The following is a 456,571-nucleotide window of genomic DNA, read 5'->3' on the forward strand; positions in this document are numbered from 1 at the left end:
GGTGGCAGGATTGGTCGCGGTGCTGTCCGCCTTCGGTTCACGGGCAAAGCGTAATTTCTTGAAAACCGAACAAGGGCAGACGCAGTGGCGCGAGTTCAGGCTCTTGATGGGCAGGAAGTCGTAGGCGAGCAATGGCAGAAATTATCCTGAGCTCGGGGGACCGCTTCGACATCCAACCCGGCGTTTCCATCCTGGATGCCGCGGGAAAGAGCGGCGTCTTCATGCCGTACAGCTGCAAATCCGGTAGGTGCAGCACCTGCAAATGCAAAGTGCTCAGCGGTGAAACGACCGTCCTGCAAGCCGAAATGGGTCTGACCGACGGCGAAAAGGCCGAAGGGTGGATCCTGAGCTGCGTGCGCTCGGCCAGCGCCGACGTGGTGCTCGAGTCGGAAGACCTGGGCGGCATCGAGTTGCCCGCGGTAAAAACCTTGCCTTGCCGTATCGGCAGCCTCGAAAAACTGGCGCCGGATGTCCTCCGTGTCGTCCTGCGCTTGCCGCCGACGGCCGTATTCGATTTTCTGCCGGGCCAGTACATCGATATCATCGGTGCGGACGGCGTGCGCCGCAGTTACTCGCTGGCCAGCGCGCAAGCCGGCAGCAAGACGCTCGAACTGCATATTCGCGCGGTCGAGGGCGGGGCCATGAGCGCTTACTGGTTCGGACAGGCAAAGGTCAACGATCTGCTCCGGCTGAACGGACCCTTGGGCACCTTCTTCCTGCGCCGGGTTGCCGGCCTGGACCTCATTTTCCTGGCAACCGGCACCGGCATCGCACCGGTCAAGGCGATCCTCGAATCGATCGAGGGACTGGCAGAAGAACAGCGCCCTAGGTCGGTCACCGTCCTGTGGGGCGGGCGCGTTGCGGAAGACTTGTATGCCGATATCGCGGCCATCGGGGCCCGTCACCGTTACGTGCCGGTGTTGTCGCGTGCGGACGCCGGGTGGACCGGGAGCAGGGGCCATGTGCAGGACGTGCTGCTCAGCCTCGAGCCCGACCTGGACAACGCGGTCGTCTACGCCTGCGGGTCCGATGCCATGATTCATGGCGCCCAGGATCGTCTGGTGCGTGCCGGCCTGCCCGCCAATCGTTTTTATTCTGACGCATTTGTTTGTTCAGCGCCCACTTCGGCAAATTAGGAAATTAATATGAAAGCAGTGATTTTGGCAGGCGGCCTCGGCACGCGCTTGAGCGAGGAGACTTCGACCCGGCCCAAGCCCATGGTGGAGATCGGCGGCAAGCCCATCCTCTGGCACATCATGAAGATGTATTCGTATCACGGCATCCACGATTTCATCATTTGCTGCGGCTACAAGGGTTACGTCATCAAGGAGTACTTCGCGAACTACTTCCTGCACATGTCCGACGTGACCTTCGACATGCAGGCTAACACGATGCACGTGCATGAGAAGCGCGCCGAACCGTGGAAAGTCACGCTGGTCGACACCGGCGACGAGTCGATGACCGGCGGCCGCTTGGCGCGTGTGGGCGATTACCTGAAAGACGAGGAAGCATTCTGCTTCACCTACGGCGACGGCGTGGGCGATATCGATATCGGGGCAACGATCGAGTTCCATCGCAAGCACGACAAGTGGGCGACCCTGACCGCGACTTTCCCGCCGGGCCGTTTCGGCGCGCTGGACATCGTTGATTCGCAGGTCAAGAGCTTCAAGGAAAAACCGAAAGGCGACGGTGCCATGATCAACGGCGGCTTCTTCGTCCTGTCGCCGAAAGTGCTGGACGTGATCAGGCAGGGCGACGGCACGATCTGGGAACAGGAGCCGCTGTCGGAACTGGCCGAACTGGGCCAGTTGATGGCTTACGAGCACCATGGCTTCTGGCAGCCGATGGATACCCTGCGCGACAAGCAGCACCTGGAAGGCTTGTGGGCAAGCGGCAAGGCACCGTGGAAGAAATGGGACTGATCATGAGCGTCAATCCTGATTTCTGGCGCGGCAAGCGCGTCCTCCTGACCGGCCATACGGGTTTCAAAGGCAGCTGGCTCAGTCTCTGGCTGCAGTCGATGGGTGCGGAACTCCACGGCCTGGCACTGGCACCGCCGACGTCGCCGGCCCTGTTCGACGAAGCGAAGGTCGGCGCCGGCATGGCCAGCACGATCGCCGACATCCGCGATTACGCGGCCGTACTGGCTGCCATGCAGGCGTGCAAGCCGGAGATCGTCATTCACATGGCGGCCCAGCCTCTGGTGCGTTACTCGTATCAGCACCCGGTCGAGACCTATGCGACCAACGTCATGGGCACCGTGCACATGCTCGAAGCCGCCCGCCAGGTCGGTAGTGCACGGGCCATCGTGAATGTCACAACCGACAAGTGCTACGAAAACAAGGAGTGGGTGTGGGGCTATCGCGAAGACGAGCCCATGGGCGGCTTCGATCCTTATAGCAACAGCAAAGGCTGTTCGGAACTGGTCACCAGTGCCTACCGGCGTTCCTTTTTCCAGCAAAGCGGCATCGCACTGGCTTCCGCCCGTGCCGGCAATGTCATCGGCGGCGGGGACTGGGCCGCGGATCGGCTGGTGCCGGACATCCTGCGGGCCTTCGAAAAGAACGCGCCGGTCGTCATCCGCAATCCGCATTCCACGCGGCCATGGCAGCACGTCCTTGAACCCCTGTCCGGCTATCTGTCGCTGGCCGAGCGCCTCTACGAGGAAGGCCAGGCTTACGCCGACGGCTGGAATTTCGGTCCGCACGACGACGATGCACGGCCTGTCCAGTGGATCGTGGAGCACATGGTTCGCACCTGGGGCGGGGAGGCTGCGTGGCGCCTGGACAAAGGCCAGCATCCGCACGAGGCCCACTACCTGAAGCTGGATATTTCCAAGGCCAAGACGCAATTGGGATGGCAGCCGCGCTGGCAGCTCGCCACTGCGCTTGGCCACATCGTCGACTGGCATCGTGCTTGGCTCGACCAGGCTGATGTGCAAGCCAAGTGCCTCCAACAAATTTCACAATATCAAAACGCCGCCTAAACGGGCTTAATAACATGACTACCTCGAACATCCAATTCATGCCGAAATCTCCGAACGCGATTCGCCAGGAGATTGCCGATCTGGTGCAGCAATATGCAGACATCGTCTACGCGCCGCAGCCCTTCGTTCCCGGCCAGACCCCGGTGCCCGTCTCCGGCAAGGTGATCGGCGCCGCCGAACTCAAGAACATGGTCGAGGCCAGCCTCGACGGCTGGCTCACCACCGGCCGTTTCAACGCCATGTTCGAGGAACGCCTCGCCAAGTACCTCGGCGTGAAGCATCTGATCACCGTCAATTCCGGATCGTCGGCGAACCTGGTCGCCTTTTCGACCCTCACTTCCTCCAAGCTGGGCGAACGCGCCATCAAGCCGGGCGATGAAGTGATTGGCGTCGCCGCCGGCTTCCCGACCACGGTCAACCCGATTTTGCAATTCGGTGCGGTGCCGGTGTTCGTCGACGTAGATCTCGCGACCCACAATATCGATGCGAGCAAGATCGAAGCGGCGATCTCGCCGAAGACCAAGGCCATCATGCTGGCGCACTCGCTTGGTAATCCATTCAATCTCGACGTCGTCACGGCGCTGTGCAAGAAGTACAACCTGTGGCTGGTCGAGGATTGCTGCGATGCCCTGGGCGCGACCTACAACGGCCAGCTCGTCGGCACGTTCGGCGACATCGCGACGCTGAGCTTCTACCCTGCCCACCACATCACGATGGGCGAGGGCGGTGCCGTTTTCACCAACAACCCGGAACTCAAGCTGATCGCCGAATCCTTCCGCGACTGGGGCCGCGACTGCTATTGCCCGCCCGGAAAAGACAATACCTGCGACAAGCGTTTCTGCTGGAAGCTGGGGGACCTGCCTGAAGGCTACGACCACAAGTACACGTACAGCCACCTCGGCTACAACCTGAAGATCACCGACATGCAGGCCGCCTGCGCGCTGGCCCAGCTCGACCGCGTCGATGAATTCATCGCCACCCGCAAGGCCAACTTCAGCTACCTGAAGGAACGCCTGCAATCGTGCGAACAGTTCCTGCACCTGCCGGAAGCCACCCCGAATTCGGACCCGTCCTGGTTCGGTTTCCCTGTGGTGCTGAAGGAGGGTGCCGGCGTCAAGCGCGTTGACCTGCTGAATTATCTGGAGCAGAACAAGATCGCGACCCGCCTGCTGTTCGCCGGCAACCTGATCCGTCAGCCTTACATGATCGGGCGCAATTACCGCGTCAGCGGCGAGCTCACCAACACCGACGTCGTGATGAACCAGACCTTCTGGCTGGGTACCTTCCCGGGCCTGGGCACGGCGCATCTCGACTACATCGCTGCCAAGCTCGAAGAGTTCTTCGGCTTGAATTTCTGATGTTCACACTCAAGCCTTCCGCCATCCCGGGATGCCACGAGGTGCTGCCGCGCATCATGCATGATGCACGCGGCAGCTTCGTGAAGGTCTTCCATGCAGACGCCTTCCGCGAACTGGGCCTGGAAACGGCGTTCACGGAAGAATACTATTCGCACTCGCACAAGGGCGTTATCCGGGGCATGCATTTTCAGACGCCGCCCGCCGACCACGTCAAGATGGTGTATTGCGTGCAGGGCGAGGTTTTCGACGTCGTGCTCGACCTGCGCGTCGGTTCGCCGACCTATGGCCAGGCTACTACCTTCACCCTGAGCGCGGAAGCGGGTAATTACCTGTACATCCCGAAAGGACTGGCACACGGCTTTTGCGCGGTCAGCGACACGGCGACGCTGGTCTACAAGGTGAGCACGGTGTACGCACCGGAAAACGACGCCGGCGTCCTGTGGTCGTCGGTGGGCGTCGACTGGCCCGTGGACGCGCCGATCCTGTCCGACCGCGACGCCCGTTTCAGCCCGTTTTCCGAGTTCGAAAGTCCTTTTACGTATGAATGAACGCGATTCGAAACGCGCGCTGGTGACAGGTGGCACCGGCTATGTCGGTGCCATGCTGGTCCGGCGCCTGGTCGCGGACGGCTGGGACGTGCATCTGATCGTCAGGCCGGACAGCGACGCCGGCGTGCTTGGCCCGGCGCAGGACAAGGTCGTTTTCCACCCGCACGACGGCAGCACCGAAGGCATGATCGGCATCGTCCGGGCGGCGGCGCCCGACGTCGTCTTCCACCTGGCTTCGCTGTTCCTGGCCCAGCATACGGTGGCGAATCTGGAGCAACTGGTGCGTTCCAACATCCTGTTCTCGACGCAGCTGGTGGAAGCGATGGCGAGCAACGGCGTGCGCCACCTGGTCAATACCGGTACCTCCTGGCAACACTACGAGAACGACGACTACAACCCGGTCAATCTGTACGCCGCCACCAAGCAGGCGTTCGAAAGCCTGCTGGCCTACTATATCGAGGCACATGGGCTGGTGGTCACGACGCTGGTCCTGTTCGATACGTATGGCCCGGATGACTGGCGCTCGAAGCTGATCGCGCTGCTGTGGAAAACCTCTGCCGCGACCGAACCCCTTGCCATGTCGCCGGGGGAACAGATGATCGACCTGGTGCATATCGACGACGTGATCGAGGCCTTCCTGCTCGCCGCAGCCCAGCTGCGCATGCGCGAGCATGGCCATGAACGTTACGGCATCTCGTCCGGCCAGCCGCTGCGCCTGCGCGACCTGGTACTGGCGTTCGAGCGGGCGACCGGTACGCGTGTGCCGATCACCTGGGGAGGGCGGCCTTACCGTCCGCGCGAAGTCATGACGACATGGACCCGTTTCGCGCCGGTCCCCGGCTGGCAGCCTCGCATTCCCTTCGAAACAGGCATTCTCCAGACGCGTCCGGCAACGGCGCCCGGCGCTTGACGCATGGGCAGGCAAATCACACGGAGCGACATGATATGGGGATATCTCGCTCAAGCGCTGAATCTGGGCGGCGGCCTGTTGCTGCTGCCGATCAGTGCGCGTTACCTGTCCCCTGAGGATCTCGGCCTCTGGTTCGTCTTTTCTGCGCTGGCCGGTCTTGCGCAGCTGATGGAGCTCGGGTTCCAGCCGACCTTCGCGCGCAATGCCGCCTATGTGTATGCCGGCGCACAGCAGCTGGTGAAGACCGGATTGCCCGAGCGCACGGAAGGCGGCGCTCCAGCCATCAACGTCGATCTGCTGGCCAGTCTGCTGCAGGCCGCGCGTACCGTGTACCGCGCCGTTGCGGCACTTGCAGCAGTAGTCATGCTGCTCTTCGGCAGCCTGTACATCACGACCTTGCTGACGCGGCAACAGGACGTCGCCCAGTCCCTGCTTGCATGGGGCATGTTTTCGCTTGGCGCGATTATCAATTTCTACTTCGGCTATATCAATGCTTTCCTTCAGGGGCGCGGCGACATCACGCAAGGGAGCAAGGTCACGGTCTTCAGCCGCGGCTCCATGGTGCTGCTCAGCGTCAGCGCGCTCCTCATGGGCTACGGCCTGCTGGGCCTGGGCGTCGCATCGCTGTTGTCGGCCGCGGTCGGCAGGGTGACTGCCCACCATTACTTCACCAAGGATGGCCTGATCGAGCGGCTGCGCACGGCTGCGGTCACGGCCGCGAACAACAAAGCACTCTTGCGCACGCTGTGGCACAACGCGGGCCGCCTGGGCGTGGTTCAGGTCGGGGCCTTTCTCATCCAGCGCGGGAACGTGCTCATCGCCGCCAGTTTCGTAGGACTTGCCGCCTCGGGCAGCTATGGCATCACCGTCACCGTGCTGATGGCCTTGTCCGGCATGGCAAGCGTGATTTGCCAGCTGCAACTGCCCCATCTTGCCAGCCTGCAGGCTGCGTATAACCGGAAGGGTGCCGCGGAAGTGCTCGGCGAGACGCTGCTGATGAGCTGGATCTTCTACTCTCTCGGGTTGACGGTACTGGTCGTTGCCGGCAACGAGGTGCTTAGCATGATCGGCAGCCGCAACCACCTGCTGCCCTGGCCGCTTTGCCTGATGCTGGGCATCGTCCTCCTGCTCGAGATGAACCACAGCATCGCCGCGAGCTACCTGACCACGCTGAACAAGGTACCCTTCGTCGGCGCGGCCATCGTATCGGGCGTTGGCGTCACCTTGCTGACCCTGTTGCTGATCAAACCGTTCGGCATCGCCGGTATGGTAGCGGCCCAAGGTATCGTGCAACTGGCCTACAACAACTGGAAGTGGCCGATGGAAGCGGTGAGGCACCTCGAGCTCAGCCCTTCGAACATATTGGTTCTGGGGGCGCGGAAGATCGTTTCGCGCTGTGTCTGATCAGTACAAATTCGAATCAAATGGACTCACAAGAAACTGCAGGTTCCGGTAGCCGGATACTGATGGATAGCTCGGCACGCGATGCGGCGCCCCTGCTGTCGATCGCGATTCCGACCTACAAGCGTTTCGATCTGCTGGCGGAAACGCTTGCGTCGGTGTTTGCTCTCAAGTTCGACTTTCCGGTGGAAGTGCTGGTGGTCGACAACGACCCGGGCGACGATGCCGTGGCCTTGGGCGAAATGGCGCGTTTTGCCGGCCACCCTTTCGTCTACTACAAGAATGTCGACAATCTCGGCATGTTCGGGAACTGGAACCAGGGGCTCAAGCTTGCCCGTGGCAAGTACGTGACCATTCTCCACGATGACGACCTCCTATTGCCGGCGTTTGCGGCCGAGCTGAATGCCCGCCTGGCGCAGCCCAGCGCCGTACTCCCGCCGATCCTGGCTTTCCACGTGGCCATCCTTGACCAGCGCGAGAATCGTCCGCACGAGGCCATCGCAGGACGCGTCGTCGATGCGGCATCGCTGACGGCAGTCGAGGCCCGGGGCACGGGCGAAACCCGCTCCCGGGGCGTGCGCGAATTCTTCTTCGGCAACCCGTTCTGCGGCACCCTTGGCATCGTCATCAGCCGCGACCTGGCCCTGTCGATCGGCGGATTCGATGCCTCATGGTTTCCGATCGCCGATTACGAGTTCTGGTGTCGCTGGGTGGCATTGGTCGGCCGGATTCCGATCGTTTCCGAAAAGGTCGGGCTGTACCGGATGCGGCAAAACGAGTCGATGGTGCCGCAAACCAGGCGCGCCTTCATCACGAAATCGCGAGAACTTCGGGCCAGGATGATCAAGGATGGCGTCGTGCCCCGTTTTTACGCCCTGCTGTTGTCCGCCTCGGCGAGGGTGCAGAAGCTCATGATCGACCGCGACTGGCGCGCCGAAGGGGAGCGCGCCACGCGTTCATCGGTGCTGGTCGTCTTTGCCTGGCGCTGCCTGGTATTTTCGCTGACGCGTGTCGTTTCACGCCGCTAACCTGATCGGGCTCTCATGAAAGTATTATTGATCGGCGGTGCGGGATTTCTCGGCACCAATCTCGCCGAAGCGTTGCTCGACGCCGGGCATGACGTGCACCTGCTCGACAGGGCTTTCGCCAGTCGTGCCGGCGCCGCGCCGCTGGCCGTCAGCGGACGGCACGAGACCGATATCGGCGACGATGCTGCGATTGCCCGCCTCCTCGATGCGCTCGGCATCGACTGCGTGGTGAACCTGGCGTCGAGCCTGCTGCCGTCGAGCGAGTATGCTGCCTTCGATGCCGAATTCAGGAACATGATGCTCCCGGGCTTCCAGTTGCTGAACCACATCGCGTCGCGCAAGATCAGATACGTCTATTTCTCGTCCGGTGGTGCCATCTACGGCGACACCGCGGGCAAACCGTGCGAAGAAAGCAGCCGACTGCAGCCGATCAATCATTACGGCTACTCGAAAATGCTGTTCGAGCAGTACATCGAGTTCGTGTCGCGTACGGCCGGTCTGGACTACCTCATTGTCCGGCCATCCAATCCATATGGGCCACACCAGAATCCGAACCGGAAACAGGGCCTGATCGCCGTCGCTGTCGACAAGATCGTCAATCGCCAGCCGATCGAGATCTGGGGTGACGGTTCCATCGTCCGTGATTTCGTCTGGGTCGGCGATCTTGCAAGGGCGGTCACGGCCCTGATCGGCAGCAGCATGTGGAACGCCACTTACAATGTCGGCTCCGGCATCGGCGCCTCGGTCAAGGAGACGATCGCACTGATCGAAGCCATCGTGGGCGTGCCTGCGGATGTGGTGTACAAACCGGCGCGGCAGGTTGATGCGCCAAGCATCGTGCTGGACATCTCCAGGCTGCAATCCACGGTGGAATACCGGCCGATCGACCTGCCGGAAGGGCTAGAGAAATATTTCAAAACGGCATATGCAACGACATCCTAATCCCCGGCTCGCGCTTGCGATACCGACCTACCAGCGCAGCGAGATCCTGTGCGAGAACCTGAAGGAAATGCTGCCGGAAATCCGCGAACATGCCATTCCGGTGTACATCTCCGATGACAGCAAGGATGAGGCAACGGCGCAAATGGTCGAAGCGCTGCGAATGGAGTACGAATTCATCTACTACCGGCGAAATGTCCCGGGCCTGGGGCATGACCGGAACTTCTTTGCCACGATCGCGATGCCGGACAGCGACTATGTATGGTACCTGGGGGATTCGTTGTCATTGAGGCCGGGCGTCTTGGGCGAGGTCCTGGCACAGACCCGGGACGGCCGCGACTTCTTTTTCGTAAACGCTTATGTACCCGATCAGCGCGATCGCGTGCTCTCCGGTGCCGAAGTGAAAGATTTTCTGCTGGACCGTGCTTGGTATCTGACGCTATCCGGTGCCACGGTCTATGGACGGCGGCCAAGGTCGCTGCAGGTCGCGGAAGAACGGCGCAAGCAGTGGAAGAATTTTCCGCAATTGGGGCTGATTCTCGAGTTCGCCTCGCAGCATGCAGCATCCTGCGCATGGGTCGGAACGCCATCCATCCAGTTCAATAAGAAAAAGAAGAGTTATTGGCAACGCACTGCGCTCGACGTGTTCGTACGCGACTGGGCTGCCCTGGTGAGATCGTTTCCGGCCCTGTTTTCGCCGGCCGAGGCCGATCAGATCATTCGCTCCCACGGTGTCAATACCGGCGTGTTCGGCCTCAAGTGGCTGGTGATGCTGCGTGCCGCGGGTGGCCTCAACGCAGCCGAACTCAAAGCGCTGGGCAGCGATTTTGCGCTGGCGTCGCCAATCAGCCCACAATGGGCAAAACTGGTCTGTCTGATACCGCCTTTGCTTGCCAAAGCCGTCTGGAGCGGCGCGAGAGCAATCAAGGGAAGTATCCGGCGTTCCGCCTAGCCGATAAAACAACAATGGCCGCAATTGCGGCCATTGTTTATTTCACGCGCCGGACAACACGCGATCAATTCATCCTGATGCAGGTTTTGCTGTTGATTGTCTTGAGAACGGCGTCTGCAATGACGCGATGGCCGGCGTCGTTGGGATGGATACCGTCGCCGGCACTGTAGACGGGCGCAATACGGCCATCTGCACCGGCCAGCAGGCCGCGTACATTCACGAAACAAGTGCCGACGGCATTCGAAAGCTGCACGTCGATTTGCTGCAATTGTGCCAGTTGCGCATCCGTTAGATCGCGCGGCTGGGTCGAGAATACCAGCACCGGTACTTTTTTCTCGAGTGCGGTGTTACGAATCGTCAGGATATTCTTAACGGCTTCATCGACGCTGTAACCATGCGCGATATCGTTGGTCGGATATGACACCAGCAGCACGACCGGATTGCGCGACAGCGCTTGGTCGATATTCAAAGCAGGATCAGGCGCTGGACGGTTCTGCACGGCAGGGGAAGACGCGCTCAAGCCATGATAGGTGACGGTCCCGCCTTTTGCGATGTTGGCGAACACTGCACCGCGACTCGTCAGGCTGTTCTGCACGAGGTCAGTCCATCGATTGCCCGGCGTTGCGCCGGTGCCTGAAGCAGTTGACGAGCCCATCACGACCCACGTTCCCGCACTGACCAGAGGCACCGAGGGATCGATTGTCTCGGGTGGCTTTGGCGGCGCGTCACTGCCACCACCGGCGCAACCGACGAGCAAGCTGGCGCACAGGGCAACCAGGCCGGTCAGGAGGAGAGAGGAAAAGGTATTGGTGTTGCCGGGAGCGCTGCGTACTTGAGCTGCTGTATTAATTATTAACATTGATTTCTACGTAAGGTTCAATAACTCGCGGATGCAAGCGCTCCAAAGTTGCAACTAAACAACGGCCGAAGAATCATTTCCTAGGCGCATTGTTAAGGCGAGCCGATAATAAGGATCGACTTTTATCAAAGCTGCGTAAAGACGCGGCATTTAATAATAAATCAAATTCGATAGAAAGTCTGCAGCTAAAAAGTCACCAAATTCCACGCAATTGTAAGTCAATTGAAAATGAACTAGGTGACAGGTCCGTTACAACCCCTGAAAGTTTACAAAATATCACCATGAAGGAAAAAGAATTCTGGGCGCTGAACTGGTTGCGATTCGGCCTGGCGCTCTACATCGTCCAGTACCACACCTTGAACGGCCATTACGAGACGCTCGACGACACCTGGATCGGAGCTGCGCTCGACCTGGGTAATATGGCGACAACGGTGTTTTTCGTGCTTTCCGGTTTCCTGCTGACGCATGTTTATGTGGTGCTCAAGGACGCGCGCTACATGAACAAGAAAACCTTTTTTGTCGCACGTTTTTCGTCGCTGTACCCTTTGCACTTGATCGGTCTTTTGCTGGCGTTGCTTCCCGCATGTCTGACAATTTATGCGCGCGGCGGCATCAGTGTGCCGATGGACACGCTCGGTCTCGAGACCCGCATGCTGGACCAGGCCGAGGTTTTACTGGCAGTGGTCGCAAGCTTCACATTGCTGAATGCCTGGAATCCTTACTATATTATTTTGAACGGCCCATCCTGGTCGCTGTCGGCGCTGGCGTGCTACTACGCGCTATTCCCCTTCGTGGCGCCGAAACTGTACCGATTGAAGTCGCCAGTGCTCGGCCTGGCGATCCTCGGGGTGTTTTTCTGCCTGCCCGGCATCATCGCCGACCTTCTGCACCGGAACGACCTGTTCACCGTTGGTCTCCTGCATCACAATCCGCTGATCCGCCTGCCCTTATTTCTTTCTGGTATGGTCCTGTGCATCCTGTTTGCGCGCATCCGCAGCTTCGCGCCGCAAGGGCAGCACCTTGCGCTACTCGGCGCCATCGTGCTCGCCACCTTCATTGGCGCGGCCTACCTGCGCATGGAAGGCCTGCATAACTACCATGTCATCAAGAACGGTATGTATCTTCCGGCAGCGCTTGCCCTGGTGTGGTTATGCGCCTATGCGCCGCCTTCGGTCGGCACGACGGTGAAATACTGGGGCGCGCGCCTCGGCAGCGCGTCACTGCCCATGTTTTTCCTGCACGTTCCACTGTTCCAGTTGTTTGCCAAGGTCGAGAAAATGGCAACCGGTTTCATCAATGCCCCGTCAGCCTCGCTGTCGTCGCTGATCTCGGCCGGGCAGGACATGCAGCAGGCGCTGATCGTTTATCCGCTTTACATCGTCCCGCTGGTCGTGAGTTGCGTCCTGTTCCAAGAGAAGTTCGTCGTGCCGATGCAGGGCAAAATAAAAAGGTATCTGCTCGACATGCCCAAGCGGACCACATTGCCTCAGCAGGTCGCCGTGCAAACCAGGATTGTGGACTTGACGGACCACGAAGCCATGCAGCACCGGGAAGCCTAATGGCGGGGTAGCGCTTCAGCCGCAAGGGAGGCGGCTGGCCTACGCAGCCCGGCATGACCTGGTCAGGACGGAATGTGGCGATGCTCACACGCTTGCCAAAAAATTCTTCATGCCAGTTGTCCTCGGTTAAAATGCAACGCTGTTCAAAGGCGCTGACACGTATGCTGCCATCGACGCGGCCGGCCAAGCCTCCAGTCCGGACCGTGCTCATCCTATTAATTATGCGGATTTATCCGAGTAAATTCCTGTGTTATTTATAATTTCTGCATTGTAAGAATTACGTGGATACTTTCTGCAAAGCGCCGCGCCGTAAAACATTCTCGAAACTGGCAACAGCCGCGCTGATACTGCTTTTCGTATTGCCCCCGGTGTTCTTCGGTGCTCGCTTGACGTCGTCGATGGCTGTCGGGACCGTGCTTGCTGCATTTGCCGCCATGTTCGTCGGCATCGTGCGTATGTCCTCGACCTTGCATCTGGCGGGTGCGCTACGATCTGTTCCTGTCATCGCACTGGTCGTCACGCTGCACCTGGTGCTGGCTGGATATGTTGTTGAAGTCGATTTTGTTCGTGCGTTGAGTTCCCTTATCATGCTCGGCATTTGTGTTGCCGGGGCAGGGGCATTGGCCGATCTCCTTGCCGACGTGGACAGTTCGCGCTTCGAACGGCTCATGCACCGGTTTTTTTACGGACTGCTTGTACTCGGCATGGCTGCGCCGATCAGCGTACTTCAGCCATTTCGCGGCAGTTTCGAGAAACCGGTTTTTCCGTTTACCGAACCCTCCCACTTCGCGCTTGCGACCACACCTTTCCTCATATTTGCGTGCGTATCTTCGTTACCCAGGAAGCGCTTGCTCTATATCGGCATTGCGCTGTTTGAAGCCCTGATGCTACAGAACCTGACCTTCCTGGTCGGCTGCCTTTTCGCAGCGTCCATTACCTTACGCCGCAAACACCTGATCATGTTTGCAGTGCTCCTGTTGCCCGTCCTGTTGGCGCTTGACCTGAGCTATTACCTGGAGCGAGTCGATTTTTCGGGAGATGTACAAAATCTTTCGAGTCTCGTTTATTTGCAGGGCTGGCAACTTATCGACGAGTCACTGGCCGCGACACATGGGCTGGGGCGGGGGTTTCAGCAACTTGGTTTGAGTGGCACCGCAGTCAGCGCGGCGGACCTGATCCACGCCATTACAGGCAGTGAACTGAACCTTCTCGACGGCGGCTTCAACATGGCGAAGCTCGTATGCGAGTTTGGTATTCTGGGGGCTGCGTTGTGTGCTTGGTACATTGCCGTCGCATTTGGCGCGTTCAAAATGCTTCGTTCGGTCGTCAGCGGCCGCCGGTTCGAAACGCCCATCCAGATATTTTGCGCTTCCGTCATTCTCGGCTATCTGCTCGAACTCGTGCTTCGCGGTGCCGGCTATTTCACGCCGACAGGTGTTCTGGTACTGACGGTCTTCATGCTGAGACAGCGCAAGCAAGGATTCCTGTCTCGCATGGCGAAATTATTACCCAATCGACGAATATTGGAAAATGAAGTTAATAGTTAACGGGATCGCTGCGTATCGCTCTTCTTTTGGCGTACGCCGATATTACGAAAGCGTCATGCAGCATATTAACTGGCCAGGCGAAGTGCAGGTCACGCCCATGGGCCGCTCCAAGGTGATCGACCGGCTTTCCGAGCTTTGTTATCCAGGACAGGCCGATGCCGTGTTGTGGTCGCCGTCGCAACGGGGACCAATCAGAGCCAGGCACCATGTCGTTACCGTTCATGACTGTATCAACGTGGAGTATGTCTATGCCGACGACTGGCGTCGTCCAGCGCTCCAGTGGACGTCTCAGCAACTGCTGGGCAATGCCGAGACAGTGGTCACGATTTCGCATGCCACGCGCGCTGCAGTACTTCGCAATTACGATGTCGATCCGGCCAAGATCGTCGTCATTCCCTCGCCGAGTCATGTCGAGTTGCCATATGAAGCGCGACAACTGGATGATGGAAACCAGCCCATTCGTCCATTTGTCCTCATGGTAACGAACGCACTGGCACATAAAAATACGGAACTTGCCTGCCGCGCCTTGATTGCTGCGGACATCCACAAGCGCGGGATTGCATTACATGTCGTTGGCGCCTTGGCGCCGGCAGCACAAGGCCTCTGCGAAGACGCTAAAGTGGACCTCACGGTATCCAGGGGGTTGAGCGACCAGGACCTCGGGAAGCTGTATCAGCAAAGTCTTTTTCTGCTGAGCCCGAGTCTCGAAGAGGGGCATAATTTGCCGATCGCCGAAGCCATATCGCTCGGTGCGAACGTGCTTTGTTCGGACATTCCGGTCCATCGCGAATTCTACGAAGGGATGGTCGAGTTTTTCCCCCCCACTGATGAGGGCGCGTTAGTCGACGCGCTGGACCGTGCGTTCGCGCGCAAAGGCGACTGGACACCTCACCGGCCGCCACCGAAGCGCAGCTTTGCCGACGTTGCTGCCGCCTATCGCGAGCTTTTCTCGTCGCTATACGAGAAGGGTGGCCTGGTACGGCCCGAATTGCTCTCTCAGATTACCGAATTGCCCCAAGATATGAGTAAAAACGAAAATGCATCAACCACACCGCGCGCCCAGGCTGGAAGGACGTCCAAATGACAGCCGCGACAATCTCCATCGTCAGCCATGGACATGGCGCGCTGCTGCGCGCCTTGCTCAAGGACCTGTCTGGTCAGCAGCAAATTAAAGAATGCCGTATCGTCATTACCTTGAACTTGGCAGGTGAGCAGCTCGATCCTGCCGATTTCCCGTTGCTTTCCATCACGCTGATCCATAATGCCAGCCCCAAAGGCTTTGGCGCCAACCACAATGCAGCGTTCAAGTATTGCGATTCGCCGTGGTTCATCGTCCTCAACCCGGACATCCGCTTGCCCGAGCCCACGCTGGTCCGGCACATGATCGCCGGCCTACCAGGGGCAGGCGAAGGTATCCGGGCGCCCCTGGTCGGCAATTCCCATGGCGGCATGGAAGATTCGGTTCGCGTCAACCTGAGTCCGCTGTCGCTTGCGCTTAGGGTACTCGGCAAGCGCGAACCCTATGCGCCGGACGGGCCATCGAAGCAGGGCCGGCGTTTCTATTGGGTCGCCGGGATGTGCATGGTCGTTAACGCGCAAGCCTACAGGAAGCTCGGCGGCTTCGACGAGCGCCTGTTCCTGTACTGCGAAGATTACGACCTGTGCCTCAGGACTTACCTGGCCGGCTACACGACAGACCTCATGAAGAACGTACTGGTCATACACGATGCCCAACGCGACAGCCATCGTTCAATGAAGCATTTGCGCTGGCACATCTCCAGTCTGCTGCGCGTGTGGATGTCTGCGCCGTTCTGGAAGCTGGCTGTCGCCAGCAACGGCTACGATGCCATCGAACAGCGCTCGAACGATGTCAGCTAAGCTGCCTGAACAACTTGACGCCGCACTTCCGTTTACGGGGCGCGTGGCCGGCAACGTGGCTGCGGTCGTGGTCAATTACAAGGGGTGGCAAGACACCATCCAGTGCATCAAGTCAATCGAGCAGTCGGCCGTCGCGCCAGCTTATGTCGTCGTCGTGGACAACGGCTCGCCCAACGATTCGTGGCAGCATCTGACCCGGCATTACGAAGGGTACAAGACGGCGCCGGCGACCTGCGCCGGCGGCGCCGGCGACACACTTGGGCAAGTCTGTTTGCAACAGGCTGATTCCGCTCCGGCGCTCAGGCTGATCCTGATCCGGTCCGAGCGAAACGGCGGATTTGGTGCCGGAAACAACGTCGGCGTGCGGGAATTATGGAAGCGGGGCTTCCAAGGCTATTTATGGATATTGAATAGCGATGCCGAAGTCTTGCCGGATTGCCTATCGGTATTGAAGGATCTGAGCGACAGACAGCGCCTGCCGGCCCTGATCGGTACCGTACTGGTCGATCTGGATCGCCCTGACCGGGTCCAGGCCTGCGGGGCCGCGATGTCGAAGCCGGCGCTGCTGGCCAGGCATCTGTGCGAAGGGGAGCCGCTCGAACGGCTCCAGGCAAGCAGCGAAATCACCTATGCGGATTATCCGGTAGGTGCATCCTTTCTCCTGCATTCAAGCCTACTGCAAGGACAGGATCTATTTGACGAGCGCTATTTTCTGTACTTCGAAGAAGTTGCACTGATGCAGCGTCTCGGTATTCCACGGGTGCCGATTGCCACCCGCGCGGTCGTCAAGCACAAGGGCGGGGCGACGACGGGTGCCTTCGACAGGCCGCAGGCCTGGAATGCGCTCGCCGACTATCATTCGATCCGTTCGCGCGTGCTGTTCGGGCGCCAGTGCGGCCTGGTGCCGGCAATGGGCGCGGTCGCCTCAGGCGCTGCAATTGCGCTGAAGCGCTTCCTGAAAGTCGGCCCGAAGGCGGGGATCAACGCGTTGAACGGCCTCTGGAGTGCACTTCACGCTGCGCCGGCCCCAGGCCCGGTAGGGCGGCGTTAGGACCTCGACCTATAATCACCCTGCACCTTCGTTTACATCAAGCGGCACTGGACTGCGTCCAGTGCCGTTCCACACCGTGACCGTGACTGTTTTGCACGGAAATAAACCGCATTAGGTTTGTTTTTTTGGAAAATGTCACGCGTTCAACTAATACTCAAAGTAAAATTGTTGTTTTGTCGGTCATCAACGATTTCTGATTTTGTCAGCGCGATTCCCAAGGCCGTCCCTTATATATTGGAGCAAAGTATGATTTTGACAACCGGAACTGCCGGGTTTATCGGCAGCAACTTCGTTCTCGACTGGTTTCGCGATAGCGATGAGTCCGTTGTTAATCTGGACAAGCTGACTTATGCCGGCAATCTGGAAAATCTCGAAAGCCTGCGCGGCAACCCGAACCATATTTTCGTCAAGGGCGACATCGGCGATGCAGAGCTGATCCGGCGTCTGCTGGCAGAACACAAGCCACGTGCGGTTGTGAATTTCGCTGCCGAAAGCCATGTCGACCGCAGCATTCACGGTCCGGAGGACTTTATCCAGACCAATGTGGTCGGCACGTTTCACCTGCTGGAAGCCGTTCGCGCTTACTGGAGCGGCCTGAACGATACTGACAAGGCTGCCTTCCGCTTCCTGCACGTGTCGACCGACGAGGTCTACGGTTCACTCGGCAAGGAAGATCCTGCCTTCCGCGAGACCAACCGTTATGAACCCAACAGCCCGTACTCGGCGAGCAAGGCGGCCAGCGACCATCTGGTGCGCGCATACCACCACACTTACGGTCTGCCGGTCCTGACCACGAATTGCTCCAACAACTATGGCCCATATCACTTCCCTGAGAAGCTGATTCCGCTGTGCATCCACAACGCGCTTGCCGGCAAGCCTCTGCCCATCTACGGCGACGGCCAGCAGATCCGTGATTGGCTGTATGTCAAAGACCATTGCTCGGCGATCCGCCGTGTCCTCGAGGCGGGCCAGGTCGGCGAAGTGTACAACGTTGGCGGTTGGAACGAGAAAGCCAATCTCGATGTCGTCCATACCCTGTGCGAGATCCTGGACGAGCTGAGCCCGCGCAGTGACGGTCAGTCGTACAAGACGCAGATCACCTTCGTCACCGACCGTCCGGGCCACGACCGCCGCTACGCGATCGATGCTTCCAGGCTCGAGCGCGAACTCGGCTGGAAGCCTGCGGAAACCTTCGAAACCGGCATCCGCAAAACCGTGCAGTGGTACCTCGACAACCAGGCGTGGGTGCAGAACGTCACCAGCGGTGCCTACCGCGAGTGGCTCGGCGTCCAGTATGGAGCCTGAATTGAAGATCCTCGTTACCGGCAAAAACGGCCAGGTCGGCTTCGAACTCCAGCGCGCGCTGGCGCCGCTGGGAGAGGTGGTCGCGGTCGACCATGCCGATTGCGACCTGGCGCAGCCGGACGCGATCCGGCAACTCGTGCGCAGCGTCGCACCCGACGTCATCGTCAACCCGGCGGCCTATACCGCGGTGGATAAGGCCGAGTCCGACACTGCGACCGCTTTCGCCGTCAACACCCAGGCACCGCAGGTGCTCGCGGAGGAAGCGGCCAAGCTGGGCGCTTTCGTCATCCATTACTCGACCGATTATGTGTTCAACGGCGGCAAGGACGGCCTGTATGCGGAAGAGGACACGCCGGATCCGCAAAGCGTCTATGGGCAAAGCAAACTCGACGGCGAGAAGGCATTGGCTGCAGCCAACCCGCGCCATCTGGTCCTGCGCACCAGCTGGGTGGTCGGTGCTCATGGCGGCAACTTTGCTAAGACCATGTTGCGCCTGGCTGCGGAGCGCGAGCGCCTGACCGTGGTGGCCGATCAGTTCGGGGCGCCCACGTCGGCGGCACTACTGGCGGACCTGACGGCCCACCTGGTGCGCCAACACCAGCGCAGCAGCGAGGTTTTCCCATATGGCACCTATCATGTGGTCGCCGGCGGACACACCAGCTGGTGTGATTACGCAAAATTCGTGATCGGCGAGGCACTGGCGGCGGGCAAGCCGCTGAAAGCGACGCCGGAAGCGGTGGCGCCGCTTGCTACCGCCGATTACCTGACCCCGGCAAAACGCCCGGCCAATTCCAGGCTCGACACGTCGCGTTTCCGGGAGACGTTCGGACTCCATTTGCCGCATTGGCAAGAAGGCGTTCGTCAGGTCCTGCAACAAATATTCTGAATAAAAAAATGTCAAATATTAAACGCAAAGGCATTATCCTCGCGGGTGGTTCGGGTACCCGGCTTTATCCAGTGACACAGGCCGTGAGCAAACAGCTCATGCCGGTATATGACAAGCCGATGATCTATTACCCACTCAGCACGCTGATGCTGAGCGGTATCCGTGATGTGCTGATCATCAGTACGCCGCACGACACGCCGCGCTTCGCCGAACTGTTGCGCGACGGCAGCCAGTGGGGCATGAACATCCAGTACGCCGTCCAGCCGAGTCCGGACGGGCTGGCGCAAGCCTTCATCATTGGCAAGGACTTCGTCGGCAATGATCCAAGTGCGCTCGTGCTGGGTGACAACATCTTCTACGGTCATGACCTAGTCAAGCAGTTGTACAGCGCCAACGAGCGGACCGACGCCGCGACCGTGTTTGCGTATCACGTCCACGATCCGGAACGTTACGGTGTCGTCGAGTTCGACGGCAACCAGCGCGCCCTCAGCATCGAGGAAAAGCCTGCCGTGCCGAAATCGAATTACGCTGTCACTGGCCTGTATTTCTACGACAACGATGTCTGCTCGATCGCTGCGGACATCAAGCCATCGGCCCGCGGCGAGCTTGAGATCACTGACGTCAACAGATGCTATCTGGAGCGGGGCAAGCTGGACGTCGAAATCATGGGCCGTGGTTATGCATGGCTCGATACCGGTACGCATGACAGCCTGCTGGAAGCAGCGAGTTTCATCGCGACGCTGCAGAAGCGTCAGGGCTTGCAGGTTGCCTGCCCTGAAGAAATTGCATACCGTCAAAACTGGATCGACGCTTCAGCCCTGCAGAAACTGGCCACGCCGTTGTCGAAGAACGGATACGGGCACTATCTGTTGAATTTGCTGAAATGAGGTTGTAAAGCATGCCCTACACCGTTACTCCAACCGCCATTCCCGACGTACTGGTGCTGACACCCAAAGTCTTCGGCGACGCCCGCGGTTTCTTTTTCGAGAGTTTCAACACGCATGATTTTGCGCAGGTTACCGGACTGGACGTCAATTTTGTCCAGGACAATCACAGCAAGTCGGGCAAAGGCGTGTTGCGCGGGTTGCACTATCAGATCCAGCGTCCGCAAGGCAAGCTGGTTCGGGTAGTGCAGGGCGCGGTATTTGACGTCGCTGTCGATCTGCGCCGTGCGTCACCGACTTTCGGACGCTGGGTCGGGCAGATGCTGACTGCAGAAAACCATCATCAAATGTGGATTCCTCCCGGCTTCGCACACGGTTTCGTCGTCCTCTCGGAAACTGCCGAGTTTCTCTACAAGACCACTGACACCTGGTTCCCGGAACACGAGCGCAGCCTGCTGTGGAATGATCCGGAAGTCGGTATCGAATGGCCGATCGATTTCGAACCGCAGCTGGCTGCCAAGGATGCGGCCGGCAAGCCCCTGTCCAGCGCCGACCTGTTCGACTGACTATCCCAGGTTAGCCTGCCGGGTTCGCCGGCAGGCGCCCATGCCTCGCCTTTCCCGATCTGTCGTTTCCTGAGCACGTTCACGCTCGGCATATTTTGGTATCAACAGTGCTTAAAAGTTCTTTCAAATATTCGTGCTATGGCTGGCTCGTACTGAGCGCCGCCAATGCACTCGCCACGACCCCCTCGACCCAGGGCCAGTCGGGCTACATCAACATGCCCAGCGCATGGGTCGAGCCGGACGGTACGTTCAGCACCGGCTACAGTTACGACCGTCCTTACGGCAGTTTCTGGGCAACGTCGACATTGCTGCCATTTCTCCAGGTAACCGGACGCTACGTTTCGATCAACGGTATCCCGGGCTTTACCAATGAAGCCGGACAGTACGGCAGTCAGTACGGGCGCTACAAGGACAAGGTCTTCGATGCCAAAGTCCGTCTCTGGGAAGAGACGGAATGGCTGCCGAACATCGCGGTCGGCAAGACCGACCTGTTCGGTACCGAATTGTTCAAGGGCAGTTATATCGTCGCTACTAAAACCTTGGGCAGCAACCGCAACATGGAAGCCAGCATCGGTTACGGCCACGGCCGGCCCGACGGCGTGTTCGCCGGCATCCGTTGGGTGCCGCTGTTCGCGCCACGCTGGGCGGTCGTGGCCGAATACGATGCCAACGATTACAAGCGCGATTTCCGTGCGGCCGAAACGGCTGCGGGACGCCGTGACAAAGGTCCTGCAATTGGTCTTGAATACCGCTGGGGTTGGCTCGGAGCTCAGGTTGCCCGCCATCGCGACCATTTCAGCGCCAACGCGTACCTCAGCATTCCTTTTGCCGAACGCGAATTCATTCCTAAATTCCTGGAGCCGGCGCCTTACCAGGCCAAGGATGCACCGCCGCGCGGTTCGGTGGCTGAATGGCGCGAAAACCCTGGCTATGCTGCCGCACTGGTCGCGGCGCTCGTGAAGCAGGATTTCAAGAACGTCCGCGTCGACATGGATGGTGCCTCGCTGAAGATCGCGTTGACCAATAGCCGGATCTCGAATACCGGCCGCGCCGTCGGGCGTGCAGCGCGCACCGCACTCGCTTTCGCGCCTGAGGGAACGCGCAGCCTCCAGATCACCTACACCAGGCTCGAGCAGCCCATCGCTACTTATGAATTCCACGACCTGCAGCGCCTGAGCGATTACTTGACCGGCCTGGCCGACCGTGAAGCGTTTCGGTCGACCGTGCTGGTGCGTTATGCCGTACCGGATGACCGGGCGCGCGAGGATCAGGAACTGTACAGCGAGATCAAGGGCGATGGTGCGATCGGTGTCCGGGTAGGACACGACGGAGAAATGGTGCAAGTCAGCTCCGAGGACCGCGAGGCGAACCGTTTCCGGGTCGTGCCGAAGACCTCGTTCTTTTTCAATGACCCGAGTGGCGCGCTGCGCTACGAACTGTGGGCCGCCATCAATTATGATCGCCGCCTCGCGCAAGGCCTTTACCTGGACAGCGATCTCTCGCTGAGTGTGCTCGAAAACGTGTCCGGCGTAACGCAAAAGTCGAACAGCTTGCTGCCGCACGTGCGTACCGATGTGGCAGAGTACAAGCGCGGCGATCGTCTCAAGCTGAACCGTTTGCTCGTCAATAAATACATCATGCCCACCGAGCGCGTTTACCTGCGTGCATCCGGCGGCTTTTACGAAGAGATGTACCGCGGTGTCGGCGGCCAGGCCCTGTACCTTCCAAAGGACAGCCGTTGGGCAGCGGATATCTCGATCGACGCTTTGCAACAGCGCGGGTACAAGGGCTGGTTCGACAAACTCGACTACAAGACGGTTACCGCAATCGGCGCGCTGCACTACAAGCTTCCGTACGACATCACTGCAACCGCGCGTGCCGGCCGTTTCCTGGCCAAGGACGAAGGCGTACGCGTCGAATTCAAGCGGCGCTTCCAGTCCGGCATGGAGCTCGGTATCTGGTACACCCGGACCAACGGCAAGGACATCACGAACCCCGGCAGCCCGACCAATCCTTACCACGACAAAGGCGTGTTCCTGTCGGTGCCATTGAATATCATGTTGCCTCAGGACTCCCAGGCGATCGCAGGCGTTGCGCTGTCGCCATGGACCCGCGACGTCGGCCAGATGGTAGCCAGTCCGGGCGACCTATACAACCTGATGGAACAGCCACGGCGTGCCCTGACCCTGTACGACGGTCTCGGCAACTTCGCTGAGCGCAGTGACGAGCAGAACCTGCCGGAAGTGAATCCCCCGGTACGTCCGCTCAATAATCCCTGGCCGGAGTTCCGCTGGCGCGTGGAGCAATCGTTCTCCAACACGCCGACGCTGCCGCAATGGGCCAAGGGTAGCGCCGTCGCCGGCGGCGCGATCCTGGGCAGCGCTTTGCTGGACAAGCCTGTCGACCGTTTCATGAAGAAGCATGCCGGCGCAGGCATCACGAAGGCCTGGAATAACGTCGGCAAGGCGACGCCTCTCGTGCTCGCCGGTGCGGCGGCGGGCGCGGTCGCCTTCGGCGATTCGCGCATGCAGAACCTGGGCATCATCTCGCTCGAATCGGTGGTGGGTGCTGCGGCATTGTCGATGGCCACGAAAAATCTGGTCAACCGTGCCCGTCCTCGCGACGAGCTCGGACAGTGGAGCCGCAGTCCCAACCGTTCGGATGCGTCGTTCCCGTCGAATCACGCCACCGTGGCATTCGCCGCAGTCACGCCGTTTGCCCAGGAATACGACGCGCCATGGTTGTATGGCGTGGCGGCGGTCGGCTCGCTTGGACGCACCGCAGGACGCCAGCACTGGGTGTCCGACGTCGTCGCCGGCAGTGCGCTAGGCTATGTCGTCGGCAGTTGGTTATGGCATACACAGCGTGACAATAGCAGGTCCGGGTTTGCAGTCGCTCCCGGGCCGAAGTCGGTCAGCATGTCGTGGAGTGGAACTTACTGACGAAGCAGTCCGCGAAAGCCACGTCGACCGACAACGTCTACGGCTCGTTCGGCAAGGAAGACCCGGCCTTCCGCGAGACCAGCCTGTATTCGGCCAGCAAGGCTGCTGAAGGCAACTCGTTTGCCAGTGCAGCACTTTCGAATAACCAATCCAGATAAGATCGATGGCAATCACTACTCTTCGGCACATCGTTGCCATGTCTGGTGTCCAGTTCGGCACCAGCGGCGCCCGTGGCCTTGTTTCCAGCATGAGCGACGAGGTCTGTTACGCCTACGTGCAAGCTTTCCTGTGTGCTGTAGCGTCAGCTGCCGGCACCGTGGTACTTGGTCACGACCTGCGGCCAAGCAGCCCGGCAATCGCCGCCGCTTGTGCGCGTGCGGTGCGCGACGCCGCCAAGCAAGTCCTGTTCGTCGGCGCCTTGCCCACCCCGGCAATCGCCTACTATGCCGCCAAGCACGGCGCACCGGCAATCGTCGTCACCGGCAGCCATATTCCGTTCGACCGCAACGGCATCAAGTTTTACCGCGCCGACGGCGAAATTTCGAAGGAGGACGAACAAGCCATGCTGGACGCCGTCGTCGATGTGCCTGCCCTTGCTACGGCGAGCGCGACACCGCCCCCGCCGGCAACGACTGAGGGGGCTGCGGAGGCTTACGTGCAGCGTTATCTGAACATGTTCGGCGATCAGGCCTTGGCAGGGATGCGCATTGCAATATATGAGCATTCCAGCGTTGCACGCGACATCCTGCGCACCATTCTCGAAGCACTTGGCGCCAGTGTGCTGGCGCTGGGTCGCACCGATGAATTCGTGCCGATCGATACCGAGGCCGTACGCGCAGAAGACATCGAGCGCGCCGCGCGCTGGGCGCAGGAGCATACCTTCGATGCCATCGTCTCGACCGACGGCGATGCGGACCGGCCGCTGATCGGAGACGAGCAGGGCAGGTGGCTGCGCGGCGACATCGTCGGCATTCTCTGCAGCCAGTACCTGGCTGCCGACTACGTCGTCACTCCGGTTAGCAGCAATACCGCTGTCGAACGTTGCGCTCGGTTCAAGGAGGTCATCCGTACCCGCATCGGTTCGCCGTTTGTCATCGCCGGGATGGAGCAGGCTGCCGCGGTACACGGAAAGGAGGCGATTGTCGCAGGCTACGAAGCCAATGGCGGCTTCCTGCTCGGAAGCGACATTGCCCGCCATGGCACCGTATTGAAGGCCTTGCCCACGCGCGATGCGGTACTGCCGATCGTGGCGGTGCTGGGTCTGGTCCGCGACCGAGGATGCCGGGTGTCGGAAGTCGCGCGCGACTTGCCGCCGCGTTTCACGGCCAGCGACCGCTTGCAGAATTTTGCGACGGAGCTGAGCCGCGACCTGATCGCGCGCCTGTCACAGGAGCCGGCCCAGGTCACTCTGCTACTGGCACCGCAGTCAGGGCAGCTTGCACACGTCGATACCACCGACGGCCTTCATGTCACTTTTACCAACGGTGATATCGTGCACCTGCGCCCATCCGGCAATGCACCCGAGCTGCGCTGCTACGCCGAAGCATCCAGCCAGGAAGTTGCCGAGGCACTATGCCAAGCCTGTCTCGCACGTATCTCTGAGACAGCGCGCGCATCACACGTATAAAAAAACGGCTGCCGAGGCAGCCGTTTTCACTTCCAACCAACATCGCTGGAACGCATATGCGTCCCGTCGATAATTAATGGTGGGTGGTGGTCGAGTGGTTGGTGGTCGAGTCGCTGTCCGAAGCAGCAACAGCAACAGCAGCCACAGCCACGCCGATGGCGACAGCAGCGCCGGTCGACAGGCCACCGATGGTGGTGCCGCCGAAGAAGCCGCCGGTCGAGCTGGTGCCAGCTGCGGTGCCGGTCGATGCGGTCGATGCGGTGCCGCTCTGGCCCGAAGCGGTGGTAGCAGCTTCTTGTGCGAACACTTGTGCCGACAGCATGCTCAGGATAGCGCCGGTGACGAGAATTTTTTTCATGTTGAGATCCTTTGTTTCAATTGAAGGGACATCTGCAGCAATAATCTATTGCTTAGCTATTATAGCAACCAAGATATTGCTTCAGCTCACTATAGGCCTGCCGAACCGGCAACTCCTGCGTTAAGTGTGATGACTTTTCCACTTGTCCGCAACACATTAGTGTACAGTAAATATTTCCAAATACTGTCACGTTTTGTCACAGACCTCCCCATTCGTCGTCGATTTGACGTCACATTTGCCTTTTGTTCGACTTACAGCCGTGCTGCCGGATCTGGAATAATTCCACTGTAATATAAACCGGCCCCTTAGCCGGACCACCGGAGTTCCAGGATGGCGGAAGCCAGCAACGCAGAAAAGACCGAACCAGCGTCACAGCGGCGCCTCGACCAGGCGCGCAAGGAAGGCGACATACCGCGTTCGCGCGAGATCGGCACGTTCACCGTGCTGATGACGGCCGGCGCCGGGCTGTGGGTGACGGGCGACAGCCTGGTCGCGAAGCTTTCCGCCGTGGTGGAGCATGGGCTGTCGCTCGACCGCGAACAGATCTACAACCCGGCCGTGCTGATCGAGCGCGTAACCGCCGATTTCATCAGCATCCTGCTGGCCTGCCTGCCGCTGGCCGGCGCCATCATCCTGGTGATGCTGGCCTCGCCGATGCTGATCGGCGGCTGGAATTTCAGCGCCAAGTCCTTCATGCCGAATTTCGGCAAGCTCAACCCCATGCGCGGACTCGGCAACATGGTGTCGACGCATTCGCTGGTCGAACTGCTGAAGGCGGTCGCCAAGGCGCTACTGGTCGGCGCCGTGGCCTGGTACATCGTGATCAGCCAAAAGGATGCCGTGATCGGTTTGGCGGCCGAGCCCTTCGGTACCGCCGCGCCGCACCTGGGCAGCCTGATCGCCAAGGCCTTTCTCACCATGGTCGGTGCGCTCGGTGCGATCGCGATCCTGGATGGTCCCTATCAGCTGTGGCATTACGCCAACAAACTGAAAATGACGCGCCAGGAAGTCATCCAGGAATCCAAGGAATCGGACGGCAATCCGCAAATCAAGGGCAAGATCCGCCAGTTGCAGCGCGAGATGGCGCGCAAGCGCATGATGTCGAACGTGCCGACCGCGGACGTCGTCGTGACCAACCCGACCCACTTCGCGGTGGCGCTGAAGTACGGGGAAGGGCAGCGCGGCGCACCGCGCGTGGTGGCCAAGGGTACCGACGAGGTCGCAGCCAAGATCCGCGAGATCGCGAAAGAGAACAAGGTGGCGCTGCTGGAAGCGCCGGCGCTGGCGCGTGCGCTCTACAAGCACACCGACATCGACGACGAGATCCCGGAAGCGCTGTACTCGGCGGTGGCCGAGGTGCTGGCCTACGTCTACCAGCTGCGCGCCTACACCAAGGGCACGACCGACCAGTATCCTGACCGTCCGCAAAAACTGCCGGTACCGCCGGAGCTCGACCCGTTCAATCCGGCCTCGCAGCGTGCCAATGAGCCACCCGGTAACAAGCCGCCGGGCAACCTGCAGTGACGCAGCGATGAAATAGGGCGGTTTTTCCCGTCTCCTCAGCCCATGGTTTCCATTGGGCATCAGTAATAATGTTGTTTGTGGGTAAGCTTGATGCTTGCAGGCACTAACAACATTACTGATCGACGGGGTAAGAATGAACGGTTTCAGACTGCCAGGCTGGTTGAGCGGCATCGCGGCGCGCGGCAATGCGCTGGCGGCGCCGATCCTGATCATCCTGCTGCTGGCAATGATGATCCTGCCGCTGCCGGCCTTTGCCCTGGACCTGTTCTTCAGCTTCAATATCGCACTGTCGGTGATCGTGCTGCTGACCGCGCTGTACACGGTCAAGCCGCTCGACTTCATGGCCTTTCCGGCCGTGCTGCTGGTCACCACCATGCTGCGCCTGGCCCTGAACGTGGCCTCTACCCGCGTGGTGCTGACCGAGGGCCATACCGGCGGCGCCGCGGCCGGTAAGGTCATCGAGGCCTTCGGCCACTTCCTGATCGGCGGTAACTACACCGTCGGCCTGGTCGTCTTCATCATTCTTACCATCATCAACTTCACGGTCGTCACCAAGGGTGCCGGCCGTATCGCCGAGGTCGGCGCGCGCTTCGCCCTGGACGCAATGCCCGGCAAGCAGATGGCGATCGACGCCGACCTGAATGCCGGCCTGATCGGCGAGGAAGAAGCCAAGAAGCGCCGTGCCGAGGTCGGCATGGAAGCGGAATTCTACGGTTCGATGGACGGTGCCTCGAAATACGTCCATGGCGACGCGGTCGCCGGTATCCTGGTCACCGTCATCAATATCATCGGTGGCCTGATCGTCGGCATGGTCCAGCACAACATGGCCTTCGGCGACGCCGTCACCAACTACACGCTGCTGGCCATCGGCGACGGCCTGGTGGCCCAGCTGCCGTCGCTGATCATCTCGATCGCGGCCGGTATGGTGGTCTCGCGCGTGGCCAGCGACAAGGACGTCGGCGAGCAGGTCGTCGGCCAGCTGTTCGGCCGTCCGATGGTGCTGTACATCACCGGCGGCATCATCGGCGGCATGGGCATGATCCCGGGCATGCCGAACCTGGTGTTCCTGCTGCTGGGCAGTGCCCTGATGGGGGGCGGCTACCTGATCGAAAAGCGTCTCAAGAATGCGCCGCCGCAGGAAGCCGGTGCGGCCCGCGCCGCCGGTGGTGCAGCGGGTGCGCCTGGCGCCGCAGGTTCAGCGGCAAGTGGCGCCGCCCCGGCCAACCCTACCGAGCAGGAAGAAGCCAGCTGGCAGGACGTGATGCCGGTCGATACCCTCGGCCTGGAAGTCGGCTACCGCCTGATCCCGCTGGTCGACAAGGGCCAGAACGGTGAACTGCTGAAGCGTATCAAGGGCATCCGCAAGAAGTTCGCCCAGGAAGTCGGCTTCCTGGCGCCGCCGGTGCACATCCGCGACAACCTGGAACTGAAACCGACTTCCTACCGCATCACCCTGAAGGGGGTGGAAGTGGGCAGCGGCGAAGCCATGAACGGCCAGTTCCTGGCGATCAATCCGGGCATGGCCAGCGGCACGCTGCCGGGCCTGGTGACGGTCGATCCGGCCTTCGGCCTGCCGGCGATCTGGATCGACGCCGGCCTGAAGGACGACGCCCAGAGCATGGGCTATACCGTGGTCGATGCCGGCACCGTGATCGCCACCCACCTGAACCACCTGATCACGACCCATGCGTCGGACCTACTGGGGCGCATGGAAGTGCAGGCGCTGCTGGACCACCTGGCCAAGGACGCGCCGAAGCTGGTCGAGGACCTGGTGCCGAAAGTCGTGTCGCTGTCGACCTTGCAAAAAGTGCTGCAGAACCTGCTGACGGAAGGCGTGCACATCCGCGACATGCGCACCATCATCGAAACCCTGTCGGAAAACGCCGGCGTGGGCGATCCAAACGACCTGACCGCGCTGGTGCGCGTGGCACTCGGCCGCGCCATCGTGCAGCAACTGTTCCCGGGCACCAACGAGCTGTCGGTGATGACCTTGGACAACCGCCTGGAACGCCTGCTGGTGCAGGCCTTGAGTGCCGGCGGCGACGGTACCGGCATCGAACCGGGCCTGGCCGACACCATCGTCCAGCAGGCTGCGAATGCGACCCAGCAGCAGGAAGCGATGGGATTGACGCCGGTGCTGCTGGTGCCGGGCCCGCTGCGCACGCTGCTGTCGCGCTTCCTGCGCCGGGCGCTGCCGCAGCTGAAGGTACTGTCGCACTCCGAGATCCCGGAGACCAAGACGATCCGGGTTACCAGCCTTGTCGGTATGGCATGATATGCCCCCATTTGGGCAAAGGGTAAGAGCGCTAGCGGCGCTCTTACCCTTTGTCAATGGTGTTCCGCTAGCGGGTGCGGCAGTTGCTGCATCGCGACAAGACGAGTACGCTAGGAGCACAAAGTAAATTTAGGGTATTGATATGTGCTAACATTTCTATTGTTCTTAAAAAAGCAGAATAAACTTCTCGCGAGGCGTCGGCTGGTCCCCAGCATCCGGACCAGAAAACCTCAATGATGCAGTTGCATCGCCGTCAAGCACACGCTGTCGACGCGGCCTTCACGCGCAAAGGAATTAGTAATGCCGGAAATTCAGTTCTTTCAGCTTGGAGCAACCGCTCTGGCCGTCAGTGTTGTAGTCAGTTTACTCATCGTTCTTTCTCAGAAATGGCATGGTGGACTGTCGCACGATCATGATCTGAATGGCGTGCAAAAAGTCCATACGACGGCCGTGCCACGTATCGGCGGACTTGCCGTCGTGGCTGGTGTGCTGCTCGGGCTGCTGATTTTCCGTCGGCTCAATCCAAGTTTCCTAAACGAAACTCGTTATATGGACGTGTTCATGCTGCTCGCCGCAAGCGCGCCGGCATTCGCCGCAGGCCTGGTCGAAGACATGACCAAGCGCGTGTCGGTGCGCGCCCGCCTGGCAGCGACTGCGCTGAGTGCCGTTATTGCCAGCGCAATGCTGGGCGCAACCGTGAGCGAACTGGATCTCTGGGGCATAGATGCCCTGCTGATGTTCACGCCATTCGCCGTGCTGGTCACTGCCATCGTGGTGGCGGGCGGTTCGAATGCCATCAATATCATCGACGGCTTCAATGGCTTGTCGTGCAGCACGATCGTGATCATGGCCGGCGGCCTGGCAGCGGTTGCGCTGCAGAATGGCGACAATTTTGTTGCTATCCTCGGCGCACTCGGCATCGGGGCGACCATTGGCTTCCTGGCACTGAATTACCCGCGCGGCAAATTGTTCCTGGGTGATGGCGGTGCCTATTTCCTTGGTTTCTGGGTGTCGGAAATGGCCGTCCTGCTGCTGGTGCGTAATCCGGCAGTGAATGCATGGCAAGTCCTGGCCATCTGTGCTTACCCGGTCATCGAGGTGCTGTTCAGCATTTACCGTCGCAAAGTCATCCAGGGCGTGAGCCCCGGCGCACCGGATGCCTTGCACCTCCACACTCTCGTGTTCCGCCGTCTGGTTTTCAAGCATGTGACGCCGGATGCCAAGCGTCCCTGGAAGCGTAATGCCGCCGTTCCCTGCGTGATCGCGCCGGGTGTCGCCATGTGCGTGGGCGTGAGCGCTGCGTTTGGCGGCTCCGCCCCTGTCAGCTTTGCGATTGTGCTGGCACAGCTGGCCATTTATGTCGCAGTCTACGGCCGTCTAGTACGTGGTCGTTGGACAAGCAATGGCAGGGTAGGCGCCGTGATGCGCGCCAGTGCCAAGATACAGTGAGTGCTACCTGGAGCGAAACAACGGCAGCACGATAAAAAAACGGACCCTCACAGGGTCCGTTTTGCTATCCACCAATGCTGGAACCACATCGAAAGCTGGAACAGCATACCGGTAACAAACAGGAAATCGCCGATGGGGCCGAGACGCGCTGCAGCGGCGAGAAGGCCGGCAATGATGAGTATCGTTCTCAGAACAGGGATGCTGCGGTCCACCACCCCGCAGAATTGAACGAGGGGCGCTTCGACACTTGGTGTACCAGGCTGACGCTTCGGTAGTCTGAGTTTCATGTTCTGGCCTTTCGATATGACCAAGTAAAATTCCCTGTCAACACAGTCTAACATGAGCTTGTTGATGCTTGTTACAATTGAACACAATTTAAGGCAATGGATCAAATTTGAGACATTTAACCTTATCAACTTTTTATATTGTTTTAAAGACAATTTAATTATATTGTGCACAAGTTTTTACGGGTCTGTCGCACGCTTCGTATTGGCATTCTGTAATCTGTTCGTTCATTTTTTCCGATCCATATTCAGTGAATGATGTCGTCGTTTGCGTTTTTCAAGCGCAATCACTGCGGAAATAACCGTGTTTCCCCGTCCTTTTCTCCAGATCGTTTCCTCCCGGCATCGTCAATAATCTGTCCATGATGAGCACAAAGTTCATCGAGCAAGATTGTGACTGACCCAAACCCACTGCCTGCCGAGCGGAGAATATCAAGATGAACGTGAAGAAATTTACTGCACCGACTTCCCGGGAAGCCTTGCGCAAAGTGCGCGAAGCCCTCGGGCCGGACGCGGTCATCTTGTCGAACCGCCCGGTCGACGGCGTGGTCGAGATCCTGGCCCTGGACAACGACGACGTCGCCTCGCTGGCGTCGCCGTCCGCGGCATCGGACATGGATGCGCCGCGTCCGCAGCTGCAGGTCGACACCCCGGCCGAACCGGCCCCGCGCGCCACTCCGGCGCGCCGCTTTGCCGATGCGCCGGCAGCGCATCCTTTCGACACTGCGCCGGCAGCGCGTTCGTTCGCCGACGCGCCGGCAGCGCGTTCCTTCGATACCGCCCCGGCAGGGCGTCCGTTCGACGACATGGCAGACCTGCGTCCGTACCAGCCGGCGCCCGCCGCCCGTGCATTCCAGCCGGAACCGGCCTTCGACGATGCCCCGGCCGTCCACACCTACGCTGAACGCCGCGCCGCCCCGGCACCGGCTGCGCCGGCCGCCCCGGCCATCGACATGGCCGCCATGAGCGCCATGATGGCCGCCGCCATCGCCCAGGCCAAGGAGTCGGCCGCCGCCGAAATGCACGGCATGATGAGCGAACTGCGCGCCATGCGCGGCATGATGGAGACACAGCTGTCGGAACTGTCCTGGGGCAGCACCCAGCAGCGCGAGCCGAACAAGGCGATGGTGCTGCGCGAGATGCTGGGCGCCGGCTTCTCGGCCAACCTGTCGCGCTACCTGATCGACAAGATGCCGGTCGGTAAGGATGCCGCCGAATCGATGCGCTGGATCAAGACCGTACTGGCCCGCAACCTGACCACCGTATCCAACGAAGACGCAATCCTGGACCGCGGCGGCGTGTTCGCCCTGGTCGGCCCGACCGGCGTCGGCAAGACCACCACCACCGCCAAGCTGGCCGCGCGCTGCGTGATGCGCCACGGCGCCGACAAGCTGGCCCTGATCACCACCGATGCCTACCGTATCGGCGGCCACGAGCAGCTGCGCATCTACGGCAAGATCCTGGGCGTGATGGTGCACTCGGTGAAGGACGAAGCCGACCTGCGGATCGCCCTGAAAGAACTGCGCAACAAGCACACCGTGCTGATCGACACCATCGGCATGTCGCAGCGCGACCAGATGGTGACCGAGCAGGTGGCGATGCTGACCGACAGCGGCGCCAACGTGCAGCGCCTGCTGTGCCTGAACGCGACCGCGACCAACGAAACCCTGAACGAAGTGGTGCGCGCCTACCAGGGCAGCGGCCTGGCCGGCTGCATCATGACCAAGATGGACGAAGCCGCCTCGATCGGCAACGTGCTGGACGCGATCATCCGCAACAAGCTGAACCTGCACTACATCTCGAACGGCCAGCGCGTGCCGGAAGACCTGCACCTGGCCGACCGCGCGCTGCTGGTCGACCGCGCCTTCCGCAGCAAGCGCGACGCCGCTTCGCAACTGCTTGACGCCGACCTGGCGCCGCTGATGTCCGGCCTGGGCAACCTGAACAACGACCGTTCGCTGCGCGAGGTGTATGTTGGCTAGTTTCGACTTTGACCAGGCCGAAGGCCTGCGCCGGATGCTGGCCGGCCCCAAGCCGCGTATCGTGACTTTCCTTTCCGCCACGCCCCAGGACGACAAGGGCGCAATGCTGGTCAACCTGGGCGCCTCGCTGGCCCAGTCCGGCAACGACGTGATGATCGTCGACGCCTGCGCGCGCGACTACGGCGTGGCCCGGCGCCTCGGCGTCGACCACGGCGCCAGCCTGCTGCAGGTGGCGCGCCAGGAGTGCGCGCTGAACCAGGTGATCCATGCGGTGCCGCAGGGCTTTTCGGTGGTATCGATGGGCAGTGCGCCGCGGACCCATGACGATGCGCGCCGCCTGGCCAACACCTTCGACGTGCTGGTCAAGCAGTCGGCCGGCAGCATCATCATCGTCGACGGCGAGTTCCCGGCGGACGGCGCATTCCCGGTGCCGGTCATGGCGTCGTCGGAGATCGTGGTGCAGGTGTCGACCAGCGCGATGTCGATCACGAATGCCTACGCACTGGTCAAGCGCCTGTCGCAGCACCTGGGACGGCGTCCCTTCGGTATCCTGGTCACCGGCGCAACCGAAGCCGAGGCGAAAGTGGTATACGATAATATGGCATCTGCGGCAACTCGTTACCTGGCGGTAACCTTGAGCTCGATGGGCTCGGTACCGGCCGACGAATACCTGCAGCGCGCGGCGCGCCTCGGCCGCGCCGTGGTCGACGCCTTCCCGCTGGCGGGCGCGTCGGTGGCGTTCCGGCGCCTGGCCGGACGCTTCGCAGGATCGGGTGCAGGCGCGGGCATGGGTGCGCAGGGCAGGGCCGCGTGAGCGGCGGGATCAATCTATCATCGAATTCAATGTACACGGTCAAAGGGAAAGCGGACAAGAATACTTTGCTGACGGAGCACATGCCGTTGGTGAAGCGCCTCGCCCACCAGATGAAGGCCAAGCTGCCGCCGTCCGTCGAGGTCGATGACCTGATCCAGGCCGGCATGATCGGCCTGCTGGACGCGATTCAGCGCTACGAGGAAAACCACGGCGCCCAGTTCGAGACCTATGCGGTGCTGCGCATCCGCGGCGCCATGCTGGACGAATTGCGCAGCAGCGACTGGATGCCGCGCTCGACGCGCCAGAACATGCGCAAGGTCGAGGCCGCGATGAACGCGCTGCAGCAGCAGCTGGGCCGCCCGCCGAGCGAGTCGGAAGTGGCGAAGTCGCTCAAGCTGTCGCTGGCCGATTACCAGGACATGCTGGGCGATTCCGGCGGGCACCAGTTACTCTACTATGAAGATTTCCACAGCGGCGACGGCGACGAGGGCAGCGACAGCTTCCTCGACCGCTATGCGGTCGACGACGCCGATCCGCTGCGCGCGCTGCTCGATACCGACTTCCGCCAGGCCGTGATCGACGCCATCGACAACCTGCCGCCGCGCGAGAAGATGCTGATGGGCCTGTACTACGAGGAAGAGCTGAACCTGAAGGAAATCGGCGCCGTGATGGGCGTGTCCGAATCGCGCGTCTCGCAGCTGCATACCCAGGCCGTGGCGCGCATGCGTGCCTACCTGAAGGAGCTGGCGTGGACCTGAGCAGCCTGCTCGGTCTGGCGCTGGCGCTGGCCGGCATCTTCGTCGGCCATTCGCTCGATGGCGGCAAGATGTCCTCGCTGGTGCAGCCGGCGGCGTTCGCGATCGTGGTGGTCGGCACCTTCGGCGCGGTGCTGCTGCAATCCAAGCGCAAGGCCTTCATGCGCGGCGTGCGCATGCTGCGCTGGGTGTTCGTGCCGCCGAAAGACCGCCGGCCCCAGCTGGCGCGCGAGATCCACCTGTGGAGCCTGTCGGCGCGGCGCGATGGCCTGCTGTCGCTGGAACAGTACATGGCCAAGGCCGACCCCTTCATCCAGAAGGGCCTGCGGCTGGTGGTCGACGGCATCCAGCCGGACAAGCTGCGCAGCCTGATGTACACCGAGATCAACAACTACGAATTCCGCGAACGGCAAGCCGCGCGCATCTGGGAATCGGCGGCCGGCTACGCGCCCACGGTCGGCATCCTGGGCGCCGTGCTCGGCCTCATCCACGTGATGGAAAACCTGAGCGACCCGTCGCGCCTGGGCGCCGGCATCGCGGTCGCCTTCGTGTCCACCGTGTACGGCGTCGGGCTAGCCAATTTGTTCTTCTACCCGGTCGGCAACAAGATCAAGGGCATCGTCACCGAGCGCGTGGCCGAGTACGAGATCCTGACCGACGTCTTTCATGACATGGCCACCGGCGACTACACGCGCGTGATCGAAGAGCGCGTGGCCTGCCTGCTGGCCGAGCACTGAGCGCCGCACCCACCATGCCGCGCCGCAAACGCTACCAGGAAGACGACGAGAACCACGAGCGCTGGCTGATTTCCTATGCCGACTTCATCACGCTGCTGTTCGCCTTCTTCGTCGTGATGTATGCGGTCTCGGTGGTCAACGTCGGCAAGTACACGGTGCTGTCGGAAGCGCTGGGCGACGCCTTCGGCGGCCGCGGCGCGGCGACCCGCCCCAACACCCAGGTCGAGCTGGAGGCGCTGCCGCTGTCGAACATCATCGCCCACAAGCGTCTTGAGGCGGCCAAGCGCGACCGCGAGCGCCTCGACCTGCTGGCGCGCAAGCTCGACAGCGTGCTGGCGCCGCTGGTCCGCAGCGGCAAGGTGCGCGTGACCCGCAACGCGCGCGGCATCACCATCGACATCAACGCCAGCATCCTGTTCATGGAAGGCGACGCCGGCCTCACCGGCCGTGCGCGCGAGACCCTGCAGGCGGTGGCGCAATTGCTCAAGGACGATCCGCACGCGATCGAGGTCGAGGGCCACACCGACGACGCGCCGATCGCAAATGCCGCCTTTCCATCCAACTGGGAACTGTCGGCAGTGCGTGCCAGCACCGTGGTGCGCCTGTTCGTCGACAACGGCGTGGCCGAGCGCCGCCTGGCGGCGGTGGGGCGCGGCGCCAACCGGCCGCTGGCCCCGAACGACGACCCGCTGGGACGGGCGCGCAACCGGCGGGTGGCGGTAACCATTTTGGCGGGCAGCACCGTCGAATAATCTGTTCCCGCAGAGCGGTGCGCCTGCGGTCCTGTGCTTGCGTTAATCTGCAGTGACCTGCGCACGCATCGCACCCCCATGGACCCAGAAAAACAAAGCCAGGCCGGGCCGTCCTCCATTCTCGAGGCCGGCTTGCCGTTCCCCGTGGTCGGCATCGGCGCCTCGGCCGGCGGTTATGCCGCCCTGATGACGCTGCTGCAGAACATGCCGCCCAATCCCGGCATCGCGCTGGTGGTGATCCTGCACCTGGCGGCGGACGAGCCGAGCGCGGCCGACAAGGTGCTGCAGCGCGCCACCCGGATGCCGGTAGTGCAGGTGACCCATACCATGCCGATCCTGCCCGACCACGTCTACGTGATTCCGCCCGACCGCAGCCTCGCCATGCACGATGGCCACCTGGTGCTCGACCAGCTCGAGCGCAGCCGCGGGCGGCCGGTGGCGATCGACCTGTTCCTGCGCACGCTGGCGACCGCGTACAAGGAGCGCGCCGTCGGCGTGGTGTTGTCCGGCATGGGTTCGGACGGCACCGCCGGCCTGGCCTGCATCAAGGAAATGGGCGGCGCCACGATCGTCCAGTTGCCGAGCGATGCCGAATATGGCGGCATGCCGCGCTCGGCCATCGAGGCCGGCATGGCCGACTTCGTGCTGGCGGCCAGCGCGATCCCGGCCAAGCTGGCCGAGCTGCGCGACCTCGCCAACGCCATCCGCAGCCGCGCCCTCCACGGCCAGGCGCTGGACGGCATCCCGCTCGACCTGGGGCCGTGGCCCGAACACACGCTGGGCGAGGTGCTGGAGGTGCTGCGCGAGCGCACCGGCCACGATTTCACCCACTACCGGCGGCCCACGCTGCTGCGCCGGCTGGAGCGGCGTCTGCAGGTGCGCGGCGTGCCCGACCTGGCCGCCTACCGCGAGGTGCTGCGGCGCGATTCCAGCGAGCCGCGCGCGCTGCTGAAGGACCTGCTGATCGGCGTCACCAGCTTCTACCGCGACCCCGAGGCTTTCGAAGCGCTCGAGCGGCTGGCGCTGCCGGCCCTGTTCGAGCCCGGCCGGCCGGCGCCGCGCGCCTGGGTGGCGGCCTGCTCGAGCGGCGAGGAAGCCTGGACGGTGGCGATGCTGCTGGCCGACCAGGCCGCGCGCAGCGGGCAAGGGCAAGGCTGGCAGGTGTTCGGGTCCGACCTCGACTAGCACGCGATCGACGTCGCGCGCGCCGCCACGTATCCGGCCTCGATCGCCGAATCGGTGCCGGTGGCGCAGCTGCAGCGCCACTTCACGCTGGAAGCGGGGGAGTACAAGGTGCGCAAGGCGCTGCGCGATCAGGTGCTGTTCACGCGCCACAACCTGCTGCACGAGCCGGCATTTTCGCGGCTCGACCTGATCAGCTGCCGCAACTTGCTGATCTACCTGAATCTGGAAATGCACCGCCAGCTGCTGAAACAGTTCCACTTCGCGCTGAACCCGGGCGGCATCCTGATGCTGGGCAGCGCCGAGTCGGCCGAGGCGGCTGCCGACCTGTTCGAACCGGTCGACGCGGGGCAGAAGATCTATCGCGCGCGTCCGGCGGCGGTGGCGCGTACGCCAGCCCTGCCCTTCGTGCGGGCGGCACAGGCGGTGCCGGCACCGGACGGGCCGGCCGCCGTGGAGGTGGACGGGGACGTGCCGGCGCGGATGCGGCGGCGCGGGCGCCTGTTCTCGTTTGCCGAGATCCACCTGCACAAGGCGGCCGAACTGGCGCCGCCCAGCATCCTGCTGAACGCCGACGCCGACATCGTCCACGTCTCGGAACGGGCCGCGCGCTTCCTGCGTCCCGGCGGCGGCGAGCCGACCCGCGAACTGGCGGCGCTGGTGCTGCCGCCGCTGCAGCCGGCACTGCGCGCCGCGCTGTTCCAGGCGCGCCGCAGCGGACGCCAGGCCGCCAGCGGCCCGGTGAGCTACGAGGGCGGAGACGGCATCCATGCGGTCGACATGCAGGTGCTGCCGTTCCGCGATCCGCATGCCGAGGGCGAATTGCTGCTGGTCGAATTCCACGAACCGCCGCCGGACACGAAGGACAGCGCGGATGTGGCCGCGGCGCATGCGCCGCTCGAGGACGGTGCCCTGCTGCGCCAGCTCGACGAGGAGCTGCGCCACGCGCGCCGGCAGCTGCAGGACACGGTCGAGCAGACCGAGGTGTCGAGCGGCGAAATGCGCATCCAGGCCGAGGAAATGCAGACCATGATCGAGGAACTGCGCGCCGGCGCCGGGGAGCTCGAGCGCGGCCGCGCGGAACTGCTGTCGGCCAACCAGGAACTGACGGCCGACAACCGTGAATTGCGCCGCCGCGCCCAGGAAAGCAGCAAGGCGCACGACGACCTGGCCAACCTGGTCGCCTCCAGCGGCGTGGCCACCATCTTCCTGGACCGCGACATGTGCATCCTGCGCTACACGCCGCGCATCGCCGATTTCTTCAACGTGCGGCCGTCCGACATCGGCCGGCCGCTGCTGCACATCATCAACCGGCTCGACTACCCGCGCCTGGCCGAGGATGCGGCGGCAGTGTTCGGCACCCTGCAGGCGCTGGAGCGCGAGGTGCGCAGCAAGGACGGGCACGACTATATCGTGCGCGTGCACCCGTACCGCACGACCACCGACCGCATCGAGGGCGCGGTGATGAGCTTCTTCGACATCACCAGCCGCCGCGCCGCCGAGGATGCCTTGCGCGCCAGCGAAGCGCGGCTGTCCTCCGTGTTCGACAGCCTGCCGCTCGGGGCCTGCGTGATGGAGGCGGATGGCGTGATGCGGATGTCGAACCGGGCCATGCACCGCTATCTGCCGACCGGCATCATGCCCTCGCGCAACCGCGAGCGCGGCGGCCGCTGGCGTGCGTGGCATGCCGACGGGCAGCCGCTCGCGTTCGCGGACTTTCCCGGCGCCCGCGCGCTGCGCGGCGAACGCGTGGTGCCCGGTATCGAGATGCTGTACCGGCAGGACGATGGCCGCGAGATCTGGACCCAGGTCGCGTCGGCGCCGGTCAGCGACGATACCGGGTGCTACACCGGCGAGGCGACCGTCGTCATCACCGACATCGATCTCCTGAAACGCACCGAAGCGACCTTGCGCGAGAACGAAGACCGCCTGCGCAGGCTGATCGGCAGCCTGGCGCTGGCGCTGTGGGAAGCGGATGCGGACGGCATGATCGTGGAAGACTCGCCGAGCTGGCGCGCCTACACCGGACAAACGCCCGCGGCATGGCTGGGCGAAGGCTGGCTGGACGCGGTCCACCCCGAAGACCGCGAGCGGGTCGGCAAGCAGTGGCGCGACGCCGTGGCGCGGCGCGGCGTGGTGGATGCCGTATTCCGCCTGTCCCGGCCGGAAGGCGGCTGGCGCTGGACCCGGGTTCGTGCCGAACCGCTGTTCAACGTCGACGGCAGCGTGCGCAAGTGGGGCGGCATGAACATCGAGGCCGGGACCGGCGTGGCTGGCGGCACATCGGCGCCGGCCGTGGCAAAATCGCTTCAACCCGACAGGAGCTGACGATGCGACGACGCACCATGATGATTGCTGCCATGCTGGCGGCCGTGATGGCGGCAAGCGGGGCCTATGGAGAAGAAACGATGAACGTGCATACCAGCCTGAGCGTCGACGCCAGGCACGAGAAGGTGCTGGTCACCTTCAAGATCGAGAACCGCGCCGAGCGCCGCGTCTGGCTACCGCGCGCGATCGCGTCGGCCGACGGCCTGACCGGCCAGCTGTTCGAAGTGCATGCGCTGCCCGGCGGCGAAGAAGTGCCCTACATCGGGCCGTGGATCAAGCGCGGCCCGCAGACGGCGGCCGACTTCTTCGAGCTGGCGCCGCATTCGGCGCACACGCACACCATCGACATCACGCCGTTCTACGACTTCAAGCCGGGGCAGCACAGCTACGAGATCCGTTATGCGGGCGAGGCGCTGGGCGACGTCAAGCAGCTGGAGGCGACCAGCGCACTGCAGACCGAGGCGGTGCGCTTCAGCCACGCCGCCCCGGCCAAGGTAGAACAATAGCAATAGCCGGGGCAACCCCCTAGCGCATGTCCTGGTGCGGGGTGTTCTCGCCGAAGTACTCATGCGAATCGGCGTTGTCGATCGCCCGCTCCGGATTGCCCGCCGCCAGCGCCGCCGCCGCCTCGTGCCCGTAGGCCCAGTCATTGGTGCCGGCCACCACCGTGAAGTGGCTCATCTCGTGCACCAGTGTGCCGCCCTTGGAATCGGTGCCGGTCATGGGCGCGCTCCAGAACGCGTTGCACACGTAAATCTTGTACGGCTGGTTCGGGAAGACGTAGGCGTAGTAATCCTCGCGGCAGCCGCAGTCGACCGTCACCGGCTTGCCCGCGAACGCCTCGTCGATCGCCGTGAAGTGGCGCGCGACGTTGGCCGTGCGCGCCGCGTCGACGGCGCCGAACCAGCCGCTGTAGCGCGGCCCCTGCGTGCCCTGCAGGTAGGCGCCGGCTTCCTGCGCCATCGCCTGGGCCGCCTTGAACGCCTCGGTGACCGACTGCTGCTGCGGGTTCGAGCACTGGTTGAAGCCGAGGCCGGCGCCACCCTGCGGCAACGGTTTCGGCGCCGCCACGCCGCGCGGCAGGCGCCCGGCGATGTACACCGAAGCCGCCGGATCGGCCGGTTGCGCCAGCGCAGGCGCCGGCGCATGGCTCGACGACGGTTTGCCGAACAGCTGCAGCACGCCGTCGCGGTAGCGGATGCTGTAGGCGCCGGTGACGTCCATCCGGTACAGCGCCGACAGCTCGACCCGGACGCTGCGCGACGCTCCCGGCGCCAGTGCGATGTAGTCGTCCGCCGAGGGCGCGGCGCGCTTGACCATGCGGCCCAGGTAGGGCACCGGCTGGCCGTCGCGCATGACCTCGAACAGCGGCGCCTCGACCGCGCCGAAGGGCGTCTGCCACTTCAGCAGGTAGACGGTGGCGCTGGACGTGTTGGTGATGCTCACGGCCACCGTGACCTCGTCGCTCTTGCCCAGGCTGGTGCGCTCCGGCGTGACGGTCACCCGCACGCCGCTTGCCGCCGGTGCTGCCGGTGCCGCCTGCGCCATCGATGCCAGCGCAGCCACGACGGCCAATGTGGCCGATGCGGCCGCAGCCCTTCGTTTGCCGACCATGTCGACCTCCTGTCGAATGATGAATGAATTCCCGTTGTAGAAGGATTCGCGCACCGCTGCATTGCCTAGGAGCAATAATTCTCGCACCACCCCGGCTCGGCAATGTTACTGGTGCTGCATGGCCACAACAGTCCTGACTATTGGTTGCAAAGATTGCTCGATGCAAATGCAATAAATGGATAGAATGCAAAGATGCAGAACGCTAACAAATCTTTCGCATAAGAATCCACCAGTTTCCATGAGCATCGCGCCTGGCACAGCACGCAGGCGCCATCGTTGCCGGGCTTCGACTTCCGGATTCGCCCATCCGAGCGCACAACGCTCGACGACATGACCCTGCCGCCGTGCTGGCGCGGCGCCAACCTGGTTACGATTTTGAACAACGATGCAGAAGGCGGCCACGAGCCGGCCAGCGGTATCAGTACAACAGTGGCCCACACGATGGCCGACACGGTGCTGCAATACCAGAATTACCTTGAACAAGTGATTGGTGGCATGCCGGCCGGCCTGATCGTGGTCGACGCCGCACGCCGCGTGCTCTCGATCAACCGCAGCATGAGCGAGATGCTGGGCGTGGCGGATGCGCTCATCGCCGCCCGTCCGGCCCTGGAAACGTTGGTGCCGAGCACCGAGCTGGTACTGCGCATGGCGACCGCCCTGGCCAGCGGCGAGCCGCAGGACGGCGTGCCGGTCGCGCTCGACGGCGCGGCGGGTGACGGCGGCCAGCCGCGCTGGCTCGAATTCAATATCCGGCGCACGCGCCAGGCCGGCGGCGACCTGTTGCTGCTGATCGGCCAAGACGTGACCTTTCGCCGCCAGGCGCGCATGCGCCTGCAGGAAAGCGAAGCGTTTTTCCGGCTGACCTTCAGCCAGGCTGCGATCGGCATCGCGCTACTGTCGCGCGAGGGGCGCTTCCTGCGCGTGAACCGCAAGCTGTCCGACATCATCGGCTACAGCGAGATCGAACTATTCCAGCGCTTCTTCCACCAGGTCACGCATACCGACGACCTGCCCGAGGACAGCGCCATCATGGCTACCCTGGCAGTCGGCGAGATCGGCGACTTCCAGCGCGAGACGCGCTATGTGCGCAAGGACGGGCGCGTCGTGTGGGTGGCGCTGAGCGCGTCGACGATGCGCGACGCGGCGTCCGGCCAGCTGCGCCTGATCCTGGCGGTCGAGGACATCTCGCGCCGCAAGGAAGCCGAGGCGGCGCTGCTGCGCATGGCCAACCACGACGCGCTGACCGGGCTGCCCAACCGTGCGCTGCTGCAGGACCGCCTGACCCAGGCCGTGTGCAAGGCCCAGCGTTCCGGGCGCGAGGTGGGCGTGATGTTCATCGACCTCGACCGCTTCAAGCACATCAACGACAGCCTCGGGCACGAGGCCGGCGACCAGCTGATTATCGAGATCGCGCGCCGCCTGGCCGGCAGCCTGCGCGAGAGCGACACCGTGGCGCGCCAGGGCGGCGACGAGTTCGTGGTGGTGCTGGACGACCTGGCGGCGCCGGAAGACGCGGCGCTGGTGGCGCAAAAGGTGCTCGACCGCCTGTTCCAGCCGCTGGTGCTGTGTGGCCAGGAAGTGTTCCCGACCGGGAGCATCGGCATCGCCATGTACCCGCGCGACGGCGCGGACAGCGCCGCGCTGCTGAAGGCGGCCGACAGCGCGATGTACCGCGCCAAGGCGATCGGCGGCAACCACTATCACTTCTATGCCGCCGACATGGGCATCCAGACCCAGGCCCACCTGCGTCTCGAGACCGGGCTGCAGCGCGCCCTGCTGCACGACGAGTTCGTGCTGCATTACCAGCCGCAGGTGGATACCGCCAGCGGCCGCATCATCGGCCTGGAAGCGCTGCTGCGCTGGCAGCCGCAGGGCGCGGCGCTGGTGGCGCCGTCCGACTTCATCGCGCTGGCCGAGGAGACCGGCCTGATCGTGCCGATCGGCGAATGGGTATTGATGACGGCGCTGCGCCAGCAGGCAAAGTTGGCGCGCCGGGGCCTTGCGCCGCTGCGCATGAGCGTCAACATGTCGGCGCGCCAGTTCCGCCAGCCGGACCTGGCCGGTCGCGTCGCGCGCCTGCTGGCGGAGGCCGGCTGCGAACCGTCCTGCCTGACGCTGGAGATCACCGAGAGCGTACTGATGGACAATCCGGCCGCCGCCGAGACCATGGCGCGCCTGGCGGCCATGGGCGTGCAGCTGGCGATCGACGATTTCGGTACCGGCTATTCGAGCCTGTCCTCGCTGCGCCGCTTCCCGATCCACAGCCTCAAGATCGACCGCTCCTTCGTCGCCGGCATCGGCGGCGGCGACGCCCATCTCGACAATGCCGCCATCGTCACCGCCGTGATCGCACTGGCGCGCTCGATGAAGCTGGACGTGATCGCCGAGGGCGTCGAAACCGCCGGCCAAGAAACCTTCCTCGGCGCCCACGGCTGTCACCGGATGCAAGGCTACCGCTTCAGCCGGCCGCTGGCCGCGCCCGACCTCGAGCCGCTGCTGCACGCCCAGCTCGAGGACGCGGCGGCATGAGGCCAGACCTGCGCCTGCCGCTGGGACCGCCGGCACTGCTGGTCTGCCTGCTGGCCGCCTTCATGGCCTGGCTGGTGCTCGGCGGCGGCGCGCTGCTGCCGTGGGCGCCGCGCTGGTACGTGCCGGTGCATACCGTGCTCGAAGTGTTCTCGGTGGTGGTCACGGTGCTGGCCTTTTCCACCGGCTGGCACGGCACCGGCCGCCAGATCCCGGTACGGGTGGCGTTGCTGGCGCCGGTGGCGCTGGCGATCGGCCTGTTCGACGTCGGCCACCTGCTGCTGGCGCGCGGCCTGCCGGGCATGCCCGACGCCGCGACGGAGGCCGGCGCCTCCGTGTTTTCGCTGCTGTCGCGCACCCTGGGCACGCTGGCGCTGTTCGCGGCCGCGCTGGTGCCGCGCGAGCGCGTGGTCGAGCGGCAGGCGCGTACGCTGGCGCTGCTGGCCGGGCTGGTTGCGACGGCCGCCGGGTACTGGCTGGCGCTCGATGCGCAGCCGCTGCTGCGCGCGGTGCGGGTGCCGGGGCAGGGGCCGACGCCATTCAAGATCGGCTGGGAAGCCGTCCTCATCGCCATCAACTTGGTGGCCGCATTGCTGCTCGCGGCGCGCGCGCGCGACAGCCGGCTGCGCACCGACCGCTACCTGGCGGTGGCCGCCGCGGCAATGGCCCTGGGCGGCTGCGGCTTCGCCTTGTGCGGGCAGCACAACGACGTGCTGTTCGTGAGCGGCCACGTCTACAAACTGGCCGCCTACCTGTTCCTGTACGGCGCGGTCCACGTGGCGGCGGTGCAGGCGCCCTACCTGCGCCTGATGCGCTCGGAGCGCTCGCTGCTGGAGAGCGAGAACAAGTTCCGCAGCCTGATGGAATGCGCGCCGGACGCGATCCTGCTGGCCACCGCGGACGGGCGCATCGCGATGATGAACGCGCGCGCCGAAGAGCTGTTCGGGGTCACGCGCGCGGCTGCCGCCGGCATGCCGCTCGAGGTGCTGGTGCCGATGGGTCTCGCGGCGGACGGCGAGACCGAATGCCGGCGCCTGCATGGCGCGCCGTTTCCGGCCGAGGTGCGCCGCGCCGCCACCCCGGCCGGCCAGCACATCGCCATCGTGCGCGACGTGTCCGAGCGCCGCGGCCTGGAACGCGCGCTGCTGCAGCAGCTGACCTACGACGCCCTGACCGGGCTGCCGAACCGGCGCCGCATCCTGGAGACCCTGGACGAGGCCACGCTGGCGGCGCGTCAGGACGGGCGCACGCTGGCGGTGCTGGTGTTCGACCTGAACGCCTTCCGCAAGATCAACAGCGGTTACGGCTGGTCCGGCGGCGACGAAGTGCTGCGCGAATGCGTGGCGCGCCTGTCGCGCCAGCTGCGCATTGGCGATACCCTGGCGCGCCAGGGCGGCAACGAATTCATCGTGGTGCAGAAGCAGTCGGGGCGCGCGGAGGCGCTGGCGCTGGGCGAGAGCCTGCTCGGCTGCATGCGCGACCCCTTCGTGCTGGGCGGCCAGCACGTGTTCCTGTCGGCCAGCGCCGGCATCGCGCTGCTGCCGGCGGAGGCAAGCCGGTTGTCGTCGACCGAGCTGTTGCAGTCGGCCCAGCTGGCGATGAGCGGCGCCCGCGCCGACGGTCCGGGACGCCTGCGTTTCCACACCGACGAGATGGCGCGCGTGATCCGCGAACGCGTGGAGCTGGAGACGCTGCTGCGCCATGCGATGGTGCGCGGCCAGCTGACCCTGCAATACCAGCCGCGCATCAGCCTGACGGATCCGGCGGCGGCCACGCGCATGGTCGGGATCGAGGCGCTGGTGCGCTGGCGCCATCCGACGCTGGGCCTGGTGTCGCCGGCGTACTTCATTCCGCTGGCCGAGGAGACCGGCCTGATCGTGGAACTCGACATGTGGGTGCTGCGCGAAGCCTGCACCCGTGTTGCGCGCTGGCGCGCCGATGGCCTGGATCCGGGGCGGGTCTCGGTGAACCTGTCGGCGCGCCAGTTCCAGCAGGCCGGCCTGGCGCAGCGGGTGCGCAGCGTGCTGGAAGACAGCGGCCTGCATCCGGCCTGCCTGGAACTCGAAATCACGGAAAGCACGGTGATGCGCGACACCGAGGAGGCGGCCGAGGTGCTGCGTTCGCTGAAGGCGCTCGGGGTGGCGCTGTCGATCGACGACTTCGGCACCGGGTACTCGTCGCTGAGCTACCTGAAGCGCTTCCCGATCGACGTGCTGAAGATCGACCGTTCGTTCGTCAAGGACGTGGCCGAGGACGCGAACGGGGCGGCGATCACGCGCGCGATCATCGCGCTGGCGCATGGCCTGAACCTGGAAGCGGTGGCGGAAGGGGTGGAGACGGCGGCGCAAGCGGAATTCCTGCGCAACAACGGCTGCGACGAGATCCAGGGGTATTATTTCAGCCCGCCGGTGTGGCCGGAGCAACTGGAAGCGATGATGGCGGAAGATTATTTCAGTTCGCCGGCACTGCTGAAATAATATGTCAACGAATCCGGCGTGCCTTGAACCCGTGGACGGGGAACCCGTCCACCCTACGGCCCGAATACGCTACCGGTAGCATGCGTGGACGGGGTCCACCCTACGATAGGAATGCACCGCAGGTAGGGTGGACGGCTCTGCCGTCCACGCGTCCAACCGGAACATGCATTATCGGCTTCAGCCGACCACGAAGCGCCGCGACGGCCCGGTCGCCAGCGTCTGCCCGCTGGCCCCGTACACGCCGCCGGTACCGGCACCGCTGCTCCCGCGCAGGGCATTCAGCACGCCGGTCGTATTCGCCAGCTGCTTGTTGAGCAGCATGCCGTTCACCCGGTTCAGCTCCTTGGCCTGGCGCGTCAGGTCCAGCAGGCGATCCCAGTCGGCACGCGCGCTGCCGTTGCCGCCGACGGCCAGCCAAGGCTCCATGCCGGCTTCGCCGGCTGCGAAACCGGCGGCGGCCAGCGCCTTATGGCGCAGCAGCGAGCAGGCGCCCAGCTGCTGGGCCAGCTTCAGTTTTTCGGGGGTGAGGGTGGCGAGGCCATCGGCATCCGCACTGACCAGCAGCTGCTGTTCCTGTTTCATGACTTCCACGATGGAAGCGATCAGTTGCTGTTCGTCGCGCAGGGTAGCGCTTGGTGATGCGATGGCCATAAGTAAATTTAGAAAATGAGCTATTGTTTGCGGGAGTGCAGCAGGCCGCGTACCGTTTCCAGCAGGCCGTCCGCCACTTTCTCCGAGTTCACTTGAAATTGGCCATCCGCGATGGCCGCCTTGATGCGTTCTACTTTCTTGGTGTCAAACACCTGGTTTGCACTGCCGGTCGCCGCCAGCGCCTGTCCTTGCGAAGACAGGCGCACGGTCTCGGTGGCGGCAGCGCCGGTCGCGCCCGTGGCCGCAGCCGCGGTGTCGCTGGTCCTGGCATTCGTGGCCGGCGTGGTGGGGGCCGGAATGCCTGCATTGCCTTTGAGTGTATCGTTGATTTTCACAGCATCATCCTTCTCAGGTCGGAGCCGAACGTCCGGGATCTGCTGTCGTTATCGGAGGCCTCGCCGAAAACTTTAGGCGCACCTGACAAAACCTTCATGGCTGCGTTGCAGCGTCTCGCCGTACTAACGTACTGTCTTCGACGCTGCGTCGGCGGGCCGCATCCCTTGCCCTGAAGGCTTTGTCAGGCGCGCTAAAAAATGTTAAATCAAAATGCCACTTCGACTATGCCGCCGGCTTTCGCCGTACCGCTGACCACCGAGCCGCCCGCCGTGCGCACCTGCACCACCTGGCCTTCGCCGGCATTGCCGATGGCCTTGCCTTCGCCCGACACCGAAAAACCGTTGCCGTTCGACACCAGCCGTACCGCCTGGCCCTGCTGCACCACCGGCCGGCTGCGCAGGCTGTCCAGGCGCAGCGGCGTGCCGGCCGCCAGCGAGACCGTGGGCGTGCGCCCGATCGCCTGGGCCATGTCGGTGACGATGCCGTTCGGCATGGCGGCGATGTCGCCTTTCACCAACACCAACTGGCCCTGTTCGATCGGCTGGCCCTGCGCCAGCGGCAGCGCGGCCGCCACGTACTCGGCCTTGACGTTGACCTGGGCCTGCACGAAGAGGGTCCAGTTCGACGGCGCGCTGCAGCGGATGCCGACCGTGGTCTTGCCCCAGGCGCGCGCACCCGGCTGCAGGAAGGCTTCCGGGACCGGGCAGGCGGCCAGCGCGGTGCGCGGGTCGATCGTGCCGACCTTGACGCTCACTTCGCCGGGCAGGCCGGCGGTTTCGGTCTTCAGGAACTGTTCGGCGACCGTGCGCAAGGCAGCCAGGTTCTGGCGGCCTGCCGGCGTCTGCGTTTGTGCGGCAGCCAGCTGGGATACCAGCACCAGCGCAACACTAATAAGAATGCGTTTCATGGGATCCAAAGGGAAGTGGATTTCTTCAACGCTGCCATCTTAGGCCGGTTGATTCCACAGTGAAACTTCGAATAGCCCGGTTTTGCCACCCCTTATTGCCCGATTGAAAGAGCGTACAGGTCCGTATGATCCATCCTGTTCAAGCAAAATTGCTCTACGGTAATCCAAGGAGTCACACATGATCGGCAAACTCGACGACTATCTGCGTTTCAATGAAACCGCGCTGAGCCTGCGTGCCCAGCGCCAGGAATTGCTGGCGTCGAACATCGCCAACGCGGACACGCCCAACTATAAAGCACGCGACATCGACTTTTCGAGCGCGCTGCAGGGCGCCCTGGCCCGCGCCGGCGGCAGCGCCGCCAGCCCGCTGGCGACCACCAATGCCGCCCACATGGGCGCGCCCGCCGACGGCAAGACGCTGGCGGACGGGACCCCGGTCCTGTACCGCAGCGTGACCCAGGGCGCGGTCGACGGCAACACGGTCGAGATGGATACCGAACGCACCCAGTTTGCCGACAACGGCCTGCGCTACGAGGCCGGCATCAGCATGATCAACCACCAGATCCGTGACCTGATGGCGGCGATCCAGGGAGGCCAGTAATGTCGCTCTTTAATGTCTTCAACGTCGCCGGCTCGGCGATGACGGCCCAGTCGCAGCGCTTGAACACCACCGCCAGCAACCTGGCCAACGCCGACAGTGCGACCAGCGCCAGCGGCGAAGCCTACCGCGCCAAGCAGGTCGTGTTCGAGGCGGTGCCGGTCGCCGCCGGCGCCACCGCCGTCAAGGTGCGCGAAGTGGTCGAGGACCCGTCGCCGCTGAAGCAGATGTACGACCCCAAGAATCCGCTGGCCGACGACAAGGGCTATGTCTCGATGCCCAACGTGAACGTGGTCGACGAGATGGTCAACATGCTGTCGGCTTCGCGTTCCTACCAGAACAACGTCGAAACCATGAACGCAGCCAAGACCATGCTGTTGAAAACCCTGACCATCGGCCAGTAACCCCTCACTTATCCTTCTTTCCATGGCTACCGTAAATTCCACTACCGGCTCCCCGACGACCATCAACAACCTGATGTCGACCATGAACACGCAAAAGGCCGGTACCACCGGCACCGACAGCGTCAAGGCCGACACCGACAAGTTCATGACCCTGCTGGTGACCCAGCTGCAGAACCAGGATCCGATGAACCCGATGGACAATTCGCAGATGACCAGCCAGCTGGCCCAGCTGCAGACCGTCACCGGCGTGAACAAGCTGAACGACACGTTGGAATCGCTGAAGGCCAGCTACCAAAGCTCGGAATCGATTTCGGCCACCAACCTGATCGGCCACGGCGTGCTGGTCGAAGGCGATGGCGTGGCGCTGTCCAGCAGCAAGGGCATCCTCGGCGTGGAACTCGGCAGCGATGCCGACGCCGTGCAGGTAGTGATTACCGATAGCAAGGGCAAGACGGTACAGACCATGGACCTGGGCGCGCAAAAGGCGGGCGTGCTGCCGCTGGCCTGGGATGGCGTGCCGGATGCGAACAACCTCGACAGCAACGGCAAGCCGGTGACGCTGGCCGACGGCAACTACAAATTCACGGTGACGGCGACCGCCGGCGGCCAGGCCCTGACCGGCGTCAAGGGCCTGCAGTTCGACAGCGTTGCCAGCGTGACCACCGGCGGTACCGACGGCGTCAAGCTGAACCTGCCGTCGAAGGGCGCGGTCACCATGGCCGACGTCAAGCAAGTCCTGTAAGCGGCACGCTTACATCCGTCCTATTTCATACGAATATTCAGGAGTAAAGCATGTCTTTCCAACAGGGCCTGAGCGGCTTGAACGGCGCCGCCAAATCGCTGGACGTCATCGGTAACAACATCGCCAACTCGAGCACGGTCGGCTTCAAGGGCTCGACCACCGAATTCGCCGACGTCTATGCGCGTTCGCTGAACGGCGCCGGCGGCAACCAGGCGGGTATCGGCGTGGCCGTGGCCGGTATCGCCCAGCAGTTCACCCAGGGTAACATCGAGACCTCGAACAACCCGCTCGACATCGCCATCAACGGCGCCGGCTTCTTCCGTACCCAAAGCTCGGGCCTGACCCAGTACACCCGCAACGGCCAGTTCTCGCTCGACAAGAACGGCTTCATCGTGACCCCCCAGGGCGCCAACCTGACCGGCTATGGCGTCGGCAACAGCGGCCAGATCCTGGCCGGCACCCCGCAGCCGCTGCAGATCAACACCGCCGACATCAAGCCGGTCGCCACCACCAAGGTCGACACCTCGATCAACCTCGATTCGCGCGAAAGCCCGCCGGCCAACTACCCGTTCAGCGCCACCGACCCGACCACCTACAACAAGCAGGTCCCGATCGACGTCTATGACACCCTGGGCAATGCCCACGTGATGTCGATGTACTACGTCAAGAACGCCGAAACCGGCAGCTGGGACGTCTACGTCGGCAGCGACGGCACCGAAATGACCAACACCGACGTCGCCGGCGCCAGCCAGGCGGACGCCACCGCGGTCGCCGCGCGCGCCGGCTGGACCGCCGCCACCAAGGCAGTGCCGGCCGACGCCGCCGCCGTCAGCAGCGCGCTGGCCGACTACGCCAGCAAGTCGGCCGACGCGGTGGTCGCCGCCGCCACCGCCGCCGGCGCCAGCCAGGCCACCCTCGACGCCATCCGCGCCGCCGCCACCAGCGCCGGCGGCACGCCGGGCTACACCCCGGAAAAGGTCGATGCCGACATCGCCGCCGCGGTCCAGGTGCCGTCGGTCCCGGTCGGCACGCTGCGCTTCGACTCGAACGGCGCGCTGTCGGCCTCGCTGATGGCCCCGCAGACGCTGCCGCTGACCGTGAACTTCCCGGTCTACCCGGCCACCGGCGCCCGCGAAACCATCCCGATCAAGCTCGGCTTCAACGGCAGCACCCAGTACGGCGCCGACACCAGCGAAAAGAAAACCACCCAGGACGGCTACACCGCCGGCCACCTGCAGCGCTTCTCGGCCGGCCAGGACGGCATCCTGCTGGGCCAGTACAGCAACGGCCAGACCAAGCCGCTGGGCCAGATCGTGCTGGCCAACTTCACCAACCCGAACGGCCTCGAGCCGCTGGGCAACAACGCCTGGGCCGAAACCTCGTCGTCCGGCAACCCGGTGGTCGGCGCACCCGATACCGGCAGCATGGGCGTGCTGCAGTCCTCGGCCACGGAAAGTTCGAACGTCGACCTGACCGCGGAACTGGTCAACATGATCACGGCCCAGCGCGTGTACCAGGCGAATGCGCAGACCATCAAGACCCAGGACTCGGTGCTGCAGACGCTGGTGAACCTGCGTTAATAAGTTTCAGTAACACGTGAGCCGCCGCGCGGCTTATCAACGTCGTCCCTGCGTAGGCAGGGACCCAAGTTCTGTTGCGCTAACGATTCGCCTCCAACTTGGACCCCTGCCTTCGCAGGGGCGACGGTGAGGATGCGCGGGTCCAGGTGGTGTCCAGTCAACTTTAGGAAACAAAAATGGATCGCTTAATCTACACAGTCGCCAGCGGCACCAAGCACATCCTGGAGCAGCAGGCCACCACGTCGAACAACCTGGCCAACGTCAGCACCACGGGTTTCCGTGCCCAGCTCGACAGTTTCCGGGCGGTGCCGGTCCAGAGCGAGGGCTTGCCGACGCGCGCCTTCGTGGTCGACAACACGGTCGGCAGCGATTTCTCGGCCGGCGCGCTGCAGGCCACCGGGCGCGATCTCGACGTCGCCGTGAAAGGGAAGGGCTGGATCGCGGTGCAGATGGCGGATGGCAGCGAGTCGTACACGCGCAACGGTGCGCTCGAAGTCAGCGCCAACGGCATCCTGCAGACGGCGAACGGCTTGAGCATCGCCGGCGAGAACGGCCCGATTACCATTCCACCCGATTCCCGGGTGTCGGTGGGCCGCGACGGCAGCATCTCCGCGCTGTCGACCACGACCGTACCGGCCACCTCGACCGTGCTCGGGCGCATCAAGCTGGTGAGTCCGAACGACGCCGACCTGGTGCGCGGCGACGATGGCCTGTTCCGCCTCAAGGACGGCAGCAGCGCCCCGTCCGACCCGGCGGTGGGCCTGGTCGGCGGCGCGCTCGAGGGCTCCAACGTGTCGGCGGTGGACTCGATGGTGAACATGATCAGCCTGGCACGTTCTTTCGAAACACAGATGAGCCTGTTGAAGAACGCGGAGAATAACGCGGCGAAAGCCGCCCAGATCCTTGCTTTGAATTGATTGCCGCTGGGACATAATTTCATGGTGGGTGACGGACTTTCTCCGTTACCGTTAGGAGAACACCATGATCCGTTCGCTGCATATCGCCAAAACCGGCCTCGAAGCCCAGCAGACCAACCTCGACGTCATCAGCAACAACCTCGCCAACGTCAGCACCAACGGCTTCAAGAAGTCGCGTGCAGTGTTCGAGGACCTGCTATACCAGAACGTGCGCCAGCCCGGCGCCCAGTCCTCGCAACAGACCCAGCTGCCGTCGGGCCTGCAGATCGGTACCGGTGTGCGCACCGTCGCCACCGAGCGCATCCACACCCAGGGCAATCCGCAGCAGACCGGCAACGCCAAGGACGTCATGATCAACGGCGACGGCTTCTTCTCGGTGCTGCTGCCAGACGGCACCCAGGCCTACACCCGCGACGGCTCCTTCCAGACCGATAACCAGGGCCAGCTGGTCACCTCCAGCGGCTACGTCATCCAGCCGCCGATCACGGTGCCGAACAATGCGGTGTCGATCACCGTCGGCCGCGATGGCACCGTGTCCGTGACCACCCCGGGAACCACCGCCACCACCCAGATCGGCGCCCTGCAGGTCTCGAACTTCATCAACCCGGCCGGCCTCGAGTCGCGCGGCGAGAACCTGTACGTCGAGACCAGCGCCTCGGGCACCGCCCAGGCCAACGTGCCGGGCACCAACGGCAGCGGCTACATCATGCAGGGCTTCGTCGAGACCTCGAACGTCAACGTGGTCGAGGAAATGGTCAACATGATCGAGACCCAGCGCGCTTACGAGATCAACAGCAAGGCGATCACCACCTCCGACCAGATGCTGCAGAAACTGGCGCAATTGTGATGAAAAATATCATTAAAAATTGGATCCCCGCCTTCGCAGGGGCGACGCTGGCGATGCTGGCAGGCTGCGCCGCCACCCCGACCTCGATCGTGAAGGGCCCGACCAGCGTGCGTCCGATGCTGGCCGACGCCGGCGTCCCGAGCGAAGGCTCGATCTACAACGCCAACACCTTCCGCCCGATGTTCGAAGACCGCCGCGCGCGCCACATCGGCGACATCCTGACGGTCAACATCATCGAGAAGACCGCCGCCAACAAGAGCGGCGCCAGCACCGGCAACAAGTCGGGCAGCGCCAATTTCGGCGTGCCGGGCCCGCTGGCGAGCAAGATCGGCGCCAGCGTCAGCACCAGCGGTGCGACCAAGTACGCCGACGGCGACACCCAGACCGCCTCGAACGCGTTCACCGGCACGATCGGCGTGACCGTCTCGGAAGTGCTCGCTAACGGCAACCTGGTGGTGGTCGGCGAGAAGCAGATCGCGATGAACAAGGGCGTCGAGTTCATCCGCTTCTCGGGCATGGTGAATCCGGACAGCATCCAGGCCGGCAACATCGTGCAGTCGACCCTGGTGGCCGATGCGCGCGTCGAGTACCGCACCAACAGCCAGATCGACAAGGCCGAGATGACCTCGATGATGTCGCGCTTCTTCCAATCGATGCTGCCATTTTAATAATTCGGGGTCAGAGCAGAATCATGATTCTGCTCTGACCCCGAATAATGCGCCCTGAATGAATCTGCTCTGACCCCGAACGATACGAAACCATGCGCCTGAACCTGAAACTGATCGCCGTTGTCGCTGCCCTGCTGGGCCCCGTCGTTGCGACGCCGGCCCACGCCGAACGCCTGAAGGACCTCGCCAGCATCGGCGGCGTCCGTCAAAACCAGTTGTCCGGCTACGGCATCGTCGTCGGCCTGGACGGTACCGGCGACCAGACCACCCAGACCCCGTTCACGGTGCAGTCGATCGCCGCGATGCTGCAGCAGAAGGGCGTCAGCCTGCCGCAGGGCACCCAGCTGCAGCTGAAGAACGTGGCGGCGGTGATGGTTACCGCCTCGCTGCCGGCCTTCGCCCAGCCGGGCCAGACACTGGACATCACGGTGTCGTCGATGGGTAACGCCAAAAGCCTGCGCGGCGGCACCCTGATCATGACGCCGCTGCACGGCGCCGACGGCCAGGTGTACGCCATGGCCCAGGGCAACGTGCTGGTCGGCGGCGCCGGCGCATCGGGCGGCGGCGCCTCGACCCAGGTCAACCAGCTGGCGGTCGGCCGCATCTCGGCCGGCGCCACCGTGGAACGCGCGGTCGCCTCCAACCTGGGCGCCGACAGCCAGGTCAAGCTGGAACTGAACACCACCGACTTCGCCACCGCCAGCCGCGTGGTCGAAGCGGTCAACGACAAGTTCGGCCCCGGCATCGCCACCGCCCTCGATGGTCGCGTGATCCGCGTGCGCGTGCCGTCGTCGAGCGACCAGCGCGTGGCCTTCCTCGGCATCCTGGAAAACATGGACGTCAAGCCGTCCGAGGCCGCGGCCAAGGTGATCCTGAACGCGCGCACCGGCTCGATCGTCATGAACCGCGCGGTGACGCTGGACAGCTGCGCCATCTCGCACGGCAACCTGTCGGTGTCGATCGGCGCCGATACCCAGGTCAGCCAGCCCCCGGCAGGTTCGCGCGGCGCCACCGCGATCACCCAGAACCCGTCGGTCTCGGTGAAGAAGGATGCCGGCAAGGTCATCATGCTGAACGGCGGCGCCTCGCTGGCCGAAGTGGTGAAAGCCATGAACGCGATCGGCGCGACCCCGCAAGACCTGCTGGCGATCCTGCAGGCACTCAAGGCCGCAGGCTCGCTGCGCGCCGAACTCGAGATCATCTAATTAAGTAGAAGAAGGATACGGCCTCCATGCTCGGTTCCACCCAAGACCTGTCCGGCAAGTTCGCGCTCGATACCAAGGGCCTCGGCGACCTCAAACAGTCGGCCAAGACCGGCTCGCCCGAAGCCCTGAAGGGCGCGGCGACACAATTCGAATCCATGTTCATCAACATGATGATGAAGAGCATGCGCGCGGCCACGCCCCAGGACGGGCCGATGGACAGCCAGGAGACCAAGACCTTCACCTCGATGCTCGACCAGCAGATGAGCCAGAAGCTGGCCAAGCGCGGCGTCGGCCTGGCCGACGTGCTGGTGCGCCAGCTGAACAGCCAGGCCCAGGGCCAGGCGGCACTGACCCAGCAACTGGACCAGCAGGCGCTGGCCATCGGCGGCGGCCAGGGTGCCACCAGCAGCGCCGACAGTATCATGAGCAGCCTGGAAGCCCTGCGCGGCGGCCGCTCGGCCGACACGCTGTCGACCGACCGTCCGGCCACCAGCGCGGCATCCAGCGTCGGCAGCGCCGCCAGCAGCACGAACGCCGGCAAGCCGGCCCACGTGCGCGCCTTCCAGGACAAGATGGCCGACGCCGCCGAGGAAGCCGAGGCCGCAACCGGCGTGCCGGCCAAGTTCATGATGGGGCAGGCGGCACTGGAAACCGGCTGGGGCCGGCGTGTGATCCGCAACCAGGATGGCAGCTCGAGCAACAACCTGTTCGGCATCAAGGCCGGTCCTGGCTGGAAAGGCAAGGTTGCCACCGCGGTCACCACCGAATACGTGAACGGCAAGCCGCACCAGCGCGTCGAGAAGTTCCGCGCCTACGACAGCCACGCGGACGCCTTCAAGGACTACGCGAACATGATCAGCAATAACCCGCGCTACGAAAAAGTGCTGAACCACGGCGGCGACGCCACCACGTTCGCCCATGGACTGCAGCGCGCCGGCTATGCGACCGACCCCCAGTACGCGGCCAAGCTGTCGCGCATCATCAAGCATTCGCTGGCTTGAACGTAAAGTTTTGGCGGATTTTGCCGTCAACGACGTAAAGATAGAGAGTTAATCCATGTCCCTCCTCAGCATCGGCAAATCCGGCCTGTTCGCCGCCCAGGCGGCGCTCGCGACCACGGGCCACAACATCACCAACGCCAACGTGGCCGGCTACAGCCGCCAGGTGGTGGTGCAGGAAACGTCGATCGCGATGGGGGGCAACAACGGCTACATCGGCACCGGCACCCAGATCGCCCAGGTCAAGCGCTATTCGGACGAGTTCCTGAACGCCCAGGTGCGCACCGCCCAGGCCTCGAGCAGCGGCTTGCAATCCTACGAAGCCCAGGTCAGCCAGATCGACAACCTGCTGGCCGACAGCACCTCCGGCCTGACCCCGTCGCTGCAGGATTTCTTCGCCTCGGTGCAGAACCTGACCGGCGACCTCGGCGGCGTGCCCTCGCGCGGTTCGCTGCTGACCTCGGCCGATACCCTGGCCTCGTCCTTCCGCGGGCTGAACAGCCGGCTGGAACAGATCCGCAACGGCGTCAATACCGAAGTCACCAGCAGCGTCGCCCAGATCAACACCTATGCCAGCCAGATCGCCGACCTGAACGACCAGATCGGCAAGCTGGCCGCCGGCGATAACCTGAACCTGCCGAACGACCTGCTCGACAAGCGCGACCAGCTGATCATGGACCTGAACAAGCAGGTCAAGGCCACCGTCATGCCGGGCGATAACAACAGCCTGACGGTGTCGATCGGCAGCGGCCAGCCGCTGGTGGTGGGCGCGGACGCCTTCCAGCTCGCCGCCACCTCGTCGCCGACCGACCAGACCCGCGTCACCGTCGGCTACGTCACCGGCAACAAGGTCACCCCGCTGGCCGACTCCGCCCTGACCGGCGGCGCCCTCGGCGGCGTGCTGGAGTTCCGCACCAAGTCGCTCGACAGCGCCCAGAATGCGCTGGGCCGCGTCGCCATCGCCCTGGCCAAGACCTTCAACGACCAGCACCACCTGGGCGTCGACGCCAACGGCAACCCGGGCGGCGACGTCTTCGCGGTGGCGCCGGCCGAGGTGACCAAGAACGTCAACAACAACATCACCAGCACCACGGCGATCACGGCCACCGTCAGCGACGCCACCAAGCTGACCACCAGCGACTACAAGATCGACTTCGACGGCAGCAACTACAACGTGATCCGCCTGTCGGACAACCAGAAGACCGTCATCAACCCGTATCCGCAGACGGCGCCGCAGACCATCGACGGCCTCGATTTCGCGATCACCGGCAAGGCCGACGCCGGCGACAATTTCATGGTGCGCCCGACCATCAACGGCGCCGCCAACTTCAAGCTGCTGCTGACCGACCAGTCGCAGATCGCGGCCGCGGCCCCGATCGCGACCAGCGTCCCGCTGACCAACACCGGCAGCGGCAAGATCAGCGCCGGCAAGGTCGACAAGGACTACCTGGCGTCGCCTTTGACCTCGCCGCTGACGATCAGCTATGCCAGCAACGGCGCCGGCGCCGGCGGCAGCCTGTCCGGCTTTCCGTCGGGCCAGGCCGTCAAGATGACCGTGGGCGGCGTGACCACCTCGTACGCGGCCGGCAGCACGGTGCCGTTCCAGGACGGCGCCAGCTACACCGCGGGCGGCATCAGCTTCACCCTGAACGGCGCGCCGGGCAACGGCGACACCTTCAAGATCGCGCCCAGCAGCGCCACCGGCGACACCCGCAACGCCGGCCTGCTGGGCGACCTGCAATCGAAGAACATCCTCGACAACGGCAAGGCGACCTACCAGTCGGCCTACGCCAACCTGGTCAGCACGGTCGGCAACAAGACCCGCGAGGTGCAGGTGAACGCCAGCGCCGCCGAAGCCCAGCTGAACGTGGCCAAGGGCGCCGCCGACAACGTGTCGGGCGTGAACCTCGACGAAGAGGCGGCCAACCTGCTGAAGTACCAGCAGGCCTACCAGGCGTCCGGCAAGGTGATGCAGATCGCCGACACGATCTTCAACGCGCTGCTGCAGATCGGCCACTAAGCGAAAATAATTCAGGATACCCGCCATGTCCCTGCGTATCAGCACCAACTCGATCTACGAATCCGGCACCAGCCAGCTCAACACGCTGCAGAGCCAGATGGCGAAGACCCAGAACCAGCTGTCGACCAACAAGCGCATGCTGACCGCGGCCGACGACCCGATCGCCTCGGCGCGCGCGCTCGAGCTGACCCAGTCGCAGTCGATGAACACGCAGTTCGGGACCAACCGCAGCAACGCGAATGCGTCGCTGTCGCTGGTCGACAAGTCGCTGAGCGACGTCAGCGGCCAGATCACGGACATCCAGTCGCTGATCGTCACCGCCGGCAACGGCGGTTATTCGCAGAGCGACCGCGAAGCCCTGGCCACCGAGCTGGAAGGGCGCCTGAGCGACCTGATCGGCCTGGCCAACACCTCGAACGGCGTCGGCGGCTACCTGTTCTCGGGCTATGCCTCGACCACCCAGCCGTATTCGCAGACCCCGACCGGCGCGGCCTACCAAGGCGACCAGGGCCAGCGCACGCTGCAGGTGGGCTCCACGCGCAAGATGGCGATCAGCGAAAGCGGCAGCGCCATCTTCGACGCCATCGGCACCGGCAACGGCACCTTCCAGACCCAGGCCGCGGCCACCAACACCGGTGCCGGCATCGTCTCGCCGGGCGCCGTGACCGACCGCAGCAAGCTCACCGGCCACGACTACGCGGTCAACTTCGCGGTGAGCGGCACCCCGGCCGTGACCACCTACTCGGTGGTCGACAACTCGGTCTCGCCGGCCGCCAACGTGCTGCAGGACCAGCCATACACGGCCGGCGCCTCGATCAACTTCGACGGCATCTCTTTCGACGTCAAGGGCGCCCCGGCCAACGGCGACAGCTTCACCGTCAAGCCGAGCCAGAAGCAGTCGGTGTTCACCACGGTCACCGACCTGATCAAGACCCTGCGCACCCCGGACAACGGCTCGACCGGCAAGGCCAACCTGGCCAACGGCCTGGCCACGGCCGGCGCCAACATGCAGAACGCGCTCGACAACGTGCTCACCGTGCAGGCCTCGGTCGGCGCGCGCATGAAGGAACTCGATTCCCTCGACAGCACCGGTTCCGACCTCGACACCCAGTACCAGGCCACGCTCTCCGGGTTGCAGGACCTGGACATGGTCAAGGCGATCTCGCTGTATTCGCAGCAGCAGACCACGTTGCAGGCGGCGCAGCTGTCGTTCAAGACGATGTCGAGTTTGTCGCTGTTTAATTACATCTCTTGATTGGGCGCTGCAGGGATAGCGTTGCTCGCGGCCATCACGTTAGCCCGTGGCCTTAAAACGTCATCCCCGCGAAGGCGGGGATCCAAGTTGCTGGCGCTGACGATACGCGTCTGACTTGGGCCGCTGCCTGCGCAGGGGCGACGGTTTTGCGGGTAACTGAATCGAAGGGTGTCAGCGCGACGCCGGCAACGTTGCCGCGGGCACCGGTACCGCAGCCCCCGGCACCCCCGGCTGCCCCGGCCGCTCCGCACCCACGCGCGGAATCCGGCGTCCCGCCTCGATCCCCTGGTTGAACAGGTTCTGCAACGGCGTCCCCAGGTAGGGCAAGGTCAGGCTGATCACCAAAAAACCGGCCCCCAGCGTGATCGGAAAGCCGATGCCGAACAGGTTCAGCTGCGGCGCCGCGCGCGTCAGGATGGCGAGGGCGATGTTGGTGATCAGGAGCGCGGCCACGATCGGCATCGACAGCTGCAGGCCGGCGGAAAAGATGCGGCTGCCCCAGCGCACCATCTCGAGCGGGGCGCTCAGCGACATCGGCGTCGTGGAGATCGGCAGCGTGAAGAAGCTCTCGACCAGCGCCTCGACCAGCACCAGGTGGGCGTTCACGGCGAGGAAGGCCATGGTCGCGACCAGTGCCAGGAACTGGCTGATGGCCGACGAGCGGCCGGCGGAGGTCGGGTCGAAGAAGGTGGCGAAGCTCAGGCCCATGCTCGAGCTGGCGACTTCGCCTGCGAATTCGACGGCGGCGAACACCAGGCGCATGGCGAAGCCCATCGCCGCCCCGATCAGCAGTTCCTGCCCCAGGATCAGGATCCCGGCCCAGGATGTCGGGTCGACGATCGGCACCGGCGGCAGGGTGGGGGCGACGATGGCGGCCAGGGTCACGCCGAGCGTGGTCTTGATCAGCATCGGCACGCCGGTATTGCCGAACACCGGCGCCGCCGCGACCAGGCCGAGAATGCGCGTCAGGGGCCATAGCAGGCCCCCGATCCAGGCATACAGCTCGGCCGTGGTAAAGCTGATCATGTGAACGACAGCACGGCTGCTTTATCCGATCATCTGCGGGATGCCGGTGAAAATGGTCCGCATGTAATCGGTCATGATGGTGATCATCCAGGGCCCGGCCAGCACCAGGGTCACGAACACGGCGACCAGCTTCGGGATGAAGGACAGGGTCTGCTCGTTGATCTGGGTCGCGGCCTGGAAGATGCTGATGATCAGGCCGACGATCAGGGCCACCAGCAGCAGCGGCGCCGCCACCATCAGGGTGACTTCCATGGCCGTGCGGCCCATCGCGATGACGCTTTCGGGTGTCATGCGTTCCTCTAATAAAAACTTTGAGACAAGGAGCCCAGCAACAGCTGCCAGCCGTCGACCAGCACGAACAGCATCAGCTTGAACGGCAGCGAGATCACCGCCGGCGACATCATCATCATACCCATCGACATCAGCACCGACGCCACCACCATGTCGATGATCAGGAAGGGGATGAAGATGGCGAAGCCGATCTGGAACGCCGTCTTCAGCTCGCTGGTGATGAAGGCCGGGACCAGCACCCGCAGCGGCACGTCTTCCGGACCCTGCAGCGCCGGCGTGCGCGAGATCTTGACGAACAGGGCCAGGTCGGACTGGCGCGTCTGCTTCAGCATGAAGGCCTTCAGCGGCGCCGCGCCCTTGTTCATCGCCTCTTCCATCTGGATGCGGTTTTCCTGCAGCGGCACGTAGGCTTCGGTGTAGATGCGGTCGAACGTCGGCCCCATCACGAACAGCGTCAGGAACAGCGCCAGGCCGACCATCACCTGGTTCGGCGGCGCGGTCTGGGTGCCGAGCGCCTGGCGCAGCAGCGACAGCACGATGATGATGCGGGTGAAGCTGGTCATCATCAGGAGCGCGGCCGGGATGAAGGTCAGCGCCGTCATCAGGATCAGCGTCTGCACCGGCAGCGAATAGGCGGTGCCGCCGCCCGGGGCCGCGCTGGTGGTGAAGGCGGGGATGCTCGGTGCTGCGATTGCCGTTGCGGACAGCACCAGCGGCACGGCCAGCAAGCCCGCTGCCAGCAGGATTCTTCGTTTGCTCATTGCTCGGTTGCTCACTTGCTTACTTGCGCTTGTCGATGGTCTGCTTCAGCCAGTCGGCAAAGCTGTTGGCGGCCGGTCCATGGGCGGCCAGGGTGGCGCCAGGCGCCGCGCCATCCGCGCCGTCCTGCCTGGGCATCGTCGCCAGCGCGTTGACGCGGCCGGGCGAGGCGCCGACCACGATCCACTGGTTGCCGACTTCGACCACCAGCAGGCGTTCGCGCCCGCCCAGGCTGAGCGAGCCGACGATGCGCAGGTTGGCGCCGCCAAAGCCGGCCTTGGGGCCGTAGCGCTTGAGGAACCAGGCCAGCCCGGCCAGTACCGCCAGCACCGCGACCAGCGCGAACAGGGTCTGCAGCAAGCTGCCGGTCGTGCTCCCGGCCGGCATCGTGACCGGACCGGCGGCGGGCGGCGGCATGGTGCCGGGCATCGCCGCGGGGGCGGCCGGCGCGGCAGGCGCGGCGGCCATGCCGGGCACCGGCTGGGCCGCAGGCGTTTCCTGTACCGGGGTGCTGGTCAGCGGCGCGCCCGGCTGGGCGGCGGAAGCCGGGCGCCCGCCGGCGGCGGTGACGCGCGTGCGCGCGGCAGGGGCCGCAGTGACCGGGGTCTCGCTGCGCGGCTGCGCGGCCGTGGTCGAAGCAGGGGAAGAGGGCACAGCGGCGGAGGGGGCCGCGGCAGAAGGCGCAGAGGCAGCGGGCGCCGCAGAGGCAGTCGGCGCAGGCGCGGACGCCGCAGCGCCGCCCGCCTGTACCTGCGTCTGCCCGCTGTCCGCCGCCCCGGCCTGGCGCACCGCGCAGGCGCCCAGTGCCAGTGACAGGGATAAAAGGGCCAGCAGGCGCGCGGTCGTCGTCATTTATTCAGTTTTCGGATACGCTCGGACGGCGTGATGATGTCGGTGAGGCGGATACCGAACTTGTCGTTCACGACCACCACCTCGCCCTGGGCGATCAGGCAGCCGTTGACCAGCACGTCCATCGGTTCGCCGGCCAGGCCGTCCAGCTCGACTACCGAGCCCTGCGCAAGCTGCAGCAGGTTCTTGATGGCGATCTTGGTGCGGCCCAGTTCCACCGTCAGCTGGACCGGGATGTCCAGGATGAAGTCGATGTCGTTCGGGGTCTCGGGGCGCGGGCCCTTGTTCGAGAAATCCTTGAACACGGCGGCGCTGGCCGCCTGTTGCTGGGACGCCAGCGCGGCGGCTTCGGCAGCGGCCTGCTCGGCAATCGCGGCACCCCAATCGTCGTCGAGTGCGTCCTGGTCGTCTTGGGTATCGGACATGTCGTTCTCCTGCGTCTACGCTGTTCTGTGTTCGGTTATTTATTGAAGGTTTCGCTGTTGGCCATCAGCTTTTCGACTTTCAGCGCGTACTGGCCGTTCAGGACGCCATAGCTGACTTCCATCACGGGCACGCCGTCGACGGTGGCCTCGATGGTTTCCGGCACCTGGATCGGGATCACGTCGCCGACCTTCATGTTCAGGATTTCATCGAAATTCGCCTTGCCGTGGCCGAGCACGGCGACCAGCTCGACTTCCGCCACCTGGATCTGCTGCGTCAGCAGGCGGATCCAGCGCTTGTCCACTTCCAGGGCTTCGCCCTGCAGGCTGGAGGTCAGCGTGTCGCGGATCGGCTCGATCGTCGAATACGGCATGCAGAAGTGGATCTGCCCCGACACCGAACCCAGTTCGATGGTGAACGTGGACGATACTACCACTTCGTTCGGGGTGGCGATATTCGCGAACTGGGTGTTCATCTCGGAGCGGATGTACTCGAATTCGATCGGGTACACCGGTTCCCACGACTTGGCATAGGCCTCGAACACGATGTCGAGGATGCGCATGATGATGCGCTGTTCGGTCTGGGTAAAGTCGCGGCCTTCCACGCGCGTGTGGAAGCGGCCGTCGCCGCCGAACAGGTTGTCCACGAGCAGGAACACCAGGCCCGGGTCGAACACCATCAGCGCAGTGCCGCGCAGCGGCTTCATGTGGATCAGGTTGAGGTTGGTCGGGACCACCAGGTTGCGGATGAATTCGCTGTACTTGGAGACCCGCACCGACCCCACCGACACCTCGGCGCTGCGGCGCACGAAGTTGAACAGGCCGACCCGCAGGTACCTGGCGAAACGCTCGTTGATGATCTCGAGCGTCGGCATGCGGCCGCGGACGATCCGCTCCTGCGTTGCCAGGTTGTAGCTGCGGACTCCCGAGGTATCTTCAGGCGCCGCGACGTCGTCCTGATCGCCGTTGACCCCCTTGAGGAGGGCATCGACTTCTTCCTGTGAGAGAAAATTATCGGCCATGTTGCTTTATCGGTTGATAACGATGAATGGGCTTATTGGATGATAAACGAGGTAAACAGGACGTCCGAGACTTCCTGCTCGTCGCCGTGCGAATCGAACGGTTCCTTGACCACCGCCAGGATCTCGCCGGCCAGCTGCTGCTTGCCTTCGACGGTGCTGATCTCGGACGCCTTCTTGCCCGACAGCAGCAGCAGGACCCGGCTGCGCACCTTGGCCATGTTGGTCTTGATGAGCTCGGCCTGCTCCGGACCGTCCACCTGCAGCGTGAACGCGACCTGCAGGTACTGGTCGCCGTTTTCCGGCTGCAGGTTGACGGTGAAGGGTTCGACCGCCAGGTATTCAGCCGGATGCTCATCCTTTTTCTTCTTCTTGCTGCTCTTTTCTTTCTTGGGTGCTTCCGCCGTTTCCTCGGCGGCGCTGCCATGCATGAAATACCAGGCGGCGCCACCGCCCAGGCCGAGCACGATCACGGCGGCCAGGACGATGATGATCAATTTGCTTTTGCCGCCACCTGCCGGCGCTGCTGCTGCGTCCGCCTTGGGATCAGCTTTCATTTTCGGATTCGCTTTCAATGTGCTTCGGGTCTGCTGTGGTGCGTTCCCGTCATTATGTCATTATCGGGAAAAAGTGCGCAGCGGCAATGGTCGAAAAGAGCGGGTAACCCGGGGTAAATCGTGGATTACGCGAATGTATCCACCATCCCGCGGTCGCCGAGCGTCACGGTCCGCGTGACGGGCCGCGGCGCCGCATCGTCCACGCCACCGACGCGCTCATCGCCGCGGCCGGCCGTGCGTCCGAAGCCGCGGCTCGATGACGCCTGCTGGTCGGGGGCCTGGCGGCCGTCCGGCATGCCGGCATTGACGCTGGCGTTGCCCAGCGCGATGCCGCTCTCGCTCATCATTTCGCGCAGGCGCGGCAGGGCGTTCTCGAGGGCCTGGCGGACTTCTTCCTGGTTGGCCGAGAAGGTCACGCTGGCCTGGTCGTTGCTGACCGAGAGCACCACCTGCAGCGGTCCCAGGTCCGGCGGGTTCAGCGTCAGCGAAGCGGTCTGCTCTTCGCTGCCGACCATGTAGACGACCTTCTGGCCGACCTGGTTTTCCCACTGGCTGGTGCCGACGCGGGCACTCAGGCTTTCGCTCGCGGCGGCGGCGGCCTCGGCCGCTTCCAGCATGGCCGGCTGGGCCAGCGCAGCGGCAACCGGCGAAGCATCGGCTTGCGCAGTCGCCTGCAGCGCGGCGTCGCGTGCCTGGCGCAGCACCAGGTCGGCGCTGTCGAGCTGCGGCTTGGCTTCGCCCTTGACGGCGGCGGCAGCGGCATCCAGCGCGGTGCGCAGGTCGGCGCCATCGGCGGCGGCCGCCTTGCCGGTATCGAGGCCGAGGTCGGCGCCGGTCGCGGCCAGGGCAGGATTCTTGACCGTGGCCGCGCTGAACACCTTGCCGGACGCGCCGGCGGCGTCGCTGCCGGGTTCCTTGCTCACCGATTTCATCGCCGCCTGCAGCGCCGCCAGCTGGGCGTCGCCGCGCCGGGTCTTGCCGCCGCCGAGGGCGTCGAAGGCCTGGCTGGCGGCGCTCGCCTTGCCCTTGGCCGCGCCGGCGGTGTCCTGGCCCGGCTGCTGCAGGCTGGCCATCAGGGCCAGCATCTCGGCTGCCGGATCGGCCTTGGCGGCGCCGTCGTCCTCGGCCTGGTCGGCGTTGGCATCGGCCTCATCCGTGGACTCGCTGGCATCGGCCTTGGCGGTCTGGGTCGAGGTCGAGGCGGGCGCCGCATCGTCGTGCTGGGCCGGCTTGTCGGCGGCCTGCGGCTTGGGCGCGTCGGCTTTCGGGGCCGGTGCAGGCGCGGATGCCGGCGGCAGCGGCAGCGCCGCCTGGCGCTCGACCATCTGGTGCGACAGCATGGCGCCGAACTGGCTGCCGTCGCTGCCGTTCGATGCATTGCGCGCGGGCGCGTTGCCGTTGTTGATGCCGGAGGTGGACTGGGTCGAAAGGAGATTGGTTTGCATGGTCGCTCCCGGTGGATGCAGCGGTGTTAGGTCGTAATGCGGGTGATAACGTCGGTGGTAAAGGCCGTGATGACTCAGCTGCTGCGGCGCGCCGAGCGGGCCGCGAAGTCGTCCATCATCTTCTGGTCGCGCTTGTTGTCGATGGCCAGCTTCTGGGCCGCCGCGCGTTCGGTCAGGGTGCGGTAGGACAGGCGCTTGCGCTCGCTCTCCTGCCAGGCCTTGCGTTCCATCTCGGCCTTGAACTCGGCATGCTTGATCACTTCCTTCTGGCCGTTGATGGCGGTTTCCAGCTTGCCCAGGAAGGCCATGAAATTCTGGTAGGCGAAGGGCGTGATGCCGGCCTGCTGCGCCGCGTCCAGCTTGCGCGCGTAGTCGTCGCGGTAGCCGTTCAGCATCTGCAGCTTCTGTTCGCCATCCTCGACCGCCTTCAGGGCCGCGCCGAGGCGCTTGGCGCGGTTGTCGGATTCGCGCTGGGCGAGGTCGATCAGGGTGTCGAGTGCGGAGGATTGGGCCATGGTGAGGCACAGTATAGCGATGCCCAGCAGCAACCAATCAGCCGAACAGAGAGGTCAATTCCCCCAAGCTCTGCAACATGTCGGTGTTGTCGTGTATTTCCTGGCACAGGAAAGCCTCGATCCGGTCGTGCAGCTGGATCGCCTTGTCCAGCACCGGGTCGGAACCGGCGGCATACGCGCCCACCGTGATCAGGTCGCGCGCGCGCTCGTAGCGCGAGTACAGCTGCTTGAGCGTGCGCGCCGCCATCTGGTGGTCGCGCGAGGTGATGTTGTGCATGGCGCGCGAGATCGATTGCTCGATGTCGATCGCCGGGTAATGGCCGGCTTCGGCCAGCCGCCGGTTCAGCACGATGTGGCCGTCCAGGATACCGCGCGCGGCATCGGCGATCGGATCCTGCTGGTCGTCGCCTTCGGACAGCACGGTATAGAAGGCGGTGATCGAGCCGCCGCCTTCGTGCCCGTTGCCGGCGCGTTCGACCAGCACCGGCAGCTTGGCGAACACCGAGGGCGGATAGCCTTTCGTCGCCGGCGGTTCGCCGATGGCCAGCGCAATCTCGCGCTGCGCCTGCGCGTAGCGGGTCAGCGAATCCATGATCAGCATGACGCTCTTGCCCTGGTCGCGGAAATGCTCGGCGATCGCCGTGGCATAGGCCGCGCCCTGCATGCGCAGCAGCGGCGGCGAGTCGGCCGGCGCCGCCACCACGGCGGAACGGGCCAGGCCTTCCGGCCCCAGGATCTGCTCGATGAATTCCTTCACTTCGCGGCCGCGCTCGCCGATCAGGCCGACCACGATCACGTCGGCCGTGGTGTAGCGCGCGATCATCCCCAGCAGCACCGATTTACCCACGCCGGTACCGGCGAACAGGCCGAGACGCTGGCCGCGGCCGACCGTCAGCATGGCATTGATGGCGCGCACCCCGACGTCGAGCGTTTCCGAGATCGGCGCCCGTTCCAGCGGGTTGATCGGACGGGCGTTGAGCGGGCCGAGGTCGCTGGTGTCGAGCGGGCCCTTGCCGTCCAGCGGGCGGCCGGCGCCGTCGACCACGCGGCCCAGCAGGCCCCAGCCCACCGGCAGGTGGCGCGCGCGGTCTTCCGGACGGCGGCGCGGGTGGTCGACGCTGCCCGGCTTCGGGATGCTCGGTTCGTTCGGATAGACGCGGGTGCCGGGCACCACGCCTTCGACGTCGCTGTGCGGCATCAGGAACAGGCGCTCGCCCTCGAAGCCGACCACTTCGGCGTCGATGCGGGTGCCGTTGGCGATCGGGATGCTGCAGGCGCTGCCCACGGGCAGCTTCAGGCCGACGCATTCCATCACCAGGCCGGCCACGCGGGTGACGCGGCCCGACACCTGCATCGGCTCGACGAAATCGAGCACGTTGCCGCAGTCGTTCAGGTAGGACTTCCAGCGTGCGGTGTGCGGATCCATGCGGGTCGTCATCGGTTCAAGCCAGCCAGTCGAGGTCTTTGTGCAGGGCCTGGGTCAGGCGCTGCCAGCGCGACGCGATCTGGGCGTCGATCTGGTTGCTTGCGGTGTCGACGCGGCAGCCGCCGCGCGCGATGGCATCGTCCTGGACGATGCGCCATCCCGCTTTTTCGAGGTCCGGGCCGATGCTGTCGCGGACGATCGCGGCATCTTCCGGGTGCAGTACCAGCAGCGCCGGCTGCTGCAGCGTCGGCAGGTAGTCGACCGCCTGGCGCACCACCGGGATGATCAGTTCGGGACGCACCTCGAAGGCGGTGCGCACCATGTTGCGCGCCAGGTGCAGCGCCAGTTCCAGCACGTCGTGCGAGATCGCTTCGTCGGCCGCGGTGACGGCGTCGCCGAAGCTGACCGCGAGTTCCTGCAGGTGGGTGAGTTCACCGGCGGCTTCGGCGCGGCCCTGGTCCAGGCCATCCTGGTAGCCGCCGGCATGGCCGGCGGCCGTGCCTTCCGCGTGGCCCTCGGCATAGCCTTCCTGGCGCGCCGCTTCGCGGATCGCCTCGATCTCTTCGACGGTAGGCATCGGGATCGCCGGCACCGACTGCGCCTCGGCCAATGCCTGCGCGCGGGCCGCGGCGGCAGCGGCGAGCGCCGCCTGCATGTCCTGGGCTTCGGCGTCGCGCGCGGCGGCGCGCTGGGCCAGGGTGCTGGGGCGTTCGTCGCCGAACGAGGTCATTTCCCAGCGCTTGAATCCTGCCGCATTGTCCTTCGAGATGGCCATCAGACGAACGAATCCTCACCTTTGCCGCCGAGGACGATCTGGCCTTCATCGGCCAGGCGGCGGACGATCTGCAGAATCTGCTTCTGCTGGGTTTCCACTTCCGACAGGCGCACCGGACCTTTCGATTCCAGGTCTTCGCGCATCATCTCGGCGGCACGCTGCGACATGTTCTTGAAAATCTTGTCGCGCAAGTCCTGCGACGCGCCTTTCAGGGCGATGATCAGCATCTCCGACTGCACTTCGCGCAGCAGCAGCTGGATGCCGCGGTCGTCGATGTCGATGATGTTGTCGAACACGAACATCTCGTCCATGATCTTCTGCGCCATGTCGTTGTCGTAGTTCTTGATGTTTTCCATGACCGAGTTTTCCTGCTCGCCGCTCATGAAGTTCAGGATCTCGGCGGCGGTGCGCACGCCGCCCAGTGACGATTTCTTGATGTGCTCGTTGCCCGACAGGAGCTTGGTCAGCACGTCGTTCAGCTCGCGCAGTGCGGCCGGCTGCACGCCGTCCAGGGTGGCGATACGCAGCACCACGTCGTTGCGCAGGCGGTCGGTGAAGTGTGCCAGGATTTCGCAGGCCTGGTCGCGCTCGAGGTGGACCAGGATGGTGGCGATGATCTGCGGGTGCTCGTTGCGGATCAGTTCCGCCACCGATTGCGAATCCATCCACTTCAGGCTTTCGATGCCGGAAGCGTCCTTGCCGCCCAGGATACGGTTGAGCAGCACGGCGGCCTTGTCGTCGCCCAGCGCCTTGGTCAGCACCTGGCGGATGTATTCGTCCGAATCGAGGCCGACGGTCGACTGCAGGTCGACGCGCTCGCGGAACTCGGTCAGCACGGTGGTGACTTCCTCGTGCTGCACCGCCTTCATCTGCGCCATCGCGGCGCCCAGCTTCAGCACCTCGCGCGGGCCGAGGAATTTCATGACTTCGGCCGCTTCGGATTCGCCCAGGGCCAGCATCAGGATCGCCGCTTTGTTGACCGCTTCCTTGTCTTTATCGCTCATTATTCAGCACCCAACCATTCCTTGATTACGTTAGCCACGATACGCGGGTCATTCTGGGCCAGGGTCTTGGCCATGTCCAGATTGCTCTTGTAGATGATGACCTTCTTCTGCTCTTCCACTTCCTTCGCCACCCGGGCTTCCTCTTCCAGGTCGGGTTCCGGTTCCGGCTCCGGCTCTTCCGGTTCCGGTTCCGGCGGCATCTCGACCGCCTCGTCGAACTTCTTCATCACCGGCTTGAACAGCGGACGCAGGATGCGGTACCACAGGAAGGCGATCACCATCGCGATGAACACGTATTTGGCGACGTCCTTCAGCAGCGGCAGGTTGCTCGGGTCCTTCCACCAGTCCGGGGCCTGCTCGTCCGGCTTGTCGACGCCGTCGAACGGGGCGTTGGTCACGTTCAGGGTGTCGCCGCGCGCCTGGCTGTAGCCCATCGCCTGCTTCACCAGTTCGTTGATCTGGGCGACTTCGGGGCCGGTCAGCGGTTTCACCACGACCTTGCCGGTCTTGGGATCGATGCTGCGCCGGTAGTTGACCACCACGCCCACGGTCAGGCGCTTGATGCCGCCCATCGGCTTCTGCTCGAAGCGCACGGTCTTGTCGACTTCGTAATTGGTGGTGGCGTTCTTGCTGGTCGGGCCGGTGGTCGTCTGCTGGCCGGCGGCCGGTGCGCCACCTTCGATCGGCGCCGTTGCCACGCCCGGCGGCTGGTTCGACAGCGCGCCCGGCACGCCCGACGGGTTGCCGCTGCCGGGACCGGTCGACTCCGAGGTCTGCTGGCTGCGGATCGCCTGCGGCTCGGGCGGCGAATTCGGCTTGTACATCTCGGCGGCGGTGTCGACCTGGGCGAAGTCGACTTCGGCGGTCGCTTCGGCGCGCACGTTGTTCTGGCCGACCAGCGGCGCGATGATCGATTCGACCTGCTTGACGATGTTCTGCTGCAGGATGTCGACGTACTTCAGCTGGTTCGGATCGAGCTGCTTGCCGTTCTTGGCCGAGGTGTCGGACAGCAGGGTGCCGTTCTGGTCGACCACGGTCACGTTGGCCGGGGTCAGTTCCGGTACCGACGAGGCCACCAGGTGCACGATGGCGGACACCTGCGCCTGGTCCAGCGCGCGGCCCGGCTGCAGGTTGAGCAGCACCGACGCGGTCGGGTTCTTCTGGTCGCGCACGAACACCGAGGGTTTCGGCAGCGCCAGGTGCACGCGCGCCGAGCTGACCGCGGCCAGCGCCTGGATCGAGTTGGCCAGTTCGCCTTCGAGCGAACGCTGGTAGTTGACCTGCTCGACGAACTGCGAGGTGCCCAGCTTCTGGTTCTCGAGCAGTTCGAAGCCGACGTTGCCGGCGCGCGGCAAGCCCTGCGCGGCCAGCTTCAGGCGGATGCCGTGGACCTGCTCGGCCGGCACCAGGATCGCGCTGCCGCCTTCGGAAAACTTGTATTTCACCCCCATCTGGTCGAGCGAGGCGGTGATCGCGCCGCCATCCTTGTCGGTGGTGTTCGAGAACAGCACCTTGTATTCGGGCGCCGAGCTCCACAGCCAGATCGCCGCGATGATGGCCAGCGCACCCGCGACGGCACCGCCGATGACGACGCGCTTGCCCATCGTGGTTTCCCAGAACTTCGGTTTGGAGTCCGGGGCGTCGATATCGCTGTCGAGAACTTGTTCCGCAGTTGCCATGGTGAGTGAGAAGGGGATGAGGTGATTGGCCGTCATTATGAAGCCGTACGGCAACATTCAAACCCGGGAATAGGGGGATGTTTATGGTCTTCCTCCAAGGCAACGATTGCGCGGCGGCTGCTATTCTGACAGCCTGAATCGAAGCATCCGGCTCGTCGCAGGGCGGGCCGACAAGCATCCCGGAGCACATATGAACATTGGTGGCATCGACAGCAGCCGCATCGAATCGATGATGGCGCAACTGAAGGCGGCGGCCCAGAAGCCGGCTGCCGGGCCTGCCATGGGCGCGGGCGGGATCAACGGTCTGAATGGCCTGAACGGCCTGAACCCGCTGAAGGGGACCGAGGCCGCCGAGTCTTCCAGCAAGGTGAGCTTTTCGGATGCGCTGAAGGCCTCATTGCAAAACGTCAGCAACAGCCAGATCCAGGCCGACGAAATGGGCAAGCGCTTCGCCGCCGGCGACGATTCGGTCAGCCTGTCCGACAGCATGATTGCGATGCAGAAGGCCAGCATTTCCTTCCAGGCCACGGTGCAGGTGCGCAACAAGCTGGTGTCGGCTTATCACGACATCATGAACATGCAGGTGTGACGCCGGCAGCGGAAACTTGGCTCGTATTGTCGTCCCCGGCCTTGTCGGCCCCTTGGCGGGGATGCATGCTGGATTCGGGCGCCCGGGTCAGGAGATCATTGTGCCGGCCAGCGCCAGCAGCGCCGCCGCCGCCGCACTCCACCCCAGCCGCGCCACTCCGCGCGTGGCGTAGGTCAGCGTCAGCACCAGCATCACCGCCGCCGCCGTCAGCATGCCGGCCCAGGCCACCCAGCCCTGGCTTGCACCGCGCAGGGCGATGCAGGCCGCCAGCGACGCCAGCAATCCCACCGAGCCCGCATGGCGCAGCTTGCGCCGGGCGCGCGCGGCGAGAGCGGCACCGCGGCCATGCAATTGTTCCCAGTGGCGGTCCATCGCCAGGCTGAGCGCGCAGAAACCGGCCAGCGCCGCACTCAATCCCAGCAGCGCCAGAAAGGTATCGTGCAACCCGCTCATGCCGCGCTCCCCGCCAGGCGCGGCTTGACCGCGGGCCGCGGCCCGAGGCGCAGCGACGCGTAGAGCAGCAATGCGCCCAGCAGCAGCGTCACCAGGTCAAAGCCGGCGACCGCCCACAGGCCATGCGCCAGGCTGCTTGCCAGGCCGGCGCCGCCGGTGGCCGGATTCAGTAGCGGCAGCAGTGCGAACAGTGCGCCGCCCAGCGCCAGCTGCAGGCGCCACATCCAGCGCGTGGGGAAGGCCAGGCCGGCCAGGGCGGCGGCGCCCCAGGCGGCGAAGAACCAGGCGATCTCCAGTTCCGGCCGCCCGGCACCGCCGGCCGGCAGCAGACGGTTGGCCCAGAAGAAGACCGGCATGGCAAGCAGCAGCCCGGCGACGCCGCCCAGGTTCAGGCCGTCGACCAGGCGCAGCCCGACGCCGACGCGGCCATCCTTGCGCGCCTTGAGGTGAATCGGCCGTTCTTTGACCGCCCACATCAGCAAGCCGGTGGCGACCATCGCGCAGCCGGCCAGGCCGGACAGGAAGAACAGCGCGCGTACCAGCGGATCGGCAAAACGTCCCACGTGCAGGCCGTACATCACGCCGCGGGTCTGCACGGCGGTGCCGGCTTCGCGGCCGGTGCCGGCGGCCAGCTTGCCGGTTACGCCGTCGAAGGTGAGGTTCGGCAAGGCCAGGGTCATGTCGTGGCCTTCCTGCAGCACCAGGCTGACCGTGGCGTTGGCATGGCCCGGATTGGTCACCGTGACGCGGCCGACCGGCGCGCCGTGCCAGATGCGGCTGGCCTCCGCCAGCATCGGACCCAGCGGCGCCAGCGGCGCCGGTTCGCGCGACGGCTTGGCGTTGCCGGCCGGGCCGCCGTTGAGGTCGGCGTAGAAGGCGTCGGTCCGGTCCTGGTAGACCGCCTGCACCCCCGCCGGAATGTACATGAACATCAGCGTCACCAGGCCGGTATAGGTGATCATCAGGTGGTAGGGCAGGGCCAGCACGGCGCTGACGTTGTGCGCGTCGAGCCAGGAGCGCTGGCCCTTGGCCGGACGGAAGGTGAAAAAATCCTTGAAAATGCGTTTATGGGTGACGATGCCGGACAGGATCGCCACCAGCATGAACATCGCGCAGACGCCGACGATCCAGCGCCCCCAGACCGCCGGCATGTAGTGCAGGTCGAAATGCAGGCGGAAGAAGAAATCGCCGCCGCGGGTCGCCCGTGTCGCGCCCAGTTCCCGGCCGGAGGCCGGGTCCAGGGTCATGCTGCCGAACGCGCGCCGTTTTGGCCGCACGGCCGGGTCGGCACCCTTTGGCGGTGCCGGTACCCAGCTCGCTTCCAGCGCCGGGTTGCGCGCGGTCGGCATGGTGATGAACCAGCGGCGGCTGGCACCGGCGCGCTGTGCCAGGGCCGTTTGGGCCAGGTCGATGGCACTGGCCTGGTTGACCTGCGCCGGCGCTGCGGCCGCCGCGTGCAGCTCCGGCTTCGTCCATAGCGTGATTTCGTCGCGGAAGTAGCTGGCGGTGCCAGTCGCGAACACCATGAACAAGACCCACCCGACTAGCAGGCCGGACCATGTGTGCAGCCAAGCCATCGACTGGCGGAAACCTTCCTTCATGCCTGACCTCCAAGGGCGCCCAGCGCCAGCAGCGCGAGCGTCAACAGCGTGCAGGAGCCGGCCAGGCCGAGCCAGGCGCGGGTGGCGCTGGCAGCCGCGAACGACCACATCACGGCGCACGGATACAGCGCCAGGCCGCTCAGGGTGGCCGTGACCACATTGTCGATCGGGTTCATCGGCAAAGCGAGGGCGAGTACCTGGGTGCCGAGCGAGGCCAGCAGGTAGCCGCCGCCGATCGCGGCCACGGTACGCGATGCCACGCCGGCACGGTAGCGCAGGCCGGTGCCGGAAGCCCGACCGGCATTCGGGCGCGGAGCAGGCGCCGCATGGGAAGAAATGGGAGTCATGGAATACAAGGAAGCAGGATGCGTAAATGAGAATGAGTCTCATTATAAGCATGGACTTATGGAACTGTCATGAATATAATTGCGAGTTATTCTCATTTGCGAATGATTCTTATTTATCCATTTGCAGGTGGTTCCACCCCTATCCAGGAGTCGTCTATGTATCGCCCGCACGCCGAGGTCGTCCCATCCTTTCCATTCCCGCTGCGTCGCACCGCCGGGGCCGCGATGCTGTGCACGGCATTCGTCCTGCATGGCGTCCATGCCGGCGAAGTGGAACCCGCCGCCGGGAATGTCGCCGAGCGCCCGGTCGCGACCGTCACCGTGACCGGCACCACTGCCAACGACGGCTTCGCCGGGCGCAATGCGTCGGTGTTCAAGGGGATCGACGACGTCCGCGACGTGCCGCAGCCGGTGACCGTGCTGACGCGCCAGTTTCTCGACGACCGGGTGCTGCCCGACCTGCACGACGTAATGCGCAATCTGCCGGGCGTGACGGTTGACTACACCGACAGCGAACGCGTCAACTATTTTTCGCGGGGCTACCAGATCGATGCGTTGCAGGTCGACGGCCTGACGATCAACCAGGCCGGCACCATGTTCGTCCAGCCGGACACCGCCGTGCTCGACCGTATCGAAGTGCTGCGCGGGGCGTCCGGCATGCTGCGCGGCTCCGGCAACCCCTCGGCGGCCGTCAACCTGGTGCGCAAGCGTCCCACCAGGACCTTCCAGGCCAGCGCGGCGGCGATCGTCGGCAGCTGGGACCGCCGCCGCATCGAAGCCGACGTCTCGAGTCCGCTGAACGCGGCCGGCACCGTCCGCGGCCGCGTGGTCGCCGTCAAGGACAAGAAGGAATTTTTCCAGGAGGCGCGCAAGGAAGACCGCGAAGTGCTGTATGCGGTGGTCGAAGCCGACCTGACGCCGACCACGACGCTCACCGCCAGCCTGCAGCACACCGACCTCGACGCCACCGGCGCCTGGGGCAACCTGCCGTCCCACATCGACGGCAGATCCCTGAACCTGCCGCGCTCGACTTACCTGGGCACGGTGTGGAATCGCTGGAACCGCTACAACGACCAGGCGCTGCTGGAATTGAACCAGGCCTTCGGTAACGGCTGGAACGTCAAGGCCAGCGCCGCCTACACCGGCCTGAAGATCAAGCCGTGGGGCTTCCTGCAATCGTATTTCACGCGGCGCGCCGGCGCCACCAATCCCTACCTGTTCGACGTCAGCACCTCGGCCTATACCGGCGATACCAGTAACCAGCGCGCGTTCTCGGTCGTCGCCGACGGTCCGTTCGAGGCTTTCGGTCGCAAGCATACACTGGTGGTGGGGGCCGAGAGCCTGGATGTCGACACCATCGGCACCCGCGGTTACTACAACCTGGGACCGGTGAGCAACGTCGACATCCGCACCTGGAATCCATACACCAGCGCGCCCCAGCCGGCGATCACCGCGGTGGGATCGACCGCCTATTCTTCGCCGGGCAACCAGACCAGCCAGCGCGGCGTCTACGCGACCACGCGCCTGTCGCTCACCGATCCGCTGGCGGTGCTGCTGGGAGCACGCCTGAGCTGGTGGGAGTACGAAGTGCCGACCGCGCCGGCTGGCAACTACAAGATCAAACGCCAGACCACGCCGTACGCCGGCGTTACCTACGACCTCAACAAACGTGTCACGGCGTATGCCAGCTATACCGAGATCTTCACGCCGCAGAACTTCAAGGATGCCGGCGGCAACATCCTGAAGCCGGTCGAGGGCAAGGATTATGAAGCGGGCCTGAAGGGCGAATTCTTCGGCGGTCGCCTGACCGGCTCGCTGTCCGCGTTCCGCATCGATAACGAAGGCAAGGCAACCCAGGACCTGGCCGGCGCCAATCCGTGTCGGCCGTGGTACCCGACCGGCTACTGCTACATCGACGGCGGCAGGCAGCGCAGCCAGGGCTGGGAACTGGAGATGTCGGGCGAAGTGTGGCCGGGTGTCGAGTTGCAGGGTGGTTTCACCAACACGCAGACCAAATACCTGAGCGACGGCACGGCATCGAACGTCGGCCAGCCGCTGCGCAGCATCGATCCGAAGCACCTGCTGCGCGTATTCGCAACCTGGCGCCCGGACGGCATGTTGACCGGATGGACCTTCGGCGGCGGCGTGCAGGCCCAGAGCGACAGCTACGTGCGCGCCGGCGCGCTGACCTCGACGCAGGGCGCCTACGCGGTGTTCAACGCGATGGCGGGCTACCGCTTCAATCCGACCTGGTCGATGCAGGCCAATATCAACAACCTGGCCGACAAGGTGTATTACGCCAAGTACGCCCCGACCGGCATCAGCAACTACTACGGCGACCCGCGCAACGTGCTGGTGTCGCTGCGCGCGAAGTTCTGAGGCGAAGGCGCGGCGCGGCCGGCGCTCAGCCGCCGCGCCCGTAGACGACGCCGTCGCCCTGGGCCCGGAACAGGTTCCCGACCGGATCGCGCGGCGCTTCGTCGCGCTGCTGGCGCGGCACCTGCAGCACCGCCACCTGGTCGGCCAGCGCCGGCACCATTTTCTCGACCGCCACGTCGAGCGCCGCCATCAGGCCGACCTTGGCGTCGCGCGTGGGCGTCTGCGCCGCTTCCAAAATTGCGGCCGCCACCCGGTGCGGGTCGAGCTGGGGCGTGGGCAGCTTGGGCTGGCGGTCGAGGTAGTTGCGCGCATGCTCGGGCAGCGGCGTGTTGACCGCGGTCGGCTGGATCAGCGTGATCGAGACCGGGGCAGCGTCGACGCCGGCCACCTCGATGCGCAGCGCATCGGTAAACCCTTTCACCGCATGCTTGCTGGCCGAATACATGCCCTGCAGCGGCACCGCGACCTCGCTGGCCTCGCTGCCGACGTTGATCAGGGCGCCGCCATGCCGGCGCAAGTGGGGCAGGGCCACCAGCGAACCGTGCACCATGCCCCAGAAATTCACGTCGAACAGGCGCCGGGCGTCGGCTTCCGTCACGTCCTCGATCTTGCCGTAGATCGAGACGCCGGCCACGTTGGCCCAGGTATCGATGCGGCCGAAGCGCTCGATGGCGGCATCGGCGATGCGCTGCACCCCCTCGCGCTCGGCGACGTCGGCCACCACGTGGATCGCCTCGTGCCCCTGCTTCTCGAGCGTAGCGACGATCGCTTCCAGCACATCGCCGCTGCGCGCGGCCAGCACCATCCGCGCGCCGGCCTTGGCCGCATCCTGGGCCGTGGCCAGGCCGATGCCGCTGGAGGCGCCGGTGATGACGATGACTTGCTGGTTGAGGGGCTTGAGGGAAGGCGGCATCGGCGGCTCCGGCGTTGTTTGACAACGCCAACATAACAGGAACCCGCAGCGGGCAGCGCCGCGCAGCCGCCCGGCCGCGGCGTGCTCAGTGCCCGCAAATTCGGGGTCAGCAAATTCGGGGTCAGAGCAGAATCGCGCGCGCATTCGGGGGCGGAGCACTTTTGGAATCAATTGATTTCGGTAACAAAAAAGGCCGCTGTCGTCCCGCCCTTCCGGACGGAGCGACAGCGGCCTCGTTATTTTTACCTAAAAGCTATTTCCAAAAATCGGGCTCTGACCCCGAATTGTCGAGTGAATCTGCTCTGACCCCGAATTCGGTCAGTGCCCGGCCAGGCGGGCGTTGCGTTCGCGCTCGAGCTTGGTGATGTAGCGCTGTACCGCGGCCATGTTGGCGCGCGAGATGTCGACGAACTGGCAGCCGAGGCGGCGCGTGGTCTTGTTGTTCAGCAGCGTCATCTCGAGCGCATTGCGGATCTGCAGCGAGGTCGTGACCGGGCCGACGTCCGGCACCTCGATGCGGCAGTTGGCGAAGGTTTCGCCGATCGTCGAACCGAGCTGGTGCTTGTTGTCGAGGAGAGAGATGCCGCCGCAGCTGATGTCGGCCAGCGGCAGCACGGTGGTGCCGCCGCCGAGTGCCGCCGGCAGCGGGATGGTGGCGCGCACCGGGGTGGTCACCGGCGTCGCCATGCGGTAGAACTCGCGCCGCTGCAGGCGGATCAGCCGGGGCGGCAGGTCGGCGGCGAGGGCAATGCTGCCGTCGTAGCGGGTCTCGCGCAGGTTACTCACGTGGAACAGGATGCGGATCTTGTCGAGCGAGGTCTCGCACATCACCTTGGGCGCGGCGATGATGCGCGCGTTCTGCTCCTGGCTGATCGAGCGGTCGAGGACGATGCTGCCGTCGTCCGGATCGACGTCCAGCAGCGAGGTGACGCAGACGTCGCCTTCGCCCTTGACCAGCATCCGGATCAACTGCTTCTTTTCCGAGATCTGGCGCAACAGGGCGACGATCTCCCTGCGCGACTCGACTTCATAGTCGTGCCAGCTTTCCAATTCTGCTTCAGTGATTGCTTGCATCTGTTCCAACCGGGGCTTTGGGTGGGAGGAGTCGCGCCGTGTCCGGCGCCGGCGGCGCTGCGCCGCCGGTGGCTTGCGCCGACTCAATATAATAAAGCCACGCCAATAGTTCGGCAATGGCGCGGTACAGGCCGGGCGGGATCTGGCGGTCGAGATCGACCTCCATCAGCAGGGCCACGAGTTCCTTCGATTCGTGCACGAACACGCCGGCGTCGCGGGCGCGTCCGATGATCTGTTCGGCGACCAGGCCCTGGCCCTTGGCCACGACGCGCGGCGCCGGCTGGCCGGCGCCATAAGCCAGCGCGACGGCGTTCTGGCGCCGGGCCGCCGTCTTCTTATCCATCGCTGTCCGCCCCAGGCGCGGGCGCAGTTGCAGGTGCAGGCGCGGCGTGGATCGCCAGCGTCGACAGCGGCATCCCCGCCGCATCGAGCGCCTGCTCCAGGCGCGCGCGCTGCGCCTCCATGCGCTGGCCGGCGTCCGCACTGGCGGCGTCCAGGCGGATGTGCAGCTGGTCGCCCGACAGCACCACGCGCGCCGCGACCTCGCCGAGCGCGCCGAAGCGCAGCGTCAGCCGGCTCTGCCAGGTGCCGCCTTCCTCGTCGCCGGCTGCGCCGCCGTCGGATGCGTCGCGCTCCACCTCCCAGCGCATTTCCTGGCCCGGCCATAACTGGCCCTGCCAGGCCACGCGCGCCTGCTCGTGCGCGGTCAGCTGCATGTTGATGAACTGGGCGGTGGCCGGATCGGAAGGCGAGGGCATGCGTCCCTGCGCCTGCGGTTCCTGCGCCAGGTCGGTCATCGAGCGCGCGCCCTGCGCCCACTCGGCCACGTGCGATTCGTAGAACAGGCCGCTCTTGCCCATGCCTTCCTGCAGCGCGCCGGCGATGCTGCCGGCGTCGAGGCTGGCGGCGCCGAGCAGCGGCGTGCGGCCGAGCGCCGCGGTGGCAGGGGTGCCGGCGTTCTGGGCGGCGGCAATGATGTCGCCGAGCGTCTTGCCAGCGCTGCTGATGGAGGTGTTGGCGTCGCTGGCGGCGCCGGCGCCGAGGCCGGCCATGGTGCGGGTCTGGGCCAGCAGCGCCGAGGTGCGCGCCAGCGCGGCGGCGTCCTTGCCTTGCAGGTAAGCCAGCGGCGCGCCGGCGGGCTTGCCCTCCTCGGGCGCCGGTCCTGCTTCCGCAAACGCCGGCGCGCCGCTGCCGACCTGGAAGGTCGGGCGCGGCGTCACCGCGACCAGGGTCAGCGCCACCTGGCTGCCGACCTGGGCATTGCCCGGCAGGGGCATGCGCGCCGCGGTGTCGTTGACGCGCACGACGAACGAGCCGTCCGGCAGTGTCGACAGCACCTCGGCCTGCATCGACTGGCCGACCATGCCGGTGAAGGCGCGCTGGAAGGCTTGCTGGCGCGGATCGGCGACCGGCACCGTGGCCGCGGTACGCGCGACCTGGGACAGCGGCAAGGAATCGCGCGGCAGCATCTAGTGTGGCTTCAGATACCGTAGGCGCGCGCGACGCGGCGTTCGGTGCCCTTGTTGTTGATCATGGCGGACAGTTTGGCCATCCACGGCTGGGTCAGGTCGCGGATCTGGCGGTCGGCTGCCAGCATCCTGCGGATGGCGTCGACCTTGCGGCTGCGCTCCTGCGCCGCCAGCGGCTGGGCATCGCCGTTCGCCTTCAGCTGGCGCACGCAGGCGGCGCACTGGAGCTCGAGCGTGGCCAGGCGGTCCCAGTCGCTGGCGGTGGCGGCGGTGAGCATCTGGTCGGTGATGCCGACCATGGCTTCGTACAGCGATACGACTTCTTGTCCGTTCATCATGTCCTCAGGCGCTGACCATCGTCGGGGCTTTCGGCATCGCCGTGGCGGCGGCCATGGCTGCCGGCTGCTCGGCCTTGTCGCCGATCGAGACCCAGGCGCTGCGCAGGTCGGCCAGCAGGCGGTGGACTTCCTCGACCATGCCGACGTCGTTGTTCAGGTTGGCCTCGAGCAGGCGGCGCGTCATGTAGTCGTACAGCGCGTCCAGGTTGTCGGCGATCTCGCCGCCGGCAGCCTTGTCGAGCGAGGCGCGCAGGCCATTGTCGATGATCGTGATCGCCTTCGAGATCGCCGAACCCTTGGCCGCGATATTCCCGGCCGCCATGTTGGCCTTGGCGCCGAGCAGGGCCGCCAGCGCGCCGTCGTACAGCATGATGATCAGCTTGAGCGGCGAAGCCGAGGCGACGCCGGTTTCGAGGCCCACGTTGGCGTAGGCATTCACGCCGCGTTTCATGGTTCCAAACATCGTTTGATTCTCCAAAAAATCCAGGTATTAGCGGTTCGCTGCGATTGCCGCGAGCTGCTGGGTCAGGTAACTCTGTGTGCTCTGCATCGACGACAGCATGGTATCGAGCGAGGTGAACTGGGCGCGGTAGCGCGCTTCGATCGCGGTCAGGCGCTCGCTGAACTTGTCGCGCTGGTCGGCGACCGACTTGATGCTGACGTTCAAGCCGTCGGTCTTGCTCTGCAAGATGCTGCCCTTGCCGGTGAAGCTGGTCGACAGGTTGGTCAACTGGTAGGCATACCCCTGCGAGAAGGTCACGCTGCCGCGGTCGCCGACGGCGCCGCTCTTGATCGTCAGCTGGATGCCCTCGGCGTTGGAACCGCCGGCCGCGGTCAGGGTCTGGCCGTTGCCGGTCGCGGCCACGCCGCCGATCGTGCCTTCCACATCTTCGCCGGCGCTGGTGGTGACGGCGCCGAGGATGTCGTCGATGCTGGTGCCGGTGACCGAGGCCAGCGAGATGTTCGACAGCTCGCCGAATTTGCTCGAGGACAGCGACAGCTTGCCGGACGCATCGACTTTCGTTTCCACCGCATCGCCGGCGCCCGCGAACGTGGTGTTGCCGTTGATCGCGGCGCGCAGGACCGCGGCCAGCTGGGTGTTGTCGTAGACGCCGGCCGGGATCGCGATGTTCTGCACCTTCTTGTCGGATACCGGGGTGGTCTGGTTCAGCGTCACGGTCCAGGTGGTATTGGCGGTGATCCGGGTCGAGCCGGTCAAGGCCTTGCTGCCGGTCGCCGTGCCCTGGGTGGCCATCTTGGTGATGTTGATCGGGTATTCGCCGGGTTTGGTGGCGGCGGTCGACTTGTCGAAGCTGATGCCGCCGTCGCTGGCCGAACCCATCGCCGCGAACAGGCCGCCGATGTCGCCGAAGTTGTTGGCGATCGCGTCGTTCAGCTTGGTCGAGTCGACCGCCAAGCTGCCGTCCTTCTGGAACGAGATGCCGACCTGGCTCAGCGTGGTCAGCTTGCCGCCCAGGCCTTCGACCGATGCCGACAGCTGGCGCCGCAGCTGCGACTGGATCGAGCGCACCGAGGAATCGCCCTGCAGCGCGCCACCGGTCTTGGTGTCGGCGTTGTAGCCGGTCAGGCCGGCGATGGTCGAGTTCAGCGTGTTGTAGGCCTTGACGAAGGCGTTGATCGAGTCCGACACCTTGCCGGTGTCCTTGGATACCGTCAGCGTGCTGCTGCCGAGCGTGGACACGTCCAGGCTGACGCCCTGGATCGCATCGGCTACCGTGGTGCCCTTGCTGCTGACTTCGATGCCGTTCATGGTGAGCTTGGTATCCTGGGCGCCGGTGGTCTGGGTCAGGCCCTGGGTGCCGGCCGGATCGTAGCCCATCAGGGCCGCGATCGCGGCGTCGGGCGCCTGGTCGCCGTCGCCGCCGACGCTGATCTTCATGGACGAGCTGGCACCGGTCTTGTTCGAGGTGACCACCAGGTGGTACGGGTTGGCGCCGCCGTCCGAGACGATGGTCGCCGTGACGCCGACGTTGGCCTTGTTGATGGCGTCGCGGATGCCCTGCAGCGACTGGTCCTTGGTGTCGAGCGTGACCGTGCCCATGTTCTGGGTGCCGTCCTGGCTGAAGCCGGCGCCGATGTAGCTGCCGTTGCTGCCCGCGGCGAGGCCGGCCAGGGCCGGATTGGTGCCGCCGACGACGATCTGGCTGCCGTCGGACGAGCTCAGGGTGACGCCGGCGGTCGCGGTGACCGACGAACCCTTGTTGGCGCTGCCGGCCGCCAGGCCGATGCCGCCGGTGACGTCGCCGCTGACGCTTTCGGTCACGGCGATGTTCGAACCATCGGCCGCCAGGAACTGCAGGGTGCCGTCGGCGGCGGAGCCGGTCACGGTGATGTTGGCCGCCGCCAGCGCGTTGCGGGTGGCGCTGCTGGCCAGGCTGGTGTCGAGCGTGGCCGCGCTGACCGTATCGGTGCCGCTGGCCGCGGCCAGGTCGACGCCGCCCACCGACAGCTTGTAGTTGCCGCTGCCGCCGGCGGGGATGGCGACCGTGCCGAAATCCTTGAACAGGTTGGCCGCGGTGGTGGTGGTGCCGGTCTTGGCGATGACGCCGGTGACGTCGCTTTCGTCGTTGATGACGGCGGCCAGTTCGCGCGCGCTGCGGGTCGTGCCGTTGGTGGAGATGGCGGTGCCGTTGATGCTCAGCGAGCCGCCGCCGATGCCCGACGAGGCGACGCCCGGCCCCAGCGCGCTGCCCGCCACCCCGAAGGTGCCGCCGGTCGTGCTGCCGAACTGGAAGGTCAGGACGGTCTTGGCGCCGGCGCCGATCATGGCGCTGGTGCTGGCCTTGCCGCCGCTGACCAGGCTCTGCGCCTGGGCCAGCTGGGTGACGTTGACCTTGTACTTGCCCGCGACCGCGCCGTCGCCGGTGGTGGCGGTCAGCACGTCCTTGTTGCTGGAGGTGGTGGACAGCGCGCTGAAGGTCGAGGACGAATTTAGCGAGGTCAGGGCAGCCTGGAAGGTGCCGACCGCCGTGCCGACCTTGCCGTACGCCGCCAGCTTGTTCTGGTAGGCGGCGGTCTTGTTGTCGTAATTGTCCAGGGGAGCCGACTCGGCCGCCATCAGGCTCTTGACTAGGCTGTCGACGTTGAGACCCGAACCGATACCCGCTGAGCTAACTCCCATTTGTTTCTCCAGTGAAAGCGATAATGTAAGTCATTATCGACAGAAGCAAATCGTTCTTGAGAGCAGGAAAACCAGCTTAATTCTGTTTTGTACGGCTGAGCGGTCCAGGCGAAAAAAATGCAGCCGGGCCCGCGAGGGGCAGCGGCTGCATGCGAGGCGCGGAATGCGGCTCAGGCGGTGTGGTCGATCAGCAGGCCACGCATCTTGTCGATCGATTTGGCGATCTCGAGCGCTTCCTGGGACGGCATCTGGCGCACCACTTCCTTGGTGTCCTGGTCGATCACCTTGACGACGATCTGCTTGCTGTCCTCGTCGATCGAGAACTGCAGGCTTTGCGACGATACCTGCATGGCGTCGTTGATCTTCTTGACCGCGTCCGTCAGTTCGGCACGCGAGGCGGGGGCGCCATCGGCGGCGGATTTGCCGATGGCGCCGGTACTGGTGGCGGCCGCGACCGCGGCCGCCGGTTCGACGGCGCCGGTGGCGCGCTCGTCCGGCTTGATGACGGCGGCGGTGCCGAGGGGCTGGATGTGCATGGGGTCTCCCTACGAAAAATTCCCCGGCTGAATTTCTTCAGCCGAGGAATCATTTACCACGGTACGGCGTCGGTTACATCAACGATTAGCCACGCAGCAGCGACAGGACGCCGTTCGGCAGCGAGTTCGCCTGGGCCAGCATCGAGGTACCGGCCTGCTGCAGGATCTGGCCGCGGGTCATGTTCGCGGTTTCCGAAGCGAAGTCGGTGTCGGTGATGCGGCTCTTCGATGCCGACAGGTTCTCGGTGGTCGATTGCAGGTTCGAGATCGCCGAGCTGAAGCGCGATTGCAGTGCGCCCAGTTGTGCGCGCTGGCCGTTGACCGAGGCCAGGGCCGCATCGGCGGTCTTGATCGCGTTCTGTGCGCCTTCGAACGAGCTGATGTCGAGGTTGGCGACCGACTTCAGGGTCGACGCGCCGCTGTTGGTGCCGCCCAGCGAGAAGCCGGTTGCGGTGCCTTCGGCGACCGAGAAACTCTTTTCCGAGTCCATCGTCACGTTGCCGTTGGCGACGCCGCTGGCGCCGCCGGCCAGTGCGGTGGCGGTGTTGGCGGTGCCGTCGGCCTTGTAGCTGCCCATGCTGATCGACGCGCCTGCAGCGGCGTTGTTGTTCTTCACCGAGATATCGGCGCCGTTGGCGTTGGTCAGCTTGATGCCGCCGTCGGCGTACTGGGCGGTCACGCCGGTTTTGGCGGTCTGGGCGTTGAACGCGCTGACGGCGGCGGCGAAGTCGTCCGACTTGCTGCCGGTGCCGTCGACCGAGAACGAAATGGTCACGGCGGTGCCGTTGTCCGACTTGACGTCCAGCGAGTAGGCGCCGCCGCCGCTGGTCAGCAGCGCATCGGTTTTCGCGCTGGCGGTGACGCCGGTGTCCGCGGTCTTGCCGTTGATCTTGGCGGCGATGGTCTTGGCCGAATCAGCGGTGGTGCTGGTGATGGTGGTGCTGCCCAGGGCACCCGAGATGGTGGCCGAGCCGGCCTTGGCGCCGGACACGCCGTCGGCGGTCACGACGGCCGCGTCGCCCTTGATCTGGTTGTTGCCGTAGGTGGTGGTGGTGAAGTTCGAGCCGGTCATCGAGATCAGCTGGCCTGCATTGGCGCCGACCTGGAAGTTGGCGGTGCCCATCGAGCCGTCCAGCAGCTTGGTGCCGTTGAACTCGGTGGTGCCGGCGATGCGGTTCAGTTCCGAGGTCAGCTGGGTCACTTCGGTCTGCAGGGCCTTGCGGTCGCTGGCCGAGTTCGATGCGTTCGACGATTGCACGGCCAGTTCGCGGACGCGCTGCAGGATGTCGCCCGAGCTCGACAGGGCGCCTTCGGCGGTTTGCGCCATCGACACGCCGTCGTTCGCGTTGCGGGTCGCCTGGGTCATGCCCTTGATCTGCGAGTTCATGCGGTCCGAGATGGCCAGACCGGCGGCGTCGTCTTTTGCGCTATTGATACGCAGGCCCGACGACAGGCGCTGGATCGAGGTGTTGAGCGAGCTTTGCGACGCCGACAGATTGCGTTGGGCGTTCAGGGATGCAACGTTGGTATTGATTACGGATGCCATGGTGTTTCTCCACTTGGTCTTGCAGGGTGTGGCGACGTGCCACTGATTCGCTTTGGTCTGTCACGCTGTTCCGTGACATTCAAACCGCTGCTCTTGATGCAGGTAACGTACTGGCCCGGGAAAACTTTATGGTCGGAAAGAAGAAAATTTTCGACGGGCAACGTTTTATCCGGTGATGCGGGTGCTTGGCGGCGTGTTTTTTAAGAACTTGAGGGCGAAAAAATTATTTTTTAGCGGCTACATTTCTGATTCCACGCTCAAATGTTGTTGAGTTAGCCTCAAGACGTCATCCCCGCGAAGGCGGGGATCCAAGTTTGTCGAGTCGCCCATAACGTATGCGCGGGCAACGGAGCAAACTTGGGTTCCCGCCTGCGCGGGAACGACGCGCCAGCAATAATCATTCCGCCACCATCACCCGGTTCTTGCCGCTCTGTTTGGCCCGGTACATGGCCCGGTCCGCGCGCGCCATCAGGCTGGCCTGGTCTTCGTTCGGCTGGCGCAGCGCCACCCCGCAGGAAAACGTGATCAAGGTCTTCTCGTTGTCGTGCAAGAAGAAGTGCCGGGTCAGCTCGCGCTGTACGCGCACCATCGCGCTCGATGCGGCGTCAACCGTTGTCTCGGGCAGCAGGATCAGGAATTCCTCGCCGCCGAAGCGGGCGATCACGTCCATCGAGCGCAGCGTGTCCTTGACCACCTTCACCAGGTGGCGCAGGGCGCCGTCGCCGACCAGGTGGCCGTAGGTGTCGTTGAGCTTCTTGAAATTGTCGAGGTCGAGCAGGGCGACGCACAGCGGCGTGCTGCGGCGATCGGCGCGGGCGCTTTCGCGCTCGAACACGTCGTCCAGGCCGCGGCGGTTGAGGCTGCCGGTCAGCTGGTCTTCGCGCACCAGCTCGCTCATGTGCTGCAGCTTGCCTTCCAGGTCGCGGATGCGCTTTTCGGCATCCTGCACTTCCTGGTGCGCCGCCAGCATGCGGTCGCGCGACGCCAGCGCCTCGGCCTGCACGGTGCGGGTCTCGCTCAGCACCGCTTCCAGCACGGCGTTCAACTCCTCGATATTGGCGGCGCCGCGGATGCGCTCCGAAAAGCCGCCGATCTTTTCCTGGTAGCTGCCGGTCGAGGCCGCCACCGAGCCGAGGCGGTCGATGAAGGTCATCATCATGCTCTTGACGGTGGCGCGCACGTCGGCGATGCCGTGCCTCAGCTGGCCCTGCTTCAGGATCACGTCCTTCAGGCTGCGCGTGGCGTCTTCCAGTGCGCGCGCGTCGAGCGGGCCGGCGATCAGGTCCTGCACGGCGGCGACCTGGCCGCGCATCCAGCTGTCGTCGTCGAGCAGTTCGCTGACGTTTTCCAGCAGCAGCTTGAACAGGCGCAGCAGCAGTTCCTGCTGCTCGCCGGCGTCGCCGCGCTTCAGTTCGACCTGGTAGCACAGGTCTTTCAGGCGCACCGCGACGTCCTGCAGCGCGTCCTCGTCGTGGGCGGCCTTGACCGCGGCGCCCAGTGCTTCGGCTTCGCCCGCGAGGGCCGGCGTGGCGCTCAAGGTCGACGCCAGCGCAAAGCTCAGCGTGCGGCTCAGCAGGTCGCGCAGCAGCTTGGCTTCGGCATCCTCGACACCGAGGGCCAGCGCCGGGTGCGTGTGGCGGCGCAGGTGTTTTTCGGCCAGCTGGGCCAGCGCGCGCGTGTAACCGTCCCAGTCGCGCCCCTTGAGCGCGCGCTGGCAGCGCAGGCCGAACTCGGCCAGTTCGCCGGGCGTCTCGGCCAGGCGCTGGGCGAAGCCGGACAGCACCTGTTCGGCGCCCGGATCGACCTGCGGTTGCGGGGCCGGCGGCTGTAGCGGCGGCGCGGGGATGCCGGCGATCTCGTTATAGATGTCGCGGTAGGCGTCGGGCGTGGGCGCGATGCGGCGCGTGGCGAGGCGGCGGAAGGCTTCGCGGGCAATCTCGGCGGGATTTGCCGCAGGGTTGCCGGTAGGGGAATTCGTAGTGGACATGACGCACGTTACTGCATGGAATAATTATCCCTGTCATGTTATATATCTTTTGAGAAACTGATTAGTAGAACAGCGCCGAGAATACCCACTAATCCTCATAACTGTCTTTACGACCCAACACTAATCGACCAGCTGGTTGCGGATGGCATAGTGCGTTAGCTCGGCACTGGTCTTGAGTTTCATTTTTGACAGCAGGCGCGCGCGGTATTCGCTGACGGTCTTGACCGACAGCGACAGTTCCTGGGCGATCTCGCTCACCGTCTTGCCGGAGGCGATCATGGTCAGGGTCTGGTATTCGCGGTCGGACAGGGTGTCGTGCACCGGCTTTTCGTGGTCTTCGCCGACCTGGGCCGCCAGCGCCTGGGCCAGCTGGGCGCTGACATAGCGCTGGCCGGCGGCCACCTGGCGGATCGCATTCACCAGTTCGCGCGGCGCGCTCTGCTTGTTCAGGTAACCGGACGCCCCGGCGCGCAGCGAGCGGATCGCGTACTGGTCTTCGCGGTGCATCGACAGCATCAGCACCGCCAGTTCCGGCTTCTCGCTCTTGACCTGCTTGAGCACGTCGATGCCGTTGCGGTCGGGCAGGGAGATGTCGAGCAGCAGCACGTTGCAGCGCGACTTGCGGAACAGCTTGACGGCGTCGAGGCCGGTCTCGGCTTCGCCGGCGACCACGATGTCGCGCTGCTCGGCAAGGATCTGCTTCAGGCCCTCGCGCACGATGGCGTGATCGTCTGCAATAAATACGCGGATGCTGGCTTTTTCACTCATGCTTCGGTGGGTTCCGTATTCCTGGCGGCTGCCGGCGCAGCCAGCCTGATCTTGACAGTCACCATGGTGCCGCCTCCGGGCGCCGCCGACAAGGTCATGGTGCCGCCGAGGGCGGTGGCGCGCTCGCCCATGCCGCGCAGGCCGAAGGACTGCGGCTTCAGGCGGTCGGCCGGGGTGATGCCGCGGCCATTATCGCAGATGCTCAGGATCAGATGCTGGCGCTGGCGGCGCAGGCTGACCGTGACGCGGGTCGCGCCGGCGTGCTTGGCGATATTCGTCAGCGCTTCCTGGAAGATGCGGAACAGCGCGCTGGCATGGTCCTGTTCCAATTCGATGTCGGCATCGTAGCTGCGGAAGATGCAGGCGATGCCGGATTGCTTCTCGAATTCGCGCGCCTGCCACTCGAGCGCCGCCACGATGCCCAGGTCCAGGGTACTGGGGCGCAGGTCGAGCGAGATCCGGTGCACGGCTTCGATGGTGCGGTCGACCAGGTGGTCGAGGTAGGCCGCCCTTTCCTGCAGCGACGCGTCGTCGGGCAGGCGCGGTACCAGCATCGCCAGCGCCATCTTGATTGCGGTCAGGTTGCCGCCGAGGTCATCGTGGATCTCGCGCGCGATGCGGGTGCGTTCCTGCTCCTTCACCTGCTCGATGTGGGCGGTCAGCTCGGCCAGGCGCGCGCGTGAACGGCGTGCTTCTTCCTGTTCGAGCTTGCTGGCGGTGACGTTGGTCATGATGCCGTCCCACTGCACGCCGCCGTCCGCCAGCGGCGCCGGCGTGGCACGCAGGCTGATCCACTTGACGTCGCGCCAGGCCTCGATCCAGAGCCGGCCCTCCCAGTTCCAGCCCTCGAGCGCGCTCTTCGAGGCGTGCATGGTCTCCTCGTAGCGCTTGCGGTCTTCGGCCAGGATCAGTTGCGGGAAGCGCGCCGGGTCCTGCTGCAGTTCGGCGACGGACAGGCCGAGCAGGGCGGCGCAGCCCTCGCTCAGGTAGGGAAAGGCGGTGCCGCCGTCGGCATGCCGCACGAACTGGTAGACCAGGCCCGGCGTATGGTTGACCACCGCATTGAAACGCGCCTGGTAGTCGATCAGCGCGGCCGGGTCGGCCTGCATTCCAGGGACGGAGACGGGGGCGGGGGGCGGAAGCGGCGTATCGGGATGGCTCATGGCTGTGCTCTTGTTATCGGGTTGCTCGACCGGCGCCGTCAGTCGGTGTCGGCGCGGCGCCGCGCGCGCCATTGGACCACGAAGCGGCGCAGCACGCGCGACGCCGGACTGGCGTTGCGGCCGCCGAAGTGGATCGCGCTGCGCACGCGGCGCCGGCGCCGGCGGCGCCAGCCCAGCCGGATGCCGCGCAGCAGGCGGGTGGCCTGGGCGAAGGCGGCGCTGGCGCGCAGGTAGGCAATGCAGCGTATCTTCCAGCCCATGAACCAGCCGTGGCAGCGGGCAAACCAGCCCACCGCCAGCAGCGTCGGCAGGGTCAGCGCATACAGCCGCGCGACCACCGCCGCGCCGCCCAGCTTGGCGACGACGATGGTGGTGATGCCGGACGCGGCATGGCCCTTGGCGATCGCGACCAGGGCCAGCATCTTGACCGGGAGCAGCAGCAGGCCGGGCAGCAGGAAGGCGCACAGGGCCGCGTACGGCGGCAGGGTGCGCACGCGCGTCTCCACCCACGCCAGTCCGGGCGTGCGCCCGACCCAGGCGCCCAGACGCAGGCCGAGCGTCCAGCACCATTCTTCCAGCAACAGCAGCAGGGCGGCGGCATGCACCAGCGGCGCAAACAGCCGGGTTCGGGGGGCGACTCGTGTCATGCCTCGAATAATACGGGAAAAGGTGAGGTCGGCTCGCTACGGTTTTGCCAATTCGGCGGCGTCGTGTTGGCGAGAAGACTACAATAAGGATTATGAATAAAGCTTTTGTAAAAGAGTCCGACAACGAGGACGACGACGAAGCCCTCGCGCTCGCGCATGCGATCCCGGCCGGCTCCAAGAACTACATCACTCCGGCCGGCCACCAGGCGATCAAGGACGAACTGCTGCAGCTGATCGACATCGACCGGCCGGAAGTCGTGCGCGTGGTGCATTGGGCCGCATCCAACGGCGACCGCTCCGAGAATGGCGACTATATCTACGGCAAGCGCCGCCTGCGCGAGATCGACCGCCGCATCCGCTTCCTGACCAAGCGTCTCGATTCCGCCTTCGTGGTCGACCCGTCCGTGCATCACGGAAACGACCAGGTCTTCTTCGGCGCCACTGTCGAGTACATGAACAAGGCCGGCGAAGAGCACACGGTGACCATCGTCGGCATCGACGAACTGGACCCGCTGCAGGGCAAGATCAGCTGGGTGTCGCCGGTGGCGCGCGCACTGACCAAGGCGCGCGAAGGCGAGGTCGTCACGCTGCAGACGCCGCAGGGCGTGGACGAGCTGGAAATCCTGAGCGTCACCTATCCGGAGCCGATCACGGACTGACCGGGACGTCTGTGGCGGCGCAGCGCAGATAGTTGCAGCCAGCCGGCCACGGGCGCCCGGCGGCTGGTAAGATGGGCGGTTTTCTTCTTTACCCGGATCAAATGAACCGCTCTAACGAGCTTACGCAGCCCGCCGATGCCTTGGCGGCGCTGCGCACGGCCACCGACAGCCGCCATCAACAGCTCGACAGCGGCCTGCCCATCGGCACGCCCGACGCTTCCCTGGACGATTACGCGCGCCACCTGCGCATGCTGCAAGCCTGGCTGGCGCCGCTGCAGCCCTGGCTGAGCGGCTTCGAAGACGGCCCGCACTTCGACCAGCGTCCCCGGCTGGCGCTGATCGAGGCCGACCTGGCCGAACCCGGCATGCCGGCCGCAGCGCCGGAAGGCTTGGCCACGGCGCCGCAGCCGGCCTGGCCGCGTGACGCCAGCGCCGCCTGGCGCTGGGGCGTGTGCTACGTGATCGAAGGCTCGCAGCTGGGCGGTGCGGTGCTGTACAAGCGCCTGGCCGAGCGTCTGGCCCCACATCCGCTGCGCTACCTGAAGGGCGAAGACGCCGGCCCCGGTCCGCGCTGGCGCAGCTTCATGCAAGGTGTGCGCGACCAGGTGCGCACGCCGGACGCCATCCGCGACGCCTGTGCCGGCGCCTGCGCCGCCTTCGACGCCATCCTGGCGCTGGCCCCACACGCGGCCGCACCGGCGTGCTCGGCGTCTATCGAAAAACGTGCATAATTGCTAATAAATACGCGGCTTGCCGCGCCCCGGGCAACCCGACCGTTTTCCATGCAATGAGACTCCGCGCATACCTCTTGATCATGATCGGCGCGATCATCCTGCCGATTTCCCTGTTTGCGGCCATTGCCCTGCAGACTTTGTTGAGTTCGGAGCGCGAAGCCGCGCTGCAGACACTCGGCCAGAGCGCCGGCGCCACCGCGCTGCTGGTCGACCGTGAACTGAGCAGTGCCGAGGCGGCGCTGCATGTGCTGGCGCGTTCGCCGCACCTGGCGCACGGCGACCTCGCCGGCTTCTACGAGCATGCGAAAAGCGCCGACCGCGGCGACGGCGGACGCGTCATCCTGTTCGATGCCGCCGGCCAGCAGCTGATCAATACGGTGGTGCCGCTGGGCAGCAAGCTGCCGCAAACGCGCGACGAGGTACGCGCGCGTCTGCGCCAGGTGATGGCTACCCGCAAGACCATGGTGTCGGACCTGATCACCGGGCCGCTGCAAAAGAACCCGGTGACGACGATCACCGTACCGGTGCCCCTGCTCGGCGGCGAGCGCTACGTGCTGGGCTCGGTATTCGCGCCCGATTATTTTTCCAGGCTGATGGCGCGCCGTCCGGTGCCGTCCAGCTGGGCAGTGTCGGTGATCGATCACAACGGCCGCTTCATCGCGGGGCCGGGCGGCGCGGCACGCCTGGGCCAGCCCGCCAACCCGAGCCTGGTCAAGGCGGCGGCGGACGCGCAACAGGGGCTGATCCGCTATGCCACGGACGACGGCGTGGACGCCTACCACGCTTTCGTTCATTCGCCGATGTCGGGCTGGACCATCGCGGTGGCGGTGCCGGCCGGCGAGATCGAGGGCGCGGCCCGCCACGCGGTGATGCTGGCCGCCGGCGGCATGCTGGTGGCGCTGCTGTGCGCTGCGCTGGCGGCGGTGTTCTTCGGGCGCCGGCTGGCTGCCGCCATCGGCGGCGCGGCCCAGGCCGCGACCCGGCTCAGCGAGGGCGGCGGACTGGCGTCGGCCAGCGCCGCGGCCGCCGCCAGCAGCGGCATCGCCGAGTTCGACGCGCTGCAGCGCTCGATCGGCGAGGCCGGCATCAAGCTGGCCCGCTCCGAGACCGAGCGCGCTTCCCTGTTGCAGCGCGAGCAGCAGGCGCGCAAGCTGGCCGAGGCCCAGGTCCGTATCCGCGACGATTTCCTGGCCATGCTGAGCCATGAATTGCGCAACCCGCTCAGCGGCATCCTGGGTGCCGCCCAGCTGCTGCGCATCGAGAACGCCAACCCGGTCCAGAAGCGCCATGCCCAGGACATCCTGCTGCGCCAGGGCAAGCACCTGACCCGCATCGTCGACGACCTGCTCGACCTGGCGCGGCTGGCGCGCGGCAAGGTGCGGCTCGACATGCGGCCGGTCGAGCTGGCCTCGGTGGTCGAGGCGGTGGTGGATGCGCTGCGCGTGGCCGGCCGCGTCGAGCAGCAGCTGGAGTGCCGCCTGGCGCCGGCCTGGATCCTGGGCGACCGCACCCGCATCGAGCAGATGGTCGGCAACCTGGTCACGAATGCACTGAAGTACACGCCGGCCCAGGGCCGCATCGCGATCGAACTGAAGCCCGGCGAGGACGAGGCCTGCCTGATCGTGCGCGACTCCGGCGTCGGCATTGCGCCGGAACTGATGCCGACCCTGTTCGAGACCTTCGTGCAGGGCGCGGTGTCGCTCGACCGCGCCCAGGGCGGCCTCGGCATCGGCCTGTCGCTGGTACGCAGCATGGTGACCCTGCACGGCGGTACCGTCACGGCCGCCAGCGAGGGCAGCGGCAAGGGCAGCACCTTCACACTGTGCCTGCCGCTGCTGAAGGAAGGCGCGGACACCGCGGCGGTGGTGGAATCGGCGCCGCCGGCGGCCGCCAGCGAATTGGCGGTGTCCACGGTGCTGCTGATCGAGGATAACAACGATGCGCGCCACATGCTGTCGGCCCAGCTGTCGGCGGCCGGCTACGAGGTGTTCGAGGCCGACAACGGCGTCGACGGCATCGCGCTGGCGCGGCGCGAGCGCCCCGACCTGGCCATCGTCGACATCGGCCTGCCGGGCATGAACGGCTACCAGATCGCGGCCCGCCTGCGGCGCGACCCGGACACCAAGATGCTGCGGTTGGTGGCGCTGACCGGCTACGGCCAGGAAGCCGACCGCCAATTGGCGCTGAATGCCGGCTTCGATGCGCACTTCGCCAAGCCGCTGCAGTTCGAGTCGCTGGCCGATATCCTCGCTGGCGTGTCGTAGGGTGGACGGCTCTGCCGTCCACGCGGTGATACGTGGCGCATGATTATTGCGTCCGTGATCGGCTGTGAAATTGATGACGCGGCCATTGGACGCGTGGACGGGAAACCCGTCCACCCTACCACCTGACCGGCGCCGGGGCGCGGTCAGCTGCGTTCGCGCTCGACCCGGTTGACGCCCGCCACCCGGCGCAGGTTGCGGATCAGGTGCGCCAGGTGCACCCGGTCCTTCACCTGGATCGTGAAGCGCAGCTGGGTCATCATGTGTTCGTCGTCCTCGTCCATGCCGACATAGGTGATGTTGGCGTCGGACTCGCCGATCTCGGCGGCGACCCGGGCAAGGATGCCCTTTTCGTTGTTGATCAGGAGGCGGATGCGGCAATCGAAGCGGCGATTCAGCTCGCCGCCCCACTGCACCGCGATCCAGCGGTCCGGTTCCTTCAGGCGCAGGCGCTTGGCTTGCGAGCAGTCGGCGGTGTGCACCACCAGGCCCTGGTCGCGGCGCAGCTGGCCGATGATCTGGTCGCCCGGGATCGGCAGGCAACAGGGCGCCAGCTGCACCGACACGCCTTCGCTGCCGTAGATCGTGACCGGATCGAGCTCGCCGCCGTGGCTCGGCTGCGCCGGCATGCTGTCGACGTCGCCGCCCTGCAGGCCGACGATGTGGCGTGCCACCAGCGCCGGCATGCGCTTGCCGATGCCGATGTCGGCGTACAGCTCTTCCATCGACTTGGCCGAGGATTCGGCCAGCAGGCGCTCGATCGTGCCCGCCGGGATCTCGCCGGAAACGCCCAGCTGGCCCAGCGCCGCCGCCAGCAGTTCGCGGCCCAGTTCCACCGATTCGTTCAGGTTGATGGTGCGCAGGTAGTGGCGGATCGCCGAGCGCGCCTTGCCGGTGCGGACGAAACTCAGCCAGGTCGGGCTCGGGCGCGAATTCGGGTCGGTCTCGATCTCGACGATGTCGCCGTTGTGCAGCTCGGTGCGCAGCAGCGCCGGTTCGTTGTTGATCTTGACCGCGACCGTGTGGTCGCCGATGCCGGTGTGGATGCTGTACGCGAAGTCGAGCGGGGTGGCGCCGCGCGGCAGCGCGATGATCTTCGACTTCGGCGTGAACACGTAGACGGAGTCGGGGAACAGGTCGACCTTGACATGTTCGAGGAACTCGGCCGAGTCGCCGGTCTGCTGCTGGATGTCGAGCAGCGACTGCAGCCAGGCATGGGTGCGCTGCTGCAGGTCCGACATGTTCTGGTCGCCGGTCTTGTACAGCCAGTGCGCCGCCACGCCGCTTTCCGCGGTGCGGTGCATTTCCTGGGTGCGGATCTGGAATTCGACCGGGGTGCCGTAGGGGCCGATCAGGCTGGTGTGCAGCGACTGGTAGCCGTTGATCTTGCGGATCGCGATGTAATCCTTGAACTTGCCCGGCATCGGCTTGTACAGCCCGTGCAGGGTGCCGAGCGCCACGTAACAGTTGGGGATGGAATCGACGACCACGCGGAAGCCGTACACGTCCAGCACCTGCGAGAACGACAGGTGTTTGTTACGCATCTTTTTGTAGATGCCGAACAGGGTCTTTTCGCGGCCGTAGACTTCGGCCTGGATGCCGGCCGCGGCCAGCGTGTTCTTGACCGCATCGAGGATTTTCTTGACCACCTCGCGCCGGTTGCCGCGCGCCGCCTTGATCGCCTTCGCCAGCGTCTTGTAGCGCAGCGGGTACAGGTGCGAGAACGACAGGTCCTGCAGCTCGCGGTAGATGTCGTTCAGGCCGAGCCGGTGCGCGATCGGCACGTAGACTTCCATGGTCTCGCCGGCGATGCGGCGCTTTTTCGCCGGTACCATCACGCCCAGCGTGCGCATGTTGTGCAGGCGGTCGGCCAGCTTGATCAGGATGACGCGCACATCGGACGCCATCGCCAGCAGCATCTTGCGGAAGTTTTCCGCCTGTGCTTCGACCACGCTCTGGAATTCGATCTTTTCCAGCTTGGACAGGCCGTCGACCAGGTTCGCGACCTGCGGCCCGAAGCGCTCGAGCAGCTCTTCCTTCTTGACGTCCTGGTCTTCGATGACGTCATGCAGGAGGGCGGCCATGATGGCCTGGGCGTCGAGTTTCCAGTCGGCGCAGATCTCGGCCACCGCGATCGGGTGCGAGATGTACGGTTCGCCGGACTTGCGGACCTGGCCGAGGTGCATCTCGTCCGAGAAGCGGTAGGCTTCCTTGACGCGCTTGAGTTCGGCAGGTGTGAGGTATTCGGCCAGCTTGTTGGCCAGGTGCGTGATCGATGCGACGCCCGGCGCGGGGGCCGGTTCGGCTTCCTGCGGCTTGCCGGCGCGGCTGGGCCGGCCCGGCTTGTTGGTGGTGCTTGAGTGGACGGAATCCGGGGGAGACAAGTTCATACTCTTTAAAATCAGCCGCTGTATGGGGACAGAATAACAGATTCAGGGGCTGGCGAAGGTGCGAGGCTCAGGCGTACAGCCCAAACACGTCGTCCCCGCGAAGGCGGGGACCCAAGTTCTGCATGCATTAATGCATTGCGTGCAACTTGGGTCCCCGCCTGCGCGGGGACGACGTTAATGATCAGTCAATGTCGGCGACTGATCCGGACTCCGAAAATTACATCGGAACCTTTTTCAGCATTTCCAGGCCAACCTTGCCCGCAGCGATTTCACGCAGCGCGACAACGGTCGGCTTGTCCTTGGCTTCGACTTTCGGGGTGTGGCCCTGCAGCAACTGACGTGCGCGATAGGTCGCGGCCAGGGTCAGCTGGAAACGGTTCGGGACGTTTTTCAGGCAATCTTCGATGGTGATGCGGGCCATGGTGTACTCCTAGAAAATTAATTTTCGGGGTCAGAGCCCGGTTTTCGCGGGTGGGCTCTGACACCGACTGATCAAAAGCGGTGTGCGCCGTGTATGAAACGGTCAGGCTTGCGATTGTTGCGCGTGGATTCCCAACTGGGCAAAGAGCGAGGCGTTGCGCGCCGCTTGTTGGGCGAAGCGGGCTCGTGTCGCTTTGACAATCGCCCCAAGCTCGGACAGGGCGACGTTGAACTCTTCGTTGATGATAACATACTCGAACTCTGGAGCGTGAGCAATCTCGCCGCCGGCCGCCAGCAGGCGGCGCGTGATGATGTGCGGCTCGTCGGTGCCGCGCTTGTTCAGGCGTTCTTCCAGCGCCGCGATCGACGGCGGCAGGATGAAGATGCCGGCCGCATGCGGAAACAGCTTCTTCACCTGGCGCGCACCCTGCCAGTCGATTTCCAGCAGGATATCGGTGCCGTTCTTCATTTCCTGTTCCACGGTCAGGCGGCTGGTGCCGTAGTAATTGCCGTGCACTTCGGCCCATTCCAGGAATTCGCCGCGGTCGGCGCGGGCGACGAAATCCTCGGCGCTGGTGAACTGGTAGTGAACGCCATCCTGTTCGCCCGGGCGCGGCGGGCGTGTCGTGGTCGAGATCGACAGCTTGATGCCCGGTTCCTGTGCCAGCAGCGCATTGACCAGGGTCGATTTGCCGGCGCCGGAAGGGGCGGCGACAATGAACAGGCTGCCGGAAAAAGCGTTGGTGAGCATGGTGGTTCCTTTTGATTCGTGGTTATTCGTAATGCACTGAACGCGCGGACGGCGAAGCCGTCCACCCTACCGTAACGCCAACATCGCGGGTAGGGTGGACGGGTTCCCCGTCCACGCGTTCTGCGGCGGCCCGATCAGAGCCAAAACAATAGTTTATTCGAGATTCTGCACCTGTTCACGCATCTGCTCGATCAGCAGCTTGAGCTCCATCGACGCATCCGCCAGTTCCTTGACCGACGCCTTGGCGCCCAGCGTATTCGCCTCGCGGTTCAGTTCCTGCATCATGAAGTCCAGGCGCTTGCCGACCTGGCCGCCCTTTTTCAGGATGTGGCGCGTTTCGTTCAGGTGCGCCGACAGGCGCGACAGTTCTTCCGAGACGTCGATGCGGATGCCGTACAGGGTGACTTCCTGGCGGATGCGCTCGAAGACTTCCTGGCGCGTCAGCACGGTCGGATTGCCGTGGCCGGCCATGCCGAGGGCATCCTGCATGCGCTCGATGGCTTTCTGCTGGAATTGCGAGATCACTTGCGGGATCAGGGGCGTGATGCGCTTGACGATGGCTTCCATCGCATCGATGCGCGATTGCAGCATGGCTTCCAGGGCCGCGCCTTCGCGGCGGCGGCTGTCGACAAAGGCGGCGACCGTCTTGGCGGTGAGGGCGGCGACGTCGGCCTGCAGCGACTCCTGGCCGATCTGCGCTTCCTCGATCACGCCCGGCCAGCGCAGCAGCTCGGCCACCGTCATCTGTGGCGCCGACACGAAGTGCTTGGTCACCTCGCTTTGCAGGCGCGCGAGATCTTGCAGCAGCGTCTGGTTCAGGGCTTGCGAACCGGTGGCGGCCTTGCGGCCGAACGAAAGACGCACCTCGACCTTGCCGCGGGTGATGGCGGCCATGATGGCGGCCCTGAGGTCCGGTTCCAGCGCGCGCAGATCGTCGTTGATACGGAACTGCAGGTCGAGAAAGCGTGAATTGACGCTCTTGATCTCGATCGTCAGCGTGCCTGCAGCGCCCTCGCTGGTGGCTACCGCGTAACCTGTCATGCTAGAAATGCTCAATGGAGTCCCCGGTTGCTGGAAGCCCCGGCCAACCGGCGCGGCTTGCGCCAGCGGATCGAGCTTCCCTTTATTCTTTACAAACCCGTGATTTATCCACACAATCGCCGTGTTAAGCAAGGACTACTCGCTCATGGCTGCACAAAATAATGCCCCCCTGCCCGATGGGCTGGAGATTGGCGGATATCGCATTGTAAAGAAAATTGCGTCCGGTGGGTTCAGTATTGTTTATCTTGCATATGATGGCGACGGCAATGCCGTGGCGATCAAGGAATACCTGCCCAGCGCCCTGGCCTTGCGCCAGCCGGGCGAGCTGGCGCCCAGCATCCCGCGGCCCAACCTGCCGGTCTTCCGCATCGGCCTGAAATGCTTTTTCGAGGAGGGCAGGGCGCTGGCGCGCATCGTCCATCCGAACGTGGTGCGGGTGCTGAATTTTTTCCGCGCCAACGACACCGTGTACATGGTGATGGCCTACGAATCCGGCCACGCGCTGCAGGAAGTGGTGGCGCGCCACGTGGCGCGCGGCAGCCGCGCCGGCGAAGCCTTCATCCGCCAGGTGTTCACCGGCGTCTGCGCCGGCCTGCGCGAAGTCCACGCCAACAAGCTGCTGCACCTCGACCTGAAACCGGCCAACATCTACCTGCGCACCGACGGCACGCCGATCCTGCTCGACTTCGGCGCCGCGCGCCAGACCATCAACAGCGACTCGCCGGCGCTGGCGCCGATGTACACCCCCGGCTTCGCGGCGCCCGAACTGTATTCCAAGGCGACGCCGCTGGGGCCGTGGACCGACATCTACAGCATCGGCGCCGCCATCTACGCCTGCACGGCCGGCGCGCCGCCGCAAGCGGCCGACGGCCGCCGCATCGAGGATAAAATGGAAGCCCAATTCGGCAAGCTGGAAGCGGCGCGCGATCATTCGCCGGCCCTGATTGCGCTGGCCCGGTCCTGCCTGGCGCTGGATCCGCTGGCGCGCCCGCAAAGCGTGTTCGCGGTGCAGAAGGTGCTCAAAGAAGGCGCCCCGGCCGCACCCGGCGCGGATGGCGACGACACCGGGCCCGCGCAGGCGCCCGCCACCGGCTGGCGCGGCCTGGTCGGCCGCCTCGGCGCCTTGGGCCGCAAGGCCTGACTCGGAGACCCACGATGCAATTTTCCGTCTACCAGCAAAGCCACATCGGCGGACGTAAGGTCAACCAGGACCGCATGGGCTACAGCTACACGCGCGACGCGCTGCTGCTGGTGCTGGCCGACGGCATGGGCGGCCACCAGCGCGGCGAAGTCGCCGCCACCATCGCCCTGCAGACCCTGTCGGCGCTGTTCCGCGCCCAGGCCACGCCCTACGTCAAGAAGCCCGAGCGCTTCCTCGAGGAAGCCTTCCAGCAGGCCCACCTCGACATCCTGCGCTACGCCGCCGGACGCGGCCTGCCGGACACGCCGCGCACCACCATCGTGGCCTGCCTGGTGCAGCACAACTGCGCGGTGTGGGCGCATTGCGGCGACTCGCGCCTGTACTGGGTGCGCCGCGGCCAGGTGCTGGCGCGCACGCGCGACCACTCGCATATCGAGCACCTGATCGCGAAAGGCCTGGCCGATCCGGCCGAACGCAATTCGCACCCCGACCGCAACAAGCTGTACAACTGCCTGGGCGCCTCGACCCTGCCGCGCGTCGACGTCTCGCGCCAGGCCGGCCTGGAATCGGGCGACGTGCTGCTGCTGTGCTCCGACGGCCTGTGGGGCGTGCTGCCGGATACCGAGATCGTGCACCAGCTGTCGACCCACACCATCGTGCAGGCGGTGCCGGACATGATCGGCATCGCCACCGCGATTGCCGGCAGCCGCGCCGACAACACCACCGCGCTGGCGATCCAGTGGCAGGGCGTCGGCGGCGCCGCTTTCGCCGGCGGCGACGACAGCGTGGTCTCGACCCAGATGCTGTCGGAAGGCGAGGTGAATTCGCGGATCGACGATGGCGGCGCCGGCCAGCCGCCGGGACCGGACAAGGACAGCGATCCATTCGACGAGGACGATATCGAAAAGGCGATCGCCGAGATCCGCGGCGCCATCGAGAAATCGTCCCAGCTACTCAAATAACAACGCAAAGGAAACCCCCATGAGCAATGCCACCCGCCCCAGCGGCCGCACCGTCGACCAGCTGCGCAGCGTGCGCCTGACCCGCGCCTACACCAAGCACGCCGAAGGCTCGGTGCTGATCGAGTGCGGCGACACCAAGGTGATCTGCACCGCCAGCATCGAAGACCGCGTGCCCGGCTTCCTGAAGGGCAAGGGGCAGGGCTGGCTGACCGCCGAATACGGCATGCTGCCGCGCTCGACCCACTCGCGCATGGACCGCGAAGCGGCGCGCGGCAAGCAGTCCGGCCGCACCCAGGAAATCCAGCGCCTGATCGGCCGCTCGCTGCGCGCCGCGTTCGACCTGGAAGCCTTCGGCGAGCGCACCCTGCATCTCGACTGCGACGTGATTCAGGCCGACGGCGGCACCCGCACCGCCTCGATCACCGGCGCCATGGTCGCCGCCTACGACGCCTTTTCGCGCCTGGTCGCGGCCGGCCTGATCCCGGCGGTCCCGGTGCGCCACTTCGTGGCCGCGATCTCGGTCGGCGTGGTCGGCGGGGTGCCGGTGCTGGACCTCGACTACATCGAGGATTCGGGTTGCGATACCGACATGAACGTGGTGATGACCGAGGCCGGGCATTTCATCGAAGTGCAGGGGACGGCGGAAGGGGCGGCGTTCGACCGCGCCGGGATGAATCGCCTGCTGGACCTGGCGGAGAAGGGGATCGGGGAGCTGGTGGCGTTGCAGAAGCGGACGCTGGGGCTGGTTGCGGGCGCATGAAGCGTTACCGGTAACGTATGCGCGCCGGTAGGGTGGACGGGTTGCCCGTCCACGCGTTCACATCACGTGTTCGAGCCTGCGCTCACGACAACCACCCGGTCAACCACGCCGGATGAAACGGCAACCCGAACAAGCCCGCCACCCCATAGAACACCCCCACGCCGGTAGGCACCAGCGCCGCCAGGTACAGCCAGCGCTCGCGCGTCAGCGTGGTGATCGCCAGCAGCGACAGGGCCAGCGCCAATGCCGCATCGCTCAGGTCGAACTGGTCGTCGCGGTAGTTCAGCGCATCGTAGGTGGCCTGGTCCTGCTTGGCCTGGGCCTGCATCTCTTCCTTCTTCTTCGCCTGGCCGGTTTCCAGCTTTTGCAGCTCGCCGATTGCCGCGGCGTAGCCGGCCTGCTCGGCGGCAGGGCGCGACAAGGCGGCCAGCCGCAGCTGCAGCAGCGTGGTATGCGCCTGCTCCTGGCGCAGGTTGCGCGCCTGGTAGAAGGCCCAGTGGTCGATCTTGTCGGCTTGCGCCTGCTGCATGGCCTGCACGATGTTGTCGTCCTTGATCTTGCACACGCCCATGAAGGAAGCCAGCAGGGCCACGGTCAGGGCGACCTTGCGGTCGAGGCGGTTGTCGCCGGACGGCGGGACGTCGTCGAGGATGGCGTTGGGTTCCATGTTTCTCCTATTGATTACCTTATGCCTGAGCGTCCGGCACGTTCAGCATGCCGGTGCGGTAATCGTACTCATACAGTTCGCCGTAGCGGCCCCACTCGATCGCCACTTCCAGCATGCGCTTGGCCTGGCCGGCTTCCAGCGTGTCTTCCAGCAGCTCGAGGAAGGGTTCCTCGGCCAGCGTGCCGCTCGCGTCGTCTTCCAGTTCGCGGTGGATGCGCGCCGCCAGCGGCACGTGCTTGAGCAGCTGGCGTCCGAACAGCGCCTGTCTCTGGGCCTGGCCGGCAAGGGCGTAGCGCCGCCCCAGCGGCGTCAGCGCGATGTCGCCGCGCTCCACGCGCGCCAGCCCCAGCAGGCCGAGCGCCTCGTAGGCCGGGAACAGTTCCTCGTCCGGCAGCTCGGTGTCTTCGGACAGCTGCGGCAGGTCGGCGCGGCCGTCGAAGGGGGCGCCGGCCAGCAGGTCCAGCACGCTTTCGATGCGGCCGACGTCGGCGTCCGGCAGGCGGTAATCGGGTAGCTCGGGAGGTGCCGTCCCCGCGCCGGACACGGTCGCGGCCGGCCGCATCGTCATCAGGCCGTAGACTTCGTCCACCAGCGCGCGCACTTCCGGGGTGTCGGCGTTGCGCGGGCGCGGCAGGTCGATGCGGATCTCGTGGCGCACCCGCCCCGGGTCGCTCCCCATGATGACGATGCGGTCGGCCATCATTACCGCTTCCTCGATGTTGTGCGACACCACCAGGATGCCGCGCGTCGGGATGCGCTTGCCGTCCCACAGGTCGAGGATGTCGCCGCGCAGCGTCTCGCCGGTCAGCACGTCGAGCGCCGAAAAGGCTTCGTCCATCAGCAGCACGTCTGGATGCGTGACCAGCGCCCGCGCGATGCCGACGCGCTGGCGCATGCCGCCCGACAGTTCGCGCGGCAGCGCGCCGCCGAAGCCGGACAGGCCGATCAGGTCGAGCATGGCATTCGCGCGCTCGCGGCGCACGGCCGGCGCCACGCCCTGCGCTTCCAGCCCGAGTTCGACGTTCTGCTGCACCGTCAGCCAGGGGAACAGGGCAAAGGACTGGAACACCATCGCCACGCCGGCCAGCGGGCCGCCGATCGGCCGGCCGCGGTAGTGGACCTGGCCGCCGTCGGCCGCTACCAGGCCGGCGACGATGCGCAGCAGGGTCGACTTGCCGGAGCCGGACTTGCCGAGCATGGCGACGATCTCGCCGTCGGCCAGGGTGAAGTCGACGCCGTCGAGGATGGTGCGGGGCGCGCCGTCGGCGCTGCGGAAGGCTTTCGAGACGCCTTTCAGTTCTAGCAGGTTGGTCATGTCTTGTACTCCCATTTCAACTCAACGGCCGCGGTCTTCGGCCAGCAGGTACAGCCTGCGCCAGAAGAAGCGGTTCAACAGCATCACGAATACGCACATCACCCCGATGCCGAGGGCGATGCGGTGGAAGTCGCCGGCATCGGTCATCTGCTTGATGTAGCTGCCCAGGCCATCGGCGACCAGCGAGGTCTTGCCCCAGGTGACGTACTCCGCCACGATGCTGGCATTCCAGGAACCGCCGCTGGCGGTGATGGCGCCGGTAATAAAACTCGGGAACACGGCCGGCAGGTACACCCGCTTCCATTTCAGCCAGCCGCGCAAGCCGAGGTTGTCGGCCGCCAGGCGCAGCTCGGTCGGCAGCGTGGAGGCGCCGGCCACCACGTTGAACAGGATGTACCACTGGGTGCCGAACACCATCAGGGGGCTGAGCCAGACGTTGGCGTTCAGGTGGAAATGCACGATCGCATACACCACGATCGGAAACATCAGGTTGACCGGGAAGGCCGCCAGGAACTGCGCCAGCGCCTGCACCTTTTGCGCATACACCGGGCGCAAGCCGATCCACACCGCCAGCGGCACCCACACCAGCGAGGCCAGGCCGATCAGCAGCATCACGCGCGCCAGCGTGATGGCGCCCAGGCCGACCACGCGCAGCGTCTCGCTCCAGCCCACCTGCGCATGGATGAACAACAGAAAACGCCAGCCGCCCAGCAGCGCCAGCGCCAGCAGGATCGCGTCGACCGTACGCGGACCGAGCGCGAAGCGCGGCTGCGACGGCGCAGCCACGGCGCTATCGGCAGGTGCGGCAAACCAGCCCAGCGTGCGTCCGAGCAGCGCCCACATGCGTTCGCTGAAGGCGCGCAGCCAGGCGCTGCGCCGGCCCCAGTCGAGCAGCCAGGATTGCTGGGCGTGCTCGCCCTGCGACTCCTCGAAGCGGAATTTGTCGGCCCAGGCCAGCAGCGGGCGGAAGAACAGCTGGTCGTACAGCAGGATGCCGGCGAACATGGCGCCGATGGCCCAGGCGATCGCGCCGCCGTTCTTCTGCTCGATCGCCACCGCGATCCATGCGCCGATGCCGGGCAGTTTGATGTCCTGGCCGGCCACCGAGATCGCCTCGGCCGCCACCAGGAAGAACCAGCCGCCGGACATCGACATCATCATGTTCCACAGCAGCGCCGGCATCGCATAAGGCAGTTCCAGCCGCCAGAAGCGCTGCCAGGCCGACAGCCGGAACACGCGCGCCGCTTCCGCCAGTTCCGGCGGGATCGTCTTCATCGACTGGTACAGGCTGAAGGCCATGTTCCAGGCCTGCGAAGTGAAGATCGCGAACACGGCCGCGCACTCGACCCCGAGCAGGTTGCCGGGGAACAGGGCGATGAAGGGCGCGATGGCGATCGCCTGGAAGCCCAGGATCGGCACCGATTGCAGCACGTCGAGCAGCGGCACCAGCACCTTCTCGGCGGCGCGCCAGCGCGTGGCCACCACCGCGAACACGAAGGTAAACACTAACGCGCAGCCGAGCGCGCTGAACATGCGCAGGATGGTGCGCAGCAGGTAGTAGGGCAGGTAAGCCGGGTCGAGCGCGATCGGGGTCGGCTGGCCGAGCACGAAAGGACGGGTCATCTGCATGGCGCCATAGGCGGCCAGCGCCAGCAGCGCCAGCACCAGCGGCAGCAGGGCCCAGTCCCAGCGGTTGGGCGTGGTGGCCAGGAACGACCGGCCGGTGCGCCCGGGGGTGAAAAGTTCGAACATCGGTATCTCCGTCGGGTAACGGCATACCTTTCATTCGCTCTTGCGATGTGTTTCGATTGTCGGGGCATGGAAGCCCTCATCTGCTCTGCGGCACGATGAGAGCAGGAGCGCCTGCCTTATCTTGCCGGGGATCGACCGGCGCAAGGCCGGCAACAACTGCCACTCGAACAAGTGCCCATGAAAGGAGGCTCCATGCAATCAAAAAAGGGATGGTAAAAGACTTTTCTGCAACGCACCATTACCAGTTGGAAAGGTATGTCTGCAAACAACGCGGCCGCATCCATCATTACCTGATCGTAATCATTGTACCGGTGCCGCGGTCCTATACTGGATTTCGTTCTTCCCCACCCACGACCGGAATCCCATGCACGATCTCGCCGACATCGCCGACTGGCTGCAAACCAACGCCATCCACCACACTTCCGCCGTCCACGACACCCTGCCGGACCCGGTCTTTCGCGTCAACGGCGAAGCTGCCGTGTCGTTCAGCACCAACAACTACCTGGCGCTGGCCAACCACCCGCGCCTGGTGACGGCAGCCAAGGCCGGCCTCGAACGCTACGGCGTCGGCAATTGCGAGTCGCGCCTGCTGGGCGGCGACCTGCCGGTCTACCGCGAACTCGAGCGCCGCCTCGCCGCGCTCAAGCACAAGACCGACGCCGTGCTGTTCGTAACCGGCTACATGACGAATATCGGCGTGCTGTCGACGCTGGTGAAGGCGGGCCTGCTGGCGCGCCTGCACGGCTACCGTCCCAAGAAGCGCCGCAAGTACGCCTACTTCACCGACGAGTACAACCACATCAGTATCCGCGAAGGCATCCTGATGTCGGGCGCCGACAAGCATACCTACCGCCACGCCGACATGGACCACCTCGAGTCGCTCCTGAAAGCGGCGGACGGCATCAGCCCGATCATCGTCAGCGACGGCGTGTTCAGCATGGAAGGCACGATCGCGCCGCTGCCCGATCTGACCTTCCTGGCCGAGCGCTACGGGGCCATCCTGTACATCGACGACGCCCACGCCACCGGTATCCTGGGCCGCAACGGCGGCGGCACCTCGGAGCACTTCGGCTGCTACAGCCCGGCCATCATGCAGATGGGGACCCTGAGCAAGGCGCTCGGCGCGATCGGCGGCTTCGTCGCGATGGAACGCGAGATGGCCGACGTGCTGCGCCTGACCAGCTCCGCCTACGGCTTCACCTGCCCGCCGCCGCCTGACCAGGCCAATGCGCTGCTGGCCGCGCTCGACCTGCTCGAGGAAGAGCCGGAGCGCCGCATGCGCCTGTGGGACAACCAGCGCTATTTCGTGGAGCGAATGCGCCCGCTGGGCTACACCCTGACCGCCACCGAGACGCCGATCGTGCCGGTATTGATAGGAGACGCCGCGCAGTGCCAACGCTTCGCGCTGGCGCTGCGCGGCGAGGGCATCCACGTCGACGCGATCCAGTTCCCGGCGGTGCCGACAGGGCAGGCGCGCCTGCGCTTCATGCTGAACGCCGCCCATACGCGCGCCCAGATCGACCATGCGGTGGACGTGATGGCACGCCTGGCCGGCACGCTGTGAGCGCCGCCGTGATCCATAGCTTGCCATGCCTGCCGCATGCTATAGTCGGCCGCGCCGCCCCTGACATTCAAATCGCCGAACCATGCTGAATTGCCTCGTGATCGAAGACGATGCCGAAACCCGCGACTACCTCGCCAGCGGCCTGCGCGCCGCCGGCTATGCCGTGGTCGCGGAACACAACAGCGAAGCCGGCGCGCGCCGCCTGCTGGAAGCGCGCTGGGACGTGGTGGTGCTCGACCGCATGCTGCCGGGCCATGTCGACGGCATCGGCCTGCTGGAACAGATGCGCGCCCGCGGCGACGCCACCCCGGTGCTGATCCTGTCGGCGCTGAACAGCGTCGACGAGCGCGTGCGCGGCCTGCGCGCCGGCAGCGACGACTACCTGACCAAGCCGTTCGTGATGTCGGAACTGCTGGCGCGCGTGGAAAACCTGTGCCGCCGCACCGCCTGGTCGCGCGAAACCAGCTTGCTGCAGGTGGCCGACATGCAGCTCGACTTGCGCACCATGCGCGTCACGCGCCACGGCAGCCCGATCGCGCTGCAGCCGCGCGAATTCCGCCTGCTCGAATACCTGATGCGCCACGAAGGCCAGATCGTTACCCGCACCATGCTGCTGGAAGGCGTGTGGGAATACCGCTTCGACCCGCAGACCAACGTGATCGACGTCCAGATCAGCCGCCTGCGCGGCAAGATCGACAAGGACTTCAGTCCGCCGCTCATCCACACCGTGCGCGGCGCCGGTTATCTGTTGAGCGCCGCGCCTTCGCATGGCACCACGGCTTAGCCTGCGCGGTTCGATCGCCGCCCGGCTGGCGGTCGGCTACGGCGTGCTGGTCGCGGCGGCGATGGCGGCGCTGTCGGCCATCGTCTACTTCGGCACCGTCGGCGTGTTCGAACGCTCGATCGACAATACTATCCTGGCCGCCCAGGCGCGCCTGACCAGCGCCTGGCGCGAAGGCGGCCGTCCCGCGCTGGTGGGCGAGATCGACGTCCAGCTGCACGACCTGAACGATACCGACACCGAGATGCTGGGCCTGGTCGGTGCCGACGGGCGCCTGGTCTCCGGCAACCTGGGCAGCTGGGACCCGGCGACGCCACCCGCCGACATGGCCACCGGCCGGCTGGTATCCGTGCGCATGGCGCGCCGCGGGACGCCGGCGCCGGTACCGGTATCGGTGCGCCTGGTCGTGGTCGGCCTGGAGGACGGCAGCCGCCTGGTGGTAGGGCGCGACCTGGTCGACGTCGATGCGATCCGCAGCGTCGTCGAGCACGCGCTGCTGGTCAGTGCGGCGGTCTCGATCCTGCTGGCTTTCTTCGGCGCCCAGCTGTTCCGCGGGCGCCTGGAAGCGCGCATCGGCGAGATCCGCCGCACCACCGCGCGCATCGCCGCCGGCGAGCTGTCGAGCCGGATCGGTGTACAGGGCCGCGACGAATTCGCCCACCTGGGCCAGGACATCAACCGCATGCTTGACCGTATCGAAGCGCTGATGGAAGGCGTGCGCCACGTCTCCAACTCGATCGCGCACGACCTGCGCACGCCGCTCGGCCGGGTGCGCAACCGCCTGGACCGGGCGCTGCAATCCTCGGTCGACCCGGATGCGCTGGTGCTCGATGCGCGCATGGCGATCGAGGACATCGACGGCGTGATCTCGCTGTTCGACAAGCTGCTGCAGATCGCCGCGCTGGAAGCCGGCGTGCGCGCCGGCAGTGCCGAGACGCTCGACCTGGCGGCGATCGCCCAGGACATGAGCGAACTGTATGAGGTGGCGGCGGAAGAGCAGGGCGTAACGCTGCGCTACAGCGGCGCACCGGAGGCCACCGTGCGCGGCGACCGCGACCTGCTGGCCAACGCCCTGGCCAGCCTGATCGACAATGCCATCAAGTACGGGCGCAGCGGCGGCCGCGTCGACGTCAGCGTGATCGTGCAGGAGGGCGCGACCGTGCTAACGGTGCGCGACTATGGCCCCGGCGTGCCGGCCGGCGACATGGACAAGCTCACGCGCCGTTTCTACCGCGTCGACCAGAGCCGCAACCTGCCGGGCAACGGGCTCGGACTGGCGATCGTCACCGCCATCGTGCAGCTGCACGGCGGGACGCTGGACCTACGCGGCCTCGAGCCGGGCTTCGAGGCGAGCATGCACTTTCCGGCGCAGCGGTAAAATACACTTTTTACGCGCTGTTCTTCCACGTCACCATGACCCAACGCCTCATCCTCGCCTCCAACAACGCGGGCAAGCTCAAGGAATTCGCCCAGCTGCTGGCCCCGATCGGCTTCGACCTGCATCCGCAGGGCGAATTCAACGTCCCCGAAGCCGAGGAACCCTTCGGCACCTTCGTCGAGAACGCGCTGCAGAAGGCACGCCACGCGGCGCGCCTGACCGGCCTGCCGGCGCTGGCCGACGATTCCGGCGTGTGCGTCAACGCCCTCGGCGGCGCCCCCGGCGTGTATTCGGCCCGCTATGCAGGCGAGCCGAAATCCGATGCCCGCAACAGCGCAAAACTGATCGCCGACCTGGCGCAGCATGCGGACAAATCCGCCTATTATTATTGCGTGCTGGTCTATGTGCGCCATGCCGACGATCCGCAGCCGGTGATTGCCGACGGCGTCTGGCGCGGCCGGATCGTCGAGGAAGCGCGCGGCGCGGGCGGCTTCGGCTACGATCCGCACTTCCTGCTGCCGGAACTCGGCAAGACCGCGGCCGAACTGGCCTCGGGCGAAAAGAACGCCGTGTCGCACCGCGGCCAGGCGCTGCGCGCGCTCGTGGAAAAGCTGAAATGATTCCGATCAAACCCGTCAGTGACCTCGCGAGCGGTGTCCAGGCGCCGGTATCCCCGGCGACGGCGGCCCTGAAATACCTGCAGCCCGGCGCCCTGAACCTGACCGTATTGCCGCCGCTGTCGCTGTACATCCACTGGCCCTGGTGCGTGCGCAAGTGCCCCTACTGCGATTTCAATTCGCACGAATCGAACGGCCCGATCCCGGAAACCGACTACCTGGACGCGCTGCGGGCCGACCTCGAAGCGGCGCTGCCGCTGATCTGGGGCCGCAAGATCCAGACCATCTTCATCGGCGGCGGCACGCCGAGCCTGATGTCGGCCGCGGGGCTGGAGCGCCTGATGTCGGACGTGCGCACCCTGCTGCCGCTGGCGCTGGATGCCGAGATCACGATGGAAGCCAATCCGGGCACCTTCGAGATCGAGCGTTTCAAATCCTTCCGCGCCAGCGGCATCAACCGCCTGTCGATCGGCATCCAGAGCTTCAACGGACGCCATTTGCAGGCGCTCGGCCGCATCCACGACGAGCGCGAAGCGCTGCGCGCGGTCGAGATCGCGCATGCCCATTTCGACAATTTCAACCTCGACCTGATGTATGCGCTGCCGGGGCAGACGCTGGCGGAAGCGCAGCAGGACCTCGACACCGCGCTGGCCTTCGCCCCGCCGCACCTGTCGCTGTACCACCTGACGATGGAACCGAACACGGTGTTCGCCAAGTATCCGCCGCAGCTGCCCAGCGACGACGAGAGCGCCGACATCCAGGACATGATCGCGCAGCAGACCGCGGCGGCCGGCTACGGGCACTACGAAGTGTCGGCCTATGCCCAGCCGGGCCGGCAGGCGCGCCACAACCTGAATTACTGGGAATTCGGCGATTACCTCGGCATCGGCGCCGGCGCCCATTCCAAGCTGTCCTTCCCGCACCGGGTGCTGCGCCAGGCGCGCTTCAAGCAGCCGGCTTCCTTCATCGAGGCGGCGAAACGCGGCAATGCGGTGCACGAGGAACGCGAGATCGGGCGCGACGAGATGGGCTTCGAGTTCATGCTCAACACGCTGCGGCTGACCGGCGGCTTCAATCCGAACCTGTTCGGCGAGCGCACCGGAATGTCGATCAACGCGATCGACAAGGCGCTCGATGCGGCCGAGGCCAAGGGTCTCATCTACCGCGACTTCAAGCTGATCAAGCCGACCGAGCTCGGACAGCGCTTCCTCAACGACCTGCAGGAGATGTTCCTGGAAGCGTAGCGCCGGCGCGGCCGGCCTTACATCCGGCGGCCCGCCGCCAGCGCCGTGATCGTATTCGCCAATCCCGCCACCACCCGCGCCACGCCGTCGTATTCGGCGCTGTCCTGCGTGTCCTGCATGTCCTGTGCTGCGCGGCGATAGGGGTAGCGCCTGAATGCCGACTCCGTGATGACGACCGCGGGACCGCCCGCCTGTGCGCCGTTGCGGTGCGCGGACAAGGTCACCCCCTGCACATAGGCCGGCGCCGCCAGGCCGCGTGCCGGCGCCGCGGACGCGGCCTGGAATGCCGACAGGGCATCCTGCACCCGGCTCGATGCCGCGGGCGTGCCGACGAAGGCGATGAAACTGCCGCCGCTGCCGCTCTCGTCCCGGTCCCTACCGCTCTCCGAAAACACGAACTTCACTTCGGTGCCCGCGCTGGGGTGCAGGCCTTTCAGCAGCCGCGCCAGTTCGAGGACGGCCGCGCTGCCGCTGCCCTTGTCATCGATACCCTCGACGGCATCGTAGCGGGCACCGATGACGAACAGGCGTGCCGGCCTGCCAAGTGCCGCGGGAGTGGCCACCGATACCTCGATCGCGTGCGGCCGCCGGTGGACGCGGTAACCCTCGCTTTCCAGCACCTGGGCGATGTAGGCGGCTGCCTGTTGCAGGCCCGGCGGCGCGGGATTGTCGACGCTGCCGGGTTCGATCGCGCCGAGCGCGGTTACGTGCGTGCGCAGGCGCGCGGACAGGGACGGTTCGGGCAGGGGGGCCGAGCTCGGGCTGACGGTGACCATCGCCAGCAGGATCAGGAGCACGATGGCGACAATGGCTTTCCAATGGGTGCGGAGAAAGGTTCGCATGGCGTCGTGGGGCGCCGCAAAAGGCGGACACACCCGGTAGACCACGCCTGGGCGCAGGAGTTCTGCGCAACAAAAAACCGGGGCCGGTCTCGCGATTCCATCATACCGAAATCGCAAAACCGGCCCCGGCTGAGGGACGGTCAATCGTGCGCAGATCAGCGCGCCGCGGTGGCCGCCGGTGCCGGATCGGTCCAGCCGCCGCCCAGCACGCGGTACAGCGTGACCTGGTTCTGCAGGCGCGCCAGGTTGGCTTCGATCGCCTGCTGCTGCGCGGTGAACAGCGAACGCTGGGCGTCCAGCAGGTCGAGGTAGCTCGCCGTGCCGCTGCGGTAGCGCAGGTCGGACAGGTTGAAGCGGTCGGCTTCGGCCTGGGCCACGGCCTGCTGGGCACGCAGCTGCTCGCTGAAGGTGGCCTGGCCGGCCAGCGCATCCGCCACTTCGCGGAATGCGGTCTGGATCGAGCGCTCGTACTGCGCCACCGCGATGTCGCGGCCGGCCTGCGCGCTCTCGACGCCGGCGCGGCGGGCGCCGAAGTCGAACAGCGGCAGGATCGCCTGCGGGGCGAAGGTCCAGCCGAAGGAACCGCCCTTGAACAGACCCGACAGCTGGGTGCTGGCGCTGCCCGCGGTGCCCGTCAGCGAGATGTTCGGGAAGTAGTTCGCACGCGCGGCGCCGATGTTGGCGTTGGCCGCGATCAGCTGCTGCTCGGCCGAACGGATGTCCGGACGCGAGGCCAGCAGGTCCGACGGCAGGCCGGCCGGCAGGTCGGGCAGGTTGGTGTTGGCCAGGGTCAGGCCAGGCGGCAGGTTATCCGGCAGCGGCTGGCCGACCAGCAGGGTCAGCAGGTTGATGTCCTGGGCGCGCTGGCGCTGGGCCTGGGCCAGCGTGGTGCGCGCCTGTTCCACCAGCGACACCGCCTGGTCCAGGTCGAGCTTGGACGAGACGCCGTTCTCGAAGCGCAGCTGCGACAGGCGCAGCGATTCCTCGCGGGTCTTGAGGGTCTGCTGGGTCAGGCTCAGCAGTTCCTCGTCGGCCAGGAAGGTCAGGTAGGTGTTGGCCACCTGCGCGACCAGGCTGATCTGGGTCGACTTGCGCGCTTCCTCGGTTGCCAGGTATTGCGCCAGCGCCGATTCGGTCAGGTTGCGCACCCGGCCGAACAGGTCCAGCTCGAAGGCGGAAACCGCCAGGCCGGCCTGGTACACGTTGTTGACGCCGGCGCGGCTGCGGTTGGCGGTGACCGCCGCGTTGATCTGCGGGAAGCGGTCGGCACGCTGGATCTGGTAGGCGGCACGCGCCTGCTCGATGTTCAGGATCGCCACGCGCAGGTCGCGGTTGTTCGCCAGCGACAGCGAGATCAGCTGCTGCAGGCGCGCATCGGCGAAGAAGCGCTGCCAGCTGGTGTTGACCGGGGCGTCCGGGGCGACCGGGTTGCCGCTGCTGACGGTGCCTTCCACGGTCGGGAAGGCGCCGGCCACCGGCGCGGCCGGGCGTTCGTACTTGGGTGCCAGGTTGACGCAGCCGGCCATGGCCAGGGCCAGCACCAGCGGGGTCAGGCGTTTTGCCTGGAGGGTCATCGTATCAAAAGACATATTCATCAGATTTTTTCCTTCACGACGCTGTCGGTATCCTGGTGCTGTGCACGCAATTCCTGCTGGCGCTTGCTGCCCTTGAAGAAGCCGCGGATGACCACGAAGAACACCGGCACGAAGAACACGCCGAGCGCCGTCGCGGTGATCATGCCGCCCATCACGCCGGTACCGATGGCGCGCTGGCCTGCCGCGCCGGCACCGCTCGCGATCACCAGCGGCAGCACGCCGAGGATGAAGGCCAGCGAGGTCATGATGATCGGACGGAAACGCAGGTGGGCCGCTTCCAGTGCCGCCTCGAACGGCGACTTGCCCTGCTCCTGCAGGTCCTTCGCGAATTCCACGATCAGGATCGCATTCTTCGCGGCCAGGCCGATGATGGTGATCAGGCCGACCTTGAAGTACACGTCGTTCGACATGCCGCGCATCGACGCCGCCAGCAGCGAGCCGAGCACGCCCAGCGGCACGACCAGCAGCACCGCGACCGGGATCGACCAGCTTTCATACAGCGCCGCCAGGGCCAGGAACACGGCCAGCAGGGCGAAGCCGATCAGCACGAACACGGTCGAGCCGGACAGGATTTCCTCGCGCGACTGGCCGGTCCATTCGAACGCGAAGCCGGGCGGCAACTGGGCTGCCAGGCGCTGCATTTCTTCCAGCGCCTGGCCGCTCGAGTAGCCCGGGGCCGGTTCGCCGGTGATCTTCATCGACGGATAGCCGTTGTAGCGCACGGTCTGCATCGGGCCGGTGACCCACTCGGTGGTCGCGAACGAGGACAGCGGTACCGGACGGCCCTGGCTGTTCAGGGCGTTGATGCGCAGCAGGTCGTCCGGCTGCATGCGGTCTTTCGCATCGGCCTGCACGATCACGCGCTGCAGGCGGCCGGCGTTCGGGAAGTCGTTGATGTAGGCCGAACCGAGCGAGGTCGACAGCGCCTGGTTGATGGCGCCGAAGGTCACGCCCAGGGCTTGCGCCTTGTCGCGGTCGATGTTCAGCTTCAGCTGCGGTGCGTCTTCCAGGCCTTCCGGACGGATGCCGGTCAGGACCTTGCTCTGCATCGACATGCCCAGCATCTGGTTACGCGCCTTGACCAGCGCTTCGTGACCGTTGCCGCCGCGGTCCTGCAGGCGGAACGAGAAGCCGGTGCCGGTACCCAGTTCGGGGATCGGCGGCGGGCTCACCACGAAGATGAAGGAGTCGCGCAGGGCGCCCATGTGCATCGTGATGCGGTTGGCGAAGGATTGCGCATCGTGGCCGTCGCCCTTGCGGTCGTCCCAGGATTTCAGCGGGATGAAGGCGAGGCCCATGTTCTGGCCCTGGCCCGAGAACGAGAAGCCGGTCACGGCCACCATGTTCGCGTATTCAGGCTGCTTCATGACGTAGTCTTCCATCGCGCGCAGCACGGCACCGGTACGTTCGGCGCTGGCACCCGGCGGCAGCTGGATGTTGGCGATCACGTAGCCCTGGTCTTCGTTCGGCAGGAAGGCGTTCGGCAGGCGGGTGAACATCAGGCCGACCAGGCCGAGCAGCAGCACGAAGGCGACCAGCGCGCGGCCGGCACGCTTCATGAGCGCGCCGACGATGCCCTCGTAGCGCTTGGCACCCTTGGTGAAGGTGCGGTTGAACCAGCCGAAGAAACCGCGCTTGTCGTTGTGGTGGCCGGCTTCGACCGGCTTGAGCAGGGTCGCGCACAGCGCCGGCGTCAGGGACAGCGCCAGGAAGGCCGAGAAGGCGATCGAGGACACCATCACCGCCGAGAACTGGCGGTAGATGTTGCCGACCGCGCCCGAGAAGAAGGCGAGCGGCACGAACACCGACATCAGCACCACGGTCACGCCGATGATGGCGCCCGAGATCTGGCCCATCGCCTTGCGCGTGGCTTGCAGCGGCGGCAAGCCTTCCTCGGACATGATGCGCTCGACGTTTTCGACCACCACGATCGCATCGTCGACCACGATACCGATGACCAGCACCATGCCGAACATGGTCAGCACGTTGATCGAGAAGCCCATCGCCAGCAGGCAGGCGAAGGAACCCAGCAGCGCCACCGGCACCACGATCGTCGGGATGATGGTGTAGCGGAAGTTCTGCAGGAAGATGTACATCACGATGAACACCAGGATCACCGCTTCGATCAGGGTCTCGACCACCTGGTGGATCGAGATCTGGATGAAGGTGGTCGAGTCGTAGGGAATCGCGTACTTCATCCCTTGCGGGAAGAATTTCTGCAGTTCCTTCATGCGGGCCTTGATCAGGTCCGCGGTTTCGAGCGCGTTACCCGACGGCGACAGCTGGACGCCGATACCGGCCGCCGGCTTGCCGTTCAGGCGCGCCGTGGTGGAATAGGCCTGGCCGCCGATTTCGATGCGGGCCACGTCCTTCAGGCGCACGGTCGAACCGTCCGGATTGGCGCGCAGCACGATGTTGCCGAACTGCTCCACGGTGGCCAACTGGCCGGCCACGACCACGGTCGCGGTGATCTGCTGGCCCTGCGCCAGCGGCAGGTCGCCGATGGTGCCGGATGCCACCTGGGCGTTCTGCTGCGTGATCGCGGTGTTGACGTCGGACGGCGACAGGTTCAGGCCGACCAGCTTGGCCGGGTCGATCCAGACGCGCATCGCCTTCTCGGTACCGAACAGCTGGGCCTGGCCCACGCCCTTGATACGCTGGATTTCAGGCAGCACGTTGCGCGACGCGTAATCGCCGAGCGCGATCGGGTCCCACTTCGGGTCGTCCGAGGACAGGATGGTAAACAGCAGGAAGTTGGAACGCGCCTTGTCCACGCGCACACCCTGCTGGGTCACGGCCGGGGGCAGGCGCGGGGTGGCGCGCGACAGACGGTTCTGGACATCGACCTGGGCCAGGTCGGGGTCGGTGCCGGTCTCGAACGAGATGGTGATCGTACCGGTGCCGTTGGCCTGGCTGGTCGATTCCATGTAGATCATGCCTTGGGCGCCGTTCATCTCGCGTTCGATCACGGAGATGACGGAGTCTTCCAGCGTCTGGGCCGATGCGCCCGGATAGGCGACGGTCACGACGATCGAAGGCGGCGCCACGGTCGGGTATTGCGCGATCGGCAGGGACTTGATGGCGACGCCGCCAAGCACCATGATGAACAGCGCGAGCACCCAGGCAAAAATGGGGCGGTCAATAAAGAAACGTGCCATTGAATTTCCTAGTGCTTATTGGCGGGTTTGGCCCGGCGTCGCGGCGCCGGCGGCCGGCGAACCGTTGGCCGGGGTGCGTGCGCTGACGGCGGCATTGGTGGCCGCGGCGCCGGTGGCGTTCGGCTGCTGGGCCGGGTTGCCGGCGGCGGCCGGGGCGTTGTTCGCGTTCGGTGCGGTCCAGGCCACCGGCTGCACCGGGGTGCCCGGCGGCAGCATCTGCAGCTTCTGGAAACCGTCGACCATGACGCGCTCGCCTTCCTTCAGGCCGTCGACGACGACCCAGTTGGCGCCTTCCTGCGAGGCGATCTTGACGGGGCGCGAGACCGGCTTGTTGTCGGCGCCGACCACCATCAGGGTATCGCCGTTCTGGCCGCCGCGGGTCACGGCCTGCTGCGGGATCAGGATGCCGGCGGGCAGCTCGGCCTGGGCCAGGCGCACGCGCACGTACTGGCCCGGCAGCAGGGCGTTGTCCGGGTTGGCGACTTCGGCGCGCAGGGTGACCTGGCCGCTGGTCTCGTCGACCGTCACGTCCGAGAACAGCAGCTTGCCCTGGCGCGGCAGCACGGTGCCGTCGTCCAGCACCACGGTGACCGGGACCGCCGAGCCGACGCCCTTGCCGCCGGCCTTCTTGCGCAGGCTCTGCAGTTCCGAGGCCGACTGGGTGATGTTCAGGTACATCGAATCGGTCTGCTGGATCAGCGCCATCTGGGTGGCTTCGGTGGCGGATACCAGCGCGCCTTCGGTGACCAGCGCGCGGCCGATGCGGCCGGAAATCGGCGCATAGACATTGGCGAAATCGACGTTGATCTTGGCGATGCGCTGCTGGGCCTTGGCCGAGCTCACGTCCGCCTCGGCCTGCTTCTGGGCGGCGATGGCGTTGGTGTATTCCTGCTTGCTGACGGCGTTGGCTTCGACCAGCGGCTTGTAGCGCTCGACCACGGCGGCGGTCGCGGTCAGGTTGGCCTGGGCGCGGCCGACCGCGGCCTGGGCCGCGTTCAGCTGGGCCTGGTAGGGATCCGGATCGATCTGGAACAGGGATTGGCCCTGCTTGACCACGCTGCCCTCAGTGAACAGGCGCTTCAGCACGACACCGTTGACGCGCGCGCGCACCTCGGCGACGCGGATCGCCTGGACGCGGGCCGGCAGTTCGGTTTCCAGCGCCACCGGCTGGAACTTGGTGGTGATGACGCCGACTTGCGGCGGCGGCATCTTGGCGCCGGCACCGGGGCCGGCCTTGGCGGCATCGTCCTTGGAGCCGCAGGCCGACAGCAGGGCCACGGCGACCAGGGTCGATGCGGCGATCCTGGTCAGGCTAAGGGAAGTGGAGTGAGCAGAGCGCATTATTAGTATGCTTCCTTCGTTGAATTAAATGCAACAACGCCCGCGGGTTTGGCTTGAGCGCCGCGTGCGTTTTTATTGCTGACGTATGGAGAAACCCATATATACTATCATGAGTGTATGTTTAATGTTTCCGACCCCCAAAAAATTGAGAGAGCAATGAATGGCCCGCAGAACTAAAGAAGAGGCCGCCGCCACGCGAGACAGCATTTTGGATGCAGCTGAAAAATTGTTCGTTCAACAGGGCGTATCCCGAACGACGTTGCAGCATATCGCAACCGAAGCCGGCGTGACGCGCGGTGCAATCTATTGGCATTTTGACGACAAAGGCGCCTTGTTCAACGCCATGATGGAGCGCGCCACGCTGCCGCTCGAGGCCGAGCTGCAGGTGCTGGACCAGACCGAATCGGACGATCCGCTGGGCGACTTGCGCAACTACATGATCGCCGTGCTGCGCCGCACCGTCGAAGACCCGCAGGCGCGGCGCGTGTTCGAGATCGTGACGCTGAAGGTGGAATTCGTCGACGACGACGACATGAGCGCCGTGCGCCAGCGCCGCAGAGACAACCTGAGCAAGTGGATGGCGCGTGCCGAGCGCCGCATCAAGCTGGCCAAGGAGAAGGGCCAGATCCGCTGCGAAGGCGATCCGGCCACGGCGGCGCTCGCCATGTTCGCCATGATCGACGGCCTGATCCGCAACTGGATGTTCGATCCCGAGCGTTTCGACCTGATGAAGATGGGGCAGTGCCTGATCGATCCCTATGTGGACGGGTTGCGCCTGCGCTCTTAGCACGGCGTTCAAATAGTCGTGTTCTAATAAGAACATGACGACTTCACATCTTCCGCCCGTCCACGCCGGGCGTACCGCGGCCGCGGTCTGCCTGGCCGCCATGATCGCCCTGGCGGTGGCCATGGGCGTCGGCCGCTTCGCCTTCACCCCGCTGTTTCCGCTGATGGTGCGCGACGGCCTGCTCGACAGCCAGGCCGGCGCCTGGCTCGCCGCCTCCAATTACCTCGGCTACCTGGTCGGCGCGCTGAGCGCCGCCCGCGTCACCCTGCGCCCGGCGCTGCTGATGTCCGCCGGGCTGGCCGCCACCGTCGTCATCACCGCCGCGGTCGGCTGGACCACGGCTCCGCACATCTGGATCGTGCTGCGTTTCCTGGCCGGCATGGCGAGTGCCTGGACCCTGGTCGCGACCGGCACCTGGGGACTGGGCTGGCTGGCGGCAATCGGCCGTCCCGGCCTGGCCGGCGTGCTGTTTTCCGGCGTCGGGCTGGGCATCGCCGGGGCCGGGCTGTACTGCCTGTTGCCGGCCGGGCCGGCGCCATCCTCGCCCCGCATGTGGGTCGGCCTGGCCGGGGTGGCGGGGCTGGCCGCGCTGCTGCCGCTGGCGATCGGCTGGCGCCTGCCGGTGTACATGGCCGCCCCCGGCCCGGCCGGCAGCCCGCCACGCGCGCCGGCCGCGCCGCGTCCCACCGCCGGGCTGGTTGCCTGCTACACCCTGTTCGGCTTCGGCTACATCCTGCCCGCGACTTACCTGCCGGCGCTGGCGCGGCAGCTGGTCGACGATCCGCAGGTGTTCGGCCTGGCCTGGCCGCTGTTCGGCAGCGCCGCCGCGCTGTCGACGCTGCTGGTGGCCTGGCGCCTGGGCCGCGTCAACCGACTGGCGCTGTGGTCGGTCTCGAGCTTCGTGATGGCGCTCGGGGTGCTGCTGCCGGTGGTGTGGAGCACGCTGCAGGGGGTGGTGCTGGCGGCGCTGCTGGTCGGCGGCACCTTCATGGTGATGACGATGGTGGCGATGCAGGAAGCGCGGGCGCGCGCCGAGGCCCAGGCGACCCGGGTGCTGGGCCGCATGACGGCCGGCTTTGCCGCCGGCCAGCTGGCCGGGCCACTGGTGAATGCGCTGATCGCGCGCTTTGCGCCGAACGCGGCCGCGGCGCTGCACCTGGCGCTCGGCATGTCGGCGGCCGGTTTGCTGGCAAGCAGCTATTATCTATGGCGAGAATTCAAGGCGGGTAGCCCCGCTACCGCCTGATCAACCACCGATCCATCACTTCGTCGAGGAATCCCCATGAGCACTTCACCCGCACCCGGCCTGCCGCAGGGCTTTGGCAGCGCCACCACCGAACGCCTGCCGCTGCCCGCGCGCGAGGCCATGGACGCCGCCCAGCAGGCGGCGGCGGACGCCATCGTCAACGGCCCGCGCAAGGCGATCTTCGGCCCCTTCGTGGCGCTGCTGCAGGCGCCCGGCGTGATGGAACACATCGGCGATACCGGCGCGGCGCTGCGCTTCAAGGGCACGCTGCCGGATGCCGTGCGCGAACTCGTCATCTGCGTGGTGGCGCGCGAGGTCGGCAACCAGTTCGAGTGGCAGACGCACGCCCCGCTGGCGGTCAAGGCCGGCGTGGACGAGGCGGCCGTGACCGCGATCGGCGAAGGACGCCGGCCGCGCGGCCTGCCGGCCGACCTGGCCTGCGCCACCGACTTCGCCAGCGAGCTGATGCTGCGCAACGGCGTCAGCGACGCCACCTATGCCGAAGCCGTGGCGCAGTTCGGCGCGCCGGGCACGGTGGAGCTGACGGCGCTGATCGGCTACTTCACGATGATCTGCTGGGTCATGAACGTGGCGCGCACGCCGGGTCCGGCGGGGTCGCAGGCAACCGGCCTGGCCGGGTTCCCGCTGTAAGCGCCGATGCGTCCGGTCCTGTCTTTTGCCGTCGCCGGTGTTGCGCTATGCGCGGGCACCACGGCGGCCGCCGCCACCATTGCCGGCTGCGATACCGCCCATGGCGCCGCCAACGGCTTCGATCCGGGCCGCCTGTATGCGGCGCTGTCCGCGTTCCAGTCCGGCAGCGCCAACCTGCACGGCCTGGTGATCGAACGGCGCGGCGCCAGCGTGGCCGAATGCTACCGCACCGGCAAGGACAAGCCGGTGTTCTCGATGTTCAGCCATACGGTCGACTTCGACGCCGCCACCCGGCATGACCTGCGCTCGGTCAGCAAGTCGGTCACGGCCCTGCTGTGGGGCATCGCGCTGGCGGAGCGCAAGGTGCCGCAGCCCGATGCGCGCGTGCTCGACCTGCTGCCGGACCTGGCCGACCTCAAAAAGGAAGGGCGCCAGGACATCACCATCGGCAATCTGCTGGACATGACGGGCGGCCTGGCCTGGGACGAGTCCGGCCCCTACGGCTTGCGCAACCCGGAGTTCGGCCTGTACTGGCGCGGCGCGCAGGCGCGCTACGTATTCAAGCGGCCGATGGCCAGCCCCGCCGGGCAGCGCTTCAACTACAACGGCGGCGGCACGGCGGTGCTGGCCGAACTGCTGGAACAGGGCGTCGGCATGCCGCTGCCCGAGTACGCGCGCGAACGCCTGTTCACGCCGCTCGGCATCACCGACTGGGAATGGCTGACCGACTTCCGCGGCCGCCCGCTGGCCTTCGCCGGCCTGCGCATGCGCCCGCGCGACCTGGCCCGGATCGGCCAGCTGGTGCTGCAACGCGGCCGCTGGAACGGCACGCAAGTCGTGCCGGCCGACTGGATCGACGCCTCGCTGCAGCCGCACGTCGACACCGGCGACGGACTCCAGTACGGTTACCAGTGGTGGCACGGCAAGACCCGGGCGCTGGGCCGCGAGCAGGCCTGGACCGCGGCGTTCGGCAATGGCGGGCAGCGGCTGTTCGTGGTGCCTTCGCTGGGGCTGGTGGTGGTGGTGACGGCGGGGATGTACAACGACGAGGGTGGGGCGGTGCGGGTGAACCGGCTGTTCGACCAGATTGCGGCGGCGGTGGAGCGTTGACCCCAAAACCGTCGCCCCTGCGGAGGCAGGGGTCCAAGTTTTTCGGTATGCCACGAACTTGGGCCCCTACCTGCGCAGGGGCGACGTTTACAGGCGGCAGGCCGTTATCACCGGCCAACATCACCTGCCGACGAAGGCTTCAATCAACGCAGCTCTTCGATCATCTTCTTCAGCTTGACCGAATCCGCACAGAACGCGCGGATGCCTTCGGCCAGCTTCTCGGTCGCCATCGCATCCTCGTTCAGCAGGAAGCGGAAGCTCTTCTCGTTGACCGCGATCTTTTCGATGTCGCTATCCGCCTCGGCGGTCAGCTTGCGCTCGACCGTGCCTTCGGTATCGGCCAGCTTCTGCAGCAGGTCCGGCGAGATGGTCAGCAGGTCGCAGCCGCTCAGCTCCAGGATCTGCGAGGTATTGCGGAAGCTTGCGCCCATGACTTCGGTGTCGAAGCCGAATGTGCGGTAGTACTGGTAGATGCGCTTGACCGACTGCACGCCCGGATCGTCGGCGCCCTGGTAGTCGGTGCCGGTCGATTTCTTGTACCAGTCGTAGATGCGGCCGACGAAAGGCGAGATCAGCTTGACGCCGGCTTCGGCGCAGGCCACTGCCTGCACCAGCGAGAACAGCAGGGTCAGGTTGCAGTGGATGCCGTCCTTTTCCAGGATCTCGGCGGCGCGGATGCCTTCCCAGGTCGAGGCGATCTTGATCAGCACGCGCTCGCGCCCCACGCCGGCGGCTTCGTACAGGGCGATCAGCTCGCGGCCCTTGGCGACGGTGGCTTCGGTGTCGAACGACAGCGCGGCGTCGATCTCGGTCGAGACACGGCCCGGCACGTATTTCAGGATCTCGGTGCCGAAGGCGATCAGCAGGTGGTCGACGATGTCCTCGACCGAGGCACCGTTCGACTCGGCCACGGCCTTTTCCAGCAGCGGACGGTATTCCGGCTTCTGCACCGCCTTCAGGATCAGCGACGGGTTGGTGGTGGCGTCCTGCGGCGCGTAGGCCTTGATCGACTGGAAGTCGCCGGTGTCGGCCACCACGGTGGTGAACTGCTTGAGTTGTTCGAGTTGGTTCATGGCGCGTCAACAATACAAAAGGAATGGGTAACTACGGGATTGTACCGCCGTCAGCCGTTGAATTGAAAATGTGAGCGTTTGTTCCGGATTACGGCGGGGAGGGCGTCGAGCGCGCTGGATGAACCCGGTTCTTGTAGCCAGATTAACAAGGGCGTACACTGGGCCGTTCCGCACATATGCAATCAGCCGGGAGCAGCCTGACGTCAAGCATGATGCCCCAGGTATTGCTGTGCAAATCCGGGTTGCCGCCGCCGCAACCCTTCATACATCGATAAGCCCTTTATCATGAACGAGTGCATGTTTCGGCCGGCCACCAGGGAAGATGCAGGGGCGATGCTTGCGCTCCTTCGTTCGGTGGCGGTCGAAGGCGATACGCTCCCGTTCACCAGCGGCATCGACAAGGCCTTGATCGATACCCAGTGGCTCTGCGCATCCGGCTGTGTCGCAAACTCGTGGAACACTGAAGCCGGTCAGTCCTTATTGACGACATGGAACTTCAGCGTGACGTCATTGGCGACAATCGACGTGTCGCTCCACTCTCCCTGCCCGATACCGAAGTCGAGACGCTTGAATGTCAGGCTCCCGTCGAACACCTGGCCCGCGCCATCCTTGTGAAACTGAAGGGGCACGACCACAGTCCTGGTCTTGCCGCGAATCGTCAGCGTACCGGTGACGCTGTACGTGCCGTTAGCGCCCGGCTTGATCGAACTGGAGACAAAGGTCGCGCGCGGGAAACCCTTCGCGTCGAACCAGTCCTTGCCGGTCACCTCGTGGTTGTATTCGGCGCTGCCGAGGTCGAAGCTGGCGACATCGACGTCGATCTGCGCCTTCGACGCCGCCAGGTTGGCCGGGTCGAAATGCACGTTTGCATTCATCGTCTTGAACTTGGCATCGACCGGCACATTCATTTGCTTGAACGTCACGGTCAGGCTGCTCTTCTGCGCGTCAACGGCCGCGTTGGCCGACGTGGACAGCAGGCCTGCTGCGAACGACACGCTGGCAAGCAGTACAAGAGTGCGGATTTTCGATTGTTGAAACATGTTGGGCCTCGTTAAAGATCAAGTGATTAGCTGCCGAAAGGCAGCATGCGCTGCAGCAGGCGTTGACGATCGATGAGTTGATGCTTTACCACTGCCAGCAGGTGTCCGGTGACGGCTGCCAGCAAGCCGTAGTTCAGCCAGATATGGAGCACCTTGAGCGTTGCGGCTATGGCTGGATTGGCGCCGATGATTGTGGGCAGGGGCAGCACACCAAGGTAGACGACAGGAATACCCGCCGCGGACGTGTAGAAATAACCGCTGATGGGAATGGCCAGCATCAGCACGTACAGCGCCGCATGGCCAAGATGGGCTGCCGTCTCCTCCCAACGATGCATCGTGTCCGGTAATGGGGGCGGTTTGTGCGTTGCGCGCCAGAGAAGGCGTGCAAGGGCGAGCACGAGCACGGTCACGCCGATCCATTTATGCCAAGCGAAGTAGCGCAGCTTGGTCGGCGAAAAGCCGTGGATGTCGGTCATGATCCACCCGAGCGCAAAGGCCCAGATCATCAATGCAGCGATCACCCAGTGCAGGGCCATTGCCGTTTTCGTGTACTTCGGCGTATTGGCGGTCGCTGGTGTCAATAAGCGGTCTGTTGGAGCGGGCATCAGTTATACCTTCCGTACATGCCGCCGAAGCTGTAGCGGCCAGCCCCCAGCAGCGCTACGACAAGGGCGCCACCCAAATACAGGCCTTGCAGTTCGAGTGCCCAGCCACCCGTCTCGGACATGCTGAAGAACTGGCTCGTGTGCACCAGCAGCAGTGCCACGATCATGTTGACGGCCACGACCAGCGCCGCCGGCCGGGTGTAGAGGCCAATCAGGATCAGCAGCGGGGCGACGACTTCGCCGATATACACGAGGTAGCCCAGCAGCGCAGGCAGGCCGGCCTGCTGCAGCATGCTGGTTACGAAGCCGATACCGCCGTTTATCTTCGATACGCCGTGAAACAGCAGGAGGATGGCAAGGACAGCACGCAGCAGCAATTTGCCTTCATCGTCGCGGGAATGCGGTGTGCTTGTGATAGTGTCGTTCATGATGGACCTCGGTCGGTAGTGGTGAATCGCCATCTTATTTAGTTTATCTGCCGCGATAAAGTCGCCCGCGCGATCAATACTGTCTCAAAAATAGAAACAATTTCCCCATATCGTGTTCAGAAAAATGGCGAGAACACGCCACCAGCCGGCCAGTGACGTACGCCGAACCGAGTTTTTATTACGCCGGCTGTAACCAATCACTTATTCCCTGGAAATTCATGAGCGGACCGGCAGCGAACGCCCGTCCGCAGTTGCCGGACACAGCACTGATACCGAGGTCATCGTCGTTTACCTGTCGATACCAATAGCCGCCGGGACCTCGGATTCACGCATCGAATTTGTGGCTATGGATGCCTGTTCATGCCGCCCTGGCGCGGAGCCGCCGCGCCAGCCAGTGCTGGAAGTCGCCTGTCATCGCCGCATCCAGGATATGGCCGCCGCCGTACTCACGGTACTCGACCTGCACGCCCAATTCCTCGAGCACTTCGCGCGAATGGTGCGCGAAATGGATGCCGAGCGTCTGGTCGTGGACGCCGTGGCTGACGAAAGCCTGCAGCCGGGCCAACTGTTCGCGCGGCGCGGCCTGCGGCAACATCTCGCGCAGGATGCGGCCGCTCAGGATGCTGAAGCCGGCGACGGCCGACGGCATGGTCAGCGCAACGCTCGCGCTCATAATGCCGCCCTGGCTGAAGCCGGCGATCCATATCTGTCCGGGATCGATGTCGCAGGTGACCGGAAGCGCGTCAAGGAAATCGACCAGCAGGCGGCGCGAGCGCTCCGCCTGGGTTTCGTCGATCACGGGACCGGCGGCCGTAAAGTTGACAGGAAACCACGCGAAGCGGTTGGGCCCGAGGATCAATGGGGCTCGCAGCAGCACGACGGTCAGGCGCACATCCATTTGCCGGGCCAGCTCAACGAAGCTGGACTCGTTCGAACCGACGCCGTGCAGCAAGAGCAGGCACGGCGCCTTCCCAGCGCCGGTCTGCGCCGGGCGTACACGGTAGGCCAGCCCGGTCGCGGGTTCCACCAGAAGTTCGTTCAGTTTTTCGCTCATGTCCTTGTCCTCATCCAAACGCATAGGCGTCCATCGCCAGCACGCCGTGTTCGAAACTCGCGTGCAGCAGCTGAGCGTCGGCCTGCGGACCAGCCGCAGCCATCGCCACGTACAGCGGCATCAGGTGTTCCTCGCTCGGATGATTTTCCGCGGCATAAGGAGCGCAGCGGCGATAGTCCAGGAGCGCGCTGGCGTCGCCGGATTCGATCCGGGCCTGCATCCACGCTTCGAATTCGCCGACCCAGTGCGGCACCGGGGCATCGATATCCTGGCCGCGGAACTCGTACAGGTTGTGCGTCAGCGATCCGGAGCCCACCACCAGGATGTCCTCCTCGCGCAAAGCGGCGAGTGCAGCGCCGATGCGAGCGTGCTCCCGTGGTCCTGCGCCGTGCACGATCGAGAGCTGGGTGACCGGAATATCGGCGTCGGGATACATCAGGCGCAACGGTACCCAGGCGCCGTGATCGAGCCCCCGGCGTGCGCTCACGCTGGCCGCGATGCCAGCCTCTTCCAGAAGCTGTGCCGTGCGCCGCGCGGCATCCGGCGCGCCGGGCACCGGATATTCGATCTGGAACAGGGCGCGCGGGAAGCCGCCGAAGTCATGGATCGTCTCGGGATGATCGGCCACGCTCACGGCCGGTCCGCGCGTTTCCCAGTGCGCGGAAACAGCAAGGATGGCGCGTGGACGCGGCAGCGTTTTGCCGAGTTCCTGCAGAAAACGCCGTGCCGGACTGTCCTGCAGCGCCAGCATCGGCGAGCCATGAGAGAGAAAAAGAGTGGGTAGTGCAGTCATGATGTCCTCGTTTAGCAGCGTCGTGCTGCATGATGAGGATCATCATATTCATGCGCTATTGTGAAATAAATAGACTGCTATGGATTAAACTGTCCCATTTTCCGAGACAATGATGTGGTTGTTGTTTGTCCTAGTTATGCCATGCCGGCTTGGCGAATGCATCCACCAGGAAGTCGATCGCCACGCGGATTCGAGGCGAGACGAATTTGCGCGACGGATAGACAGCATAGATACCGAGCTCGACCGAACGATAGTCGGGCATGACCTCCAACAAGGTACCTGCCGCGAGGTCGCCCCCGACCATGAACGTCGGCTGCAGGATAATGCCCTGGTGCTGCAACGCAGCCGCGCGGCACGTGTCGCCGCTATTGGTACGGACACGGGGCACGACCTTGACCGAGGCCTCGCCATCCGGCCCAGTAAAACTCCAGTGTTCGCCCGTCGAAAACAGGCTATAAGAGATGATGTCGTGCTGCAGCAATTCTCCCGGTTGCAGTGGCGTGCCCCGCCGCTCCAGGTAAGCGGGCGAGGCGCACAGCACCATCCGCGTCGATGCGAGCCGGCGCGTGATGAGCGAGGACGCAGGAAGCTGGCCGATCCGCACGGCCAGGTCGAAACCGTCTTCCACCAGGTCGACCACGCGGTCGGACAGGGTCAGGTCGAGCGCCAGCTTGGGGTGCCGCTCGAGCAAGGATGGCCACAATGGCGCCAGGTGCATTACGCCGAAGGTCACCGGTACGTTGACCTTCAGCAGGCCGCTCGCTTCGCCACTACGCGACGTGATCTCGGCTTCGGCCTCATCCAGGTTGTCCAGAAGTTCGCGGCAGCGCGTATGGAAGATCTCGCCTTCGGAGGTTGTCGACAGTTTGCGTGTAGTCCGATGCAGCAGGCGCAAGCCGAGACGCTCCTCCAGCTCGCCAACGTAGCGCGACACGGCGGCTTTCGACATGTCGAGCGCATCGGCTGCGCCGGTAAAGCTGCCGGCGTCTACCACGGCAGAGAACACTTTCATTTCGAGAAATTTATCCATTATTTCGAAAAGTGGAACAGTTAATCTGATTGTATGCTGTTTATCTCAATGATCGAGAAATTTATAGTGCAAGTCATCATCCACCACAACAGGATTTCTCATGAAGACCAAACACATCGCTGCTATCGTTGCGACTGTTTTAGTGCTCCCCGCCTTCGCCGCGGATACCTACACGATCGAACCAACCCATACCTATCCCAGCTTCGAAGCAGACCACATGGGCGGGTTATCCATCTGGCGCGGCAAGTTCACCAAGACGACCGGCACGATCACGCTCGACCGCGCTGCAAAGACCGGCAGCATGGAAATCACGATTGACACGTCGAGCGTCGACTTCGGCAACGCCAAGCTCAACGAACACGTGATGAGCGCCGAGATGTTCGACGTGAACAAGTTCCCGCACGCGGTTTACAAGTCCAGTTCGATCCAGTTCAAGGGCGACCAGCCTGTAATCGTCAACGGTGAGCTGACGCTGCATGGCGTGACCAAGCCGGTCAAGCTGATGATCGACCACTTCAAGTGCATGCAGCACCCGATGTTCAAGAAGGAAGTGTGCGGCGCGAATGCCGTTGCCATCTTCAACCGCAGCGATTTCGGCATCAGCTACGGCACGCAGATGGGCTTCAGTCCCCAAGTGAAGCTGGCGATCCAGGTCGAGGCCTTGAAGCAATAAAGGATTGCCGCCCAAATGCGTGGTCTTTCACCGGCGGCCGCCATGGAGAGCGGCGTGCCGGGCAAGCCTGTGCATGAAACCACCACCTGGCACGGGGCGTCGTAATATAGCTGCCGTGGACAAGGCCTGTCTGTTCGCCATCCATACGTCTTCGTTGCAGTTCGCTACCGAGATAAGAGCTAGGAGGAGACAGGTTTGAGAAAAACACTGTGTATATTAGCGCTCGCCGTCGCCGGATCGCATTCCGCACATGCATATGCACAAGCGGATTTCGGTAATCCAACGGCAGCGCGTGCCGTGGTAGAAGCATATTACAAGGCCATCGACGAGGGAAACTATCGCACTGCCTATTACCTTTGGCGTGGGAATGGAAAAGCCAGTGGCAAAACCTATTCAGGATTCCGCCGCGGTTTCTCGGAGACGGCGCGTACCCGGGTGCTGACGCGTGAACCAGTCAACAGTTCTGGTGCAATGGGCTCCATCTATATCGATGTGCCGGTTGATGTTTTTGCAACTTTGAAGAACGGTCGGCGACAGCATTTTGGTGGAAAGTACACCCTTGTGCGCGTCAATGATGTAGATGGGGCCAATGAAGAGCAATTGCGTTGGCATTTGGCTTCAGCCACCTTGCGAGCGCAGCCATAAGCAAGGTAGCGTCGGTCGTCTTCCGACCATGGCAGACCACCATGCGGCGTGGCAGTGCGTACCCGTAGGCGTTCAGTCGAAGAAACGCATGCCGGCGTAGGGCTGCAGCCGGCAGGCGGCCAGCCGGCTATGCAGGTCGCCGGCATGGGCTTCGAGCTGGTGGCCGTCCGGATCGAGGAAGTAGAAGGAATCGCCTTCGCTGCGGTTCTTGCGCCACTCGATCACGCCTTCACCCAGCAGGCGCGCGCGGAAGGCGGCGAAGTCCTGCTGGGCGATGGTGAAGGCGTAATGGGTGTAATCCGCCTGCGGCGGCACCACGGCGCGCGCCGGGTCGAGCGACAGGCAAATCCATAAGTCACCCAGCGTCAGGTAGGCGCCGCCGTCTCAGACCGCGGCCGGCTTGCAGCCCAGCAGGTCGGTGTAGAACGCGACGCTGCGTTCCACGTCGGTGACCGCCAGCGTCAGGTGATTCAATCCGGTCAGCATGGCGGCGCCTCCTGGCGATCAGCAGTCGGTGGCCTCGACGAAGGCCGCGATCATCGCTTCCAGGCCGGCCTTGTCCTCATCCGAAAAACGGTCCAGCTTCGGGCTGTCGATATCGAACACGCCGACCAGCTTGCCATCCTTGATCACCGGCAGCACGATTTCCGAATTCGAGGCCGAATCGCAGGCGATGTGGCCCGGGAAGGCGTGCACGTCCGGCACGACCACGGTTTTACGCTCGACGGCCGTGGTGCCGCACACGCCGCGGCCGAACGGGATGCGGGCGCAGGCCGGCTTGCCCTGGAACGGACCGACCAGCAGGTCCTGGCCTTCGCCCTTCTTGCTCGGCACGGTGAGGTAGAAACCGGCCCAGTTCAGGTCGGCGAGGGTGTCGTAGACCAGGGCCGAGAATTGCGAAGCGTTCGCGGTCAGGTCGCGCTCGCCTTCGAGGACGCTGGTGACCTGGCGTACCAGCAGGGCGTAGTCGGGGCGGGTGCTGCGTTCGGGATTGATGTGCATGGCGTTGAACGTGAACTTGTCGAAAGGCGTATTCTAAGGCAGCGCGGCATTCGGCGCAGCGTGGGCGGCGGGTGGCGACCGGTAAGCGCGGCGGGCGCCGCGCACCAGCTCATGGTGGGTATCCGCCCACGCGACCAGCGCCTTCATCGGCACCATGAAGGACTGCCCGAGCGGGGTCAGGTCGTATTCGACGCGCGGCGGCACTTCCGGGTACACGGTGCGGCGCACGAAGCCGTCTTCCTCGAGCCGCTTGAGGGTCTGCGACAGCATCTGCTTCGACACGTCGCCGAGGTCGCGCATCAGCTCATTGAAGCGCCGTGTCCTGCCGTCGAGCGCATCGAGCACGAGCAGGCTCCACTGGTCGCCAATACGGTCGAGTACATTCCTGATCGGGCAGGGATGGCCGAACGGGTCGTCCGCGGCGGGGATGGGGGCAGGGTGCATGGGGCATTCCGGTGGGTTGAAGGTCATGTCGTGCTGACCTGATCATGGGACGCTGACTTCTTGCGCGGCATGCGCAGCCTAGCATAGGATGGGTGAACGGTCCATTTTCCGGACCGGCTCTCGATTCCAGACCAAAGGAAAATCATGGCACATATCGCCCTCATCGGCGCTTCCGGCAATGTCGGCACGCGCCTGCTCAAGGAACTGGCCGCACGCGGCCACCAGGTTACTGCAATTGCCCGCGATCCCGGCAAGATCCCGGCACAGCCAGGCGTGACCGCAGTGCGCGGCGACGCCGCCGACGGCGCTGGCCTCGCCACCCTGCTGGCCGGCCATGACGCCGTGATCAGTGCGCTGCGCTTCCTGGACAGCGATCCCGCCACCCTCATCGACGCCGTGCGCGCATCCGGCGTCAAGCGTTACCTCGTCGTCGGCGGCGCCGGCAGCCTGCAGGTCGCGCCGGGCCAGCGCCTGATCGACCAGCCCGATTTCCCGGCCGCCTACAAGCCGGAGGCGGCCGCCGGGGCGGCATTCCTGGACGCCTTGCGCCAGGCGGGCGACCTCGACTGGACCTTCCTGTCGCCGTCGGCGCTGTTCGTGCCCGGCGAGCGTACCGGCAAGTTCCGCCTTGGCAAGGACGACCTGCTGGTCGGCGAACAGGGCAGCTCGATTTCGTATGAAGACTTCGCGGTCGCGCTGGCCGACGAGATCGAACAGCCTGCGCATGTGCGCGAGCGCTTCACGGTCGGTTATTGAGGTGGCGGGCGCGGGCTGCGCCCTCAGCCGATGAAGGAATCGAACTGCATGTCGAATTCCTGCAGCGCCTTCTGCGCATTCTGCATCTTCTTGCGGAATTCCGGCCCGCGCTGCAGCGCCAGCCCCACGGCCAGCACGTCGATCACGACCAGGTAAGCCAGGCGCGCCGAGATCGGCGTGTACGGGTCGGTGGCGAACACCAGGTCGATCGGAATCAAGACGGTGGCCATCTCGGCCAGCTGCGTGCCCGAGGGCGCCAGCACGATGACGTCGGCACCGCCGCGCCGGGCCAGCTTGGCCGAGCGCACCAGTGCCGGGTTGTTACCGCGCTGCGAGATCGCGACCAGCGCATCGCCTTCGCGCAGCAGGGCGGCGGCGATCGCGTGGATGGCCGGGTCGGTGTACGACACCGTCGGCACGCCCGAGCGGAAGAATTTATGCTGGGCGTCGGCGGCAACGAAGCCGGACGAGCCCTGGCCGTAGAACTCGATCTTCTTGGCGCGCGACAGGATGTCGAGCGCCTTCTGGATCAGTTCCGGTTTCAGGTTGTTGCGCAGGTCGAGCAGGGTGTTGATCGAGCGGCTGCAGATTTTATTGACCAGGTCGGACGCCAGGTCGTCCTGCGACGGCTGTTCGCTGGTGCCGGGCAGCGCGAGGGCCAGGCCTTGCGCCAGCTTGAGCTTGAACTCGTGCCAGCCCTCGTAGCCGAGCGTGCGGCAAAAGCGCACCACGGTCGGCTCCGACACCTGCGCGCTCTTGGCAAGCGCGGTGATGTTCTGGCTGACCGTGGCGCTGGGCGCGGCCAGCACGGCAAGGGCGACCTTGCGCTCGGACTTGGACAGCGAGTCGAGCTGGGTGCGGATCGAATCGAGCAGCAAGGCAGTCTCTCTTTAATCTTCAGGCAGTGCTTCTTCGCGCCACTGCAGGCCGTCACGGCCGATCAGCGCGCTCGATGCGGCCGGACCCCAGGTGCCGGAGGTGTAGGGCACCGGCGTGGTGTCGTCCTGCTCCCAGTGGTCCAGGATCGGCTCGACCCATTCCCAGGCCGCTTCCAGTTCGTCGCCGCGCATGAACAGCGTCAGCTGGCCGCGCAGGACGTCCAGCAGCAGCCGTTCGTAGGCTTCCATGCGCGGACCGCCGAACTGTTCGCGGAAGTCGAGTTCGAGTTCGGCCTGCTTCAGGCGCATCGAATCGCCCGGGGTCTTGGCCATCAGGTTCAGCGACAGGCCTTCGTCCGGCTGCAGGCGGATCACCAGGCTGTTTGGCTGGAAGCTCGAATTCGGCTGGTTGAAGATCGAGTGCGGGATCTGCTTGAAGCGCACCACGATCTCGGCCAGGCGGTCGGCCATGCGCTTGCCGGTGCGCAGGTAGAAGGGCACGCCGGCCCAGCGCCAGGTGTCGATCTCGGCCTTCATGGCGACGAAGGTCTCGGTCTTCGACTGTTTCGGCGCGTCCGGTTCGTCGCGGTAGCCCGGCACCGGCTGGCCGTCGACGTAGCCGCTGCGGTACTGGCCGCGGATGATGTTCTGCGACAGCGTGGTCGGGGTGAAGCGCTTGAGCGAGCGCAGCACCTGCAGCTTGGCGTCGCGCACGGCGTCCGGCGCGATCGATGCCGGCGGTTCCATGGCGACGATGCACAGCAGTTGCAGCAGGTGGTTCTGCAGCATGTCGCGCAGCGCGCCCGAATTGTCGTAGTAGCCGAGGCGGTTGCCGACGCCGATCTTTTCGGCGATGGTGATCTGCACGTCCGAGATCCACTCGCGGCGCCACAGCGGCTCGAACAGGATGTTACCGAAGCGCAGGGCCAGCAGGTTCTGCACCGTTTCCTTGCCCAGGTAGTGGTCGATCCGGTAGATCTGCGATTCGGAAAAGACCTTGCCGACATCCAGGTTGATCTGCTTGGCCGATTCGAGGTCGCGGCCCAGCGGCTTTTCCAGCACCACGCGCGAGTTCGGCGTGGCCAGGCCGACCTTCGCCAGGTTCTCGCAGATGCGCGCGAACAGCGACGGCGGCGTCGCCAGGTAGTACACGCGAGTCAGCGCGTCGTCCGCGCGCAGCGCCTCGACCAGCGCGCTGTAGCTCTTGACGTTGCCGGCGTCGACTTCGACGTAGGTGATGCGCTGCAGGAAGCTCTGCCACGCGGCTTCATCCACCGTTTCCTTGATGTGCGGCTTCGAATTGGTCTCGACCATGCGCAGGAACTGGTCCTGCGACATGTCTTCGCGGCCGACGCAGATGATGCGCGCGCTCGCGGGCAGGTCGTTGGCCACGTCGCGGGCGTACATCGCGGGCAGCAGCTTGCGCATTGCGAGGTCGCCGCTGCCGCCGAAGAAAACGAGGTCGAAATCGGAAAGAGCCATGGTGGATGCAGTTCGGGATAATCGGATAATGTAAATTTACTACACGATTATTGATTGCGCAAGAAAATTTACTACGTATCTCCCCATGCACGAAGCGTATCGTGCCACATCCACGGCAGGCTGGGCGCCGCGTCGTTACGGGGAATTGATACAGGGCCGGCGGCCCTGCGTGGTGGGATGGGGTCAGCGCAGGCCGTCGAGCGGCGCGAAGCCGTACAGGCGGGCCGGGTTGTCGACCAGGATCCGCTTCTGGATCTGCTCGTCGGCGGTGAAGGCGTAGAACAGGTCGACCAGTTCGCCGTCGTTCGGCATGTCCTTCGAAATGTTCGGGTGCGGCCAGTCGGTGCCCCACAGCAGGCGCTCGGGCGCGGTGGCGATCAGCTCCCGGGCAAAGGGAACGGCGTCGAGGAAGGGGCGCTTGCCGGCGGAGACGCGCTCGGCGCCGCAGATCTTGACCCAGGCCAGCGGATTTTCGCGCATCAGCTGCAGCAGCAGCTGGAACGGGCGCTGGTCCAGGCCCTGTTCGGCGCGCACGCGGCCCATGTGGTCGATCACGAAGGGGACCGTGATCTTGCGCAGCAGGTCCTGCTGCTCGGGGATGTTCTCGGCGTCGAAGTGCAGCACGATGTGCCAGCCCAGCGGCGCGATGCGCTCGACCAGGTTCTCGATCACCGACACGTCCGGCACGCCGCCGAGGTGCTTCACGAAATTGAAGCGGATGCCGCGGATGCCGCCGGCATGCAGGTCGGCCAGTTCCTCGTCGGTGACGTCGGCGCGCACGTTGGCGACGCCGCGGTAGGCGCCCTTGCTCGACTTGATGGCGGCCAGCGTGACGCTGTTGTCGGTGCCGTGGCAGCTGGCGTGGACGATGACCGCGCGCGTAATGCCGAGGCGGTCGTGCAGGGCGCGCAGCGCTTCCACCGGCGCGTCCGGCGGGGTGTAGCTGCGGTCAGGCGCATAGGGAAACAGGGCGGCCGGGCCGAACACGTGGCAGTGGGCGTCGCAGGCGCCGGGCGGCAGGCGGTGGGCGGGCTGGATCGGGTGCGGATCGGGAGGCAGGCAAGATTTCATGGTGGTTGTCCTGGTGGTGAAAATCGACGTCGGCAGCGTCTCCAGCTGCCTCGACGTCCCGATTGTGCCGAGCGGACCCCATCGATACAATGGCAATACCTGACTAGCTCCTATGCACTTTCTGCATAACCCAACCATGAATCTTGATCAGCTCGAAGCTTTCGTCCACGTCGCCGAACTGAGCAGTTTTACGCGCGCATCGGCGATCCTGGGCAAGCCGCAGCCGGCCCTGAGCCGGCTGGTGCGCCAGCTCGAGGTCGACCTGCGCCAGAACCTGCTGCGCCGCAATGGGCGCGGCGTGGTGCTGACGGAAGCGGGCAAGGTCTTGCTGGAGCACAGCAAGGGCATCCTGCACCAGGTCGACGTGGCGAAAGACGCGTTGAAGAACCTGCAGGGTACGCTCGACGGCCACTTCAGGATCGGCCTGGCGCCGAGCGTGGCGCGCTTCGCGACGCTGGCGCTGGTGCGCAGCTTCCAGAAGCAGTTCCCGCAGGCGAACATCACGGTATCGGACGGCTTGTCGACCTACCTGGCGGAGTGGCTGGCGATGGGCCGCATCGATGCCGCGATCCTGTACGACATCGGCGAGACCCCGCTGGTGGACAAGCGCATCCTGTTTACCGAAGAGATGTTCCTGATCAGCCGGGCCGACGCGGCCGTGCCGGCCGAGATCCGCCTGAAGGATTTGCCGGCCTATCCCCTGATCATTCCCGGGCGCCTGCACGCGATCCGCACGCTGGTCGAGATGCATGCGGCCGAGTGCGGCATCCAGCTCAACATCGCCCTCGAAATCGACGCGGTGCCGGCCTTGCTGGACCTGGTCGAGGAGGGCTGCGGCCATGCGGTGCTGCCGCTGAACGCGATCGACGCCGATCCCAGGCAGCGGCGCTTCCGCTGCACCCGCATCAGCGATCCCGGCATCCATAGCCGCATGGCGATCGCCACCGGCAACCAGCATCCGATGTCGCGTCTGGCCACGCGCGCGGTGGCAATGTTCGAGAGCGAAATCATGCCGCTGTACGAAGCGCGCCGCAAGCATATCGACAGCTATCTTGCACCCTAGAAGGTGTGGCGGATACCGACGGCGTAGCTGTTGCCCTTGACCTTGCCGTCGATGTGGTCGTACAGGTAAGTGGCATAGACGTCGGTGCGGCGCGACAGGTAATAGTCGTAGCCCAGGCCGGCGGTGTCGTGGTCGCCCACGCGCAGCGCCGGGTTGTCGACCGTGGTTCGCGCCCACGACACCAGGATCGAACCGGTCTTGGTGACCGGCACCGCGCTGCCCAGCTGCCAGGTGCGCGAGCGGACGTCGGTGACCGCGTTGTCGGTGGCCTGGGCCGATGCGTACAGCCTGGCCCAGCCGGCATCGTAGGCGACGCCCGCCAGCCAGGCTTGCTGGCCGGTGGAGGGCGCCACCGCTGCGGTGCGCACGCGCTGCGCCGACAGCACGGCGCTCAGCTTGCCCCGGGTGTAGCGCAGGTGGATGCCGGCGTTGTTGACGCTGGCATTGCCCGCGACTTCGCCCGGCGCGTAGACGATGGTCGTGCTGAGGCCGCCGATGGTCGGGGCGACGTACTGGATCACGTTGTTCCAGACGGTATCGCCGATCACGGTATTGCTGAACGAGGCCACATAGCTCTGCACCACCAGCGGCGAGAACACGACCGAGGCGCCGAACGGATTCACCATCTGCATCGAGATGTAGTAGGGCGAGGTATGGCGGCCGACGGTCAGCTGGCCGTAGCGGCCGGCGATGCCGACCCAGCCGCTGCGCGAAAAGCCGCCCGGGTCGGCCGCGCTGCGGCCGGCGCCGCCGGTGTCGGGCTGGAAGAACTGCTCGAGCTGGAAGATCGCTTTGGTGCCGTCGCCCAGGTCTTCGCTGCCGCGGATGCCCCACCACGACGTGGTCAGGCCGCCGGAGCCGACGACGGTGGCGCGCTCGATGCTGTCGCTGCGCTTGATGCTGCCGGCGTAGCTGCCGATCAGGCCGTAGAGTTGCACGTCGGCGGCGCCGGCGGCGCTGCAAACGGCGCCGAAAAGGAATGCGCAGGCAACAGCCTGCCCTGCGGCCTTGTGGATGGGGCTGCCCATGATGTCTCCTGGTATTTTTATGAGAGGCGGCGTTCGTGAGGCCGCCTCGGGCACTGCCGGGTGGCTGTTATTCGCGGTTGAGGACGCGGTGCATCTGCTCGGTGTCGAGCGCCTTTTCCCATTTCGAGATGACGATGGTCGCCACCGCGTTGCCGATCAGGTTGGTCGGCGTCAGGCCTTCGGACAGCAGGCGGTGCACACCGAGGATCAGCGCCACGCTGGCCACCGGGATCGAGCCCACCGTCGACAGGGTCGCGGCCAGCACCACGAAGGCGGCGCCGGCCACGCCCGCTGCACCCTTGGAAGTCAGCAGCAGGACGCCGAGCAGCACGATCTGCTGGGTCAGGTCGAGCGGGGTGTTGGTGGCCTGGGCCAGGAAGATGGTCACGCTGGCCAGGTACAGGCAGGTGCCGTCCAGGTTGAACGAATAGCCGGTCGGGATGATCAGGCCGACCACGCTCGGCTTGCAGCCGAGCTGCTCCATCTTGATCAGCATGCGCGGCAGCACGCTCTCCGACGAGGTCGTGGCCAGGCAGACCAGAATTTCGTCGCGCAGGTAGCGCATCAGCTTGAACAGGCTGAAGCCGCACAGGCGCGACACCGGGCCGAGCACGGCGAAGATGAAGATCAGGCAGGTAACGTAGAAGCACACCAGCAGGTTGCCGAGCGAGAGCAGGGCGCCGGCGCCGTATTTGCCGACAGTGAAGGCGATCGCGCCAAAGGCGCCGATCGGCGCCGCCCACATGACGATACCGACCATGCCGAAGAACACCTTCGATACGATGTCCAGCAGCTCGATGACCGGCTTGCCGACGGCGCCGAAACGCATCAGCGCACAACCGGTCAGTACCGAGATCAGGAGCACTTGCAGGATATGGCCTTCTGACAGCGAGCCGACGAAGGTGTTCGGGATGATGTTCATGATGAACGGCACCATGCCGGTCTCGTGGCTCTGCGCCACATACTTCGACACCGACGCGGTATCCAGGTTGGAGGCATTCACGTTCATGCCGGCGCCGGGCTGCCACAAATTGACCACGACCAGGCCCACGACCAGCGCAACGGTGGTCATGACTTCGAAGTAGATCAGGCCCTTGACGGCGACGCGGCCGACGCGCGACATGTCGTCCATCTTGGCGATGCCGAGCACCACGGTGCAAAAGATGATCGGCGCGATCAGCATGCGGATCAGCTTGATGAAGCCGTCGCCGAGCGGCTGCAGCTTGGTGCCCGCCTCGGGGAAGAAGTGGCCGATGAGGATACCGAGCGCCATCGCGATCAGCACCTGGACCCAGAGTTGTTTGTACCAGCGTCGCGCCACCGGCTGTGCGGACGCGGCGGCCCCTGTCGTGCTAGTCAGCATTGCTTGTCTCCTGTGGTTGTGATCGTCTCGGCAGCCATGGCTGGGCATGCTGGACAATTCGTTAGCGCAATTTTGTCACAGGGGGATAAACAAACAATGCTTATACCTCACTAGCTGATATGTGGAACTTGAATAGCTAGCCCTAGCGCTTGCCGACGCCGCCGAAGCCCGGCAGGGCAGCGAACTCGGACACCGCGAAATCGATAAACATCCTGGTGCGCAAGGGTTGATAGCGGCGCGATGGCGTCAACAGATGCAGTTCCTGGGACGACGCCGACCACTCGGGCAAGACCCGCACCAGCGCGCCGCCCTCCAGCAGGTCGCGCACCAGCCAGTCGGGGCAGATGCCGATGCCGCTGCCCAGCGCCAGCGCCTCGCGTATCGCCAGCGCATTGTTGGCGCGGAAGCGCCCGCCGACCGCGAGCCGCACCCGTTCTTCGCCACGCAACATGTCGATGTTGTTACCGGGCGTCCAGGCAAAGCGGACGATATCGTGGGTGCTGAGGTCGGCGGGCAGGGCGGGCATCCCGCGCCGGGCGCAGTAGTCGGGTGAGGCCACCAGGAAGCGCTCGACCGTGGCCAGGTGGCGCCCGACGGCGTCCGGCGGCAACGTGCCGCCGAGCCGGAAGGCGACGTCGACGCCTTCCTCGACCAGGTCGGCGAAGCGGTCGTTCAGGATCAGTTCGATGTCGATGCCCGGATGCGCGGCCAGGAAGCGCTGCACCATGGCATTGATGCGGTACTGGCCGAGCGCTACCGGCGCGTTGATGCGCAACTGCCCGGCCGGCTGGCCGTTCATCCCTTGCACTGCGCCGATGGCGGCATCGTACTGCTCCAGCACCAGCCTGGCGTCGACATGGAAGCGCTGCCCCTGCTCGGTCGGCGCCAAGCCGCGCGTGCTGCGTTCGAACAGGCGCACGCCCAGTTGCCGCTCGAGCTGGGACAGCAGTTTGCTGACGGTCGGCTGGGTCATGCCGAATTCGCGCGCGGCCGCCGTCAGGCTGCCGAGTTCGAGCGTGCGTACGAAAACCTGCATGGCGCGTAGCGTGTCCATCGTGGGGCCATTCTGAATTGGAATGAGTGATGTTCGATTCTAGCGGCTTCCTGCCGTATTTTGAATGGCCTATCGTGGCCACCTTCTGACAAGGAGGAAACCATGACTTCACATAAAAATGCGATCGCCGCGCTCGGGCTGGCGCTGGTGCTGGGACAGGATGCGCTCGCGGCCGCGCCGGCAGCCGGCCCGGCGCGCTGGATCACAACCTGGTACGCGGCGCCGCAGCCCGGCTGGGACAGCGGGTTTGCCCTGCCCATGAACGTGCCCGCCAGTCTCGGGCGGCAATCGGTGCGCGAGCGCCTGCGCGTGAGCGCCGGTGGGCAGCGCATCCGGATCGTGCTGTCGAACCGCTATGGACGCCAGCCGCTGCGGGTCGGCGGCGTGCGGGTGGCCCTGGCAAATGGCGCCAGGGCGGCGCTGCCGCTTACCTTTAGTGGACAGGCGGCGGTGTCGATCGCGCCCGGTGCGGATGTCACCAGCGATCCGGTCGCGCTGGCAGTGCCGCCGCTGGCGCGGCTGGAGGTGACCAGCTACCTGCCGGCCCCGACGCCGGTGACGAGCTTTCACTGGGGCGCCCAGCAGACGCTCGCGATCGAAGCGGGCGACACGCGTGCGGCGCCGGCCGCCGCCGAGGGCGAACGCATCGGCGGGCGCCTGTTCACGGCGGCCGTGCTGGTCGAGGCGGCCGGCACCGCAAGCACGGTGGTGGCGCTCGGGGATTCGATCACCGACGGCAACGGCTCGACCCCCGACACTGACCGCCGCTGGCCGGACGTGCTGGCCGAGCGGCTGCAGCCCCACGGGATCGGCGTGGCGAATGCCGGCATCTCGGGCGCGCGCCTGCTGCGCGACGGCATGGGGCAGAGCGCCCTGGCGCGCTTCCGGGAGGACGTGCTGGGCCAGCCCGGCGTCACCGACGTCATCGTCCTGCTGGGCATCAACGACATCGGCTGGCCCGGCAGCCCGTTCGCACCGGCAGAAAGCCAGGTCACGCTCGAGGAACTGGCCGCCGGCTACCGCCAGCTGCTGGCCGCGGCCCACGCCAGGGGCGTGCGCATGACCGTCGGTACCCTGCCGCCCTTCGAAGGCGCGCTCGAAGGCACGCCCTACGCCGGCCACTACAGTCCCGCCAAGGAGCGGCTGCGCGTGCGCCTGAACGACTGGATCCGCGGCGCCGGCATCTTCGAGGCGGTGGTCGACTTCGATGCCGCGCTGCGCGACCCCGCCCATCCACGCCGCCTGCGTCCAGAATATGATTCGGGCGACCACCTGCACCCGGGCGACGCCGGCTACCGCGCCATGGCCGCGGCGATCGACATCGCGCCGCTGGTGAACACGTCCACGGCACTGGCCGGCCAGGAGGGTGCACGATGAGCGCCGGACTGTTCGATCCGTTCACGCTCGGGGGCCTGCAGCTGCCGAACCGCGTGGTGATGCCGCCGATGACGCGGGCGCGCGCCGCCGCCGGGGAGGTGCCGACCCGCACGATGGCCGACTACTATGCCCAGCGCGCCTCGGCCGGCTTGATCGTCACCGAAGGCATCCAGGTCAGCCCGCAGGGGCAGGGCTACGCGTGGACGCCGGGCCTGCATACGCCGGCGCAGGTGGCTGGCTGGCGCGGGGTCACCGAAGCCGTGCACGCGGCCGGTGGGCGCATCTTCGCGCAGCTGTGGCACGTCGGGCGGCTGTCCCATGTCACGCTGCAGCCGAGCGGCGCGGCGCCGGTCGCGCCCTCGGCGCTGGTGGCGGACGGGGTGCAGGTGTTCATCGATCCGCACGGCCTGGGCGCGGACGCCGCGGCCGGCCAGAAGGTCCAGCATTCGGCGCCGCGTGCGCTGGCGACCGGCGAGGTGGAGGAGATCGTCGCCGCGTTCGCGCGCGCGGCCGGCAATGCAATGGCCGCGGGATTCGACGGCGTCGAGCTGCATGCGGCGAACGGTTACCTGATCCACCAGTTCATCGATGGCGGCACCAACCTGCGCTCGGACCGCTACGGCGGCTCGCTGGCCAACCGGCTGCGCTTCCTGGACGAGGTCGCGCGTGCGGTGGCGGCCGTCGCCGGCCCGGCGCGCACCGGCGTGCGCTTCTCGCCGCTGACCACCCAACAGGGCACGTCAGACGCCACGCCGCAAGCCACTTACCTGGCCGCGGCGCGCATGTTGGACCGGATCGGAGTGGCCTACCTGCACATCGCGGAAGCCGACTGGGACGATGCGCCGCCGATGCCGGCCGCGTTCAAGGAAGCGTTGAGAATGGTGTATGGCGGGGCGATGATCTATGCGGGTCACTACGACCGCGCGCGGGCCGAGGACGCCATCGGCAGGGGATGGGCCGACCTGGTCGGCTTCGGGCGGCCCTTCATTGCCAACCCGGACCTGCCGCTGCGGCTACGGTCCGGGGTGGCGCTGAACGGTGGGGATCCGTCCAGCTATTTCGGCGGCGGCGCGCGCGGCTACACCGATTACCCGCCGCAGGGCGGCGGGGGCTGACTTCAGCCGCGGTATTCCGGCTGTTCGATACCCGGCACGTCGACCGCGAACGCCAGCACCTTGCCGCTGTGGGGGTACTGCGCCAGCTCGTCGTTCGAGCGGCCCTTGCTGGCGCTGGTCACGAACAGCGTGCGCAGGTCCGGGCCGCCGAAGCAGACCGCCGTCGGGCAGCGCAGCGGCAGGTCGATCTGCTGCAGCAGCTCGCCGCTCGGCGACAGCCTGAGCAGGCGGCCGCCTTCGTACATCGCGACCCAGTAGTTGCCTTCGCTGTCCATCGCGGCGCCGTCCGGACGGCCGCCGTAGGTGCCCGAGGTCTTGTCGGCCTCGAAGGTGACCAGGTTGCGCTTGTTCGACTGGGTGCCGCTGTCCACGTCGTAGTCGTAGCAGTCGACGCGGTGGGTGGTGGTGTCGGCGTGGTACATGGTGCGGCCGTCCGGGCTCCAGGCCAGGCCGTTGGAGTTGGTCATGCCGCCCGCCCAGGCCTGGCGCAGCGCGCCCTTGTCCAGCACGTACATCTCGGCCAGCGCCTGGTCGCGCGGCTCGTACATGGTGCCGACCCAGAAGCGGCCCGCCGGGTCGACGCGGCCGTCGTTGAAGCGCACCTTGTTAGTGTCGTAGGGTGCCGGCACCAAGTCTTCGATTTCGCCGCTGGTGGTGTCCAGGTAGACGAAGCCGGCACGGGTGGCCACCACCAGGTTGTTGTCGAGGTCGACCGCGAGGGCCGAGGGTTCGGTCTGCATCTGCCAGGCCGAATGCTTGCCGCTGGCCGGGTGCAGGCGGTGCACGGTGCGGCCATCGATGTCGACCCAGTACAGCGCGGATTCCACCGCATGCCATACCGGGGATTCGCCGACCTGCATCGGCGTGTCGTGCACGATCGTGATTTTTTCGGTCTTCATATAGCGCGTATGAATTCTCAGTACATTATCAAACGGCGGCCTTGGCGCGCGCGATCAGGCCATTGGTCGAGCTGTCGTGGCCGGCCGGCTGGGCCTCGCCCGTCAGTTCGGCCTCGATCTTCTTGGCCAGCACCTTGCCCAGCTCGACGCCCCACTGGTCGAAGCTGTTCACGTCCCACAGCGCACCCTGCACGAACACCTTGTGCTCGTACAGCGCAATCAGCGCGCCCAGCGTGGCCGGGGTCAGGTATTCCATCAGGATGGTGTTGCTCGGACGGTTGCCCGGGAAGGTTTTATGCGGCGCCAGGCGTTCGATCTCGGCCGTATCCAGTGCAACTGCGAGACCTTGCAGGTCCTGGCGCACCTCGTCGATCGTCTTGCCCTTCATGAAGGCTTCCGACTGGGCGAAGCAGTTGGCCAGCAGGGCCGCGTGGTGGTTGTGGAACTCGTGGGCCGGGCGCAGCGCGGCGATGAAATCCATCGGCGTGACGTCGGTGCCCTGGTGCAGCAGCTGGAAGTAGGCGTGCTGGCCGTTGGTGCCGACGTCGCCCCAGATCACCGGGCCGGTCGCGTAGTCGATGGCGTCGCCGGCGCGCGTGACGCGCTTGCCGTTGCTTTCCATGTCGAGCTGCTGCAGGTAGGCCGGGAAGCGGTTCAGGTCCTGGTGGTAGGGCGCGATCGAGACCGAGCCGCAGTCCAGGAATGCGCGGTTCCAGAAGCCGACCAGGCCCAGGATCATCGGCAGGTTCTGCTCGATCGGGGCGCTGCGGAAATGCTCGTCCATGGCGTGGGCGCCGGCCAGGAAGTCGCTGAAGTAGCCGAAGCCGACGCACAGCGCAACCGGCAAACCGATCGCCGACCATACCGAGTAGCGGCCGCCGACCCAGTCCCAGAACGGGAACATGTTCTGCGGATCGATGCCGAAAGTCTTGATGGCCTCGACGTTGGTCGACACCGCTACGAAATGCTTGGCCAGCGCCTCTTCAGGGGCATGCTGCAGGAACCAGGCGCGCGCCGTGTTCGCGTTCATCATGGTCTCGGCCGTGGTGAAGGTCTTCGAGGCGATGATGAACAGGGTAGTTTCCGGATTCACGCGCGACAGCGCGGCGTCCATGTCGTGACCGTCGACGTTGGACACGAAATGCATGGTCAGCCGCGGATGGGCGAACTGGCGCAGCGCCAGGCACACCATCTTCGGACCCAGGTCGGAACCGCCGATGCCGACGTTGATGACGTCGGTGATTTCCTTGCCGGTATGGCCTTTCCAATCGCCGCTGCGGACGGCGTCGCTGAAGGTTTTTACGCGCGCCAGCACGTCGTGCACATCCTTGCTGACATCCTGGCCATCGACGCTGATCTGTTTGTCGCGCGGGGCGCGCAGGGCGGTGTGCAGGACCGCACGGTTTTCGGTCAGGTTGATCTTGTCGCCGTTGAACATGGCATCGCGCAGGCGCTCGACGCCGCGCTCCTGCGCCAGCGCTTTCAGCAGTTCAAGCGTGCGCCCGTCCAGACGGTTTTTTGAATAGTCTAGGAACAGCCCGGCGGCTTCCGTGGACAGCCGCTCGAAGCGTTGCGGATCGGCAGCGAACAGATCGCGCATCTGCCAGTCTTTGGCCTTGGCGGCGTGGTTGGTGAGCGCCTGGTAGGCGGTGGAGCTGGTCAAGGGTGGTTGGCGCATGGTGATGGACGGTATGATGTCATTTTGTGCAGGTTATCGAATAATACAGGAAACGGGCGTAAATTCACTACATAAAAGCGCTGCTCAGCGGTCATTTCTTGGCGATGAGTTGGCACCGGAGCTGCTGGAGCGCGTGGACGGCAGAGCCGTCCACCCTACTGAAACGCGGCGACGTCGAGCTGGCTCAGCTGTAGGGTGGACGGGTCTCCCGTCCACGCGGAACGCCGACATCACGGCACTTCAAAATTCGGCCCCGGCATGCGCCCAATCCTATTTTGTAGTAAAATTTCATAAATCTAATTCATAAGGAACGATCATGGTGCATCCCGTAGTAGAGAAGGTGACCCAGCGCATCATCGAGCGCAGCCGTCCGTCGCGCCGGGCCTACCTCGCCCACCTTGACGCGGCGCGCGTGAAAGGCGTGCAGCGCGGTACGCTGGCGTGCACGAACCTGGCCCACGGTTTCGCCGCCTTCCCGGCCAACGACAAGCTCAAGCTGCGCGAACAGAAGCAGCCGTCGGTGGCCATCGTTTCGTCTTACAACGACATGCTCTCGGCGCACCAGCCGTTCGAGTATTTCCCGAAAGTGATCAAGGAAGCCGTGCGCGAGATCGGCGCGGTGGCCCAGTTCGCCGGCGGCGTGCCCGCCATGTGCGACGGCGTCACCCAGGGCCAGCCGGGCATGGAACTGTCGCTGTTCTCGCGCGACACCATCGCCATGTCGACCGCGATCGCGCTGTCGCACAACATGTTCGACGCCAGCCTGTACCTCGGCATCTGCGACAAGATCGTGCCGGGCCTGCTGATCGGCGCGCTGCACTTCGGCCACATCCCGGGCATCTTCGTGCCGGGCGGCCCGATGACGACCGGTATCTCGAACAAGGAAAAGGCCGCGGTGCGCCAGCGCTACGCGAAGGGCCTGGCCACGCGCGAGGAACTGCTCGAGGGCGAAGCCCAGGCTTACCACAGCGCCGGCACCTGTACCTTCTACGGCACCGCCAACAGCAACCAGATGCTGATGGAAATGATGGGCCTGCACCTGCCGAACGCCGCCTTCATCACGCCGGGCACCCCGCTGCGCGATGCGCTGACCCGCGCCGCGGCCCAGCATGCGGTCAAGATTTCGCAGCAGGGCGGCAACTACATGCCGATCGGCCATATCGTCGACGAGAAATCGATCGTCAACGCCATCGCCTCGCTGCACGCGACCGGCGGCTCGACCAACCACACGATGCACCTGATCGCCATCGCGCGCGCAGCCGGCATCGTGGTCGACTGGAACGACTTCGACGAGCTGTCGAAAGTGGTGCCACTGCTGGCGCGCGTGTATCCGAACGGCGATGCCGACGTCAACCACTTCCAGGCCGCCGGCGGCCCGGCCTTCGTCATCCGCGAACTGCTGGACGGCGGCTTCGCCCACGACGACGTCAACACCATCCTCGGCCACGGCTTGCGCAACCACTGCAAGGAACCGTTCCTGGACGAGAACGATAACGTGGTCTGGAAAGACCTGCCGGAACAAAGCGGCGACGAGGCGGTGCTGCGCAAGTACACCAACCCGTTCAGCGACAACGGCGGCCTGATCCTGGTGCAGGGCAACCTGGGCCGCGCCGTGATGAAGATCTCGGCGGTCAAGAAGGAACACCACATCGTCGAAGCGCCGGCCCTGACCTTCGATTCGCAGGAAGACTTCATGCACGCCTACCAGGCCGGCCAGCTGAACCGCGACTTCGTCGCCGTGATCCGCTTCCAGGGCCCCCGCGCCAACGGCATGCCGGAACTGCACGCGCTGACCCCGGCGCTGGCGAACCTGCAGGACGCCGGCTACCACGTGGCGATGGTCACCGATGGACGCATGTCGGGCGCGTCGGGCAAGGTGCCGGCCGCGATCCACGTGTCGCCGGAAATCCTGGCCGGCGGTCCGCTCGGCCTGGTGCGCGATGGTGATATCATCCGTGTCGATGCTACCCAGGGCACGCTGGAAGCGCTGGTGCCCGATGATATCTGGGCGTCGCGCAAGATGGCGACCGCCGACCTGAGCTCGAGCCACATCGGCATGGGCCGCGAACTGTTCGACGTGTTCCGCAAGTCGGTCAGCGCCGCGGAAGAGGGCGCCGCCCACTTCCCGCTGCCGTCGCTGCGCGATACCGTCGTTCCCCTGCACGAAGGCACCGACACCGGCGAGATCATGCCGGGTTCCGATGAAGATTTCCTGTTCCGTAAAAACAAGTGAGACCTGAATGAGTACGAATATGAACCTGCTTGACATCATGCGCTCGGCGAGCGTGATCCCGGTCATCGCGATCGACGACCCGGACCACGCCGTGCCGCTGGCCAAGGCCCTGGTCGCGGGCGGTATCCGCGTGCTGGAAGTGACGCTGCGCACGAAGCACGGCCTGCAGGCGATCCGCGACATGGCGCAGATCGAAGGCGCCATCGTCGGCGTCGGCACGCTCACCCAGCCGGAAGAATTCGCCCAGGCGCGCGACGCCGGCGCGGTGTTCGGCGTGTCGCCGGGCCTGACCCCGGCCCTGATCGACGCCGCCAAGTCGAGCGGCCTGCCGCTGCTGCCGGGCTGCATGACCCCGTCCGAAGTGATGGTCGCCCGCGAAGCCGGCTTCAAGCAGCTGAAGCTGTTCCCGGCGGTGCCGGCGGGCGGTGTCGGCATGCTGAAGGCGATCGGCGGCCCGCTGCCGGACGTGACCTTCTGCCCGACCGGCGGCATCTCGATCGAGACCGCGCCGCAGTTCCTGGCCCTCAAGAACGTGGCCTGCGTGGGCGGCTCCTGGCTGACCCCGGCGGACGCGATGAAGGCCGGCGACTGGGACCTGATCACCGAGCTGGCGCGTTCGGCCGCGGCGCTGCGCGCAGCCTGAGTAACTCATGAAACGCCTGGCGCGTGGCCTCACGCCAGGCGAAATCGCCATGGCGTCGCTGCTGTTCGGCGACGCCATCGACTACGGCAGGGTGCGCGTTCACAACCGGCCCTACCTGCCGCTCGGCCTGCAGCCCAGGAACTGCGCGATGACGCCGAACGGCAGCATCTACTTCCACCATTCCTGCTTCCTGCCCGACTACACCGCGGGCGACCCGCTCACCATCCACTGGTTCATGCACGAGATGGTGCACGTCTGGCAGCACCAGCTCGGCTATCCGGTCAAGCTGCGCGGTGCCTTCCGCATCGGTCTTCCCTACCACTACGACCTGCGCGACGATGCCACCCTGGCCGACTACAACATGGAAGCGCAAGGCGACCTGCTGGCCGATTATTTCGCACTGAAGACCATGCACAAGCCGCGCGTGATGCGCCAGCGCCGCTATGCGCACAGTCTGGATTTATATGAGCGGGTACTGGGCGGGTTCCGCGCCGATCCGGGCGATCCGGCGAACTTGCCGAAGGGACCGGCACGGCGGTTGGCGAGCTGGCTATCTATGAATGAACAATAAAGTTCGCCACAGCTTGCCCCAATAACGGCGGCGAATCCAAGCATCGACGCGGTAAGGAACACTGACTTGATGGTTAGATTTACTGTATCTCCATTGCAGTAACGTTACGCGAGCAGAGGCAATCTACAACGTACGCTTTTGCGCGACGTGCACGTCGGCGTTGTCCGAGGCGTTATGGTTAGCACTTGCGGGGACGGTCCTTCGCAAACCAACCGGAGGCGGCTGCAGCGGAAAGAATCTCTTCCGTCGTCCAGTTGCGCGTCAGCCAGATCGTCAGCGCAGCTCCAGACAGATGCCATGCGCTCACTCCCGCATGTCGTCGATGCTCGCGAAGGTAGGTGGACGCAAACGACCAAGCTAAGCGTTCTTCGGGCCGTGCCAGGCAGGCCGAATCCGAGAAGATACGCACTATGTACGAATACGGATTTAAGGGTTCAATATTGCGTTTTCCTTGGCCACCTGCTCGCCGCCAGACGAGAGCCTGTTGCTCTATGGAGGCAAGCTGTTGCGGTTTAGGCGGGCGCCCATCGATGTCATTCAAGCCCTTCCAATACAGAATCAAGGGCAGTGCCAGCAGCAGCGCCAGCATGGCACATGCCGTGACGACGATAAAGCGGCGAATGAGGCGCATGGAGTCCTGACTCATCTTTAGTTCGTGAGACCGTCATTTGTCGGGCGACCTCTTCTGGCCGAGCTCGGCTGTTTGACCCAGCATAGCATGTTGCCGGGCCGCAAAGATCATGGGCTGTTATTACAGGCAGGAACCTACCCTTTACGGACATTCCCTAAGCTAGTGATAACTTTTCTTGCGCTTGATGTTTCCACGGGGCCACTGCAGGTACGGCAGAATTTCCTCTTTTTCTACCGCCGAGAGTGGCACGCTCATCGCTCGGCCAACGGCCACGACTTGAGGCCTAGGTGCCACCATTGCAATTGGCGCCGCCCAGGCCATTAACTGTTCAATGCCTTTTAGACGGTGCATCCTTGATAGGGCTGCAAGATCGTACAAGGTGTCGTATTCGAACGTATTTCCACGTTGCCACCAGACATTTTGGCTGAGCATCCTGGCAGGGTTCTAGTAAAGAAAGAAATTTACGATATTGACGCCTTTGACTTCCGGGCCTCGCAGCTCCTCACGGATCGGTTTAAGGCGGTATTCAAACCATTCCGCAAAGCCCCATAGTCTGGACGATAGCGATTTTTCCCGTCGAGGGGAGTTTGGGCAAAAATAGAACCTGACACTCGATATAGTCATCTTCTCATCTCTTTCAGTCGTACGGGCTACTCGACCGTCTATGACCGCTCCTGGCGGACTGTAGACCTATTGCAGCGTCTGCTAACGACCCAAGCCGGACCAAACGTCGATCTCAGGGCATCTTGGTCAAACTGAAGTAGCCCAGCTTTTGGCTTGTCCCGATGCTCACCCCTTTGTAAGTTCCCTGGATCATTGGCCCTTTAGATTTCCCAGACAAAAACAAGTAGTCGTCACAAACAGTCGTTCTGCCAAGTGTGAGTTCACTATTTTCTAGTTCGTAAGCTAAACGCTCAGCTAATGGAAAGAACTTCTCATCGCGGACAGTCTGTGCCTCGACAACAACGCGCTTCCATTTCCCGCTTATGCACGACTCGGTAGCTGCCTTTCCAAGAAATCGTACGGTGGCTTCTACCCTAACTCTGCGGCTGAGATCCGTCACACGTAGCTGCCAACGAGAATCTACCTCCTGCGCTTGGCCGTAAATCGCCAGGCCGGACATCAGAACAGCAACGCTGAACTTATGCGACGAAAAACTTGGCATTGAAATCCTAAAGAGTGGCGTGAAAGATGAATGGCCGCTTCTGGCCGAACCCGGCCGTTCGGCTCAGCATAGCAGGTTGTCGTCGAGGAAAAGTCACCAACGGTCACGACAGTCCGGAACCGACCCGAAGCGGACATACCCGCTCAGCCTAGCCAATGCGAGTCGAATTTCCTTTTTGTGGCGGACTTTATTCGGTGGCGACACCATCTTATTTCTTGCCGCTCAAGTAGGCGACAATCGCCTTGTTGTAACGGGTCGCATAGTCTTTTTGCGCTTCGAATACATCCATGTAGGGGATGACGCAGCCGACGCCTGCGTCCTCGCGCGGCAGGCCGGCAATCAGCGATGCCTGTGATCTTTCGACGCCGACCTCATGCGCGGTAAAGGATCCGTGCAGGTAAATCTTGATCGAGCCCGTTTGAATGTCCTTAGCGGCCTGAGCGGCCGCACGTTCGGGCGACCATTGCGCCAGCAGCGCCATGTGAGTCGCGTTCGGCGATGGTGTCCAGGCAAGCCAGGCGGCGAGCGGCAGGATCATGAGCGCCAGTGCTGTCTTTCGCAGGCCGGGCTTGGTGGATGGCGCGGCAACCAGCCACGCCAGCAGCACCGCGCAGGGAATGCCGACCACGGTCTCCAGCGCCATCCAGAACAGCGTCATGGGCGGCTCGGGCAGCAGCGCGCCCTCGGGCGTGAAGCGCGGGTAGCCCCACGCGACCGAGATCAAAGCGGCGAAAAAATTGGCGCTTGCCGCCGTGCGGATCGCCTGGCGCGACGCGAGCATGCCGACGATACACGCGGGCACACTCCAATACAGGCAGGTCCATAGGGTCTCGAGCCGTTGAAACAGCGTCGGCTCGGGATTCTCGAAAGCACCATTCAGCGCCAGCCAGGACAAATGGCCGAACAAGACCGTGGCAGCGACTGCGGCAGTAGCAACCATATGTGAGCGGTCGATCGGCATGTTGAGGTATCAAGCGTTGGATTGGATGCGCGTTGCGGTACGAGTGTATGTACCAAGTTGCAATAAGAGCAAGTGAATATTGCGCCACTGGCTGCGCCGCCTTTCAGACGACGTTGCCAATCCGCCGCACGGCCCGGCACGCAGGCTCGTCCGTTCCCGGCTTCGATCCGCCTGATTGTTTATTGTCAAAGGTCGCCCTCTGCGCGCCCGTAGCATTTTGCCTTGTAGGTAATTTTCCTTGAGGCAATTATGAACACCCGCATGATGATCCCCGGCACCCTATTAGCCTTGACGGCGCTGGTTGCGTTGAAGCCGTCGTCGGCTGCGCGCACCGGCGAGGCCGAGGTGCGCGAGGGGCCGCGTGGTGGTCCCTGCTTCACGATCGGCGCGCGCGAGGAGCGCCTGGGCACGCCCGAGTTCCGCGCGCTGACGGTGTCCGACGGGGTACGCCCGCTGTGGCGCATGAGCTTGCCCGCCGGGCGCAGCTTTCCGCTGAGTGGCGCCATGTGCGTGCCGTATGGCGGCCGTGTCGCCTCGCTGCCGCATACCCAGGCGGCGCCGCTGGCGCCGGGCAAGATGTATTACGTGCACATCGAGACGCGGCCGGCGAAGGGCAGGAACATGCCGCTGGCCTATGACGGGCGCTTTTGCCTCGCAGCCCAGGGCGACGGCAGCGTGATGGTGCACCAGATCCAGCAGGGCGACAGGGGAGGGCGCCAGTGGCAAGTCTGCCGTGCGCCAAATAATTAAGACCCCAATGTAACCGTATGTAACGCAGCCTAACACTGAGTAAAACCGGCAGGCGTTTCGTACTAAGTGAAATCAAAGACAGAGACGGTCCAGCCCAGCGCACTAGTATGAATGTCCTTTTGACATTCATAACGGACAAGACATGTCTAAGATTATCCACGACCTGGCGGGGGCAAGCCATGCATAAGCCCGCCCACACCACCATCCTCGACGCGCCGCGCCTGGGGCTGGGCAGCCAACCGGTGTATGCCACGCTGGTGCAATTTCCCGCCGTCTGTTTCGTCGGTACGCTGCTCACCGACATCGCTTACTGGCGCAGTGCCAATTATCTGTGGGAGACCTTTTCGGTCTGGCTGCTGACGGCCGGCTGCATCGTGGCCGCCTTCGCCGCCATCGCCGGCCTGCTCACCTGGGTCAGCCACCGCCACGTGCGCACGCTGCGCTACGCCAAGCTGCATGTGCTGGCCAGCGCGGTGGCGCTGGCACTGGCCATCGTCAACGCTTTCGTGCACAGCCGCGACGGTTACGTGGCCGTGGTGCCGCAAGGCCTGACGCTGTCGGTCATCGTCGTGGTGCTGATGCTGCTGGCGACCTGGCTCGGCTGGCCGCGCCCCTACCTGGTCGAGCCCGTGCAACACCCCAACCCTACCGGAGTCCTGTGATGATCCACCCCGTACTCAAGAGCAGCGTGCTGCTGATCGCAGCGGCCTGCGCGCTGGCCGCCTGCGACAAGGGCGACCCGGTGCGCCAGGCTTCGCAATACGGCAACGGCCCGGACCTGCCGGCCGCCAAGAACTACCTGCTGCCGCCGATGAAGGTGGCGCCGGCCGGCTCCTGGAAGCAGGGCGAGACGCCGGTGGTGCCGGCCACGCTGAAGATCAGCGCGCTGGCCACCGGCCTGATGCACCCGCGCGTCGTCTATCCCCTGCCGAACGGCGACATCCTGGTCGTCGAATCGAACGGTCCCAGCCAGCCCGCGATGCGGCCCAAGGATCTCATCATGGGACCGATCCAGGCCTACGGCGGCTCGGCGGCGAAAGCCGGCAACCGCATCACGCTGGTGCGTCCCGCCGCCGGTGGCGCGCCGGCGCAGCAGACGGTATTCCTCGACAACCTGAAATCGCCGTTCGGGGTGGCGCTGGTCGGCAACGAGCTGTACGTGGCGAACGCCGATGCGCTGATGCGCTATCCCTACAACGAGGGTGACACCAAGATCAGTGCCCCGGGCACCAAGATCCTGGACCTGCCGGGCGCGGACGGCAAGCTAAATCACCACTGGACCAAGAGCCTGCTGGCCAGCCCCGATGGCAGCAAGCTGTACGTGGGTGTCGGCTCGAACAGCAACATCACGGAAAACGGCATGGAAGCGGAGATGAATCGCGCCGCCATCCTCGAAGTGGACCGTGCCAGCGGCGCCTTCCGCGTGTTCGCCAGCGGCCTGCGCAACCCGAACTCGATGCAGTGGGAGCCGTCCAGCAAGGCGATGTGGGTGGTCGTCAACGAGCGCGACGAGATCGGTCCCGACCTGGTGCCGGACTACCTGACCTCGGTGCGCGACGGCGGCTTCTACGGCTGGCCGTACAGCTACTACGGCCAGCACGTCGACCCGCGCGTGCAGCCGCAGCGCCCCGACCTGGTCGCCAGGGCGCTGGTGCCCGACTATGCGCTCGGTTCGCACGTGGCCTCGCTGGGCCTGGTCTTCAACCGCCCGGACAGCCCGCTGCCGGCCAACATGCGCGAAGGCGCCTTCGTCGGCGAGCACGGCTCCTGGGACCGCGATCCGCCGAGCGGCTACAAGGTCGTGTTCGTGCCTTTCCAGAACGGCAAGCCGGCCGGGAAGCCGATCGACGTCGTGACCGGTTTCCTCACCGGCGGCCATGCCAAGGGCCGGCCGGTGGGGCTGGCGCTGGACAGCAGCGGGGCGCTGCTGGTAGCGGATGACGTGGGCAATACCGTGTGGCGCGTGAGCGCGGCGGGAGCGCAGTGACCTGACGCACTGCCGGCCAGACAAGGCGTCCATGAACCTCGTTTTCTCTTTCGCGAAAACGAGGTTTTTTATTACATGAGTTCTTCAAGTGGCCGCGTGTTACGTCAAGTTCTCCTTCTTTCTTTGCATCGATTTACAAAACATGCCTGACAGCATGTAGCCTAACTGTCCATTCCTGCCTATAATGAGAACGATTATTATTCTCATTTAAAGACAGGAGTGTCCGATGCCAAGTCCGTCCGTTTTTCCCATGCCGCCCACCCGCCTGCATCCGCTGGCACTGGCCTGCGCGCTCGCCTGCGCCGGCCCTGCGCTGGCCGCGGCACCGGACGACCAGCAACAGCCTGCCGTGCAGGTCGTCACCATCACCGGGGCAGCCGCGCAGGACGGCTATACGGTCGGCGATAGCAGTTCGGCTACCCGGCTTGACCTGTCGCTGCGCGAAACGCCGCAATCGGTGTCAGTGGTCACGCGCCAGAAGATGGACGATTTCAAGCTGAATTCGGTCAACGACATGCTCGCCAGTACGCCGGGCGTGACGGTGGAGACGGTGGAGACGGACCGCATGTATTACACGGCGCGCGGCTTCGACATCACCAATTTCCAGTACGACGGCGTCGGCGTGCCCTTCGTGTTCGGCAACGTCACCGGCAGCCTGGACACGGCCTTGTACGACCAGGTCGACGTCGTGCGCGGCGCCAACGGCTTGCTGTCCTCGACCGGTAATCCGTCGGCTACCGTCAACTTTCTACGCAAGCGCCCCGGCAACAAGCTGGCCGCATCGGCCGGGGTGACCTACGGGACGTGGGGTCACAAGCGCCTAGACGCCGATGTCTCGGTGCCGCTGTCCGACGACTGGGCGGCGCGCGTCGTGCTGGCGCGCGACCAGGGCGAGAACGGCTATCTAGACCGTTACCAGTTGACGCGGACGGTGGCGTCGGTGATCGTCGCAGGCAAGCTCGGCGCCAACGACAAGGTGACGGCCGGCTACAGCTTCCAGCGAAGCAATGCGGACGGCAGCATGTATGGCGCGCTGCCGCTGTATTACACAGACGGCAGCCCGACCCGGTACGCCACCTCGGCCAGCACGGCGCCCGCCTGGGCCTACCAGAACGTCTCGGTCAACAGCACGTTCGGCGAGTGGACCCACCGCTTCGCCAACGGCTGGACCAGCAAGGCGACCCTCACCTACAACCGGGCGCCGACCGTGTCGCGGCTGTTCTTCGTGTCGGGCAACCAAGACCGCGCAACCGGCCTGGGCCTGACCAGCTACCCGACCTATTACGACTACACCTTCAAGCAGACGCTGGCCGACCTGTCGGTGGCCGGCAACTTCGACCTCGCCGGCCGGCGCCATGATCTCAGCGTCGGCGCGGCGTGGTCGCAATCAAAGATTCACGAAAACCAGGCGACTGCGGCGGGTGTAGGCACCGATTTGCCGGGCAATACGGCGGTCGACGGCAGCTACCCGTTGCCGGCCTACGGCCCCACGAGAAATGCCGGCGGCTACACTGACAAACGCAAGAATGCCTATGCGGCGGTGCGCTGGAACCTGGCCGACGACTGGAAACTGCTGACCGGGGCCAACGTCGTCGGCGTCGACACCGCCGGCAACAGCTTCGGCGTCGACAGCCGCCGCTCGGCCACCAAAACCACGCCCTACGCCGGCCTGGTGTACGACATCAACCGCGACGTGGCGGCCTATGCCAGCTATACCTCCATCTTCAATCCGCAGAGCGAAATCGACGCCGGCCGCCAGACCCTGGCGCCGATCGAGGGCAAGACCTACGAGCTCGGCCTGAAGAGCGAACTGTTCGGCGGCAAGGCCAACCTGTCCGGTGCCATCTTCAAGACCAGGCAAAGCCATACCGCCCAGCTGGAGGGCTACCTGAACGGCATCGACGCGTACTACGCGGGCGTTGATGCGCAGTCGAAGGGCGTGGAAGTGGAGTTGACGGGGCAGCTGGCCCGCAACTGGCAGGCCAGCATCGGCTGGGCGGCGATGTCGATGGCGGGCCAGGACGGCGAGGACGTGCGCACCTACGTGCCGCGCCGTACCTTGCGCAGCTCGACCACCTACCGCTTCGACACGCTGCCGGCGCTGAAGGTGGGTGCCAGCGTCAACTGGCAGTCGAGGATCCACCTCGACGACGCGGCGGCGGTGATCCGGCAGGGCGCGTATGCGACGGTCGGGCTGATGGCGCAGTACGAGATCAATCCGCACCTGAAGCTGACGGCGAACCTGAACAACGTCACCGACAAGCGGCATCTGGCGAGCCTGTACTGGAGCCAGAGTTTTTATGCGCCGCCGCGCAATGGGTCGGTGAGTTTGAATTGGTCTTACTGAAGTTTCCGATTGCGGTTCATGGCAACGCGACGCCCAGCGCCGCCAACCTCGCGCGCGCATGCGCCTGCTCCGGCTCCAGTGCCAGCGCATGCCGGTAATGCGCAATCGCCTCCTCGCGCCGGCCGGCGGCCTCGCAGGCCTGGCCGATGCCGTCGTACAGGAAATCGAAGCGCTCCGGATACAGGTGCAAGCCGAGGCCGAACACCCGCACGGCGTCCACCGCGCGATCGGCGCGCAGCAGCTTGAAGCCCCAGTCGCGGATCTGCAGCGCGTCGAGCGAGAGCTCGGGATTTTGCGCATGCAACTGGTCGTACAGGTCGTCGATGCGCGCGAAGCCTTGCTTGCCGAGCTGGTCGAGCAGGGTGTCCATGGTCGGCGCCGGGCCGGCCGCGCGGCGCAGCGCGAAGGACAGCATGCCGGGTGGCGTGCGACCGCTGGCCAGGTCGGCGTCCAGCGCGCCTTGTGCCGCGGTGTCGTCCTTCAGGCGGGCGTCCAGGAAGCGTCCGATGACGAGGGCGGTGGCAGCGTAGGCTTGCGCGGCCTGGGCGCGCGTGCGTCCTTTCAGGCCGGCATCCGGGGCCATGCGCAAGGACCACGACGAAAAATCGACGTGGCTGGCCGAATCCATGGTCGCCAGGTAGACGTCGGCGTAGCGCAGGCGCGCCAGCAGGCCGGCGCCGGCGCCGAGGTCGTCCTGTTCGCCCGGTTCCGCGCTTTGCAGACGGCTGATGTACAGCAGCGGGATGCCAAGACGTTCCGGCGTCACGTAGCGCGCGGCGCGCGGACCGCCGTTCAGGTAGTCGAAGGTGGCGCGCAGGGCGCCGTCCAGGCTGACCAGCGCGCGGATGCGGTCGTCGCGCGCGGCCGCAAGCACGCTCGCCAGTGCGCCCCAGCCATGGCCAATGACGGCGACGCGTCGCGTATCGGCCTGCGCCAGGGTACCGGCGTAGCCCGCTAAAAAGCTGACATCCGCCGCCTGCGCCTCGGCGCCTTCGAGGTCGGCCGTCATCTTGTGCGAGCGCGGACCCAGCGAGGCGCTGGCGAGCACGATATAGCCCTGGCTTGCCAGGTACTCGCACAGGTCGGCGTTGTCGATGCCGTAGGCGCCGTTGCCGGGCGCGTAGATCACGACCGGATAGCTGCCGGGCCGTTCGGGCGCGTCGCGCAGGGCGCGCACCGGCTGGCGCAGGTCGCGCTCGATGCGCGCGCCGTCGCCGTCGCTGCCGCGGGTACGCGCATCGACCAGCAGCTCGGTGGCGCGGCGCACCTGGGCCGGCGTGCGCTGGAAGTCCTCTTCGCTGGCGATGGTCGTGACGTAGTCGCGGTAGCGCATCGGCGCGCCCTTGCTCGTCCCGGCACCCGCCGCCGGATACCAGATCAGGGTCTGCAGCGGGCGTGCGCGTTCGCTGTCCGCATTCTGCGCGGTGACCGGATCGCGGGCGTGCTCGTAGACGCGGGCACGGTCGAACTGCTGCCTGACGTGGAAGCCGACGGGGTAGGGGCCGGGCGGGACGTCGAGCGGAAAATCGGCGGCTGCGGCGCAGGTGGCGGCAAGGAAGAGCAAGAAGGCGAGGCAGGGTCGGTGCATGGCGTGATGTCGATGTGGCAGCGTGTCGATTCAACTAGCATTGTAGAAGTGTAAATTCTCCGAAGTAAACAGAGCGCGCCGCTGGCGATTGTCCGCTCACCGCCCACGATCCGTTAAAATGGCGGCATTCTTTTACTCCTACCAACATCATGACCCAGGACGAACTCAAGCAGGCAGTCGCCCGCACCGCCATCGATTACGTTGTCGACGGCGAAATCATCGGCGTCGGCACCGGCTCGACCGCCAACTTCTTCATCGACGAACTCGGCAAGATCAAGGACCGCATCAAGGGCGCCGTCGCCTCGTCGGAAGCCACCGCGGCGCGCCTGCGCGGCCACGGCGTCGCGGTCTACGACCTGAATGACGTCGACTCGATTTCGGTCTACGTCGACGGTGCCGACGAGATCGACGCCGGCGGCGCCATGATCAAGGGTGGCGGCGCGGCTCTGACGCGCGAAAAAATCGTGGCCTCGGTCGCGAAGCAGTTCGTGTGCATCGCCGACGGTTCCAAGCTGGTGCAAACCCTGGGCACCTTCCCGCTGCCGGTGGAAGTGGTGCCGATGGCGCGCGCCGCCGTGGCGCGCCGCCTGACCGAGCTGGGTGGCCAGCCGCGCCTGCGCACCAAACCGGGCAGCACTGAACCCTTCGTCACCGACAACGGCGGCCACCTGCTCGACGTGGCCGGCCTGTCGATCACCGATCCGGCCGCGCTCGAGTCCGAGATCAACCAGATCGTCGGCGTGATCGCCGTCGGCCTGTTCGCCCGCCGCGGCGCCGACGTCTGCCTGCTGGGCACCGGCGAAGGCGTCAAGACCCTGAGCTTCTAAGCTGGAGACGCCGCCATGAAACCGCTATTCGCTGCGATGCTGGTGGGATCGGTACTGCTGGGCGGCTGCTCGGCGTTTCATGGCAAGCCCGGGCCGCAGGCGCCCGATGCGCCGGAACTGGCGCCGACGCCATCACCGGCCGGCCTGGCCGATGCGGGCGGTGTGCCCATCGAAAAAGTCCCGTTCCGCATCGGCGTGTCCTCGGCCACGGTCGAGCGCATGGCGCGCCAGCAAGGCTGCAGCGGCGGCAAGGGCGCCGGGCTGATCACCGAGCCGGGACCGGCCGAGGTCTACCGGATGCAGTGCGATAACGGCAAGGTCTTCATGGCGCGCTGCGAGCTGCGCCAGTGCAAGCAGATGTGATGGGTGCAACGGCGCCATGAAAAAAGGGAGCCGAGGCTCCCTTTTTTTGCGTGCTATATCTGATCAGGCAGCCGGTGGCACATAGCCGGCGGCGGCATCGGCGCCTTCGCCGAAGAAATGCTTTTCCATCTGGACCGCCAGGTACTTGCGCGCGCGGGCGTCGGCCATGTTCAGGCGGTTTTCGTTGATCAGCATGGTCTGGTGCTTCAGCCAGGCCTGCCAGGCTTCCTTCGACACGCTTTCATAGATGCGCTTGCCCAGTTCGCCCGGGTAAGGCAGCATATCGAGGCCTTCGGCTTCCTTGTTCAGTTTGATGCAGTGGACGGTGCGGGCCATTTTTTGTGCTCCTGGTTGGTATCTGAAAGCGTGATTATAAATGGGGCGCGGAAAACCTACCGATCATCTGTCATTCCCGCGAAAGCGGGAATGACGATCACTTAATTTCGCAGTAACGGTGCTGCTTACAGCGTCTTGATCAGAATCTGCGACCGCCGCTGCCAGTTGTACATATGCGCCCGGTCCTTCGGCAAATCGTCCACGGTCGCCGGCACGAAGCCACGCTTCTTGAACCAGTGCGAGGTGCGTGTGGTCAGCACGAACAGCTTGGTCATGCCGGCCGCCTTGGCGCGGTTTTCCATGTGCTTGAGGATGCGCTCGCCGTCGCCCTGGGCCTGGGCCTCCGGGCTGATGGTCAGACATGCCATTTCGGCCATCTTCGAATCCGGGAACGGGTACAGCGCCGCGCAGCCGAAGATCACCCCGTCGTGCTCGATCACGGAAAACTGCTCGATCTCGCGCTCGATCAGCTCGCGGCCGCGCTTGACCAGCGTGCCGTCGGCTTCCAGCGGTTCGATGAGCTTGATAATTCCGCCGACGTCCTCAATTGAGGCAATGCGCAGGCTTTCCAGGTTCTCGTGGCTGATCATGGTGCCCACGCCGTCGTGGGTGAACAGTTCGAGCAGGGTCGAGCCATCCATTTCGAAAGGCAGGATGTGGGCGCGGTCGACGCCGCTGTTGCAGGCCTTGATCGCGTGTTGCAGGTAGTAGGACGCGTCGGATGGCAGGAAGCCGGCTTGCAGCACGGCTTCGGCCTGGTGCGACGACAGTTCCCGGATATCCTCGCCGGCGGCGTCCTTCATCAGCGGCGTCTCGGTGATGAAGATCAGCTTTTCGGCGTGCAGGGCGATCGCGGCAGACACCGCCACGTCTTCCATGGTCAGGTTGAACAGTTCGCCGGTCGGGGAGAAGCCCAGCGGCGACAGCAGCACAATGTTGTCCTCGGTCTGCAGGATCGGGGCGATCTTGTCGGCCGCGACCTTGCGCGTGACGCCGGTCAGTTCGTGGTCGACGCCGTCGATGACGCCGAGCGGGCGTGCGGTGACGAAGTTGCCGGACACGATGCTGATGTGGGCATTCGACATCGGCGTGTTCGGCAAACCCTGGCTGAACGCGGCCTCGATGTCGAGGCGCAGTTCGCCGGCGGCTTCCTTGGCGCATTCCATTGCCGCGGTGTCGGTGATGCGCACGCCGTTGTGGAAGCGGCCCTCGACGTTACGCAGTGCGAGCTGCTCGGCAACCTGGGGGCGCGAACCATGTACCAGCACCACGCGGATGCCGAGGCCGACGAGTAGCGAGAGATCTTGCGCGAGCACCGGCAAATCGCCGGAGGCGACCAGTTCACCCGGAAAAGCGACGACGAAAGTCTTGCCGCCGAACGCATGAATATACGGCGCGACCGAGCGCAGCCACTGGACGAATTGGGTAGGGTTTTCCATTTGCCGCATTATAATTGGCTGCGCGACTTGCGCACCAAATTCCTTGTAAAAATCAATGTCAGAACAGAGTAACAAGCCTTCGCCGAGCCCGGCGCGCGCAGCAACTTCCGAACCGAATGCCACCCCGTCGCGCCAGGGCGAGACGCGTGCGCCTTTGACGCGCACGAACGAGCTGCAGGCGAAGCCGGAACGTCCGCACCGCGAAGCGGGCGAGCGCGGCGAGCGCCGTGGACAGGGTGACGCCGGCGGCGGCCGACAGGGCGGTGGCCGGCAGGGCGCCGGTCAGGGTGCGCAGGAGGGTCAGCGCAATCGCGCTCAGGGCGGTGGACAGAACCCGCCGCGCGCGCAGGCGCGCGAGGGCGCGCTGGCCAGTGCGCTGGCCGAGGCCAAAGTGCGTGCACCTGCCGCGCCGGCGACGCCGCAGAACGGCGAACGCCAGCAGCCCCACAAGCCGGCAAACAAGCCGGGCGACGGCGAACGGCGCCCGCGCGGCGAACGTCCACCGCGCGACGGCGGCGAACGCGCGGCGCCCCTGCGTACCCCGCTGCCGGCCATCGTGTTCCCGGAAGACCTGCCCGTCTCGGGGCGGCGCCAGGAAATCGCCGAAGCCTTGACCAAGCACCAGGTCATCATCGTGTCCGGCGAGACCGGTTCCGGCAAGACTACCCAGCTGCCTAAAATCTGCCTGGAACTCGGCCGCGGCGAGAAGGGCCTGATCGGCCACACCCAGCCGCGCCGGATCGCGGCATCCAGCACTGCCAAGCGCATCGCGCACGAGTTGGGCACGCCGCTGGGCGAGCACGTCGGCTACAAGGTGCGCTTCAACGACACGCTGCAGCCGGGCGCCTGGGTCAAGCTGATGACCGACGGTATCCTGCTGGCCGAGACCCAGACCGATCCGCTGCTGCGCGCCTACGACACCATCATCATCGACGAGGCGCACGAGCGCAGCCTGAACATCGACTTCCTGCTCGGCTACCTGAAGCAGATCCTGCCGCGCCGGCCCGACCTGAAGATCATCATCACCTCGGCGACGATCGATGCCGAGCGCTTTGCGCGCCACTTCGGCACGCCCGAAAAACCGGTGCCGGTCATCGAGGTGTCGGGCCGACTGTACAAGGTCGAGGTGCGTTATCGTCCGGTCGACCGCGACCCGGTCGCCGCGCCCACGGGCGGCGGCGACAAGCCCACCAACAAGGCCCAGGCCGCGCGCGAGAAGCGCGACCTGATCGATGCGGTGGTCGACGGCGTCGATGAACTGTGCCGCCTGGGCTCCGGCGACGTGCTGGTATTCCTTCCGGGCGAACGCGAGATCCGCGACTGCGCCGAGGCGCTGAGGAAGCAGCATCCGCCGCACGTCGAGATCCTGCCGCTGTTCGCGCGCCTGTCGGTCGAAGAGCAGGACAAGGTCTTCCGCACCACCAACGCGCGCCGCATCGTGCTGGCGACCAACGTGGCCGAGACCTCGCTGACCGTACCCGGCATCCGCTACGTGGTCGACTCCGGCCTGGCGCGTGTCAAACGCTACAGCTTCCGCAACAAGGTCGAGCAGCTGCAGGTCGAGGCGATCGCGCAGTCGGCCGCCAACCAGCGCGCCGGCCGTTGCGGCCGCGTGGCCGACGGCGTCTGCATCCGCCTGTACGAGGAAGACGATTTCCTGCAGCGCCCCAAGTTCACCGAGCCGGAAATCCTGCGCTCGTCGCTGGCGGCGGTCATCCTGCGCATGAAGTCACTGCACCTGACCGACGTCGAGACCTTCCCCTTCGTCGAGTCGCCGCAGGGCCGCGCCATCGCCGACGGCTACCAGCTGCTGCAGGAACTCGGTGCGGTCGACGACAATAACGAACTCACCGCGATGGGGCGCAAGCTGGCCAAGCTGCCGCTCGACCCGCGCGTCGGCCGCATGATCCTGGCCGCGGTCGACAACAACAGCCTGACCGAGATGCTGATCATCGCCTCGGCGCTGTCGGTGCAGGACCCGCGCGACCGGCCCATGGAATACCAGCAGCAGGCCGACGAGAAGCACAAGAAGTTCGCCGACGAGAAAAGCGAATTCCTGAGCTTCGTGAAGATCTGGCGCTGGTTCGAAGACGCCATCGAGCACAAGAAGACCAACCGCCAGCTGCAGGAAAACTGCCGCGAGAATTTCCTGTCGCAGGTGCGCCTGCGCGAGTGGCGCGACGTGCATTCGCAGCTGCTGACCATCGTGCGCGAGCAGGGCTGGCGCCTGAACGAGCTGCCGGCCACCTACGACCAGGTGCACCTGGCGCTGCTGACCGGCCTGCTGGGGAACATCGGCTACAAGATCGAAGAGGAGGGCGCGACCGCGTCCCGCGCCGCCCAGGGCGGCGGCGGCTACCTCGGCGCGCGCGGCATCAAGTTCCACATCTGGCCCGGCTCCTCGCTGGGCAAAAAGGCCGGCAAGTGGGTGATGGCGGCCGAGCTGGTCGAGACCACGCGCCTGTACGCGCGCTGCCTGGCCCAGATCCAGCCCGAGTGGGTCGAGAAGATCGGCGGCCACCTGCTCAAGAAGTCGTGGGGCGAGCCGCGCTGGGAAAAGCGCAGCGCGCAAGTCACGGCGGCCGAGCGCGCGACCCTGTACGGCATCGTCGTCTACAGCCAGCGCCGCATCAACTATGCGCTCCACAACCCGGCGGAAGCGCGCGAGATCTTCATCCGCGACGCGCTGGTCGCCGGCGACTACGAGACGCGCGCGCCGTTCTTCGCCCACAACCACAAGCTGGTGCGCGAGATCGAGAACCTCGAACACAAGTCGCGCCGCCTCGACGTGCTGGTGGACGACCAGCTGATCGCCGCCTTCTACGACCAGCAGGTCCCGGCGGACATCGTCAACGGCGCCGGTTTCGAAAAATGGTACAAGGACGCTTCGCGCGACAACCCCAAGCTGCTCTACCTGGTGCGCGAAGAACTGATGCGCCACGAGGCGGCCGGCGTCACCACCGAGCTGTTCCCGAAGACGATGAACGTCACCGGCATCGAGATGGCGCTGACCTATCACTTCGAGCCGGGCAGCCCGCGCGACGGCGTGACCTTGAGCGTGCCGCTGTTCGCGCTGAACCAGATCCCGCGCGAGCGCGCCGGCTGGCTGGTGCCGGGCATGCTGAAGGAGAAGGTGCAGCTGCTGTTGAAATCGCTGCCGCAGAAGCTGCGCCGCCACTGCGTGCCGCTGCCGGACTACGCGGCCGGCTTCTTCGACCGTAACCAGGACCCGGTGCGCTTCGGCCGCGGCGACCTGGTCGACGCCCTGATCGCCGACATCCACCAGCACACCAGCGCGCGCGTGCTCACGACCGACTTCAAGCTTGAAACCCTGCCGGCCCACCTTTTCATGAATTTCAAGGTGGTCGACGAGCATGGCCGCCAGCTCGACATGGGCCGCAACCTGGCGACGCTGCAGGCGGAGCTGGGCGGGCAGGCGCGCCAGAGCTTCCAGCGCATGGCCGAGCAGACGCCGGCATCCGCCAGCACGGTGCAGGCGGCGTTCGGCAAGCCTGCGCCGGCCGCTGCCGGCGCGTCCGCCCCGGCGAAAGGCAAGGGCGGCGCTGCGGCGGCGCCGGCCCAGGAGCAGAAAGCGCCGGCTGTCAGCCAGCATACGAACATCACCAGCTGGACCTTCGGCGAGCTGCCCGAGCTCCTGGAAATCAACCAGGGCAAGCTGACCCTGATCGGCTTCCCGGCCCTGGTCGACAAGGGCAATGCGTGCGACCTGGAAGTGTTCGACGACCCGAACGTGGCGGCGCGCACCCATCGCATCGGCCTGCGCCGCCTGTTCGCGCTACAGTTCAAGGAGCAGCTGAAGTTCGCCGAGAAGAACGTGCCCGGCCTGCAGCAGATGGGCATGCAGTTCATGTCGGTCGGCTCGCCGGACGAGCTGCGCGATCAGATCGTCAACAAGGCGATCGAGATCGCCTGCATGCAGGATCCGCTGCCGCACGATGCCACATCGTTCAACAAGCGCAAGGACGAAGGCAAGGGCCGCCTGGGCCTCCTGATCAACGAGGTGGCGCGCCTGGTCGGTTCGATCCTGGCCGAGTTCCACGGCTTGCCGAAGAAGCTGCAGGGCTTGCCGCAGGCGGTGGCGGCCGACATGCAAGCGCAGTTGCAGGGCCTGGTGCACAAGCGTTTCGTCGCCGAGACCGACTACACCCAGCTATCGCACTTCCCGCGCTACCTGAAAGGGATGAACATCCGCCTCGAAAAGCTGCGCACCAATGCCTCGCGCGACGCCCAGTTGATGGCCGAGTGGCAGACCGCCGCCAGCCAGTTCCAGCGCACGGTGAAGAACCAGCCGCTGAAGAACATCGATCCGCGCATGATCGAGTTCCGTTGGATGCTGGAAGAGCTGCGTGTGTCGCTGTTCGCGCAGGAGCTGCGCACGCCGATGCCGGTGTCGAGCAAGCGGCTGCAGAAGGTGTGGGAGTCGATGTTGCGCTGATGCGGCGCTTCAGGTCTGCGCCAGCAGGACCTGGCGCAGCGCGCGGTTGCGGCGCCGCGCCAGCACGAGCCGCCAGACGAACGCGAAAGGGAGCAGGAGCAGCAGCCACGGGTGCATGTCGTCGATGCCGGCCGACAGGATCACATACAGCAGACAGAAAATTGCCTCCACGAAGGCCGCATTCACGGTCCGGACATGCCCCGGCACAAAGATTTCTTGCCCGCCGAGTTCACGCCAGCCGAGTACCCTCGACCAGTCGTCAGGCCTCTCCAACACGATGGTACAGGTCGCGCCTTCATGCGGCACGATGCGGCCAGGCAGTTGGACGCCATAGCGGTTCTTGCCCGCGCTCGTGAAGCTGAAGGTGCGGGCCTGCACGTCGAAGACCTTGTCGAAACGGATGTGTTCAATATGCATGGCCCTTGTCTCAGCAATAACGAACGCCAAGTCTAGGGCAGGCCGCGCTATCCGGGTTGCGGCATTATCGAAGGATCACTGCGGTTTTGCGGAAGCGTCGGCATCCAGCTCGGCAAACACCTCCTTCGCCGCAAACAGCCCGTTCAGCGCCGCCGGGAAGCCGGCATACACGGCCATCTGCATGGGCGCGTCGGGCCCGCTCAGCCGATATTGCTGCCGCGGATACGGCTGATGTCGCTGTCGCCGCCCTGGTTGCCGGCGCGCGGATCGAGGCTGTTGCCGCTGTCCGTGCCCAGGTCACCGGCACCCGTGCCCAAGTCACCGGGCGCCCGCGTCGGTGCGCCCGGGCGGTTGGGGTCGGTACCGTAGAAGGCGTGGATCGAATTCGCCCACTGCATGTCGGCCATGTCGGGCCAGGCATCCTTGTCGAAGCCGGGCGCGGTCTTCAGGCGGTCCTTGTCGACGTTCAGCAGGAAGCGTTTATTGGCGGTATCCAGGTGCAGCGCCTGCCAGGGCACGGCGAACAGCTTTTCGCCCATGCCCATGAAGCCGCCGAAGGCCAGCACCGCGTAGGCGACCTGGCCGGTCTGCATGTCGAGCATGATCTCCTTGATGTCGCCCAGCTCGATGTCGTAGGCGTTGACGACTTTTTCGCCGAGCAGCGTGTCCGCTCCCATCAGCGCCGGACCCGGTCCCGCACCGCCGCTGCTGGCCTTGTACATGCCGTATTTGTCGCGTTCCGAATAACCCATGGCTTGCTCCTGAATAATTCATTCATTTGAGGCAGATCAATTGTGCAAATGGCCGGCCGAGTGCGGCCACCATGCGCTGTCGTCTGCCACGTATCCTTGAGTTCTTGTTATGCGAGCTGGCGCACGGAAGCAATGGGGCAGCATGATTATTCTGACAATAAATTGGAGTTTGACAACATGCTGATTCATCCACGCTGCAACGTCGCCGGTCCGCTCGGCCAACCCATACCCACCCGCTCATGGTTGGCTTCGCTGCTGGCGAAACTGGCATCGGCGTGCCGGCTGCGCCGCTGAACGCAAACGGCGGTGCCGTCAAACGGCTTACGGGAAACCCGCGCCCCCGGTCACACCATACACCTGGCCGGTGGTGTACGACGATTCGCTTGATGCCAGGTTGACGTAGGCGCCAGCCAGTTCGCCCGGCTGGCCCGGCCGTTTCAGCGGCGAATCCGCACCGAATTTCTCCAGCCCTTCCTGGGTCTGACCGCCGGTCACTTGCAGCGGCGTCCAGATCGGACCCGGCGCCACCGCGTTCACGCGGATGCCTTTCTCGGCCAGCTGCTTGGCCAGTGCCTTGACGAACGCCACCTGCGCCGCCTTGGTCGAGGCATAGGCCAGCAGGTTGGGTGAGGGATCGTAGGCCTGGACCGAGGCCGTCACGATGATGCTGCTTCCTTGCGGCATCAGCGGCACCGCCGCCTTGACGATCCAGAACATCGCATACAGGTTGGTCTTGAAGGTCTGGTCCATCTCGGCCGTCGACAGGTCGAGGATGGAGGGCAGCGATTGCTGGCGCGCGGCGTTGCTGACCAGGATGTCGAGGCCGCCGAGCTGTCTGGCGGCATCCGCCACCAGCTTCTTGCAGAAGTTCTCGTCGCGCAGGTCGCCGGGAATCAGTACCGCCTTGCGGCCGGCCTGGCGGATCAGGTCCGCGACTTCGCGCGCATCCGGCTCCTCGGCCGGCAGGTAGTTGATGGCGACGTCGGCGCCTTCGCGCGCATAGGCGATGGCGGCGGCGCGGCCCATGCCGGAATCGCCGCCGGTGATCAGCGCACGGCGCCCGGTCAGGCGGCCGCTGCCTTTATACGTGGTTTCGCCATGGTCGGGACGCGGCGTCATCTTGCTCGCCAGGCCAGGCCACTCCTGCTTCTGGCGCTGGAACGGCGGCTTCGGATAGGGGGGCGGGGTCAGTGGACGGGGCGGGTTGGTGGCGGGTGCGCCCGCCTGCGCCTGGCCCAGGCCGGGGGCGAGGGCGGCACCGCCGGCGATGCCGGCTGCCACCGTGCCGACGAAGCGGCGGCGCGAGGATTGGACGCTGTCGTCCGCTTTGCCGTCGGGCTTGTCGTTTTGCGAATCCATTGTTCGGTACTCCTGATAATCGACTGATAATGAACAAATGCTAACGTCAATCGATATCAGGGTGCGTTCGCTAGACGCCAGGAAACACGATCAATCCAGATCCGACGCGTCGTGGCGTTCCGGCACTTGGGTCGCCGGGTCGCCGCGCACGCCGTTCACGCGGCGGCCGCGCTGGACGGCCGGGCGGGCGGCGACTTCGTCGGCCCAGCGGCGGATCTGCTGGTAGTTGTGCACCGACAGGAACTCGGCGGCGCCATACAGCTCGCCCAGCACCAGGCCGCCGTACCACGGCCAGATCGCCATGTCGGCAATGGTGTACTCGTCGCCGGCGATGAAGCGGCGCTCGGCCAGCAGGCGGTCCAGCACGTCGAGCTGGCGCTTGGTTTCCATCGCGTAGCGGTTGATCGGGTATTCCAGCTTTTCCGGCGCGTAGGCAAAGAAGTGGCCGAAGCCGCCGCCCACGAAGGGCGCCGAGCCCATCTGCCACATCAGCCAGTTGAAGGTTTCGGTACGCGCCACCAGGTCCTTCGGCAGGAAGGCGCCGAACTTCTCGGCCAGGTAGACCAGGATCGAGCCGGATTCGAACACGCGCACCGGGGTCTCGCCGCTGCGGTCGAGCAGCGCCGGAATCTTGGAGTTCGGGTTGATGTCGACGAAGCCGCTGCCAAACTGGGCGCCTTCGCCGATCTTGATCAGCCAGGCATCGTATTCGGCGCCGCCATGGCCGGCCGCCAGCAGCTCTTCCAGCATGATGGTGACCTTCTGGCCGTTCGGGGTGCCGAGCGAATACAGTTGCAGCGGATGCTTGCCGACCGGCAGTTCCTGCTCGTGGGTGGCGCCGGCGACCGGGCGGTTGATGCTGGCGAAGGCACCGCCGGTCTGGGTGGCGGGCGACCAGACGCGCGGTGGGACGTAGGGCGTGAAGGGATTGGCGCTGTTGCCGGACATTGTGTTCTCCTTGTGTGAATGCTATCGAGGAGACGATGATGCCGGAAAATCGGCAGGCTTGCCGGAAGCGGAACTTCCGCCGGGCTCAGCGCGCCGCCAACTGCTGCAGGATCTCGCGGTGGATCGACGTCAAGGGCACGCTCTTTTCGACCGCGCCGCGCTTCACCGCTTCCTTGGGCATGCCGTAGACCACGCAGCTGTCCTCGTCCTGGGCCACGGTGCGCGCGCCGGCCTTGCGCATCTCGAGCAGGCCGGCGGCGCCGTCGTCGCCCATGCCGGTCATGATGATGCCGAGCGCGTTGGCGCCGGCCTGGCGCGCCACGGAGCGGAACAGCACGTCCACCGAGGGCCGGTGGCGGTTCACCAGCGGGCCGTCGATCACGTCGGCGTAATACTGGGCGCCGTCGCGCCGCAGCAGCATGTGGCGGCCGCCGGGGGCGATCAGCGCGCGGCCGGGCAGCACGCGGTCGCCGTGGCGCGCTTCGCGCACCTCGATCTGGCAGAGTTTATTCAGCCGCTCGGCAAACGCGGCGGTGAATTTTTCCGGCATGTGCTGGACAATGACGATGCCCGGCGTCACGCGCGGCAGCGCCGTCAATACTTCTTCTAGCGCCAGCGTGCCGCCGGTGGAGGTGCCGATCGCGACCACCCGCTCGGTGGTTCGCAGCGGCGCGCGCGTGTCCACGGCCGGCGCCAGGATGGCGTCGGCGCTCAGTTTCGCCGCCGGCGCCGGTGCTGCCTGCAGGGCCGCGCGCGCGGCCAGGCGCCGCACGTTGACCTGGGCGGCGGCGCGCACCGCGGCCACCAGTTCGTCCGCGCTCTCGGTCAGGAAGTCCTTCAGGCCCAGCTTGGGCTTGGTGATGATGGAGACCGCGCCGGCCGCCATGGCCGCCATCGTGGTCTCGGCGCCCTTGTCGGTCAGCGTCGAGCAGATCACGACCGGCGTCGGGCGCTCGGCCATGATCTTTTTCAGGAAGGTGATGCCGTCCATGCGCGGCATCTCGACGTCGAGCACGATCACGTCCGGCCACTGCTGCTTCATGCGCTCGATCGCCAGCAGCGGGTCGGCCACGGCGTGCAGCAGGCGGATGCCGGGCGCGCTCTCCAGCATCGTGCCCAGCACCTTGCGCACGACGGCCGAGTCGTCCACCACCAGCACCTTGATCTCGTTCAGCGGCATGCGTTCAACCCGGTTTGCGGTACACCGACGGCATCACCGAATGCAGGCTGTCGTTGATGTCCTGCAGGCTCTCGGAATGGCCGATGATGAAATGGCCGCCGGGCTTCAGGCGCGCGACGACGCGCGCGACCACCTGGCGCTTGGTGTCGCCGTTAAAGTAGATCATCACGTTGCGCAGGAAGATGGCGTCGTAGCTGCCGAGATCCCCCGGCAGGTCGGTGTTCAGGTTGACCTGGCGGAAGCGCACGCGCTGGCGCAGGGCGCGCTCGACCAGCAGCGTGCCCTGCTGCTCGCGGATCCCTTTCAGGCAGTAGCGGCGCAGGTACGCGTGCGGCAGGTGGCTGGCGCGCTCCATCGGGTAGTGCCCGGTGCGGGCGCGCTGCAGCACGCGGGTGCTGATGTCGGACGCGGTGATCTCCCAGGGCGCGTCGCCCAGCACGTCGGCCAGCACCATCGCCATGCTGTACGGCTCCTCGCCGGACGAGCAGGCCGCGCTCCAGACGCGGAACGGCGATCCCGCGCGCAGGGAAGGGCGGGCGCTCTCCGCCGCCTGGCGCAGCAGGTCGAAGTGGCGCGCCTCGCGGAAGAAATAGGTCTCGTTGGTGGTGAGCAGGTCGACCGCCTGCTGCACTTCCTCGGGATGCGTGCCGTCGCTCAGCAGGCGGAAATAGGCGTCGTAGGTCGGCAGGCCGTAGTGCTGCAAACGCTTGGCCAGGCGCCCGCTGACCAGCGCCTTTTTCGAATCGGACATCGTGATGCCGGCGATGTCGAAGATGAAGCGCTGGAAGCTGGCGAACTCGCTGCCGCTGATGGTGTGCTGTTGCATGGCGCGCTCGAGCCGATGCGTCAGGCCGCGGCCAGGTCGGTGGAGGACAGCTCCGGCAAGCCCTCGATCCTGAGCACCTGTTCCACGTTCAGCAGGATCACGAACTTGCCGTTCACCTTGCCCATGCCGGCGATGAAGTCGCCGCGGATGCGGGTGCCGAACGAGGGCGCTGGTTCGATCTCGGCCGCCGGGATATCGAGCACCGCGCTGACCGCGTCGACGACCACGCCGGTGACCTGGCGCTCGCCCTCGAGGTCCAGCTCGACGATCACGATGCAGGTGCGCTTGCCCGGCACCGCCGGGGGACGGCCGAAGCGCGCCGCCAGGTCCATTACCGGCACCACCGCGCCGCGCAGGTTGATCACGCCGCGGATCGAGGCCGGCATCATCGGCACCTCGGTGACGCTGCCGAATTCGATGATCTCCTTGACCGCCATGATGCCGATGCCAAACGATTCGCCGCCCAGCATGAAGGTCAGGTATTGCGCCGGCGCGCTGGCGTCCGTCTTGGCGTGCTTGTCGATGTCGCTGTTCATGTCAGAAATGGGTGAAGTTGGTTTCGTCCAGCTCGCCCTGGGTGGCGAAGCTGTCGGCCAGGCGCAGGGTGCTGCCGCCGGTGCTGCTGCTACGGCTGCGGGCAGGGTGCGCCGGCGCCGTGCGCGGTACGGCCGCCAGGCGCGCGCGCGGGGCTGCATGCGCGACGCGGAAGAAGGCCATCGCCTGCTGCAGTTGCTCGGCCTGGCTGCTCATCTCTTCGGCGGTCGCCGCCAGCTCTTCCGAACTGGATGCATTCATCTGCGTGGTCTGGTTCATCTGGCCGACGGCGGCATTGATCTGGCCGACGCCGGACGACTGCTCTTCTGAAGCCGCCGTGATCTCCTGCACCAGGTCGGACGTCTTGCGGATGTTCGGCACCATGCGGTCGAGCAGGGCGCCTGCGTGTTCGGCCAGTTCGACGCTGCTGGTCGCGACTTCGCCGATTTCCTGCGCCGCCACCTGGCTGCGCTCGGCCAGCTTGCGCACTTCGGCCGCCACCACCGCAAAGCCCTTGCCGTGTTCGCCGGCGCGCGCCGCTTCGATCGCCGCGTTCAGCGCCAGCAGGTTGGTCTGGTAGGCGATGTCGTCGATGATGCCGATCTGTTTCGCAATCTGCTTCATCGCGGTGACGGTGGCTTTCACCGCTTCGCCGCCTTCGGCCGCTTCGCGCGCTGCCTGCGAGGCCATGCCGTCGGTGACGCGGGCATTCTCGGTGTTCTGCGAGATCGATGCGGTCATCTGTTCCAGCGAGGCGCTGGTTTCCTCGACGCCGGCCGCCTGTTCGGACGCCGCCTGCGACAGCGATTGCGCGGTGGCGCTGACTTCCTCGGAGGCCGAGGCCAGGGACTGCGCGCCGCTGTTCACTTCGCCGACCACGTGGGCCAGCTTGTCCATGGTCGAATTCGAATAGTCCTTCAGCTTGGCGAAGGCGCCCTGGTAGTCCTTGTCGATGCGCTTGGTCAGGTCGCCTTCGGACAGCGCCGACATCACACGCACCACGTCGTCGATGCTGGCGCCGGTGGTGGTGACCAACTGGTTCAAGCCGTCGCCCATGTCCTTCTGGAAGCCCTGCAGCCCGGCGGTGTCGATGCGCTGGCCGAAATCGCCGCGGTTGGCGGCTTCCACCACGGCGCGCTGGCCGGCGATCACCTGGCGCAGCTTGCCGACCATCTGGGCCACGGCCGCCAGCATGCTGTCGCTGTCGCCCTTGCGGGTGACGACGTCGGCCGATAGGTCGCCCGCCGAGATGCGCTTGAGCAGGTCGGCCGCGTAGGCCGGCTCGCCGCCCAGCAGGCGCGTGATCGACAGCGTGATCCACAGTGCCATTGCGATGGCGAAGGCGACCGCCACCGCGCCCAGCACCGTCATGCTGCGGCGCGCGGCCAGGTATTCGGCATTGGCTTCCTGGACCGAGGTTTCCATCCGCTGGCTCTGGTAATCGATCAGCTGGCGCAGCGATTCGATGTAGGCGGCCTGGGTGGCGTCGATCTTGTTGGCCAGCAGCGCGCGTGCCTCTTCCTGCTTGCCCTCGGTGGCGAGGCGGATGAACTCTTCCTGGAAGCCGCGGTAGCGGGTGCGCGCTTCCAGCATCGCGCGCAGCAGCTCCTTGCCCTTGGCCGAGGCGATGTTTTGTTCGAGCTTGCCGATGTGGGTGACGATCGAGGCCTTGGCGCCATCGATCGTGGCCAGTTCGCGGCGCACCACGGCCGGATCGGTGGCGATGGTCACGTTGCGCATCGACAGGGCGATCTGCTGGATGTCGCCGATCAGGGTGTAGCTCCACACGACTTTCGGGTACTTGTCCTTGGCCAGCTCGTCGACGTTGTCGCTGACGTCGGCCAGGCGGCTGATGCCGAGCACGATGATGGCCAGCAGCAGCAGGCTGCTGATGCCGAACGCCAGACCCAGGCGCACGCTGATTTTCAGGTTCCGTAACATGGCATTCCCAGTGAGAGGTTAGAAGCGGGTGAAATTGCTTTCGTCGGGGCCGATTTCGGCGGCGAAAGCCGGGTTCTGCATGGCGATGCTGGCGCGCTTCGGCGCTGGCGGCGTGCGCAGCGGCGGCGCGCGGCGGGCAGGAGGCTGGGTGCCGCCGCCGGCGCCCAGGCGGAAGAAGGCCATCGCCTGCTGCAGCTGCTCGGCCTGGCTGCTCATCTCTTCGGCCGTTGCCGCCAGCTCTTCCGAACTGGACGCGTTCATCTGCGTGGTCTGGCTCATCTGGCCGACGGCGGCGTTGATCTGGCCGACGCCGGACGACTGCTCTTCCGAAGCCGCCGTGATCTCCTGCACCAGGTCGGACGTCTTGCGGATGTTCGGCACCATGCGGTCGAGCAGGGCACCTGCGTGTTCGGCCAGTTCGACGCTGCTGGTCGCGACTTCGCCGATTTCCTGCGCCGCCACCTGGCTGCGCTCGGCCAGCTTGCGCACCTCGGCCGCCACCACCGCGAAACCCTTGCCGTGCTCGCCGGCACGCGCCGCCTCGATCGCCGCGTTCAGCGCCAGCAGGTTGGTTTGATAAGCGATGTCGTCGATGATGCCGATCTGCTTGGCGATCCGCTTCATCGCGGTGACAGTGGCTTTCACCGCTTCGCCGCCTTCGGCCGCTTCGCGCGCCGCCTGCGAGGCCATGCCGTCGGTGACGCGGGCATTCTCGGTGTTCTGCGCGATCGAGGCGGTCATCTGTTCCAGCGAAGCGCTGGTTTCCTCGACGCCGGCCGCCTGCTCGGACGCCGCCTGCGACAGCGACTGCGCGGTGGCGCTGACTTCCTCGGAAGCCGAGGCCAGCGACTGGGCGCCGCCGTTCACTTCGCCGACCACGTGGGTCAGTTTTTCCACCATGTTCTTCATCGCGGCCAGCAGCAGGCCGGCTTCGTCGCGGCTGGTCGCCTTGATGTCCACGGCCAGGTCGCCGGCGGCCAGGCTGTCGGCGGCCTGCACCGCCTGGCGCAGCGGCCGGGTGACGGACAGGGTGATCAGGGTCGCCACCAGCACGGCCAGCAGCGCGGCGCCGGCCGTGATGCCGATCACCAGCTGGCGCGTCTCGTCGTAGGTCTTGGCGGCCTGCTGCGCGAGGGCGTCCATCTTGTCGGCCTGGTGCTTGGCCAGCGCGCCGGCGGCTTCGGTCAGTGCGCGGTCGGCTGGCACCAGTTGCTTGCTGATATATTCCGCTGCGCGCTGGCGTTCGCCGCGCACCATGCCGTAGACCTGGGCATACATCGGCTCCAGTGCCGCATTGGCGTCGACGATCTCCTTCAACAGCTTCTTGCCGCCCTCGCTGGCAACCACCTTGGTCAGCTCGGCGATGCCGGCCTGGATGTTGGCGCGCGCTTTCTCGGTCTGCTTGCGATAGCGCTCGACCTCGGCTTCGTCGACGGCCAGCAGCATCCCGCGCATCTGGCGCGGCACGTCGGCGGCGTCGCGGATCAGGTCCTTGGCCAGCACGACCTTCGGGTAGGCGTCCGTCGTGATGCCCACGGTGGCTTGGTTCATCGACGCCATGCGGTCGATGCCGAGCACGGCGGTCGCCAGCAGCAGCAGCAGCAGGGCGCCGAAGCCGAGGCCGAGGCGGATGCCGATTTTCAGGTTCTTAAGCACGGTGGCTCTCCAGGTCAGATAGTGTTGAATGTTGATAGTTGGTGTTCGTTCTCGACGTCGTGCAGCAGCGCTGCCATGTCGAGGATCAGCGCGACGTCGCCGTTGCCGAGGATCGAAGAACCGGACAGGAAGCGCGCGCCGGCAAACACCTTGCCGAGCGGCTTGATCACGGTCTGGAACTCGCCCAGCAGGCTGTCGACGACCAGGCCGGCCCGGGTGCTGCCGTAGCGCACCACCACGATGCTGCGCCGGCGCGCCGGTGCGCCGCCGATGCGGAAGCGTTCGCGCAGGCGCACGAAGGGCAGCGGGCTGCCGCGCAGGTCGACATAGTCATGGCCGGGCGCTCCTCCCTCGAGCTCGCGGAACTCGATGCATTCCTCGACCATCTCCATCGGGATCACGAACACCGACTTGCCGACCCCGACCTGGAAGCCGTTGATGATGGCCAGCGTCAGCGGTAGGCGCACGGTGACTGTAGTGCCGGCGCCTTCGCTGCTGGCGATGTCGACGCTGCCGCGCAGCGCCAGGATGTTGCGCTTGACGACGTCCATGCCGACCCCGCGGCCGGACAGGTTGGTCACCTGCTCGGCGGTCGAGAAGCCGGGTTCGAAGATCATGCCGAAGATCTCCTTGTCGCTGTAGCCGCGGCCCGGTTCGGCCAGGCCGCGCTCGAGCGCCTTGGCCAGGATGCGTTCGCGTTTCAAGCCGCCGCCATCGTCGGACACTTCGATCACGATGCTGCCGGACTCGTGGTAGGCGTTCAGCGCCACCGTGCCGTGCGCCGGTTTTCCGCGCGCCACACGTACGTCGGCAGGCTCGATGCCGTGGTCCATCGCGTTGCGCACCAGGTGGGTCAGCGGGTCGCCGATCTTTTCGACGACGGTCTTGTCCAGCTCCGCGTCCTCGCCATTCACCTGCAGGCGGATGTCCTTGCCCAGTTCGCGCGAGACGTCGTGCACCACGCGCTGGAAGCGGTTGAAGGTGGCGCCGATCTTGACCATGCGCAGCTGCAGCGCGCTGTCGCGCACTTCTTCGACCAGGCCGGACAGGGTCGAGGTGCACTCGAGCAGATCGGCGATCTGGGTGCGGCGCGCCACCAGGTTGGCGCTGGCGCCGGCGATGATCAATTCGCCGACCAGGTCGATCAGGCGGTCGAGCTTGTCGGCGTCGACGCGCACCGAGCGCTTTTCCTGTTTCTGGCTCTGGCGCGCGGGGGCGGCGTTGGTACTCTCGGTGGCACTGTCGGCGACCGGTGCGGCTGCCGGCGGTACCGGCACTGGCGCGGGAGCCAAGGCAGGGGCAGGGGCGAGGGCGGGGGCGGGAGCTTCGGGTGCGGCCTGCGCCGCGATGGCGATCTCGCAGTCGTCGCGCACGAAGTCGAACACGCCGTCGATCGTGGCCAGGTCTGCGCTGCTGGCAAAGCCGATCTCGAAGCCGAGGTAGCAGGATTCCGGATCGAATTCGTCGGCGGCGGGCAGGCGCTCGTCCAGCGTGGCGATGCCGGTGATGCTGCCCAGCTGGCCCAGATAGCGGATGAAGGAGAGCGGGTCCATGCCGTTGCGCATGGTGTCGGCGCCGAAGCGCAGCGAGATCTTCCATTGCTGCAGGGCAGCCGGCGCTGTCTCGGCCACAGCGGCGCCCATAGCGGCAGCCGCTGCCGGCGCCTGAGCCTGCGGACCGTCCAGGTAAGCCTGCAGCGCCGCGACCAGCGGTGCGCCGGCGGCGCCGAGGCGGGTGTCGCCGTCGAGCGTGCCGGCTTCCACCGCGTCGACCAGGGTAGCGATATGGTCGCAGCAGGCCAGCAGCAGCGTCACCAGGTCGTCGCCGACGGCGACGGCGCCGTCGCGCACCTTGTCCAGCACACTCTCGGCGACATGGGTGAAATCGACCAGCGGGTCGAGGCCGAACATGCCGGCCGAGCCCTTGATCGTATGGGCGGCGCGGAAGATCGCATTGATCCCGTCCTCGTTATCCGCGTCTGCGCCATCGCGGCCGATGGCCAGCAGCGCGTCCTCCATCTGCTCGAGCAGCTCGCGGCTCTCGGCGATGAAGGTGTGCATCACCTGGTCGAGATTCATGCCGCTGCTCCTTCGAAGTCGATGTCGAGCAGCGCGAATACCTCGCGCACGGCGGGACTGGCGCCGGCGACCTGCAGCGGCTTGCCCAGGCGCTGCGCTTCGCGGCGCGCCACCAGCAGCAGCTGCAGGCCGGCGCTGTCGAATTCGGTGACGGCGGACAGGTCGAGCGCCGGCGCATCAGCCGTGCGCACGGCATCCAGCAGCACGGGCTTGAGCTCCGCGGCGCGATAGATCGTCAGCTCGCCTTCGACCGCCAGGCATGCGGCGGTCCCTTGGCCTGGTTCGCCAATACTCATGAGTTCTCCGGGAAAGCCGGCCTGCGCCGGCGGCAGAATGCGGAAGCGGCCGTTCAGGCCATGGTCAGTTTCTGGACGGCGGCCAGCAGCGCTTCGGGCTTGAACGGCTTGACCATCCAGGCGCGTGCGCCGGCGGCCTTGCCCTGTTCCTTCTTGTCTTCCTGCGATTCGGTGGTGAGCATCAGCACCGGCGTGAACTTGTAGGCGGGGCGGGTCTTCAGTTCGCGCACGAAGCTGATGCCGTCCATGTTCGGCATGTTGACGTCGCTGATGATCAGGTTGACCTTCTGGCCGGTCAGCTTGGCCAGCGCGTCCTTGCCGTCGCTGGCTTCGAAGACGTCATAGCCGGCCTGCTTGAGTGCGATGCCGACGACCTGGCGGATCGAGATCGAATCGTCCACCACCATAATGGTTTTTGCCATGCTTGTTCCTAGAAAAAGGTGAGTTCTTCAGCCTGCTGGTGCTGCTGTTTTTGCGGCTGCGGCAGGGTGTCGCGCCCGTGCAGCGTGCGTTCTTCGGCCATCGCGTAGGTGCTTTCCAGTTCGGCCAGCAGCCCGCGTGGGTCGAGCGGCGGCAGCGCCGCGCCGGTGTGCTGCGCGTGTTCGTCGAGGTAGGACGGCAGGCGCGCGATGTTCTGCTGGACGTGCGACAGGATCTGGCTGACGCGGTCCTGGAACTGCAGCTGCATCAGCGCGTCCGACACTTCGGCCTGGATGCCGCTGCTTTCGCGCTGCAGCAGGTCGGACGACTGGACCAGCGCATCGGTGATGCCGCGGAACGAGGACAGCACCTTGCCGATCACGGCTTCGGACGCCTGCGCGGCGCGCTGTTCCTCGCGGCTGGATTCGCCGGCCGCCTGCGAGGTGGCGCCGATCGCGGTGCTGATCTGGCCGACCTGCTGGGCAATCTGCTTGCCGATGTCGGCGGAGCGGTTGGACAGCATGCGCACTTCGCCCGCGACGACGGCAAAGCCGCGTCCCGCCTCGCCGGCGCGCGCCGCCTCGATCGCGGCGTTCAGCGCCAGCAGGTTGGTCTGCCAGGCGATGCTGGCGACGTCGGCCGCCATCTTCTGCAGCTGGACCGTGATCTCCTGCAGGCCTTCGATCTTGTGCAGCATCTGCTGCTTGCTGGCGGCGGCGCCGGCCAGCATGTCGAGCAGCGAACGCAGTTCCTTCTCGCTGGCGGCGGACACCTCGACGATGCTGCCGCCTTCATGGCTGCGCGCCGCGCCGGACGCGGCCAGCGCCTGCTCGAGCTTCATGACGATGCTGGAGAAGCGCCCGACCAGCGCCACTACCGCGGTTTCCATCTGGGTGCGCGACGCGTCGATATGCGAAGCCCAGACCGTGGCCACCTGCTCGCCGAAGTACCGGCGGCTGGCCAGGTAGTCGTCTGGCGAGGCAGCGGCGGCACCGGCGGCCGGCGCGAACACGGCTGCGGCGGCGCCTGCCGCCAACAACACGGCAGCGATCAGCCAGCCGTGCCACTGCCAGCCGGCCAGCGGCACGATGGCGCAGGCGGCGGCCAGTGCCATGAACAGTGGGTAATAGAAGTGCAAGGGGCGTTGGCGGATCACGCGGCGCTCCGTAGTGAATGTGTTCATCGTCAGGGGGGGGCAAACAGAGCGGTGCCGTCCTGGATACGGCAATGATTGCTGGCGTAATTGTTGCCTGACTGCATGATTACAGATATAGTTGCCACAGCGCAAGGGTTAAGCCCACAATTTGTGATGGCGCGGTCGAATAAACCACAAATCACTTTGTCCGAGCCTAAGCTGTTGTTAATATTGATTTTCCTTATGTCAATACTGCACTGGCAGGGCAATCAAATCCCATGAACGATTTCGAAAAGTTTGCTTGCACCGAGATCAGCAATGCCCTGGCGCGCATCGATGCCGCGGCCGTGCCGGATATCTATGCGCTGTCCTTCTTCGTGGACGATGTCGACGGCGATCCGCGCTATCCCTGGTTCCAGCTCGGCTATAACACGCGTGCGCAGGCGGCGGCATCCACAGCGCCGGCTGCGTCCGATGCGGCCGAGGCGAAGTGGAATTTTGCGTTCTGGCTGCAAAACGAACTGGCCTTCATCGGCGAACCCGGGACCGAAGGCAGGGAGCTATTGGAGCGCGCCCTCAAGGCCGAGGGCCTTTGGTATTCGGATGAAGAGGAAGCGGGCGACTTCGAACGCTGCATGCTGGTCGCCGACAGGATCACGGCGTATTTTGTCGACGCTTGCGTACGGATTGCCCAGGCCTTGCATGCGTCCGGGACCATCGAGGAGCGGTTCGGACATCCCGTGCCCATCATCGTGCACGAGCTGGAGTACTACGAGCAGATCGCGACGCAGACGCAGGCAGCGAATCCGCCGGGACTGGCGCAGGAATTCGTGGACTGGGTGGTCAAGGGCTAGTGCCGGCGGTCGCGTACAAGGTGATGTAGATCACGGCAAGGTCTTCGGCAAGCTTGCGCCGGGCTTCCGGGATCGCCTCCCGCAAGCGCGCTACCGATGCGTCGATGTCACGCGTGATCGTGGCATCGTCGTGGTCGATGGTCGCCTGGGCACGATATGCAGCCTGCGCGCAGCGTTACCAGGCATAGGCTTCGATCTTGTTGTGCACCGTGCCTTTGCCGTCCTCATAGGCGGAGGCCAGGTGCCATTGCGATTCCGCTTCGCCCATCGTTGCGGCGTCGCGCCAGAGCGCAACCGCGCGGACCGCATCCGCATCGCCGCCCAATCCCTGGAACAGCAAGAAACCGAGATTGTTGTAAGCCTCGGGCACGCCTTGCGCGACCGCATGGCTCCACTGCTGGCGGGCTTCGGTGTAATTCTTGGCGCGGTAGGCGTCGACGCCGAGGTTGTATGCCTTGACGTTCTCGGACTGTGCCGTCGCCTGCAGAGACAAGGCCAGGAGCAGGGCCAGGACGGCGGTTTTCTTCAGCATGGTGTCATTCCGGTCGTAGTCAGCGCAGCAGCTTCAAACCCGGCGGCAGCGCATCGCCGAACATGCGCGTGGCGCTGGCCTGGTCGAGTTCCACCACCTCGCGCACCATCGCGCTCCAGTTGGCCGGTGCGCCGCCGGCGCCCAGCTTCTGCAGCACCTGCTCGCGCAGCGGTTCATCTATATCGCGCGAGCGGTCGCCGGTCTTGCGCGCGATGTGGGCGGCGGCAAAGCCGGCCGGTTCGATGCGTTTCCAGTCCAGTTTCAGGAGTTCGCCCAGCCAGCGTGCGGCGGCGTCCGGCGGCGCCACTTCGTGCGCGCTGCCGTGCAGCGACTGGCGCGTGCCGACGCGGGCCAGCGCCCACAGGTAGCGCGCGTAGGTGGCGGCGGCTTTCGGGTCGGGTTTCGGGGCCGGCGGGATCGCCAGGATTTGCCCCAGCATCCAGTCGCCGATCTCGGCCTTGTAGGCGGACGGAATGCGTTCCAGCGAGGCGCCCAGGCGCAGCATGTCGTCTTCGCTGCCGTCGACCAGCGTGACCGGGCGTTTGGCCCGTTCGCTTGGCTCGGCCTGCAGGTTGAAGGCGAAGTCGTCGAGCAGGCGCAATTGCGCTTCGGTCGAGAGGCCGCCGGCCACGCGCCGCCACAGCGTCCACCATTCGGCGCGCACTTGACTATCCTTGTAATACTGGACGCCGGCCGGGAACAGTGCCCACAGCTGCTCGATGCGCCAGGCGTCGAGCGGATGGCCGAAGCCGGGGCGCAGGCACCAGCCGGCCAGGTTGAGCCAGACGCGTTCGTGTTCGGGCGATCGGCGCCGGCCCTTGGCGCGCTCCATCAGCGCGTCGAACAGGCGCCGCAGCAGCGGCGTCTCCCAGCGCTCGCGGCTGCCCAGCAGGTGTTCGAGCGTGGCGCGCAGCTGGCGCACTTCGCGCGCGTCGACCTGCTGGTTGCGGCTGCCGAAGATGCGGTCGACGTGGCTTAGGGCATCGTCCAGGCGCGGCGGCAGGGCAGCGTCGTCCGCGCCTTCGGGCGGATCGGCGTCGTCCTGCGCGCGCAGCTGGAACTCCAGCCGCCAGCGCTGGCCGCTGCCGTCTTCGGCCACGCAATGCATGTCGAGCGTGCCGACCTCGGACAGCGAGGCGGCCAGCTGCACCGGAATCTCGGTCGCTGCGGCACTCGTCCCCGAGCCGCCGCGCACGGCCTTGTCGCGCGCGCGCAGCACGGTGGCAATCGCCGGCAGGCGCACCACCTCGGGTGGATCGAGATCGACCAGGTCGCCGGCCTGTGCCGCGGCGCTCACTGACGACACCAGGTGGAAGCGCACCGGCCGCCCCAGGCGCAGCGCGAAGCTGCGTTCCGACAGCAGCACCTCGCTGCCGGCGGCGGCGCCGCGCGGCAGGATGCAGACCGCGCGCAGTTTGTCGTCATGGGGCTTGTCGTCCAGCAGCAGGTAATACGTGCGTGCCGAACCGCTCTCGATGGCCGGTGCGGCGCCTTGGCGCGCCAGCGAATAGGCGACGGCGCCGCGTGCCACGGCCACGTCCGGGTCGAGGTTGTGCAGCACGCGCACCGGCGCGCCGCGCCAGCTTGCGAGCACCTCGGCCAGGCGCCGCGCCAGGGCTGCGCCGCGGAACACGCCGCCGTTGAGCAACAGCGTATCTGGCACCGGCAGCGGCACCGGCAGCGCCGTATCGTCGGCAGGCAGGCCCAGTGCCTCGCGCGCGGCGTGCGCGTGCTGGCGCAGGAAGCCGGCCAGGTGGCGCGTGACGGCCGGATCGCTGGCATAGGGCAGGCCGAACTCGACGATGCCGGCACGCGCGCGCTGGGCGGACTCCTGTTCGGGGTTCATTGGGAAGAAGCCGTCCAGCACGATGGCTTGCACGTCCGCGCGCGTCAGCTGGGCCGTGCGGCTGGCGCCGATCAGGCGCGAACCGGCGCCGAGCAGGGTGACGCCGACCTGCTCGGGCGCATTCGGGTCATCCGCCAGCAACTGCTCCTTGGCGGCGCGGCAGCGCTCCGTCAATTGCGCCAGGCGTACGCTGGACAGGCGCTGGCCGTCGGCGCCGCCGAGCCGCGACTCGGTTAAACGTGATTCGGCCAGGTGGGCCAGGGCCAGGTCCATGTTGTCGCCACCCAGGATCAGGTGGTTGCCGACGCCAATGCGGGTGAGCGCCGGTTCGCCGTCGATCAGCTCGACCTTGACCAGGCTGAAGTCGGTGGTACCGCCGCCGACGTCGGCCACCAGCACCAGGCGCGATCCGGCCAGTTCTTGATTCAGCGCTGCCCGGTGGCGATGGAGACAGTCGTACAGCGCCGCTTGCGGTTCTTCCAGCAGGCGCAGGGTGGGCAGGCCGGCCAGCCTGGCGGCTTCCAGCGTCAGCGCGCGCGCGCCTTCGTCGAAGGAAGCGGGAATCGTCAGGACGATGCGCTGGTCCTGCAGCGGGTGAGCGGGGAAGCGCGCATTCCAGGCCGCGCGCAGGTAAGACAGGTAGCCGGCGCTGGCGGCCAGCGGCGAAATCTTCGGGACCTCGTCGGGCGCGCCCCAGGGCAGGATGGGCGCCGTGCGGTCGACCCCCGGGTGGGACAGCCAGCTCTTGGCAGACGCAACTAACCGACCGGGCGTCTGGGCGCCCAATATGCGCGCCAGGCGGCCAACCACGGCATCGCGGATGCCGGCCGGGTCGGCCGGCTGCCACGACAGCTGCAGCTCGCCGGCCGCGAGTTCGCCCTCGGCCGGGTGGTAGCGTACCGAGGGTAGCAGCGGCGCGGCGGCCACTTCGCCGGGCGCCACCAACTGGTCGACCGCGAAGGTCTCGACCTCGGTGGCACCCGGGGCGGCATATGCCAGCACCGTGTTGGTGGTGCCGAGGTCGATGCCGACGAGATAAGTGGAGGCGTCCACTCTGGGTTACTGGGCGTCAGGCGCGTTGCGGACGTCGAACTCCACCTTCCAGCGCTGGCCCTCGCGCGAGACCGCGACCAGTTCCAGCGTGCCGGACTCGGTGGCCAGCGCATGCAGCTTGACCTGGACCACGTCGCCCGGCGTGCGGCCTTCGGCAGGCAGGTCGGCGTGGATTTCGTTCAGTTCCTGCAGCTCGTCCGGACCCCAGAACTCGAGCACGTCACCGCTGCGGTCCTGGCGCCGGGTGGTCGAGCCGAAGAAGCGGAACGCGACCGGCTCGCCCACCACCAGGCCGAATTCCTGGCCCGGCAGTTCCAGCTCGCTGCCTTCTTCCATGCCGAACGGCGCCACGCACAGGGCCGTGATCGGCGGTTCCATGCCGGGGATGGCCGGCATCGACGATTCCACGCCGACGTAGTAGGAGCGCGCCGTGCCGCCGCGGATGCGCACGCCGCCGCCACGGCGCGCATAGTTGTAGTAGGCGGCGCCGCGCGCCACGGCCAGGTCGAGGTCGGCGCCTTCCAGCATGCGCGCGGCTGGCGCGCCTTCCATGTACAGCCAGTCGTTGATGGTGTCCATCACGCGCTGCGCCAGGATGTCGGACTTGAACACGCCGCCGTTGAACAGCACCGCGCTCGGGTGCAGGAAGGTGTGCTCCGGATCGACCTGGCCATGGAAGCCCTGCAGCTCGGCGGTGGCGCCGGCCTGGCGCGCCAGGAAGGCGGCCAGGTGGCGCGTGACCGCCGCATCCTGCGCGTAGGGCAGGCCGATCTGGGTCAGGCCGGCGCGGGTGCGCACGGCCGGACGCGCGCTGGCTTCCACGCGCGGGAAGAAGCCGTCGGTGATGAAGGCGGTGACTTCGTCGCGCGTCAGCTCGGTGCGGATCGAGCCGCCGATGAGTTTCGAGCCGCGGCTCGGCACCACGATCGGCCAGGCGGCCGCGTTGGCGTCGGCCAGCAGGTGTTCCTTGGCGCCGCGGCAGGCGTAGGTGAGGGCGCGCATCTGCCAGGCGTCGAGCTGGGTGCCATTCGCCTGCAGCTTGCGCGCGACCAGGTGGGCCAGGGCCAGGTCCATGTTGTCGCCACCCAGCAGGATGTGGTCGCCGACCGCAACGCGGTGTGGTTCCAGGTTGCCGTCGCGTTCCAGGATCGCGATCAGCGAAAAGTCGCTGGTGCCGCCGCCGACGTCGACCACCAGCACGATGTCGCCGGCTTTCACTTGCTTGCGCCAGGCGCCGCCGCTGCCCTGGATCCAGCTGTACAGGGCCGCTTGCGGCTCTTCCAGCAGGGTCGGGCTGCCGTAGCCGGCGTTGCGCGCCGCTTCGGCGGTGAGTTCGCGCGCGGCCGGGTCGAACGACGCCGGAATCGTCACGGTGACGGCCTGCTGCTCGAACGGCGCGTACGGGTACGCTGCGTTCCAGGCCTGCTTCAGGTGCTCGAGGTAGCGCGTGGAGGCCGTCAATGGCGAGACGCGCTCGACTTCTTCCGGCGCGTCGGTCGGCAGGATGGCGGCGCGGCGGTCCACGCTCGGGTGGCTCAGCCAGCTCTTGGCCGAGGACACCAGGCGGATCGGGGTGCCGGCGCCGCGCGAACGTGCCATCTCGCCGACCACCGGCGCGGCCATGCCGTCGGTCCAGGGCAGGGCCAGCTCGCCCGGCGCCAGTTCGTCCGGGTGCGGCAGGTACATGAAGGAAGGCAGCAGCGGCAGCGCCTCGACGGTGCCGGGGCCGCTCAGCTGTGGGACCGCCAGCACGCCCTGGTCGGCCTTTTCGCCGTCGCTGGCCTGCAGGTCGACCCAGGACAGGGCGCTGTGGGTGGTGCCGAGGTCGATGCCGATGGCATAGCGAGCATTCGACATGTTATTCACTGAGTCGTTCACAGTTCCACCTCCGCCGGGGCCAGGATGCGGGCATCGTGCTGTTCGGCCAGCTGCGGCAGGCGCACGTCCGCGACGCGCCAGCCGCGGTGGTTCAGCACGCCGGTGAACGGCGCCTTGCCGACCACGTTGCCGGTCAGGCGCACGCTGGCGGCGTCGAAGCCTTCCGGCAGCGTGACGCGCGCGCCTTCGTTTTCGCTGCGCACCGGTTCGATCGTGAAGTGCTCGCGCAGCACGCGTGCGCAGCCTTCGTGCACGACGCGCGCGGCGGCGCCGATGTCGGCGTCGGCATAGGCCGCGATGTTTTCGTTGGCAAAGTCGATCAGGCGCGCTTCACGCTGCAGCAGGGCCAGCAGCTGCATGGCGGCGTCGGGCGTGGCCACGCGCAGCGTGACCGGCGCTGGTGCCGGTGCCGGTGCGGCGGCAGGGACTGGAGCGGGTGCAGGGGCCGGAGCGGGTGCCGGTGCGGCGACCGGGCCGACCTGGTCGTCGCGCACGCGCGCGGCGAATTCGGCGTCGCCGAGGGTCTTGAAAAGGGCGCCAAAGGCGAGGGAAAGCCTGCTCCAGAAGGAAGGCAGAGAGGTCGGTTGGCTCATGTTCTTGTGATATCCGTAGCTAATCCATCAAAGCGCGCATCATACCAGTTGAACAAATAAATTGAGCGGCATCGACCGCTCAGATCGACGGATCGCCGGCCGGCTTGCCATCCCCGGTCCCTGGATCGCCCTGGGCCGCCAGCGCCGTGGCCCCCGTCATCAGCGCACGCGCATAGGCATCGAACTCGTCCAGCCCGCGCTTGATGATGGCCACCAGTGCCGGCAGCGGCGCCGCCTGGTAGTCCCATTCGGCGCGGCAGAATTCGCCGGTGCGTTTCAGGTCTTCGGCCAGCGCCGCCTCGATCCAGCCGTGCTCGGCCAGCAGCGTGATCACCTCGCGCTCGTCCTGGGCCGGGCCGAGGTCGAGGCTGCCCAGCACGTAGTCGCCCATTTCCACCGCCGCTTCCCAGGCGCGGATCACGTTGAGCGTGGCCGCATCCTGGCGCGTGATGTCGCCGACAAAGGTGGTCGGGTCCTTTTCGTATTCGTCGCGGGCACGCTTGCAGCAGCGCTCGATGGTGCCCATTTTGCTGACCAACAGATCGTTGTCCATGCCTGTCCTCGGTGGTTGATTTCGATGCCTACCTTACAACAGGAACATCGCGGCCGCCGCACAAGTGGGGGGAAGCGCCCCCAGCAGCAGGCCGACGGCCCCGATCGACTCCTCGTTGAAGCCGCGCCGCAGCAGCGCGGCACCGGCCGGATTCGGCGCGTTGGCGATCACGGTCAGCCCGCCGCCGCCCACCGCGCCGGCCACCAGCATGTAGCGTTCGTGCTCTGACAAGCCGGAAATCAGGGACCCGAGATAGGTCAGGGCGGCATTGTCGGTAACCGCGGTGAGGCCCAGCGCGCCGAAGAACAGCTTGGTGGCGCCGAGGCTGGAGACGATCGGCTGCAGCCACCATTGCTGCATCCCGCCCAGCACCACCAGTCCGGCCAGGAAAAAGCCGACCAGCAAACCTTCCTTCAGTACCAGCGGGTCCTGGTAGCGCGCATACGCCTGGGTAAAACCGAGGAACAGCAGGAACAGGCCGACGAACAGCACCGGATGGTGGGCCAGCAGCACCACCGCCGCCAGGAAGCCGAGGTGGATCAGCGCCACCAGCGGTGGCACCTTGACCGGCGATTCGCCGTCGACCGAGGCATCGAACGAGCGCAAATGCGGCCGCAGCAGCAGGGTGACGATGCTGGCGTTGAACAGCACCGCCACCAGCGCGCGCCAGCCGAAGTGCCGCAGCATGTGGGCGCTGTCCCAGCCCCAGGGGCCGGTCACCATCAGCACCGGCGGCGCGGCGTAGGCGGTGAGCGTGCCGCCGATCGACACGTTCACGAACAGCACCCCCAGTGCCCCGTACTTCAGCCACTCGGGCATCCCCGGACGGAACACGGTGGGCGCCAGCATCAGCGCCGCCAGCGTCATCGCGGCCGGCTCGGTGATCAGCGAACCGGCCAGCGGCACCAGCGCCAGGCCGAGCCAGGCCTGCGCCACTTCGTTGCGGACCGGCGCCGCGCGTGCAAGCAGGCGTACCAATGCGCGCGCTGTCTCCAGCACCGGCCGCGAGGCGGCCACCACCATCACCACGAACACGAACAGCGGCTCGGTATAGCTGCGCGACTCGGCGTAATCGATGGCGGCGGCGCTGCCGTCGACGAAGGCCATGAACAGCATCAGGATGGCGGCCCAGAAGCCGAACACGACCTCGACCTCGCCTAACAGATGGAACAGCCCGGCATGCCGCGGGTGGCGGTGGGCCAGGTATTCGAACAGGTACGTCGAGAAGGTATGGATCAGGGCGATGAGGAACAGGACCAGGCCGATTTTTTGCATGGCGGTGGTCATGGGGCGGCTCCGTGGAAGGGCAGGGCAGGCGTCATTGTTGAGAAAGTAAAGGCAGATGACGTGATTATTTCATTTTTCGCAGGCAAACGACGCATAGGGCCGGCTGGCCGCTTGGTAGCTGCTCATGATTCTTTGCGCAAGCTTGTCGATTCATGCAACCATCGTTCGTCGTCAGGATGCAGGGCCATCATTCAATCCACGTTCAACATGGGGATATCATGAACAAGCAGATCATCGTCAATCTTCCGGTCAAGGACCTGGAAAAATCCAAAGCCTTCTTTTCCGCGCTCGGTTTCAGTTTCAATCCGCAATTCAGCAACGACAGCGCGGCATTCATGAACATCGTCGACGGCACCATCCATGCCATGCTGACGACCGAACCGTTTTTCCGGTCCCTGATCGACAAGCCGCTGGTGCAGGCGAAGGAAGCCAACGAGGTCGTCATCTGCCTGAGCTGCGAGAGCCGCGAGGAAGTGGACAGCCTGATCGCGAAGGCCAGCGCCGCTGGCGCCCGCATTCCGCATCCGCCCGAGGACCACGGTTTCATGTACGACCAGGGCTTCGAGGACATCGATGGTCACCTCTGGAACCTGGTCTGGACGCAGCAGGCTGACGGTCAGGGCAGCAGTCAGGCCGCGTGATGCAGCTCGGCAATCAGCGACCTGTGCGCCGCGACGCCGGCCATGGCACCCTCCGCGACCGCGAACGCCACGTTGCCTGTGGCCCGCGCCAGGTCGCCACAGCAGAACACGCCGGGCACGCTGGTCGCCTGTTGCGCATCCGTGGTCACGAATGCGCCGACCGGGCCATCCTCGAACGCGCAGCCGAGCTGGAAAGCGAGGGGGCTGGCGCTGTGCGTGCGCGACGCCACGAACAGTCCCGCCATCGGCAGGCGCCGGCCGTCTGCCAGCACGACGTCGGCGGCGCCGTCGATGCGCGCGACCGGCGTGCTTTCCACGCTCACGCCGCGCCGGTCGAGGGCCGCCAGCTGGTTCGCATCCGGCTCGAACGTGCCGTTCAGCAGGAAGGTGACGCGGCCCCAGTCCGGCAGCATCAGCGCGTGATGCATTGATAGCTCGCCGACCGCCAGCACGCCGATCTCGCCTTCGTCCAGCTCGTAGCCATGGCAGTAGGGGCAGTGGAAAACGCTCTTGCCCCAACGTTCCTGCAACCCGTCCACCGACGGCAGCGTGTCGACCACGCCAGTGGCCAGGACCAGGCGCTGGCCGCTCACGCTGCCGCCGTCGCCCAGCGTGATGCGGAAACCCTCGCCATCGGCGGTGGCGGCGATGGCGGTGTCGTTGGCCCAGGCGACGGTGGGATAGGCTTGCAGCTGGGCGCGGCCATCGGCCGCGATGGCCGCCGCTTCGCTGCCGTCCTGGGTAAGGAAACCATGCGAGCGATGGGCGTAGCGGTTGCGGCGCCGGTTGGCATCGATGACCAGCACGCGGCAGCGCGCACGCGCCAGCTGCAGCGCCGCCGACAGGCCGGCATAGCTGCCGCCGACGACGATGACGTCGAATTCCGCATTCCCGGATCTATTGTTCATGGTGTCCTCCTCGGTGTTGGGCGTACTGTGCATTGAAGCGCTCGGAAAGTTCGGCGAGCGTGACGTTCGACAACCGTTCGATCAGCAGCGCTTCGGCTTCCTCGAAAGCGCTCGCAAGCGACTGGTTGACGGCCTGCTCGACCAAGCATTCCGGGTTCTCGACCCGGTTGCCCATCGCAAACACGGCCGGCGACCCGACCGCTTCGTAGATGTCGCGCAGGGTCACCTGGCGCAGGTCGGCCGTCACGACCCAGCCGCCGCCATGCCCCTTGCCCGAGCCGACGTAGCCGCGCTCGCGCAGGCCGGCGAGCGTGCGGCGCACCAGCACTGGATTGGTGTGCAGGAAACCCGCAAGCTCCTCCGACGTCAGCGGCCTGGCGCTGTGGGCCATGTGCAGGAGGAGGTGCAGGATCGAAGATAGCTTACTGTCTCGTCTCATGTAACTTATGATAGTACAAAAAACGCGGCGTGTGGGAAGTTTGCTGCTGACTTATCGGGCGCGGTCGACGTTATGAAGTATGTAAGTATGTGTCAGCCGCGTAAGCGTTTGTAAATTCGGTCAACAGGCGCTGCGGTGGGCGCGTTTCATGAGCAAGTGATACGCAACAACGTTCACATATACCGATAAACAGCAGAGGACCCTTGATCATGAAAAAAACCATCGCCGTCGTCATCGCCAGCCTGCTCGCCACCGCTGCCTTTGCGCAGACTTCTGCCCCGGCCGACGCCAAGACCTCGAAGCCGGCCACCAAGCAGGCTGTGCTGGTCAACAATAACGACCTGAAGGCAACGAAAGCTGATACCAAGGCGGCACCTGTTGCCGCACCGGCAGCGCAAGCGGACGAGAAAAAGACGAGCGACGAGGCGAAGCCGGCAAAAGCGCAGGCCAAGCATGTGAAGACGAGCACCAAGCATGAGAAGAGCAAGGCCAAGCATGCCGCGAAGACCGACACGATGAAGGACTCGGACAAGGATAATCAGGACGCTCCAGCCGCGACGCCGGCACCGGATGCTGCTGCGGCACCGGCTGCAGCGCCGGCTGCCACGCCGATGCCGGCCGACACCCTGGCACCGGCTGCGACCATGACGCCGGTACCGGACGCTGCCGCCACCCCGGTACCCGCCGCGCCGGTATCCCAGTAAGACTGCCGTTTCAATGACAAAAAAGCCCGCGCGATGCGGGCTTTTCTGTCAGGCGCCGAATGCGCCGTCGATCGTGTGCATCGCCCCGGTCACGAAGCCCGCTTCCGGTCCGGCCAGCCAGGCCACCATGGCCGCGACCTCTTCAGGACGGCCGTGGCGCTTGATCGCCATGAAGCTGTGCATCAGGTCCTTCATGGGGCCGTCTTCCGGATTGGCGTCGGTGTCGATCGGTCCCGGCTGGACGATGTTGATCGTGATGCCGCGCGGTCCGAAATCGCGTGCCAGCCCGCGCGCCAGTCCCTGGAGCGCCGATTTGCTCAAGGCATAGGACGCCATGCCGGGCAGGGGCATGCGGTCACCGTTGACCGATCCGATCACGATGATGCGGCCACCGGCGGGCATCTGCCGCGCCGCTTCGACCGAAGCGTGGTACGGCGCATGGACATTGATAAGGAACAGCCGGTCGACCGCGTCCGGGTCCTGCTCCAGCGCATCGCCGAAAATGGCAATGCCCGAGTTGACGACCAGGACGTCCAGTGGGCCGCTGTCACGGACGCGGGCGATGACCGCATCCCGGTCCGCGCTGTCGGTCACGAATGCCGTGCTCCCGGCTTCCGCGGCAATGCGCTGGGCCGCTTCCGGCGAGCCCGAATAAGTGAACGCCACCTTGGCGCCGTCTGCGGCAAAGCGACGCACGATCGCCGCGCCGATCCCCCGGCTACCGCCGAGCACCAGCACCTTCTTGTCAGCAAAATCCGTCATGATCCCTCCCTTTCGGTTAATGTAGTGCATGCTACAATAAGCACTAGACCTCCTGTCAAGCATTTTTGTAACCATGACTACAAATATATCTTCCGCACGCGGCCGTCCGCGCCGATTCAACCCCGAAGAAGCGGTCGTCACCGCGCAGCGCCTGTTCCACGAGAGGGGTTACGACGCGGTGAGCGTTGCCGACCTGACCAAGGCGCTGGGCATCAACCCGCCCAGCTTCTACGCGGCCTTCGGCAGCAAGGCCGGGCTGTATGCGCGGATCCTCGATCGTTATGCGGAAACCGGTGCCATTCCCTTGACGCGGATTTTCAGCGCCGGGCGGCCGCTGGCCGAATCGCTTGCAGAGGTGCTGGTGGAGGCGGCACGCCACTACGCCGCCGATCCCGGCGCCACCGGCTGCATGGTGCTGGAGGGAACGCGCAGCAACGATCCGGAAGCCCGTGAAGCCGCCTGCGGCTACCATGTGGCTGCGCAAGATCTGATTCGGGAACACATCGCTGCGCGCTACCCGCAGGAGGCGGATCGCCTGGCGGATTTCGTCTCCACCACCATAGCCGGGCTGTCGGCCAGCGCGCGCCATGGCCAAAGCCTGGAGCGCCTGCTGGCCACTGCGCGGCTGGCCGGCCTGGCGATTGCGCAGGCGCTGCCTCTGGACACCGCGCACGATTCCAAAAGATAAATCTTGCCAAAATCAGATGAGACGTATACTGTATAAACATACAGTATTTCCTTGCGTCACATATGATTTGCTCAGATTCCACGTCTGTTGCGCCGGAATCCTTGCACCCGTCGCTCTGGCGCGCCTCGCAACTGGCGCGCTCCAGCACGCGCTGCATCGATACCGGCCATCCCGCACTGTCGGCCCAGTTGCCCGGCGGCGGCTGGCCGACCGGTTCGCTGGTCGACCTGCTGATCCAGCAGCCCGGCATTGGCGAGATGCGCCTGCTGCGCCCGGCGCTGGCCGAGGTCGCCAGGCGCCGCATCGTGCTGCTGCAGCCGCCGCATCCGCCACAGGCGCTGGCGCTGGCCGCGCTCGGCGTGCCACCCTCGCAATTGCTCTGGCTGCGCGCCGGCCAGACCGCGGATGCGCTGTGGGCCGCCGAGCAGGTGCTGCGCAGCGGTAGCTGCGGTGCGCTGCTGTTCTGGCAGAACCATGCGCGCGCCGACAGCCTGCGCCGTCTGCATCTCGCCGCCCAGGCCGGCGAGACCCTGTTCTTCCTGATGCGGCCGCTGGCGGCGGGCCAGGATGCCTCGCCGGCGCCGCTGCGCCTGGCGCTGCGGCCGCAGGCCGGCGGGGTCGAGATCGATTTCGTCAAACGCCGGGGACCGACGCGCGATGCGTCGCTGTTTCTGCCACTCACTTCTCACCTGGTACAACGCCATGCGCCTGTGGATCGCACTGCACCTGCCCCGGTTGCCGCTCGAGGTCTTCGCTCCGAGCTGGTGCACTGACAGCGGCAGCGTCGTGCTCGATCAGGAGCGCGTGCTGGTCGCATCCACCTGCGCGCGCGACGCCGGCGTGCAAATCGGGATGCGCCGCGGCGGCGTGCTGATGCTGCTGCCCGACGCCCAGATCCACGAGCGCGAGCTGGCGCTGGAAGACGGTGCGCGCCAGGCGGTGGCATTGACGCTGCTGCAGTACACGCCGCAGGTGGCCGAGGACGAGGAATCGACCCTGATCATGGATGTCGGCGCCAGCCTGACCCTGTTCGGCGGCATCCACGCGCTGTGCGCGCGCGTGCGCGAGAACGTGCGCGCGCTCGGTTTTACCGTGTCGCTGGCGGCGTCGCCGACCGCGCGCGGCGCCTGGCTGCTGGCGCGCGCCAATGCCGGGCGCGCGGTGCGGATGGAATCGCTGGTGCGGCGCCTGGACCGCCTGGCCGTGCTGCTGGCGCCGCCGGCACGCGCCTATGCGGCCTGGTTCGACGGCATCGGCTGCACCACGCTGGGCGAGCTGCGCCGGCTGCCGCGGCCCGGCCTGCAGCGGCGCTGCGGCGGCGCGCTGCTCGACCTGCTCGACGCCGCCTACGGCCTGGCGCCCGAACTCTACGAATGGATCGCGCCGCCGGAGACCTTTCATGCGCGCCTCGAACTGTTCGACCGCATCGACGATGCCGAACTGCTGCTGGCCGGCGCGCGGCGCCTGCTGCTGCAGCTGGTCGGCTGGCTGTGTGGACGCCAGCTGGCGGTGGAACGCATCACGCTCAAGCTAGAACACGAGCGGGGCAGGGTGGCGCGCCCGCCGACCTGTATCGATGTGGCGCTGGCCGAACCGGCCTGGCGCGACGAGCACCTGGTGCGCCTGCTCAAGGAGCGCCTGGCCAAGACGGTGCTGGACGCGCCGGTGATCGGCCTGGGACTGGAAGCGGTGCAGGTGCAGCCGATGGCGCCGCCCAGCGAGTCGCTGTTCCCCGAGCCGGGCGGCACCGAGGACGACCGCATGCGCATGCTGGAACTGGTGGCCGCGCGCCTGGGCGCCGACAACGTGCTGCAGCCTTTGCTGAAAGCCGATTACCGTCCCGAACAGGCCAATGCCTGGGTGCCGGTGCAGCACAAGGTGGCCGACAAGGCACGCGAAGCGCGCATGCCGCCCGACGTGATGGCGCTGCCGCGTCCGACCTGGCTGCTGGCCAAGCCGATCGCACTGCTGATGCGCAACCACCGGCCGTTCTACGGTTCGCCCTTGCGCATGACGTCGAATCCGGAGCGCATCGAGGCCGGCTGGTGGAACGGGCCGCAGACGCGCGATTACTTCATCGCGGAAGGGCAGGACCACACTTTGTACTGGGTGTACCGCGAGCGCATCGGGGCCGACGATGCCGAACCGCGCTGGTTCCTGCACGGCTTGTTCGGCTGAAGGCCCGCTGCGCAGGACGTATCGCAGTTACTTATATTCACTGCGCCTGTTGCCCCAGGATGGCATCGAAGGCCGCCGCGATACCATCCATGCCCGCCTGGTTCGGGTGGTAGGCCACCGGCGCCGGCCAGCCTGGCTCGCGCGCCGGGCGATAGCCGGTGACGTAAGGCTCGGCCGCACAGATGGCATGCTGCGCGCCGATCGCGGCCGCATGGATCACGTCGATGCGGTGGCGGGCCGCGGCCTGCTCGAAAGCGTCGGTGAGGCGGGCGGTGGTGTCGCGCATGCGCCGCGCGTCGGCCGGCGCCAGCGGCAGGGCCGCGCAGGTGCCGGGATCGGCCGCCGCCACCGCGGGCAGGTAGCCGACCAGCACGATGCGTGCCTTGGGCGCGCGCCGGCGGACCGCGTCCACGACCCGGTCCAGCGCCGCCGGCAGGTCGGCCAGGCGGCGATCCACGCCGGCGTCGTCGACCACCTGGCAGGTGCTGCCGCCCGCGGCGCGGCAGGACAGGCCGAACAGGTTGCCGACATAGGCGATGTCGTTGCCGCCGATGAGGATCGAGACCAGGCGCGTGTCCGGCGTCACCGCCTCGACCTGGGGCGCAAAGCCATGCTGTCCGTGCGCCAGGATATTGTCGGTCGTCGCGCCCGAGCAGGCGACGTCCACCAGGTCCAGGTGGTGGCGGGCGGCGACCGTCCTGGCGTAGTTGGACAGCGAACGATCGCAGCCGCGGCTGGCCGCATCGCGCGTGCCGACGCCCGGTCCCGCCGCATACGAACTGCCCATCGACACGTAGCGCGCGCCTTGCGCCGCGGCGTCGGCCATGACGATGCCGAGCAGCAGGGCAGCGGCGCCAAACAATTTGTTCATCGGGTCTCCATGTTCTGGTCACAGGCGTCCTATTCTACCGGCCCGGCGCTTGCACGGATCGCCGCCACGGTGCAGAGTAGCGCCATCTTCACCATGGCAATCCAAGATGCTCACCGAACGTATTGACTTCCAGGGCCCGCACGGCAAGCTGTCGGCCAAGCTCGACGCCCCCGACGGCACGCCTCGCGCCTATGGCGTGTTCGCCCACTGCTTCACCTGCAGCAAGGACGTGCTGGCCGCAACCCGCGTTTCGCAGGGCCTGGCCGAACTCGGCGTGGCCATGCTGCGCTTCGATTTCGCCGGCCTCGGCAACAGCGCCGGCGATTTCGCCGACACCAATTTCTCGTCCAACGTGGACGACCTGGTGGCCGCCGCCGACTTCCTGCGCGAGCGCTTCAAGGCGCCGGCGCTGCTGGTCGGCCACAGCATGGGCGGCACCGCGGTGCTGGCCGCAAGCCACCGGATTCCGGAATCGAAGGCGGTGGTGACGATCGCCTCGCCGAGCGATCCGCAGTACGTGGTGAATAAACTGTTTGCCGAGCACCTCGACACCATTGCCAAGCTGGGCGAAGCGCGCGTGCGCCTGGCCGGCCGCAATTTCAACATCCGCCAGCACTTCGTCGACGACGCTATCGGGCACGGGCTGCACGACCGGATCGCCAACCTGGACCGCGCACTGCTGGTGATGCACGCGCCGCAGGACGACACCGTCGACAAGTCGAACGCCAGCCGCATCTTCGAGCTGGCCCGGCATCCGAAGAGCTATGTATCGCTGGACGGGATGGATCACCTGCTCACGGGCAGGGAAGATGCGGCCTACGTGGCCGGGCTGATTGCGGCCTGGAGCGCGCGCTATATAAGTTAAGCGCGCATGTCCTTGACCGCAAACCGGCCGCGGCCCTGGCGCTTTGCCCTATAGAGCGCCTGGTCCGCTTCGTTGCTCAGTGCCGGGATGTCGATCGGCCAGTCGGCGGCATAGGCGACGCCGATGCTGGTCGATACCCTGCGCTCGCCGCCCTCGAGCACGAAGGGACGCTCGAACGCTTTCAGGATCTTGGCCGCGACCAGTGACGCTTCCTCGACCGTCTTCAGCCTCTCGAGAATGACCGTGAACTCGTCGCCGGCCAGGCGGCAGACCGTGTCCGTGATCCGTACCGACGATTTCACACGCTGTGCAAATTCGGTCAGCACGGCGTCGCCCGCGGCATGCCCGAGGGTATCGTTGACCTGTTTGAAATGGTCGACGTCGAGGAACATCAGGGCGAGCGCGTGGCCGCTCCGCTGGGCGCGCTGCACCGCTTCCGCCAGCCGTTCGTCATAGCTGCGGCGGTTCGGCAAGCCGGTCAGGGTATCGGTCCGGGCCATCCGGTTCAGCATGTCCTGGTGCTGTTTCGCTTCCGAGATGTCCGAACTCAGCACGTAGGTCCCGACACACTCGCCATCCTGCATATCCGGAATGCCTACGACCTCGACCGTCTTGGTGCCATCCGGTCCCGCCACTTCGGCTTCGAAACGGATGGCCTGTCCGCCGAGGTTCTGGCGCAGGAAGGGCTGGTCGCGCAGGTACATCTCTTCGCCGAACACATCCTTCACGGTCTTGCCGATCATGTCTACCGGCGCAATGCCATACCACTTTTTGTAGGTGCCGTTTGCAAACTGGTAGCGTTCGGCACGATCGATATAGGCAATCAGGACCGGCAGGTTATCCGTGATGGTGCGCAAGCGCCGTTCGCTCGCTTCCAGGCGGCGTGCGGATTCCTTCAGTGCCGTGACATCCTTGAGTGCGATGACGGCGCCGATATTCGTGCCGTCCCCGGCGTGCAGTGCGCGTCCGCTGGCCAGCAGGTAGCGCGCCGGCGCCTGTTTCGGCTTGACCACCAGCTCGATGTTTTCGAGCAGCTCGCCCTCCATTGCCCGCAACAGGGGAATCTGTTCTTCGCGCATCTGGGTCCGGCCGTCCGGCATGAACAAGTCATAGTGGCTGGCCCATTGTTCCTGCGGGACCTGGGCCAGCGGAAGACCGTGGATCTCGCGCGCGGCCCGATTGAATACGCTGATCGCGCCCTCGCGCGAGCAGACCACTACGCCGACATCGATCGAATCGAGGACGGCGTCGAGCAGTTCACGTTCGCGCGCGAGTTCGTCCTTGATGCGCTTTCTGACCGAGATATCCTGGATGAAGGTGCCGAAAAAGTGGGTGTCGCCGGCGTTGATCAGGCCAATCGTCATCTCCACCGGAAACTCGTCGCCATCGTGGCGCATGGCAAACAACTGAAGCCGCTTGCCGACGACATCGGAACTGCCGGAAACCGAAAAGCGCTGCATCCCATTGTCATGGGCTTCGCGGAACCGTGGGGGAATGATGGTTTCCGTGACGGTCCGGCCGAGCGCCTCTTCCCGCGTCCAGCCGAAGATTTCCTCGGCGCGCGGATTCCAGTCGGTGATCCTGCCCTGCGCATCGACGCCGACGAAGGCATCCAGCGCGGTATCGATGATCGCCTTGACCCGCTGCTCGCCCTTGCGGGTTTCTTCGACCGCCTGGTGCAGCTCGATCGTGCGTTCCAGCACGCGCGCCTCCAGCGTGGCGTTGAGTTCGCGCAATCCCTGTTCGTTCAGCCGTACCTTGCCCAGCAGCGCGTTGAGTGCGCTCTGCAGGATCTGCACTTCCGCAAGGCGGCTGCGTATCGGGGGAATGGCGTGCGCATTGCCGGCCTGGAGCTCCTCGGCATGGCGCGTGATGGTGCGCAGGGGCCGCGTGATGTCTCTTGCCAGCGCCCAGACCAGCAGCGATACCAGCGCTGCGCCGCCGAGGCCGCTCCACAGGATCTTGTCCTTCAAGGCCTCGACCGGCTGGTAAGCCTCGTCGAGCGGTTGCCGGACCAGCACCGTCCAGCCGAGTCCCGGATACGAGCGATGACCCAGGCTGCGGCTGTATCCCACCAAATAGCGCTTGCCGTCGGGCCATGTTTCGATCTGCGCACCGTTGCCCCCGCGCTGCGCGCGCTGCAGGCTGTCCTGGTGCAGTACCTTGTCCGCATATTCCTTCGGCCCGAGCAGGACGGCACCGCCTTTGCTCAGGATGAGCGTGTCGACGCCTTTGCGCTCGGCCAGCGGGCGCAGCACCGAGCGTTCCACATCGGCGGCCCATTGCCAGCTCAGATGGGTACCCAGTACCCCGGCAATGGTCCCGTCTTTTCCATAGTAGGGAAAGGCGATATCGAAGAAACGCTTGGGCTCGCCGCGCGGGTTCGGCAAATACCTGGCGAGCAAGACCGCTTCATGCACGTCATGCAGGTAATTATCCTGGTAGGCCGCAGTGAACCAGGGACGGCGCGAGACATCGGCCCCTTCCAGCAAGTGCTTGGTCGCGACTTTGACTTTGCCGGCGTTATCGGTCAGGCCGATCCAGGCATAGTAGGGGTGGGTGTCCTGCATGCTGTCGAGCACTGCGCGCTTGGTCTCGGCGGGCACGGCCGGATCGGTGATCTCATGCCGCTCCGCCATCAGTTTGACTTCGCGGTAGCGCTCGTACACGCCGCGGTCGAGCTTGTCCGTGGTCTGGAACGCAAGCTCGGCCAGACTGTCGCCGATCTCCTGTTCGGCCTGCTTTGTCAGCGTGTGCCCAACGAGTTGCAGCGTTGCAAAGGTAAGAAGGAGCATGACCCCGGCCACAGTGGCGGCCAACAACGGGGCAAGGGCGATACGGTCGAAGCGGAAGCGAAGAAGCATGGATCAGGAAACGAGGACAAAAATGTTGCCTTGGGAGCATAACATGAGCCGTGTCCTTACCATTCGGTGGTTGTTTCCTCGGCTATGAATATACACCTGCGCGGTCAAATGTGTCGCGCAATGTAAACGTTATTTACATTTTGCTTACTAAACAAAGCATGACATTTTCTGCACCCGGATGGCCGGGTGGCTCGCCAGCGGCTCCCATTCGTCGATGAAGACGAAGCCCTGGTTCAGGTAGAAGCGCGCCGCGCGCGCATTCTCCGGTGCCACGTCCAGCACGATGCGGTGGTGGCCGCGTTCGCGGGCATGCGCCTTGACCGCATCGACCAGTTGCCGTGCCGCGCCCGCGCCGCACTGCTCCGGCACGACCCACATGCCGATCAGGTTGTAATGGCCCTGGCCATCCACGGCGCCCCCGATCATGCCGATCGGCTTGCCGCCGTCATCGAAGGCCAGCCAGAATGCCGTGCCGCCCACTGCCGCACGTTCGCGCCATTCGGCCTCGGTGTAGGCGGCGGCCGTCCGGTGGCTTACGCCGAAGGCGGTCGGGGCGTCGAGCAGGGCGGCCAGACGGATGGATTTGAGGGTTTCCCAATCGGCTTCGCAGGTCGGTCGAATGATCATGAATGCATGCTGGATAGATAATGAGACATGCTCGCATGAAACCTGGCTATGCGACAATCTCGCTAATAATGAGGAGACATGTTTCATGCAGAATTTTGAACGGCGGCGCGACCGATTCGACTTTTTCGACCGCATGCAAAGCCCGGCGGTCAACCTGTGCTTCCGCATGGACCTGCCGGACTTCCGGCCCTGGTGCAAGGCGCAGGGCCTCGCGCCTTTCCACGTGCTGCTGTGCGCCGTGCTGCGCGCGGTGCTGCAGGTCGAGAATTTCCGCTACCGCGTGCTGGACGGCGAGGTGATCATGATCGACCGCCTGCACCCATCCTTCACGGTCGTGAACCAGCATTTCGACCTGAACCTGGCCTACTTCGACTGGTCCGACGACGTGCGCGAATTCGTCGCCCGCGGCCAGGCGGCGCGCGAGGAAGCGTCCGGCATGCTCGACATGGACATGCAATACGGCGACTTGTCGCCACGCGCGGCCAAGGAGCGGGTGTTCGTCACCTGCATGCCGTGGCTGGATTTCACGGCGATCCAGCATCCGATGGCCTCGCTGGCCACGCCCGACATCCCGTCGCTGGCCTGGGGCAAGTTCCGCGACGGGCCGGACGGCCTGCAGCTGCCGTTCTCGGTGCAGGCCCACCACGGCTTCGTCGACGGCTATCACATCCACCAGTTCGCGCAGCAGGTCGCGCGCGAGCTGGACGCGATCATGATGTGATGTAGGCGGCCAGCTCTTCCGACGTCCCCAGCGGGAAGGCCGCCTTCAAAAATTCGAGGAAGGCCGACACGCGCGCACTCAGCAGCCGCCGTGACGGGTACAGCGCCCACAGCGCGATCTCCGGCCCCTCGACCTCGCCCCACTGCGCAAGCCGGCCGTGCGCCAGGTCGTGGCTGACCAGCGAGACCGGCAGGCGTCCGGCACCGACGCCGGCGCGCACCGCATCGCGCACCATCACCAATGACGACAGGCCCAGCACCGGCTCGACCGCGATGCGGGACGGGCCGGCCGGCGTGCGCATGGCCCAGGTGGCGCTGCGGTCGGCGGCGCCGCGCACGACGGCCGGCACCGGCGTGCCGTCCTCGGGCCGCGCCAGGCCCGGGCTGGCCACCACCAGCAGCCGGTCGCGCACGAAAATGCGCCCGACCAGGCTCTCGTCCGGATCCGGATTGACCCGGATCACCAGGTCGATACCTTCCTCGACCATGTCGACCGCCCGGTCCTCGGTCGTTACTTCCAGCCGCACTTCCGGATAGGCCAGCGCGAAGCCGGCCGCCAGTTTTCCCATCGCGATCTGCGAGAACAGCATCGGCGCGCTGATGCGCAGGCGGCCGCGTGGCCGGGCGCCGCCCGAGGCGATCTCCGCCGCCGTCTGGTCGACTTCGGTGAGCAGGGCGGCGGTGCGCTCGTACAGCGCGCGGCCTTCCTCGGTCAGCTTCAGGGTGCGCGCGCCGCGCTCGAGCAGGCGCAGGCCGAGATCGGCTTCCAGTTCGGCCACCCGGCGCGACAGCGTCGCTTTCGGCCGCCCAGTGGCACGCGCGGCACTGCCGAAGCCGCCATGGCGGGCGACCAGGTTGAAGTCGGTGAGGGCGAGGAGATCCATATGTTCCGTATGTGTTCCATCAGCGAGACAGTATGTCCAACTATACCGTCTATCGGTCCAGCTGTGGGATGACTACCATGAACTCGTCGTCAACCACATAACCCAACGGAGCACATCATGACCATCCTCGTTACCGGTGCCACCGGCACCATCGGCCGCAACGTCGTCGAACAACTCGTCAAGCGCGGCGCCAGCGTGCGTGCCCTGGTGCGCGATCCGGCCAAGGCCGACTTTCCAAACGGTGTCGACGTCGTCAAGGGCGACCTGCTCGACGTCGATTCGCTGCGCAGCGCCTTCTCGGGCGTCTCGACACTGTTCCTGCTGAACGCCGTGGTGCCCGACGAATTCACCCAGGCGCTGATCGCCCTCAACACCGCCCGCGAAGCCGGCGTCGACCGCCTGGTTTACCTGTCGGTGATCCACAGCGACCTGTACGTGAACGTGCCGCACTTCGCCGGCAAGTACGGCGTCGAACGCATGATCGAGCGCATGGGTTTCAGCGCCACCATCCTGCGCCCGGCTTATTTCATCAGCAATGACGTGACCGTCAAGGACGTCGTGCTCGGCTACGGCGTGTACCCGATGCCGATCGGCGCCAAGGGGCTGGCGATGGTCGACGTGCGCGACATCGGCGAGATCGCGGCCATCGAGCTGATCCACCGCAAGAATGCCACCCGGCCATTGCAGCTCGAACGCATCAACCTGGTCGGCCCGGACACCCTGACCGGCACGGACGTGGCCGCGATCTGGTCGGACGTGTTGCAGCGCCCGGTCGCCTACGGCGGCGACGACACCGCGGCTTTCGAGCAGAACCTGCGCAACTTCATGCCCGGCTGGATGGCCTACGACATGCGCCTGATGAGCGAGCGTTTTCTTTCCGACGGCATGGTGCCCGAAGCCGGCGACGTCGCCCGCCTGACCGCGATGCTGGGCCGGCCGCTGCGTTCGTATCGCGAGTTCGCCGCCGGCATCGCCGCTTCGCTTTGAATCCAGCTTCATCGACAAGGAGAGACATCATGATCTATTCGACTGCCATCGTCCCGGTCAACCCGGAAGGCGCGACCCCGCTGACCCGCGCCCAGGCCTGGGCCGGCCTGGTGCGCAAAGCCCGCGACGCCCGCGCATTCCTGCCGCCTGGCCTGTGCACCCGTTGCGAGGTCGTGCAAGAGAGCGCGACCCACATCGTGCGCGAAGCCACCATCGGCGGCCAGGACCTGCGCGAGATCATCGTCTTCGAGCCGGAGACCAAGGTGTCCTTCTTCCAGGCGACCGGGCCGCGTGAAGGGGTGATCGTCAACGAACTGTTCGAGGATGCGGACGGAGCACTGCAGCTGCGCTTCTACTGCTATACCGGCTTGCGCGGCAAGCAGCCGGGCGGACCGGAGGAGCAAGCCGAGCAGGCGTGGATGGACAGCGAGAAGGGGTATAAAAGCGCCTTGCTGTCGACCTTGACACGGACGCGCGAGCTGCTGAGGGATGGCAAGCTTTGACCGGTACGCGCCGCACGGCCGGGGAGCCGGTGCGGCGCGTGCGTTCCTGATCACCCGGAGCGGGTACACTCACTCAACGATAAACGCATCGAGGAAAAACCATGAAAGATGTCAAAGTGGATGTGCGCGTGAATGTAGGTGTCGACATGGCAGGCGTGGTGTTGCTGCTTGCTTCCGCGGCGATGGCGATGTTTTTCTACAAGCAGAACAAGCAGGAAAAGACAGCGCTGCCATCATGACTTCGGACCGCCCGCCTGCAAGAGCTTGAGCCGCGCAATGGCGTTGACCTGGTTCTTGTCCATTGCAACCGCCTTTTCGTAGGCCGCGATCGCCGCTGCGGTGTCACCGAGTGCCTCATGCGCCTCGCCTTCGCTGTCGTAGGCATTGACGTATTTCGGTTCGATATACGTCGCCAGCCTGAACAGTTCCACCGCGCCCCGCGCATTCTTCGCCTGCAGCAGCTGATAGCCCAGGGTATTCAGCCTCGAGGGACTGAGCTTGAAGTCGGGAGACTGCGCGGACATCCGCTTGTACATCGTCTGCGCATCCTGGTAGCCGGCTGTCGAGAAAGCGCGCAGGAAGTCGCCTTCGCCCAGGAGCGTGGCAGTGGCAGGGTGAAACTCCATCGACATCACTTGCGGGCCGATGCCGTGCCGCGCCGGCGACTGCTTCAGGAAGGCCAGGGCGGCGGCATCGTTTTTCAGGTAGGCATCCAGGAATTCGCGTGCATACAGCGCCACGCTGCGGTAAGCCTGCAGCACCTCGGCCCGCCCGTAGTCGCCAAACGCGCCGGCCGCGGCAAAACGCAGGTTCATCGCACTGAAGTCCCTGTGCAGCATCGGCGGCGCCGTCGTGACGTAGACGTCCGAGTAGCGCATGGTGTTGATGTAGCTCGCGCCCAGTTTGTCGTCCCGCTCCATCGTTTCGGCCGTCGGCGTGCGGGCGCCCAGGAACAGCAGCGGCACGGCGGTCCGCGCCGGCCGCACGTAGGTGGCCGCACCCCAGATCTTCGGATGAAAGCGGATCGAGCCGTCGAGGCTCACCAGCGCCTTGAAACGGCTCGAGCGTGCCGCCGCGAATACATTCGCCATGCCACCCCAGCTGTAGCCTGCCGCGGCCATTTTCGTGACGTCGGCCTGCGGCAGCGTTTGCGCATAGTTGGCGAGGAAGGCGATATCGCTGGCCTGCGCCTCGATACCGTCGATGTCGTCGGTCATCATGGCCGAACGCGCGCCCAGGCTGCGGCTGGCGATCACCACATAACCATGGCTGGCCAGGTATTCGCACAGGTCCAGGTTTTCGTGCGCAAACGAGGCAAAGCTGGGCGCATAGATCACCACCGGATATTTGCCGTCCACAGGCGCGGCATCGCGCACGGCGAGCGTGCCGGCGCCAAACTGGGCTTTCCTGGGACTGGCCATCCAGCCCGCCCGCTGCTTCGCGACCTCGGCGCCGGACACGCTGAAATCGACATCGCTCAAACTGGTCTGGTGATAGTCGGCCACCTGCATGGACACCGCACCGGTGCGCTTGGCCGGATACCAGACGAGGGTCTGGATCGGGCGCCCGGGTCCGGCATTGCCGGTCTTCCCGAACGCATCGACCGGCGCTTCCAGCACGCGGCTGTAGTCATACTGCTGAACGACTTTGAAACCGACGGCATGCGGGCCGGGGGCAGGCATCATCTCGAGTGAGCCGGCCATGGGAGCGGCTGCCTGGGCACTGCCTGCGATAACGAGGACGATCAGAAAAGAACGGAGGCGCATGGGCATATCCCGCTGTCAGTTTGGATACTGAACAATAACCTTCATGCTTTTTGGCTGACCCGGCTGTGCGACAGGCTGTCGAAATGTGGGCATGAGTGTGCTGGTAGACCAAGTGGACTGTTGCAGCGCAATCGAGCCCCGAAAGAAACCGGCCTACAAGCGCAACTGCAAACCTTCGATTTTCTTGCGCAGCTGCTCGCTCGGCGGGCCGTCCAGTTTGGCGCTCGCTTCGCGTATCAGTTGTCGTGCTTCGTCGCGTTCCCCTTTTTGCAGCAAGACCTCGACCAGGTGCAATGCAATCTCCGGATGCTGAAGTTGCGAATAGGCGCGCCGCAACTGTGTTTCTGCTGCCTCCAGATTGCCGAGCCGATACTGCGCGTAGCCCACGGTGTCCATTGCATAGGGACTGTCGGGTTTGATCTCCAGCGCCTTGGACGCAAGCTGCAATGCATACGCCGGTTTCACGTTGCGTTCGACATACCATGAAGCGAGGTTGTTATAGGACGTGTACTCGCCGGGCGCCCTTGCAATGGCCAGTTGTGCGGCGCTTTCCGCCACATCGAATCGTCCGGTCTCGTTGGCTACCGAGGCATATAAATTGAGCAGCTCGGCTTCGGGTGCTACACGTGGCGTACCGGCAGCAAGCACCTCGTAAGCTTCTTCGAGCCGTCCCAAGTGGCGCAGGTAATCTGCTTTTGACAGAATCACCTGAAGCAGGTCATCGGGCGTGCACGGCTCCAGCGAATCGACCAGCGCGAGCGCGCCTGTCACATTCTTTTCTTTGGCGAGCAGCATGGAGCGTTGAATCTGCGCCGCGAAATACGCCTTCTGTTCGTTCGGATCGACTTGGTCGAGCCATTTGCGCGATGCCGCGATGTCGTCCCGCTCCCGGCACAGGCGGGCAAGCACCAGCAGCATGTCACCGGGCTTGTATTCTTTCCTGCGCAGCGCCAGGGCGTGGTAGCGCTCGAAATACGCTTCACCCTCGGCCCGGCGGCCCAGTTGCATCGAGGTATTGGCAAATAAAAACAGGATGCTGGGCTCATCCGGATATGTCTTCATCAAGGCATTGAGTTCCTCGCGCGCCGCATCGAACTGCTTTGCGTCGATGAGCGAGATGGCGTGCGCCAGCGCCCTGGCAAACGGCTTGGTGTCGGTGCCGGCAGCAGGCGATTGCGCGGCAGTGGCTGGAACACCGGCTTGATCCGCATCGGAAATGTGCTGCTGCGAAGCCGAGACCGAAGCGCATGCCGCGAGAGCGATAACGGCAGCTGACAAAAGTTGTTTCTTCAAAATGCACCCTGAAAAATGACGTGCCTGATCCAGCTCTGATCGGTGTCGCTCAGCATAGCAGCTTGCCTGAGCGAAAAAGTCACGAACAGTCACGCCAGGCAGGAACCGTCCCGCGTCGCCACCAGCATGTCGATCAGCGCGCGCGACGCCGCCGACAAGCCACGGTGGGCCGGATACACGACCGAGAACGCGCGCGTCCTTCCGCGCAGTTGCGGCAACACTTCCACCAGCCGTCCCGCCGCCAGGCTGGCTTCGGCAAACAGGCGCGGACACAGCGCGATCCCCATGCCCTGTTCGGCCAGCCAGATGACGCCCATCGCATCGGTCGACACCGTCACCGACGCCGGCGGGATCCAATCGATGTCGCGCTCGCCATCGCGTAGCTGCCAGGGAAATACCCGGCCGGTATTGGGCCGGACGAAGGCGATGCAATGCTGGCGCGCCAGGTCGTCCAGCGTCGCCAGCGGTCCGGCCGTCTCCAGGTAGGCAGGGGCAGCCAGCAGGCACAGCGGCGACGCTTCCAGGTGGCGCGACGCCATCGTGCTGCTCGACAGCGGGCCGGAGCGGATCGCCAAGTCGAAGCCCTCGGCCACCAGGTCGACGTTGCGGTTGGTGATGTCGACGTCCAGCTCGACCAGCGGATAGGCGCGCTTGTAGGCGGCCAGCACCGCTGGCAGGCGCTGCAGGCCATACCCGGTGGACACGCTCATGCGCACCTTGCCGCTCAGTTGCGCCGTCGTGCTGCGCATTGCCTGCTCAGCCTGCCCGAGGAGGGCGAAGGCGTCGCGGGCCTCGTCGGCGTAGCGCTGGCCGGCATCGGTGAGGCTGAGGCTGCGGGTGGTCCGGCGCAACAGTTGTGCGCCCAGCCGCGCCTCGAGCCGCGACACGGCCCGGCTCAGCACCGACGGCGTGGTCGACAGCACGACCGCCGCCGCGCTGAACGAACCGTGCTCGACGACATTGAGAAACACCTCGACATCGGCCAGGTGATCGAACTTCCGCCCCATCTTGCTTCCTCAAGAACAAATCATTTGCCAGAAGCATAGTTTATCGATCTGTCGTGAACAAATACAATAACGCATCTTTTATTCGAAAGGACCTCACATGGAATTGCTCGACAAACTGAACTGGCGCTATGCCACCAAGGCGATGGACCCGGCGCGCAAGGTGCCGCAGGAAAAGCTCGATCGCATCATCGAAGCCGCGCGCCTGGCGCCGACCTCGTCCGGCCTGCAGCCCTATGAAATCCTGATCGTGAACAATCCGGCGCTGCGCGCCCAGATCCGCGAGGTCGCCTGGAACCAGGCGCAGGTGGTCGACGCTTCGCACCTGCTGGTGTTCGCCGCCTGGGACAACTACACGCCCGAGCGCATCAACCACATGTTCGACCTCACCAACGAGGTGCGCGGCTTCCGCAACGAAGGCTGGGAAGCCTACCGCCAGCAACTGCTGTCGACCTACCCGGGCCGCGACGCGGAAGTCAACTTCCAGCACGCTGCGCGCCAGGCCTACATCGGCTTCGGTGCGGCGGTCATCGCGGCTGCCTTCGAGGAAGTCGATTGCACGCCGATGGAAGGCTTCGATCCGGCTGCCGTCGACCGCATCCTGAACCTGGGCGAGCGCGGCCTGCGCAGCGCGGTCATGCTGCCGCTGGGCTACCGCAAGGCCGAGCAGGACTGGCTGGTCGACCTGCCGAAAGTGCGCCGCCCGCTGGGGCAGTTCGTGAGCGAGATCGACTGATCCTCCACTCTCCCTGCTTTCAAATGTGGGCTGACGGTCCGCCTCTTCCAGGGGCGGGCCTGTTCCCCATCGTCCAATGCATTAGTGGCAATGCCAGTCGTACAACACATCATGGTCTAGATGTGTAACATCGAGGCAGTCTTTCAAATTGACTTGAAGGACACCTATCTTGCATGGCTCACGCCGCTGTACATCATCAACGAGATAATGCGTCATCGTCGCGTCTCCGCTAGTCGAGGCGCTTTTCCGTTGGTACAACTTTAATCAGAGGACGATATGAATATTGGAATCATTGGCGCAGGCCATATTGGCAGCGCCCTTGCGGAACGGCTCACCGGCCTTGGACATGTGGTGCACATCGCCAACTCGCGCGGGCCCGATACCTTGAAGGACGTGGCGCAAAAAACCGGCGCCCAGCCCGTGACCGCCGAGGAGGCTGCTCGTCATGGAGACATTCTCGTGGTTACCATTCCACTCAAGAATATTCCTGACCTGCCGAAAAACCTGTTTGCGGATGTCGCCGCCGACGTGCCCATCATTGACACGAGCAACTATTATCCACTGCTACGCGACGGCCATATTCCGGAGCTGGAAACAGGCGATCTCACGGAAAGCGAATGGGTCCAGCGCCACCTGGGCCGTAAGGTCGTGAAGGTGTTCAACAATATCTACGCCGACCATATCCGAACCAAGGGGCTGCCGGAAGGCACCGCTGGCCGTATTGCACTGCCGGTCGCCAGCGACGATGCGCAAGCCAAGCAAAAAGTGATGGCACTCGTCGAGGAATTGGGCTTTGACGCCGTCGACGACGGCAGCCTGCACGAGTCCTGGCGGCAGCAGCCCGGCACACCCGCCTATGGCGCCGATTTGCCCGCCGATCAACTGCGCGCGCTGTTCGAGAAGCTGGGACCTGCACGGTCTGAAGCCCAGCATGCAGAGTACCTGGCCAACCACGCCAAGCTCGAACGCGAGATGGCCAAGAAGCACCAGGCCTAAAAGAAGCGCGTGAACGATTCCATCGTTCTCTAATTTACCGCCGCCGGGGGCAGGGTGCAGGCCTTGCCGCTGAAGGTCACGGCATCGAAGAAATGCATCAAGCCCTCGGCCGCGCGGACGAAAAAAAGGCATCCGTCGGGATGCCTTGGTATGGCGGCTAGTGTGACCGCTCGATGGCATCCGGCGCCTGCCGGATGCCATGTCCCGCACGGCGTTTATTTCAGCGCCGAGAAGATCGCCTCCAGACGATCCTTGGTACCCGGAATCCGCTCCAGGCGCGGATAGCGCAGGCCGCCGCGGTAGTCGAGCGAGACCGTGCGCAGCACGTTGCCCTTCTTGACCAGCAGCTGGATCGGCTTGCCGTCCTTGGCTTCGGTGATCGCTTTCTTCAGCAGTTCCGGCTTGTACACGCGGTTGTTGACCGCGACGATCGAGGAATTCGCCGCCAGGCCGGCGCGGAAGGCCACGCCGTCCCAGATCAGGCCGCGGATCGCGCCGTCGGCAGCGACCGTGAAGCCGAGCGAGTAGCTCAGGTCGGTGACCTTGTTGCGGTCATCCGCGCCCTTGATCAGGTCGGTCGGGGTGTCGGTGTAGACCAGCTTCCAGCCGGCGCGCGCAAGGCCGTCCAGCGGGGCGCCCGGGCCGTGGCCGTCGAGCTTGGAACGCAGGAAGCTGGCCCAGTCGTAGGGCTGGATCTTGTTCAGCGTCGCGACCACGTCCTCGAAGGTGTAGAAGGCGGGCAGGTGGCTGCCGTCGTTCATGCTGTAGAAGGCGCGCGCGAAGTCGTTCAGCGAGCGCTTGTCGTTCGACATTTCGCGCAGGCGGGTGTCGACGTCGAGCCAGATCAGCTGGCCTTCCGAATAGTAGTCCTCGCTGCGCTGCCAGTTGGCCCAGCCGAGCGGGCGGCGCGCGTTCATGATCGGGTCGTTGACCGTGTCCTGCAGCGCGCGCCAGTTGCGGCCGGCGACGCTGTCGTAGCGCGCCGCGGTGGCGGCAAGAGCGTCGCGGGCGCCGGCGATCGAGACCAGGCCGGAGCGCGCGGCCAGCACGTTGCCCCAGTACTGGGTCTGGCCTTCGTACACGTACAACAGCTCGTTTTGCAGCGGCACGTTGAAGTTGGGGACGTTCTGGCCGGCCGGGCGGCGGAACTTGCCGTCCCACGAGTGGGTGTATTCGTGCGGCAGCAGGTCGCGTCCGGCTTCGCTCTTGGACCAGTCGGTGAAGTAGCCCGGCTTGACGCCGTTCTCGCTCGACTGGTGGTGTTCGCGGCCGATGCCCCCGAATTCGTCGGACAGCGCGAACAGGAAATCGTAGTGGTCGTAGTGGTGCGAGCCAAACAGTTTATACGCTTGTTGCACCAGCTTGCGGTGCGGTTCGATCTGCTCCGGTTTCGCTTCCAGGCTCTCCGGCGTATCCGCGAATACGTTCAGGCGCACCGGCACCTTGGCGCCCGGGTCGAGGTCGAACTGCTTGTAGTAGCGGCCGGCGAACAGCGGCGAATCGACCAGCGTTTCGAGGTCGCTCGGCTTGAAGCGGATGTCGTCGCCCTGGCGGTTCTCGGTCTCCAGCGCGGTGGCGTACTGCCAGCCGGTCGGCAGTTTCAGGTTGGCCTGCACGGTCACGCCGCGCGCCACGTAGCCGGCCGGGTACAGCGTGGTCGAGATCCATTGCACGCCGAGGATGTCGTCGGTCATGGTGTTGCGGCCCTGGCTCGCGTCCAGCGGCGACAGGTACTGGTACTCGGCTTCCAGCGTGGTCGCGCCTTCCGGCACCGTCACATGGAAGGCGAACACCTGCACCGGATCGCGGGTCCACTCCACCGGCTTGCCGTTGGCCGTGAACTTCAGGCCGGCCAGCTGGGTGATCGGGCCGTTGGGGCCGTGGTTGGCCGGCAGCCACTGCGGATACAGCAGCGTCAGCGGGCCCGGTTTCACGGGAATCGACATGCGCATGCGGAAGATCTGCTGCGATAGGTTGGTCGCGTCGACGTTCAGCACGATGGTGCCGGGATAGGTCGGATTGACCGGGGCAGGAACGTCGGCGTGGGCGGCAGGGAAGGCCAGTGCCAGCGCGAGTGCGAGGGCGGATGCGGAGCGTGAAAGGATTGCGGTCATGTCGAGAATGAGCGAGGAGGGAGACGAGTAACTGGGTACGAACGCGGGTACGAACGAGGGTGCAAACGAACGAATATAGCACGCTTGACAATGCAAAATGCCAGCTTGCCGCGATGCGAATAAAATTCGAAAAACGGCATTCAAATCGATATTTTGTATGTCTTGAAAACCGTATGGCGGGACATAGATTGGTTCCATCGGATGCTCACGATGAGGTCCGACAACTTTATCGCTTGAACTTTAAAAGGATATTCAATCATGCGTACTTTCGATCTGACTCCCCTGTACCGTTCCGCTATCGGTTTCGACCGCCTGGTGAACCTGCTCGAGCAGCGTGCTGAAGCCGCCCCGAGCTACCCGCCGTACAACGTCGAACTGGTCAGCGAAGACAAATACCGTATCGTGATGGCGCTCGCCGGTTTCAACCGTAACGAGATCGACATCGTCGCCGAACGCGATACCCTGCTGGTCACCGGCCGCAAGCAAAAAGACGACGTGCAGCGTACCTTCCTGCACCGTGGCATTGCTTCGCGTGACTTCGAACAGCGCTTCCAGCTGGCCAACCACGTGAAGGTCGTCAGCGCCGGCTTCGACAACGGCATGCTGACCATCGAACTGGTCCGCGAAGTGCCGGAAGCCTTCAAGCCGCGCAAGATCGCGATTGCCGATGCACTGGGCAATACCGACAACGTGCAAGTGCTGGAGCAACCGACCCAGCAAGCTGCGTAATCGGTAGCAAGTAACGGTAGTCAGAAAGAGGCGCTTCGGCGCCTCTTTTCCGTTTGCACGGCCACGAAAACGTCACCTGTCGCCGCGTGGACGGCGAAGCCGTCCACCCTACTTAAGCGCCGCCTAAGCTCGTACGAACTCGAGCTTAAGCATGTTCTAAGACTGCAAGCTCAATATACTCCTTACCAAAACAGCAGTCCTCAGAACCACTTTTCCAAACCCAGGAGCACGTATATGCAAACCGAAGGTGCAGTTGCCATCACCGCAAAACGTCTCACGCTGGCCCTGTGCGCGGCCGGCGTCGTTGGCGGAGCGGTTGGCGCGATCGCAGTCAATCACAATAACGCAACTGCCGCCGCCGAAGCCGCCGCGGCGGCCAACGTCCCCGCGCCGGCAAGCGTACCGGCACCGGTCGCAGCGACCCCGGCGCCTGTCGCCGGCAACGCGACCGCAGTCGGCTTGCCGGACTTTACCAAGATCGTCTCCCACAACGGCCCGGCCGTGGTGAACATCCGCGTCGTCGGCAGCGCCAAGGCGCAGCAGCGCCAGATGCCGCAGTTCGACGAGGACGATCCCTTCTTTGAATTCTTCCGCCGCTTCCAGCAACCGCAACAGCCACGTGGTGGCAACGGTGGCCGCGGTGAAGTCGTTTACGGCGCTGGATCGGGCTTCATTGTTAGCCCGGACGGCGTCATCCTTACCAACGCGCACGTGGTGCGCGATGCCGACGAAGTCACGGTCAAGCTGCAGGACCGCCGCGAATACCGCGCGAAAGTCCTGGGCTCGGATACCAAGACCGACGTCGCCGTGCTGAAAATCGATGCCAAGAACCTGCCGGTGGTCCCGCTGGGCAACACCCGCAACCTGCAGGTCGGTGAATGGGTGCTGGCGATCGGTTCGCCGTTCGGCCTGGAGTCCACCGTGACCGCCGGCGTGGTCAGCGCCAAAGGGCGCTCGCTGCCGGGCGACTCGGTGCCCTTCATCCAGACCGACGTCGCGGTCAACCCGGGTAACTCGGGCGGCCCGCTGTTCAACACGCGTGGCGAAGTGGTCGGCATCAATTCGCAGATCTACAGCCAGACCGGCGGCTACCAGGGCCTGTCGTTCGCGATCCCGATCGATGCGGCGATCCGCATCAAGGACCAGATCGTCGCCACCGGCAAGGTGCAGCACGCCCAGTTGGGTGTCGGCCTGCAGGACATCGGCCAGGATTTTGCCGATTCGTTCAAGCTGGACACGCCGGACGGCGCACTGGTCTCGAATGTCCAGCGCGGCAGCGCTGCGGACAAGGCCGGCCTGAAGTCGGGTGACGTGATCCGCAAGGTCAACGGCCAGCCGATCGTTGCCAGCGGCGACCTGTCGGCCCTGGTGGCGGTGGCCAAGCCGGGCGAGCGCGTCGTGCTGGACGTCTGGCGCGACGGCCACATCGTGCAAGTGAACGCAACGCTGGGCAGTGCCAACGACAAGCCCGATGCATCGGCGCGCAACGCCCTGGCCAGCGCTGACAGCGGCGCCAAGCTCGGCCTGGCCCTGCGGCCGCTCGACCCGATGGAGAAGCGCCAGTCCGGCATTCCGTCGGGCCTGCTGATCGAAGATGCGGGCGGCGCCGCCCAGATGGCCGGCGTGCAGCCGGGCGACGTCCTGCTGGCCGTGAACGGCAAGCAGGTGAGCTCGGTGGCCCAGGTGCGCGACGTGGTCGGCAAGTCCAGCAAGTCGGTGGCCTTGCTGATCCAGCGCGGGGATGACAGAATCTTCATTCCCGTGCGGATTGGCTGACGAATCGTGGTGTCTTCCACCCGCATGGGTTTCAGATAATCGGGGGATTGAATGCGGCTGCTGCTGGTGGAAGACGATACGATGATCGGCGAAGTGGTGCTCGACCTGCTCAGGGCCGAGCACTACGCCGTCGACTGGGTCAAGGACGGCGAAATGGCCGACACGGCCCTGATGCAGAACCAGAACTACGACCTGGTGGTCCTCGACCTGGGCCTGCCGCGCAAGGATGGCCTGGAAGTGTTGCGCAGCATGCGCGCGCGCAAGGACCGCACGCCGGTGCTGGTCGCCACCGCGCGCGATGCGGTGGCGCAGCGTATCGCCGGGCTCGACGCCGGCGCCGACGACTACGTCCTCAAACCCTACGATCTCGACGAACTGCTGGCGCGCATCCGCGCGCTGCTGCGGCGCGCCGCCGGGCGCGCCGAACCCGTCTTCGAGTACAAGAACATCTCCATCAATCCCGCCACCCGCGAAGTGCTGGTCGACGGCGCCCCGACCGTGCTGTCGGCGCGCGAATGGGCCGTGCTGGAAGCGCTGGTCGCGCGTCCCGGCGCGGTGCTGTCGCGCGCCCAGCTCGAGGAAAAGCTGTACAGCTGGCGCGATGAAGTCAGCAGCAACGCGGTCGAGGTGTATATCCACGGCCTGCGCAAGAAGCTCGGCAGCGACCTGATCCAGAACGTGCGCGGCGTCGGCTACATGGTTCCCAAGGTCTAGAAGTGAAAGTAAGGCGTGTACTGACCCATTCCCTGCGCGGCCGGCTGCTGTGGTATTTGCTGGCCGCGATCACGATCGCCGCCGTGGCCCAGGCCTCGATCGCCTACCGCACGGCGCTGCAGGACGCCGACCAGATCTTCGACTATCACATGCAGCAGATGGCGCTGTCGCTGCGTTCGCGCGTGCCGCTCGCCAGCAGCGAGACCGCGGACAACGTCGAGACGCCGCTGTCGGGCAGCGACGACATGGTGGTGCAGGTGTGGTCGCCGGACGGCGTGCAGGTGTTCAAGAGCGCCTCGCACGCGCGCCTCCCGCAGCGCGCCGTGCTCGGCTTCTCCAACGTGCGCGCCAACGGCACCACCTACCGCATCTTCTCGATCCAGACCGATAACCAGACCGTGCAGGTGGCCCAGGACCTGGCCGTGCGCCGCAGCATGGCCAGCAACCTGGCTTTCCGCACGCTGGGGCCGATCGCGGTCATGATGCCGATCCTGATGCTGGTCGTGTGGTGGGTGGTCAGCGGTTCGCTCGATCCGGTGTCGCGCGTGCGGCGCCAGGTGGCGTCGCGCCAGGCCGACGACCTGTCGCCGGTATCGGAAAACGGACTGCCGGACGAGGTGCGCCCGCTGGTGCAGGAACTGAACCTGCTGTTCGGGCGCGTGCGCACCGCCTTCGACGCCCAGCAGAACTTCGTCGCCGACGCCGCCCACGAACTGCGCACGCCGCTGGCCGCGCTCAAGCTGCAGGTAACCAGCCTGGAACGCGCCCACTGCGACGAGGCGCGCCAGGTCGCCATCGGCCGCCTGTCCGCCGGCATCGAGCGCGCCACCCGCCTGGTCGAGCAATTGCTGGTGCTGGCGCGCCAGGAAGCCAACGAAGCGCCGCGCCAGCCGGTCGACCTGGCCTCGCTTGCGGGACGCGCGGTGGCCGACCTGGCCGGCGTGGCGCAAGCCCGGCACATCGACCTCGGCCTGCAACGCGCCGATGCCGCCGCCGTGCAAGGGCAGAGCGACGCCTTGATGATCCTGCTGCGTAACCTGGTCGACAATGCGATCAAGTACACCCCGAGCGGCGGCACGGTCGACGTGTCGGTGGAAGCGCGGGCAGGGGAGGTGGTGGTGACGGTCGAGGACAGCGGTCCCGGCATCCCGGCGGCGGAACGCGAGCGCGTGTTCGACCGCTTCTATCGCGTGCCGGGCAGCGACGCCGCCGGCAGCGGGCTGGGACTGGCGATCATCAAGTCGATCGCCGAGCGCCATGGCGCGCGCCTGACGCTGGGCGAATCGGCACGCTTGAAAGGCCTCGAGGCCAGGGTCACGTTTCCGGCACCTGGCGCGGGAAGCACAGGCTGAACACGGTGTCGGCCCCGGGGTGGATCTCGGCCTGGGCGCCGCCGCCGTGCAGGTGCATGATGACGCGCACGATCGGCAAGCCCAGCCCGACCGAGCTGCCGCTGGCGCGTGCGGGGTCGGCCTGGTAGTAGCGGTCGAACACGCGTTCCAGGTCGAATGAAGGCACGCCGTCGCCGCTGTTGCTCACCGAAATCGTGATCCACGCCTCTTCCGCGCGCGCCGCCAGCCGCACCCGGCCGCCCGGCGGGGTGTAGGTGATCGCGTTCGACATCAGGTTGTTGACGGCCCGGCGCAGCAGTACCGGATCGGCGAACAAAGGCACCGGCGGCATTGGGCCGAGCGTCAGCTGTACGTTCTTCTCCTCGGCCAGCATCTCGAAATAATCGGCGATGTGGGCCAGCTCGCGCTTGATGTCGAGCCGCTCGCGCCGCAGCGCGAGCTGGGCGTTTTCGGCACGCGCGAGGAACAGCGTGTTCTCGATCATGCGCGACAGCCGCTCGTACTCTTCCTGGGTGGAAGCGAGCAGGGCCTGGTACTCGTCGATGCTGCGTTCCTGCCCCAGCGCCACCTGGGTCTGCATCATCAAGGCGTTGATGGGCGTGCGCAGGTCGTGCGCCAGGTCGGCGGCAAAGCCCGACAGGCGCTGCACGCCTTCTTCCAGGCGGTCGAGCATGTCGTTGAAGGCGACCGCCATCTCGCGCAGTTCGGCCGGCATGCTGGACGGATCGAGTCGCGTATTCAGGTGGTGGGTATGGATGTCGTTGGCCTTGGCGACCATGCCGCGCAGCGGGCGCAGGCCGCTGCGGATGGCCCAGAAGCCGAGCGCGCTGGCCAGCAGGATGCCGGCGCCCAGCGCGGTCAGCAGGTCGACGCGGTAGCGCTGCAGGATCGCCAGGCGGTCCGAGCGCTCGCGCAGCAGCAGCACGCGCACCTGGGTGCGCGCACCCAGGCCGCCGTAGTCGGCCAGCATGTCGAGCACGTGGGTCGGCGACTGCTCGCCTTCCACTTCGACGATGTCCAGGCGTTCCGGCGCACGCGTCAGCGGTACCGGCACGTAGGCCGACAGCCGGCCCTCGTCCTGCACGGTCGATACCAGCACCTGCCCGTCCGGCAGCGCCACGTGCAGGCTCACGCCTTCCTGGCCGATCACCGGCGCCAGCACGGCTTGCAGCTGTTCCTGCGGCATGCGTCCGCCGGCCGGCAGGGTGCTCAGCAGCTGGCGCACCAGCAAGCCCTTGTTCAGCAGGTCGGCGTCGTCGCGCTCTTCCATCTGCACCGCCAGCGTCTGGTACAGGTAGGCGTCGACGACCCCGAACACGCCGGCGGCGATCGCGGCGAACAGTACGCCGAGGCGCAGCGAAATCGACAGCGGCGTGCGCGTCACGCGCGTTCTTCCAGCAGGTATCCCATGCCGCGCACCGTGTGGATCAGCTTGCGCTGGTGCGGATCGTCGACCTTGGCGCGCAGGCGCTTGACCGCGACGTCGACGACGTTGGTGTCCGAATCGAAGTTCATGTCCCACACCTGAGAGGCGATCAGGGAACGCGACAGCACCTCGCCCTCGCGCCGCACCAGCAGTTTCAGCAGGGCGAACTCGCGCGGCGTCAGGTCGATGCGGGCACCGCCGCGCGACACGCGGTGGCGCAGCAGGTCGACCTCGAGGTCGCTCACCCGGATGACGTCGGGCTCGCGCGCCGGCGCCCGCCGCAGCAGGGTCCGGATCCGCGCCAGCAGTTCGGCAAAGGCGAAGGGCTTGACCAGGTAATCGTCGGCGCCCAGTTCCAGGCCGCGTACGCGGTCGGAGATCTCGTCGCGCGCCGTCAGGAACAGCACCGGCGTGTCCTTGCGCTGGCGCAGTTCGTGCAGCACGGTCCAGCCATCCATCTTCGGCAGCATCACGTCCAGCACGATCAGGTCGTAGTCGTGCTCGAGCGCCAAGTAGAGACCGTCCGGGCCGGAACGCGCCAGGTCGGCATTGAAACCGGATTCGCGCAAGCCCCTGTTCAGGTAGTCGCCGGTCTTGGGATCATCTTCAACAATCAGTATTCGCATCTATTTCGCGTCTATTCGCAGTCATTTTGCATCATTGCCATTGTGCCGGACTCTGGCGGTCTTGCGGGTGACAAATCCGACCCGCTTCTGTAATGCAATTGTCATATTCGGGTCATGCTCGTGTCAGCGGCAAAACTCTAGACTAGCCTCATCCAACCTAGAGGAGAAAAATGATGAACCGCTCGACCCGTACCCTGATCCTCCCGCTGCTCGCCAGTGTCCTGCTCGCTACCGGTTGCGCCACCGCCTCCGACGTGGCACACACCAAACATGCACGTGCCGATTATGGCGTACCTGCCCAGCATGCGCACCGCACCATCGTCGTCCATGAGCGTACCCGCCACATCAATGTCACCAGTGGCGAGACCGTACAGTTCGACGTGAACGGCCAGCGCTTCGCCTTCGCCTTCAACAACTGGCCGAACAAGGACGTGGTGGACCTGTCCGTGATCGCCCCCGAAGGCGTGACCGCCCCCAAAGTGCGCGTCTACATCGCGCCGAATCCCCTGACCCAGGGCTGATTGCCCGCAAGGGTTTGTAGTAAATAGCGGCAGGTCCGGTGACGGACTTGTCGCTATGTATGTTTCCGCACCGAACAAATTTGTGCCCGGTCATATGCTCAAGTCGTACATTACGCCTGCCTGCAAATCATGACCTCGCCCACCTCTGCCATTCCCCAACCCAGACGGCGCCGGACCGCGCTTCTTTCCGTCGCCGCCTGGAAGCAATTCGTCGAGGTGGCCAAACCCTACTGGCTGAGCGAAGAAAAAAAGAAGGCCTGGTGGCTGCTGTTCGCGTTGATCGCCCTGATGCTGGTCGAGACCAAGCTGGCCGTCATGTTGAACGACCAAGCCGGCGAAATGACCTCGGCGCTGGCCGCCAAGAACGGCAACCGCTTCTGGACGGCGGTGCGCGCCTGCCTGTTCACGCTGGCGTTCGCGGTACCGGTGTACGCCTTCTATTACTACATGCGCGACCTGTTCGCCAACCACTGGCGGCGCTGGCTCACCGGCCGCTTCCTCGACGGCTACCTGAAAGGGCGCAAGTACTACGCGCTCGACGCCAACAAGGACATCGACAATCCCGACCAGCGCATCAGCGAAGACATCAACACCTTCACCGGGCGCTCCATTCACTTTCTCCTGATCTTCATCGGCTCGATCATGCAGCTGGTGGCCTTCAGTGCCGTGCTGTGGTCGATCTCGCACATGCTCGTGGGCGTGCTGGCATTGTACGCGTCGATCGGCACGGTGGTCGCCCTGTACGTGTTCGGTAATCCGCTGATCCACCTGAACTTCTGGCAGCTGCGGCGCGAAGCCGACTTCCGCTTCAGCCTGATCCGCCTGCGCGAGAACGCCGAATCGATAGCCTTCTACCGCGGCGAAGAACAGGAACGGACGCGCATCAATCTCAAGCTCGACAAGGCCATCCACAACTTCGCCAAGCTGATCAAGAAGCAGCGCAACCTGAACATGTTCCAGCGCACCTTCAGCCAGCTGACGCTGGTGCTGCCAGGCGTGATCCTGGCCAGCGGCGTGCTGTCGGGCGAACTGGAGGTCGGGCGCGCGATCCAGGCCGCCGGCGCCTTTACCGCGGTGCTGGGCGCCGTCGGCGTGATCGTCGACAATTTCGAAAGCCTGAGCCGCTTCATCGCCGGCATCGGCCGCCTGCATGGCCTGTCGCGGCTGGTGCTGGACGATGCCGCACCTGCCGCTGCTGCCGGTGCTGCCGTCGATGCGCATCCGAGCATCGAGCGCCGTCCGGGCACGCACCTGGCGCTGCAGTCGCTGACCCTGCATCCGCCCCAGTCCGAACGCGTGCTGATCAAGGAACTGAACCTGACCCTGAAGCCGGGCGACGCGCTGCTCATCACCGGCGACAGCGGCTGCGGCAAGAGCTCGCTGCTGCGCGCGATCGCCGGCCTGTGGCAGACCGGCAGCGGCACGATCCAGCATCCGCCGCAAGAGGACTTTTTCTTCCTGCCGCAGCAGCCCTACCTGCAGCGCGGCACGCTGCGCAGCCAGCTGATCTACCCCAGCACGCACACGTCCCTGGGCGACGCCGAGCTGCTGGCCATCCTGGAACAGGTACACTTGCCGCGCCTGGCCGGCCGCGTGGGCGGCCTGGATGCCGTGCAGGACTGGGACAAGCTGCTGTCGGTCGGCGAGCAGCAGCGCCTGGCCTTCGGCCGCGTGCTGGTGCATGCGCCCAAGATCGTCATCCTGGACGAAGCGACCAGTGCCCTCGACGGCGCCAACGAAGCGGCGCTGTACGGGCGCCTGCGCGAGAGCGGCACCACGCTGATCAGCATTGCGCACCGGCCGGCGGTACTGCGCCACCATACCCACGTGCTGCATCTGATGGGGGAGGGGCAGTGGGAGCTGCTGGATGCGACCGTGTACCGCTTCGATGGCGCCCCGGCAGAGATGCGCTCGAACGAGGCGCGGGTACAGCCGGCGCGGCGGCCGCCGGCGATCGCCGTCACCGGCTAGGCACCAGCTAGGCACCAGCGGGGGAGTCCGGACCACGTCGGGTGGTTTGTCATGCCGTCGTCATGCATGCAGTTTACATTGGCGACGTTGTAAAGCCGTATCGGCATGGCAACGACATGCAAGCGTTTTGCTTGCATAAAAGTAATCCACCAACGCCCGGACAAACCTCATGACCTCACGACGCAGCTTCCTGCGCGGCACTGCCCACGCGGGTATCGCCGCCGCCACCTACGCAGCCTTCCCGCCGGCGATCCAGCGCGCCCTCGCGATTCCTGCCAATAACGCGACGGGCACCATTCGCGACGTCGAGCACGTCGTGATCCTGATGCAGGAAAACCGCGCCTTCGACCATTATTTCGGCACGCTGGCCGGCGTGCGCGGCTTCGGCGACCGCTTCCCGATCCCGCTGCCGGAAGGCCGCACCGTGTGGCAGCAGCGCCTGGGCAACGGCACCGTGGTGATGCCCTTCCACCTGGACGGCAGCGTCGGCAACGCGCAGCGCGCCAACGGCACGCCGCACGACTGGAACGACAGCCAGATGGCCTGGGACAACGGCCGCATGGACCAGTGGCCGCGCTACAAGAACCCGATTTCGATGGGCTACTTCAACGAGAACGAAATCCCGTTCCAGTTCGCGCTGGCCAATGCGTTCACGCTGTGCGACGCCTACCACTGCGCGATGCACACCGGGACCGACGCCAACCGCTCATTCTTCATCACCGGCACCAACGGCGCGGTGCCGACCGGTACCGCCTTCGTCACCAACGAGTGGGATGCGATCGACGGGGTGCAGGGCGGCGTCAACACCGGCTATACCTGGACCACCTATGCCGAGCGCCTCGAAAAGGCCGGCGTGAGCTGGATCAGCTACCAGAACATGCCCGACGAGTGGGGCGACAACATGCTGGGCGCGTTCCGCCAATTCAGGAAAGCCAATATCGCCTCCGGCTACCCGGTCTCCAGCGGCGGCGCCCCCGGCCAGCCCTACACCAGCACCGGCCAGGCTTTGCCTTATCACGCCTACGATGCGGCAACCGACAACGTCAACAACCCGCTGTACAAAGGCATCGCCAACACCCTGCCGGGCACCCGCCCCGAGCAATACCTGGATGCCTTCAAGCGCGACATCCGCGAAGGCAAGCTGCCGCAGGTGTCGTGGATGAACGCCCGGTCGATCTATTGCGAGCACCCCGGCCCGTCCAGCCCGGTGCAGGGCGCCTGGTTCATCCAGGAAGTGCTGGACGCGCTGACGGCCAACCCGGAAGTCTGGAGCAAGACCGTGCTGATCGTCACCTACGACGAGAACGACGGCTATTTCGACCACGTGCCGTCGCCGTCCGCACCGTCGCCGGACGGCAAGGGCGGCTACGCCGGCAAGACCACGCTGGCACCGGCCGACATGGGCCCCGAGTACTACACACACGGCAAGCCGGCCGGCAGTACCAAGCAGCCGGCTGCGGACGGCCGCGTCTACGGCCCCGGCCCACGCGTGCCGATGTTCGTGATCTCGCCCTGGAGCCGCGGCGGCTGGGTCAACTCGCAGGTGTTCGACCACACCTCGGTGCTGCGCTTCCTGGAAGCGCGTTTCGGGGTCAAGGAGCCGAACATCGGCCCCTTCCGCCGGGCGGTCTGCGGCGACCTCACCAGCGCCTTCAACTTCGCCACGCCCAACGCCGAAACCCTGCCGACGCTGGCGGGCCGCAAGGACAGGAGCCAGGCCGACGCCCTGCGCGCCGCCCAGCAGCGCCTGCCGCAGATCGCGCCGCCGGCGTCGCCGCAGATGCCGCTGCAGGCCGCCGGCACGCGGCCCTCGCGCGCGCTGCCGTATGAACTGGCGACCACCTGCGAAGTGCAGCCCGGCGCCACCATGTCGTCCGCGCGCGTGGCGCTGACCTTCACCAACACCGGCCGCCAGGCCGCCGTGTTCCACGTGTACGACCGCAAGGACCTGGCCGCCGTACCGCGCCGCTATACGGTGGAGGCGGGCAAGTCGCTTGCGGATACCTGGACCCCGGGCGTCAGCGGCGCCCCGTATGACTTGTGGGTATTGGGACCGAACGGCTACTTCCGCCACTTCACGGGCAGTGCGCTGCGCGCCGTCGCGGCAGGCCAGCCGCGCCCCGACCTGCAGGTGCGCTGCGACGCCACCAGCGGCGAGCTGGTGCTGCGCCTGGTGAATACCGGGGCGGCGCCGTGCACCTTCAGCCTGGTGGCCAACGCCTATGCGCAGCTGCGCCAGCTGCACACGCTGGCGGCACGCACCGAACTCACGGTGCGCATCCCGGTGGCGGCCAACGGCTACTGGTACGACTTCAGCGCCACCGTGTCGGGCCAGACCGACTACCTGCGGCGCTTCGCCGGGCGCGTCGAAACCGGCCGCCATACGGTCAGCGACCCGGCCCTGGGCCGCGCCTGACGCCACCTTTCATCAAGCATCCAAAGGAATTTCATGTATCCCATCATCCGCAGCGTCGCCCTGAGCGCCGCCATCGCGCTGTGCGCGCCTTTCGCCTCGGCGACCGTGCTGGATTTCGACGACATCGCCGGTCCCGACGACATCGCTGCCGTCCCCGGCAACTACGGTGGCCTGGACTGGTCGGGTGCCGGCCTGTCGGTCATCACCAGCGAGCAGTGGCCATTCACCGCCCATTCCGGCCAGGGCAGGGTGACCACCGACTGGACCGACGGCGGCCCGGTCGCCAGCACCATCCGCTTCCTGGCGCCGACCGTCTTCGACGGCGCCTGGTTCGCCGGCTATGGCGACAGCAGCGTACGCTTCGACCTGTATGCGAACGGCCAGCTGGTGGCCAGCTCGGCGTCGCTGCAATTGGCGGAGACGCCGGCCTTCCTGGACGCCGGCTGGGACGGGCTCATCGACACGGTGGTCGTGGCCAGCGACTTCCAGGCGAGCTACGTGATGGATGACCTGAGCTTCGACAGTGCCGCCGCCGTGCCGGAACCAGGTTCGCTGGCGCTGCTGCTGGCGGGACTGGGATTGGGCGGGGTGGTACGGCGAGCACGCAAATCCTAAACCTACTCCTGCAGGGCATGATCCCAAGCTGTCGCATTGAAAGGTGACAGCCTTGTCGAATTACCTATTGTGTTCAGGCCGCGACGACCCATCTAGGGGCAGGGAAAACCCCAGCCATGGAGGAGGACGTATGAAACGCATGTTTGCATTGTGGCGCGTGGTGGCAGGCCAGGATCTGCGCCTGCTGTGGTTCGCCATCCGCCATGAACAACGTCCGGTGTGGCTGCTGCCCGGGCTGGCGGTGCTCGGACTGTTCGCCGTCGAGCCCTTGAATTTCACCTTGCCGGTGCTCGGCGCGGTCGACGAGCTCATGATCGTGCCGCTGGTGCTGCACAGCATGGCAAAAATGCTGCCCGCCCACGTGCTCGACGGTTTTGCGCATGCTTATGCAGGGCGCCGGCGCCGCATCTGATCACAACCGCGCAGCGCCCGCGTAAGGGGCGTGCGCGAGGAAAGCCGCTGACTCAGCGGCTGTTCGAGCCGGTACCGCTGTTACCGGTGCCGGCGTTATTGCCCATCGAGTTGTCGGCGCCACCGCCATTGCTGCCGTTGGTGCGATCCGTGGCGTTGGCGATATCCGCCCGGGTGCCGCTGGCCGTCGATCCCATCGACGAGCTGCCGGTGCTGCTTGAATTCATGTCGGTCGAGCTGCAGGCTGCCAGGCCCATGGCCATCAGACCGGCAATCAGTACGCTTTGATAAGTTTTCATGATTGCTCCTCTCATTGGTATGTAAGGCAATCATGGACGCGCTCGGCAGTGCTTAGAATAGGATGAGTGCAAGTCGACGTGTAGGACGTGCCGTACGATCATCCAACGATGACCGGATCATCCGTTACCTGCCCGTTTCCCGGTATGCGCCGAACACCTGCTCCATGAAATCCACGACCGCCCTGACACGCGCGCTGGTACGCAAGCCGCCGTGCATCGAGAGCCAGATTTCCTGATCCAGCTCGGGAATATGCGGCATCACGGCGACCAGATTCGGCGCGTCGTTGGCAAGAAAGGTCGCCAGCACACCCAGGCCGGCGCCATGGGTCACGCCGTCGAGAATACCGAGCCCGTAACTGCACTTCATCCATGGCGCCGGTGCGCCCGGCAGTGCGCGCAGCCAGCGGTCGGACTGAAACTCCGCGCGTGGCTCGTCGAAACCCACGAAGGGCACGCTCGCCCATTCCCGATCGGCCAGCGCAGCGGCATGGCGCGTCGCCACATCCCGGCTGCAGTACAGCCCGAAGGACAAGGTGCCGATGCGGCGCGTGACGAGGTCGAGCTGTTCGGGACGGTAAGGCCGGATCGCGATATCGGCTTCCCGGCGCGTCAGGCTGTAGGGACGGTGGGAGGTGATGATTTCGACCTCGACGTTGGGAAAGGCGTCATGAAAGCGCGCAAACCGGGTCGTCAGGAAATACGATAGCCACTCGTCGGTATTGATCCGCACCAGGCCCGACGCCGCATGCGCATCCTGGCGCTCGCGCGTGCGCTCGACGTCCAGCGCGATCTCGCCCATCTGGCCGGCCAAGGCGATGACATCGGTACCGAACGCCGTTGGGATGCAACCGCCCTGGAAGCGCTCGACGAGCTTGTGGCCGACCGCTTCCTCGAGGTCGTCAAGCCGGCGCGAGAGCGTGGCCGGGCTCAGTCCCGCCTTCCTGGCCGCCCCCCGCAAGGTCCCTTCCTGCGCGATGAGGGCCAGCAGCCGCAGGTCATCCCAGTTCAGTTGTTTCATATTTGAAGCACGATGTCTCGATTTTGCCTGTATGCATACATTTATCGAGTATGCGATCATGTTTTCGAAACGTCAATCGCGCATCCGGGCAAAGGTCGTACCGATAAGTCCGCGAGCGCAGTCAAGAAAGAACATCTACATGCGTACATTCCGAGATCGCGTCCGCCACGCACTCCTGTTCGAAGCGGTGGCGCTGGCCATCTTCATTCCCGGATCGGCAGTGGTCTTCGACCAGCCGGTGCAGCACATGGGCGTGATCGGCATCGCCTCGGCGACTGTCGCCACGATCTGGAACTTCCTGTTCAACGCGGGGTTCGACCGCGCCATGCTGCGCTTGCGCGGCAGCGTCCACAAGACGGTGGCGATCCGGGTCGCCCATACCTTCCTGTTCGAGGCGGGACTGGTCGCCATGCTGATCCCGATGATTGCGTGGTACCTGGGCATCGGCCTGTGGGCGGCGCTGCTGATGGATATTGCGATCGTGACGTTCTATCTGGTGTACGGCTTCCTGTTCAACATCGCATACGATCGTGTGTTTCCCGTCGTTGCGACGGCGGCCTACGGCACTGGAGGGGTGTAGCTCCCATCCGCCACCTCGAAATGCGCCACCGTGGCCGGCCGGGTCAGCAAATACTGGTCATCCAGCGGAAAATAACGCGCCCGGTCGATCGGCTCGCCCGCGAACGCCGCGATCGCCTCCAGCGAGGTCCAGTAGCTGTGGGTCACGATCTCGCTGCGCGTGGCATCCAGGTGCCGGGTCGCGATCGCCGCGCCCAGGTTGCCGGGTGTCGCGGCGTACTGGGCCAGTCCGGTGTCGCGGACATAGGCGACATACGCGTCGAGCTTGTCGCGGCGGACTTCGGCCCGCCATTCGCGCAGAATCATGATCCTCTCCGGTTATCAGGCTGTTACCAGCATAAGCCACGCTGCCGGTAACAGCCAGGTCAAACCGGCCGGATTACACGATCAGAACTTGTGCGACAGGCGCGCGAAGTAGGCCGCGCCGTTCAGGCCGAACTGCAGGCTCTCGTACTTGAAGCCGTTGTCGGTCTCGTCCGCGTTCTGCGTGGTCGGATGCACGTTGAAGATGTTCGTGCCGCCGACGGTCAGCTTGGTCTTGTCGGTGAACGACCAGGTGAAGGCCAGGTCGGCCGAGGTCTTCGCTTCGTAGTGCTGGTTCGGTACCGGCGGACCCGAGAAGGTGCCCAGGGTCTGCGGACCGTAATGGACGATGCGGAAGTCGGTTTCCAGCTTGCCCAGCAGGTAGTCGAAGTCCAGCGTGGCCTTGCGGCGCGGGCCGCCCTGTTCGATGAACAGGCGCTCGCGCTCGGACAGCAGCACGTCTTCGTAGCCGGCCAGCGCGGCCGGGGCGTGCACGTCCTTGACTTCGGTCCTGCTGAAGTTCATGGCCAGGAAGGTGGTCAGGCGGCCGCCGCCCAGGGCGGTGCGGTGCGAGGCGGTCAGGTCGAGGCCGCGCGTGCGGGTGTCGATCGAGTTGACGAAGAACTGGGCCTGGCCGACGCCCAGCGATTGCAGCACGCTGCCCAGCGCCGGGTAATTGTCGGCGTCGAAGCGGCCGGTCAGCACGATGCGGCCGTCGATATCGATGTCGTAGAGGTCGGCGGTCACCGAGATCGACGGGGTCGGGGTCCAGGTCGCGCCCAGCGTGTAGCTCTTCGATTTTTCTTCATGCAGCTTCGGGATGCCGGCCGCGTTGGCGACGTTGCCGCCGTTCGGCGCCAGCACCACGTCCATCGGTACGCCGCCGATGAAGTCGGTGAAGGTCGACGAGAAGTAGACCTGCTGCAGCGACGGCGCGCGGAAGCCGGTGCTGGCGGATGCGCGCAGCAGCACGTTGTTGGTGGCCTTGAACGAGCCGGCCAGCTTGCCGGTGGTGGTCGAGCCGAAGTCGGAGTAGCGCTCGTGGCGCACGGCGGCCTGGAGCTTGGTGCGCTCGGTCAGGTCGGCTTCGAAGTCGAGGTAGGCGGCGCTGCTGTGGCGGTTGCGGTCGGTGGCGTCGCCCGGCTGGAAGCCCGGGAAGCCCTGGCTGCCGCCGGCGCCGCCGGCACCCACGCCGTCGGCGTCGATGTAGGAAGCCGGTTCGCCGGCGAAGATCTTGTAGTTCTCGGCGCGGTATTCGAAGCCGAAGGCCGCGTTCAGGCCGCCCAGCACGTCGGGGTAGAAGCGGCTGAAATCGGCGTTGGTGGTCAGCTGGCGGAACGCGAAGCCGCCGGCGTCGAATTGCGAGGGGCTGATGCCCTTGCCGCCGTTCAGCAGGTCCTGGTTGGCGAGCGAGGCGTTGAGCGTATGCGCGATGGTGTAGCGCATGCGGTTGTAGCCGTAGGTCTGCGAGAAGTCGCCGGCCCATTCGCCGAAGCGGGCGCGGTAGCCCAGGGTGGCGTAGCGGTCGTCGACGTCGCCGTTGATGAAGGGGACGAAGCCTTCCGGGTACATCGCGGCCGAGTTGCGGGTCGGGATGTCGTCCGAGCCGATGCCGCCGCGCGCGAAGGCGGCCGAGGAGGCGTCGCGGGTCTGGGCGCCGGCGGTCAGGTAGAGCTTGCCGGGACCGACCGGGAATTCGCCGTTCACGTACAGGGTCTCGTTCCTGCTCTTGGTATCGCCGATGATGCGCGGGCTGTCCGGCTCGGCGCGGTTGGAGCGGCCGCGGTCGTAGTATTCGCCGGTGATGCCCAGCACGCCGCTGCCCACGGCCACGCCGCAGTAGGCCGAAGCCAGCCAGTTCTTGCCGTCGTGCTTCGAGTATTCGCCGAAGCCGACCACCGATTCGCAGCCCAGGCTCTTTTTCAGTTCGACGTTGATCACGCCGGCGATCGCGTCCGAGCCGTACTGGGCGGCGGCGCCGTCGCGCAGCACCTGCACGTCCTTGATCGCCAGCAGGGGCAGGGCGTTCATGTCGGTGCCGGTGTTGCCGCGGTTGCGCGCGCCGAACAGGTTGACCAGGGCGGTGGTGTGGCGGCGCTTGCCGTTGACCAGCACCAGGGTCTGGTCCGAGCCGAGGCCGCGCAGGGCCGCGGAGTCGACCAGGTCGGCACCGTCGGCGCCGGTCTGGCGCGTCGAGTTGAACGAGGGCGAGATGTTGGCCAGCGACTGCGCCAGGTCAAACTGGCCGCCTTGCTCGGCCACCTTGGTCATCGGGATGTAGTCGACCGGGACCGGGGTGTCGGTGGACGAGGTGTTGCCGACGCGGCGCGAGCCGACGACGCTGACGCTTTGCAGGTTGCTGTCGGCGGCGGGGGCGGTCTGCGCGAAGGCGGCCGGGGCGGTGGCCACGGCGGCGCTGCCGTAGGCGGCCAGCAACACGGCTTGGCGGATGAGTTTGAGTTTCAAGGTTGCGGCTCCAGGGAAAATTGAATCGTAATCAATTACCTCAAGAGCAACAAACTAAACGTCTCATAACTGCAACAGAACTCAGGTTTGCGCCGTCGGCCGGATCACGATATCGCCGATATCGACGTCGGCAGGTTGCGCAATCGCGAAACAGATGGCGCGCGCAATCGATTCGGGTGCAATGGCGATGGCGTCCTTGGCTTGGAGGCTCGCATCGCGCAAGGCGCCCGGTGGCATCGCATTGCTGAAATCGGTGCGCACATAGCCTGGCGACACGCCGGTCACGCGCAAATGCGCACCCGCTTCCTGCCTCAGCCCTTCGAGCAGCGTGCGCACCGCATTCTTGGTGGCGGCATAGACCGCCATGCCGGGCACGACACGCAAGCCGGCGGTCGACACGACGGTCACGAAATGGCCGCTGTCCTGCCTGCGGAACACCGGCAGTGCCGCGCCGATGCCATGCAGTACGCCTTTCAGGTTGACCTCGATCATCTCGTTCCAATCCGCTTCGCGCAGTTCGTCGAGTGGCGATATGGGCCCGACGCCCGCATTCGCCACCAGGACGTCGAGCCGGCCGAAGCTGGCACAGGCATGGTCGACCAGTCCCTGCATCGATGCGCGGTCGCGCACATCGGTCTGCCGGCAGACGGCGCTGCCGCCCGCGGCCGCGATCTCGTCGGCCACGGCCTCGAGCTGATCCATCCGGCGGGCACCCAGCACGAGACGGGCGCCATGGCGTGCCAATTCCAGCGCCGTGGCCCGGCCGATGCCGCTGCTGGCCCCGGTGATGGCCACGACTTTACCGCTGACGTTTTCCATGTTTGCTCCTTTATTGATTGGTAGGAGCAAGATACTTGGGCGATAATGTCGTTTCTATATAGATCAGTTCATATTTTTGTCGCGATCGTACGGATATGCGGGATAGCCTCAGCGAAGTCTTGAATTTGCTCGACATGCGCAGTGCGCGCTGCACGCGTTTCGAGGCCGCCGGCCGCTGGGCACTGCGGTTTCCGTCCAAGGCCGCCATCAAATTTGTCGCCCTCCTGCGCGGCAGCTGCTGGATCGTGCACGGCGAACGGGCGCCGATCGCCTTGCACAGCGGCGACACCTTCCTGCTCACGCATTCGCCGGCCTATGTGCTGGCCAGCGATCCCGATCTGCCGGTGGAGGACGGTACCGAGGTCATCGACTGGACGCGCTCGGATACCGGGCGCTATGGCGGCGACGACGTGATCATGATTGCCGGCAGCTTCAGGATCAATCCGCTGCACCAGCACCTGCTGACGCAGGCCTTGCCCAAGCTGATGGTGATTCCGCGCGATGCGCCCTCGGCGCCGGTCCTGAGCCGGACCTTGCAGATCCTGGAAATCGAGTTTGCCGACGCCGGTATCGGCGCCGCACTGATGCGGCATCACCTTGCCGACATGCTGCTGGTGCAGCTGCTGCGGGCTTTCTCGAAACGGGAAGGGCGCTGCCCGGACGACGAACGCCGGACCGACTGGATCGGCGCATTGGCGCATCCGCGCCTGGGCGCCGCCCTGGATGCCATGCACGGCGAGCCGGCACGGCGCTGGACGGTCGCTGCGCTTGCAGGCATCGCCGGCATGTCGCGCACCGCCTTCGCCGAGGCGTTTCGCCTTGCCGTGGGCAGTACGCCGATGGACTACCTGCTGTATTGGCGCATGTAGGTTGCCGAGGATTTGCTCGACCGCGGGCAAAGCGCGGCGCAGGTTGCCAACGCGCTCGGCTATGCTTCGCAAAGCGCCTTCGGCGTGGCCTTCAGGCGCGTCAAGGGACGCTCGCCGAAAGGCGCCATCCCTTGAGCCACTGTACTGCGCTCACTCCTGGTGGAATTCCTCGGCCGTCGCAAACAGGTCCCACACCGCGATGAACAGCGCCGCGATCATCGGGCCGATCACAAACCCGTTCAGCCCGAACAGCTCCATGCCACCCAGCGTCGAGATCAGCACCAGGTAGTCCGGCATCCTGATGTCCTTGCCCACCAGGATCGGGCGCAGGATGTTGTCGACCAGGCCGATCGCCAGCACGCCCCAGGCGATCAGCGCCACGCCCTGCCAGACCGAACCCGAGACCAGCAGGTAGATGGCCACCGGCGCCCACACGATGGCCGCGCCGACCGCCGGCAGCAGCGACAGGAAGGCCATCACCACCGCCCACAGCAGCGGCGCCTGGATGCCCAGGAACCAGAACGCCAGCCCACCCAGCGCGCCCTGGACGATGGCCACCAGCACGTTGCCCTTGACGGTGGCGCGCACCACGGTCGTGAAATTGTTGAACAGGCGCTGCTTGTACTTGCGGCTCAAGGGCACCGTGCTACGGATTTTCGCGGCCAGCCCCTTGCCGTCGCGCAGCAGGAAGAACAGCAGGTACAGCATCACGGTCATGCCGACCAGGAAATCGAAGGTGTTGCGGCCGGCGTTGATGACCTGGCGGGCGGCGGTCTGGCTGATCTGCGAGGCGGCGTCCTGCAGTTTTTGCTGCAGCGTCGACAGCGAGGTCAGGTCGAAGCGTTCGAGCAGGCTGGTCACCCAGTCCGGCAGCACGCTCATGACTTGCCGGAAGTAGGCGCCGACGTCGATGTGGCCGGAACTGATCATGCTGTACACGCCGGCGGCCTGCTGCATCAGCGAGCCCGTGATCAGCGCCACCGGGATCAGCACCATCACGATGATCGACAGCAGCGTGAGCAGGGCCGCCACCGTGGGCTTGTGCTTGGTCTTGTCCAGCAGCCAGCGGTACAGCGGCTCGAACAGGATGGCGAACACCACGCCCCAGAACACGGCCCCGGAATAGGGGAACAGGATCCAGAAAAACCCGATCGTGATCAGGGTCAGCAGGAGCAAGAAGAACTTTTGCTGCAGGGTAAATTGGTTCATGAATGCCAATAATGTAATTTGATTAATTTGATTACGCTCATAATAGTGCATCTGCCCCGCTGGGGTGCGTTCATATTGACATCGTGAACACAGGTGCTATAGTGGCCGCCAATAATTTGGCAACGTTTCCAATCGCTGTTCGGAACGCGGCCATGCATAACAATCCACAGGAGACACGATGTCGATTCCGACCCCGGACGGGCGCCCCCGCGCGCTCGCGCCGCTGTTTGCTTCACTGCTCGCTTCACTGTTCGCGCTGGGGCAGGGCGTGGCCACGGCGGCGCCCGCAGGCGCGGTGCAGGCCTGGATCACCACCGGCGACCAGACCAAGCTGCTGTCGCGCGAACCCGATGCGCAGTTCGGCGCGGCGGCCTCCGCCGGTGCCCAGGGCGCCGTGATCGAGATCGATCCCGCCACCCGTTACCAGCAGATGGCCGGCTTCGGCGCCGCCATCACCGACGCCTCCGCCTACCTGATCGAACAGCGCATGACGCCGGCGCAGCGCGGCGCCTTGATGCAAGAACTGTTCGGGCGCGTTACCGGCGACGCCAAGCGGCCCGACGGCATCGGCCTGTCGTTTACCCGGCTGACCATCGGCGCCTCGGATTTCTCGCGCAGCCACTACAGCTTCGACGACATGCCGCCGGGGCAGAGCGATCCGCAGCTCGCCCGTTTTTCGCTCGATCCCCAGCGCGACACCGTGCTGCCGGCGGTCAAGGCCGCCCTGAAAATCAACCCGCAACTGAAGGTGATGGCCTCGCCCTGGAGCGCGCCGGCCTGGATGAAAAGCGGCGGCAGCCTGGTGCAGGGCACGCTGAAACCCGACGCCTACGATGCCTTTGCGCGCTACCTGAACCGCTACGTCGACGCGATGAAGCGTGAAGGCGTGCCGATTTCCGCGCTGACGCTGCAGAACGAGCCGCACTTCGAGCCGGACAGCTATCCCGGCATGCGGGTCGACCCGGCCAAGCGCGCCGCCTTCATCGGCGGCCATCTCGGTCCGCTGCTGGCGCGCGCCAATCCCGGCACCGCCATCTTCGACTGGGACCACAACTGGGACGAGCCGGAATCGCCGGCCATCGTGCTGTCCGATGCGCGCGCCGCCAACTACGTCAGCGGCATCGCCTGGCATTGCTACGGCGGCGACGTGCGCGCGATGGGGCGGCTGCATGCCCTGTTCCCGGCCAAGGATGCCTGGTTCACCGAATGCTCGGGCGGGCGCTGGTCGCCGGACTGGGCCAAGAACCTGCAGTACTTCACCAAGACCCTGGTGATCGACACCACCCGCGGCTGGGCGCGCGGGGTGCTGTTCTGGAACCTGGCGCTGGACCAGGACGACGGTCCGCACCTGGGCGGCTGCAAGGATTGCCGCGGCGTGGTGACCATCGATGCGCGCACCGGCGCGGTCACGCGCAACGTCGAGTATTACGCACTCGCGCACGCCAGCCGCTTCGTGCTGCCGGGGGCCTACCGAATCGCGTCCAGCGAAGGGGACGGGGTGCTGCCGAACGTGGCTTTCCGCAACCCGGACGGCTCGATCGCGCTGCTGGTGGCGAATGGCGGCGCGGCGCCGCGGCAGGTGGCGGTGCGCGTTGCTGGACGCGGCTTCGCCTACACCCTGCCGGCCGGGAGCGTGGCCAGCTTTACCTGGCAGGGCACGGCGCAGCCCTGACGGCAGCGTTGGGGGCGACACCGTGCGGGCTGGATCGACGCACGGTGTTGCGCACACGCACAACCCTTCTTGACATCGAATTAACAGCAATACAATAATGTGCCGCAATTTGGCAACGTTTCCAATTTCACCGCGTCCGATTTTGGCAACGTTTCCAACCCTCATAAAAATACTGGAGACATGACATGGCCTATCAAGGCAACAAGCGCCACCCGCTTTCCGTGACCCCGATCGCCGCCGCCTGCGCCATGCTGCTGTGGAGCACGGCAGCCCTGGCGCAGGAAGATACCCCGGACACCGCGTCCAAGGTGGTGGTCACCGGCATCCGTGGCAGTATCGAAAGCTCGATCGCGATCAAGAAGGACTCGGATTCCATCGTCGAAGCGATCACCGCCGAAGACATCGGCAAGCTGCCCGATTCCTCGATCGCCGAATCGATCGCGCGCCTGCCGGGCCTGACCGCGCAGCGCGTGGCCGGGCGCGCCCAGGTGATCTCGCTGCGCGGCCTGGCGCCGGACTTCGGCGTGACGCTGCTGAACGGCCGCGAGCAGACCAGTACCAGCAACGACCGCAGCGCCGAATTCGACCAGTACCCGTCCGAACTGCTGGGCGGCGTCACCGTGTACAAGACGCCGGATGCGGCGATGACCGCGGCCGGCCTGTCCGGCACCATCGACCTGCGCGCGGTGCGCCCGCTCGACCGGCGCGAACGCACGATCGCGTTCAACGTGCGCGGCGAGCATAACGGCAACGGCAGCATCAACTCGGGCTGGTCGGCCAACGGCGGCCGCGCCTCGATCTCCTACATCGACCAGTTCATGAACCGCACCCTGGGCCTGGCGATCGGCTACGCCCACCTCGATTCGCCGGGCCAGCAGAAGGAATACAAATCGTGGTGGTGGGGCCAGAACAACAAGCTGCCGCCGGGGAACGAGGACGTCACCGCGCTGAAGGGCGCCGAAGTCACGGCGACCTCGCGCAAGCAGGTGCGCGACGGCCTGATGGCGGTGATCGACTACAAGCCGAACCGCGACCTGCGCTCCGTGCTCGACCTGTACTACTCGCAGTTCGACCAGAAGGAAATCATGCGCGGCATGATGTGGAATTCGGCCGATACCGTCACCTATACCAACCCGCAGATCTCGACCATCGGCGGTACTCGCCTGCTCACCGGCGGTAATATCGTCAACCTGGAACCGATCGTCCGCAACGACTACAACGCGCGCAAGGACAAGCTGTTCGCCGCCGGCTGGAACACCAGCCTGCGCCTGGCGAACAAGTGGAGCGCCGACGGCGACCTGTCGTATTCGTCGGCCAAGCGCCGCGAGACCACTTCCGAGACCTATGCCGGCCTCGGCAAGTCCGGCTCGGGCGCGGCCGACAACAACTTCGGCTTCCAGATCCCGACCGGCGCCGGCCTGCCGACGTTTACGCCATCGAGGGACTTCACCGACCCAGGCATCATCAAGCTGGCCGACGTCGGCGGCTGGGGCCACGACGCCACCATGCACCACCCGATCGTCGAGGACAAGCTGAGCGCGGCCAAGGTGAACGTGAAGCGCGAGCTGGACGGGTTCTTCCGCGACTTCCAGGGCGGCCTGAGCTACTCCCGGCGCGAGAAGTCGCACGAGGACGTGTCGCAGCGCTATGCCCTGAAGAACAACCGCGCGCTGACCACCGTGGATGGCGACATCATCCAGCCGACCACCTCGCTGGCCTGGGCCGGCATCCCGGGCGTGCTGAGCTTCGACCCGCGCGCGGCCCTCGACCGCTACTACGACAAGATGCCGGTCGATACCGACGTTGCCCAGCAGGACTGGGGCGTCATCGAGAAGCAGACGCTCGGCTATGCGCGCCTCGGCATCGACACCCAGCTCGGCCGGGTGCCGGTGCGCGGCAACGCCGGCGTGCAGTACGTGCACGTCGACCAGCAGGCGCGCGGCAAGGCCGTCAACGGCGGCGTGATCACCGACCTGACCGGCGGCACTTCGTACAACGACGTGCTCCCCAGCCTGAACCTGAACTTCGACCTCGGCGAGTACGTCGGCGACACCTACCTGCGCTTCGGCGCCGCCAAGACCGTGGCGCGGCCGCGCATGTCGGACATGCGCGCCGGCATCGGCGCCGGCGTCGACGCCACCACCCGCATGTGGAACGGCGGCGGCGGCAACCCGAACCTGGAGCCGTGGCGTGCCAACTCCTACGACCTGTCGCTCGAGCATTACCTGGGCAAGGGCAGCTACGTGTCGGCCGCCTACTTCTTCAAGGACCTGAAGAGCTACATCTATAACCAGCAGCGCGAGTTCGACTACACCGGCTTCCCCAACCCGAGCACCGTGGTCCCGATCCAGAACATCGGCACCATCAACCAACCGGCCAACGGCCAGGGCGGCTTCGTGCGCGGCATCGAACTCACCGCTTCGCTGCAGTTCGGGATGTTCACGCAGCGCCTGGACGGCTTCGGCGTGCAAGCCAGCGCCTCCGGCACCGAGAGCTCGATCCACCCGAACGGGCCGGGCACCTCGGAAAAGCTGCCGGGCCTGTCCGGGGTGGTCGCCAACCTGACCGCGTTCTATGAAAAGAACGGCTTCTCGGCCCGCGTCAGCGAGCGCTATCGCTCGAAATACCGCGGCGAAGTCACCGGCCTGTTCGCCCAGCGCGCCTTCAGCGAAATCCTGGCGGAGAAGCAGATCGACCTGCAGATCGGCTACGAATTCCAGGAGGGACCGTACAAGAACCTGTCGTTCATGGTGCAGGCGAATAACCTGAACAACGCGCCTTACCAGACCATCCAGGGCAGCCCGTTCTCGAGCGGCGCCTATGCCCCGGAACGCTACACGACGTATGGCCGCCAGGTGCTGGTCGGCCTGAACTACAAGCTGTAAGCTGGGTATTCGAACAAGGAGACGGACGCATATGAAAAGACGAGAAATGATGCAGTTGCTGTGCGGCGCAGCCGTGATGGGCGGCAGCCTGTGTACCGGCGTGGCGACCGCGGCGCCGGCGCAAGCCAAGGCCCAGGCCCAGGCCCAGGCCCAGGCCCAGGGGCCATGGCAGATCTATACGACGGCCCAGGGTTCCAACCGGCGCTTCGCGGCGCAGGCATCCGGCAGCCCGCGCGCGGCGACCCAGCCGATGGAAACCGAAACCGCGGTGTTCGTGGACACCCGCAAGCAGTTCCAGGAAGTGTTCGGCTTCGGCGGCGCCGTCACCGACGCCACCGCCGAGGTGTATGCGAAGCTCAAGCCGGACCAGCAAAAGGCCTTCCTGGCCGCCTACTTCGATCCGAAACAGGGCCTGGGCTACAGCATCCTGCGCACCACGATCCACAGCTCCGACTTCAGCAGCGCCAGCTACACCTACGTGAAGGACGGCGACCGCACGCTCGATTCGTTCAGCATCGAGCACGACATGAAGTACCGCGTGCCGCTGATGCGCCAGTCGCTGGCCGCGGGCGCGTCCTACGGCACCAGGATGCGCACCTTCGCCTCGCCCTGGAGCGCGCCGGCCTGGATGAAGTCGAACGGCAGCATGCTGGGCGGCGGCAGCCTGCTGCCCGAGTACCGCGACCTGTGGGCGCAGTACGTGGTGCGCTTCGTGAAAGCCTACGAAAAGGCCGGCATCCCGCTGTGGGGCCTGTCCATCCAGAACGAGCCGATGGCCAAGCAGACCTGGGAATCGATGATCTTCACGGCCGACGAAGAGACCCGCTTCCTGGGCGACCACCTCGGGCCGGCGCTGAAGGCGGCGGGGCTGGGCGACAAGAAAGTCATCGTCTGGGACCACAACCGCGACCTGCTGCCGCAGCGCGCCGGCACCATCCTGTCCGACCCCAAGGCGCGTCCCTACATCTGGGGCGTGGGCTACCACTGGTACGAGACCTGGGCCAAGGGCATGCCGATGCACCGCAACCTGGCCGCCGTGCACGAGGCCTACCCGGACGTGCCGCTGCTGCTGACCGAGTCCTCGGTCGAGAAGTTCGACGCGTCTCAGATGCAGTCCTGGGCCAACGGCGAGCGTTACGGCAGCGAGATCCTGGCCGACCTGAACGCCGGCTCATCGGGCTGGGTCGACTGGAACATGCTGCTCGACAGCCGCGGCGGCCCCAACCACGTCGGCAACTACTGCTTCGCGCTGCTGCACGCCAGCGACGACGGCCAGCTGGTCTTCACGCCGAGCTACGCCTACATGGGTCACTTCACGCGCTGGATCCGGCCGCAGGCGCGCCGCGTGAGCGCCGCCACCAGCCGCAGCACGCTGGATGCGACCGCCTTCCGCAACGCCGACGGCAGCCTGGCGGTGGTGGTGCTGAACCAGACCGACAAGGCCCAGCGCTACCGCCTGGTGGTCGACGGCGCCGAGGTGGCGGTCGACATTCCGGCGCACGCGATCCAGACCGCGGTCCGTTGATCCGGCAGCCGCCCGGGCAACTTATAGTATGCTTGGGCGGCTCGACAATAAGGATAACAACGACTGGGGACTGTTCGTGGCGACTATCAAGGACGTAGCCCGCCTGGCCGGCGTCGGCCTGGGCACGGCGTCGCGCGTGGTGCGCGGCAAGGGTTCGGTATCGCAGGCCAAGCTGGAACGCGTGAAGAAGGCGATCGATGCGCTGGGCTACCGGCCCTCGCACGCGGCACGCTCGCTGCTGTCCGGCAGCAGCCGCATGATCGGCGTCTACATCCCGCTGCTGTCGGGTACTTTCTATACCTCGCTGCTGCAAGTCATCGACACCGAATTGCGCGCCGCCGGCCTGCACATGATGGTGGCCTTCGGCGTCAGCCGCGAGGACGCGCGGCGCCAGGCAGTGGAGGGCGTCGGCTTCCTGGTCGAACACGGCTGCGACGGCGTGATCGTCCTCACCAGCCCGTTCACGGACGAGGACCTGGCCACGCTGGGGCCGAAGCGCGACCGCCTGGTGGCGCTCAACCATAGCTACGACAGCAGCGCCGGCCGCAGCTTCACGGTCGACCACCGCCTGGGCGGCCGCCTGGCCGCGCGCGCGCTGCTCGACCATGCCCACCGCGAGATCGCGGTGATCGCCGGCCCATCCACGGTGGCCGACAACATCGACCGCATGGACGGCTTCATGTGCGAACTCGAAGCCGCCGGCATCGATACCCGCGCCCTGTGGGCGGCCGAGTGCGATTTCTCGTCGAGCGCCGGCTACGCCGCGGCGCAGGAACTGGTCGCCTCGGGCCGCCCCTTCAGCGCGCTGTTCTGCGCCAACGACGAGATGGCGCTGGGCGCGCTGTCCTGGTTCCACGAAGCCGGCATCCGCGTACCCCAGGACGTGTCCGTGATCGGCTACGACGATACCCCCGCGGCAGCCTATTCGGCGCCGCGCCTGACCTCGGTGCACATCCCATGGCGCGAGATGACGCGCAATGGCGTGGCCGAATTACTGAATCTTTGTTACGGCTTGCAGAAGCCCGTCACGCGCACCTTCCCGGTCAGCGTGAGCATGCGGGCCTCGCTGGTCACTTGTGAAAGGCATTCCCGATGAAGAAGTCCCTTGCGCTGCGCAGCCTGGTGCTGCTGCTGGCGGCCGCCGGCCTCGATGCCCAGGCCGCCAACCCTATCGTGCCCGGCTGGTATGCCGACCCCGAGATCCGCGCCTTCGATGGCCAGTACTGGATCTACCCGACCTATTCGGACGATCTCGGCAAGCCGGAACGCTCGACGGCGTTCACGCCCGAGCAGCAGCGCATGCGCGCGCGCAAGGACCTGATCTGGGAACCCTACCTGAAGCAGACCTTCCTCGACGCCTTCTCGTCGCGCGACCTGGTGCACTGGGAAAAGCACCGGCGCGTGCTCGACGTCGCCGACGTGTCCTGGGCCGCCTACGCGGTGTGGGCGCCCTCGGCCGTGCAGCACAAGGGCAAGTACTACCTGTTCTTCGGCGCCAACGACATCAAGGCCAACGGCCAGCTGGGTGGCATCGGCGTCGCGGTCAGCGATCGCCCCGAAGGGCCGTTCAAGGACGCGCTCGGCAAGCCGCTGATCGGCGAGATCCACAACGGCGCCCAGCCGATCGACCAGATGGTGTTCAAGGACGACGACGGCCAGATCTACATGTACTACGGCGGCTGGAAACACGCCAACGTGGTGCGCCTGGCGCCCGACCTGCTGAGCGTGCTGCCGTTCGCGGACGGCACCACCTACAAGGAGATCACGCCGGATCCGCAGTACGTGGAAGGCTCGTTCATGGCCAAGCGCAAGGGCATTTATTACTTCATGTGGTCGGAGGGCGGCTGGACCGGGCCGGACTACAAGGTGGCGTATGCGATGGGCAATTCGCCCACCGGCCCGTTCAAGCGCATCGGCACCATCCTGGCGCAGGACGGCAAGATCGCGCGCGGGGCAGGGCACCATTCGATCGTCAACGTGCCCGGCACCGACGACTGGTACATCGCCTACCACCGCCGCCCGCTGGGCGACAACGAGGGTAACCACCGCGAAATGGCCATCGAGCACCTGTATTTCAACGAGGACGGCACCATCAAGCCGGTCACGATGACGCGCGAAGGCGTCGAGCCGCGTCCGCTTGCGGCAGGCGGCCGAGGCGGCTGAGGTGGCTGACACCCCGCGGCGCGATGGAACGTGCGGCGACGCGCCGTCCGTCCCGGTGGTATGCTGTCGCCATGACTACCGATTCCGATATTGAACTGTCCGGCGCCTTCCAGGCCAAGGACAGCAACGGCCGTACCCTCGACGTCAAGGCGATCCGCATCTTCGACGAGGGTTACGGGATCATCGACGTGTACGTGGACTTCAAGGCGCAACTCGACTCCGGCGCGCACAAGGACACGGTGCTGCTGCGCCAGATCGTCGATCGCCTGCGCGCGCTCGGCTACAAGGGGCCGGATTTCGGCCTCAGCGACCCTGGCCTGCAGGAAAGCCGCCTGATCGTGCTGGAGGCGCCCGAGGAATTCGCGGCCTTCGCCAAGAGCCGCGGCTGGAAGAACCTGGCCGAGGAATTCGACGAATAAATTGCCTCGCAATGTGAGGCAACTGACAAACGCCGTTCATCGACTCTGCGAAGGTAGGCGACTTGGCGGGCCCGAAATCATGCTGCATGCATGGCTGCCGCCGACATCAACTTACCTTTAGCGGAGGAATCATGACGACCACGGCAAACGACAACCTCGACGACTGGCTGCGCGACGCCCATGCGATGGAGCAGCAGGCCGAAAAAATGCTGACCGCCCAGGCCGAGCGCCTGGAACACTACCCGGCGCTGCGCGCACGCATCGTCCAGCACATCGAGGAAACGCGCGGCCAGCAGCGTCTGCTGGACGAGTGCCTGACCCGGCGCGGCATCAGCAACTCGATCGTCAAGGATCTCGGCGGCAAGCTGATGGCCTTTGGCCAGGCCGTGGGCGGCATGACGACCAGCGACGAAGTCGTGAAAGGCGCGATGGCCGGCTAAGTCTTCGAGAACCTCGAAATCGCCAGCTACACCTCGCTGATCGCCGCGGCACAGGCAGTCGGCGACACGGCGACCCAGGCAGCCTGCGAACGGATCATCGTCGAGGAGAAAGCCATGGCAGCCTGGCTGCTGGAGCACTTGCCTGAGGTCACGCAAGCCTTCCTGGCGCGCGCCGAACAGCCGGGCGTGACTGCAAAAGTCTGAGTTCGTCCCTTCGGCCAGGCGCGCGCCTGGCTGGACGGTAACGGGGCCACACGGCCCCGTTTTCAATTCCCACGTTAAAAAATGCCGTCTTTTACCGCGGCGCAGGCGCCCATGTGATGTTATTTTATTGCCAGCTGTTTAATTGAACACATCACACATCGACAGGGGGCGGCAATGAAAGGTGCAGGCGGAACCAGCGGCGGTGCGGGCCAGTTTTTCCTCGACCTGATCCTGATGTGCGGCGGCTTTTATCTGCTGCTGAATGCGGTGGTGGTGAACTCCACCTTCGGCATGGGCGCGCATCTGTTCGGCATCGGCGGCTATGGCGTGACCGGCGGCATGATCCTGGTTCCGCTGGTGATCGGCATCGCCATGATCTTTTATAACGCGCGTAACTTCTTCGGCTGGCTGCTGGCGGTCGGCGCCTTCGGCGCGATGGTGTTCGGCGTGATCTCGTCGGTCAGCATGAACCTGCGCACCATGTCGGCGTTCGAGCTGATCTGCATCCTGGCGCTGGCCTTCGGCGGCCTCGGGCTGTTCCTGCGTTCGCTGCGCGGCCAGGCGCAGGAAGAGCGCGACCAGGAGCGCGCACGGCTGCGCTCCTGATCCGGCTGCGGGGCTTACTTCGCCCAGTAATCCAGCACCAGCGAGCGCGCCAGCACGGCGCCCAGCGTGCCGACGAAGCGCTGGTGCTCGGGATGGCCCAGGTAGGCGTCGCGGTCTTCGGCGTTGGCAAACGTCAGCGTGAAGCAATGCGTGAAGCCGTCGTTCAAACCTTCCGGGCTGACGTTGGTGCCCCATTCATAAGCGGTAATGCCGGGCACGGCGGACGGCAATGCCTTGAAACCGTCGACGATGGACTGGACCTGTTCGGCGCTGGCCTCGTCCTTGAAGGCAAACAGGACGACGTGGCGCAGGGTGGAAGATGGGTTGGTCATGATCGGTCATGTTAACAATGGATCATTATCTTAGCATCGCCCCACGCGCCCTGCAGGGCGCCGCTAGCGCGCCAGCGACTGCATGAACGCGGCCAAGTCGCGGTTGAAGCGTTCCGGCTCTTCCAGGAAGGGCGCGTGGCCTGATCCGGCGTAGACGATGCTGCGCACGCGCGGGTTGATCGCCTTTGCGCGCGCGATCGCCGGCCCGGCTTGCACCAGGACGTCCTGCGCCCCGTACAGCAGCAGGACCGGTACCCGTGCCTTGCCCAATCCCTCGGCCGCCGCCACGCTCATCGACTGCACCGCGGTCTGCATGTCCCACGACGCCAGCGCGGCATTCGCCAGCAGGCGCTCGAAGGTCGCGCTGTCGGGGCTGCGCCGGAAGCACAGGGCGAGGAAGCTGCGCTCGGCGTCGAGGTGGGTCTTCAGGTCGGGACTGGTCACGTCGCGGTAGATCTCGGGATGCGGCGTGATCTGGTCGGCGGCGAGTTCGATCACGCCGTCCACGTACACGGCGCCGCCGATGCCGGCGTCGCCGTAGGCAGCCAGATAGTTTGAGATGACGGCCCCGCCCAGCGACCAGCCCGCCAGCACCGGCTTGCGCGCCTGGGTCGCGGCTAGAACTGCCGCCAGGTCGTCGGCCCAGCGCCGGCCCTGGCGATACGGTTCGAGACCGGTCGGCTTGCCCGACAGGCCATGGCCGCGCAGGTCGTAGGTAATCAGGCGATAGCCGCGCAGTTGCGCGCTGCCGACCTGCTGTTCCCAGTTGAGGCGGCTGCCGAGCAGGCCGTGGATGAAGACGATGGCGGGACCGTCCGGGTTGCCGGACTCCTGGACGGCCAGCGCCACGCCGTCCGGGGCGGTGACCATGTAGTGCTTGTCGGCCGCGCGCGCCGGCGCGAACAGGGCGAGCAGGGACAGGGCCAGCGCCCAACGGACCGCGCGGGTGTGCAGGGAAGAGGGATGCATGATGTCGCTCCAAAATGATCGGGAAGTGCTACTCTGAAGCCTCACACCAATGTGAGGGTCAAGCCCTTTCGCCAATCCATGCACGAGACATCGCAATCCGCCACGCTGTCGATCGGCGAGCTGGCGCACCGGACCGGTGCCAGCCTGCGCTCGATCCGCCATTACGACGAGCACGGCCTGCTGGCCTCGGTGCGCGCCGACAACCGCTACCGCCGCTTTCCCGGCGCCGCCGTGACCCAGGTAAAACAGATCCAGCGCCTGATCGCTGCCGGTTTCAGCCTGGCTGAGATCCGCGGCTTTCCCGACTGCATGCGCATGATCGAGGGCGCGGCGATGTGCCCGGAAACCACGCCGGCCCAGCGCAAGCGGCTGGCCGAGGTCGAGCGCCAGATCGCCGACCTCGAGCAGCGGCGCGCGCGCCTGCTGGCCATGCTGACCGAAGCGCGGCCGCCGGCCGGTTAGGTCTGCTGCACTAGGTCCGCCGCCGATGCCAGCCAGGTGTCGCGGTGAGAAAGTGCGCATTTTCGAGGGTGCCGGTATGGGATGATATGGCCATACTGATAACGACAACGACGCCTGACAATGAACGCCGGTTCCCGCCTGCATCAACGATTTTTGTTATGGACAAGCACCGCGATCCTGTCGGGCGCATGGCTTTGGTCCAGTGCGGCGCATGCCAGGGAAACGCTCGCGCAACGCAGCGAGCGACAGGAAATCGAAGCGATGGAACGAATGTTGGGCGACGGCCTGTGTGCGAGCGCAGTGGGTGCGATCAAGTCCGGCCTGGCGGCGAAAAAGCCCTACATCATGCTAATGGCCGGGAGCATGTATGAGGAAGGCCTGTGCGTCAAGCCGGACTGGGACAAGGCGGCCGGCCTTTACATGCGCGCGCAGGAGGCGGGGCAGCGCCATGCGATCCAGCGGCTGGCGGCAGGCTACGCCCGTCCCGGCCGCGACAATGGCATGGCCATCTGGTGGGCCGCCCGCAACGGCGATCAAATCACATATCCGTCGCGCTGCATTCCCGCCGCCGACCCGGTGAACGATCAGGACGGCTTTAACAGGGCCTTGGAAACCATGCCGCCGGCGACTTTCCAAAGCTGCGTCTACTTCATCGGCGTGGTGAACGAACTGCTTTCCCAGATCCGCTATCCGCGCCTGGCCTCGCACAACAACGTGTCGGGCAGTTTCATCATGGACTTCGTACCGGCCAACGGCACCATCATCTGGGCGGTCGACAAACTCGACGTGGACGAGAATTCACCGGGCGCTTTTTTTCGCAACCTGGCCACCGAGGGACTGGATAATCCGCGCGAGATCAAAAACAGCCTGATCAATTACCTGAAAGGCAAGGGCAACTTCGCGCTGGCGCGCTACCCGCGTCCTGCAGGCGACTTTGCGCCGGATTACGTTTTCCGGGGGCGGTACGTTTTCTCAATCGAGAAGTGGTGAACCGCGGCTTATCGTTGTGGGAGGAAAGTTGATCGCATCGTCTTCGATCGGGCCGCTCGTTATCTGGCTGTTGATCGCGACAGTCTTCTACGCGGCGCTATGGTTTGCATGCATACACCGCTTTGGGATGGTGGGCACCTGCCTCTTCAGCCTGGGATTTTCCGCCATGCTGAGTCCCGGCATATTCGCGGGCGGCCATGGCGCCATCCCTTTTCCGGGAGGGGCCGCTTTTCTGCTCGACGGCTTGGGTGGAAAAGGCGGGCCTATTGCCGACCTCAACCTCATGATGTGGCTGCTGACGTTTGCCATCTTTTCAGTGTGCAGCTGGCTCCTCAAAAGATTCGAGACGCCGGACAAAACCTCCAGCCTGGCCTGAGCTCGGTGTTATTGGTCGAGGCTGGCCAGCGCCCAGCACTGGGTCCAGGAAAAGATCGCGTTGCGCTGCTCGTTACTGAGGCCGTCGACCAGCATCTCGCTCAGGAAACCGGCGACGTTGGTGCGCACGTTGCGGGGCAGGAAAGCCGCCGTCGCGACCGACGACTCGACGTCGGGATGGACGCTCGACATCATGATTTGAACGACCAGCTCGGCCTGCTCGGTCCAGCCGGCGTCGTCAACATAGGTCATGAGCGCGACAACGCTGTCTGGAAGAGTCGTTTGGGTTTGCATGGGCGGCGCACTCGTCGAAGGGTGGATAAGTCATCGAGAATACAGCAGTCGCGTAACCACAGGATGAATTCCGCACCAAGGCAGGCATATCAGTGGCAAGTCTTGCAACGACAACGTGGCGTGGCTGGTACACCGGTGATTCGAGTGGCAAGTCTGGCACCTGACCGGATAGTTGAGATCTTTTACCGACGCACCTCCCTTATTTCACGGCATTAGCACTTTCACGAAGCGCATCCGCTTTTCGCGGTAACCCTGCCGTTCATAGAATCGGTGCGCCCGGGTGCGCGCCACATTGCTGGACAGTTCGAGTTGCGCGCAGCCCTGTTCACGTGCAAACGCTTCGGCCGCCTGCAGCAGTGCGGCGCCGATGCCGCCGCTGCGCTGCGCATCGTCGACCACCAGCGCGGACAGCAGCGCCCAGCGGTCCGGCACGTGCAGCGGCGCCATCACGTGCACCACGGCTACGCCGGCGACGGTATCGCCTTCCTGTGCGACCAGCACCCGCATCGTGTCGCCGGCCGGCACCGCGGCCAGCCGCCGGGCCAATTGTGCGGCGTCGTTCGGGTAGCCGAGCTGGCCGAACAGGGCGGCGATGCGCTCGAGGTCTCCGGAATCGGCTTCACGAATCGTCATGCGCTGCGCTGTCCGGCCGGTTCTGCCGCGCCGCCGACCAGCACCGTGGCGCCGTCGAAGCGGGTGCGGATCAGGCAATCGCGTCCGCTGGCACGGCCCTGGCGCAGTGTCAGCCCCTGGCCGAGGGCCACGCTCAGGGCGCCGGCCGCGACGCCGGTAGCGCTGTCTTCCAGCGCCGGATCAAGGTGGTTGAAGTTGCGGCCTTCGTAGTCGCCGTCCGGGCGGCGGCACCAGGCGTAGATGCCGTTCACGCCGTTTTGCCGGCCCCAGTCGGCGATGGCCGCGAGGTCCGGTGCCAGCGCGTACAGCGCGTCCGTGTCCGCCACTTCCACCAGCAGCTTGGGACTGCCGACCGAGGCCACGCGCGGCGGCGAGGGCAGGGCGATGGCGGGTGCGGCCAGCAGCGCCCTCAGTTGCGCACTTAGCTGCGCCGGCGTGACGTCGATGGCGGGCAGCGCTTGCGGCGCCAGCTTCACGAAATAGGCGTCACCCTCGCGTGAGAGGTCGAGGCGCTGGCCCTTCAGCGCCGTCTCGACCGTGATCGTGGCCGGCGCGCCGGCGCGTGCAAACAGCACCGCGGCCACGGCCAGCGTCGCGTGCAGGCACAGCGGGCTGCGCATGTGCGGGTAAAAGAAATCGACTTGCGTATTCCCCTGGTCTTCGTCGAGGAAGACGCAGGTGGTGTTGCGCTCGCGTGCCAGCGCCTGGCGGGCGGCGCCGTCGCGCGGCGCGCCTTCGATCACCAGCGCCGGGTTGCCCTGGCCGGGGCGCGAACTGAAGCAGATCAAGGCGTGTACGTGCATGTTTCGCAATTGTCGGGTTCGTAAGTTATACTGTGTTTTTATACAGTATTTCTGTTGGTTAAGAAAAATTTGACGCCCATCCATGCTATCCGATCCACCATCATCCATCCAGGGCTTGCCGGCTTATGCAGAGCTGTTCTGCCTGTCGAACTTCTCCTTTCTACAGGGGGCTTCGCACGCGGAGGAATTGGTGGCGCGGGCGGTGCAGCTGGGCTATGCGGCGCTGGCGCTCACCGACGAATGTTCGCTGGCCGGCGTCGTGCGTGCACATGGGGAGGCCAAAAAGGCGAAGCTGCCCCTGATCGTCGGCGCGCATTTTCACCTGCACGACGACAGCGGAAGCGGCGAGCCGGCGCTGTCGCTGATTCTGCTGGCGCAGAACCGCAACGGCTACGGCAACCTGTCCGAGCTGATCACGCTGGGGCGCACGCGCAGCGAAAAAGGCAGTTACCTGCTGCGTCCAGCCGACCTCGATGCACCACCGCAGCAGTTGGCGCACTTGAAAAGCATGCCGGATTGCCTGGCGATCTTGCTGCCCGCATATCCGGGCCACGAGCCAGCCGGCGTCGACCGCCTGCACGGGCAGGCGGCGTGGATGGCGCGCGTGTTCCCGGGACGCGCCTGGATCGGCCTGAACCTGCTGCACCGCGCCTTCGACGATGCGCACCGCGCCACCATCGAGGAAGTCGGCTGGCAGCACCGGCTCCCCATCGCCGCGCTCGGGCACGTGGTGATGCACCTGCGCTCGCGCAAGCCGCTGCAGGACACGATGAGCGCCATCCGCATCGGCAAGCCGGTGGCTGAATGCGGCTACGCGCTGGCGCAGAACGCCGAGCAGCACTTGCGCTCGCGCGTGCGCCTCGGGAACATCTATCCGCGCGCGGCGCTGCAGGAGACGCTGCGCATCGCCAGCCTGTGCAGCTTTTCGCTGGACGAGCTGCGCTACGAGTACCCGGACGAAGTGGTCCCGTCCGGCCACACCGCCACCAGCTACCTGCGCAGCGAAACGTATATCGGCGCGCACCGGCGCTTCCGCGACGGCATCCCGGCGGCGGTGCAGCAGCAGGTCGAGCACGAACTGACGCTGATCGCCGAGATGGGCTACGAGCACTACTTCCTGACCGTGTACGACATCGTGCGCTTCGCGCGTTCGCAGCACATCCTGTGCCAGGGGCGCGGCTCGGCCGCCAATTCGGCGGTGTGCTACTGCCTGGGCATCACCGAAGTCGATCCGGCGCGGGCGAACCTGTTATTTGAAAGGTTCATCTCGAAGGAGCGCAACGAGCCGCCCGACATCGACGTCGACTTCGAGCACCAGCGCCGCGAAGAAGTCATCCAGTACATCTACCGCAAGTACGGCCGCACGCGGGCGGCGCTGGCGGCCGTGGTGATCAGCTACCGGCCCAAGAGCGCGCTGCGTGACAGCGGACGCGCGCTCGGCATCGACCTGGCCATCGTCGAGCGCGTCTGCAAGCAGCACCACTGGTTCGACGGCAAGGCGGATTTATTGAACCGCCTGGCCGACAGCGGCCTCGATCCGGAAGCGCCGCTGTCGCAGCAGTGGGCCTCGCTGGCCCAGCGCCTGCTCGGCTTTCCACGTCACCTGTCCCAGCATCCGGGCGGCTTCGTGATGGCGCGCGGCCAGCTGTCGCGCCTGGTGCCGATCGAAAACGCGACCATGCTTGATCGCAGCGTCATCCAGTGGGACAAGGACGACCTCGAGGAGCTGGGCCTGATGAAAGTCGACGTGCTGGCGCTGGGCATGCTGTCGATGCTGCGGCGCGGCCTCGAACTGGTCGGGCAGCGCCGCGGCACCGTGTTCGAGATGCAGGACATCCCGCCCGACGACAAGCCGACCTACGACATGATCTGCAAGGCCGATACGGTCGGCGTGTTCCAGATCGAATCGCGCGCGCAGATGAGCATGCTGCCGCGCATGAAGCCGCGCCGCTTCTACGACCTGGTGATCGAGGTGGCGGTGGTGCGGCCGGGGCCGATCCAGGGCGGCATGGTGCATCCCTACCTGCGGCGGCGCGAGGGCAAGGACCCGGTCCATTATCCGAGTCCGGAAATGGAAAGGGCACTGTCACGCACGCTGGGCGTGCCGATCTTCCAGGAGCAGGTGATGCAGGTGGCGATCCTGGCGGCCGGCTTCACGCCGGGCGAGGCCGACCAGTTGCGCCGCGCGATGGCGGCCTGGAAGCGCAAGGGCGGGCTGGAAAAGTATTACGAGCGCATCGTCGGCGGCATGCTGGCACGCGGCTATGAACAATCCTTCGCCGAACAGATCTTCAGCCAGATCCAGGGCTTCGGCGAATACGGTTTTCCCGAGTCGCACGCGGCCAGCTTCGCGCTGCTCGCCTACGCCAGTTCATGGCTCAAGTGCCACGAACCGGCCGCCTTTTTGTGTGCCTTGTTGAATAGCCAGCCGATGGGTTTCTACAGCCCCTCGCAACTGGTGCAGGATGCGCGCCGCCATGGCATCGAGGTGCGTCCGGCCGACGTCACGCTGAGCGGCTGGGACTCGACGCTGGAAGAGTTCGTGCCCGCTGCCACGTCGCCCGGTGGCGCGGCAACCGGTGGGGCACAGGACGGCGCGCGACCGCAGCCGGCGGTGCGCCTGGGCTTGCGCATGCTGCGCGGCCTGAGTGCGGAAGCGGGCGAGCGCATCGAAGTGGCGCGCGCGGTGCGGCCGTTCGCGAACGTGGCCGACCTGGCGCGCCGTGCCCACCTCGAGCGCGGCGACCTGCAGGTGCTGGCCGGCGGCAATGCGCTGGGCGTGCTGGCCGGCCACCGGCGCCAGGCCTTGTGGGAAGCGGTGGGGGCGGTGCCCGACCGCGACCTGCTGCGCCCGACCGAGCCGGTCGAGGAGACGCCGCTGCTGGAAGCGCCGAGCGAAGGCCAGGAGATCGTCGGCGACTACCGCGCGCAAGGCCTGACGCTGGGCCGCCATCCGCTGGCGCTGCTGCGCGCGCAACTGCTGGCCAAGCGCTTCATTCCGGCCGAAGTGCTGATGGACTTCCAGAATGGCCAGCTGGCGCGCGCCTGCGGCATCGTCACCGTGCGCCAGCGTCCGGGCACGGCCAAGGGCGTGCTGTTCCTGACGCTGGAAGACGAAACCGGCAACGTCAACGTGATCGTGTGGCCGACGCTGGTCGAACAGCAGCGGCGCGAGGTGCTGCATGCGCCTTTGCTGGGTGTGTACGGGGTGTGGCAGCGCGAAGGGGAGGTGCGGCACCTGGTGGCCAAGCGGCTGGTGGATATGTCGCACCTGCTGGGTAAACTGGATACGCGCAGCCGGGATTTTTGTTAGCAGCCGATGGCTGACTTAAAACTCTTCCCAATCGCCGGCACCGGCAGCCACCGGCTCACGCTTCGCCGGCGCGCGCTGCACAACCGGCTCGCGCTTGATCGGCTCGCGCTTGATCGGCTTCGCAGCGATCGCCTTCGGAGCCGGCACCACCGCACGCAGCGCCGGCGCAGCCGCGGCTGCCGGTGCCACGGCAGCAAGGCCGTGCGCACGATCCAGCTTGAACACGCTGACCACGTCCGCCAGCGTCGCGGCCTGGTCCTGCATCGATGCCGCCGCTGCAGCCGCTTCCTCGACCAGGGCCGCATTCTGCTGGGTCACCTGGTCCATCTGGCCGATCGCGTGGTTGACCTGCTCGATGCCGGTGGTCTGTTCCTGGCTGGCGCTGGTGATCTCGGCCATGATGTCAGTCACGCGGCGGATGCTGGTGACGACCTGTTCCATCGTCGTGCCGGCCTGGTCGACCAGGCGGGCACCGGCGTCGACGCTGGTGACCGAGGCGGTGATCAGTTCCTTGATTTCCTTGGCGGCGGCCGCCGAGCGCTGGGCCAGGCTGCGCACTTCCGACGCGACCACGGCGAAGCCGCGGCCCTGTTCGCCGGCACGCGCCGCTTCCACCGCTGCGTTCAGGGCCAGGATATTGGTCTGGAAGGCGATGCCGTCGATGACGCCGATGATGTCGGCGATGCGCTTGGCCGAGTCGTTGATCGCGCCCATCTTGGTGACCACTTCGCCGACCACGGTGCCGCCCTGGATCGCGATTTCGGAGGCGGCGATCGCCAGCTGGTTGGCCTGGCGCGCGTTGTCGGCGTTCTGGCGCACGGTGGTGGTGAGTTCTTCCATCGAGGCGGCGGTTTGTTCCAGCGCGCTGGCCTGCTGCTCGGTGCGGGCCGACAGATCGAGGTTGCCGGCGCTGATTTCGCGCGAGGCGGTGCTGATGGTGTCGGTGCCGCCGCGGACCTGGCTGACGATGCCCACCAGGCTGTCGTTCATGTGGCGCAGGGCGCGCAGCAGGGCGCCGGTCTCGTCCTGGGCCGAAGCGTCGATGCGGTGGCTGAGGTCGCCGCCAGCGACGGTTTCGGCCACGGTCACGGCGTCGCGGATCGGACCCACGATGCCGCGCGTGAGCTGCCATGCGAACACGGCGCCGGCCAGCAGGGCGCTGGCGGCCAGGATCATCATCAGCCTGGTACTGCGTTCCGCGTTGTCGTCGATGCCGCCCGCGGTCGCGTCCATGCTGGCGCGCTGCATGGTCACCAGCTCCTGCAGCAGGTCCTGGTAGCGCTGGGCGGCCGGGGTGAATGCCTTGTCCAGCAGGCGCGCGGCTTCTTCTTCATTGCCGTCGGCCTTGGCCTTGACGGCGCCGTCGCGCGAGGTGCTGTAGGCCTTGCGCTGTTCGAGGATTTTGGCAAACAGGTCTTTCTCGGGACCGCTTGCGGCGATCAGCGGTTCGATCTGCTTGAGCAGTTCGGCCGCCTTTTTTACCGAGGCCGCCGCATCTTCCTTGAAGTAGGCGCCCAGCGACGGATCGGTGCTTTTCACGATGGCGGCGGTGCGGCGGATCGATGCGAAGTTCAGGCTGTACCAGTCGGTGATCAGGCGCTCCTTGGCGAGCGGCACGGCCATCATCGCCTTGGTCGCGGTGGCCACTTCGGTCATGCGCAGCGCGCCGACGGCGGCAATCACCAGGGTCATTGCCAGGATCAGCGCGAAGCCGAGGCCGAGGCGCTTGCCGATCTTGATGTTTCCAAAAAATCCCATAATACAGTCCTTTTTTGTTCAGAAAACGGCCGCCGCACGTGAAGGAACCTGCTCGAATAGGGAGCATGGGCACGGTTGAAGGGGGCGGGCCGGAAGCTGGGAATTGTAATGAAAGGAGTTTCTTTGGGGAACTAAAATTCTATGTGGAAATATTTATGCCACACTTTTGTAGGTATTATCCGACAATTCTCTATCAGAATTGTTAAGTTGAAAATTGTTACATCCAGGGTGATCTGGTAGTCTGAAAAAAGGCGGTAAGCCCACCCATGCCTACCATTCCTCGTTTCACCCAGAAAAAGTGAAGTTCCCTCCATGAAGCCATCCAGCATTCTCCGTACCACCCTGTTCGCCGCCGGACTCGTCGGCGCCGCCGCCCATGCCGCACCGCTGCCGGCTCCGTTCACCCAGCAGCTGAACGCCAACTACCCGGCCATCGAAACCTTCTACCAGGACCTGCACAAGAATCCGGAACTCGGTTTCGCCGAACACCAGACCGCCGCCAAGCTGGCCGAGCGCGCCAAGGCCCTCGGCTTCGAGGTGACCACCGGCGTCGGCGGCACCGGCGTGGTCGCGATCATGAAGAACGGTCCCGGCCCGGTCGTGATGCTGCGTACCGAGATGGATGCGCTGCCGGTCCAGGAAAAGACCGGCCTGCCGTACGCCAGCAAGGTCAGCACCAAGACGGCCGCCGGCGAGACCGTGTCGGTGGCGCACGCCTGCGGCCACGACCTGCACATGTCGGCCTGGTACGGCACCGCCAAGCTGATGGCCGACAACCGCAAGGCCTGGAGCGGCACCCTGATGCTGATCGGCCAGCCGTCCGAGGAAACCGTGCACGGCGCCGAAGCGATGCTGAAGGATGGCCTGTTCAAGCGCTTCCCGAAGCCGGATTACGCGCTGTCCTTCCACGATGACGCCACCATGCCCTCGGGCACGGTGATGTACCATGCCGGCCCGTTCCGCGCCTCGTCCGACGTGGTCAACATCACAGTCTACGGCCAGGGCGGCCACGGCGCCGTGCCGCACGAAGCGCGCGATCCGATCGTGATGGCGGCGCGCATGGTGATGGCGATCCAGACCCTGGTGTCGCGCGAAAACAATCCGATCGACCCGGTCGTGATCACCATCGGCAGCATTCATGGCGGCACCGTCGCCAACATCATTCCGGACCAGGTCACGATGTCGCTGTCGGTGCGCACCTTCAAGCCGGAAGTGCGCAAGCGCGTGCTGGCCAGCATCGCGCGCGAAGTGAAGGGCGAGGCGATCGCCGCCGGCGCGCCCAAGGAACCGCTGGTCGACGTCCAGCCGGGCACCGATTCGGTCTACAACGATCCGGCGCTGATCGAGCGCATGGTCAAGGTGGTGCAGGGCGCGGTCGGTCCGGAGTGGGTGAAGGAGATGCCCCCCAAGATGACATCGGAAGACTTTTCGCAGTACGGCCTGCAGCCGGGCGTGAAGGCGGTGCTGCTGCACGTTGGCGCGGTCGATGCTGCGCGCCTGGACGCGGCGAAGAAGGCCGGCCAGCCGCTGCCGGGCACCCACTCGCCGCAGTGGGCGCCGGATTTCAAGCCGACCGTGACCAATACCATCAAGGCGGAAACGGCGATCCTGCTGGATCTGCTGGCGCCGAAGAAGTAATGGAGTAATCGGGCGGCAGCGCCCGTTATAGCCCGCTACATCGGTACGTCGCCCCTGCGCAGGCAGGGGTCCAAGTTTTGCGCTGTGCCACGAACTTGGGCCCCTGCCTGCGCAGGGGCGACGGTTTTTGGGCAAGTGGCGGGATTGAGAGTGTACGGATCCTCAGCTCAAGCCGCCTGCGTCCCATAGTAAGCGTGCACTTCCCCCATCCAGCTGCGGTCCGCCATGTCCGGCCAGTGATCGGTGTCGAACCCTGGCGCGCCGGCAAGGCGTTCCTTCGACACGTCCATCGTAAAACGCTTGTGCCCGGGGTCCAGCGTCAGCGCCTGCCACGGCACCGCGAACAGTTTTTCGCCGAGGCCGAGAAAGCGGCTGGTCGACATCACCGCATACGCGATGGTGCCGGTGCGCATGTCGACCATGAATTCCTTGATCACCCCAAGATGTTCGTTCTGCAGGTTATGGACGTGGTCGCCGAGCAGGGTGTGGGCGCCCATCAGTTCGGGGCCCGGTCCCTTGCCGTGCTTGTTCTTGTACATCCCGTAATCGTCGCGTTCCAGGTAAGACATGTGGATCTCCTTCATTGGAGCCGCAAGGATACCCGAGTCCGGTGACATTCCGCATGAACGCACACGTCATGCAGGGACAAAAAAAATGCCGGCGCATGGCCGGCATCGTCGATCAGAATTCTTCCCAGTCCTCGCCGGCGGTGGCGGCCACGCGCTTGCCTGCCGTGTGGGCGCTCGCCGCGGCCGGGGCCGGGGCAGGGCGTGCCAGCTTCGGTTCGGCGCGTGCGCGCACGGCCGGCACCCTGGCCGCCGGCGCCGCCGGGACTGTTGCTGCCACCCGCGCCGGGGCGGCGTACTCCAGCTTGAACTGGTCGACCGCCTGCGCCAGCTTGGCCGCCTGCTCCTGCAGCGAGCCGGCGGCTGCCGCCGATTCCTCGACCAGCGCCGCATTCTGCTGGGTCGCCTGGTCCATCTGGCCGATCGCGCTGTTCACCTGCTCGATGCCGCCGGTCTGTGCCTGGCTGGCCGATGCGATCTCGGCCATGATATCGGTCACGCGCTGGATCGAGCTGACCACCTGCTGCATGGTGGCGCCGGCCTGGTCGACCAGCTTGGCGCCGGTATCGACCTTGCCGACCGAATCGTCGATCAGGCTCTTGATTTCCTTGGCCGCCGCCGCCGAGCGCTGGGCCAGCGTGCGCACTTCGCCGGCCACGACCGCGAAGCCGCGGCCCTGTTCGCCGGCACGGGCCGCTTCCACGGCCGCATTCAGGGCCAGGATATTGGTCTGGAAGGCGATGCCATCGATCACGCTGATGATGTCGACGATCTTGCGCGACGATTCGTTGATCGAACCCATGGTCTGGATCACCTGTTCGACCACGGCGCCGCCTTCCGAGGCGACGCTGGAGGCGGTGATCGACAGCTGGTTGGCCTGGCGTGCATTGTTGGCGTTCTGGCGCACGGTGTCGGTCAGGTGCGCCATCGACGAGGCCGTGCTTTCCAGCGACGAGGCCTGCTGTTCGGTGCGGTTCGAGAGGTCGAGGTTGCCGGCCGCGATTTCGCCGGCGGCCCCGTGGATGGTCGAGGTGCCGCCGCGCACTTCGCTGACGATGCGCACCAGGCTGTCGTTCATGTCGCGCAGCGAGCGCAGCAGGGCGCCGGTCTCGTCGCGCGCATCGGACTGGATGCGGCGGGTGAGGTCGCCGCCGGCCACGGCTTCGGCCAGGTCGACGGCTTCGCGGATCGGGCGCACGATGCCGCGCGTCAGCAGCCACGAGCAGACCGCGCCGATCGCCAGCGCCAATGCGCACAGCAGGCCGATGATGCGGGCGCTGGCGTTGATGTCGCCGTCGATCTCCTTGGCGGTGGCGTCGATGTGGCGGTGCTGCATCTCGACCAGCTTGGCGAGGCTGGCTTCATACGCGATCGAGGTCGGCATGAATTCCTGGTCCAGCAGGCGGGCGGCTTCGGCGCTGTCGCCGGCGGTCTTGGCCTTGATCGCCTTGTCCTTGGCCGCCGTGTAGCTCTTGCGCAGTTCGCCGATCTTGCGGAACTGTTCTTTTTCTTCGTCGTTCGACAGTAACGGTTCGATCTTTTTGATCAGTTCGGACGAGCGGCCCGAGGTCTTGGCACCGTCTTCCTTGAAGAAGTCGATCAGGCTGGGATCCGCGCTCTTGACGATGGCGGCGGTGCGGCGGACCGCGCCGAAGGTCTGGGTGTGCCATTCGGTGATCATGCGCTCCTTGGCCAGGGGCACGTCCATCGCGCTGTGGGTGGCGCTGCCGATCTTGTCCAGGTAGGCGACGCCGGCACCGCCGATTGCCAGCGTCATCGCCAGCACCAGCGCAAAACCGCCACTCAGGCGCTTGCCGATACTAATGTTTTCAAGAGCAGACATCGAACATCCTTTCAATAACCGACGCAAACAGGTGTTCGATTCTACTTTGCCCTACAGCAATTTTTGTATCTCTATTTTGAAGTTTGTGCGCACACGCAACAGATAATATTGAACAAACGGTGCAAAAAAGCACTTTATAAATGTGTTTTCCTCAATTTTATAGGCATTAATTAATTGAACACGCGTTTTTCTTCTTCTTCGCTCTCTTGCAACCGGTCGATACGCTCGGCAGTTTCCGGGTGGGTGGAAAGGTAGCCCATCGACTGGCGCATCCAGCGCGGCATTTTGGTTTCCGCGCCCTGGGCTTTTTCCAGCGCGCCCAGCACAGCCATGAAGTGGCGGACCGACAGCTGCCTGCGGTGCAGGACCTGCACTGCGTAGGCATCGGCATCCAGTTCCATTGCGCGCGAATATTCCATCTGCGACAGCACCGCAGGCAGGCCGGCGGCCACCGCGCTGAAATCGCCGAACAGCGCGGCCGACAGCGCGGCGGTAAGCGAAGAGCGCGCCATCACGCGCACGACGTGGCGGTGCTCGACGTGGCCGACCTCGTGTCCCAGCACGGCAATCAGCTGCGCCTTGCCCGCGTCGGTAAGCTCGTCCTTGTCCTGTACCAGGCGCACCAGCGCATCGGTGACGACGATGGTGCCGTCCGACAGCGCCAGCGCATTCGGACCGAGCCGCGGACTGCTGCGCACCAGCAGGCGCAGCGGCATGCGTCCGTTCGCCGGCGCGATCGCCGGCAGCAGGGCCTGGATCTCGGCGATGCGCTCGTCGCTCAAGCGCGAGGGGGCAAGGAGTCCCTGCTTTTCCAGGCCGGCCAGCGCCGCCTTGCCGAGCGAGACGTCGACCGAGGGCGGCAGGCGTTCGGCGATGCGCTCGGCGGCCAGCGGAATGCCGCGCAGCCAGCCCAGTGCCAGCAGGCCCACCAGCAGGACCAGAGCGACCAGGGCGGCCGGCCAGCGTTCCTGCCAGCGCACGACCGGACTCTTGCGGTAACCGAGGGCCGCCAGCAGGGCATCGCGTGCGGCGCCGGCCGCCACTTCGCAGCTGGCGCCATCCTGCAGGCGCAGCACGGCGGGCGCGGCGGCGAAGGGTTCGGACAGCGCGACCGCCTCCAGCGGGTAGCTGCGCTGGAAGGTGGCTGCCGTCACCGTCAGCGTACCGGCGCCGACGCTCAGGTGGGCAGGGTGCAGGTGGGCGCTGCGGCCGTCGAAGAAGGATGCGTCGATGCTTGCGGTCGTCATGTCGTTATCCATCAGGTTACCAGGACAGGTCCACGCCGATGAAATCGGCGACGCCATCGCCGGCGGCCGCCGCCGGGCGGCGCCGCGCCGCGTGGGTCGCCTGCTCGAAGCCCTCGGGTGCGTCGATGCGCAGGTGTTCGATCCGGTAGCGCCAGGTGCGCACCGCGGCGAAGGGGCGGAACAGACCCAGCGTGAGCAGGGTCAGCAGCACGTTGACGAGCTGCAGCCTGAAGTAGCTCCAGAAGGCCATGTGACAGTCGATGCGCACGCCGGGGAAGGCGGTGGCCGACCAGGCCCGGTTGTTCAGGCGCACCGCGACGAACGGGCCGATCATTAGCAGCGAAAGGTAGAACAGGACGATCCCGATGATGATCACGACTGCCATGCCCATGTCGACGCCCTTCTTGCCGCCAGCGCCCGCACTCGTGACGCCGACGATGGCGCCCAGAATGATGAGCACGATGCCGAGGATGAGCATGATGGCGAGGCTGACCAGGAAGCCTTGCAGGTAGGGCAGGGCCAGCCTGAATATGGACAGCGGGAAGCTGGCTTGCTGGTCGCCGTACACCAGGTGGCGGTGCTGGTAGCGGCGCATCGCGCCGTGCATCAGCGGCCACAGCAGGTAGAGCAGGAAAAAGGCGCCCAGTAGCCCCGGCGCCAGGGTCAGCGCGGCCAGCGCACTCGGCACCACCACCAGGGCGATTGGCAGCAGATACACCAGGTAGGCGTGCTTGACACTGCCGCTGAAGCCGAACGGCAAGCCGCGGTACCAGGTGTTCGACAGCCGGAAACGCAGGGCCGAACGCATCATGAAGGGCAGGCCGAGCAGCAGCACGGCAACGATCACCAGCCCGGTCGTGCGCGACAGGCCGAAGGCGTAATGGTAGGCGCCGAGCACGGCCACCGCCAGCAGGCGCCCGCGCAGGATCGCCTTGGGATCGCCGCGGAAGTCGAAGCTCGCGCCGGCGAGGTGGGTGTTACGGTAAAAATACTGCAGCCGGCGCGTCTTGGCCCAGGCCGAGTAGATGCCCAGCGTGGCCACGCTCAGCAGCAGGTTGACGATCCAGATGCGGAAGTATTCGGCGCCGCTGCCGCTGAATGACAGCGACAGCGGGGCAGGTGCGACGGCAGCCTCGGTGGGCGTGCCGGGTGCGGCGTGCTCGATCAGGTCGTCCATGTAATTATTTGTATGGAAGAAAGATCGGTAATGTAAGCATAGCTTTCCGGCTTTGGCAATTATTGCAATGCTAGTTGATTGCGGCCACCGTTTGTGGATAAGGCTTGGCGCCAAAGCCACGTCGCAGCCGGCGTTTGCCGGAAGTTGCCAAGTTGTATTAAAAAGGTTTGGCCGGTTTAAGGTATAATTTCAATTTCCCGCGCGTGCCGTTCGGCACCTTCTGCACAATGACCAAATTTGTATTCGTCACTGGCGGCGTCGTATCTTCCCTGGGCAAGGGAATCGCGGCCGCTTCCCTCGCCGCGATCCTCGAATCGCGCGGCCTCAAAGTCACGATGCTCAAGCTGGACCCGTACATCAACGTGGACCCGGGCACGATGAGCCCGACCCAGCACGGCGAAGTGTTCGTGACCGACGACGGCGCCGAGACCGACCTCGACCTCGGCCACTACGAGCGTTTCATCAGCACCCGCATGAAGAAGGTGAACAACTTCACCACCGGCCAGATCTATGAATCCGTGATCCGCAAGGAACGCCGCGGCGAGTACCTCGGCAAGACCGTGCAGGTGATCCCGCACATCACCAACGAGATCCAGGATTACATCCGCCGCGGCGCCGAAGGCGTCGATGTGGCGCTGGTGGAAATCGGCGGTACCGTCGGCGACATCGAATCGCTGCCTTTCCTGGAAGCCGCGCGCCAGCTGTCGCTGCGCTCGGGCCGCAAGGGCGCCGCCTTCGTGCACCTGACCCTGGTGCCCTACATCTCGTCGGCCGGCGAGCTCAAGACCAAGCCGACCCAGCACTCGGTGCAGAAACTGCGCGAGATCGGTATTTCGCCGAACGCGCTGCTGTGCCGCGCCGACCGCCGCATCCCGGACGACGAGCGCGCCAAGATCTCGCTGTTCGCCAACGTCGAAGAGCAGGCCGTGATCTCGGTCTGGGACGTCGATACCATCTATAAAGTGCCGCAGGTGCTGTGCGACCAGGGCCTGGACGACATCATCCTGGAAGCCCTCGGCCTCGAGGCGCCGCCGGCCGACCTGTCGATGTGGACCAAGCTGATCCACACCCTGGAAAACCCGAAGCACGAAGTCACCATCGGCATGGTCGGCAAGTACGTCGACCTGATCGAATCGTACAAGTCGCTGACCGAGGCGCTGCGCCACGCCGGCATCCATACCGAGAGCCGCGTCAACATCGAGTACATCGACTCGGAAGAGATCGAAACCACCGGCTGCGGCCACCTGGCCAAGTACGACGCCATCCTGGTGCCGGGCGGCTTCGGCAAGCGTGGCGTGGAAGGCAAAATCATGGCCGCGCGCTATGCCCGCGAGAACAAGATCCCCTACCTGGGCATCTGCCTGGGCATGCAGGTCGCGCTGATCGAATACGCGCGCCACATGGCCGGCCTGCCGAACGCGAATTCCACCGAGTTCGATCCGGAGACCGACCAGCCGGTGGTCGCCCTGATCACCGAGTGGCAGAACCACGACGGCAAGGTCGAGCAGCGCAGCCACGATTCCGACCTGGGCGGCACCATGCGCCTGGGCGCCCAGACCTGCGCGGTGAACCCGGGCACGCTGGCCGCCGAGATCTACGGCAACCTCGTGACCGAACGCCACCGTCACCGCTACGAAGCGAACAATTACTACCTGCCGAAGGTCGAAGCAGCGGGCCTGATCGTGTCCGCGCGCACGCCGAACGAAGACCTGTGCGAAATCATGGAACTGCCCAAGAACGCCCACCCGTGGTACATCGGCGTGCAGTTCCACCCGGAGTTCAAGTCGACCCCGCGTAACGGCCATCCGCTGTTCTCGGCATTCATCAAGGCGGCCCTGGCGCACCAGGCCGGCAACCAACAAGCCGCGAACGTCAGCAACGTCGCGGCCCTGCAAGGAGATGCGGCATGAAGCTGTGTGGATTCGACGTCGGCCTCGACCAGCCGATTTTCCTGATCGCCGGCACCTGCGTGATCGAGTCGCGCGACATGGCGATGGACGTCGCCGGCCAGCTGAAGGAAATCACGAGCAGCCTGGGCATTCCGTTCATCTATAAATCGTCGTTCGACAAGGCCAACCGCTCGTCGGGCAAGTCGTTCCGCGGTCCCGGCATGGAAAAGGGCCTGGAGATCCTGGCCGACGTGCGCAAGACCATCGGCGTGCCGGTCCTGACCGACGTCCACGACGAAGAGATGATCCCGGTCGTGGCCAGCGTCGTCGACGTGCTGCAGACCCCGGCCTTCCTGTGCCGCCAGACCGACTTCATCAACGCCTGCGCGCGTTCGGGCAAGCCGGTCAACATCAAGAAGGGCCAGTTCCTGGCCCCGGGCGACATGAAGAACGTGATCGACAAGGCGCGCGCCGCAGCGAAAGAAGCGGGCCTGCCGGAAGACAGCTTCATGGCCTGCGAACGCGGCGCCTCGTTCGGCTACAACAACCTGGTGTCGGACATGCGTTCGCTCGCCATCATGCGCGAATCGAACTGCCCGGTGGTGTTCGACGCCACCCACTCGGTGCAGCTGCCGGGCGGCCAGGGTACTTCGTCGGGCGGCCAGCGCGAACACGTGCCGGTGCTGGCGCGTGCCGCGGTGGCGGCCGGCGTGTCGGGCCTGTTCATGGAGACCCACCCGGATCCGGCCTGCGCGCTGTCGGACGGTCCGAATGCGGTGCCGCTGGGACGCATGAAGGATCTCTTGAGCACGCTGGTCGATATCGACCGGATCGTCAAGAAGGCGGGCTTCATCGAGTCCGACTTCCGCTAATAAAAAATTTAGAACCACGAACCCATGAACGTCGCCCCTGCGAAGGCAGGGGCCCAAGTTGGTCGCGTTATCGTAGCGCTGGCAAAATTGGGCCCCTGCCTCCGCAGGGGCGACGGTAACTGAATTCCCTACCTTCTGGAGACTGAAGAACCATGAGTGCTATCGTTGATATCATCGGCCGCGAAATCATTGACTCGCGCGGCAATCCGACCGTCGAGTGCGATGTGCTGCTGGAATCCGGCGTGATGGGCCGTGCGGCCGTTCCGTCGGGCGCCTCGACCGGCTCGCGCGAAGCGATCGAGCTGCGTGACGGCGATCCCAAGCGTTATTTCGGCAAGGGCGTACTGCAAGCCTGCGAGAACATCAACACCGAGATCAGCGAAGCCATCATGGGCCTGGATGCCAATGAGCAGGCCTTCCTGGACCGCACCCTGATCGACCTGGACGGCACCGAGAACAAGAGCCGCCTGGGCGCCAACGCGATGCTGGCCGTCTCCATGGCCGTCGCCAAGGCCGCCGCCGAAGAAGCCGGCCTGCCGCTGTACCGCTACTTCGGCGGTTCGGGCGCGATGCAGATGCCGGTGCCGATGATGAACGTCATCAACGGCGGCGCCCACGCGGACAACAACCTGGACATCCAGGAATTCATGATCATCCCGATCGGCGCACCGTCGTTCAAGGAAGCGATCCGCTACGGCGCCGAGGTGTTCCACACCCTGAAGAAGATCCTGCACTCGAAAGGCCTGAACACCGCGGTCGGCGACGAAGGCGGCTTCGCACCTTCCGTGGCCAACCACGAGGAAGCCATCAAGCTGATCATGCAGGCCATCGAGCAGGCCGGCTACGAAGCGGGCACCCAGATCGCCATCGGCCTGGACTGCGCCGCGAGCGAATTCTTCAAGGACGGCAAGTACGTGCTGGAAGGCGAAGGCGGCCTGCAGCTGTCGGCCGAAGACTTCACCAACATGCTGGCGACCTGGTGCGACAAGTACCCGATCATCTCGATCGAGGACGCGATGGCCGAAGGCGACTGGGACGGCTGGAAGATCCTGACCGACCGCCTGGGCAAGAAGGTGCAGCTGGTCGGCGACGATCTTTACGTCACCAACACCAAGATCCTGAAAGAAGGCATCCAGAAGGGCATCGCCAACTCGATCCTGATCAAGATCAACCAGATCGGCACCCTGACCGAGACCTTCGCCGCCATCGAAATGGCCAAGCGCGCCGGCTACACCGCCGTCATCTCGCACCGTTCGGGCGAGACCGAGGACTCGACCATCGCCGACATCGCCGTGGGCCTGAACGCCCTGCAGATCAAGACCGGCTCGATGTCGCGTTCGGACCGCATGGCCAAGTACAACCAGCTGCTGCGCATCGAGGAAGACCTGGGCGACATCGCGTCCTACCCGGGCCGCGACGCGTTCTACAACATCAAATAAAAAAAATTAAAAATCCGGGATGCGATCCCACCGGCATGGCCGGGTGGATCGCGTCCCGTCTTTTTGTGAATCATAGCTAGTAGATGCGCATCATCACCCTAGTCCTCGCCGCCTTGCTGCTGCTGATCCAGTACCCGCTGTGGCTGGGCAAAGGGGGCTGGCTTGCCGTTACCGATCTCGAAAACCAGCTGGCCGCCAGCCATGTCCGCACCGAGCAGCTGAAGGCGCGCAACGCCAAGCTCGACTCCGAGGTGCGCGACCTGCGCGAAGGCCTGGGCGCGGTCGAGGAACGCGCGCGCTACGATCTCGGCATGATCAAGCAGAACGAGATCTTCGTGCAGGTACTGCGCAAGGACGAAAAACCGGCGGTCATGATGACCGTGCCGCCACCCAAGCCCGAACCCAAGCCCGGCACCAAGACCGCCAAGGGCACGAACCGACCGCTGCCACCTCCGGAAGACTGATCATGGCCGACCCAACGCCTCCGAACGACCCGGCGCTCGACACGCTCGAAGCCATCGCCGCCTATCTCGCCAACGCCTTCGAGTCCGGCGACCCCGACCTGCTGACCCGTGCGCTGTCCAGCGTCGCGCAAGCCGACGGCCTGGTCGAACTGGCCGCCGCCACCGGCCTGCCGCGCGCCCAGCTGGCCGAGGCGCTCAGCGCGGGTGAGATGAGCCTGGACACCACGCTGACCCTGATGAAGGTCATCGACCTGCACCGGCCCGGGGAAGGGCCGGATTCGACCAGGTTCCAATGAAAAAACGCGGGCATGCCCGCGTTTTTTTATTGCCCTCGAACCTTGGTACGTCCCCAATTTCCCACAGTCTTGTCGGGAAACTTCATCAACAGATCTTGTACGGATGGCCTCGTCCAGAGCGCAGGTTCGTTATATTCTGTCCAACTGTTGTGAATGTCGGCCTTCCCGTATCTCTTTGCGAAAGTTCCCATGAAAATATTCAAGCGCTGGATCGGCATGCTTGCCCTGAGCCTGTGTATCGCACCGGCCGCCCATGCAGGCAAGCCGTACAAGTATTACGCCGTCGGCGACACCAGCGATGCCGTCGTGCCGCGTCCCGCGCAACAGGCATTCGTGCTGATGGGTGGTGGGCCGGACGTCGACGATGCGTTCAAATGGATGATCCGCAAAGGCGGAGGCGGGAACTTCGTCGTGATCCGTGCCACCGGGACCGATGCCTACAACCCCTACATTTACGCGATGGGCGGCGTGCGCTCGGTCGAGACGATTGTCGTGCCGAGCCGTGATGCGGCCAGCGATCCGTTCGTTCTGCAACGCCTGCGCGGCGCCGAAGCGGTGTTCATCGCCGGTGGCGACCAGGGCGATTACCTGCAGTACTGGAAAGGTACGCCGCTGTCCGCGGCGCTGCAGGAACTGGCCAACCGCAACGTCCCGATCGGTGGCACCAGCGCCGGTCTTGCCGTGCTGGGTCAGTTCATCTATTCCGGCCTGAACCAGTCGGTCACGTCGAGCGAGGCGCTTGCCAATCCGTACAACAAGAACGTCACGCTGGACCGCGATTTCCTGTCCCTGCCGCCGCTGCTGGGAGCGATCACCGATTCCCACCTCGACGCCCGCGACCGCCTGGGCCGCCTGGTCACCTTCATGGCGCGCGTCGTCAACGATGGCTGGACCAGCACGGCGCGCGGCATCGGCGTCGACGTCGAGACCGCCTTGCTGGTCGAGAATGGCCAGGCAAGCCGGGTCGGCGTCGGTGCGGTGTATTTCCTGAAAACGGTCGGCCTGCCGCAGGTGTGTGCGCCGCAGACGCCCTTGACCTACCAGAACGTCGGCGTGCAGCGCCTGTCGGGCACGGGTACCTTCGATCTCGACAACTGGTCCGGGTATGGCGCCACGACCAACTACGCGCTGTCGGCGGTCAAGGGGGCGCTCGTGTCCAGCCAGCCGGGCGGTGCGGTCTATTGAATGAGCAAACCCTGCGCGGCATCGATCCGCGCAGGAACATGCCGGCAGTGCACGCCAGGCCCGGCTCAGTCGATCAGTGTCTTCACCAGTACCCGGCCATCGGGCAGTGCGCCTTGCTGGCGCACCATTAATTGCGAGCCCTTGGCGAACCAGAACGTCGACACCGAACCCGGCTGGTTGTAATCGGTGCGCACCACCCAGCAATCCACCGGGCCGGCGGGGCCGGCGATGGTCTCGGATCCGGTCACCTTGAAGCTGTAGCGCTGCGGCGCCGCCTTGCCGCCGGGGTGATAGAAATTGATGCGCGCGTCGTAGCCCTCGGCCAGTGCCAGCGTCTGCAGCAGTTCGATGTCGGTCTCGAAGTTGAAGGTCGGTTCGTTCGAGGCCATCGACAGGTCTTTCTGCGTGTTCTCCGGCAGGTCCGGCATGCCGCTGATGCGGTCCGGGGCGAACACGAAGCCCTCGACGGTGCGCTTGCCGTCCTTCTCGCTGATGCGTTCGTGGGTGAGCGGGCGGAAGGTGAGGGCGTCGAACCAGGAATCGAAGCGGCGCACCGACGGTCCCGGCACCACGCCGTCCCAGCGCTGGACGACGTGCAGCTGGCGCTTGCCGCCGCGCTCGTCGAAGCGCACTTCGCGCGTCCAGATGTCGATCGGGCTGCTGGCGCCGTCCGCCGTCTTGATATAGCGCAGGTAGTGATGGGTGCCCGGCTTGAGCAACTCGAAGCGGGGTAGCGGGGTGCCGACGTCGACGTTCACGACGGCCGCATGGGAAGACAGGGACAGGCCGGCAAGCAGGGCCGGCAACAATGCACGACGCAGGATGGACATGGCGATCTCCGCAGGTGGGATAGCGCCGAGTATGCAGTTGCGCTGTTTATCAGGCAACAAAAAATGGATATGCACGTCATGTCCTGCCCGGAAGGGTAGTCCATGATGTGCATGGTCTGTTATTAAAACGAAATCAGGTCTGGGTGCCGTCGGCCTGGTTGCCCAGGAAGGAACGCAGCATCCAGGCATTCTTTTCATGGATTTCCATGCGGTCGCTCAGCATGCCGGCGCTCGGCTGGTCATTCGCGTCGTCGGCGATGCGGAAGGCGTTACGTGCGGTGCGGATCACGGTTTCCTGGCCTTCGACCAGCTGGCGCAGCATTTCTTTCCAGTCCGGCACGGTCGGCTCTTCCTTGATCGAGGACAGCTCGGCGTAGCGGGCATAGGTGCCCGGTGCGAAGTGGCCCAGCGCGCGGATGCGCTCGGCGATGTCGTCCAGGGCGTTCCACAGCTCGGTGTACTGCTCCTCGAAGATCGAGTGCAGCGGCTGGAACATCGGGCCGGTCACGTTCCAGTGGAAGTTGTGGGTCTTGAGGTACAGCAGGTAGCTGTCAGCCAGGGTCTGCGACAGGGCTTCGGCGATGCGTGCGCGGTCTTCAGTCGAGATACCGATATCGATGCTCATACGTTTCTCCAATTCATGATAGCTGTTGGCAATGCGGTTGAGCCGCTTGATAGATATCAGCTTAGCATTGTTGGCAAAACCGTGTAGCGCAGTATTTTTATCGGTTGGATAGGCTGGATTGATGACGTAAACGTAGGGTGGGCACCCCGTGCCCACGCGGAAGCCAGCGTATTGCCAGCGTTCGCGTGGGCACGGGGTGCCCACCCCACGATATATCGATTTAGTGCTTGACGTCGGAGACCGGGGCGACCGCGTCAGCAGTGCTGTCGGTCGCAAACAGCTGCGCGCAATCGACCGCGTCGAAGCCGTAGTGCTTGCCGCAGAAGTCGCAGTTGATGCCGAGCTGGCCCAGGTCGGCCAGCGCCGATTCGACTTCGTCGCGGCCCAGCATCTTGAGCATGTCGCCGACTTTTTCGCGCGAGCAGGTGCAGCGGAATTCCGGGTGCGCCGGGTCGAACACGCGGATCGTCTCTTCCCAGAACAGGCGCCGGATCAGGGTCGGCGCGTCGGTCGTGAGCAGTTCCTCGCGCTTCAGGGTGCCGCCCAATGCGATCGCGCGGTTCCAGGTCTCGAGGTCTTCTTCCTCGGTGGCCTGTTCGACCTGGCCTTCGATCGCGCTGTTGCGCGGCAGCTTCTGCAGCAGCAGGCCACGGGCAACGCCGTCGTCGGCCGCCAGCCACAGCTTGGTGTCCATCTGTTCCGAGCGCAGCATGTAGTTTTCGATGACGGTCGCGACGTTGTCGCCGATCAGCGGCACCACGCCCTGGTAGGGCTGCTGGCCCGGGACCTTGTCCTTCGGGTCGAGCGTGATCACGAAACGGCCCTTGCCGCCCTGGTTCAGCAGGTCTTCCAGCGAAGCGTTGTCCGCTACCACGGCACCGTCCGCCACCTTGGCGGTGGCGCGCAGGTGCAGGTCGGCGTCGCATTCGACCACCAGCAGCTGCACGGGACCGTCGCCGAAGATCTGCATCACGATCGCGCCGTTGAACTTGAGGTTGGCCGACAGCAGCGCAGCCGCGGCGACCATCTCGCCCAGCAAGCCTTTCACTGCGGTCGGGTAGTCGTGGCGCGACTGGATCTCGCGCCACGCATTGGAAATCTCGACCAGCTCGCCGCGTACGGCCGCGTTGTCGAAGATGAATTTTTGCAGGATGTCCTTGCTGGTTTCAGTCGTCATTCTTTATCCGATTTTCTTGAGCTCCGCCTTGAAGCGGCGGCCGCGCTCGACATAGCCGTCGGCGTTGCCTTGCAGGCGGAGCAGGTCGTCTTCCGTGAGCGTGCGTACTACCTTGGCCGGGCTGCCCAGGATCAGCGAGTGATCCGGGAACTCCTTGCCTTCGGTCACCAGGGCGCCGGCGCCGACCAGGCAACCCTTGCCGATCCTCGCGCCGTTGAGCAGCACGGCCTGGATCCCGATCAGCGAGCCATCACCGACCGTGCAGCCGTGCAGCATGGCCTGGTGGCCGATACTGACGTTCTTGCCGATCACCATCGGGAAGCCCATGTCGGTGTGCATCACCGTGCCTTCCTGGACATTGCTGTTTTCGCCGATCGTGATGCGTTCGTTGTCGCCGCGGATCGTCACCCCGAACCAGACCGAAGCGTTCGCCTCGACCGTCACCTGGCCGATCAGGGTGGCGGAATCGGCCACATAGGCCGACGCGTCGATCTCGGGCGCATGCTCGCCCAACTGGTAAATCGCCATGGATGTGCTCGCGGAAGGGTTTGAACAAGGCGCTATTTTACGCCCTCCCACCCGCCATCGTCCGGCAAGCGGCGTAGATGGGGCCGTGGGGAGCGATTGCAAGCACCCCCAATCCGGTTTTCGACGTTTCTTTTACGTATAATAAAACGGTCGTTCTATTTATACCGAGATCCCATGACACCGTCCCGTTCCGAATTCCTCACCATCCGCGGCCTGCGCACCCACGTCCGTCACTGGGGCCGCGAGGGGGCACCCAAGCTCTTCATGGCCCATGGCTGGATGGACATGTCCGCGTCTTTCCAGTTCGTGGTCGATGCCCTGCAGGGCGACTGGCACGTGATCGCCCACGACTGGCGCGGCTTCGGCCTGACCGAGAGTTCCGGCAACGATACTTACTGGTTCCCGGATTATTTTGCCGACCTCGAAGCCATCCTTGACCATTATTCGCCGGGCCAGCCCGTCAATCTGCTGGGCCATAGCATGGGCGGCAACATCGTCAGTGTGTATGCCGGCGTGCGTCCGGAACGCATCGCGCGCCTGGTCAACCTCGAAGGTTTCGGCCTGCCGGCCACGAAACCGGAGCAGGCGCCGGGCCGCTACGCCAAGTGGCTCGACGAACTGAAGGTGCCGCCGTCGATGCGCGGCTATGCCAGCGTGGAGGAGGTGGCGGCGCGCTTGCAGAAGACCAACCCGCGCCTGCCGAACGCGCGCGCCGCCTTCCTGGCGCAGCACTGGGCGGCGCAAAACGGGGCAGGGCAGTGGGAAATCCTGGGCGACCCGGCGCACAAGATGCCGGGGCCGCTGCTGTACCAGGCCGAGGAAGTGCTGGCCTGCTGGCGCCGCATCACGGCGCCGGTGCTGTGGATCGAGGCCGAGCACACCGACATGTGGCGCTGGATGGGCCCGAAAGAACAGGCGCGCCATGAAGTCGACCGGCGCCTGGCCCAGATCCGGCACGTGACGCCGCGCATGATGCCGGACGCGGGGCATATGTTGCATCATGATCAACCTGAACTGCTGGCGCGGATGATCGAAGAATTCGTAGGGTGGGCACCCCGTGCCCACGCGTGATGTTCGCGTCATGTTGGCTTCCCTTCGATTGCAGCCAACGTGACGCATGCGTCACGCGTGGGCACAGGGTGCCCACCCTACGCTTCCGCCTGATACGCGTACAATGAAAACTCATTTACTGATTCGTGTGCCATGTTGAAAGTCGATCTCCACTGCCATTCCAACGTCTCCGACGGCGTGCTTGCCCCCGCCGCGGTGGCTGCCTATGCCCGCAAGGGCGGTGTCGATGCATGGGCGCTGACCGACCACGACGAGGTCAAGGGCATCAAGGCGGCACGCCAGGCGGCGGCCGGGCTCGGCATGCGCTTTGTGCCCGGCGTCGAGATCTCGGTCACCTGGGCCAATGAAACCGTGCACGTGGTCGGCCTGCAGATCGACGAGGATGCGCCGGCACTGGTGCAGGGCCTGGCCGCCACCCGCGCCGGGCGCGACGCGCGCGGGCGCGAGATCGCCAACCAGCTGGCGCGCGCCGGCATCCCGGCCGCCTACGAAGGTGCGCTGAAGTACGTCGGCAACCCGGACCTGCTGTCGCGCACCCACTTCGCGCGCTACCTGGTCGAAATCGGCGCCTGCGCCAACACGCCCGAGGTGTTCCGCAAATACCTGAGCGAAGGCAAGCCGGGCTACGTGCCACACCGCTGGGCCACGCTGGCCGATGCGGTCGGCTGGATTCGCAGCGCCGGCGGCATTCCCGTCATCGCCCACCCGGGCCGCTACCGCTTCGACCGCACCGCCGAAGGCGCGCTGTTCGACGAGTTCAAGCAGCTGGGCGGCAATACGATCGAGGTGGTGACCGGCAGCCATACGCCGGACCAGTATGCCGTGTATGCCGAAGTGGCCAAGCGCTATGGTTTCCTGGCCTCGCGCGGTACCGATTTCCACGCGCCGGGGGAGGCGCGGGTCGAGTTCGACAAGCTGGCGCCCTTGCCGGCGGGCTTGACGCCGGTGTGGCACGACTGGTTTTAAGAGTTGGCAATAGCGCGGGGCGACGGTTGGCGCCACTTGAAAGTCCATTAAGTCAGCCTCATCTCGTGCCCCTTACAAGAACCCCACCGGGGCCCAAGCAATGACCCAATACTTTGAAATCCATCCGGTCGACCCGCAACAGCGCCTGATCCGGCAGGCGGCCCAGCTGATCCAGTCCGGCGGCATCGCCGCCGTGCCGACCGACTCCGCCTATTCCCTGGTCTGCCGCCTCGACGACAAGGCCGCGGTCGAAAAGTTGCGCCGCATCCGCGGCGTCGACGACAAGCATCACCTGACGCTGCTGGTGCGCGACCTGTCCGAGATCGCGACCTATGCCCGCGTCGACAACCGCCAGTACCGCCAGCTGAAGTCGGCCTTGCCGGGCCCCTACACGGTGATCCTGGAAGCGACCAAGGAAGTGCCGCGCCGGCTGTCTCATCCGTCGCGCAAGACGATCGGCGTGCGGGTGCCGGAAAACCCGATCCTGTTGGCGCTGCTGGAAGAGGTGGGCGAGCCGCTGATCGGCACCACGCTGCAGCTGCCCGGCGACGACCACATGCTGTCCGATCCGGAGGAGGTGCGCGAGCGCCTGGACAAGCAGATCGAGGTCGTCATCGATGGCGGCGCCGGCACGCTGGAGCCGACCACCATCATCGACCTGTCCGGCGCCGACGCCGTGCTGCTGCGCGAAGGCCGCGGCGATCCGGCCGTGTTTGGGCTCTGAAGATCGGGCTTTAAATTCGGCAATCAAGCCGTCAATTCGGCCTGACGGGGCGCATCGCCCCGTCCACGGCCGCTTGCTCTGATAAAATCCCAGGTTATGGATGAACTTATACGTAACCTGGCGGTCTACGCACTGCCTGTCCTCTTCGCGCTCACGATGCACGATGCCGCCCAGGCCTTCGTCGCACGCCGCCTTGGAGATAATACCGCCCACGCTGCCGGACGCACCACTTTGAATCCGCTGGCCCACATCGACCCGGTCGGGACGATCGTGATCCCGGTGGTCATGTACCTGATGACGAGCTTCGTGTTCGGCTATGCCAAGCCGCTGCCTCTCGACTACGGCCAGATGCGCCATCCGAAGCGCGACATGGCCTTCGTGGCGCTGTCCGGCCCGGCCGCCAACTTCGTGATGGCGCTGATCTGGCTGATCTTCGGCATCCTGCTGCAATACTTCCAGGTCGACGAATCCTTCCCCAACCTGGTGGCCAAGGCCGGCGTGCAGGTCAACCTGTGGCTGATGGCTTTCAACCTGCTGCCGATCCCGTCGATGGACGGCGGCCGCATCGTGTTCAGCCTGCTGCCGCACAAGGCAGCCTACCAGTTCGCGCGTCTCGAACCCTACGGCTTCCTGATCCTGCTGGCGCTGATCCTGCTGAAAGTGGTGACGATCTGGCTGTTCTTCGTCGGTTCGATCGCCGGCAAACTGTTGTACCTGATCGCATCGCCGCTGATCCTCCTTTTGAGTTGAGGCCGCCATGTTCCCCGACCGCGTCGTCTCCGGCATGCGCCCCACGGGGCTGATGCACCTGGGTCACTACCATGGCGCGCTCAAGAACTGGATCCGCCTGCAATCCGAGCTGCCCTGCCTGTTCTTCGTGGCCGACTGGCATGCGCTGACGACGCACTACGAGGAACCGGGCGTCATCGAAAAGAATACCTGGGACATGGTGGTCGACTGGCTGGCGGCCGGCGTCGATCCGTCCCAGGCCACGCTCTTCATCCAGTCGCGCGTGCCCGAGCATGCCGAGCTGCACCTGCTGCTGTCGATGGCGACGCCGCTCGGCTGGCTGGAGCGCGTGCCGACCTACAAGGACCATATCGAGAACCTGGCCGGGCGCGACCTCGCCACCTACGGTTTTCTCGGCTACCCGCTGCTGCAGGCGGCGGACGTGCTGATCTACCGCGCGACCCAGGTGCCGGTGGGCGAGGACCAGGTGCCGCACGTCGAGATGATGCGCGAGATCGCACGCCGCTTCAATGGCCTGTACGGCAAGGAACCGGGCTTCGAGCGCAAGGCGCTCGACGCCGTCAAAAAGCTCGGCAGCAAGCGCGCCCGCCTGTACGCCGAGCTGCGCAGTGCCTGGCACCAGGAGGGCGACGCCGCCGCGCTGGAGCAGGCGGAAGCGATGCTGGACGAAGCCGGCAGCCTGTCGAACATCGACCGCGAGCGCCTGTTCGGCTACCTGAAAGGCAGCGGCAAGATCATCCTGGTCGAGCCGGACGTGGAGCTGACCCGGGCCGCGCGCCTGCCGGGCCTGGACGGCCGCAAGATGAGCAAGAGCTACGGCAACGCGATCTCGCTGCGCGAAGACCCGGCCGCGGTCACGAAGAAGATCCGCACCATGCCGACCGACCCCGCGCGCGTGCACCGCAGCGATCCGGGCGATCCGCTCAAGTGCCCGGTGTGGCAGCTGCACGAAGTGGTTTCCGACGCCGCGACCCGCAAATGGGTCATGCAGGGCTGCACCAGCGCCGGCATCGGCTGCCTGGACTGCAAGCAGCCGGTGGTGGAGGCTGTGCTGGCCGAGCAGGAGCCGATGCACGAACGCGCGCAGCAATACCTGGACGATCCGAGCCTGGTGCGCGCGATCGTCGCCGACGGCTGCGACAAGGCGCGCAAGCTGGCCCAGGAAACCATGCGCGACGTGCGCGAGACCATGGGTCTCTCCCATTTGAGCTGACTGAAAGGAACACCATGCACGCACCGACTGAGCAGGCCTCGGCCTGGGTCCGGCGCTGGGCGCCGCTGATCCGCCAAGGCGAAGTGCTCGACCTGGCCTGTGGCGGCGGCCGCCATGCGCGCCTGCTGGCCGCGCTCGGCCACACCGTGATCGCGCTCGACCGCGACGCCGACGCGCTGGCGCGCATCGAAGCCGGCGAGCACGGCGACGACATCACCACCGTCGAATACGACCTGGAAGCGCCGGGCGCCGCCTGGCCGTTCGCGCCGCACAGCCTGGCCGGCATCGTGGTCACCAATTACCTGTACCGGCCGCTGCTGCCGTCGTTGTGCGCCTCGCTGGCGCCGGACGGCATCCTGATCTACGAAACCTTTGCGCGCGGGAACGAAGTGTTCGGCAAACCGTCCAACCCGGACTTCCTGCTGATGCCCAGCGAGCTGATGGGCCTGGCGGGGCGGGCCGGCCTGCGCGTGCTCGGGTTCGAGGATGGCGTGGTGCAGGAACCGAAGCCGGCGCGGGTGCAGCGGGTGTGCGCCGCCGGGCCGGCCTTCGATCTGGGCACCGCCAAACTGGATTTGTAACCGGCTGTAAGAATCGCCGCAGTGGCGCCCCGAACTGAGCCATTTATGTGGCATGGAATGAACCATAAGCGCGGGCGATCCGCTACAATCAGACTTTTATTTATTAACAGCACGGTCCACTGATTATGATTAAGGGCAGCATAGTAGCAATCGTCACTCCGATGTTCGAGGACGGCAGCCTGGATAAAGACAGCTTGCGCAAGCTGCTCGACTGGCACGTCGCGGAAGGCACGGACGGCATCGTCATCGTCGGCACCACCGGCGAGTCGGCCACCGTCAGCCCGGAGGAGCACTGCGAACTGATCAGGCTGACGGTCGAGCACATCGCCGGCCGTATCCCGGTGATCGCCGGCTCGGGCGGCAATTCCACCGCGGAAGCGATCGCACTGACCCGCCATGCCAAGGACGTCGGCGCCGACGCCACGCTGCAGGTGGTCCCGTATTACAACCGTCCGACCCAGGAGGGCATGTACCGCCACTTCAAGGCGATCGCCGAAGCGGTCGACATCCCGGTCATCCTGTACAACGTGCCGGGCCGTACCGTGGCCGACATGGCCAACGAGACCGTGGTGCGCCTCTCTAGCGTCGATAACATCGTCGGCATCAAGGATGCGACCGGCAACATCGGCCGCGGTACCGAGCTGCTGCGCATGGTCGACAAATCGTTCGGCGTGTACTCGGGCGACGACGCCAGCGCGGTCGCGCTGATGCTGTGCGGCGGTGCCGGCAACATCTCGGTCACCGCCAACGTCGCGCCGCGCCTGATGAAGGAAATGTGCGACGCCGCGCTGTCCGGCCAGGTCGCACGTGCCGTCGAGATCAACAACCGCGTGCTGTCGCTGCACAGCAAGCTGTTTGTCGAACCGAATCCGGTTCCGGTCAAATGGGCGCTGACCGAAATGGGCAAGATGCCGTCTGGGTTGCGCCTGCCACTGGCACCCCTGTCCGCGCAATATCACGATACCGTTCGCGCCGCGCTGCGCGAGTCCGGCGTCCTTTGATGACTCGAGCTTTAACCATATGACGAATTGCAAGACTATGACCCGCACCCTCGCGCTGACCGCCATGGCGCTCAGCCTGGCTGCGTGCACGACCGTGTTCGAATCCGACAAGGTGGACTACAAGTCGACCAAGAAGGCCGCACCGCTGGACGTCCCGCCCGACCTGACCCAGCTCCAGAAGGACAACCGCTACGCCGTGCCGGATGGCCGCGGCGTCGCCACCGCATCGGGCTTCCAGCAGCAGCGCGATGCTAACGGCACGGCCACCGCGCCGGTCGGCGTGCCGGCCGCGACGGGCGATGCGATCGGCCCGGTCTCGACCGATGCCGTGCGTATCGAGCGCGCCGGTAACGAGCGCTGGCTGGTGGTCAAGCAGACGCCGGAACAACTGTGGCCGCAGCTGCAGCAGTTCTGGACCGATGCCGGCTTCACGCTGGACATGGAATCGCCCCAGACCGGCGTCATGGAAACCAACTGGAACGAAAACCGCTCCAAGATCCCGCAGGACATCCTGCGCCGGACCATCGGCCGCGTGTTCGATTCGGCCTACTCGACCGGCGAGCGCGACAAGTTCCGTACCCGTCTCGAGCGCCGTCCGGATGGCGCCACCGAGATCTTCATCAGCCACCGCGGCGCCGAAGAAGTGCTGACCGGTCCGCAGAAGGAAGTCGCGACCTGGACCGTGCGTCCGAACGATCCGGGCCTGGAAGCCGAATTCCTGGGCCGCCTGGTCGCCAAGCTGAACGGCGTCAAGGTCAAGGAAGCCACCGCGGCCGTCGTCAACGCCACGCCGGAAGCCCAGCACGCCAAGCTGGCAAACGGCAAGGTCACCGTCGACGAAGGCTTCGACCGCGCATGGCGCCGCGTCGGCCTGGCGCTCGACCGCGTCGGCTTCACCGTCGAAGACCGCGACCGCGTGCAGGGCATCTACTTCGTGCGCTATGTCGATCCGGACTCGGCCAAGAAGGACGGCTTCTTCAGCAAGCTGTTCGGTAGCGAAGACAAGAACAAGGAAGCGCAGCGTTACCGCGTGCTGGTCTCGGCCGTGCCGAACGCCACCACCAGCGACATTACCGTGCAGACCAACGACGGCAAGCCGGAAACGACGGCGACCGGCGCCAAGATCCTGCAACTGCTGACGGATGAACTGAAATAACCGTTTGAGCGGTTATTCAAAAACCGGCCCCTCGAGGCCGGTTTTTTTTATGGCGGGCGGTCATGCGCTAAAGTTCAAATCACGCATGCATAAGTGTGCATTGGCAGATTGAGCGCGTGGACGGCATAGCCGTCCACCCTACCGGACAGTACCATTCTCAAAATCGCAGGCGAAAAAAAACCGGCCCGCAGGCCGGTTTAATGAAGCAACGCTGATTACTTCGATGCCGGAGCAGCAGCAGCCGAAGCGGCGTCAGCAGCAGCCGAAGCAGCCGAAGCGGCAGCCGAAGCAGCCGAAGCAGCAGCGTCAGCAGCGGCCGGCGAAGCAGCGGTGGTGTCGGTGGTTGCCGGAGCAGCGACGGTTGCGTCAGCAGCCGGAGCGGCCGGAGCGGCAGCCGGAGCAGCGGTGGTTTCAACAGCCGGAGCAGCGGCCGGAGCTTCTTCTTTCTTGCTGCAAGCAGCCAGAGCAACAGCCAGCAGGGAAACGATCAGCAGGGATTTTTTCATGGTTTTTCCTTAATTAATTCAAAAGGTAAGTACTTCTGTTGCGATGAATAATTACCGGTAATTATCGCTCGTCAGGAATTCTCGTAGCTTTCTTAACTTTGGAAAAAGTGCATACGGACAACGGAACCTTCCTAACCCGATATTATAGCCAAATTTACTGATTCGCAACAGAAAACACGTGCCAAACTGGAACTGTTGCACCATCTAGCAACGTTCATATTGTTACAAGATGTGACGATTCAAAGCCCGGTCACCGTCGGGTGTAGGCCGGGCAGGGATTCGGCCCAGATCGCATTGAAGCGTTCGCGCGGCAGGTCGGCCTCGTCCGGCGCGTCGAAGGCGGCGCCGCCGCGCAGGTGGTCGCTATGGAAGCGCCGCACCACGTGGGTGGCGTCGGCGATGGCGAAGGAATCGGTCAGCTGGCGCAGGCCGCGCGGCGTGACACGGCATTCGATGCGGTGGCTGTAGTCGCGCAGCAGGCGCAGGAAGCGCGGGGCGTTGCGCTCCAGCCAGGCGCTCTCGTGCATCGCCAGGCGCAGGGTACCGCCGGCGTGCAGGAAGCGGCGCAGTTCGGCATCCGTTTCCGGGGTGCCGAGCGTGAACAGGGCGAAGTCCGGATCGAACAGGTCGAGCGTGACACGCGCCCGCGCCAGCAGGCTGCGCAGTTCCTGCTGGAACTGCGTGCGGGTGTCGAAGCGCTCGGTCCTGGGTTCGCTCATAGAGAATGGATCAGGCCAGTTTAATCAGGCCAGTTCCAGCCAGCCGTCCTGGTACCAGGTGTACAGCGCTTCCAGCACGTCGTCGGAGGCCCCGTCGAGCAGGCTGCCGTCCAGCCCGCGCTGGTTGGCGAGCACGTCCAGCACCGCCTTGTCGGCGCGGCCCACGGCAAAGGATTCGCCGTTGATGAACACGTGCTTGCCGCGGTACAGCATCAGGGTCTTGGCCGACAGCTTGAGGCCGCGCTTGGCCGCCTGTTCCATGAAGCGGCCGACCGTCAGCGGCTTGGCCACCGGCGTGAAGAACACGTTGTGCTTCGGCTCGGACAGGTATTCGCCGAGGAAGATGGCGACGTCTTCCTCGTCCCAGCGCACCTTGTTCAACTCTTCGGTGATGGTGTCGAGCATGTGGCGCGGGATCTCGGCCGGGTTCTTGGCCGGCTGCAGGCCGGGGTCGGCATAGCGGCCCGGCAGGTCGATCGAATCGGCCATGAACTGCAGGAAGGCTTCGCCCAGCTCCTGGTACGAGGGCGAGCGGAAGCCGATCGAGTAGGTCATGCATTCGCCCTCGGCCACGCCGTCATGGGCATAGTGCGGCGGCAGGTAGAGCATGTCGCCCGGTTCCAGCACGAATTCCTGCTCGGCTTCGAAGTTGGCCAGGATCTTCAGCGGCAAGCCTTCGACCAGGCTCAGGTCCTTCTGGGCGCTGATGCGCCAGCGGCGCTTGCCCTGCGCCTGCAGCAGGAACACGTCGTAGGAATCGAAGTGAGGACCGACGCCGCCGCCGTCGGTGGCAAAGCTGACCATCAGGTCGTCCAGGCGCGCGTCCGGGGCGAAGCGGAACTGGCGCAGCAGGGCATCGGCTTTCGGCTCGTGCAGGTTGACGCCCTGCACCAGCATCGTCCATTCGCGCTGCGCGCGCGGCGGCAGTTCGGCCAGCGGGCCGTGCTGCATGTCCCAATTCCCGTCGGCGCCCTGGGTCACCAGGCGCGATTCGACGTGGTTGAGCTTGGCAAGTTCGGCCAGCTTGTCGAACTTCAGGAGCGGCTTAAAATCAGGTATCGCCTGACGGATCAGGAGCGGTTTCTTGTGCCAGTAGTCGCGCAGGAACTGGGCGGGCGTGATATTGCCGAGGAGCTGTAATTTTTGCATGCGCCATTATAACCAGCCCGCAGTGGGGAATTGCGATACCAAGGTTATAATCGGCACCTTATATCCACGAAAGGAAGCGCAATGAAGATTGCCCAGAATACGGTCGTGACGGTCAACTACAAACTGTCGGACGCCCAGAACAACCTGATCGAAGACGGCGCCCAGCCGATGGTGTACCTGCACGGCGGCTACGAAAACACGCTGCCGAAGATCGAAGAAGAACTGGACGGCAAGGACGTGGGCTACGCGTCGACCATCCAGATCGAGCCGGAAGACGCCTTCGGCGACTACGACCCGAACCTGCTGAAGGTCGAAGAGCGCAACCGCCTGCCGGAGCCGATCGAAGTCGGCATGCAGTTCGAAGGCGTGGCCGAAGGTGGCGACGAAGAGCCGGTCATCTTCACCGTGACCGAAGTGGCGGACGACAAGGTCGTGCTGGACGGTAACCACCCGCTGGCCGGCATGGCCCTGCGCTTCGAACTGTCGGTGATCGACGTCCGCGCCGCCACCGAAGAAGAAATCGCGCACGGCCACGTGCACGGTGCCCATGGCCACCACCATGGCGATGCGCCGGAAGACAGCGAAGAAGGCGACCATTTCCGTAGCCAGCCGCTGCAGTAATATTGGTAGGGTGGACGGGATACTTCAGGCCAGTGGCCTGAAGTACGAACGTCCACGCGTCGATTCTTGGCGGCTCCGCCATCGTTCACGACATCGGCATCTGCGCGTATCACCGCGTGGACGGCAGAGCCGTCCACCCTACGGCGCTTCGACCTTGAACAGGTTCCTGGCGCCCGGGTCCACCTCCACCTCGAGCGCCGTCGCGCCGGTGGACAGGTGTCCCACATTGCCCCGCCATTCGATCGCCGGCTTCGCGCCCTTGGCCGGCGCAGCCGTATCGACCAGCAGCACCTTGCCCTGGAATTTCTGCGCCAGCGCCACCACCTGGCGCCGCGTTTCGGCAAAGCCGTCGTTGTCCGGCACCGCACGCCGCAGCAGCGCCCGCAAGCCGGTCGGCTGCGACAGCGCCTTCAAATCGCCTTCCGAAAACAGCACCACCGCTTCCAGCTTATCGCGCTTGGCGATGGCAAACAGCCGGTTCAGCCAGAAGCGGTTGGCCACCAGGCGGTCTTCGTACTCGCTGTTGCGCCCGGCCTCCATGATGTAGTGGTTGTTGTTGGCCGGCAGGTTGACGGTGGCGTACAGCACCTTGCCCATCGACCAGTGGGCGTTCTCCGCATAGCTGCGAAAGCGTGGGCTCATCGACAGCCGCGTCAGCGCCAGCTTGCGCGCGCCGAGCGAGGACGGCTCGCCATAGAATACTTCGCGCACGCGGTTCAGGCGTTCGATCGCATTGGTACGGCCGGCGCTGTTGCGGCACTCGGTCCAGTCGCTGCCGGCGGGCAGCACCACCATCGGACGCTTGGCGTCGTCGAACAGTTCGCGCCGCTGCTGGTAAAGCTTGTCGCTGCAGGGCTCGCCCGTGGCCTTGATGCCGGTGACGACCACGAAGGCGGTCGATTTGTCGTCGGTCTCGTCGATCGCCTTTTTCAGGCGCTTCTCGCCGCCGTCGTTGAAGCTGTGGCCGATGAGGGCGAAGCGGTGCGTGCCGTCTTCCCTGGTGTCGGCCTTCTTGTCGTCCTTGTCCCTGGGCGCGGCCGCGCAGGTGCCGCCGGCGAGCAGGGCGGCGCAGAGCAGGGCGCTTAGACGCAGCAGGCGGACACGCGGCATCGGCATCAGGCGGCAGCCGCCAGGCGCTTCAGCTCGTACAGGCGCTCGAGCGCCTCGCGCGGGGTGAGCGCGTCCGGATCGATCTGGTCGAGCAGGTCCAGCGCCGCCGATTCCAGCGCCGCGGCCGCGACGGGTGCCTGCTGGGCCACCTGCACCGTGTCGTCCGCCGGAGTTTCCGCGTCGTCGCAGGGCGGCGCGGCAAACAGGTCCAGTTGCGGCGTCGCCGCATCCAGCGCCTGCGATTCCAGCCGCGCCAGGTGCTTGCGCGCGGCGCGGATCACGGTCGGCGGCACGCCGGCCAGCTGCGCCACCTGCAAGCCGTAGCTCTGCGAGGCCGGGCCGTCCTGCACCGCGTGCAGGAACACGATGCTGTCCTTGTGCTCGACCGCCGACAGGTGCACGTTGACCGCGCTCGGATGCGCCTCCGGCAACTGGGTCAGCTCGAAGTAGTGGGTCGCGAACAGCGTAAAACTGCGGCTGACGTCGATCAGGTGGCGCGCGATCGCCCACGCCAGCGCCAGGCCGTCGAAGGTCGAGGTGCCGCGGCCGACTTCGTCCATTAGCACCAGCGAACGGTCTGTGGCGCCGTTGAGGATGGTCGCCGATTCCGTCATCTCGACCATGAAGGTGGAGCGGCCGTTGGCCAGGTCGTCGGACGCGCCGATGCGGGTGAAGATGCGGTCGATCGGGCCGATGCTGGCGCTCGTCGCCGGCACGTAGCTGCCGATGTAGGCCAGCAGCGTGATCAATGCCACCTGGCGCATGAAGGTCGATTTACCGCCCATGTTCGGGCCGGTAATCAAGAGCAGTCTACGGTCGTCGGACAGGCGGCAGTCGTTGGCGATGAAGCACTCGATCTGGTTTTCCACGACCGGATGGCGGCCCTCGACGATGGTGAGGCACGGCGCGTCGACCAGCTGCGGCGCGCACCAGTTGCTGCGCTGGGCATGCGCGGCCAGCGCCACCAGCGTGTCGATCTGGGCGATGCCGGAGGCGATGCGCTGCAGGCAGCCGATGTGCGGCGCCAGGTCGGCCAGCAGCAAATCGTACAGCAGTTTTTCCCGCGCCAGCGCGCGGTCCTGCGCCGACAGCGCCTTGTCCTCGAAGGCCTTCAGCTCGGGCGTGATGTAGCGCTCGCAGTTTTTCAACGTCTGGCGGCGCCGGTAATCCTCGGGCACCTTGTCGGCCTGGCCATTGGTGACCTCGATATAGAAGCCATGCACGCGGTTGTACTCGACGCGCAGGTTGGCGATGCCGGTACGGGCGCGCTCGCGCGCCTCCAGCTCGACCAGGAACTGTCCGGCGTTCTCGGACAGCGCGCGCAGCTCGTCCAGCTCGGCATCGAAGCCGCGCGCGAACACGCCGCCGTCGCGCACCATCGCCGCCGGCTCCTCGGCCACGGCGCGCACCAGCAGGTCGACGCAGGCTTCCGGCACTGCGATCGCGTCATGGATGGCGCGCAGCAGCGAGGAATCGCCGGGGATGAAGCAGCTGGAGACCAGCTCGCGCAGGGCCGGCAACTGCTTCAGGCCATCGCGCAGGCAGGACAGGTCGCGCGGGCGCGCGCTGAGCAGGGCGACGCGGGTGGTGATGCGCTCGATGTCCGGCACGTGGGCCAGCGTGCTTGACAAGCCCGGCGCCGCTTCGCGCTGGATCAGCGCGGCGATCGCCTCGTGGCGGCTGCGCGCCACGCCCTGGTCGCGGCGCGCATGGTGGATCCAGTGGCGCAGCAGGCGCGAACCCATCGCGGTGCGACAGCCGTCCAGCAGCGAGAACAGGGTCGGCGACTCGTGGCCGCGGATGGTCTCTGTCAATTCCAGGTTGCGCCGCGTGGCGGCATCCAGGCCGATGAATTCGCTCTCGGATTCGACGGCCACGGTCTTCACGTGCTGCAGGCCCTTGCCCTGGGTCGACTGGGCGTAGCGCAGCAGCGCGCCGGCCGCGCCGAAGGCGGCGCCCAGGCCGTCGCAGCCGAAGCCGGACAGGGTCGCCACGTTCAACTGGTCGAGCAGGGATTTATGGCCGTGCACCACGTCGAAATGCCACTCCGGCACGCGCTGGGTATGGCCCATCGGCGCTTCTTCGAAGGACTCCAGGCTGTCCGCGCGCAGCACTTCGGCCGGCACGATGCGTTCCAGTTCCTGCACCAGGCGCACGGCGGCGCCTCTAGCGTCGCCCGAGAATTCCATCAAGCGCAGCTTGCCGCTGGCCAGCGACAGCCAGGCCAGGCCGGTCGTCACGACCTTGCGGCTGGTGACCGTGCACACGGCCAGCAGCGGGCGCTCGGCCTTTTCCGGCAGCAGGTCCGAATCGGTCAGGGTGCCGGGCGTCACCACGCGCACCACCTTGCGCTCGACCGGGCCCTTGGCCAAGGCCGGATCGCCGATCTGCTCGCAGATCGCGCACGACTCGCCCAGCTTGACCAGCTTGGCCAGGTAGGGGTCCAGCGAGTGGAAGGGCACGCCCGCCATCTTGATCGGATTGCCGCCCGAGCTGCCGCGCGCGGTCAGCGTGATGCCCAGGATGCGTGCGGCTTTCTCGGCGTCCTCGAAGAACAGCTCGTAGAAGTCGCCCATCCGGTAGAACACGAGCATGGTCGGGTAGTCGGCCTTGATGCCCAGGTACTGCTGCATCATCGGGGTGTGCTTTTCGGTCGCGAGGCGTTTGGCCGCGTCGGCATTGATTTCGCGTGGGACGTTCATGGGGGTCGGTATGCAAGAGGCCGGGCAGGGCGCCGGCCGAGAGTTGCCATTTTACCGCGTTCGACAACCGCCGGGAGGGCTGGGCGGTGCGGTTTGGTAACAACGCGTTTCGGGAAGAGGGTGCGCCTTCCGCGTGCGGGAAGGCGCGGGGCGGCGGGTCAGGCCGGGACGGCAAAGAAATCGTCGGGCGCGGCGCTGTGGGGCCGGGCCGGCCGCAGCTGTCCTGGTGCGGCCGCGACCGCTACCGGTGCGCGCCGCCTGGCCGGATGGGACAGCACGCGCAAGGCGATGGCCAGGTCGACGTACTGGTGCTCCATCGCCTGCGCCGCCGCCCGCAAGCCATGCGCCCGCAAGGCGTTTTCGACATTGTCGGCAGTCGCGCGATCGGTGCGCCGCTCGCCGAGTGCACGTTTTGGCAAGCCCTGGTCATGAATGTGCAAGTAGGTCATCGGAATTCTCCGTTGTTGGGTAAAGAAATCCTGTTCCTCTTGTACTTTTGCTATTTAGTTGACATCAATGAAATAGAAGAGGCCAAGCAATTGCCCGTTGTGACCACCGTGCCCTTTATCCGATGCTGATGCGCCTTGCGAACGCACAAGCCCAGCCCGGCGTGGCGGCTTGATAGTAAGCATATCCGCGCCAATCGGAACCGACGATGCCCCTTACCGAAAAATGGAATGTGCGTTCCGTAGCCGCCACGATCGCCTTTTTCGGCGCCGTGTTCCTGTTCTACACGCCCTTCGAAGACCTGCAGACCAATACGATGTGGCCGCGCTACTTCGCGGCCGGCGTCTGCCTGGCGTGCCTGCTGCCAGTCATGCTGGCGCGGCCGATCCGCATCGGCGAATCCTCGATGTACATCCTGGTGGGGCTGCTCATCATCCTGCTGCACACGATCTTCTTCAAGCAGGTGTCCTTCATCTATCCCATCTTCGTCGGCACCAACATCCTGCTGGCCGTGCTGATCTATGAGGCCAGCAAGCGCTGGCCCAGGGAATTCAATGCCGCCGTCGGCTGGCTGCTGGTGATCAATCTCGCCGCGCTGTACATCCAGATCGCCATGTACTACCTGCTGGGCGGGCCGATCGTCGACCTGCACGAGATGGTGTTCAATTCGCCCAGCCGCGACGCGGTCGACTTCGTCGGCATCAACCGCTTTTCCGGCATCCAGGTGGAGCCGGGCACCTATGCCAACAACATGGCCTTCCTGCTGGCGGTCTACCTCTTCACCTCGGGCTATCGCAAGCGGGTCTACTGGATCTCGATCCTGACCGTGCTGTCGATGCTGCTGACCGGCTCGGCCACCTCGGTGTATTTCACCTGCGTGATGCTGGCGCTGCTGCCGCTGCTGTGGAGCCACCGCATCAAGAAATGGCATGTGCTGGTCCTGTTCCTGTGCATCCTGGCCTTCCTCGGCACCTCCAACATCCTCGACCACCTCGACCAGCGCTTCGCCCACAACGACGACGGCAGCCTGTCGATCTGGAAGACCGGGCTGCACAGTTATCTGAATACCGGGCTGGAGGAAAAGATCATCGGGCTCGGCTACGAGCATCCGCCCTGTGTGAATTGCTATTTCCAGAACATGGGCGTCATCGCCAACCTGCTCAGCGGCGGCGGACTGCTGATGCTGATGGTGCTGCTGGTGCTGTTCGGCCGGCTGGCCTACTTCAACGGCATCCTGCTCAGCCTGGTCATCTTTGCGATGCCGCTGAACTCACGCATGTATTACTACGAAGCGCCGGTGTGGATGCTGTTCCTGTTTGCCCAGGCCAACCTCAGGCGCCAGCACACGGTGCCGCAGGCGCTGGCCCCGCCGCCGGCGCCGCCCTTGCCGGCAGGCTGACGGCGCCGGCAAGGCTAGGACAGCCGCGCATGGTTCAGGATCACCCAGGCCACCGTGATCACGACCATGCCGGTCAGCGTCACGCACGACCAGGTAAAGAACCAGGCCGAGACCAGGCCGGCCTGCAAGACTTTTTCGAACAGCACGCCGAGGGCGAAGTCGAAGGCGGTGAGGAAGGACCAGCGGCGCAGGTAGACCGGCAGGTAGCGGCTCATCTTGCGGTTGTGCTGGTGGGCGGCGTGGCGCTCGATGCGGTCGCGGGCGGCGCTGACGTCGCGGAACAGCCAGTCGAAGAACAGGAAGCGGTAGAGCAGGCGCCGGAACGGCATCTCGGGCACTTGCTCGTCGGTGACGGAGGGCTGCTTATCCTTTTCGAGGGTCATGATCACACCGCTTGTCTGATGGAAGCTGAGGGTTGAAGCCGTGACTGCCCATCCTACGTCATTGGCTGTCTCGAGCGCGCGCGCCCGGTCATCTGTTGCGCAGGCAGTTGCGCAGCAGCAAGGCGCAGCGATGCACATGCCATGAAAAACGGGCGCCGCAGCGCCCGTTGGACTCATCTACGCCACTGGCGTTCAGGCTTCGGCCACGCGCTTGGCGATATGCGCCAGCGCTTCGTCCACCTGGTCGATCAGGATCAGCGACAGGTCGCCCGGCTGCAGGCGGGCCAGCGCGCGGTCGATCGCGACGAATTCGCCCTTGATCTCTTCCACGTGGCTGGTGCGCGGCGCGCCGGCCAGGCCCTGGCGCAGCAGGGCCACGACTTCGCCCTCCTGGCGGCCGCGCTGGCACTGGTCTTCGTACAGCAGCACGTCGTCGAAGGACTTGCCGAGGATGACGGTTTGTTCGCGGATGTCCTGGTCGCGGCGGTCGCCGGCGCCGCTGATCACCACCGAGCGGCGCTGGGCCGGCATCGACTCTACCGCATTCACCAGCGCGGCGATCGCGTCCGGATTGTGGCCGTAGTCGGCGATCACGGTCGCGCCCTTGTAATCGAACACGTTGAAGCGGCCCGGCGCATTGTCGCTTTCGCCGACGAAGGTGCGCAGGCCGGCGCGCACCGCGTCCCAGGCGATACCAACCGCCCAGGTCGCGGCCACGGCCGCCATCACGTTCTCGACCTGGAAGCCGACCACGCCGCCGCGGGTGATCGGCACCTCGCTCAGCGCGATGCGTTCTTCCCCCTTGCCTTGCGCGCACACCAGGTCGCCGTTGTCGACGTAGACGATGCGGCGGCCCTGGGCGCGGTGCTTCTGCATCAGCGGCAGCGAGCTGTCCTGGGCGAAGTAGGTGACGTCGCCGCGGGTGTTCTCGGCCATCGCGGCGACGATCGGGTCGGCCGCGTTCAGCACCGCCATGCCGTTCGGCGCCACGTTCTGCACGATGATGCGCTTCAGCACCGCCAGGTCTTCCAGCGTCGTGATGTAGTTCAGGCCCAGGTGGTCGCCGGCGCCGATATTGGTCACCACGCCGACCTGGCAGCGGTCAAACGCCAGGCCCTCGCGCAGCATGCCGCCGCGCGCGGTCTCGAACACGGCCGCGTCGACGTCCGGGTGCAGCAGCACGTTGCGCGCGCTGCGCGGACCGCTGCAGTCGCCGCTGTCGATGCGGCGGCCCTGGATATACACGCCGTCGGTATTCGTCATGCCGGTGCGCAGGCCGGAAGCCGCCAGCAGGTGCGCGATCACGCGCACGGTGGTGGTCTTGCCGTTGGTGCCGGTGACGGCCACCACCGGGATGCGGCCATCGTCGCCCGGCGCGTACAGGGTGTCCATGATCGCTTCGCCGACCGCGCGGCCCTTGCCGAACGAGGGCGAGATGTGCATGCGCAGGCCCGGCGCGGCGTTTACTTCGACGATGCCGCCGTGCTGGTCCTCGATCGGCTTGTGCACGCTGTCGCACACCAGGTCGACGCCGCAGATGTCGAGGCCGACCATGTGCGCGGCCGCGATGGCGCGCGCCGCCACGTCCGGATGCACGTCGTCGGTGACGTCGGTGGCCGAGCCGCCGGTGGACAGGTTGGCGTTGTTGCGCAGGGTGACGCGCTGGCCCTTGTCGGGCACCGATTCGGCATCGAAGCCCTGCTTGGCGAGCGAGGCGAGGGCGATGTCGTCGAAGCGGATCTTGGTCAGGGCGGTGCCGTGGCCGCTGCCGCGGCGCGGGTCGCGGTTGACGATCTCGACCAGCTCGCGCACGCTGTGGCGGCCATCGCCGACCACGTGCGGCGGGTCGCGGCGGGCGGCTGCCACCAGCTTGTTGCCGATCACCAGCAGGCGGTAGTCGTGGCCCGGCAGGTATTTTTCGACCATGATGTCGTCGCGGAACTCGGAGGCGGCGGCGAAGCCGGCATCCAACTGGGCGCGCGTGGTCACGTTGACGGTCACGCCCTTGCCCTGGTTGCCGTCCTTCGGCTTGATGACCACCGGCAGGCCGACTTCCAGCGCGGCGGCCCAGGCGTCGTCCGGGTCGCGCACGGCGCGGCCGAGCGGCACCGGCACGCCGGCGGCGTCGAGCAGCTTCTTGGTCAGTTCCTTGTCCTGGGCGATGGTTTCGGCGATGGCGCCGGTGACGTCGATCTCGGCGGCCTGGATGCGGCGCTGGCGGCTGCCCCAGCCGAACTGCACCAGGCTGCCCTCGGTCAGGCGGCGGAACGGAATGCCGCGCGCCACGGCGGCGTGCACGATCGAGCCGGTCGACGGGCCGAGGCGCACGTCCTCGTCCAGTTCGCGCAGCTGGGTCAGGGCGGCTTCGAGGTCGAAGGGCTGGTCGTTGCGCGCGGCGGTGCACAGCTTTTCCGCGAGTTCGAGCGCCAGGCGGCCGACGTCTTCCTCGCTGTACTCGACCACCACCTGGTAGATGCCGCGTTCCAGCGTTGCCGTGGTGCGCGAGAAGGTCACCGGGCAGCCGGCCTGCGCCTGCAGGGCGAGCGCCGCCACTTCCAGTACCTGCGCCAGCGGGATGGTGTCGTCATGGCCCATCGGCTGCAGCGGCCAGATCTCGGGGAACAGGCCGCGCAGGCGGGTTTCGAAACCGGGCAGGGCGCCGATCGATTCTTCGTCAGGGGTGCAGGCGACGATCGCTTCCACCGAAGTGTGATGGCTCCACAGGTTGGGGCCGCGCAGGGCGCGTACGCGTGATACTTCCATAAACCTTCGATCCTTTGTGTGATCCCGCGCCGCCGATGCAAGCTGCATGCATCCGGGCAGCGCGATGCGCCCCGCTCGACGGCGGGACGCTTATCTATTTAACGTCTTACTTCGTCGGGCTTTCAGCCGCATCGAACGTGCGCAGCCCGGCGCAGATCAGGTCGTGCGGCACGTCCAGCGCCCAGCCCGCGGCGGCGGCGGCCAGCACCGCTTCCGGCTGGTCGGCGGTCGCCGGCTTGAGCTTGCTCATGCTCAGCAGCGACGTCTCGTCGGCACCGTCGGCCAGCACGATGTGGCTGTCGCGCACGAACACGGCGCGCCCGCCTTCTTCACGGTGCTGCTGCAGCACGGCATTCGTTTCATCCAGCGCATAGAACACCACGGCGCCGTCGCTCAGTTCGGCCAGCTTGACCACCTCGGCGTCGGCCGCGTTCAGCACCGCCGCGCCCTGGGACAGCACCACGTCGACCTGGCTGCGCACCACGTTGAACAGTGCATCCTGGTCGCGAACATACAGATCCTCGACGTCGGCCACCTGGCCCATGTCGGTCACGATGCCGACCAGGCAGCGGTCGTAGGGCAGGCCCTCGGTCAGGATGGTGCGCGCGTTCGATTCGAACACGGCGGCCTGCACGGTGCGGTTGATCAGCAGGCGCTGGCCGGCGTCGAAGCGGGTGCTGTCGCGGGCGTCGACCTGGCGGCGATCGAGGAACAGGCCGTCGCGGTTGGCGACGCCGGCATGCTTGCCGGACTGGTGCAGCACAGTGCCGACCAGGCGCGCGACCAGGGCGGCATCGCGGGTGCCGGTGACCCCGATCAGCGGAATGCGGCCGGTATGCGTTGCCGATTCGGCATCGGCGAACAGGTGCTCGACGATCGCCTTGCCGACCGCGCGCGGCTCGCCCTGGGCCGGCTTGATGTGGGCCAGCAGGCCCGGGCTGGCATTGACTTCGATGATGGCGCCGCGCTGTGCGTCGAGCGGACGCGCGATGTCTTCGCACACCAGGTCGATGCCGGCGATGTCGAGGCCGACCACGCGCGCGGCCAGCGCCGCCATGTAGGCCACGTCCGGGTGGACCAGGTCGGTGACGTCGTCGGCGACGTTGCCGTTCAGCTGGATCAGCACCTTCTGGCCAGCCTGCGGGACCGAGTCCGGGGTCAGGCCCTGGCGCTTCAGTTCGAGCTTGTTCTCGTCGCTGTCGTGCGGCTTGACGGGGCTGAGCGGGAACTCTTCGCTCTCGCCGCGGCGCGGGTCGATGTTGATCTGGATGTCGCAAAGTTGGGTAACGGTGGACGTCCCGTCACCCTTTACCCATAACGATTCGCCGCGCGCGGCGGCCACGACCTTCTGGCCGACCACCAGCAGGCGGTGTTCGTTGCCCGGAATGAAGCGCTCGACCAGCACCGCGCTGGAATCGCCTTCTTCCGAGGCGATGGCGTAGGCGGTGTGCACATCGGCTTCGGTCATCAGGTTCAGCGAGACGCCGCGGCCATGGTTGCCGTCGACCGGCTTGACGGCCACCGGCAGGCCGATGTCCTGCGCTTCTTCCCAGGCGTCGGCGGCGCTGCGCACCAGCGTGCCTTCCGGGACCGGCACGCCGCACGAGGCGAGCAGGGTCTTGGTGAGGTCCTTGTCGCTGGCGATGCTTTCGCCGATGGCGCTGGTGCGGTCGGTTTCCGCGGTCCAGATGCGGCGCTGGGCGGCGCCGTGGCCGAGTTGCACCAGATTGCCTTCGGTCAGGCGGATCGAGGGGATGCGGCGTTCGGTGGCGGCGTCGACGATGTGGGCGGTGGACGGGCCCAGGCACCAGCGGTCGACCAGGTCGGTCAGTTCGTCGACCGTGGCTTTCAGGTCGAACGGGGTATCGTTGATGGCGGCCATGATCAGCGCGTGGCCGGCCTGCAGGGCGGCGCGTCCGACCACTTCGTCGCGGGTGCGGAAGGCCATCTTGTAGATGCCGCGGTCGGCGGTGGAGCGGGTCTTGCCGAAACCGGTCTTCATGCCGGCCAGGTTCTGCAGCTCGAGGACGATGTGTTCGAGGATGTGGCCGGGCCAGGTGCCGTCGCGCAGGCGCTCCAGGAAACCGCCACGCTCGCCGACGCCGCAGCGGTGCTCGATCAGGCCGGGCAGCCAGGTGGTCAGGCGTTCATACAGGCCGGGAAGGGTATTCGAGGGATAATCTTCGAGTTCGCCAATGTCGAGCCAGGCTTCGATGACGGGGCGGTAAGTCCAGATGTTGGGTCCACGCAGATGCGTTACTCGAAGAATGTCGATGTCTTTCTTTTTAGTCATGAAGAATATCTTGCCTTGCTTTCGTACGCTGGTCCGACCCAATTTCCCGCAGCGCACATGTTGTATACTTGCCGAAACGAAGCTTACCGTGCCGTACCGATTTCTGCCAGTCTCGCCCCTTCGCTAGAATACCGTAACTACACCAGCGCTCCGCTACACACACGCTTGTCAACCGTAGCGCCGGTCCCGGCGTTTCACCGTATGACGGTGCCGGCAGCGGCTCGATTCCCAACAACCCGGCATAGCCAAGGAAACCTCGCCTTCACCGGCGGTACTACATGACGAATCAACAACTTGTTCCTTCCGTTCCGCTGGCGATCGCCGCCAGTTTCCTGCCCGAGCACTGGCAGGCGGACGTCGAGAAAAAGCTTGCGCAAGGGGAAAACGTTTTAAGCAGCGTTGAGGTTGACCTCGATGCGAAATTACGTTTTACAAAAGGATTACTGGTTGTAACCAACCGCCGCCTGCTGACCCGCGCCCCCGGCGACAGCGACTGGCGCGACTGGCCTTACCGCCCTGACATGCACTTGCGCCACCACGACCATGCCGGCGTCGGCCACCTGGAGCTGGTCGACGAGCATGGCCTGCTGGCCGCCTGGCGCTTCACGCTCGGCCAGAACCTGCAGGCGATCCGCGTGGTCGATGCCTTTACCGACCAGGTGGAAAGCCACGTCACCGGCCTTGCCATCCAGCCGCCCGAGCAGCATACCTGCCCCAGCTGCAAGGCGCCGCTCGAAGCGGACCAGGAAGATTGCCCGATCTGCACCAAGGTGCTGCACACGCCGCCATCCACCTGGACCCTGTTCCGGCTGTGGCGCTTCGCACGTCCTTACAAAGGTCAACTGGCCCTTGGATTCTTGCTTATGTTGGCAAGTACCGGCGCGCATTTGATTCCACCCTACCTGACCATGCCGCTGATGGACAACGTGCTGATCCCGTATCAGAACGGCAAAAGCATCGATACGCGGCTGGTTTACATGTACATGGGCGGCCTGTTCGGCTCGGCGATCCTGGCCTGGGCGCTCGGTTGGGGCCGCACCTACATCCTGGCCCTGGTATCGGAGCGGATGGGCGCCGACATGCGTTCGGAAACCTACGAACACCTGCTGCGCCTGTCGCTGGAATTCTTCGGCGGCAAGCGCACCGGCGACCTGATGAGCCGCATCGGCAGCGGCTCCGACCGCATCTGCGTGTTCCTGTCACTGCACCTGCTGGATTTCCTGTCCGACGTCCTGATGATCATCATGACCGGCGCCATCCTGTTCAGCATCAACGCCAAGCTGGCCCTGATCACGCTGGTACCGCTGCCCTTCATCGCCTGGATGATCCACGTCGTGCGCGACAAGCTGCGCACCGGCTTCGAGAAGATCGACCGCGTCTGGGGCGAAGTCACCAACGTGCTGGCCGACACCATCCCGGGTATCCGCGTGGTGAAGGCCTTTGCCCAGGAAAAGCGCGAAGCGGTCCGCTTCCGCGACGCCAACAAGCACAACCTGGCCGTCAACGACAAGTTGAACAGGGTGTGGTCGCTGTTCTCGCCGACGGTGTCGCTGCTGACCGAACTGGGCCTCCTGATCATCTGGTGCTTCGGCATCTGGCAGGTCAGCAAGGGTGAGATCACGGTCGGCGTGCTGTCGGCCTTCATCGCCTACAGCGGCCGCTTCTACGTGCGCCTGGACTCGATGAGCCGCATCGTGTCGGTGACGCAGAAGTCCGCCTCGGCCGCCAAGCGCATCTTCGACATCCTCGACCACGTGTCGAGCGTGCCGGACCCGGTCAACCCGATCAAGGTCGACAAGGTAGCCGGCAACATCGAGCTGCGCGAAGTCGGCTTCCGCTACGGCAACCGCGCGGTCAACCGCGGGATTTCGCTGAACATCAAGGCCGGCGAGATGGTCGGCCTGGTCGGCCATTCGGGTTCCGGTAAATCGACGCTGGTCAACCTGATCTGCCGCTTCTACGACGTGGCCGAAGGCGCGATCCTGCTCGACGGCAAGGACATCCGCTCGTTCGCGGTGGCAGACTACCGCCGCCACATCGGCCTGGTGCTGCAGGAGCCTTTCCTGTTCTTCGGCACGATCGCCGAGAACATCGCCTACGGCAAGCCGGACGCGACGCGCGAAGACATCATCGCCTCGGCCAGGGCCGCGCATGCCCACGAATTCATCCTGCGCCTGCCGCAGGGCTACGATTCGATGGTCGGCGAACGCGGCCAGGGCCTGTCCGGCGGCGAGCGCCAGCGCATCTCGATCGCGCGCGCCCTGCTGATCGACCCGCCGATCCTGATCCTCGACGAAGCGACGTCCTCGGTCGACTCGGAAACCGAGAAGGAAATCCAGAAGGCGCTGGACAACCTGGTGCAGGGCCGCACCACCATCGCGATCGCGCACCGCCTGTCGACGCTGCACCGCGCCGACCGCCTGGTGGTGCTGGACCGCGGCGTGGTGGTCGAAGAGGGCAGCCACGACCAGCTGATGGCGGCCGAAGGCGCTTATCACCGCCTGTACGAAGCGCAGGCGCGCAACGTCGACCAGGATCCGGACAGCGATGGGGATGACGATTAAATGACGACTTTGATGCAATCAAACTTTCAACGCGCATTTCAACTGCGGCGCGACGCCTTCGGCAAGCTGGTGCTGACCAATGCCGACGGCGAGGAATTCGTCGGCGTGACGCCGGTGCGCGCCTTTCCGGTCCAGGCGCCCACGCGCGGCATCTCGCTGGTGCGCGAGGGCGGCAAGGAAGTCGCCTGGATCGAGGACCTGGCCGACGTGCCGGCCGGGATCGCCGCGCTGGTGACCGAGGAACTGGACGGGCGCGAGTTCATGCCCGAGATCCTCTCCATCAAGAGCGTGTCGAGCTTCGCCACGCCCTGCACTTGGACCGTCAACACCGACCGCGGCGACACCGAGTTCGTGCTGAAGGGCGAGGAAGACATCCGCCGCCTGGGCACCTACTCGCTGCTGATCGCGGACAGCCACGGCATCCACTTCCTGATCCGCGACATGTTCGGGATCGACAAGGGCAGCCGCAAGATCCTCGACCGCTTCCTGTAAGAGCGCCTAACAAAAGCCTCCATGGCGGCGTTGCGGCGTCTCGCCGTACTAGCGTACTGTCTTCGACGCCGCGTCGGTAGGCCGCATCCCTTGCCCTGAAGGTTTTGTTAAACGCTCTTAATCCTTGTGCCAGAAGCCCGCGTGCGCCATCCGGGCTTCGTCCTCGCGCAGCGGGCCGATCACTTCCGTCGGCCGCTGGCCCGCCGCGAACACCTGACGGCAGGGCAGCGACAGCGTCGGGTTTTCCGGATCGCTGCCGGTCAGTTCCAACAAACTCTTTTCCGACATCCCGTACACCACGCGGCCGACGCCGCTCCAGTAAGTGCCGCCGGCGCACATGGCGCAGGGTTCGGCGTTGGAGTAGAGCGTGGCGCCGGCCAGTTGCTGCGGGCTGAAGCGCTGCGAGGCTAGCCGCAGGGCGTTCATTTCGGCGTGGGCGGTGCGGTCGGTGCTGGAGGCGTTCATGGCTTCGGCGATGATGGTCCCGTCGGCGCCGGCCACGATGGCGGCGAAGGGGTGGTGGCCTTCGTCGCGCGAGCGTTGGGCGAGGGCGAAGACGCGGGTGAGGAGGTCGTGGTCTTGGAGAGTGGGAGTAGACATCGATTAAATCCTTATCAGGCGAATCGTCGCCCCTGCGCAGGCAGGGGCCCAAGTTGGCTGGAATGCCGAAAACTTGGGTCCCTGCCTGCGCAGGGACGACGTGCAAGGGCAGCGGGTGCAAGGCGCTATGCGGCGGTGAGCATACTTACTTCGGAATCGACCCCTCCACCCCCTGCACGTAGAAATTCATCCCGTGCACATCCTTGTCCGCCATCTGCGCCCCGGCCGCGACCCGCACCGCGCCCGACTGGTCCTTGATCGGCCCCTGGAAGGGCTTGAGCTTGCCGGCGACGATGTCGGCCTTCTTCTGCTCGAACAGCTTGGCGACGTCGGCCGGAATCGCGGCGTTCAGCGGCGACATCCTGACCATGCCCTCGTTCAAACCGCCGCGCACCTCGCCGGTCTTCCAGGTGCCGGCCATGACGGCCTGCGCGGTCTTGGTATAGAAATCGCCCCAGTAGTTGGTGCTGGCGGTCAGGTGGGCCTTGGGCGCGAAGCGCGCCATGTCGGAATCCCATCCGAAGGCGAACTTGCCCTTTTCCTGGGCCACCTGCAGCGTGGCCGGCGAGTCGGTGTTCTGGGTCAGCACGTCGGCGCCCTGGGCGATCAGGGTCTCGGCGGCCTGGCGCTCCTTGGCCGGGTCGTACCAGCTGTTGATCCACACGACCTTGGTCTTGATCTTCGGGTTCACGCTCTGCGCGCCCAGCGTATAGGCGTTGATGTTGCGCAGCACTTCCGGCACCGCGAACGAGCCGACGAAGCCGATCGTGCCGCTCTTGCTCATCTTGGCGGCGATCACGCCCTGCAGGTAGGTGCCTTCGTACTGGCGCGATTCGTACACACCCATGTTCTTGGACGTCTTGAAGCCGGTGGCGTGCTCGAAGATCACGCTGGGGAAGGCCTTGGCGACCTTCTCGGTCGGGTTCATGAAGCCGAACGAGGTGGTGAAGATCAGCTTGTTGCCGTCGGCGGCCAGCTTGCGGATCACGCGTTCGGCGTCCGCGCCTTCCGGCACGTTCTCGACGTAGGTCGTCTTGACCTTCCCGGCCATCGACTTTTCCAGCGCCAGGCGGCCCTGCTCGTGGGCATAGGTCCAGCCGGCGTCGCCGACCGGGCCGACGTAGACGAAGGCGACCTTCAGCGGGTCGGCCGCGTGCGCGGGCAGGCCGGCGGTGACGGACAAGGCGGCGACGGCGGCCAGGGCGAACAGCGTGCGACGATTCATGGTGTTCCTCTTTCAGGTTGAAGGTACGTAATCGGGATGCGGATGCTCGGAAGCGGCTCAGAAGTGGTATTCGGCGCGCACCATGGGCGTCCTGGCGGTGGCGCCGGGCACGGTCTTCGACGGGTTGCCGAACTTGTTCTTCCAGTACTGGTATTCGATGCCCAGCTTGAAGGTGTTCTTGGCCGCGCCGACCGCAGGGCTCAGGTCGACCATCAGCTGCATGTCGACGTTGATCTCGACCGCGGTCGGGCCGCCGAATTCGTTCCGGCCCTTGGTGCCGATGTAGTTGGCATAGCCTTCGAAGGAGAGCGGGATGCCGAAGTCGAAGGGGATGCCCCAGGCCGCGCTCAGCATGGCGTGGGTGTCGTAGGTGTAGCGCGAGGTCGAGGTCTGGGTGAAGCCGTTGAAGGGCGCATTGCTCTCGTGCAGGGCGTACAGGCCGACGTCGAGGAAGCCCGGCACGTCGAACATCAGGGTCGGACCGAGCACCAGCATGCGCTTCTTGGAGTTGTAGCCGGCGTCGGTCTTGCTGTTGACGTCGAAGCCGAAGGTCGCGCCGACGCCGCGCACCGGACCGAAGGCCAGGTTGGCGCCGGTCACCTTGCCCAGGTCGACGGTGTTGCGGTACACCGCATACGCCTCGTGCGCGCCGCTGTCCGCGCCCACCGCCGACGGGTCGTTCTCGTCCGACAGCAGGAAGTCGACGCTGAAGAAATTCTTGCCGTATTTGTAGCCGCTGACGTGGCTGAAGTTGACGACGTGCTTGCTGATGTCGTCGCTGTTGTAGGGCTCGGCGAACTTGGTGCCGTAGCGGTAGCTGAGCGAGGTGTCGCTCCAGTCGGCGGCGTGGGCGGCGACGGCGCCGGTGGCGAGCAGGGCGGCCAGGGCGGTGCGGGCAAACGGGTGAGGCTTCATGCAGGTCCCTTTCAGATTGGTGTAATAGATATAGGTATGGCGAGACACGAAACACGGCGGCATTCGATCGCATGCAATCCGGGTGCGGGTTGCATGCAATCTTCAGCTTGTCTGGTTAGCAAATAGCGGGCCAGACCGCGGAGCCCGTACCGCGCAGCGTGCCTGCACTCTGGCGGCTTGCGCCGCATCGCCTCTTGCCTTGATGCGGCGCACCACCAACGCCCGCCGCATGCCCTGCATTCGTCGCCATGCGCGCTGTCGTGGTGCAAGTGCATCCAATCGAACGGCGGGTTGTATCCAATCTGTCCAGGGACATAGCGCGTCTCAGCAACCGGCCAGGGCTTCGGCCAGGTTGACCTTGCGTTCCGGCGCAGCCAGCTGCAAGCGCGCTTCGATCTCGAGCAGGTGGTGTTCGATCAGCGCCACCGCCTGCTCGGCCTTGCCTTGTTCGATCAGCGCCAGCAGGTCGCCATGCTCGTCGTTGCCGCACATCGGCGCGCCCGGTGTTTCATACAAGGCGATGATCAGCGAGCAGCGCGACACCAGTTCCCCCATGAAGCGCTGCAGCACCGCGTTGCCCGACAGTTCCGCCAGCAACAGGTGGAATTCGCCGCCCAGGCGGATCCAGCCGGCGCGGTCGCCGCTGTGGCGCGCCTGCTCTTCCGCTTCCAGCGCGGCGCGGATCGCGCGCAGCGAGGCCGGGGTGGCGTTGCTGACCACCAGCGGCACGATCTCGCGTTCCAGCGCGCGGCGCGCGGCGAACACGTCGCGCGCTTCCCTAGGAGAGGGCGAGGCCACCACGGCGCCGCGGTTGGGCCGCAATTCGATGATGTGGTCGTGCGCGAGGCGCTGCAGGGCCTTGCGCACCGTGGTGCGGCTGACCTGGTACAGCTCGCAGAAATCGGCTTCGCCCAGGCGGGTACCGGGCGGCAGGCGGTGGCTCATCACGGCGCTGACCACGGCGCGGTAGATGCGCAGGTCGATGGCGGTGATGCCGCGCTTGGCCGGTGTGGCTGCTGAAGCGGCCGCCGATGTGGATGCCGATGTGGCTGCAGACTTGGATGCGGGCGCGGCCGGCTGGCGTCCGCCTTGTGGGCGTGGCGCAGCGGTGTGTCGTGTCATGTCGATCTCCGGGTGTCGCGGCAGGGGTTCCGCCGCGTGTCCGGTGGATGTAGCAGGAATCGTGCTCAGCTTTGACAAAGGGGAAAAGAGTGTCTGTGCGCAATATTGGCGCGTGGATGCCCGTTCCTGGTGATCTTGTCGACTCGGGCTGGTGCGTTTTGTATACAAGATTCCGTACAGCGTGGATGCAAATCACTGTGAATAGGCGTCCATGGCACGGACCTTGCAATGCTTGCATGTCGAGTCCACCACGATGGAGCATCCCTTGAACACAGAAGTACAACGTGTCGAGCCGCGCCTGCAGTTGCTCGGCATTTCGAAAAGCTATCCCTCGGTGGTGGCCAACGCCGACGTCGACCTGACCGTGATGCCCGGCGAGATCCATGCGGTGCTGGGCGAGAACGGCGCCGGCAAGAGCACCCTGATGAAGATGATCTATGGCGTGACCAGGCCGGACGCCGGCGAGATCATGTGGGAAGGACGGCAGGTCCAGATCCCGTCCCCATCCGCCGCGCGCCGCCTCGGCATCGGCATGGTGTTCCAGCACTTTGCGCTGTTCGAGACCCTGACCGTGGCCGAGAACATCGCATTGGCGCTCGATGAAAAGACGACGCCGGCCCAGCTGGCGCCGCGTATCCGCGCTGTCTCCGCACAATACGGCTTGCCGCTCGACCCGGACAAGCGCGTGCACAGCATGTCGGTGGGCGAGCGCCAGCGCGTCGAGATCGTGCGCTGCCTGCTGCAGTCGCCACGCCTGCTGATCATGGACGAGCCGACCTCGGTGCTGACGCCGGACGCGGTGCAGAAGCTGTTCGTCTCGCTGCGCCAGCTGGCGGCCGAGGGCGTCAGCATCCTGTATATCAGCCACAAGCTCGACGAGATCCAGTCGCTGTGCGACAAGGCGACCGTGCTGCGCGCCGGCCGCGTGTCCGGCACCGCGGTGCCGAAGCAGGAGACCGCGCATTCGCTGGCCGAACTGATGATCGGCGGCGACCTGCCGACCTGCAGCCTGCTGCCGCGCGCCCCGGGCGAAGTACGCCTGGCCATCGACCGCCTCGACCTGGCCAGCAGCGATCCGTTCGGCACGCGCCTGCAAGACATTCGCCTGGAAGTCCGCGCGGGCGAGATCGTCGGCCTGGCCGGCATCTCGGGCAACGGCCAGCAGGAACTCCTGAAGGCGATTTCGGGCGAACTGGCGGCGCCGAAGGCGGGTAGTATCCGCGTCCTCGGCAAGGACGCCGGCCGCCTCGACCCGGCCGCGCGGCGCCGCCTGGGCCTGGGCTTCGTGCCGGAAGAACGGCTCGGGCGCGGCGCGGTGCCGGCACTGTCGCTGGCCGACAATGCGCTGCTGACCGGCTACCTGTCGCCCGGCGCCGGCATGGTCAAGGGCGGCCTGCTGCGGCGCGCCGCGGTGGGCGCGTTTGCCCGGGGCGTCATCCAGCGTTTCAAGGTCAAGTGCGGCGGTGCCGATGCGGCGGCATCCAGCCTGTCGGGCGGCAACCTGCAGAAATTCATCGTCGGACGCGAGGTCGAGCTGGCACCGAAAGTCATGGTGCTGGCCCAGCCGACCTGGGGCGTCGACATCGGCGCGGCCATGCTGATCCGCCAGGCCATCATCGACCTGCGCGACGCGGGCGTGGCGGTGCTGGTGGTGTCCGAGGAACTCGACGAGCTGTTCATGATGTGCGACCGCATCGCGGTGCTGGCCAAGGGCCGGCTGTCGCACGCGGTGCCGGTGGCGTCCACCAGCGTCAACCAGATCGGGGTGTGGATGAGCGGCGAGTTCGACGCCCCCGTCAACCTAGGAGTCGACCATGTCCCGGCTTGAAGCCCGTCCCACCCCCTCGCGCGCCATGATGCTGGCCTCGCCGCTGATCGCGGCCCTGGCCATGCTGGCCACCGGCTCGCTGCTGTTCCTGTTCCTCGGCCAGGCGCCGCTGCATGCTTTTTACGTCTACTTCATCAAGCCGCTCACGACCGAATACGGGATCGGCGAGCTGCTGCTCAAGGCCACGCCGCTGATCCTGTGCGGCGTCGGCCTGGCGATCGGCTTTCGCGCCAACGTCCACAACATCGGCGCCGACGGCCAGCTGACCATGGGCGCGGTGGCCGCCGGCTGGGTGGCGCTGCATTTCGACGGCGTCGAGGCAGGGTGGGTGCTGCCGCTGATGATCCTGGCCGGCGCCCTCGGCGGCCTGGCCTGGGCCGCGGTGCCGGCGCTGCTGCGCACGCGCTTCAACACCAGTGAAATCCTGGTCAGCCTGATGCTGGTCTACGTGGCCTACCTGTTCCTGGGCTACCTGGTGCACGGCCCGCTGCGCGACCCGGCCGGCTTCAACTTCCCGCAATCGAAGATGTTCGGCGACGCCGCGCTGCTGCCGCTGCTGAAGGAAGGCTTGCGCGTGAATGCCGCCTTCCCGCTGTCGCTGCTGGCGGTGGCCGGGGCCTGGTTCTTCTGCCGCCACACCTTTGCCGGCTACCGCATGCAGGTCAGCGGGATGGCGCCGGCAGCCGCCCTGTACGCCGGCTTTTCCGAGCCGAAGAACGTCTGGTTCGCCTTCATGGTCAGCGGCGCGCTGGCCGGCGTGGCCGGGGTGGGGGAGGTGGCCGGGCCGCTGGGCCAGCTACAGCCTTCGGTGTCGCCGGGCTACGGCTTCGCCGCCATCATCGTGGCCTACGTCGGCCGCCTGCATCCGCTCGGCGTGCTGCTGGCGTCGCTGCTGATGTCGCTGCTCTACATCGGCGGCGAATCGGCCCAGATCGAACTGCAGCTGCCCTCGGCCATCACCGGCCTGTTCCAGGGCCTGCTGCTGTTCTACCTGCTGGCCGCCGACCTGTTCATCCATTACCGCTTCAAGCCGCGCGCACGCGCAACCGGTGCCACCACCGACGCGGCCGTTCCCCTGGAGACCGCCCATGAATCCTGATTATGTGATCGCCTTCCTGGCCAGCACCGCCGGTGCCGCCACCCCGCTGGTGCTGGCCTCGACCGGCGAACTGGTGGCCGAACGCTCCGGCGTGATCAACCTCGGCCTCGAGGGCATCATGCTGGTGGGCGCGGTGGCCGGCTTCTCGACCACGCTGCATACCGGCTCGATGGGCCTGGGCCTGCTGGCCTCGCTGGTGGCCGGCGCCGCGATGGCGCTGGTGTTCGCCTTCCTGGTGCTGACCCTGCAGACCAACCAGGTCGCCACCGGCCTGGCGCTGACCCTGTTCGGCCTCGGCCTGTCGGCCTTCCTTGGTCGCGACCTGGTCGGCCAGACCGTGGCGCCGCTGCCGCACCTGACGATGCCGGTGCTGTCCAACCTTCCGTTCGTCGGCCCCTTGCTGTTCCGTTTCGACGTGCTGGTGTATTTGTCGCTGGTGCTGGTGGCCGTGGTCGGCTGGGTACTGGCGCGCACCCGCATCGGCCTCTTGATCCGCGCGGTCGGCGAGGCACCGCATTCGGCCCACGCGATCGGCATGTCGGTGATCAAGCTGCGCTACGCGACCGTGCTGTTCGGCGGCGCGCTGGCCGGCCTGGGCGGCGCCTACCTGTCGCTGGCGCTGACCCCGATGTGGGTCGAGGGCATGACGGCCGGCCGCGGCTGGATCGCGCTGGCCCAGGTGGTGTTCGCCACCTGGAAGCCGCGCGGCCTGCTGCTGGGCGCCTACCTGTTCGGCGGCGTGACGGTGCTGCAGTTCCACGGCCAGGGCCTGGGCATCGCGATTCCATCCGAATTCCTGTCGATGCTGCCCTACCTGGCCACCATCGTGGTGCTGGTGATCATCTGCCGCAATCCGCAGACCATCCTGCTGAACAAGCCGATGTCGCTGGGCCAGAACTTCAAGGCCGACTAGCGATGTTGTCCTGACGCGGACACGATTCGAACCTGGGCAGCGCCATCCCGCTCGGCACCGCCGCCGGCACGTGAGCACATGCCTTGTCCGGCAGCGTGCTGTCGTCGAGCAGGCCGGTGCGCACGAACTGGACCAGGTCGCCGAATTCCTGCGGGCTCAGGCGCAGCGGACGGCGTAGCAGCGGGTCGATGCTTGCCGCCACCTTGCCGATCGGCGCGACGTGCGCCAGGTCGGGCGCCACGCCGGCGCGGCCCGGATCGTAGCCGCGCAGCGAGGCCAGTACGTCGAGGTGGTGGCGCACCGCATCGTCGAGCCGGGTGAAGGCGCCGTTGTGGAAAAAGGCCGGCTGCAGCGCCACGTTGCGCAGCGGCGAGGTGCGGAAACGGTAGCGGTCGGTCGCCAGGCCGGTGACTTGCGCGAAGCCATAATCCTCGTCCTCCGCGGGGCCGTCGAACACGACGTTGCCGCTGCCGGGACCGAACCTGGGGGCGATCTGTGGCACGCCGATGTTGTGCATGGCGAAGTCGCTGAACATTTCGTTGGCGCCGCCGGTCACCGCATGGCAGGCCACGCAGTTGGCCTTGCCGAAGAACAGCAGCGCGCCGCGCTTTTCCGGGGCCGTCATGGCCGTGCTCTCGCCGCGCGCGTAGCGGTCGATCGGGGCATTCGCACCTTTCAAGATGAATTCGTACTCGGCGACAGCGCGCGCGAACATGCCGATGTCGATCGGCGCGCCGGCGCGCACTTCCTCGAACACGTCGCCGAATTTTTCCACGTAGGCCGGGATGGCGTTCAGGCGCTCGGCCACGCGCGCCCGGATCGGCGCGTTGCGCGAACCGCTGGCGTCCGGCGCCGGGCAGGTGTCGCCCTGGCCATCGTCGAAGGGGGCGAAGCGCGGGCCGAGGCTGTCGCCCAGGCCGGTGAAGCCGGCTTGCTCGACCAGTTCCGTCAGCGGCATGAAAGCCTGGGCCGCGAGCAGGGTACGTATCAGGGGATCGCCTGGCTGGAACAGGGCCGTGTCGCCGGGCTGCGGGAAGCGGAAGCCGAGCGCGTTGTCGAAGGGGTCGCCGGAGGGGGCGGAAAAGCGGCCGTTCCACATCAGGCGCGGATAGAAGCCAGCGTTCAGGATCATTGGCGAGCGCCGCAGGTTGCGCGGCCCCAGCCGGTTGGGACCGACCAGGCCGTTGTTCTGGATGCCGATCGCGATCGACTGGGTGTCGCCGTAGCCGTGGCTGGGCGAATGGCAGGCGGCGCAGGCATTGTCCTTGTGCAGGCTGGTGACCGGATCGAAGAACAGCAGCAGGCCCAGGCCGGCCATCTTGAAGTTCAGCGGCCGGCCAAGGCGGCTTTCGAGCTTTTGTTCGGCGCTGCCGGTGAAGCCCTGCTGCGCCAGCGTGGCGCCGAGCTGTTCGTCGAGCGATGGCGCGGGCGGCGGGGAGGGCGGCGTGGCCGCCGGGTCGGCGCCGGTGCAGCCGCCGAGCAGTGCCGCCAGAAAGCACAGCGCTGGCAGCCGAAAAAGCGGCCGAAAGCGCGGCCAGCGGCCTACGGTGTGCGGCAAGGTGAAAGCGGCTTTCATGTGTGCTCCCGCGGCAATGCGTTCAAAAACAAGCCATGCGAACTGGATACCCGACAAGCGTATCCTGGCTGTTCCGGCCAGGCTTTGCGCATGCTCATCCGGCGCTTGCGCCATCGCGAACCGCGATGGCAGGGTCGCGATTGGTTTCTTTACGCACGCGTCAGGTGGAGTGAACATGCCATCCAGGTACTTACACGCACATCGAAGGCGTGAACCGGCCTTGCCCCTGGCGGCAAACAACATTGGAGACTTCATGAAAAGCGCTTACCTCAAGCCACAGGTGGCCATGGCCCCTGCCGCAACCACCTTCACCGTGCGCCAGCAGTACACGGCCCTGTTCGGCTCATGGCTGGGCTGGCTGTTCGACGCGCTCGACGCCGGCATCTTCGGCTTCGTCATGCTGGCCATCGCCCACAGTTTCGGCGTCCAGATGGGCGACGTGGTCTCCACCGTCGCCTGGTTCCTGCTGGCCACCGGCATCGGCGGCTACTTCCTCGGCAATATCTCGGACCGCATCGGCCGCAAGAAAACCATCCTCGCTTCGGTCCTCGCCTACGGCACCGGCACGCTGCTGTGCGGTTTCGCCACCACCCTGTTCGAATTGAACGTCTACCGCTTCATCGTCGGCATCGCCGTCGGCGGCCTGTGGTCGGCGGCGGCGTCGCTGATCTGCGAAGTCTGGAAACCGGAAGGCCGCGCCAAGGCGATCGCCTTCATGCAGACCGGCTGGTCGGGCGGTAACCTGCTGGCCGCGGTGTTTGCCTGGAACATGCTCGACCCGGCCAATCCGGAAGCCTGGCGCGACCTGTTCATCTATGCCAGCCTGCCGGCCTACGCCACTTTCCTGTTCGTGCTGTTCTACGTGAAGGAATCGCCGGTCTGGCTGGCCAACCGCGACTTCATGAAGAAAAACAGCGGCAAGGGCAGCCTGTTCGAGATCTTCAAGCCGGAATACCGCCGTCCGGTGCTGCTGGCGCTGACCATTTCCGTGCTCGGCATGCTCGGCTACTGGATCGTGTTCACCTTCACCCCGGCTTTCCTGCAAAGCACGCTCAAGGTGCGCATCGACCAGGCGCCGGTGTTCCTGGTCTGGACCGGCATCGGCGCCATGCTCGGCTACGTCGTCTACGGCTACCTCGCCGAAAAGGTCGGCCGCCGCATCTCGTTCGCGATCTTCTTCATCGGCATGACCATCATGGTGCCGGTATTCACCTTCGGCGCCGGCGCCATGCCGCTGACCGACGGCAAGCTGGCCTTCACCACCCAGAACGTGGTCACGCTGGGCGCGCTGGCCGCCTTGCTCGGCTTCTTCACCGGTTACTTCAGCGGCTTCGGTGCCTGGTATTCGGAACTATTCCCGACCAGCATTCGCTCGACCGCTTCCGGCTTCTGCTTCAACTTCGGCCGCGTCGGCGCCATCGCCGGCATCAAGCTGGTGCCGGTGCTGATCCCCATCATCGGCTTCACCACCACGATTTCACTCGCGGCGGTGGCGTATTTCGCCGCCGCGCTGATGGTGTTCACCCTGCAGGAAACCAAGGGCACTGTCCTTACCAGCGGCAACTAATTGAAACAACAGAGGAATCAAGCATGAAAACCTATCGCATCGGCCAGATCGTGCCAAGTTCGAACACGACGATGGAGACCGAAGTACCGGCGATGCTGCAGTCGCGACTCAATCAATTTCCGGAAGAGCGTTTCACCTTCCACTCGGCACGCATGCGCATGATGCACGTCACGCCCGAAGAGCTGAAGAAGATGGACGTCGACAGCGACCGCTGCGCGCTGGAGCTGTCGGATGCGCGCTGCGACGTGCTGGCCTACGCCTGCCTGGTGGCGATCATGTGCCAGGGGCCCGGCTACCACCTGCAATCGGAAAAGCGCCTTTCCGACATGGTGCGCGAGAACAAGGCGCAAGCCCCGGTGGTCAGCTCGGCCGGCGCCCTGGTCGACGCCATCCACGAACTCGGTTTTAAAAAGGTGGCGCTGATCACCCCCTACATGAAGCCCCTGACCCAGCAGGTGGTCGACTACATCGAAGACACCGGCATCAGGGTGGTTGACGCGATCAGCCTAGAAGTCTCGGACAACCTGGCCGTTGGCCGCCTCGATCCGATGAACCTGATCGAGCACGCCAAGCGCCTCGACATCAGCGACGCCGACGCGGTCGTGCTGTCGGCCTGCGTGCAGATGCCGTCCCTGGCGGCGATCCAGAAGGTCGAAGACATGCTGGGCAAGCCGGTGCTGTCGGCAGCCACCGCGACGGTCTACCGCATCCTCAAGAAACTGGAACTGGCACCGGTCGTGCCGGACGCCGGTTATCTGTTGTCCGGCAAGTTCTGATTCTTGCCGTGGTAGGGAGAAAGAAAGCCGTCGCGCGCAAGCCTGGCGGCTTTTTTTGCTCCTGACCCTGCATCCCATGAAATAAGGTCGTATCGAACATGAATACCCATACTCTCTCCAAGGGCGCCGGCATGGCGCAGCGTGAGCAGAAGGAAGCCAGTACCTACGCCAAGGTGACGGCCCGGCTGCTGCCCTTCCTGTTTATCTCCTACGTCGCGGCTTACCTCGACCGCGTGAATGTCGGCTTTGCCAAGCTGCAGATGCTGAACGACCTGCAGTTCAGCGAAACCGTGTATGGACTCGGTGCCGGCGTGTTCTTCATCGGCTACTTCCTGTTCGAGGTGCCGAGCAATATCATCATGCACAAGGTCGGCGCCCGCGTCTGGATCGGCCGCATCATGATTACCTGGGCGATCCTGTCCGCGTCGATGGTATTCGTCAGCAGCCCGACGGTGTTCTACGTGCTGCGCTTCTTCCTGGGCGTGGCCGAAGCCGGCTTCTTCCCCGGCATCGTGCTGTACCTGACCTACTGGTTCCCGGCGCAGCGGCGCAGCCGCATGAATGCGCTGTTCATGATCGGCATCCCGTTTGCCGGCGTGGTCGGCGGTCCGCTGTCGGGCTGGATCCTGAATGCCATGCACGGCGCGCACGGGATGGCGGGCTGGCAATGGCTGTTCCTGATCGAAGCCTTGCCGTCGCTGGTGCTGGGCGTCGTCACGATCTTCTATCTGCCCGACAGCATCCGTGCGGCGTCATGGCTGAGTAATGAAGAAAAGCAGCTGCTGGAAGAGAATATTGCGAAAGAAAACACCGGCAAGGTCGATCACGCGCTGTCGGGCGTGTTCGGCAATCCGCGCGTCTGGCTGATGGCCGGGATCTACTTCTGCTGCATGATGGGCCTGTACGGCATCAGCTTTTACCTGCCGACGCTGATCAAGGCGGCAGGCGTCAAGGATGCGATGGATGTCGGCCTGCTGACCGCCATTCCCTACGGTTGCGCCGTGGTCGCGATGCTGGGCATCGCAAAAAGCGCGGACCGCACCCGCGAACGGCGCTGGCACTTCACGATTGCCAGTGCGCTCGGCGGATTGGGTCTGCTGCTCGCCACGATCTATGGCGACAACGTCGCGCTGGCCATGGTCGCGCTCTGTCTCGGTACCGCCGGCATGCTGGCCACCATGCCTGTCTTCTGGACCTACCCGAGCTCGATCCTGGGTGGCACGGCGGCCGCTGCCGGCATTGCCATGATCAATTCCTTCGGCAACCTGGCCGGTTTCGTCAGCCCGTCGATCATCGGCTGGATGAAGGACGTGACCCATAGCACCAATGCCGGCATGGTCGTGGTATCGGGTGCCTTGTTCCTCGGCGCCTTGCTGGCCTTGTTGCAGCCGCGCAGCCTGGTCAATCGATAAGCCCAGCTTCGCTCTCTACCGCAGATGCAAAAACGCCGCGCGGTGCAAGCCGGGCGGCGTTGTCGTTTACCCCGTGATTTTCGGTCAGGCCAGCAGTTTGAGCAGCGCCTCGGCGCCTTGCTCCGACGACGCCGGGTTCTGCCCGGTGACCAGCTTGCCGTCGGTCAGCACATACGGCTGCCAGTCGGGGCCCTTTAAATAATTGCCGCCGTTCTGCTTGAGCATGTCCTCGACCAGGAAAGGCACCACCTGGGTGAGACCGACCGCGTCTTCTTCCGTGTTGGTGAAGCCGGTCACCTGCTTGCCGCGGACCAGCGGCGTGCCGTCGGCAGCCTTGACGTTGCGCAGCACGCCCGGCGCGTGGCAGACGAGTGCGACCGGCTTGCCGGCGGCGGCCATGGCTTCGATCAGGGCGATCGACGCCTTATCTTCGGCCAGGTCCCACAGCGGGCCGTGTCCGCCCGGATAGAACACGGCGTCGAAGTCGGCGGCGTTCACGTCCGCCAGCTTGCCGGTCGAGGCCAGCACGGCCTGCGCTTCGGGATCGCCCTTGAAGCGGCGGGTGGCGTCGGTTTGCGCGTCCGGCGCGTCGCTCTTCGGATCGAGCGGCGGCTGGCCGCCCTGGGGCGACACCACCGTGATGTCGGCGCCGGCGTCCTTCAGCACGTAATAGGGCGCCGCGTACTCTTCCAGCCAGAAGCCGGTTTTCTTGCCGGTGTCGCCGAGCTGGTCGTGCGACGTCAGTACCATCAATACCTTCATGTAAACCTCCTTGTGCGTTGTTCCATGCGTTCCGCATATTGAACCAGGCGCGCCTTTTTTGTCGCCACGCAGGCGGGCCGGCCGGACGCAAAAAAAGCCGCCCGGCGTGCACCGGGCGGCTCCATCGGGGAAACGTGGTTCAGGCCAAGTGGTTCAGGCCACCAGCCAGGGCGACGCGCGCCGCGTGCGTTCCTCGTAGGCGCGCACCTTGTCCGCATGCTGCAGCGACAGCCCGATCTCATCCAGCCCGTTCAGCAGGCAATGCTTGCGGAAGGCATCCACCTCGAACGGGATCGTTTCCCCGGAAGGCGTGCGCAGCACCTGCTCGGCCAGCGAGATATCGAGCGCATAACCAGGCGCCGCCTCGACCGCGCCGAACAGGCGGGCGACGGTGGCCGCATCCAGCACCACCGGCAGGATCCCGTTCTTGAAACAGTTGTTGTAGAAGATGTCGGCAAAGCTCGGCGCGACGATGGCGCGGAAGCCGTATTCGGCCAGCGCCCACGGCGCGTGTTCGCGCGAGGAGCCGCAGCCGAAATTCTCCCGCGCCAGCAGGATGCCGGCGCCCCCGTAGCGCGGCTGGTTCAGCACGAAGTCGGGATTGAGCGGGCGGGTCGAGCAATCGGTATCGGCTTCGCCGTGGTCGAGGTAGCGCCATTCGTCGAACAGGTTGGGCCCGAAACCGGTGCGCGTGACCCGCTTCAGGAACTGCTTCGGGATGATGGCGTCGGTGTCGACGTTGGAGCGGTCGAGCGGCGCCACCAGGGCGCGCAGGGTGGTAAAGGCTTGCATGTTTTCTCCCGCGTTCAGAGGGCGTTCACATCGACGAAACGGCCGGCAATCGCCGCCGCCGCCGCCATCGCCGGGCTGACCAGGTGGGTGCGGCCGCCGGCGCCCTGGCGTCCCTCGAAGTTGCGGTTCGAGGTCGAAGCGCAGCGTTCGCCCGGGGCCAGGCGGTCGTCGTTCATGCCGAGGCACATCGAGCAGCCCGGCTCGCGCCACGAAAAGCCGGCATCGACGAAGATGCGGTCCAGGCCCTCGGCCTCGGCCTGGCGCTTGACCAGGCCGGAGCCGGGCACCACCAGCGCCAGCCGGATGTTGTCCGCCACCTTCCTGCCGCGCACCACGCTGGCGGCGGCACGCAGGTCTTCGATGCGCGAATTGGTGCAGGAGCCGATGAAGACCTTGTCCAGCGCGATGTCGGCGAGCAGCGTGCCCGGCTGCAGGCCCATGTAGGCCAGCGCGCGTTCGACCGCGTCGCGCTTGACCGGATCGTCGACGCCGGCCGGGTCGGGCACGCGGCCGTCGACGGTGGCGACCATCTCGGGCGAGGTGCCCCAGGTCACGTGCGGGCGCAGGGTGGTGGCGTCGATCTCGACCACGCTGTCGAAATGGGCGCCGCGGTCCGAGACCAGGCCGCGCCACTGCGCCACCGCCTGCTCCCACTGCTCGCCCCGGGGCGCCTGCGGGCGACCGCGCAGGTAGTCGATGGTGGTATCGTCGACCGCGATCATGCCCATGCGCGCGCCGGCTTCGATCGTCATGTTGCAGAGGGTCATGCGGCCTTCCATCGACAGCGCGCGGATGGTCGAGCCGGCGTATTCGATGGCGTAGCCGGTGCCGCCGGCGGTGCCGATGCGCCCGATCATCGCCAGCGCGACATCCTTGGCGCCGACGCCAGGGGCCAGTTCGCCCTCGACCCGCACCAGCATCGTCTTCGCGCGCCGCGTGCGCAGCATCTGGGTGGCCAGCACGTGCTCGACTTCCGAAGTGCCGATACCGAAGGCCAGCGCGGCAAAGGCGCCGTGGGTGCTGGTGTGCGAATCCCCGCAGACCACGCTCATGCCGGGCAGGGTGGCGCCCTGTTCCGGACCGATCACGTGGACGATGCCCTGGCGCACGTCGTCCAGCGCCACGTAATCCATGCCGGTGGCGGCGCAGTTCCGTTCCAGCGTCTCGACCTGCTTGCGCGATACCGCGTCGACGATGGCGTCGCTGCCGGTGCGCCGGCCTTCGGTCGGGATGTTGTGGTCGGCCACCGCCAGGTTGGCGTTCAGGCGCCACACCGGGCGTCCATTGATGCGCAGGCCGTCGAAGGCTTGCGGGCTGGTGACTTCGTTGATCAGGTGGCGGTTGATGTAGATGAAGGCGGTGCCGTGTTCATCCTCGTGCACCAGGTGCTGCTCCCACAGCTTGTCGTACAGGGTGCGTGCCATCAGATCACCCCCTGCGCGGCCATCTGCGCGATCTGGGCGTTGGTCAGGCCGATCTGCTTCAGCACCTCGAGGTTGTGCTCGCCCAGCTTGGGACCCAGCCATGCCACGCTGCCCGGGGTCTTGCTCAGCTTGGGCACGATGCCCGGCACCTTCAATGTGCCGAATTCCGGATGCGCGACGTCGAGGATCATCTCGCGCGCCTGGTACTGGGCGTCGCGGAAGATGTCCTCGATGCTGTAGATCGGCCCGGCCGGAATCGCATACTCGTTCAGCACGTTGAGGCAGGTGTCGAGGTCCATGGTGGCGCTCCAGGCGCCGATCAGGCCATCGATGAAATCCATGTGCCGGACGCGCACCTCGTTGCTGGCGAAGCGCTCGTCGCCGGCCAGGTCTTCGCGGCCCATCGCCTTCAGCAGGCGCTGCACGATGGCGTCGCCATTGGCGGCGATGACGGCGTACTTGCCGTCGCGGGTCGGGTACACGTTCGAGGGGGCGATGCCGGGCAGGATAGCACCGGTGCGCTCGCGCACCACGCCTTTCTGGTCGTATTCGGGCACCATGCTTTCCATCAGGCTGAACACGGCTTCGTACAGGGCCACGTCGATTTCCTGGCCGCCGCCCTGGCGCACATCGCGGTGGTAGAGCGCCATCAGGATGCCGATCACGGCGTACATCGCGGCCAGCGAGTCGCCCAGGCTGATGCCGACGCGGGTCGGGGCCATGCCCGGGTAGCCGGTCAGGTGGCGGATGCCGCCCATCGATTCGCCGATCGCGCCGAAGCCGGCGCGCTTGCTGTACGGGCCGGTCTGGCCGAAGCCGGAGATGCGCGAGATAATCAGGCGCGGGTTGATTTCCTCCAGCGCTTCGCGCGAGAAGCCCCATTTGTCGAGGGTGCCGGGGCGGAAGTTCTCGATCAGCACGTCCGCCTCGGCCAGCAGCGATTTAAGGACGTCGCGGCCTTCGGGCGAACCGCAGTCGAGGGTGATGCATTTCTTGTTGCGCGACTGGACGTACCACCACAGCGAGGTGCCGTTATGCAGGACGCGCCAGTTGCGGATCGGGTCGCCCTTGCCGGGCGGCTCGATCTTGATGACGTCGGCGCCGAATTCGGCCAGCAGGCGGGCGCCGAAGGGGCCGGCGATCAGTGTGCCCATCTCGATGACCTTGATGCCGGCCAGCGGGCCGGGGTTGCGTTCGCTATTGCGTTCGGTGTTCGTGCTGTCGTTTGTACTTGTCATGATCTGTCTCCTCGCGTTTCTCGTGTTGTGCTCAGGCGGCCTTGCGCAGCCCGCGCTGGGCCTTGTGCACCTGCCAGCGGTTGCTCTGGATGCGGGTGTCGAGCTGGGCGTCCAGGAAATCCGAGGCCGCCAGCAGGCTGTCCAGGGCAATGCCGCTCTGCACGCCGCTGGCATCCAGCATCGACACCAGGTCTTCGGTGGCGATGTTGCCGGTGGCGCCCGGCGCGAACGGGCAGCCGCCCAGGCCGCCGACGCAGCTGTCGAAGCGGGTCACGCCAGCCTGCAGGCCGGCCAGCACGTTGGCCAGGCCGCGGCCGTAGGTATTATGGAAGTGCAGCTCGAATTCCAGGCCGGCGAACTCGCTTGTGAGGCGGCCGATCCAGTCATGCACCTGCTGCGGGTTGGCGATGCCGATCGTGTCGCACAGGCCGATGCGGGTGAAGCCGTGGCCCGCCATCCGGTCGACGATGGCGCGGATGCGATCCAGGCCCGGATTGCCTTCGAACGGGCAGCCGAACACCATCGAAATGGAGAGGCGCGCGGCCAGGCCGTCGTCGCGCGCACGCGCGGCCAGCGGCGCCAGCTCGGCCATCGACTCGGCCACGGTCTGGTTCAGGTTCTTGCGGTTATGGCTGTCGGTGGCCGACATCACCATCGTGATGCCGTCGGCGCCGGCGTCCAGCGCGCGCCCGTAGCCCTTGGCATTGGGGATCAGCGCGAAGCGGGTGATGCCCAGGCCGGCGGTGCCGCGCATGACCTCGGCCGCGTCGGCCAGGTTCGGGATCGCCTTCGGGCTGACGAAGGCGGTCGCTTCGACTTCCTTGCAGCCGGCCGCGGCCAGCTGGCGGATCAGGTCGATCTTGTGCGCGGTCGGCAGGTTGTGCGGCTCGTTCTGCAGGCCGTCGCGCGGGCCGACTTCGGTGATGCGGACATCGGTGGGTAGCTGCATGGTCGTCTCCTTCGGTCTAGTCCTAGGATGGACGAGCGGCGGGGGGACGTAAAGCAGCGGTTGGCGAATCCGCCATCGCGTGGCGCGATGGCGGGTCGATATACCCGTTCAGAGCGCCTGACAAACCTTCAGGGCAAGGGGGGCGGCCGGCCGACGCAGCGTCGAAGACAGTACGTTAGTACGGCCAGACGATGCAACGCGGCCATGGAGGTTTTTCAGGTGCGCCTAGTGCACGCCCAGGAAGTGGTCGAACAGCAGCTTTGCCGCCACCGGCAGCGCCTCGTACGAGCGCACCGCGATCTCGAGTTGGCGGTGCGCCCACGGTTCGTCCAGCGCGATCGACTGCAGCTTCAGCGCGCTGTAGGTATGCAGGCTATCGCGCGGCAGGATGCCGATCCCGAGCCCGGCCTCGACCATCAGGCACTGGGCGTCATAGCCGCTGACCTGGATGCGCAGCTTGAGCGAGCGTCCCAGGTCGCTGGCGGCGCGCACCAGCTGGAAGTTCAGGCTGCTGCCGACGTGCAGGCCGACGTATTCGTAGTCGATGGTGTCGGCGAAGGTCACCGCGGTGCGCCCCGACAGCGGATGGCCGTGCGGCACGATCAGCACCAGGTCGTCGTTGCGGAAGGGGTAGACCTCGATGTTGTCGCCGTGCGGCACCTGGGTGAAGATGCCGATGTCGGCGGTGTTGTCCTCGATGCCGCGGATGATGGCGGTGCTGACCTTTTCTTCCAGGCTCACCTGCACCAGCGGATATTTCTCCAGGAAGGATTTCAGCGCCTGGGGCATGAACTGCGTCATGACCGAGATATTCGCCAGCACCCGCACCGAACCCTGGGTGCCGCGCGAAAAATCGTGCATCTGGGCGACGATGTTGTCGAGGTCGGCCAGCACCGGGCGCGCCATGTTGATCAGGGCGACGCCGGCGGCGGTCGGGGTAATCCCCTTGTTGCTGCGCATGAGCAACTGGGTGTTGAGCTGGGCTTCGAGTTCGCTGATGCGCTTGCTCACCGCCGCGGCGGCGATGTGGTGGCGTGCGGCCGCCGCTGCGATCGTGCCGTGTTCGATGACGGCGACGAACAGGCGCAGCGACAGGGGATCGGGTCTCATCGTTACTGTGTGTTTATAGGACGAAAGAACGCCGATGATAGCGTTTTTGCGCCGCCGCGGCCATGGCGCGGCCCGCTTGCCTTGCCCGGTCCTGTCGCTGCGGTCAGCCTAGCCGCGCATCCGGCGCCGCAGGCGCATGCCCAGCAGCACGGCAGCGGCCAGCGCCGTCAGCGGCAGCGTGCTTGGTTCCGGCACCGCGAGCGCGCCGGCGACCGGGGCGTTCACCAGCAGCGAAGCGTCGTTGAAGGCCAGCCGCAGCGTGTGGCTGGAATCGACGGTGGCGCCGCAGCACACGCTGGCGTCGAGGAAGGCACCGACGTAGAAGGACTGGCCCGGCTGCAGCAGATAAGCGATGGTGGCGCTGGTGGTGCCGCTGTCGTGCAGCATCCGGTTGGCATGGTCGTACACCGCCGGCACCGCTTCGCAGCCGTAGCGGCCGGGGATGTACACGATCGGACACAGCTCGGTCTGGAAGACATCCGGCGGGGCATAGCCGAACGCATAGCCGGCCGTATCGAACAGCGACAGGAAGAAGGCCGAGTGGTTGCCCTGGCTGTCGCTGTCCGGACGCGAAAAGACCGAGTCCAGGGTGGCGGTCACGGTCAGCAGGAAGGGCGTGTCGCCGATGTAGCGGTAGCCCTGCACGCCCCAGGCGTTGGCATCGGCGCGGGCGCTGCCGCCGTAGGGGCCGGTGCCGGCATAGTCGGGATTGCTGCTGGCATATGCGTGCAGGACCGGCAGCCAGGAGTCGGTGCCGATCTCGGCACTGACCGCGGCGGTGCCGCGGATGTCCTGCGCCACCGAGCCGATGCCGGTGGCGCTGACGCTGGTGACGCCGTTGTAGCTGGTCAGCTGCGAAAAGTCGCAGGACGTGTGGCTGGCGTTCCAGGGACAGTCGAAGACGGCGGTGCTGCCGTTGGCGCCGAAGGTGTTCAAACTGGGCGTCGCCGAGGCGGGCAGGGCCGGCAGAACCAGCAAGGCGAGGGCGGCGGCGAAGATGCGGAATGGATGGGACATGGCGCGTGCGTTCCTTTCGTGATCGTGATCGTGAGAGAAGAACCCATGGTGCGCCGGCAAGTGTCGGACGCAGTGTATTTACACAAGCCAGTTTTGTGCCAGGCGCGTCCGCCCTTCTATGCATAGGGGGAACCGTATTTTTTGGGTGCGCCGCTGTAAGGCTTTCCGACAGGCGCAGGTGCGCCGGGGAGTGGCCGGAAGACGGCGCCGCGCCGCCGGTCTTTCGCGTAGAGTCATCTCGTGTCCTTGCCTCGGAGACCGGTATCCCTTCCCCCATCCATTTCGTCGTCGTCACCATCGGTTCCGCCGGCGACCTGTTCCCCTTCATGGCGATGGCGCTGGCCCTGCGCGCGGCCGGCCACCGCGTGAGCTTCCTGGCGCCCGTGCAGCACGCGCCGTACGTGCAGGATTCCGGCCTGGATTTCATTGGCCTGCCGGCCGACGAAGCCGTGCTGCACGACCCCGACCTGTGGCATCCGACGCGCGGCTTCGGCGTGGTCTGGCGCGCCACGCGGCCGGGCATGGCGCGCTTCAATGCGTTCGTCGATGCGCTGCCCGGCGACGAACGGCTGGTGCTGCTGGTGCACCCGCTGGCACTGCCCGAGGCCGACCTGTGCCGCGCCCGTCGGCCCGGTCTGAGAGTCGCGGCGGCCTACCTGGCGCCGCAGAACCTGCCGACCGTGCACGACCCGCTGCTGGTGGGGCCGTGGCGGGTACCGTCGTGGGTGCCGTTCGCGGCGCGGCGCGCGCTGTGGCGCTGGGGCGCGCGCACCTTCATCGATCCGGTGGCGCTACCGGAAGTGAACGCGGCGCGGAAGGGGCGCGGCCTGCCGCCGATGGACAGCCTGCTGACCAATCTGTTCCGGCTGGCAGACCTGTCGCTGACCCTGTTCCCCGAGTGGTTCGCGCCGACCCCGCCCGATTGGCCGCAGCCGCTGGCGCGCGCCTGTTTTCCGCTGTTCGATCCCAAGCCGGATGCGGCGCTGGCGCCCGAACTGCTGCGCTTCCTCGACGCCGGGCCGGCGCCGGTCGTCTTCACCCACGGCACCGGCAACTTCCAGGCGAGCGCGTATTTTCGTGACGCCTGCGCCGCCGTGCGCCAACGCGGGCTGCGCGCGATTTTGCTGACGCCGCAGCGCGACCAGGTGCCGGCCGACTTGCCGCCAGCGGTTCTGTGGCAGGCCTACGTGCCGCTTCGGCGCCTGTTGCCGCAGGTGGCGGCGCTGGCCCACCACGGCGGCATCGGCACCACCGCCGAGGCGCTGCGCGCCGGCACGCCGCAGCTGGTGGTGCCGCTGGCGCACGACCAGTTCGACAATGCGGCGCGCGTGACGGCGCTGGGCGTGGGCGCCAGCCTGCGCGCCGACCGCGTGAACGCGGCGCGGCTGGCCGCCAAGCTGACGCAACTAACCGACATGGCGGTGGCAAGGCGATGCGCCGCGGTCAAGGCGCGCTTCGACGGCAGCGATCCGATGCGGACCGTGGTCGAGCGGCTGGAAGCGCTGGCGGGCGAGGGCGGCCATGTTGTCGAGCAAGCTCGCGCCACCGCCGGCGGAAACGGGCCACAATAAACTTTTGACAATACAACAAGGAAAGCATCATGCAACGAAGTGCACTGGTGGTCGGTGCCAGCGGCATCGGCGGCCGCTACACCGCCCGCGAACTGCTGGCCCACGGCTGGACCGTCTACGGCCTGGCGCGCACGCCGCCGCGCGACTTGCCGGGACTGATCCCGGTGGCGGCCGACCTGCTCGATACCGCCGTGCTGGCCGAAGCGCTGGCCGACGTGGCCCCTACCCACGTCTTCATCACGACCTGGATGCGCCAGGACACCGAAGCCGAGAACATTCGCGTCAACGCCGCCATGGTGCGCAACCTGCTGGATGCGCTGGCACCCAGGAAGTCGCTGCGCCACGTGGCGCTGGTCACCGGCCTCAAACATTACCTGGGTCCGTTCGAAGCCTATGCCAGCTCGGGTACGCTGCCGGACACGCCGCTGCGCGAAGCGCAGCCGCGCCTGCCGCTCGAGAATTTCTATTACGCCCAGGAAGACGAGGTCTATGCCGCGGCCGAGCGCGACCGCTTTACCTGGACCGTGCACCGTCCGCATACCGTCATCGGGCTGGCGGTCGGCAATGCGATGAACCTGGGCACCACGCTGGCCGTGTATGCCTCGATCTGCAAGGAGACCGGGCGCCCGTTCCAGTTCCCGGGTTCGGAAGCGCAGTGGAACGGCCTGTCGGACGTGACCGATGCACGCATGCTGGCCAAACAGCTGCGCTGGGCGGCCGACACCGACGCCGCCAAGAACGAAGCCTTCAATATCACCAACGGCGACTATTTCCGCTGGAGCTGGCTGTGGCGCCGGCTGGCGGCCTGGTTCGGCGTGCAGGCGGCCGGTTTCGACGGCCAGGTGCGGCCGCTGGAACAGGAGATGGCGGGTGACGCTGAGGTGTGGCGCAAGATCGCGCAGAAGCACAACCTGGTCGAGGCCGACCTGAGCCGGCTGGCCTCGGCCTGGCACACAGACCTCGACCTGGGCCGGCCGATCGAGGTGATGACGGACATGGCGAACAGCCGGCGGCTGGGGTTTGCGGCCTGGCAGGCGACCGAGGATTCGTTCTTTGATCTGTTCTCGGCACTCAGGGCCGAGCGCTTGATTCCATAATCGTAGACGCCAGCACGTCGCCCCTGCGCAGGCAGGGGCCCAAGTTATACGCATTCGGCTACAGCGTGCTTTAGTGATGTGCGCCGAACTTGGGCCCCTGCCTTCGCAGGGGCGACGTTGGTAGCTCGAGGTATCCACATGGGGTAGATCCCACCGTGTTCCGTGCGTCACCGCACCGCGCCCACCCGGCTTGGTGCGTTGTAATAAAGCCTTCCAAGCCACCACCCGGAACCCCGATGCGCCGCAAGCCCGACCACCCGCAGGACCCCAAGCCGACCCCGTCCAGCGCCGGCATTCCCGGCCACGTGCGCGTGCGCGGCGCGCGCGAGCACAATCTCAAGAACGTCGACCTCGACATTCCGCGCGATGCGCTGGTGGTGTTCACCGGCGTCTCCGGCTCCGGCAAGTCCTCGCTCGCCTTCGGCACCCTGTACGCCGAAGCCCAGCGGCGCTACCTGGAATCGGTGTCGCCGTATGCGCGCCGCCTGTTCCACCAGATGCCGGTGCCGGAAGTCGACGACATCGACGGCCTGCCGCCGGCGGTGGCGCTGCAGCAGCAGCGCGGCACCCCGACCACGCGCTCGTCGGTGGGCAGCGTCAGCACGCTGTCGAATTCCCTGCGCATGCTGTACTCGCGCGCCGGCGACTATCCGCCGGGGCAGGGCATCCTGTACGCCGAAGCGTTCTCGCCGAATACCGCCGAAGGCGCCTGCCCGCAATGCTCGGGCCTGGGCCGCGTGTACGAAGTCACCGAGCAATCGATGGTGCCCGACGACACGCTCACTATCCGCGAGCGCGCGATCGCCGCCTGGCCGCCGGCCTGGCACGGCCAGAACCTGCGCGACATCCTGGTGACGATGGGCTACGACGTCGACACGCCCTGGCGCGACCTGCCGAAGAAGGATCGCGACTGGATCCTGTACACCGACGAGACGCCCACGGTGCCGGTCTACGCCGGTTTGACGCCCGAGGAAACCAAAAAGGCGCTCAAGCGCAAGGATACGCCCAGCTACCAGGGCACCTTCACGGGCGTGCGCCGCTACGTGATGCAGACTTTTGCCACCACCGAGAGCGCGTCGATGAAGAAGCGGGTGGCGCGCTACATGGTCGGCCTGGAATGCCCGACCTGCCATGGCAAGCGCCTGCGTCCGGAAGCGCTGGCGATCACCTTCGCCGGGCTGGATATCACGGAACTGTCGCGCATGCCGCTCGAGCGGCTGGCGCAGCTGCTGCAGCCGTATGCCGACGGCAGCGCACCGAAAGGAAAGACCGACAAGCACGCCGAACAGCTGATCGTCACCCAGCGCATCGCTGCCGACCTGTGCGCGCGCCTGGACGTGATGCTGGCGCTGGGCCTGGGCTACCTGGCGCTGGAGCGCAGCACGCCGACGCTGTCGCCGGGCGAACTCCAGCGCCTGCGCCTGGCGACCCAGGTGCGCTCCAACCTGTTCGGCGTGGTCTACGTGCTGGACGAGCCCTCGGCCGGCCTGCACCCGGCCGACACCGAGGCGCTGCTGGATGCGCTGGCGCGCCTGAAGGCGGCCGGCAACTCGCTGTTCGTGGTCGAGCATGCGCTGGACGTGATCCGCCATGCCGACTGGATCGTCGACGTCGGCCCGCAGGCGGGCGAGGGCGGCGGCCGCATCCTGTACAGCGGCGCGCCGGACGGCCTCAAGAAAGTCGAGGAATCGCACACGCGGCGCTACCTGTTCGACGAAAAGGGCATCGAAGACAGTACCCCGCGCGAGCCCAGCGGCTGGCTGCAGCTGCAAGGCGTGCGCCGCAACAACCTGCATGATTTGAGCGCCCGCTTCCCGCTCGGCGTGCTGGCCGCCGTGACCGGCGTGTCCGGCTCCGGCAAGTCGACGCTGGTCAGCCAGGTGCTGGTCGACCTGGTCGGCGCGGCGCTGGGCCAGGCTGCGCCGGATGAGGAGCCGGAAGAGGAGCCTGGCCTGGAACGCGAGGAAGTCATCGCGACCGAAGGCCGCATCGCCAGCGGGATGGAGAACGTGAAGCGCCTGGTGCGGGTCGACCAGAAACCGATCGGCCGCACCCCACGCTCCAACCTGGCCACCTACACCGGCCTGTTCGACCAGGTGCGCAAGCTGTTCGCCGCCACCCCGCAAGCCAAGAAGAAGCGCTACGACGCCGGGCGCTTTTCCTTCAACGTCGCCAAGGGCCGCTGCGAGCATTGCGCCGGCGAAGGCTTCGTGATGGTCGAGCTGCTGTTCCTGCCCAGCGTGTACGCGCCGTGCCCGACCTGCGAGGGCGCACGCTACAACGCCGACACGCTGGCCGTGCACTACAAGGACAAGAACATCGCCGACGTACTCGGCATGACGGTCGACGAAGCCTACGCCTTCTTCGAGGACCAGGAACCGGTGGCGCGCCCGCTCAACACCCTGCGCGAGGTCGGCCTGGGCTACCTGCGCCTGGGCCAGAGCGCGACCGAGCTGTCCGGCGGCGAAGCCCAGCGCATCAAGCTGGCGACCGAGCTGCAGCGCGCCACCCGTGGCGGCACGCTGTATATATTGGACGAGCCGACGACCGGCCTGCATCCGCTCGACGCCGACCGCCTGATGGCCCAGCTGAACCGCCTGGTCGATGCCGGGAATAGTGTGATCATGGTCGAGCACACGATGCGCGTGGTGGCCGGCTGCGACTGGGTGATCGATATCGGTCCGGGCGCCGGCGAAGCCGGTGGCACGGTGGTGGCGGAAGGACCGCCGCGCACGGTAGCGGATTGCCAGGACGGCCAAACTTCTCGTTACTTGAAGGCAATGTATCGCTAACGGTGCGCATTATCGCGTAAATATGCTGCGCCGGAAAGAAAAACTGCTCAATAGAACACGCCTTGCCGGGCAATTGCGTTACACTTTGGATATTTTTTTCAAAACGCGTCCCGTAAAAGTATGCCTGGCACGAGTATCGACAGTAATCATTTCCGCCGTATCCTGTCCCGCAACGTCGCCATGCCGCTCGGCATGGGCGTCCTCAGCGCGCTGGTCTTCGTCGGCATCATCGCCTACCTGATCAACGTCCTGAGCTGGGTCGAGCACTCGGAGCACGTGATCGGCCGCGCCAACGAGGTCAGCCGGATGTCGGCCGACATGGAAGCGGGCGTGCGCGGTTACCTGCTGTCCGGCGACGAGGACTTCATGACGCCCTATCTGCTGGCCAAGCCGAAGATGGAGGGCGAACTGGATGGGCTGCGCAAGCTGGTCGGCGACAACGAGACGCAGGTCGATCGCCTTGAACGCATCCGCAGCGCGCATCGCGAATGGCAGCGCTTCGCCGACGATGTCGTCTCGCGCCGCAGCAAGAATATCGATTTCATCGACATCATCAAGAGTGGGCGCGGCAAGATCCTGACCGACGAGGTGCGGCGCCAGTTCGCCGATTTCACCGAGACCGAGCAGCGCCTGCTGCAGGAGCGTAACGCTTCTTCGCGCGCCGTGATCGGCTGGTCGGTTGCCGCCTTCCTCCTGTTCAGCCTGGTCGTGGCCGGTTCGCTGGCCATGTTCGGCCGTCGCGAACTGCTGCGCCTGTCGCGTTCGTATAACGAGACCCTGGAACACGAAGCCGAGCACAATGCCGAGCTGCGCCACCAGGACTGGCTGCGCACCGGCCAGGCCGAACTGGCCGGCAAGACCTCGAACATCCACGAACTCGAACCGCTCGGCAACGTCGCTCTGGGCTACGTCACGCGCTACCTGGAAGGCGTGGTGGGCGCCATGTACGTGCGCAGCGAGGACGGCGTACTGCGCCGCCTCGCCGCCTATGGCTTCGCCCATGCCGATACCGAGCGCGGCCTGCAGATCCAGCCGAACGAATCGCTGGCTTCGCAGTCGGCCAACCAGAACCGCATCCTGACACTGCGCGACCTGCCGCCGGATTACATCAAGGTCGGCTCCGGCCTCGGCGAGACCGCCCCGCGCGAACTGATGATCGCCCCGATCTCGAACCACGGCAAGATCAAGGGCGTGATCGAGATCGGCTTCCTGCGTCCGGTCACCGAGCGCGACGTCGAGTTCATGAAAATGATCGGCCCCGCGGTCGGCTCGTCCGTCGCTGCCGTGCTGTACCGCCAGCGCCTGCAGGTGGCGCTGGAAGAGCAGCAGGCCATGAACGAGGAATTGCAGGTGCAGCAGGAAGAACTGCGCACCGCCAACGAAGAGCTGGAAGAGCAGTCGCGCGCACTGGAAGAATCGCAGTCGGCGCTGGAAAACCAGCAGGCCGAGCTGGAGCAGACCAACGAGCAGCTGGGCGAGCAGGCCGCGCGCCTGGACCTCAAGAACAACGCCTTGCTGCAAGCCCAGGACCAGTTGCGCGAACGCGCGCTGGAGCTCGAGCGCGCCAGCCGCTACAAGTCCGAGTTCCTGGCGAACATGTCGCACGAACTGAGGACGCCGCTGAACAGCTCGCTGATCCTGGCCAAGCTGCTGTCCGACAATACGGCCGGCAACCTGAACGAAGAGCAGGTGCGCTTTGCCCAGACTATTTATTCGGCCGGCAACGACCTGCTCAACCTGATCAACGACATCCTTGATATTTCCAAGGTCGAGGCCGGCAAGCTGGAACTGGTGCCGGAAGAGCTGTCGCTGCGCCGCGTGGTCGAGCACATGGCACGGACCTTCGAACCGCTGGCGCGCCAGAAGTCGCTCGAGTTCCGCTTCGACGTCGCGCCCAACGTGCCGGCGTCGATCCACACCGACCGCCAGCGCATCGAGCAGATCCTGAAGAACCTGCTGTCGAACGCGGTCAAGTTCACCGACAGCGGCGACGTCAGCCTGGCGGTCAGCGCGACCCAGGATGGCTGGGTCCAGTTCGTGGTCCAGGATTCCGGCATCGGCATCGCGCCCGACCAGCAGGAACGCATCTTCGACGCCTTCCACCAGGCCGACGGCTCGACCGCGCGCAAGTACGGCGGCACCGGCCTCGGCCTGTCGATCTCGCGCGACCTGACCGCGCTGCTGGGCGGCACGCTGACGGTGGCCAGCGCGCCGGGCGAGGGCAGTACCTTCACGCTCAGCCTGCCGCGCAACGGCACCGTGGCGGCCACGCCGCCAGCACCGGCGCCGCAAGCCGCGCGCAGCAGCGCCCCGGCACGCCCCAAGGTGCCGGCCGCTGCCCCGGCCCAGGTGGCGGAGACGCCGTCGAGCCAGCCCGCAGCGCAGGCCGGCGCCGCGACCGGCTTCCCCGACGACCGCGGCCAGCCGGCCAACGGCCGCCGCACCGTGCTCACCATCGAGGACGAGCCGGAATTCGCGCGCATCCTGTACGGCCTGGCGCACGACATGGAATTCCGCTGCCTGGTGGGCCTGACCGCCGAGGAAGGCCTGGAACTGGCCACCAACGAGCAGCCCGATGCGATCCTGCTCGACATGCGCCTGCCCGACCGTTCCGGCCTGTCGGTGCTGCAGCAGCTGAAGGAAAACCCGTCCACCCGCCACATCCCGGTGCATGTGGTCTCGAGCATGGAAAACGGCGGCGAGGCGCTGCATTTGGGCGCCATCGGCTATGCACTGAAACCGACCACGCGCGAGCAGCTGGAAGAAGTCTTCCTGAAGCTCAAGGACAAATCGACCCAGAAACTCAAGCGCGTGCTGCTGGTCGAGGACGACGAACGCCAGCGCGACAGCGTGGTCCAGCTGATCGCCGACAATGACGTCGAGATTTCCGCGGTCGGTTCCGGCGGCGAAGCGCTCGCGCTGTTGCGCTCGCAGATTTTCGACTGCATGATCATCGACTTGAAGCTGCCCGACATGCAGGGCAACGAGTTGCTGCAGCGCATGTCGCACGAAGAGCTGGTCTCGTTCCCGCCGGTCATCGTCTACACCGGCCGCAACCTGACCCGCGACGAGGAAGCCGAACTGTCGAAGTACTCGCGCTCGATCATCATCAAGGGCGCGCGTTCGCCGGAGCGCCTCCTGGACGAAGTCACGCTGTTCCTGCACAAGGTCGAGTCGCAGCTGTCGTCCGAGCGCCAGACCATGCTCAAGACGGTGCGCGGACGCGACCGCGTGTTCGAAGGCAGGACCATCCTGCTGGTCGACGACGACGTGCGCAACGTGTTCGCCCTGACCAGCGCGCTGGAGCAGCGCGGTGCCAACGTGGTGGTCGGCCGCAATGGTTTCGAGGCGCTTTCCAAACTGGATGAGGTGGAGAATATCGACCTGGTGCTGATGGACGTGATGATGCCGGGCATGGATGGCCTGGAGGCGACGCGCCGCATCCGCCAGGATGGACGCTTCACGCGCCTGCCGATCATCGCCATCACCGCCAAGGCGATGAAGGACGACCAGGAACAGTGCCTGGCCGCCGGCGCCAACGATTACCTGGCCAAGCCGATCGACCTGACCCGCCTGTATTCGCTGCTCCGGGTGTGGATGCCGACGCTGGAGCGCATTTAACGTAAAGACGTAAAACGATGACCAAACCGCCAAGCGACATCGATATCGAACTGCGGATGCTGGTCGAAGCTGTCTATCTCAAGTACAACTACGACTTCCGCGACTACACCGGCGCTTCCCAGAAGCGCCGCGTGGCGGTTGCCATGCGCGCCATGGAATGCGAGACCGTGTCCAGCCTGCAAGCCAGGGTGATGCACGATCCGGCCGCCTTCGCGCAGCTGCTGCAATTTCTCACCATTCCGGTCACCGAAATGTTCCGCGACCCGGACTACTACCTGGCCATCCGGCGCCAGGTGGTGCCGTTCCTGGAGACCTATCCTTCGCTGAAGATCTGGGTGGCCGGCTGCAGCACCGGCGAGGAAGTCTATTCGCTGGCGATCCTGCTCAAGGAAGAGGGCTTGCTGGAGCGGACGCTGATCTACGCGACCGACATCAACCCGGCCTCGCTGGATGCGGCGCGGCGCGGCGTGATGCCGCTCGACCGCATGCGCCTGTTCACCGAGAACTACCAGAAGGCCGGCGGCACGCGCGCCTTTTCCGACTATTACACGGCGGCCTACGGCGGCGCGCTGTTCGACCGCTCGCTGGTGGAAAACGTCACCTTCGCCGACCACAGCCTGGCCACCGACAGCGTGTTTGCCGAGACCCATTTCATCAGCTGCCGCAACGTGATGATCTATTTCAACCGGCGCCTGCAGAACCGGGTGCTGGGACTGTTCCACGAATCGCTGTGCCACCGCGGCTTTTTGGGCCTGGGCAGCAAGGAAAGCATCGATTTTTCCACGTATGCCCAGCGCTTCGAGCCGCTGGCGCGCCGGGAGCGCCTGTTCCGCAAGGTGGGGCCATGACTACCGTTGCCATCGACGATCGCGCCCTCCAGGCCAGCCTGCAGGGACGGCGTATCGAGGCGGTCGTGATCGGCGGCTCGGCCGGCGGCGTCGACGCCCTGATCCAGCTGTTGCCGGCGCTGCCGGCGGGGTATGATCTGCCGGTCGTCTGCATCCTGCACCTGCCGCCCGACCGCGAGAGCCGGCTGGCCGAACTGTTCGACGAGCGCCTGCCGCTGCCGGTGCGCGAAGCCGCCGACAAGGGCGGGATCGAGGCCGGCACCGTCTACTTTGCCGGTCCCGGCTACCACCTGTCGGTCGAGCAGGACCGGACCTTCTCGCTGAGCTGCGAGCCGCCGGTGCACTATGCGCGGCCGGCGATCGACGTGCTGATGGAATCGAGCGCGGATGCCTGGGGCCCGGGCCTGGTCGGCATCCTGCTGACCGGCGCCAACCACGACGGCGCCGACGGCATGGCGCAGATCCGCGCCCGCGGCGGCTTTACCGTGGTACAAGATCCTGCTGATGCCCAGGTAGGCGTGATGCCGATGGAAGCGATCCGCCGTTGCAAACCGCACCTGGTCCTGCCGCTGGCGCGGATCGGGGCGCTGTTGCCCATGTTGGAGAATTACAAATCATGAGCGCAAAAGACCCTAGCAAACTCCTGATCGTCGACGACCTGCCGGAAAACCTGCGCGCCCTCGACGCCGTCATCCGCGACGAGCACCGTATCGTCTACCAGGCCTCTTCCGGCGAGGAAGCGCTGTCGCTGATGCTCGAGCACGAATTCGCGCTGGCGATCCTGGACGTGCAGATGCCGGGCATGGACGGCTTCGAGCTGGCCGAGATGATGCGTGCCACCTCGCGCACCCGCAACATCCCGATCGTATTCGTGTCCGCTGCCGGACGCGAGCTGAACTACGCGTTCAAGGGCTACGAGACCGGCGCCGTCGACTTCATGTACAAGCCGCTCGATCCGGACGCGGTGCGCAGCAAGGTCAACGTCTTCGTCACCCTCGACCAGCAGCGGCGCGAGATGCGTCACCAGATGGAGGCGCTCGAACGCAGCCGGCGCGAGCAGGAAGTGCTGCTGCGCGAACTGAACGCGACCCAGGGCGAGCTGCAGCGCTCGCTGCGCATGCGCGACGAATTCATGTCGCTGGTGGCGCACGAGCTGCGCACCCCGCTCAACACGCTGTTCCTGGAAACGCAAATGCGCAGCCTGCAGCTCAAGCGTGGCAACATGCCGGCCTTTAATGCCGAACAGATGGGCAGCATGATCAAGCGCGACGAGCGCCAGATCAAGTCGATGATCCGCCTGATCGACGACATGCTGGACGTCTCGCGCATGAAGAGCGGCACGCTGTCGATCCGGCCGGGCAAGGTCGAGCTGATGGCGCTGCTCGACCGCGTGGTCAACGATTTGTCGCTGGCTGCCGCGGCGGCCGGCTGCAACCTGGTGCTGGAGCCGCACCCGCCGGTGGAAGGCTGGTGGGACGAATTCCGCATCGAGCAGGTCGTGGTCAACCTGCTCACCAATGCGCTGCGCTACGGCGGCGGCGGGGCGGTGGAAGTCGGTGTCCACCAGGAGGGTTGCCACGCGGTCATCGACGTGCGCGACCATGGCAAGGGCATCGCGCCCGACTTTATCGAGCGCATCTTCGAACCCTACGAGCGCGGCGCCAAGAACGGCGAGCCGAAAGGCCTGGGCCTGGGCCTGTACATCTCACGCCAGCTGGCGACCTCGCACGGCGGCAAGCTGACGGCCAGCAGCGCCCCGGGGCAAGGCGCCACATTCAGCCTGACCCTGCCTTGCACCGAGCCGGCCTTGCAGGCCGTCGCGCCCGCCTGAAGCCGCTACGGGCATTCAGCCCGCGGCCCTCGAACGTGGCCCCCGCGAAGGCGGGGGGGCCAAGTTTTTACTTCTCCCGATTGCTTTTCATGCCAATGGCGCAAATAGCCCCCACCTATCGGAGTGCGATAGGCAAAATCAATCGATAAAATCTGCTCAATTAATTTCACATAAACGTGTGTGCGAGGTATAGTGTGCACCTAACGTATTTTTTTAACCCCAAACAGGAGCTTTCATGTCCCTCATCAACAGCACGATCAAGCCGTTCAAAGCAACCGCGTACCACGACGGCAAGTTCGTCGATCTGACCGACGCCGATTTCAAGGGCACTTGGTCGATCGTGATGTTCTACCCGGCTGACTTCACCTTCGTCTGCCCGACCGAACTGGAAGACCTGGCTGACTTCCAGCCGGAATTCGCCAAGATGGGTGTGAAAGTCTACGGCGTGTCGACCGACAGCCACTTCGCCCACAAGGCATGGCACGACACCTCGGAAGCCATCAAGAAAGTGAACTACCCCCTGATCGGCGACCCGACCGGCACCCTGGCCCGTAACTTCGAAGTCATGATCGAAGAAGAAGGCATGGCGCTGCGCGGTACCTTCGTGATCAATCCGGAAGGCCAGATCAAGGTCATGGAAGTGCACGACAACGGCATCGGCCGCGACGCGTCGGAACTGATGCGCAAAGTCAAGGCAGCCCAGTACGTCGCTGCTCACCCGGGCGAAGTCTGCCCGGCCAAGTGGTCGGAAGGCGCCGAAACCCTGAAGCCGTCGCTGGACCTGGTCGGCAAGATCTAATAATAGATTGCAGGAAAGCGGGCCGCCCCCCGGTCCGCAGTAGTAGGTGTAGGACCAAGTTGTACAAGGACATTAGCTAAAACCCCATTGCGGTAGCGGCTGATGTCCCCCACCTCTTATCAGCGCCGCATTGATCCCGCCCTAGAAAAGGGCGATCAAACTAGTCGATTTTGCCGCGCCAGATTTACTAATTTGATTGACGCACGATTGAAGAATCGATGCGTCGGGGCCAGGCTTTGCCCAAAACTTTAACGATTTAACGACGATACGAACGAGGAAATGACCATGAGCGTGCTTGACAATGACCTGAAGACCCAACTCGGCGCCTACCTGCAGCGTGTACAGCAACCGTTCGAACTGGTTGCCTCGCTGGACGACAGCGAGACCTCCAAGCAGACGCTCGAACTGCTGCAGACCATCCAGAGCCTGCGCAGCGACAAGATTACCGTCCGTACCGACGGCAACGATGCGCGCAAGCCGTCGTTCAGCGTCCAGCGCACCGGCACCAACACCTCGCTGCGCTTCGCCGGCCTGCCGCTCGGCCACGAATTCACCTCGCTGGTGCTGGCCCTGCTGTGGACCGGCGGCCACCCGCCGAAGGTCGAGCAGGACACCATCGACGCCATCAAGGCACTCGAAGGCGAGTACAACTTCGAGATGTACATGTCGCTGAGCTGCCATAACTGCCCGGACGTGGTGCAGGCGCTGTCGCTGATGGCCATCCTGAACCCGAACGTGAAGACGGTCGTGATCGAAGGCGGTGCCTACCAGAAGGAAGTCGAAGGGCGCCAGGTGATGGCCGTGCCGATGGTCTTCCTGAACGGCGAACTGTTCGGTTCGGGCCGCATGATGATCGAAGAAATCGTCGCCAAGCTGGACAAGGGCGCCGGCGCCCGTGACGCCGCCAAGCTGAACGCCAAGGATCCGTACGACGTGCTGATCGTCGGCGGTGGCCCGGCCGGCTCGGCAGCAGCCGTGTACGCCGCCCGCAAAGGCATCCGCACCGGCGTCGCCACCGGCCGCATGGGTGGCCAAGTCAACGACACCATGTCGATCGAGAACTACATCTCGGTGCTGGAAACCGACGGCCCGAAATTCTCGGCCGCCCTGGAGCAGCAGGTGCGCCACTACGGCGTCGACGTGATGACCCAGCAGGAAGCCGCCAAGATCATCCCGCCGTCGGCTCCTGGCGAACTGGTTGAAGTGCAATTCGCCAACGGCGGCTCGCTGAAGTCGAGCACCGTGATCCTGTCGACCGGCGCACGCTGGAGGAACGTCAACGTGCCGGGCGAAGAGCAGTACAAGAACGCCGGCGTCAACTACTGCCCGCACTGCGATGGCCCGCTGTACAAGGGCAAGCGCGTGGCGGTCATCGGTGGCGGCAATTCGGGCGTGGAAGCGGCGATCGACCTGGCCGGTATCGTCGAGCACGTGACCCTGATCGAGTTCGCCAACCAGCTGAAAGCCGACGCCGTGCTGGTGAACAAGGTGCAGAGCCTGTCGAACGTGACCATCCACGTCAACGCCCAGACCACCGAGATCACCGGCGATGGCAACAAGGTCAACGGCATTTCGTTCAAGGACCGCATTTCGGGTGAAGAGAAGAACGTCCCGCTGGCCGGCGTGTTCGTCCAGATCGGCCTGGTGCCGAACACCGAGTTCCTGAAGGGCACCCTGGAACTGTCGCGCTTCGGCGAGATCATCGTCGACGCCCACGGCCGCACCAACATCCCGGGCGTGTTCGCCGCGGGCGATGCGACCACCACGCCGTTCAAGCAGATCGTGATCGCGGCGGGCGAGGGTGCCAAGGCAGCGCTGTCGGCCTTCGACTACCTGATCCGCATGCCGGTGGCGGTTGAATCGGCATAATCGGCCGGTAGCTCGATGCGCACTGTGCGGCGTTCCCGGGAAGGGAACGCCGCATTTGTTTCAAGGGTTCAAAACACGCTCCCCCGTGTTGCCTTCACTGCTTCGGAAAGACTTCGGCAATCAGGGAAGCGATCTGCTCGTTGCCGTCCGGGCATCCGGGCGCGTGGTCTTCGTAGCGAAGCAAATACATCGTATCCTTTGCCAGCGTTGTACCGCTGTGTCGATCGACCAGCCGTATTGGCGACTTGTACATCGAGATCTGTTCGCCGCGCCAGGGCGCCGGTGTCGCGTCCATCGCGGCGCCCAGAATCAATACGTAGCGTGGGAGTTCGCCGGTGAACAGGGTGCCTTGTTCTTCTGAACACATCTCGAATTGGCGCAGTGTGCGGTCGTGACGGCCCACCAGGGAGCCGATTCCGCTTCTTTCACACCATTTTCCGCCACGGATGTTGCTTGGTTCGCCCCTCATGTAGTCCCGCAGCGGCAAAGCATCGAATGGTTTATTCCTTAGTGGGAAGCCATCGTCCACAAAAATTACGAGCGCGGTACCGGGATCGACGGCCACCCGAGCGCTTACACTGCGTTGCCGGTCCCTGCAATAGGCGTTGAATGCGACAAGATTCTTCCTCGTGCCTTCACTGATCTCTTCTTTTTGGTGGAATACCGAATACGACTTGACGCCGCTGGCGATGTAGAACAAAACGATCGGCAGGCCGATTCCTACACACAGCATATTCAGCCAAAATCCATTTCGCTTCGCCACCAGGATCATGATAATGCAGACAATCAGTCCGAGGAGATACAGGACGAGGATGGCAAGCAACGGACCAATATCGAATGGCGACGAGGTGCCCGCGTAACAGCGCCCGCTGGCCATGAGTCCACCTGCCAGCCAGACAAGACGGGTTCGCATCATGAAGTGGTAGCGCATTGCCAGGGACAGATGGTCAGGCCTTGGGCAGGAAACTCGTGGCCAGCGCCGCCTTGTCGAAACCGACGGTCCCGCTGCCGTCGACGGCATAGCGGTACAGCACGGCGGAATAGATGCCGGTCAGCGTCGCCTGGAACAGCACGCAGGCCAGCAGCGCCAGCACCACGACGGCGCCGAACAGGAAGAAGAACACCGGGCTGACGGCGCCGGCGGCCAGTAGCAGCACCGCCAGCAGCACGCTGCCGCCGGCCAGGCCGAAGTAGACCAGGCCGAAGGCGGCGCCCATGCCGATATGGCCGGTGACGTTCTCGCCCCAGGTACGCTTGAGCAGGGCGGTACTTTCGGAAATCGACGCCATCGGACCGCGGTCGCGGGTCACGATCACCGGCACCACCAGGAAGGTCGCCAGCGCCCAGCCGGCGCCGATCAGGCCGACGACCAGGCGGCCGACGAAGCCGAGCCGTTCCTGGATCGCGCGCAGGATCACGCCGATGGTCGCGGAAATGACCGCATAGCCGAGGATGGCCGGCAGGCGGCCGTTGGCGATGCGCAGGCCGTCGGCCAGCGTCGGGCTGCCGCCGTCGAGCCGGATCATGACGGCGCCGACCAGCGCCGTGTTGAAGTAGAAGATGACGAAGTACTGCACCACGTAGAACAGGAAGCCGATCGAATACAGGCCGCCTTCGCCGATGCCGTCGACCGGGGCCAGGCCGAACACCGGCAGGGCAAACGCGGCCACCAGCAGCAGCCAGGCGCCGGCGGAGATCAGGGGGAACAGCAGCAGGTGATTGTCTTGCCTCAGCACCTGGGCGCTGGCGCGGACGAGATCGAAACTGCGTCTGATACGGTCGAACATGATCGGCTCCTTGGACGTGCGCCGCGGTTTGGGCGCGTTGCCGAATATGTTAGCGAGAAATTCCTGCCGGAAATACGTGCTTTGTTACACCCGCGCAGTCAGTCGATGCCGAGGTCGGGTGCGCTGCGCGTCCCGATCATTGGCCGACGCAAATGATCTTGCTCGTGTACTCGTGCGCATTGCCCTTTTTCTTCGCGGCCCATGCCATCGCTTCCTCGGCCTCGGCAATCGTCATCACGGTCGCCTTTTCCTTGTTCCTGATAAAGGAGACGCCTTCGAACTTGCCTTCCTTGCTGCGCATGACGCGGGCGAACACGGGTGCCGTATTGTCCTTGTCCGTGAGTTTGTTTTGCTGGACGAGATAACGTTGATCCTTGGTTTCCATGCTGAGAGTCGCTTTGTAAAAATTCAAAGCGGTATTTTACGGCCTGGGCGCTTCGGTGAGTCCAGGCCGCGCAGGCAGTCGATGCCGACGTTGCGCCGTTGGCGCGTCATGGCAGCAGGCCCGGAAACTCGGCCAGGAAAGCCTCGCGTGCCCACATGCCGGTCGACATGGCCTCCGGCTTGGTGGCGTCGCTGCGGACCAGGCGCGCAAAGGTGACGGTGCGCCCGTCTTTCGTCGCCCAGCCGACGTACCAGCCCAGGCCGCTCGATGCGCCGGTCTTGCCGTGCAGGTCCCAGCCGTTGACGGTGCCGTAGCGGGTAAGCGCGGCGGTCATGTCGTAGGCCTGGTCGCCGACGCCGAGCCGGCGGTTCACCAGCTTGCCGAGAAAGTCGAGCTGCTCCACCGGCGAGATCTTCAGCGAGGACCCGATCCACGACAGCGTCAGCCCGTTATGCTCGGCGTCGCCGGCCACGTCCTGGTTCCCGTAGCCGAATTGCCGGACGTAGGCGCCGAAGCGCGCCGGTCCCAGCGCCAGCGTGGTCTGCTGCGAATACCAGACCACCGAATCGCGCATCCATTTCGCCGGATCGGTCGGCGCCCGCCAGGCCGGCTGCCAGTCGACGTAGCCGGGGCGATAGGGCAGCAGCGGCGTGTGCGCATCCTTCAGGACGCCGGCGTCGTAGCCCATCAGGCTGATGGCGATCTTGAAGGTCGACGCCGGCGTGACGCGGGTGCGGCAATCGCCGCGTTCCAGCAGGGGCTTGCCGCCGGCGGCGTCGGCGAGCGCGGTGCAGACCTCGGCCGCATGGACAGGCGCGAGCAAGGCGCACAGTGCACCTGCTGCAAGACAGTGTCGTTTCATGGTTTCCCTTGCTGTGATGTGCATGCTGCTACAGCTTATGCGACCAGCCCGCCGGGTAAGCCGCCGTGTGACGAAACGCCGGCCCGGTGTGACTGCCGTCGCCGCGGGCGCGGATGGCCCGCTGCTATACTTCCTGACGATGAGTACGCCGAATCCCGCCACCCGCTATCCGACACAGCTTTGCATCCGGGCCATGGAGGCCGACTGATGGCGGTGACTTACCTGATCGTCGACGACGAAGCGCCGGGCCGCATCAACCTGCGCCTGGCGATGGAGGCCCATCCCGGCTGGACCCTGGCGGCCGAATGCGCCAGCGCCGCCGCCGCGCGCGCCGCGCTGGCCACGCAGCCGGTCGACGTGGTTTTCCTGGACATCCGCATGCCGGGCGAGGATGGGCTGGCGCTGGCCGGCGAGCTGGCGCGCCGGCCCGAGCCGCCGCTGGTGATCTTCGTGACCGCCTTCAGCGCCCATGCCGTCGATGCCTTCGACGTGCATGCGCTCGATTACCTGCTCAAGCCCGTGAGCGACGCCCGCCTGGCGCAGGCGGTCGAACGCGCCGAGGCGCTGCTGCGCCATGGCCAGCGTGGCGCCTACGGCAATGCCTTGCGCAGCTATGCCGAGCGTAGCAGCGACGATGCGGCCTGGCTCGACCGCATCAGCGTGCGCTCGGTCGGCCGCGTCGAGCAGGTGCGGGTCGACGACATCCTGTGGGTCGAGGCGGCCGGCAACTACGTCAACCTGTGCCTGGCGGCGCGCCAGGTGTTGCACCGGATCCCGCTGAGCCGCCTGGAGACACTGCTCGATCCAGCCGTGTTCGTGCGCGTGCACCGCGGCGTCATCGTCCGGCGCGACCAGATCGGGACCCTGGCAACGGTCGGCGACGGCAGCTACCGGCTGACCCTGCGCTGCGCTGCGCAGGTGGCGGTCAGCGAGCGCTACGTAGGGGCGCTCAGGGCGCTGATGTAGCCGACAACGCTAGCGACGAGCGCTTAGCGCGAGCGCCGGCGCCAGACCTGCACGCCGATGGCGGCGGCGGCCACCACGGCACCCGCCAGCAAGGCCGTGTTTTTCTTCTGGCCGGCCGCGTCGGTCGGGCGCTGGCCGCTGTGCACGCCGCTGGCGGTGGCGGGCGGCTCATACAGGCTGCCCTGGGTGTCGCCGGTGCGGTCGGCGCGCTTCGACCAGGTATCCAGGAAGCGCTTCATGGCGACCGCGGTGAGCGGGGTGGCCAGTTCGGCCAGCTTGAGCGCGAACGCGGGCGCGCCGATCACGGTCGTGGCACGCGGCTGGCGCGCCAGCTTGACCACGGCATCCGCCACCTTTTCCGGCGCCAGTACGCCGGGCGGGTAGGACAGCTTGGCGCCCGTGTAATTGCCGGCATGGGCGAAGCCGGGGGTGTCGACAAAGGTCGGGTAGACGTCGCAGACGTGGATGCGCGGCTGGTCGTGCAGTTCGGCGCGCAAGGCGGCGCTGAAGCCGCGCAGGCCGAACTTGCTGGCGGCGTAGGCGGCCGAATACGGCGTCGTGACGTAGCCGCCCACCGAAATCATGTTGACCCAGATGCCGTGGCCCTGTTCCAGGAAGATCGGCAGCAAGGCGTGCGCATCGTTCATGTGGCTGACGAGATTGGTCTCGATCACGCGCTGGTGATCTTCGATCGGTACCTCGGCGAACTGCCCGACCACGCCGACGCCGACGTCGCTGAACCACAGGTCGATGTCGCCCAGCGTGCTGCGCGCCTCGCGCGCGAAGCGTCCGACGGCATCGGCATCGGTGGCGTCGACCACTTTCACGTCGGCCTTGCCGCCGGCCGCGCGGCAACGCTGGGCGATGTCGTCGAGTCCTTCCTTACCGCGCGCGCCGAGCACCAGGCTGGCGCCTTCCCTGGCGAAAGCGATGGCGGTGGCGGCGCCGATGCCGCTCGATGCGCCGGTGATGACCACGCGCAGATTCGTTCGTTTCATGTAACTCACCCGTTCCAGATATAGAAATGGCCACCATGATGCCCGCTTGCGCGGCAATCGGTCGCATGCTTCGGAACGAAGGGTTAGGGAGGGGGCGTCAAGCCTCAGGCGGACGTGGGAAAGCGCGCCGGCCGGTCACGGCAGCGTCGCTGGACATGCCTGTCGCATGCGGGAACGGCATCGATCAGTGAAACAGCAGCGGCGCAGCGCTGTTGAAGGCTTCGGTCGCGACCAGCAGCCAGGTGGCGAGGCCGGTGATGCTGATGTGAAGAGCGGTCCAGGCGGCGGTGGTCGGGTGCATGCGAATCATGGTGAACTCCAGGCAGGCGGTAATGTGGTGGCAGTGATGTCATCTTAATTTAGGTTCTGTGTGGAAACTATCGGCGGGTAATCCGTCGCATTGTAGGAAATCGCGCTGTTTCCCTGTCTGATCGGTAGTAGATCGCTAACGAGGCGCTCCTACGGTTACTGTAGGTTGCGTCCTATAGCGTCGCGTTCGTACCCAATTTACAGTTGGGCTCATCATGACCCGACACGAACCCAAACTCCTGCACAAAGGCGTGCTTGCGGTACGCCGCAACACCATCCGTCGCCTGCTGAATACCGTCTTCGGTATTGCCCAGTTGCGCGACGGCCAGCAACGTGTGATCGACAGCGTCCTCGACGGCAAGGACACGCTGGCGATCATGCCCACCGGCAGCGGTAAATCGCTGTGCTACCAGATACCCGCCCGCATCCTTGAGGGCATGACCATCGTCGTCTCCCCACTGATCTCGCTGATGAAGGACCAGCTCGAGAAGCTGGAAGAGATGGGCATACGCGCCGTGCAAGTCAACAGCAGCTTGAACGCCGGGGAAGAGCGCGACGCGCTCGCGGCCATCGAGCAGCAGCAGTGCGAGATCGTGTTCTGCACGCCCGAGCGCCTGGTGTCGCCGGAGTTCGTCGCCTTGCTGCGGGAGGTGAAGGTGGCGCTGGTCGTGGTCGACGAAGCCCACTGCATCTCGCAATGGGGCCACGACTTCCGTCCGGCCTACCTCGAGATGGCCGGTACGCTCGACGCCCTCGGCAAGCCGCCGGTGCTTGCGCTGACCGCCACCGCCACCGACGAGGTCATGGACGACATCGGCCGCCAGCTGGCCCGGCCGCGCATGCACGTCATCAATACCGGCATCTATCGTCCGAACCTGCACTACCGCGTGCAGCAGGTGACGAATGGCGCGGAGAAGATGCAGCAGGCGCTGAACCTGGTGCGCGAGACCGAGGGCAAGGGCATCGTCTACGCCGCCACGGTCAAGATGGCGGAAGAGCTCTACCACCTGCTGCAGGAAGCCGGGGAGTCGGTCACGATCTACCACGGCAAGCTGCATGCCGCCGAGCGCAAGGCGAACCAGGACCTGTTCATGGACGACGAGCGGCGCATCATGGTCGCGACCAACGCCTTCGGCATGGGCATCGACAAGCCGGACACGCGCTTCGTCATCCACCTGCAGATTCCGGCCAACCTGGAAGCCTATTACCAGGAGTCGGGCCGCGCCGGCCGCGACGGCAAGGATGCCGCATGCACGCTGCTGTTCCTGCAGGACGACAAGCGCGTCCAGCAATTCTTCCTGGTCAAGCACTACCCGACGGCGGACGAGATCCGCGCCATCTACGAAGCCGTGCGCAAGCTGGCCGAGGACGAGACCGCCACGCCGCAGCGCGTCGACGACGTGGCCGGCGAGCTGGCCGGGCCGCACCTCAAGGTTTGCCTCAAGCTGCTGAAGGATACCGGGCTGCTGCGCCAGAACCGCAAGCTGGCCTGGAGCCCGGGCGCGACCGAGCCGAAAGCCAGCCTGTTCGAGGCCATGGCCGCGGTTTACCGCCAGAAGCAGGAACACGACAAGGAAGCGCTGGAGCAGATGGTGTCGTATGCGGTCAGCGGTTTCTGCCGCTGGAAGCTGCTGCTCGATTATTTCGGCGACGCAGTCGACGGCTTCGAGAAATGCTGCCGCTGCGATAACTGCCTGAACCCGCCGGCGGCCGTGCTGACGGAAGAAATCGACATCCGCGACGACGAGTTCGACCACGAGCCGGTGCCCGAGCCCGATCCGGCATCGGTCTTCGAGGCCGGCGCGCGCGTCAAGGTGCCCAAGTATGGCGAGGGCGTAGTGCTGTCGATGGCCGGGGATCAGGTGTCGATCGAGTTTCCGGATGGGGAGCATCGGTCGTTCTTGAAGGATTATGTGGAACACGTGGGCTGAATAAGCACGTTGGCGCGTAAACGTCGCCCCTGCGAAGGCAGGGGCCCAAGTTGCACGCATCTCCGCAGCTCATGAAACTTGGACCCCTGCCTTCGCAGGGGCGACGGTGGAAAAGGAGCGCGGTGGGCAAGAAAGGAAAACATGGGAGACATGGTCGTAGTACGCAAGGAGGGACTCTACTGCGTCCCGGGTGATTTCTATATCGATCCATGGCGGCCGGTCGACCGGGCCGTCATCACCCATGCGCACGGCGACCATGCGCGCTGGGGCCACAGCCACTACCTGGCTTCCAGCAAGAGCGTGAACATCCTGAAATCGCGCCTCGGTGCCGACATCAACATCGAGGGCCTGGACTACGGCAAGCGCGTGGTTCACAACGGCGTGACGGTCTCGCTGCACCCGGCCGGCCATGTACTTGGCTCCGCCCAGATCCGCATGGAGCACGAAGGCGAAATCTGGGTGGCGTCGGGCGATTACAAGGTCGAGCCGGACGCCACCTGCGAGCCGTTCGAGCCGGTGCGCTGCCACAGCTTCATCACCGAGTCGACCTTCGGCCTGCCGATCTACCGCTGGGACCCGCAGCAGGACGTGTTCGACGACATCAACCGCTGGTGGCGCGCGAATGCGGAAGAGGGCCGCACCAGCATCCTGTACGCCTATGCCTTCGGCAAGGCCCAGCGGCTGCTGTCCGGCCTCGATCCGTCGATCGGCCCGATCGTCTGTCATGGCGCGGTCGAGCCGCTCAACCGTGTCTACCGCGACGGCGGCGTCGACCTGCCGGCTACCCAATTGGTGAGCGAGACCGACAAGGCGGACCTGAAACGGGCGCTGGTGCTGGCGCCGCCCTCGGCCTCGGGCTCGACCTGGACCCGCCGCTTCGGCGACTACAGCGATGCCTTTGCCAGCGGCTGGATGCTGCTGCGCGGAGCACGGCGCCGTCGCGGCGTCGACCGCGGCTTCGTGCTGTCCGACCACGCCGACTGGCCGGGCCTGATGGACGCGATTCGCGCCACCGAGGCGCAGCAGGTGATCGTCACCCATGGCTCGATCCCGGTGATGGTGCGCTGGCTGTGCCAGAACGGACTCGACGCCAAGGCCTTCGATACCGAATACGGCGAGGAAGACGACGAGTCGGCCGACGCCACGCCGGCGCCCGAATCGGCACCGGGGGCAGGCGCCACGGTGCCGGCCGCCAGCGACGAGGAGGAAGACGAGGACCGGCGCGAAGAGCGCAAGCCGGCGCCTGCCGGCGAGGAGGCGAACGATGCGTGAATTTGCGCGCCTGTACGCCGAACTCGACGAGACCACCGCCACCAACCGCAAGCTCGACGCGCTGCGCAACTACTTCGAGCATGCGGCCCCCGAGAACGCCGCCTGGGCGGTTTACTTCCTGGCCGGCGGCAAGCCGCGCCAGGCGGTGCCGTCCAAGCTGATGCGCCAGTACGCGATCGAATACGCCGTTCTCGACGACTGGCTGTTCGACGAATGCTATGCCGCGGTCGGCGACATGGCCGAGACCATCGCCCTCATCCTGCCGCCGCCGACGAAACACAGCGACGTCGGGCTGGCGGTGTGGATGGAAGAACGCATCGGTCCGCTGCGCGGTGCCGACCCGGCCACCATCCGCGAGGCGCTGTTGTCCTACTGGGACGAGCTGACCTCGCGCGAGCGCTTCCTGTTCGTGAAACTGATCGGCGGCGGTTTCCGGGTCGGCGTGTCGAAACTGCTGGTCACGCGCGCGCTGGCGGCGATCGCCGCGGTGGACTCCAAGCTGATCGCGCAGCGCCTGATGGGCTGGACCGATGGCCGCGTGCGCCCGACCGGCGCCGGCTTCCTGCAGCTGATCGCGGCCCAGTCCGACGACGAGCACAAGCTGCGCGGCGGCCAGCCCTATCCTTTCTTCCTGGCGCACCAGCTGCAGGGCGAGCCGGCGGGTCTCGGCGACATGGCCGATTGGCAGGTCGAGTGGAAATATGACGGCATCCGCGCCCAGCTGGTGCGTCGCAGCGGCCAGAATTACCTGTGGTCGCGCGGTGAAGACCTGATCACCGAGCGCTTCCCGGAACTGGCCGCGCTGGCGCTGCCGGAAGGGACGGTGGTCGACGGCGAGGTGCTGGTCTGGCTGGATTCGGATGCGCCGGCGCCGTTTGCCGATCTGCAAAAGCGCATCGGCCGCAAGACCCTGTCGGCCAAGTTTTTAAGTGAATACCCGGCGGTGCTGCTGGCCTACGACTTGTTGGAACTGGACGGCGTCGACTTGCGCACACTGCCCCAGCACGAGCGGCGCGCACTGCTGGAAACGCTGGTGACCAGCGTCGCCAAGCCGCAGCTGCGCATCTCGCCGCTGGTCACGGCCGATACCTGGGAAGATCTGGGCAAGCTGCGCGCCGAATCGCGGGCGCGTGGCGTCGAGGGCATGATGCTGAAGGCGCGCGATGCGCATTACGGCGTCGGCCGCACCAAGGACGTCGGCACCTGGTGGAAGTGGAAGATCGATCCGTACGCGATCGATGCGGTGCTGATCTATGCCCAGGCCGGCAGCGGACGGCGCGCCTCGCTGTACACCGACTACACCTTCGCGGTCTGGGACGGGGAGGGGGCGGAGCGCAAGCTGGTGCCCTTCGCCAAGGCCTATTCCGGCCTGACCGACGCCGAGATCCGCCAGGTCGACAATGCGGTGCGCAAGACCACGGTCGAGAAATTCGGGCCGGTGCGCTCGGTGAAACCGACCATGGTGTTCGAGATCGGCTTCGAGGGCATCGCGCTGTCGACCCGGCACAAGGCCGGCATCGCGGTGCGCTTCCCGCGCATCCTGCGGCGGCGCGACGACAAGACGGTGGAGCAGGCCGATACGCTGGACACGCTGAAGGGACTTTTGGAAGCGGCGCCGGCCGAGGTCGATATCGAGCCCGAGGTGACGTCATGACGCGTTCCCAGGCCGAGCAGGCGGTCGACAGCTGGTTCGCCGGCCGTGGCTGGAAGGTCTTTCCCTTCCAGCGCGCGGTGTGGAAGGCGGCGCTGGCCGGGCAGTCCGGGCTGCTGCATGCCAACACCGGCGCCGGCAAGACCTACGCCGTGTGGTTCGCGGCGCTGCTGCGCGGCGCGAATCGCTCGCGCCGCAGCCGCAGCGGTGTACGGGTGCTGTGGCTGACGCCGATGCGCGCGCTGGCGGCCGACACCCAGCGTTCGCTGGAAGTGTCGGCGGCCGATCTGGCTGCCGCCAGCCCGGACGTGATCGGCGCATGGTCGATCGGCGCACGTACCGGCGACACCGGCTCGGCCGAGCGGGCGCGCCAGTCGAAAAGCCTGCCGGGGGCGCTGATCACCACGCCGGAGAGCCTGTCGCTGCTGCTGTCGCACGCGGGTGCGCGCGACCAGTTCAAGCACCTCGATATGGTCATCATCGACGAGTGGCACGAACTGATGGGCAGCAAGCGTGGCGTGCAGGTGCAGCTGGCGCTGGCGCGCTTGCGGCGCTGGAATCCGGAGCTGGTCGTGTGGGGGCTGTCGGCGACCATGGGCAACCTGCAGGATGCGCGTAACGTGCTGCTGGGGACGGATGCCGACGAGAGCAAGGGCGTGCTGGTCGAGGGCGACCTGAAAAAGCAGATCGTGGTCGACTGCCTGATCCCGCCGACCGTCTCGCGCTTTCCATGGGGCGGCCACCTCGGCCTGCAGATGCTGCAGCCGGTCATCGACGAGATCGACCAGAGCGGCTCGACGCTGGTGTTCACCAACACGCGCGCGCAATCCGAGATCTGGTACCAGAACCTGATCGAGGCGCGCCCCGACTGGGCCGGCGTCGTGGCGCTGCACCACGGCTCGCTCGACCGCGAAGTGCGCGAGTGGGTCGAGAAGGGCTTAAAGAACGGCGAACTGAAGGCCGTGATCTGTACCGCCAGCCTCGACCTGGGCGTGGACTTCCTGCCGGTCGAGCGCGTGCTGCAGGTCGGCAGCGCCAAGAACATCGCGCGCCTGCTGCAGCGCGCCGGCCGCAGCGGCCACGCGCCGGGGCGCATCTCGCGCGTGACGCTGGTGCCCACCAACAGCCTGGAATTGCTGGAAGCGGCCGGCGCCAAGCGCGCGGTGGCCAGCCGCCGCATCGAGGCGCGCCAGGTGCCGAATAAACCCTTCGACGTGCTGGTGCAGCACCTGGTGACGATCGCGCTGGGCGGCGGCTTCCGCTCGGAAGAGCTGTATGCGGAAGTGAAAACCGCCTGGTCCTACCGCAACCTGACCGAAGAAGAGTGGCAGTGGGCGCTGGATTTCGTCGCCCGCGGCGGCCAGAGCCTGACCGTGTATCCGGAATACCGGCGCGTGCTGCCGGACGAGGAGGGCGTCTACCGCGTGCCGGACGCCACCATCGGCCGGCGCCACCGGATGAGCATCGGCACCATCGTCTCGGATGCCCAGATGCAGGTGCAGTACGTCAGCGGCGGGCGCATCGGCAGCGTCGAGGAATCCTTCGTCGGCCGCCTCAAGCCGGGCGACCATTTCCTGTTCAGCGGCCGCATCCTGGAACTGGTGCGCGTCCATGAAATGACGGCCTATGTCAAGCGCAGCACCTCCACCAAGGGCGCGATCAGCCGCTGGGGCGGGACCAAGGTGCCGCTCAGCGCCGAGATGGCGCGTGCCGGGCTGGAAGAGCTGGAGCGGGCCGCGCAGGGCATCTTCGAGGGCCCGGAAATGCAGGCGGTGCGCCCGCTGCTGGAAGTGCAGGCCAACTGGTCGTCGCTGCCCACCGGCGAAGTGCTGGTGGTCGAGAGCATGAAGAGCCGCGAGGGCTGGCACCTGTTCGTGTATCCGTTCGGCGGCCGCTCGGTGCACACCGGGCTGGCCTCGCTGCTGGCCTATCGCGTCGGCAGCATCATGCCGTCGACCTTTTCGGTGGCGGTGAACGACTATGGCTTCGAACTGCTGTCGCCGGAACCGGTCGACTGGGCTACGCTGTTCAAGGGCGCGACCGGCGCGGACGTCGGCCTGTTCGATACCGGGCGCCTGCTCGAGGACGTGCTCGATAGCCTGAACGCGACCCAGCTGGCGCAGCGGCGCTTCCGCGAGGTGGCGCGGATTTCCGGACTGGTGTCGCAGGGCTTCCCGGGGCAGCGCAAGTCGATGCGCCAGGTGCAGGCCTCGTCGGCGCTGTTCTACGAAGTCTTCCGCAAGCACGACAGCGGCAACCTGCTGCTGACGCAGGCCGAGCGCGAAGTGCTGGAGCAGGAGCTGGAACTGACCCGGCTGCGCGATACCCTCAACGCGCTGCACGGACGCCGCATCGCCTACCACGAGGTCAAGCGCGCCACACCCTTCGGCTTTCCGCTGATGGTCGAGCGCTTCCGCGAAAAGGTGTCGACCGAAAAGCTGTCGGACCGCGTGGCGCGCATGGTACGCGAACTGGAAAAGGCGGCCGCGGCATGAACCAGGGGGAGAACAGCGGTCCGCGCGACGCTTCGGTGCTGGCGCTTGCCGGCGAACGGGTGCTGCTGTTGCCGCAGAAAGCCGTGTACTGGCCGCGCCTGGAGATGCTGGTCATCGCCGACATCCACTTCGGCAAGGCGGCGGCTTTCCGCTCCTTCGGCATCCCGGTACCGCACGGCACCACCAACGAAAACCTGGATGGACTCGACACCCTGATCGACGCCACCGGCGCCACGCACGTCCTGTTTTTGGGCGACTTCCTGCACGCACGCGCGTCGCATGCCGCCACCACCCAGGCGGCGATGCTGGCCTGGCGCCGCCGCCGCTGCGACCTGGTGCTGACGCTGGTGCGCGGCAACCACGACAAGCATGCCGGCGACCCGGCCGAGGCGCTCGGCATCGACCTGGTCGACGAGCCTTATACAGTCGGTCCATTTTCCTTCTGCCACCATCCGGACATCGACGCGCCGGGTTACGTGCTGGCCGGCCACGTCCATCCTGCCTATGTGCTGGCGACCCGTTCGGACGCCTTGCGGCTGCCGTGTTTCGTAGTCGGACCGGCGCGCATGATCCTGCCTTCTTTCGGTTCATTTACTGGGGGCTACACGGTGAAGCCGGCGCCGGGCGAGCGCATTTTCGTCACGTCTGGCGAGGCCGTGCATAGCGTACGTTAGCGCACCGAGGTTTACGGATGGGCGGCGTACGCTAGGCACATCGAAAATTCACTCGCGAGCCCGGAGGACATCATGGCGAATACATCCAAAAAACTGGCTGCGGCCGTGGTCACGGCACTGCCGCTGCTGTCGATCACCGTTCCGGGACCGGCCCAGGCCCAGGACCGCCACCCGCGCGCGGCCGCCATCGCCCCGCGCATCGAAGGTTTCAACGTCGACGAAGTGCGCCGCCTGGAACCGGGCACCGAACTGAATTTCGACTTGTATGGCTCGCCGGGCGGCAATGCCACCGTGCGCATCGACGGCGCCACGCGCAACCTGCACCTGACGGAGACCCGTCCCGGCACCTACCAGGGCACTTACACCATCGGCACGCACGACCGCCTGCGTCCGGACAGCCCGGTGACGGCTAACTTGCGCGCCGGCGGCCAGGTCATTACGCGCCTGCTGGGCGAACCCCTGGTGCGCGGCCCGGTAGGCCGCGACGATGGCGGACGCCTGGCCGCGGTCCCGCACGTTGAGAGCTTCGATGTGCGCGGAAGCAACGATCTCGGTCCGGGCAACGACCTGCAATTCACCGTGTTCGGTACGCCGGGCGCCAAGGTCGACGTGCAGATCGCCGGTACCTCGGGCGTGTTCGCGCTGCCGGAAGTACGGCCGGGCCAGTACAGCGGCGTGTACCGCATCCGCCGCAATGACAACATCGCGCCGGACGCACCGGTCACCGCCACCATCCGCGCCAACGGCCGCTACACCACCGCGATGCTCGGCCATCCGCTGCTGGCCGGTGGTCCGCCGCCGCGCGCGGCCGGTCCCGACCTGCGTTCCGGCCCGCCACCGGCCGGGCGCGATGCGCGACCGGCGCCGCGTGACGACCGCGTCGCACGCTACTGCACGAATTGCGCGACGATCGAAGCGATCAACGTGGTGCAGGCGAATGGCCAGGCCTCGGCGCTCGGCACGCTGGGCGGCGCCGCGGTCGGCGGCCTGCTGGGCAACCAGGTCGGCAGCGGCAGCGGCCGTACGGCGGCGACCGCTGCCGGCGCCGTGGCGGGCGCGCTGGCCGGCCGCAGCATCGAACGCAATGCGCGCAGCGGCGACCGTTTCGAGGTCGTGGTGCGCTACGAGAATGGCGCGACGCAGAACATTTCCTACGACAATGACCCTGGTTTCCGCGTCGGCGACCAGGTGAAGGTCAATGGTAGTGTGCTGGTGCGTGACTGACAGGTGAGGCGGCTCGGATTCCGACGGCCTGGGCTGCCGGAATCCTGGTGAGCACGGTTAGGAATTACAGAAGAAAACGCTTCAGTGTACGGGTAGCGGCTCGGTGCCGATTGGCTGGGCCGGCTGTCGGACAATTAGATGCAGTACGGGCTTTATCAGCAGAGCCAGCGCTGCAGAAAGCCGGCACTGGCCATTGCCCGTGCAAAGGCGACGCCCAGGGGCACCATGAAAAAAGCCGACTCTTGCAGGAGCCGGCTTTTTTATTGATGGGTCTGGCTCGGTGGCGCAAACGGTCACGAGTGGGTTCAGGCGTAGAGGAATTCTCTGCAAGCACGACCAGCCGCAGTGGCCGCTGTGGCCATTGCAGCCGGTCGTGCCGGTCGCAGGCTTCAGGCCGTGGCCAGCACCTGGCCGTCACCGGAATCGGCATCGGCCTTGTGCTTGGCGTTCTGCTTGGCGCGCGAACGGGAGGGCGGCAGGCGGCGCAGCGTCTTGAGCGCTTCCGGATCCTTGATCCCGATGGTGCGCTGGTCGACGGTGATCAGGCCGATCTCGTTGAAGGCGGACAGCGTGCGGCTGACCGTTTCCAGCGTCAGGCCGAGATAGCTGCCGATTTCATGCCGCGTCATGCGCAGGTTGAACAGCTTGCTCGAGTAGCCCATCGCCGCGAAGCGGTCGGCCAGCGAGATCAGGAAGCGAGCCACCCGCGCCTCGGCCGACAGGGCGCCGAGCATGCCGATCATCGCCTGTTCACGCACCAGCTCGCGGCTCATCACCCCGTACATCAGGTTCTCGAGCTCGGCGTGCACGCGGCCCAGGGCCGTGAGCTTCTTGAACGGCACCAGGATCAGGTCGCAGTCGGACAACGCCACGGCTTCCGAAGCGTAGTGGCGGGTGTGGATGCCGTCGACGCCGAGCATATCGCCCTTCATCGGGAAGCTGAGCACCTGCTCGTTGCCGAATTCGTCGATCAGCACCGTTTTCAGGAAGCCGGAATTGACGATGTAGAGGGTGTCGAAGGCCTGGCCGATCGTGTGCACGCGCTGGCCCGTCTTGAACTGCACGTGCTGGAACAGGAGTTCTTCGGTGTTCATCGACACCGCGGCCGGGATGTGCAGCAGATCGCACACTTCCTTCAGGTTGGACCACAGGCGCCCCTGGCGCTGGCGACCGGCTTCCATCTGGGACGAGTGCAGGGTCGATTGGGCGGCGTTGCGTTGTTCTGACATTGGCTGGGACTGCATACTCATCTCCAGGTGAAGGAAATCAAGGTTTCAGGCGGTTCCCGGCCGGGTCAGCTGGCGGGTGCGATGTGCACCGCGTCGACTGGTCAAAGCGTCAAACACAACGCCCTAGACCTGGATATGGACCGCAAGCAAGTCGAAACGCTGAAATCAGTATGCCAACACGAGTTCGGCATTCATATCAGTAACGGCTGAATGTGTAGGTAGGACGGAGCGTCAGCTTGTAGGAGTTTTCTGACTTCAGGAGGGAGCCACAGAGGGGAAGCGGGTGCCGGATGCTGTAGGAGAGGCATCCGGACTGGCATGTCGCTACGGGGTCGTTTGGCCGCAAAGCCGCACTAATGTTGCGTGAAAAGGTCAAAAATCATTACAAGCTGAAATAAACCGAGGCTTCGTAGCGTCCGGGTTACGCCTTCATCGGTGCCAGCAGGCGGTGCGCCACTGCATACTGGACCATTTCCGACAGCGAGGTCATGCCCATTTTCTGCATGATGCGGGTTTTATGGGTGCTCACCGTCTTGACCGACAGGTGCAGGTTGTTGGCGATCTCGGTGATCGACTTGCCGCCCACCAGCAGCGAGAACACTTCGAATTCGCGGTCCGACAGCTGCTTGTGCAGCAGCTGTTCGTTGGGCGCCATGATGTTCAGCGCCAGCTGCTCGGCCACCTCGGTGCTGATGTAAGGACGGCCGGAGGCGACCTTGCGGATGGCGCCGACCAGCTGGGTGCCGGCGCTTTCCTTGGTCAGGTAGCCCTGGGCGCCGGCGCGGATGGCGCGCACCGCATATTGCTCTTCCTCGTGCATGGTCAGGATCAGGATCGCCAGCTTGGGCGCTTCGCTGCGCACCTGGCGGATCAGGTCGACACCGCTTCGGCCGGGCATCGACAGGTCCAGCAGCAGCAGGTCGAAGCCGCCCTGGCGCACCAGCGACAGCACTTCGAAGCCATTGATGGCTTCGCCGACGATTTCGATGTCGAGCGCACCGTCGAGGATGCGCTTGAGGCCCTCGCGCATGATGGTGTGGTCGTCGGCGATGACAATACGGATCATAGAAGTCCCCAACCATGCGTATGAGTCAATGGTGCATCCTAGCACCTTCAACACAGACTCATGTAAATTTTTTAACGAAAAGTCGCTCCCCGGCGGAAATCGCATGCGCCGGGCTCCGGCCACCGGCTGCGCTCAGGTACCAGGTTCGCGGATCAGGCGGTGCACCAGCACCGGCCGGGTCGTTTGCGACAGTACTTTGTTGGTTACGCTGCCGAGCAGCAGCTGGCCCCAGCCGCTGCGTCCGTGCGAACCCATGAAGATCAGGTCACACTGTTGTTCCTCAGCAACGTCGACGATTTTCAGCGCCGCAGCGTCGGAAAATGCCGTCAAACAAGAATGCTTCAAACCGGCTTGCGCCGCCGAGCGCATGATGGAACCCATGTACTGTTCGCCCATCTGCCGCATCTGGTCGATGTAGTCTTCTTCGGTGGGGTAGGAGGGCGGGATGATTTCGACATACACGGGATACTGGTAGTCGGGGGCGACGAACAGGGCGAGTACTTCGGCACCCATCTGTTTCGCGAACTGGATGCCAGCGCAGGCGGTGTGTTGCGAGACCGCCGAACCGTCAGTTGTGATCAGAATTTTCCGGTACATGCTGAGTCCTCCTCTCAGGTCACGTTACCTCTATTGTAGTGCGCCTTTTCGGGACTGGCGGATCGTAAATGATTGATCTTACTCAGAGATGTGCTCGCTAATCCGCGCGAAAACAGCAGCTGTCACAACGCCTCACGATAAAAAAATACAACACTTGCTTTGTGAAAATAACTAGAAACGACGTGAAAGATTGTTTCGAAACTAAGTTTACTGGGGCATTCACAACGGTGCCGTACTGAAAGATTTACCTACGGCAACCACGCTGATACACTCGCCGTAATCTTAAGCTGTCTATTTACAGACAGCATCCGCACCGACACCGCACAGATCATCGCGACATTTACATTATGGAGAAGCAGGGACTATGACCGACGCCGCTGACGATTTCGACGCCTTATTCGAGGAAGTGGCAGCGCAGCGAGCCAGCGCGCCGGCCGCCGATCCGACACCGGCTCCCGCCGCCCCGGCCGCTGCCGCTGCTGACGACATCGACGACCTGGAGGCCCTGTTCGACCAGATGTCGACCGCCTCCGCCACCGCCACCGCCGTCGCGCCGGCGCCGGTGGTGGCCGCCGTGGCACCCGCCGCTGCAGTTGCCGCCGCCGCCGGCACCGAACCGATGGACGAAGCCGAAAAGAACATGTACGAGCGCCTCGGCGGCATCGTGCGCGTGATGCACGACTCGCTGCGCGAGCTCGGCTACGACAAGGCGCTGACCGAAGCCTCGTCGCAGATCGTCGACGCCCAAGACCGCCTGGAATACGTGGCCAGCCTGACCGAGCAGGCCGCCAACAAGGTGCTGAACACCCTGGACGAAGGCATGCCGGCACAGGACGTGCTGTCGAAGCAGGCCAAGGACATGGAAAACCGCTGGGCCGACCTGTTCGCCGGCAAGCTGTCGATCGAGCAGTTCAAGGCGCTGGCCGGCGATGCGCGCCAGTTCGCCCAGATGGTGTCCGAAGCGACCGAGGCGGAAAAGGCGCGCCTGCTCGAAATCATGATGGCCCAGGATTTCCAGGACATCACGGGCCAGCTGATCAAGAAAGTGGTGAACATCACCAAGACGGTCGAGAACGAGCTGGCGCAGCTGCTGCGCGACAGCGCGCCGGCCGACGTGAAGGAAAAGCTGGCGCAGAAGCAGGCCGTTCAGGAGCAGCCGGTGCAGTTGATGTCGGGTCCGTCGGTGCCGGCTGCGGCCCTGGACCAGGACAGTGTCGATGACCTTCTTGCCGATCTGGGATTCTAATGGATGAAATGCTCAAGGATTTCGTTGTCGAGGCGTTGGATCTGGCGACCAACGTGGAAGAGCATCTGCTGCGCCTCGAACGCGATCCGGACAACAAGGAAACGCTGAACGCCGTGTTCCGCTCGTTCCACACCATCAAGGGTGGCGCGGGCTTCATGGGCTTGCCGGCGCTGGTGGCGGCCTGCCACCTGACCGAGAACCTGTTCGACGCGCTGCGCACCGGCGCAGCCCCGGTCACGCCGGGGGCGATCGAAGCCTCGCTGACGGCATCCGGCTTCGTCGCCGACCAGCTGAACGAGCTGAATAACGGCACCGCGCCCGAGCAGCTGGCCTCGATGCCGGACGAGCTGGAGCGCATGCTGAAAGATGCGATCGCCGGCCTGGATGCGCCGAAGGCGGCACCGGCACCGGCAGCGGCACCTGTCGCGGCGCCGGCACCGGTTGCCGCCACGCCGGTCGCCGCACCCGCGAGCGCCGATGGCCTGGACTGGGAAGCGATGTATGCCGCCGTGGTCCCGGCCGGCACCGCGCTGCCGGCAGCGGCTGCGGCTGCGTCTGTAGCTGCGCCGGCAGTGCAGGCCGCCGCCCCCGCCGCCCCGGCAGCGGCCGCGACGGCCAGCGCAGCGGCCGACACCGCCGCCGCACCGGCCAAGCCAGGCTGGGACGGCAGCGAGCGCCGCGCCGCCGAGCCGAAGCCGGCCAACGCCGCGCCGGCCAAGGACGAGAGCATCCGTATCGACGCGGTCAAGCTGGACGCGCTGCTGGAAGTGGCCGGCGAATCGGTGCAGGCCGCCAACCAGGCCGCCGTGCTGCTCGAGCGCCTGTCGCAGTTCAAGTTCGAAGGCCAGGCCGCGACCCTGATGGCGACGCTGACCGAGACCCTGGAGCGCGCGTCGCGCTACTCGGCCGAGCTGCAGCGCGCCACGCTGGCGACCCGTATGCAGCCGGTGGGCCGCCTGTTCCAGAAGTTCCCGCGCCTGGTGCGCGAACTGGCGAAAGACCTCGGCAAGGATGTCGAGCTGACCATCGAAGGCGCCGAGACCGAAGTCGACCGCGTGGTGGTGGACAGCCTGTACGATCCGCTGGTGCACATGCTGCGCAATGCGCTCGACCACGGCGTCGAAGGTCCGGAAGACCGCGTCGCCAACGGCAAGCCGGCCAAGGCCTTCATCCTGCTGAAAGCCTGGCAGGAAGCCAACAGCGTCATGATCGTGCTGCAGGACGACGGCCGCGGCATGAATCCGGCCAGCCTGCGCAAGAAGGCGATGGAGAAAGGCCTGATCGGCGAGCACCAGGCGGCTTCCGACGACGAAGCCTACCAGCTGGTGTTCCTGCCGGGCTTCTCGACCAAGGAAGTGGCGTCCTCGGTGTCCGGCCGCGGCGTCGGCATGGACGTGGTCAAGACCGCGGTCGAGAAGAACCGCGGCGCGATCCGCATCGACTCGAACCTGGGCAAGGGCACCAAGTTCTCGATCCGCCTGCCGATCGAACTGTCGATCGTGCCGACCATGCTGGTGTCGACCTCGAACGCCCAGCTGGCGCTGCCGATGGCGGTGGTCGAGCGCGTGGTCGAGCTGCCGGAAGAGTTCATGCAGGTCGGCGGCGCCCCGGTGCTGAAGGACCAGGGCCGTCCGCTGCCGGTGCGCTCGCTGGCCGCCTCGCTCGGCTACGAGCCGTGCACCGAGCGTGTCGGCATCGTGATCAATGCGCCCCAGCCCTACATCCTGGCGATGGAAGCGGTGGACGGCACCGCCGACCTGGTGATCAAGCCGATGACGGCGCTGACCGTCGAAGGCATCACCGGCACCGCGCGCTCGGCGGAAGGCTCGCTGGTGCTGGTGGTCGGCCTGTCCTTCCTGATGGACGGCTGCCGCTCCGCAGTGCGCCTGGCGGCATAAAGGCACCGCGATGGCGCAAAAACGTTCCTGAAACTTTTGCGCAACAAAGCTACGAAAAGCCTGTGCAGGAAATGCGCAGGCTTTTTTTATTTGTGTTCCGTTTCTGGTCCGCAAATATTGTTTGGTCAGAAAGCGCGGCATTGAAATAATCGTGCAAGGCGCCCGGGTTTTCGCAGTGCACAAATATGGCATAATCAAAGACCATGCCCGCATGAAGCGGTCATTTGAAATGGGATGCAAGGATGATTACCTTAAAGACGCTCTACGACAAACTCTGGGATTCGCATGTCGTGCGTGCCGATGCCGATGGCACCACCGTGCTGTATATCGACCGTCACCTGGTCCATGAAGTCACCAGCCCGCAAGCTTTCGAAGGCCTGCGCGTGGCCAAGCGCCCGCTATGGCGCACCTCGGCCAACCTTGCCGTAGCCGACCACAACGTCCCGACCACCGACCGCCGCGAAGGCATTGCCGACCCGACCTCGCGCCTGCAGGTCGAGACCCTGGACGGCAACGCCAAGGCGTTCGGCGTCACCTACTTCAACATGAACGACAAGCGCCAGGGCATCGTGCACGTTATCGGGCCGGAGCAGGGCGCCACGCTGCCCGGCATGACCGTGGTCTGCGGCGACTCGCACACCTCGACCCACGGCGCCTTCGGCTGCCTGGCGCACGGTATCGGCACCTCGGAAGTCGAACACGTGATGGCCACGCAGACGCTGCTGGCCAAGAAGTCGAAGTCGATGCTGGTGCAGGTCGACGGCGCGCTGCCGGCCGGCGTGACCGCCAAGGACATCGTGCTGGCCGTGATCGGCAAGATCGGCACCGCCGGTGGTACCGGCTATGCGATCGAATTCGCCGGCTCGACCATCCGCTCGCTGTCGATGGAAGGCCGCATGACCGTCTGCAACATGGCGATCGAAGCGGGCGCGCGCGCCGGCATGGTCGCGGTGGACGACACCACCATCGACTACGTCAAGGGCCGTCCGTTCGCACCGAGCGGGCCGCAGTGGGAGCAGGCGGTCGCCTACTGGCGCACGCTGCACAGCGACCCGGGCGCCAAGTTCGACTTGGTCGTGACCCTGAACGCGGCCGACATCAAGCCGCAGGTCACCTGGGGCACCTCGCCCGAGATGGTGACCACGATCGACGGCCGCGTCCCGGATCCGGACAAGGAACGTGACCCGGTCAAGCGCGACGCCATGGAAAAGGCGCTGGTCTACATGGCTCTCGAGCCGAACACCCCGATCGAGGACATCCGCATCGACAAGGTCTTCATCGGCTCCTGCACCAACTCGCGCATCGAAGACCTGCGTGCCGCCGCCGCCGTCGTGCGCGGCCGCCAGCGCGCCTCCAACGTGAAGCTGGCGATGGTGGTGCCGGGTTCCGGCCTGGTCAAGGCGCAGGCCGAGCGCGAAGGCCTGGACCAGATCTTCAAGGCCGCCGGCTTCGAATGGCGCGAGCCGGGCTGCTCGATGTGCCTGGCGATGAACGCCGACCGCCTGGAACCGGGCGAACGCTGCGCCTCGACCTCGAACCGCAACTTCGAAGGCCGGCAGGGGCAGGGCGGACGCACCCACCTGGTGTCGCCGGCCATGGCCGCCGCGGCCGGTATCGCCGGGCATTTCGTGGACGTGAGGGGTCAGAGCCCGGTGTAGCCTTTTGGGCTCTGACCCCGGTTGTGTTGGCAGATGCCAACTGGTTCGAAACCAGAAACATCAGGAACAAGCAATGAAAAAAGTATTCGTCCTCGCACTCGTCGCCTTCGCCGTCACCGGCTGCAACACCATCTCGGGCATGGGCCGCGACGTGCAGAAAGTCGGCCAGGTGATCACCGGCGCCGGCGGGAGGTAAGACCATGGAAAAATTCACCATCCACGAAGGCCTGGTGGCGCCGCTCGACCGCGCCAACGTCGATACCGACGCCATCATTCCGAAGCAGTTCCTCAAGTCGATCCGCCGCACCGGCTTCGGCCCCAACCTGTTCGACGAGTGGCGCTACCTGGACCACGGCGAACCGGGCATGGACAACAGCAAGCGTCCGCTGAACCCGGACTTCGTGCTGAACCAGCCGCGCTACCAGGGTGCGTCGATCCTGCTGGCGCGCAAGAACTTCGGCTGCGGCTCCTCGCGCGAGCACGCGCCGTGGGCGCTGCAGCAGTTCGGCTTCCGCGCCATCATCGCGCCGAGCTTCGCCGACATCTTCTTCAACAACTGCTACAAGAGCGGGCTGCTGCCGATCGTGCTGAGCGAAGCCCAGGTCGACCAGCTGTTCAATGAAGTAAAGGCCTTCCCCGGCTTCAAGCTGGTGGTGGACCTGGAGCAGCGCGTGGTGCGCACCCCCGGCGGCGACATCGGTTTCGAATTCCCGATCGACGACTTCCGCAAATACTGCCTGCTGAACGGCCTGGACGAGATCGGCCTGACGCTGCGCCATGCCGACGACATCCGCGCCTACGAAGAGCGCCACCTGCGCGAGCAACCCTGGCTGGCCAACACCATCTGATCAAAGAAGAGCGACATGAAGATTGCAATCCTGCCGGGCGACGGCATCGGTCCCGAAATCACGGCCCAGGCGGTCAAGGTCCTGAACGCGCTCGATGAAAAATTCGAGCTCGAGAGCGCGGACGTCGGCGGCGCCGGCTACGCGGCCCACGGCCATCCGCTCCCCGCACAGACGCTGGCGCTGGCCAAGGCCGCCGACGCGGTGCTGTTTGGCGCCGTCGGCGATTACCAGTACGACAAGCTGGAGCGCGCGCTGCGTCCGGAACAGGCCATCCTCGGCCTGCGCAAGGAACTCGGCCTGTTCGCCAACCTGCGTCCGGCGATCCTGTATCCGGAATTGGCCGGCGCTTCGACCCTGAAGCCGGAAGTGGTGTCCGGCCTGGACATCCTGATCATCCGTGAACTGACCGGCGACATCTATTTCGGCAAGCCGCGCGGCGTGCGCGAGTGCCCGGACGGCCCGTTCGCCGGCCAGCGCGAAGGCTTCGACACGATGCGCTATGCGGAAGGCGAGATCCGCCGCATCGCCCACGTGGCCTTCCAGGCGGCGCGCAAGCGCGGCAACCGCGTCACCAGCGTCGACAAGGCCAACGTGCTGGAAACTTTCCAGTTCTGGCGCGATATCGTCACCGACGTCCACCAGGAATATCAGGACGTCGAGCTCGAGCACATGTACGTCGACAACGCCGCGATGCAGCTGGTGCGCGCACCGAAGAAATTCGACGTCATCGTGACCGGCAACATGTTCGGCGACATCCTGTCGGACGCGGCCGCGATGCTGACCGGCTCGATCGGCATGCTGCCGTCGGCCTCGCTGGACGCCAACAACAAGGGCCTGTACGAGCCCTCGCACGGTTCGGCGCCTGACATCGCGGGCAAGGGCATCGCGAATCCGCTGGCGACCATCCTGTCGGCCGCGATGATGCTGCGTTTCTCGCTCGGCAAGACGGAACAGGCCGACCGCATCGAGACCGCGGTCAAGAAGGTGCTGGCGCAGGGCCTGCGCACCGCCGACATCTTCGAGGAAGGCACCACCCGCGTCGGTACCGAACAGATGGGCGACGCCGTCGTCAACGCGCTGGCCTGAAGCCGCGTTCATACGAAACGCTTAGAATAATTTTGAAAACCCGAGGGAAAAAAATGAAACTTGTAGGTCTGGTTGGTTGGCGCGGCATGGTCGGCTCGGTCCTGATGAAGCGCATGCAGGACGAGGGCGATTTCGATCATATCGAGCCGGTGTTCTTCACCACGTCGAACCCGGGCGGCGACGCTCCGAAGATGGCGAAGAACGAGACCAAACTGAAGAGCGCGACCGACATCGCCGAACTGTCCAAGTGCGAGATCATCATCTCGTGCCAGGGCGGCGACTACACGACCGAAGTGTTCCCGCAGCTGCGCGCGGCCGGCTGGAACGGCTACTGGATCGACGCTGCGTCGACCCTGCGCATGAAGGACGACGCCATCATCGTGCTGGATCCGGTCAACCTGGACGTGATCAAGAACGCCATGTCGCGCGGCGTCAAGAATTTCGTCGGCGGTAACTGCACCGTGTCGTGCATGCTGATGGGCCTGGGCGGCCTGTTCAAGAACGACCTGGTCGACTGGATGACCTCGATGACCTACCAGGCGGCATCGGGCGGCGGCGCCCAGCACATGCGCGAACTGCTGACCCAGTTCGGCACCATCAACGGCTCGGTCAAGCACCTGCTGGACGATCCGGCATCGGCGATCCTGGAAATCGACCGCACCGTGCTGGCCACCCAGCATGGCCTGTCCGCGGAAGAGACCAAGCAGTTCGGCGTGCCGCTGGGCGGCAACCTGATCCCCTGGATCGACAAGGACCTGGACAACGGCCAGTCGAAGGAAGAGTGGAAGGCCGGCGCCGAGACCAACAAGATCCTGGGCCGCGGCGAAGGCTTCGGTGCCAGCCCGATCCCGGTCGACGGCCTGTGCGTCCGCATCGGCGCGATGCGCTGCCACTCGCAGGCGCTGACCATCAAGCTCAAGAAGGACGTGCCGCTGGACGAAGTCAACGACATCATCGCCTCGGACAACGAGTGGGTGAAGTTCGTGCCGAACACGCGCGAAGCCTCGATCGTCGACCTGACCCCGGCCGCCGTCACCGGCACCCTGCGCATCCCGGTCGGCCGCGTGCGCAAGATGTCGATGGGCCCGGAATACCTGTCGGCCTTCACCGTCGGCGACCAGCTGCTGTGGGGCGCGGCCGAGCCGCTGCGCCGCATGCTGCGCATCGTGCTGGACCAGTAATACTAGCGTCACGTTTCGAGTCAGCCTTGAAACCGTCGTCCCCGCGCAGGCGGGGACCCAAGTTCTGCGTGAGTTGTCGACACGCTTACACACTTGGGTCCCCGCCTTCGCGGGGGCGAGTTGTTTTGAGCGGGCCATTTGCAACCTGCGTATTCCCGCGCGCGCCCTACGGCACACGATTGGTATCATGACGAATAATCATCATGAAGGCCAAAAAACATCACTTATCGATGCCTGGACTGTACCTATCTCATGAACGGGAAGTGTTTCCCCCGTAAAACTTGCATGCCATAATGCATGGTGATATGTTGCTGAGACCTCTGGGCAACATCTTTCTCCCGCTCAACTCACTCGGTTCCGAATATGCACTCCACCCACCGCCTCCCGTTGAAGTCGTCCGCGCTGAAGAAACTCACGGCGGCGGTCGCCAGTGCGTTGGTCCTGAGCTCGGCGGCCCATGCAGCCGGACTGGGCAAGCTGACCGTGCTGTCCGCCCTCGGGCAGCCGCTGCGTGCCGAGATCGAGTTGACGTCGGTGTCGCCCGAAGAGGCGTCCGGCCTGGTCGCCAAGCTGGCCTCGCCGGAAGCCTTCAAGACCGCCAACATCGACTTCAATCCGGCGCTGCTGTCGCTGCGCTTCAACGTCGAGCAGCGCGGCGGCCGCCAGTTCATCCGCGTCAGCTCGAGCCAGCCGCTGAACGAGCCCTTCGTCGACCTGCTGCTGGAACTGTCGTGGAATAACGGCCGCCTGGTGCGCGAGTACACCTTCCTGCTCGATCCGGCCGAGCTGCGCGCGACGCAGTCGGCCCAGGTGGCGGCAGCCGATAGCGCGCGTGCGCGCAGCGACGCGGCGCCGGCAGCCGGACGTACCCGTGCGGACGAGACGCGCCAGGCGGCCGAACGCCCGGCCGCCAGCCGCCGTGCGCCGGAAGAGCGTGCGGACACCCCGGCACGCAACCGCGCTGCTGCGGCATCGGAATACCGCGTGCGCCCGGGCGACAGCCTGGGCAAGATCGCCGCCCAGCTGAAGCCGGCCGAGGTCTCGCTCGACATGATGCTGGTCGCGCTGTACCGCGCCAATCCGGATGCCTTCATGGGCAACAACATGAACCGCCTGAAGTCGGGCCGCATCCTGTCGGTGCCGGGCGCGGATGCCGTCGGCGCCATCGGCGATGGCGAGGCGCACGGCGTGGTCGTCGCGCACGCGGCCGACTTCAACGCCTACCGCAACAAGCTGGCCGGCCAGGTCGGCGCCGGCGAAGCCGAGAAGACCCCGCGCGCCAGCCAGAGTGGCACCGGCAAGATCAGCGCCAAGGTCGAGGAGCGCCCGACCGCGGCCAACGAATCGCAGGACCAGCTGCGCCTGTCCAAGGCGGCACCGAGCACGCCGGCCGGGAAGGGCGCCACCACCAGCACCGAAGACACGATTGCCAAGCAGCGCGAACTCGAAGAATCGCAGACGCGCGTGAAGGAACTCGAGCGCAACATCACCGACCTGCAGAAGCTGGCCGAGGTCAAGAACAAGGCCGGCGCCGAAGCGCAGAACAATGCCTCGGCACCCGCCGCCGCACCCGCTGCCAAGGCCCCGGATGCTGTCTTGACCGACAACAAGCCGGCGCCCAACAAGCTGCCGCCGATCAAGCCGGCGGCGAATGCGGCCAACAAGCCGGCCGCGGCGGCCCCCGCATCGGCACCCGAGCCGGGCCTGTTCGATTTCATCATGGACAACCTGACCTACCTCGGCGCCGGCGCCGCGGTGCTGCTGCTGGCCGCGCTCGGCATCGCCCAGCGCCGCAAGAAGGCCACGGTCAAGGCCGTGTCCGAACCGTCGATCCTGGGTGTGCCGACCGAGCCCCAGCATTCGATGTTCGCCGAAGCAGGAGGCCAGAGCGTCGACACCAACAACAGCGTGTTCAATTCCAGCTTCGCGCCGTCCGCCAGCCAGCTCGACACCAATGAGGTCGACCCGGTGGCCGAAGCCGACGTCTACATCGCCTACGGCCGCGATGCCCAGGCCGAGGAAATCCTGAAGGAAGCGCTGCGCACCCATCCGGAACGCCTGCCGGTGCGCCTGAAGCTGCTCGAGATCTACGCCGCGCGCAAGGACCAGCGCGCCTTCGAAACCCAGGCCGGCGAGCTGTACGGCATCACGCGCGGCCAGGGCGACGAATGGGCGCAGGCCGCGGCGCTGGGCCGGGCTATCGATCCGCACAACCCGCTGTATGCCGGCACCGGTGCCGGCACTGCGCTGGGCGGGGCCGCCGCCGCCGGCCTGGCTGCGGGTGCCGTCGGCGCCGGCGTGGCCGCTGCCGCGGCCCCGGCGCCGGCCCACGACGACCTGCTGTCGAAGGACCTGGACGACGCCTTCCTGGCCGCCGATGCCGCCGACAGCGCGCATGGCAGTGGCGCCGATGCGTCGCGCGAGCCGATGAGCTTCGACCAGCATTTCGCCGGCGCCATGGCCACGGCCCAGCCGGCAGCTGCTGTCCCAACGCCGGCGCCGGCGCCAGCCCCGGCCGAGGACGACAACCTGCTCGACTTCGACCTCGGCGGCCTGGCCTTCGAGCCGCACGCCGCCGACCAGACCGCGCTGCCGACCCCGGATGTCCGCGAAATCACCGCATCCAACGACGTGCCGGACCTCGAGTTCGACATGGGCGCCTTCGACCCGGCACCGGCCGCACCGGCCCTGGCACCAGTTGCCGCGCAGACGCCGGCTGCCGCCGACGATCCGCTCGACTTCTCGTTCGACATGGACTTCGGCGCCACGCCGGCGCCGAACCCGGTGCCGCACCTGGATCCGCACCTGGCCGACGAGCTCCTGCCGGTCCCGGGCAGCGCGCCGAACACCGACATCGACATGGCCAACCTGGCCCGCGAATTCGACTTGCCCGACCTGCCGAGCGAGCTGCACACCGGCGTCCCGGCCACGCCCGAGACGGCATCCCGGGCCAGCGAGCTGAGGGATCCGCTGTTCGACCTCGACGCTATGGACTTCGGCCTGGAAGACAAGCGTCCGACGGCCCAGGGCACCCCGGCGCCGGACCTGGCCTTCGATCTGCACGATACGCTGGACGACACGCCGCCGGCCGCCACCCCGGCGCTGGCGCTGGACGACGACCCGTTCACGCTGCCGGCACTCGACGGCCTGCCGCCGGCGACCCCGGCGCCGGTCGAGAACGCCCCGTATGCACCGCACGGCCTGCTCGAACCGCAGCTGGAAGCGCCGGCCTTCGACCTCGACCTGGCCGAACTCGACACGCCGTCGCTGCCGCTGCCCGAGGTGCATGATGTCGACGCCGGTGCAGGTGCGCCTGCCGGTGAACTATCGCCGGCCCACATGGAGATGGAAACCAAGCTCGACCTGGCCATCGCCTACCAGGAAATCGGCGACAAGGAAGGCGCGCGCGAGCTGCTCGATGAAGTGATCAAGGGCGGCACGGGCGAGCAGATCGGCCGCGCCAACGCCATGCGCGCGGCATTAGCATAAGGTTTTCAGTTGAGAAGAATCGCAATGGGTGTCCAGTACGTGGGCACCGCCTGGAACGGGTACCAGAAACAGCCTTCGCGCGATACGGTGCAGGACCGGCTCGAAATCGCGCTCGAAAAATTCGCCTGCACCCCGATCGCCACCGCCTGCGCCGGCCGCACCGACGCCGGCGTGCACGCGATCGAGCAGGTCATCCACTTCGACACGGACCTGGTGCGCCCGGCGCAGTCCTGGGTCAGGGGCACCAACGCTTTCCTGCCGGAGTCGATCGTGGTGCGCTGGGCGCACGAGGTTGCGCCCGACGCCGAGGGGCAGGATTTCCACGCGCGCTTTTCCGCCCGCTCGCGCACCTATCATTACGTGCTGTACAACCACCCCAATCCATCGAGCCTGCTGGCCGGGCGCGCCGGCTGGGTGTTCCGCCCGCTCGACGTCGAGCGCATGCGCGCCGCCGCCCGCCACCTGATCGGCACCCACGACTTCAGCAGCTTCCGCGCCTCGGGCTGCCAGGCCAATACGCCGGTCAAGCAGATGCACCGGGTCGACATCGAACGCCACGGCGACGTCATCGTGTTCACCGTGCAGGCCTCGGCCTTCCTGCACCACATGGTGCGCAACATCGTCGGCTCGCTGATCTACGTCGGCACCGGACGCAACGAGCCGGACTGGATGCGCGATGTGCTGAACGCCCGCTCGCGCGACGCCGCGGCACCGACCTTCATGCCCGACGGTTTATACCTTGCTACAATCGACTACGATGCGAAGTGGGGGTTGCCGCAAGAGCCGGTGTCGCCCTTGCCTTGGTCGCCCTTGCCTTGGCTATAGTCGATTTCCGCTACCTTATTTCGTTTGTTAGCGTGTAAACGTCGTCCCCGCGCAGGCGGGGACCCAAGTTGCACGCATTACCGAGACGCAAGCAAACTTGGGTTCCCGCCTCCGCGGGAACGACGAGTTGCTTGCTCGTCCACGTAGGCTTTCTCATGCAACGCACCCGAATCAAAATCTGCGGCATCACCCGCGAACAAGACCTCCACGCCGCCGTCGCCGCCGGCGCCGACGCCCTCGGCTTCGTGTTCTACCCGAAGAGCCCGCGCTTCGTCACGCCCGAGCAGTTCGCCGCGCTGGCGCCGGCGCTGCCGCCGTATGTCAGCGGCGTCGGCCTGTTCGTCAACGCCACGGTCGGGCAGGTGCACCAGGCCGTCAATGAAGGCCCGATCGCATTGCTGCAGTTCCACGGCGACGAGACGGTCGAGGAGTGCGCGGCGATCGCCGCGGCGGTAAAGCGCCCGTTCGTGCGGGCGTTCCGGGTCAAACCCGACACAACTTCTGCCGATTTGCTAGAATCGGAAGCTCAATACCGCGCCGCCAGCCCCTGGTTCACGGGCCTCCTGCTCGACACCTGGGTCGATGCCTACGGCGGCGCAGGAAAGGTCTTCGATTGGTCAGTTATTTCAAAAGAGCTCGCGCCTCGGGTCGTTTTGAGTGGTGGCTTGAGCGTGCAAAACGCGACTAGCGCGGTGGCGCAAGTACGCCCCTATGCGGTCGACATCAGCAGCGGTGTCGAGGAAAGCAAGGGGATCAAGGATGCCCGCAAGATCGCCGCGTTCGTCGACGCGGTGCGGGCTGCCGATGCCATGACCTGACAAGCGAAACCACCATGAAAAACCTCCCTGAATCCGGTAACACCAGCGGCACCAAGGTGCTGTTCAAGACCCCCGACTACCAACTGCCGGATGCGAGCGGCCACTTCGGCCCCTACGGCGGTTCCTTCGTCGCCGAAACCCTGAGCCACGCGCTGGCCGAACTGAACGAGTCCTACGCGCGCTACAGCCAGGATCCCGAGTTCCTGGAAGAGTTCCGCTACGAGCTGGCCCACTTCGTCGGCCGCCCGTCGCCGGTCTACCACGCCAAGCGCTGGTCGCAGCAGGGCGCAAGCGGCGACCTGGGCGCGCAGATCTTCTTCAAGCGCGAGGACCTGAACCACACCGGCGCCCACAAGATCAACAACGTGATCGGCCAGGCCCTGCTGGCAAAACGCATGGGCAAGCCGCGCATCATCGCCGAGACCGGCGCCGGCCAGCACGGCGTCGCCACCGCCACCATCTGCGCCCGCTTCGGCCTCGAATGCGTGGTCTACATGGGCAGCGAGGACGTCAAGCGCCAGGCCCAGAACGTTTACCGCATGAAGCTGCTGGGCGCGACCGTGGTGCCGGTGGAATCCGGCTCCAAGACCCTGAAGGACGCGCTCAACGAAGCGATGCGCGACTGGGTCACCAACATCGAAAACACCTTCTACATCATCGGCACCGTGGCCGGCCCGCACCCGTACCCGATGATGGTGCGCGACTTCCAGTCGGTCATCGGCGAGGAATGCCGCGTGCAGATGCCGCAGATGACCGGCCGCCAGCCGGACTACGTGGTCGCCTGTATCGGCGGCGGTTCCAACGCGATGGGCATCTTCTATCCGTACATCGACGAGCCGGGCGTGAAGCTGGTCGGCGTCGAGGCGGCCGGCGAGGGCCTGGACAGCGGCAAGCATTCAGCTTCGCTGACGGCCGGTTTCCCGGGTGTCCTGCACGGCAACCGCACCTACCTGCTGCAGGACGAGCATGGCCAGATCATCGAGACCCACTCGGTCTCGGCCGGCCTCGACTACCCGGGCGTCGGCCCCGAGCACGCCTGGCTGAAGGACATCGAGCGCGCCCAGTACGTGTCGATTACCGACGACGAGGCGCTGCAGGCCTTCCACGACTGCTGCCGCATCGAAGGCATCATCCCGGCGCTGGAATCCTCGCACGCGATTGCGTACGCGGCCAAGCTGGCGCCGACGCTGCCGAAGGACCAGATCATCCTGGTCAATCTGTCCGGCCGCGGCGACAAGGACATGCACACGGTCGCGCAGCGCGCAGGCCTGAACTTCGGTTGATAACAATAATAGAGAGCACAGCATGTCCCGTATCGAATCGACTTTCAACGCCCTGAAAGAGCAGGGCAAGACCGGTCTCGTCACCTTCATCACCGCCGGCGACCCCGGCCCGGAACTGACCGTGCCGCTGCTGCACGCGCTGGTCGCGGGCGGCGCCGACGTCCTGGAACTCGGCGTGCCGTTCTCGGACCCGATGGCCGAAGGCCCGGTCATCCAGCGCGCCTGCGAACGCGCGCTCGTTTTCGGCATCAGCATGAAGGATGTCCTGAACTACGTGCGCGAGTTCCGCCAGACCAACCAGCACACCCCGGTGGTGCTGATGGGTTACGCCAATCCGATCGAGCGCATGGGCCAGAAGGAATTCGTGCGCCAGGCTAAGGAAGCGGGCGCCGACGGCGCCATCGTGGTCGACTATCCGCCGGAAGAGTGCGCGGACTTCGCCGCCGAGATGAAGGCCAGCGACCTCGACCTGATCTTCCTGCTGGCGCCGACCTCGACCACCGATCGCATCCAGCAGGTGGCGCGCCATGGCAGCGGCTTCAGCTACTACGTGTCGCTGAAGGGCGTGACCGGCGCCGGCAGCATCGACACCGCCGACGTCGCACGCCGCGTGGCGGCGATCCGCGAGCACGTCAAGCTGCCGATCGGCGTCGGCTTCGGCATCCGCGACGCCCAGACCGCGAAGCAGGTGGCCGAGGTGGCCGACGCGGTCGTCATCGGCAGCCGCATCATCCAGGAACTGGAAAACACGCCCAAAGAAGGGGCTGCGGCGGCGGTGCAGGCTTTCGTTGCCGGTATCCGCACGGCGCTCGACGCGCGCTGATGCGGCGCTGACCAGGCGACAAGCTGGCGCAGTACAGGGCCGGCGCCGGAACCTTGCTGTTCCGGCGCCGGCTTTTTGTTTTATTTTTGGAAACTCTGGGGTAGAGTGACGGCGGTACCTGTTTTGGCGCGCCATCCCGTCATGAAAACACAAATCCTGCGCTTTTCCCCGCTGCAGTCGGCCAAGGTCATGGCCGTGCTGTCTTTCATGATGTTGATTCCACCGCTCGCGCTGTTCGCGCTGGCGGCGCTGCTGGTCAGGCGGGATGCCGGGGTTGTGATCATGGTCGTGCTGCTGCCGTTCCTGTACCTGGTACTCGGCTTCGTCCTGACGCTGATCGGCGCCTGGGTCTACAACCTGGTGGCGGCGCGCATCGGCGGTTTCGAATTCGGGGCCGTGGACACCGGCCGTCACGACATCGACGTCCATTGAGGAGCCGGAACGCATGAGTTCGATCGCCACGTTTCGCATGACACATGTTTCGCCACTGAAGGCGGCCAGGATCCTGGCCGTCTTATGGGCCTTGTCAGGCCTGGTGGTAGGGTTCTTCGCCCAGATTCCTGACTGGATGCGCGACGCCATGGGCTGGATGTTCGTCATTTATCCGCTCGGCTACGCGCTGTTCGGCTTCCTCCTCACGCTGTGGACGGCCTGGTGCTACAACGGGATCGCGCGGCGCCTGGGCGGCATCGAATGGACGGCGCGCGTACCCGGCCCGGTGGGAGCAGTGCAGCCGATCAGGACGGCACTGCTCGACATTTCGAAACTGCAAGCCGCCAAGCTGATGGCGGCCCTGTACCTGATCTTTTCGGTGCCCGCCGCCTTGCTGGCCAGCATACCGTACTGGGCCGAGGACAGCACGCTCGCATGGTCCACGGTGCTCCTGCTGCCCCTGGGCTACACGGTATTCGGCTTCCTGTTCACCCTGGTGGAAGCCTGGGTCTACAACGGCCTGGCGGCGCGTATCGGCGGGATCGAGTTCGAGGTGGTGCCGGTCGCGTCCGCGGATGGCGCGGGGATAGCGCAGGCGTGACAGCCGCTGCCCGCCCCAAGCGTCTGACCTTCTGGGGCGCCGACGAATACGACGACAGCCTGGTGCGCGAAGTGATCGCCGGCCATAAAACCGTCACTGCCGACGTGGCCGCCGATTACTACGCCGGCTATGGCGAACTGGGCGACGGCGGCTATGTTGCCGGCGACCTGATCGAGGTGCTCGACGGCCAGCGCCGGCCGCGCTGCCTGATCCGCGCCACCCGGGTCGAGATCATCCGCTTCGGCCATATTCCCGAGCCGGTGTGGCGCGGCGAGGGCTTCGCCAGCGCCCGTGAATTCCAGGAAGTGCACATTCGCTGCCTGCCGCAGTGCACCCTGCACGAGGAGGTCGAACTGGTCGCGCTGCACTTCGAACTGGTCGAGGTGATCCAGCCCTGAAGGCGCGCAAGCCGCATCTGGACTGGTTTTCAAGCTTGTCGAACAGGCAAGGGCTTACCCGCAAGAATTCGACAAGCGGAATCCGAACGGCTACACTACGCCCAAATTCAGCTATGCCGCAAAGGAGAACAATATGAGTTGGTTGGAAAAACTGCTGCCCCCACGGATCCAGCGCTCCGATGCCGCCAAAAAACAGACCATGCCCGAGGGCCTGTGGGTCAAGTGCCCATCGTGCGAAGCCGTGCTGTACCGCACCGACCTCGAGTCGAACCTGCACGTCTGCCCCAAGTGCAACCATCACATGCGGATCCGCGCCCGCGCGCGCCTCGACGCGCTGCTCGATGAAGGCGGCCGCTACGAGATCGGCCAGGACGCGCTGCCGGTCGATACCCTGAAGTTCAAGGATTCCAAGAAATACCCGGACCGCCTGAAAGCCGCGATGGACGCCACCGGCGAGACCGATGCGCTGATCGTGCAGGGCGGCTCGATCATGAGCCTGCCGGTCGTGGTGGCCTGCTTCGAATTCGAATTCATGGCCGGTTCGATGGGTTCGGTGGTCGGCGAGCGCTTCGTGCGCGGCGCCCAGATCGCGCTGGAACAGAAGGTGCCCTTCATCTGCATCACCGCCACCGGCGGCGCGCGCATGCAGGAAGGCCTGTTGTCGCTGCTGCAGATGGCCAAGACCACGGCCATGCTGACCAAGCTGTCCGAGAAAAAGCTGCCTTTCATCAGCGTGCTGACCGACCCGACCATGGGCGGCGTGTCGGCTTCGTTCGCCTTCATGGGCGACGTCGTGATCGCCGAACCGAAGGCGCTGATCGGCTTTGCCGGCCCGCGCGTGATCGAGAACACCGTGCGTGAAAAGCTGCCGGAAGGCTTCCAGCGCGCCGAGTTCCTGGTCCAGAAGGGTGCCGTCGACATGATCGTCGATCGCCGCAAGATGCGCGAGGAAATCGCGCGCCTGCTGGCGCTGCTGCAGAACCAGCCGGCCGACGTCATCGCCTGATACGGCGCATAGATACGTCATTCCCGCGAAGGCGGGAATCCAAGTTGCTGGCGCACCGACGGCGCACGCAGAACTTGGGCCCCCGCCTCCGCGGGGGCGACGCTTGCAAGTTGCTCCACGCACGAACCATCATGCAAAACCTCCCCACCACCTTGCCCGCCTGGCTGGCCCTGCTCGAGTCGCGCCACGCCGAAACCCACATCGACATGGGCCTGGACCGCGTACGCGCCGTCAAGGAACGCATGCAGCTGGCCTTCGACTGCCCCGTGATCATGGTCGCCGGCACCAATGGCAAGGGTTCGACCTGCGCCATGCTGGAAGCCGTGCTGCTGCAATCCGGCTACCGCGTCGGCCTGTACATCAAGCCGCACTTCCTCGACTTCAACGAGCGCGCTCGCATCAACGGCGACATGGCCACCGATGAAGCGCTGGTGGCGGCGTTCGACTTTGTGGAAAAATCGCGCGCCGACACCGACCTCACCTATTTCGAGTTCACCACGCTGGCGATCATGTACCTGATCTCGAAGGCCGGCGTCGACGTCGCCATCCTCGAAGTCGGCCTGGGTGGGCGCCTGGATGCGGTCAATGTCATCGACGCCGACGTGTCCATCGTCACCAGCATCGACATCGACCACAAGGATTACCTGGGCGACACGCGCGAGGAAATCGGTTTCGAGAAGGCCGGCATCTTCCGCCCGGGAAAGCCGGCGATCTGCAGCGACCCGGTGCCGCCGCAATCGCTGGTCGAGCACGCTAATAACATCGGCGCCGACCTGTGGCTGCTGGGGCGCGACTTCAACTACCAGGGCGACAAGCAGCAGTGGGCATTCGCCGGCCGCAGCCAGCGCCGCAATTCGCTGGCCTATCCGGCCCTGCGCGGCGCCAACCAGCTGCTGAATGCGTCGGCCGCGCTGGCCGCGCTCGAAGCGCTGCGCATGCAGCTGCCGGTCGGCGCCCAGGAAGTGCGCGCCGGCCTGGCGATGGTCGAACTGCCGGGGCGCTTCCAGGTGCTGCCGGGGCGCCCGACCACGGTGCTGGACGTCGCCCACAACCCGCACGCGGCGGCGGCCCTGGCCCAGAACCTGGGCAACATGGGCTTCCACCGTTACACCTACGCGGTGTTCGGCATCATGCAGGACAAGGATATCGAAGCCGTCATCGAGCACGTGGCGCCGCTGGTCGACCACTGGTGCTTGACGACGCTGCCGTCGCCACGCACGGCCGACGTGCAGGAACTGGCCGCGCTGGTCGAATCGAAGAAGCCGGCCGGGGCCAAGCCAGACGAGTTTTCGGTGAAAACCTTCGCCGATCCGGCCGCGGCGTTCGCGGATGCAACTAGCCGTGCTGGTCAGGATGATAGAATAGTGGTCTTTGGCTCGTTCTATACCGTCGCCGGCGTGATGGCCGCGCGCAAATCCTCTCTTCACTGACCTGACTTCACGAAGCTGACATCGCATGGGCTTGTTCTCGTTCCTCAGTAAAAACAAGCAAGGCCGCGCAGCCGAAGACAGCGGCCGTTTCTACAGCAAGGACGACGACGCCGCGATCGGCGAGCGCGCCCGCGCCAAACGCGCGTCGAATGCCGGCGGCGGTGCCAGCCGCCGTCCCGGCAATGATCCGATGCTGCCCGAAAAGAAGCGCGCCCGCCGCCGCCTGGTCGGCGCCATCGCGCTGGCACTCGCGGCCGCGGTCGGCCTGCCGATGCTGCTCGATTCCGCACCCAAGCCGCTGGCCGGCGACATCGCGATCCAGATTCCCTCCAAGGACAAGGCGGCGCCGCTGCCGGTGCCCGGGGAGCCGGCCGCCAGCAGCTCCGGCCCGGCCGACGAGCAGCCGGCGCCGCAGGCCGCGCCGCGCGTAGCGGTGAGCGAGAAGGCCGTGGCCGCCCGCGACAGCGTCGGCCAGGACGAGGAAATCATCGATGCCCCGCCGGCCGTCAAGCCGAAAGCGGAAGTCGCCAAGGCCAAGCCCGAGATCAAGGAGCCCAAGGAAGCCAAGCCGGACCCGCGCGTGGCCGAACGTGCCGAGCGCGCCGAACGCGAGCGCGCCGAACGTGCGGACAGGGAGCGTGCCGAACGCCTCGCGCGCGCCGAGAAGGAACGCGCCGACAAGGCCGAGCGCCTGGCACGCGAGCGCGCCGACAGGGAGAAGGCCGAACGCGCCGAGCGCCTCGAGAAGCTGCGCGCCGAAGAGCGGGAAAAGGCGCGCCAGAAGGCCGACGACAAGCCGGTCAAGCCGGTGCCCGCGCACAGCGACAGCCGCGCCGTCGCCATCCTGGAAGGCAAGCCCGCCGCCAAGGAACAGGAGAAATCGGCGGACGCCGGTGGTCCGAAGGTCACGCTGCAGGTGGCCGCCATGTCGAGCCAGGAAAAAGCCGCCGACCTGCAGGCACGCCTGCGCGGCGCCGGCATCAGCTCGCACACCGAGAAGTTCGGCGACCTGATCCGCGTGAAAGTCGGCCCGCTCAGCAAGGACGAGGCGGCCAGCGTGCGCGCCAAGCTGAACAAGCTGGGCCTGTGATCGCGATCCTTTATCCACGCGCGTCGCTCCCCCTCGCCATGAATGTTCAATATCCCGCCAGCGCGCCGTGACGATTTTCGACTACCTGGTCCTGTTCATCCTGGTTGCATCGGTCGTCATCAGCACGCTGCGCGGCCTGGTCAAGGAAATCCTGTCGCTGGTCGGCTGGGTTGCCGCCTTCGTCGTGGCGAATGCCTTCGGCGCCAAACTGGCACCCATGCTACCATCCGTGTTTCCGGGCGAGACAGTGAGACTGATCGTTGCCTTCATCGCATTATTTCTGGGTGTCCGTGTGCTGATGGGTTTGTTGTCGCTGGCGCTCGGCGCCCTGATCGACGCCACCGGCCTGACGCTCGCGGACCGCGGGCTCGGCGGTTTATTCGGACTCGGCCGCGGCATGGTCATCGTGCTGGCCGGGGTCATATTGTGCGGGATGACATCCATCCCCCAACAGGCTTTCTGGAAAGATGCGCTGCTGTCGCCGATGGCGGAAGCGGGAGCGCGGACCATCAAGCCTTTCTTGCCTGCTGCCCTGGCGCAGCATGTTCAGTTTTGATTTCTTCACTTAGCTGTCAGTTTTAGGAGCGCACCATGTGTGGCATCGTCGGCGTCGTCTCGCAAGCCCCCGTCAACCAGCTGTTGTATGACGCATTGCTGCTGTTGCAGCACCGCGGCCAGGATGCGGCAGGCATCGCAACCAATCACAGCAGCATGTTCTCGATGTACAAGGCCAACGGCCTCGTGCGCGACGTGTTCCGCACACGTAACATGCGTTCGCTGCAAGGCAATTCCGGCATCGGCCACTGCCGCTATCCGACCGCCGGTTCGTCCAGCGAAGAGGAAGCACAGCCGTTCTACGTCAATGCGCCGTTCGGCATCACGCTGGCGCACAACGGCAACCTGACCAACCAGGCGCACTTGAAAGACGAGTTGTTCCGCAACGACCGCCGCCACATCAACACCGATTCCGACTCGGAAGTGCTGCTCAACGTGCTGGCCCACGAAGTCCAGCAGGCCGCCAACGGCTACTCGCTCGACCAGGAAGCCGTGTTCAAGGCGGTCGCCATGGTGCACAAGCGCGTGCGCGGCGCCTACGCCGTGATCGCCCAGATCGCCGGTCACGGCCTGCTGGCCTTCCGCGACCCGTTTGGCATCCGTCCGCTGTGCATCGGCGTCAACGAGACCGAGCACGGCCCGGAATACCTGGTCGCCAGCGAATCGGTGGCCCTGGAAGGCCTCGGTTTCCGCTTCATGCGCGACATCGCCCCGGGCGAAGCCGTCTGGATCGACAACGACAGCAACATGCATGCGCGCCAGTGCGCCCAGAACCCGTCGCTGAATCCGTGCGCCTTCGAATACGTGTACCTGGCGCGCCCGGACTCGGTGATCGACGGCGCCTCGGTGTATGCCACCCGCCTGAAAATGGGCGAATACCTGGCCGATAAGATCCGCCAGGAGATCCCGGTCGAGGACATCGATGTCGTGATGCCGATCCCGGATTCCTCGCGCCCGGCCGCGATCCAGCTGGCGCTGAAGCTCGGCGTCGAATACCGCGAAGGCTTCATCAAGAACCGCTACATCGGCCGTACCTTCATCATGCCGGGTCAGGGCATGCGCAAGAAATCGGTGCGCCAGAAGCTGAACGCGATCGCCTCGGAATTCAAGGACAAGAACGTGCTGCTGGTCGACGACTCGATCGTGCGCGGCACCACCAGCCGCGAGATCGTGCAGATGGCGCGCGAAGCCGGCGCCCGCAAGGTGTTCTTCGCCTCGGCCGCGCCGCCGGTGCTGTACCCGAACGTGTACGGCATCGACATGCCGACCCGCGACGAACTGATCGCCCACGGCCGCACGGTGGAAGAGGTGTGCCGCGAGATCACCGCCGACCGCCTGGTCTACCAGGATATCGAGGCGCTGAAGAAGTCGATCATGGACGTCAATCCGGCGCTGACCAGCGTGGAAGCCTCGTGCTTCGACGGCGTCTACATCACCGGCGACATCACGCCGGAGTACCTGGACCGGCTGGAGAACCACCGCCACAAGTCGTCCGGCAAGTCGTCGGACGACCTGGTGCGGACCCAGTTGAACCTGAATCCTGCGGTCGCGGCAGAATAAAGTAAGATCATCGGGCGCCACGGGCGCCCGTTTTCATTTGCAAGCATCGAAACTTCAAGAACGACCATGAGCGACAAGACTCCCTACGGCTTCACCACCACCATTCTCCACAACGACCGCCGCAAGCCGATCGAGCAGAACTCCCTGCACAAGCCGATCCATACCTCGGTCGCCTTCGGCTACACCGATGCGCGCCAGCTGGCTTCGGTCTTCCAGGGCAAGGAGCCGGGCTTCCGCTACGGCCGCCAGGGCAACCCGACCGTGTCGGCGCTGGAAGACAAGATCACGCAGATGGAAGACGGCGTCGCCACCCTGTGCTTCGGCACTGGCATGGCGGCGATCGGCGCCCTGGCCCAGGCGCTGCTGAAGGATGGCGACCATGTGGTGTCGTCCTCCTTCCTGTTCGGCAACACCAACAGCCTGTGGAACACCGTGGCGGGGCAGGGCACCGAGTTGTCTTTCGTGGACGCCACCGACGTCGCCAACGTCGAAGCCGCACTCCAGGAAAACACCCGCCTGGTATTCGTCGAGACCATCGCCAACCCGCGCACCCAGGTGGCCGACCTGGCCCGCATCGGCGAGCTGTGCCGCCAGCGCGGCATCTTGTATGTGGTCGACAACACCATGACCACGCCCTACCTGTTCCGTCCGAAGGCGGTCGGTGCCGGCCTGGTGGTGAATTCGCTGACCAAGTCGATCGGCGGCCACGGCATGGCGCTGGGCGGCGCCCTGACCGACACCGGCGTCTACGACTGGAGCGCCTACCCGAACATCGCCCCCAACTTCCGCAAGCTGGCCCCGCAGGCCCAGGGCATGGCCCAGCTGCGCGCCAAGTCGCTGCGCGACTTCGGCGCCTCGCTGGCGCCGGAAGCGGCGCACCACATCGCGGTCGGCGCCGAGACCCTGGCGCTGCGCATGGAGCGCACCTGCGGCAACGCGCTGGCGCTGGCGACCATGCTGGAAGCGGACGAGCGGGTCGCCGCCGTGCATTACCCGGGCCTGGCATCGCATCCGCAGCATGCGCGGACGAGCGAGTTGTTCCGCGCCTCGGGTTCGCTGTTCTCGTTCGAGCTGAAGGACGGCATCGACTGCTTCGACTACCTGAACCGCCTGCGCGTGGCGATCCCGGCAAGCAACCTGGGCGATACCCGCACGCTGGTGATTCCCGTGGCGCACACGATCTTCTTCGAGATGGGTGCGGAGCGCCGCGCCAGCATGGGCATCGCCGAGTCGCTGATCCGGGTATCGGTCGGCATCGAGGACACCGATGACCTGTTGCGCGATTTCGGCGACGCCTTGAACGGCTGAGCCGGTAAATTCCGGTAAATACCCCCTATGCCGCCGCGCTCTCCAGTTGAGCCGGCGGCACACTGGCGTTATGATCGTACATTGCTTTCCATTACGATCACGCCTGTCATGAAAACTCTCCTGTTTTGCGCTGCCTTGATGTGCAGTACCGCCGTCATAGCGGACGAGCTCGCCGACGCCGACGCCCTGTTCGCCAAGAAAGCCTATCCGCAGGCGCTGCAGAAGTACACCAAGCTGGCGAATGCCGGCAACGTGATGGCCCAGCAGCACCTGGGCGAGATGTATTTCTATGGCGAGGCGGGTCTCGAGGACATGGACAAGGCCGCCGAATGGTTCCGCAAGGCCGCGGCCAAGGGCAATGCGGTGGCGATCGCCACGCTCGAGCTGATGAAGCAGCGCGAGGCGCGCCGCGCCGACATCGATTACTGGATCGTCAAATACGATGGTTCCGACCTGCGCAGCGGCGACTACCGCTGTCCGGCGCCGCGCTTCCCGGCCATGTCCAAGGTCAACGACGACATCGACCGCTACAGCGCCAGGATGAAGGACTGGGAAACCTGCCACAACCGCTTCGTGAAATACCTGAACGCGTCGATGCCGCTGACCAAGCGCATCCCCGAAGACGTAAGCAAGCTGATGACGGCGAGCGAAACGGAAAAGGCGACCGCGCACCTGGACGAGGTCGGCAAGCGAGTGGCGGAAGACACCCAGGTCGGCGGCAAGCTGGTGGTGGCCGATTTCACGGCCTGGCGCAATGCCACCGAGGCGTACGTGAGCGAGCACAACGAGATGGTCAAGAACGCGCCGCCGCCGGAGCCGGCGGAGAATCGCTAGCCCAACAGAGCAAGGGTGCAGAGCAGGGGGCAGAGCCTGGTGTCGGTTTTGAGGGGCTCTGACCCCGGTGTTCAGCCACCAGCAAAAGAAAACGGCCTGCAAAAATGCAGGCCGTTTTATTTGCGGCTTCGGTCGAGGTTGCAGCTGAAACCGGGGGGGCAGAGCCCCAACAGAAACCGGGCTCTGATCCCTTAGTGCCAGGAACGCATCAAGCCAACCGCCAGCCCTTCGAGCGCGAACTCGTCGGTCTGCGGATCGACCGTGATCACCGAGAAGTCCGGGTTTTCCGGCAGCAGTTCGATGACGGTGCCGTTCTTGCGGTAGCGCTTGACGGTGACTTCTTCGCCGATGCGGGCGACCACGATCTGGCCGTTCTTGGCGCTGTCGACCTTCTTGACGGCCAGGATGTCGCCGTCGCAGATGCCGGCGTCGCGCATCGACCAGCCCTTGACCTTCAGCAGGAAGTCGGGCTTGGCCGAGAACATGGCCGGGTCGACCGCGTAATTGGCCTCGACGTGTTCCTGGGCCAGGATCGGCGAACCGGCGGCGACGCGGCCGACCAGCGGCAGCGACATCAGCAGGGCTGCCGGCACGTGCGGCATGGCGGCCGGCTCGGGCGTGGCCGGCGTGGTGGCGCCGAGCAGGCGGATGCCGCGCGAGGTGCCGGGAGAAATTTCGATCGCGCCCTTGCGCGCCAGGGCTTGCAGGTGTTCCTCGGCGGCGTTGGCCGAGCGGAAGCCAAGCTCTTGCGCGATTTCGGCGCGGGTCGGCGGGAAGCCGGTGTTGTCGATGGCTTCCTTGATCAGGTTAAGGATCTGTTCTTGCCTTGCAGTGAGCTTAAGCATGGGGTCAGTGAATCGTGGGTGCTGGGACAGACTGTATTTTTGTACAGTATTGCGCTGCACGCAAGGGGATTCGTGGATTTCGGCGATTTTTTTGTCACAAACCAGTGCATCACAAACCGATTGAGCGCTTGACGTTTTTCCGGTTATAATGTTGGGCTTTCCCTTCCCACACTCGTCTTGACGCCGAGGTGGGCATCTGTTTAACGTCCTCAAGGAGTAATGCATGCGTCATTATGAAATCGTGTTTATCGTCCACCCGGACCAAAGCGAGCAGGTCCCGGCGATGATCGAACGCTACAAGACCACGGTCACCTCGCGCGGCGGCAACATCCACCGCGTCGAAGATTGGGGCCGTCGTCAAATGGCATACCAGATCCAGAAACTGCCGAAGGCACACTACATCTGCATGAACATCGAGTGCGACAACGAGACCCTGGTCGAGCTGGAAACCGCATTCAAGTTCAACGATGCCGTGCTGCGTCACCTGACCGTGAAGATGAAGAAGGCTGAAACCGCGCCGTCGCCGATGATGAAGTCGGTCCAGCGCGAAGACGCAGCCAAGAGCCACCGCGCAGAGCAGGCAGCCGCTCCGGCCGCTGCAGCCTAAGCCACTGGCTTACGCGAACGGGTAGTGAACGAGCTGTCGCTGGTTGCCAGCATCCTCGAGCGCGATACCCTGCGTTACACCCCGGCCGGCATCCCGATCGTCGGCGCGACCTTGCAGCACCAGTCGCAGCAGACGGAAGCGGGGATTGCCAGGCAGGTCGAGTTCGAGATGACCGCGGTCGCCGCGGGTGAAATCTCGGGACGATTCGCCAACGCCGAACTGGGCGCAGTGCATCGCTTCACAGGATTTCTCGCCAGGAAGAGCCGTCACAGTAAAGCCCTGGTGTTTCACATCATTGATTTCAGTGCCGCCGAATAGTCGATCGACTAGCGAGCACGTTTTTAGATACAGGAGCCTCAAATGGCATTCGGTAAAAAGTTCGACAAAAACAAAGCCAAAGAAAAACTGAAGCGCAAACAGCAGAACCCGCTGTTCAAGCGCAAGAAGTTCTGCCGCTTCACCGCTGCAGGCGTGGAACAGGTTGACTACAAAGACGTCGACACCCTGAAGGATTTCGTCCAGGAAAACGGCAAGATCATGCCGGCTCGCCTGACCGGTACCAAGGCGCACTACCAGCGTCAAGTTGACACCGCGATCAAGCGCGCACGTTACCTGGCCCTGCTGCCGTACACCGACCTGCACAACGCTTAAGTCGCTACGGCAACGAGCACAAGTAAATACTGGAGAATAATATGCAAGTTATCCTGCTGGAAAAAGTCGTCAACGTCGGCAACCTGGGCGACGTCGTCAAGGTCAAGGACGGTTACGCACGTAACTTCCTGATCCCGCAAAAAATGGCCCGCCGTGCGACCACCTCGGCTGTCGCCGAGTTCGAAGTCAAGCGCGCCGAGCTGGAAAAAGCCGCTGCTGAAAAGCTGTCCGCTTCGCAAGCCCAAGGCGAAAAGCTGAACGGCATGACCGTCACCATCGCCCAGAAAGCCGGCGTCGACGGCCGTCTGTTCGGTTCCGTGACCAACTTCGACATCGCCGAAGCCCTGACCAAGCAAGGTTTCGCAGTCGAAAAAGCACAGGTTCGTCTGCCGACCGGTCCGCTGAAGACCACCGGCGAGCACCCGGTTGCTGTCGCTCTGCACACCGACGTGGTGGTCGACGTGACCATCGCCGTCGTGGGCGAAGCTGCATAATCGTTCTGTTGCAAGAATGAGAAAAAGCCGGGTTATCCCGGCTTTTTTTTTGTTCTTTTTACTAGAGGAAACTCACCAATCATTTCAGCGGTCGGTGGCAAACAGGTATAATGCCGCCCATGAATACCCCAGCAGACCCGCAAATCGAGTCGCTCCGCATTCCCCCGCATTCGATTGAAGCAGAACAGTCCGTGATCGGCGGCCTCCTGCGCGATAACGCGGCGTGGGACCGCATTGCCGACTTCATGCATGCGGAGGATTTCTACCGCTACGACCACCGGATCATCTTCGAACAGATGGTCCGCCTGATCAATTCCGGCAAACCCGCCGACGTGATCACCGTCTACGAATCGCTCGTCCAGCTCGGCAAGGCCGAGGACGTGGGCGGCCTGCAATACCTGAACGCGATGGCGCAAAATACGCCATCCGCTGCCAACATCCGCCGTTACGCCGAGATCGTGCGCGACCGCGGCGTGCTGCGCCAACTCATCACCGTGGCCGACGAAGTGTCGGGCAAGGCCTTCAATCCGCAGGGTGCCGAGGTCAAGCAGATCCTCGACGAAGCCGAATCACGCATTTTCGCGATTGCCGAGCAGGGCGCCCGCGGCGCCCAGGGCTGGCTGCCGGTGCAGCCGCTGCTGACCCAGGTGGTCGAGCGCATCGACGAACTCTACAGCCGCGAAAACCAGGGCGAGATCACCGGCGTGCCGACCGGCTTCATCGACCTCGACAAGATGACCTCCGGCCTGCAGCCGGGCGACCTGGTCATCGTGGCCGGCCGTCCGTCGATGGGCAAGACCGCGTTCTCGGTCAACATCGGCGAAGCCGTCGCGATCGAAGCCGGCCTGCCGGTGGCGATCTTCTCGATGGAGATGGGCGGCGCCCAGCTGGCGATGCGTATGCTCGGTTCGGTCGGCCAGCTCGACCAGCACCGCCTGCGTACCGGCAAGCTGAACGACGAAGACTGGCCGCGCCTGACGCATGCGATCCAGAAGATGAACGACGCCCAGGTCTTCATCGACGAGACGCCGGCGCTGAACCCGATCGAGATGCGCGCGCGTGCGCGCCGCCTGGCACGCCAGTGCGGCAAGCTCGGCCTGATCATCGTCGACTACCTGCAGCTGATGCAGGGCTCCAAGCCGGGCGACAACCGCGCTTCCGAGATTTCGGAAATCTCGCGTAGCCTGAAGGGCCTGGCCAAAGAACTCGGTTGCCCGGTGATCGCGCTGTCGCAGCTGAACCGCTCGCTGGAACAACGCCCGAACAAGCGTCCCGTCATGTCCGACCTGCGCGAATCGGGCGCTATCGAACAGGACGCCGACGTTATCATCTTCCTGTATCGTGACGAGGTCTACAACCCGGACTCGCCGGATAAAGGCACCGCCGAGATCATCATCGGCAAGCAGCGTAACGGTCCGATCGGGGCAATCCGCCTGACCTGGATGGGTATGTATACCAAGTTCGGCAATTACAGCGGCAATCTCAGTGTTTACCAGGGCGATTAACCGGGTAAGCAAGCGCCAATAACAATAGAAATAAAATAGATGCGGTGCGTGGTTTCCTCCCGGCGCGAGCTGGGCGGGAACCTTGCGCCGTGTCCCTCAAGAAGTCCCAAGAGATCTACCAACGGAGAATTACATGTTTGGACGCCTGATGCCCACGGAGGGCAAATTTTTTGACCTGTTCAACCAGCACGCCGCCTTGTGCGTAAAGGGTGCGCAGGAAATGGTCGGTTTGATGACCAACTTCGACGACCTCGAAAACCGCACCCATGCCGTGGAAAGCATCGAAAAACAGGCGGACAAGATTACCTACGCCACCGTCGACCTGCTGCACAAGACCTTCATCACCCCGCTCGACCGCGACGACATCCACAAGCTGATCACGCGCATGGACGACATCCTCGACATGATGGAGGACGCCGCGCAAACGATCTCGCTATACGACCTGCAGGCCGTGACCCCGGAAGCCAAGCGCCTGGCCGAGCTGTGCCTGGCCTGCTGCGAAAAGGTCCAGCAGGCCGTCGGCATGCTGCACAACATGGACAACGCCCAGAAGATGGTCGCGATCTGCGAAGAGATCGACCGCCTGGAATCGGACGCCGACCACGTGATGCGCGCCGCCATGTCCAAGCTGTTCCGCGACGAGCCGGACGTGCGCAACCTGATCAAGATGAAGGCGATCTACGAGATCCTCGAGACCGTCACCGACCGCTGCGAAGACGTTGCCAACATCATCGAAGGCATCATCGTCGAGAACGCGTAACGCGACGAGAACAAGAATAAATCCATGGATCATCTTCATATCAGCATTTATGTGCTGGGCCTGCTCGTCCTTTTAGCGCTGGTCTTCGACTTCATGAACGGTTTCCACGATGCCGCCAACGCGATCGCGACGGTGGTATCGACCGGGGTCCTGAAACCCCAGACCGCGGTGGCCATGTCGGCACTGTTCAACTTCGTCGCCATCTTCACCGTCGGCGTGCACGTGGCGGCAACGGTCGGCAAGGGCACCATCGACGCCAATATCGTCGACCAGTACGTGATCTTCGGGGCGCTGGTGGGCGCCATCATCTGGAACATCATCACCTGGTACTACGGGATCCCTTCCTCGTCCTCGCACGCCCTGATCGGCGGCCTGGTGGGCGCGGCCGTGGCCAAGAGCGGCACCGGCGCGCTGGTCGGCGGCGGCCTGCTGAAGACCGTGCAGTGGATCATCCTGTCGCCGCTGCTGGGCTTCATTCTCGGTTCGATCGTGATGCTGGCCGTGTCCTGGATCTTCGTGCGCACCCCGCCGCGCAAGGTCGACACCTGGTTCCGCCGCCTGCAGCTGGTGTCCGCCGCCGCCTACAGCCTGGGCCATGGCGGCAACGACGCGCAGAAGACCATCGGCATCATCTGGATGCTGCTGATCTTCGCCGGCGCCTCGCAGGCGGGCGCATCGGAGCCGCCGCTGTGGGTCATCATCTCGTGCTACACCGCGATCAGCATGGGCACCTTGTTCGGCGGCTGGCGCATCGTGCGCACGATGGGCCAGAAGATCACCAAGCTGAAGCCGGTCGGCGGCTTCTGCGCCGAGTCGGGCGGTGCCATCACCCTGTTCCTGGCCAGCGCGATCGGTGTGCCGGTCTCGACCACTCACACCATCACCGGCGCGATCGTCGGCGTCGGTTCGGCGCAGAAGGCGTCGGCGGTGCGCTGGGGCGTGGCGGGCAATATCGTGTGGGCGTGGATCTTTACCATCCCGGCCTCGGCCTTCATGGCGGCCATCGCCTGGTGGATCGGTACCCACATTCTCTGAGCCACGCACCGCGGGCAATGCAAGGCAGGGTCATCGACCCTGCTTTTTTTTCGTCCATCGGCTGTGAGTGGTAAAACAACCACAAGCCCGGCGAACTGTTGTCTCCGATGCATTTATCATCGCATTAGTAGTAATATTACATGCGGCTGATTGCCGACATCGTCTTTTCCCTCTGCGGAAAAGCTCATATAAGAATGAAAACGGAGACAACATGTTAAGCAGAAGTAGTTTGACTTCATGGTCATGCCTTGTCGCGGCCACCTTCGCCCTGAGCGGGTGCGGTGCCGGTGACCCGGCCGGGCAGGGCAGCGCATCCGGCTCGCGCCAACTGGCGGTGACCGCCAGCGCGACCGCCGACGCCCCGGCCGTGGCGCCCGCCACCATCCGCATGCACTATCACCGCATCCAGGGCGACACATCCCAGTGGGGTGTGTATTCCTGGGATGGCCCGCGCACGCCGAGCGCGGCCTGGATCACCGACCGCTTCATGTTCAGCAATACCGACAGCTTCGGCGGCTGGGTCGATATCCCGCTGGCAGCCGGCAAGACCGGGATCTCGTTCCTGGTGACCGACGGCAACGGCAACAAGAGCTGCACCAGCGACCAGTACGCTGCCCTGAATGCCGACATCGCCACCCGTGGCCAGGAAATCTGGATGCAGGAAGGCGATTGCACGATCTATGCGGCGCCACCGGTACTGAATCTCGGCAACCTGGCCGGCGCCACTGCCCACTGGCTGACCGCCACCACCTTCGCCTGGCCGGGCGTGCCCTCGGGCGGCAGCTATAAACTGTTCTACGCCGCCAACGGCGGACTGGCCTTCACGTCGGACGGCCCTGCCGGCTTCGACGGCAGCTTCGACCTGAGCCTGGCCGCGCTGCCGGACGCGCTGCGCGCCAAGTATCCGCACCTGGCCGGCGCGACCGGCCTGCGCCTGGCGGACAAGGATGCCGCCCGCATGGCCGAGCTGGCCAGCGGCCAGTTCGCCATCGCCCAGTACGACGCCGCCGGCAAGCTGGTGCAGGCGACCTCGTTGCAGATGGCCGGCATGCTCGACGAGGTGTTCGCCGCCGGCGCCGCGCAGGCCCAGCTGGGCCTCAGCTTCAAGCGCGGCATGGCGACCTTCCGCGTGTGGGCGCCGACCGCGAAGTCGGTCAGCCTGAACGTGTACGGCGGCGCCGATGCCACCGCCGCTTCCGCCTTCCCGATGACGCGCGACGCCAGCGGCGTGTGGAGCTACTCGGCACCGAGCGGCAAATGGGTCAACCGCGCCTACTACACCTACACCGTCAACGTGCTGTCGCGCTGGGCCGGCAACAAGGTGGTGGCCAACACCGTGACCGACCCGTATTCGGTGAGCCTGAGCGCCAACAGCGCGCGCAGCTTCATGGCCGATCTCGACAGCCCGCAGATGAAACCGGCCGGCTGGGATGCCGACCGCTCGCCGCTGCTGGCCGACCCGGCCGACATCGCGCTGTACGAACTGCATGTGCGCGACTTCTCCGCCAGCGACGAATCGGTGCCGGCGACGCACCGCGGCAAGTACCTGGCCTTCACGGACGGCGGTTCGACCGGCATGCGCCACCTGAAGTCGCTGGCCAAGGCCGGCATGACCCACGTGCACCTACTGCCGAGCTTCGATTTCGCCAGCGTTAACGAGGCCGGCTGCAGCACGCCGTCGATTCCGTCAGGGGCGCCGGATGGCACGACCCAGCAGGCGGCGGTGGCGGCCAGCCAGGACAGCGACTGCTTCAACTGGGGCTACGACCCGGTCCACTACAACGCGCCGGAAGGCAGCTATTCCAGCGACGCCAACGACGGCGCCGTGCGCGTGCGCGAGTTCCGCGCCATGGTGCAGGCGCTGCATGACAGCAACCTGCGGGTGACGATGGACGTGGTCTACAACCACACCAGCCAGGCAATGCAGGGCAACCTGTCGGTGCTCGACCGCATCGTGCCCGCTTATTACTACCGCCTGAATGCCGGCGGTGGCATCCTGGGCGACAGCTGCTGCTCGGACACCGCGCAGGAAAACACCATGATGGGCAAGTTGATCATCGATTCGGTATCGCTGTGGGCGACCCAGTACAAGGTCGACAGCTTCCGCTTCGACATCATGGGCCTCACGCCGCTCGACCTGATCAAGCGCCTGCAGGCGGACGTCAACAAGGCGGCCGGCCGCGACATCTACCTGTACGGCGAAGCCTGGAACACCGGCGCCGTCGCCAACGACGTGCGCTTCCCGGTGGCGCGCCAGGCCAACCTGTACGGCACCGGCATCGGCTCGTTCAACGACCGCATGCGCGACACGATGCACGGCGGCGGCTGCTGCGACAACGGCAGCGCCCTGATCAGCCAGCAGGGCTTCCTCAACGGCGTGTACACCGATCCCAACGCGCAGGCGAACCAGACCCGCGACGATGCCTTGCGCCTGGCCGACCTGGCGCGCGTGACCCTGGCCGGTACCCTGCGCGACTACCGCTTCACCGACCGCACCGGCACCGATCGCACCAATGCCGAGATCGATTACTTCGGCCAGCGCGCCGGCTTCACGGCCAAGCCGTCGGAGATCATCAACTACGTCGAGGCGCACGACGGCCAGACCCTGTTCGACATCAACGCGATGCGCCTGCCGCAATCGACCTCGCTGGCCGACCGCGTGCGCATGCAGAGCCTGGGTGCGGCGATCGTGCTGCTGTCCCAGGGCATTCCGTTCACCCACGCCGGCCAGGAAATCCTGCGCTCCAAGTCGCTCCAGCGCGATACCTACAACGCCGGCGACTGGTTCAACCGCCTGGACTACAGCTACCAGACCAACAACTTCGGCGTCGGCCTGCCGCTGGCGGGCAACGAGCAGTCGAACTGGAGCCTGATGCAGCCGGTGCTGGCCAACCCGCTGATCAAGCCGGATACCCGCGCGATCGTGCAGGCGCGCGACGTGTATGAGAATTTCCTGGCGATCCGCAAGGACAGCACGCTGTTCCGCATGCGCACCGCCCAGGACGTGATCGAGCGCCTCAAGTTCCACAACGTCGGTCCGGACCAGGTGCCGGGACTGGTGGTGATGAGTCTGGATGGCGCGTCGCCGCGCCCTTACCAGGGCGCCGGCTATGCGCGCGTGGTCGTGCTGTTCAACGTCGACAAGGTAGCGAAGCGCTTTGCGATCCCGGAACTCAAAGGGAAAGCACTGGCCCTGCACGGGATCCAGCAGCGCGGCAGCGACGAGGTGGTCAAGACCTCGGCCTACGACCAGGCCAGCGGCAGCTTCAGCGTGCCGGCGCGCACCGTGGCGGTGTTCGTGCAGCAGTAAGGAGAACGCGCCCGTTGACCCGTTCCAGCGTGGCGATGTAAGAAGGCGGCGGGCGGTCCTGCGGACTGCCCGCCGCCTTGGCAGGAAAACGGCGTGGAAAAGGGCGCGCGCAGCGGGCGCCGGATCAGCGCGTCGGCAGGTTGATGCTGCCGTTGTTCATCTGGCGTTCGTTTTCCAGCGCCTGCTTGTCGAGCATGGTGTTGTCGTTCGTGCCCGACTTCTTCTTGATGTAGGAACCGAGCGGCGCCTCGCCGCGCGACGCCACGGTGTCCCGTCCGGTAGTCGGATTGTCGGTGCTGGCGCAGCCGCAGAGCAGGATGGCGCCGGCCAGGGCCGCCAAGGTCATACCTTTCATGTGCATCTCTCCCAGAGTGATTGACGAGGTTCGGCAACTGCGCACGCTGAGCCATCCAGCCGGCGTAGTGCATTCTTGCAATGATAACCAGTTTTGCTGACCATGTTTTACAAAAATTTGCTTTATTGCATCTGTATGACATATAAGCAACATGGGAAGCGACCATCCCTGTGTTTTGCGAACCTTGACACGCTGGTCCTGAAACTCATGTCAAGTTAATTTTGAAAGTGTGCTTTATGCACAACAGCAAGCGGTCTGTTACAAAAATAACTTTTTGCCGTTTGGCAAAGCAAAAGACGCTGCGAAGCCGACGCGTCCAGGCCATCATTGAAATGCACGAAGTCATTGATTTATTTGTGAAATCGATTTCACCAGCTGCGTGATTTGCTGTGTCTTGGTGCAATGTTAGGCGCTAACATAGGCATTTTTTATCCTGCCTGCATGGTTTTCGGGCGTTTCGCGCCCTGAAATCGATCACATGTTCGATTGACCAATCAGTTTTAATTTTCTAACCTCCTCAACATTACGTTCGAACAATACGAGCGGTCCCGCGACGACGACAGCACCAGCAGCGTGTGCAGCAGACGGGACAGGTGAGTTCGCAGTACCACCACGCGGCGGGTTTGCAAGCCGTCAGGCGCCACCACCGCATTCAGAGACGAGAGAGGAGACACCGTGTCTATCATCAAGAAGGGGGCACCCCTTTATCCGCATACCAGGCATCGCCTGATCAGCCTGGCCGTTGCCAGCGCCTGCGCCGCGCTGGCCGTGCCAAGCTTTGCACAGGACCAGAGCGGCAGCCCGGAGGGTGTGGCAGCCGTCCCGGCGGCAAGCTCGGGCACGCCGCCGGCGCCGACCACCAATGTCGTGAAAGTGACCGGCATCCGCGCCAGCCTGCAGTCGACCCTGAACCTGAAGCGCAATTCCGACGGTATCGTCGACGGCATCGTCGCCGACGACATCGGCAAGTTCCCGGATACCAACCTGGCCGAATCGCTGCAGCGTATTTCCGGCGTGTCGATCGACCGCAACCGCGGCGAGGGCGCCAACGTGACCGTGCGCGGCGTCGGTCCCGACCTCAACATGGTCCTGCTGAACGGCCGCCAGATGCCGACCGCCAGCCTCGGCGACCAGGCCGGCCGCGCCTTCGACTTCAGCAACCTGGCCTCGGAATCGGTGTCGCAGATCCAGGTCTACAAGAGCGCGCGCGCCGACACCCCGCCGGGCGGCATCGGCGCCACCATCAACATCATGACCGCACGTCCTTTCGACCTGGGCAAGACCGCCAGCGTCGGCGTCAAGGGCGTGTACGACACCTCGAACAACAACCTGCCTGGCGCAGACAAGGCCAAGAGCTCGTGGACGCCGGAAGTCTCGGGCATCTACAGCACGATCTTCGGCAACGGCATGTTCGGCCTCGCGGTCAGCGGCAGCTACCAGGAACGCAACCTGGGCGTGAACCAGGCCGCCGTGACCAACGGCTGGCTCGGCCCGTTCAAGATGGGCGATACCGGCAGCGGCGCCATTCCGCAGCCGGGCACGCCGGGTTATGCCAACGTCACCAATCCGCCGGGTGCCAACGACATCTACCTGACCCCGCAGAACATCTCCTACTTCATGCGCGGCTCGCAGCGCCAGCGTACCAACGGCCAGCTGACCCTGCAGTTCCGTCCGAACAAGGACCTGACCACGACGCTGGACTACACCTATTCGCAGAACAAGATCCAGACCAAGTACCACGAGCTGTCGGCCTGGTTCAACCATGACACCAACGTCCAGTCGAGCGTCTTCACCAAGGGCCCGGTGGCGACCCCGGTGTACTACGAAGAGCGCGTCCAGAACCAGGACATCGCGATGAACGGCGGCGACTTCGCCACCGTCACCAACAACAACTCGATCGGCTTCAACACCCAGTGGCGCGCGACGCCGAACCTGCGCCTGAACTTCGACGCCCACCACTCGACCGCCGAAGCCAAGAAGGACAGCCCGTTCGGCTCGAACAACGACCTGGCCACGGTCAGCTTCAGCCGCGGTACCTCGGCGCTCGACTTCAGCCAGGAAATGCCGGTGCTGTCGATCCAGGGCGCCGACTTCGTGCGCGCACCGCACCAGGTCAGCGGTTCCTGGTTCCAGGACGGCATCAACAAGATGAAGATCGACCAGGTCCAGGCCGGCGGCAACCTGAAGCTGCTGGAAGCCTCGAACCTGAACTTCGGCCTGGGCTACACCAAGGTCGACAACCATTCGAAATTCCAGCAGGTACAGCGCGATACCTGGACCGGCACCGCCACCGCCGCCAACGGCGGCTACGACCAGAACCTGTGGCAGGCGGACACGCTGCGCCAGTACTTCAGCAAGCTGGACGGTTCCGGCAATCCGAACCTGTTCAACCAGATCCATACCTTCAACTTCTCTGACGTGCGCAATGCCGCCATCGCCCTGACCGGCGACCGTGCCGGCTACACTCCGAGCCTGGACAACCCGGCCTTCGACCGCACCACGCTCGAGAAGACCAAGTCGCTGTACCTGCAGTTCAATACCGAGTGGGATACCGCGATGCCGATGCACACCGGCGTCGGTTTCCGCTACGAGAAGACCGACGTCACCTCGACCGGCCTGCTCAAGGTACCGACCCAGCTGAACTGGATCTCGCAGAACGAGCTGCCGTTGGTGTTCGGCTCGACGACCTACCAGACCCTGAACGGCAGCTACAACAACTTCCTGCCGACCGTGGACTGGGACATGGACGTGCGTCCGGACCTGAAGGTGCGCGCCAGCTACGGCATGACCATCGGCCGTCCGCGCTATGACCAGATCGAGGGCGGCACCAGCTTCGGCACCACCGCCACCGTGCGCGGCGTGACCGCCAACCGCGGCAACCCGGCGCTGGAACCGGTCAAGTCGAAGAACCTCGACCTGTCGGCCGAGTGGTACTACACCAAGCAGAGCATGGTGTCGCTGGGCCTGTTCCACAAGGCCCTGGAGAATTACGCCGGCCAGGTCGTGGTCAACGAGCCGTCGACCACCGCCACCACCCCGGTCGGCGGCGCCTACTGGAACGCGGCGCTGGCATCCGGCTGCGTGGCGACCGATACCACCTGCATGCGCAATTACATCCTGCGTAACTTCAACGGCCGCCCTGGCGTGACCTATACCGGCAACAACCCGGCCGGCAACGCCCTCGGCACTATCTCCGGCATCGCCGGCGATCCGGCCCTGCCTTACCTGATCACCAGCTACGTCAACGAGAAGAAGGCCTCGCTGAAGGGTGCGGAGATCAACTGGCAGCACTTCCTGAGCAACGGTCTCGGCATCCAGGCCAACTACACCTACGTGAAGTCGGACCTGGCCTTCGACAACAGCGGTACCGGCAACCAGTTCGCACTGGTCGGCCTGTCGAATTCGGCCAACCTGGTGGGTATCTACGAGGACGAGAACTGGTCGGTGCGCGCGGCCTACAACTGGCGCGGCGAGTTCCTGCTGTCGCCGACCAACAATGGCCAGCCGAATCCGACCTACGTCGAGCCCTTCGGCCAGGTCGACCTCAGCGTCGGCTTCAACTACACCAAGAACCTGAGCTTCTCGTTCGAGGCGATCAACCTGTTCAACGAGAACCAGCGTACCCACGGCCGTACCAAGGAGCAGGTGCTGACCATCACCACCGGCGGTCCGCGCTACATGCTGGGGGCACGCTACAAGTTCTGACGTTCCGGCTCCTCCAGACAGGTGCTGCCCAGCGGCACCTCTTCCGGCTTGCCGCCGCGCGATGTTCGCGCTGCGGCTTTTTTACGTCCGTCATGTAGCAACATACGATGACCCGTGGCCTCGGCACGTCGTCCCGCGCCCTCGGCACGTCATCCCCGCGTAGGCGGGGATCCAAGTTGCACGCGTTTCGCTATCTCATGCAACTTGGATTCCCGCCTACGCGGGAATGACGCGTTAACGGTATAAAAAAAGCCTGCGTACCTTCCGGCACGCAGGCTTTCGATTTACTAAAGCGAAAAGCTTACAGCACGTCGCTCGCGTGATCCGCTAGACGCGAACGCTCGCCGCGCGCCAGCGTCACGTGGCCGCCGTGGCTCCAGCCCTTGAAGCGGTCGACCACATAGGTCAGGCCGCTCGAGCCTTCGGTCAGATACGGCGTATCGATCTGCGCGATATTGCCCAGGCACAGGATCTTGGTGCCCGGACCGGCGCGCGTGACCAGGGTCTTCATCTGCTTCGGCGTCAAGTTCTGCGCCTCGTCGATGATCAGGAACTTGTTGACGAAGGTACGGCCACGCATGAAGTTCAGCGACTTGATCTTGATGCGCGAACGGATCAGGTCCTGGGTCGCGGCACGGCCCCAGTCGCCGGCGTCGCCGTCGCCCTTCATCAGCACTTCGAGGTTGTCGTCGAAGGCGCCCATCCACGGCGACATCTTCTCTTCCTCGGTACCCGGCAGGAAGCCGATGTCTTCGCCCACCGGCACCGTCACGCGGGTGACGATGATCTCGTTGTAGACCTTGGTTTCGAGCACCTGCGCCAGGCCCGCCGCCAGCGCCAGCAGGGTCTTGCCGGTACCGGCCTGGCCGAGCAGGGTGATGAAGTCGACTTCAGGGTTCATCAACAGGTTCAACGCGAAGTTCTGCTCGCGGTTGCGGGCGGTGATGCCCCACACGTTGTTCTTGTTGTGGCTGTAGTCGCGCAGCGTCTGCAGCACCGCGGTCTTGCCGTTGATTTCCTTTACCTGGCCGGTAAACGGGGCTTCGCCGTTCTTGGGGTCGAAGTAGACGAACTGGTTCACCAGCAGCGTCGGCACCACCGGGCCGGTGACGCGGTAGTAGGTGGCCGAATTGCCGGCCTTGATTTCCTGCCACGACTCCATGTTCTTGCTGTGCTTGGTCCAGAAATCGTCCGGCAACTGCACGATGCCCGAGTACAGCAGGTCGGTGTCTTCGAGCACGTGGTCGTTGAAGTAGTCTTCCGCGGCCAGGCCCATCGCGCGCGCCTTGATGCGCATGTTGATGTCCTTCGACACCAGCACGATCGCACGGCCCGACTGGTCGGACTCGAGCGCCCGCACCACGCCCAGGATCTGGTTGTCGGCCTTGCCGGCTGGCAGGCCTTCCGGCAGGGCGGCGGCGTTCAGGCGGGTCTGGAAGAACAGACGGCCCTTGGCGTCGCGGTTGCCCAGCTTGGCCAGCGGGATGCCGGTCTCGATCGCGTCGTCGTCGGTGTTGGCGATCAGCGCGTCCAGCGTGCGCGACACCTGGCGGGCGTTGCGCGCGACTTCCGACATGCCCTTCTTGTGGTTGTCGAGCTCTTCCAGCGTCATCATCGGCAGGTAGACGTCGTGCTCCTCGAAGCGGAACAGCGAGGTCGGGTCATGCATCAGCACGTTGGTGTCGAGCACGAACATCTTGGCTGCGCCCGAGGTATCGGCCTTGCGGCTGGCCGGCGACTTGACGTTGACCTCGGCCGGCTTGTGCTTGGCCGGATGCGGTTCGTTGATGTCGGTTTCACGCAGCTTGGCGGTCACACCCTGCTTGCCGCTCTTGTCTTCGCGCGGCGGGGCAGGAAGCGTGCTTGGCGCTGCCGGGGGCGTGCTTTCGCGCGCCGGTGCTTCGGCCAGCAGGGCTGCCTTCGACTTGCGGGCGCCGGCTTTTGCTGCCGGTACGGCTTGCCCGCTGATCAGGTCTTCGACAGGGTCGTTCTCCGCCTTCGCGGCTGCGCGGACAGGCGATTTGCCGGGTTCGGCTTTAGGATAATCTTTTGCCAACAGGATAGTTGCTGGCTTGCTAGGAATTTTGGGTAGTGGCATCAGGTTCTCAATCTAGATAAATGTCGGAAGAATGCCTCGCGCGGGCGCACGCGCGCCGCCGGGCAGGACAGATGCAACTAGGGGACTTACAAGGAAGCCCGCCGGGGCCCAAGGGTGGGGAAAGCCGGCAGGCTGATTGGAATAATGCTGTGAGGTAAAGCTTTGACTCAAAATAGGCGAAGCGTATGGTCAGCAGTTAATCAACTGGAGCCAAGCGTTCAGAGTGGTCACTCCAAGGACCTTGAGGAAGCGTAGCGAGCGGCCGCAGCTTTGGCTGAGAAGCGCAGCTGTACACACGTACAGCGAGCATCGCAAGCCGAAGATGCAACGCGCAGTAGCTTATGCAAGGTCCTGCGGCTGGCTCTTCAGAAATTCCAGTACTTCTGTAACGTGATCGGCAACTTTCACGCCACGCCATTCTTTCACCACTTTGCCGTCAGCGTCAATGACAAACGTACTGCGCTCGACCCCGCGCACTTTTTTACCGTACATGTTTTTCATCTTCATGACGTCGAACTGGGTGCATACGGCTTCGTCCGGATCGGAGATCAGTTCGAACGGCAGGCCGAGCTTGGCCTTGAAGCCTTCGTGCGAGCGCAGCGAGTCGCGGCTGAGGCCATAGATGGCGGCGCCGAGGGCGGTGAATTCGTCGTGGTGCTCGCGGAAAGCGATGGATTCCGTGGTACAGCCTGGCGTATTGTCCTTCGGATAAAAATACAGGACCGTATACTTGGCCGGACGGCCGTTCAGCTCGAAGGTCTGGCCGCCGGTCATGGCGGCGCTGAAATTGGCCAGAGGGGCGGCGCTTGCTGGGCTTGGGCTTTCGGCCACGGGTTTCTCCCTTGATTCGTTAATGTCCCGGTTCCAGCACGATCAGGTCGCCTGAGCGGCCGGGTACCTGGCCCCACTGCAGCGGAACCGCCGGCAGCGAAGCCTGTTTTATCTTCTCATAATAGTCGGCCATCGAGGCAAGCCGGTAGCCCTGGGCTTTCCAACCTGACAATAGCTGCTCGAATATGGGGGCGAGTTTCTGTCCTTCAAGCTCGGCGTGCAAGGTATATACGTGGTCGCGCACCGGATCGGCGGTGAGTTTGAGCAGGTGGGCGGCGATGTTGTCGTTGTCGAGCACGACGCCATCGATCTCGCGGCCGAGCAGTTCGTCCAGCGTCGGCAGCGTGGTCGGCATCTGGATGCAGTCCAGGCCCTGGTAGCGGTAGGGGCCGGCCTGCGGGTCGAGCAGGGCGCCGTCGTCGCGCAGCTGGGCGCGGCCGTCCGAGGCGTAGCGGTAGCCGGCGCTGTCGTGGCGCGCAAAGGCGTGCTGGTTCATCTGCCAGCCGGCGGCGCCGTGGGTATGCGGCGCTTCGCCGAACACCGCTTGATAGCGCTGCTCGCTCTTCTGCATGATGGCATCGGTCCAGGCTTTATCCCGGGTGCGGACGTGGTCCTGCCAGTAGACGTGGTCCCAGGTGTGGATGCCGCATTCGAAGCCGGCGTCGCGTACCGCGCGCATCTCCGCAGCCGTTTTGGCGCCGATGTCGGGGCCGGGCAGCAGCACGCCGTACATCAGTGTCTTGATGCCGTAGTGCTCGACCACGGAGGTGCGCGAGACCTTCTGGAAAAAGCCCGGACGCAGCGCGCGCCGCATCGCCCAGCCGGTATGGTCCGGCCCGAGCGAGAACAGGAAGGTGGCCCCGGCCGCATGCCGCGTCAGCATGCGCACCAGGTTGGGGACCCCTTCGCGCGTGCCGCGGTAGGTGTCGACGTCGATTTTCAGGACGAGCAGCGGCGCTGGAGTCATCCGTTCAATCCACCAGTGCCCTGGCTTCGCCGACCTGGCCGCGGTAGGCGTCGAAGATGTGGCGCAGGGCGTCGGCCATCGACACCGTCGGTGCCCAGCCCAGGTCGTTCATCGTGTTCTCGATCTTGGGAACGCGGTTCTGCACGTCCTGGTAGCCGGCACCGTAGTAGGCGCCGGAACTGGTTTCCGTGATCTGCACTTTCTTCGCGCCCTCGGCATATTCCGGGTATTCGGCGGCGAGCTTCAGCATCATGTCGGCCAGGTCGCGGATCGAAAAATTGTTGACCGGGTTGCCGACGTTATAAATTTGGCCGCTGGCCTTGCCATCCTTGTTATCGATGATCTTCATCAGCGCCGAGATGCCGTCGTCGACGTAGGTGAAGGCGCGCTTCTGGTGGCCGCCGTCGACCAGCTGGATGGTTTCGCCGCGCACGATGTGGCCGAAGAACTGGGTCAGCACGCGCGAGGAGCCTTCCTTCGGGGTGTGGATCGAATCGAGGCCGGCGCCGATCCAGTTGAACGGACGGAACAGCGTGAAATTCAGGCCTTCCATGCCGTAGCCCCAGATCACGCGGTCCATCAGCTGCTTGGCGCAGGCGTAGATCCAGCGCGGCTTGTTGATCGGGCCGTAGACCAGGCTCGAGTTTTCCGGATCGAATTCGGCGTCCTGGCTCATGCCGTACACTTCCGAGGTCGACGGGAAGATCAGGTGTTTCTTGTACTTCGCGGCCGAGCGCACGATCGGCAGGTTGGCCTCGAAATCGAGCTCGAACACGCGCAGCGGTTCTTTCACATAAGTCGAGGGCGTGGCGATCGCCACCAGCGGCAGGATCACGTCGCATTTCTTGACGTGGTACTCGACCCATTCCTTGTTGATCGTGATGTCGCCTTCGAAGAAGTGCATGCGCGGATGGTCGAGGAAATCCTTGATGCGCTCGCACTGCATGTCCATGCCGTAGACTTCCCAGTCGGTGGTCTCCAGGATGCGCTTGGAAAGATGGTGGCCGATGAAGCCGTTGACGCCGAGGATGAGAACTTTTTTCATATTGATTTATTGAGCCTGTGCGAGTTGCGCCTGCAGGGCGGCGGGCGACATGCGTTCGCCGTCGTGCAGAAGACTGTGGATTGCCAGTGCGCGGCCGTCGCCGCACACGCCGACGATCGCATTATCCACGACTGCCAAACCGGGCGGCAAACCGTTGATGTCACCCTTGTAGGGGCGGGCGCGTTCGATGACGTAGCGCTGTCCGCCGACGTCGGTGAATGCGCCGGGGTAGGGCGGCGCCACGGCGCGGTGCAGGTTGTACACGTCCGCCGCCGGCTTGCTCCAGTCGATGCGGCCGTCTTCCGGCTTGCGTCCGCCGAAGTAGCTGCCCTGGCTGAGGTCGTTCGGAATGCGCGGCGCGTTGCCGGCGAGCAGCGCCGGCAGCACCTTGTAGAGCGCCAGCTCGGCCGCCACCGTCACCTTGCCGAACACTTCGAAGGCGGTATCGTCGGGCAGGATCGGCACCGCCTGCTGGGCCACGATGGCGCCGGCGTCGGGTTTCACCGTCATCTCGTGCAGCGTGGCGCCGATTTCGGTGGCGCCGTGCAGCACCGCCCAGTTCACCGGCGCGCGGCCGCGGAAGCGCGGCAGCAGCGAACCGTGCATGTTGTAGGCCGGCGCCACGTCCAGGATCGCCTGCGGCAGCATGTTGCGGTAATAGAAGCTGAACAGCAGGTCCGGCTGCGCGGCCTGGATTTGCGCCAGCAGGCCGGGTGCTTTCGGATCGTCCGGGGTGATGTAGGGAATGCCTTCGGTCTCGCAGACCGAGATCACGGATTCGAACCAGATATTCTCGCTGGCGCTGTCCTGGTGGGTGACGACCAGGGCGACGTCGACGCCGCCGGCGAGCAGGACTTTCAGGCAGCGTACGCCGACGTTGTGGTAGGCGAAGACGACTGCGCGTTTTGGGGGAGTGTTCATGTCAGTACCTGGTTAGGCGAATATAAGTCACCGTCGCCCCTGCGCAGGCAGGGGCCCAAGTTTTGGGCTGAGCCGCGAACTTGGGTCCCTGCCTTCGCAGGGACGACGTGGTGGTAATGCGTGCTCTGCCAATGAGTGCGTGGCGCGCTAGCCTCAGCGCACGATCTTGCGCTTCTCGACCCCATCCACATCGCGCTCGCCCGGCATGCCCTGCAGGACGGTCGCCACCACATACCGCGGCCGCGCCCGTACCTGCTGGTAGATGCGCCCGACGTATTCGCCGACCAGGCCGATGCCGAACAGGATCACGCCCATGAAGAAGAAGGCGATCGCGAACAGCGTGAACAGGCCGTCGGCCTCGGACCCGACGATCAGGCGGCGCACCACCAGCACGATCACCAGCAGCGCCGACAGCAGCGACAGCACCATGCCCATCAGCGAGAACAGCTGCAGCGGCACCAGCGAGAAGCCGGTCATCAGGTCGAAGTTCAGGCGGATCAGGCTGTACAGCGAATACTTCGATTCGCCGGCCGCGCGCTCTTCGTGCTCGACGGTGATCTCGGTCGGCCGGCGCGCGAACTTGTAGGCCAGGGCCGGCACGAAGGTGTTCACCTCGCCGCACTGGTTGACCAGGTCGATCACGTTGCGGCCGTAGGCGCGCAGCATGTTGCCCTGGTCGGTGATCTTGATGTTGGTGATCCTCTCGCGCAGCCGGTTCATGGCCTTGGACGCATAGGTGCGCCAGGCCGAATCCTGGCGCTTGCGGCGGATCGAACCGACGTAGTCATAGCCTTCGCGCATCTTGGCGATCAGCTTGTGGATCTCTTCCGGCGGATTCTGCAGGTCGGCGTCGAGCGTGATCACGATCTCGCCATGGGTCTGCTCGAAGCCGGCCAGGATCGCCATGTGCTGGCCGTAGTTGCCGTTGAAGATCACCACGCGCGTCACGTCCGGGCGCGCACGGTACTGCTCGGCCAGGATCGAGACCGAGCGGTCGCGGCTGCCGTCGTTGACGAACAGGATCTCGTAGGGGATGCCCAGCTTGTCCATCGCCGGATACAGGCGCGCGAACAGGTTGGCCAGGCCGGCTTCTTCGTTATAGACCGGGATGACGACCGAGACTTCCGGCTTGATGTCCAGCAGCGTCATTTTGCCAGCACCGCTTTCACCGCTTTCACCGCACGTTCGACGTCGGCCAGGGTCATGGCATTGAACATAGGCAAAGTGACGGTCAGGCGCCCGATCTTTTCAGCGACCGGGAACATGCCTTCCTTGAAGCCGCGCTCGCGGTACAGCGTGAACAGGTGGATCGGCGCGTAGTGGTAGCCGGTGCCGACGTTGTGCTCCTTCTGCAGGCGCGTCATGAAGTCGGCGCGCGTGCCCGGGCCGTTGTCCGGCAGGATGATCTGGAACAGGTGCCAGTTGCTGCTGCCGAAGGCCTGCAGCGGCAGCTGGGCGCCGGTCTCCTGTTCGAAGTCGGGGCCGAAGCAGTCGAAGTAGTGGCGCGCCAGTTCGGCGCGGTGGGCGGTCAGCTTTTCGAGCTGCTTCATCTGGCCCAGGCCGATGGCCGCCATGATGTCGCTCATGTTGTACTTGCCGCCGAGAACGTCGACGTCGATGCCGTCGACGCCGCTGCGGGTCACGCCCTGCAGCCGGTATTTCTCGGCCAGGCGCGCTTCTTCCAGGTTGTTCAGCACCAGGCAGCCGCCTTCGCCGGTGGTCAAATTCTTGTTGGCCTGGAAGCTGAACGACACGAAGTCGCCGAAGGAGCCGATGCGCTTGCCGTTCCAGGTCGAGCCCAGCGCCTGCGCCGCATCCTCGATCACGCGCAGCTTGTGCTTGTCCGCGATCGCATACAGGCGGTCCATGTCGACCGGCAGGCCGGACAGGAAGACCGGGATGATGGCCTTGGTACGCGGCGTGATCGCGGCTTCCAGCTTGTCGAGGTCGATGTTGCGGGTGACCGGGTCGATGTCGGCGAACACCGGGGTGGCGCCGACTTCGATCACGACGTTGGCGGTGGCCGGCCAGGAAATCGGGGTGGTGATCACTTCCTCGCCGGCGCCAATGCCGGCGATGCGCAGCGCGATCTCCATCGTGCAGGTGCCGGAATTGAAGGTGCGCACCGGGCGCCCGCCGAAGTATTCGGACAACAGGGCTTCAAAGGCCTGGTTCTTGGGACCGGTGGTGATCCAGCCGGAGCGCAGCACCTCGCCGACGGCGGCAATGGTTTCCTCGTCGATGGTGGGCCGGGAAAAGGGAAGGAAGGGCAGCTCGGCAGTCATGGTGGTCTTTTGGAATTCTTGTGAAGGATTCTGATGGGCCGCTGGATCGCCGGCCCGGCGGGCGATTGTAGCAGCAGCCCGCCGCCTTGCGGATTACAAAAACGATATGTTGGGACCTGCCTCACCAGGTTCAGGACCGTGCCAGCAGCACCACGCCGAGGATGATCACGCCCAGCGCAACCATGCGCTGCGGCGGCACGACCTCGCCCAGGAACAGCCAGGCGCCCACCGCCGCCGCCACGTAGCCGAGCGACAGCATCGGATAGGCGATGGTCACGTCGGTGCGCGACAGGCCCATGATCCAGACCACCAGCGACACCACATAGCAGGCCAGGCCGGCCAGGATCGGCAGCTGGGTAGCGACCTTGACGAAGGTGCTGAACCAGTTGCCGGCGGTGAGGTGGATGGCGCCGCCGAGGGCATTGGTGCCGGCCTTGAGCAGCAGTTGGGCGGCCGCGTTGAGCAGCACGCCGGTGATGATGAATCCGAAAGTGGCGAGGTTCATTGAGATGCGTGGGTGGTGGGAATGATGTTGACGAGCACGGCACGGCGCGCGTCCCCGGCCACGATACGCGCCGCCAGGCCCTGCGCCAGCAGGTCGGCCGCGATGTCCGGCTTGGTGATGGCGACGCTGCGCCGACCGGCGAGGGCATCGCGGCGCCAGGCGTCGTGGAAGGCGGCGACGGTCGGGATGGCCAGCTGCGGCTGCTGCTGCAGGCCGAATTCGAATTCGTCGAGGTAGGCGACCAGCGTCACCGGGCGCCCCATATAAAAGGTCAGCGACTGCTCGTACATCCCGACCGAGTACACCCGGGTGGACGGATCCATCGCGCCTGCCGCCTTGAGGGCCGGCAGCACGCCGGCGCCGGCGCGCACCGCCGCGATCGGCTCGAAGCCGGCCAGCAGCATCTGGGTCGCGGCAAAGCCGGCGATGGCCAGCACCAGGACCGACAGGTCGCGCACCATCTGGCGCGCGTACAGCATCGACAGCAGCCCGCCGACCAGCAGCACCAGCCCGGCCGCCAGTACCCACGGCTGGCAGGCGGCATAGACCACGTCCTCGCCCGGATGCTTGGCCAGGCGCTCCATGAAGGGCACGAAGGCGAGCAGGGCGGCGCCCAGCAGCGCGCTCAGGCCGGCGGTCAGCATGCGGCTGCGGCGGGTACCGACGTCGAGGTAGACCGCGACCAGCAGCGCCAGCGCCGGGAATACCGGCACGATGTAGCCGGGCAGCTTGGAATGCGACTTGGTGAAGAACAGGGTGATGAACGCGATCCAGATGAACAGCATCAGGCGCGGACGGAAACGCCTCGGCGCGCCGGGGCCGGCAGCGGACTCGCTGCCGGCATCCGAGACCCGGCGCACGCCCAGCGCCAGGCTTTGCACCAGCACGCCGAGCCAGGGCACGCTGCCGGCGGCGATCAGCGCGAAGAAGATCCACCACGGCGCTTCGCGGTGGTGCTCGGTCTTCAGGAAGCGGTCGAAGTGTTCGTGGATGAAGAAGAAATGCGGCTGCTCCGGGTTCTTCAGCGCGACCAGCACGAACCAGGGCGCGGCGATCAGCAGGAACAGCAGCAAGCCTTTCACCAGGTGCAGCCGGGTCCAGAGACGCAGGTCGCGCGCGAACAGGGTGTACAGCACCAGCACCGCGCCCGGCAGCACCAGCCCGATCAGGCCCTTGGCCAGCACCGCCAGCGCCATCCCGGCCCAGCACAGCAGCATCCAGTTGCGCCGCTCCACGGGCGTCGCATCGTCGCGCTGCGCCACCAGCAGGCCGCACAGGGCCAGCGTCATCATCGACGCCAGGCTCATGTCGAGGGAATTGGCCTGGCTGCAGGCGACCCAGTAGAACGAGGAGCCGAGCACCAGCGCGGCATAGAAGCCGATGCGGGCGCCGAACACGCGGCGGCCGGCAATGCCGGTGACGACCACGCCGAGCAGGCCGCACAGGCCGGTCCAGAGACGCGCCTGCCATTCGCCGACGCCGAACAGCCCGAAGCTGAGCGCGTTCATCCAGGTCTGCAGCGGCGGTTTCTCGAAATACTTGATGCCGTTCAGGCGCGTGGTGATCCAGTCGCCGCTGGCGAACATCTCGCGCGCCATCTCGGCGTAGCGCCCTTCATCGGGAGGCACCAGGGTGCGCACGCCCAGTACGTAGAGCAGTGCGGCGGCAAAAACGATCAGCAGGGTCCAGTTCAGCGTCCGGTTCCGGTGCAGATCGTTCATGCGCCGGCCTGAGTGCCTTCCAGGATCAGCGCGAGGACCGCCTTGCGGCCTTCGCCCATCAGGATGTTGTAGGTGCGGCAGGCGGCGTGGCTGTCCATGCTCTCGACGCCGATGCGCTGATTCGACAGGCTGGCGACCAGGCGCGGATGCACGAAGCGCTGGCGCTCGCCGGTGCCGAGGATGACCACGTCCGGCTTGTCCGCCGCGATCTGCTCGAAGTGGGCCGCGGTCAGGTCTTCGAAGCGCGTCACGTTCCACGGACGCGGCGCCACTTCCGGCATTACCAGCACGCTGTAATCGAAGCGCTGGGCATTGATTTCGACACCGGTGTGGTCGTAGCCGGTCACCGTCTGGTATTTTTCAGTGCTGCTGGTGTGAAGCTTCATGGTGGAAAGCAATCATGAGAAGGCCGGCCGGTATGGCAGGCGGCCGAATATTGTAACTGGTTTGGCGGCCGTGCCCGCAGTCTGCAGTCTTGGGTCCGCAAGAGCGCCGGTTGCTTAATCCGGCTCTATTGGGCAGAATGGAATTTTTCGCATTGCAACAATGCGAAGTCGCAGGGAGTCCTGCGGCACATAGCCTAAAGGTGACATTTTGCGACCGATTTTGAAATCCAACAAGCTCGACGACGTGTGTTATGAGATCCGCGGCCCGGCGCTCGACAGAGCGCGCCAGATGGAAGAAGACGGCCAGAAGATCATCAAGCTGAACATCGGCAACCTGGCCGTGTTCGGCTTCGACCCGCCCGACGAGATCGTGGAAGACATGATCCGCAACATGCACGGGGCCGCCGGCTACACCGATTCCAAGGGCATGTTCGCACCGCGCAAGGCGGTGATGCACTATACCCAAGGCAAGAACATCGGCGGCGTCAAGATCGACGACATTTATCTGGGCAATGGTGCGTCGGAACTGATCGTGATGGCGATGCAGGGCCTGCTGAACGGCGGCGACGAAGTGCTGGTGCCGGCCCCCGACTACCCGTTGTGGACCGCCGCCGTCAGCCTCGCCGGCGGCAACCCGGTGCACTATATCTGCGACGAGCAGGCCGGCTGGATGCCGGACATCGAGGACATGCGCAAGAAGATCACGCCGAACACGCGCGCGATCGTCGTCATCAACCCGAACAACCCGACCGGCGCGCTGTACTCGCGCGAGGTGCTGCTGGAGATCGTCGAACTGGCGCGCCAGCACGGCCTGATCATCTACGCCGACGAAATCTACGACAAGACGCTGTACGACGGCGCCGAGCATATCTCCCTGGCCTCGCTGGCCGACGACGTGCTGTTCGTGACCCTGAACGGCCTGTCGAAGAACTACCGTTCCTGCGGCTACCGCGCCGGCTGGATGGTGGTGTCGGGCGAGAAGCGCCATGCGAAAGACTACATCGAAGGCCTGAACATGCTGGCCTCGATGCGCCTGTGCGCCAACGCGCCGGGCCAGTTCGCGATTCAGACCGCGCTTGGCGGACGCCAGAGCATCGCCGAGCTGGTGGCGCCGGGCGGCCGCCTGGCACGCCAGCGCGACCTGGCCCACAAATTACTGACCGATATTCCGGGTGTGTCCTGCGTCAAGCCAAAAGCGGCGCTGTACATGTTCCCGCGCCTCGACCCGAAGATCTATCCGATCGCGGACGACCAGCAATTCATCTGCGAACTGCTGTCCGAGGAAAAAGTCCTGCTGGTGCAAGGCACCGGCTTCAACTGGCACACCCCGGATCACTTCCGCCTGGTGTTCCTCCCCAATACCGACGACCTGACGGACGCATGCGGCCGCATCGCGCGCTTCCTTGACGGTTACCGGCGCCGCCACGCGCGCTGAGAACGATTACTAGATATTAATAAAATGAAACCCATCAAAGTTGGCCTGCTGGGCATCGGCACCGTCGGTGCCGGTACCTTCCACGTCCTCCAGCGCAACCAGGAAGACATCCGCCGCCGCGCCGGCCGCGGCATCGAAATCGCGATGGTTGCCGCCCGCAACCTCGACCGTGCGCGCCGCGTCGTCGACGAGTATTGCGACGTCGTGAGCGACCCCTTCGCCGTGGTCAACAACCCCGACATCGACATCGTCGTCGAATTGATCGGCGGCTACGACCTCGCGCGCGAACTGGTGCTGCAGGCGATCGCCAACGGCAAGCACGTGGTCACCGCCAACAAGGCGCTGCTGGCCCAGCACGGCAACGAAATCTTTGCCGCCGCCCAGGAAAAGGGCGTGATGGTGGCCTTCGAAGCCGCCGTCGCCGGCGGCATCCCGATCATCAAGGCGCTGCGCGAAGGCCTGGCCGCCAACCGCATCGAATCGGTGGCCGGCATCATCAACGGCACCACCAACTTCATCCTGTCCGAAATGCGCGACAAGGGCCTCGACTTCGGCACCGTGCTGAAGCAGGCGCAGGAGCTGGGCTATGCCGAAGCCGACCCGACCTTCGACATCGAAGGCGTCGACGCCGCCCACAAGCTGACCATCATGGCCGCGATCGCCTTCGGCATCCCGATGCAGTTCGGCGGCGCCCACGTGGAAGGCATCAGCCAGCTGCAGGCGGTCGACCTGCGCTACGCCGAACAGCTCGGCTACCGCATCAAGCTGCTGGGCATCACGCGCCGCAGCTTCGTCGACGGCAACGAAGGCATCGAACTGCGCGTGCACCCGACCCTGATCCCGGCCGCGCGCCTGATCGCCAACGTCGAAGGCGCGATGAACGCGGTGCTGGTGAAAGCCGACGCCGTCGGCACTACCCTGTACTACGGCAAGGGCGCCGGCGCCGAGCCGACCGCCTCCGCCGTCATCGCCGACCTGGTCGACGTGACCCGTTCGGCCACGGTCGATCCGTATTCGCGCGTGCCGCACCTGGCCTTCCATCCGGGCGAACTGGCCGACGTGCCGATTTTGCCGATGGACGACATCCGCACCAGCTACTACCTGCGCGTGAACGTGCAGGACCAGCTGGGCGTGATGGCCGACCTGACCCGCATCCTGGCCGACGCCGGCATCTCGATCGACGCCGTGCTGCAGAAGGAGCCGGGTGAAAAGGCACGCACCGACATCGTCATCATTACCCACCTGACCCGCGAAAAGTACGTGAATGCGGCGATTGCAAGGATCGAAGGATTGGCGACGACGGTGGGGAAAGTCGTACGCATCCGCCTGGAAAGCCTGGGCTAAGGAACCCCGCTAAACCTACTGCGCGTTGCACTGTCAACGGAGGCGCCTAGCCCTGCGATGCTCGCTGTACTTTCGTACAGCTGCGCTTCTCAGTTGACATTGCGGCCGCTCGCTACGGTTTTTCGGGGTCCCTTTTTAACTAGTGTACCGGCGCCTTGGCGGCAAACGCCATTGCCCGAGGAATTCGTTCGCGAATTCGTCGATGCAGACGCCCGGTGCCGCAACTGGATCGAGTGAGACCGTGGTCAGCGCGAGCAAATCGCGCTCGACCTGGTCGAACAGCGCTTCACACAGGCTGTGCTCTTTAGGGGTGTGGTTAGTGGAATTCATGCGCAAATTCTACCTGCGCTGCAGTGCACAAGAAGCGCCGTCCGCTTTGTTCTTGTGGCCGCTCAAATCCAGCATCGTTTTGCGGCAATCTTTCTTATCCAGTCGCAATAGGTAGGCAACAACATATGGTTCTTGGTGGCATTTACCGATACTCAGGGGTCAGCGTCGTGCGCCCTGCTACCGGTAGTCGCAGGATGCGCGACGAGGCTTGATATGTAGCAACACCCAGTATTCAAGCCCATAGTTGTGCTGTAGATTACGCGTCTCGACATCATGAACGCCGACGCCAGATCCCAAGCATGAGCCACAACAGCCAATTCTCCCTGCTGACCCAGCGCCGCTTCGGCCCCTTCTTCTGGACCCAGTTCCTGGGCGCGTTCAACGACAACCTGTTCAAGACCGCGCTCATGGTGGTCCTCACCTATGACGCGTTGTCCTGGACCACGCTGCCACCAAGCCTGCTGAACAACCTGATCCCCGGCCTGTTCATCCTGCCCTACGTCGTCCTGTCCGCCACTGCCGGCCAGGTCGCCGACAAGGTGGAGAAGGGCCGGCTGGCACGCTTCGTCAAGCTGCTTGAGATCGGCATCATGGCGGTGGCCGCGGCCGGCTGGCTGACGCACACGCTGTGGCTGCTGATCGCGGCGGTGGCCGGCATGGGCATTCACTCGACGCTGTTCGGCCCGGTCAAGTACGCCTACCTGCCGCAGCACCTGCGCGCCGACGAACTGGTCGGCGGCAACGGCGTGATCGAGATGGGCACTTTTGTAGGCATCCTGCTGGGCGAAGTGATGGGCGCGGTGCTGGCCGGGCATGGCACGCTGGGTGTCGAACTGGTGGCCGGGGGCACGCTGCTGGTGGCGCTGCTGGGGCTGGCGACCAGCTGGCGCATCCCGCCGTCGCCGGCGCCGGCGCCCGACCTGAAGATCAGCAAGAACTTCGTCGGCGAATCGTTCCGCAACCTGTCGTTCTCGCGCAAGAATCGCACCGTGTTCCTGTCGATGCTGGGCAATTCCTGGTTCTGGTTCTATGGTGCCCTGGTGCTGTCGCAATTCCCGCTGTTCGCCAAGGATTACCTGCACGGCGACCACAGCGTCTTCGTCCTGCTGCTGACGATCTTTTCGCTCGGTATCGGCAGCGGCTCGCTGCTGTGCGAAAAACTGTCCGGCCGCAAGGTCGAGATCGGGCTGGTACCCTTCGGCGCCATTGGCCTGTCGTTGTTCGGCATCGACCTGTATTTCGCCAGCCTCGGCTACACGAACACGGCCGCCGTCGACGCGATGGGCCTGCTGGCCCGGCACGGCAGCGTGCGCATCCTGGCCGACCTGCTGCTGCTGGGCGTGTTCGGCGGCCTGTTCATCGTGCCGCTGTTCGCGCTGATCCAGACCCGCTGCGACCCGCAGCACATGTCGCGCACCATCGCCGGCCTGAATATCCTCAACGCGCTGTTCATGGTGGCGGCCGCCGGCGTCGCCGTGTTCCTGATCGGGCAGGGCTTCAGCATTCCCGAAATGTTCCTGGTCACCGCGCTGCTGAATGCCGTGGTCGCCATCTACATCTTCTCGCTGGTGCCGGAATTCCTGATGCGTTTCCTGGCCTGGCTGCTGATCCACACCATCCACCGCGTGTCGACCGTGGACGCCGAGCGCATCCCGGCACAGGGCGCGGCGGTACTGGTCTGCAATCACGTATCCTACGTCGACGCCATCGTGATCATGGCCGCCAGCCCGCGCCCGATCCGCTTCGTGATGGACCACCAGATATTCAAGACACCGCTGCTGGGCTTCATTTTCCGCACCGCCAAGGCGATCCCGATCGCGCCGGCCAAGGACGACCCGTGGCTGATGGAAAAGGCCTTCGTCGACATCGCGCATGCGCTGCACGACGGCGAACTGGTCTGCATCTTCCCGGAAGGTAAACTGACCCGTACCGGCGAGATGAGCGAGTTCCGCGGCGGCATCGCCAAGATCGTCGAGCGCAGCAAGGTGCCGGTGATCCCGATGGCGCTGCGCGGTCTGTGGGGCAGCGTGTTCTCGCGCGATCCCGCCAATGTATTCGAGCGGACCTTTGCGCGCGGCTGGCGTTCGCGGCTGGCGCTGGCGGTGGGGCGGCCAGTGCCGCCGCAGGACGTGACGCCGGAGCGGCTGTACGAGCAGGTGCTGGCGCTGCGCGGCGAGTGGAAGTAGTTGCCATGCACTTTGATGCACGAGCAGAAGATTTTCGTGTGACAAAATCCTAATGTTCTCGCCGGGCTCTGATATAATTGCAGGCTGGATCGGGGCGTAGCGCAGCCTGGTAGCGTACCTGCATGGGGTGCAGGGGGTCGGAGGTTCGAATCCTCTCGCCCCGACCAATGAATTCAATGAGATAGGCCAGCTTTCGAGCTGGCCTTTTTCTTTTGTGCTCGCAACGCAGCAGCCGCACATTTTTTGCTGCCTATTTCATCTTCACGACTGCATGTATGGTTTGCACAGGCATGTCGTCACCAGTCGCTATGTGAGGCCTTGACGGTCAAGCGCAGCGCGGAGCTCGTCCTTGAACACACTGTAATCGACTGCCTTGTGGATGTAGTCACTGGCGCCAAGGGCCATCGCCAGGGCACGGTCGACCTGCTTGGATGACGCAGAGATGATGATGCAGGGTGGTATCTTGATACCTTCGAAATACAGGCGCTCGAGCAGTTCAAGCCCGCCCAGCAAAGGCATCGTGATGTCGAGAAGGATGAGGTCGAAGTGCTGCTGTTGAACCGACTGATATGCTTCTTCGCAGCTGCATGCTACGACAATCCTGAGGTTTGAATAGTACCGGTCAAGTGCCAGGCGGGTAAGCATGCGGTCGACGTCCATGTCGTCGACGAGTAGGATTTTTTTCATCACGCATGCTGGCAGGCGCAAGCCCGGTGTAACCGAAAGTCATAATATAGGCGACTTCTGCAAAGCATCGGCGCGCAGTAGCGTTGACTCGTGCGATGCTTCCCAGCCAGCTAGAGTTGATGACGCCGGATTGCCGCCAGGAGCTCTTCCGTAAAGACTTTATAGTCGACGGCCTTTTGGATGTAGTCGATAGCACCGAGTTCTGTCGCCCGAATGCGATCTGACAGCAAGCCCGAGCCGGATACAATGATGGCCGGCGCGACCTGGCGGTCCTCTGCATGGAGGCGTTCAAGCAATTCGAAGCCGTCGATGAGGGGCATCTTGATGTCGAGGAGGAGGAGATCGAAGTCTTGCTCCGCGAGCATCCGATAGGCCTCTTCGCCGTCATGGGCGACGCTGACCTTCAAGGGTGGTTGATGGCGGGCCAGCGCCATACGCGTCAGCATGATGTCGAGGCTGAGGTCATCGACGACAAGAATTTTTTTCATTGAACATACTAACAGGCTGGGCAGCTGTCTGCATCCGACCGCCCGCAATCGCCTACATGGCGCCGCTCTCCGGCAAGTCGAGCCAGACACCGTAGTTGCCCTGTCTTCTCAGCCCCGCATCCCAGCCGCCCCGAATGTGGGCACTGCATTCGAACACGGTTGAGCGACCCAGGCCGACACCGATCACTGCGCGACGAAAGTCGCGTGCAACCGCTAGCGGAAGGTAGCCCACCGTGTAACCCGTGATCGACACGCGTACAGCCTGGTTGTCGAATACGTTGTCGTCTTCGAAGGTAAGATGGGCTTCGGTCTTGCGATTGATGCAGTCGGCTGTGCGGCGGCCGCAAATCTTCTCAAAGCTCGCCAGGTAATTGTTTTTACCGACGATCTCGACCGCGTAGGTTCCGTCCCCGACAAGCCGCGGCGGCCTAGTAGCGACCTTGAGTTTTGTATGGCTCCGGTGGAAGAACCACATTACGGCCACGACAGCAAAAATAAGCAGCCACATAGCGTCTCCTCATCAATTCCATCAAATCAGCCAATGAAGAAATAGTACGCTGTCAAAATTATAAAATTGTATCCAATTGTCACAGGTGTGAAGGTAACCGAAAATTTACAATGTGATTTGGCATGTTGTAACGGGTTATATCACTGAGATATCGTACAAAACTCAATTGCACGAGGTGCAAGCAGTGGAGTGTTGAATCCTCTTGCTTTGAGCAACGAACCCAACGGAACGGGCCATCTTGCAAGGCGGATTTTCATTTCTGCCCGAGCTTGCCCTTGCATCAGTCCGCCTTGCGTTATCCTGTTGAGGACAACAACAAAGGAAACTGCCATGTCCACCCTGGAATCCCGTCCACCGCTGCCACCCTTTACCCGCGAAACCGCCATCCAGAAGGTCCGACTCGCCGAAGACGGCTGGAACGGCCGCAACCCCGAAAAAGTCGCGCTCGCCTACACGCCGGACAGCCAGTGGCGCAACCGCGTCGAATTCATCAATGGCCGCCAAGAGATCGCCCAATTCCTCGACCGCAAATGGAAGAAGGAACTGGACTACCGCCTGATCAAGGAGCTGTGGGCGTTCGAGGGCAACCGCATCGCCGTGCGCTACGCCTACGAATGGCATGACGATTCGGGCAACTGGTTCCGCACCTTCGGCAACGAGAACTGGGAATTCGACGAGAACGGCCTGATGCAGCGCCGCTTCGCCTGCCTCAACGACATGCCGATCCAAGAGGCCGAACGCAAGTTCCGCTGGCCGCTGGGACGGCGGCCAGACGATCATCCGGGCCTGTCCGATCTCGGTCTATAACATCGCGCTCACCATCCGCCGCGCACTTTCCAGCTCGGGCAGCAGGCTGCCCAGCACATTGTCCAGCGAGCGCCGCCGCGTCGATGCCACGATGCTCATCGACGCCACCACCTGCCCACCCGCATCCTGGATCGGCACCGCGATCGAGCGCACGCCCAGTTCCAGCTCCTCGTCGCAGAGCGCATAGCCGTTCACGCGCACATCCGCCAGGATCTTCAGCAACTCGTCGACGTCGGTCTGTGTACGCGGCGTCATCTGCTGGCGCGCCATGCGCTTCAGGCGCAATGCCGCGTCCTCGGGCGGCAGCGCGGCCAGCAGCACGCGGCCGGTGGCGGCACCGTGCGCCGGCAGGCGCGATCCGAGTCCGAGTCCGGTCGACAGGCTGCGCCGGGTCGCCGCGCGCGCCAGGAACACCACGTCGTTACCGTCCAGGACCGCCAGCGAACTCGATTCGCGCGTGCGTTCGCTGATCCCTTCCAGTACCGGCTGCATCAGCTTCAAGAGCGCCGTCGAGCTGACGTAGGCATGGCCGAGGCGCAGCGCGCGCGGCGCCAGGCGGAAGTGCTTGCCGTCCGATTGCACGTAGCCGAGCGCCTGCAGCGTCAGCAGCGAGCGGCGCGCCGAGGCCCGCGAGTGGCCGGTGATCTGGGCCGCTTCGCTCAGTGTCAGCGGCTTGTTGTGGATGCCGAAGGCTTCGATGATCGCCAGCCCCTTCTCAAGGCCGGCAACGTATTCCTTTTCCTCGGGCGTGCGCGCTTCCTGGCTCGTCATCGCTCATCCATGTGTTCGCAATGCGAACATTATAGCGGCCTTTCTTGACCGGCTGAGCCGCCCGGCCATACCGTACGGCCACTCCTGCCGACAAAAAAAACCACTGAGGCGGGTCCACGGAAACAGAGGAGACACGCTGTGAAAAGTAACCCGATCGATGCGTCGCAACTATTCGATAACAGGAAAGTGAGCGGTTTTCAGGCCATGGTGGTCGCGCTGTGCGGCCTGGTGCTGTTCATTGACGGCTTCGACACCCAGGCCATCAGCTACATCATGCCGCTGCTGGCCAAGGACTGGGGGATTCCGCCGACGGCCATGGGCACCATCTTTTCGTCGACCCTGGTCGGCCTGATGGCCGGCTACCTGGTACTGTCGCCGCTGTCCGACCGCTTCGGCCACCGCCGCGTGATCCTGGCCTCGACCTTCTTCTTCGGCCTGTGCACGCTGCTCACCATCTTGGCGACCAACGTCACCGAGCTGCTGGTGCTGCGCTTCCTGACCGGTCTCGGCCTGGGCGCCGCGGCGCCGGGCGCGATCGCGCTGACCGGCGAATACAGCCCGAAGCGCCTGCGCGCCAGCTTCGTGCTGGCGATCTATTGCGGCTTTTCGCTGGGCTTCGTCGCCGCCGGGTTCGCCGCGGGCATGCTGCTCAAGCCTTATGGCTGGCATGCGCTGCTGTGGGTGGGCGGCATCTTCCCGATGGTGCTGGCGCTGCTGCTGTTCTTCGCCTTGCCGGAATCGCTGGCCTTCCTCGGGCGCCGCGACCAGAACCGCGCGCAGCTGCGCAGCATCCTCGGCCGCATCGATCCGGCGCTGGCGGCCCATGCCGACAGCGTGTCGGCGGCCCAGGGCGGTGCGCGCCGGGCGGCGATCGCCAGCCTGTTCCAGGGCGGCTACACCACCGGCACGCTGCTGCTGTGGTTCATCTTCTTCCTCAACCTGGCCGCGTTCTACTTCATGCAGAGCTGGCTGCCGGCGATCCTCGGCAAGCTCGATTATCCGATGCACACGATCGTCTGGATGACCTCGCTGTCGACGGTGGGCGGCATCGTCGCCGCCCTGTTCGTCGGGCCGGCGATGGACCGCATCGGCCCCTACGTCAGCCTGGGCGTGCTCTACCTGTGCGGCGCCGTGTTCATGGCCTGCACCGCGGCAGCGCTAACGGCGCCGGCATGGGTCTTGATGACGGCGGTGTTCTTCGGCGGCTTCTGCGTCAGCGGCGGCCAGAAGAGCGCGATCGCCCTCGGCGCCGTGTTCTATCCGACCGACATCCGCTCGACCGGGCTGGGCTGGGCACTCGGCATCGGCCGCCTGGGCGGCATCGCCGGCCCGGCCGTGGCGGGGATGCTGATTGCCGCCCACTGGCTGCCGGCCAGCCTGTTCTACCTCGCCGCCGGGATGATGCTGTGCGCCGCCATCGCCGTGTTCGCGATGGGGCGCCGCTACGGCGCCAAACGTGCCGCCGCCGAGCAGGTGCCCGCGCCGGCAGCCCGGCCCGGCGTATCGATTTCGAAATGACATTCAAGAAGTACCTGCAACAGGAGCACACCATGGAAATGAAACTCAACGACATGCGCGACAGCAAGCGCACCTGGGAGCCGGGCCTGACCCGGGTCCCGTACTGGATCTACCGCGATGCCGGCGTGTACCGCAACGAGCAGCAGCGCATCTTCCAGGGACCGGCCTGGAATTACCTGTGCCTCGAAGCCGAGATCGCCGAGCCGGGCGACTTCCGCACCACCTTCGCCGGCGACACCCCGGTCATCGTCGTGCGCGACGAAGAGGGCGAGCTGCAAGCTTTCGAGAACCGCTGCGCCCACCGCGGCGCCCTGATCGCGCTGAAGGACAGCGGCAAGGCCGAAGACTTCACCTGCGTCTACCACGCCTGGCGCTACGACCTGCAGGGCAACCTGAAGGGCGTCGCGTTCGAGCAGGGCATCAACGGCAAGGGCGGCATGCCGCCGGACTTCTGCAAGGAACAGCATGGCCCGCGCAAGCTGCGCACCGCGACCGTCGGCGGCCTGGTGTTCGGCAGCTTCGACGAGGACGTCCCGTCGATCGAGGAATACCTGGGCGACGTCATCGTCGAGAAGATCGAGCGCGTGCTGTCCAAGCCGGTGGCGATCCTGGGCCGCTTCAAGCAGACCATCCCGAACAACTGGAAGCTGTACATGGAGAACGTCAAGGACTCCTACCACGCCAGTTTGCTGCACGTGTTCTTCACCACCTTCAACCTGAATCGCCTGTCGCAGAAGGGCGGGGTGATCATCAGCGAGAGCGGCGCCCACCACGTCAGCTGGTCGAAGGTCGACCACAAGCCGCAATCCAGCAGCGCCTACAGCGCCGAAAAGCTGCGCTCGGACAAGGAGGGCTACACGCTGGCCGATCCGAGCATGCTCGACGGGGTCGACGAGTTCGGCGACGGCGTCACGCTGCAGATCCTGTCGGTGTTCCCGGGCTTCGTGCTGGCCCAGATCCAGAACACGCTGGCGATCCGCCAGGTGCTGCCGGCCGGCATCGACAAGACGGTGCTGAACTGGACCTATCTCGGCTTCACCGACGACACGCCCGAATTGCGCCGCATGCGTTTGAAGCAGCTGAACCTGACCGGTTCGGCCGGCTTCATCTCGATGGAAGACGGCGCCGTCGGTGGCTTCGTCCAGCGCGGCATCGCCGGCACCGAGGACGAAGAGGCGATCCTCGAAATGGGCGGCGCCAGCATCGAAACCCAGGACAACCGCACCACCGAAGCTTCGGTGCGCGGCTTCTGGAATGCCTACCGCGGCTTCATGGAGATCTGATATGAGCGTATTCACCCTGGAACGCCTCGGCCAGCTGAACGCGACCTATGCGCGCTGCATCGACAACGACCAGCTCGAGCAGTGGCCCGACTTCTTCCTCGAGCAGTGCCTGTACCTGATCACCAACGCCGACAACCACGCGGCCGGCATGGAGGCCGGCATGGTCTACGCCGATACCCGCGCCATGCTGCAGGACCGCGTGCTGGCCATGCGCGACGCCAACGTCTACGAAGACCAGCGCTACCGCCACCTAATCGGCGCCCCGCTGGTGCTGGAGCAGGACGGCGCGCTGGCCGTGGTCGAGACGCCCTTCATGGTGGCGCGCATCATGCGCGACGGCAATACCGAAGTGTTCGCGACCGGGCGTTACCTCGACCGCGTGGCGCAGCAGCCGGACGGCGTCCTGAAATTCGCCGAGCGCGTGGTGGTCTGCGACAGCACCAACATCGATACGCTGCTGGTGATCCCGCTATGACGCTGGGGGCGCACAAGCCGCGGGGGCACAAGCGCATTGCGCTGGCGATCGGCGAGCCGAACGGGATCGGGCCGGAAATCGCGGTCAAGGCCGCGGCCGAACTGCACGGCCAGGGCGTCGAGCTGGTGCTGGTCGGCGACGCCTTCGTGATTCGCTACTACGCGGAGCAGCACGCGCCGCAGCTGGCGCTGCTGCCCTTCGATGACGCCGCCGGTACCGCGTTCGATGGCCCAGGCCTGCGTTTCGTCAACGTGCCGGCCTTGCCGGCCGCGGCGTTCCGGCCGGGCGAGATCCTGGCCGACGCCGGCGTCGCCACGGTCGCCTACGTGCGCGCCGCGGTCGCCCTGGCGCGCCAGGGCGGAGTCGATGCGGTCATCGGCTGTCCGCATTCGGAAACTTCGGTGCACCGTGCCGGCATCGCCTTTTCAGGCTACCCGGGCCTGATCGCCGAGCTGACGTCGACGCCGGCCGAGCGCGTGTTCCTGCTGCTGGTGTCGCCCGAGCTGCGCATCGGCCACGTCACGCTGCACGAGCGCCTGCACGACGCGCTGGCGCGGATCACGACCGACCTGGTGGTGGACGCCGCGCTGGCGCTGATTGAGGCCACCCGCGCCCTCGGCATCGAACGCCCGCGGCTCGGCGTGTTCGGGATCAACCCGCATGCCGGCGAGGATGGCCTGTTTGGCGATGACGACCAGGCCGTCAACGTGCCGGCGGTGGCGCGCCTGCGCGCGCTCGGCCACGCGGTCGACGGCCCGGCCGGCGCCGACGTGATGCTGTCCCAGCGCAGGCACGACGTCTACCTGGCCATGTACCACGACCAGGGCCACATTCCCATCAAATTGCTGAGTCCGATGACGGCGAGCGCGCTGTCGGTCGGCGCCGGCGTCGTGTTCAGCAGCGTCGGCCACGGCTGCGCCTTCGACATCGCCGGGCGCGGCGTGGCCGATCCGAAGGCCGTGCTGCGCACCGTGCGCATGCTCGCCGGGATGGACGGCGGCACGATTCAACAAGGATGAGCATCATGTCACACACGATCCAGATTCAAGACCACGACATCGTCTTCGACTGCGACGACGGCAAGAGCGTGCTGGAAGGCGCGCTGGCCGCCGGCTACGAAATCCCGTACTCGTGCCGTACCGGCGTCTGCGGCAGCTGCCGCGGCCGCGTGGTGGCCGGCAGCGTCGCCGGCGGCCAGGGCGCCGGACTGAGCGAGGAGGAGCAGGCCGCGGGCCAGGTATTGCTGTGCCAGGCTCGCGCCTGTTCCGATCTCACGGTCGCCGTGCGCGAGGTGCGCAAGATCGACCGCAGCGCGATCAAGACCGTGAGCGCCAAGGTGTACCGGATGACGCGCGCGGCGCCCGACGTGACGGTGCTGCAGCTGCGCTTCCCGGCCGGCGCCAAGGCGAAATTCAAGGCCGGCCAGTACCTGAGCCTGAAGATGGAAGACGGCACGGTGCGCCATTTTTCGATGGCCAATCCGCCGCACCAGAACGACGGCGCCGAACTCCACATCCGCCACGTGCCCGGCGGCCGCTTTTCGCAGCACCTGGCCGAGCAGATGGCCGAAGGCCACCAGATCGAGGTGTCGATTCCCTACGGCGACTTCCATATCCGCGACGGCAGCGACAAGCCGATCGTGCTGCTGGCCAGCGGCACCGGCTTCGCGCCGATCAAGTCGATCGTCGAGGATGCGATCAAGCGCAAGCTGACCCGCAGCATGGTGCTGTACTGGGGCGCGCGCCGGCCCGACGACCTGTACCGGATCGACCTGGCGCGCAAGTGGGAAGCCCAGTTACCTTGGTTACGCTTCGTGCCGGTCCTGTCGGACGCCGGCCCGCTCGACGGTTGGGAAGGGCGTACCGGCTTCGTCCACCAGGCGGTGCTGGACGACATCGCGTCGCTCGCGGATTACGAAGTCTATGCCTGCGGCGCCCCGGCCATGATCAACGCGGCGCGCCAGGCCTTCGTGCACGAGCGCCAGCTGGACCGCGACGCCTTCCATTGCGACGCCTTCGTGCCCGCCGCAGCGGCCACCCCGGGCTGAGCGCCGGCCCACCTCTACCAAAAAGTGCTCGCAGAAGCACATTCCCCGCAACTGGAGACAAGCAAATGAAACACACCTTCGTGGCGCTGCTCGCCATGGGCGCGGCTGCGCACGCGGCGGCCGACGTCACCATCTACGGCTCGATCGACGGCGGCCTGCGCAACCTGACCAACGTCGATGCCGCCGGCAACAGCAAGCTGTCGATGAATTCGACCGGCATCTTCAAATCGAACCGCCTCGGCTTCATCGGCAAGGAAGACCTCGGCAACGGCAACAACGCCCACTTCAACCTCGAGAACCGGTTCAAGACCGCGACCGGCGAACAGGTCGGGGTGCTGTTCAACGTCGAGTCGTCGGTCGGCCTGGGCGGGCGCTGGGGTTCGCTCGACGTCGGCAAGCAATTCAACGTGGCATTCCGCACCATCGCCGCCTACGACACCTTCGGCATTCGCTACGTCGGCATCGTCAACGCGATCAACGCCACGCTGGGCGTGAGCGACAACAACGCGGTCCAGTACACCGGCAACTTCGGGCCATACACGGTGCGCGCGCTGTATGGCGTGGGCGAGCAGGCAGGTTCCACCACGCGCGGCTCGACCCGCGCCCTCGGCGTCAGCTACCGCAAGGGCACGCTGAACTACGGCGGCGCCTACACCCGCAAGACCTCGGTGGCCGGCCTCGATACCGATCACTACACGCTGGGCGGCGCCTACGTGTTCGGCAAGGCGCGCGCCAGCGCCGGTTATGCGCGCCAGCGCGACCAGGTGGCGGTCGGCGGCGAGACGGTCACCAAGTACAGCTGGGCCGGCCTGCAATACAACGTGACCGCGCCGCTGCAGCTGATCGGCGCCTACTACCTGACCACCAAAGACCAGCCGCTAGCGCTGCCCACCGGCAGGAAAGGGACCTTCATCCTGAGCGCGACCTACTGGCTGTCGAAGCGCACCAACCTGTATGCCGAGGTCGACCGCAACCGTTATGCCGGCAACCTGCTGACCGCGGGGCGCAGCGGGCAGACCGGCATGTCGGCCGGGGTGAACATGGACTTCTGAGTCAGGCCGGGCGACGGCGCGGGTGCAGGCGCCAGGTGCTCCACCAGATCAGCCACAGCAGCGCCGCCTGGATCGGCAGCCGCAGCCACAAGGCCCAGAGCGGCACCGGGAACAGGTCGGGCCGCTGCAGCATGTAGATGTGGGCCGGCGTCACGGCCAGGGTCAGCAGGAACAGGCCGATGCCGGCGGCGCGGCGGGTGGCGCCGATCAGCAGTCCGGCGGCGCCGAGCAGCTCGAACACGCCGCTGACCAGTACCGCCGCCACCGGCCACGGCATCCACGGCGGCACGATGCGGGCTTCGGTCTCGGTGGCGACGAAATGCATGATGCCGCCGATGAAGAACCACAGGAAGACGAAGGCGAGGCCGGCGATCTGGCGTTTTTTCATATGACAAATCCTGGAATGCGAAGGGGAGTCAGAAAGGTGGCGGCTGGTCTGGCCGCGGCGGCGGCAGGTCGAGGTCGAGCTCGATCGTGTCCAGCGCGCCGAGGTCGGCGCCGTCCGCCAGCGCCTGCGCCTGGAAAGTGGCATGGGTGCGCACGCCGTGCTTGCGCACCGCCGCCAGCATGACCGGCAGCGCCGGAAAATAAGGCTGCAGCCGCGCCAGCAGCGCATCGCCCATGCCGGGCGTGACCCAGGCCGGCGGCGGAAAGGCGACCGCCACGCGCACGCCTTTCAGTTCGGTCACCGCGGTCCTGATCTTCATGGCGCGCGCTTCATATCCGGTCGCTTTCCTTGCGCACCACGCGGCCGATAACCAGGCAGGCATTGTTCTGGCAGAGCTTGCGATGGTATTTGCGCTGGTCCGGATTATCCGAGGTCAGCCACCACTGGCCGGCGTCGCGCGCCAGGCGCTTGACCACCGCTTCGCCTTCGTAGTTGAAGGCATACACGGCGCCGTCGACCGGCTTCTTGTCCAGCGTGTTGATGATCACGATATCGTCTTCGTACAGCGACGGCTCCATGCTTTCGCCCTTGACCAGGATCGCGATCAGGTGCTCGGCGCTCAGGTTGTGGCGCTCGATCCAGTTACGGCGCATGCCGAGGGTGCCGCCGTCGCGGCCCTCGGGTTCGGTCTGGAAGCCGGTGATACCGGCCGACAGGCGCAGCTTGACCATGGCGATCTGGACGAATTCGCGGTCCTCGCTGTCGACGGCGCGCACCGCCAGTGCATTCCTGGGCCGTTCGTCCGGCGCAGGGTGCGGTTCGCCCTGGCCCGTCATCAGCCAGATATGGGAAAAGCCGAGTGCACGTTCGAGGTTCAGCGCATAGCGGATGTCCATCGATTTGATTTTGCCGGTCAACCATTGATTGACGACGCTCTTGGACGCGCCCGAGGCTTTGACCAGCCCTGTCTGGCCGCGCTCGCCCTCGAGGGAGGGAACGGCGCGATATATATGTTCCAAGCGGTCGGAGAGTGTATTCATGTTAAGTGTTCTAAACTCAATTGAGTTTAGTGTTCTTGACGTTGATCAGTTTAGAGTTCTATACTCTATGTCAAATACTACACTTTTGGAAGGGGGAGGCCATGAATAAACCGGGCATGCCGGAAGTGGCAAGCTATCTCGCAGGCCTGGTCTCGATCGGCGCCTCGCTCACGCTGACCGACGTCGGTGCCGTGGTCGGCATCGCCATCGCCGTGGCGGGTTTTCTCGCCAACACCTTTTTCACTTACCGCCGCGACCGGCGCGAGCAGCGCGAAAGCGATGCCCGGGTGGCGCGCATGAAAAAGCGATAATGACCAAAGGGGAATAGTCGCTCGTCAATAAAGTTCTGCTGTGATACAAGTTCCAGCCGCTTCCTCGATCCAGCGCAAAAGTCGGCCTTGGTAACGTCTTGTTGACGCGACAGTGGCTCGCTAGGCTACTGCCTGCTGTCGAGGCTGCCTTGGGGGAGGCAGGGCGGCCAACCATGACAATACGAGACAATCGAGGAGCCACACATGGAACCATTGCTGCCGTCCCTGTTACCGACCCCGCGGTCAAGCACGCGCCGCCGGCGCGGCTTCCTGACCGCCGTCCTGCTGGCCGCCGCCGGCATGTCGCTGCCGCAGCTGCCCGCTATCGCCCAGTCCGTCCCCTGGAGCGCCGAGCAGTGGGTCGGCACCTGGGGCACCGCGCCGGCCGGGCCGCCGCTGGCGGCGCAGACGCAAAGCTTCAGCAACCAGACCCTGCGCCTGACCGTCCACACCAGCATCGGCGGGCCGCGCGTGCGCATCCGCATTTCCAACGAACTCGGCACGACGCCGCTGCGCATCGGCGAAGCCCACGTCGCCCGGCGCCAGGCCGGCGCCGCCATCGTCGATGGCAGCGATCGCCCGCTGACCTTCAGCGGCATGCGCTCGATCGTGATCCCGCCGGGCGCACCGGTGCTGTCCGATCCGGTCGACCTCGACGTGCCGGCGCTGTCCGACCTGGCCGTCAGCCTGCACCTGCCGGACACGGTGCAGGCCACCACCATCCATGGCTCGGCGTTCCAGACCAATTACGTCTCGCTGCCGGGGAATTTCACCAACGCCGCCACGCTGCCGACCGAGCGCACCCTCACGTCCTGGCCCTTCCTGACCGAAGTCGACGTCAACACGCCGGCCAATGCCGCCATCGTGGCCCTGGGCGATTCGATCACCGACGGCTCGAACACGACGATCGAAACCAACCGCCGCTGGCCCGACCTGCTGGCACTGCGCCTGCAGACCACGCGCGACCGGGTCACGAGCGACCGGGTCACGAGCGACCGGGTCACGAGCGACCTGGTGTCGGCACCGAACGGCATCGCCACCATGCTGGCGCCGAATGCGCGCCTGGGCGTGGTCAACCGCGGCATCGGCGGCAACCGCCTGTTGCGCGACCCGGGCGAGCAGCCGTTGTTCGGGCGCGCCGCGCTGGCCCGCTTCGACCGCGACGTGCTGGCCACCGCCGGCGTGCGCTACCTGATCGTCCTGATCGGCATCAACGACATCGGCCATCCCGGTACCGGCACCATTCCGGCATCGGAAGCGGTGAGCGCACAGGACCTGATTGCCGGCTACCGCCAGCTGATCGCGCGCGCCCATGCGAAAGGGATCGCAATCTATGGCGCCACGCTCACGCCCTTCGAAGGCACGGTCTTCCCTGGCTATTACACGCCCGAGAAAGAGCAGGTGCGCCAGGCCGTCAACAACTGGATCCGCAGCGGCGACGAATTCGATGGCGTGATCGATTTCGAGCGCGCCGTGCGCGATCCGGCCCACCCGACGCGCATGCTGCCGGCGTACGACAGCCGCGACCACCTGCATCCGAACGACCTCGGCATGCAGGCGATGGCGAATGCGATTCCGCTGACGCTGTTCCGCAGCGTGGGGTTCGGCGCGGGTGCGGGGGCGGGCACGAACGCGGCCGGTGCCGGCACTACGAGTGCTGGGGACAGGACTGGCACTGCCGCTCCTGTAGCCCCTGCCGTGCCTGCCGTGCCTGCCGCCGCACAGCCGGCGCTGCGCTGAACTCAGCGCGCAGCGGGGAACCGGCAGCCCAGCAGTCCAACGGTCCGGCTGCCCTGCGGCCCAGCAGACCGGCCGGCCAGCAGCCCAATGGCCCGGCAGGAATGCGCCCGGCAGTCGCATGACGGGGCGGCATAAGTGCTGCCGATCAGCCGTCGTCCGCCGGCACCGTCGCCTCGGTCAATACCGTGGGTGGCTCGGCAGCGCCCCGCCGCAGCAGGTCGAGCACCGCCGCGGCCACGCGCCGCGGCGTCACGCCCGCCAGGCAGTCATGATGTCCTTGCGGGCAGGTACTCTTGAAACAGAAGCGGCAGGGCACGTCGTGGAACAGCACCCTGCTGCGCGTGCCCCAGGGCGTGTGCTGGGGATTGGTCAGCGCATACAGGTCGACCAGCGGCGTGCCGACCGCGGCGGCGATATGCGCCGGTCCGCTGTTGTTGGTGACGGCGACTGCGGCCATCCGCAGCGCCGCGCCCAGTTCGCCCAGGCCGAGCCGGCCTGCCAGCGTCGGCAGTGCCGGCAGCGGCAGGCCGGCGCGGCGGCGGATGTCCTCGACCAGATCCACGTCCGCCGCGCTGCCGGCCAGTACCAGCGGCACGTCGGTCGCCGCTGACAACAGCGCGATCGCCTGCGCCCAGTGGCCGGCCGGATAACGCCGCGAGGCGGCGCTGGCGCCAGGGTGCAGCAGGATCCAGGGCCGGCCGGGATCGATGCCGGCGCCGCGCAGGCGTTCGATGGCCGCGGTGCGGTCGGCTGCGCGCGGCACGAAGGAGAGGCCGAGGTCGCCGGGTACGCAGCCGACGTGGCCGACCAGGGCCAGCTGGCGCTGTACTTCATGGCGCACGGTGGTTGCGGGTTCCGGGTCGGACACCCAGTCGCTCAGCAGGCGATAGGGATTCTCGCGGCAATGGGCCAGGCACAAGGGGATGCCGGCAAGGTGGCACAGCAGTGCCGCCGGCAGCGCACTCTGGGTGTAGGTGCTGAAGATCACGGCGGCATCGAAGGCGCGCGCGGCCAGGGTGTCGACCACGGCCAGGGCGGCCTGGCCGGTCCGGCCTATGGCCGCCGCGCCTAGGCCGGGGTTGCCGAAACTGGCGGGGCTGCCTAGATGGTCTGGGCTGCCGGGGCCGCCGGAGAAGCCGGTAGCGGAGGCCTCATCAATCGGATCGCTGGCAGCCCCCTTCATCCATGGCGCCGCATGCACGATGACGTCGTCGAGCTCGGGAATGAAAGGCAGCGCCGCAGCCCCCGCAGCCGAGCCCAGCAGGGTTAGCTTGCGCCCCGGCAGGGCGGCGCGCAGCGCCCGCAGCGCCGGCGTGCACATCAGCAGGTCGCCGAGCGAATCCAGGCGCACGCACAGGATGCGGCGCGCCGACCGCCAGCCGGGATGGACGGCATTCATGCCTGCTCCGCGTGGCTGGCGATCAGCACCGCCGCCGTGTACAGGTCGGGCGCCATCCGGGTCGGGATGCGGCGCGGGCCGAGCCGCCATTCGGTTTCGTTGCCGTTGTCGAGCAGGATGGTGCGGCAGCCGGCGCGGTTGCCGGCTTCGACGTCGTGCAGGATGTCGCCGACCATCCACGACGCGCGCAGGTCGATGCCGTGTTCGTGGGCCGCTTTGAGCAGCAGGCCGGGCATCGGCTTGCGGCAGTGGCAGTCGTGGGTATAGGCGGCCACGCTGCCTTCCGGATGGTGCGGGCAGTAATAGAAGCCGTCCAGGCTCAGGCGCTCGCGGAACAACAGGTCGTGCAGGCGGTCGGCTACGCCGTCCAGCGCGCTTTCGGGAAAGCGGCCGAAGGCGACGCCGGCCTGGTTGCTGACCACGAACAGGCGGTAGTCGAGCCGGGCCAGCAGCCGCAGCGCGGCACCGGCGCCGCTGCACAGCGTGATGCGGCGCGGTTCCACGTTGTAGGGCAGGTCGTCCACCAGCGTCCCGTCCTTGTCGATAAAAATGGCCTTCATGGCCACGAGGTTTCCTGCATCGGCAGGATCGTGAGTTCGGGGATCACGCTTTCGCGCGGCAGCAGCAGCACCTGGCGGATGGCAAGGGCAACCGTGGCCGGGTCCTGCAGCCGGGCCGGGTCGAGATCGGGAAAACGGTCGAGCAGGAAGGGTGTGCGCATGCCGCCGGCGACCACCGCCGTGACCCGGATATCGTAGGGGCGCAGTTCCGCGTGCAGCGCATGCGACAGGCCGAGCAGGCCCCATTTGCTGGCATGGTAGGCGCTGGCATTCGGCCAGGCGCGCTTGGCGGCGGTCGAGGCGACGTTGACGATGTCGCCGGGCGTGGCGCTCGCGCGCATGTGCGCGGCCGCGTGCTTGGCCAGCAGGAAGGGGCCGTTCAGGTTGGTGTTGATGACGCGCAGCCATTCCTGCTCGGACAGTGCATCGATCGGCAGGGTGACGTCGGTGCCGGCATTGTTGACCAGGATATCGAGCCGGCCCAGCCGGTCGACGGTGCGTTCGATGGCGGCGTGGGCGGTGGGTGGGTCGCCGACGTCGAGCGTGAGCGCTTCGGCACGCACGCCGTAGCCGCGCAGGATGGCCAGGCTGGCCTGCAGCGGCTCGGTCCGCAGGTCGGCGGCCACGATGTCGGCGCCGGCCTGGGCCAGCGTGGCGGCGAGGGCAGCGCCCAGGCCGCTCGCGGCGCCGGTGACGAAGGCGACCTTGCCGCGCAGGTCGGCGGCACCGAAGGCGGCTGCCTCATGCGTGCCAACCTCGGCGGCGGCAAAATCACGCGTGGCGGGCTCGATTGCAAAGGCGTCGGTGACGATGGGTTCTGCCATGCTGGTGTGCTCCTAGGGGTGGGTCATGGGGATGGGGGCGCAGGCCTCGGCCAGCACGTCGGCATACACCGCCGCTGCCTGCCGGGCGACGATGCGCCAGGTGTAGTGCTGGCCGGCGCGGCGCAGTCCGGCTTCGCCCATGGCGCGCGCCAGCCCGGGATTGCGCTGCAGCGTGGCCAGGCGCGCGGCCACCGCCTGCGGGTCGCGCGAGGGGACGAGGTAGCCGGTGCTGCCGTCGACCACGGTGCTCTTGATGCCGCCGACTTCGGCGCCGATGACCGGTCGCGCGCAGGCCATTGCCTCGACCGGGGTGATGCCGAAGGGTTCGTACCAGGGCGTGGTGACGAACACGTCGGCCGCACCGTAGTAGTGGCGCAGCGCGTCGCGCGGCTGCTGGCCGACGAAATGGACGTCTGGCTCGATGCCGAGGTGACGCGCCAGTGCTTGCAGGCGCGCCAGTTCCGGCGCGTCGCGTCCGCTGCCGCTTGGCCTGGCGCCTGCAGGCTTGCCGGCGCCTCTGCCCACAGCGTCGCCCGCAGCGCCACCGGCATTGCCACCGACCACCAGCAGCCGGGCATCGATGCCGTGGTGCGCACGCAGCAGCGCGATGGCTTCGATCACGGTGTCGACACCCTTGCGCGGCACGATGCGTCCCAGTTGCAGCACGGTGAAGGGCGCGCGCTCGACGCCGAGCAGGTTGCGCGCCGCCGTCCGCTCCATCGGCCACAGTTCGTCCGGGTCGAAGCCGCAAGGCACGACCGCGATGCGTGCCGGACTGGCGCCATATAGTCTCTCCATGTCCTGGCGGTCCTGGCTGCATTCGGCGATGATGCGGTCGGCATCCTGCATCAGGGTGTGCTCGATGCGCACGCGTGCCGGCGGAAAGGCGTCGGCCGCACCCTGGGCCAGGCGGCGTACCTGGCCCAGCGCATGGAAGGTGATGACGAACGGAATGCCGAGGGTCTGCTTCAGGTGGCGCGCGACCATGCCGGACATGAAGAAATTGGCGTGGACGATGTCGTAGGGCGCGCCCCCGTGGCGCGCATCGCGTTTGATGAAGCGGGTGACGAAGCGCGCGAAGGCCTCGATGTAGGGCAGCATCTGCTCCTTCGGCACGTGGTGCGCCGGGCCGGCTGGAACATTGATTACGCGCACCCCGTCGTGCCACTGCACGACCTGTTTTTGCCCGATCGCGTCGCGCCGCGTGAACACGTCGACCCGGTGCCCGGCCCGCGCCAGTTCGCGCGCCAGCTGGGCCACGTAGACGTTCTGGCCGCCGCAATCGATGCTGCCGGGTGCCGCCAGCGGCGATGCGTGGTCGCTGACCAGGGCAATGCGGCGCCGCGTGCCGAGGGCGTCGGGCGCTTCCAGGCCGTCGGCCAGGGCCGGCGCCGCAGTCTTCGTCCCAGTGGGCAGGACAGTGGGCAGCGCAGCGGGCAGCAAGGTGGACACGGCGGCGGGTGGATTGGCGGCGAGCGCGGGATCGTCGATTTTCATGGCTGGCCCTGGCTAGCGGGTGACGTGGCGCAGCGCGGCGTCCCAGTCGGCGCCGAAGCGCGCGATCGAGAAGCGCTCGAGCGCGGTGCGGCGGCCGGCGGCGCCGAGGCGTTCGGCCAGGCCGCGGTCGCGCAGCAGGGCGCGCATGGCATCGGCGAGGCGCCGCGTGTCGGTGACGGCGACGCCGGAGACGCCGTGGGCGATGACGGTCGCCATCTCGGCCGTGGCGAGGGCGACCACCGGGACACCGGCCATCATGGCCTCGATCGTGGACAGGCTGAGGCTGGAATAGCGGACCGGGCTGAACAGGAAGCGGTAGCGCGCCAACAGCGCCGGCAGTTGCGGGTGGTCGACCTCGCCGATACCGCCGAGTTCGCTCGAACCCATGCCGACCAGGTCGAGAGGTATCTCGGTGCGCAGGGCAGCGAACAGGTCGGCGCCCATGCGGCGGCCGCGCCGCGCCAGGTGGTTGGTGACGACCAGGCCGTGCTCGATGTCGCCGCCGTAGCGCACGCCTTGCGGCAGCGCGACGCCGTGCTCGATCACGCGCGTGGGCGTGCGGCCGCTGTCCCACATCAGCGCATTGAAGGGCGTGACATGGACCAGCAGCACGTTGGGATCGTCGACCGGATGGCGCGCGTCGGTCGGCCAGACCGTGGCGCCGGCGCCGCTGCCGGCGGCGCGCCCTGGTGACATGCCCGGCAGCAGGCCCGGCGGGTCGTGTTCGAGGTAGATGCGGGGCAGGGCGCGCTGGGCCGGCGTGAGCAATTCGTACTGGTCCTTGTGCCAGTGGTGGTCTTCCTGGAACAGGATGCAGTCGAACTCGCGCTCGCGCGCCTGCGCGGCCGGCAGGTCGTGCACGTTGGGTCCGAACGGGAAAGGGCCGCCGCGGCCGCCATAGCCGGGCGGGCGGCCGGGACGGGCCAGCACGTGGAACTCGTGCGGCGCATGCCCCAGGTAATACAGGTAGCTGCCATGCGTGTGCCAGGTGAGCACGTTCAGGCGGCGCATGGCGGCTCCTTCCCGGCAAGGGGCAAGGATGCGGCAAGTGGCTGCGCGTCGCGGTGATGAAGCATAGTGGGCTCGCTGTCGGCGATGATGTGATCGGTTCGACCAGCGAGCGAATGGCAGGGTTCCGGTGGCGGTTGCCGGTTTGAACCTGCATCAAGAAAAACGGCGCCGGTCCCGAAGGGCGGCGCCGTGGAGGCGGGAACTAACTGCACTTTACTTGCGCTTGAAGCCGGTATCGTCGTCCATATTGCTGTCGCCGGCCAGGCGGTTGGCGAAGCCCGGGCTGCGCGGGTAGCCGCCGGCGGCGTCGTTCGACTTATGCACGTCTGCGGTGCCGGCCTCGCGGCCGTCGGCGCCGGTCTGCGAACCGGCGCGGTCGGTGCTGGCGCCGGTATTGCCCGGCGAGCGCGGCAGGCCGCCGGCCACGTCATTCGATTGGTGCACGCCGCCAAAGTCGGCTTCCTGGTTGGCGCCGGCACGTGAACCGGCCACGCCTTCCTGGATGTTGCCATGCTGGGCTTCCTGGCCGCCGCCTTGGGACGACTGCCCTCCGGATTGGGGACCGGCCTTGCCGCCGCCGTTGGTGCTGAGGTCGCCCTGGCTGACCGGGGCGGCCGACTGGCGGTTGCCCATCGAACCGCTCATCTGGCTTGCCTGCTGCTGGCTGAGCGGGCCGGCCATGCCGCCGCCGCGGGTGTCGCCCTGCATGTTCAGGTTGCCGCCACGCGGGCCGAGCGAGCCGCCCTGCAGGTCCGGCTGGGCCGTGCTTTGCGAGGGCAGGCTGCCGCGCACGTCGTCGCGGCGCATGTCGCGTTGCTGGTTAAGATTCACACCGCTGTCGTGTGGGCGATGTCCGACCGGCTGTTCCAGCATGCCGTAGGCCCACGACTTCTGTTCGGCCTGGCGCTGGTGGCTGTCGGTGATGCCCTGTACCGGGCCGGAGCCGCCGTTGATCTGGGTTTCCATCGAACCGCCCGGAATGCCAGAATCGTCGCCGCTTTCGCGGCCGCCCATGCCGCCCGGGGCTGCACCCGGACCCATGCCGCTCTGCTGCGTGCCCATGATGTCGCGTTGCTGGTTGCCCTGCTGCTGCACGCCCAGCCCCTGCGGGTAGGTGTGGTCGAGCGGGGCGCCGTTCTCGGCACTCTTGCCGGTTGCGCCCGCCGTCCATTTTTCGTTGGCGCCGTTGTTGGTCTGGTTGTTGATTTCGCTGCGTTGGTTCGCGTCCATGGTCGCGTCTCCTTTTCAATCGGATGAGTGCAGGGCTGCGCCCCGCCTGATAGGGACATGATGCGCTTTCCGGCACGCGTCCAGTATAGGAAGACGTTGTCGCTGACTGTAGGAGAAATACTGACGAGTTATTTACTACTGGAAGTAGATTTCGTAAGTGCATTTTCTGTCTCTCATTGTCCTACAAAGTCATCTGAAATACTCCTATAGTGTCACCCATACGAGCTGCATAAGATGATTCCCACCGATCGCTCAACGGTACTTCACCGGCGGCATCGGGCAACGCCTGCCGCAGGACGCGGCGGTTTTTCCAGCAACGCGAGGAGAGAAGAGCATGGCATCGAACAACCAGGGCAACAAACAGAGCGGCGGCACCAAGAATCGCGGTTTCGCATCGATGGACCCGGAGCGTCAGCGCCAGATCGCCAGCGAGGGCGGCAAGGCGGCGCACCAGAAGGGCACCGCACATGAATTCACCTCGGAAGAGGCACGCCGTGCAGGCAGCATGAGCCATGGCAACCGTCAATCGGCATCGGCTTCGGGTTCCGCATCCGGATCCTCACGCAGCTCGTCGAAAGGCAACAAGCAATAATGCGTACAACGGACGGGAGAACGGCGGCGGCGCCGTCCTCCCGCAAGCAGGGCCTGTACGTCAAACGAAAAGGGAGGAGCGGATTGCCCCTCCCTTTTTGCATTTCTTTCACACAATTCCGATATGGGATGGGGTAGAATCTTTGCGCCTTTTTAACCATATTTCCTAGGGATTCGTCGTGAAATCTGCGGTCATTCGCCAAGTAAAGAGCATGTCCATGTCGTGCGACCGGGTTGGCAACCTTTTGCTCGTCAAGTTCTCCAACCAGGGCAGCAGCGACGTCTGCGTATTCGTCCCGGCATCGATCGTGTTCTGGCTGCTCAAGCACCTGCCGATCAACCAGGATCCAGCCCTGCAGGCGCCGCCGGCCGGTCCGCAGATCACGCAGATGGATTGGGATAGTCCCAACGTCCCGCGTGCGTCCACGGTGAATTGCAAGGTATTGCCGGGCAAGATCAGCATGACCTTCAACCTCGATCGCAAACCCGACCTGACGGTGGTCCTGGACCGCGGCAACGTCGAGCTGATGCGCCAGATCATGCTGGCGTACGCGAAGGATTTGATCGATCTCGAAGCGCAATAAGTACCCGTTAAGCACGCGCAACCAAGGAACAGCCATGGCCATCAAAATCAGCCAATATTTCGACGCCGGCGCGATCGACGTCGTGCAAGCGGAATCGCCGGACCGCATCGACCTCAAGCTGCGCAAGGATTCGCACGCCGACATCCACCAGTGGTTCCACTTCCGCCTGCAAGGCGCGCGCGGCCAGGCCTGCACGATCCGCTTCCTGAACGCGGGCCAGGCCACTTACCCGAAAGGCTTCGAAGGCTACCAGGTGGTGGCGAGCTACGACACCGAGAACTGGTTCCGGGTGCCGACCCGTTTCGACGGCCAGGTATTGAGCGTCGAGCACACCCCGGAACTGGACAGTGTGTATTACGCCTATTTCGAGCCCTACACCTGGGAACGCCACCTGCGCCTGCTGGGCGAAGTCGCCGAGAACCCGATCGCGCGCGTGCACGACATCGGCACCACCGTCGATGGCCGCGACATGAACATGGTAGTGATCGGCAATCCGCAGGCCGAGAAGAAGATCTGGGTGATCGCCCGCCAGCATCCGGGCGAGACGATGGCCGAGTGGTTCGTCGAGGGCATGATGGATGCGCTGCTGGACAATGCCAACCCGGTCGCGAGGAAGCTGCTGCAGCGCGCCGTGTTCTACATCGTGCCGAACATGAACCCGGACGGCTCGGTGCGCGGCAACCTGCGCACCAATGCGGCCGGCGCCAATTTGAATCGCGAGTGGATGGAACCGTCGCGCGAGCGCAGCCCGGAAGTGCTGTGCGTGAAGAACAAGATCCACGAAACGGGCGTCGACATGTTCTTCGACATCCACGGCGACGAAGCGCTGCCCTACAACTTCGTGGCCGGCTGCGAGATGCTGACCGACTTCACGCCGGAACGTGCGGCGGCCCAGAACGCCTTCATCGAGCGCTACATGGCCAGCAGCCCGGACTTCCAGAACAAGATCGGCTACGCGGCCAGCAAGTACAACGAGGAGCTGCTGACCCTGGCCTCGAAGTACATCGGCCACACCTTCAAGTGCCTGTCGCTGACGCTGGAAATGCCGTTCAAGGACAATGCCGACCTGCCCGACCCGCAGGTTGGCTGGAACGGCGCGCGCAGCGTGGCGCTCGGCGCGGCGATGCTGCAGCCGATCCTGCAATCGCTGGACGACTGAGCGGGGGCGGGCATGGGCATCGAGATCGAACGCAAATTCCTGCCCGCCGACGATGGCTGGCGCGGCCTGGGCCAGCCGACGCTGATGCGCCAGGGTTACTTGTGCTCTGACCCCGAACGGACCGTGCGGGTTCGCATCGAGGGCGAACGTGCCGTGATCACCATCAAGAGCAAGGTCACCGGCGCCAGTCGCGGCGAGTGGGAATACGACATTCCGGTGCCCGACGCCGCCGAGCTGCTGGAACGCTTGTGCGAGCAGCCGCTGGTGGAAAAGACCCGCCATCGCATCGACTATGGAGGGCACGTCTGGGAAGTCGACGAGTTCGCGGGCGAGAACGCCGGCCTGGTCGTGGCCGAGATCGAACTCGGGTTTGAGGACGAAGCCTTCGACAAGCCGGACTGGATCGGGCGCGAAGTCACCGGCGACAAGCGTTACTACAATTCCAGCCTGATCCGCTCGCCTTATTCGCAGTGGAAAGATAAAGCATGATTCGGATCACGCGGCGCGCCGTCCTGTTAACGTCCTTATTGACAGCGATAGCGCCGGCCGCGCTGGCTGCCGCATCTACCGCCGCCGCATCTACCGCTTATTTTCCGCCGCCTGCCGAGTGGGCTCGCAAGACCCCGGCCCAGCTCGGCGTCAACGGCGCCAAGCTGGCCGAAGCGATCGCCTTCGCGCAGTCCCACGAAACCGAACGCGAGCGTGACTTTTCCGACCAGCGCAAGACCTTCGGCGAGCCGCTCGGTTCGCTGCCGTCGCGGCGTGCGCCGACCAACGGCGTGGTGATCTACAAGGGTTACGTGGTGGCCGAGTTCGGCGATACCCATTTCGTCGACCCGACCTATTCGGTGGCCAAGAGCATGCTCGCCACCGTCGCCGGCGTGGCGCTGCGCGACGGCCGCATCGCCGACCTCGACCAGCCGGTGGGGCATACCGTCAGGGATGGCGGCTACGCATCCGCGCAGAATGCCGCGGTCACCTGGAAGCATCATCTGCACCAGGAGTCAGAATGGGAAGGCAGCCTGTGGGGCAAGAACGCCGACTTCATCGGCCATGACGCGTTTGGCGCCGGCGAGCGCAAGCCGCGCATGCTGGGTGCGCCGGGCAGCCATTTCGAGTACAACGACGTGCGCATCAACCGCCTGGCGCTGTCACTGCTGCGCGTGTTCAACAAGCCGGTGCCGGACGTGTTCCAGCAGGAAGTGATGGACCCGATCGGCGCCTCCGCTACCTGGAAGTGGGTACCGTACACCAACAGCTACGTCGAGATCGACGGCCGCCCCATGGCCTCGGTCAGCGGCGGCACGCGCTGGGGCGGCGGCATGTGGATCGATTCCTGGGACATGGCGCGCTTCGGCTACCTGTGGCTGCGCGGCGGCAACTGGAACGGCCGCCAGATCCTGCCGCCGGACTACGTCAAGGCGGCGCTGCGCCCGAGCGAGCACGGACCGGACTATGGCTATCTGTGGTGGCTGAATACCAAAGGCAAGAACCTGCCTGGCCTGCCGGCCAGCGCTTATGCCGCCCTCGGTGCCGGCAGCAACGATATCGTGGTCTCGCCCGAGCACGACCTGGTCGTCGTGTGGCGCTGGCACGCCGGCAATACGGCCGAGTTCGCGAAACGCGTCATCGCAGCCTTGCCAAGACAGTAATCTGGTTTAGGATGGTCGGATCACTTCCCACGGAGGCGGTCCACCATGTCGATTTCCGAATTCCTGCCTGAAGAACATCGCTCCGCGGTCGACCTCGCGACGCGCGGTCACCAGATCTATCCCGTACTCGGGGGCGAGGATATCCGCCGCATGCAGCGCTTTGCCGTGCCGCGTCGCTGGCACGACGGCGACACCGTGTTCCGCGCCTGCGTCGATTCGCCCGGCATGCTGGTGGTGCTGGCCGGCCACCTGCTGTGCAGCCGCACCGATGCGCTCGGCAAGCGGGTCGAGGTGGTCGAATACGGCCCCGGCCAGTTCAGCGGCGAGGTGGCGGTGCTGTCCGGGCGGCCGCCGCTGGTGGACGGCGTCGCCGTGGGCGAGCTCGACACGCTGGTGCTGGACGCACCCTCGCTGCGCGCGCTGCTGATGGCCGAGGCCGAGCTGGGCGAGCGCCTGATGCGCGCCTTCATCCTGCGCCGGGTGCGCCTGATCGAGGAGCAGCCGGGCGGTCCGATCCTGGTCGGCCCAAGCGGGCATGCCGGCCTGTTCGACGTTGAGAATTTCTTGTCGCGCAACGCCTACCCCTACACCCGGCGCGATCCGGCGCTCGATGCGGAAGCGGCGCAGTTGGTGCGCGACCACTGGCGCACGGAAGCGGACTGGCCGCTGGTGGCGCTGCCGGACGGTTTCGTGCTGCGCAACCCGAGCCTGGTCGAACTGGGCCGCTGCCTGGGCACGCTGCCGCGCATCGACCGCGACAAGGTGTACGACGTGCTGGTGGCCGGCGCCGGTCCGGCCGGGCTGGCGACCGCCGTGTACGCGGCCTCGGAAGGCCTGTCGACGATGGTGCTGGACGCGCGTGCCTACGGCGGCCAGGCCGGCGCCAGCGCGCGCATCGAAAACTTCCTCGGCTTCCCTACCGGTATTTCCGGGCGGGCGCTGGCCGGGCGCGCCTACGTGCAGGCGCTCAAGTTCGGCGCCGAGATCGCGATCCCGGCGCGCGCCGTGCGCCTGCTGTGCGATGCGCGTCCGATCAGGGTGGAAATGGATGACGGCACCTGCCTGCGCGCCCGCACCGTGGTGCTGGCATCCGGCGCGCGCTACCGCAAGCCGCCGCTGCCCGATCTCGAGCGCTACGAAGGCCGCGGCGTGTATTACTGGGCGTCGCCGGTCGAGGCCGGCCTGTGCCGCGGCCAGGAAGTGGTGCTGGTCGGCGGCGGCAACTCGGCCGGGCAGGCCGCGGTGTTCCTGTCCGCCCACGCCGCCAAGGTGCACCTGATGGTGCGCGGGCCGGGCCTGGCGGCGACCATGTCGAGCTACCTGATCGAGCGCATCGCGGCCAGCGCCAACATCGAACTGCACACGCACATGGAGGTGGCGGCGCTGGAAGGCGACGACGGCGGCCTGGTGCGCGTGCAATACCGCGCACGCCGGGACGGCACCCTGCACAGCTGCGAGACACGCCACCTGTTCCTGTTCATCGGCGCCGATCCGAACAGCGACTGGCTGGACGAGTGCGGCGTGACGCTGGACGACAAGGGCTTCGTGCTGACCGGATTCGATGCCACCGGCGAGCATGCGCGGCGGGCGCTGGAAACCAGCGTGGACGGGGTGTTCGCGGTGGGAGATCTGCGGGCCGCTTCGACCAAGCGGGTGGCGGCTGCGGCGGGGGAGGGGGCGGCTGCGGTGGCGCAGATTCATGCTTATCTGGCGGAGCAGGAGAAGGAGGCGGAACGGAGCGAACGGGTCGAGCGGATTGAACAGACCGGGCGGATCGTGCAGGCCGAGCGGCAAACCTAGCCCCGCGACCTCAAAACGTCACCCCTGCGAAGGCAGCACGTAGGGTGGGCACCCCGTGCCCACGCGAACGTTTGCATGACGCCAGCTTCCGCGTGGGCACCGGGTGCCCACCCTACGCGTTGGAACTGAGCCTGTCCTCAGTGAAAATGCTCATTCCCCGCCGGCGTATCCTCCGGCATCTCCGCATGCACCAGCTCGCCGCTCGGGTCGGCGAACAGCGGTGCCCCGCAATCGTCGCAGTACTCGGCCACATAGCGTTCGCCGATGCGCTTGACGTGCGTGATGCCGACCTCGTTGAGGTGGCTGACGATCTCGTCGAGCGGCGCCAGCGGACGTTCGCCCGGGGCCGGGCCTTCCATCGGCGTGCCTTCCTCGTCTTCCTGGCCGTACAGCGGCCAGACGATGCCGTAGACGACGTCGGATTGCTGGCGCAGGGTGAAGCCGACGCGGTATTCGTCGACCTGGGTGTCGCTGGCTTCGTCGCCGAAGCCGGCCACGACGGCGCGCAGGTCGCCCGGTTCCACGCCCAGCGTGTGGGTGAGGTAATGGACGGCGGCGCGGATCGAGACCGGGCGGATCAGCTTGTCGGCTTCGCGGCAGGCCACGTAATACGCTTCCGGCAGCAGCAGCTCGATGCCGCAGCCCGGCAGCAGGCGGCCGATGCTGGGGGCGGCCTGGGCGCGCCATTGCTCGAGCGCGGCGTCGCGCACGGCTTCGAAATTGACCTGGTGCTGCGGCTCCTGCCAGCGGAACAGCGGGGCGCCCTGCGGGGCGACCACGGCGGCCAGCAGGTAGCGCGTGTCGGCCAGGAACTGCGAGGTGTCCGGACCCGGCGCGGCCGGCTTGACGCCGCCGTTCTTGCCGTTCTTGTGCGCGGTCTGGGCCAGCTTGTGGGTCAGCGCATAGGTTTCGGCATGGGTGCGCGGCAGCTGGTCGATCGAGTACAGGGTCGGGGCCAGCGCGACTTCGGTGCCTTCGGCCAGCAGGTGGGCCGACAGGTGGGCACCCAGGGTGCCGAGCACGTCGCCCGGAATGGTGCCGGAGGCGATCGCGAAGCGGGTCCAGGCCAGCACTGGCGCCGCGACCAGCAGGGTCTGCCATTGGGTTTCGCCGCCGTCTGCCTGTTCGGTCATGCAGGAAGACTCGCTGACCGCTTCGACGCAATCCATCAGCACGTCGTAGGCAGCGAGGTCGCCCTTGAACAGGACGTTGAGCGCGCCGTCGATGCTGTCCTGGTGGTTCGTCTTCAGGAGCTTCTGCAGCTGCGAGTCGAGGTTGCGCTCCCAGGTCCGTTCTTCAACGCGGCTGGCCGCCTGCACGATGGCTTGGCTGATACTGACGAGACGCTGGCTTTCTGCCGAGAGTTTGGGTGAATCTTTGGAGGGGCGACGCATAGCGCTTGGGAGTCTCTTCGGTAAATTGATGTGGTGAGATCGGGGGTCCGGTCAATCATGATAAACCCATATCCCCGGTATTGTAGTTGATTCGGCCATATGCCAGTAACGCACCGGCAAGTTCGCAATGATTGAAGCGGCTCTGCTGCTCATCGGCGCTTGTCAAACCGTCCAACAAGAATCATAATGCGAATCGTTCTCATTTTCTTTTAGCGCCGAATGGAGAGAAACGGCGCCGACCTCGACCACAATGACAAGCCATAACAAGACCGCGGCACCACGCAACGCCTTCATCAAGAGCCGCAAGCACGGCGCCCCACTGCCGGCCCCGGCACTGGCCATGCTGGCGACGCTGGCCCTGCCGCTGGCGGCCCAGGCGGCACCCGACCTCGTCATCGACCAATCGATCCCGACCGTGCAGGTGACCGGCGCCAACAGCCAGGCGGCTGCCTCGGCCAACCAGAAATTCACCGCGCCGCTGCTGGATACCCCGAAATCGGTCACCGTGGTCCCGGCCGAGATCATCGCCCAGACCGGCGCGGTGTCGCTGACGGACGCGCTGCGCACCGTGCCCGGCATTACTATCGGCGCCGGCGAGGGCGGCAACCCGGTCGGCGACAACCTGTTCATCCGCGGCTACAACGCCCAGACCGACACCTATGTCGACGGCATCCGCGACGCCGGTTCGCAGTCGCGCGAGATCTTCAACCTGGAGCAGGTCGAAGTGGTCAAGGGACCGAATTCGGCCTACGGCGGCCGTTCCTCGGCCGGCGGCGGCGTCAACCTGGTCAGCAAGACCGCGCAGGCCTACGACTTCAACAGCGCCTCGGTCGGCATCGGTACCGACAAGTACAAGCGCGTCACCGCCGACATCAACCGCAGCATCGGCAGCGACAGCGCCTTCCGCCTCAATGTGATGGGCCACGAAGCCGATACGCCGGGCCGCGATGTCGTCGGCGGCAGCCGCTGGGGCGTGGCGCCGACCGTCACCTTCGGCCTGAACGGCCCGACCCGCGCCATCGTCAGCGTCTACCATCTCACCACGCACGAGATCCCGGACACCGGCATCCCCTTCAACAACCCGTTCAGCAGTGGCAGCAACGTCGCCCGCAACGGCGACGGCCGCCCCTGGAACGTCGACCGCAACACCTTCTACGGCCTGGCCAATCGCGATTTCCGCGACACCAAGAGCGATGTCGGCACGGTCGACCTGCGCCACGAATTCTCGAAAGCCGCGGTACTGCGCAACGTGACCCGCTACGGCCGTTCGCAGAACGACTACGTCTGGACCCAGCCCGACGACTCCAAGGGCAACACCGTCCTGTACGGCAACGTCTGGCGCCGCGCCAACTCGCGCGCCACCGAGACCGCCACCGCCGCCAACGTCACCAGCCTGAGCGGCGAGCTGCAGGCCGCCGGCATCAAGCACAGCTACAACGCAGGCGTCGAATTCTCGCGCGAGCGCACCGACCGTGCCGCCTACGTGTTCACGCCGGGCACCAACAACCCGCTGACCAAGACCTTCACCTGCCCGACCTCGGGCGCGGCCACGCTGTACAACTGCACCACGCTGGTCAACCCGAACCCGAACGATCCTTGGGTCTACACCCGCACGCTGTCGCCGACCCAGACCAGCGTCGAGACCACGACCAAGGCGGCCTACGCCTTCGACACGGTCGAGTTCACCCCGCAGTGGCTGCTGAACCTGGGCGCGCGCTTCGACGATTTCGACAGCAAGCTGTATACCCCGGCAGCGGGCACCGCCACCGCCGTCCGCGCGCACGTCGGCAGCACCTTCTGGAGCACCCAGGCCGGTATCGTGTACAAGCCGGCCAGCAACGGCAGCATCTACCTGTCCTACGCCACCTCGGCCACGCCGCCGGGCAACGACGGCGGCGACGGCCTGGACGGCCTGACCGTGCAGGTCCAGAACCTGCAGCCGCAGCGCAGCAAGAACTGGGAACTGGGCACCAAGTGGGACGTGATGCCGGGCGGCCGCCTGTCGCTGAGCGCCGCCCTGTTCAAGAGCGAGCTGAACAATGCCCGCGTCACCGCACCGGACGGCACCACCCAGAACGTCGGCCGCAGGGAAGTGAAGGGCGTCGAGCTGGGCTTCTCGGGCAAGGTCACGCAAGCCTGGACCGTGTTCGGCGGCGTTACTTACCTGGATGCGGTGGTGGCCGACAACGGCTACCTGAATACCGCCGCTTCGGGCCAGCCAGCCGTGTATGCGCCGTCGCCGTACAACGGCAACCAGTTCCCGACCACGCCGAAGAAGAGTGCCACGCTGTGGACCAGCTATGCGATCAACAAGGACTTCACGGTCGGCGCCGGCCTGTCGTCGATGGACCGCGTGTACGCCAACGTCAACAACAACAAGTTCGCGCCGGGCTACACCCGCTTCGACGCGATGGCCAGCTACAACGTCAACCACGACCTGTCGCTGCAGCTGAACGTGCAGAACCTGGGCGACAAGCTGTACTTCGACAAGGTGTCGTCGCCGCACTACGCCGGCGTGACGCCGGGCCGCTCGGCGAGCTTGACCGCTAACCTGAAGTGGTAGGGTGGACGGGTTCCCCGTCCACGCGTCGATTGTTGGCGGCTCCGCTATCGTGCACCACATCCGCACCAGCGCGTGTCACCGCGTGGGCGGCATAGCCGTCCACCCTACGCACACAGGCGTTCTTATATTGAGGATCGCATCATGATGCTGCATATCCCCGGCGTCCTGAGCCCGGAACAGGTGGCGCAGTGCCGTACGCGCCTGCGCGAGACGGACTGGGTCGACGGCCGCCAGAGCGTCGGCAGCCAGGGCGCCCAGGTCAAGCGCAACCGCCAGCTGGCCGAGGGTTCGCCGCTGGCGCTGGAGCTGGGCGGGATCGTCAGCACGGCGCTGATGGCCAATCCGCTGTTCTTCTCGAGCGTGCTGCCGCTGCGCATCCTGCCGCCTTACTTCAACGGCTATGCCGGCGGCGAGCATTACGGGCCGCACGTCGATGGCGCGATCCGCGCGCAGCGGGGCGGGGCGGCAGTACGCGCCGACGTGTCGTGCACGGTGTTCCTGTCCGATCCGGACGAGTATGACGGCGGCGAGCTGTCGGTGGCCGACGCCTACGGCGCCCACGACGTCAAGCTGCCGGCCGGGGATGCGATCGTGTACCCGTCGACCAGCGTGCACCAGGTGATGCCGGTGACGCGCGGCGAGCGGCTGGCGTCCTTCCTCTGGGTGCAGAGCATGGTGCGGGATGACTGGAAGCGGTCGATGCTGTTCGAGCTGGATGCGAATATCCAGGCCTTGCGGGCGCAGCATGGCGACGGGCCGGAGATGGTGGGGTTGACTGGGCATTATCACAACCTGCTCAGGATGTGGGCTGAGACGTAAGCTCCAGTCGATAACGTATGAACGTCGCCCCTGCCTTCGCAGGGGCGACCTTGTGGAGCTGGCAATATAAAAAGGGCTGGAACCCTCACAGGTTCCAGCCCTTTTTGCGTTTGCCGCTGAGAACCGGGGTCAGAGCCCTAACTGAAAAACCGGGCTCTGACCTCTCCCGCCGAAGCGGGCAGCGAACACCCTATTACGCAGCCAGCAGCTGACGCAGCACGAACGGCAGGATGCCGCCATGCTTGTAGTAGTCGACTTCGATCGGGGTGTCGATACGCAGCAGCACCGAGGTTTCCTTGATGGTGCCATCCGCGCGGTGGATCACCAGCACGGCTTGCATCTGCGGACGGATTTCGCCTTCCAGGCCCTTCAGGTCATAGGTTTCGTTACCGGTGATGCCCAGGGTCTCGACGCTGTCGTCGGCCAGGAACTGCAGCGGCAGCACGCCCATGCCGACCAGGTTGGAACGGTGGATACGCTCGAACGAACGGGCGATCACGGCCTTCACGCCCAGCAGCTGGGTGCCCTTGGCGGCCCAGTCGCGCGAGGAGCCGGTGCCGTACTCTTCGCCGCCGAAGATCATCGTCGGGGTGCCTTCCGCGATGTACTTCATGCCGGCATCATAGATCGACATCTGTTCGCCGCTCGGCTGGTGGATGGTGATGCCGCCTTCGACTGCGGAACCGTCGGCCTTCGGCGGGATCATCTTGTTCTTGATACGCACGTTGGCGAAGGTGCCGCGCATCATGATCTCGTGGTTGCCGCGGCGCGAGCCGTAGGAGTTGAAGTCGGCCTTGAGCACGCCGTGCTCTTTCAGGTACTTGCCTGCCGGACCGTCTTCCTTGATCGAACCGGCCGGGGAGATGTGGTCGGTGGTGATCGAGTCGCCGAACACGCCCAGCGCGCGGGCGCCGGTAAAGCCGGCGGCGCTGGCTTTCGGGGTCATCTCGAAGTCGCTGAAGAACGGCGGCTCGGCGATGTAGGTCGACTCCGGCCAGTCATAGACCTGGCCCGACACCGACGACACGTTTTCCCACAGCGCGCCCGGGTTGCCCTTGACGTCGGCGTAGTTGGCCTTGAAGACGTCCGAGTTCATCGCGAACTTCATCAGGTCCTGCACTTCCTGCGAAGTCGGCCAGATGTCGCCCAGGTAGACGTCGACGCCGTCCGCACCCTTGCCGACCGGCTCGGTCATCAGGTCCTTGTTGACGTTGCCGGCGATCGCGTAGGCGACGACCAGCGGCGGCGAGGCCAGGAAGTTCGAGCGGATGTTCGGGTGGATACGCGCTTCGAAGTTACGGTTGCCCGACAGGACGGCGGCGGCGATGATGTCGTTCTGGGTGATCGCGGCGTTCAGTTCCGGGGTCAGGTCACCGGCGTTGCCGATGCAGGTGGTGCAGCCGTAGGCAGTCACGCCGAAGCCCAGCTTGTCCAGGTAAGGCAGCAGGCCGGCGGCGGTCAGGTACTCGGTGACCACGCGCGAGCCGGGGGCCAGCGAGGACTTGATGTGCGGAGCGACGGTCAGGCCCTTCTCGACGGCCTTCTTGGCCAGCAGGCCGGCGGCCAGCAGCACGCTCGGGTTCGAGGTGTTGGTGCACGAGGTGATGGCGGCGATCAGGATGTCGCCGTTCTTCACGCGCACGCCGTTGGTCGTTTCGTAGACCTTGTTCAGGTCGTCCGGGCTCTTGTTGAAGCCGTTGGCGGTGGTCGGCTTCGAGAACAGGTCGGTGAAGGTCGACTTCATGTTGCCCAGTTCGATACGGTCCTGCGGACGCTTCGGACCGGCCAGCGACGGGGTCACGGTCGACAGGTCGAGGTGCACCACGCGGGTGTAGTCGATCTCGCCTTCCTGCGGCACGCCGAACAGGTTCTGGGCCTTGAAGTAGTTCTCGAACGCGGTCAGTTCTTCTTCGGTACGGCCGGTGCCGCGGAAGTAGTCGACGGTCTTTTCGTCGACCGGGAAGAAGCCCATGGTCGCGCCGTATTCCGGTGCCATGTTGCCGATGGTGGCGCGGTCGGTGGTCGACAGCGAACGGGTGCCTTCGCCGAAGAACTCGACGAACTTGCCGACGACTTTTTCCTTGCGCAGCAGTTCGGTGATGGTCAGGACCAGGTCGGTCGCGGTGCAGCCTTCGCGCAGCGAACCGGTCAGGTTCACGCCGATCACGTCCGGGGTCAGGAAGTAGACCGGCTGGCCGAGCATGCCGGCTTCCGCCTCGATGCCGCCCACGCCCCAGCCGACCACGCCAACGCCGTTGATCATGGTGGTGTGCGAGTCGGTACCGACCAGGGTGTCCGGGTAGTACATCGAACCGTTCTTCATGACGCCGCGGGCCAGGTACTCGAGGTTGACCTGGTGGACGATGCCGAAGCCCGGCGGCACGACGCCGAAGGTGTCGAAGGCCTGCATGCCCCACTTCATGAACTGGTAGCGCTCGTTATTGCGCTGGAACTCGATCTTCATGTTCAGGTCGAGCGAGTCCGGGGTGCGGAAGTGGTCGATGGTGACCGAGTGGTCGACCACCAGGTCGACCGGCACCAGCGGCTCGATCTTCTTCGGATCGGCGCCGGTCTTGGCGGCGACGTTGCGCATGGCGGCCAGGTCGGCCAGCAGCGGCACGCCGGTGAAGTCCTGCAGCACGACGCGGGCGACGACGAACGGGATCTCGTCGGTACGCTGGGCGGTCGGGCCCCAGTTGGCCAGCTGGCGCACGTGTTCTTCGGTGACCTTCTTGCCGTCGCAGTTGCGCAGCACGGATTCGAGGACGATACGGATCGACACCGGCAGGCGCGACAGGTTCACGCCCAGGGACTCGCCCAGTGCCGGCAGCGAGTAGAACTGGCCGGTCTGGCCCGCGCTCAGCGGGAGGTCCTTCAGCGTGTTAAACGTGTTGTGAGACATGAATTCTCCTTGTAGAGGATTTTGTTAACTACTTTAAAACGGAGCGGGCGCCTTCACCGGGGCGCCGGCTTCAGCTTTTCTTTTCCGCCGCCGGCACCGCCGCCACCAGCGGCTTGGCCTGTTGGGCGTTCTTGCATTCGTTGGCCAGCTGGCGGTTCAGCTTCGAGTCGAGCAGGATGCCCTTCGACGGGATGCCGATCCAGATCAGGCCGAACTTGGGATTCTCGAAACGCAGGGCGCCGGTGGTGGTGCCGATACGGTCCAGGCGGTGCAGCCGGTTCTTCCAGCGCAGCGCGATGTGGCCGTCGTCCTGGGCGTTGGTGTAGATCGTGACCTTGTTGTTCAATTCGCACGCGTAGTCGGTGACAACGGTGTCGGTGATGTCCGGTTCCGGCTCATCCTCGGCGGCCGCGACTTCCGGTGCCGGCTGTTCCTTGGCCTTCTTCGAGGGCTTGTGGTGCTTTTCCTTCAGGACCTTGACGGCTTTGGGATGGGATTCCTGTTCGGGTGCAGCGGATGCCGGTGTGCACAGGCCGGCAGCCGCGAACGCGAGTGTGGAGACAAGCGCGCATGCGGCAGCGAAAGGTTTGGGGGTGAGGGCCATCAGATGGTTTCCGGTTGATTGACGATTGCCGCTGCGGCATCCGGCAACGCAAGACCGGCCAGCTTAGCGCGCTGCAACACCGTCCAATAATATCGGTAGCTGGCGCGGTCGTGCAAGCGGCCATGCTGGGCAATCGGTCCCCAATTCGCTGCCATCGCCTCGAGCAGGATGTTGGTTGCTTCGTTCACCTCCGACAGGCGCGGTGTGAAAGCCTTGATGATCGGCTTGATTTGGTCAGGGTGGATGCTCCACATGCGGGTAAAACCGAATTCACCGGCGGCGCGGGTGGCGTCGTTGGCGACAACCGCACTGTCCTTGATATCCGTCGTCACATTATGGGAGGCGACCTTGTCGAACGCATGACATGCCGCAACCATCTCCAGCTTCGCCCGTACTACCAGGGGATGGGTAAATTGACCCGGCGTACGCATCGCGGCGGCCGGGATCGCACCGTTGTGGCTCGACACGAAATCCATGATGCCGAAGGACAGGCACTCGACCTGGGGCAGGGCGGCGATCTCGAACACCTGGTGCAGGGCGCCGTGGGTCTCGATCAATACGTGCACCGGCAGGTCCGGGCGGCCGGCCTTGTCGGCCGCGCGCTTGACCGCTTCCTTGGCGCGCAGCACGTCGGCCACGCCCTCGGGCTTGGGCAGCACCACGTAGGCCAGCTGCCTGGCGGCGGCGCCGACGATGATGTCGACGTCCTGCTGGAAGTGCGGGCTGTGCAGGTCGTGCAGGCGCGCGCCGATGCGCTTGTGGCGGTTGCCGACCTCGTTCAGCAGGGTGGCGACCAGTTCCGCGTGCTCGCGCTCGCGGCCGGCGGCGGCGCCGTCTTCGCAGTCGAAGGTGATGTCGAATACGGGCCCGAGCTCTTGTTGCAGGGCCATCGATTTGCGCATCAGCTTCTCGCTGCCGGCGTAGTGGTCGCAGGCGGGGAGCAGCGCTGGCTGGCGTTTACCCTGGAATAAAACCTCGGAAGGATGCATGGCTAATAACTTACTAAAGTAACGTCGGCCTTGAAACTGCCGTCGTTCCCGCGCAGGCGGGAACCCAAGTTGCTTGCACAGCCGAGCTGCACGCAGAACTTGGAGCAAATGATGCCGGGGGCATCATTTGCGCCTACGCGGGATGACGTGCTTATTACGCGGGCTGCAGAATATTACTGGCCCAGCAGATGCGCCACGCCGGCGCGCTCTTCGGTCAGTTCTTTCAGGGTGTTGTTGATGCGATCTTGCGAGAACTCATCGATTTCCAGGCCCTGGACGATCTTGTACTCGCCGTTCTCGGTGGTCACCGGGAAGCCGAACACGATGCCTTCCGGGATGCCGTACGAACCGTCCGACGGGATGCCCATGGTGGTCCACTTGCCATCCGTGCCCAGCACCCAGTCACGCACGTGGTCGATCGCTGCGTTGGCGGCCGAGGCTGCCGACGAGGCGCCACGCGCTTCGATGATGGCGGCGCCGCGCTTGCCGACGGTCGGCAGGAAGGTGTTGGCGTTCCATTCCTGGTCGTTGATCAGGTCCTTGATCGACTCGCCGCCGGCGGTGGCGAAGCGGTAGTCGGCGTACATGGTCGGCGAGTGGTTGCCCCAGACGACCATCTTCTCGATGTCGGCGATGGCCTTGCCGGTCTTGGCCGCGACTTGCGACAGGGCGCGGTTGTGGTCCAGGCGCAGCATGGCGGTGAAGTTCTTGGCCGGCAGGTTCGGGGCCGACTTCATCGCGATGTAGGCGTTGGTGTTGGCCGGGTTGCCGACCACCAGGACTTTCACGTCGCGCGAAGCGACGGCGTCCAGCGCCTTGCCCTGCACGGTGAAGATCTGGGCGTTGGCTTCCAGCAGGTCCTTGCGTTCCATGCCCGGACCGCGCGGACGGGCGCCGACCAGCAGGGCGACGTCGGCGTCCTTGAACGCTTCCATCGGGTCGCTGTGGGCGGTCATGCCGGCCAGCAGCGGGAACGCGCAGTCGTCGATTTCCATCATGACGCCCTTCAGGGCCTTCTGGGCTTTCTCATTGTCGATCTCGAGCAGCTGCAGAATGACCGGCTGGTCTTTGCCCAGCATGTCGCCGTTGGCGATGCGGAACAGCAGGGAATAGCCGATCTGGCCGGCCGCGCCGGTCACGGCGACGCGCATTGGGGTTTTAGCCATGATGAATCTCCAAAAGTGGGAAAAGGTACTGTTGAGTACTCGGGGTCAACGTTGCAGGTTCACGAAAACTGCAATGATACCAAAAGCGGTTTCCAAAAAATCAGGTATGCGGCGCCGTGCCAACAGGGGGAGCCCGTACCCGGTCGACCGGGAGTGTATTCCTCTGCTATTCCATCTGTCAATTCATATCATATGTCTTATATAAGACACATAACTTTGCCGTGTTCGCACTGGACGGGGCAGGTGATTTGTGAAAAAATCTCCCTCTATGAACCCAGCATCGTCCAATCCGAACAGCAATGGCACGCCATCCATAGGCGCCGGCAACGCTGCTCCCGGAACGGCCCAGGCACCCGTACCGTCGCCGACCTTCTCCCCGCTCTACCAGCAGATCAAGGCCCTCATCACGCAGAGCCTGCAGTCGGGCGAGTGGAAACCGGGCGAACTCATCCCCAGTGAAGTCGAGCTGGCTGGCCGCTACAAGGTCAGCCAGGGTACCGTGCGCAAGGCGATCGACGAACTGTCGGCCGAAAACCTGGTGGTGCGCCGCCAGGGCAAGGGCACCTTCGTCGCCTCCCACCACGAAGCGCGCGCCCACTTCCGCTTCCTGAAGCTGATGCCGGACGAAGGCGTGCCGCACCAGGCCGATCACCAGTATATCGAGGTCAAGCGCGTGCGCGCGGCCGCCGAGGTGGCGCGCCTGCTCGACCTGAAGTCGGGCGATGCGGTCGTCTACGTGAAGCGCCTGCTGTCCTTCGGCGGCGCGCCCACCATTCTGGAAGAGCTGTGGCTCCCGGGCCAGCTGTTCAAGGGCCTGACGATGGAACGCCTGGCCGAGTACAAGGGGCCGATGTACGGCCTGTTCGAGTCGGAATTCGGCACACGCATGATCCGCGCGAGCGAAAAGATCCGTGCGGTGGCGGCCGACGAGGCGAATGCGGAATTGCTGAAAGTGACACCGGGAACGCCGCTGCTGTGCGTGGACCGGGTGTCGTTTACCTATGGAGACAAGGCGGTAGAGTTGCGTCGCGGACTGTACTTGACTGCGCAGCATCATTACCAAAACGAATTGTCCTGAATGTTTTTTGCGCTAGCTCTATGCTGGTGCACTTATCGCTGGTAGCGATTACAATGCCTTGGTTTTGGGAAAGCGTTGGCAAGGCCCAGTCGACGTTCCCACCAGATGCTGGAAACAGTGCTGGGCAGGTCGCAAAATCAAAGTAAACTGGGTTCGATAAATTTGTCAGTATTAATGGAGGTGTTGCAATGTCCGAAGCCGTGAGAGAGGCTCAGAAAAAGGGCCGGCCCGTTATCCGTAATGTCGACTTTGGCGATATCACGTACCGCGGGTACTACAAACAGCCGCCGTCGGCGCTCGTGTCGATCCTGCACCGCGTCAGTGGCGCCGGCCTGTTCCTGTTCCTGCCGTTCCTGCTGTACCTCTTCCAGCAAAGCCTGCTGTCGGAAGGCACCTTCAAGCACTTCGCCGGTGTCGTAAGCCACCCGCTGACCAAGATCGTCATCCTCGGCCTGTCCTGGGCTTACCTGCACCACTTTACCGCCGGTATCCGCCACCTGTTCATGGATAACCACATCGCCCTGGACAAGGACGATTCGCAGAAAACCGCACGCTGGGTGCTGACCATCAGCCTGGTCCTGACCCTGCTGGTGGCCCTGAAACTGTTCGGAGTGTTCTAATCATGCAAGGCTTTGATACCAAAAAGAATATCGGCCAGCGCCGCCTCGTCGTCGGTGCCCACTACGGCATGCGTGACTGGCTGGCCCAGCGCCTGACCGCGATCCTGATGGCGGTCTTCACCATCGTCCTGCTGGTTTCCTTCCTGACCGGCCAGAATTTCACCTATGAAGGCTGGGCCGGGCTGTTCTCGCGCCAGTGGTTCAAGCTGTTCACCATGGTGACCTTCTTCGGCATGTTCTACCACGTGTGGGTCGGCATCCGTGACATCTGGATGGACTACATCAAACCGGTCGGCCTGCGCCTGACCCTGCAGTCCCTGACGATCTTGTGGCTGCTCGCCTGCGCCGCATGGACTGTGCAAATTCTCTGGAGCGTGTAATCGTGGCAGCATTCAATTCTGCAATTCCTACCCGTCACTTTGACGTCGTCATCGTCGGTGCCGGCGGTTCCGGCCTGCGCGCCGCACTGCAACTGTCGGAAGCCGGCCTGAACGTGGCCGTGCTGTCGAAAGTGTTCCCGACCCGTTCGCACACGGTCGCGGCACAGGGCGGCATCGGCGCATCGCTGGGCAACATGAGCGAAGACGACTGGTACTGGCACATGTTCGACACCGTCAAGGGTTCCGACTACCTCGGCGACCAGGACGCCATCGAATTCATGTGCCGCGAAGCCCCGAAGGTCGTGTATGAGCTGGAACACTTCGGCATGCCGTTCGACCGTAACCCGGACGGCACCATTTACCAGCGTCCCTTCGGCGGCCACACCGCCAACTTCGGCGAAAAGCCGGTGCAGCGCGCCTGCGCCGCCGCCGACCGTACCGGCCACGCACTGCTGCACACCCTGTACCAGCGTAATGTCCGCTCGCGCACCCATTTCTTCGTCGAATGGCAGGCACTGGACCTGGTCCGCAACGCCGACGGCGACGTGCTGGGCGTGATCGCGCTGGAAATGGAAACCGGCGACGTCATGATGCTGCAAGCCAAGACGACCGTGTTCGCCACCGGCGGCGCCGGCCGTATCTTCGCCGCGTCGACCAACGCCTTCATCAACACCGGCGACGGCCTGGGCATGGCGGCACGCGCCGGCCTGCCGCTGCAGGACATGGAATTCTGGCAGTTCCACCCGACCGGCGTGGCCGGCGCGGGCGTCTTGATCACCGAGGGTGTGCGTGGCGAGGGCGGCATCCTGATCAACGCGAACGGCGAACGCTTCATGGAGCGCTACGCGCCGACCCTGAAGGACCTGGCGCCGCGCGACTTCGTGTCGCGCTCGATGGACCAGGAAATCAAGGAAGGCCGCGGCGTCGGCCCGAACAAGGACCACGTGCTGCTGGACCTGCGCCACATCGGTGCGGACACCATCCGCAAGCGCCTGCCGTCGATCCTGGAAATCGGCCACAAGTTCGCCAACGTCGACGCCACCAAGGAACCGATCCCGGTCGTTCCGACCATCCACTACCAGATGGGCGGCATCCCGACCAACATCCACGGCCAGGTCGTCGCTCCTGACGGCACCGGTGGCCAGAAGATCGTCAACGGCCTGTACGCGATCGGCGAATGCTCATGCGTCTCGGTGCACGGCGCCAACCGCCTGGGCACCAATTCGCTGCTCGACCTGGTGGTGTTCGGCCGCGCGGCCGGCAACCACATCGTCGGCCAGAACCTGAAGGCGCAGGGCAACCGCGCGCTGCCCAAGGACTTCGCCGACTACGCGCTGGGCCGCCTGAACGCGCTCGAGACCTCGACCGGCGGCGAAAAGGTGCAGGACGTGGCCAACGACATCCGCGCCACCATGCAGAAGCACTGCGGCGTGTTCCGCACCCAGGCCCTGATGGACGAAGGCGTCAAGGAAATCATGAAGCTGGACGAGCGCCGCAAGCACATCTCGTTCAAGGACAAGTCGCGCGTGTTCAACACCGCCCGCATCGAAGCGATCGAACTGGACAACCTGATCGAAGTCGCCAAGGCGACGGTCGTCTCGGCCGCGGCCCGCAAGGAATCGCGCGGTGCCCACGCCCATAGCGACTACGAAAAGCGCGACGACGACAACTGGATGAAGCACACGCTGTTCTTCTCCGAAGGCAATCGTCTCGACTACAAGCCGGTGGTGACCAAGCCGCTGACGGTCGATACCTTCAAACCGAAGCCACGCACGTTCTGATCCACGATTGATAACGAATTTTTAGGTAAAACATGGCACGCACAGTCCAACTGAAGATCTACCGCTACGATCCGGACAAGGATCAGAAGCCTTATATGCAAGACATTACCGTCGAGCTGAAAGACACCGACAAGATGCTGCTGGATGCCCTGCAGCGCATCAAGTCCGACGTCGACGACTCGCTGGCCCTGCGCCGCTCCTGCCGCGAAGGCGTGTGCGGTTCGGACGCAATGAACATCAACGGCAAGAACGGCCTGGCCTGCACCACCAACCTGAACGAGCTGAAGCAGCCGATCGTGCTGCGTCCGCTGCCGGGCCTGCCGGTGGTGCGCGACCTGATCGTCGACATGACCAACTTCTTCAAGCAGTATCACTCGATCAAGCCGTTCCTGATCAACGAGTCGATCCCGCCGGAGAAGGAACGCCTGCAGTCGCCGGCCGAGCGCGAAGAGCTGGACGGCGTGTACGAGTGCATCCTGTGCGCCTGCTGCTCGACCTCGTGCCCGTCGTTCTGGTGGAACCCGGACAAGTTCGTCGGTCCGGCCGGCCTGCTGCAAGCCTACCGCTTCATCGCCGACTCGCGCGACGAAGCGACCAACGAGCGCCTGGACAACCTGGAAGACCCGTACCGCCTGTTCCGCTGCCACTCGATCATGAATTGCACGGACGTGTGCCCGAAGGGCCTGAATCCGAACAAGGCGATCGGCAAGATCAAGGAATTGCTGGTCCGCCGCGCGATTTAATGGGTAGGGTGGACGGGTGTCCCGTCCACGCGGTGATACGCTACGGCGCCGATGTCGTGCGCGGCACGATGCCGCCAACGATTACCGCGTGGACGGCAGAGCCGTCCACCCTACGAAAAGCCGCCATCTTCCGCGAACAGGTATATTTCGGAAGATATCGCGCCTAAATTGTTGCTAATAAATACAGTAGAACTACCGTACTGTCCATACCGGGCAGCCGGAGTATAGTGTTGACCGAACAACGGACTCTCGTGTGACTCTGCCCCAAAACGCGCATCAATCCGACCCCGCCAACCGCGCCCGCCTGCGCTGGCGTGCACGCCGTGGCCTGTTGGAAAACGACCTCATCCTCACGCGCTTCCTGGACGCGCATGAAGAAGAATTGACGGACGAGGAAGTCGATGCACTGACCCGTTTGCTGGACCTGGCGGACAATCCGCTGATGGACCTGCTGCTGGGCCGCGCCGAGCCCGAAGGCGAGGTCGACCTGCCGCACGTGTATGCCCTGGTGGCGCGCCTGCGGCAAGCGTAAGCGAAACTAACCCAAAGAAGGAAGTGACATGAACATCTCTGATACCAAAGCCACCCTGTCGTTCTCGGACGGCAGCAAGTCGATCGACATGCCGATCTACAAGGGCACGATCGGCCCGGACGTCATCGATATCCGCAAGCTGTACGGCCAGACCGGCGAGTTCACCTACGACCCGGGCTTCATGTCGACCGCTGCCTGCCAGTCGGCGATCACCTATATCGACGGTGACAAGGGCGAGCTGCTGTACCGCGGCTACCCGATCGAGCAGCTGGCCGTGAACTGCGACTTCCTGGAAACCTGCTTCCTGCTGCTGAACGGCGAACTGCCGAACGCCGAACAGAAGGAAACGTTCAGCGACACCGTGACCAAGCACACGATGATCCACGAGCAGATGCAGTTCTTCTTCCGCGGCTTCCGCCGCGACGCGCACCCGATGTCGGTGCTGGTGGGTACCGTCGGCGCGCTGGCGTCGTTCTACCACGACTCGCTCGACATCAACGACGCCAAGCAGCGCGAAATCTCGGCCATCCGCCTGATCGCCAAGCTGCCGACCCTGGTCGCCATGGCATACAAGTACTCGGTCGGCCAGCCGTTCATGTACCCGCGCAACGACCTGTCGTACAGCGCGAACTTCATGCACATGATGTTCGGTAACCCGTGCGAAGAGTACAAGGTCAACGACGTGCTGGTGCGCGCCCTCGACCGCATCCTGATCCTGCACGCCGACCACGAGCAGAACGCATCGACCTCGACCGTCCGCCTGGCCGGTTCGTCGGGCGCCAACCCGTTCGCCTGTATCGCTGCCGGCATCGCCTGCCTGTGGGGCCCGGCACACGGCGGCGCCAACGAAGCCGCACTGAACATGCTGAAGGAAATCGGCACCGTCGAGAACATCCCGGCCTTCATCGAGAAGGTCAAGGACAAGAACTCGGGTGTCAAGCTGATGGGCTTCGGTCACCGCGTCTACAAGAACTTCGACCCGCGCGCCAAGCTGATGCGCGAAACCTGCCACGAAGTGCTGGAAGAGCTGGGCCTGCAGGACGATCCGCTGTTCAAGCTGGCCATGGAACTGGAAAAGATCGCCCTGAACGACGAATACTTCGTGTCGCGCAAGCTGTACCCGAACGTCGACTTCTACTCGGGTATCGTGCAGTCGGCCCTGGGCATCCCGGTCTCGCTGTTCACCGGTATCTTCGCGATGGCGCGTACCATCGGCTGGATCGCCCAGTGGAACGAAATGATCGCCGACCCGGAACAGAAGATCGGCCGTCCGCGCCAGCTGTACGTCGGTGCGCCGCGCCGCGATGTGCCGGAACTGGACAAGCGTTAATCGGTTTTAAGCGTTAATCGGCTTTAAGCGTCAACAAAAAAGCGAGCCTTCGGGCTCGCTTTTTTGTTATGTACCGGAACGATCAGTTCCCGTAACCGGCGCGTTTCGCTTTGCGCTGCGCGAGCCAGACACCCAGCATCAGGATCGGGGTTTGCAGTACGCCGGCGGCGAGCGACAGCCCGGGATTGGGAAATGCCACTTCGCCCTGCGATACCGCAGAAACCGCCGCGTTGGTCACGAAATAGACAAGCAGGCTGACGGGAAGACACAAGGCATATGGCTTCCAGTTCTTGGGCAGGAAGCTGCCGAGCGCATAGCCCGACATGAGCGCGGCCAACAGGAAAATCAAAACTGGCTCCTTTTTCTCTTCGGCAAGTGAATGACCGGTGCTGTAAACGTGTCGTACGGCAAGGTAACACAATATATTTGCCGAAAATCCACGCTTTGTAACGGAGCACCCGCGGCTCCTGAATCGGGCGCCGCAAGCAAAACGGCCGCTGGATTGCTCCGGCGGCCGTCTTTGGTTTTGAAGATATAAAAGATCAGTCCTGGTAGTACGGCTCGACCGTGCCCTTCAGCTTGATCAGCATCGGACGGCCCTTGCGGTCCACGGTCTTGCCGGCGGCAACCTTGATCCAGCCTTCGCTGATGCAGTATTCCTCGACGTCGACGCGTTCCTTGCCGTTGAAGCGGATGCCGACCGGACGCTTGAAGACTTCGGCGTTGTGGTGCGGGCTCTTCGGGTCGATCGACAGGCGGTCGGGCAGGGCAGGGGCTTGCACCGGGGTTTGCTCAGTGGCTTGCTCGGTGGCTTGGGTTTGGGATTGGGTAGTATCGTTCATGCACGCGATTATCCACGATTCCATGCGCGTAGGCGAGTGAACGCATGCATGCCAGGTTGCCCGGCTCCCTGCCGCACGCGCAAAATGGACGGAAATGCAGCGCTTGGCTATGCTGAAGGCATCCGAACTCCGTCCAGGCAGCATGACGCACCCCTCAGGCAACGTAGTCCGCATTCCACGCTTTTTCAACTGGCCCCTCGTCATCGGTGGTTACGCCTTGTTGGCACTGTTCATGATGATGGGCCGCTGGGGCGCCGCCGAAGCCGAATCCTCCGCCTATCTCGAGCTGGCGCACTGGCTGCGCGGCGAGGCACCGCTGCCGGTGCTGGCGGCGCCGTTCACCTATCGTTTGGGTCTGCCGGCCCTGGCCAGCGTGCTGCCGGGCGAACTGCACCACGTATTCGCCACCCTCAACTGGCTGTTCGTCACGGTAACCGCGGTGCTGGCCACCGCCACCGTGCGCCGCCTCGGCTTCGGCAGCCAGCGCGCGCTGGCTGCGGGCCTGCTGGTGATCCTGTCGCTGCCAACCGTGTGGTATGCGCGGGCGGTGCTGGCCGAGCCGGGTTCGATCTGCATGCGCATGCTGTTCGTGTGCGGCGTACTGACCGGCCGGCCCGGGCTGGCCCTGGCCGCGGCGCTGGCCGGGACCGCGATCCGCGCCGAAGACATCCTGCTGCTGGCCTGGCTGGCGGCCAGCGGGAAGGTGAGCCGGGCGCGCATCGGTGCGGCGCTGGCGCTCGCCATCGGCAGCATCGTGCTGCTGCAGGTCTGGCTGGCACCGGGCATGCTCGGGATCGTGCCAGCGGCTGAGCGTAGCGGATTGGGCAGCCTGAACTTGCTGCTGTCGCTTGGCGCCTGCGCCGGCTTCGTGCTGCCGCTGGCCCTGGCCGGACTGCGCGACGCGCCGGAGCGCATCCGCTCCCTGCGCAGCCTGCTGGTGCTGATGCTGCTGCCGGGGCTGCATGCGGCCGTCACCGGGCATGCCGATGGGCGCATCGTATGGGACCTGACGCCCTTCCTGCTGCCGTTCGCGGTGGCGCTCGGCATGCCGCGCGCGACGGTGCAGGCGCCGGACGTGCGCCGGCTGGAGGTGGCGCGGCGCGCTTGAGGCCGTAACCGGGGCGCCGCCCACGCGCGGGTGAATCTTTTGCTATCCTCGCACCTTCCCTTGCACACCCACGGCCAGGGAGACCCCCACTTTCTTTTTGCGAGTCCGTATGACCAACCTGAATCCCCACACCACCGCCCTGGTCCTGATCGACCTCCAGCACGGCAATGTCGCGCGTGAACTGGCGCCATATCCGCCGTCGCAGGTCGTCGCCAACTCGGTGCGCCTGGCCGACGCCTTCCGCGCCGCCTGCGCCACCATCGTCTACGTACGCGTCAGCGTCGGCGAACTGACGGCCCACCAAGCCGACCGCGCGCTGCCGGGGCTGAAAGTGATTCCGCCGAACCCGAGCGACATCGTGCCGGAAGCCGGCATGCAGGAGGGTGATTTCCTGGTGACCAAGCGCCAGTGGGGTGCGTTCCACGCCACCGAACTCGACCAGATCCTGCGCCGGCGCGGCGTCAAGGACATCGTCCTGACCGGCATCGCGACCAACATCGGCGTCGAGTCGACCGCGCGCGTGGCGCACGACCTCGGCTACGACCTGGTGTTCGCCGAGGATGCGATGTCGTCGATCGGCGAAGGCGCGCACGAGTGGGCCGTCCAGAACATGTTCCCGCTGATGGGCCGGGTACGCAGCACCGAGCAGATCCTGGCTGACTTGCCGAAGGCCTGATCCGGCGCCTCCTGCTCCTGCTGCTGGCTGCGCCGGTCTACCTGCATTTGCCGCGCACCACCGCCGCGGTCCAGAACGGCAGGGTGAGTAGCGGCCCCAGGCTGAAGTTCCAGCCGCCGTAGGTGAATCCGGCCGGCTGGTGCTTCAATGCATCCGGTCCCAGGCAGGAAGGCTTTTGCGCTTCCGAGAACTGGCGGCCGAATGTGTCGTACTGGTCGCCCTTCAGAACTCCCCTCCGGCTGAGGGCGGCCGAGGTGGTGCCTTCCCTGGCTTTTTCCATCTCCTTCGACTCCGCCACCGTCTCGCGCACGGCCCTGGCGATCGCGTCATCCTTGAACTTCAGGGAAAACGGCACCTTGGGCTTGTCCTGCAGGGCCAATGCGTCCGGTTCCTGGGCCACCGCTGCCAGGCATCCGGCGAATGCCAGCATTAAGGTGCCGGCTTGAATCGGATATCGCATATGTATGTCATCCGTTCGTGAGGAGTTTACAATTCAATACCGAACAAATGTACACCAAGTCGGCTGCCGTTCAACAACTTGCACGACCGGTTACATTTCAAAAGTACAATATGTATTTTCCGACAAAGGTCGACGCCATGATGAAATCCCTGCTGCTGGCATGCTGTCTATTGTTGACCAGCGCGGTCCAGGCCGCCCAGCCCGATCCTGCCCTGGTCAAACAAGTGAATGCCTTCGTCGACGGCTGGCATGACGATGCCGCCCACGCGCGCATGGTGTATTTCGACAAGATGGCGGCGGACGGCGTCTACATCGGCACCGACCGCAGCGAGCTGTGGCAACGCGAGGCCTTCCGCGCGTGGGGCCGCAAGTACTTCGAGGGCAAGAAGGCGGCCTGGGTATTCCACGCCACACGGCGCAACGTCCACGTGTCCGACGACGGCAAGCTGGTCTGGTTCGACGAATTGCTCGATACCGAGAACATGGGCCACTGCATGGCCAGCGGGGTGCTGCGCAAGACGGCCGGCGGCTTCGAGATCCTGCATTACCAGCTGTCGGTCGCCGTGCCGAACGAGGTCGCCGACCAGGTGACGGGGCTGATCAAGGCTGCCGAAGCGAAGGCGGCGGCCAAGCCGTCCACGGGCGGCTAGGCTAGAACAGGCTGCCCTGCGCGGCGGGCACCGGTGCCGCCGCTGGCGCCGCCGTCTTGCGCACGGTGTTGGGCGCCGGCCAGGCCTTCATCGCCTCGGCAGGGTAGTGGCGCAGGAAGCTGCGCGCCAGTTCCGGGCTGCGGCACTGCAGCCAGGCATCGACGTCGCCGGGCGGCAGCACCACCAGCGCGCGCTTTTCGTCGCCCGGCTTGTGGAAGCGGCGCATCAGCGGGTGCGCGTCGGCGTTGATGGTGATCTGGGTGAACGAGGTCGCGACCTTGCCGTCGGCCTCGCCCCATTCGCGCCACAGGCCGGCGACGAAGAACAGGGCGTCGTCCCGCATGCCGATGCCGTAGCGCTCGGCGCGTCCGCTCTCGTAGTTCGGTTCGTAGAAGCAGGTCATCGGCACCGCGCACAGCTGGGTGCGGTGCCAGGCGGGCGCGAAGGAGCGCTTGTCGGCGATCGACTCGGCGCGCGCATTCATGGTGTCGAACACCTTGACGCTGGCGGGGATGTGGCGGCGCGGCACCATGCCGTAGCTGGCCAGGCTCACTTCGCAGCGGCCGTCGGCGCCGCTACGCAGGATCGGCGCATCGTAATCCTTCCAGGTCTCGGGCGCCCAGTCGCGGTCGCGGATCAGGTCGACCAGGACGCCGAGGACCATGTCGAGTTGTTCGGGCAGCGGGGGACGGTAGTTGACGCACATGGGAATCTCGGGGCGGATCGGACCTCCAATGATAGCAGCAGGGCTGGTCGCCGGCAGCGTATCCCCATCTGCATGGCTTATGTATGCAACTAACCGACATTGATCAAGACCGAACCGCAAAAGCAAGCCGCCAGGCGCCACGGCCGCCGTTCCGATGTGCTAAGGTGGCGCCTTCCAATCCGTCGCCACGACCGTCTACCGCAGTGAGTACCACCACCCTCTCCACGAAGCCCTACGTCGGCCGTTTTGCGCCGTCGCCCACCGGTCCGCTGCACGCCGGCTCGCTGGTCGCGGCCGTGGCCAGCTATCTCGACGCGCGCGTACACCAGGGTACCTGGCTGATCCGCATCGAGGATATCGACGAGGGCCGCAGCGTCCCCGGCGCCGCCGAGGACATCCTGGCGCTGCTGCACCGGCTGGGCATGGACAGCGACGGCGAGGTGGTGTGGCAGAGCCGGCGCAAGGATCTGTACGAGGCGGCGCGCCGGCGCCTGGCCGAAGCCGTGTATGGCTGCGGCTGCAACCGGCGCGAGATCGCCGATTCGCGCCTCGGCGTCGGACCGGATGGCGCCGCCATCTATCCGGGCACCTGCCGCGACGGGCTGGCACCGGGACGCGCAGCGCGCAGCCTGCGCCTGCGCGTGCCCGACACCGGCAACGACCTGGTGACCTTCATCGACCGCTTCGCCGGCAGGGTGACGCAATGCCTGGCGCGGGACTCCGGGGATTTCGTGCTGAAGCGTGCCGACGGCTTCTGGGCCTATCAGCTGGCCGTGGTGGTCGACGATGCGGAGCAGGGCGTGACCGACGTGGTGCGCGGCGCCGACCTGCTCGATTCGACGCCGCGCCAGATCTACCTGCAAGGCCTGCTCGGGGTGCCGACACCGCGCTACCTGCACGTGCCGGTGGTCCGCAACGAGCATGGCGAAAAGCTCTCGAAGCAGACCGGCGCGCTGGCGGTGCAGCCGGGCGACGAAGTGGCGGCGGTGGCCGCCCTGCGCGCTGCGGCCCGCTTCCTCGGCCTGGACCTCGACGCCGAGCTGGGACCGCAGGCCGCAAAGGCGGGCGCGTCGCTGGCGGCCTTCTGGCAAGCGGCGGTCCCGGCCTGGGCCAGGCTGCTTGCCAGTTGCGAAGCGCAAGGTGCTGCGCCCCGCGCCGAACTCGCCTAGACCGCCAGGCGCAAGGTCTCCTCGTCGCGCCGGCGCCGTCCCAGCCAGACCAGCCCGGCCAGCCCGGCGCCCAGCATCGCCCACTCGGCCGGTTCCGGGATCGGGGCGGCGACCACGAAGCCGCGGATTTCGCCGTTCGGATAGGCCGCCGTGTGGATGTTGACGTAGGCCTCGTTGGCGAGCATGGCGTCGACCAGCGCCGAATACGCGCCCTGGGCGGTGCCGCCGTTGGCCGCCAGGAAGACCGGGTCGTAGGATGCGGCATCGTCCAGCGACACGGTGGCGCTGTAGGTTCCGCTGCGGACCCCGGTCGGGAAGCCGGTGAACGGTACCGCGACCGGCGCCACGCCGGTGAACGGATCGGCGGTGCAGCAGTGCACGTGCGCCATGGTGGTGGTGCCGGTCAGGTCCTGGAACGGCGCGTCGACCGTCAGTTGGGTGCCGATGACTTCGATCGTCACCAGGCTGCTGCCGGCCGAGCCGTTCGGTGGCGACTCGGCCGGTCCACTGGCGACCGCCCGGAACGTGCCGGATTGCGCGAAGGCCGGCGCGGCCAGCGCGGTACCCGCGGCGAGTGCGAGAACAGACAGAACGTGTTTCATGGAACTCTCCTGTTGAGCATAAGTCCTGCAACGCGCACCCCGTCCTGGAGTGCTGCACAAAAACTTAGCACCGGCGGCGCGCACAGGTGCACACCGTACGGCTGAGATAATGCTCAGCGGCGAGTGAGATCCGGAAATGCTCAGGTGTCCGGGCAGTCAGGTCTTGGGCGGGTCGGTGGCCAGCGGCCGCTTCGTGATGGTGATGCTGCCGCCGGCTTCGAGGAAGGCGCACTGCATTTCCTGACGCGAACAATCGGCTTCGCGCAGCGCCTGTTCGATGTCGGACTGGCCGACGCGGTTGCGCTTGACCACTTTGTCGAAGAACACGCCGTCGCGCCCGAGCAGCACGGTCTCGCCGTCGAACAGCGCTTCCATCTTGCGGCTGCGCGCCGACAGCATGCCGATGCTGGCATTCAGCACGATCAGCGTGGCCGCGATGATCAGGCCGCCGCTGACGGAGTCGTCGCCGCCGGACAGGCCGTTCGACACCGCTTCCGACAGCAGCATCACGACCAGCAGGTCGAAGGGCGTCAGCTGGCTGATCGTGCGCCGGCCCGACAGCCGCACCATTGCCAGTAAAGCCAGATAAACGAGTGCGCCGCGCGCGACGAACTCCCACCAGGGTAGATCCATGTCGAACATGAATGCCTCCACATCCGTTGTAGAAGCAATGATTGTAATGACAGGCGCGCCGATCGATTGTTCGCCAGGGAACGGAGTGCGCTAGGCCGGCTGCTCCGGATGCCGTGCCAGCCAGGCGAGCAGGGCGGCCTGGTAGTTCTCGAGGGCGATCTGGTAGGCGTCGAACACGCACATGACGCAGCCGGTGCCGCAGCAATCCTCGAGTTCGGGTTCCCGCGGTGCGACTGGACGCGGATCGGGATCGCGCTCGGGAGCTGCGCTCACGGCGCCTTGTCCCCGTCGAGGATGGCCTTGATCTCGGCACGCTCCCCGGCGCTGACGTGGCCGCGCAGGGCGGCCAGGATCAGGGCCTTGCCGGAGCCGGAAAAGGCTTTATGGATGAGTTCGCTGACCAGGTTGGTCTGCATCGCGTCCTGCGGCTGGGCCGGTGCGTACACGTGGGCGCGCAGGCTCTCGTCGCGCACCAGCAAACCCTTGCCGTGCATCAGCTGCAGCAGGCGCAGCACGGTGGCGGCGGTCAAGTCGGGGCGCTCCGCGGCGATGGCATCGTGCACCTGCCGCGCCGTGGCCGGACCGAGCTGCCACAGGATGCGCAGCAGCTCGAGTTCGGAGGCGGTCGGTTTCGGCGGAGTCGGGGACGGCATGCGGGCCAGCATAAGGTATCGGCCCGCAAAAGTCGAGGCAGGGCCGGGCCGCCGCCGTGTCAGCGAGCGCGGTCGTCGCGCGGGGCCTCCTTCGGCTGAGGCGGCACCGGCGGCACGGCCGGGGCCGGCGGGGCAGGTGGCGTGTCCGGGGCGGCCGCATGCGGGGGCCGCGGATGCATACCCGCTGCGGGCGGTGCCGGCGGGGCAGGCGGCACGGGCAGGCCACGCGTTCCCGCCGCAGGCGGTGCAGGTGGCACAGGGGCGCCACGCATTCCCGGCGCAGGTGGTGCGGGCGGGGCAGGTGGCACAGGCACGCCACGCATTCCCGGCGCAGGTGGTGCGGGCGGGGCAGGTGGCACAGGGACGCCACGCATTCCCGGCGCAGGCGGTGCGGGCGGCGCTGGCGGTACAGGCACGCCACGCACGCCCGGTGCAGGCGGTGCTGGCGGCGCCGGCAGCGGCGGGCAGTCGCCGTTGGCGGCCGAGCACTGGACCCGCGCCTGGGGTTGCTGGGCAAAGGCGGCGGGTGCTGCGGCGATCAGGGCCAGCAGCAGGATCGGGTGGTGCAGGTGAAGACGTTTCATGGTTTTTTCTCCAGTCAGTGAGTTGAGTGAAGCCATGATGCCGCCCGAATGTGGAGACAATTTGGAGAGGCCGCTTAGAAATCGAACCGCTCAGAGGTCGAACCGCTCAGAGGTCGAACCGCTCAGAGGTCGAACCGATAACCCAGCCCGTAGATCGAATGGATCGCCTCGACGCCCGGCAGCACGGCCTCCAGCTTGCGCCGCACATTCTTGATGTGGCTGTCGATGGCACGGTCGGTGACATCGAGGCTGGCATTGCCTTCGCGCGCCAGGTCGAGCAGCTGGGCACGCGAAAACACCTGGCCGGGACGGCGCGCCAGCGCGGCCAGGATGCCGTACTCGCTCGGCGTCAGGTCGAGCGGCTTGCCGTGCACGGTAATACGATGCGCGGCGCTGTCGACGGCAAGTACCGCCGCCGCATGGCCGCTGCGGCGCAGGATCGCCTTGATGCGCGCCATCAGTTCGCGTGGGCTGAAGGGCTTGCACAGGTAATCGTCGGCGCCGGCTTCCAGGCCCAGCAGGCGGTCGATTTCCTCGACCCGGGCCGTGACCATAATCACCGGCACCTGCGAAAACGCGCGCAGCGCGCGGCACACGCTCAGGCCGTCGAGGCCGGGCAGCATCAGGTCGAGCACGACGAGATCCGGCTGCGCGTCCTGGAACGCCGCCAGCGCCTGCGCGCCGTCGTCGAACAGTGCGGGTTCGTAGCCGGCGGCGCGTGCGTAGTCGGCCACCAGCGCGGCCAGTTCCGGCTCGTCCTCGACGATGGCAACGCGTGTGCTCATGCGGTTTCCTTCAATGTGGGGATGGTGATGGTGACCCGCAGGCCACCCAGCGGCGACTGCCCGAAGGCCAGCGACGCGCCCTGCGCTTCGAGCAGGCGCCGGCACAGCGCCAGCCCGAGGCCGGCGCCACCGTGGGCACGGCTGCGCGAGGCGTCGATGCGGTAGAAGCGCTCGCCCAGGCGCGCCAGCGCGGCGTCCGGCACGCCGGGGGCGCTGTCGTCGAGGTGCAGCTGCAGCCTGCCGCGCTCGGCCTGTGCGTGCAGGGCCACGCGTCCGCCCGGGGCGGTGTAGCGCAGGCTGTTTTCCAGCAGGTTGTCGAGCACCTGGCGCATGCGGTCGGGATCGGCCAGCACGGTGCCGTGCGCCGGTGCCGGGCCGACGTCGAGCGCCAGGCCGGCCGCCCCCAGGCGTTCGGCGAAGGCATCGAGCTGGACGCAGGCCAGCTGCCACAGGTCGAGCGGCAGCGGGCGGCAATCGAGGGCGCCGACATCGGCGCGGGCCAGCGCATACAGTTCGTCGATCAGCTTGTTGAGGGCCAGCACCTGGCGCAGCATGGCGTCGAGCGTGTCCGGGGTGGCGCTGCGCACGCCGTCCTGCAGCGCTTCGAGCTGGGCGCGCAGTACCGCCAGCGGCGTGCGCAATTCGTGCGAGGTGTCGGCCACCCACTGGCGGCGCGCATCCTCGGCGCCCTGCAGCCGGCTTGCCAGGGCGTTGAAGTGGCGCGCCAGGTCGCCCAGTTCGTCGCTGCGCTTGGCGGGCAGGCGGGTCTCGAAACGGCCCTCGGCCAGCTGGCGTGCGCCATCCTCGAGCGCCCCGATCGGGCGCCGGAAATTACGCGCCAGGCCGATGGCCGCCAGCGCGCTCAAGCCCACCGCGGCCGCGAAGATCAGCCACAGGCTGCTGTGCAGCTGTTCCAGGAAGGCATACGCCATCGCATCGCTGGGGCGGGCACCGCGGGCCACCCCGATCCAGCCGACGGTGCGGCCGCCGCTCTCGACGGCGCGCCGCGCGAGGGGGACGGCGCCGGGTGGACGGCCGGCCAGGTAGCCGCCGCCGGCATCGAACAGGGTGATGCGGCGCGGCAGCGACAGCGGCCCCGCCACCGGATCGATATCGGCCCCGAGCACGCGCGGCGCGGACAGGGGCGGCGGCGGTGCGGGCGGAGCCGGCGGCGCTGGCGGGTCCGCCGGTAGCGCCGCGGCCGGGCCGGCTGCCGCCGCATGCAGGGCGGGAGCGGCCGGCGCCGCCGGTGGGGCGGCTGGCGCCGGTGGCGCTGCCGGCAAGCCGCTCTCGCGCACCCGCTGCAGGCGTTCCAGCTCGCGCGCGATCCAGGCCTGGCGTCCGTCCGCCGGGATGAAAGCCCAGCCGCCGTGAGTGCGGTACTGGCGCGCCAGCGCCGCCGACAGCTCGTCCAGGCGGTCCAGTTCGATGCCGACGGCGTAGTCGCCGAAGCTGGCCAGCACGTTCTGGCGCAGCAGGAACACGGCGCCGGCCGCCACCGCGAGGATCGCAAGCAGGACCGAAACGAAAAGGCGGTGGCCGATCGAGAATTTCAAGGTGGCACGCAATGGAGAGTGGAAGGCCATTCTAGGTGAAAAAGGATTTATTATCAGCAGGTTCACGCTGTCCGACCGATAAGGAACCCGCATGCGCCTCCAGTTTGCCGCCATCGTTCTCGCCGCCGCCGTGCTGGCCGCGCCGGCGCCGGCCGCCCCCACCGTGGCCATCCCGCGCGCCGTCGTCGCCGATCCGGCGCGCGACGCCAACTACCCGGCCGCCAACCGCCAGGTGCTGATCCTCAGCCACGGCGAAGGCATGAATGCGCTGCTGATGCGGGCGTCCGGCGCCGGGCCGAAACCGACCCTGCTGCTGCTGCACGGCCTGCCCGGCAACGAGCAGAACCTCGACCTGGCGCAGGCGATCCGGCGCGCCGGCTGGAACGTGCTGACGCTGCATTACCGTGGCAGCTGGGGTTCGCCGGGCCGCTTCTCGCTGGCCGACGCCTTCGATGACGTCGAGGTGGCGATGGATTTCCTGCGCCGACCCGACAACGCCCGCCAGTATGGCATCGACCCGGCGCGCCTGGTCGTCGCCGGCCACAGCATGGGCGGCTTCCTGGCCGCGCGCTACGCCGCCTCCCACGACGATGTGCTGGGTGCGGTGCTGATCGATCCGTGGAACGTGGGCGCCTCGGGCAAGGCGGTGCTGGCCAAACCCGAGGGCCGCCAGGATGCGATCGCGGCCATGGGCGACGATTTCGGCAACAGCCTGGCCGGCACCGATGCGGCGCGCCTGATGGCCGAAGTCGAACGCCACGCGCGCGACTGGGACCTGGTCGACGCGGCGCCGCAGCTGGCGCGCAAGCCGCTCCTGATCGTCGACGCCCAGTACGGCAACGCGGCCCAGGTGGCGCCGCTGGCGGCGGCGATCCGCTCGCGCGGCGGGCAGCTGAAGGCGGTGACGCTGGCGAGCGATCACGGGTTTGCGGATCACCGCATTGCGCTGGCGGGGGTGATGGTGGGTTGGCTGGATGGGTTGACGGTGCCGGCTGCGAAAGCCAGATAAAGCCCGGCAACATGCACGTCGCCCCTGCGAAGGCAGGGGCGACGGCTATGCGTGTGGCGCCTACGCAGCCGCCCGCGCCACCAGGTCGACAGTCCGGTAACTGGCCTGCTCGTCCCCCTCGCCGGTGGTGATGAACTCCAGCCCGCTGCCGCCGACGCCCATCCGGTACAGCGTCCCGCTGCCCGGCGGGATCATCGAATGCACGCGCCCCACCACGTAGCCGACGTGGCCGGCCGCCGCCCTGACCACCAGCACGTTGGCCGAGAGGCTGGCCGCCGCACCGCGCAGGTCGACCATCGGGATGGCGGCGCCGCGCCAGTCCATGGTGGCCGCCAGGGTGCCGGCCAGCGGCAGGATGTGCTCGATGGCGCTGAGCGGAGTCGCCCCCAGGCCGTCGGCTTCGTACACGATGTAGCCGACCGCGTTGGCGCTGCGCTGGCGTGCCGCCGTCACGGGGGCCGCTGCCGCCGTTGCCGGCTTGCTGAGTGCCGCTTCCGGGAAGCGTTCGAACAGGCGCGCGGTGTCGAGCAGGCGGACTTCGAGACCGTCGCCGTCGTACAGGGTGGCGGTCAGGCCATTATTGGCGGGCAACCCGGTCCCTTCCAGCGCGCACATCTGCAGCGCCGCGCGTACCGGCAGGCCGAGCGCGAGGCCGCCGTGTTCGATCACGGCCAGCAGGCGCTCGCTGCCGGCCTCGAACGGTCCGTCGATCAGTGCGCCGGCAGGGAGCACCGGCAGGTGGCGGCCGCGCCAGATGCAGTAGGCGCTGTCGATGCCGCCGCCGAAGCGTTCCAAAGGTGGCATCGGCATCACTTCGGGCAGGTCGCCCGGCATCACGGCCAGCCGGCCGTGGCCGGTCTGCAGCAGCGCCCAGGTGTGGCCGGCGCGGGCGGAAGCGGGGCCGGCCACTGCCGGAGCCGCGGCGATCACCTCGTCGACCTGGCTCCAGGCCGCCGCCAGGTCGGCCAGGCGGCCGACTTCGAGCAGGCTCAGGATACGGCCGTCGTCGGGCGAGCGCAGCGCGGTGTGGAACACGTCTTCCGGGTTGTCGTCGTGGTGCAGGCGCGTCAGCAGGTGCGGCGCCACGTCGAGCAGGCCGCCCACGGCATCGACCTGAAGGCCAATTGTGCGTCCACCTTCGTGCAGCACCAGGATGCGCGCATCCTGTGCGTTGGCGGCGGCCGCGGTCCCGGTTTCGACCCAGCGCGCCAGGTCGACCACCGGCACCAAAGTGCCTGCATGCTCGACCACGCCGCGCAGCGCGCCCTGGCGGCGCGGCAGGAAGGCTGGGGTGTCGGGCAGCGCGATCGCCTGCACCACCGCTTCTACCGGGATGCCGAGGTGGGTCGCGCCGATGCTGGCCTGCGCCAGGCGCAGCTTGGTGGCAGGCGGGGTAGGGACCATGCGTCAGCGCTCCGTCGCAATGCTTTCCAGTTCGTTCAGCAGCTTCGAGACGTCGCGCGTGGCGCTGGCCTGTTCGCTGGTCGAGGCGTGGATCTGGCTGATCGAGGTGCTGGTCGCGCCGACCGAATGCACGATGCGTTCGAACGCATGCTCGACCTCGCCCGCCAGGCGGGTGCCGTCGCCGACCCGGCTGACGGTCTCGTTGATCAGCTTCGAGATCTCGCGCGCCGCCAGCGCCGATTTCTCGGCCAGCTTGCGCACCTCGTTGGCGACCACCGAGAAGCCGTTGCCGTGCTCGCCGGCACGCGCCGCCTCGATCGCTGCATTGAACGCCAGCAGGTGGGTCTGGCTGGCGATCTCGCTGATGGTCTCGATGATGTCGTGCACGTCGGCGGACGACTTCTGGATCGCCAGCATCGCGTCCTTCGAGCGGTCCAGCAGCTTGCTGCCTTCGGTGGCGTCGGCCTGGGTCCGGGTCGCCATGCCGGCCGATTGCTGGGCGCCGGCGGCGATCGCGCCGATCGACTGCGACAGCTCGCCCAGCACGCCGGAGATCGCCTTGACCTTGGCGCTGACCAGCTCCTCGCGGTGCACCTGCTCGGTGACGTCCATCGCGAACTTCACCACTTTATAGGGCTTGCCGTTGACGTCGAGGATCGGGTTGTAGGTGGCCACGATCCAGATGTCGGCATCGTGCTTGCCGCGGCGCTTGAAGCGGCCGGACTGGAACTGGCCCTGGCCCAGGTTGGCCCAGAAGTGGCGGTAAGTGGCGCTCTTGACCAGTTCGGGCTCGCAGAACATGCTGTGGTGCTGCTTGAGCACTTCTTCTTCGGCGTAGCCCATCGTGCGCAGGAAGTTGTCGTTCACCGACAGCACGTTGCCGCGCATGTCGAACTCGATCACGGCCTGCGAGCGCCCGATCGCATCCAGCTGGCCGCGGCTCTCGGCCGACAGCGCCTTCTGGCGGGTGACGTCGGTGGCGAACTTGACGATCTTGACCGGCTTGCCTTCGGCGTCGAAGATCGGGTTGTACGAGGCCAGGATCCAAATTTCCTTGCCGCCCTTGCCGACGCGGCGGTATTCGCCGGCGTCGAATTCGCCGCGCCCGAGGCGGTCCCAGAAGGCCAGGTATTCCGGCGAATGCGCGAAGGCCGGGTCGCAGAACATGCGGTGGTGCTGGCCGCGGATCTCGTCGAGGCCGTAGCCCATCGTGTCGAGGAAATTCTGGTTCGCACCCAGCACCTTGCCCTGCAGGTCGAACTCGATCACGGCCTGCACGCGGTCGATCGCCTGCATCTTGCCTTCGTAGTCGGCGTTGCGCGCCTTGACGGCAGTGACGTCGGTGGCGAACTTGACCACCTTGAACGGTTTGCCGTCGGCGTCCAGGATCGGGTTGTAGGTGGCCTGGATCCAGACCGGGTGCCCGTCCTTGGCGATGCGCTTGAATTCGCCGGCGTGGAATTCGCCGCTGCCGAGGTGCTTCCAGAACGCGCGGTATTCGTGCGAGCGGGCATACACCGGGTCGCAGAACATCGCGTGGTGCTGGCCGACGACGTCGTCGAGCGCGTAGCCGAGGGTGTCGAGGAAGTTCTGGTTGGCGTGCAGGATGCGGCCTTCGAGGTCGAACTCGATCACGGCCTGGGCACGGTCGATGGCCGCCATGCGGCCTTCGAAGTCGGCGTTGCGCAGCTTGCGGGCGCTGATGTCGGTGGCGTACTTGATGACCTTGAACGGCTTGCCGTCGGGGCCGAACACCGGATTGTAGGAGGCGTTGATCCAGACGTCGCGGCCGGACTTGTGGCGGCGCTTGAACTGGCCCGAATGCAGTTCGCCGCTCGCCAGGCGCGACCAGAAGGCGGCGTACTCGGGCGTGCCGGCGAAGACCGGATCGCAGAACATGGCGTGGTGCTGGCCTTCGATCTCGTCCAGCGTGTAGCCCATCACCGCCAGGAAGTTGTCGTTGGCGTGCACGATGCGGCCGTTGAGGTCGAACTCGATCACGGCCTGGGCGCGGTTGATGGCGTCGATCTTGGCGGCATTGTCGGCGCTTTGCAGCTTGGCGGCGGTGATGTCGGTGGCGAACTTGATGATCTTGACCGGCTTGCCTTCGCCGTCGAAGACCGGGTTGTAGGACGCCTGCAGCCAGACCGGGAAACCGTGCTTGTCGATGCGCATGAACTCGCCGCTGCTCGGCTGGCCGCTGGCGAGGGCCTGCCAGAAGGCCTGGTAGCCGTCCGAATTGGCGAACTCGTCGGTGCAGAACATGCGGTGGTGCTGGCCCGCGATCTCGGCGCGGGTATAGCCCATCGCATCCAGGAAGTTCTGGTTGGCCAGGATGATGTTGCCTTGCAGGTCGAATTCGACCACGGCCTGGACGCGGTTGATGGCGTCGAGGGCGGCCAGCGCCAGTTCCTGCCGGATGTCGGCAGGCTGGGAGGAAATCGGATCGGCGGAAGTTCGCATCAATTTATCGGAAATAAGCATAAGTGTCCCTGCGCATGCATGGCGATGGCTGCCATGCCCCATTTGTTCTTGTGGTTGTGAGTCAGTCCCGGCCCGCAATGCCTGCGGGCCGTGCACCCATGTGTCGTCAATGCGGGTGCATGCATGGTGCTGCCGAATCGGTTACTGGCTGTTCGACCGGAAGAAGTAGGTCGAACAGTTGACTGGCAGTTTAATCAATTTCCATGTGGAAATGGAAAAATTATTTCAATCGTGCAGGTAGGAACAAACAATAATGACGAATCTGTCGTCAATACACATCGCGCCGGTAGCGTCCGTCGGTGACCAGCTGTTCCAGCGTGGCGGCGCCGAGGATTTCCGTGAGCGCTTCGTGCACGCCGCCGGCCATGCCCTGCAGGCTGCCGCAGACATAGATGGCGGCGCCGCGTTCGATCCAGTTGAGGACCAGTGTCGCCTGGTCGCGCAGCAAATGCTGGACGTAATGGCGATCCTTGCCGTCGGGGCCGGCGCGGTCGCGCGAAAAGGCGAGGTCGATGCGCTGCAGCCAGCCCGCATCCTGCCAGCCCAGCAGCTCTTCGCGCAGCAGGAAGTCGTGGCGGATCTGGCGTTCGCCGAACAGCAGCCAGTTGGCGTGCTCGCCGGCGTGGATACGCGCTTTCAGCAGCGCGCGCAGGCCGGCCAGTCCGCTGCCGTTGCCGATCGCAATCAAGGGACGGCGCGCGTTGGCGCCGAGGCGGAAGCGTTCGTGCGCGCGCACGCGCAGCTGGACCGGGTCGCCGCCGTCGATGCCGGTGGCGGCGTCCTGGCACAGCCAGCCCGAGGCCGCGCCCGGGGTGCCGTCCTCCCTGCGCTGCAGGCGGACCAGCAACTCGAGCCGGCCTTCGGCGGGCAGCGAGGCGATCGAGTATTCGCGCGGGTGTTCCGGATCAAACGGCGCGCTGACCTGGGCCAGGTCGCCGGCTTCCCAGTCGGGCAGGGCGCCGTCGGCCGGCACCAGCGCCAGCCGGTACAGCGGCGCGCCGCTGCTGCCCGGATTGAGCAGCTGGCGCTCACCGATGCGCCATTCGCCATAGGCCGGCGCCGCCCAGTCGGGGGCGTCCGCGGTGCCGGCCAGGCGGCCGACGTGGTGCTGCCACTCGGCCAGCGCGGCGGCGCTGTTCTTATCGACGTCGATGCGCTCGAACAGGCGGGTGGCGCCTTGTTTTGCCAGCCAGGCGTCGAGCGCGCGGCCGAAGCCGCAGTAATTGATGTAGTTGTCGTCGCCCAGCGCCAGCACGGCGTAGTGCAGGTGGCCGAGGTCGACCTTCCTGGCCATCAGGCGGGCGGCGAAACGCGCCGCCACGTCGGGGGCGTCGCCTTCGCCGTAGGTGCTGGCGACGAACAGGATATTGGTGGCGCCGGCCAGCGCCGCCTCGTCGAGCCTGGAGATGCAGGCGGCGCGCGCCTGCAGGCCGCCGGTGGCGATGGTCGCGGCGGTGTGCCTGGCCAGGGTCTCGGCGTTGCCGGTCTGGCTGGCATGCACCACCAGCCAGTCGGCCGTGGCGGCGTTGCCGTTGGCGGCGCGCTGCGCGTACCAGGTGCGCAGGCTCAGCGCCAGCCAGCCGGCCGACAGCAACAGGGCGCCGCCCCAGCGCAAGGGTTCGGTGGTGATCATCATTGCAACAGGGCGCGCCAGGCGGAAGAGGTGATGGCGCTGAGGCCGGTATCGGCCGTGGCGGCGCGCACCAGGAAGCGGGCGGCGATGCCGTCGCGCTCGGCCAGCGCCAGGCCGTCCCGCGGCCCCAGCACGGTGAGGGCGGTGGACAGGGCATCGGCCGCCATGCAGGTGGGGGCGATCACGGTGCAGGAGGCGACGCCGTTGGCGATCGGCCGGCCGCTGCGCGGATCGAGCGTATGCGAGATGCGGCCGCCGGCCTGCTGCCGGTAGAAGCGCCGGTAGTCGCCCGAGGTGGCCACCGCCAGCCCGTGCAGGGCCAGCAGGGGCTGTTCGGTGGCTGCGGCCGCAGCATCGGTATCGGCAGCGGCGTCGGGCACGCCTTCGATTTCGACCCACCACGGCTGGCCGTCGCCCTTGACACCGGCGCCGCGCAGTTCGCCGCCGGCTTCGACCAGGTAGTGGCGGATGCCCAGCCGCTCGAGGTACAGCGCCAGCCGGTCCACCGCATGGCCCTTGGCCACGGCCGACAGGTCGAGCACGGCGCCGCCCGGCTGCAGCAGGCGCCGGCCTGCGCGGTCCAGTAGCGGCTGGGCATGGCGGCGTCGCGCCAGCACGGCGCCGATGGCCTGCGCGTCCGGCGCGTAGAAGCCGGCCTGGTCGTAGCGCTTGGTGGCCCCGAAGCCCCACAGGTCGACCAGCGCACCGGCCGCCGGGTCGTAGGCGCCGCCGCTGGACTGCCGCACCGACAGCGCGTAGTCGATCACCTCGAAGAAGGGCGAGGGCAGATCATGCCAGCTGCCGGCCGGGGCGCGGTTGTAGCGCGACAGCAGCGAGTCCGGTTCCCAGTGGCTCATCTGGGCCACCACGAGGTCCAGCTCGGCCTGCAGCGCCGGCGCCAGTTCGGCATCGGCGCCGCCGGGCAGCATCAGGCGCGCCGACCAGGCGCTGCCCATGGCGGTACCGGACAGCGCCAGGGGGCGGCTGCCGGGCGGCGGTGGGCTGGGGTCGATGGCGAGTGGAACCAGGACTTGACGCATGAGGACTTCGGGCATGCCGCTCTATTTACTCCGGTAGGATCTCGAGCGTGGCCGAATAGCTGTAGCGCTTGGCGGGACCATCGGGGCCGCGTGGCGCATCGGCCGGATAGGCGGCGCTCAGCCAGTACATGTTCGGCGCCGGCAGCGTGAAGCTGGCTTCGCCGTTGGCGTCGGTGCTGAGGCGCACTTCGTTGGCGGTGCCGCGGTACTTGACGCCGCCCGGGACCAGGCTGAACGGGAAGTTGGCCAGCGGTTTGCCGTCCAGCAGGAAGCGGAACTTGGCCCGTTCGCCGGCATGCAGCTCGTTCGGGTGGGTGAGCGGCACCATTTCCAGGCCGCTGCCGACCGGCTTCAGGGCGCCGCTGCTGGTCTTGTTGCGGGTGACGAAGGTGTCCTGGCGCTGGACCATGGTGGTGGTCTTGACGTCGGTGGCCCCGGCCGGGGCCTCGGGCTGGCCGCCGCGGCCGAAGCGCTTGGTCTCGCCGTTCAGCTTATAGGTGCCCATGACGTTGGTCGCGGCCAGCGTAAAGCGGTAGGTGCCGTCCTTGGGCAGCTGGACGTCGACCGTGGAGCGGTGCTTGCCGACGCTCGGCGCCGGTGCCTGGCTGGTCGTGCCGTCCGGGGCGATGACGGTCAGGCCTTCCATGCGCAGGGGCATGTGGTCGACGTCGAACAGGCCTTCCGAGACGGCGCCGTCGATCGTGACCCAGGTCTCGCGGTCGGATTCGATCAGGGTCTGGGTCGGCACCATCCATGGACGGTGGGCGTGGGCGGAAAAGGCGGCGCCGGCCAGGGCCAGCACGATGACGATTTTCTTCATGAGGCGTCTCCTGAGTTATTGGACGGCGATCGATACCGCGCCCAGCTCTTCCTTGCCGGTCGCGGAGGCGGCCAGCTTGCCCTTGGCCGGCCAGGTGAAGGGCACGCGCACCAGTTCGCGGCCGCCGGATTCGCGCGCGGCTTCGATGACCAGCTTGTAGTCGCCGGCCGGCAGTTTATCCAGGCCATACTTGGCGCCGGCGAAGGTCAGGGTCTGGGTGCCGGCGGCGCGGGTGGCGCCGGACACGCCGTCGATCGGCAGCTGGCTGTCGCGCCCGGCCTTGCGCCACCAGGTGCGCAGGTCCTTGACCCACTTCTCGCCGGCGTTGTTGGGCTTCTTGACGTCGTATAGCACGGCAAGAGTA

General features: G+C 65.5%; 417 protein-coding genes, 1 tRNA gene and 4 pseudogenes (2 of these 422 running past the window's edge). 221 read left to right on the plus strand and 201 right to left on the minus strand.

The window, feature by feature from the left end:
• From U1H99_RS03985 to U1H99_RS04035, 11 genes are all read left to right on the plus strand, one after another.
• A protein-coding gene (locus U1H99_RS03985; protein ID WP_323140457.1) for a GumC family protein crosses the window boundary here: on the plus strand, nt 1–124 show its end. Its footprint begins 1,085 nt before the window's first position; the window shows 124 of its 1,209 coding nt (coding positions 1,086–1,209); its start codon lies off the left edge, out of view; it ends in the stop codon at nt 122–124.
• 7 nt (nt 125–131) lie between these two features.
• Nucleotides 132–1,136, plus strand: a complete 1,005-nt coding sequence (locus tag U1H99_RS03990) for an FAD-binding oxidoreductase (RefSeq protein WP_323140458.1) — start codon at nt 132–134, stop codon at nt 1,134–1,136.
• Nucleotides 1,137–1,145: 9 nt separating this feature from the next.
• Entirely contained in the window at nt 1,146–1,922 is a 777-nt protein-coding gene (gene rfbF / locus U1H99_RS03995; RefSeq protein WP_323140459.1) for a glucose-1-phosphate cytidylyltransferase, read from the plus strand.
• Between the two features lie 2 nt (nt 1,923–1,924).
• Nucleotides 1,925–2,986, plus strand: a complete 1,062-nt coding sequence (gene rfbG / locus U1H99_RS04000) for a CDP-glucose 4,6-dehydratase (protein ID WP_323140460.1) — start codon at nt 1,925–1,927, stop codon at nt 2,984–2,986.
• A 38-nt stretch (nt 2,987–3,024) separates the two neighbouring features.
• Nucleotides 3,025–4,344: a lipopolysaccharide biosynthesis protein RfbH gene (gene rfbH, locus U1H99_RS04005; RefSeq protein ID WP_323140461.1), complete on the plus strand. Its 1,320-nt coding sequence runs from the start codon at nt 3,025–3,027 to the stop codon at nt 4,342–4,344.
• Nucleotides 4,344–4,892 (plus strand): dTDP-4-dehydrorhamnose 3,5-epimerase, encoded by a 549-nt coding sequence (gene rfbC / locus U1H99_RS04010; RefSeq protein WP_323140462.1) that lies wholly within the window; start codon nt 4,344–4,346, stop codon nt 4,890–4,892. The genes rfbH and rfbC (U1H99_RS04010) overlap by 1 nt, the downstream gene beginning before the upstream one ends.
• Nucleotides 4,885–5,802 (plus strand): NAD-dependent epimerase/dehydratase family protein, encoded by a 918-nt coding sequence (locus U1H99_RS04015; RefSeq protein ID WP_323140463.1) that lies wholly within the window; start codon nt 4,885–4,887, stop codon nt 5,800–5,802. The genes rfbC (U1H99_RS04010) and U1H99_RS04015 overlap by 8 nt, the downstream gene beginning before the upstream one ends.
• A gap of 3 nt (nt 5,803–5,805) precedes the next feature.
• Nucleotides 5,806–7,206, plus strand: coding sequence for an O-unit flippase-like protein (gene wzx, locus U1H99_RS04020; RefSeq protein WP_323140464.1), 1,401 nt, complete (start codon nt 5,806–5,808; stop codon nt 7,204–7,206).
• Nucleotides 7,207–7,268: 62 nt separating this feature from the next.
• Nucleotides 7,269–8,231: a glycosyltransferase family 2 protein gene (locus U1H99_RS04025; protein WP_323140465.1), complete on the plus strand. Its 963-nt coding sequence runs from the start codon at nt 7,269–7,271 to the stop codon at nt 8,229–8,231.
• A gap of 15 nt (nt 8,232–8,246) precedes the next feature.
• Nucleotides 8,247–9,173, plus strand: coding sequence for an NAD-dependent epimerase/dehydratase family protein (locus tag U1H99_RS04030; protein WP_323140466.1), 927 nt, complete (start codon nt 8,247–8,249; stop codon nt 9,171–9,173).
• Complete coding sequence (locus tag U1H99_RS04035) at nt 9,157–10,122, plus strand: glycosyltransferase (RefSeq protein ID WP_323140467.1); 966 nt, start codon at nt 9,157–9,159, stop codon at nt 10,120–10,122. The genes U1H99_RS04030 and U1H99_RS04035 overlap by 17 nt, the downstream gene beginning before the upstream one ends.
• A 64-nt stretch (nt 10,123–10,186) precedes the next feature.
• On the opposite strand, the gene U1H99_RS04040 is transcribed toward U1H99_RS04035, so the two are convergent.
• Nucleotides 10,187–10,981, minus strand: coding sequence for an SGNH/GDSL hydrolase family protein (locus U1H99_RS04040; protein ID WP_323140468.1), 795 nt, complete (start codon nt 10,979–10,981; stop codon nt 10,187–10,189).
• A 281-nt stretch (nt 10,982–11,262) separates the two neighbouring features.
• On the opposite strand from U1H99_RS04040, the gene U1H99_RS04045 reads away from it, so the two are divergent.
• The 12 genes from U1H99_RS04045 to U1H99_RS04100 all read left to right on the plus strand — a co-directional run bounded on the left by U1H99_RS04045 (nt 11,263) and on the right by U1H99_RS04100 (nt 25,226).
• Nucleotides 11,263–12,540, plus strand: a complete 1,278-nt coding sequence (locus tag U1H99_RS04045) for an acyltransferase family protein (RefSeq protein WP_323140469.1) — start codon at nt 11,263–11,265, stop codon at nt 12,538–12,540.
• 281 nt (nt 12,541–12,821) lie between these two features.
• Entirely contained in the window at nt 12,822–14,087 is a 1,266-nt protein-coding gene (locus tag U1H99_RS04050) for a hypothetical protein (protein ID WP_323140470.1), read from the plus strand.
• A gap of 55 nt (nt 14,088–14,142) precedes the next feature.
• Nucleotides 14,143–15,171: a glycosyltransferase gene (locus tag U1H99_RS04055; protein WP_323140471.1), complete on the plus strand. Its 1,029-nt coding sequence runs from the start codon at nt 14,143–14,145 to the stop codon at nt 15,169–15,171.
• Nucleotides 15,168–15,965, plus strand: coding sequence for a glycosyltransferase family 2 protein (locus tag U1H99_RS04060; RefSeq protein ID WP_323140472.1), 798 nt, complete (start codon nt 15,168–15,170; stop codon nt 15,963–15,965). Before U1H99_RS04055 ends, U1H99_RS04060 begins: the two co-directional genes overlap by 4 nt.
• Nucleotides 15,955–17,016, plus strand: coding sequence for a glycosyltransferase family protein (locus U1H99_RS04065; protein ID WP_323140473.1), 1,062 nt, complete (start codon nt 15,955–15,957; stop codon nt 17,014–17,016). The genes U1H99_RS04060 and U1H99_RS04065 overlap by 11 nt, the downstream gene beginning before the upstream one ends.
• A gap of 246 nt (nt 17,017–17,262) precedes the next feature.
• Nucleotides 17,263–18,321 (plus strand): dTDP-glucose 4,6-dehydratase, encoded by a 1,059-nt coding sequence (gene rfbB / locus U1H99_RS04070; protein ID WP_323140474.1) that lies wholly within the window; start codon nt 17,263–17,265, stop codon nt 18,319–18,321.
• On the plus strand, nt 18,311–19,207 hold the full coding sequence (gene rfbD, locus U1H99_RS04075; RefSeq protein ID WP_323140475.1) for a dTDP-4-dehydrorhamnose reductase: 897 nt from the start codon (nt 18,311–18,313) through the stop codon (nt 19,205–19,207). Before rfbB ends, rfbD begins: the two co-directional genes overlap by 11 nt.
• A 17-nt stretch (nt 19,208–19,224) precedes the next feature.
• Entirely contained in the window at nt 19,225–20,094 is an 870-nt protein-coding gene (gene rfbA, locus U1H99_RS04080) for a glucose-1-phosphate thymidylyltransferase RfbA (RefSeq protein WP_323141208.1), read from the plus strand.
• 11 nt (nt 20,095–20,105) lie between these two features.
• Nucleotides 20,106–20,657 (plus strand): dTDP-4-dehydrorhamnose 3,5-epimerase, encoded by a 552-nt coding sequence (gene rfbC, locus U1H99_RS04085; protein ID WP_323140476.1) that lies wholly within the window; start codon nt 20,106–20,108, stop codon nt 20,655–20,657.
• Between the two features lie 107 nt (nt 20,658–20,764).
• On the plus strand, nt 20,765–23,599 hold the full coding sequence (locus U1H99_RS04090) for a YjbH domain-containing protein (protein ID WP_323140477.1): 2,835 nt from the start codon (nt 20,765–20,767) through the stop codon (nt 23,597–23,599).
• Nucleotides 23,581–23,757, plus strand: coding sequence for a hypothetical protein (locus U1H99_RS04095; protein ID WP_323140478.1), 177 nt, complete (start codon nt 23,581–23,583; stop codon nt 23,755–23,757). Before U1H99_RS04090 ends, U1H99_RS04095 begins: the two co-directional genes overlap by 19 nt.
• A 5-nt stretch (nt 23,758–23,762) precedes the next feature.
• The gene (locus tag U1H99_RS04100) at nt 23,763–25,226 is read left to right on the plus strand and encodes a phosphomannomutase (protein WP_323140479.1); all 1,464 of its coding nucleotides are present in this window, start codon (nt 23,763–23,765) and stop codon (nt 25,224–25,226) included.
• 73 nt (nt 25,227–25,299) lie between these two features.
• Here U1H99_RS04100 and U1H99_RS04105 read toward each other — a convergent pair whose 3' ends face one another.
• Nucleotides 25,300–25,584: a hypothetical protein gene (locus U1H99_RS04105; protein ID WP_323140480.1), complete on the minus strand. Its 285-nt coding sequence runs from the start codon at nt 25,582–25,584 to the stop codon at nt 25,300–25,302.
• Between the two features lie 330 nt (nt 25,585–25,914).
• Between U1H99_RS04105 and flhB the strand changes: the two genes are divergently transcribed.
• From flhB to U1H99_RS04120, 3 genes are all read left to right on the plus strand, one after another.
• Nucleotides 25,915–27,108, plus strand: coding sequence for a flagellar biosynthesis protein FlhB (gene flhB, locus U1H99_RS04110; protein WP_323140481.1), 1,194 nt, complete (start codon nt 25,915–25,917; stop codon nt 27,106–27,108).
• A 133-nt stretch (nt 27,109–27,241) separates the two neighbouring features.
• Entirely contained in the window at nt 27,242–29,383 is a 2,142-nt protein-coding gene (flhA, locus tag U1H99_RS04115) for a flagellar biosynthesis protein FlhA (RefSeq protein ID WP_323140482.1), read from the plus strand.
• Between the two features lie 300 nt (nt 29,384–29,683).
• Nucleotides 29,684–30,832 (plus strand): MraY family glycosyltransferase, encoded by a 1,149-nt coding sequence (locus U1H99_RS04120; RefSeq protein WP_323140483.1) that lies wholly within the window; start codon nt 29,684–29,686, stop codon nt 30,830–30,832.
• Nucleotides 30,833–30,879: 47 nt separating this feature from the next.
• On the opposite strand, the gene U1H99_RS04125 is transcribed toward U1H99_RS04120, so the two are convergent.
• The gene (locus tag U1H99_RS04125) at nt 30,880–31,119 is read right to left on the minus strand and encodes a hypothetical protein (protein ID WP_323140484.1); all 240 of its coding nucleotides are present in this window, start codon (nt 31,117–31,119) and stop codon (nt 30,880–30,882) included.
• Between the two features lie 434 nt (nt 31,120–31,553).
• Between U1H99_RS04125 and flhF the strand changes: the two genes are divergently transcribed.
• From flhF to U1H99_RS04165, 7 genes and pseudogenes are all read left to right on the plus strand, one after another.
• Nucleotides 31,554–33,098 carry a flagellar biosynthesis GTPase FlhF gene (gene flhF, locus U1H99_RS04130; protein WP_323140485.1) on the plus strand — a complete coding sequence of 515 codons (1,545 nt, stop codon included), beginning with the start codon at nt 31,554–31,556 and terminating at the stop codon, nt 33,096–33,098.
• Entirely contained in the window at nt 33,091–33,912 is an 822-nt protein-coding gene (locus U1H99_RS04135; protein WP_323141209.1) for a MinD/ParA family ATP-binding protein, read from the plus strand. The genes flhF and U1H99_RS04135 overlap by 8 nt, the downstream gene beginning before the upstream one ends.
• Nucleotides 33,913–33,941: 29 nt before the next feature.
• Entirely contained in the window at nt 33,942–34,670 is a 729-nt protein-coding gene (locus U1H99_RS04140) for an RNA polymerase sigma factor FliA (RefSeq protein WP_141832516.1), read from the plus strand.
• Nucleotides 34,661–35,404 (plus strand): flagellar motor protein, encoded by a 744-nt coding sequence (locus U1H99_RS04145; RefSeq protein ID WP_323140486.1) that lies wholly within the window; start codon nt 34,661–34,663, stop codon nt 35,402–35,404. Before U1H99_RS04140 ends, U1H99_RS04145 begins: the two co-directional genes overlap by 10 nt.
• A 14-nt stretch (nt 35,405–35,418) precedes the next feature.
• Nucleotides 35,419–36,156 carry a flagellar motor protein MotD gene (gene motD, locus U1H99_RS04150; RefSeq protein WP_323140487.1) on the plus strand — a complete coding sequence of 246 codons (738 nt, stop codon included), beginning with the start codon at nt 35,419–35,421 and terminating at the stop codon, nt 36,154–36,156.
• Nucleotides 36,157–36,234: 78 nt separating this feature from the next.
• Nucleotides 36,235–39,666, plus strand: a pseudogene (locus U1H99_RS04155) (chemotaxis protein CheB).
• Between the two features lie 2 nt (nt 39,667–39,668).
• Complete coding sequence (locus U1H99_RS04165; protein ID WP_323140488.1) at nt 39,669–40,172, plus strand: hypothetical protein; 504 nt, start codon at nt 39,669–39,671, stop codon at nt 40,170–40,172.
• 19 nt (nt 40,173–40,191) lie between these two features.
• On the opposite strand, the gene U1H99_RS04170 is transcribed toward U1H99_RS04165, so the two are convergent.
• A complete protein-coding gene (locus U1H99_RS04170) occupies nt 40,192–41,280 on the minus strand; it encodes a M35 family metallo-endopeptidase (protein ID WP_323140489.1) in 1,089 nt (362 codons plus the stop codon).
• Nucleotides 41,281–41,556: 276 nt separating this feature from the next.
• Here U1H99_RS04170 and U1H99_RS04175 point away from each other — a divergent pair, with 276 nt between their 5' ends.
• Both U1H99_RS04175 and U1H99_RS04180 read left to right on the plus strand, forming a co-directional pair.
• On the plus strand, nt 41,557–43,809 hold the full coding sequence (locus U1H99_RS04175; protein WP_323140490.1) for a putative bifunctional diguanylate cyclase/phosphodiesterase: 2,253 nt from the start codon (nt 41,557–41,559) through the stop codon (nt 43,807–43,809).
• Complete coding sequence (locus U1H99_RS04180; protein ID WP_323140491.1) at nt 43,806–46,283, plus strand: putative bifunctional diguanylate cyclase/phosphodiesterase; 2,478 nt, start codon at nt 43,806–43,808, stop codon at nt 46,281–46,283. Before U1H99_RS04175 ends, U1H99_RS04180 begins: the two co-directional genes overlap by 4 nt.
• Before the next feature lie 177 nt (nt 46,284–46,460).
• Here U1H99_RS04180 and U1H99_RS04185 read toward each other — a convergent pair whose 3' ends face one another.
• The 3 genes from U1H99_RS04185 to flgA form a co-directional block, all read right to left on the minus strand.
• Nucleotides 46,461–46,934: a flagellar protein FlgN gene (locus tag U1H99_RS04185; protein ID WP_323140492.1), complete on the minus strand. Its 474-nt coding sequence runs from the start codon at nt 46,932–46,934 to the stop codon at nt 46,461–46,463.
• Between the two features lie 20 nt (nt 46,935–46,954).
• Complete coding sequence (flgM, locus tag U1H99_RS04190) at nt 46,955–47,269, minus strand: flagellar biosynthesis anti-sigma factor FlgM (RefSeq protein ID WP_141832530.1); 315 nt, start codon at nt 47,267–47,269, stop codon at nt 46,955–46,957.
• Between the two features lie 206 nt (nt 47,270–47,475).
• Nucleotides 47,476–48,177 carry a flagellar basal body P-ring formation chaperone FlgA gene (gene flgA / locus U1H99_RS04195; RefSeq protein WP_323140493.1) on the minus strand — a complete coding sequence of 234 codons (702 nt, stop codon included), beginning with the start codon at nt 48,175–48,177 and terminating at the stop codon, nt 47,476–47,478.
• A gap of 178 nt (nt 48,178–48,355) precedes the next feature.
• Between flgA and flgB the strand changes: the two genes are divergently transcribed.
• The 11 genes from flgB (at nt 48,356) to flgL (ending at nt 59,411) form a co-directional block, all read left to right on the plus strand.
• Nucleotides 48,356–48,778, plus strand: coding sequence for a flagellar basal body rod protein FlgB (gene flgB / locus U1H99_RS04200; protein WP_323140494.1), 423 nt, complete (start codon nt 48,356–48,358; stop codon nt 48,776–48,778).
• Nucleotides 48,778–49,179 carry a flagellar basal body rod protein FlgC gene (gene flgC, locus U1H99_RS04205; protein WP_323140495.1) on the plus strand — a complete coding sequence of 134 codons (402 nt, stop codon included), beginning with the start codon at nt 48,778–48,780 and terminating at the stop codon, nt 49,177–49,179. Before flgB ends, flgC begins: the two co-directional genes overlap by 1 nt.
• 22 nt (nt 49,180–49,201) lie before the next feature.
• Entirely contained in the window at nt 49,202–49,921 is a 720-nt protein-coding gene (locus U1H99_RS04210; protein WP_323140496.1) for a flagellar hook assembly protein FlgD, read from the plus strand.
• 50 nt (nt 49,922–49,971) lie between these two features.
• On the plus strand, nt 49,972–51,501 hold the full coding sequence (locus U1H99_RS04215) for a flagellar hook protein FlgE (RefSeq protein ID WP_323140497.1): 1,530 nt from the start codon (nt 49,972–49,974) through the stop codon (nt 51,499–51,501).
• Nucleotides 51,502–51,677: 176 nt separating this feature from the next.
• A complete protein-coding gene (gene flgF / locus U1H99_RS04220) occupies nt 51,678–52,418 on the plus strand; it encodes a flagellar basal-body rod protein FlgF (RefSeq protein ID WP_323140498.1) in 741 nt (246 codons plus the stop codon).
• Nucleotides 52,419–52,482: 64 nt separating this feature from the next.
• Complete coding sequence (flgG, locus tag U1H99_RS04225; protein ID WP_141832544.1) at nt 52,483–53,265, plus strand: flagellar basal-body rod protein FlgG; 783 nt, start codon at nt 52,483–52,485, stop codon at nt 53,263–53,265.
• Entirely contained in the window at nt 53,265–53,933 is a 669-nt protein-coding gene (locus U1H99_RS04230; RefSeq protein WP_323140499.1) for a flagellar basal body L-ring protein FlgH, read from the plus strand. Before flgG ends, U1H99_RS04230 begins: the two co-directional genes overlap by 1 nt.
• Before the next feature lie 92 nt (nt 53,934–54,025).
• A complete protein-coding gene (locus U1H99_RS04235; protein ID WP_323140500.1) occupies nt 54,026–55,138 on the plus strand; it encodes a flagellar basal body P-ring protein FlgI in 1,113 nt (370 codons plus the stop codon).
• 26 nt (nt 55,139–55,164) lie between these two features.
• Nucleotides 55,165–56,139 carry a flagellar assembly peptidoglycan hydrolase FlgJ gene (flgJ, locus tag U1H99_RS04240; RefSeq protein WP_323140501.1) on the plus strand — a complete coding sequence of 325 codons (975 nt, stop codon included), beginning with the start codon at nt 55,165–55,167 and terminating at the stop codon, nt 56,137–56,139.
• Between the two features lie 55 nt (nt 56,140–56,194).
• Nucleotides 56,195–58,156, plus strand: coding sequence for a flagellar hook-associated protein FlgK (flgK, locus tag U1H99_RS04245; protein WP_323140502.1), 1,962 nt, complete (start codon nt 56,195–56,197; stop codon nt 58,154–58,156).
• A 25-nt stretch (nt 58,157–58,181) separates the two neighbouring features.
• Nucleotides 58,182–59,411: a flagellar hook-associated protein FlgL gene (gene flgL / locus U1H99_RS04250; RefSeq protein ID WP_323140503.1), complete on the plus strand. Its 1,230-nt coding sequence runs from the start codon at nt 58,182–58,184 to the stop codon at nt 59,409–59,411.
• Nucleotides 59,412–59,582: 171 nt separating this feature from the next.
• Here the strand turns inward: flgL and fliR are convergent, their stop codons facing one another.
• The 13 genes from fliR to fliF all read right to left on the minus strand — a co-directional run bounded on the left by fliR (nt 59,583) and on the right by fliF (nt 71,178).
• Nucleotides 59,583–60,437 carry a flagellar biosynthetic protein FliR gene (gene fliR, locus U1H99_RS04255; protein WP_323140504.1) on the minus strand — a complete coding sequence of 285 codons (855 nt, stop codon included), beginning with the start codon at nt 60,435–60,437 and terminating at the stop codon, nt 59,583–59,585.
• Nucleotides 60,438–60,458: 21 nt separating this feature from the next.
• Nucleotides 60,459–60,728 (minus strand): flagellar biosynthesis protein FliQ, encoded by a 270-nt coding sequence (fliQ, locus tag U1H99_RS04260; protein WP_323140505.1) that lies wholly within the window; start codon nt 60,726–60,728, stop codon nt 60,459–60,461.
• Nucleotides 60,729–60,736: 8 nt separating this feature from the next.
• Nucleotides 60,737–61,489 carry a flagellar type III secretion system pore protein FliP gene (gene fliP / locus U1H99_RS04265; RefSeq protein WP_323140506.1) on the minus strand — a complete coding sequence of 251 codons (753 nt, stop codon included), beginning with the start codon at nt 61,487–61,489 and terminating at the stop codon, nt 60,737–60,739.
• Between the two features lie 19 nt (nt 61,490–61,508).
• The gene (gene fliO, locus U1H99_RS04270) at nt 61,509–62,339 is read right to left on the minus strand and encodes a flagellar biosynthetic protein FliO (protein ID WP_323140507.1); all 831 of its coding nucleotides are present in this window, start codon (nt 62,337–62,339) and stop codon (nt 61,509–61,511) included.
• Nucleotides 62,336–62,761 carry a flagellar motor switch protein FliN gene (gene fliN / locus U1H99_RS04275; RefSeq protein ID WP_141832560.1) on the minus strand — a complete coding sequence of 142 codons (426 nt, stop codon included), beginning with the start codon at nt 62,759–62,761 and terminating at the stop codon, nt 62,336–62,338. The genes fliO and fliN overlap by 4 nt, the downstream gene beginning before the upstream one ends.
• Nucleotides 62,762–62,796: 35 nt before the next feature.
• The gene (gene fliM, locus U1H99_RS04280; protein ID WP_141832562.1) at nt 62,797–63,780 is read right to left on the minus strand and encodes a flagellar motor switch protein FliM; all 984 of its coding nucleotides are present in this window, start codon (nt 63,778–63,780) and stop codon (nt 62,797–62,799) included.
• 32 nt (nt 63,781–63,812) lie between these two features.
• The gene (fliL, locus tag U1H99_RS04285) at nt 63,813–64,334 is read right to left on the minus strand and encodes a flagellar basal body-associated protein FliL (protein WP_323140508.1); all 522 of its coding nucleotides are present in this window, start codon (nt 64,332–64,334) and stop codon (nt 63,813–63,815) included.
• Nucleotides 64,335–64,459: 125 nt separating this feature from the next.
• Nucleotides 64,460–65,779: a flagellar hook-length control protein FliK gene (locus U1H99_RS04290; protein WP_323140509.1), complete on the minus strand. Its 1,320-nt coding sequence runs from the start codon at nt 65,777–65,779 to the stop codon at nt 64,460–64,462.
• A 74-nt stretch (nt 65,780–65,853) separates the two neighbouring features.
• Nucleotides 65,854–66,294 (minus strand): flagellar export protein FliJ, encoded by a 441-nt coding sequence (gene fliJ, locus U1H99_RS04295; RefSeq protein WP_323140510.1) that lies wholly within the window; start codon nt 66,292–66,294, stop codon nt 65,854–65,856.
• Between the two features lie 37 nt (nt 66,295–66,331).
• The gene (gene fliI / locus U1H99_RS04300; RefSeq protein WP_185748593.1) at nt 66,332–67,720 is read right to left on the minus strand and encodes a flagellar protein export ATPase FliI; all 1,389 of its coding nucleotides are present in this window, start codon (nt 67,718–67,720) and stop codon (nt 66,332–66,334) included.
• A 16-nt stretch (nt 67,721–67,736) separates the two neighbouring features.
• A complete protein-coding gene (locus tag U1H99_RS04305) occupies nt 67,737–68,495 on the minus strand; it encodes a flagellar assembly protein FliH (protein ID WP_323140511.1) in 759 nt (252 codons plus the stop codon).
• Nucleotides 68,495–69,499, minus strand: coding sequence for a flagellar motor switch protein FliG (gene fliG, locus U1H99_RS04310; RefSeq protein WP_141832569.1), 1,005 nt, complete (start codon nt 69,497–69,499; stop codon nt 68,495–68,497). Before fliG ends, U1H99_RS04305 begins: the two co-directional genes overlap by 1 nt.
• Nucleotides 69,499–71,178 (minus strand): flagellar basal-body MS-ring/collar protein FliF, encoded by a 1,680-nt coding sequence (gene fliF, locus U1H99_RS04315; RefSeq protein ID WP_323140512.1) that lies wholly within the window; start codon nt 71,176–71,178, stop codon nt 69,499–69,501. The genes fliG and fliF overlap by 1 nt, the downstream gene beginning before the upstream one ends.
• 190 nt (nt 71,179–71,368) lie before the next feature.
• On the opposite strand from fliF, the gene fliE reads away from it, so the two are divergent.
• A complete protein-coding gene (fliE, locus tag U1H99_RS04320) occupies nt 71,369–71,767 on the plus strand; it encodes a flagellar hook-basal body complex protein FliE (protein ID WP_323140513.1) in 399 nt (132 codons plus the stop codon).
• An 87-nt stretch (nt 71,768–71,854) separates the two neighbouring features.
• Here fliE and U1H99_RS04325 read toward each other — a convergent pair whose 3' ends face one another.
• Genes U1H99_RS04325 through U1H99_RS04335 form a run of 3 tightly spaced genes read right to left on the minus strand, consistent with a single transcriptional unit; the run spans nt 71,855 to nt 74,168 of the window.
• Nucleotides 71,855–72,220, minus strand: coding sequence for a DUF3325 domain-containing protein (locus U1H99_RS04325; RefSeq protein ID WP_323140514.1), 366 nt, complete (start codon nt 72,218–72,220; stop codon nt 71,855–71,857).
• Nucleotides 72,217–73,821: a PepSY-associated TM helix domain-containing protein gene (locus U1H99_RS04330; RefSeq protein ID WP_323140515.1), complete on the minus strand. Its 1,605-nt coding sequence runs from the start codon at nt 73,819–73,821 to the stop codon at nt 72,217–72,219. The genes U1H99_RS04325 and U1H99_RS04330 overlap by 4 nt, the downstream gene beginning before the upstream one ends.
• Complete coding sequence (locus tag U1H99_RS04335) at nt 73,818–74,168, minus strand: iron transporter (protein ID WP_323140516.1); 351 nt, start codon at nt 74,166–74,168, stop codon at nt 73,818–73,820. Before U1H99_RS04335 ends, U1H99_RS04330 begins: the two co-directional genes overlap by 4 nt.
• A 156-nt stretch (nt 74,169–74,324) precedes the next feature.
• On the opposite strand from U1H99_RS04335, the gene U1H99_RS04340 reads away from it, so the two are divergent.
• Entirely contained in the window at nt 74,325–76,547 is a 2,223-nt protein-coding gene (locus tag U1H99_RS04340; RefSeq protein WP_323140517.1) for a TonB-dependent siderophore receptor, read from the plus strand.
• A 25-nt stretch (nt 76,548–76,572) separates the two neighbouring features.
• Here the strand turns inward: U1H99_RS04340 and U1H99_RS04345 are convergent, their stop codons facing one another.
• From U1H99_RS04345 to U1H99_RS04405, 13 genes are all read right to left on the minus strand, one after another.
• Entirely contained in the window at nt 76,573–77,460 is an 888-nt protein-coding gene (locus U1H99_RS04345; RefSeq protein ID WP_323140518.1) for an SDR family oxidoreductase, read from the minus strand.
• A 318-nt stretch (nt 77,461–77,778) separates the two neighbouring features.
• Nucleotides 77,779–78,534: a flagellar brake protein gene (locus U1H99_RS04350; RefSeq protein WP_323140519.1), complete on the minus strand. Its 756-nt coding sequence runs from the start codon at nt 78,532–78,534 to the stop codon at nt 77,779–77,781.
• Nucleotides 78,518–78,877 (minus strand): EscU/YscU/HrcU family type III secretion system export apparatus switch protein, encoded by a 360-nt coding sequence (locus tag U1H99_RS04355; RefSeq protein ID WP_323140520.1) that lies wholly within the window; start codon nt 78,875–78,877, stop codon nt 78,518–78,520. The genes U1H99_RS04350 and U1H99_RS04355 overlap by 17 nt, the downstream gene beginning before the upstream one ends.
• Nucleotides 78,870–80,003, minus strand: coding sequence for a flagellar hook-length control protein FliK (fliK, locus tag U1H99_RS04360; protein ID WP_323140521.1), 1,134 nt, complete (start codon nt 80,001–80,003; stop codon nt 78,870–78,872). The genes U1H99_RS04355 and fliK overlap by 8 nt, the downstream gene beginning before the upstream one ends.
• 11 nt (nt 80,004–80,014) lie before the next feature.
• On the minus strand, nt 80,015–80,341 hold the full coding sequence (locus U1H99_RS04365; protein ID WP_323140522.1) for a flagellar protein FliT: 327 nt from the start codon (nt 80,339–80,341) through the stop codon (nt 80,015–80,017).
• A 4-nt stretch (nt 80,342–80,345) separates the two neighbouring features.
• Nucleotides 80,346–80,804, minus strand: coding sequence for a flagellar export chaperone FliS (gene fliS, locus U1H99_RS04370; RefSeq protein ID WP_323140523.1), 459 nt, complete (start codon nt 80,802–80,804; stop codon nt 80,346–80,348).
• A 27-nt stretch (nt 80,805–80,831) separates the two neighbouring features.
• The gene (gene fliD, locus U1H99_RS04375; protein ID WP_323140524.1) at nt 80,832–83,483 is read right to left on the minus strand and encodes a flagellar filament capping protein FliD; all 2,652 of its coding nucleotides are present in this window, start codon (nt 83,481–83,483) and stop codon (nt 80,832–80,834) included.
• A gap of 170 nt (nt 83,484–83,653) precedes the next feature.
• The gene (locus tag U1H99_RS04380; protein WP_323140525.1) at nt 83,654–84,019 is read right to left on the minus strand and encodes a flagellar protein FlaG; all 366 of its coding nucleotides are present in this window, start codon (nt 84,017–84,019) and stop codon (nt 83,654–83,656) included.
• Nucleotides 84,020–84,104: 85 nt separating this feature from the next.
• Nucleotides 84,105–85,565, minus strand: a complete 1,461-nt coding sequence (locus U1H99_RS04385) for a flagellin N-terminal helical domain-containing protein (RefSeq protein WP_323140526.1) — start codon at nt 85,563–85,565, stop codon at nt 84,105–84,107.
• Nucleotides 85,566–85,962: 397 nt separating this feature from the next.
• Entirely contained in the window at nt 85,963–87,552 is a 1,590-nt protein-coding gene (locus tag U1H99_RS04390) for a GGDEF domain-containing protein (protein WP_323140527.1), read from the minus strand.
• A gap of 120 nt (nt 87,553–87,672) precedes the next feature.
• The gene (locus tag U1H99_RS04395; RefSeq protein WP_323140528.1) at nt 87,673–88,320 is read right to left on the minus strand and encodes a response regulator; all 648 of its coding nucleotides are present in this window, start codon (nt 88,318–88,320) and stop codon (nt 87,673–87,675) included.
• Entirely contained in the window at nt 88,317–89,483 is a 1,167-nt protein-coding gene (locus U1H99_RS04400; RefSeq protein ID WP_375341582.1) for a sensor histidine kinase, read from the minus strand. Before U1H99_RS04400 ends, U1H99_RS04395 begins: the two co-directional genes overlap by 4 nt.
• Nucleotides 89,484–89,521: 38 nt before the next feature.
• Entirely contained in the window at nt 89,522–90,130 is a 609-nt protein-coding gene (locus U1H99_RS04405; RefSeq protein ID WP_323140529.1) for a hypothetical protein, read from the minus strand.
• A 92-nt stretch (nt 90,131–90,222) separates the two neighbouring features.
• On the opposite strand from U1H99_RS04405, the gene greB reads away from it, so the two are divergent.
• The 3 genes from greB (at nt 90,223) to U1H99_RS04420 (ending at nt 93,787) form a co-directional block, all read left to right on the plus strand.
• Nucleotides 90,223–90,789 carry a transcription elongation factor GreB gene (greB, locus tag U1H99_RS04410; RefSeq protein ID WP_323140530.1) on the plus strand — a complete coding sequence of 189 codons (567 nt, stop codon included), beginning with the start codon at nt 90,223–90,225 and terminating at the stop codon, nt 90,787–90,789.
• Nucleotides 90,790–90,890: 101 nt separating this feature from the next.
• Nucleotides 90,891–91,520: a biliverdin-producing heme oxygenase gene (locus tag U1H99_RS04415; protein WP_323140531.1), complete on the plus strand. Its 630-nt coding sequence runs from the start codon at nt 90,891–90,893 to the stop codon at nt 91,518–91,520.
• Between the two features lie 56 nt (nt 91,521–91,576).
• Nucleotides 91,577–93,787 (plus strand): hybrid sensor histidine kinase/response regulator, encoded by a 2,211-nt coding sequence (locus U1H99_RS04420; RefSeq protein WP_323140532.1) that lies wholly within the window; start codon nt 91,577–91,579, stop codon nt 93,785–93,787.
• Between the two features lie 143 nt (nt 93,788–93,930).
• Here U1H99_RS04420 and U1H99_RS04425 read toward each other — a convergent pair whose 3' ends face one another.
• From U1H99_RS04425 to U1H99_RS04440, 4 genes are all read right to left on the minus strand, one after another.
• Nucleotides 93,931–96,174 carry a RelA/SpoT family protein gene (locus tag U1H99_RS04425; RefSeq protein WP_323140533.1) on the minus strand — a complete coding sequence of 748 codons (2,244 nt, stop codon included), beginning with the start codon at nt 96,172–96,174 and terminating at the stop codon, nt 93,931–93,933.
• Between the two features lie 217 nt (nt 96,175–96,391).
• On the minus strand, nt 96,392–96,595 hold the full coding sequence (gene rpoZ, locus U1H99_RS04430; RefSeq protein ID WP_005665923.1) for a DNA-directed RNA polymerase subunit omega: 204 nt from the start codon (nt 96,593–96,595) through the stop codon (nt 96,392–96,394).
• Between the two features lie 102 nt (nt 96,596–96,697).
• Nucleotides 96,698–97,345: a guanylate kinase gene (gene gmk, locus U1H99_RS04435; RefSeq protein ID WP_141832608.1), complete on the minus strand. Its 648-nt coding sequence runs from the start codon at nt 97,343–97,345 to the stop codon at nt 96,698–96,700.
• A 153-nt stretch (nt 97,346–97,498) separates the two neighbouring features.
• A complete protein-coding gene (locus U1H99_RS04440) occupies nt 97,499–98,386 on the minus strand; it encodes a YicC/YloC family endoribonuclease (protein WP_323140534.1) in 888 nt (295 codons plus the stop codon).
• Nucleotides 98,387–98,531: 145 nt separating this feature from the next.
• Between U1H99_RS04440 and U1H99_RS04445 the strand changes: the two genes are divergently transcribed.
• Genes U1H99_RS04445 through rph form a run of 3 tightly spaced genes read left to right on the plus strand, consistent with a single transcriptional unit; the run spans nt 98,532 to nt 101,249 of the window.
• Nucleotides 98,532–99,527, plus strand: a complete 996-nt coding sequence (locus tag U1H99_RS04445) for a serine/threonine-protein kinase (RefSeq protein ID WP_323140535.1) — start codon at nt 98,532–98,534, stop codon at nt 99,525–99,527.
• Between the two features lie 14 nt (nt 99,528–99,541).
• A complete protein-coding gene (locus U1H99_RS04450) occupies nt 99,542–100,489 on the plus strand; it encodes a PP2C family protein-serine/threonine phosphatase (protein ID WP_323140536.1) in 948 nt (315 codons plus the stop codon).
• 19 nt (nt 100,490–100,508) lie between these two features.
• Entirely contained in the window at nt 100,509–101,249 is a 741-nt protein-coding gene (gene rph / locus U1H99_RS04455; protein WP_323140537.1) for a ribonuclease PH, read from the plus strand.
• An 82-nt stretch (nt 101,250–101,331) separates the two neighbouring features.
• Here rph and U1H99_RS04460 read toward each other — a convergent pair whose 3' ends face one another.
• From U1H99_RS04460 to U1H99_RS04470, 3 genes are read right to left on the minus strand one after another with little or no spacing between them, the layout of a single operon-like run.
• Nucleotides 101,332–101,916 (minus strand): DUF4337 domain-containing protein, encoded by a 585-nt coding sequence (locus U1H99_RS04460; protein WP_323140538.1) that lies wholly within the window; start codon nt 101,914–101,916, stop codon nt 101,332–101,334.
• Between the two features lie 19 nt (nt 101,917–101,935).
• A complete protein-coding gene (locus U1H99_RS04465) occupies nt 101,936–103,231 on the minus strand; it encodes an ABC transporter ATP-binding protein (protein ID WP_323140539.1) in 1,296 nt (431 codons plus the stop codon).
• 21 nt (nt 103,232–103,252) lie between these two features.
• A complete protein-coding gene (locus U1H99_RS04470; protein ID WP_323140540.1) occupies nt 103,253–104,983 on the minus strand; it encodes an ABC transporter permease in 1,731 nt (576 codons plus the stop codon).
• A gap of 364 nt (nt 104,984–105,347) precedes the next feature.
• On the opposite strand from U1H99_RS04470, the gene U1H99_RS04475 reads away from it, so the two are divergent.
• The 5 genes from U1H99_RS04475 (at nt 105,348) to hemW (ending at nt 110,567) form a co-directional block, all read left to right on the plus strand.
• The gene (locus tag U1H99_RS04475; protein ID WP_323140541.1) at nt 105,348–106,547 is read left to right on the plus strand and encodes an aminotransferase class I/II-fold pyridoxal phosphate-dependent enzyme; all 1,200 of its coding nucleotides are present in this window, start codon (nt 105,348–105,350) and stop codon (nt 106,545–106,547) included.
• 82 nt (nt 106,548–106,629) lie between these two features.
• Complete coding sequence (locus U1H99_RS04480) at nt 106,630–107,331, plus strand: response regulator transcription factor (RefSeq protein WP_323140542.1); 702 nt, start codon at nt 106,630–106,632, stop codon at nt 107,329–107,331.
• Nucleotides 107,315–108,706, plus strand: coding sequence for a sensor histidine kinase (locus U1H99_RS04485; RefSeq protein WP_323140543.1), 1,392 nt, complete (start codon nt 107,315–107,317; stop codon nt 108,704–108,706). The genes U1H99_RS04480 and U1H99_RS04485 overlap by 17 nt, the downstream gene beginning before the upstream one ends.
• Before the next feature lie 35 nt (nt 108,707–108,741).
• Complete coding sequence (rdgB, locus tag U1H99_RS04490) at nt 108,742–109,326, plus strand: RdgB/HAM1 family non-canonical purine NTP pyrophosphatase (RefSeq protein ID WP_323140544.1); 585 nt, start codon at nt 108,742–108,744, stop codon at nt 109,324–109,326.
• Nucleotides 109,323–110,567, plus strand: coding sequence for a radical SAM family heme chaperone HemW (gene hemW, locus U1H99_RS04495; protein ID WP_323140545.1), 1,245 nt, complete (start codon nt 109,323–109,325; stop codon nt 110,565–110,567). The genes rdgB and hemW overlap by 4 nt, the downstream gene beginning before the upstream one ends.
• 17 nt (nt 110,568–110,584) lie before the next feature.
• On the opposite strand, the gene U1H99_RS04500 is transcribed toward hemW, so the two are convergent.
• The 4 genes from U1H99_RS04500 to U1H99_RS04515 all read right to left on the minus strand — a co-directional run bounded on the left by U1H99_RS04500 (nt 110,585) and on the right by U1H99_RS04515 (nt 117,503).
• Complete coding sequence (locus tag U1H99_RS04500; RefSeq protein WP_323140546.1) at nt 110,585–111,409, minus strand: M28 family peptidase; 825 nt, start codon at nt 111,407–111,409, stop codon at nt 110,585–110,587.
• Nucleotides 111,410–111,564: 155 nt separating this feature from the next.
• Entirely contained in the window at nt 111,565–113,004 is a 1,440-nt protein-coding gene (locus U1H99_RS04505) for an efflux transporter outer membrane subunit (RefSeq protein ID WP_323140547.1), read from the minus strand.
• Complete coding sequence (locus U1H99_RS04510) at nt 113,004–116,162, minus strand: efflux RND transporter permease subunit (RefSeq protein ID WP_323140548.1); 3,159 nt, start codon at nt 116,160–116,162, stop codon at nt 113,004–113,006. Before U1H99_RS04510 ends, U1H99_RS04505 begins: the two co-directional genes overlap by 1 nt.
• Before the next feature lie 15 nt (nt 116,163–116,177).
• Nucleotides 116,178–117,503 (minus strand): efflux RND transporter periplasmic adaptor subunit, encoded by a 1,326-nt coding sequence (locus U1H99_RS04515; RefSeq protein WP_323140549.1) that lies wholly within the window; start codon nt 117,501–117,503, stop codon nt 116,178–116,180.
• A gap of 160 nt (nt 117,504–117,663) precedes the next feature.
• Between U1H99_RS04515 and U1H99_RS04520 the strand changes: the two genes are divergently transcribed.
• From U1H99_RS04520 to U1H99_RS04535, 4 genes are read left to right on the plus strand one after another with little or no spacing between them, the layout of a single operon-like run.
• Entirely contained in the window at nt 117,664–118,290 is a 627-nt protein-coding gene (locus tag U1H99_RS04520) for a TetR family transcriptional regulator (protein WP_323140550.1), read from the plus strand.
• A gap of 34 nt (nt 118,291–118,324) precedes the next feature.
• On the plus strand, nt 118,325–119,536 hold the full coding sequence (locus U1H99_RS04525) for a YbfB/YjiJ family MFS transporter (protein ID WP_323140551.1): 1,212 nt from the start codon (nt 118,325–118,327) through the stop codon (nt 119,534–119,536).
• Nucleotides 119,537–119,572: 36 nt separating this feature from the next.
• The gene (locus tag U1H99_RS04530; RefSeq protein ID WP_323140552.1) at nt 119,573–120,187 is read left to right on the plus strand and encodes a carboxymuconolactone decarboxylase family protein; all 615 of its coding nucleotides are present in this window, start codon (nt 119,573–119,575) and stop codon (nt 120,185–120,187) included.
• Between the two features lie 6 nt (nt 120,188–120,193).
• Nucleotides 120,194–121,297 (plus strand): serine hydrolase domain-containing protein, encoded by a 1,104-nt coding sequence (locus U1H99_RS04535; RefSeq protein ID WP_323140553.1) that lies wholly within the window; start codon nt 120,194–120,196, stop codon nt 121,295–121,297.
• A 143-nt stretch (nt 121,298–121,440) separates the two neighbouring features.
• Here U1H99_RS04535 and tal read toward each other — a convergent pair whose 3' ends face one another.
• The 7 genes from tal to U1H99_RS04570 all read right to left on the minus strand — a co-directional run bounded on the left by tal (nt 121,441) and on the right by U1H99_RS04570 (nt 127,320).
• Complete coding sequence (tal, locus tag U1H99_RS04540) at nt 121,441–122,370, minus strand: transaldolase (protein ID WP_323140554.1); 930 nt, start codon at nt 122,368–122,370, stop codon at nt 121,441–121,443.
• Nucleotides 122,371–122,840: 470 nt separating this feature from the next.
• On the minus strand, nt 122,841–123,410 hold the full coding sequence (locus tag U1H99_RS04545) for a YceI family protein (RefSeq protein ID WP_323140555.1): 570 nt from the start codon (nt 123,408–123,410) through the stop codon (nt 122,841–122,843).
• A 26-nt stretch (nt 123,411–123,436) separates the two neighbouring features.
• Nucleotides 123,437–124,015, minus strand: a complete 579-nt coding sequence (locus U1H99_RS04550) for a cytochrome b (RefSeq protein WP_323140556.1) — start codon at nt 124,013–124,015, stop codon at nt 123,437–123,439.
• On the minus strand, nt 124,015–124,443 hold the full coding sequence (locus U1H99_RS04555) for a DoxX family protein (RefSeq protein WP_323140557.1): 429 nt from the start codon (nt 124,441–124,443) through the stop codon (nt 124,015–124,017). Before U1H99_RS04555 ends, U1H99_RS04550 begins: the two co-directional genes overlap by 1 nt.
• 358 nt (nt 124,444–124,801) lie before the next feature.
• Complete coding sequence (locus tag U1H99_RS04560; RefSeq protein WP_323140558.1) at nt 124,802–125,497, minus strand: alpha/beta hydrolase; 696 nt, start codon at nt 125,495–125,497, stop codon at nt 124,802–124,804.
• A gap of 10 nt (nt 125,498–125,507) precedes the next feature.
• Nucleotides 125,508–126,290, minus strand: a complete 783-nt coding sequence (locus U1H99_RS04565; RefSeq protein ID WP_323140559.1) for a DODA-type extradiol aromatic ring-opening family dioxygenase — start codon at nt 126,288–126,290, stop codon at nt 125,508–125,510.
• 130 nt (nt 126,291–126,420) lie between these two features.
• On the minus strand, nt 126,421–127,320 hold the full coding sequence (locus U1H99_RS04570; RefSeq protein ID WP_323140560.1) for a LysR family transcriptional regulator: 900 nt from the start codon (nt 127,318–127,320) through the stop codon (nt 126,421–126,423).
• 100 nt (nt 127,321–127,420) lie between these two features.
• Between U1H99_RS04570 and U1H99_RS04575 the strand changes: the two genes are divergently transcribed.
• Both U1H99_RS04575 and U1H99_RS04580 read left to right on the plus strand, forming a co-directional pair.
• On the plus strand, nt 127,421–127,993 hold the full coding sequence (locus U1H99_RS04575; protein ID WP_323140561.1) for a YceI family protein: 573 nt from the start codon (nt 127,421–127,423) through the stop codon (nt 127,991–127,993).
• A gap of 195 nt (nt 127,994–128,188) precedes the next feature.
• Nucleotides 128,189–128,638, plus strand: coding sequence for a hypothetical protein (locus tag U1H99_RS04580; RefSeq protein WP_323140562.1), 450 nt, complete (start codon nt 128,189–128,191; stop codon nt 128,636–128,638).
• A 72-nt stretch (nt 128,639–128,710) separates the two neighbouring features.
• Here the strand turns inward: U1H99_RS04580 and fos are convergent.
• From fos to U1H99_RS04595, 3 genes and pseudogenes are all read right to left on the minus strand, one after another.
• A pseudogene (gene fos / locus U1H99_RS04585) lies at nt 128,711–129,124 on the minus strand (fosfomycin resistance glutathione transferase).
• Between the two features lie 18 nt (nt 129,125–129,142).
• Complete coding sequence (gene msrC / locus U1H99_RS04590; protein WP_141832649.1) at nt 129,143–129,640, minus strand: free L-methionine (R)-S-oxide reductase MsrC; 498 nt, start codon at nt 129,638–129,640, stop codon at nt 129,143–129,145.
• A gap of 33 nt (nt 129,641–129,673) precedes the next feature.
• Nucleotides 129,674–130,084 (minus strand): winged helix-turn-helix transcriptional regulator, encoded by a 411-nt coding sequence (locus tag U1H99_RS04595; protein ID WP_323140563.1) that lies wholly within the window; start codon nt 130,082–130,084, stop codon nt 129,674–129,676.
• A gap of 144 nt (nt 130,085–130,228) precedes the next feature.
• On the opposite strand from U1H99_RS04595, the gene U1H99_RS04600 reads away from it, so the two are divergent.
• On the plus strand, nt 130,229–130,840 hold the full coding sequence (locus U1H99_RS04600) for an NAD(P)-dependent oxidoreductase (protein WP_323140564.1): 612 nt from the start codon (nt 130,229–130,231) through the stop codon (nt 130,838–130,840).
• A gap of 23 nt (nt 130,841–130,863) precedes the next feature.
• Here the strand turns inward: U1H99_RS04600 and U1H99_RS04605 are convergent, their stop codons facing one another.
• From U1H99_RS04605 to U1H99_RS04615, 3 genes are all read right to left on the minus strand, one after another.
• Complete coding sequence (locus tag U1H99_RS04605) at nt 130,864–131,718, minus strand: SIS domain-containing protein (RefSeq protein WP_141832655.1); 855 nt, start codon at nt 131,716–131,718, stop codon at nt 130,864–130,866.
• Between the two features lie 12 nt (nt 131,719–131,730).
• Nucleotides 131,731–133,200, minus strand: coding sequence for a glucose-6-phosphate dehydrogenase (gene zwf, locus U1H99_RS04610; protein ID WP_323140565.1), 1,470 nt, complete (start codon nt 133,198–133,200; stop codon nt 131,731–131,733).
• Between the two features lie 183 nt (nt 133,201–133,383).
• The gene (locus U1H99_RS04615) at nt 133,384–134,271 is read right to left on the minus strand and encodes an amidohydrolase family protein (protein WP_323140566.1); all 888 of its coding nucleotides are present in this window, start codon (nt 134,269–134,271) and stop codon (nt 133,384–133,386) included.
• A gap of 136 nt (nt 134,272–134,407) precedes the next feature.
• Between U1H99_RS04615 and U1H99_RS04620 the strand changes: the two genes are divergently transcribed.
• Nucleotides 134,408–135,334 (plus strand): LysR substrate-binding domain-containing protein, encoded by a 927-nt coding sequence (locus U1H99_RS04620; RefSeq protein WP_323140567.1) that lies wholly within the window; start codon nt 134,408–134,410, stop codon nt 135,332–135,334.
• Here U1H99_RS04620 and U1H99_RS04625 read toward each other — a convergent pair.
• The 3 genes from U1H99_RS04625 to U1H99_RS04635 form a co-directional block, all read right to left on the minus strand.
• Complete coding sequence (locus U1H99_RS04625) at nt 135,331–136,362, minus strand: porin (RefSeq protein ID WP_323140568.1); 1,032 nt, start codon at nt 136,360–136,362, stop codon at nt 135,331–135,333. The genes U1H99_RS04620 and U1H99_RS04625 overlap by 4 nt on opposite strands.
• A gap of 67 nt (nt 136,363–136,429) precedes the next feature.
• Nucleotides 136,430–137,725 carry a C4-dicarboxylate transporter DctA gene (gene dctA, locus U1H99_RS04630; RefSeq protein ID WP_323140569.1) on the minus strand — a complete coding sequence of 432 codons (1,296 nt, stop codon included), beginning with the start codon at nt 137,723–137,725 and terminating at the stop codon, nt 136,430–136,432.
• A gap of 142 nt (nt 137,726–137,867) precedes the next feature.
• Nucleotides 137,868–138,761, minus strand: a complete 894-nt coding sequence (locus tag U1H99_RS04635) for a LysR family transcriptional regulator (RefSeq protein ID WP_323140570.1) — start codon at nt 138,759–138,761, stop codon at nt 137,868–137,870.
• Between the two features lie 120 nt (nt 138,762–138,881).
• Here U1H99_RS04635 and U1H99_RS04640 point away from each other — a divergent pair, with 120 nt between their 5' ends.
• Both U1H99_RS04640 and U1H99_RS04645 read left to right on the plus strand, forming a co-directional pair.
• Nucleotides 138,882–140,156: an SGNH/GDSL hydrolase family protein gene (locus tag U1H99_RS04640; RefSeq protein WP_323140571.1), complete on the plus strand. Its 1,275-nt coding sequence runs from the start codon at nt 138,882–138,884 to the stop codon at nt 140,154–140,156.
• The gene (locus tag U1H99_RS04645) at nt 140,153–141,271 is read left to right on the plus strand and encodes an alkene reductase (RefSeq protein ID WP_323140572.1); all 1,119 of its coding nucleotides are present in this window, start codon (nt 140,153–140,155) and stop codon (nt 141,269–141,271) included. Before U1H99_RS04640 ends, U1H99_RS04645 begins: the two co-directional genes overlap by 4 nt.
• A gap of 2 nt (nt 141,272–141,273) precedes the next feature.
• On the opposite strand, the gene U1H99_RS04650 is transcribed toward U1H99_RS04645, so the two are convergent.
• A complete protein-coding gene (locus tag U1H99_RS04650; protein WP_323140573.1) occupies nt 141,274–142,170 on the minus strand; it encodes an SMP-30/gluconolactonase/LRE family protein in 897 nt (298 codons plus the stop codon).
• A gap of 28 nt (nt 142,171–142,198) precedes the next feature.
• On the minus strand, nt 142,199–143,848 hold the full coding sequence (pgi, locus tag U1H99_RS04655) for a glucose-6-phosphate isomerase (RefSeq protein WP_323140574.1): 1,650 nt from the start codon (nt 143,846–143,848) through the stop codon (nt 142,199–142,201).
• A gap of 313 nt (nt 143,849–144,161) precedes the next feature.
• Here pgi and edd point away from each other — a divergent pair, with 313 nt between their 5' ends.
• From edd to U1H99_RS04670, 3 genes are read left to right on the plus strand one after another with little or no spacing between them, the layout of a single operon-like run.
• Nucleotides 144,162–146,081, plus strand: a complete 1,920-nt coding sequence (gene edd / locus U1H99_RS04660) for a phosphogluconate dehydratase (RefSeq protein ID WP_323141212.1) — start codon at nt 144,162–144,164, stop codon at nt 146,079–146,081.
• A 19-nt stretch (nt 146,082–146,100) separates the two neighbouring features.
• The gene (eda, locus tag U1H99_RS04665; protein ID WP_323140575.1) at nt 146,101–146,724 is read left to right on the plus strand and encodes a bifunctional 4-hydroxy-2-oxoglutarate aldolase/2-dehydro-3-deoxy-phosphogluconate aldolase; all 624 of its coding nucleotides are present in this window, start codon (nt 146,101–146,103) and stop codon (nt 146,722–146,724) included.
• 7 nt (nt 146,725–146,731) lie between these two features.
• A complete protein-coding gene (locus U1H99_RS04670) occupies nt 146,732–147,295 on the plus strand; it encodes a Rhs element Vgr protein (protein ID WP_323140576.1) in 564 nt (187 codons plus the stop codon).
• 178 nt (nt 147,296–147,473) lie between these two features.
• Here the strand turns inward: U1H99_RS04670 and U1H99_RS04675 are convergent, their stop codons facing one another.
• From U1H99_RS04675 to U1H99_RS04685, 3 genes are all read right to left on the minus strand, one after another.
• The gene (locus U1H99_RS04675) at nt 147,474–147,941 is read right to left on the minus strand and encodes a hypothetical protein (RefSeq protein WP_323140577.1); all 468 of its coding nucleotides are present in this window, start codon (nt 147,939–147,941) and stop codon (nt 147,474–147,476) included.
• Between the two features lie 721 nt (nt 147,942–148,662).
• Nucleotides 148,663–149,091: a hypothetical protein gene (locus tag U1H99_RS04680; RefSeq protein ID WP_323140578.1), complete on the minus strand. Its 429-nt coding sequence runs from the start codon at nt 149,089–149,091 to the stop codon at nt 148,663–148,665.
• Nucleotides 149,092–149,299: 208 nt separating this feature from the next.
• Nucleotides 149,300–150,052 (minus strand): hypothetical protein, encoded by a 753-nt coding sequence (locus U1H99_RS04685; protein WP_323140579.1) that lies wholly within the window; start codon nt 150,050–150,052, stop codon nt 149,300–149,302.
• A gap of 249 nt (nt 150,053–150,301) precedes the next feature.
• Here U1H99_RS04685 and U1H99_RS04690 point away from each other — a divergent pair, with 249 nt between their 5' ends.
• The 4 genes from U1H99_RS04690 (at nt 150,302) to U1H99_RS04705 (ending at nt 155,136) form a co-directional block, all read left to right on the plus strand.
• Entirely contained in the window at nt 150,302–150,802 is a 501-nt protein-coding gene (locus U1H99_RS04690) for a hypothetical protein (RefSeq protein WP_323140580.1), read from the plus strand.
• 179 nt (nt 150,803–150,981) lie between these two features.
• Nucleotides 150,982–151,464 (plus strand): DUF2231 domain-containing protein, encoded by a 483-nt coding sequence (locus U1H99_RS04695; RefSeq protein WP_323140581.1) that lies wholly within the window; start codon nt 150,982–150,984, stop codon nt 151,462–151,464.
• On the plus strand, nt 151,464–152,789 hold the full coding sequence (locus U1H99_RS04700) for a PQQ-dependent sugar dehydrogenase (RefSeq protein ID WP_323140582.1): 1,326 nt from the start codon (nt 151,464–151,466) through the stop codon (nt 152,787–152,789). Before U1H99_RS04695 ends, U1H99_RS04700 begins: the two co-directional genes overlap by 1 nt.
• Before the next feature lie 250 nt (nt 152,790–153,039).
• Nucleotides 153,040–155,136: a TonB-dependent siderophore receptor gene (locus U1H99_RS04705; protein WP_323140583.1), complete on the plus strand. Its 2,097-nt coding sequence runs from the start codon at nt 153,040–153,042 to the stop codon at nt 155,134–155,136.
• Between the two features lie 16 nt (nt 155,137–155,152).
• On the opposite strand, the gene U1H99_RS04710 is transcribed toward U1H99_RS04705, so the two are convergent.
• Complete coding sequence (locus U1H99_RS04710; protein ID WP_323140584.1) at nt 155,153–156,724, minus strand: hypothetical protein; 1,572 nt, start codon at nt 156,722–156,724, stop codon at nt 155,153–155,155.
• 149 nt (nt 156,725–156,873) lie between these two features.
• Between U1H99_RS04710 and rpiA the strand changes: the two genes are divergently transcribed.
• Both rpiA and U1H99_RS04720 read left to right on the plus strand, forming a co-directional pair.
• A complete protein-coding gene (gene rpiA / locus U1H99_RS04715; protein WP_323140585.1) occupies nt 156,874–157,551 on the plus strand; it encodes a ribose-5-phosphate isomerase RpiA in 678 nt (225 codons plus the stop codon).
• A gap of 15 nt (nt 157,552–157,566) precedes the next feature.
• Nucleotides 157,567–157,914, plus strand: a complete 348-nt coding sequence (locus U1H99_RS04720) for a hypothetical protein (RefSeq protein WP_323140586.1) — start codon at nt 157,567–157,569, stop codon at nt 157,912–157,914.
• A gap of 63 nt (nt 157,915–157,977) precedes the next feature.
• Here the strand turns inward: U1H99_RS04720 and U1H99_RS04725 are convergent, their stop codons facing one another.
• On the minus strand, nt 157,978–158,250 hold the full coding sequence (locus U1H99_RS04725) for an oxidative damage protection protein (protein WP_323140587.1): 273 nt from the start codon (nt 158,248–158,250) through the stop codon (nt 157,978–157,980).
• Between the two features lie 125 nt (nt 158,251–158,375).
• Nucleotides 158,376–159,689 carry an amino-acid N-acetyltransferase gene (gene argA, locus U1H99_RS04730; RefSeq protein WP_323140588.1) on the minus strand — a complete coding sequence of 438 codons (1,314 nt, stop codon included), beginning with the start codon at nt 159,687–159,689 and terminating at the stop codon, nt 158,376–158,378.
• A 55-nt stretch (nt 159,690–159,744) separates the two neighbouring features.
• Between argA and hrpA the strand changes: the two genes are divergently transcribed.
• Nucleotides 159,745–164,145 carry an ATP-dependent RNA helicase HrpA gene (gene hrpA / locus U1H99_RS04735; protein WP_323140589.1) on the plus strand — a complete coding sequence of 1,467 codons (4,401 nt, stop codon included), beginning with the start codon at nt 159,745–159,747 and terminating at the stop codon, nt 164,143–164,145.
• Between the two features lie 9 nt (nt 164,146–164,154).
• Here hrpA and U1H99_RS04740 read toward each other — a convergent pair whose 3' ends face one another.
• The 14 genes and pseudogenes from U1H99_RS04740 to U1H99_RS04805 all read right to left on the minus strand — a co-directional run bounded on the left by U1H99_RS04740 (nt 164,155) and on the right by U1H99_RS04805 (nt 177,708).
• Nucleotides 164,155–164,562, minus strand: a complete 408-nt coding sequence (locus U1H99_RS04740; RefSeq protein ID WP_323140590.1) for a hypothetical protein — start codon at nt 164,560–164,562, stop codon at nt 164,155–164,157.
• Between the two features lie 75 nt (nt 164,563–164,637).
• Nucleotides 164,638–164,745 (minus strand): annotated as a pseudogene (locus U1H99_RS04745) (carboxymuconolactone decarboxylase family protein); the annotation flags it as partial.
• Between the two features lie 17 nt (nt 164,746–164,762).
• Entirely contained in the window at nt 164,763–165,314 is a 552-nt protein-coding gene (locus tag U1H99_RS04750) for a PRC-barrel domain-containing protein (RefSeq protein WP_323140591.1), read from the minus strand.
• A gap of 321 nt (nt 165,315–165,635) precedes the next feature.
• A complete protein-coding gene (locus tag U1H99_RS04755; RefSeq protein ID WP_323140592.1) occupies nt 165,636–166,673 on the minus strand; it encodes an SDR family oxidoreductase in 1,038 nt (345 codons plus the stop codon).
• Between the two features lie 90 nt (nt 166,674–166,763).
• Nucleotides 166,764–167,621, minus strand: coding sequence for a glutathione-dependent disulfide-bond oxidoreductase (yghU, locus tag U1H99_RS04760; RefSeq protein ID WP_323140593.1), 858 nt, complete (start codon nt 167,619–167,621; stop codon nt 166,764–166,766).
• Between the two features lie 85 nt (nt 167,622–167,706).
• On the minus strand, nt 167,707–168,801 hold the full coding sequence (locus tag U1H99_RS04765) for a protein-glutamate methylesterase/protein-glutamine glutaminase (RefSeq protein WP_375341583.1): 1,095 nt from the start codon (nt 168,799–168,801) through the stop codon (nt 167,707–167,709).
• Between the two features lie 4 nt (nt 168,802–168,805).
• Nucleotides 168,806–169,627 (minus strand): CheR family methyltransferase, encoded by an 822-nt coding sequence (locus U1H99_RS04770; RefSeq protein WP_323140594.1) that lies wholly within the window; start codon nt 169,625–169,627, stop codon nt 168,806–168,808.
• 20 nt (nt 169,628–169,647) lie between these two features.
• Nucleotides 169,648–170,163 carry a chemotaxis protein CheW gene (locus tag U1H99_RS04775; RefSeq protein ID WP_323140595.1) on the minus strand — a complete coding sequence of 172 codons (516 nt, stop codon included), beginning with the start codon at nt 170,161–170,163 and terminating at the stop codon, nt 169,648–169,650.
• A gap of 1 nt (nt 170,164) precedes the next feature.
• Entirely contained in the window at nt 170,165–172,102 is a 1,938-nt protein-coding gene (locus U1H99_RS04780; protein ID WP_323140596.1) for a HAMP domain-containing methyl-accepting chemotaxis protein, read from the minus strand.
• Between the two features lie 18 nt (nt 172,103–172,120).
• Nucleotides 172,121–173,758, minus strand: a complete 1,638-nt coding sequence (locus U1H99_RS04785) for a methyl-accepting chemotaxis protein (protein WP_323140597.1) — start codon at nt 173,756–173,758, stop codon at nt 172,121–172,123.
• Between the two features lie 14 nt (nt 173,759–173,772).
• Complete coding sequence (locus U1H99_RS04790; protein WP_323140598.1) at nt 173,773–175,836, minus strand: chemotaxis protein CheA; 2,064 nt, start codon at nt 175,834–175,836, stop codon at nt 173,773–173,775.
• Entirely contained in the window at nt 175,833–176,132 is a 300-nt protein-coding gene (locus U1H99_RS04795) for an STAS domain-containing protein (protein ID WP_323140599.1), read from the minus strand. Before U1H99_RS04795 ends, U1H99_RS04790 begins: the two co-directional genes overlap by 4 nt.
• A 53-nt stretch (nt 176,133–176,185) precedes the next feature.
• Nucleotides 176,186–176,554 (minus strand): response regulator, encoded by a 369-nt coding sequence (locus U1H99_RS04800; RefSeq protein ID WP_141832729.1) that lies wholly within the window; start codon nt 176,552–176,554, stop codon nt 176,186–176,188.
• A gap of 8 nt (nt 176,555–176,562) precedes the next feature.
• Nucleotides 176,563–177,708 carry a methyl-accepting chemotaxis protein gene (locus tag U1H99_RS04805; RefSeq protein ID WP_323140600.1) on the minus strand — a complete coding sequence of 382 codons (1,146 nt, stop codon included), beginning with the start codon at nt 177,706–177,708 and terminating at the stop codon, nt 176,563–176,565.
• Nucleotides 177,709–177,965: 257 nt separating this feature from the next.
• On the opposite strand from U1H99_RS04805, the gene U1H99_RS04810 reads away from it, so the two are divergent.
• Nucleotides 177,966–178,541 (plus strand): hypothetical protein, encoded by a 576-nt coding sequence (locus U1H99_RS04810; RefSeq protein ID WP_323140601.1) that lies wholly within the window; start codon nt 177,966–177,968, stop codon nt 178,539–178,541.
• Nucleotides 178,542–178,716: 175 nt separating this feature from the next.
• On the opposite strand, the gene U1H99_RS04815 is transcribed toward U1H99_RS04810, so the two are convergent.
• From U1H99_RS04815 to U1H99_RS04840, 6 genes are all read right to left on the minus strand, one after another.
• Entirely contained in the window at nt 178,717–179,073 is a 357-nt protein-coding gene (locus tag U1H99_RS04815; protein ID WP_323140602.1) for a tetratricopeptide repeat protein, read from the minus strand.
• Nucleotides 179,074–179,092: 19 nt separating this feature from the next.
• On the minus strand, nt 179,093–181,972 hold the full coding sequence (locus tag U1H99_RS04820) for an Hsp70 family protein (RefSeq protein WP_323140603.1): 2,880 nt from the start codon (nt 181,970–181,972) through the stop codon (nt 179,093–179,095).
• A 6-nt stretch (nt 181,973–181,978) separates the two neighbouring features.
• Complete coding sequence (locus U1H99_RS04825) at nt 181,979–183,829, minus strand: Hsp70 family protein (protein ID WP_323140604.1); 1,851 nt, start codon at nt 183,827–183,829, stop codon at nt 181,979–181,981.
• A 17-nt stretch (nt 183,830–183,846) separates the two neighbouring features.
• Nucleotides 183,847–184,443, minus strand: coding sequence for a DUF2760 domain-containing protein (locus tag U1H99_RS04830; RefSeq protein WP_323140605.1), 597 nt, complete (start codon nt 184,441–184,443; stop codon nt 183,847–183,849).
• 79 nt (nt 184,444–184,522) lie between these two features.
• Nucleotides 184,523–184,996 carry a type VII toxin-antitoxin system HepT family RNase toxin gene (gene hepT / locus U1H99_RS04835; RefSeq protein ID WP_323140606.1) on the minus strand — a complete coding sequence of 158 codons (474 nt, stop codon included), beginning with the start codon at nt 184,994–184,996 and terminating at the stop codon, nt 184,523–184,525.
• Between the two features lie 33 nt (nt 184,997–185,029).
• Entirely contained in the window at nt 185,030–186,283 is a 1,254-nt protein-coding gene (locus tag U1H99_RS04840) for a putative Na+/H+ antiporter (protein WP_323140607.1), read from the minus strand.
• Between the two features lie 218 nt (nt 186,284–186,501).
• Between U1H99_RS04840 and U1H99_RS04845 the strand changes: the two genes are divergently transcribed.
• Nucleotides 186,502–186,924 carry a VOC family protein gene (locus U1H99_RS04845; RefSeq protein ID WP_323141214.1) on the plus strand — a complete coding sequence of 141 codons (423 nt, stop codon included), beginning with the start codon at nt 186,502–186,504 and terminating at the stop codon, nt 186,922–186,924.
• Here U1H99_RS04845 and U1H99_RS04850 read toward each other — a convergent pair.
• Both U1H99_RS04850 and U1H99_RS04855 read right to left on the minus strand, forming a co-directional pair.
• A complete protein-coding gene (locus tag U1H99_RS04850) occupies nt 186,912–187,832 on the minus strand; it encodes an NAD(P)/FAD-dependent oxidoreductase (RefSeq protein ID WP_323140608.1) in 921 nt (306 codons plus the stop codon). The genes U1H99_RS04845 and U1H99_RS04850 overlap by 13 nt on opposite strands.
• Nucleotides 187,822–188,271 carry an Rrf2 family transcriptional regulator gene (locus tag U1H99_RS04855; RefSeq protein ID WP_323140609.1) on the minus strand — a complete coding sequence of 150 codons (450 nt, stop codon included), beginning with the start codon at nt 188,269–188,271 and terminating at the stop codon, nt 187,822–187,824. Before U1H99_RS04855 ends, U1H99_RS04850 begins: the two co-directional genes overlap by 11 nt.
• A 209-nt stretch (nt 188,272–188,480) precedes the next feature.
• Here U1H99_RS04855 and U1H99_RS04860 point away from each other — a divergent pair, with 209 nt between their 5' ends.
• Nucleotides 188,481–188,975 carry a hypothetical protein gene (locus U1H99_RS04860; RefSeq protein ID WP_323140610.1) on the plus strand — a complete coding sequence of 165 codons (495 nt, stop codon included), beginning with the start codon at nt 188,481–188,483 and terminating at the stop codon, nt 188,973–188,975.
• A gap of 48 nt (nt 188,976–189,023) precedes the next feature.
• On the opposite strand, the gene bdcA is transcribed toward U1H99_RS04860, so the two are convergent.
• Nucleotides 189,024–189,737: an SDR family oxidoreductase gene (gene bdcA / locus U1H99_RS04865; protein ID WP_323140611.1), complete on the minus strand. Its 714-nt coding sequence runs from the start codon at nt 189,735–189,737 to the stop codon at nt 189,024–189,026.
• A gap of 73 nt (nt 189,738–189,810) precedes the next feature.
• Between bdcA and U1H99_RS04870 the strand changes: the two genes are divergently transcribed.
• The 3 genes from U1H99_RS04870 to U1H99_RS04880 all read left to right on the plus strand — a co-directional run bounded on the left by U1H99_RS04870 (nt 189,811) and on the right by U1H99_RS04880 (nt 192,603).
• Entirely contained in the window at nt 189,811–190,425 is a 615-nt protein-coding gene (locus tag U1H99_RS04870; RefSeq protein ID WP_323140612.1) for a TetR/AcrR family transcriptional regulator, read from the plus strand.
• 62 nt (nt 190,426–190,487) lie between these two features.
• A complete protein-coding gene (gene imuA / locus U1H99_RS04875) occupies nt 190,488–191,198 on the plus strand; it encodes a translesion DNA synthesis-associated protein ImuA (protein ID WP_323140613.1) in 711 nt (236 codons plus the stop codon).
• On the plus strand, nt 191,128–192,603 hold the full coding sequence (locus U1H99_RS04880; protein ID WP_323140614.1) for a Y-family DNA polymerase: 1,476 nt from the start codon (nt 191,128–191,130) through the stop codon (nt 192,601–192,603). The genes imuA and U1H99_RS04880 overlap by 71 nt, the downstream gene beginning before the upstream one ends.
• A 37-nt stretch (nt 192,604–192,640) precedes the next feature.
• Here the strand turns inward: U1H99_RS04880 and U1H99_RS04885 are convergent, their stop codons facing one another.
• On the minus strand, nt 192,641–193,474 hold the full coding sequence (locus tag U1H99_RS04885; protein ID WP_323140615.1) for an SGNH/GDSL hydrolase family protein: 834 nt from the start codon (nt 193,472–193,474) through the stop codon (nt 192,641–192,643).
• A 106-nt stretch (nt 193,475–193,580) separates the two neighbouring features.
• On the opposite strand from U1H99_RS04885, the gene U1H99_RS04890 reads away from it, so the two are divergent.
• A complete protein-coding gene (locus U1H99_RS04890; protein ID WP_323140616.1) occupies nt 193,581–194,339 on the plus strand; it encodes an alpha/beta hydrolase family protein in 759 nt (252 codons plus the stop codon).
• Here the strand turns inward: U1H99_RS04890 and U1H99_RS04895 are convergent.
• Both U1H99_RS04895 and U1H99_RS04900 read right to left on the minus strand, forming a co-directional pair.
• On the minus strand, nt 194,336–197,134 hold the full coding sequence (locus U1H99_RS04895) for a diguanylate cyclase domain-containing protein (RefSeq protein ID WP_323140617.1): 2,799 nt from the start codon (nt 197,132–197,134) through the stop codon (nt 194,336–194,338). The genes U1H99_RS04890 and U1H99_RS04895 overlap by 4 nt on opposite strands.
• 216 nt (nt 197,135–197,350) lie before the next feature.
• Nucleotides 197,351–197,830, minus strand: coding sequence for a GNAT family N-acetyltransferase (locus U1H99_RS04900; RefSeq protein WP_323140618.1), 480 nt, complete (start codon nt 197,828–197,830; stop codon nt 197,351–197,353).
• A gap of 85 nt (nt 197,831–197,915) precedes the next feature.
• Here U1H99_RS04900 and U1H99_RS04905 point away from each other — a divergent pair, with 85 nt between their 5' ends.
• Nucleotides 197,916–198,551, plus strand: a complete 636-nt coding sequence (locus tag U1H99_RS04905; protein ID WP_323140619.1) for a CatA-like O-acetyltransferase — start codon at nt 197,916–197,918, stop codon at nt 198,549–198,551.
• On the opposite strand, the gene U1H99_RS04910 is transcribed toward U1H99_RS04905, so the two are convergent.
• Nucleotides 198,541–199,434 (minus strand): LysR family transcriptional regulator, encoded by an 894-nt coding sequence (locus tag U1H99_RS04910; protein ID WP_323140620.1) that lies wholly within the window; start codon nt 199,432–199,434, stop codon nt 198,541–198,543. The two genes, U1H99_RS04905 and U1H99_RS04910, sit on opposite strands and share 11 nt — an antisense overlap.
• A 117-nt stretch (nt 199,435–199,551) precedes the next feature.
• On the opposite strand from U1H99_RS04910, the gene U1H99_RS04915 reads away from it, so the two are divergent.
• The 3 genes from U1H99_RS04915 to U1H99_RS04925 all read left to right on the plus strand — a co-directional run bounded on the left by U1H99_RS04915 (nt 199,552) and on the right by U1H99_RS04925 (nt 201,163).
• Complete coding sequence (locus U1H99_RS04915) at nt 199,552–200,421, plus strand: SDR family oxidoreductase (RefSeq protein ID WP_323140621.1); 870 nt, start codon at nt 199,552–199,554, stop codon at nt 200,419–200,421.
• 29 nt (nt 200,422–200,450) lie between these two features.
• Nucleotides 200,451–200,924, plus strand: coding sequence for an AtaL-like protein (locus U1H99_RS04920; RefSeq protein WP_323140622.1), 474 nt, complete (start codon nt 200,451–200,453; stop codon nt 200,922–200,924).
• 101 nt (nt 200,925–201,025) lie between these two features.
• Nucleotides 201,026–201,163, plus strand: a complete 138-nt coding sequence (locus tag U1H99_RS04925; RefSeq protein WP_323140623.1) for a hypothetical protein — start codon at nt 201,026–201,028, stop codon at nt 201,161–201,163.
• Here the strand turns inward: U1H99_RS04925 and U1H99_RS04930 are convergent.
• The 3 genes from U1H99_RS04930 to U1H99_RS04940 all read right to left on the minus strand — a co-directional run bounded on the left by U1H99_RS04930 (nt 201,158) and on the right by U1H99_RS04940 (nt 204,990).
• Nucleotides 201,158–202,627 (minus strand): dienelactone hydrolase family protein, encoded by a 1,470-nt coding sequence (locus U1H99_RS04930; protein WP_323140624.1) that lies wholly within the window; start codon nt 202,625–202,627, stop codon nt 201,158–201,160. The genes U1H99_RS04925 and U1H99_RS04930 overlap by 6 nt on opposite strands.
• Before the next feature lie 216 nt (nt 202,628–202,843).
• Nucleotides 202,844–203,983 (minus strand): tetratricopeptide repeat protein, encoded by a 1,140-nt coding sequence (locus U1H99_RS04935; RefSeq protein ID WP_323140625.1) that lies wholly within the window; start codon nt 203,981–203,983, stop codon nt 202,844–202,846.
• A gap of 89 nt (nt 203,984–204,072) precedes the next feature.
• Entirely contained in the window at nt 204,073–204,990 is a 918-nt protein-coding gene (locus U1H99_RS04940) for a LysR family transcriptional regulator (RefSeq protein WP_323140626.1), read from the minus strand.
• Between the two features lie 97 nt (nt 204,991–205,087).
• Here U1H99_RS04940 and U1H99_RS04945 point away from each other — a divergent pair, with 97 nt between their 5' ends.
• Entirely contained in the window at nt 205,088–205,723 is a 636-nt protein-coding gene (locus tag U1H99_RS04945) for an NAD(P)H-dependent oxidoreductase (RefSeq protein ID WP_323140627.1), read from the plus strand.
• A gap of 276 nt (nt 205,724–205,999) precedes the next feature.
• Nucleotides 206,000–206,719 (plus strand): NADPH-dependent F420 reductase, encoded by a 720-nt coding sequence (locus tag U1H99_RS04950; protein ID WP_323140628.1) that lies wholly within the window; start codon nt 206,000–206,002, stop codon nt 206,717–206,719.
• Nucleotides 206,720–206,934: 215 nt separating this feature from the next.
• On the opposite strand, the gene U1H99_RS04955 is transcribed toward U1H99_RS04950, so the two are convergent.
• Nucleotides 206,935–208,833 carry a M61 family metallopeptidase gene (locus U1H99_RS04955; protein WP_323140629.1) on the minus strand — a complete coding sequence of 633 codons (1,899 nt, stop codon included), beginning with the start codon at nt 208,831–208,833 and terminating at the stop codon, nt 206,935–206,937.
• 258 nt (nt 208,834–209,091) lie between these two features.
• Between U1H99_RS04955 and U1H99_RS04960 the strand changes: the two genes are divergently transcribed.
• The 4 genes from U1H99_RS04960 (at nt 209,092) to U1H99_RS04975 (ending at nt 213,404) form a co-directional block, all read left to right on the plus strand.
• Nucleotides 209,092–209,562 (plus strand): Hsp20 family protein, encoded by a 471-nt coding sequence (locus tag U1H99_RS04960; protein ID WP_141832795.1) that lies wholly within the window; start codon nt 209,092–209,094, stop codon nt 209,560–209,562.
• A gap of 234 nt (nt 209,563–209,796) precedes the next feature.
• Entirely contained in the window at nt 209,797–211,338 is a 1,542-nt protein-coding gene (locus U1H99_RS04965; RefSeq protein ID WP_323140630.1) for a Do family serine endopeptidase, read from the plus strand.
• A 51-nt stretch (nt 211,339–211,389) separates the two neighbouring features.
• The gene (locus tag U1H99_RS04970) at nt 211,390–212,052 is read left to right on the plus strand and encodes a response regulator (RefSeq protein ID WP_323140631.1); all 663 of its coding nucleotides are present in this window, start codon (nt 211,390–211,392) and stop codon (nt 212,050–212,052) included.
• Between the two features lie 2 nt (nt 212,053–212,054).
• The gene (locus U1H99_RS04975; protein ID WP_323140632.1) at nt 212,055–213,404 is read left to right on the plus strand and encodes an ATP-binding protein; all 1,350 of its coding nucleotides are present in this window, start codon (nt 212,055–212,057) and stop codon (nt 213,402–213,404) included.
• On the opposite strand, the gene U1H99_RS04980 is transcribed toward U1H99_RS04975, so the two are convergent.
• Entirely contained in the window at nt 213,367–214,788 is a 1,422-nt protein-coding gene (locus U1H99_RS04980) for a heavy metal sensor histidine kinase (RefSeq protein WP_323140633.1), read from the minus strand. The two genes, U1H99_RS04975 and U1H99_RS04980, sit on opposite strands and share 38 nt — an antisense overlap.
• Complete coding sequence (locus U1H99_RS04985; RefSeq protein WP_323140634.1) at nt 214,785–215,456, minus strand: heavy metal response regulator transcription factor; 672 nt, start codon at nt 215,454–215,456, stop codon at nt 214,785–214,787. The genes U1H99_RS04980 and U1H99_RS04985 overlap by 4 nt, the downstream gene beginning before the upstream one ends.
• 170 nt (nt 215,457–215,626) lie before the next feature.
• Here U1H99_RS04985 and U1H99_RS04990 point away from each other — a divergent pair, with 170 nt between their 5' ends.
• From U1H99_RS04990 to U1H99_RS05010, 5 genes are all read left to right on the plus strand, one after another.
• Nucleotides 215,627–215,977, plus strand: coding sequence for a CzcE family metal-binding protein (locus U1H99_RS04990; protein WP_323140635.1), 351 nt, complete (start codon nt 215,627–215,629; stop codon nt 215,975–215,977).
• A 129-nt stretch (nt 215,978–216,106) separates the two neighbouring features.
• Nucleotides 216,107–217,948 (plus strand): ABC transporter ATP-binding protein/permease, encoded by a 1,842-nt coding sequence (locus U1H99_RS04995; protein WP_323140636.1) that lies wholly within the window; start codon nt 216,107–216,109, stop codon nt 217,946–217,948.
• 169 nt (nt 217,949–218,117) lie between these two features.
• On the plus strand, nt 218,118–220,364 hold the full coding sequence (locus U1H99_RS05000; RefSeq protein WP_323140637.1) for a phosphocholine-specific phospholipase C: 2,247 nt from the start codon (nt 218,118–218,120) through the stop codon (nt 220,362–220,364).
• Between the two features lie 33 nt (nt 220,365–220,397).
• On the plus strand, nt 220,398–220,979 hold the full coding sequence (locus U1H99_RS05005) for a PEP-CTERM sorting domain-containing protein (RefSeq protein WP_323140638.1): 582 nt from the start codon (nt 220,398–220,400) through the stop codon (nt 220,977–220,979).
• A 130-nt stretch (nt 220,980–221,109) separates the two neighbouring features.
• Nucleotides 221,110–221,391, plus strand: coding sequence for a hypothetical protein (locus U1H99_RS05010; RefSeq protein WP_323140639.1), 282 nt, complete (start codon nt 221,110–221,112; stop codon nt 221,389–221,391).
• A 52-nt stretch (nt 221,392–221,443) separates the two neighbouring features.
• Here the strand turns inward: U1H99_RS05010 and U1H99_RS05015 are convergent, their stop codons facing one another.
• Together U1H99_RS05015 and U1H99_RS05020 are read right to left on the minus strand one after the other, a co-directional pair.
• The gene (locus U1H99_RS05015) at nt 221,444–221,689 is read right to left on the minus strand and encodes a hypothetical protein (protein WP_323140640.1); all 246 of its coding nucleotides are present in this window, start codon (nt 221,687–221,689) and stop codon (nt 221,444–221,446) included.
• A gap of 124 nt (nt 221,690–221,813) precedes the next feature.
• Nucleotides 221,814–222,707, minus strand: a complete 894-nt coding sequence (locus U1H99_RS05020) for a LysR family transcriptional regulator (protein ID WP_323140641.1) — start codon at nt 222,705–222,707, stop codon at nt 221,814–221,816.
• 139 nt (nt 222,708–222,846) lie between these two features.
• Here U1H99_RS05020 and U1H99_RS05025 point away from each other — a divergent pair, with 139 nt between their 5' ends.
• Nucleotides 222,847–223,287, plus strand: coding sequence for a PACE efflux transporter (locus U1H99_RS05025; protein WP_323140642.1), 441 nt, complete (start codon nt 222,847–222,849; stop codon nt 223,285–223,287).
• On the opposite strand, the gene U1H99_RS05030 is transcribed toward U1H99_RS05025, so the two are convergent.
• The 3 genes from U1H99_RS05030 to U1H99_RS05040 all read right to left on the minus strand — a co-directional run bounded on the left by U1H99_RS05030 (nt 223,266) and on the right by U1H99_RS05040 (nt 226,874).
• Nucleotides 223,266–223,592: a hypothetical protein gene (locus U1H99_RS05030; RefSeq protein WP_323140643.1), complete on the minus strand. Its 327-nt coding sequence runs from the start codon at nt 223,590–223,592 to the stop codon at nt 223,266–223,268. The genes U1H99_RS05025 and U1H99_RS05030 overlap by 22 nt on opposite strands.
• 81 nt (nt 223,593–223,673) lie before the next feature.
• Nucleotides 223,674–226,055, minus strand: coding sequence for a TonB-dependent receptor plug domain-containing protein (locus U1H99_RS05035; protein ID WP_323140644.1), 2,382 nt, complete (start codon nt 226,053–226,055; stop codon nt 223,674–223,676).
• 81 nt (nt 226,056–226,136) lie between these two features.
• Nucleotides 226,137–226,874 (minus strand): SDR family oxidoreductase, encoded by a 738-nt coding sequence (locus U1H99_RS05040; protein WP_323140645.1) that lies wholly within the window; start codon nt 226,872–226,874, stop codon nt 226,137–226,139.
• A 95-nt stretch (nt 226,875–226,969) separates the two neighbouring features.
• Here U1H99_RS05040 and U1H99_RS05045 point away from each other — a divergent pair, with 95 nt between their 5' ends.
• Nucleotides 226,970–227,743: a cupin domain-containing protein gene (locus tag U1H99_RS05045; RefSeq protein WP_323140646.1), complete on the plus strand. Its 774-nt coding sequence runs from the start codon at nt 226,970–226,972 to the stop codon at nt 227,741–227,743.
• 12 nt (nt 227,744–227,755) lie between these two features.
• On the plus strand, nt 227,756–227,878 hold the full coding sequence (locus U1H99_RS05050; protein ID WP_323140647.1) for a helix-turn-helix domain-containing protein: 123 nt from the start codon (nt 227,756–227,758) through the stop codon (nt 227,876–227,878).
• Nucleotides 227,879–227,893: 15 nt separating this feature from the next.
• On the opposite strand, the gene U1H99_RS05055 is transcribed toward U1H99_RS05050, so the two are convergent.
• Nucleotides 227,894–228,952, minus strand: a complete 1,059-nt coding sequence (locus U1H99_RS05055; RefSeq protein ID WP_323140648.1) for an AI-2E family transporter — start codon at nt 228,950–228,952, stop codon at nt 227,894–227,896.
• 178 nt (nt 228,953–229,130) lie between these two features.
• Between U1H99_RS05055 and U1H99_RS05060 the strand changes: the two genes are divergently transcribed.
• The 8 genes and pseudogenes from U1H99_RS05060 to U1H99_RS05095 all read left to right on the plus strand — a co-directional run bounded on the left by U1H99_RS05060 (nt 229,131) and on the right by U1H99_RS05095 (nt 238,866).
• A complete protein-coding gene (locus U1H99_RS05060; protein WP_323140649.1) occupies nt 229,131–230,624 on the plus strand; it encodes a glycoside hydrolase family 30 protein in 1,494 nt (497 codons plus the stop codon).
• A gap of 185 nt (nt 230,625–230,809) precedes the next feature.
• Nucleotides 230,810–233,509 (plus strand): TonB-dependent receptor, encoded by a 2,700-nt coding sequence (locus U1H99_RS05065; protein ID WP_323140650.1) that lies wholly within the window; start codon nt 230,810–230,812, stop codon nt 233,507–233,509.
• 31 nt (nt 233,510–233,540) lie between these two features.
• On the plus strand, nt 233,541–235,034 hold the full coding sequence (locus U1H99_RS05070; protein ID WP_323140651.1) for a glycoside hydrolase family 30 protein: 1,494 nt from the start codon (nt 233,541–233,543) through the stop codon (nt 235,032–235,034).
• Between the two features lie 76 nt (nt 235,035–235,110).
• Nucleotides 235,111–236,130 (plus strand): LacI family DNA-binding transcriptional regulator, encoded by a 1,020-nt coding sequence (locus U1H99_RS05075; RefSeq protein WP_323140652.1) that lies wholly within the window; start codon nt 235,111–235,113, stop codon nt 236,128–236,130.
• Complete coding sequence (locus U1H99_RS05080; RefSeq protein ID WP_323140653.1) at nt 236,127–237,197, plus strand: glycoside hydrolase family 43 protein; 1,071 nt, start codon at nt 236,127–236,129, stop codon at nt 237,195–237,197. Before U1H99_RS05075 ends, U1H99_RS05080 begins: the two co-directional genes overlap by 4 nt.
• 71 nt (nt 237,198–237,268) lie before the next feature.
• On the plus strand, nt 237,269–237,616 hold the full coding sequence (locus U1H99_RS05085) for a hypothetical protein (protein ID WP_323140654.1): 348 nt from the start codon (nt 237,269–237,271) through the stop codon (nt 237,614–237,616).
• Between the two features lie 131 nt (nt 237,617–237,747).
• A pseudogene (locus tag U1H99_RS05090) lies at nt 237,748–238,260 on the plus strand (ferritin-like domain-containing protein).
• A 174-nt stretch (nt 238,261–238,434) separates the two neighbouring features.
• The gene (locus U1H99_RS05095; protein WP_323140655.1) at nt 238,435–238,866 is read left to right on the plus strand and encodes a hypothetical protein; all 432 of its coding nucleotides are present in this window, start codon (nt 238,435–238,437) and stop codon (nt 238,864–238,866) included.
• A gap of 14 nt (nt 238,867–238,880) precedes the next feature.
• On the opposite strand, the gene U1H99_RS05100 is transcribed toward U1H99_RS05095, so the two are convergent.
• Together U1H99_RS05100 and U1H99_RS05105 are read right to left on the minus strand one after the other, a co-directional pair.
• A complete protein-coding gene (locus U1H99_RS05100; protein ID WP_323140656.1) occupies nt 238,881–239,198 on the minus strand; it encodes a Dabb family protein in 318 nt (105 codons plus the stop codon).
• Between the two features lie 63 nt (nt 239,199–239,261).
• Nucleotides 239,262–240,167: an alpha/beta fold hydrolase gene (locus U1H99_RS05105; protein ID WP_323140657.1), complete on the minus strand. Its 906-nt coding sequence runs from the start codon at nt 240,165–240,167 to the stop codon at nt 239,262–239,264.
• A 78-nt stretch (nt 240,168–240,245) separates the two neighbouring features.
• Between U1H99_RS05105 and U1H99_RS05110 the strand changes: the two genes are divergently transcribed.
• The 3 genes from U1H99_RS05110 (at nt 240,246) to U1H99_RS05120 (ending at nt 241,995) form a co-directional block, all read left to right on the plus strand.
• Nucleotides 240,246–240,629: a MerR family transcriptional regulator gene (locus U1H99_RS05110; protein ID WP_323140658.1), complete on the plus strand. Its 384-nt coding sequence runs from the start codon at nt 240,246–240,248 to the stop codon at nt 240,627–240,629.
• Between the two features lie 120 nt (nt 240,630–240,749).
• Nucleotides 240,750–241,619, plus strand: a complete 870-nt coding sequence (locus tag U1H99_RS05115; RefSeq protein WP_323140659.1) for an SEL1-like repeat protein — start codon at nt 240,750–240,752, stop codon at nt 241,617–241,619.
• Between the two features lie 28 nt (nt 241,620–241,647).
• Entirely contained in the window at nt 241,648–241,995 is a 348-nt protein-coding gene (locus U1H99_RS05120; RefSeq protein WP_323140660.1) for a hypothetical protein, read from the plus strand.
• 8 nt (nt 241,996–242,003) lie between these two features.
• Here U1H99_RS05120 and U1H99_RS05125 read toward each other — a convergent pair whose 3' ends face one another.
• The 3 genes from U1H99_RS05125 to U1H99_RS05135 all read right to left on the minus strand — a co-directional run bounded on the left by U1H99_RS05125 (nt 242,004) and on the right by U1H99_RS05135 (nt 243,724).
• Nucleotides 242,004–242,246 carry a hypothetical protein gene (locus tag U1H99_RS05125; RefSeq protein ID WP_323140661.1) on the minus strand — a complete coding sequence of 81 codons (243 nt, stop codon included), beginning with the start codon at nt 242,244–242,246 and terminating at the stop codon, nt 242,004–242,006.
• 246 nt (nt 242,247–242,492) lie between these two features.
• Nucleotides 242,493–242,921, minus strand: a complete 429-nt coding sequence (locus U1H99_RS05130; protein ID WP_323140662.1) for a GNAT family N-acetyltransferase — start codon at nt 242,919–242,921, stop codon at nt 242,493–242,495.
• Nucleotides 242,918–243,724, minus strand: coding sequence for a PhzF family protein (locus U1H99_RS05135; protein WP_323140663.1), 807 nt, complete (start codon nt 243,722–243,724; stop codon nt 242,918–242,920). Before U1H99_RS05135 ends, U1H99_RS05130 begins: the two co-directional genes overlap by 4 nt.
• Nucleotides 243,725–243,806: 82 nt before the next feature.
• On the opposite strand from U1H99_RS05135, the gene U1H99_RS05140 reads away from it, so the two are divergent.
• Complete coding sequence (locus U1H99_RS05140) at nt 243,807–247,037, plus strand: error-prone DNA polymerase (protein ID WP_323140664.1); 3,231 nt, start codon at nt 243,807–243,809, stop codon at nt 247,035–247,037.
• A 15-nt stretch (nt 247,038–247,052) separates the two neighbouring features.
• Here the strand turns inward: U1H99_RS05140 and U1H99_RS05145 are convergent, their stop codons facing one another.
• Nucleotides 247,053–248,795: a methyl-accepting chemotaxis protein gene (locus tag U1H99_RS05145; RefSeq protein ID WP_323140665.1), complete on the minus strand. Its 1,743-nt coding sequence runs from the start codon at nt 248,793–248,795 to the stop codon at nt 247,053–247,055.
• A gap of 312 nt (nt 248,796–249,107) precedes the next feature.
• On the opposite strand from U1H99_RS05145, the gene U1H99_RS05150 reads away from it, so the two are divergent.
• The gene (locus U1H99_RS05150; protein WP_323140666.1) at nt 249,108–250,433 is read left to right on the plus strand and encodes an amidohydrolase; all 1,326 of its coding nucleotides are present in this window, start codon (nt 249,108–249,110) and stop codon (nt 250,431–250,433) included.
• 167 nt (nt 250,434–250,600) lie between these two features.
• On the opposite strand, the gene U1H99_RS05155 is transcribed toward U1H99_RS05150, so the two are convergent.
• The 4 genes from U1H99_RS05155 to U1H99_RS05170 all read right to left on the minus strand — a co-directional run bounded on the left by U1H99_RS05155 (nt 250,601) and on the right by U1H99_RS05170 (nt 255,266).
• Entirely contained in the window at nt 250,601–251,002 is a 402-nt protein-coding gene (locus tag U1H99_RS05155; protein WP_323140667.1) for a PRC-barrel domain-containing protein, read from the minus strand.
• A 112-nt stretch (nt 251,003–251,114) separates the two neighbouring features.
• Nucleotides 251,115–252,842, minus strand: a complete 1,728-nt coding sequence (locus U1H99_RS05160; RefSeq protein ID WP_323140668.1) for a methyl-accepting chemotaxis protein — start codon at nt 252,840–252,842, stop codon at nt 251,115–251,117.
• Between the two features lie 170 nt (nt 252,843–253,012).
• Nucleotides 253,013–254,089, minus strand: a complete 1,077-nt coding sequence (locus U1H99_RS05165; protein WP_323140669.1) for a M48 family metallopeptidase — start codon at nt 254,087–254,089, stop codon at nt 253,013–253,015.
• Between the two features lie 16 nt (nt 254,090–254,105).
• Complete coding sequence (locus tag U1H99_RS05170) at nt 254,106–255,266, minus strand: YjgN family protein (RefSeq protein WP_323140670.1); 1,161 nt, start codon at nt 255,264–255,266, stop codon at nt 254,106–254,108.
• Nucleotides 255,267–255,493: 227 nt separating this feature from the next.
• Between U1H99_RS05170 and pyrG the strand changes: the two genes are divergently transcribed.
• From pyrG to U1H99_RS05200, 6 genes are all read left to right on the plus strand, one after another.
• Nucleotides 255,494–257,176, plus strand: a complete 1,683-nt coding sequence (pyrG, locus tag U1H99_RS05175; RefSeq protein WP_323140671.1) for a CTP synthase — start codon at nt 255,494–255,496, stop codon at nt 257,174–257,176.
• Nucleotides 257,173–258,027 (plus strand): 3-deoxy-8-phosphooctulonate synthase, encoded by an 855-nt coding sequence (gene kdsA, locus U1H99_RS05180; RefSeq protein WP_323140672.1) that lies wholly within the window; start codon nt 257,173–257,175, stop codon nt 258,025–258,027. Before pyrG ends, kdsA begins: the two co-directional genes overlap by 4 nt.
• A gap of 152 nt (nt 258,028–258,179) precedes the next feature.
• The gene (gene eno, locus U1H99_RS05185) at nt 258,180–259,466 is read left to right on the plus strand and encodes a phosphopyruvate hydratase (RefSeq protein ID WP_141832881.1); all 1,287 of its coding nucleotides are present in this window, start codon (nt 258,180–258,182) and stop codon (nt 259,464–259,466) included.
• 83 nt (nt 259,467–259,549) lie between these two features.
• Nucleotides 259,550–259,930 carry a cell division protein FtsB gene (gene ftsB, locus U1H99_RS05190; protein ID WP_141832883.1) on the plus strand — a complete coding sequence of 127 codons (381 nt, stop codon included), beginning with the start codon at nt 259,550–259,552 and terminating at the stop codon, nt 259,928–259,930.
• Nucleotides 259,931–259,932: 2 nt separating this feature from the next.
• A complete protein-coding gene (locus U1H99_RS05195) occupies nt 259,933–260,226 on the plus strand; it encodes an addiction module antidote protein (protein WP_323140673.1) in 294 nt (97 codons plus the stop codon).
• A 189-nt stretch (nt 260,227–260,415) separates the two neighbouring features.
• Nucleotides 260,416–261,411, plus strand: a complete 996-nt coding sequence (locus U1H99_RS05200; RefSeq protein ID WP_323140674.1) for a cyanophycinase — start codon at nt 260,416–260,418, stop codon at nt 261,409–261,411.
• A 65-nt stretch (nt 261,412–261,476) separates the two neighbouring features.
• On the opposite strand, the gene U1H99_RS05205 is transcribed toward U1H99_RS05200, so the two are convergent.
• The 4 genes from U1H99_RS05205 to U1H99_RS05220 all read right to left on the minus strand — a co-directional run bounded on the left by U1H99_RS05205 (nt 261,477) and on the right by U1H99_RS05220 (nt 264,571).
• Entirely contained in the window at nt 261,477–262,241 is a 765-nt protein-coding gene (locus tag U1H99_RS05205) for a DUF3108 domain-containing protein (RefSeq protein ID WP_323140675.1), read from the minus strand.
• Nucleotides 262,242–262,374: 133 nt separating this feature from the next.
• Entirely contained in the window at nt 262,375–262,866 is a 492-nt protein-coding gene (locus U1H99_RS05210; RefSeq protein WP_323140676.1) for a Dps family protein, read from the minus strand.
• A gap of 220 nt (nt 262,867–263,086) precedes the next feature.
• On the minus strand, nt 263,087–264,043 hold the full coding sequence (gene hslO, locus U1H99_RS05215; RefSeq protein ID WP_323140677.1) for an Hsp33 family molecular chaperone HslO: 957 nt from the start codon (nt 264,041–264,043) through the stop codon (nt 263,087–263,089).
• Nucleotides 264,044–264,046: 3 nt separating this feature from the next.
• The gene (locus tag U1H99_RS05220; protein ID WP_141832899.1) at nt 264,047–264,571 is read right to left on the minus strand and encodes a gamma carbonic anhydrase family protein; all 525 of its coding nucleotides are present in this window, start codon (nt 264,569–264,571) and stop codon (nt 264,047–264,049) included.
• Nucleotides 264,572–264,745: 174 nt separating this feature from the next.
• Between U1H99_RS05220 and U1H99_RS05225 the strand changes: the two genes are divergently transcribed.
• The 8 genes from U1H99_RS05225 (at nt 264,746) to bamC (ending at nt 272,033) form a co-directional block, all read left to right on the plus strand.
• Complete coding sequence (locus tag U1H99_RS05225) at nt 264,746–265,642, plus strand: alpha/beta fold hydrolase (protein ID WP_323140678.1); 897 nt, start codon at nt 264,746–264,748, stop codon at nt 265,640–265,642.
• 132 nt (nt 265,643–265,774) lie between these two features.
• Nucleotides 265,775–266,608: a 3',5'-nucleoside bisphosphate phosphatase gene (locus U1H99_RS05230; RefSeq protein WP_323140679.1), complete on the plus strand. Its 834-nt coding sequence runs from the start codon at nt 265,775–265,777 to the stop codon at nt 266,606–266,608.
• Between the two features lie 100 nt (nt 266,609–266,708).
• Nucleotides 266,709–267,332 carry an L-threonylcarbamoyladenylate synthase gene (locus U1H99_RS05235; protein WP_323140680.1) on the plus strand — a complete coding sequence of 208 codons (624 nt, stop codon included), beginning with the start codon at nt 266,709–266,711 and terminating at the stop codon, nt 267,330–267,332.
• A gap of 96 nt (nt 267,333–267,428) precedes the next feature.
• Entirely contained in the window at nt 267,429–268,082 is a 654-nt protein-coding gene (locus tag U1H99_RS05240) for a site-2 protease family protein (RefSeq protein ID WP_323140681.1), read from the plus strand.
• 7 nt (nt 268,083–268,089) lie between these two features.
• Nucleotides 268,090–269,295 carry a tryptophan--tRNA ligase gene (locus tag U1H99_RS05245; protein ID WP_323140682.1) on the plus strand — a complete coding sequence of 402 codons (1,206 nt, stop codon included), beginning with the start codon at nt 268,090–268,092 and terminating at the stop codon, nt 269,293–269,295.
• 14 nt (nt 269,296–269,309) lie between these two features.
• Nucleotides 269,310–269,876 carry a class I SAM-dependent methyltransferase gene (locus U1H99_RS05250; protein ID WP_323140683.1) on the plus strand — a complete coding sequence of 189 codons (567 nt, stop codon included), beginning with the start codon at nt 269,310–269,312 and terminating at the stop codon, nt 269,874–269,876.
• A 125-nt stretch (nt 269,877–270,001) separates the two neighbouring features.
• Complete coding sequence (gene dapA / locus U1H99_RS05255; RefSeq protein WP_323140684.1) at nt 270,002–270,877, plus strand: 4-hydroxy-tetrahydrodipicolinate synthase; 876 nt, start codon at nt 270,002–270,004, stop codon at nt 270,875–270,877.
• A 37-nt stretch (nt 270,878–270,914) separates the two neighbouring features.
• Nucleotides 270,915–272,033, plus strand: a complete 1,119-nt coding sequence (gene bamC / locus U1H99_RS05260; protein WP_323140685.1) for an NlpB/DapX family lipoprotein — start codon at nt 270,915–270,917, stop codon at nt 272,031–272,033.
• Between the two features lie 215 nt (nt 272,034–272,248).
• On the opposite strand, the gene U1H99_RS05265 is transcribed toward bamC, so the two are convergent.
• The 3 genes from U1H99_RS05265 to U1H99_RS05275 all read right to left on the minus strand — a co-directional run bounded on the left by U1H99_RS05265 (nt 272,249) and on the right by U1H99_RS05275 (nt 274,407).
• A complete protein-coding gene (locus U1H99_RS05265) occupies nt 272,249–272,539 on the minus strand; it encodes a hypothetical protein (protein WP_323140686.1) in 291 nt (96 codons plus the stop codon).
• Nucleotides 272,540–272,778: 239 nt separating this feature from the next.
• Nucleotides 272,779–273,258, minus strand: a complete 480-nt coding sequence (locus U1H99_RS05270; RefSeq protein WP_323140687.1) for a DUF7931 domain-containing protein — start codon at nt 273,256–273,258, stop codon at nt 272,779–272,781.
• Nucleotides 273,259–273,282: 24 nt separating this feature from the next.
• The gene (locus U1H99_RS05275) at nt 273,283–274,407 is read right to left on the minus strand and encodes a ribosomal protein uL16 3-hydroxylase (RefSeq protein ID WP_323140688.1); all 1,125 of its coding nucleotides are present in this window, start codon (nt 274,405–274,407) and stop codon (nt 273,283–273,285) included.
• Nucleotides 274,408–274,488: 81 nt separating this feature from the next.
• Here U1H99_RS05275 and U1H99_RS05280 point away from each other — a divergent pair, with 81 nt between their 5' ends.
• A complete protein-coding gene (locus U1H99_RS05280) occupies nt 274,489–275,028 on the plus strand; it encodes an FKBP-type peptidyl-prolyl cis-trans isomerase (RefSeq protein ID WP_323140689.1) in 540 nt (179 codons plus the stop codon).
• A gap of 138 nt (nt 275,029–275,166) precedes the next feature.
• On the opposite strand, the gene U1H99_RS05285 is transcribed toward U1H99_RS05280, so the two are convergent.
• The 3 genes from U1H99_RS05285 to U1H99_RS05295 all read right to left on the minus strand — a co-directional run bounded on the left by U1H99_RS05285 (nt 275,167) and on the right by U1H99_RS05295 (nt 279,289).
• On the minus strand, nt 275,167–276,144 hold the full coding sequence (locus U1H99_RS05285; RefSeq protein WP_323140690.1) for a hypothetical protein: 978 nt from the start codon (nt 276,142–276,144) through the stop codon (nt 275,167–275,169).
• A complete protein-coding gene (gene mutS, locus U1H99_RS05290; RefSeq protein ID WP_323140691.1) occupies nt 276,144–278,840 on the minus strand; it encodes a DNA mismatch repair protein MutS in 2,697 nt (898 codons plus the stop codon). Before mutS ends, U1H99_RS05285 begins: the two co-directional genes overlap by 1 nt.
• 158 nt (nt 278,841–278,998) lie before the next feature.
• Nucleotides 278,999–279,289, minus strand: coding sequence for a hypothetical protein (locus U1H99_RS05295; RefSeq protein ID WP_323140692.1), 291 nt, complete (start codon nt 279,287–279,289; stop codon nt 278,999–279,001).
• A 206-nt stretch (nt 279,290–279,495) separates the two neighbouring features.
• Here U1H99_RS05295 and U1H99_RS05300 point away from each other — a divergent pair, with 206 nt between their 5' ends.
• Nucleotides 279,496–280,686 carry a hypothetical protein gene (locus tag U1H99_RS05300; RefSeq protein WP_323140693.1) on the plus strand — a complete coding sequence of 397 codons (1,191 nt, stop codon included), beginning with the start codon at nt 279,496–279,498 and terminating at the stop codon, nt 280,684–280,686.
• A 14-nt stretch (nt 280,687–280,700) separates the two neighbouring features.
• On the opposite strand, the gene U1H99_RS05305 is transcribed toward U1H99_RS05300, so the two are convergent.
• The 3 genes from U1H99_RS05305 to U1H99_RS05315 all read right to left on the minus strand — a co-directional run bounded on the left by U1H99_RS05305 (nt 280,701) and on the right by U1H99_RS05315 (nt 286,125).
• On the minus strand, nt 280,701–281,069 hold the full coding sequence (locus tag U1H99_RS05305) for a hypothetical protein (RefSeq protein ID WP_323140694.1): 369 nt from the start codon (nt 281,067–281,069) through the stop codon (nt 280,701–280,703).
• Nucleotides 281,070–281,261: 192 nt separating this feature from the next.
• Complete coding sequence (gene cphA / locus U1H99_RS05310; protein ID WP_323140695.1) at nt 281,262–283,832, minus strand: cyanophycin synthetase; 2,571 nt, start codon at nt 283,830–283,832, stop codon at nt 281,262–281,264.
• A 106-nt stretch (nt 283,833–283,938) separates the two neighbouring features.
• On the minus strand, nt 283,939–286,125 hold the full coding sequence (locus U1H99_RS05315; RefSeq protein WP_323140696.1) for a cyanophycin synthetase: 2,187 nt from the start codon (nt 286,123–286,125) through the stop codon (nt 283,939–283,941).
• 278 nt (nt 286,126–286,403) lie between these two features.
• Here U1H99_RS05315 and U1H99_RS05320 point away from each other — a divergent pair, with 278 nt between their 5' ends.
• A complete protein-coding gene (locus U1H99_RS05320) occupies nt 286,404–288,689 on the plus strand; it encodes a cyanophycin metabolism-associated ABC transporter (protein WP_323140697.1) in 2,286 nt (761 codons plus the stop codon).
• Nucleotides 288,690–288,701: 12 nt separating this feature from the next.
• Nucleotides 288,702–289,181 (plus strand): cyanophycin metabolism-associated DUF1854 family protein, encoded by a 480-nt coding sequence (locus U1H99_RS05325; RefSeq protein WP_323140698.1) that lies wholly within the window; start codon nt 288,702–288,704, stop codon nt 289,179–289,181.
• A gap of 117 nt (nt 289,182–289,298) precedes the next feature.
• Here the strand turns inward: U1H99_RS05325 and U1H99_RS05330 are convergent, their stop codons facing one another.
• From U1H99_RS05330 to U1H99_RS05345, 4 genes are all read right to left on the minus strand, one after another.
• Complete coding sequence (locus U1H99_RS05330; RefSeq protein ID WP_323140699.1) at nt 289,299–289,781, minus strand: nucleoside deaminase; 483 nt, start codon at nt 289,779–289,781, stop codon at nt 289,299–289,301.
• A 145-nt stretch (nt 289,782–289,926) separates the two neighbouring features.
• Nucleotides 289,927–291,006 (minus strand): BMP family ABC transporter substrate-binding protein, encoded by a 1,080-nt coding sequence (locus U1H99_RS05335; protein WP_323140700.1) that lies wholly within the window; start codon nt 291,004–291,006, stop codon nt 289,927–289,929.
• 57 nt (nt 291,007–291,063) lie between these two features.
• Complete coding sequence (locus U1H99_RS05340; RefSeq protein WP_323140701.1) at nt 291,064–291,921, minus strand: outer envelope protein; 858 nt, start codon at nt 291,919–291,921, stop codon at nt 291,064–291,066.
• Nucleotides 291,922–292,245: 324 nt separating this feature from the next.
• On the minus strand, nt 292,246–293,043 hold the full coding sequence (locus U1H99_RS05345) for a GntR family transcriptional regulator (RefSeq protein ID WP_323140702.1): 798 nt from the start codon (nt 293,041–293,043) through the stop codon (nt 292,246–292,248).
• A gap of 253 nt (nt 293,044–293,296) precedes the next feature.
• Between U1H99_RS05345 and U1H99_RS05350 the strand changes: the two genes are divergently transcribed.
• The 3 genes from U1H99_RS05350 to U1H99_RS05360 are packed head-to-tail and all read left to right on the plus strand — an operon-like array spanning nt 293,297 to nt 296,883.
• On the plus strand, nt 293,297–294,871 hold the full coding sequence (locus tag U1H99_RS05350; protein WP_375341588.1) for an ABC transporter ATP-binding protein: 1,575 nt from the start codon (nt 293,297–293,299) through the stop codon (nt 294,869–294,871).
• Complete coding sequence (locus U1H99_RS05355) at nt 294,858–295,970, plus strand: ABC transporter permease (protein ID WP_323140704.1); 1,113 nt, start codon at nt 294,858–294,860, stop codon at nt 295,968–295,970. Before U1H99_RS05350 ends, U1H99_RS05355 begins: the two co-directional genes overlap by 14 nt.
• Nucleotides 295,960–296,883, plus strand: coding sequence for an ABC transporter permease (locus U1H99_RS05360; protein WP_323140705.1), 924 nt, complete (start codon nt 295,960–295,962; stop codon nt 296,881–296,883). Before U1H99_RS05355 ends, U1H99_RS05360 begins: the two co-directional genes overlap by 11 nt.
• Here U1H99_RS05360 and U1H99_RS05365 read toward each other — a convergent pair.
• Nucleotides 296,870–298,459, minus strand: a complete 1,590-nt coding sequence (locus U1H99_RS05365; RefSeq protein WP_323140706.1) for a cytochrome-c peroxidase — start codon at nt 298,457–298,459, stop codon at nt 296,870–296,872. The genes U1H99_RS05360 and U1H99_RS05365 overlap by 14 nt on opposite strands.
• A gap of 253 nt (nt 298,460–298,712) precedes the next feature.
• On the opposite strand from U1H99_RS05365, the gene U1H99_RS05370 reads away from it, so the two are divergent.
• The 3 genes from U1H99_RS05370 to U1H99_RS05380 all read left to right on the plus strand — a co-directional run bounded on the left by U1H99_RS05370 (nt 298,713) and on the right by U1H99_RS05380 (nt 302,214).
• Entirely contained in the window at nt 298,713–300,026 is a 1,314-nt protein-coding gene (locus tag U1H99_RS05370) for an MFS transporter (RefSeq protein ID WP_323140707.1), read from the plus strand.
• 23 nt (nt 300,027–300,049) lie between these two features.
• Nucleotides 300,050–300,802 carry a maleate cis-trans isomerase family protein gene (locus U1H99_RS05375; protein ID WP_323140708.1) on the plus strand — a complete coding sequence of 251 codons (753 nt, stop codon included), beginning with the start codon at nt 300,050–300,052 and terminating at the stop codon, nt 300,800–300,802.
• Nucleotides 300,803–300,900: 98 nt separating this feature from the next.
• A complete protein-coding gene (locus tag U1H99_RS05380) occupies nt 300,901–302,214 on the plus strand; it encodes an MFS transporter (RefSeq protein ID WP_323140709.1) in 1,314 nt (437 codons plus the stop codon).
• A gap of 84 nt (nt 302,215–302,298) precedes the next feature.
• Here the strand turns inward: U1H99_RS05380 and U1H99_RS05385 are convergent, their stop codons facing one another.
• The 7 genes from U1H99_RS05385 to U1H99_RS05415 all read right to left on the minus strand — a co-directional run bounded on the left by U1H99_RS05385 (nt 302,299) and on the right by U1H99_RS05415 (nt 309,506).
• Nucleotides 302,299–302,976 (minus strand): type 1 glutamine amidotransferase domain-containing protein, encoded by a 678-nt coding sequence (locus U1H99_RS05385; RefSeq protein WP_323140710.1) that lies wholly within the window; start codon nt 302,974–302,976, stop codon nt 302,299–302,301.
• A 153-nt stretch (nt 302,977–303,129) separates the two neighbouring features.
• The gene (leuD, locus tag U1H99_RS05390; RefSeq protein WP_323140711.1) at nt 303,130–303,768 is read right to left on the minus strand and encodes a 3-isopropylmalate dehydratase small subunit; all 639 of its coding nucleotides are present in this window, start codon (nt 303,766–303,768) and stop codon (nt 303,130–303,132) included.
• A gap of 14 nt (nt 303,769–303,782) precedes the next feature.
• Complete coding sequence (leuC, locus tag U1H99_RS05395; protein ID WP_323140712.1) at nt 303,783–305,192, minus strand: 3-isopropylmalate dehydratase large subunit; 1,410 nt, start codon at nt 305,190–305,192, stop codon at nt 303,783–303,785.
• A complete protein-coding gene (locus U1H99_RS05400) occupies nt 305,192–306,430 on the minus strand; it encodes a CaiB/BaiF CoA transferase family protein (RefSeq protein WP_323140713.1) in 1,239 nt (412 codons plus the stop codon). The genes leuC (U1H99_RS05395) and U1H99_RS05400 overlap by 1 nt, the downstream gene beginning before the upstream one ends.
• 31 nt (nt 306,431–306,461) lie before the next feature.
• Complete coding sequence (locus U1H99_RS05405) at nt 306,462–307,379, minus strand: hydroxymethylglutaryl-CoA lyase (RefSeq protein ID WP_323140714.1); 918 nt, start codon at nt 307,377–307,379, stop codon at nt 306,462–306,464.
• A 225-nt stretch (nt 307,380–307,604) separates the two neighbouring features.
• Nucleotides 307,605–308,489, minus strand: a complete 885-nt coding sequence (locus U1H99_RS05410) for a LysR substrate-binding domain-containing protein (protein WP_141832969.1) — start codon at nt 308,487–308,489, stop codon at nt 307,605–307,607.
• A gap of 108 nt (nt 308,490–308,597) precedes the next feature.
• Entirely contained in the window at nt 308,598–309,506 is a 909-nt protein-coding gene (locus tag U1H99_RS05415) for a PEP-CTERM sorting domain-containing protein (RefSeq protein WP_323140715.1), read from the minus strand.
• Nucleotides 309,507–309,781: 275 nt separating this feature from the next.
• On the opposite strand from U1H99_RS05415, the gene U1H99_RS05420 reads away from it, so the two are divergent.
• The 9 genes from U1H99_RS05420 (at nt 309,782) to ahpF (ending at nt 323,934) form a co-directional block, all read left to right on the plus strand.
• Nucleotides 309,782–311,077: a nucleotide disphospho-sugar-binding domain-containing protein gene (locus tag U1H99_RS05420; RefSeq protein ID WP_323141215.1), complete on the plus strand. Its 1,296-nt coding sequence runs from the start codon at nt 309,782–309,784 to the stop codon at nt 311,075–311,077.
• Nucleotides 311,078–311,106: 29 nt separating this feature from the next.
• A complete protein-coding gene (locus tag U1H99_RS05425; protein ID WP_323140716.1) occupies nt 311,107–312,174 on the plus strand; it encodes an SDR family oxidoreductase in 1,068 nt (355 codons plus the stop codon).
• Nucleotides 312,175–312,410: 236 nt separating this feature from the next.
• Nucleotides 312,411–314,966, plus strand: coding sequence for an excinuclease ABC subunit UvrA (uvrA, locus tag U1H99_RS05430; RefSeq protein ID WP_323140717.1), 2,556 nt, complete (start codon nt 312,411–312,413; stop codon nt 314,964–314,966).
• A gap of 120 nt (nt 314,967–315,086) precedes the next feature.
• Entirely contained in the window at nt 315,087–318,587 is a 3,501-nt protein-coding gene (locus U1H99_RS05435) for a response regulator (RefSeq protein ID WP_323140718.1), read from the plus strand.
• 17 nt (nt 318,588–318,604) lie between these two features.
• Nucleotides 318,605–319,435, plus strand: a complete 831-nt coding sequence (locus tag U1H99_RS05440) for a CheR family methyltransferase (protein WP_323140719.1) — start codon at nt 318,605–318,607, stop codon at nt 319,433–319,435.
• Nucleotides 319,432–320,055 (plus strand): chemotaxis protein CheB, encoded by a 624-nt coding sequence (locus U1H99_RS05445; protein ID WP_323140720.1) that lies wholly within the window; start codon nt 319,432–319,434, stop codon nt 320,053–320,055. Before U1H99_RS05440 ends, U1H99_RS05445 begins: the two co-directional genes overlap by 4 nt.
• The gene (locus tag U1H99_RS05450; RefSeq protein ID WP_323140721.1) at nt 320,052–321,266 is read left to right on the plus strand and encodes a hybrid sensor histidine kinase/response regulator; all 1,215 of its coding nucleotides are present in this window, start codon (nt 320,052–320,054) and stop codon (nt 321,264–321,266) included. The genes U1H99_RS05445 and U1H99_RS05450 overlap by 4 nt, the downstream gene beginning before the upstream one ends.
• A gap of 235 nt (nt 321,267–321,501) precedes the next feature.
• The gene (gene ahpC / locus U1H99_RS05455) at nt 321,502–322,065 is read left to right on the plus strand and encodes an alkyl hydroperoxide reductase subunit C (protein ID WP_323140722.1); all 564 of its coding nucleotides are present in this window, start codon (nt 321,502–321,504) and stop codon (nt 322,063–322,065) included.
• A 291-nt stretch (nt 322,066–322,356) separates the two neighbouring features.
• Entirely contained in the window at nt 322,357–323,934 is a 1,578-nt protein-coding gene (ahpF, locus tag U1H99_RS05460; RefSeq protein ID WP_323141216.1) for an alkyl hydroperoxide reductase subunit F, read from the plus strand.
• 94 nt (nt 323,935–324,028) lie between these two features.
• On the opposite strand, the gene U1H99_RS05465 is transcribed toward ahpF, so the two are convergent.
• The 4 genes from U1H99_RS05465 to blaOXA form a co-directional block, all read right to left on the minus strand.
• Nucleotides 324,029–324,811, minus strand: a complete 783-nt coding sequence (locus tag U1H99_RS05465; RefSeq protein ID WP_323140723.1) for a hypothetical protein — start codon at nt 324,809–324,811, stop codon at nt 324,029–324,031.
• 70 nt (nt 324,812–324,881) lie between these two features.
• Nucleotides 324,882–325,721: a DUF6159 family protein gene (locus tag U1H99_RS05470; protein ID WP_323140724.1), complete on the minus strand. Its 840-nt coding sequence runs from the start codon at nt 325,719–325,721 to the stop codon at nt 324,882–324,884.
• A 136-nt stretch (nt 325,722–325,857) separates the two neighbouring features.
• Nucleotides 325,858–326,106: a hypothetical protein gene (locus U1H99_RS05475; protein ID WP_323140725.1), complete on the minus strand. Its 249-nt coding sequence runs from the start codon at nt 326,104–326,106 to the stop codon at nt 325,858–325,860.
• 106 nt (nt 326,107–326,212) lie between these two features.
• Entirely contained in the window at nt 326,213–326,968 is a 756-nt protein-coding gene (gene blaOXA, locus U1H99_RS05480) for a class D beta-lactamase (protein WP_323140726.1), read from the minus strand.
• A gap of 207 nt (nt 326,969–327,175) precedes the next feature.
• On the opposite strand from blaOXA, the gene U1H99_RS05485 reads away from it, so the two are divergent.
• The gene (locus tag U1H99_RS05485) at nt 327,176–327,934 is read left to right on the plus strand and encodes a LytR/AlgR family response regulator transcription factor (protein WP_323140727.1); all 759 of its coding nucleotides are present in this window, start codon (nt 327,176–327,178) and stop codon (nt 327,932–327,934) included.
• 23 nt (nt 327,935–327,957) lie between these two features.
• Here U1H99_RS05485 and U1H99_RS05490 read toward each other — a convergent pair whose 3' ends face one another.
• Both U1H99_RS05490 and U1H99_RS05495 read right to left on the minus strand, forming a co-directional pair.
• Nucleotides 327,958–328,932 carry an SDR family oxidoreductase gene (locus U1H99_RS05490; protein WP_323140728.1) on the minus strand — a complete coding sequence of 325 codons (975 nt, stop codon included), beginning with the start codon at nt 328,930–328,932 and terminating at the stop codon, nt 327,958–327,960.
• A gap of 184 nt (nt 328,933–329,116) precedes the next feature.
• Complete coding sequence (locus U1H99_RS05495) at nt 329,117–329,242, minus strand: hypothetical protein (RefSeq protein WP_255517476.1); 126 nt, start codon at nt 329,240–329,242, stop codon at nt 329,117–329,119.
• 214 nt (nt 329,243–329,456) lie between these two features.
• Between U1H99_RS05495 and U1H99_RS05500 the strand changes: the two genes are divergently transcribed.
• The 6 genes from U1H99_RS05500 to U1H99_RS05525 all read left to right on the plus strand — a co-directional run bounded on the left by U1H99_RS05500 (nt 329,457) and on the right by U1H99_RS05525 (nt 338,488).
• Entirely contained in the window at nt 329,457–331,172 is a 1,716-nt protein-coding gene (locus U1H99_RS05500; protein WP_323140729.1) for a RecQ family ATP-dependent DNA helicase, read from the plus strand.
• A gap of 141 nt (nt 331,173–331,313) precedes the next feature.
• On the plus strand, nt 331,314–332,444 hold the full coding sequence (locus U1H99_RS05505; protein WP_323140730.1) for a ligase-associated DNA damage response exonuclease: 1,131 nt from the start codon (nt 331,314–331,316) through the stop codon (nt 332,442–332,444).
• Nucleotides 332,437–334,098, plus strand: a complete 1,662-nt coding sequence (locus tag U1H99_RS05510; RefSeq protein WP_323140731.1) for an ATP-dependent DNA ligase — start codon at nt 332,437–332,439, stop codon at nt 334,096–334,098. Before U1H99_RS05505 ends, U1H99_RS05510 begins: the two co-directional genes overlap by 8 nt.
• Nucleotides 334,095–336,590: a ligase-associated DNA damage response DEXH box helicase gene (locus tag U1H99_RS05515; RefSeq protein ID WP_323140732.1), complete on the plus strand. Its 2,496-nt coding sequence runs from the start codon at nt 334,095–334,097 to the stop codon at nt 336,588–336,590. Before U1H99_RS05510 ends, U1H99_RS05515 begins: the two co-directional genes overlap by 4 nt.
• Complete coding sequence (pdeM, locus tag U1H99_RS05520) at nt 336,587–337,264, plus strand: ligase-associated DNA damage response endonuclease PdeM (RefSeq protein WP_323140733.1); 678 nt, start codon at nt 336,587–336,589, stop codon at nt 337,262–337,264. The genes U1H99_RS05515 and pdeM overlap by 4 nt, the downstream gene beginning before the upstream one ends.
• A gap of 72 nt (nt 337,265–337,336) precedes the next feature.
• Nucleotides 337,337–338,488 (plus strand): glycine zipper 2TM domain-containing protein, encoded by a 1,152-nt coding sequence (locus U1H99_RS05525; protein WP_323140734.1) that lies wholly within the window; start codon nt 337,337–337,339, stop codon nt 338,486–338,488.
• A 389-nt stretch (nt 338,489–338,877) separates the two neighbouring features.
• Here the strand turns inward: U1H99_RS05525 and U1H99_RS05530 are convergent, their stop codons facing one another.
• From U1H99_RS05530 to U1H99_RS05540, 3 genes are all read right to left on the minus strand, one after another.
• Nucleotides 338,878–339,669 carry a Crp/Fnr family transcriptional regulator gene (locus U1H99_RS05530; RefSeq protein WP_036169061.1) on the minus strand — a complete coding sequence of 264 codons (792 nt, stop codon included), beginning with the start codon at nt 339,667–339,669 and terminating at the stop codon, nt 338,878–338,880.
• Between the two features lie 469 nt (nt 339,670–340,138).
• Nucleotides 340,139–340,783, minus strand: coding sequence for a response regulator (locus tag U1H99_RS05535; RefSeq protein WP_036232923.1), 645 nt, complete (start codon nt 340,781–340,783; stop codon nt 340,139–340,141).
• 132 nt (nt 340,784–340,915) lie between these two features.
• Nucleotides 340,916–341,380 (minus strand): universal stress protein, encoded by a 465-nt coding sequence (locus tag U1H99_RS05540; RefSeq protein ID WP_323140735.1) that lies wholly within the window; start codon nt 341,378–341,380, stop codon nt 340,916–340,918.
• Nucleotides 341,381–341,744: 364 nt separating this feature from the next.
• On the opposite strand from U1H99_RS05540, the gene U1H99_RS05545 reads away from it, so the two are divergent.
• From U1H99_RS05545 to U1H99_RS05650, 22 genes are all read left to right on the plus strand, one after another.
• Entirely contained in the window at nt 341,745–342,626 is an 882-nt protein-coding gene (locus U1H99_RS05545) for a protein phosphatase CheZ (protein WP_323140736.1), read from the plus strand.
• On the plus strand, nt 342,626–344,524 hold the full coding sequence (locus U1H99_RS05550; protein ID WP_323140737.1) for a chemotaxis protein CheA: 1,899 nt from the start codon (nt 342,626–342,628) through the stop codon (nt 344,522–344,524). Before U1H99_RS05545 ends, U1H99_RS05550 begins: the two co-directional genes overlap by 1 nt.
• Before the next feature lie 242 nt (nt 344,525–344,766).
• Complete coding sequence (leuC, locus tag U1H99_RS05555) at nt 344,767–346,182, plus strand: 3-isopropylmalate dehydratase large subunit (protein WP_323140738.1); 1,416 nt, start codon at nt 344,767–344,769, stop codon at nt 346,180–346,182.
• Nucleotides 346,183–346,255: 73 nt separating this feature from the next.
• A complete protein-coding gene (locus U1H99_RS05560; RefSeq protein WP_141833021.1) occupies nt 346,256–346,378 on the plus strand; it encodes an entericidin A/B family lipoprotein in 123 nt (40 codons plus the stop codon).
• Nucleotides 346,379–346,382: 4 nt separating this feature from the next.
• Nucleotides 346,383–347,030, plus strand: a complete 648-nt coding sequence (leuD, locus tag U1H99_RS05565; protein ID WP_323140739.1) for a 3-isopropylmalate dehydratase small subunit — start codon at nt 346,383–346,385, stop codon at nt 347,028–347,030.
• Between the two features lie 15 nt (nt 347,031–347,045).
• Nucleotides 347,046–348,116 carry a 3-isopropylmalate dehydrogenase gene (leuB, locus tag U1H99_RS05570; RefSeq protein ID WP_323140740.1) on the plus strand — a complete coding sequence of 357 codons (1,071 nt, stop codon included), beginning with the start codon at nt 347,046–347,048 and terminating at the stop codon, nt 348,114–348,116.
• Between the two features lie 53 nt (nt 348,117–348,169).
• Nucleotides 348,170–349,297, plus strand: a complete 1,128-nt coding sequence (gene asd, locus U1H99_RS05575) for an aspartate-semialdehyde dehydrogenase (protein ID WP_323140741.1) — start codon at nt 348,170–348,172, stop codon at nt 349,295–349,297.
• A gap of 363 nt (nt 349,298–349,660) precedes the next feature.
• Nucleotides 349,661–352,786, plus strand: coding sequence for a motility hub landmark protein FimV (locus U1H99_RS05580; RefSeq protein ID WP_323140742.1), 3,126 nt, complete (start codon nt 349,661–349,663; stop codon nt 352,784–352,786).
• A gap of 9 nt (nt 352,787–352,795) precedes the next feature.
• Nucleotides 352,796–353,611, plus strand: coding sequence for a tRNA pseudouridine(38-40) synthase TruA (truA, locus tag U1H99_RS05585; protein WP_323140743.1), 816 nt, complete (start codon nt 352,796–352,798; stop codon nt 353,609–353,611).
• Between the two features lie 155 nt (nt 353,612–353,766).
• Nucleotides 353,767–354,429: a phosphoribosylanthranilate isomerase gene (locus U1H99_RS05590; protein ID WP_323140744.1), complete on the plus strand. Its 663-nt coding sequence runs from the start codon at nt 353,767–353,769 to the stop codon at nt 354,427–354,429.
• Nucleotides 354,430–354,443: 14 nt separating this feature from the next.
• Nucleotides 354,444–355,712, plus strand: a complete 1,269-nt coding sequence (trpB, locus tag U1H99_RS05595) for a tryptophan synthase subunit beta (RefSeq protein WP_323140745.1) — start codon at nt 354,444–354,446, stop codon at nt 355,710–355,712.
• Between the two features lie 22 nt (nt 355,713–355,734).
• Entirely contained in the window at nt 355,735–356,535 is an 801-nt protein-coding gene (gene trpA / locus U1H99_RS05600) for a tryptophan synthase subunit alpha (RefSeq protein WP_323140746.1), read from the plus strand.
• 141 nt (nt 356,536–356,676) lie between these two features.
• Nucleotides 356,677–356,967, plus strand: coding sequence for a hypothetical protein (locus U1H99_RS05605; protein ID WP_323140747.1), 291 nt, complete (start codon nt 356,677–356,679; stop codon nt 356,965–356,967).
• A 13-nt stretch (nt 356,968–356,980) separates the two neighbouring features.
• Nucleotides 356,981–357,568: a hypothetical protein gene (locus U1H99_RS05610; RefSeq protein WP_323140748.1), complete on the plus strand. Its 588-nt coding sequence runs from the start codon at nt 356,981–356,983 to the stop codon at nt 357,566–357,568.
• Nucleotides 357,565–357,966, plus strand: coding sequence for an ASCH domain-containing protein (locus tag U1H99_RS05615; protein WP_323140749.1), 402 nt, complete (start codon nt 357,565–357,567; stop codon nt 357,964–357,966). Before U1H99_RS05610 ends, U1H99_RS05615 begins: the two co-directional genes overlap by 4 nt.
• A 133-nt stretch (nt 357,967–358,099) precedes the next feature.
• Nucleotides 358,100–358,972 carry an acetyl-CoA carboxylase, carboxyltransferase subunit beta gene (accD, locus tag U1H99_RS05620; RefSeq protein ID WP_323140750.1) on the plus strand — a complete coding sequence of 291 codons (873 nt, stop codon included), beginning with the start codon at nt 358,100–358,102 and terminating at the stop codon, nt 358,970–358,972.
• A 131-nt stretch (nt 358,973–359,103) separates the two neighbouring features.
• On the plus strand, nt 359,104–360,402 hold the full coding sequence (gene folC / locus U1H99_RS05625) for a bifunctional tetrahydrofolate synthase/dihydrofolate synthase (protein ID WP_323140751.1): 1,299 nt from the start codon (nt 359,104–359,106) through the stop codon (nt 360,400–360,402).
• Nucleotides 360,403–360,427: 25 nt separating this feature from the next.
• The gene (locus tag U1H99_RS05630) at nt 360,428–361,492 is read left to right on the plus strand and encodes an SPOR domain-containing protein (protein ID WP_323140752.1); all 1,065 of its coding nucleotides are present in this window, start codon (nt 360,428–360,430) and stop codon (nt 361,490–361,492) included.
• 67 nt (nt 361,493–361,559) lie between these two features.
• Nucleotides 361,560–362,048 (plus strand): CvpA family protein, encoded by a 489-nt coding sequence (locus tag U1H99_RS05635; RefSeq protein WP_323140753.1) that lies wholly within the window; start codon nt 361,560–361,562, stop codon nt 362,046–362,048.
• Nucleotides 362,049–362,083: 35 nt separating this feature from the next.
• On the plus strand, nt 362,084–363,607 hold the full coding sequence (gene purF / locus U1H99_RS05640; protein WP_323140754.1) for an amidophosphoribosyltransferase: 1,524 nt from the start codon (nt 362,084–362,086) through the stop codon (nt 363,605–363,607).
• Nucleotides 363,608–363,673: 66 nt separating this feature from the next.
• The gene (locus U1H99_RS05645) at nt 363,674–364,915 is read left to right on the plus strand and encodes a cystathionine gamma-synthase family protein (protein WP_323140755.1); all 1,242 of its coding nucleotides are present in this window, start codon (nt 363,674–363,676) and stop codon (nt 364,913–364,915) included.
• A 108-nt stretch (nt 364,916–365,023) separates the two neighbouring features.
• The gene (locus tag U1H99_RS05650; RefSeq protein WP_323140756.1) at nt 365,024–365,749 is read left to right on the plus strand and encodes a tetratricopeptide repeat protein; all 726 of its coding nucleotides are present in this window, start codon (nt 365,024–365,026) and stop codon (nt 365,747–365,749) included.
• 191 nt (nt 365,750–365,940) lie between these two features.
• On the opposite strand, the gene lexA is transcribed toward U1H99_RS05650, so the two are convergent.
• Nucleotides 365,941–366,594 carry a transcriptional repressor LexA gene (gene lexA, locus U1H99_RS05655; RefSeq protein ID WP_323140757.1) on the minus strand — a complete coding sequence of 218 codons (654 nt, stop codon included), beginning with the start codon at nt 366,592–366,594 and terminating at the stop codon, nt 365,941–365,943.
• 223 nt (nt 366,595–366,817) lie between these two features.
• Between lexA and rpsF the strand changes: the two genes are divergently transcribed.
• The 8 genes from rpsF (at nt 366,818) to U1H99_RS05695 (ending at nt 374,956) form a co-directional block, all read left to right on the plus strand.
• Complete coding sequence (rpsF, locus tag U1H99_RS05660; protein WP_036232978.1) at nt 366,818–367,201, plus strand: 30S ribosomal protein S6; 384 nt, start codon at nt 366,818–366,820, stop codon at nt 367,199–367,201.
• 24 nt (nt 367,202–367,225) lie between these two features.
• Complete coding sequence (gene priB / locus U1H99_RS05665) at nt 367,226–367,519, plus strand: primosomal replication protein N (RefSeq protein ID WP_323140758.1); 294 nt, start codon at nt 367,226–367,228, stop codon at nt 367,517–367,519.
• 42 nt (nt 367,520–367,561) lie between these two features.
• On the plus strand, nt 367,562–367,852 hold the full coding sequence (gene rpsR, locus U1H99_RS05670; protein WP_036249492.1) for a 30S ribosomal protein S18: 291 nt from the start codon (nt 367,562–367,564) through the stop codon (nt 367,850–367,852).
• Between the two features lie 41 nt (nt 367,853–367,893).
• Nucleotides 367,894–368,346: a 50S ribosomal protein L9 gene (gene rplI, locus U1H99_RS05675; protein WP_323140759.1), complete on the plus strand. Its 453-nt coding sequence runs from the start codon at nt 367,894–367,896 to the stop codon at nt 368,344–368,346.
• 119 nt (nt 368,347–368,465) lie between these two features.
• A complete protein-coding gene (locus U1H99_RS05680) occupies nt 368,466–369,851 on the plus strand; it encodes a replicative DNA helicase (RefSeq protein ID WP_141833062.1) in 1,386 nt (461 codons plus the stop codon).
• A 133-nt stretch (nt 369,852–369,984) separates the two neighbouring features.
• Nucleotides 369,985–370,611, plus strand: a complete 627-nt coding sequence (locus tag U1H99_RS05685) for a DUF47 domain-containing protein (protein WP_141833064.1) — start codon at nt 369,985–369,987, stop codon at nt 370,609–370,611.
• Nucleotides 370,612–370,635: 24 nt separating this feature from the next.
• On the plus strand, nt 370,636–371,646 hold the full coding sequence (locus U1H99_RS05690; RefSeq protein ID WP_323140760.1) for an inorganic phosphate transporter: 1,011 nt from the start codon (nt 370,636–370,638) through the stop codon (nt 371,644–371,646).
• A 229-nt stretch (nt 371,647–371,875) separates the two neighbouring features.
• Nucleotides 371,876–374,956: an alpha-1,6-glucosidase domain-containing protein gene (locus U1H99_RS05695; protein ID WP_323140761.1), complete on the plus strand. Its 3,081-nt coding sequence runs from the start codon at nt 371,876–371,878 to the stop codon at nt 374,954–374,956.
• Nucleotides 374,957–375,080: 124 nt separating this feature from the next.
• Here U1H99_RS05695 and U1H99_RS05700 read toward each other — a convergent pair whose 3' ends face one another.
• Complete coding sequence (locus tag U1H99_RS05700; RefSeq protein WP_323140762.1) at nt 375,081–375,311, minus strand: hypothetical protein; 231 nt, start codon at nt 375,309–375,311, stop codon at nt 375,081–375,083.
• A gap of 675 nt (nt 375,312–375,986) precedes the next feature.
• Between U1H99_RS05700 and U1H99_RS05705 the strand changes: the two genes are divergently transcribed.
• On the plus strand, nt 375,987–379,016 hold the full coding sequence (locus tag U1H99_RS05705) for a TonB-dependent receptor (protein WP_323140763.1): 3,030 nt from the start codon (nt 375,987–375,989) through the stop codon (nt 379,014–379,016).
• A gap of 301 nt (nt 379,017–379,317) precedes the next feature.
• On the opposite strand, the gene U1H99_RS05710 is transcribed toward U1H99_RS05705, so the two are convergent.
• The 10 genes from U1H99_RS05710 to U1H99_RS05755 form a co-directional block, all read right to left on the minus strand.
• Nucleotides 379,318–381,114: a PhoH family protein gene (locus U1H99_RS05710; RefSeq protein ID WP_323140764.1), complete on the minus strand. Its 1,797-nt coding sequence runs from the start codon at nt 381,112–381,114 to the stop codon at nt 379,318–379,320.
• Nucleotides 381,115–381,453: 339 nt separating this feature from the next.
• Entirely contained in the window at nt 381,454–381,945 is a 492-nt protein-coding gene (locus U1H99_RS05715) for a peroxiredoxin (protein WP_323140765.1), read from the minus strand.
• Between the two features lie 19 nt (nt 381,946–381,964).
• A complete protein-coding gene (locus tag U1H99_RS05720) occupies nt 381,965–382,912 on the minus strand; it encodes a polysaccharide deacetylase family protein (RefSeq protein ID WP_323140766.1) in 948 nt (315 codons plus the stop codon).
• A gap of 4 nt (nt 382,913–382,916) precedes the next feature.
• Nucleotides 382,917–383,957, minus strand: coding sequence for a bifunctional UDP-4-keto-pentose/UDP-xylose synthase (locus U1H99_RS05725; RefSeq protein ID WP_323140767.1), 1,041 nt, complete (start codon nt 383,955–383,957; stop codon nt 382,917–382,919).
• A gap of 6 nt (nt 383,958–383,963) precedes the next feature.
• A complete protein-coding gene (locus U1H99_RS05730) occupies nt 383,964–384,878 on the minus strand; it encodes a formyltransferase (protein WP_323140768.1) in 915 nt (304 codons plus the stop codon).
• Between the two features lie 153 nt (nt 384,879–385,031).
• Nucleotides 385,032–386,012: a glycosyltransferase gene (locus tag U1H99_RS05735; protein ID WP_323141217.1), complete on the minus strand. Its 981-nt coding sequence runs from the start codon at nt 386,010–386,012 to the stop codon at nt 385,032–385,034.
• 11 nt (nt 386,013–386,023) lie between these two features.
• Nucleotides 386,024–387,163, minus strand: coding sequence for a DegT/DnrJ/EryC1/StrS family aminotransferase (locus tag U1H99_RS05740; RefSeq protein WP_323140769.1), 1,140 nt, complete (start codon nt 387,161–387,163; stop codon nt 386,024–386,026).
• A gap of 130 nt (nt 387,164–387,293) precedes the next feature.
• On the minus strand, nt 387,294–387,668 hold the full coding sequence (locus U1H99_RS05745; RefSeq protein WP_323140770.1) for an EamA family transporter: 375 nt from the start codon (nt 387,666–387,668) through the stop codon (nt 387,294–387,296).
• Complete coding sequence (locus tag U1H99_RS05750) at nt 387,665–389,389, minus strand: glycosyltransferase family 39 protein (RefSeq protein ID WP_323140771.1); 1,725 nt, start codon at nt 389,387–389,389, stop codon at nt 387,665–387,667. Before U1H99_RS05750 ends, U1H99_RS05745 begins: the two co-directional genes overlap by 4 nt.
• Nucleotides 389,386–389,775: an Mth938-like domain-containing protein gene (locus tag U1H99_RS05755; RefSeq protein ID WP_323140772.1), complete on the minus strand. Its 390-nt coding sequence runs from the start codon at nt 389,773–389,775 to the stop codon at nt 389,386–389,388. The genes U1H99_RS05750 and U1H99_RS05755 overlap by 4 nt, the downstream gene beginning before the upstream one ends.
• A 208-nt stretch (nt 389,776–389,983) precedes the next feature.
• Here U1H99_RS05755 and U1H99_RS05760 point away from each other — a divergent pair, with 208 nt between their 5' ends.
• Together U1H99_RS05760 and U1H99_RS05765 are read left to right on the plus strand one after the other, a co-directional pair.
• The gene (locus tag U1H99_RS05760) at nt 389,984–391,210 is read left to right on the plus strand and encodes a pyridoxal phosphate-dependent aminotransferase (protein ID WP_323140773.1); all 1,227 of its coding nucleotides are present in this window, start codon (nt 389,984–389,986) and stop codon (nt 391,208–391,210) included.
• A 24-nt stretch (nt 391,211–391,234) separates the two neighbouring features.
• Nucleotides 391,235–392,554, plus strand: a complete 1,320-nt coding sequence (locus U1H99_RS05765) for a homoserine dehydrogenase (RefSeq protein ID WP_323140774.1) — start codon at nt 391,235–391,237, stop codon at nt 392,552–392,554.
• Between the two features lie 135 nt (nt 392,555–392,689).
• On the opposite strand, the gene U1H99_RS05770 is transcribed toward U1H99_RS05765, so the two are convergent.
• Nucleotides 392,690–392,884: a hypothetical protein gene (locus U1H99_RS05770; protein WP_323140775.1), complete on the minus strand. Its 195-nt coding sequence runs from the start codon at nt 392,882–392,884 to the stop codon at nt 392,690–392,692.
• 299 nt (nt 392,885–393,183) lie between these two features.
• Here U1H99_RS05770 and U1H99_RS05775 point away from each other — a divergent pair, with 299 nt between their 5' ends.
• Together U1H99_RS05775 and U1H99_RS05780 are read left to right on the plus strand one after the other, a co-directional pair.
• Entirely contained in the window at nt 393,184–395,070 is a 1,887-nt protein-coding gene (locus U1H99_RS05775; protein ID WP_323140776.1) for an MFS transporter, read from the plus strand.
• A 90-nt stretch (nt 395,071–395,160) separates the two neighbouring features.
• Nucleotides 395,161–395,237: transfer RNA gene (locus tag U1H99_RS05780), tRNA-Pro, on the plus strand.
• Between the two features lie 139 nt (nt 395,238–395,376).
• On the opposite strand, the gene U1H99_RS05785 is transcribed toward U1H99_RS05780, so the two are convergent.
• The 3 genes from U1H99_RS05785 to U1H99_RS05795 form a co-directional block, all read right to left on the minus strand.
• Nucleotides 395,377–395,757, minus strand: coding sequence for a response regulator (locus U1H99_RS05785; protein WP_323140777.1), 381 nt, complete (start codon nt 395,755–395,757; stop codon nt 395,377–395,379).
• Nucleotides 395,758–395,867: 110 nt separating this feature from the next.
• Nucleotides 395,868–396,245, minus strand: coding sequence for a response regulator (locus U1H99_RS05790; RefSeq protein WP_323140778.1), 378 nt, complete (start codon nt 396,243–396,245; stop codon nt 395,868–395,870).
• A 52-nt stretch (nt 396,246–396,297) separates the two neighbouring features.
• On the minus strand, nt 396,298–396,753 hold the full coding sequence (locus U1H99_RS05795) for a hypothetical protein (RefSeq protein ID WP_323140779.1): 456 nt from the start codon (nt 396,751–396,753) through the stop codon (nt 396,298–396,300).
• A gap of 330 nt (nt 396,754–397,083) precedes the next feature.
• Between U1H99_RS05795 and U1H99_RS05800 the strand changes: the two genes are divergently transcribed.
• Nucleotides 397,084–397,560, plus strand: a complete 477-nt coding sequence (locus U1H99_RS05800; RefSeq protein WP_323140780.1) for a nuclear transport factor 2 family protein — start codon at nt 397,084–397,086, stop codon at nt 397,558–397,560.
• Here U1H99_RS05800 and U1H99_RS05805 read toward each other — a convergent pair.
• Nucleotides 397,555–398,331 carry an IclR family transcriptional regulator domain-containing protein gene (locus U1H99_RS05805; protein WP_323140781.1) on the minus strand — a complete coding sequence of 259 codons (777 nt, stop codon included), beginning with the start codon at nt 398,329–398,331 and terminating at the stop codon, nt 397,555–397,557. The genes U1H99_RS05800 and U1H99_RS05805 overlap by 6 nt on opposite strands.
• Before the next feature lie 138 nt (nt 398,332–398,469).
• On the opposite strand from U1H99_RS05805, the gene U1H99_RS05810 reads away from it, so the two are divergent.
• The 6 genes from U1H99_RS05810 to U1H99_RS05835 all read left to right on the plus strand — a co-directional run bounded on the left by U1H99_RS05810 (nt 398,470) and on the right by U1H99_RS05835 (nt 404,706).
• The gene (locus U1H99_RS05810) at nt 398,470–399,849 is read left to right on the plus strand and encodes an MFS transporter (RefSeq protein WP_323140782.1); all 1,380 of its coding nucleotides are present in this window, start codon (nt 398,470–398,472) and stop codon (nt 399,847–399,849) included.
• Between the two features lie 53 nt (nt 399,850–399,902).
• Nucleotides 399,903–401,132, plus strand: a complete 1,230-nt coding sequence (locus tag U1H99_RS05815; RefSeq protein ID WP_375341589.1) for an aromatic ring-hydroxylating oxygenase subunit alpha — start codon at nt 399,903–399,905, stop codon at nt 401,130–401,132.
• 1 nt (nt 401,133) lies between these two features.
• Nucleotides 401,134–401,607, plus strand: a complete 474-nt coding sequence (locus U1H99_RS05820; protein ID WP_323140783.1) for an aromatic-ring-hydroxylating dioxygenase subunit beta — start codon at nt 401,134–401,136, stop codon at nt 401,605–401,607.
• A complete protein-coding gene (locus U1H99_RS05825; RefSeq protein ID WP_323140784.1) occupies nt 401,604–402,626 on the plus strand; it encodes a PdxA family dehydrogenase in 1,023 nt (340 codons plus the stop codon). Before U1H99_RS05820 ends, U1H99_RS05825 begins: the two co-directional genes overlap by 4 nt.
• Before the next feature lie 5 nt (nt 402,627–402,631).
• Nucleotides 402,632–403,654, plus strand: coding sequence for a CDP-6-deoxy-delta-3,4-glucoseen reductase (locus tag U1H99_RS05830; protein WP_323140785.1), 1,023 nt, complete (start codon nt 402,632–402,634; stop codon nt 403,652–403,654).
• Nucleotides 403,655–403,719: 65 nt separating this feature from the next.
• A complete protein-coding gene (locus U1H99_RS05835; protein ID WP_323140786.1) occupies nt 403,720–404,706 on the plus strand; it encodes a porin in 987 nt (328 codons plus the stop codon).
• A gap of 1 nt (nt 404,707) precedes the next feature.
• Here the strand turns inward: U1H99_RS05835 and U1H99_RS05840 are convergent, their stop codons facing one another.
• The 3 genes from U1H99_RS05840 to U1H99_RS05850 are packed head-to-tail and all read right to left on the minus strand — an operon-like array spanning nt 404,708 to nt 406,134.
• On the minus strand, nt 404,708–405,094 hold the full coding sequence (locus tag U1H99_RS05840) for a DoxX family protein (RefSeq protein ID WP_323140787.1): 387 nt from the start codon (nt 405,092–405,094) through the stop codon (nt 404,708–404,710).
• A gap of 28 nt (nt 405,095–405,122) precedes the next feature.
• Nucleotides 405,123–405,413, minus strand: coding sequence for a hypothetical protein (locus tag U1H99_RS05845; RefSeq protein ID WP_323140788.1), 291 nt, complete (start codon nt 405,411–405,413; stop codon nt 405,123–405,125).
• 10 nt (nt 405,414–405,423) lie between these two features.
• Nucleotides 405,424–406,134, minus strand: coding sequence for a LexA family transcriptional regulator (locus U1H99_RS05850; RefSeq protein WP_323140789.1), 711 nt, complete (start codon nt 406,132–406,134; stop codon nt 405,424–405,426).
• Nucleotides 406,135–406,235: 101 nt separating this feature from the next.
• On the opposite strand from U1H99_RS05850, the gene U1H99_RS05855 reads away from it, so the two are divergent.
• The gene (locus tag U1H99_RS05855) at nt 406,236–406,445 is read left to right on the plus strand and encodes a holin (protein WP_323140790.1); all 210 of its coding nucleotides are present in this window, start codon (nt 406,236–406,238) and stop codon (nt 406,443–406,445) included.
• 204 nt (nt 406,446–406,649) lie between these two features.
• Complete coding sequence (locus U1H99_RS05860; protein ID WP_323140791.1) at nt 406,650–408,185, plus strand: SGNH/GDSL hydrolase family protein; 1,536 nt, start codon at nt 406,650–406,652, stop codon at nt 408,183–408,185.
• A 145-nt stretch (nt 408,186–408,330) separates the two neighbouring features.
• On the opposite strand, the gene U1H99_RS05865 is transcribed toward U1H99_RS05860, so the two are convergent.
• The 6 genes from U1H99_RS05865 to U1H99_RS05890 all read right to left on the minus strand — a co-directional run bounded on the left by U1H99_RS05865 (nt 408,331) and on the right by U1H99_RS05890 (nt 414,706).
• Nucleotides 408,331–409,584: a glycosyltransferase family 9 protein gene (locus U1H99_RS05865; protein ID WP_323140792.1), complete on the minus strand. Its 1,254-nt coding sequence runs from the start codon at nt 409,582–409,584 to the stop codon at nt 408,331–408,333.
• Entirely contained in the window at nt 409,581–410,144 is a 564-nt protein-coding gene (locus tag U1H99_RS05870) for a D-glycero-alpha-D-manno-heptose-1,7-bisphosphate 7-phosphatase (protein ID WP_323140793.1), read from the minus strand. The genes U1H99_RS05865 and U1H99_RS05870 overlap by 4 nt, the downstream gene beginning before the upstream one ends.
• A complete protein-coding gene (locus tag U1H99_RS05875) occupies nt 410,141–410,968 on the minus strand; it encodes an SDR family oxidoreductase (RefSeq protein ID WP_323140794.1) in 828 nt (275 codons plus the stop codon). Before U1H99_RS05875 ends, U1H99_RS05870 begins: the two co-directional genes overlap by 4 nt.
• A gap of 12 nt (nt 410,969–410,980) precedes the next feature.
• On the minus strand, nt 410,981–412,465 hold the full coding sequence (locus U1H99_RS05880; protein WP_323140795.1) for a glycosyltransferase: 1,485 nt from the start codon (nt 412,463–412,465) through the stop codon (nt 410,981–410,983).
• A gap of 12 nt (nt 412,466–412,477) precedes the next feature.
• Nucleotides 412,478–413,476 carry a glycosyltransferase gene (locus U1H99_RS05885; protein WP_323140796.1) on the minus strand — a complete coding sequence of 333 codons (999 nt, stop codon included), beginning with the start codon at nt 413,474–413,476 and terminating at the stop codon, nt 412,478–412,480.
• Between the two features lie 213 nt (nt 413,477–413,689).
• Nucleotides 413,690–414,706: a hypothetical protein gene (locus U1H99_RS05890; protein ID WP_323140797.1), complete on the minus strand. Its 1,017-nt coding sequence runs from the start codon at nt 414,704–414,706 to the stop codon at nt 413,690–413,692.
• 334 nt (nt 414,707–415,040) lie between these two features.
• Between U1H99_RS05890 and U1H99_RS05895 the strand changes: the two genes are divergently transcribed.
• From U1H99_RS05895 to U1H99_RS05920, 6 genes are all read left to right on the plus strand, one after another.
• Entirely contained in the window at nt 415,041–415,298 is a 258-nt protein-coding gene (locus U1H99_RS05895; RefSeq protein WP_141834558.1) for a KGG domain-containing protein, read from the plus strand.
• 244 nt (nt 415,299–415,542) lie between these two features.
• On the plus strand, nt 415,543–415,881 hold the full coding sequence (locus U1H99_RS05900; protein ID WP_323140798.1) for a hypothetical protein: 339 nt from the start codon (nt 415,543–415,545) through the stop codon (nt 415,879–415,881).
• 34 nt (nt 415,882–415,915) lie between these two features.
• The gene (locus U1H99_RS05905; RefSeq protein WP_323140799.1) at nt 415,916–417,040 is read left to right on the plus strand and encodes a M14 family metallopeptidase; all 1,125 of its coding nucleotides are present in this window, start codon (nt 415,916–415,918) and stop codon (nt 417,038–417,040) included.
• A 12-nt stretch (nt 417,041–417,052) separates the two neighbouring features.
• Nucleotides 417,053–417,529, plus strand: coding sequence for a CYTH domain-containing protein (locus U1H99_RS05910; protein ID WP_323140800.1), 477 nt, complete (start codon nt 417,053–417,055; stop codon nt 417,527–417,529).
• Nucleotides 417,526–418,692, plus strand: coding sequence for a serine hydrolase domain-containing protein (locus U1H99_RS05915; RefSeq protein ID WP_323140801.1), 1,167 nt, complete (start codon nt 417,526–417,528; stop codon nt 418,690–418,692). Before U1H99_RS05910 ends, U1H99_RS05915 begins: the two co-directional genes overlap by 4 nt.
• Nucleotides 418,693–418,737: 45 nt before the next feature.
• On the plus strand, nt 418,738–420,492 hold the full coding sequence (locus U1H99_RS05920) for an FAD-dependent oxidoreductase (RefSeq protein ID WP_323140802.1): 1,755 nt from the start codon (nt 418,738–418,740) through the stop codon (nt 420,490–420,492).
• A 137-nt stretch (nt 420,493–420,629) separates the two neighbouring features.
• On the opposite strand, the gene U1H99_RS05925 is transcribed toward U1H99_RS05920, so the two are convergent.
• The gene (locus tag U1H99_RS05925; RefSeq protein WP_323140803.1) at nt 420,630–421,886 is read right to left on the minus strand and encodes a DUF2863 family protein; all 1,257 of its coding nucleotides are present in this window, start codon (nt 421,884–421,886) and stop codon (nt 420,630–420,632) included.
• A 250-nt stretch (nt 421,887–422,136) separates the two neighbouring features.
• Between U1H99_RS05925 and U1H99_RS05930 the strand changes: the two genes are divergently transcribed.
• Together U1H99_RS05930 and U1H99_RS05935 are read left to right on the plus strand one after the other, a co-directional pair.
• The gene (locus U1H99_RS05930; protein ID WP_323140804.1) at nt 422,137–424,449 is read left to right on the plus strand and encodes a TonB-dependent receptor; all 2,313 of its coding nucleotides are present in this window, start codon (nt 422,137–422,139) and stop codon (nt 424,447–424,449) included.
• 141 nt (nt 424,450–424,590) lie between these two features.
• On the plus strand, nt 424,591–425,268 hold the full coding sequence (locus U1H99_RS05935; RefSeq protein ID WP_323140805.1) for a Fe2+-dependent dioxygenase: 678 nt from the start codon (nt 424,591–424,593) through the stop codon (nt 425,266–425,268).
• A gap of 193 nt (nt 425,269–425,461) precedes the next feature.
• On the opposite strand, the gene acnA is transcribed toward U1H99_RS05935, so the two are convergent.
• The 4 genes from acnA to U1H99_RS05955 form a co-directional block, all read right to left on the minus strand.
• Nucleotides 425,462–428,170: an aconitate hydratase AcnA gene (gene acnA / locus U1H99_RS05940; RefSeq protein ID WP_323140806.1), complete on the minus strand. Its 2,709-nt coding sequence runs from the start codon at nt 428,168–428,170 to the stop codon at nt 425,462–425,464.
• Between the two features lie 70 nt (nt 428,171–428,240).
• On the minus strand, nt 428,241–428,774 hold the full coding sequence (locus U1H99_RS05945; protein WP_323140807.1) for a hypothetical protein: 534 nt from the start codon (nt 428,772–428,774) through the stop codon (nt 428,241–428,243).
• Complete coding sequence (locus tag U1H99_RS05950; protein ID WP_323140808.1) at nt 428,774–429,763, minus strand: HpcH/HpaI aldolase/citrate lyase family protein; 990 nt, start codon at nt 429,761–429,763, stop codon at nt 428,774–428,776. The genes U1H99_RS05945 and U1H99_RS05950 overlap by 1 nt, the downstream gene beginning before the upstream one ends.
• Nucleotides 429,764–429,936: 173 nt before the next feature.
• Nucleotides 429,937–430,929: a malate dehydrogenase gene (locus tag U1H99_RS05955; protein WP_323140809.1), complete on the minus strand. Its 993-nt coding sequence runs from the start codon at nt 430,927–430,929 to the stop codon at nt 429,937–429,939.
• A 268-nt stretch (nt 430,930–431,197) separates the two neighbouring features.
• Here U1H99_RS05955 and U1H99_RS05960 point away from each other — a divergent pair, with 268 nt between their 5' ends.
• The 7 genes from U1H99_RS05960 to gltA all read left to right on the plus strand — a co-directional run bounded on the left by U1H99_RS05960 (nt 431,198) and on the right by gltA (nt 437,393).
• Entirely contained in the window at nt 431,198–432,007 is an 810-nt protein-coding gene (locus tag U1H99_RS05960; RefSeq protein WP_323140810.1) for a GntR family transcriptional regulator, read from the plus strand.
• A gap of 188 nt (nt 432,008–432,195) precedes the next feature.
• Nucleotides 432,196–432,627 carry a succinate dehydrogenase, cytochrome b556 subunit gene (gene sdhC / locus U1H99_RS05965; protein ID WP_185748605.1) on the plus strand — a complete coding sequence of 144 codons (432 nt, stop codon included), beginning with the start codon at nt 432,196–432,198 and terminating at the stop codon, nt 432,625–432,627.
• Between the two features lie 2 nt (nt 432,628–432,629).
• A complete protein-coding gene (gene sdhD, locus U1H99_RS05970; protein ID WP_323140811.1) occupies nt 432,630–433,007 on the plus strand; it encodes a succinate dehydrogenase, hydrophobic membrane anchor protein in 378 nt (125 codons plus the stop codon).
• 2 nt (nt 433,008–433,009) lie between these two features.
• Entirely contained in the window at nt 433,010–434,788 is a 1,779-nt protein-coding gene (gene sdhA / locus U1H99_RS05975) for a succinate dehydrogenase flavoprotein subunit (protein WP_323140812.1), read from the plus strand.
• Nucleotides 434,789–434,820: 32 nt separating this feature from the next.
• Nucleotides 434,821–435,531 (plus strand): succinate dehydrogenase iron-sulfur subunit, encoded by a 711-nt coding sequence (locus U1H99_RS05980; RefSeq protein WP_323140813.1) that lies wholly within the window; start codon nt 434,821–434,823, stop codon nt 435,529–435,531.
• A 253-nt stretch (nt 435,532–435,784) separates the two neighbouring features.
• Entirely contained in the window at nt 435,785–436,063 is a 279-nt protein-coding gene (locus tag U1H99_RS05985; RefSeq protein ID WP_323140814.1) for an FAD assembly factor SdhE, read from the plus strand.
• 28 nt (nt 436,064–436,091) lie between these two features.
• A complete protein-coding gene (gene gltA / locus U1H99_RS05990; RefSeq protein ID WP_323140815.1) occupies nt 436,092–437,393 on the plus strand; it encodes a citrate synthase in 1,302 nt (433 codons plus the stop codon).
• Nucleotides 437,394–437,475: 82 nt separating this feature from the next.
• Here gltA and U1H99_RS05995 read toward each other — a convergent pair whose 3' ends face one another.
• Together U1H99_RS05995 and U1H99_RS06000 are read right to left on the minus strand one after the other, a co-directional pair.
• A complete protein-coding gene (locus U1H99_RS05995; RefSeq protein WP_323140816.1) occupies nt 437,476–437,742 on the minus strand; it encodes a hypothetical protein in 267 nt (88 codons plus the stop codon).
• A gap of 193 nt (nt 437,743–437,935) precedes the next feature.
• A complete protein-coding gene (locus U1H99_RS06000; protein WP_323140817.1) occupies nt 437,936–438,235 on the minus strand; it encodes a DUF3297 family protein in 300 nt (99 codons plus the stop codon).
• Nucleotides 438,236–438,377: 142 nt separating this feature from the next.
• Here U1H99_RS06000 and U1H99_RS06005 point away from each other — a divergent pair, with 142 nt between their 5' ends.
• Both U1H99_RS06005 and U1H99_RS06010 read left to right on the plus strand, forming a co-directional pair.
• On the plus strand, nt 438,378–439,343 hold the full coding sequence (locus U1H99_RS06005) for a hypothetical protein (protein ID WP_323140818.1): 966 nt from the start codon (nt 438,378–438,380) through the stop codon (nt 439,341–439,343).
• Nucleotides 439,344–439,452: 109 nt separating this feature from the next.
• Nucleotides 439,453–440,019 (plus strand): isochorismatase family protein, encoded by a 567-nt coding sequence (locus U1H99_RS06010; RefSeq protein ID WP_323140819.1) that lies wholly within the window; start codon nt 439,453–439,455, stop codon nt 440,017–440,019.
• 37 nt (nt 440,020–440,056) lie between these two features.
• Here the strand turns inward: U1H99_RS06010 and U1H99_RS06015 are convergent, their stop codons facing one another.
• On the minus strand, nt 440,057–440,449 hold the full coding sequence (locus U1H99_RS06015; protein WP_323140820.1) for a hypothetical protein: 393 nt from the start codon (nt 440,447–440,449) through the stop codon (nt 440,057–440,059).
• Nucleotides 440,450–440,616: 167 nt separating this feature from the next.
• On the opposite strand from U1H99_RS06015, the gene U1H99_RS06020 reads away from it, so the two are divergent.
• Nucleotides 440,617–441,129 (plus strand): nuclear transport factor 2 family protein, encoded by a 513-nt coding sequence (locus tag U1H99_RS06020; RefSeq protein WP_323140821.1) that lies wholly within the window; start codon nt 440,617–440,619, stop codon nt 441,127–441,129.
• A 1-nt stretch (nt 441,130) separates the two neighbouring features.
• Here the strand turns inward: U1H99_RS06020 and U1H99_RS06025 are convergent, their stop codons facing one another.
• A complete protein-coding gene (locus U1H99_RS06025) occupies nt 441,131–441,835 on the minus strand; it encodes an SOS response-associated peptidase (RefSeq protein ID WP_323140822.1) in 705 nt (234 codons plus the stop codon).
• Nucleotides 441,836–442,038: 203 nt separating this feature from the next.
• On the opposite strand from U1H99_RS06025, the gene gluQRS reads away from it, so the two are divergent.
• Entirely contained in the window at nt 442,039–443,004 is a 966-nt protein-coding gene (gluQRS, locus tag U1H99_RS06030) for a tRNA glutamyl-Q(34) synthetase GluQRS (protein ID WP_323140823.1), read from the plus strand.
• Here gluQRS and U1H99_RS06035 read toward each other — a convergent pair.
• From U1H99_RS06035 to U1H99_RS06060, 6 genes are all read right to left on the minus strand, one after another.
• On the minus strand, nt 443,001–443,606 hold the full coding sequence (locus U1H99_RS06035) for a CHRD domain-containing protein (RefSeq protein ID WP_323140824.1): 606 nt from the start codon (nt 443,604–443,606) through the stop codon (nt 443,001–443,003). The genes gluQRS and U1H99_RS06035 overlap by 4 nt on opposite strands.
• Nucleotides 443,607–443,762: 156 nt before the next feature.
• The gene (locus U1H99_RS06040; protein WP_323140825.1) at nt 443,763–444,248 is read right to left on the minus strand and encodes a DUF421 domain-containing protein; all 486 of its coding nucleotides are present in this window, start codon (nt 444,246–444,248) and stop codon (nt 443,763–443,765) included.
• Nucleotides 444,249–444,329: 81 nt separating this feature from the next.
• Nucleotides 444,330–444,512 carry an oxidoreductase-like domain-containing protein gene (locus U1H99_RS06045; RefSeq protein ID WP_323140826.1) on the minus strand — a complete coding sequence of 61 codons (183 nt, stop codon included), beginning with the start codon at nt 444,510–444,512 and terminating at the stop codon, nt 444,330–444,332.
• Nucleotides 444,509–444,892 (minus strand): BlaI/MecI/CopY family transcriptional regulator, encoded by a 384-nt coding sequence (locus tag U1H99_RS06050; protein ID WP_323140827.1) that lies wholly within the window; start codon nt 444,890–444,892, stop codon nt 444,509–444,511. The genes U1H99_RS06045 and U1H99_RS06050 overlap by 4 nt, the downstream gene beginning before the upstream one ends.
• A gap of 706 nt (nt 444,893–445,598) precedes the next feature.
• Complete coding sequence (locus U1H99_RS06055; protein ID WP_323140828.1) at nt 445,599–446,261, minus strand: response regulator; 663 nt, start codon at nt 446,259–446,261, stop codon at nt 445,599–445,601.
• The gene (locus U1H99_RS06060; RefSeq protein WP_323140829.1) at nt 446,258–447,817 is read right to left on the minus strand and encodes an ATP-binding protein; all 1,560 of its coding nucleotides are present in this window, start codon (nt 447,815–447,817) and stop codon (nt 446,258–446,260) included. The genes U1H99_RS06055 and U1H99_RS06060 overlap by 4 nt, the downstream gene beginning before the upstream one ends.
• A 91-nt stretch (nt 447,818–447,908) precedes the next feature.
• Here U1H99_RS06060 and U1H99_RS06065 point away from each other — a divergent pair, with 91 nt between their 5' ends.
• Entirely contained in the window at nt 447,909–448,826 is a 918-nt protein-coding gene (locus tag U1H99_RS06065) for an alpha/beta hydrolase family protein (protein WP_323140830.1), read from the plus strand.
• A gap of 60 nt (nt 448,827–448,886) precedes the next feature.
• On the opposite strand, the gene U1H99_RS06070 is transcribed toward U1H99_RS06065, so the two are convergent.
• From U1H99_RS06070 to U1H99_RS06095, 6 genes are all read right to left on the minus strand, one after another.
• Nucleotides 448,887–450,230, minus strand: coding sequence for a chemotaxis protein CheW (locus tag U1H99_RS06070; RefSeq protein WP_323140831.1), 1,344 nt, complete (start codon nt 450,228–450,230; stop codon nt 448,887–448,889).
• Nucleotides 450,231–450,233: 3 nt separating this feature from the next.
• Nucleotides 450,234–452,693 carry a methyl-accepting chemotaxis protein gene (locus U1H99_RS06075; protein ID WP_323140832.1) on the minus strand — a complete coding sequence of 820 codons (2,460 nt, stop codon included), beginning with the start codon at nt 452,691–452,693 and terminating at the stop codon, nt 450,234–450,236.
• 289 nt (nt 452,694–452,982) lie between these two features.
• Nucleotides 452,983–454,350 carry a sulfite reductase subunit alpha gene (locus tag U1H99_RS06080; RefSeq protein ID WP_323140833.1) on the minus strand — a complete coding sequence of 456 codons (1,368 nt, stop codon included), beginning with the start codon at nt 454,348–454,350 and terminating at the stop codon, nt 452,983–452,985.
• On the minus strand, nt 454,347–455,387 hold the full coding sequence (locus U1H99_RS06085; protein ID WP_323140834.1) for an FAD:protein FMN transferase: 1,041 nt from the start codon (nt 455,385–455,387) through the stop codon (nt 454,347–454,349). Before U1H99_RS06085 ends, U1H99_RS06080 begins: the two co-directional genes overlap by 4 nt.
• Nucleotides 455,388–455,412: 25 nt before the next feature.
• Nucleotides 455,413–456,207 (minus strand): DUF4198 domain-containing protein, encoded by a 795-nt coding sequence (locus tag U1H99_RS06090; RefSeq protein ID WP_323140835.1) that lies wholly within the window; start codon nt 456,205–456,207, stop codon nt 455,413–455,415.
• 15 nt (nt 456,208–456,222) lie between these two features.
• On the minus strand, nt 456,223–456,571 hold the 3' portion of the coding sequence (locus U1H99_RS06095) for a DUF2271 domain-containing protein (RefSeq protein ID WP_323140836.1). It continues 164 nt past the right edge of the window; 349 of the gene's 513 nt are visible here — the last part of the coding sequence; its start codon lies off the right edge, out of view; its stop codon occupies nt 456,223–456,225.

Origin of the sequence: Massilia phyllosphaerae (assembly GCF_034659755.1) — a bacterium.
GTDB lineage: Bacteria > Pseudomonadota > Gammaproteobacteria > Burkholderiales > Burkholderiaceae_D > Telluria > Telluria phyllosphaerae.

Bases quoted from the DNA above. Each gene is read 5' to 3' on its own strand.
- U1H99_RS05980 (WP_323140813.1), top strand. From the start codon at position 434,821: ATGGCACGCACAGTCCAACTGAAGATCTACCGCTACGATCCGGACAAG.
- U1H99_RS05265 (WP_323140686.1), bottom strand. From the start codon at position 272,539: ATGAAAAAATCCCTGCTGATCGTTTCCCTGCTGGCTGTTGCTCTGGCT.
- U1H99_RS03990 (WP_323140458.1), top strand. From the start codon at position 132: ATGGCAGAAATTATCCTGAGCTCGGGGGACCGCTTCGACATCCAACCC.
- U1H99_RS04105 (WP_323140480.1), bottom strand. From the start codon at position 25,584: ATGAAAAAAATTCTCGTCACCGGCGCTATCCTGAGCATGCTGTCGGCA.
- U1H99_RS06025 (WP_323140822.1), bottom strand. From the start codon at position 441,835: ATGTGCGTCAACTACCGTCCCCCGCTGCCCGAACAACTCGACATGGTC.
- U1H99_RS04215 (WP_323140497.1), top strand. From the start codon at position 49,972: ATGTCTTTCCAACAGGGCCTGAGCGGCTTGAACGGCGCCGCCAAATCG.
- U1H99_RS05370 (WP_323140707.1), top strand. From the start codon at position 298,713: ATGAAAAGCGCTTACCTCAAGCCACAGGTGGCCATGGCCCCTGCCGCA.
- U1H99_RS04550 (WP_323140556.1), bottom strand. From the start codon at position 124,015: ATGCCCGCTCCAACAGACCGCTTATTGACACCAGCGACCGCCAATACG.
- U1H99_RS05200 (WP_323140674.1), top strand. From the start codon at position 260,416: ATGAAAATATTCAAGCGCTGGATCGGCATGCTTGCCCTGAGCCTGTGT.
- U1H99_RS05905 (WP_323140799.1), top strand. From the start codon at position 415,916: ATGGCCATCAAAATCAGCCAATATTTCGACGCCGGCGCGATCGACGTC.
- tal (WP_323140554.1), bottom strand. From the start codon at position 122,370: ATGAACCAACTCGAACAACTCAAGCAGTTCACCACCGTGGTGGCCGAC.
- U1H99_RS05525 (WP_323140734.1), top strand. From the start codon at position 337,337: ATGGCGAATACATCCAAAAAACTGGCTGCGGCCGTGGTCACGGCACTG.
- U1H99_RS05740 (WP_323140769.1), bottom strand. From the start codon at position 387,163: ATGACTGCCGAGCTGCCCTTCCTTCCCTTTTCCCGGCCCACCATCGAC.
- U1H99_RS05475 (WP_323140725.1), bottom strand. From the start codon at position 326,106: ATGGAAACCAAGGATCAACGTTATCTCGTCCAGCAAAACAAACTCACG.
- U1H99_RS06010 (WP_323140819.1), top strand. From the start codon at position 439,453: ATGACCAACCTGAATCCCCACACCACCGCCCTGGTCCTGATCGACCTC.
- U1H99_RS04615 (WP_323140566.1), bottom strand. From the start codon at position 134,271: ATGAAATCTTGCCTGCCTCCCGATCCGCACCCGATCCAGCCCGCCCAC.
- dctA (WP_323140569.1), bottom strand. From the start codon at position 137,725: ATGCTGACTAGCACGACAGGGGCCGCCGCGTCCGCACAGCCGGTGGCG.
- U1H99_RS05130 (WP_323140662.1), bottom strand. From the start codon at position 242,921: ATGACGATTCGTGAAGCCGATTCCGGAGACCTCGAGCGCATCGCCGCC.
- U1H99_RS05515 (WP_323140732.1), top strand. From the start codon at position 334,095: ATGACGCGTTCCCAGGCCGAGCAGGCGGTCGACAGCTGGTTCGCCGGC.
- U1H99_RS04880 (WP_323140614.1), top strand. From the start codon at position 191,128: ATGCGCCTGTGGATCGCACTGCACCTGCCCCGGTTGCCGCTCGAGGTC.
- U1H99_RS05385 (WP_323140710.1), bottom strand. From the start codon at position 302,976: ATGAAGGTATTGATGGTACTGACGTCGCACGACCAGCTCGGCGACACC.
- U1H99_RS05440 (WP_323140719.1), top strand. From the start codon at position 318,605: ATGACCAAACCGCCAAGCGACATCGATATCGAACTGCGGATGCTGGTC.
- U1H99_RS04850 (WP_323140608.1), bottom strand. From the start codon at position 187,832: ATGAACAATAGATCCGGGAATGCGGAATTCGACGTCATCGTCGTCGGC.
- U1H99_RS05155 (WP_323140667.1), bottom strand. From the start codon at position 251,002: ATGTCTTACCTGGAACGCGACGATTACGGGATGTACAAGAACAAGCAC.
- U1H99_RS05960 (WP_323140810.1), top strand. From the start codon at position 431,198: ATGAACCCAGCATCGTCCAATCCGAACAGCAATGGCACGCCATCCATA.
- U1H99_RS06090 (WP_323140835.1), bottom strand. From the start codon at position 456,207: ATGAAGAAAATCGTCATCGTGCTGGCCCTGGCCGGCGCCGCCTTTTCC.
- U1H99_RS04185 (WP_323140492.1), bottom strand. From the start codon at position 46,934: ATGGCCATCGCATCACCAAGCGCTACCCTGCGCGACGAACAGCAACTG.
- U1H99_RS05505 (WP_323140730.1), top strand. From the start codon at position 331,314: ATGGGAGACATGGTCGTAGTACGCAAGGAGGGACTCTACTGCGTCCCG.
- U1H99_RS04460 (WP_323140538.1), bottom strand. From the start codon at position 101,916: ATGGAACCCAACGCCATCCTCGACGACGTCCCGCCGTCCGGCGACAAC.
- U1H99_RS04985 (WP_323140634.1), bottom strand. From the start codon at position 215,456: ATGCGAATACTGATTGTTGAAGATGATCCCAAGACCGGCGACTACCTG.
- U1H99_RS05070 (WP_323140651.1), top strand. From the start codon at position 233,541: ATGAAAAGACGAGAAATGATGCAGTTGCTGTGCGGCGCAGCCGTGATG.
- blaOXA (WP_323140726.1), bottom strand. From the start codon at position 326,968: ATGAAACGACACTGTCTTGCAGCAGGTGCACTGTGCGCCTTGCTCGCG.
- flgG (WP_141832544.1), top strand. From the start codon at position 52,483: ATGATCCGTTCGCTGCATATCGCCAAAACCGGCCTCGAAGCCCAGCAG.
- U1H99_RS05405 (WP_323140714.1), bottom strand. From the start codon at position 307,379: ATGCAGCTACCCACCGATGTCCGCATCACCGAAGTCGGCCCGCGCGAC.
- U1H99_RS05055 (WP_323140648.1), bottom strand. From the start codon at position 228,952: ATGAACCAATTTACCCTGCAGCAAAAGTTCTTCTTGCTCCTGCTGACC.
- bamC (WP_323140685.1), top strand. From the start codon at position 270,915: ATGACCCGCACCCTCGCGCTGACCGCCATGGCGCTCAGCCTGGCTGCG.
- U1H99_RS05510 (WP_323140731.1), top strand. From the start codon at position 332,437: ATGCGTGAATTTGCGCGCCTGTACGCCGAACTCGACGAGACCACCGCC.
- U1H99_RS05530 (WP_036169061.1), bottom strand. From the start codon at position 339,669: ATGGAAGCCGGTCGCCAGCGCCAGGGGCGCCTGTGGTCCAACCTGAAG.
- rpsF (WP_036232978.1), top strand. From the start codon at position 366,818: ATGCGTCATTATGAAATCGTGTTTATCGTCCACCCGGACCAAAGCGAG.
- U1H99_RS05935 (WP_323140805.1), top strand. From the start codon at position 424,591: ATGATGCTGCATATCCCCGGCGTCCTGAGCCCGGAACAGGTGGCGCAG.
- U1H99_RS05490 (WP_323140728.1), bottom strand. From the start codon at position 328,932: ATGAAACGAACGAATCTGCGCGTGGTCATCACCGGCGCATCGAGCGGC.
- asd (WP_323140741.1), top strand. From the start codon at position 348,170: ATGAAACTTGTAGGTCTGGTTGGTTGGCGCGGCATGGTCGGCTCGGTC.
- U1H99_RS05840 (WP_323140787.1), bottom strand. From the start codon at position 405,094: ATGAAAAAACGCCAGATCGCCGGCCTCGCCTTCGTCTTCCTGTGGTTC.
- rfbD (WP_323140475.1), top strand. From the start codon at position 18,311: ATGGAGCCTGAATTGAAGATCCTCGTTACCGGCAAAAACGGCCAGGTC.
- U1H99_RS04415 (WP_323140531.1), top strand. From the start codon at position 90,891: ATGAACCGCTCTAACGAGCTTACGCAGCCCGCCGATGCCTTGGCGGCG.
- U1H99_RS04915 (WP_323140621.1), top strand. From the start codon at position 199,552: ATGACCATCCTCGTTACCGGTGCCACCGGCACCATCGGCCGCAACGTC.
- U1H99_RS05100 (WP_323140656.1), bottom strand. From the start codon at position 239,198: ATGACCAACCCATCTTCCACCCTGCGCCACGTCGTCCTGTTTGCCTTC.
- U1H99_RS05425 (WP_323140716.1), top strand. From the start codon at position 311,107: ATGCAACGAAGTGCACTGGTGGTCGGTGCCAGCGGCATCGGCGGCCGC.
- U1H99_RS05650 (WP_323140756.1), top strand. From the start codon at position 365,024: ATGAAAACTCTCCTGTTTTGCGCTGCCTTGATGTGCAGTACCGCCGTC.
- U1H99_RS05345 (WP_323140702.1), bottom strand. From the start codon at position 293,043: ATGACACGACACACCGCTGCGCCACGCCCACAAGGCGGACGCCAGCCG.
- U1H99_RS06000 (WP_323140817.1), bottom strand. From the start codon at position 438,235: ATGAACGATACTACCCAATCCCAAACCCAAGCCACCGAGCAAGCCACT.
- sdhC (WP_185748605.1), top strand. From the start codon at position 432,196: ATGTCCGAAGCCGTGAGAGAGGCTCAGAAAAAGGGCCGGCCCGTTATC.
- U1H99_RS05815 (WP_375341589.1), top strand. From the start codon at position 399,903: ATGCGCGACAGCAAGCGCACCTGGGAGCCGGGCCTGACCCGGGTCCCG.
- U1H99_RS05410 (WP_141832969.1), bottom strand. From the start codon at position 308,489: ATGAGACCCGATCCCCTGTCGCTGCGCCTGTTCGTCGCCGTCATCGAA.
- U1H99_RS04800 (WP_141832729.1), bottom strand. From the start codon at position 176,554: ATGGCAAAAACCATTATGGTGGTGGACGATTCGATCTCGATCCGCCAG.
- U1H99_RS04515 (WP_323140549.1), bottom strand. From the start codon at position 117,503: ATGCGCTCTGCTCACTCCACTTCCCTTAGCCTGACCAGGATCGCCGCA.
- U1H99_RS05135 (WP_323140663.1), bottom strand. From the start codon at position 243,724: ATGCACGTACACGCCTTGATCTGCTTCAGTTCGCGCCCCGGCCAGGGC.
- U1H99_RS05765 (WP_323140774.1), top strand. From the start codon at position 391,235: ATGAAACCCATCAAAGTTGGCCTGCTGGGCATCGGCACCGTCGGTGCC.
- U1H99_RS04535 (WP_323140553.1), top strand. From the start codon at position 120,194: ATGCGTCCGGTCCTGTCTTTTGCCGTCGCCGGTGTTGCGCTATGCGCG.
- U1H99_RS05770 (WP_323140775.1), bottom strand. From the start codon at position 392,884: ATGAATTCCACTAACCACACCCCTAAAGAGCACAGCCTGTGTGAAGCG.
- flgK (WP_323140502.1), top strand. From the start codon at position 56,195: ATGTCCCTCCTCAGCATCGGCAAATCCGGCCTGTTCGCCGCCCAGGCG.
- flgL (WP_323140503.1), top strand. From the start codon at position 58,182: ATGTCCCTGCGTATCAGCACCAACTCGATCTACGAATCCGGCACCAGC.
- U1H99_RS05645 (WP_323140755.1), top strand. From the start codon at position 363,674: ATGAGCGACAAGACTCCCTACGGCTTCACCACCACCATTCTCCACAAC.
- U1H99_RS04055 (WP_323140471.1), top strand. From the start codon at position 14,143: ATGCAGCATATTAACTGGCCAGGCGAAGTGCAGGTCACGCCCATGGGC.
- U1H99_RS04955 (WP_323140629.1), bottom strand. From the start codon at position 208,833: ATGACCGCAATCCTTTCACGCTCCGCATCCGCCCTCGCACTCGCGCTG.
- U1H99_RS05485 (WP_323140727.1), top strand. From the start codon at position 327,176: ATGGCGGTGACTTACCTGATCGTCGACGACGAAGCGCCGGGCCGCATC.
- U1H99_RS04025 (WP_323140465.1), top strand. From the start codon at position 7,269: ATGGATAGCTCGGCACGCGATGCGGCGCCCCTGCTGTCGATCGCGATT.
- U1H99_RS06040 (WP_323140825.1), bottom strand. From the start codon at position 444,248: ATGTTCGACATGGATCTACCCTGGTGGGAGTTCGTCGCGCGCGGCGCA.
- U1H99_RS04520 (WP_323140550.1), top strand. From the start codon at position 117,664: ATGGCCCGCAGAACTAAAGAAGAGGCCGCCGCCACGCGAGACAGCATT.
- U1H99_RS05540 (WP_323140735.1), bottom strand. From the start codon at position 341,380: ATGTACCGGAAAATTCTGATCACAACTGACGGTTCGGCGGTCTCGCAA.
- U1H99_RS05880 (WP_323140795.1), bottom strand. From the start codon at position 412,465: ATGAAAATCGACGATCCCGCGCTCGCCGCCAATCCACCCGCCGCCGTG.
- imuA (WP_323140613.1), top strand. From the start codon at position 190,488: ATGATTTGCTCAGATTCCACGTCTGTTGCGCCGGAATCCTTGCACCCG.
- U1H99_RS04770 (WP_323140594.1), bottom strand. From the start codon at position 169,627: ATGCAACAGCACACCATCAGCGGCAGCGAGTTCGCCAGCTTCCAGCGC.
- U1H99_RS04990 (WP_323140635.1), top strand. From the start codon at position 215,627: ATGATGAACCGCTCGACCCGTACCCTGATCCTCCCGCTGCTCGCCAGT.
- U1H99_RS04860 (WP_323140610.1), top strand. From the start codon at position 188,481: ATGAAAAAAACCATCGCCGTCGTCATCGCCAGCCTGCTCGCCACCGCT.
- U1H99_RS05545 (WP_323140736.1), top strand. From the start codon at position 341,745: ATGACCGACGCCGCTGACGATTTCGACGCCTTATTCGAGGAAGTGGCA.
- hepT (WP_323140606.1), bottom strand. From the start codon at position 184,996: ATGGACAACGATCTGTTGGTCAGCAAAATGGGCACCATCGAGCGCTGC.
- U1H99_RS05690 (WP_323140760.1), top strand. From the start codon at position 370,636: ATGGATCATCTTCATATCAGCATTTATGTGCTGGGCCTGCTCGTCCTT.
- U1H99_RS05805 (WP_323140781.1), bottom strand. From the start codon at position 398,331: ATGACGAGCCAGGAAGCGCGCACGCCCGAGGAAAAGGAATACGTTGCC.
- U1H99_RS05470 (WP_323140724.1), bottom strand. From the start codon at position 325,721: ATGTTCGACCGTATCAGACGCAGTTTCGATCTCGTCCGCGCCAGCGCC.
- U1H99_RS05465 (WP_323140723.1), bottom strand. From the start codon at position 324,811: ATGGCCAGCGGGCGCTGTTACGCGGGCACCTCGTCGCCATTCGATATT.
- flgF (WP_323140498.1), top strand. From the start codon at position 51,678: ATGGATCGCTTAATCTACACAGTCGCCAGCGGCACCAAGCACATCCTG.
- U1H99_RS05280 (WP_323140689.1), top strand. From the start codon at position 274,489: ATGAAGATTGCCCAGAATACGGTCGTGACGGTCAACTACAAACTGTCG.
- U1H99_RS05045 (WP_323140646.1), top strand. From the start codon at position 226,970: ATGCGGGATAGCCTCAGCGAAGTCTTGAATTTGCTCGACATGCGCAGT.
- U1H99_RS05350 (WP_375341588.1), top strand. From the start codon at position 293,297: ATGGAGCATCCCTTGAACACAGAAGTACAACGTGTCGAGCCGCGCCTG.
- U1H99_RS05230 (WP_323140679.1), top strand. From the start codon at position 265,775: ATGTTGAAAGTCGATCTCCACTGCCATTCCAACGTCTCCGACGGCGTG.
- fliG (WP_141832569.1), bottom strand. From the start codon at position 69,499: ATGAGCGATAAAGACAAGGAAGCGGTCAACAAAGCGGCGATCCTGATG.
- U1H99_RS04930 (WP_323140624.1), bottom strand. From the start codon at position 202,627: ATGGCCGGCTCACTCGAGATGATGCCTGCCCCCGGCCCGCATGCCGTC.
- U1H99_RS04170 (WP_323140489.1), bottom strand. From the start codon at position 41,280: ATGGTCGGCAAACGAAGGGCTGCGGCCGCATCGGCCACATTGGCCGTC.
- U1H99_RS04470 (WP_323140540.1), bottom strand. From the start codon at position 104,983: ATGTTCGAACTTTTCACCCCCGGGCGCACCGGCCGGTCGTTCCTGGCC.
- U1H99_RS04680 (WP_323140578.1), bottom strand. From the start codon at position 149,091: ATGCCAAGTTTTTCGTCGCATAAGTTCAGCGTTGCTGTTCTGATGTCC.
- U1H99_RS05820 (WP_323140783.1), top strand. From the start codon at position 401,134: ATGAGCGTATTCACCCTGGAACGCCTCGGCCAGCTGAACGCGACCTAT.
- zwf (WP_323140565.1), bottom strand. From the start codon at position 133,200: ATGGCTCTTTCCGATTTCGACCTCGTTTTCTTCGGCGGCAGCGGCGAC.
- fliQ (WP_323140505.1), bottom strand. From the start codon at position 60,728: ATGACACCCGAAAGCGTCATCGCGATGGGCCGCACGGCCATGGAAGTC.
- pdeM (WP_323140733.1), top strand. From the start codon at position 336,587: ATGAACCAGGGGGAGAACAGCGGTCCGCGCGACGCTTCGGTGCTGGCG.
- U1H99_RS04340 (WP_323140517.1), top strand. From the start codon at position 74,325: ATGTATCGCCCGCACGCCGAGGTCGTCCCATCCTTTCCATTCCCGCTG.
- U1H99_RS05150 (WP_323140666.1), top strand. From the start codon at position 249,108: ATGAAGCCATCCAGCATTCTCCGTACCACCCTGTTCGCCGCCGGACTC.
- U1H99_RS04795 (WP_323140599.1), bottom strand. From the start codon at position 176,132: ATGAGTATTGGCGAACCAGGCCAAGGGACCGCCGCATGCCTGGCGGTC.
- U1H99_RS04945 (WP_323140627.1), top strand. From the start codon at position 205,088: ATGGAATTGCTCGACAAACTGAACTGGCGCTATGCCACCAAGGCGATG.
- flgJ (WP_323140501.1), top strand. From the start codon at position 55,165: ATGCTCGGTTCCACCCAAGACCTGTCCGGCAAGTTCGCGCTCGATACC.
- fliL (WP_323140508.1), bottom strand. From the start codon at position 64,334: ATGAAAGCTGATCCCAAGGCGGACGCAGCAGCAGCGCCGGCAGGTGGC.
- hslO (WP_323140677.1), bottom strand. From the start codon at position 264,043: ATGACGACTGAAACCAGCAAGGACATCCTGCAAAAATTCATCTTCGAC.
- U1H99_RS05795 (WP_323140779.1), bottom strand. From the start codon at position 396,753: ATGTGGCTGCTTATTTTTGCTGTCGTGGCCGTAATGTGGTTCTTCCAC.
- U1H99_RS04385 (WP_323140526.1), bottom strand. From the start codon at position 85,565: ATGGCATCCGTAATCAATACCAACGTTGCATCCCTGAACGCCCAACGC.
- U1H99_RS06075 (WP_323140832.1), bottom strand. From the start codon at position 452,693: ATGCGAACTTCCGCCGATCCGATTTCCTCCCAGCCTGCCGACATCCGG.
- U1H99_RS05105 (WP_323140657.1), bottom strand. From the start codon at position 240,167: ATGCATCCCTCTTCCCTGCACACCCGCGCGGTCCGTTGGGCGCTGGCC.
- U1H99_RS04790 (WP_323140598.1), bottom strand. From the start codon at position 175,836: ATGAATCTCGACCAGGTGATGCACACCTTCATCGCCGAGAGCCGCGAG.
- U1H99_RS04905 (WP_323140619.1), top strand. From the start codon at position 197,916: ATGCAGAATTTTGAACGGCGGCGCGACCGATTCGACTTTTTCGACCGC.
- rplI (WP_323140759.1), top strand. From the start codon at position 367,894: ATGCAAGTTATCCTGCTGGAAAAAGTCGTCAACGTCGGCAACCTGGGC.
- uvrA (WP_323140717.1), top strand. From the start codon at position 312,411: ATGCGCCGCAAGCCCGACCACCCGCAGGACCCCAAGCCGACCCCGTCC.
- U1H99_RS04895 (WP_323140617.1), bottom strand. From the start codon at position 197,134: ATGCTCCTTCTTACCTTTGCAACGCTGCAACTCGTTGGGCACACGCTG.
- U1H99_RS05085 (WP_323140654.1), top strand. From the start codon at position 237,269: ATGACTACCGATTCCGATATTGAACTGTCCGGCGCCTTCCAGGCCAAG.
- U1H99_RS05240 (WP_323140681.1), top strand. From the start codon at position 267,429: ATGGATGAACTTATACGTAACCTGGCGGTCTACGCACTGCCTGTCCTC.
- U1H99_RS06080 (WP_323140833.1), bottom strand. From the start codon at position 454,350: ATGATGATCACCACCGAACCCTTGCGCTGGGGCGGCGCCCTGTTGCTG.
- U1H99_RS04685 (WP_323140579.1), bottom strand. From the start codon at position 150,052: ATGCCGATCGACCGCTCACATATGGTTGCTACTGCCGCAGTCGCTGCC.
- U1H99_RS05115 (WP_323140659.1), top strand. From the start codon at position 240,750: ATGAACGCCGGTTCCCGCCTGCATCAACGATTTTTGTTATGGACAAGC.
- U1H99_RS05235 (WP_323140680.1), top strand. From the start codon at position 266,709: ATGACCCAATACTTTGAAATCCATCCGGTCGACCCGCAACAGCGCCTG.
- hrpA (WP_323140589.1), top strand. From the start codon at position 159,745: ATGTCAGAACAGAGTAACAAGCCTTCGCCGAGCCCGGCGCGCGCAGCA.
- U1H99_RS05870 (WP_323140793.1), bottom strand. From the start codon at position 410,144: ATGAAGGCCATTTTTATCGACAAGGACGGGACGCTGGTGGACGACCTG.
- U1H99_RS05835 (WP_323140786.1), top strand. From the start codon at position 403,720: ATGAAACACACCTTCGTGGCGCTGCTCGCCATGGGCGCGGCTGCGCAC.
- U1H99_RS04065 (WP_323140473.1), top strand. From the start codon at position 15,955: ATGTCAGCTAAGCTGCCTGAACAACTTGACGCCGCACTTCCGTTTACG.
- U1H99_RS05535 (WP_036232923.1), bottom strand. From the start codon at position 340,783: ATGATCCGTATTGTCATCGCCGACGACCACACCATCATGCGCGAGGGC.
- U1H99_RS05925 (WP_323140803.1), bottom strand. From the start codon at position 421,886: ATGCGTCGCCCCTCCAAAGATTCACCCAAACTCTCGGCAGAAAGCCAG.
- U1H99_RS04925 (WP_323140623.1), top strand. From the start codon at position 201,026: ATGAAAGATGTCAAAGTGGATGTGCGCGTGAATGTAGGTGTCGACATG.
- U1H99_RS04510 (WP_323140548.1), bottom strand. From the start codon at position 116,162: ATGGCACGTTTCTTTATTGACCGCCCCATTTTTGCCTGGGTGCTCGCG.
- U1H99_RS05380 (WP_323140709.1), top strand. From the start codon at position 300,901: ATGAATACCCATACTCTCTCCAAGGGCGCCGGCATGGCGCAGCGTGAG.
- U1H99_RS04035 (WP_323140467.1), top strand. From the start codon at position 9,157: ATGCAACGACATCCTAATCCCCGGCTCGCGCTTGCGATACCGACCTAC.
- U1H99_RS04780 (WP_323140596.1), bottom strand. From the start codon at position 172,102: ATGTTACGGAACCTGAAAATCAGCGTGCGCCTGGGTCTGGCGTTCGGC.
- U1H99_RS04710 (WP_323140584.1), bottom strand. From the start codon at position 156,724: ATGCACCGACCCTGCCTCGCCTTCTTGCTCTTCCTTGCCGCCACCTGC.
- U1H99_RS04815 (WP_323140602.1), bottom strand. From the start codon at position 179,073: ATGCTGAAGAAAACCGCCGTCCTGGCCCTGCTCCTGGCCTTGTCTCTG.
- U1H99_RS05445 (WP_323140720.1), top strand. From the start codon at position 319,432: ATGACTACCGTTGCCATCGACGATCGCGCCCTCCAGGCCAGCCTGCAG.
- U1H99_RS04740 (WP_323140590.1), bottom strand. From the start codon at position 164,562: ATGCATATTGAACACATCCGTTTCGACAAGGTCTTCGACGTGCAGGCC.
- U1H99_RS04465 (WP_323140539.1), bottom strand. From the start codon at position 103,231: ATGACCAACCTGCTAGAACTGAAAGGCGTCTCGAAAGCCTTCCGCAGC.
- rpiA (WP_323140585.1), top strand. From the start codon at position 156,874: ATGACCCAGGACGAACTCAAGCAGGCAGTCGCCCGCACCGCCATCGAT.
- U1H99_RS05730 (WP_323140768.1), bottom strand. From the start codon at position 384,878: ATGAACACTCCCCCAAAACGCGCAGTCGTCTTCGCCTACCACAACGTC.
- U1H99_RS05895 (WP_141834558.1), top strand. From the start codon at position 415,041: ATGGCATCGAACAACCAGGGCAACAAACAGAGCGGCGGCACCAAGAAT.
- pgi (WP_323140574.1), bottom strand. From the start codon at position 143,848: ATGCGCCAACCACCCTTGACCAGCTCCACCGCCTACCAGGCGCTCACC.
- U1H99_RS05950 (WP_323140808.1), bottom strand. From the start codon at position 429,763: ATGCATCCTTCCGAGGTTTTATTCCAGGGTAAACGCCAGCCAGCGCTG.
- U1H99_RS05750 (WP_323140771.1), bottom strand. From the start codon at position 389,389: ATGAACGATCTGCACCGGAACCGGACGCTGAACTGGACCCTGCTGATC.
- U1H99_RS05340 (WP_323140701.1), bottom strand. From the start codon at position 291,921: ATGAAGCCTCACCCGTTTGCCCGCACCGCCCTGGCCGCCCTGCTCGCC.
- fliO (WP_323140507.1), bottom strand. From the start codon at position 62,339: ATGACGACGACCGCGCGCCTGCTGGCCCTTTTATCCCTGTCACTGGCA.
- fliS (WP_323140523.1), bottom strand. From the start codon at position 80,804: ATGTTTGGAACCATGAAACGCGGCGTGAATGCCTACGCCAACGTGGGC.
- U1H99_RS04690 (WP_323140580.1), top strand. From the start codon at position 150,302: ATGAACACCCGCATGATGATCCCCGGCACCCTATTAGCCTTGACGGCG.
- U1H99_RS04180 (WP_323140491.1), top strand. From the start codon at position 43,806: ATGAGGCCAGACCTGCGCCTGCCGCTGGGACCGCCGGCACTGCTGGTC.
- rpoZ (WP_005665923.1), bottom strand. From the start codon at position 96,595: ATGGCCCGCATCACCATCGAAGATTGCCTGAAAAACGTCCCGAACCGT.
- U1H99_RS04165 (WP_323140488.1), top strand. From the start codon at position 39,669: ATGCGACGACGCACCATGATGATTGCTGCCATGCTGGCGGCCGTGATG.
- rfbC (WP_323140462.1), top strand. From the start codon at position 4,344: ATGTTCACACTCAAGCCTTCCGCCATCCCGGGATGCCACGAGGTGCTG.
- greB (WP_323140530.1), top strand. From the start codon at position 90,223: ATGAATAAAGCTTTTGTAAAAGAGTCCGACAACGAGGACGACGACGAA.
- U1H99_RS05005 (WP_323140638.1), top strand. From the start codon at position 220,398: ATGTATCCCATCATCCGCAGCGTCGCCCTGAGCGCCGCCATCGCGCTG.
- lexA (WP_323140757.1), bottom strand. From the start codon at position 366,594: ATGCTTAAGCTCACTGCAAGGCAAGAACAGATCCTTAACCTGATCAAG.
- leuC (WP_323140738.1), top strand. From the start codon at position 344,767: ATGATTACCTTAAAGACGCTCTACGACAAACTCTGGGATTCGCATGTC.
- U1H99_RS06050 (WP_323140827.1), bottom strand. From the start codon at position 444,892: ATGCCGTCCCCGACTCCGCCGAAACCGACCGCCTCCGAACTCGAGCTG.
- fliF (WP_323140512.1), bottom strand. From the start codon at position 71,178: ATGGCAACTGCGGAACAAGTTCTCGACAGCGATATCGACGCCCCGGAC.
- U1H99_RS04640 (WP_323140571.1), top strand. From the start codon at position 138,882: ATGACTTCACATAAAAATGCGATCGCCGCGCTCGGGCTGGCGCTGGTG.
- U1H99_RS04650 (WP_323140573.1), bottom strand. From the start codon at position 142,170: ATGAAGACCGAAAAAATCACGATCGTGCACGACACGCCGATGCAGGTC.
- hemW (WP_323140545.1), top strand. From the start codon at position 109,323: ATGATTCCGATCAAACCCGTCAGTGACCTCGCGAGCGGTGTCCAGGCG.
- U1H99_RS04330 (WP_323140515.1), bottom strand. From the start codon at position 73,821: ATGAAGGAAGGTTTCCGCCAGTCGATGGCTTGGCTGCACACATGGTCC.
- U1H99_RS04335 (WP_323140516.1), bottom strand. From the start codon at position 74,168: ATGACTCCCATTTCTTCCCATGCGGCGCCTGCTCCGCGCCCGAATGCC.
- U1H99_RS04365 (WP_323140522.1), bottom strand. From the start codon at position 80,341: ATGATGAACGGACAAGAAGTCGTATCGCTGTACGAAGCCATGGTCGGC.
- bdcA (WP_323140611.1), bottom strand. From the start codon at position 189,737: ATGACGGATTTTGCTGACAAGAAGGTGCTGGTGCTCGGCGGTAGCCGG.
- U1H99_RS05205 (WP_323140675.1), bottom strand. From the start codon at position 262,241: ATGTCCATCCTGCGTCGTGCATTGTTGCCGGCCCTGCTTGCCGGCCTG.
- U1H99_RS04855 (WP_323140609.1), bottom strand. From the start codon at position 188,271: ATGAGACGAGACAGTAAGCTATCTTCGATCCTGCACCTCCTCCTGCAC.
- U1H99_RS04530 (WP_323140552.1), top strand. From the start codon at position 119,573: ATGAGCACTTCACCCGCACCCGGCCTGCCGCAGGGCTTTGGCAGCGCC.
- U1H99_RS04505 (WP_323140547.1), bottom strand. From the start codon at position 113,004: ATGAATATGTCTTTTGATACGATGACCCTCCAGGCAAAACGCCTGACC.
- U1H99_RS04725 (WP_323140587.1), bottom strand. From the start codon at position 158,250: ATGGCCCGCACCGTCCACTGCATCAAACTGAACAAGGAAGCCGAAGGC.
- rfbF (WP_323140459.1), top strand. From the start codon at position 1,146: ATGAAAGCAGTGATTTTGGCAGGCGGCCTCGGCACGCGCTTGAGCGAG.
- leuD (WP_323140711.1), bottom strand. From the start codon at position 303,768: ATGCAAGCCTTTACCACCCTGCGCGCCCTGGTGGCGCCGCTCGACCGC.
- U1H99_RS05295 (WP_323140692.1), bottom strand. From the start codon at position 279,289: ATGACCTACTTGCACATTCATGACCAGGGCTTGCCAAAACGTGCACTC.
- U1H99_RS06065 (WP_323140830.1), top strand. From the start codon at position 447,909: ATGCGCCTCCAGTTTGCCGCCATCGTTCTCGCCGCCGCCGTGCTGGCC.
- U1H99_RS04775 (WP_323140595.1), bottom strand. From the start codon at position 170,163: ATGAACAGCGACATCGACAAGCACGCCAAGACGGACGCCAGCGCGCCG.
- U1H99_RS05725 (WP_323140767.1), bottom strand. From the start codon at position 383,957: ATGAAAAAAGTTCTCATCCTCGGCGTCAACGGCTTCATCGGCCACCAT.
- cphA (WP_323140695.1), bottom strand. From the start codon at position 283,832: ATGGAAGTATCACGCGTACGCGCCCTGCGCGGCCCCAACCTGTGGAGC.
- U1H99_RS05040 (WP_323140645.1), bottom strand. From the start codon at position 226,874: ATGGAAAACGTCAGCGGTAAAGTCGTGGCCATCACCGGGGCCAGCAGC.
- U1H99_RS06020 (WP_323140821.1), top strand. From the start codon at position 440,617: ATGATGAAATCCCTGCTGCTGGCATGCTGTCTATTGTTGACCAGCGCG.
- U1H99_RS04950 (WP_323140628.1), top strand. From the start codon at position 206,000: ATGAATATTGGAATCATTGGCGCAGGCCATATTGGCAGCGCCCTTGCG.
- U1H99_RS04575 (WP_323140561.1), top strand. From the start codon at position 127,421: ATGAAGACCAAACACATCGCTGCTATCGTTGCGACTGTTTTAGTGCTC.
- U1H99_RS05250 (WP_323140683.1), top strand. From the start codon at position 269,310: ATGCACGCACCGACTGAGCAGGCCTCGGCCTGGGTCCGGCGCTGGGCG.
- yghU (WP_323140593.1), bottom strand. From the start codon at position 167,621: ATGTCCGGCAACAGCGCCAATCCCTTCACGCCCTACGTCCCACCGCGC.
- rdgB (WP_323140544.1), top strand. From the start codon at position 108,742: ATGACCCAACGCCTCATCCTCGCCTCCAACAACGCGGGCAAGCTCAAG.
- U1H99_RS05025 (WP_323140642.1), top strand. From the start codon at position 222,847: ATGCGTACATTCCGAGATCGCGTCCGCCACGCACTCCTGTTCGAAGCG.
- U1H99_RS05560 (WP_141833021.1), top strand. From the start codon at position 346,256: ATGAAAAAAGTATTCGTCCTCGCACTCGTCGCCTTCGCCGTCACCGGC.
- U1H99_RS05930 (WP_323140804.1), top strand. From the start codon at position 422,137: ATGACAAGCCATAACAAGACCGCGGCACCACGCAACGCCTTCATCAAG.
- U1H99_RS04870 (WP_323140612.1), top strand. From the start codon at position 189,811: ATGACTACAAATATATCTTCCGCACGCGGCCGTCCGCGCCGATTCAAC.
- U1H99_RS04830 (WP_323140605.1), bottom strand. From the start codon at position 184,443: ATGAGCCAACCGACCTCTCTGCCTTCCTTCTGGAGCAGGCTTTCCCTC.
- U1H99_RS04965 (WP_323140630.1), top strand. From the start codon at position 209,797: ATGCAAACCGAAGGTGCAGTTGCCATCACCGCAAAACGTCTCACGCTG.
- U1H99_RS05270 (WP_323140687.1), bottom strand. From the start codon at position 273,258: ATGAGCGAACCCAGGACCGAGCGCTTCGACACCCGCACGCAGTTCCAG.
- U1H99_RS05335 (WP_323140700.1), bottom strand. From the start codon at position 291,006: ATGAATCGTCGCACGCTGTTCGCCCTGGCCGCCGTCGCCGCCTTGTCC.
- U1H99_RS05225 (WP_323140678.1), top strand. From the start codon at position 264,746: ATGACACCGTCCCGTTCCGAATTCCTCACCATCCGCGGCCTGCGCACC.
- U1H99_RS04405 (WP_323140529.1), bottom strand. From the start codon at position 90,130: ATGACACGAGTCGCCCCCCGAACCCGGCTGTTTGCGCCGCTGGTGCAT.
- U1H99_RS05400 (WP_323140713.1), bottom strand. From the start codon at position 306,430: ATGACAAGTACAAACGACAGCACGAACACCGAACGCAATAGCGAACGC.
- U1H99_RS04545 (WP_323140555.1), bottom strand. From the start codon at position 123,410: ATGTTTCAACAATCGAAAATCCGCACTCTTGTACTGCTTGCCAGCGTG.
- U1H99_RS05945 (WP_323140807.1), bottom strand. From the start codon at position 428,774: ATGGCCCTCACCCCCAAACCTTTCGCTGCCGCATGCGCGCTTGTCTCC.
- U1H99_RS05315 (WP_323140696.1), bottom strand. From the start codon at position 286,125: ATGACTAAAAAGAAAGACATCGACATTCTTCGAGTAACGCATCTGCGT.
- U1H99_RS05000 (WP_323140637.1), top strand. From the start codon at position 218,118: ATGACCTCACGACGCAGCTTCCTGCGCGGCACTGCCCACGCGGGTATC.
- eda (WP_323140575.1), top strand. From the start codon at position 146,101: ATGAACCTGCTTGACATCATGCGCTCGGCGAGCGTGATCCCGGTCATC.
- U1H99_RS04595 (WP_323140563.1), bottom strand. From the start codon at position 130,084: ATGCACCCTGCCCCCATCCCCGCCGCGGACGACCCGTTCGGCCATCCC.
- U1H99_RS05080 (WP_323140653.1), top strand. From the start codon at position 236,127: ATGAAGAAGTCCCTTGCGCTGCGCAGCCTGGTGCTGCTGCTGGCGGCC.
- U1H99_RS04700 (WP_323140582.1), top strand. From the start codon at position 151,464: ATGATCCACCCCGTACTCAAGAGCAGCGTGCTGCTGATCGCAGCGGCC.
- U1H99_RS05790 (WP_323140778.1), bottom strand. From the start codon at position 396,245: ATGAAAAAAATTCTTGTCGTCGATGACCTCAGCCTCGACATCATGCTG.
- leuD (WP_323140739.1), top strand. From the start codon at position 346,383: ATGGAAAAATTCACCATCCACGAAGGCCTGGTGGCGCCGCTCGACCGC.
- U1H99_RS04040 (WP_323140468.1), bottom strand. From the start codon at position 10,981: ATGTTAATAATTAATACAGCAGCTCAAGTACGCAGCGCTCCCGGCAAC.
- U1H99_RS05500 (WP_323140729.1), top strand. From the start codon at position 329,457: ATGACCCGACACGAACCCAAACTCCTGCACAAAGGCGTGCTTGCGGTA.
- U1H99_RS05110 (WP_323140658.1), top strand. From the start codon at position 240,246: ATGCACGAGACATCGCAATCCGCCACGCTGTCGATCGGCGAGCTGGCG.
- leuC (WP_323140712.1), bottom strand. From the start codon at position 305,192: ATGGCACGCACCCTGTACGACAAGCTGTGGGAGCAGCACCTGGTGCAC.
- U1H99_RS06035 (WP_323140824.1), bottom strand. From the start codon at position 443,606: ATGAAACACGTTCTGTCTGTTCTCGCACTCGCCGCGGGTACCGCGCTG.
- U1H99_RS04675 (WP_323140577.1), bottom strand. From the start codon at position 147,941: ATGAGTCAGGACTCCATGCGCCTCATTCGCCGCTTTATCGTCGTCACG.
- U1H99_RS04645 (WP_323140572.1), top strand. From the start codon at position 140,153: ATGAGCGCCGGACTGTTCGATCCGTTCACGCTCGGGGGCCTGCAGCTG.
- U1H99_RS04500 (WP_323140546.1), bottom strand. From the start codon at position 111,409: ATGCGAACCTTTCTCCGCACCCATTGGAAAGCCATTGTCGCCATCGTG.
- U1H99_RS04885 (WP_323140615.1), bottom strand. From the start codon at position 193,474: ATGAACAAATTGTTTGGCGCCGCTGCCCTGCTGCTCGGCATCGTCATG.
- U1H99_RS05800 (WP_323140780.1), top strand. From the start codon at position 397,084: ATGTCCACCCTGGAATCCCGTCCACCGCTGCCACCCTTTACCCGCGAA.
- U1H99_RS05355 (WP_323140704.1), top strand. From the start codon at position 294,858: ATGTCCCGGCTTGAAGCCCGTCCCACCCCCTCGCGCGCCATGATGCTG.
- U1H99_RS06005 (WP_323140818.1), top strand. From the start codon at position 438,378: ATGACGCACCCCTCAGGCAACGTAGTCCGCATTCCACGCTTTTTCAAC.
- U1H99_RS05275 (WP_323140688.1), bottom strand. From the start codon at position 274,407: ATGCAAAAATTACAGCTCCTCGGCAATATCACGCCCGCCCAGTTCCTG.
- U1H99_RS04060 (WP_323140472.1), top strand. From the start codon at position 15,168: ATGACAGCCGCGACAATCTCCATCGTCAGCCATGGACATGGCGCGCTG.
- U1H99_RS05630 (WP_323140752.1), top strand. From the start codon at position 360,428: ATGGGCTTGTTCTCGTTCCTCAGTAAAAACAAGCAAGGCCGCGCAGCC.
- rfbB (WP_323140474.1), top strand. From the start codon at position 17,263: ATGATTTTGACAACCGGAACTGCCGGGTTTATCGGCAGCAACTTCGTT.
- U1H99_RS05495 (WP_255517476.1), bottom strand. From the start codon at position 329,242: ATGATTCGCATGCACCCGACCACCGCCGCCTGGACCGCTCTTCACATC.
- U1H99_RS06055 (WP_323140828.1), bottom strand. From the start codon at position 446,261: ATGAGCACACGCGTTGCCATCGTCGAGGACGAGCCGGAACTGGCCGCG.
- U1H99_RS05170 (WP_323140670.1), bottom strand. From the start codon at position 255,266: ATGGACGACCTGATCGAGCACGCCGCACCCGGCACGCCCACCGAGGCT.
- U1H99_RS04555 (WP_323140557.1), bottom strand. From the start codon at position 124,443: ATGAACGACACTATCACAAGCACACCGCATTCCCGCGACGATGAAGGC.
- flhA (WP_323140482.1), top strand. From the start codon at position 27,242: ATGAACGGTTTCAGACTGCCAGGCTGGTTGAGCGGCATCGCGGCGCGC.
- U1H99_RS04600 (WP_323140564.1), top strand. From the start codon at position 130,229: ATGGCACATATCGCCCTCATCGGCGCTTCCGGCAATGTCGGCACGCGC.
- U1H99_RS05095 (WP_323140655.1), top strand. From the start codon at position 238,435: ATGAAAGGTGCAGGCGGAACCAGCGGCGGTGCGGGCCAGTTTTTCCTC.
- U1H99_RS05845 (WP_323140788.1), bottom strand. From the start codon at position 405,413: ATGAAGATCAGGACCGCGGTGACCGAACTGAAAGGCGTGCGCGTGGCG.
- motD (WP_323140487.1), top strand. From the start codon at position 35,419: ATGCCGCGCCGCAAACGCTACCAGGAAGACGACGAGAACCACGAGCGC.
- U1H99_RS05875 (WP_323140794.1), bottom strand. From the start codon at position 410,968: ATGGCAGAACCCATCGTCACCGACGCCTTTGCAATCGAGCCCGCCACG.
- fliM (WP_141832562.1), bottom strand. From the start codon at position 63,780: ATGGCCGATAATTTTCTCTCACAGGAAGAAGTCGATGCCCTCCTCAAG.
- U1H99_RS04890 (WP_323140616.1), top strand. From the start codon at position 193,581: ATGCTCACCGAACGTATTGACTTCCAGGGCCCGCACGGCAAGCTGTCG.
- kdsA (WP_323140672.1), top strand. From the start codon at position 257,173: ATGAAGCTGTGTGGATTCGACGTCGGCCTCGACCAGCCGATTTTCCTG.
- U1H99_RS04440 (WP_323140534.1), bottom strand. From the start codon at position 98,386: ATGACAGGTTACGCGGTAGCCACCAGCGAGGGCGCTGCAGGCACGCTG.
- U1H99_RS04350 (WP_323140519.1), bottom strand. From the start codon at position 78,534: ATGCAAGCAATCACTGAAGCAGAATTGGAAAGCTGGCACGACTATGAA.
- U1H99_RS05285 (WP_323140690.1), bottom strand. From the start codon at position 276,144: ATGCCGATGCCGCGTGTCCGCCTGCTGCGTCTAAGCGCCCTGCTCTGC.
- U1H99_RS05825 (WP_323140784.1), top strand. From the start codon at position 401,604: ATGACGCTGGGGGCGCACAAGCCGCGGGGGCACAAGCGCATTGCGCTG.
- U1H99_RS05920 (WP_323140802.1), top strand. From the start codon at position 418,738: ATGTCGATTTCCGAATTCCTGCCTGAAGAACATCGCTCCGCGGTCGAC.
- U1H99_RS04400 (WP_375341582.1), bottom strand. From the start codon at position 89,483: ATGAGCCATCCCGATACGCCGCTTCCGCCCCCCGCCCCCGTCTCCGTC.
- fliE (WP_323140513.1), top strand. From the start codon at position 71,369: ATGAACATTGGTGGCATCGACAGCAGCCGCATCGAATCGATGATGGCG.
- U1H99_RS04620 (WP_323140567.1), top strand. From the start codon at position 134,408: ATGAATCTTGATCAGCTCGAAGCTTTCGTCCACGTCGCCGAACTGAGC.
- U1H99_RS04995 (WP_323140636.1), top strand. From the start codon at position 216,107: ATGACCTCGCCCACCTCTGCCATTCCCCAACCCAGACGGCGCCGGACC.
- U1H99_RS05210 (WP_323140676.1), bottom strand. From the start codon at position 262,866: ATGAGCATCGATATCGGTATCTCGACTGAAGACCGCGCACGCATCGCC.
- U1H99_RS04290 (WP_323140509.1), bottom strand. From the start codon at position 65,779: ATGCAAACCAATCTCCTTTCGACCCAGTCCACCTCCGGCATCAACAAC.
- U1H99_RS05165 (WP_323140669.1), bottom strand. From the start codon at position 254,089: ATGACGACCGCAAGCATCGACGCATCCTTCTTCGACGGCCGCAGCGCC.
- U1H99_RS04970 (WP_323140631.1), top strand. From the start codon at position 211,390: ATGCGGCTGCTGCTGGTGGAAGACGATACGATGATCGGCGAAGTGGTG.
- ftsB (WP_141832883.1), top strand. From the start codon at position 259,550: ATGCGCATCATCACCCTAGTCCTCGCCGCCTTGCTGCTGCTGATCCAG.
- rfbH (WP_323140461.1), top strand. From the start codon at position 3,025: ATGCCGAAATCTCCGAACGCGATTCGCCAGGAGATTGCCGATCTGGTG.
- U1H99_RS04235 (WP_323140500.1), top strand. From the start codon at position 54,026: ATGCGCCTGAACCTGAAACTGATCGCCGTTGTCGCTGCCCTGCTGGGC.
- U1H99_RS05865 (WP_323140792.1), bottom strand. From the start codon at position 409,584: ATGAATGCCGTCCATCCCGGCTGGCGGTCGGCGCGCCGCATCCTGTGC.
- U1H99_RS05125 (WP_323140661.1), bottom strand. From the start codon at position 242,246: ATGACCTATGTTGACGACGCCGGCTGGACCGAGCAGGCCGAGCTGGTC.
- U1H99_RS04625 (WP_323140568.1), bottom strand. From the start codon at position 136,362: ATGGGCAGCCCCATCCACAAGGCCGCAGGGCAGGCTGTTGCCTGCGCA.
- U1H99_RS04825 (WP_323140604.1), bottom strand. From the start codon at position 183,829: ATGTCGAATGCTCGCTATGCCATCGGCATCGACCTCGGCACCACCCAC.
- U1H99_RS06085 (WP_323140834.1), bottom strand. From the start codon at position 455,387: ATGCGTCAAGTCCTGGTTCCACTCGCCATCGACCCCAGCCCACCGCCG.
- U1H99_RS05220 (WP_141832899.1), bottom strand. From the start codon at position 264,571: ATGGCGATTTACCAGTTGGGCGAGCATGCGCCCGAGATCGACGCGTCG.
- U1H99_RS04900 (WP_323140618.1), bottom strand. From the start codon at position 197,830: ATGATCATTCGACCGACCTGCGAAGCCGATTGGGAAACCCTCAAATCC.
- U1H99_RS05145 (WP_323140665.1), bottom strand. From the start codon at position 248,795: ATGGGATTTTTTGGAAACATCAAGATCGGCAAGCGCCTCGGCCTCGGC.
- U1H99_RS04485 (WP_323140543.1), top strand. From the start codon at position 107,315: ATGGCACCACGGCTTAGCCTGCGCGGTTCGATCGCCGCCCGGCTGGCG.
- gmk (WP_141832608.1), bottom strand. From the start codon at position 97,345: ATGCTCACCAACGCTTTTTCCGGCAGCCTGTTCATTGTCGCCGCCCCT.
- U1H99_RS04960 (WP_141832795.1), top strand. From the start codon at position 209,092: ATGCGTACTTTCGATCTGACTCCCCTGTACCGTTCCGCTATCGGTTTC.
- U1H99_RS05605 (WP_323140747.1), top strand. From the start codon at position 356,677: ATGAAAACACAAATCCTGCGCTTTTCCCCGCTGCAGTCGGCCAAGGTC.
- U1H99_RS05030 (WP_323140643.1), bottom strand. From the start codon at position 223,592: ATGATTCTGCGCGAATGGCGGGCCGAAGTCCGCCGCGACAAGCTCGAC.
- U1H99_RS05015 (WP_323140640.1), bottom strand. From the start codon at position 221,689: ATGAAAACTTATCAAAGCGTACTGATTGCCGGTCTGATGGCCATGGGC.
- rph (WP_323140537.1), top strand. From the start codon at position 100,509: ATGAGCAATGCCACCCGCCCCAGCGGCCGCACCGTCGACCAGCTGCGC.
- folC (WP_323140751.1), top strand. From the start codon at position 359,104: ATGCAAAACCTCCCCACCACCTTGCCCGCCTGGCTGGCCCTGCTCGAG.
- U1H99_RS04845 (WP_323141214.1), top strand. From the start codon at position 186,502: ATGAACAAGCAGATCATCGTCAATCTTCCGGTCAAGGACCTGGAAAAA.
- U1H99_RS04125 (WP_323140484.1), bottom strand. From the start codon at position 31,119: ATGAAACTCAGACTACCGAAGCGTCAGCCTGGTACACCAAGTGTCGAA.
- pyrG (WP_323140671.1), top strand. From the start codon at position 255,494: ATGACCAAATTTGTATTCGTCACTGGCGGCGTCGTATCTTCCCTGGGC.
- U1H99_RS05785 (WP_323140777.1), bottom strand. From the start codon at position 395,757: ATGAAAAAAATCCTACTCGTCGACGACATGGACGTCGACCGCATGCTT.
- U1H99_RS04750 (WP_323140591.1), bottom strand. From the start codon at position 165,314: ATGGGTTATTCGGAACGCGACAAATACGGCATGTACAAGGCCAGCAGC.
- U1H99_RS04635 (WP_323140570.1), bottom strand. From the start codon at position 138,761: ATGCAGGTTTTCGTACGCACGCTCGAACTCGGCAGCCTGACGGCGGCC.
- U1H99_RS04910 (WP_323140620.1), bottom strand. From the start codon at position 199,434: ATGGATCTCCTCGCCCTCACCGACTTCAACCTGGTCGCCCGCCATGGC.
- U1H99_RS05910 (WP_323140800.1), top strand. From the start codon at position 417,053: ATGGGCATCGAGATCGAACGCAAATTCCTGCCCGCCGACGATGGCTGG.
- U1H99_RS04425 (WP_323140533.1), bottom strand. From the start codon at position 96,174: ATGAACTTGTCTCCCCCGGATTCCGTCCACTCAAGCACCACCAACAAG.
- accD (WP_323140750.1), top strand. From the start codon at position 358,100: ATGAGTTGGTTGGAAAAACTGCTGCCCCCACGGATCCAGCGCTCCGAT.
- rfbG (WP_323140460.1), top strand. From the start codon at position 1,925: ATGAGCGTCAATCCTGATTTCTGGCGCGGCAAGCGCGTCCTCCTGACC.
- U1H99_RS04840 (WP_323140607.1), bottom strand. From the start codon at position 186,283: ATGACCACCGCCATGCAAAAAATCGGCCTGGTCCTGTTCCTCATCGCC.
- U1H99_RS04140 (WP_141832516.1), top strand. From the start codon at position 33,942: ATGTACACGGTCAAAGGGAAAGCGGACAAGAATACTTTGCTGACGGAG.
- U1H99_RS04670 (WP_323140576.1), top strand. From the start codon at position 146,732: ATGAAACGCCTGGCGCGTGGCCTCACGCCAGGCGAAATCGCCATGGCG.
- U1H99_RS05550 (WP_323140737.1), top strand. From the start codon at position 342,626: ATGGATGAAATGCTCAAGGATTTCGTTGTCGAGGCGTTGGATCTGGCG.
- U1H99_RS04355 (WP_323140520.1), bottom strand. From the start codon at position 78,877: ATGGATAAGAAGACGGCGGCCCGGCGCCAGAACGCCGTCGCGCTGGCT.
- U1H99_RS04755 (WP_323140592.1), bottom strand. From the start codon at position 166,673: ATGGATTCGCAAAACGACAAGCCCGACGGCAAAGCGGACGACAGCGTC.
- U1H99_RS04940 (WP_323140626.1), bottom strand. From the start codon at position 204,990: ATGGGGCGGAAGTTCGATCACCTGGCCGATGTCGAGGTGTTTCTCAAT.
- U1H99_RS05680 (WP_141833062.1), top strand. From the start codon at position 368,466: ATGAATACCCCAGCAGACCCGCAAATCGAGTCGCTCCGCATTCCCCCG.
- argA (WP_323140588.1), bottom strand. From the start codon at position 159,689: ATGGAAAACCCTACCCAATTCGTCCAGTGGCTGCGCTCGGTCGCGCCG.
- U1H99_RS05305 (WP_323140694.1), bottom strand. From the start codon at position 281,069: ATGACCCTCGAAAAGGATAAGCAGCCCTCCGTCACCGACGAGCAAGTG.
- U1H99_RS05065 (WP_323140650.1), top strand. From the start codon at position 230,810: ATGGCCTATCAAGGCAACAAGCGCCACCCGCTTTCCGTGACCCCGATC.
- U1H99_RS05160 (WP_323140668.1), bottom strand. From the start codon at position 252,842: ATGTCTGCTCTTGAAAACATTAGTATCGGCAAGCGCCTGAGTGGCGGT.
- U1H99_RS05365 (WP_323140706.1), bottom strand. From the start codon at position 298,459: ATGAAAGCCGCTTTCACCTTGCCGCACACCGTAGGCCGCTGGCCGCGC.
- U1H99_RS05245 (WP_323140682.1), top strand. From the start codon at position 268,090: ATGTTCCCCGACCGCGTCGTCTCCGGCATGCGCCCCACGGGGCTGATG.
- purF (WP_323140754.1), top strand. From the start codon at position 362,084: ATGTGTGGCATCGTCGGCGTCGTCTCGCAAGCCCCCGTCAACCAGCTG.
- U1H99_RS05415 (WP_323140715.1), bottom strand. From the start codon at position 309,506: ATGTCCCATCCATTCCGCATCTTCGCCGCCGCCCTCGCCTTGCTGGTT.
- U1H99_RS06015 (WP_323140820.1), bottom strand. From the start codon at position 440,449: ATGCTGGCATTCGCCGGATGCCTGGCAGCGGTGGCCCAGGAACCGGAC.
- U1H99_RS04810 (WP_323140601.1), top strand. From the start codon at position 177,966: ATGAACGATTTCGAAAAGTTTGCTTGCACCGAGATCAGCAATGCCCTG.
- U1H99_RS04475 (WP_323140541.1), top strand. From the start codon at position 105,348: ATGCACGATCTCGCCGACATCGCCGACTGGCTGCAAACCAACGCCATC.
- U1H99_RS05700 (WP_323140762.1), bottom strand. From the start codon at position 375,311: ATGAAAGGTATGACCTTGGCGGCCCTGGCCGGCGCCATCCTGCTCTGC.
- trpA (WP_323140746.1), top strand. From the start codon at position 355,735: ATGTCCCGTATCGAATCGACTTTCAACGCCCTGAAAGAGCAGGGCAAG.
- U1H99_RS04450 (WP_323140536.1), top strand. From the start codon at position 99,542: ATGCAATTTTCCGTCTACCAGCAAAGCCACATCGGCGGACGTAAGGTC.
- U1H99_RS05915 (WP_323140801.1), top strand. From the start codon at position 417,526: ATGATTCGGATCACGCGGCGCGCCGTCCTGTTAACGTCCTTATTGACA.
- U1H99_RS05955 (WP_323140809.1), bottom strand. From the start codon at position 430,929: ATGGCTAAAACCCCAATGCGCGTCGCCGTGACCGGCGCGGCCGGCCAG.
- U1H99_RS05610 (WP_323140748.1), top strand. From the start codon at position 356,981: ATGAGTTCGATCGCCACGTTTCGCATGACACATGTTTCGCCACTGAAG.
- ahpC (WP_323140722.1), top strand. From the start codon at position 321,502: ATGTCCCTCATCAACAGCACGATCAAGCCGTTCAAAGCAACCGCGTAC.
- U1H99_RS05850 (WP_323140789.1), bottom strand. From the start codon at position 406,134: ATGAATACACTCTCCGACCGCTTGGAACATATATATCGCGCCGTTCCC.
- fliJ (WP_323140510.1), bottom strand. From the start codon at position 66,294: ATGGCCCAATCCTCCGCACTCGACACCCTGATCGACCTCGCCCAGCGC.
- U1H99_RS04480 (WP_323140542.1), top strand. From the start codon at position 106,630: ATGCTGAATTGCCTCGTGATCGAAGACGATGCCGAAACCCGCGACTAC.
- rpsR (WP_036249492.1), top strand. From the start codon at position 367,562: ATGGCATTCGGTAAAAAGTTCGACAAAAACAAAGCCAAAGAAAAACTG.
- eno (WP_141832881.1), top strand. From the start codon at position 258,180: ATGAGTGCTATCGTTGATATCATCGGCCGCGAAATCATTGACTCGCGC.
- acnA (WP_323140806.1), bottom strand. From the start codon at position 428,170: ATGTCTCACAACACGTTTAACACGCTGAAGGACCTCCCGCTGAGCGCG.
- U1H99_RS04560 (WP_323140558.1), bottom strand. From the start codon at position 125,497: ATGAGCGAAAAACTGAACGAACTTCTGGTGGAACCCGCGACCGGGCTG.
- U1H99_RS05450 (WP_323140721.1), top strand. From the start codon at position 320,052: ATGAGCGCAAAAGACCCTAGCAAACTCCTGATCGTCGACGACCTGCCG.
- fliK (WP_323140521.1), bottom strand. From the start codon at position 80,003: ATGCTGCCGCGCGATTCCTTGCCGCTGTCCCAGGTCGCGCGTACCGCG.
- fliD (WP_323140524.1), bottom strand. From the start codon at position 83,483: ATGGGAGTTAGCTCAGCGGGTATCGGTTCGGGTCTCAACGTCGACAGC.
- mutS (WP_323140691.1), bottom strand. From the start codon at position 278,840: ATGAACGTCCCACGCGAAATCAATGCCGACGCGGCCAAACGCCTCGCG.
- U1H99_RS04345 (WP_323140518.1), bottom strand. From the start codon at position 77,460: ATGCCGCCTTCCCTCAAGCCCCTCAACCAGCAAGTCATCGTCATCACC.
- trpB (WP_323140745.1), top strand. From the start codon at position 354,444: ATGAAAAACCTCCCTGAATCCGGTAACACCAGCGGCACCAAGGTGCTG.
- U1H99_RS04305 (WP_323140511.1), bottom strand. From the start codon at position 68,495: ATGGCCATCTCGAAGGACAATGCGGCAGGATTCAAGCGCTGGGAAATG.
- U1H99_RS04030 (WP_323140466.1), top strand. From the start codon at position 8,247: ATGAAAGTATTATTGATCGGCGGTGCGGGATTTCTCGGCACCAATCTC.
- U1H99_RS05360 (WP_323140705.1), top strand. From the start codon at position 295,960: ATGAATCCTGATTATGTGATCGCCTTCCTGGCCAGCACCGCCGGTGCC.
- U1H99_RS05890 (WP_323140797.1), bottom strand. From the start codon at position 414,706: ATGGACGCGAACCAACGCAGCGAAATCAACAACCAGACCAACAACGGC.
- U1H99_RS04420 (WP_323140532.1), top strand. From the start codon at position 91,577: ATGAGACTCCGCGCATACCTCTTGATCATGATCGGCGCGATCATCCTG.
- U1H99_RS04325 (WP_323140514.1), bottom strand. From the start codon at position 72,220: ATGAGCGGGTTGCACGATACCTTTCTGGCGCTGCTGGGATTGAGTGCG.
- U1H99_RS04100 (WP_323140479.1), top strand. From the start codon at position 23,763: ATGGCAATCACTACTCTTCGGCACATCGTTGCCATGTCTGGTGTCCAG.
- wzx (WP_323140464.1), top strand. From the start codon at position 5,806: ATGGGCAGGCAAATCACACGGAGCGACATGATATGGGGATATCTCGCT.
- dapA (WP_323140684.1), top strand. From the start codon at position 270,002: ATGATTAAGGGCAGCATAGTAGCAATCGTCACTCCGATGTTCGAGGAC.
- U1H99_RS05590 (WP_323140744.1), top strand. From the start codon at position 353,767: ATGCAACGCACCCGAATCAAAATCTGCGGCATCACCCGCGAACAAGAC.
- U1H99_RS05320 (WP_323140697.1), top strand. From the start codon at position 286,404: ATGACGAATCAACAACTTGTTCCTTCCGTTCCGCTGGCGATCGCCGCC.
- U1H99_RS04525 (WP_323140551.1), top strand. From the start codon at position 118,325: ATGACGACTTCACATCTTCCGCCCGTCCACGCCGGGCGTACCGCGGCC.
- U1H99_RS05375 (WP_323140708.1), top strand. From the start codon at position 300,050: ATGAAAACCTATCGCATCGGCCAGATCGTGCCAAGTTCGAACACGACG.
- fliN (WP_141832560.1), bottom strand. From the start codon at position 62,761: ATGTCCGATACCCAAGACGACCAGGACGCACTCGACGACGATTGGGGT.
- U1H99_RS05775 (WP_323140776.1), top strand. From the start codon at position 393,184: ATGAGCCACAACAGCCAATTCTCCCTGCTGACCCAGCGCCGCTTCGGC.
- U1H99_RS04920 (WP_323140622.1), top strand. From the start codon at position 200,451: ATGATCTATTCGACTGCCATCGTCCCGGTCAACCCGGAAGGCGCGACC.
- U1H99_RS05885 (WP_323140796.1), bottom strand. From the start codon at position 413,476: ATGCGCCGCCTGAACGTGCTCACCTGGCACACGCATGGCAGCTACCTG.
- flhF (WP_323140485.1), top strand. From the start codon at position 31,554: ATGAACGTGAAGAAATTTACTGCACCGACTTCCCGGGAAGCCTTGCGC.
- U1H99_RS05010 (WP_323140639.1), top strand. From the start codon at position 221,110: ATGAAACGCATGTTTGCATTGTGGCGCGTGGTGGCAGGCCAGGATCTG.
- U1H99_RS05195 (WP_323140673.1), top strand. From the start codon at position 259,933: ATGGCCGACCCAACGCCTCCGAACGACCCGGCGCTCGACACGCTCGAA.
- U1H99_RS04695 (WP_323140581.1), top strand. From the start codon at position 150,982: ATGCATAAGCCCGCCCACACCACCATCCTCGACGCGCCGCGCCTGGGG.
- U1H99_RS05580 (WP_323140742.1), top strand. From the start codon at position 349,661: ATGCACTCCACCCACCGCCTCCCGTTGAAGTCGTCCGCGCTGAAGAAA.
- U1H99_RS05060 (WP_323140649.1), top strand. From the start codon at position 229,131: ATGTCGATTCCGACCCCGGACGGGCGCCCCCGCGCGCTCGCGCCGCTG.
- U1H99_RS05435 (WP_323140718.1), top strand. From the start codon at position 315,087: ATGCCTGGCACGAGTATCGACAGTAATCATTTCCGCCGTATCCTGTCC.
- U1H99_RS05755 (WP_323140772.1), bottom strand. From the start codon at position 389,775: ATGAAGCTTCACACCAGCAGCACTGAAAAATACCAGACGGTGACCGGC.
- U1H99_RS04015 (WP_323140463.1), top strand. From the start codon at position 4,885: ATGAATGAACGCGATTCGAAACGCGCGCTGGTGACAGGTGGCACCGGC.
- leuB (WP_323140740.1), top strand. From the start codon at position 347,046: ATGAAGATTGCAATCCTGCCGGGCGACGGCATCGGTCCCGAAATCACG.
- U1H99_RS05300 (WP_323140693.1), top strand. From the start codon at position 279,496: ATGCCCCTTACCGAAAAATGGAATGTGCGTTCCGTAGCCGCCACGATC.
- flgB (WP_323140494.1), top strand. From the start codon at position 48,356: ATGATCGGCAAACTCGACGACTATCTGCGTTTCAATGAAACCGCGCTG.
- fliP (WP_323140506.1), bottom strand. From the start codon at position 61,489: ATGAGCAAACGAAGAATCCTGCTGGCAGCGGGCTTGCTGGCCGTGCCG.
- msrC (WP_141832649.1), bottom strand. From the start codon at position 129,640: ATGCACATCAATCCCGAACGCAGCACCCGCCCCGACTACGCCCTGCTG.
- sdhD (WP_323140811.1), top strand. From the start codon at position 432,630: ATGCAAGGCTTTGATACCAAAAAGAATATCGGCCAGCGCCGCCTCGTC.
- flgA (WP_323140493.1), bottom strand. From the start codon at position 48,177: ATGAAACGCATTCTTATTAGTGTTGCGCTGGTGCTGGTATCCCAGCTG.
- U1H99_RS05745 (WP_323140770.1), bottom strand. From the start codon at position 387,668: ATGAACCTCGCCACTTTCGGATTCATCATCACCGGCGTGCTGCTCAAC.
- U1H99_RS04390 (WP_323140527.1), bottom strand. From the start codon at position 87,552: ATGTCCACTACGAATTCCCCTACCGGCAACCCTGCGGCAAATCCCGCC.
- U1H99_RS05860 (WP_323140791.1), top strand. From the start codon at position 406,650: ATGGAACCATTGCTGCCGTCCCTGTTACCGACCCCGCGGTCAAGCACG.
- U1H99_RS04765 (WP_375341583.1), bottom strand. From the start codon at position 168,801: ATGCCGCTGAACGAGATCAAGGTGCTGGTGGTGGACGACTCGGCCGTC.
- flhB (WP_323140481.1), top strand. From the start codon at position 25,915: ATGGCGGAAGCCAGCAACGCAGAAAAGACCGAACCAGCGTCACAGCGG.
- U1H99_RS04380 (WP_323140525.1), bottom strand. From the start codon at position 84,019: ATGCACATCCAGCCCCTCGGCACCGCCGCCGTCATCAAGCCGGACGAG.
- U1H99_RS04230 (WP_323140499.1), top strand. From the start codon at position 53,265: ATGAAAAATATCATTAAAAATTGGATCCCCGCCTTCGCAGGGGCGACG.
- U1H99_RS04395 (WP_323140528.1), bottom strand. From the start codon at position 88,320: ATGAGTGAAAAAGCCAGCATCCGCGTATTTATTGCAGACGATCACGCC.
- flgC (WP_323140495.1), top strand. From the start codon at position 48,778: ATGTCGCTCTTTAATGTCTTCAACGTCGCCGGCTCGGCGATGACGGCC.
- U1H99_RS05720 (WP_323140766.1), bottom strand. From the start codon at position 382,912: ATGACTCCAGCGCCGCTGCTCGTCCTGAAAATCGACGTCGACACCTAC.
- U1H99_RS05140 (WP_323140664.1), top strand. From the start codon at position 243,807: ATGCTATCCGATCCACCATCATCCATCCAGGGCTTGCCGGCTTATGCA.
- U1H99_RS04565 (WP_323140559.1), bottom strand. From the start codon at position 126,290: ATGACTGCACTACCCACTCTTTTTCTCTCTCATGGCTCGCCGATGCTG.
- U1H99_RS05830 (WP_323140785.1), top strand. From the start codon at position 402,632: ATGTCACACACGATCCAGATTCAAGACCACGACATCGTCTTCGACTGC.
- U1H99_RS04210 (WP_323140496.1), top strand. From the start codon at position 49,202: ATGGCTACCGTAAATTCCACTACCGGCTCCCCGACGACCATCAACAAC.
- U1H99_RS05325 (WP_323140698.1), top strand. From the start codon at position 288,702: ATGCAATCAAACTTTCAACGCGCATTTCAACTGCGGCGCGACGCCTTC.
- U1H99_RS05855 (WP_323140790.1), top strand. From the start codon at position 406,236: ATGAATAAACCGGGCATGCCGGAAGTGGCAAGCTATCTCGCAGGCCTG.
- rfbC (WP_323140476.1), top strand. From the start codon at position 20,106: ATGCCCTACACCGTTACTCCAACCGCCATTCCCGACGTACTGGTGCTG.
- U1H99_RS04570 (WP_323140560.1), bottom strand. From the start codon at position 127,320: ATGGATAAATTTCTCGAAATGAAAGTGTTCTCTGCCGTGGTAGACGCC.
- U1H99_RS04705 (WP_323140583.1), top strand. From the start codon at position 153,040: ATGCCGCCCACCCGCCTGCATCCGCTGGCACTGGCCTGCGCGCTCGCC.
- U1H99_RS04120 (WP_323140483.1), top strand. From the start codon at position 29,684: ATGCCGGAAATTCAGTTCTTTCAGCTTGGAGCAACCGCTCTGGCCGTC.
- U1H99_RS04045 (WP_323140469.1), top strand. From the start codon at position 11,263: ATGAAGGAAAAAGAATTCTGGGCGCTGAACTGGTTGCGATTCGGCCTG.
- U1H99_RS05020 (WP_323140641.1), bottom strand. From the start codon at position 222,707: ATGAAACAACTGAACTGGGATGACCTGCGGCTGCTGGCCCTCATCGCG.
- U1H99_RS05710 (WP_323140764.1), bottom strand. From the start codon at position 381,114: ATGCCACTACCCAAAATTCCTAGCAAGCCAGCAACTATCCTGTTGGCA.
- U1H99_RS05685 (WP_141833064.1), top strand. From the start codon at position 369,985: ATGTTTGGACGCCTGATGCCCACGGAGGGCAAATTTTTTGACCTGTTC.
- U1H99_RS06070 (WP_323140831.1), bottom strand. From the start codon at position 450,230: ATGGTCCCTACCCCGCCTGCCACCAAGCTGCGCCTGGCGCAGGCCAGC.
- gltA (WP_323140815.1), top strand. From the start codon at position 436,092: ATGAACATCTCTGATACCAAAGCCACCCTGTCGTTCTCGGACGGCAGC.
- U1H99_RS04720 (WP_323140586.1), top strand. From the start codon at position 157,567: ATGAAACCGCTATTCGCTGCGATGCTGGTGGGATCGGTACTGCTGGGC.
- fliI (WP_185748593.1), bottom strand. From the start codon at position 67,720: ATGGATCCGCACACCGCACGCTGGAAGTCCTACCTGAACGACTGCGGC.
- U1H99_RS05330 (WP_323140699.1), bottom strand. From the start codon at position 289,781: ATGTCTACTCCCACTCTCCAAGACCACGACCTCCTCACCCGCGTCTTC.
- fliR (WP_323140504.1), bottom strand. From the start codon at position 60,437: ATGATCAGCTTTACCACGGCCGAGCTGTATGCCTGGATCGGGGGCCTG.
- U1H99_RS04445 (WP_323140535.1), top strand. From the start codon at position 98,532: ATGGCTGCACAAAATAATGCCCCCCTGCCCGATGGGCTGGAGATTGGC.